We start from the raw sequence: 453,447 nt of genomic DNA, 5'->3' as shown, positions 1-453,447 counted from the left end.
GTACAAAGACTAATGTTGCACACCAGTCGGTAATCTTGCCCGGAGTCGTCCACGCAGGCCCGGCATTCTAACCAGTAATACTCTGGTGCAGTGACGCGGATTGGCAGATTTAAGCGTCAGAAAGTTCAGTTAAGAGCTTCAGAACATTCGTTACCTAAAACCGCAATGACATAACTCAGCCCGTCACAACCCAACAACTGCCATACTCCGCCGCTGGTTGAGCGACCGCGGTACGGGCGCTCAAGCACTCACTCATCTCCAAGGGAAGGCTAGAAGTGACCGAACTAGATATTGGCGAGTTTTTCATTCGTGGCGAGTGCAGAGAAGTCGAAGGCGAATTCCAGGCCGTGATTGCCATGCGCGCCAAACCTCCACTGACTCAGATCACCTTCCACCAGGTGGAACGGGACCGCTGGTTCAAGACCTCGGAAGAAGCCTTGGCCGCTGCCAAGGCCTCGGCCAAGGCCCTCAAGCTGGCCATTGACCAGGGCGCCCTGAACGCCTGATCCCCCCTCTTCGCGCGAACCCACCCGCCGCCCTCGCCGCCCAGGCTCAGGGCGGCGACGGGAGCCCAACGACCCCGCCTCGAACCCCGGCGCCCGGCCAAGCTTCAGGCCGAGTGCCTGAACCCCTGGCGCACCCCCTGGACCGCCGCCAGTTGCGCCTGCCATGCCTGCCGGCACTCCTCGGCCTCGGCCCGACTGGCAAACGCGGTGCCTCGCTGCTCGCCGTTGACCAGCACCACCCAGCACGCCTTGCGCCCCTGGGCCCGCAGCGAAGCGGGAACGCCACTGCCAATCATCACTGCCACATCGACTTTGCTGTGCATGGAGCACCTCGCGGAATTAGTTAGCTCCCTAACGATGTCGAGATACTAATCACTTCCTGGTCTCTGTAACAGCCCCAATCTGCACAGCAGCGTTACCCCACGAGTAACAATCAGCCCCTCAAGGCGTGCGCCGGGGGGTTGTCTGCTCGGGTTTGTAGCCCAGGCGCAGGCCGCCCCAATGCCGCCCCTGAACCATGATCGGCACCGACAGGTCATGCATCAGCTCGCCGGTATCGCGGGTGTAAGTCTGCAGCAACAACGGCTGCTGGTGACTGCCGCAACGGATGCCGGTGCGGTCGGCGAACTTGCGCTTGCTGCGGTTGTGCAGGTTGTCCACCTGGGGATCGCCGGTCAGCGGCTGGGAGAAAATCTTGTTGTGGGTCGGTACGTAGCCTTCCTGGGTGCAGGCGATGGCGAACACCAGGCCGTCGTGGCGCGGCAGCAGGGATTCCTGGATCGGCGGCAGCACCTGGTCGGTGTAGCGGTCGAAGCGGGTCTGGTACTTGGGCGGGTGGGTATTGGCGATCAACTGATAATGGCGGTCGAACAAGTCATCGAGGCTGATGCGGTTCTGCGCCAGGTCGGTCTCGAACTGCTCGGCGATGCGCCGCGCCCCCTCGCGGGCCAGGTCGTAGATACGCTGGTGGTAGTCGTCCAGGCCCACCGCCGCCAGACGCTCGCTGATGGTCTCCGCCTGCCCTTCCATCTGCACCGCGGCCTCGGCCAGGCTACGGGTCTGCTGGTCGCTGATGGCCAGGTCGCTGCGCATCTGCTCCACGGCGTGAAACAGGCTGTCGAGCTGTTCGCGATTGGTTTCGGCGCCCCGGGCGATCTCGCTGACCTGCTCCTCCACTCCCGCCGCCAGCCGCGCGATGTTGTCCAGATGCCGACCGGTGTGTTCCACCTGCTCCACCCCCAGGTTCAGGTCGTCGGACAGCTGGCGGATCTGCTCCACCACATCGCTGGTGCGCTGCTGGATATCGGCCACCATCACCCCGACCTCGTCGGTGGCCGTGGCGGTACGCCCGGCCAGCCCGCGCACCTCGTCGGCGACCACGGCAAAGCCCCGCCCGTGCTCGCCGGCCCGGGCCGCTTCGATGGCCGCGTTGAGGGCCAGCAGATTGGTCTGGCTGGCGATGGACTGGATCACCAGGGTCACCCGCTGGATCTCTTCGCTGCGCTGGCTCAAGGCCTCGATCAGCTCGCGGCTGCCGTTGGCCCGCTGGCTCAGGGAGTGCATGCGGCTGATGGACTCGCCCAGCACCGTGCGCCCTTCGGCACTGCTGGCGTGGGCTTCGCTGGCGGCGCCCAGGGCCTGCTGGCTGAGCTGCGAGGTGACCTGTTCGGTCTTGATCATCACCTCGGCATTGCCAACGATGCGCGCCGCCGCATCGAGCTGGGACTGCAGCCGGTCTGCCAACTGGGTCACCGAATAGGCCACGCCCGCAGCGGACAGCGCGTTGTGGGTGGTGCTGTAGGACAGATCGCGGGTCAGCGCCGACAACTCATTGTCCGTTGCCACCGGCACCTCGGAGGCCTTGCGCGAGCGCAGCCGGGGCATCCAGATCACCAGCACCGCCAGCGGCAGGCACAGGTACAGCGGCCAGTCGCCCAGGGCCTGACCGGCGAACAGGCCCATCAGCGCTGCACTCTGCAACGATGGAAGCCACCAGCGGGCCGCGGTTTCGGGTGTTGCCAGCGACTGCGCGCCCGGCGCCGCTAGAGATCCATCTCTTGACATCTTGATCACCCCACATCGTTCTAATTGTTTGCGGCATTAGACGCCACTATAAGGCCATTAACCATGGTCCCTTAGTAGGAAGAAGAGCAGCAGCAAGCTTGCCGCTTCAAGCCGCAAGCGGCATGTGCGGGGCATTATTCAGAGTCTGCAGAGGCGGATGTTGCAGTAGATCAAGGGAAGTGGAGGCAGGGGCAGTGTGGCGAGGGTCTTGCTCCCGCTCCAGTGCGCAGCGCTGGCAAGGCTACGCACTCGGAGGCAAGGATGCACTTGAAACGCTTGCGGCTTGAAGCGGCAAGCTTGCAGCTGCGTTTAAGCCTGACGCTGATGCTTGTCGATCTGCTCGTGGCGTTCTTGGGCTTCGATGCAGTATTTGGTGGTCGGGCTGATCAGCAGGCGCTTGAGGCCGATGGGCTCGCCGCTGTCGTCGCACCAGCCGAAGGTGTCGTCACTGATCCGGCCCAGGGCCTGCTCCAGTTGCGGCAGCATGCGCTGATCGCGATCAATGGCGTTGACCAGCCAGGTGCGCTCTTCTTCGACGGAAGCGGCGTCGGCCGGGTCAGCCGGGGTGTCCAGGCTTTCAATGGCGATCCGGTTCTGTTCGATGCGCTCGTGGGTTTCCACCTTCATGGCTTGCAACAGGTCGCTGAAAAAAGCGTGCTGCTCGGCATTCATGTAGTCATCCGCCGGCATGGCCAGCAACTTTTCCTTGGTCATTGATTTCTCTATAAAAAATACGTGCATTAAGGCGAATTCAAACTGTTTCCGGTTGACCCGTCAGGTCATCAGAAAGGCGCCATACCTTCCAAGCGCCACCCGGCACTCAATTTACGAGGGGCGGCAGTCTAAGGCCGGTTTGAGGGCGCAGCAACTGAAATGACAGCGAATCTGTCCGACAAAGCGCACAAAGCCCGTAATCACGGGCTTTGCTGGCGCTTATCGGAGTGTGTTTATAACAAAAAATTCCATAAGCACCGCCCTTTTAGAAGACAAACGGCAGTACCGGACGGCGGATTCAAGCTTTTTACCCCTCCTTTCTTCCCCCCGCAGGAGCCGGCTTGCCGGCGAACAGGCCGGCAAGCGTTGCATCGGTGTGTGGGCACCTGCGCTGGCCGGCCAGCGCCGACAACGGGCGCTGGATCAGCGCTTGAGCTTGCGCTTGTTGCGGTACTGGTCGATGACCACCGCCACCACGATGATCAGGCCCTTGATGATGTCCTGGATGTAGGCATCCACGCCGACAAAGGTGAAGCCGCTGGCCATGACCCCGAGGATCAGCGCACCGATCACCGTACCGGTGATGCGCCCCACCCCGCCGGCCAGGCTGGTGCCGCCGATCACCGCCGCGGCGATCGCATCCAGCTCGTAGGACATGCCCATCCCCGCCTGCCCGGTGGCGGCCCGCGCCGAAGCCACCACCCCGGCCAGCCCGGCCAGCAGCCCGGCGATGCTGTAGACGATCACCAGATGCCGCTTGACGTTGATTCCCGAGGTGCGCGCCGCCTGCATGTTGCCGCCGATGGCGTAGGTGTACTTGCCGTACTTGGTGTAGCGCAGGGCGATGTGGAAGATCACCGCCACCACCAGGAAGATGATCACCGGCATGGCCCCGTGACCGATGGCGGTGTAGGAGTCCGAGAGCATGCTCACCGGCTGGCCTTCGGTGTAGTAGCGAGCCAGGCCACGGGCCGACACCATCATGCCCAGGGTGGCGATAAAGGGCGGAATGCCGGTGATGGCGATGATGCTGCCGTTGATCGCCCCCGCCAGCAGGCCCACCCCCAGTCCGGCCACCACCGGTATCCACACCGGCAGGTCGGTCAGGGACGGGAACACCGCCCGGGCAAAGTCCGAGGTCTGCGCCAGGCTGGCGGCGATCATCGCCGACAGCGCCAGCACCGAGCCCGAGGACAGGTCGATACCGGTGGTGATGATCACCTGGGTCACGCCGATGGCCAGCAGGCCGATGATCGACACCTGCAGGATCATCAGCACCAGGCGCTGGGAGTTCAGCAGGAAGCTCTGGTCACGAACGATCCAGCCGAACAGCTCGAACACCAGGCCGATGCCGATCAGCACCAAAAAAATACTCAGTTCGGTGGGAAAGCGCCGGCGCGTTCTGGCGGGCGCCACGGCCGGTTTGTTTTCAGACATCACGTTCATAACCACTCACCTTTGTTATCGCCTGACCGTGGCGCCTCAGCGCGCCGCCGGTTGCCATCGATGGAAGAATCAGTGCACCAGCGACATTCCGGACGCCAGTTGCATCACCCGTTCCTGGGTCGCTTCGCTGCGGTCGAGAATGCCCATCAGCTCACCTTCGTGCATGACCATGACCCGGTCGCTCATGCCCAGGACTTCCGGCAGTTCCGAAGAAATCATGATCACCGCCATGCCCTCGCTGGCGAGGAAGGCGATCAGGCGGTAGATCTCGGCCTTGGCCCCGACGTCGATGCCCCGGGTCGGCTCGTCGAGAATCAGGATCCGCGGATTGGTCATCAGCCAGCGCGCCAGCAGCGCCTTCTGCTGATTGCCCCCGGACAAGGTATCGATGCATTGCTCCAGGGACGGGGTCTTGACCCGCAGCTTCCTGCACATGTCCTCGCACAGGGCGCGCAGGGCCTTCTGCTGGACAAAACCGCCGCCGGCGTAGTGCGGCAGTACCGCCACTTCCATGTTTTCCAGGACCGACAGGCAGGGAAACAGGCCGCTGAGCTTGCGATCCTCGGTGAGCAGGGCAAAGCCCTTCTCGATCGCCCGGTGCGGGTCGCTGATGCGCAGGGGCTGGCCGTCGAGGTGAATCTCGCCGGCGTCACTGGGGGTGATGCCGAACAGGGTTTCGGCGACATTGGTCCGGCCCGAGCCCATCAGCCCGGCGATGCCGAGGATCTCCCCGGCGTGCAGGTCGAAGGACACGCCGTCGAACACCCCATCCAGGCGCAGGTCGCGGACCTTGAGCAGCAGGTCGCCAATGGGTTTCTCGCGTTGGGGAAACAGCTGGCTCAGCTCGCGCCCCACCATCATCGAGATCAGGCTGTCGCCGTCCAGGCTGTCGGCCCGTTGCAGGCCGATGTAGGCGCCATCGCGGAACACCGCCACCTCATCGGCGATGGCGAACACTTCGTTCATCTTGTGGGTGATGTAGATGATGCCCTTACCCTGGGCCTTGAGGTCGGCAATGATCGAGAACAGGTGCGCCACCTCCTTGTCGGTGATGGCCGAGGTCGGCTCATCCATGATCAGCACGTCGGAGTCGTAGGACACCGCCTTGGCGATCTCCACCATCTGCCGCTCGGCGATGCTCAGGTTGCCCACCTGTTCTTCCGGGTCCAGGTCGATGCGCAGGCGCGCCAGCAAGGCGGCGGTGCAGCGGTGCATTTCGCGGTGATCGATCAGGCGCAGGCCATTGAGCTGCTCGCGGCCGATCCAGATGTTCTCGGCGATGCTCATGTGCGGCATCAGGTTGAGTTCCTGGTGGATCATGGCGATGCCCGATTGCAGGGCCTGCAGGGGCGTGTCGAAGACCACCGGCCGGCCCTTGAGGCGTAGTTCACCGGCATCCGGCTGATAGATGCCGGCGATGATCTTCATCAGGGTCGACTTGCCGGCGCCGTTCTCGCCCATCAGCGCCAGCACCGTTCCCGGGCGTACCCGCAGTTGCACATCGGACAGGGCCACCACACCGGGAAAGCCCTTGCTGACGTTGATCACCTCCAGCAGGTAAGGCTCCCGGGGCGCCGGGGTGGCAGGCTGGACGGCGGCCAGCGGGGTGCTTGAGGCAGTCGCGCAAGAGAACATGATCAGCTACTCCATCGGCGCGGCGGCCCGGGGCCGCCCCGCTACTTATTGTTGTGATGCAACAGCCCTTGGCAAAGGCGCGGCGTTACTTGAACTGGTCGACGTTTTGCGGGGTGATCAGGCGATAGGGAATCCACACGGCCGGCTCCACCGGCTCATGCTTGATCATCTTCACCGCGGTATCGATGGAGCCGTCCGCCTGGCCCTTTGCGTCCTGGAACACCGAGATCGCCAGGTCGCCCTTCTTCACCGCACGCAGGCCATCGGGGGTGCCGTCGACCCCGGCGATCAGCACACTGCCCCTCTCGACCCCGGCCTGCTTCAGCGCCATGGCGGCACCAATGGCCATTTCATCGTTGTTGGACACCACCGCATCGAACTTGCGGCCCTGGGTCAGCCAGTCGTTGACCAGGGTCATGCCCTTGTCCCGCAGCCAGACCCCGGTCTGTTCCTGATCGACCTTGATCCCCGGGTAGCGGGTCAGTACCTCCTTGACCCCCTTGGTGCGGTTGGCGGTGGAGTTGTTCGCCAGATCGCCCAGCAGGATCACGATGTCGCCCTTGCCGCCCATTTTTTCGGCCAGGTACTGCATCTGCATCTTGCCGGCCTCCAGGTCGTCGGAGGCCACGGTGACCACGCCCTTGGGCAGGTTCAGGTCATCCGGGCGACGATTGACGTACACCAGGGGGATGCCGGCCTTGACCGCAGCCTCGGTGATTTTGCGGGTGGCCGCGGTGTCCACCGGGTTGACCACGATGGCGTCGACTTTCTGGCTGATGAAGTTCTCGACCTGGCTCAACTGCTTGACCACGTCGCTGCGGGCGTCCTCGAACTGCAGCTTGACCCCGTCGGGCAGGGACTTGGCTTTCTGGTCCATCGACTCGCGCAGGTAGGTCAGCCAGGTGTCATCGAACTGCGACATGCTCACGCCGATCTTGATGTCGGCCAGCGCCGCCCCGCTGGTCAGCAGCAGCGACAGCGCGAGCGAGGCAAAACGGATCTTGGTGTTCATAACAGGTCTTTCTCCACATTCTTGTAGGTTTTATGGATAAAGCGCAGAACGACTCAGAGCGGCAGGCGCACCACCGGCGCGCCGGGAACGCAGCACAGCAGCGCACCGTTGCGCTCTACGCAGAGAAAGCCGAGGCAGGTCAGGACAAGGGCGCAGCGGCGGGCCCGAGGGGTCACAGCGGCGGGCGCAGAGGAGAAGCGGAACGCTGAAGCGACAGCGAGGACAGCGGATTTGAAGGTTTTCATCGACGGTACCTGTTTGTTTTTGTGGGTCGGTGCACACCGCGCTCAAAGCCTGTTCGAGGGGTTTGCAACCTAGCTAGTCGGCAACCTGGAAATGACTTTATTGGAAAATAATTTCTATATCAACTCATTTTAGAATTTTATTCTAAATCGGTTTCCCCCCCGGAAAACCGCTGCTGCACGACGGCTGCAGGCCCAAGACCTGCGCTTGATGCAAGGCCTCCTTGGCCGGCCAGCCGGCCTGCCAGCGAAAGCGCCCTGCAAGGGTTGCTCCGCCGGCAAGGCTGCAGCTCAGGCGTAGAAGCCGGGACGCTCTGGCAGCTCGATCTTGACGATCTGGCCGCTGTTCTGCGCTTCGATACAGGCGTCGGCCGCCACGGCGGCGGCAAAGCCGTCCCAGGCCGAAGGCCCGCCCACCCGACCGCCGCGCACGCCGTCGATAAAGGCCTGCAGCTCGACGTCATAGGCGGCGATAAAACGCTCCTTCCAGTCCATCAGGATGGCGTTGGACAGCTTGGCTTGGCTGCGCAACTGCACCTGGGACGGCTCCGGCAATCTGGCGATGCCGCTCTCCCCCACCACTTCGCACTGGATGTCGTAGCCGTACTGGCAGTTGACGAACACCTCGACGTCGATCCGCGTGCCACGGGCGGTTTCCAGCAGCACGATCTGCGGGTCGCGCAAATGGGCCAGGGCCTTGCTGGTCTTGCGCGGGAACACCACCTGCACCGACACATAGTCGTCGGCCAGCAGCCAGCGCAGCACGTCCAGCTCATGGATCAGGGTGTCAGTGATGGCCATGTCGGTCTTGTAGTTCTCCCCCACCCGCGGGTTGCGGTGGGCGCAGTGCAGCATCAGCGGCTCGCCGATCTGCCCGCTGTCGATCACCGCCTTCAAGGCCTGGTAACCGGCATCGTAGGGGCGCATGAAGCCCACCTGCACCAGGCGCTTGCCGTGGGCGATTTCGGCCTCGACGATGCGCCGGCAACCGGCGGCGGTCACCGCCAGGGGCTTTTCACAGAACACCGGCTTGCCCGCGGCAATCGCCGCCAGCACGAACTCCTCATGGCTCGGCCCCCAGGAGGTCACCAGCACTGCCTCGACGTCCGCCGCCTTGATCAGCGCGTGGCCGTCCGGGTAGACCTCGGCAGTGAGCTTGAGGTCGCTGACCACCTTGGCCGCCGACGCCAGGTTGATGTCGGTGACCGCCACCACCTGGCTGCCCAGCAGGGTCTGGCTGCACCGACGGATGTGATCCTGGCCGATGGCCCCGGTGCCGATAACGCCAAGTTTCAAAGACATGCAGATACTCCTGTTGTTGTTCGTTGCAGAGCGATCAGTACTGCCGGGCCTGGGCCAGGCGTTCATTGAGGGTCTTGGCCGCCGCATCGGTGCGCGCGCTGGTGGACACCTGGGCCACGCCCACCCGCCACCAGGACAGGTAGCCGTGGATCATGGTCTTGGGCAGGACCTTGATGTCGATCAGGGTCGATACCGTCTGGGTCCGGGCATCGGCCAGGGCCGCCAGCAACTGCTCCTCGTTGCTGACCTTGTAGGTCTTGCAGCCGTAGGCCGCGGCGCTCATGGCGAAGTCCACCGGCACAAAGCCGCCGTCGAGCTTGCCGCTCGAAGGGTTGCGGTAGCGGAACTCGGTGCCGAAGCTGTCCATGCCGTGGCCCATCTGCAGGTTGTTGATGCAGCCGAAGGTCATGTTGTCCAGCAGCACCACGTTGATCTTGCGCCGCTCCTGGATCGAGGTGACCAGCTCCGAATGCAGCATCAGGTAGGAACCGTCGCCCACCAGGGCGTACACCTCGCGATCCGGCTCGGCGAGCTTGACCCCCAGCGCCGCGTTGACCTCGTAGCCCATGCACGAATAGCCGTATTCCACGTGGTAGGTATTGACCCCCTTGCTGCGCCAGCTGCGCTGCAGGTCGCCGGGCAGGCTGCCGGCGGCGGCGACGATGATGCCGTCCTCGGGCAAGGCCTGGTTGAGCAGCCCGAGCACCCGGCTCTGGGTCAGGCAGGAGCCGGTCAGTTCGATGAATTCGCGCAGCACCGCCGGGTCCAGGTGGTCGTTGATTTCCGGCACGAAGCCCTGGTCCTGGTATTGCAGCTGGTAGAGCCGGTCGACCTCGGCCTCCAGTTGCGCCCGGGCCTCGCCGATCTGCCCGCCCCAGGCTGCCCGGTAACCGCTGCGGCCCAGGGTTTCGCCCAGGGCCTGCAAACCGGCCTGGGCATCGGCCAGCAGTTGCACGCCCTCCATCTTCAGGCTGTCGCCAGGGCAGACATTGAGGTTGAGAAATTGCACCTCCGGGTGCTGGAACAGCCATTTCGACGAGGTGGTGAAGTCGCTGTAGCGGGTGCCGACGCCAATGATCAGGTCGGCTTCCCGGGCCAGCAGGTTGGCCGCCAGGCAACCGGTTTCGCCGATCCCGCCGACGTTCAGCGGGTGCTCGGAAACCACCGCGCTCTTGCCCGCCTGGGTTTCCGCGAAGGGAATGCCGAAGCGTTCGGCAAAAGCCTGCAAGGCCCGGTTGGCCCCGGAGTACTTGACCCCGCCGCCGCAGATGATCAGCGGCTTGCGCTTGCCCTCGAACAGCGCCAGGGCATCGCCGAGCATGGCCTCGGTGGCCGGGCGGCGGTCGATGCGGTGCACCCGCCGGGCGAGAAAGGCGTCCGGGTAATCGTAGGCTTCGCCCTGCACGTCCTGGGGCAGCGCCAGGGTCACGGCGCCGGTCTGCGCCGGGTCGGTGAGCACGCGCATGGCGTGGAGCGCCGCGCTCATCAGTTGCTCGGGCCGGTTGATCCGGTCCCAGTATTGGCTCACGGCCTTGAAGGCATCGTTGGTGCTGATGCTCAGGTCATGGAACTGCTCGATCTGCTGCAGCACCGGGTCCGGCTGGCGGCTGGCGTAGACGTCCCCCGGCAGCAGCAGCAACGGAATGCGGTTGGCGCTGGCGGTGGCCGCCGCGGTCAGCATGTTGGCCGCGCCGGGGCCCACCGAGGAGGTGCAGGCGTAGATCTTGCGCCGCAGGTGCTGCTTGGCGAAACCGATGGCGGCGTGGGCCATGCCCTGCTCGTTGCGGCCCTGGTGCACCAGCAGCTCGCCACTGTCCTGCTCCAGGGCCTGGCCCAGGCCGAGCACGTTGCCGTGGCCGAAAATGGTGAAGACCCCGGCGATGAACTTGCTCTGGACCCCATCCACCTCGACGTATTGGTTATCGAGGAATTTCACCAGGGCCTGGGCCATGGTCAAGCGTGTCGTACTCATGGTTTGCACCTTATTCATCATGTGAAGCCAACGGCCCTGCCAATACTCCCGTAGGAGCTGGCTTGCCAGCGAAAGCACCTTCGAGACTTGCCCCCCTGTGGGCCCCTTCGCCGGCAAGCCGGCTCCTACATGAGGGCGGCGTCAAGTCAGGGATTGCTGCAGGTGGGCCATGCTCGCCCCAATCGCCTGCTGGATGTCCGCCAGCCCGTGCACGCTCTCGGCAAAGGGCTCGAAGGACAGGTAGCCGCTGTAGCCATTGCTGCGCAAGGTATCGATCTGCGCCGCATTGCCAAGGATGTCCGCCTCGCCCACCAGCACCCGATGGCCGTCGCGAATGCGGTTGAGCGGCGCCTGGCGATCCTCGACCCCGGAGATGTGCACCAGCCCGGTCAGCTCGGGGAAGAACTCATGCTCGCCGGCCAGGTGGTGGTGGAAGGTGTCGTGCACCAGGCGCAACACATCCAGGCCGCCGATGGCGCGGATCGCCTCCACCGCCGTGCGCTTGTGGCGCAGCGCGCATTCCTCAAAACCCAGGGGCTCGATCAACCCCAGCAGGCCGTGCTCCCGCAGGATCGGCGCCAGTTCGCTCAGGGCCGTGCGCAACGCGCTGCTGCGCTGGGCCTCGCCGCGCGGGTCGGCAGGGTCATTGAGCGGGCACAGCACCAGCCCCTCGGCGCCGCAGGCACGGGCATAGGCGGCCAGTTTCAGGGCCTGCCGGCGACGCTCGTCGCTCCACACATCGAAGGGGTACAGGGCGTTGATCGACAACACCTTGAGCCCTTGGGCCGCGCACAACTGGCGGACCCGTTCGGGCGGCGTGCCGTCCTCGATTTCCACGCCCGCAAGGTCATTGCGGATCTCAATGGCATCGACCTTCAGCGTGCGCGCCAGGTCGATGAACTGCGGCAGTGACAAACCCGGTGCAACCATACGATTCAGGGCGAAACGCAGGGGCTGGCTCATTCTTCTTGTTCTCCCAAATCCATCCCGTCGAGGCAGTTACTTGGCGGTCGGCATGCTGAATTCCGGGCCCTTGGCGATGCTGTCGGGCCAGCGCTGCATCACGCTCTTGTAGCGGCTGTAAAAACGCAGGCCTTCCTCGCCGTAGGCATGGTGATCGCCGAACAGCGAACGCTTCCAGCCACCGAAGGAATGCCAGGCCATGGGCACCGGAATTGGCACGTTGATGCCCACCATGCCGACCTTGATGCTGCGGGCAAAGGCCCGGGCCACGCCGCCGTCGCGGGTGAAGCAGGACACGCCGTTGCCGAATTCATGGGCGTTGATCAGCGCCACCGCGCTGGCAAAGTCGGGCACCCGCACAATGCCCAGCACCGGCCCGAAGATTTCCTGCTGGTAGATGCTCATTTCGGGAGTGACCTGGTCGAACAGGGTGGCGCCGACAAAAAAGCCCTGCTCCGCCCCCGGCACCTTGAAGCCGCGTCCGTCCACCAGCAGCTGTGCGCCCTGGGCCACGCCCTGGTCGATGAAACCTTCAACCTTGGCCTTGTGCTCGGCGGTCACCAGCGGCCCCATGTCGCTGTCGCCCTGCAAGCCGTTGCCGACCTTGAGCTGGTCGATGCGCGGCAGCAGCCTGGCGATCAATTCGTCGGCCACCTCGCCCACCGCCACGGCGATGGAGATGGCCATGCAGCGCTCGCCGGCCGAGCCGTAGGCCGCGCCGATCAGTGCATCGGCGGCCTGCTCTAGGTCGGCGTCGGGCATCACGATCATGTGGTTCTTGGCCCCACCCAGGGCCTGCACGCGTTTGCCTCGAGCGCTGGCCTGCTGGTGGATGTACTCGGCAATCGGCGTCGAACCGACAAAGGAAATCGCCTCGATGTCCGGGTGCTGGAGCAAGCCGTCCACCGCGCTCTTGTCGCCCTGGACCACGTTGAACACCCCTTCGGGCAACCCGGCTTCGGTCAACAGGCGCGCCAGCAGCAGGCTGGCGGACGGGTCGCGCTCGGACGGCTTGAGGATGAAGCAGTTACCGGCGATCAGGGCGAGGGGGATCATCCACAGCGGCACCATCACCGGGAAGTTGAACGGCGTGACCCCGGCGCACACACCCAGGGGCTGGCGCAGGTTCCAGTTGTCGATGCCGCCACCGATGTTGTCGCTGAAATCGGTTTTCAGCAGGCTCGGCGCGCCACAGGCGTACTCGACGATCTCGATGCCGCGGGTCACTTCGCCCATGGCGTCGGCCAGCACCTTGCCGTGCTCGCGGGTGATGATCTGCGCCAGTTCCTGGTGGTGCCGGTCCAGCAGTTCCTTGAACTTGAACATCACCCGCGCACGGCGCAGGGAGGACTGTTCGGACCAGGCCGGGAACGCCTGCAGCGCCGACGCCACCGCCGCGTCCACGGTCTGCTGGGCGGCCAGCGCCACGCGGGCCTGGACCGCGCCCGTGGCCGGGTTGAACACCGGGCTGAAACGCTCGCCGGTGGCCTGCACCTGGCCGTCGATGTAATGGCCGATTACCGGGGTGTCGCTCATTGTTCTTGTTCTCCGTGAAGGGTTCGGTCGAGGCTCAAGGTTCGAGCGGCTTACAGATCCAGCAGCCAGCTGTGCTGCGGGTCGTTATGGAACTGCCAGACCCGCTTGGGCCCGGCCATGACGTTCAGGTAATAGGACTCGTAGCCGTAAGGCACGCTGACCGGGTGATAGCCCTTGGGCACCACCACCAGATCGTTGTTTTCCACGGCCATGGCCTGGTCAATGCTGCGGTCGTCGGTGTAGACCCGCTGGAACACGAACCCCTGGGGCGGATGCACCTGGTGGTAATAGGTTTCCTCCAGAAAGCTCTGGTGCGGCAGGTCATCGGTGTCGTGCTTGTGCGGCGGGTAGCTGGAGGAATGCCCGGACGGCGTGCGCACCTCCACCACCAGCAGGGAATGGGCCGGCTCGCTGTCGGGCAGGATGTCGCAGACATAACGAGTATTGGCGCCCTTGCCGCGCACGCTGCGCTTGCACTGCTCCGGGCGGATCAGCCGCGGGCCGGGGCTGCCCTCAAGGGCGCCCGGGGCGGCGCAGACCGCGATCTGCACGTCGCTCAAGGCGCTGACCCGGGCCTGGCTGCCCGGCGGCAGATAGACGGCAAAGGGCGACTTGTCCTCGAACACCGATTGCCGGTCGCCCAGGTTGGACCACTGGAAGGCGCCCTGGGGCGACTCGCCCTGCACGTCGATGCGGCCGCTGAGCAGCACCAGGCACAGCTCCTGGTCTCCGGCCCTGAGCGGCAGGCTGTCCCCCAGGCTCAGGCGGTAGGCACTGAACCCCACGTACGCCAGGGCGCCTTCCGGCAACTGGACCAGGGTCCGGCCCTGGGTCGCGCTTTTAACCAGCAGATTCATTGGCCTGTCCTCGTAGATGGCACTGCGGCGTCCAGCAGCGCCCGCAGGGTGTCATAGCCTTTTTTCGCGTAGACGTAGCTCGGCGCCACGGCCGGGTCCTGCTCGGCTTCCACCACCAGCCAGCCTTGGTAGCCCGCCTGCAGCAGCACGTCGAGCAAGGCGGCGAAGTCGATGTCGCCATCGCCGGGCACGGTGAAGGTGCCGTTGACGATGCAGTCCGGAAAGCTCCACAGGTTGTTGCGCGCCAGTTGCACCACCGGCTTGCGCACGTCCTTGAAATGCACGTGGCAGACCCGGCGCACATGTTTGCGCAGCACCTCCAGGGGCTCGCCGCCGCCCATGTAGCAATGGCCCGAATCGAACAGCAGGCCGACTTCCTCGCCGCTCAGGCGCATCAGCTGGTCGATGTCCGCCGGCGATTCGACATAGGCGCCCATGTGATGGTGATAAGCCAGGCGCACGCCCTGGGACAGGGTGAAACGCGCCAGCGTCGTGAGTTTGTCGGCGTAGTCCTGCCAGGCCTGGGCGCTGTGGAAGCGCGGGCGCTCGACCAGACGCACCGGTGAGCCCTGGATCGAGTCGGCCACTTCGCCGTAGACCAGCACCGAGGCGCCGTTGTGCTTGAGCAGCTCGACGTGGCCGGCGATGGCGTCGATTTCCTCGGCCGCCGAGCGCCGGGCCAGACGCCCGGAATACCAGCCCGACACCAGCGCCAGATCATAGGGGCGCAACACCGCGGCCACGCCCTGGGCGTCCTTGGGGAATTTGCCGTTGAGTTCAAAGCCTTGGTAACCGATGTCGCGGCCTTCGCTGAGGGCGGTGCTCAGGGGCGTTTCACCGCCCAGGGCCGGCAGGTCGTCGTTGCTCCAGGAGATCGGGTTGATGCCAATTCGGATCGCGGGCATGGCTGCACCTTTTGTTGTTGTTCATGAAAGCGTGGAGAACGGCCTCGCACTCGTAGGAGCTGGCTTGCCAGCGAAGGCTCCGGTGAGCCTGGCACCAGGCTCAAGACCCTCTTCGCCGGCAAGCCGGCTGCTAAAGTGAGCGGGCGCTGCGCCAGGCGTTGATCAGTTGTTCGAAGGTGCCCTGCACTTGGTGGATCAGGGTGGCGTCGTCGATCTCCCCCGCCAGCCACGCACGGCTGGGCTCCTGGAAGATCGTGCGGCCCACGGCAAACCCGCGGCAGGTGCGGCTGTCGGCGGCTTGGCGAAAGCCCTCGGCGAGGGCTTCGGCCGAGGCATTCAGGCCCAGCAGCACCACGCCACGGCAATACGGGTCGCGTTCCTGGATCAGCTCGTCGAGCTTTTTCCATTCTTCGGCCGACTGTGCCTCGATCTTCCACCACGCGGGGTAGATACCCAGGTTGTACAGGCGCTTGAGGCTGCGGTAGAGCACCTCGGGATGGGCGCCGGGCAGGTCCTTGGGCGGGATGATTTCCAGCAGCAGTTCATGCCCGCTGACCTGGGACGCCTGGTACAGCCCACGGATCTGCGCTTCCTGCTCCAGGCGCAGCAGGGGTTCGTCGTCCGGGTGGAATTGCACCAGGCACTTGATGATCTGCTCCTGGGGCCAGGCGATCAGGTTGCTGCCCACCGAGCGCCCGTGCTCGAAGGCCAGGGGCCGCGAGCCCTGGACTTCCACCGGCCGTGCCACCCACCAGCCGCGCCCGGTGGCGGCGTTCAGCGCCTCCTGGCCGAAGCGCTGGTCGGCCAGCAGGCCGACATCGGCCTCGATGCCCCGGCGCCGCAGGTCGACTTCGACCCGTTGCACCGCCTCTATGAAGAGCTGCTTGAGCTGAGCGATGGCCTTGAGCTCGCGACCGCTGTGCTGCGCCAGTTCCACCAGTTGTCCACGGTGGTCGAAGGCGAAGACGAACAATTGCTTCCAGGCCTTGCGCCGCACGCTGACCTGATGCAGGCGTTGCAGGACCGAATCCTGGTCGGGACGGGTAATCGGCACCGGGCTGCTGAACAGGTAGTCCAGTTCGGCCCGGGTCGGCATCGCCGGGGCGCAGGCATGGCGCGACACCACCAGGCCGCCGCAGGCGTTGGCCAGCTGGCAGCAGCGCTCATCGCTGGCCTCTTCCAGCCAGCCACTGAGGAAGCCGGACATGAAGGCATCGCCGGCGCCCAGCACGTTGAGCACCTCCACCCGCACACCGGGATAGATCGCCCCGTCCTCCAGGCGCGGCGGAATCGCGCCGTGGATCACCGTGCAGCCTTGCGGGCCGAGCTTGACCACCAGGGTCGCGGCGCTCAGGGAGCGCACGGTGCGCAGGGCCGTCAGCAGGTCGTCGCTGCCACCGGCAATCAGGAACTCCTCCTCGGTGCCGACGATCAGGTCGAAACGCCCCAGGATGCCCTGCACATGCTGGCTGACCTGCTGGTCGGCAACGAACCGGGTCTCGCCGTCGGCCTTGCCCGCCAGGCCCCAGAGCACCGGCCGGTAATCGATGTCCAGGACCCGCCGGACCCCGTGCTTCTCGGCGTAGTCCAGGGCCTGGAGGCTGGCCCGGTAGACGCCGTCGGTGGAGAAATGGGTGCCGGTGATCAGCAGGGCCTTGCTGGAGGCAATGAAGGTTTCGTCGATGTCGGCGGCGCACAGCGCCATGTCCGCGCAGTTCTCGCGGTAGAACACCAGGGGAAAGGTTTCGCGGTCCTTGAGGCCCAGCAGGACCAGGGCGGTGAGGCGCTGCGGATCGACCTTGACCGCGCTGACGTCGCAGCCTTCGCGCGCCAGCGACTCCAGCAGGAAGCGCCCCATGTGATCGTCGCCGACCCGGCTCAGCATCGCCGACTTGAGGCCCAGGCGCGCGGTGCCGAAGGCGATGTTCGCCGACGAGCCGCCCAGGTACTTGGCAAAGCTGCTGACGTCCTCCAGCCGCGCCCCGACCTGCTGCGCATAAAGGTCGACGCCCAGGCGTCCGAGGCAAATCAGATCCAATTGACGCCCACTGGCAAAACGAGTCTGGCCCATGCTGGCTCCTGTTATTTTTATCAGCCTGCGCTCGCCGCCGTGACCGGTCGCCGAGCACTCTTGGTGGATGCAGACTAAAACGTCTCCGGGCCTCAATCAATATTTTTTCTATATATTTTTTACATGGAATATATTTTCCATTAAACTTTTTCAAGCCTGAGCCAGACGCCCTGCATCGTTTCAGCAAAGCCCCGGCCGGCACCGGCCCGAAGATTTTATGGGGCCCTACCCTGTAGACTGCCGGCTGCCCACCTATTGTCAGGGGACGGCTCTCCAGCCTGCCCATCAGTACACGCCAGAAGGATTTTCTATGTCCCGCACCGATCAGCCGGCCCTGGCCGAGAGCACGCCCGAGAGCGACCTCGTCAGCCCCCCGATCAATGCCGAGCGCCTGCTGCAACTGATCACCGAGGAATACGAGAGCCTGCCCCGCCAGCTCAAGCGCATTGCCAGCTACATGAGCCAGCAGAGCGACCGGATCATGGTCGACCGCATCAGCGACATCGCCCGGGAATGCGAGGTCCATCCTTCGGCCATCGTGCGCTTTTCCCAGCGTTTCGGTTTCAGCGGCTTCAGTGAAATGCAGGCGCTGTTTCGCGAGGCCTACACCCACAAGGCCACGCCGGTGCAGAACTACCAGCAGCGCATCCGCAGCATGATCGCCAACAAGTCGCAGAAGGCCAGCGGCGGCGATCTGGCCCGGGAGTGCGTCAACGCCACGCTCTCGGGAATCGAGCGCCTGGGCCTGGAACTGGACGACGCGGCCTTCGAGCAGGCGGTGGAGCTGGTGGTCAATGCCGACAACATCTACGTGGTGGGGGTGCGCCGCTCCTTCGCCGTGGCCGACTACCTGGTGTACAACCTGCAGCACACCAACAAGCGCATCCACCTGGTGTCGGGCCTGGGCGGCAGCTACCGCGAGCAGATGCGCAGCATCCGTCCCAACGACTTGGTGATCGCCATCAGCTTCACCCCCTACGCCAAGGAAACCCAGCACTGCCTGCGCATTGCCCAGCACAACCAGGCCCAGACCCTGATCATCACCGACAGCACCCTGTCACCCCTGGCCAAGCGCGCCAACAGCGTGCTGCTGGTCAACGAAGGCAGCTCCTTCGCCTTCCGCTCGCTGAGCGCCACCCTGTGCCTGTGCCAGGCGCTGTTCATCGCCGTGGCCTATCGCCTGGAACTGAAGATGGACGAGATTCACGAACAAGGCGGCTTCGACGACTAGCCCGAAGCCGGCCCATGGCTATGGGCTTGCAGGGCATCGGGCACGCCCCGGCGTTGCAGGCCGCCCTGCTCGACCCAGCCCAGGGTCTGGCGGTATGCCCGCTGCAGCAGCGCCTCGGTCTGGTTGAAGTCGAACACCGATACCCCCAGCGGGCACAGGGGGTCGACCACATGGATCGCCACCCGCGGCGCATAGAGTTCGATGTCGCGCACCAGCTGGCGCATGCTCAACAGGTTCAAGGTGTGCAGGGCCAGGGCCAGCATCCCCGCCGGCGGCGCCGGGCAGGCGCAACCGAAACCGGTGGGCAGGACAATCACCCGAGTGGCCCCCAGGCCCACCGCGGCGGCAATCGGCGTATTGCTCGCGACCCCGCCATCCACCAGCAGCTTGTCGCCGATGCGCACCCAGGGAAACACCAGGGGAATCGCCGCGCTGGCCAGCAGCGCCTGCTCGGTGTCGCCACTGGAGAGCACTTCCTGGGCCCCCGTCAGCAGGTTGGTGGTGACGATATGCAGCGCCAGCCGGCTGTCTTCGATACGCGCGACCGGCAACGCCCGACGCACCAGCCGAGACAGGGCCGTGGACGGCAGCAGGCAGCCGCGATGGCGTAGCAGGCCCAACAGGCTGTCGAACCAGGAAAACGGAAACACGTCGCCCTTGCGCAAGCCGCGCCAGAAGTCCGCCAGCTCGGCCACGCCCCGGGCATCGGGCCGCGCGGCGAAGTAGGCGCCATTGATGGCGCCCACCGAGGCCCCCACCACCAGATCGAACTCCAGCCCCAGTTCCACCAGGGCTTGCAGCATGCCGACCTGGACCGCCCCGAGGCTGCCGCCCCCGGAAAGCACCAGCGCGGTTCTGTCCTGACCCATGACCGACCTCCCGCGCCGTTGTCGACGCCCTAGAAGCTCAGCATAGTCGCCCGCCAACCACCGGCAGCAACCGCCCCAGCGGCCCTACTCGTAGATCTTGCCGCAGTACAGGAACACCGCGAAACGCCGCCAGGGCGAGGCCTGCGCCAACCCCTGGGTGGCGCCCATGCCGGTGGCTTCGGCCCAGGCCTGGGCGCCATCGAGAAAGTCCTCGATGGAATGATTCTGCCAACTGTCGCGGTGCTGCAGCTGACGGCGGTCGTCAAGCAGCGTCTGGACGAAGTCGAGGAAGCTCTGCTCGTCATTCACCTGCTGCAAGCGTTGTTCAAGGTCCATGGCCTGCTCCGTTGATTCAGGACACCGCCTGCAAAGCCAGGCCCTTGCGCAGCAGCTCCTTGCGCAGGATCGGCCGGGCCAGGCAATGCACGCCGTCCTGGGCGCTGCACTCTAGCAGCCGCTCAAGCTTGCGGGCACTGCCCGGGCTGCCGGTCAGCAGGTAGCTTTTGCCTTCACTGAGGCTGATCAGGTTCAGCAGCCAGTCATCGCCCCACTGCCCCAGCACCTGTTCGATCAGGTGGCGCTGGCGCGCCAACAGGCCCTCACCCTGCCACAGCGTCAGCTGGGCAAAGCGCCGCGGCAGGTTGCTGGACGCTTCGAGCACCTTCAAATCCTTGAGCAGGGCCTGGGGCAACTGCGCTTCGATCTGCTGCTGGCATTGCTGGAAATACGCTTCGGGCCACTGGGGCCCCAGGCCGGCATGGGCGGCCAGGGCGGCATAGGCCTGGCGGTCGGCCGCAGTACAGCTGCCGCCGCTGAAGTTCAGGGTGTTGTCGAGGATGCCCGCCGCCAGCAATTGCGCGCTGTCACGGCTGATCCGCGGCAGCAGGCCGGCGTCGCGCCAGCGCTCATAGACCTGGGTGCAGGCGGCGCCGATCGGGCGGATATCCGCGTATTTGCCCAGGCGCTCGTCCCAGAACGCCTCGAACCCCGGGTGATGGTCGATGACCTCCACCACCCGCGCGAGGTCCACCAGCGGGTCCAGGTGCAGGTGGTTGGAAATGTCCACCAGCACGAACTGGTCGGCGCCCTCGGGGACGTGGCTGTCCAGGCCCTTGAGGCGGTCTCTGAAGCCTTGGGGAATGCTCTCGTTGAGCGGCGCGCTGCTCAGGGCCCGGGCCGGGCGGCCGCTGAGGTTGAGCAATTCGGCGTAGGCGATGCAACCGGCGTAGGCGTCGATATCCAGATAGGCCGCGCCGGCGGTGACAATGATCATGACGTCCGTGTAATCCACAAAGGCCCGAGGCCGGGGCGCCGAGGGTGCCCGAGCTACATGACAGGCAGATGACAGCCCAGGCTCAGCGCGCTTGCACTTGTTCTTGCGCTTGCCGCGCCGCGGCCACCAGCAGCGCCGCCAGCCGCGATCCGCTGAAACGGATCTGCGCCAGGCTCAGGGCCGCGTAGCCGATGATCACCGCCGCCGGCCGGCGCGCCACCTGACAGTGCTCGGCCAGCCCCTGCAGCAGCAGGCCCTGCTCGGCGGCGCGCTGGCGAAAGCGCGTCTCGTCGCTGCCCGGTGGCAGCTCCAGGAGCAGGTGCAGCCCGGCCTGCTGGCCGCTGATGCGGTAGCAGCCCGGCGCCTCCCGAGCGAGGATCGCCAGCAGCAGGTCGCGGCGTTCCTGATAGGCCTGACGCGCCGCCCGCAGGTTACGCAGGAAGGCGCCGCTGGCGATGTAGTCGGCCAGGGCCATCTGCTCGATCACCCCGACCGAGCGCCCGGTGCTCTGCAAGGTCGCCAACAAGCGCGGGCGCAGGTTGTCGGGCAGCAGCATGAAGCCCACCCGCAAGCCGGCGAACAGGGTCTTGTTGAAGCTGCCGCAATAGATCACCCGGTCGTCCCGGTCCAGCGACTTGAGGGCCGCCAGCGGCGCGCTCTGGTAGTTGAACTCGCTGTCGTAGTCATCCTCCACCACCCAGGCCTGGCTGTGCCGCGCCCATTCCAGCAGGGCCAGGCGCCGCGACACCGGCAGGGTCATGCCCAGGGGCGCCTGGTGAGCCGGGGTCACGTAGACCAGGCGTGCATCGCGATGCTCTTGCAGGCGCGCGGTATCGATGCCCTCCTCCTGCAGCGGGATCGGCACCAGGCGCGCCCCGGCCAGGGCGAACAGATCCTTGGCCGAGAGGTAGCCGGGGTCTTCCAGGCACACCTTGTCACCCGGGCGCAGCAGGCTGCGGGCCAGCAGGTCGAGGCCATGGCGGATGCCGGTGGTGATCATCACCTGCCCGGCATGGCAGACGATGCCCCGGTGCTGCCCCAGGTACTCGGCGATCTGCTGGCGCAGCGCCGGCAGCCCGCCGGGGTCGGCGTCGCACAGCGACTGCGCCGAGGCACTGCCCAGGGCCCGGGTCAGGGAGCGGGTCCAGTGCGGCAGGGGAAACAGCGCCGGGTCGGCCAGCCGCGCAACAAAGGGCTGGCCGGCACGCACGCCCAGCGGCGGGTACGGCGGTTCAAGGTCACCGGCGGCGGGCGCGGCAACCGCCGCCGGGGCGCTCAGGTAAAGATCCGGCACCACCGCGCAGACCCGGGTCCCGGAACCGCTGGCGCGGTTCACGTAGCCTTCGCTGCGCAGGCGGTCGAAAACCACTTCCAGGGTGCCCCGGGACAGGCCCCAGCGCTGGGCCAGGGTGCGCGTGGAGGGCAAGCGGCAGCCGGCCGGCAGGCGTTTTTCCAGGATCGCCTGGCGTAACGCGGCGTAGGCGCTGTCCTGCTTGCCCTGAGCGCCCTCCATGGGCAGCGGCAGGTCGAGGGGCACGGGGTGTTTTCCACGGCTCATAGTGGTCCAGTCGAATGGGCTCTAAACGGTGCTCGGCATTAAACCATAAAGACCTTAATTTCAGCGCCGTACCCACTTGCCCCGAGCCCGCCATGCCCCCGCTTGCCGACGCCCCGCCCCGCTCCATTGCTGTTGCACGCCCCCTTGCCCCCTGGCTCTGGACCCTGTTGCTGCTGGTGGTGGTCTGCCTGCCGCGGATCAGCATCGACCTGTACCTGCCGGCGCTGCCGGCCATGGCCGACCAACTGCGGGCCAGCGATGCGCAACTGCAACTGACCCTGAGCCTGTACATGCTCGGCTACGCCCTGTCGATGCTGCTGGGCGGGCCGCTGTGCGACCGTTATGGCCGGCGCCCGGTGCTGCTGGCGGGCACCGCGCTGTTCCTGCTGGCCAGCCTGGCCTGCATGCTCGCCGCCAGCGTCGAGGTGCTGATGGTCGCCCGCCTGCTGCAGGCGTTGGGCGGTTGCTGCGGCACCCTGATCGGCCGGGTCATGGTCCGCGACCGCTGCGCCCCCGAAGAGCAGCCGCGCCTGCTCGGGCTGCTGTCCACGGGCATTGCCCTGTCGCCGATGCTGGCGCCGCCGCTGGGCAGCCTGATCGACCACCTGCTGGGCTGGCGCGGGCTGTTCCTGTGCCTGAGCCTGGTGGCCGCGGCGGCCTGGCTGCTGATGTACAAACGGCTTGCCGAAACCCGCCCGGCGCAGCTCGCCCCGGTGCCTGGCAAACACCTGCCGCGCCTGTACCTGCGCCTGCTGGGCGAGCGCTATTTCATGCGCTATTCCCTGGCCATCGGCTGCCTGTACTGCACCTATTTCCCTTTCATCCTGCAATCGTCGGCACTGTTGCAGCGCCAGCTGGGGCTGTCGCCCACGGCCTACGCCCTGGTATTCGCCGCCACCGTGGCCGGCTACCTGCTGGGTTCGCGGCTGTTCCAGCGCCTGGGCGCGCGCCACGGCGCCGACCGTCTGATAGCCCGGGCCTGCCTGTTGAACCTGGCGGGCGCCGGCCTGTTGCTGTTCGCTCGCAGCCTGTGGCCCGACAGCCTGTGGGCGATCGTCCTGCCGATGCTGCCGCTGATGTTCTCGGTGGGCCTGGCGATACCCGCCTGCCAGCTGGCGATCCTGCAACCCTATGCGGCGGTGGCGGGCACCGCTTCGGGGCTGTTCTTCTTTATCCAGATGGCCCTGACCGCCGGCTGCGGCTTGCTTGCCAGCCTGCTGGCGAACCACCCGGCCGGCTCGCTGCAGGCCCTGACCGGCCTGTCCAGCCTCGCCCTGGGCCTGGTCTGGTGGTGCCTGCGACCACGGCAGCCCTAGCACCTGTGGTAACGCGACGCGCAACCTGCCGGTCGCCGATTACCTGCCTGGCTGTAGCCGCTCTGAGCCCGCGAAGCTGCGCAAAGGTCCGCAGGACCTTGCCTGACGATCTCCAGCCAAACTCGCAGCGGCCTCAAGGGCACCGCGGCCCTTCGTGCCGTTCGCAGCCTGCGGCAGCGGCTACACAACCCCCCGATCGGCATTAGCCTGTAGCCGCTGCTGAGCCCGCGAAGCTGCGCAAAGGTCCGCAGGACCTTGCTTGACGATCTCCAGCCAAACTCGCAGCGGCCTCAAGAGCGCTGCGGCCCTTCGTGCCGTTCGCAGCCTGCGGCAGCGGCTACACTCCCCCCCGATCGGCATTGGCCTGTAGCCGCTGCTGAGCCCGCGAAGCTGCGCAAAGGTCCGCAGGACCTTGCTTGACGATCTCCAGCTAAACTCGCAGCGGCCTCAAGGGCACCGCGGTCCTTCGACGGAGTGCCGCCCAGCCCGTTCGCAGCCTGCGGCAGCGGCTACACCTATCCCCGATCGGCATTGCCCCGTAGCCGCTGCCGAGCCATGGCAAGGAGCTGGGCAAGGCCGATTCAATGCCGCTACATTAGCCGCGCCGTTCCCATCCGTTGTGCCGTTCAAGACAAGGAAATACGCGATGAAACTCATTGGAATGCTCGATTCACCCTATGTACGCCGCGTCGCCATCAGCCTCAAGAGCCTGGGCCTGCCCTTCGAGCACCACTCGATCTCGGTGTTCAGCACCTTCGAGCAGTTCAAGGCCATCAACCCGGTGGTCAAGGCGCCAAGCCTGGTCTGCGACGGGGGTGAAGTGCTGATGGATTCGAGCCTGATCCTCGACTACCTGGAAACCCTGGCCGGCCCGAAACGAAGCCTGATGCCCGCGACCCTGCCGGAGCGTTTGCATGAGTTGCGCCTGATCGGCCTGGCCCTGGCGGCCTGTGAGAAGTCGGTGCAGATCGTCTACGAACGAAAGCTGCGTCCGGCAGAGAAACAGCACGGCCCCTGGCTGGAGCGGATCGGCGGCCAATTGCAGGCCGCCTATGCCGAGTTGGAGCACGAGTTGCAGAAGCAGCCGCTGCCCCGGGATGGAACCCTGAGCCAGGTCGGCATCAGCCTGGCGGTGGCCTGGAGTTTCAGCCAGATGATGGTGGCGGACCAGTTCGGCCCCGAGCAGTTCCCGGCGGTGCGCAGTTTTGCCGAATACGCCGAACAGCTGCCGGTGTTCCTCGACACCCCCGCCACCTGACCCACACAGCGCCATCACCGTAGCCGGCTTGCTGGTGAAGAGCCCCCTGAGCCATGCAGCGCTCCTGGACACGCTTTCGCTGGCAAGCCAGCTCCTACGCAAGTCCAACAGATCCTGCCGACCGTAGGAGCCGGCTTGCCGGCGAAGAGGCCCGCGAGCCGTGCAGCGCTCTTGGAAACGCTTTCGCTGGCAAGCCAGCTCCTACGCAGTCCAACAGATCCTGCCGACCGTAGGAGCCGGCTTGCCGGCGAAGAGGCCCGCGAGCCGTGCAGCGCTCCTGGAAACGCTTTCGCTGGCAAGCCAGCTCCTACGCAAGTCCAACAGATCCTGCCGACCGTAGGAGCCGGCTTGCCGGCGAAGAGGCCCGCGAGCCGTGCAGCGCTCTTGGAAACGCTTTCGCTGGCAAGCCAGCTCCTACGCAAGTCCAACAGATCCCTGCCGACCGTAGGAGCCGGCTTGCCGGCGAAGAGGCCCGCGAGCCGTGCAGCGCTCCTGGAAACGCTTTCGCTGGCAAGCCAGCTCCTACGCAAGTCCAACAGATCCTCGTGGGGATCTGTCAGGCCGGTTCGGGCTGTTTTTTCACCGGGGCGGTGGCGAAACGCCGGGCCAGGAACGGTGTGATGTCCAGCGGCAGGGTTTCGTCGTTCACCAGTTTGTCCAGCAGCACGCCGGTGATCGCCGACGTCAGGATGCCGGTGCGGAAGTGCCCGCAAGCATTGAGGTAACCCTCGACCCCGTCCATCGGCCCAAGAATCGGCAGTTCATCCGGCGAGCCCGGGCGCAGGCCGGCCCAGCAGCGCTTGAGGTTGACCTGGGCCAGCTCGGGAATGCAGCGCACCGCCCCCTGCACCAGACCGTTGATTTCCGGGTAGGTGGTGCTGACGTCGAAGCCCTTGTCCTCGGTGGTGCTGCCAATCAGGATCTCGCCGTTGTCCTTCTGCGCCATGTAGCAGTCGCTGGTGGTCAGGCAGCCATTGAGCAGCTTGGGCATGCGCTCGGTGAGGAGGATCTGGCCCTTCACCGGCTTCACCGGAATCTCCACCCCGGTGGCCTGCAGGCTCAGCTCGGCGGCCCAGGCACCGGCAGCGTTGATCAGGGTCGAGCAATGGAACAGCCCGGCCTCGGCGGTCTGCACCCCGCTGACCCGGTTGCCGTGGTGCAGGACGCCGGTGACGTTGGTGTTGAAGTACACATCCACGCCGTTCTGCCGTGCACCTTCGGTGTAGGCATCGGTCAGGCGGAACGGATTGACCTGGTGATCGCAGAGGAACTCCAGGGCGCCCTGGGCTTCGTGGCTGACATTGGGTTCCGCGGCGCGCAGGGCCGCCTGGTCGAGCCAGCGCACCTGATCGGACAGGTGCGGGATGCAACCGACAATGTGTTCGGCGTACAGCCGGTCTTCATCGTCATAGATGACGAACTTGAGCCCGGTCTGTTCGAACTTGAAGTCCATGCCGTGCAGGCCGATCAGCTCACGGTGCAGGCGCGGGTAGATCTCGTTGGACTGCAGGGCGAAGTCGAAGAACGACTGCGGCAGGATATGCGGGGTGCTGGAATCCACCACCACCGCCGAGCCCTGGGCCTCGCGCTTGCGGTTGGCCGACATCATGCGAAAGAAGATCACCCCGCAGCCCAGGCCCACCGACTCGCCGATGGCCCACAGGCCGCCGGCCGAGGCACGACTGGCGTTGCCCGGACGCTTGGCGTCGATCAGCGCCACCTTGAGGTTCTTGCGCTTGGACAGCTGGTAGGCGCAGGACGCCCCAATCACGCCGCCACCGGCGATCACCACGTCGTAGTACTTACTCATGTTCGGGGACCTCCTGGTCGGGTGCGGCAAAGGCGGAAAACGGAATCGGGTCCAGCGGGAAGCGCGGGCGAATCCAGCCCACGTCCTTGCGTCCGGTGGCCTGGCGCAGGCGGTCGCTGCAGTAGCCGACGCACATCCGCCCCTGGCAGTCGCCCATGCTCACGCGAGTGCGCATTTTCAGGCTGGCCATGTCCTGTACCCCCTGGGCCAGGGCACGCTCGATATCGTTGCGGGTGGTGTGCTCGCAACGGCAGATCACCGTGTCGCCCTTGGGCAGTTCTATCTGCCCGGTGCCACGCGCGGTATAGCGGTCCACCGCACCGCGAAAGCGCAGGATCGAGGCCAGTTTGCGCTCGTAGCCCTGGCGCCGCTGCAGGGCCGCCTCGTTATCCAGGACATTGCGCTGCATGAGGATCGACAGCGCGGCGATGCGACCGCTGAGCATGGCCGCTTCACCGCCGCGGATCCCGCCCATGTCGCCCGCCAGATGAATGTGCGGCTCGCTGCTCTGCTGCCAGGCATTGGCGTGGGCCCGCAGGTAGCCGTCGTCGCTGAAGCCGTGGTCCAGGCCCATCTGCTGGCTCAGCTGGGTGCGTGGGATGAAGCCGTAGCCCACCGCCAGGGTCTGGGCCGCGATGCGCTGGGCCTTGGACAGGTCCGGCTGCCAGTCGGCGGAATAAGGGGCAACCGTGACCACGCTCAGGGCGTCCTGCCCCTGGGCCTCCACCACGCCCCAGCCATAGCGCAGGCTGATGCCGTGGAGCTTGAGGTAGGCCAGCATGCTCAGGCCGTCGAGGAACAGTTGCGGCTTGTTCAGCATGGCCAGGCTCTGCTTGGCGATCTTGCTCAGGGCGCTGGCCTCGTAGACCCCGGCCACCCGCACGCCCGAGGCATGCAGCTGGCAGGCCACCAGTGGCAGCAGCGGCCCGGTGCCGGCGATCACCACCGGCCCCTGCGGCTTGACCACCCCGCTCTTGATCTGCAATTGCAGGCCGCCCAGCAACTTGACCCCCGGCAGGGTCCAGCCGGGAAACGGCACGCTGCGCTCATGGCAACCGGCGGCCAGGAGCAGTTGCGAGTAGTCCACCTGCTGCACCTGCTCTTCGGCGTCCAGCAGCATCAGGCTGTTATGGCCTTCGGCGCCGATCACCCGGCTGTTGAGGCGCACCTCGATCATTTGTTCGTGGTCGGAAAAATCACCGTGCAGCTTGGCCAGCATTTCGCAGTAACGCGGCCCCAGGTAATCCAGTTGCACGCCATCGCGCAGCGGCCCGCGATAGACCACCCCGCCCAGGCGCGAGGCCTCTTCGATCAGGGTGCTGCGCACCCCGTGCTCGGCCAGTTCGATGGCCGCTGCCATGCCCGCCGGCCCGCCGCCGACGATCACCGGGTTCAGGCTCATAGGCTGGGCTCCGTTTCAGTGATGCGGTTGCTCAGGGTCTGCACCTGCATCCCCGGCTTGACCAGGGTCTGGCAGGCGCGGCGCTTGTGGCGGCCGTCGATCTGCACCAGGCAGCAATGGCACACGCCCATGCCGCAGTAGGCACCGACCAACTGCCCGTGATCGTTGCGCGCCACCTGGCGCAGGCCGGTGGCCTGGATCACGCTGAGGACTGTTTCACCCAGGGCGGCAGTGACCGGCTGGCCATTGAGACTGATGGTCATGTCCGCATGCTGCAGCGGCTGAATATCAAAGTTGCGGTCTATCTGACGCATTGCGGTTCATCCGTGAGAAGTGAGTGGAGTTGCCGGCATCCTGCCGCTCAGAGTCCTGGCGCGAGGACGTGGCAACACCGCGGTTCCGATAACGCTGTCAGAACCGAGCGCGGGCCAATCTAGTACTTTTGTCCGACAGGAATATTGATCTGGGCCAAGCAAACTGCCGCAGTGCCCCAACACGTCGCGCCTGCGCTTGCGCGGTGGGGCCCGGGGCACAAAAAAGCCGCTGCCGGTACAAACCGGCAGCGGCGCGTGAACAACGGGTCACCCCGCGTCGCGGGGGGCGCTTAGTGCATGAAGAGGGCGATCAGAATGATCACCGGGATCGGTACACCGAGAAACCACAACAGTAATGAGCGCATGACAAGTCTCCTGGATCAGTGAACGGGGGTGGGAGCCACGGTGCGCGGTTGCACAGGGCTTTCAAGCCAGAGCACCGCATCCCGGCGCCGGCCGCCGAAGGTGGCGGCCAGACTGGCGAAGAACGCCCCACACAGCAGGGCAACGAACATCCACAACGACGACCAGGCGGCTATCCTGGCGGCGCTGTCGGCGGCTTCCCGGGCAGCCTGCTTGGCTTCATGCAGCGCCTGCTGGGTCTTGGCGAACACCTCGTCCACCCGGCGCTCGGCCTCGGCCCGCGTCAGGTTGGTGCGCTGGGCCACCAGTTGCGCCAGGTAGCTGCGGTCGTCGGATGACAACTGGCCATCGTTGCTCAAGGTGCGCACGAAGATCCGCGACACCGTGCCCCGGGCCGCATCCTCAGTGACCGCCACCGGGCGATCGTCACGCAACAGGCTGTCGACGAAATAGCCGTACTCGTCCGGGGAACCCTGGGCAGCGGCATGGCCGGCCACCTGGGTGGCGGCACCAGCGGCCGCGGAAGCAACCTGGGCCCCGGCCTGCACGCCACCGCCAATGACGCTGGTGACCGAGCCCACCACCAGGGTCGCGGTGACCAGGGTCGCCACCGCCCAGGCCAGGAAGCCGTGGGCGGTGTCACGGAAATACACTTCATCGCCATGCAGGTTGGCCCACTTCACCCGCAGGCGCCCGGCGATATAGCCGCCCAACCCGGCGGCGAGAATCTGCGTCAGGGCCAGCCAGACAATGCTGGAAATGCCCAAGCCCTTGGCACTGATGCCGTTGCCGGCCCAGGGCGAAACCGCGGAGAAGCCCAGGCCGAAGCCCAGCAGCAAGAGGATCAGGGACAAGGCCGCGGCCGCCGCCGCGCCGGCGAAGATCGCCGCCCAGGACACGCCCGAGTGATGACTCGAAGCGTCCTCGGTGGCCAGCAGGTGTTCAGAGGGTCTGTTCATTGTTGTTCTGCTCCAGGCAGGAAAGAGGCTGTTGCACGTCACGAAGGGACAGAAAGGACAGGTGCAGTCAGCGTGCCAGCAGCAGGAGTCTTATAAACACATGTATTTCAATGACTTGCGATTAGTCATCGGGCCTGGATCGTGCAATTTGCCGCTCCGGGGGTTTTATGGCGGGCGTTCTGCACGGCGTGCGCCTCAGCCGCGCTTGCTCAGGTAGAGCACCCGGCCGCGGCTGTAGCACCAGTGCACCAGCAGCCCAAGGCCCCATAGCGCCAGCAGCAGGTTGGCCGCCAGGGTCAATTGCGCGATGCCCTGCCCCCACAGGACAAAGAGCGGCAATGCCAGCCAGGCTGAACGGCGAAAACCCAGCAGGCGCATGATGCCCGGCACGATCACCGCCATCAGGGCAATGACCAGCACGTCCAGGCCGCGATACCCCAGCATCCAGCGCGCATAACGGGGATCGGCGGCATAGGCCTCCAGGTAGCCCGGCAGGCGCAACGCCAGGTCCACGGCCAGACTTAACAGCAGGCTAGCCACCAGCAGCCACAGCAGCCCCTTGAAACGTGATGCGTATTTCATTGCACAACACCTTGATACGAAGAAGCTCAATCGGGGCTTCAATGCCGCTTGTAGCTTTTATTGCCACTGGGGGTCAGGCAGTACACCCCGCCCCGCGGGCCAGTGCAGAAACTGCCGCTGCCGCAGGTGCAACCCTGGCTATCACGCAGCAGTGGCTCGGCACGAGGGGTGGAGGAACGCTGGCCGAACATCAGCGCGCAGTTTTTCTTCGAGGCGCTGATGGAGCCGTCGTTGCACAGGAAGAGTTCGCCATCACAACGGGCGATGCCGCCTTTCTTTCCAGAACAGGGCTGATTGGCCGCCTGCGCCACCGCGCTGCACAGCAGCATCAGGCACACCGCGAAAAAGGGCTTCCAGCCGACCCGGGGCAGGGCTCTCATGGTGACGCCTCCTGGCAAAAAGTGGCCGGATAATATCAAGCTTCAGCGCCCCTGACCCGCAGGACACCGACGAGCCCCGCGCCTGGATGAAAGTTTTTTTAGAATCCCGCCAGCGGTTTCTTGGCAAAATGCCCGCCTGTGTCACGAACCGCCAAGCAGGTAACACCTATGACCCGCATTCTGACCATCGAAGACGACGCCGTGACGGCCCGGGAGATCGTCGCCGAACTGAGCAGCCACGGCCTCGACGTGGACTGGGTGGACAATGGCCGCGAAGGCCTGGTACGCGCCGTGAGCGGCGACTACGACCTGATCACCCTGGACCGCATGCTGCCGGAGCTGGACGGCCTGGCCATCGTCACCACCCTGCGCACCATCGGTGTGTCGACGCCGATCCTGATGATCAGCGCCCTCTCCGACGTCGACGAACGGGTGCGCGGCCTGCGGGCCGGCGGCGACGACTACCTGACCAAGCCCTTCGCCTCCGACGAGATGGCGGCCCGGGTCGAGGTGCTGCTGCGGCGCAAGAACACGGTCAAGGATTTCGCCACCAGCCTGCGGGTGGCCGACCTGGAGCTGAACCTGATCAGCCGCGAGGCGACCCGCGCCGACCAGTTGCTGAGCCTGCTGCCCACCGAATACAAGCTGCTGGAATTCCTCATGCGCAACACCGGGCAGATCCTCTCTCGGATGATGATTTTCGAAGAGGTCTGGGGCTATCACTTCGACCCGGGGACCAACCTGATCGACGTGCACATCGGCCGCCTGCGCAAGAAGATCGACCCGCCTGGCATGACTCCGTTGATCCGCACCGTGCGAGGCTCGGGTTATGTCATTGCTGAACCCCTCTAAGGGCTGGCGCTCCTCCAGCAGCCGCCTGCTGGCGCTGTACAGCACGCTGTTCGTGGCCTGGAGCTGCATCCTCATGGGGGTGCTGTACTACGAGGTGTCCACCTACCTGGACAGCCTGGCCAAGCACTCGCTGATGCAGCGCCAGCACCTGTTCGCCCGCTTCGAAGGCGAGCAGCTGGTGGAAGCCCTGGCCACCAGCATGACCTTCGACATGCGCGCCATCGACGCCTATGGCCTGTTCGACGAACAGCGTCGGCCCTTGAGCGGGCCGATCCGGCAGATCCCCGATGACCTGCCCCTGGACGGCCAGATCCACGAGTTGAAGAACTGCATCGACTCCGACGACACGAGCCTGCCCCGGGACAGCTGCGACGCGGTGGCCACCCACACCCGCGACGGCCGCTGGCTGGTGCTGGTGCGCGACAACGGCTCGCTGTTCGCGGTGACCCGGATCATTCTTCACGCGCTGCTGTGGGGCATCTCCCTGACCATCATTCCCGGCGCCGCCGGCTGGCACCTGCTGCGCCGCCGTCCGCTGCGGCGCATCCGCCAGATCCAGGCCAGCGCCGAAGCCATCGTCGCCGGCGACCTGACCCGGCGCCTGCCGCTGTCGGACCGGCGCGACGAACTGGACATGCTGGCGGCCATCGTCAACGCCATGCTCGAACGCATCGAGCGGCTGATGCATGAGGTCAAGGGCGTGTGCGACAACATCGCCCACGACCTGCGCACCCCGCTGACCCGCCTGCGGGCCCAGCTCTATCGTCTGCAGCAACAGGCCGAGGAAGGCTCGCCCCAGGCCCTGCAGATGGACCAGTTGCTGGCCGAGGCCGACACCCTGATGGCGCGCTTTCGCGGGTTGCTGCGCATCTCCGAACTGGAGGACCAGCAACGGCGTTCGGGCTTCCTCGAACTCGATCCGCTGCCGCTGCTTCAGGAGCTGTACGACTTCTACCTGCCCCTGGCCGAGGAAGGCCGCCTGACCCTGCAGCTCGACGTGCCGGCCAGCCTGCCCCGGCTGATCGGCGACCGCGCCCTGCTGTTCGAGGCCCTGGCCAACCTGCTGAGCAACTCGATCAAGTTCACCCCGCCGGGCGGCGAAGTGATACTGCGCGGCCTCGACGACGGCGGCAGCCCGCGCCTGGAAGTGCTGGACTCAGGCCCCGGCATTCCCCCGGCGGAACGGGCGGCGGTGTTCCGGCGCTTCTACCGGGTCGACGAAAGCAACGCCCAGGGCGGCTTTGGCCTGGGCCTGTCGATCGTTGCGGCCATCGTCAGCCTGCACGGCTTCAAGCTCGAAGTGGGCAGCAGCGAACGCGGCGGCGCGCGCCTGAGCCTGGATTGCCGGCCAAGCCTGATCGCCGACCACTGACCCGCCCCATCCCTGTAGCCGCTGCTGAGCCCGCGAAGCTGCGAAAAGGTCCGCAGGACCTTGCCTGGCGATTTCCCGACGAACCTCCAGCGGGCTTCAACTCCCCGCGTCTCCTGAGGCAGAGTGCCGCCCAAAGCGTTCGCAGCCTTCGGCAGCGGCTACAGGTGGCCCAGGGAGTTGCTGTCCAGCTCGTAGAGCAACTCGTCAATGAGCCGCAATACGTCGGCCTCGCTCTGCAGGGACTTGATGCGCAATCCGCTGACCACCAGATCGACCCGGCCGCTGTCGGGCTCGAACACCCGCAGGGTCAGGGTGCCGTCGCCGGCATGGCTGAAACTGCAGGCCAGGGGCGCCAGGCGCTGTTCGATACAGGCGCGCCATTGGGCCTGGGTGAGCACCGCCGGTGCCTGATCGGTCACGGTGCCCTTGTTCTGTTCATCACCCATGCGGGCTGTCCTTGTGCTGTGGTTGTGCTCTGCCACAGCCCCATTGACCGGACCTGTGGCGGCTCCAAGGGTAGAAAACACCCACCACGCAAAGAAGGCGCATTTGCACGGGTTGCCCTGGTGCATATGCACCAGTTCAGCGTCCCCGACTGCCGACCGTGCCGACGAACAGCCCGCGCTCCCGGGCCCAGACGATGGCTTCGCCCCGGCTGTGCACCCCGAGCTTGGAATACAGGGTGGCGACGTGGTTGCGCACGGTGTTGGGCGCCAGCTTCAACTGGGCGGCAATCTCTTTGTCTGCCAATCCCTGATAGATCAACCCCAGCACTTCCCGCTCGCGGGCCGTCAGGTCGGCAGAGGACACCCCAGGCGTGTCCCGGGCCTTGGGGCTTCTCACGTTGGCCAGCTTTTCGATCAGGGTTCGGCTGAACCAGGAGGCGTCGCGCATCACTTCCTCGATGGCGCCCACCAGCTCCAGTTCGGAGCGCTTGCGCTCGGTGATGTCCATCAGCACCAGCAGGTAACAGGGGCTGTCCTGGATGAGCACGGTGTCGGCGTAGGCCACGCAATCGATCAGCCCGGCGTTCTTCTGGCGCACCTTGAGGTCCAGGCCATCGACGTTGCCGGCCTTCTCCAGTTGACTGAACAGCTGGCTGGCCGCCGCGGCTTCGGCGATGAAGCCGATGGCCTCGACCTTCTTGCCCAGCAGTTCCTCGCTGCTGTAGCCGCAGGTGTTGAGAAAGGCCTCGTTGACGTCGACGATCTGCTGCTCGGCGCTGCACACCAGGGTCGGCACCGGGGTCAGGCGAAACGACTTGGCAAAACGCTCCTCGCTCTGGCGCAGGGCAATCTCGATCCTGCGCCGTGGCTCCAGGTCCATGAAGGAAAACAGCATGCAGTCTTCATCGTTGATGTCCAGGGGCTGGCCGGCGACGATCACCAGCTTGCTGCCGCCGTCCGGCAGGCGCAGCTCGGCCTGCATCTGCGGGATGGTCGCGCCCTGGCCCAGGCGCTCGATGGCCAGGTCCTTGTGCTCGGCGTCCTCCAGCACATCAAGCTCGTACACCGAACGGCCGATCACCTGATCCCGGGCATAGCCGGTCATCTCCAAAAAACCCTGGTTGACCTTGATGTAACGCAAGTCACTGAGGCGGCAGATCACCGCTGGCGCCGGGTTGGCATTGAAGGTCTTCTCGAAGCGCTGCTCGGCGCTGGCCCAGTCGGTGGCGTCGCTGAGGATCAGCACCAGGGATTCCGGCGCGCCGCTGCGATCGGTGAGGATCATGCTGCGCACCCGGTGCACCCAGTGCCGGGGTTCGCCGTCGATCTCGGCCTGTACCTCGACCACCACGTCGCTGAAGGTTTCCCCGGCGGCCACCCGATTGATGGGATAGGCCTCCAGGGCCAGGGGGTGATTGTTGCGGTAGCGCAAGGCATAGCGCCGGGCGTACTCGCGGACATTGGCCCCCAGCTCGCCGACCTCGCTCACTCCATGCATGGCCAGCGCCGCCTCATTGGCCCAGAGCAGGCTGCGGGCCTGGTCGGTTTCGATCAGGATCACCCCGTCGGACAGACCGGCGATGATCTGCTGTAACTGGCGGCGATTGGTTTCGGTAGCAAGGACGGCCTGGCTCATGGCATCTCCGGAAAAAGGGCGATGAAGCTACGACCACGCTGGTTCGCCATCGTGCCCCGGGCGCACTGGAGCACCCGAGCACCAGGCGTTAAGCTGCTGCGCCCGGTTCCGCCCATTCATCTGGAGTCAAGCATGATCACCATCCGTGAAGCCGACAGCCGCGATATCCAGGCGCTCAAGGCCATAGGTTGTGCCACCTACCGCGAGCACTTCGCGGCGATCTGGAGCGCTGCCGGCATGCAGCAGTTTCTCGACCAGGACTTCTCCGACGCCCACCTGCAAGCGTCCCTGGCCGCCCGGGACCGGCACCTGTGGCTGCTGGCCCTGGACCCGCAGCAGCAGCCCATGGGCTTTGCCAAGCTCAACTGGGGGCGGCCGGTTCCGGGCAGCGACCGCTGCGGGGCCGAGTTGCAGAAGATCTACCTGCTCAAGTCCCAGGCCGGCCAGGGCCATGGCCGGCGCCTGCTGGAACAGGTGCTGCAACGGGCCAGCGCCGCCGGGGAATCCTGCCTGTGGCTGGACGTGCTCAAGAGCAACAGCGGCGCCCGGCGCTTTTATGAAAGCGCCGGGCTGCGGCAGATCGGTGAAGTGCCCTTCAGCACCGACCTGGAACAGATCGGCATGTGGGTGATGGCCTGCGACCTGCCGCTGCCCCGGCCACCGGCCGAGGCTTGAACCCGGCTGCGGCCGTCCGCCCGGCGGCTACAGGCCCAGGGCCTTGAGGCGCCGGTACAGCGTGCGTTCGCTCAGGCCCAGGGCCTTGGCCAGTTCGCTGCGCGAGCCGTCGAAGACTTCCAGGGCATGGGCCAGTTGCTCCAGGTCCTTGCCGGCCCGGCGCCGGGTCACCGGGACCGGGGCCTGGGGACGGCGCAGTTCCGCCGGCAGGTCCTGCAGGCGGATCACCCCGTCATCGCTGAACAAGCGCGCCCGTTCGAGGATGTTGCGCAGCTCGCGGATATTGCCCGGGTAGGTGTACAGCTGCAGCTGTTCCAGGGCCTGGGGATCGACCCGCGGCACCACCCCGGGATCGAGGCGGCGCAGCAGGCTGTCGATCAGCAGCGGCAGGTCGTCGCTGCGTTCGCGCAGCGCCGGCAGGCGGATCGGGAAGGCGCTGATGCGGTAGTACAGGTCCTGGCGGAAGCTGCCGGCGGCGACCATTTCCTTGAGCGGCTTGTGGGTGGCCGCCACCAGGCGAAAATCCGAGTGCACGGTGCGCAGGCTGCCCACTGGGCGGAAGCTGCCGGACTCGATCAGGCGCAGCAGCTTGACCTGCATGGCCAGGGGCACCTCGCCGATCTCGTCGAGAAACAGGGTGCCGCCGTGGGCCGCTTCCGCCAGGCCGATCTTGCGTTGCAGGGCGCCGGTAAAGGCGCCCTTTTCATAGCCGAACAGTTCGCTTTCCAGCAGGGTTTCGGTGAGCCCGGTGCAGTCCACCACCACCAGCGGCCCGCTGGCCCTGGGGCTGCCGTCGTGCAGGGCGCGGGCGAACAGCTCCTTGCCGGTGCCGGACTCGCCCTGCAACAACACCGGGATCGGCGCCGGAGCCGCCCGCTGCAAGGCGCTCAGGGCTTCATTGAAGGCCGGCGAGCGTCCCACCAGGCCTTTCTGCTGGGGCTGCACCGAAGCCACCGCCACCGAACTCAAGCGCTCGACGTAGGCCACCACGGTGCCGGCCTCGCCGATGATCGGCCGCAGCTCCACGTCCACGTGCTCCGGGCCGCGAGGCGTGTGATGGATGTGCAGCATGCGCTCCGGCACCCGGCTGTCATGGGCCTTGCGCATCGGGCAATGCTCGCCGGCCTGATCGCAGGGCACGGCGAACTGGTGGGAGACGCGGTAGCACTTGGCGCCGACGTGGGGCTTGCCGGCCACGCCGAACTGACGCTGGTAGGCGGTGTTGGCGGCGATGATGTTGTAGTCGGTGTCGAGCACGATGGTCGGTTGCGGATCGTGTTCGAGGTAGGACACCAGGGCAGACATGGACGGCTGGGCAAGGTCGGTGGCGATCAGGGACATGAGCAACTCCGGGGCAGTGGCGGCAGCTTAAAGCACGCCGCGGCTTTCTGCCATTTTCTGCCACAAACTGCCAAACGACTGCCAAATGACGTTGGCAGTCGCGGCGCAAAACGCCTGATGGCAGCCTCTGCGGCCTTCTACTTCAATGAACAGGTGGCCAATCCGGGTGTTTGAGGTTGGCACGTTTATTGACAGTCCAAGGGACGAGCGACAGCGCAGACTGTCCTCACCTTCATTGCCTGGAGTGCCCCATGATCATCAGCGACACGCTGCGTGTAGAAGCCTTTTTCGACAGTCAGACCTGGACCATCAGCTACCTGGTGATGGACCAGGCCAGCCGCCGCTGCGCGCTGATCGACAGCGTGCTGGACTACGACCCGAAATCCGGCCGCACCCGCACCGAGTCCGCCGACCGCCTGATCGCCCGGGTGCGCGAGCTGGACGCCCGGGTCGACTGGATCCTGGAAACCCACGTGCACGCCGACCACCTGTCCGCCGCGGCCTACCTCAAGGACCAGCTGGGGGCCCGGGTGGCCATCGGCAATCAGATCACCCGGGTGCAGAAAGTCTTCGGCGCGCTGTTCAACGAGGCCCCGAGCTTTGCCCGCGACGGCAGCCAGTTCGACGTGCTGCTGGAAGACGGCGCCGAATTCGCCATCGGCGGCCTCGGCGCCCGCGCCCTGCACACCCCGGGGCACACCCCGGCCTGCATGACCTACCTGGTGCAGGTGGGCGATGAGTGCGTGGCCTTTGTCGGCGATACCCTGTTCATGCCCGACTACGGCACCGCCCGCTGCGACTTCCCCGGGGCCGATGCGCGGACCCTGTACCGCTCCATCGGCAAGATCCTCGCCCTGCCCCCACAGACCCGGCTGTTCATGTGCCACGACTACCTGCCCAACGGCCGCGAACTGCAATACATGACCACCGTCGCCGAGCAGCGCGCCAACAACATCCACATCCATCAGGGCATCGACGAAGACAGCTTCGTGAAGATGCGCGAAGCCCGTGACGCGACCCTGGACATGCCGGTGCTGATCCTGCCTTCGGTGCAGGTCAACATGCGCAGCGGGCAGTTTCCCGAGCCCGAAGACAACGGCGTGAGCTACCTGAAAATTCCCCTGAACACCCTATAACGATTAACGACTCCACACGGAGACCTTGCCATGCGTCCCTTCAACCCGGCCCTGCGCCCCGTCGACGGCAGCCACCAGGTGCTGATCGTCGGTGGCGGTGCCGCCGGCATCGCCGTTGCCGCCAGCCTCTTGACCCGCGATCCGCACCTGGACGTGGCCCTTATCGACCCCGCCCAGCACCACTATTACCAACCCGGCTGGACCCTGGTGGGCGCCGGGGTATTCAGCGCCGCGTCCACCGAACGGACCATGGCCGAGCTGATTCCCCTGGGCGTCAAGTGGATCCAGCGCGCGGTCAGCCAGTTCGAACCGCAACACAATGCCCTGGTGCTGGACAACGGCCACGTGCTGGCCTACGACCAGTTGATCGTCTGCCCCGGGCTCAAGCTCGACTGGGCGGCCATCGACGGCCTGCCCCAGGCCCTGGGCAATCACGGCGTGACCTCCAACTACCGCTACGACCTGGCGCCCTACACCTGGCAACAGGTGCAGCAGCTGCAACAGGGCGAGGCGCTGTTCAGCCAGCCGCCGATGCCGATCAAGTGCGCCGGCGCGCCGCAGAAAGCCATGTACCTGTCCTGCGACCACTGGCGGCGCCACGGTCGCCTGGGGGCGATCAAGCCGCGCTTCCTGAATGCCGGCGGCGTGCTGTTCGGCGTGGCCGACTATGTGCCGGCGCTGATGGAATACGTGAAGAAATACGCCATCGAGCTGGATTTCGGCCACAACCTGGTGGCGGTGAACGGCCCGGCGCAGCGCGCGACCTTCGTCCGCACCCTGGCCGACGGCCGCCAGGAAACCCTGGAGCGCGCCTTCGACCTGCTGCACGTGGTGCCGCCGCAATGCGCCCCGGATTTCATCCGCCACAGCCCGCTGGCGGACGCCGCCGGCTGGATCGACGTCGATCCCCACAGCCTGCGCCACAGGCGTTTCGTCAACATCCACGGCCTGGGCGACGCCACCAATACCAGCAACGCCAAGACCGCCGCCGCGGCGCGCAAGCAGGCGCCGGTGGTGGCCAACAACGTGCTGGTGGCCCTCAAGCGCCTGACCCGGCTGGCCGCCTATGACGGCTACGGCTCCTGCCCGCTGACCGTGGAACGGGGCAAGATCGTCCTCGCCGAATTCACCTACGGCGGCAAGCTGGCGCCGAGCTTTCCGCGCTGGCTGCTGGACGGCCGCCAGCCGACCCGCCGCGCCTGGTGGCTGAAGGAACGGATTCTGCCGCCGCTGTACTGGCGCGGCATGCTCAAGGGCCATGAATGGCTGGCGCAACCGACCCAGGCCACGGACACCCCGAAGACATGAATGAACACAGTCTTTTGGGCGCTGGGCTGGGGGCGGTCATTGGCGCGATCCTGGCGCTGACCGGAGCCGGCGGCGGCATCCTCGCGGTGCCATTGCTGGTGTTCGGCCTGGGCTTGAGCATGGTCGAGGCCGCCCCTATCGGCCTGCTGGCGGTGGGTCTGGCCGCCAGCGTCGGCGCGGTGCTGGGCCTGCGCCAGGGCATCGTGCGCTACCGTGCGGCGGGGTTTGTCGCCAGCATCGGCATCCTGATGGCGCCGCTGGGGCTGTGGCTGGCCCACCGCCTGCCCAACCTGCCCCTGGCGCTGCTGTTTTCCCTGGTGCTGCTGTATGCCTGCGGACGTATCCTGCGCAAGGCCAGCCTGGAATTGAAACAGGGCCGGGCGGCGCCGCGTCCGGCGTTCCTGCCCTGCGTGCTCAACCCGGCCCAGGGCCGCCTGCGCTGGACCCTGCCCTGCGCCCGGGCACTGACCTTCACCGGCATGCTCTCGGGGCTGCTGTCGGGGTTGCTCGGCGTGGGCGGCGGCTTCGTGATCATCCCGGCCCTGAGCCGCTACACCAACCTGGACAGCAAGAGTATCGTCGCCACCTCCTTGGCGGTGATTGCCCTGGTGTCCCTGGGCAGCGTGGTGACCGCCAGCCTCAGCGGGGTGATGCACTGGGCGGTGGGCGCACCCTTTGCCCTGGGCGCGGTAGTGGGCCTGGTGCTGGGCCGTCAGGTGGCCAGCCACCTGGCCGGGCCGCGCCTGCAACAACTGTTCGCCATCACCGGCATGCTGGCGGCGCTGCTGCTGGCGGGCGGGGCCCTGGGCTGGCTGTCCCATTGAAGCCCTTGCGCCGGCCAGCCGGCTCCCACAACAACAGTTACACGGCACCTGTCGCCGCTAACTTGCCAGCGAAGGCGTCACCACCGACGCCGCGCTTCCAAGGTGGAACAACAGGGCCATGCAGAGGAAATCCCCATGCTCTTTGATGCCGTACATTTCACCCCGGGCTCGGCCCTGGCCGGAGGCGCGCTGATCGGCCTGGCGGCCGGGCTGTTGATCGTCGCCAACGGGCGCATCGCCGGAATCAGCGGCCTGCTCGGCAGCCTGCTGCAACCGGGCAGCGACGGCTGGAGCGAAAAGGCCCTGTTCATCCTCGGGCTGTTGCTGGCGCCCCTGATCTGGGGCCTGTTTCACGCCCTGCCGGTCGCCGAGTTCCAGGGCGGCCTGCTCGGCCTGATCGGCGCCGGCCTGCTGGTGGGCATCGGCACCCGCTATGGCGCCGGTTGCACCAGCGGCCACGGGGTCTGCGGCATTTCCCGGCTGTCGCCACGCTCGCTCGTCGCCACCCTGTGCTTCATGGGCACCGGCTTCGCCACGGTCTGGGTGTTGCGCCACGGACTGGGGCTGCTGCCATGAGAAAACTCAGCGCATTTTTTGCCGGCCTGCTGTTCGGCATCGGCCTGCTGCTGGCAGGCATGGCCAATCCGGCCAAGGTCCTGGGCTTTCTCGACCTGGCCGGCCGCTGGGATCCGTCCCTGGCGCTGGTGATGCTCGGCGCCATCGCCGTGGCCTGGTGGCCTTTCCATTGGGCCATGGGCCGCTCGCGCTCGCTGCTCGGGGCGCCCATGCAGATCCCCGCCAAGCGCAATGTCGATCGACGCCTGATCGGCGGCAGCCTGCTGTTCGGCATCGGCTGGGGCATCGCCGGGATCTGCCCGGGACCAGCCCTGGTGCTGTTGCCGGGGGGCCACTGGCAAGCCTGGGTGTTCGTCCTGGCCATGCTCCTGGGCATGCTGCTGTTCCAGCGCCTGGAGGCCCGTCGGCAGCCCTGAACAGCACTGCTACGAGGGAAACCACCGGGGAAATATTGGCCTCTGCCGATCCAGCGCTTAGGTGGCGACCATGACCTGGCCCCATGCCCCCACCAGGAGTGCGCCATGTCCACCGCCCAGTCCCTTGAACTCTGTTTCTGGCACAAGATCGGCCGCTACGCCTCGCGCATCGGCCGGGCCCTGATCCAGAAAGCCCTGTGGCTCTACTACGCCGCGCAACGACCGCAAACCCCGATCTGGGCCAAGACCACCATCTACGCCGCCCTGGGTTACTTCGTGCTGCCGCTGGACCTGATCCCCGACCTGATTCCCGGGGCCGGGTACGTGGATGACCTCGGCCTGTTGACCGGCTCGGTGGTGACGGTGGCCGCCCACATCAACGCCGAGGTCCGGGAGCAAGCCAGCGCACGCCTGGCCGACTGGTTCGGCAGTGAGCCGCAATGAACCGGAGGGCGGCGCCTGGGTGCGCACTCGACTCACCAGGGCGCTGCGGCAGCCCGGCCAGAGTCGCCGCCCGGCTCACCGCGCCTGCGTGTCCAGGGCATAGAACTCCTGCAGCTTGGCCTGCAGCAGTTGCTTGTCCGGCAACTGGGTCCGGTACTCGGCGATCAACGCTGGAGACAGCGAACGGTTGAGGGCATATTCCACCACCTCGTCTTCCTTGCTGGCACACAGCAGCACGCCCAGGGCCGGGTTTTCGTGGGGTTTGCGCACCTGGCGATCCAGGGCCTCCAGGTAGAAGTCCAGCTTGCCCAGGTACTCCGGTTCGAAGCGCCCGACCTTGAGTTCAACGGCCACTAGGCAATTCAACCCACGATGGAACAGCAGCAGATCCAGGACGAAATCGCGCCCGCCAACCTGCAAGGGGTAGCCTGAAGCGACAAAGCAGAAGTCGCGCCCCATCTCGATCAGAAAGTCCTTGAGTTGACGCACCAGCCCCTGACGCAGATCGGCCTCGTCATGCCCCGGGGGCAGGTCGAGAAACTCCACCATGTAGGCATCCTTGAAGACCTTCAGGGCCTCGGGACGGGCCTGTTTCAAGGTGGCCGTGGCATTGGCCGGGTGGCTCAGCGTGCGTTCGAACAGCGCGGATTTGATCTGCCGTTCCAACTCGCGGGTCGACCACTGCTCCTGAATGGCCATGCGCAGGTAAAACTCGCGCTCTTGCGCGCATTTAGCTTGCGCAAGAATGATCAGGTTCTGGGTCCAGGGTAATTGTGTCAGCACTGCTGACACTTTCTCCTCCCCTCGATAGACCTCATAGAACTGACGCATGCGGAACAGGTTACGCCGGGTAAACCCCCGCAGCCCCGGCTGCTGCCGCGCCAGGTAATCGGCCAATTGCTGGACCACGCCATCACCCCATTCCGCCGCCTCGATCTTGCGGCTGATATAGGCCCCGACCTGCCAATACAGTTCCACCAATTGGGTATTCACCGCTCGCACCGCCCGCTGGCGCGCGGTGCTGATCATTTGCGCCACTTCGCTGAATGCCACATCGGTGGAGGTGATTGCCGCTTGCGCATCAGGCTTCATAGAGAACGCTCGGTTGGCTGGAGACAGGCCTCTATCATCCCGTGGCTCGCCATGGGCCTGAAGTCAGGCCTGTCTCTTTGTGTTGAGCGAAACGTCCTGATTTGCGCGCGTTAAGCAGCCCCGTCAGCCGGGCATGCAACTGAAGTCGTGGGTGCTGGCCACCTGCTTGCCCTGGGCGTCATACAAGCGCGCCGACACCTCGCTGCCCAGGCTCGACTCCACCAGTTTGTAATGCTCGCCGGCCTTGAAGCCGCTGTAGCTGAGGTGGCCGTTGCAGTCTTGCTGGTTGGAATCACCGACACTCTCTTCAAACAGGGTCACGTCCAGGCGATGAGTGCCGGGCTTGACCTGAAAATAACGCCCGTCGTCGACCTTGTGCCCATCCACCCGTTCGGCCATCAGGTCGTTGGAACCCTCTTCCTGCAAGCCGATCCAGGCCTCGCTGGGGTCGGGCTGGGGCATGGGGCCAGCGCAGGCAGAAAGCAGGCACACCAGGCCCAGGGCAGGAATCAGCAGCAGCGGTTTAAATGTCATGACGCAGTACCTCGACAGTCGAAAAAAGGCGTTTACAGGCAACTGAACGGCTGGCTCCGGGCCACTGGCCGGCCCTGGGCATCCACCAGGGCGACGCTCACGTCCTGGCCCTGGCTCGACTCCAGCAGTTGGTAATGCCCACCCGCCTTGAACCCTGCGTAGTCCAGGCGTCCCAGGCACTCGGGCTGCGCCGAGTTGCCGTTGGCCCCTTGCAACAGGGCCATCTGCAAGCGGTGCTGGCCCGGGCTGACCTGGAAGTAGCGGCCATCATTCAGGCGCTTGCCGTCGACGCTGTCGGCCAGCAAATCGTTGGGCGACTCCGCGGAAAGATCGATCCAGGCCTGCTGCGGATCGGCCTTGGGCACGGGCCCGGCACAGGCCGAGAGCAGGCACGCCAGGCCCAGGCCCGGCAGCAACAGCGGTTTGAGGGACATGAAAAAAACCTCGCAAGTGACAGAAACAGGTGCGACGCCGGCCGGAAAAAATCGGCTGCGTCGATGGTCATCAAGCTTGTCGAGGCCCGGGCGCGAGAACAAATGAATCCACATGAAAGGAAATTCAGGCCTTACCTAAAACTTCCTTCACCTGGCTGAAAGCCGCGTGTTAGGTGGGTCGCTGCAGGCTGCCGAGGTTTGCAACCCCACTCCCTCGGAGGTTTTCGGCATGCTCGGGCTGGTCAAGACCGCACTGCTCAAGCCCTACACGTTCATCGTGCTGGCGATATTCATCTGCATCATCGGGCCCCTGGCGGCCCTGCGTACCCCCACCGACGTGTTTCCCGATATCGGCATCCCGGTGGTGGCGGTGGTCTGGCAGTACAACGGCCTGTCGCCGGACGCCATGGCCGGCCGGGTGATCTACACCTACGAGCGCTCCCTGAGCACCACGGTCAACGACATCGAGCACATCGAATCGCAGTCGCTGCCGGGCATGGGCATCGTCAAGATCTTCTTCCAGCCCGGGGTCGATATCCGCACCGCCAACGCCCAGGTGACCGCGGTGTCACAAACCGTGCTCAAGCAGATGCCGCCGGGCATCACCCCGCCGCTGATCCTCAACTACAGCGCCTCGACGGTGCCGATCCTGCAGTTGGCCTTCTCCAGCCCGACCCTGTCGGAGGCGAAGATCCGCGACCTGGTGCAGAACAACATCCGCCTGCCCCTGAGCTCGCTGCCAGGACTGGCCATGCCCACGCCCATGGGCGGCAAGCAGCGCCAGATCACCCTCGACCTGGACCCGCAAGCCCTGGCCGCCAAGGGCCTGTCGGCCCAGGACGTGGGCAATGCCCTGGCGGCGCAGAACCAGATCATCCCGGTGGGCACCGCCAAGCTCGGCGGCGATGAATACACAGTGCTGCTGAACAACAGCCCGACCGCCATCGACGAGCTCAACGACCTGCCGATCAAGACCGTGGACGGTGCGCTGATCACCATCGGCCAGGTGGCCCACGTGCGCGACGGCTCGCCGCCGCAGACCAATATCGTGCGGGTCGACGGACGCCGCGCGGTGCTAATGCCAGCGCTGAAGAACGGCAACATCTCCACCCTGTCGATCGTCGACGGCATCCGCCAGATGCTGCCGCGGATCAACGAAACCCTGCCGCCGGCCCTGAAGACTTCGCTGCTCGGGGACGCCTCGGTGTTCGTCAAGCAATCGGTGGGCAGCGTGGCCCGGGAAGGCATCATCGCCGCCCTGCTGACCAGCGCGATGATCCTGCTGTTCCTCGGTAGCTGGCGCTCGACATCGATCATCGCCGCCTCGATTCCCCTGGCGGTGCTTTCCGCGATTGCCCTGCTGGCGCTCAGCGGCCAGACCCTCAACGTCATGACCCTGGGCGGCCTGGCCCTGGCGGTGGGGATCCTGGTGGACGACGCCACGGTGACCATCGAAAACATCAACTGGCACCTGGAACAGGGCAAGGCGGTGAAGCAGGCGATCCTCGACGGCGCCAAGCAGATCGTCGGCCCGGCCTTCGTCTCGCTGCTGTGCATCTGCATCGTCTTCGTGCCGATGTTCCTGCTGCAGGGAATCGCCGGTTACCTGTTCCGGCCCATGGCCCTGGCGGTGATCTTCGCCATGGCCAGCTCGTTCATCCTTTCGCGGACCCTGGTGCCCACACTGGCCCTGTACCTGCTCAAGCCCCACGCGCCGGAAGCCGGGCCCGGGCATCACCCGGAAGACGCCTTCATCAACCACCACGAAGGCGAACAGCACGCCAAGCCGCGCAGCGCCCTGGTGCGCGGGCTGCTGGCCTTGCAGCAGGGTTTCGAGGCGCGCTTCTCCAACGTGCGCGACACCTACCACGGCCTGCTGCACCTGGCCCTGGGCCGGCGCAAGACCTTCATCCTCGGCTTCCTGGCCTGCGTGCTGGCCTCCTTCGCCCTGCTGCCGAGCCTGGGCCAGGACTTCTTCCCCGCCACCGACGCCGGGGCCCTGGCCCTGCACGTGCGCCTGCCCCTGGGCACGCGGATCGAGGAAAGCGCGGCGGCCTTCGACCGTATCGAAGCGCGCATCCGCGAGGTGATCCCGGCCGAGCAACTGGACAGCATCATCGACAACATCGGCATCCCCCTGAGCGGCATCGACATGGCCTACAGCAACAGCGGCACCATCGGCCCCCAGGACGGTGATATCCAGGTCACCCTCAAACCCGGCCACGCGCCCAGCGCCGACTACGTGAAACAGCTGCGCGACGCACTGCCGGAAAGCTTCCCCGGCAGCCAGTTCGCCTTCCTGCCAGCGGACATCAGCAGCCAGATCCTCAACTTCGGCGCCCCGGCCCCGCTGGACGTGAAAATCTCCGGGCCCAACGCCGAAGCCAACCGCACCTTCGCCCTGGAACTGCAACGGCGCCTGCAACATGTACCGGGCATCGCCGACCTGCGCATCCAGCAGTCCACCGGCTACCCGTCCTTGCAGGTCAAGGTCGACCGCCTGCGGGCCAACGGCCTGGGCATCACCGAGCGCGACGTGACCAACAGCATGGTGGCCTCGCTCGCCGGCAGCTCCCAGGTGGCGCCAACCTTCTGGCTCAACCCGAAGAACGGCGTGTCCTACTCCATCGTCGCCGCCACCCCGCAGTACCGCCTGGACAGCCTGCCGGCCCTGGAGGCGCTGCCGGTCACCGGCAGCAACGGCCAGTCGCAGATCCTCGGCGGCCTGGCGGACATCTCCCGGGTCGAGAGCCCGGCGGTGGTCAGCCACTACAACATCCAGCCCACCCTGGACCTATACGCCAACGTGCAGGGGCGCGACCTCGGCGCCGTGGCCCACGACATGCAAAAGGTCCTGGACGACGCCGCAGCCCTGCGGCCCAAGGGCGCCACGGTCAGCCTGCACGGGCAGATCGACGCCCTGCACGAAGCCTTCAGCGGCCTGAGCCTGGGCCTGCTGGGGGCGGTGGTGCTGATCTACCTGCTGATCGTGGTCAACTTCCAGTCCTGGGTCGATCCGTTCGTGATCATCACCGCCCTGCCGGCGGCCCTGGCCGGGATCGTCTGGATGCTGTTCCTGAGCGGCACCTCGCTGTCGGTGCCGGCGCTGACCGGGGCCATCCTGTGCATGGGGGTGGCTACCGCCAACTCGATCCTGGTGGTGAGCTTCTGCCGCGAGCGCCTGGCGGCACATGGCGACGCCCTCAAGGCCGCCCTGGAAGCCGGCTACACACGCTTTCGCCCGGTGTGCATGACCGCTCTGGCGATGATCATCGGCATGCTGCCCCTGGCCCTGTCCGAGGAACAGAACGCGCCCCTGGGCCGCGCGGTAATCGGCGGGCTGCTGCTCGCCACCGTCGCCACCCTGATCTTTGTCCCCGTGGTCTTCAGCCTGGTCCACGGCCGTCACCCCCAATCCGCTGTCGTTGGAGAAAACACCCATGTCGCCTGATCACACCCCTTCGCGCAAACGCCTGATGCTCCTGGGCATCGGCGGCCTGAGCCTGGCCGCGCTGCTGGTCGCCAGCGGCCTGGCGGCGCGCACCCGGCATGAACGGGCCGTGGTCGCCTGGACCGAAACCGCCGCCGTGCCGCAGGTGCTGGTGTTCCAGCCGCAGCACAACCTGCTGGGCGACACCCTGCGCCTGCCGGCGCACCTGGAAGCCTGGAGCAAGGCGCCGATCCACGCCCGGGTCAGCGGCTACCTCAAGGACTGGAGCCAGGACATCGGCGCCAAGGTGGCCGCCGGGCAGGTACTGGCCCATATCGACAGCCCCGACCTAGACCAGCAAGTGGCCCAGGCCCGGGCGCGGATGATCCAGCAGCAGGCCAATGCAAGGCTGGCCCAGACCACCGCCGAGCGCTGGCAGCACCTTTTGGCCAGCCACTCGGTGTCGCGCCAGGAGGCCGATGAAAAAAGCTCCAACGCCGCCGCGGCCAAGGCCAATGCCCAGGCAGCCGCCGCCGACTACGCACGGCTCACGGCGCTGGAAGACTACAAGACCATTCGCGCGCCCTTCGCCGGCACCATCACCGCCCGCCACACCGACATCGGCCAGTTGATCAAGGCCGACAACGACAGCGACCCGGAGCTGTTCGACCTGGCGGACACCCACAAGCTGCGGCTCTATGTGCCGATTCCGCAGAACTACGCCAGCGTGATCCGCCCCGGCCTGCAAGCGCAACTGACCGTGCCCGAGCACCCGGGCCAGCACTTCAGCGCGCAACTGGTGGGCGACTCCACCGCCATCGACCCGCGCTCCGGCACCCTGCTGGCGCAGTTCGTCGCCGCCAACCCCGACGGCGCATTGCTGCCCGGCGACTATGCCGAAGCCACCCTGGCGATCCCTGCCGACACCCACGGCGTGAGCATCCCCGCCAGCGCGCTGATCTTCCGTGCCCAGGGCACCCAAGTGGCGGTGATCGACAGTGCCAAGCGCGTGCACCTGCGCAGCATCCATATTGGCCTGGACCTGGGGGAACGGCTGGTGATCGACCAGGGCCTGCAAGCCAGCGATCACGTCATCGACAACCCGCCGGACGCCCTGCGCGAAGGTGACCTGGTGCAACTGGCCGACGCCGGAGGTGAGCATGCGCCCAAGGCTTAAGCCCCTCGCCGCCCTGCTGGTGCTGGCCCTGCACGGCTGCTCCCTGGCGCCCCATTACCAGGTGCCGGCCATCGACCTGCCGGCGCACTACCGCGAACAGAGCAGCGACGGCCCCTGGCACCCGGCCGCTGCGCCCCAGAGCCTCGCCGAGCACTGGTGGCGGCTGTACCAGGACCCGCAGCTGGATGACCTGCAACAACGTCTGCTCCGAGCCAACCCGGATCTGGCGGCGGCCCTGGCCCACTACGACGGCGCCCAGGCCTACGCCAGCCAACTGCATGCCGGGCTGTTCCCGCAGATCAGCGCCAGCGCCCAGCCGTTGCGCCAGCGCCAGTCGGACAGCCGCCCCCTGCGCGGCAGCACGCAACCGTCGATCTACAACAGCAACAGCGCCGGTTTTGCCCTGAGCTTCGACCTCGACCTCTGGGGCCGGATTCGCAGTCAAGCGGCGGCTGGTGATGCCCAGGCCCAGGCCTCCGGCGACGACCTGGCGGCGGCGCGCCTGAGCCTGCAAAAACAGCTGGCGAGCCTGTATGTGCAACTCAACGGCCTGGATGCCCAGAGCCGGATCCTGAGCCGTTCCCTGGAGGATTACGCCCAGGCCCTGCAACTGACCCGCGACCGCTATCAGGGGCAGATCGCCTCGGAACTGGACCTGACCCGGGCCCAGAGCCAACTGGCCAGTGCCGAGGCGGAACTGGACGAAGTGCGCGCCCAGCGCAACCTCACCGAACATGCGATTGGCGAACTGGTGGGCGAACCCGCCAGCCGCTTCAGCCTGCCGCCCTCTTCGCAACTGCTGAGCCTGCCGAGTATTCCCCCGCAACTGCCCAGCACCCTGCTGCAACGCCGACCCGACATTGCCGCCGCCGAACGCCGGGTGTACGCCGCCAATGCCGGCATCGGCATCGCCCGCGCCGCCTGGTACCCGGATTTCAGCCTGACCGGCATGCTCGGCGGGCAGACCCAGGGCGTGGGCAACCTGCTGGCGGCGGGCAATCGCTATTGGGCCTTGGGCCCCCTGATGAACCTGCCGATCTTTGATGGCGGGCGGCTGAGCGCCAATGAGCGTCAGGCCCATGCCGAGTTCGAAGAAGCCGCCGCCCATTACCGTGGGCAAGTGCTGCGAGCGGTTCGGGAGGTGGAGGATAACCTCGGGCAACTGCGGGACTTGCACCAGGAAGCGCTGGACCAGCAGGCAGCGGTGAATGCGGCGCTGCATACCCAGACCTTGGCCATGAACAGCTATCAGGCCGGGGCGGTGAGTTACCTGGATGTGGTGACGGCGCAGACTGCAGCCTTGCAGGCACAACGGGGGTTGCAGGCGCTGCAGACGCGGGAGTTGCAGGCCAGTGTGGGGTTGGTGGTGGCGTTAGGTGGAGGGTGGAACGGTGGGGCTTGAAACCTGAAGCGCAAACCTTGTGGCGAGGGAGCTTGCTCCCGCTCGACTGCGTAGCGGTCGTGAAATCTGTGTTCGCTATTTGTCGGGAGTCCATATCCGTTGCTGCGGTCATGGCCACTTATGGTTTCGCTCTTACAGCGAGTCACTTTGGAAAAGCCGGAATCTCGACCCAGCCCAAAGTCACCAAAGGCTTCTGCCCCTCCACTCGGAGCCTCGCCTAGCGAGGCATGCTCGAGCTCCGGCCATCGTGTCTCAGGGGGCAGGAAGATCAACATCTGACGGCGGCCTACCGGCCGACCTTGTTTCATTTGTCCTTCACAGGGCGATGCTGCTCTTGGGATGGTCGAAGGTCCTGCGGACCTTGTCGCAGCTTCGCAGGCTCAGCAGCGGCTACAGAACGTACATACTCTGTAGCCGCTGCCGCAGGCTGCGAACGGCTCAGCAGGAGACGCTAAACCTGCATCCCCAATGCTCCTGGCATACCGCGCCGCCTGGTTTTGCGAGCGCTAGCGCTCGTTCGCAGCCTTCGGCAGCGGCTACAAGGAACCAGCCTGCGCACCTTGGCTTTGGCTTTGGCTTTTGATCTTCAGGCCCCTTCCCAGCAGGCCGAGCGTAGGCGTTGCGTAGGGGGCAGCTCGGCATGGATGCCGAGCTAGCCGCCACCCGGCCATGGATGGCCGGTTGGCGGCGGGTCCCCGGAGCAATGCCGGAGAGAGGGAACCCCGAGCCCCAGCGAGGGGCCCATGGAGGGGCAAGCGTTTTTTGGTTCCTTTTTTTGGCGTTTGAAAAAAAGGGACTCGCCGTAAGGGCGAAACCCTAAGTGGCCATGACCGCAGCAACGAATATGTACCCCGTCAACCTCGCCACAAAGACAAAACCGCCAGCCGCTACACCCGCAGCAACGGATATGCCCCCCAGCAAAACCAGCCACCAACACCACGAAACAAGCGCTCAAACATCTCCCCAACCACCCTGTTGCAGCGCTATGACGTCGCTCCTATAGTCCCCACTCGCAACCCAATCCGCGAGCGACCTTGGCCGGTCGAATATAGGAACGCATCGACTATCAAACCATCATTGCAGTCGCTTTTTGCGCCAGTGATCGAGGGACATGACGGTGATGCGCGGGACACCTTCTGGTGCACTGCTGTCCTGTCTCCGGCCAGTCTTTCCGCGTACTACCGCCCTACTCCTCCCAATCGGCGAAAAAGGTGACTGCTCTGAAAAAGGAGCCGCAGCTATGACTGACCATCACCTCCCTCGCTTCACCCCCATCGACACCCACGATACCGAACACCCGGTGTTCTACCTCGACACCCAAGCCCCCTTGAGCGACCTGGCCAGCAGCGCCGCCCACCGTTTCACCGTGGTCCGCGACCTGATGGACAGCCTCTCCACCCTGGGGCTGAAAGACATCAGCGATTGCGACCTGACCCGCATCACCCGTGGCGTGCACCTGCTCACCCGAGAAGGCTGCGCGGTGCTGGAAGTGATTCAGTGGCGGGTCGCGTAGCAACCCTATTCGCGGACCTGTGGCGAGGGAGCTTGCTCCCGATTGGGCCTCAACCCCATACATCCTGATGCACCGCGTCATCAGCGTTTGGGGCCGCTGCGCAGCCCAGCGGGAGCAAGCTCCCTCGCCACGAAGAACCGCCAGCAACTGAAGCTTAAGCTCCAAGCTCCAAGCTCCAAGCTCCAAGCTCCAAGCTCCAAGCTTGCGGCTTGCGGCTTGCAGCTTGCAGCTTGCAGCTTCTAGATATGGCAACTGCTCAGGCCATTCTTCTCCAGGTAGCGCTGGTGCGCTTCATCCGCCAGTTCGAAGCGGCCCAGGGGCACGATCACCGTGGCCACGGGTTTGTTGAGACGTCCGGAGTCTTGCAGGGCGGTCTTGGCCGCCCTCGCCTGTTCGGCCTGCACAGCGTTGGTGTGGAAGATCGCCGAGCGATATTTCACCCCGCCATGCTCGCCCTGGCGATCCACCGAAGTGGGATCGTGCAGGCCCCAGAAGTGTTCGATCAGGCTGGTATAGGTCAGCACCTGCGGGTCGAAATCCACCTGCACCACTTCAATTTGCAAGGCTTCATCCGCCGCTTCCACGGCGTAGCCGACGCGGCTGTCCACTACTCCAGGCAGCGCCCGGAACGCGGCTTCCGCGCCCCAGAAGCAGCCGGCGCCGAAGGTCGCCTGTTCGAGGCTGTTCACCGGCGCCCCACTCATTGCGCCACTCCCACTTTTTCGCCGCTGGCGCCCAGCCAGCCATCAACGATCTGCGGGTGCGCGGCGACCCATTCCTTGGCCGCCTGCGCCGCCGGTTGCTGTTCCTTTTCGATCTTGAGGATCAGGTCGTTCAAGGCCTGGGGTTCGATGCTGAAGTTCTCCAGGAACGCGGCGATCCGTGGTGCGCGTTTTTGCAAAGCGCTGGACGCCAGGACATAGACCCGGGCATCCGGGTAGGCGCAGGTGATCTTGCTCTTGCTCAGCCAGTCGGCGTCCACTGTCGGGCTGATGAATTTCCAGCAGCCGTCGGCCTTGTACAGCGGGTCGCCCTTCTTGTTGTCCTGGGCGTAGCCGTCGAACGCCGGTTCATCCAGGCGGCGCAGGTCGAAGGCGGAGAAGATCCAGTCCGGGGTGTAGGCGTAGAACACCACGCCGCGCTGGGCCTTGTAGGCGGCGGCGAGCTTGGCGTAGGTCACCGAGGCTTCGGTGGACACCGATTCGAATTTATCGGCAAAGCCAAAATCCTTGGCCTTGATCTGGCCGATGTAGGTGGACTCCCAGCCCGCCGGGCCCACCAACAGTTGGGCCTTGCCGCCGCCCAGGGGTTCGAAGAGTTTCGCCACTTCGGGCTTTTGCAGGTCGTAGACCGACTTCACGCCGTATTTATCTTGCAGGTAGCCGGGGATGTAGAAGCCTTGCACCCCCAGGTACGGCTGCTTGTTGGGCACCAGGGAGCGGGTGCCGCCGGTGACGTACTTGGCCCAGGCGGCGGACTGGTTGGGCAGCCAGATGTCGGTCAGCACGTCCACCGAGCCGTCGCCCTTGGCGGCAGCAGCAAACAGCACCGGTACGTCACCGGCGAGGTAGGAAACGTCGCCGTCGAGGCGGCTCTTGATCACTTCGCCGAGGATGTTCTGGATGGCGATGGCGCCGGTCCAGTTCTGTTCGCCAATGACGATCTTGTCCTTGGCCAGCACCGGCAGGGACAGACCCAACAACAGCGCAGCGGCGCCAAGGGTACGGGTAAACGACTTGTTCAAGGGACACCTCATGATTGATGCAATGTGCGATCCCGCTGGCGCAGGGTCGCTTGAATGATTCGATCGGGAATCAGCGCGCAGAACACGATCGCGGCGCCGGCCAACATGCCCTCGCCGCCCTTGATGTTGCGCAGCGCGGTCATCACGTCGTAGCCCAGGCCACCGGCGCCGATCAGCGCCGCCACCACCACCATCGACAGGCTCATCACCAGGGTCTGGTTGATCCCCAGCAGCAAGGAGCCCGCAGCCAGGGGCAGCTCGACCTTGGTCAGGATCTGCCACGGCGTGGCGCCGTGGGCCAGGGCGGCTTCGACGGCGGTCTTGGGCACTTCCTGAATCCCCAGGGCGGTAAGGCGGATCATCGGCGCCAGGGCGAAGATCACCGTGGCGATCACCGCCGGGGTCTTGCCCACCGAGAAGAACGCCACCGCCGGGATCAGGTACACGAAAGTCGGCAGGGTCTGCATCACGTCCAGCAAGGGAGTGATCAGGCGCCGGGCCAGGGCGCGCTTGGCCAGGAGGATGCCGGCCGGCACGCCGATCAACAGCGAGATCAGCACCGAGGAACCCACCAGGGCCAGGGTGGCGATGGTCCGTTCCCAGAAGCCGAACAGGCCGATGTAGAGCAAGGCCGCGGCGCTGGTCAGGGCCAGGGCGGCGCCGGCGCTGCGCCAGGCCAGCAGCACCAGGGCCAGGGCCGGCACCGGCCAGGGCAGCCAGCCCAGCAGGTTTTCGATGCTTTCGATCACCGTGCGCACGGCGACTATCACGCCGACAAAGCTGCTTTCAAAGGTGACCTGGGACCAGCCGATCAACTGGTCGATGGCCGCCGCGGTGCCCAGCAGCACTTGGCGGTCGGCGGGAAACTGCAGCCAGGGGCCCGAGGCATCGGCGGCCAGTACCCGCCACAGCACCAGGGCCTGGGACAGCAGCAACACCAGCCACGGCAGGCGCCAGTCGGAGCGGCCCAGGCGGCTGGGACGGCGGGCCAGGGTCACACTCAACAGGCGGCTGGACAGCAAGCCGATGAGCGCCAAGGCGACCCAGGCGAAACCGGCCGTGGCCAGCCCCTGCCCCAAGGCTGCGGCGGCGCCCAGCTCCAGGGCAAAGCCCAGCCAGTACAGGCTACCGCGACCGCTGGCGGCCAGGGCCGCGGGCCCCAGCAGCAAGGCCTGGGCCAGGGACAATCCGGGGCTGACCGGGGCCGGAGCCGGGGTCGTCGCGCGCGGGTGCGGGGCAATCGCCGCCACCGCAGGTGCAGCGCTGCGGGCGCCGTGCTCCTGGAAGAAGTCCGCCACTTCGGCATCCGCCGGCTGCTCCAGCAGTTCGGCGGGGGTGCCCAGTTGAATCAGCTGGCCGTGGCGCAATACGGCAATGCGGTCCGCCAGGCGCAGGGCTTCGGCCGGGTCGTGGGTCACCAGCAAGGTGGTGATGCCGCGCTCGCGTACCACCCGCAGAAAGTGGCTTTGCAGATCCCGGCGAATGGTCGGGTCCAGGGCGCTGAAGGGTTCGTCCATCAGCAGGATGTCCGGCTCGCTGACCAGCGCCCGGGCCAGCCCGACCCGCTGCTGCATGCCGCCGGACAGTTCATGGGGATAGTGCTCGCCCCAGCCGTCAAGGCCCATGGCCTGCAGTTGCACATCCGCTGCGGCGTGACGCAGGGCCTCGGGCTCGCCGCGCAGTTCCAGAGGCAAGGCGACGTTGTCGCGCACGCTGCGATGGGGCAGCAGGCCGAAGTGCTGGAAGACCATGCCGATGCGCCGGGAACGCAGGGTACGTAGCGCCTGGGCCGAGAGTTGGCTGATGGCCGAACCATCGATCAGCACCTCGCCACTGCTGGGCTCGATCAGCCGGTTGATATGCCGCAGCAAGGTGGACTTGCCGCTGCCGGAGGTGCCCATCAGGCACAGCACTTCGCCACGGCGCACCTTGAGGCTGACCTGCTGCACCGCTGGCGGCGCGCTCTGGCCACGGCGACGGGTGTAGTGCTTGGTCAGGTTGCGCAACTCCAGCACCACGTCGGCGGGACTCGGTGGCGTGGCGGCTGAGGCTGAGACGGCGAAAGCCTCTTGGGGGTGAACGGCAGACACGGGAACTCCTGACGCCGGGCGCGGGATGGCCTAACCGGCGGTGAACAAGAAAAAAGGGGGGGGGACCTGTTCGCCGGCAAGCCGGCTCCTACAACGGCATCGCGTGGTGCATGTAGGAGCTGGCTTGCCAGCAAAGGCAATCTAACCAGCGATCACAACTTCTTGGGGCTCCACAACTGCACGGCCCGGGCATCCACCGGCTTGGGCAAGAGCTTTTCCTGGTAGAAGGCATCAGCGATTTTCTGCTGCTCGCCCAAGGCATCGGGCTTGACCGCTTCCACCTGGTAGGTGCGGCGGCTGTTGGCCAGCTCTACCGTCGGCACGTCCAGGTTGCCCCACAACGGGCCCAGCAGTTTGGCCGCCTCGCTCGGGTGCGCCTTGACCCAGGCGCCGGTCTTCTGCAACTCAGCGAACACCTGGTTCAGCACCTCGGGATGGGCCTTGGCGTAGTCATTGGAGGCCAGGTAATAGCGGCGATAACTGGCCAGCCCCTGGCCGTCGTGCAGCACCCGCGCGCCCTGCTGGCGCTGGGCGCTGGCGACGAAGGGTTCCCAAGTGACCCAGGCATCGACCTTGGCGGTTTCCAGGGCCGCGCGGCCATCGGCCGGGGTCAGGTACACCGGCTGGATATCAGCGAAGCTCAAACCCGCTTCGCGCAAGGCGGCGATCAGCAGGTAATGGCTGCCGGCGGCCTTGGTCACGGCAATGCGCTTGCCCTTGAGGTCGGCCAGGGATTTGAGCGGCGAATCCTTGGGGATGACGATGGACTGGGCCGCGGGGGATGGGGTTTCGGTGGCGAAATAGGTCAGCTGGGCCCCGGCGGCCTGGGCGAAGACCGGCACCGTGTCGGCGACATCGGCGCTGATGTCGACATTGCCCACGTTCAGCGACTCCGCCAACGGCAGGCCACTGGTGAACTCGTGCCAGGTGATATTGACGCCCTGCCCCGCCAGTTGTTTTTCCAGGGTGCCCTGGGCCTTGAGCAGCGCCAGCAGGGTCGAGGATTTCTGGTAGCCGATGCGCAGGTCGGTATCGGCCTGGGCATTGAGGGCCATGCCCAGCGCCAGACCGGCCAGGGCGGTAATCGACAAGCTACGACGCAAAGCAAAGGGCAGGCGCATGGGGGCGAACCTTCTCGGAGACAGGACAGTCGCTAAAAGCTAATCGATCTAACAAATCGAAAATAAATACTTTTTAGGAATTAGCTTAGGTTCGTGCGACCGACCACCCCTAACGGTCACAAGGCTTGGAACCGCCGAACTCGGTTTTGCGCAGGCAGAAGAAGCCGTTTTTCTTCAAGGTCAGCGGTGCCACGGCGCAAGGCAGCACGGCCTGATTGACTTCGATCGACACCCGCTCGCCCTGCAACTCGCGCTCGTCCAGCCGCAGCTCGCAACTGCCCGCCTGGTCACCTGCCGCGTAGCCCATATGGCTGATCACCCGGTTGTCCAGTTTGATCACCAGGGGGTTCTGCGCTGCCGAACAGGCCGAGAGGCTGGGGTGGCGGGCGTTGATGCTCAGATGGTTGTCATCGCCGGTGGCCGCCGGGACCAGGGGGATGAACAGCAGCGACATCAGGTGGTGGGACGGCGCGGAGGTCAGCTTCACATACAGCGGCTCGGGGCCGCAGGACAGCTTGAACGAGGTGCCCTGGTCATAGCTTCCCTTGCTGGCGTCCTGCCAACCGCCGAAGCTGTCGGCCTTCCAGTCGTGGCCCCATTTGTAATCGATACAGCCCCCCAGGCTCAGAGCCAGGGCCAGACAAAGCGCCATCCTGTGCATAGTCGACATCCCGTGCGAAAAGTTCGCCAGTGTACGCCAGCCAAGCACCTGACGATGCCCCTTGCCGGCGAAGGCGTCGGCGGCCCACCTCTGGCGGGCCCCTTCGCCGGCAGGCCGACTCCTAAGGTTGGCGCTGGGCGATGGATTGGGAGGCGGCGAGCATGGCCCGCAGCAGCACGGCGCAGCCGGCGGCCAGGTCGTCGGGGTCGGCGTTTTCGATTTCGTTGTGGCTGATGCCGCCTTCGCAGGGCACGAAGATCATTCCCGCCGGGCCCAGCTCGGCGACGAAGATCGCGTCGTGCCCGGCGCCGCTGACGATGTCCATGTGGGACAGACCCAAGCCCTGCGCGGCTCCGCGCACGGCGTCGACACACACCGGGTCGAAGTACAGCGGCGGGAAGTCCGCGGTGGGGGTCAGTTCGAAGCTCAGGCCGTGCTCTTCGCAGGTGTTGTCGATCACCTGGCGCACCTCGGCAATCATCGAATCCAGGCGCTCCGGTTCCAGGTGGCGGAAGTCCAGGGTCATGCGCACCTCCCCCGGAATCACGTTGCGCGAGCCCGGGTAGGCTTGCAGGCAGCCGACGGTGCCGCAGGCGTGGGGCTGGTGCCCCAGGGCGGCACGGTTGACCGCCGCCACCACCGCGGCAGCGCCCACCAGGGCGTCCTTGCGCAGGTGCATGGGGGTCGGGCCGGCGTGGGCTTCGACCCCTCGCAGCTTGAGGTCGAACCACTTCTGGCCGAGGGCGCCCAGCACCACACCGATGGTCTTGCGCTCGTCTTCCAGGATCGGGCCTTGCTCGATGTGCGCCTCGAAATAGGCACCCACCGGGTGCCCGCTGACCGGGCGCGTGCCGGCGTAGCCGATGGCGTTCAGCGCCTCGCCGACGCTGATGCCCTCGGCGTCGGTCTTGGCCAGGGTGTCTTGCAGGGTGAATTTCTCGGCGAACACCCCGGAGCCCATCATGCACGGCGGGAAGCGCGAGCCTTCTTCGTTGGTCCACACCACCACTTCCAGGGGCGCCTCGGTCTCCAGCTTGAGGTCGTTGAGGGTGCGCAGCACTTCCACCCCGGCCAGCACGCCAAAGCAGCCGTCGAACTTGCCGCCGGTGGGCTGGGTGTCGATATGGCTGCCGGTCATCACCGGTGGCAACTGCGGATTGCGCCCGGGGCGGCGGGCGAAGATGTTGCCGATGCCGTCCACCGTGACCGTGCAACCGGCCTCCTCGCACCACTTCACGAACAGGTCGCGGGCCTGGCGATCGAGGTCGGTCAGGGCCAGACGGCAGACCCCGCCCTTGACCGTGGCACCGAGCTGGGCCAGTTGCATGAGCGACTGCCACAGGCGGTCGCGGTTGATGTGCAGGTGACTGGATTGCAGAACCTCGACAGCAGCGTTCATGGTGATCCCCTCAGGCTTTATCTGGTTGTGGTTGACGAGATCGGGCTCGTCTTGAGTCTCGCGGTTTTCGGTGCTCACCTGCAGGAGCGAGCTTGCTCGCGATTAGCCAGCAGACGTTACGCAATCCCCAGAGAGACAGGGTTGTTTGTACGTTCATCGCGAGCAAGCTCGCTCCTACAGGGTCGGGGTCTTGACGGTCGCCACCTGCGGGCTGCGCAGGCTGCACAGGCCGTAGTAGATCAAGCCGCCCAGGGCCGAGCCGGTGAACCAGCCGTAGCTGTAGAACCAGTTGAAGGCGCTGCTGCCCAGGGACATCAGGGTCAGGGCCACCGGCACGCCAAAGGCGATGAAGCCGTGCCAGTTCCACGCCGGGTAGACGTCGTCGCGGTACAGGCCGGCCAGGTCCAGGCGCTGTTTCTTGATGATGAAATAGTCCACCACCATGATCCCGGCAATCGGCCCCAGCAGGCTGGAGTAGCCCAGCAGCCAGTTGGAATACACCGTCTCCAGGCTGACGTCGGAAATCAGCAGGCCGAGTTTTTTCAGCAGTTCGTGGCCCATCAGCGCCAGCCCCACCAGGCCGGTGAGGATCACCGCGGTGGTGCGGCCGATCAGCTTGGGCGCCAGGTTCTGGAAGTCGTTGGTGGGCGAGACGATGTTGGCCGCGGTGTTGGTGGACAAGGTGGCGATGATGATCAGCGCCATGGCCAGGGCCACCCAGCCCGGGCTCTGGATGTGGCCGATCAGGCTCACCGGATCGGAGACGGTTACGCCCACCAGCTTCACCGAGGCGGCGGTCATCACCACCCCCAGGGCGGCGAACAGGAACATGGTCAGTGGCAGGCCGAAGATCTGCCCGAGGATCTGGTCCTTCTGGCTCTTCGCGTAGCGGCTGAAGTCGGGAATGTTCAGCGACAAGGTGGCCCAGAAGCCGACCATCGCCGTGAGCCCGGCCATGAAGTAACCCGTGACGCTGGCGCCCTCGGGACGCTTGGGCGCGATTGCCAGCAACTCAGTCAGCGACACGCTGGGCAAGGCCCACACCAGCAGGCCGATGCCCACTGCCACCAGCAGTGGCGCAGACAATGTTTCCAGCCACTTGATCGACTCGGCGCCGCGCAGCACCACCCACAGGTTGAGGGTCCAGAAGATCATGAAGCCGATCACCTCGCCGGTGCCGCCCAGGGCCTTCCAACCCTCGAAGATCGAGCCCAGGAACAGGTGGATCGCCAACCCGCCGAACATCGTCTGGATGCCGAACCAGCCGCAGGCCACCAGGGCGCGGATCAGGCACGGCACGTTGGAGCCGATGATGCCGAACGACGAGCGCAGCAGCACCGGGAAGGGAATGCCGTACTTGGTGCCGGCAAAGGCGTTGAGGGTCAGGGGAATCAGCACCACGATGTTGGCCAGGAGGATCGCCAGCAGCGCCTCGCCGACGCTGAGGCCGAAGTAGGCGGTGAGCACCCCGCCCAGGGTGTAGGTGGGCACGCAGATCGACATGCCGATCCACAGCGCGGTGATGTGCCATTTGTTCCAGGTGCGCTCCTGGACCTTGGTCGGTGCGATGTCGTGGTTGTAACGGGGGCTGTCGAGTACGTCGCTGCCGGCGTCCAGCTCGTATAAGCCGGCGCGCTCGGTCACCTGGGATCTGATCTGTTGCATGGCCGCTCCACTGTTCTTTTGATTATTTTGCTCATCAGGCCAGCGCACCCAGGAACAGTGCGCCGGACGATGGCCGGAGAACTTACGACTTCCGCCCTCCTGGCCAGCGATCTGCGGCGGCACTCAATAACGATGCCAACTACTGCCGGGTACGCGACTGCACAGTGTGCGGAATCCATGTAAACAACTGATGTGATTCAGTTTTATTCAGTCAACTTTGAAGCCTTCGGTTAGTTGCCGGTTCACTCAGGCCGGGTGTTTGGCAAGTTGTCCGTTCGATCAGGTCCCAAAGCGGTGCACGTTTATTTTCTTAGTTGTCTTCTGCTCTTCGCAGCGCCTCCTCAAACGGCTGATTTGACATAGGAAATCTCGACTATTTTTCGATCCTGTCAAGTGCGTCAAAATGGTGATGGCGCGCACCATTTTGCGGATTTTGATTTTTATTCGTTTATTTTCAATGAGTTATAACGAATATAAGCTTATAAAAAATAATCTTGCTGTTTCTTTGAACTGCGACTAGCTTCTAATCCTGACACCGCTGACAGGATTGTTAAGTTATCAGCGCGTTCAATAAAAAAGTTAGAACCGGCACCAGCCGGTCATGCCTGCGAGGAACTCGGAATGTCTCTGTTGATCCGTGGCGCCACCGTTATTACCCATGATGAAAGTTACAAGGCCGATGTGTTCTGCGCAGACGGCGTGATTCGCGCCATCGGTCAAAATCTGGATATTCCCGCCGGCTGTGAAGTACTCGACGGCAGCGGCCAATACCTGATGCCCGGCGGCATCGACCCCCATACCCACATGCAACTGCCCTTCATGGGCACCGTGGCCAGCGAAGACTTCTTCAGCGGCACCGCGGCGGGTCTTGCAGGCGGCACCACCTCGATCATCGACTTCGTGATTCCCAACCCCCAGCAGTCGCTGCTGGAGGCCTTCCACCAGTGGCGCGGCTGGGCCGAGAAATCCGCCAGCGACTACGGCTTCCACGTGGCCATCACCTGGTGGAGCGAACAGGTGCGCGAGGAAATGGCCGAGCTGGTGCAGCATCACGGCATCAACAGCTTCAAGCACTTCATGGCCTACAAGAACGCCATCATGGCCGCCGACGACACCCTGGTGGCCAGCTTCGAGCGCTGCCTGGAGCTGGGGGCGGTGCCCACGGTACACGCGGAAAACGGCGAGCTGGTGTACCACCTGCAGCGCAAGCTGCTGGCCCAGGGCATCACCGGGCCGGAAGCCCACCCGCTGTCACGGCCCTCGCAGGTGGAAGGTGAAGCCGCCAGCCGGGCGATCCGTATCGCCGAGACCCTGGGCACGCCGCTGTACCTGGTGCACGTCTCGACCAAAGAGGCGCTGGACGAAATCACCTACGCCCGCAGCAAGGGCCAACCGGTCTACGGTGAAGTGCTGGCCGGCCACCTGCTGCTGGACGACAGCGTGTACCGCGACCCGGACTGGCAGACCGCCGCCGGTTACGTGATGAGCCCCCCCTTCCGCCCTCGTGGCCACCAGGAAGCGCTGTGGCACGGCCTGCAGTCGGGCAACCTGCACACAACCGCCACCGACCACTGCTGCTTCTGCGCCGAGCAGAAAGCCGCCGGCCGCGACGACTTCAGCAAGATCCCCAACGGCACCGCCGGCATCGAGGACCGCATGGCCGTGCTCTGGGATGAGGGGGTGAATACCGGGCGCCTGTCGATGCAGGAGTTTGTGGCCCTGACCTCCACCCACACCGCGAAGATCTTCAACCTCTACCCGCGCAAGGGCGCGATCCGCGTCGGTGCCGATGCCGACCTGGTGCTCTGGGACCCCAACGGCAGCCGCACCATCTCCGCCAAGACCCACCACCAGCAGGTGGACTTCAACATCTTTGAAGGCAAGACCGTGCGCGGCGTGCCCAGCCACACCATCAGCCAGGGCAAGCTGGTCTGGGCCGACGGCGACCTGCGAGCCGAACGCGGCGCCGGGCGCTACATCGAACGCCCGGCCTACCCGGCGGTGTTCGACCTGTTGAGCAAACGCGCCGAGCGGCACAAACCGACCGCCGTCAAACGCTGACCCCGGAATGCCCCAATGCAATCCACGCTCTGTGTAGCCGCTGCCGCAGGCTGCGAACGAGCGGCACGCTCGCGGCGTTCTTGAGGCCAATAGAGGGTTGGCGGGAGATCGCCAGGCAAGGCCCTACGGGCCTTTTCGCAGCCTCGCAGGCTCGGCAGCGGCTACAGGGATTGCAGGGATCGGAGGGCTTCGTGTAGCCGCTGCCGCAGGCTGCGAACGAGCGGTACGCTCGCGGCGTTCTTGAGGCCAATAGAGGATTGGCGGGAGATCGCCAGGCAAGGCCCTGCGGGCCTTTTCGCAGCCTCGCAGGCTCGGCAGCGGCTACAAGACAGCAGGACGGCAGGACAGCTAGCAGTTTCGTGAACACCCATGCCCGTCAGAGGCAGATGAAAAACCGTGAGGCCAAAACCGTGATCAAGACCTTGAACCACTTGCCCCACCCGACCCTGGACGGCGCCACCCTCGCCGGTCATTTCAGCGATCTGGCGCCACCGCTCAACGCCCGCCAGGCCCATCTGGAAGCCTCGCGCTGCCTGTATTGCTACGACGCGCCCTGCGTCAACGCCTGCCCCAGCGAGATCGACATTCCTTCGTTCATCCGCAATATCCACACCGACAACGTCCAGGGCGCGGCGCAGAAGATTCTCTCGGCCAATATCCTCGGCGGCAGTTGCGCCCGGGTCTGCCCCACCGAGATCCTCTGCCAGCAGGCCTGCGTGCGCAACAACGCCCAGGAATGCGCGCCGGTGCTGATCGGCCTGCTGCAGCGCTATGCCCTGGACAACGCGCACTTCACCGAGCACCCGTTCCAGCGCGCCGCGCCCACCGGCAAGCGCATCGCCGTGGTCGGCGCCGGCCCGGCGGGCTTGTCCTGCGCCCACCGCTGCGCCCTGCACGGTCATGAGGTGGTGGTGTTCGAAGCCCGGGAAAAAGCCGGTGGCCTCAACGAATACGGGATCGCCAAGTACAAGCTGGTGGATGACTTCGCTCAGCAGGAGCTGGAGTTCCTGCTGGGCATTGGCGGCATCGAGATCCGCCACGGGCACAAACTCGGCGACAACCTGAGCCTGACCCAACTGCATCAGGAGTTCGATGCGGTGTTCCTCGGCCTCGGGCTGGCCGCCAGCAAGCAGCTGGGGCTGGAGCATGAAGACGCCCCCGGGCTGCTGGCCGCCACCGACTACATCCGCGAGCTGCGCCAGGCCGACGACCTCGGCCAACTGCCCCTGGCCGACCGCTGCATCGTCCTCGGCGCCGGCAACACCGCCATCGACATGGCGGTGCAAATGGCCCGCCTCGGCGCCCGGGACGTCAACCTGGTGTACCGCCGGGGCGTCGAGGACATGGGCGCCACCGGGCACGAGCAGGAGATCGCCAAGGCCAATCAGGTGCGCCTGCTGACCTGGGCCGCACCGCAACAGGTGCTGCTGGATGATCAGGGCCGGGTGCGCGGCATGCGCTTCGCTCGCACCCGAATGCTGGAGGGACGTTTGCAGAACACCGGCGAAACCTTCGAGCTGGCAGCCGACGCGATCTTCAAGGCCATCGGCCAGTCGTTCGACGAGGGCGCCCTGGCCGATCCACTGGCGCGGGAACTGCAGCGTTGCGGGGAACGTATCCAGGTGGACGAACAGCTGCGCACCAGCATTCCCGGGGTCTACGCCGGTGGCGATTGCGTCAGCCTCGGCCAGGACCTGACCGTGCAGGCGGTACAACACGGCAAGCTGGCCGCAGAAGCCATGCATGCCCAACTCATGCTCAATGTGGAGGCTGCGTAAATGGCCGATCTATCGATTGTCTTTGCCGGTATCAAGGCGCCCAACCCGTTCTGGCTGGCCTCCGCACCGCCCACCGACAAGGCCTACAACGTGGTCCGTGCCTTCGAGGCCGGCTGGGGCGGTGTGGTCTGGAAAACCCTGGGCGAGGACCCGGCGGCGGTCAACGTATCGTCGCGTTATTCCGCGCATTTCGGACCGAACCGCGAGGTCATGGGCATCAACAACATCGAGCTGATCACCGACCGCTCCCTGGAGATCAACCTCAAGGAAATCACCCAGGTGAAGAAGGACTGGCCGGATCGCGCCTTGATCGTGTCGCTGATGGTGCCCTGCGTCGAGGAATCCTGGAAAGCCATCCTGCCCCTGGTGGAAGCCACCGGCGCCGACGGCATCGAGCTGAACTTCGGCTGCCCCCACGGCATGCCGGAACGCGGCATGGGCGCGGCGGTGGGCCAGGTGCCGGAGTACGTCGAGCAGGTGACCCGCTGGTGCAAGACCTACTGCTCGCTGCCGGTGATCGTCAAGCTGACGCCCAACATCACCGACATCCGCATGGCCGCCCGCGCCGCCCATCGCGGCGGAGCGGATGCGGTGTCGCTGATCAACACCATCAACTCCATCACCAGCGTCGACCTGGAGCGCATGGTGGCCCACCCGATGGTTGGCAGCCAGAGCACCCACGGCGGCTACTGCGGCTCGGCGGTCAAGCCGATTGCCCTGAACATGGTGGCCGAGATTGCCCGTGACCCGCAGACCCGCGGCCTGCCGATCTGCGGCATTGGCGGCATCGGCAGCTGGCGCGATGCGGCGGAGTTCGTGGCCCTGGGCTGCGGCGCGGTGCAGGTGTGTACAGCGGCGATGCTGCATGGCTTTCGCATCGTCGACGAGATGAAGGACGGCCTGTCGCGGTGGATGGACAGCCAGGGCTACCACAGCCTGCAGGACTTCTCCGGGCGCGCGGTGGGCAACACCACCGACTGGAAGTACCTGGACATCAACTATCAGGTGATCGCAAAAATTGACCAGGAAGCATGCATCGGTTGCGGCCGTTGCCATATCGCCTGCGAAGACACCTCACACCAGGCAATTGCCAGCATCCGCCAGGCCGACGGCACCCACACCTATCAAGTGATCGACGACGAATGTGTGGGCTGCAACCTGTGCCAGATCACCTGCCCGGTGCAGGACTGCATCGAAATGGTGCCCCAGGACACCGGCAAACCCTTCCTCGACTGGCAGCACGACCCGCGCAATCCCTATGGAGAAGCAGCTGCAAGCGGCAAGTTTTAAGCCGCAAGTCGCAAGCTTCAAGCTCCTGGCTTGAAGCTTGCCTCTGCTTGCAGCTTGCAGCTGCTTCTATGGTTCGAGGCCAATGCCGCGCAGGATGACGCTGGTGACGGTCTGTACCGCGCGTTCGAATTGCAGGTCCGACAGCGGCTGGTGGTCGTTGAGGATCATCACCTGGTGGTCGAAGTCGGCGTAATGCTGGGTCGAGGCCCAGATCATGTACAGCAGGCTCGACGGTTCCACGGGCATGATTCGTCCAGCCTCGACCCATTGGCGGATCTTGGCTTCCTTCATCTTCGCCCAGTCGTACAGGCTGGCATCCAGCGCCGCGCCCAGGGTCGGCGCGCCATGGATGATTTCGTTGGCCCAGACCTTGGAGCCATAGGGCCGGCTGCGCGAGTGCTGCATCTTGGCGCGGATGTAGCTGCTGAGCACCACCCGCGGGTCGTCGAACATCTCGAAGCACAGGGCGTCCTGTTTCCACACGTCCAGCAGGTCCATGAGCACGGCGCTGTACAGCTCGTTCTTGGTGCTGAAGTAGTAATGCAGGTTGGAACGCGGCAGTTGCACTTCTTCGGCGATGTCGGCCATGGCGGTCCCGGCATAGCCTTTTTCAGCGAAGATTTTCTCGGCCGCCAGGAGTATCTTTTCCACGTTGCTACGACGAATCTCGATCTTGTGATTGCCCATGAGGGCTCCTACGAAAACTGTCTGCGGCAAGACTAGCATTCGCCCGGGTCTTGCGGGGGCTGTCAGGGCCGCGACATTGCGCGCCGCCGATGGGTCTTTCGCCGCCCGGCCGGATTGAGTAGGATCGGCCTCCCGCTCATTTGCAGCAGCCACTGCGGTGCTCCGTCCAGGCGTTAACTCGCGACACGGGCATACAGGTCTCTGCCCGAATGCCGGCCCTGCCCCACCGCCGGCCATCTGTCCTGTTACTGATGGAACACACTCATGACGATTCGCCCTCGCGTCGCTGCGGACGACGCCCTGCTGACCGCGCTCTGGGAGCGTTCGGTACGCGCCACCCATGACTTCATTGCTGAAGACGACATCCAGCGCCTGTACCCGCTGGTACGCGACAGCTACCTGCCGGCCCTTGAGACCTGGGTCTTCGAAAACCCCGACACCAGCCCCGCAGGCTTTATCGCCACCAGCGACAACACCGTACAGATGCTGTTCATCGAACCGGCCCAACGCGGCCAGGGCATCGGTCGAACGCTTCTGGATCACGTTCGCCGTCCCGGCCTCAAGGTCGACGTCAATGAACAGAACCCACCGGCCCACGGTTTCTATCGTCACTACGGCTTCGTCGACTGCGGCCGCTCGGAAACCGATGGCGAAGGCCGGCCTTTTCCGATCATCCATATGCAGCTGCAAGCTCGTTGAGCGGCTGCCCTTTCTTCAAGGTAACCCTGTTATGTCCCTGAAAAACCTGTTCACCACCACCGCCCTGCTCGCCTCCCTGCTGGGCGCCTCCTCAGTATTCGCCCACGCCCATCTGAAAAGCTCGAACCCGGCGGCCGACAGCAGCGTGGTTGCGCCCAACGAACTGCGCCTGGTGTTCACCGAAGGCGTGGAAGCGGCCTTCACTCAAGTGACGATCAGCAAGGACGGTGCCCCCCTCGAAGTGAAAAGCCTGGCCACCGAAGGTGCGGACAAGAAGACCCTGGTGGTCACTCCGGCCGCCACGCCGCTGCGCGCTGGCGAGTACAAGGTGGAGTGGCACGCGGTGTCGGTGGACACCCACAAGAGCGAAGGCAGCTACAGCTTCAAGGTGAGCCCGTAAGCCGTGGCGTCATGGCTGGTGCTGTGCCGCTTCGTGCACTTTGCGGTAGTACTGACCCTGGTGGGGGCCTGGGTGTTTCGCCCGCTGTTGCTGGGCCGTGATTCAGCGCAGAACGGCCATGGCGCCGTGCATCGACAGCTCGATCGGCTCAGCCGCTGGCTGACGCTGATCGGCCTTTGCAGCGGCCTGTGCTGGCTGTTGCTGATCACCGCCAGCATGGCCGGCTCCTGGTCGGCGGCGCTGGACCCGGCGACCGTGCAATTGGTGCTGGGCAAGACCTTCTTCGGTCAGGTCTGGACCTGGCACCTGCTGCTCAATCTGCTGTTGCTGGGGCTGCTACTGACGCCGCTGGGTCGGCGCCTGCCGCTGCAACTGGGGCTCGGTGCCCTGCTCCTGGCCACCCTGGCTCCGGTGGGTCACGGCGCCATGCTCGATGGGCTGCAGGGGCAGATGCTGATCCTCAATCAGATCGTGCATTTAAGCTGTGTCGCCATCTGGTTGGGGGGCTTGCTGGTGTTGTTGCTGGTGTTGCGGCAACCCACGGGGCTGTCTGTCGAGCCCTTGTTGAAGCGCTTCAGCGGCGTGGGTTACGGGTTGGTCAGCGGCTTGCTGATCACCGGCCTGATCAACGTGCGGGTGCTCACCGGACAGTGGTGGCCGACGCCATTGTTCAGCGGCTTTGCCCTGATCCTGCTGATCAAGGTGCTGCTGGTGGCGGGCATGCTCGGGCTGGCGCTGTTCAATCGCCTGCGCATCCGCGGCTGCGACCAGCGCCTGTCGAGCCTGCGCAGCAGCGTGCTGGTGGAGTGGCTGCTGGGTGTGGCGGCGGTGGCCGCCGTTTCGTTACTGGGCACCTTGCCGCCGATGCAGGCGGCATGACCTCCCGCGCACCGCGCCTCTGTAGCCGCTGCCGCAGGCGGCGAAAAGGTCCGCAGGACCTTCAGCGATCTCAAGGCCTCCCCCTCCTGGTCTGGAGCATTGCGGTGGAGCGCCATCCTTGGCGCCTGCTGCGCAGCCGGTCGCAGCCTGCGGCAGCGGCTACAGAGGATCCGCGGCAAGAGGGGTCAAGGCGTGACGGAGGTGTCGATGCTGACCACCACCGATAACCCCGGCCGCAACCGCTCCAACTCCGGCTGATCCGGGTCGACGCTGATGCGCACCGGGACGCGCTGGGCAATCTTGACGAAGTTGCCGGTGGCGTTGTCGGCCTGCAACAAGGCGAATTCGGAACCGGTGGCCGGGGAAATCCGCTGCACCTTGCCGGTGAATCTGCGGTGGTTCAGGGCGTCCACGGTGAAGCTCACCGGCTGCCCGACCCGGACGTTGTCCATCTGGGTTTCCTTCATGTTGGCAATCACCCACAACTGGTTCGGCACCAGGGCCATCAGTTGCGCGCCGGAGTTGACGTAGGCCCCCAGGCGCACGCCGATCTGCCCCAGCTGGCCATCCCGCGGGGCGAGGATGCGGGTGTTGGACAGGTCGATGCGCGCCAGTTCCACCGCGGCCTCGGCGCTGGCCACCGCCGCTTCCAGGGAGCCGCGGTTGACGATCACGCTCTGCAGGTCCTGGCGGGCGATGTCCAGTTGCGCCTGGGCCTGGGCCACGGCGGCCTGGGTCTGGGCATTGGCCGCGCGGGTCACGTCCAGCTCACGCTGGGACACCGAACCGTCGGCAATCAGCGCCTGGTTGCGTTGCAGGTCGGCCGTGCTCTTGCGCGCCTGGGCCTGGCTGTCGACCAGGGCGGCCTGGCGCAGCTTGATCGTGGCTTCGGCGCTGTTGCGTTGCTGCAGGGCGTTGGCCAGGGCGGCCTTCTGCACCGCCAGTTGCGCCAGGGACTGATCCAGGCGCTGGCGGTAGATGCGGTCGTCGAGACGCACCAGCAGGTCGCCGGCCTTGACCTGCTGGAAGTCCTGCACCGGCACTTCGAACACATAACCGCTGAGCTGCGGGCCGATGATGGTCACCTGCCCCCGCACCAGGGCGTTCTCGGTGCTTTCGATGGCGCTGGAGAACGGCGGCAGCTGCCAGGCGTAGAGCATGATCAGCACGCCGACGATGGCAATGGCGGCAAAGCCCAGGGACGAGAGGACGCGCACCGCCAGCGGGCGCGGCTCGGTGGCGGGCATGCTCGGCGGGCCGCCGGACTCCGGAGTCGAGGCGATGGCGTTGGTGGTGGGGTTGACAGTTTCGCTCATGAACTTGGGGCACCACTTTGTTGAACGGGAGCCGTGGGCGCGACCACTCGGGTCGTGCTCATCAGCCACAGGCTGCGGATGAAGATCCAGAGCATGGTCAGCACGGCAATCACCGCGATCAGCATGAATACATCGTTATAGGCCAGCACGTTGGCCTCGCGGGTAGCGGCGCTGGCCAGGCTGCGAATGCCTTGCAGGGTGCGCAGGTCCGGGTCGGCGATGACCTTGCCGTAGGCCACGCCGCCGCTCTGCACCCGGGCCAGGACCTGGGGATCGAGCAGGGTCAACTGCTCGACGATATGGCTGGAATGGTACTTCTCGCGCACGATCTGGAAGGTCCCGAGCAAGGCCGAGCCGATCAGCCCGCCGAGGTTCTGGCAGATGCCGAACAGCACCGAGAAACTCACCAGGTTGCGCGGATTGGTCAGCACGTTGCGGGTGCCCAGGACCATGGTCGGGCCGAGAAAGAAGGTGCCGCCGAAGGCCAGCAGGAACTGGCTCAGGTACATGTTGGCCGGGCGCGTGAGGTTGCTGGAGAAGCTGTCCATCACCGAGCCCACGGCCATCAGCGCCAGGGAAATCACCAGCGGCATCAGCAGGTGCGCCGGGTTGATGGTCAGGGCGCTGGTGGCCAGCCCGGCGACGCTGCCCAGCAGCATCACCCCGTAGAGCAGGCGCATCTGCTCGCTGCTCATGTTCAGCGCCTGGAGAAAACCCACGGCGCCGGTGGACTGCTCGGACAACACCATGCGAATCAGGATCACCGCCAGCCCCAGGCGGATCATCGCCCCGCTGCCCAGCCAGCGGGTCATCAGCATCGGGTTGCTGCGGTTATGTTCGATGCACAGCCCGGCCAGGATCAGCACGATGGAGCCGGCGCTGGCGTAGCCGATCCACGGCGCTTCCAGCCACCAGTCGATGCGCCCCAGCGATAGCACCGCGCACAGCAGGGCAACGCCTGTGGCCAGCAAAGCGAAGGTCAGGAAGTCGAGTTTCTCGAAGGTGCGAAAACGATCCCCCGGCGGCAGCTTGAGCAGGAACACGCAGCCCAGGGAGGTCAGCGCCAGGCCCAGTTCGAACAGGTACAGGCCGCGCCATTCGGCGATCTGCAGCAGGTCCTCGGAAAACAGCCGGGCCAGGGGCAAGGCCAGCTGCGAAGTGCCGAGCCCCAGCACCAGGGCCTTGAGCCGCCATTTCGCCGGAAAGGCCTGGACCATGTAGTACAGGCCCAGGGAACTGAGCGCCGCGCCGACCATGCCGTGGGCCGCGCGCACGGCGATGGCCGAACTCAGGTCGTTGACGAACAGGTGGCCGAAGGTCACCAGGGCGTAGAGCACCAGGAACACTTCGGTGAAGGCACGCAGGCCGAACTGCTGGCGAAACTTCACCAGCAGTAGGTTCATCGACACGTTGGTCATCACGTAGGCGGCCGGCAGCCAGGCCATTTCCGCGGTGGTCGCCCCCAGCGCCCCTTGCAGGTACGGCAGGTTGGCGATCACCAGCGAGTTGCCCAGGCCGCCGGTAATCGCCACCAGCAAACCCACCAGGGCGTAGGCCAGGCGCTTGTGGCGGGGGTGCAGCGGTGTCGAGGGCGAGCCGGGCAGGCTGGGCTTTTCGTGGGGCTGCCAGTTGCGCGGGGCGTAGTGATCCATGCCGTGACCTTGTGCTGTGCCGAGCGCTGTTGCAGCGCCGGACGATGTTCCCGGTGGTCCGGCAGTGTGCCGGAAAATCCCGCGATCCAGGCAGCAGCGCTGCCCGCCGGATGAATTTTATTTTATGGCGCTGGCGCCGGTGGTCTTTTTTCGCAATCCTGCACTCGCCGGCGCCGCTCCAACCTGGCGCCGCCTGCCCTCGCCCACCGGAGCCCGCATGCCGCTGAACCTTCTCAACATGCCGCTGAACTTTCTCAAGATGCACGCCAATGGCGACGACTTCGTGCTGATCGATGCCCGTGGCCGCGACAACCCGATCAGCGCCGAACGGGCCCGGGCCCTGGGGGATCGTCGGCGCGGCATCGGTTTCAATCAATTGGTGGTGCTCGGCGATTGCCAGGAGAGCGCGGCGCAACTGACCTTCTTCAACGCCGATGGTTCCAGCCTGGCTACCTGCGGCAGCGCGACTCGCGGCGCCGCCGACCTGCTGCTGAACGAAAGCGGTGCCACCTCGGTACAGGTGAAAACCGCCCGCGGCCTGCAACACTGCCTGCGCCTTGAGGATCAGTCGGTGTCCGTGGAGATGGGCCTGCCCTCATTCGACTGGCAGGCCATCCCCCTGGCTCGGGAGCTGGACAGCCTGCACCTGCCGCTGCCGGGAACGCCGGCGGCGTGCAGCATGGGCAATCCCCATTGCAGTTTTTTCGTCGAGGATCTGCAACCGCTGGACCTGGCCACGCTGGGTCCAAGGATCGAGAGCGACCCGCTGTTTCCGCACAAGACCAATGTGCACTTCATCCAGGTGATCGACCGCCAGACCATCCGCCTGCGCATCTGGGAGCGCAACGGCGCCATCCCCCTGGGCTCCGGTTCCTGCTCCTGCGCCGCGGCGGTCAATGGCATCCGCCGTGGCTTGCTCGACAGCCCGGTGCGGGTACTGTGCGACGGTGGGCCGGTGACGGTGAGCTGGGACGGCCAGGGCAAGGTGCGCCTGGCCGGCAGTGTGACCCGGGTGTTCAGCGGGTCACTGTGAAGGGCTCTACATCCAGCCCAGCCATTTCCACCAGGTCAGGGCGAACACCAGCATCAGCAGGTAGCCGATCAGCGTCACCAGCAGCCCGACCTTGGCGAACTGCCGGGCATTGAAGGTCTCGGTACCCAGGCAGACCATGTTCTGCGGCGCGTTGATCGGCAGGATGAAGCCGTAGCTGACGACAAAGCCCAGGAGCATGGTCATGCCCAGGCGGCTGAACTCGCCCGGCAGGGTCTGCAGCACGGCGATCAGGATCGGCAGCAGCGCCGAAGTCAGTGCCGTGGCGCTGGCGAACCCCAGGTGAATGAGGATCAGGAACGCCGCGAGAATCGCGAACACCGCCAACGGCCCGACCTGGTCCAGCCCGGTATGGGCCACCACCTGCCCGCCCAGCCATTGCCCGGCCTGAGTGCTGAGCAACGCCGACCCCAGGCTGATGCCGACCCCGAAGACGATCACCGTGCCCCAGGGAATGCGCGACTGCACGTCCTTCCAGGTCATGATGCCGACTCGCGGCAACAGCAGGATCACCAGCCCGGCGTAGGTGGTGGTCGTGGTGTCGAAGGGGTGCAGCTTGCCTTCGGTGGACCAGGCCAAAAGCAGCAGCAGCGACACCGCCAGCAGGCGCTTCTGCGGCCCGGTCATGGGCCCGATGTCCACCAGGGACTGGGCCACCGCTTCCTTGCCGCCGGGGATGCTGTCGGTTTCCGGCGGCAGCAGTTTGAGCACCAGCCACAGCAGCACCAGGGACATGATCAGCGCCCAGGGCGCGCCGGCGATCAGCCAGTCGAGCCAGGCCACGCGCTGGCCGAGCATCTTGTCCATGAAGCCCACGGTCAGCAGGTTCTGCGCCGCGGCGGTCTGGATCCCGACGTTCCAAATGCTGGTGCCCTGGGCCACGACGATCATCAGCCCGGCGGCGATATTGGAGCGCTTGTCGACGCCGAACGCGGCAATCACCCCCATCATGATCGGCACCACGCAGGCACTGCGCGCCGTGGCGCTGGGCACCAGCAGGCTGAGGAGGATGGTCACGGCGATGGCGCCGAGGAGGATGCGTCGGGTGCTGGTGCCGACCCGGGTCAGGGTCACCAGGGCGATGCGCCGGTCGAGGCCGGTGTGGGTCATGGCCGCGGCAATGAACAAGGCGCCGGCCACCAGGGCCAGGGCCGAGTTGGAAAACCCGGTGAGGGCCAGGCTGATGGCCGCCGAGCTGCCATAGAGTTGGGTCGGGTCCTGCAGGGTCGGCGCGGTGCCGATCAGGAAGGCCATCAGCGCGGTGATCATGATGGCGCTGGCCTCGTAGGACACCGCCTCGCTGATCCATACCACCACGGCAAATGCCAGGATCGCCAGCATCCGCTGGCCGGCCACCGGCAGGTCGGCGGGCAACGGCAACAGCAGCACGGCGACCAGCGCCAGTACGCCGATCAACAGCCCGACGGGCAAGCGCGCCCGAGCCTCGGAGGTTTGACTGACAGGGGAGTTCATGTGCGGGGTATTCCTTCTCCGGTTGGGCCTGTGCAGCATGCCGGTTTCTGCGGCAAACGGCCTTGATAGAGGTCAAGTCGGGCGGCCCGCAAGCCCTCTAGACTGCCGCAAAGACGCCTGCACAAGCACCTCGCCCGCACTGATCGAATGCCTGAGAAAGCAAAAAAAAAGAAACACTCTCTTACATTTCTACAGATTTTTCACTTCAATGAGATCAGATTGGCATCAGGGCGACAGGGAGTCGAAGTATCAGTCGTATCACTCCAAAAAAGCAGGTGCCTTATGGTGACAAGAAACATGAAACTGACCTTGCGAGCGCTGCTCAGCTTCGGCTCGATCTGCGTTTTACTGGTAGGCCTGGGAGGGTTGTCCCTGTGGAAGATGGGACAGATCCATGATGCCGCGATCGATCTGCAAACCAACTGGCTGCCCAGCGTGCGACAAGCCACGCTGATCGAATCCAGCACCCTGCGCCTGCGTCTGGAAACGCTGCATTTCATCACCGAGAACAATGGCGAGAAAACCGCTTCGCGGGCACGTCTCGATGCCCTCAAGGACAACCTGAACCAGGCCATCAAGGACTATGCCGTGCTGGTTTCCAGCCCTCAGGAACAAGACATCTACGAGCGCGTGCGCAGTGGCGCCCAAGCCTATCTGGACAAGTTCGCGGTGCTGATGGAGAGCAGCAAGACCAGCTCTTCGGAGGAAGCGGTCAACTATGCCAACCAGGTCACGGTGCCCCTGGCCAACACCCTGCAGACCAGCATCGATGAGCTGATCAAGCTCAACGAACGTGGCGCCGCCCAATCAGGCACCGACGCCGGAGCCCAGTTCAGCACCGGGCTGACCGTGACCAGCGTGATCATCGTCCTGGCCATCGTGCTCACCGCCCTGATCGCCCTGTTCTTCACCCGCAGCATCATCCTGCCGGTGCAGACCCTGCTGGCGACCACGCGGAAAATCGCCGAGGGCGATCTGCGCACCCAGGTGGAAGTCAGCGGCCAGGACGAACTCACCGAGCTGCAGACCGCCACCCGGGCCATGCTCGACAGCCTGAAGTCGACCATCCGCCACATTGCCGATTCCTCCACTCAACTGGCCTCGGCCGCCGAGGAAATGAGCGCCATCACCCGCGAGTCCAACGCTGGTATCCAGCAACAGAGCATGGAGACCGAACAGGCCGCCACCGCAGTCAACGAGATGACCGCCGCCGTCGAGGAAGTGGCGCGCAACGCGGTGTCCGCCTCGCAATCGACCCAGGAATCCGAGCGCTCCGCCGGGCTGGGCAAGGAGCGGGTCGAGCAGACCATCCACTCCATCGAGAAGCTCACCGGCACGGTGGAAAACACCCGAGTGGAAATGGCCGGCCTGGCGCAACAGGCCCAGGACATCACCAAGGTCCTGGACGTGATCCGCGCCATTGCCGAGCAGACCAACCTGCTGGCCCTGAACGCCGCCATCGAGGCCGCCCGGGCCGGCGAGCAAGGCCGCGGCTTTGCCGTGGTGGCCGATGAAGTGCGCGCCCTGGCCCACCGCACCCAGCTTTCGACCCAGGAAATCGAGCAGATGATCCAGGGCATCCAGAGCGGGTCGAACAAAGCCATGCTGTCCATGCAACAGAGCAGCGAGGACGCCAGCCAGACCCTGGCCATCGCCCATGAAGCCGGCTCGGCCATCGGCCACATCACCCAGGCCATCAGCCACATCAACGAACGCAACCTGATGATCGCCACCGCCTCGGAGGAACAGGCCCAGGTGGCGCGCTCGGTGGATCAGAACCTGATGAGCATCCGCGACCTGTCGGTGCAGAGCTCGTCCGCCGCCAGCCAGACCTCCATCGCCAGCAGTGAACTGTCGAACCTGGCGATGGGTCTGAACAAGCTGGTGGCACGCTTCTCCCTGTGAGACGGGCCCAAGCCCGTATAGAAGTCAGGTAGAACAAGCGCTGGCGTGCTTCGCCGCTGATCGGTTCAGCAGGAACCTTTCAGCGGCGACCAGCCGGTGCCCTGAAATGGAGTGCTGGTCATGCTGAAACAAATCTCCATCCACCAGCTGCAAATGGGCATGTACATCCATCAATTCTGTGGTTCCTGGCTGGACCACTCGTTCTGGAAAGCCGGCTTCGTCCTCGACAGCCGTGACGACCTGCAACGCCTGCAACGCTCCAACCTGAGCAGCCTGTGGATCGACACCGCCAAGGGTCGCGACCTGCCCGAAGCCAGTTCGACGCCAGCGCCAGGCGCCCCGCCACTGCCATCGCTACAACCGGCCAGCACGAGCACACCCCGGGTGAGCATGGACGAGGAAGTCCAACGCGCGATCAAGCTCTGCGCCGAATCGCGCAAGGCGGTGATGGCGATGTTCCAGGAAGTGCGCATGGGCCAGGCCCTGGAGATGCAGCAAGCCGAGGAACTGGTGGTGCAGTTGGGCGAGTCGCTGCTGCGCCATCCCGATGCGCTGATCAGCCTGGCGCGCCTGAAGAGCGCCGATGACTACACCTACATGCATTCAGTGGCGGTGTGCGCGCTGATGCTGGCCACCGCCCGCCAGCTGGGCCTGTCGGAGGACTACATCCGCCTGGCGGGGATTGCCGGGCTGCTGCATGACGTGGGCAAGCTGACCATCCCCGACAGCATCCTCAACAAGCCGCAAAAACTCTCGGACAGCGAATTCGAACAGGTCAAGCTGCACCCCGAAGCCGGTGGCGCGATCCTGCGGCAAAGTCCTGACGTGGATGCGCTGGTGCTCGATGTGTGCCTGCATCACCACGAGAAAGCCGACGGCTCCGGCTATCCGCACCGGCTGGCGGGCAACCAGATCAGCCTGTTCGCGCAGATGGGCGCGGTGTGCGATGTGTACGACGCGGTGACCTCCAATCGCCCCTACAACCGAGGCTGGGACCCGGCCGAGGCGATCCAGCGCATGTCCACCTGGAAAGGCCACTTCGACCAGCGGGTGTTCCAGGCCTTCGTCAAGAGCGTGGGCATCTATCCGGTGGGCGCCCTGGTGCGCCTGGAAAGCGGACGCCTGGCGGTGGTGATCGAACAGAACCCCAAGTCGTTGCTCACGCCCAAGGTCCGGGTGTTCTTCTCCACCCGCTCCAACCTGCCCCTGGAGCAAAGCGTGGTCGACCTGGCCAAGGTCCAGGGCCAGGAGCGCATCCTGGCCCGCGAAGCCCCGCAAGACTGGGAGTTCAAGAACCTGGAGCGGCTCTGGAACCCGCTCCCGGCCTGAACCTCAGGTACCCAGGGTCAGGCCGTTGGCCGGCAGCGGCAGCGCGGTCTTGTAGCGCACCTGCTTGAGGGCGAAGCTGGAGCGGATGTTGGCCACCCCGGGCACCTTGGTCAGAAAGTCCATCATGAAGCGTTCCAGGGACTGGATGGTCGGCACCAGCACCCGGATCAGGTAATCCGGGTCGCCGGCCATCAGGTAGCACTCCATGACTTCCGGGCGATCGGCAATGGCCTCTTCGAAGTGCTGCAAGGCCTCCTCCACCTGCTTCTCCAGGCTGACGTGAATGAACACGTTGACGTGCAGCCCCAAGAGGTCGGCATCCAGCAGGGTCACCTGCTCGCGAATCAGTCCCAGCTCCTCCATGGCCTTGACCCGGTTGAAGCACGGCGTGGGCGAAAGATTCACCGAACGGGCCAGGTCGGCGTTGGTGATGCGGGCATTCTCCTGAAGACTGTTGAGAATGCCGATGTCGGTACGGTCCAGTTTACGCATGAGATAAAACAACCTTTTTTTTATGTTTATGCAGATTTTTTATCTGCAAATGATCTCAAGCGCAATGAAACAGAGATAAATATTCTCCTTCGCCCGGCCTATGATGTTTGTAGGACAAGATTTCTTTTACCCAGAGAATGACTGTCAGCTAGCGCGCCCAATTACAAGAAATCCACAAGATCGAGCGTAGAAAGCCATGACCACCGCGTATGAACCGCTACGCCTGCACGTTCCCGAACCCTCGGGCCGTCCCGGCTGCAAGACCGACTTCACCTACCTGCGTCTGAACGATGCCGGCCTGGCCCGCAAACCCCCTATCGATATCGAACCTGCCGAATGCGCCGACCTGGCCCGCGGCCTGATTCGCGTGCTCGACGACCAGGGCAACGCCCTGGGCGACTGGGCCGCGGACATGCCGCTGGAGATCCTGCGCAAGGGCATGCGCGCCATGCTCAAGACGCGGATCTTCGACAACCGCATGGTGGTCGCCCAACGGCAGAAGAAGATGTCCTTCTACATGCAGAGCCTGGGCGAGGAAGCCATTGGCAGCGCCCAGGCCCTGGCCCTGAACATCGACGACATGTGCTTCCCCACCTACCGCCAGCAGAGCATCCTGATGGCCCGGGAAGTGCCGCTGGTGGAAATGATCTGCCAACTGCTGTCCAACGAGCGCGATCCGCTCAAGGGGCGCCAGCTGCCGATCATGTACTCGGTGAAGGAATCCGGCTTTTTCACCATCTCCGGCAACCTGGCGACCCAGTTCGTGCAGGGCGTGGGCTGGGGCATGGCCTCGGCGATCAAGGGCGATACCAAGATCGCCTCGGCCTGGATCGGCGACGGCGCCACCGCCGAGTCGGACTTTCACACCGCCCTGACCTTCGCCCACGTGTACCGCGCGCCGGTGATCCTCAACGTGGTCAACAACCAGTGGGCCATCTCCACCTTCCAGGCGATTGCCGGCGGTGAAGCCACCACCTTCGCCGGACGCGGCGTGGGCTGCGGCATCGCCTCCCTGCGGGTCGACGGCAACGACTTCCTCGCGGTCTACGCCGCCTCGCGCTGGGCTGCCGAACGCGCCCGGCGCAACCTCGGGCCGACCCTGATCGAGTGGGTCACCTACCGCGCCGGCCCGCACTCCACCTCCGACGACCCGTCGAAATACCGTCCGGCCGACGACTGGAGCCACTTCCCCCTGGGCGACCCGATTGCCCGCCTCAAGCAGCACCTGATCAAGATCGGCCAGTGGTCCGAAGAGGAACACGCCGCGGTCAGCGCCGAGCTCGAAGCCCAGGTGATTGCCGCGCAGAAGGAAGCCGAGCAGTACGGCACCCTCGCCGGCGGCCAGATCCCCAGCGCCGCGACCATGTTCGAGGACGTCTACAAGGACATGCCCGAGCACCTGAAACGTCAACGCCAGGAACTGGGGGTCTGACATGAACGATCACAACAACAATATCCAGCTGGAAACCGCCATGACCACCACCACCATGACCATGATCCAGGCCCTGCGCTCGGCCATGGATGTGATGCTCGAGCGTGACGACAACGTGGTGGTGTTCGGCCAGGACGTCGGCTACTTCGGCGGCGTGTTCCGCTGCACCGAGGGCCTGCAGGCCAAGTACGGCACCTCGCGGGTGTTCGACGCACCGATCTCGGAAAGCGGCATCGTCGGCGCGGCCATCGGCATGGGCGCCTACGGCCTGCGTCCGGTGGCGGAAATCCAGTTCGCCGACTACGTCTACCCCGCCTCGGACCAGATCATTTCCGAAGCCGCGCGCCTGCGCTATCGCTCCGCCGGCCAGTTCACCGCACCGATGACCCTGCGCATGCCCTGCGGCGGCGGCATCTATGGCGGCCAGACCCACAGCCAGAGCATCGAGGCGATGTTCACCCAGGTCTGCGGCCTGCGCACCGTGATGCCCTCCAACCCCTACGACGCCAAGGGCCTGCTGATCGCCTCCATCGAAAACGATGACCCGGTGATCTTTCTCGAACCCAAGCGCCTGTACAACGGCCCGTTCGATGGCCACCACGACCGCCCGGTAACGCCGTGGTCGAAACACCCGGCGGCCCAGGTGCCGGACGGCTACTACAAGGTGCCGCTGGATGTGGCGGCCATCGCCCGTCCGGGCAAGGACGTCACCGTCCTCACCTACGGCACCACCGTCTATGTGTCGCAAGTGGCGGCCGAGGAAACCGGCATCGACGCCGAGGTCATCGACCTGCGCAGCCTGTGGCCCCTGGACCTGGACACCATCGTCAAGTCGGTGAAAAAGACCGGCCGTTGCGTGGTGGTGCACGAAGCCACCCGTACCTGCGGCTTCGGCGCCGAGCTGGTGTCGCTGGTGCAGGAACACTGCTTCCACCACCTGGAAGCCCCGATCGAGCGCGTCACCGGTTGGGATACGCCGTATCCCCACGCGCAGGAGTGGGCATATTTCCCAGGGCCGTCCCGAGTGGGCGCGGCGCTGCAACGGGTCATGGAGGTCTGAATGGGCACGCACGTTATCAAGATGCCGGACATCGGCGAAGGCATCGCGGAAGTGGAACTGGCGCAATGGCACGTAAAAGTCGGCGACCAGGTGGTGGAAGATCAGGTCCTGGCGGACGTGATGACCGACAAGGCCATGGTGGACATCCCCTCCCCGGTGCACGGCACGGTCATTTCCCTGGGGGGCGAACCCGGTGAAGTGATGGCGGTGGGCAGCATCCTCATCAGCATCGAAGTCGAAGGCGCGGGCAACCTCAAGGAATCCGCCCAGGCCGCCGCGCCGGTGCAACAAGCGCCGGCCGCTATTAATAAGCCGGCTGCCGCGCCAGTGGCCGAAGCCCCCAAGGCGGAACAAGCCGTCGTCAGCCAAACAGCCGCCTGCCGCCCTGCGCCCCAGGCGCCGGTGGCGCGCCAGGCCGACGAACGCCCCCTGGCCTCGCCCGCGGTGCGCAAGCACGCCCTGGACCTGGGCATCCAGCTGCGCCTGGTGCAAGGCAGCGGCCCGGCCGGGCGCATCCTGCACGAAGACCTGGAGGCCTACCTGGCCCAGGACAGCCAGCCGCTCAAGGGCTATTCGGCCCCGGGCGCCGGCTATGCCGAACGCCACGACGAAGAGCAGATCCAGGTGATCGGCATGCGCCGCAAGATCGCCCAGCGCATGCAGGAATCCAAGCACCGCGCCGCGCACTTCAGCTATGTCGAGGAAGTGGACGTCACCGCCCTGGAAGAACTGCGCATCCACCTCAATGAAAAACACGGCGCCAGCCGCGGCAAGCTGACCCTGCTGCCGTTCCTGGTGCGGGCCATGGTCGTCGCCCTGCGCGACTTCCCGCAGATCAACGCCCGCTACGACGACGAAGCCCAGGTCATCACCCGCCACGGCGCGGTGCATGTCGGGGTCGCCACCCAGAGCGACGTCGGCCTGATGGTGCCGGTGGTACGTCACGCCGAAGCCCGCAGCCTGTGGGGCAACGCCGAGGAAATCTCGCGCCTGGCCAAGGCGGCCCGCAGCGGCAAGGCGGCCCGGGATGAACTGTCCGGCTCCACCATCACTCTCACCAGCCTCGGCGCCCTGGGCGGGATCGTCAGCACCCCGGTGCTGAACCTGCCGGAAGTGGCGATTGTCGGGGTCAACCGCATCGTCGAGCGGCCGATGGTGATCAAGGGCCAGATCGTGATCCGCAAGATGATGAACCTCTCCAGCTCCTTCGATCACCGGGTGGTCGACGGCATGGACGCTGCGCAATTCATCCAGGCCATTCGCGGCCTGCTCGAACAACCCGCCACGCTGTTTGTGGACTGACTTTCAGAGGAGCAGGCATGCAACAAACTCTCAACACCCAACTGCTGATCATCGGCGGCGGGCCTGGCGGTTACGTGGCGGCGATCCGTGCCGGCCAGCTGGGCATTTCCACCATCCTGGTGGAAGGCCAGGCCCTGGGCGGCACCTGCCTGAACATCGGCTGCATCCCGTCCAAGGCGCTGATTCATGTGGCCGAGCAGTTCCACCAGACCCGCCACCACAGCCAGGGCTCGGCCCTGGGCATCGAAGTGGCGGCGCCAACCCTGAACATCGGCAAGAGCGTGGAATGGAAGGACGGCATCGTCGACCGCCTGACCACCGGGGTCGCCGCGCTGCTGAAGAAAAACAAGGTCCAGGTGATTCACGGCTGGGCCAGGGTCATCGACGGCAAGACCGTGGAGATCGAAGGCGCCGAGACTCGCATCCACTGCGAGCACCTGTTGCTGGCCACCGGTTCGAAGAGCGTCAACCTGCCGATGCTGCCCATCGGCGGGCCGATCATCTCCTCCACCGAGGCCCTGGCGCCCAAGACCCTGCCCAAGCGCCTGACCGTGGTCGGCGGCGGCTACATCGGCCTGGAACTGGGCATTGCCTACCGCAAGCTCGGGGTCGAGGTCAGCGTGGTCGAGGCCCAGGAACGCATCCTGCCGGCCTATGACGCCGAACTGACCCAGCCGGTGCTGGAATCGGTGAAGCACTTGGGCATCAAGCTCTACCTCAAGCACAGCGTGCTGGGCTTCGATGCCGCCAGCAGCAGCCTGCAGGTGCGCGAGCCCAACGGCGACACCCTGAACCTGGCCACCGACCAGGTGCTGGTGGCGGTGGGTCGCAAACCCAACACCCAGGGCTGGAACCTGGAAAGCCTGAACCTGGACATGAACGGCGCGGCGATCAAGATCGACCACCGCTGCCAGACCAGCATGCGCAACGTCTGGGCCATCGGTGACCTCAGCGGCGAACCCATGCTCGCGCACCGGGCCATGGCCCAGGGCGAGATGGTCGCCGAGCTGATCGCCGGCAAGCACCGCGAGTTCAACCCGGCGGCGATCCCGGCGGTGTGCTTCACCGACCCGGAACTGGTGGTGGTGGGCAAGACTCCGGACGAGGCCCGCGCTGCCGGGCTGGATTGCATCGTCAGCAGCTTCCCGTTCGCGGCCAATGGCCGGGCCATGACCCTGGAAGCCAAAAGCGGTTTCGTGCGGGTGGTGGCCCGAAGTGACAATCACCTGATTGTCGGCTGGCAGGCGGTGGGGGTCGGGGTGTCCGAATTGTCCACGGCGTTTGGCCAATCCCTGGAAATGGGCGCGCGCCTGGAAGACATCGGCGGCACCATCCACGCCCACCCGACCCTGGGTGAAGCGGTCCAGGAAGCGGCGCTGCGGGCCTTGGGCCACGCCCTGCACCTGTAACCATTCAAGGGGCACACAGGACAGCGCCCAGGTAGGAGCGAGCTTGCTCGCGAAAGAGCTGGCGGGGATAGCCAAGCGTTCGCGCCGGGGCCTTCGCGAGCAAGCTCGCTCCTACAGGGGGGGTTGGGGCTGTTATGGAGGAAGCTTCATGAGCAGGCCAAGTTTTTTGCGCACCCTCCCATCGTCCGGGATGCGGTGCGCCCCCGGAATGCAGTATTGTTGTGCCCATCCAAAAAAACGTCAGAAGCCTTAAGCCGTTCCGGCGGTTGTTAAGTGATAGAGGGTGTCATGGGTAACGAAAGCATCAATTGGGACAAGCTGGGTTTTGACTACATCAAGACAGACAAGCGCTATCTGTCGCACTGGCGTAACGGCGAGTGGGACGCGGGCACCCTGACCGAAGACAACGTGCTGCACATCAGCGAGGGCTCCACCGCCCTGCACTACGGTCAGCAATGCTTCGAAGGCCTCAAGGCCTACCGCTGCAAGGACGGCTCGATCAACCTGTTCCGTCCTGACCAGAACGCCGCGCGCATGCAGCGCAGCTGCGCCCGCCTGCTGATGCCGCAGGTGTCCACCGAACAGTTCATCGAAGCCTGCAAGGCCGTGGTCAAGGCCAACGAGCGCTTCATTCCGCCGTACGGCACCGGCGGCGCGCTGTACCTGCGTCCGTTCGTGATCGGCGTCGGCGACAACATCGGCGTGCGCACCGCGCCGGAGTTCATCTTCTCGATCTTCGCCATCCCGGTCGGCGCCTACTTCAAGGGCGGCCTGACCCCACACAACTTCCTGATCTCCAGCTACGACCGCGCGGCCCCGCAAGGCACCGGCGCGGCCAAGGTCGGTGGCAACTACGCTGCCAGCCTGATGCCCGGCTCCCAGGCCAAGAAAGCCAGCTTCGCCGACTGCATCTACCTCGACCCGCTGACCCACAGCAAGATCGAGGAAGTCGGTTCGGCCAACTTCTTCGGCATCACCCACGATGACAAATTCGTCACCCCCAACTCGCCGTCGGTGCTGCCGGGTATCACCCGCCTGTCGCTGATCGAGCTGGCCAAGACCCGCCTGGGCCTGGAAGTGGTCGAAGGCGACGTGTTCATCGACAAGCTCTCGGACTTCAAGGAAGCCGGCGCCTGCGGCACCGCCGCGGTGATCACGCCGATCGGCGGCATCCAGTACCAGGACAAGCTGCACGTGTTCTACAGCGAAAAAGACGTCGGCCCGATCACCCAGAAGCTCTACAAAGAGCTGACCGGCGTGCAGACCGGCGACGTTGAAGCGCCAGCGGGCTGGATCGTCAAGGTCTGATTCGCCCCCTGCTGCACCCCAGCCCGCCCCTGCTTGCCAGGGGCGGGCTTTTTCATGCCTGGAGCCTGCTGGATGCCTGCCGAAGGCGGGGCTCCCCCCTCAGAGGCTGATACCGAACGACATCAGCACCTGTTGCGTTCCATCCACCACCAGCAGTGCAGCCTGGGACGCCATCAAGGTGTAGAGAAAACTCGTGATCAGCACACAGAGTTCGAACCAGACGAACATCGGCCAGTTGCTGGCTCGCAGCGGTCGGCCCTGCATGAGCCACTCCATTCGATTGCGTGGCAGGTGATAAACAAGTTCGAAAATCTTCAGCTCGCGAAACTGCTTGATCACCGCGTGTATCACCCCCATCGCAGTGACTATCGCGATACACCAGAACACAACGAACTCAACCCCTTTGTTCCCGTACCCGCCAAGACTGACTGTCTGTTGAAAAAAGGCGAGGCCGACCCCCGATACCACAGGCCCAACTACCCAGGCGTAAATCACCAACCCCAGGCTGGCCATGGCCACACCACTGGCAAAGACACTGATGCGAACCACCCAGGCCAGGAACCCTGGGGAAAACTTCGAATAGGCCCTCTGGGTCTCGATCACCAGCAAGGGGATCAGCATGGTCAGCACTCCAACCGCGATGTCCACGACCTTGAACCCGGTCTTGGGCAGCAGCAGCGCCGCCAAGAAGGTCACGCCGCGGCTGCCCACCCGCCACATCATCTTGGCGTCGTCAGTCACTGCCTTCGACCAGAACTCCTCGGTAATGCCCTTGCCGTCATCCACACCGTCATCCATTGACTGCCTGCCTCATTGTTCAAAGCCGCGCATTGTCAGGGGAGGCCCTGGCGTCTGCCCAGCGCTATCACTGCGCACCTGAGCGATCCGCTTGCCTGGCCGCGCTGCCACCTGGCTGGCCTGGCCGTCGCGCTGCTTGCCGTGGCGCGCTTCGCTGATCAGCGCCGGAATCAGCGGCCCCTCCGGCAGGTGCTTCCAGAACCGGGTCGGCAAATGCCCCTGCATGACCCTGGGGTTGAGCCGCGCCGGGTTGAAGATGTGGCTGTAATAGGCCAGCCACAGCTCGCTCCCGGGGTCGTCGCCGGCCTGGGCCAGTTGCTGCCAGCCACGGGGGCACTGGCGCTGGTGGTGCAGTTGCTCGCCGTCGAAATACACCCCGTCCCGGGGCGTGGCAATCATCCAGCGGTGGCGCCCCATGCGTCCGATGAAGTGCCGGCTGGCGTGGGCCAGGATGTCGTGGGCCGGCTCGTGCCAGGCCACGTATTCGGGTTGCTCGGCCAGGCGCGAGCGGCCCTCGGGCAGCCGGACAAATCGCACGAAGGCATGCAGGTGATGGGCCTCGCGGTCGACCTGCTTGATCCGCCGCTGCAACTCGCTGCCCAGTTGATCGCCGCTGAGCATGGCCGTACGGTCGCCATGGCTGACCCGCCACAGCACCTCGTAGAGCAGGCTCCAGCGCTGCTCGCCGCGGTAGCAGGCGGCTCGCTGCAACAGCTCCAGCAGGGCCTGGGGAATGCGCGCGCGAAAGGGCCCCGGCTGTTCGGGGCAGCTCTCGTCGCTGGCGAACAGGTCGGCCTCCCGGGTCCCGGCCCAGCTGACCCGGCTCGGGTCAATGGAGTGGCTGAGCAGCCAGCGTGCCTGCTGGCGCCAGGTGTCGAACAGGTCGTCGCAATCCAGGCTGATCATCCCCAGAGCCCCATCTGCTGCGGTTGCGGCCGGTCCCGCAGTTGCTGATAGAGCAGCGCGCTGCTGGTTTCCGCCTGCTGCGGGTGATAGTCGCTGGTGATGAAGAACGGCTTGGCCTTGCTCAGCACGCAGCGCATGCGCGCCAGGTCATCGAAGCGGATGCGCCGCTCGCGGCGCAGTTCCACCAGGCGCTGGGTGGTGCGCAGGCCGATCCCCGGAATACGCGAGATCAGCGCCGGTTCGGCGCGGTTCAGGTCCAGGGGAAACAGGCTGCGGTTATCCAGGGCCCAGGCCAGCTTGGGGTCGATATCCAGGGCCAGGTGCCCCGGTCCCTTGAAGAGTTCGTTGGCGCTGAAGCCATAGCCGCGCAGCAGGAAGTCGGCCTGGTACAGGCGGTGCTCGCGCATCAGCGGCGGCGCGGCCAGGGGCACGCTTTTCGGGCTGTCGGGAATCGGGCTGAACGCCGAGTAATAGACCCGGCGCAGGCGGAAGTTGCCGTACAGCGACTCGGCGCTGTGGAGGATGGTGCTGTCATCGGTGTCGTCGGCACCGACGATCATCTGGGTGCTCTGCCCGGCGGGGGCGAAACGCGGCGCCCGGGGTTCGTTGAGCACTGTCTGCTCGCCGGTATAGATGGTGCCCATGGCCTGCTTGATCGAACCCAGGTGTTTTTCCGGGGCCAGGGCCTTGAGGCCCTGGTCGGTGGGCAATTCGACATTGACGCTGAGGCGGTCGGCATAGCGCCCGGCTTGCTCGATCAGCAGCGGGTCGGCGTCGGGGATGGTCTTGAGGTGGATATAGCCGCGAAACTCGTGCTCCTCGCGCAGCAGCCGGGCCACCCGCACCAGTTGCTCCATGGTGTAGTCCGCCGAGCGGATGATGCCGGAGCTGAGGAACAGCCCGCTGACGCAATTGCGCCGGTAGAAATCCAGGGTCAGGCGCACCACTTCCTCGGGGCTGAAGCGTGCCCGGGGCACATCGCTGGAGCGGCGGTTGACGCAGTACTGGCAGTCATACAGGCAGAAGTTGGTCAGCAGCACCTTGAGCAGCGAGACGCAACGCCCGTCCGGCGTGTAGCTGTGGCAGATGCCCATGCCATTGCTCGAGCCCAACCCGCTTCGGCCTTCCGAGCTGCGCTTGGGCGCGCCGCTGCTGGCGCAGGACGCGTCGTACTTGGCGGCGTCGGCGAGGATGCTCAGCTTGTCGATCAATTGCATGGCAAGGCCCTGATACTGTTTTTATATACAGTACAGAGTACAACCCCGGGCCCACAAGGGACTTGGCAGGTAGACGTCGAAAAAAATCTCGGCACAGCCCGCCGGCCACCAGCAACCAGGGCAGAAAGCCCCTAAGATACGCCCCCGCTTCCCCCTCCCTTTGGAAAGGACCCCGTCCATGCACCGTTTCTATCGTTTCTGCCTGCTTGGCGCCGTATGGCTGTCGACCTTCGCGGCCAGCGCCGCGCCAGGGGACCCGGCCCTGGTCGAGGGGATTTCCGCCAAGGTCCAGGCCCGGCAAGACTGGCAAGCCCAGGCCAGGCAATGCCCCAGCGACAACATGCCGGCCAGGACCGCGACACGGGCCACGCAGGCCAACCGCTGCGAAACCCCGGAGCAGTTGGGCGCCTGCCTGCAGCGCTGCGAAGCCGGCGACGGCAACGATTGCTACTGGCTGGCCACCACCCTGCAACAGGCCAAAGGCCCCGCCGCAGGCTATGAACCGCTGTACCAGCGCGCCTGCAGCCTGGGGCTGGTTTCCGGGTGTACCAACCGCGCCGCCGGCATGCTCACCGCCGACGCCGACAACCAGGCCACCCGGCACTGTGCGGTGCAGACCTTCAACAAGGCCTGTGAGCTGAATGATCCCTGGGCCTGCACCATGTACGGCTTCCACCTGAGCCGGGGCATTGGCGTAGCGCCCGACGCCGACCTGGCGCTGAAGGTGCTGGATAAATCCTGCAAGTACGGCCCCGCCGACCCGGCCTGCAGCGGCGCTCGCCAGTTGCAGGAAGAAATCCGCGAGGCCATTCGCGCGGCGCGGCCCTGACAGCGTTCGGGGGATGCTTTCGCCGGCCAGCCGGCTGCTGCGCAACGCGTGCCGGCGAACCCTCCCTCAAAAGTACTTCAGCCACCCCAGGTCGCGACGCCGTGCCTTGAGCCGGGCAAAGGCCCGCACCGGCGGGTAGAGCAGCACCGCCAGCAGCGGCGTGATCAGCCACAGCCAGCCCAGCGAGTCGAAGCCGAAGTAGGCCCCCTGATTGCGCCCCAGCAGCGCCACGGCCAGCAGGTAAAGGCCCTTGAGCACATACAGGTGCAGCAGGTAGAAGAACATCGGCGCGCCACCAAACACCCCGAGCACCGCGACCCAGCGGCGTGCCTGGCAGCGCTCCAGGGCGCGCAGCACCAGCAGCCCCACACCCAGGGTCAGGGCGATGAACAGCAGCGACGGTGGGTACTTGGTGATGTTGAAAAAGCTCATCAGCGTTTGCAGGCCGCTGTCGCCACTGACCCAGGGCCGCTCGCCATAACCGTTGAGCAGGCGCAGCAGGACAAACCCCGCCAGCGCCGCCAGCCCGCCCAGCAGCAACCGCCGCTGACGCCGCGCGCTATCGGCCTCGGCGGCAAACCACGGCCCCAGCCCATAGCCCAGGCCAATCACGCCGATCCACGGCAACAGCGGATAGGAGGTGCGCACGCGCAAGGCATCGCCGAACTCGATCCAGCCCCGGTCGTGCAGGATCGCCCAAGGCACGTGCAGCGCCTCGCCCGCGGCGAAATGCACGCCATCGAGCAGGTTGTGCCCGCCGATCAGCAACAGGCTCAGTACCAGCAGCACCGCGCGCGGCAACCACAGCAGCGCCGACAGCGCCAGCATGCTCAGGCCGATGACCCAGATCACCTGCAGGTAGATCACGCTCGGCGGCACCTGCCCGGTCCAGGCGAAGTTCACCAGGGTCAGTTCCAGCAGCACCAGGAACAAGCCGCGCTTGAACAGGAAGGCACTGGCCTCGGCCCGATTGCCGTGCTTGTGGGCGAACAGGCTGGCCGAGAGCCCGGTCAGCAGCACGAAGACCGGCGCACACAGGTGCGCCAGGGTGCGGCTGAAAAACAGCCCGGGCTCGGTGGTGGCCACGTCCATGGGATCGCTGACCTGCCGGTGCAGGAAGAAGGTTTCGCGGACGTGGTCCAGGAGCATGAGCAGCATCACCAGGCCGCGCAGCGCGTCGATGCTCAACAAGCGCGCGCCGAGGCGCACGGGAGGATGGGCTGAAGAAGTCATAGGGAGGGATCGCAGCGTCAGGTTCAGAGAGTGGGCGTCAGCTTGGCTAAGCGGGACAATCGGCCGTTACTTTATAACATCAACGATTGATCCGAAACCTTGTCCGCAACCGCTGCTGCGGGCAAGACGCGCTCAAGACCGCGGGCGAGCCGACGTCAGCCGCGGCCAGTGGGCCTAGCCTCAGGCGCGTGGCCCGCTCCCGGGCAGGCTCGCCGGCGCGGCAGCGACCTGGGTGTTGCGCTTGAGCCGCTGGCGCAGCCACTCGTAGCCGCTGACCGTGACGATGCCCGCCAGCACCAGCAGCGCACCAACGATGAAGTTGGCCTCCAGGGGTTCATGCAGCAGCCAGACGCCGAAGCCGATGCCGAACAGCGGGGTCATGAACGACAGCACCCCGAGCCGCGAGGCCTGGTAGCGACGCAACAGGGTGAACCAGATCAGGAAGCTGGCAAACGACACCACCAGCACCTGGAACCCCAGGCTGGCGATCACCAGCGGGGTGAAACGGATACTGGTCTGGCCGAACAGCAACGCCGCCAGGCCGAGCCAGACAAAGGCCCCCAGCAGCTGATATTGCAGGGTCCGGGTGGTGGGGCTGGAGGCCAGCCGCGAACAGCGCACCACCACCGTGGTGGCGCCCCAGGCAACCCCGCCGAGCACCCCGAGAAAATCCCCCAGCAGCACATTGCTGCCGCCGCCGTGGCCGGCCGGGGATGGTCCGCTGAAGGCCACGACGATGCCGCCAAAGGCCACGCCAATACCCAGCCATTGCGCGGGCTTGAGGCGCTCGGAAGGCATCAGCCAGTGCAGCCCGAGGGCGGCGAAGATCGGCGCGGTGTAGAGGAAGATCGCCATGTGCGAGGCCGTGGTGTGACGCAGGCCCTCGCCCACCAGAAGAAACTCCAGGGCAAACAGCCCGCCCACCAGCAGGCCCGGGCGCCAGTGACCATCGCCCAGCCCCAGGCGTTCGCCGCGCCAGCGCATCAGCAGGCCCACCAGCAACGCGGCGCCGCCGGAGCGCAGGGCGATCTGCAGGATCGGCGCGATGTCCGCGGCGGTGGCCTTGAGCGCCACCTGCTGCAGGCCCCAGATCGCGCACAGGCCGAGCATCAGGCCAGCGGCGGTGGCGTCCAGGGGTTGGCGAGTGGCCATGGCGAATCCTTCATCGAGCAAAAGTGATGAAGGATTGTCCGCCTGACAGTTTTCCTAGATATAGTTCTATTCCGCCAGCTCATAACACTTATCCGCCAACCGGTGCCCGCCGTGAACAAAGCCGCGCAACAACTGCACCTGCCGCCGTTCAGCGAAGCCCTGCCGGCGCCGATCTTCTTTCGTGCGGCCAACCTGCCGGCCCATGCCACCTACCCGCGCCACCGCCACCCCTGGGGCGAGTTCGTCTATGCCTACAGCGGGGTGATGGAAATCGAGCTGGGCGACCACCATTACCTGGCGCCGCCGCAATACGGCATCTGGCTGCCACCGGATGTCGAGCACATGGGCTTCAACCGCCACGAGGCCTGCCACTGCTCGCTGTACCTGGCGCCCGAGCTGTGCACCGCCCTGCCCGCCCGACACTGCGCCCTGAGCCTCAGCCCGCTGGTCCTGGCCTTGCTCGACGACCTGCGCCAGGCGCCGCCGGGGCTGCCCCAGAGCGCCGAACAACAGCGCCTGCTGCAAGTGCTGGTGGACAAGCTGGGGCATGCCTCCTGCGCCGGCAGCTACCTGCCCTCTTCCGACGACCCGTTGCTGGGACCGGTGCTGCGTACCCTCAAGGCCAACCCCGGCGACCCGCGCTCATTGCCGCAACTGGCCCACGCCGCCAACACCAGCGAACGCACGCTGATGCGCCGCAGCCAGCGCGAGCTGGGCATGTCGCTGATCGAGTGGCGCCAGCGGCTCAAGGTGGTGCAGGCCCTGGCCCTGCTGGAACAGGGCCAGACCGTGGAAAGCATCGGCCTGGACCTGGGCTACAGCAGCGCCTCGGCCTTCATCAGCATGTTCCGGCGCATGATGGGCACCACCCCGGACGAATACCGTCGCCAGTGCATGGGCCGCGACTGACCCCGGACAGCCGCCTATTGATGCTGGACCTGCACCATGGAGCTGACCTGCACCTGCGCGTGCATCTGTTCCGCCCCGCCGCCGCGGCGCATGCCGCGCACCGGGCAGGCATCCAGGTAATCCAGGCCCACCGCCAGTTTCAGGTGGCGCTCGGGGCGGGTCAGGCGGTTGGTCACGTCGAAGCTGTACCAGCCGTCGTCGAGCCAGGCTTCGGCCCAGGCATGACTGGCCAGATGGCTGGCGTCCTCGGTGCACAGGTAGCCGGACACATAGCGCGCGGGAATCCCCAGGCTGCGGGCACAGGCCAGGAACGCGTGGGTATGGTCCTGGCAGACCCCGGCGCCGCCGGCAAAGGCCTGGGCGGCGGTACTGCCGACCCCGGTGGCGCCGGGACGGTAAGGCATGTGCTCGGCCAGGGCGTGCATCAGCTCGGTCAGCGCGGCGCGGTCGCGGCCTGCGCCGCAGTGCTGCCGGGCAAAGTCGCAGAGGGCCGCGTCGGCCGCGCTCAAGTGGCTTGTGCGCAGGAACGGCAGCGGCGACTGGCTGTCGCCTTCCACCTCGCGGCTCTCGTCGATCTGCACTTCGCCGAAGGCGGTGAGGATGATCGCGCCGTGGGGCTCGTCGAGGGTCATGACGTGCAGGATGTTGCCATAGGGATCGCGCTGGGCGCGGACCCGGCGTGGCAGTTCCAACTGCCACTGCAGGACCTGCTGGCGCTGGCTGTCCTGGGGCGTCAGGCGCAGGAACTGGATGCTGGTGCAGACTTCGTCGGCGTAGCTGTAGGTCGTGTCGTGGCGAATGGACAGTTTCATACCACCTCCAGATAGGATTCGTGCACGGTCTGCCCCAGGTGACGGATCTGCCCGATGCAATCGGTCAGCCACTGGTGCAGGCCGGAGTCGAGAATCTCGTCGATCCCGGTGTAGCGCAGGCGCGCATTGAGTTCGGCGGCCAGGCGCTGGGCCGGGCGGCCGTTGTCCCCCGGCAAGGTGGCCAGGAGCTGGTCCAGCTCCTCGACACAGGCCAGCAGGGAGCGCGGCACATCGGCGCGCAGCAGCAACATCTCGGACACCTGCTCGGCCCCCGGGGCATTGCGGTAGATCTCGTTGAACGCCTCGAACGACGACAGGGCGCGGAGCAAGGCGCTCCACTGGTAGTAGCCCCGGGCCGAATCGTCGCTGACCTCCTCGGACTCCTCGCCGAACATTTCGTAGCGCGCATCCAGCAGGCGCAGGGTGTTGTCGGCGCGCTCGATGAAGGTCCCAAGGCGAATGAAACGGTAGGCATCGTTGCGCATGATGGTGCCGGCAGTGGCGCCGCGGAACAGGTGCGAACGCTCCTTGACCCAGTCACAGAACTGGCTGATGCCGTAGCGCCCCAGGCCGTTGGCGGCGATGTTGCGCATCTCCAGCCAGGTGGCGTTCATGTTCTCCCACATGTCGGCGGTGATCCGCCCGCGCACCGCGTGAGCATTGCTGCGCGCCGCCCGCAGGCAGCAGTAGATGCTGCCGGGATTGGTTTCGTCGAGGGCAAAGAAGTGCAGCATGCGCTCGCTGTTGAGTTCACCGTAGCGCTGGTTGTAGTCGTCCAGGGTGCCGGCGGCGAGCAGCGACATGGACAGTTCGGCATGGCCGTCGCCGCGCCCGGCCTGGGGCATCAGCGACAGCGAGTAACTGACTTCGAGCATGCGCGCCAGGTTCTCGGCACGCTCCAGGTAGCGGGACATCCAGTACAGGTCCGCAGCGGTTCTTGAGAGCATGGTTCAGTCCTCCACTACCCAGGTGTCTTTGGTGCCGCCGCCCTGGGACGAGTTCACCACCAGCGAGCCCTCGCGCAGGGCGACGCGGGTCAGGCCACCGGGCACCAGGCGGGTTTCCCGGCCGGACAGGACGAACGGCCGCAGGTCGATGTGCCGCGGCGCGATGCCGTTTTCGACGAAGGTCGGACAGGTGGACAGCGACAGGGTCGGCTGGGCGATGTAGGCCTCGGGACGGGCCTTGAGCCGGGTGCGGAATTCCTCGATCTGGGCCGCGGTGGCCGCCGGGCCCACGAGCATGCCGTAGCCGCCGGAACCCTGGGTTTCCTTGACCACCAGATCCGGCAGGTTGGCCAGCACATGGGACAGTTCGGCGGGGTTGCGGCACTGCCAGGTGGGCACGTTCTTGAGGATCGGCTCCTCGCTCAGGTAGAAGCGGATCATCTCGTCCACGTAGGGGTAGATCGACTTGTCGTCGGCGACCCCGGTGCCCACGGCGTTGGCCAGCACCACATTGCCGCAGCGGTAGGCGGCGATCAGCCCGGGCACGCCGAGCATGGAGTCGGGGTTGAACGACAGCGGATCGAGAAAGGCGTCGTCCAGCCGGCGATAGATCACATCCACCGCCTGGGCCCCGGCCGTGGTGCGCATGAACACCCGGTCGTCACGCACGAACAGGTCGGCCCCTTCCACCAGTTCCACGCCCATCTCCCGGGCCAGGAACGCATGTTCGAAATAGGCGCTGTTGAAGCGTCCCGGGGTCAGCACCACCACCGTGGGATTGTCCAGGGGGCTGGCGCTTTTCAGGGTTTCGAGCAGCAGGTTGGGGTAATGGTCGATGGGCGCGATGCGCTGGGCGGCGAACAGCTCGGGAAACAGGCGCATCATCATCTTGCGGTCTTCGAGCATGTAGCTCACGCCGCTGGGGGTGCGCAGGTTGTCTTCCAGCACGTAGTAGCTGCCGTCGCCGTCGCGCACCAGGTCCACCCCGGCGATATGGGCGTAGATGCCGCGGTGCAGGTTCAGGCCCTGCATGGCCACCTGATAGCCCTCGTTGGCCAGCACCTGTTCGGCGGGAATGATGCCCTCCTTGATGATCCGCTGGCCCTGATAGATATCGGCCAGGAACAGGTTCAGCGCCTGGACCCGCTGCACGCAGCCGCGTTCCACGGTGCGCCACTCGCTGGCCTTGATGCTGCGGGGAATGATGTCGAAGGGAATCAGGCGCTCGGTGCCCTGCTCGTCGCCGTACAGGGTGAACGTGATGCCGGCGCGATGGAACAGCAGATCGGCTTCGCGCCGCCGCTGGTCCAGAAGCTCCAGGGGGGTGTCCGCCAGCCAACGGGCGAACGCTGCGTAATGGGGTCGACACGTGCCGCTGGCAGCGTACATTTCATCGAAAAAAGCGCGGGACATAGCCAACTCCTTGCCGTGATGCAAACGGCTTCTTATCTGAACCCTGTGTGTACCTAACCCGGCTTTGCCCTGGCAGGGAGCAGCGCTCCCTGACCGTGAAAACACCTCCTGAGTGCTGTGCGGGGCGGCCCTTGCCGCCCTGGTAAGACAGCGGTAGCAATCGCTATGCCGCAAATGCGCAAACAGCGGGCAAAGCGCCGCCCCAGGCCATAAATGCACTCAATGCGACATTTAATTTCATAAAAGTGACTTGTCCGCCCTGAACAGGCCGGCCTTGAACCTGTTCAAGACCGATCGGGCGGCACCAGGGGTGACGGATGCGGGCAGAATCGGTGCAGAAAGCCCGACAGCGGAATTTTTTGCCCCGTTATCGGGAGTTTTTCACCCAGTGCTGCTCACAGCGGCCAGTAGCGCCCCCTGAGCAATGACTGTAGCTGCACCAATGAGGTTCACAGACAAAAATCGGCACGGCGCAGCCGGGCCTCAGGAGCGCGCCGCCACCTTGGCCAGAATCACCGCCACCGCCTGCTCCGGCGACAGCCGAGAGCTGTCCAGGCGCAGGGGCGGCGAAGCCCAGGCCTGATACTCGTGGCTCTGCACCGACTGCCAGTCGGGCGCTTGCAGGCCCGGCACATCCAGCTGCCGGGTTTCGACCCGCCGGCGATGCTCCAGCGGATCGCTGCAGAACACCTCGATGTCCAGCAGCTCGACGCCCAGCCTGTCCGCCAGCCGACGCCAGGCTTGACGGCTTTCGGCCAGCGGATTGACGCAGTCCGCCAGCACGCGGTTGCCCAGGGCCAGATTGGCCTCGGCCAGTTGCAGGGCGATCTGGTAGCCGCCCTTGCCCACCTCGGGCAGGCCGGCGTCGCGCAGGCCCTGCTCGATGCTGTCGATGCGCAGGTAGGTGGCGCCCAGGTGCGGCACCAGGGTACGGGCGATGGTGGTCTTGCCGGAGCCCGGCAAGCCGCTGAAGACGATAAGCATGCAAGCACCTGCCTGAATCAAGGGACCCACAGCTTCGACACAATGGCCGCCCGCGTCCAGCGCCGTTTCCACAGGCGCCAGCCGGCGGCCTCAGGGCGTCTGTTGCGACACCGACACCGGCGCCCTGCGCGGCCAGGCCAGCAACTGGGCTTGCGCCATCGGCCGGGCATACCAGTAGCCCTGGCCCAGCAGGCAGCCCATTTCCAGCAGCAGGCGCCGTTCGAGCTGGGTTTCCACCCCTTCCACCACCAGGCACATCTCCAGGCTGCTGGCCAACGCCAGGGACGCCCCCACCACCGCGCGGCAGCGCGGCTGACGCACCAGTTCGCGGACGAAATGCGCGTCGAGCTTGATCTGGTTGAACGGCAGCTCGCACAGGCGCTGCAAGGAGGAATAGCCGGCGCCGAAGTCGTCGATGGCCAGGTTGCACTTCATCATGCGCAGACGCACCAGGTTCTCCAGGCTGATGGCCGGAGCCTGCACCAGGCCGACCTCGGTGATTTCAAAACTCAGCAAATGCGGCGGCACCTGATGCCGTTCGATGGCCTGGCGGATATGCCCGACGATGTCGCTGCTGGCCAGTTGCCGGGGCATCAGGTTGAACGCCAGCTCCAGCTCCTCTCCCTGATCCAGCAGCCGGCGCTGCAACGCCATGCTCTGGTCGAGCTGCTGATGAAACACCCGGTCCAGCAGGCCTTCGGCCTCCAGTTCAGCGAGAAACGCCGCCGGCGCCAGCACGCCGCGCTGCGGATGGAGCCAGCGCACCAGCACCTCGGCGCCACTGCAGGTGGCCTGTTGCAGATCGAACTTGGGCTGGTAGTAGGACACGAACTGCCCCTGCTCCACGCCCCGGAGCAGCTCTTCGCGATTCACCGGCTCGAAGTGCCGGGGCGGCGGCGCGGGCAGCGGTGACTGGTGGCGCTGTTGATAGAGTTCGAGCATCGCCTGCAGGGCCGCCAGTTCCGCCGGCTTGCCCACATCCCCCAGCACGATCAGCCCCTGCAGGCTGATCATCTGCAACACCGCGCGCCGCAGGTCGGGTTCGATCAGGCTGTAGAGAATCACCGCCCGCACCAATTGTTCCGCGCTGGCCCGGCGCAGGAATTCCAGGCCGTCCATGCCCGCCATCTGCAGGTCGCAGAGAACGATGTCCGCCGCGCCGCGTGCGCGCAACAGCTCCAGGGCACCGGTTCCGTCGGACGCCGCCAGGGGAGCCACCACCCCCAGGCGCTGCAACTGCTCCAGGACCAGCAACTGCTGCACTGGATGATCTTCCAGAACCAATATCTTCAGGGTATTCAAGCGCGGCTCCAGGCTCAGCGGCGACGACCGGGGGGCTGCCGATGGTGCGGCCGCCGGCACCATTCAGGCCACCCGGCGGCCTGCCCACGGGAAACGTACGGATAGCAACAAGCGTATCGCTAACCGCAAGCCGGTCAAGGCGCCGACCAGACCTTCGGTCCGCCCGTATCAGCGCGCTTGCCCGAGCCTGCGCAACCCGGGAAAATAGCCGCGTTTGCCGCCGTTCCTTGATCTATATTTACGTCCAGCATTGGCGCTCAGCTGTTGTCCGGCTGATGACGCAGCCTGCCGCTTCCCTCTTCGATCCACCCTTGTGCCGTTCCTCGATCAGGAGCCCCGATGCTTCGTTTTATCCTGCCCATGCTGATGGCGCTGACATGCCTGCCGGCCATGAGCGACACCACGCCCCTTTTGCAGTTGCTCAATTATGAATCCCCCCATCACCACCCACTGTCCCTGACCAGCGATGACTGGCAATGGCTGCGCAACAAGCGCGAACTGGTGCTGGGCACCGCGCAGCAAAACCTGCCGCCTTTGGAAATGGTCAACGAAGCCAAGGAGTACGAAGGCGTTACCGCCGACTACATCGGCCTGCTGGCCGACGCTCTGGGGGTGAAGATCAGCATCCGCGCCTATGAAACCCGCGAGCAGGTGTTCAATGCCCTGGCCAGGGGCGAGATCGACTTGATGGGCAGCGTCACCCAGGACGAGGCGCGGCAACGGCAACTGCTGCTCAGCCAGAGCTATCTGGTCAATCGCCCGACCCTGGTCGCCCGCCAAGGCGACTCGCCGTCGCTCAAGGGCGGCTTGCAGGGACGCCGCCTGGCCATCTCCCAGGACACCATCAGCCTGCCCTCGGCCCAGGCGATGTACCCCCAGGCGCGGATCGAAACCTATGGCACTGCGGATGCGGCCATGGCCGCCGTGGCCTTCGGCGATGCCGACGTGCTGCTCAGCGATGCCGTCTCGGCGCAGTTCCTGATCTCGCGCAACTACAGCGACTACCTGCGGATCATCTACAGCGGCCCGGCCAGCATCTCCGGCTTCGCCTTCGCGGTGAACCCGGATAACCGGCAACTGCAGCATTTGCTCGACGCCGCCCTGCGCGCGATCCACAGGGAGCAGGACATCAGCATCCGCAATCGCTGGGGCGACCGCCTGCTGCTGAGCATGGAAAAAACCAGCCTCACCCCCGAGGAACAGCGCTGGATCGAAAAGAACCCGGTGGTGCGCATCGGCATCCACCGCTATCTGCCGCCGATGTCCTACTTCGACGCCGACGGCAATTACCTGGGGATTACCGCCGACCTGCTGGCGATGCTGGAGGCCAAGACCGGGCTGACCTTCGAAATCACCACGCTGCCCAGCTTCAAGGACCTCAACGACGCCGTGCGCGAGGGCCGGGTGCAGATGGTCGCCGATCGGGCCCGCAACCCCGAACGCGAAACCTACCTGCGGTTCTCCCGCCCCTACCTGGTCGGGCCCTACATGCTGATCACCCGCGACGCCGCCGACGCGCCGAAAAGCCTGGAAGACATGGCCGGCAAGACCCTGCTGATCGGCAGCGGTCACGCCCTGGTGGCCCTGCTGCGCCAGCGCTACCCACAGATCCGCATCAAGGAAGTGCAGACCAACTTCGAAGCCCTGTCCCTGCTTCGGGACCACAAGGCCGACGCCGCCGTGCAGGCGGAAATCGCCGTCAGCTTCAACCTGCCGCGAATCAGGGAAGACCAGCTCAAGGTCCGCTCGGCCCTCAACCTGCCCCTGCTCAACGAGTCCCTTGCGGTGCGCCGCGACCAGCCGGAACTGTTCAGCATCATCGACAAGTCCCTGCGCAGCATTTCTCCGGACGCCATCACCGAGCTCAACAATCGCTGGCGCTCCAAGGCGGCCGTCGCGCCCCCTTCCTGGCGCGACTATCGCTCGACTCTCTACCTGGCCGGCGCCGCGTCGATCGTGCTGCTGCTGATTGCCCTGGCCTGGGGCTACGCCATGCGCCGCCAGGTCAGCCAGCGCGAACGGGCCGAGCATGCCCTCAACGACCAGTTGCGCTTCATGGACGCGCTGATCAACGGCACGCCCAACCCGATCTACGTGCGCGACCGCGAGCGGCGCCTGGTGATCTGCAACGACAGCTACCTCAAGACCATGGGCACCGATCGCCAGAGCGTGCTGGGCAGCAACCTCGAACAGCTGGCGGTGCCCGAGGCCGGGCTGTTCGCCACCGACTTCCAGAGCATCCTCGATGGCGGCCCGCCGCTGCTGATCGACCGCACAGTGCACATCCGCGGCCAGCAGATGCAGATCTACCACTGGATGCTGCCCTACCGCGATGCCCAGGGCGAAATCCTCGGCATCATCGGCGGCTGGCTGGACATCAGCGAACGCCAGCAACTGTTGAGTGAACTGACCCAGGCCAAGAACGACGCCGACAAGGCCAACCGGGCCAAGACCACCTTCCTGGCCACCATGAGCCACGAGATCCGCACCCCCATGAGCGCGGTGATCGGCATGCTCGAACTGGCCCTCAAGCGCGCCGACCAGGGGCAGCTCGACCGCCCTTCGATCGAGGTGGCCTACAGTTCGGCCCTGGGCCTGCTGGAACTGATCGGCGACATCCTGGACATCGCCCGGATCGAAAGCGGGCGCCTGAGCCTGAGCCCCGAGCGGGCCAGTCTGCGGGACCTGGTGGAATCGGTGTTCCGGGTCTTCGATGGCCTGGCCCGACAGAAGGGCCTGCGCCTGGAACTGGACCTGGACGGCGGCGCCAGCGGCGACGTGCTGGTCGACCCGCTGCGCTTCAAGCAGATCCTCTCGAACCTGGTGAGCAACGCCATCAAGTTCACCGAGCGCGGCACCGTGCAGATCCGCCTGCAGGCCGAGCGCGACGACCCGCAGACCCTGCCCCTGCTGCTGACGGTCCGGGACACCGGCATCGGCATCGAACCCGAGGACCAGCAACTGCTGTTCCAGCCCTTCAGCCAGGTGCCCGGACAGCATCAGAACGCCCGTTCGGGCACCGGCCTGGGGCTGGTGATCTGCCGCACCCTGTGCGAGATGATGGGCGGCCAGTTGAGCCTGCAAAGCCAGCCTGGGGTCGGCACCCTGGCCCGGGTCCAGCTGCAGTTGAGCCGACTCGAGCCGCTGCCGGATACCCCGCCGCCGCTGACGCCGGACACCCAGCCGCTGGCCGCCAGGGCCGCGCTGCACATCCTGGTGGTGGACGACAGCCAGGCCAACCGCCAACTGCTCTGCGAACAACTGCGCTTTCTCGACTACAGCCTGAGCCAGGCGCAAAACGGCGCCGACGCCTACAAGCTGTGGCTGCGGGAAACCTTCGATGTGGTGATCACCGACTGCAACATGCCGGTGATGAACGGCTACGACCTGACCCGGCAGATTCGCCTTGCCGAGCAGATCCAGGGACGGCCGCCGGTGCAGATCTTCGGATTCACCGCCAATGTCCAACCCGAAGAACAGCAACGCTGCCTGGACGCCGGCATGAACGGCTGCATCTTCAAGCCCATCGCCCTGCCCGAACTGGATCGGCGCCTGCGCCAGTTGCAGGCCCTGCCGCGCACCCAGCTGAAAAGTACCAGCCAGCGTTTCGACATCCAGCAACTGGACCACCTCACCGGCGGCAACCCCGCCTCCATCCAGCGAGTGCTCAAGGGCCTGCAGCAGAGCAACCGGCAGGACCTGAAACAGATCCGCGAACAGCTCGCCGGTTCCGACAGCAAGGGAGTGGCCGATCTGGCCCACCGCATCCATGGCGCGGCGCGGATCATCAAGGCCCAGGCCCTGATCGATGAATGCGAGTACCTGGAAAAGGCCTGCCGCGAAGGCGCCAATGCCGATCAGATCAAGGCGGCCTTGACGCGCTTGGAGCAGGCCATGCTCGGGCTCGACGGCGACCTGGTGGAGGCCCTGGAACCCGATTGAACGGCCCATGCGGCGCCCGGGCGAGCCCCGGCCGCCGCATCCTCATGGGGCTCAGCCCCCCAGTTGCTGCAGCTCCCGGCTGGCCGAGGCCGACAGAGGCCGCGACGGCTGGATCAACGGCATGCCAAAACGCTTGCTGATGTAGCGCCCGCCGGTGCCGGTCAGGGTCAGGGCACGGCTGTCCAGGTCGCGGATCAGCCATTTGCGCTCCAGCAATACCCGCAGCACGGCAGCGCCCAGGGCGCCCCCCAGGTGCGGGCGGCGCATGCTCCAGTCCAGGCACGAGCAGGCAACGCGCCGACGCAGGGCGCGAAGCTCGGCCACCTCGATGCCCAGGCCGCGGAAGAACTCGACGCCGCTGTCGCTGACCTGGTACTCCTCGCCCTCCCCGGCCGCCAGCAACCAGCCGGCTTCGAGCATCCGGTCGTGCAACTGCACCCCCAGGGTGCCCGCCAGGTGGTCGTAGCAGGTGCGGGCGAACTGCAGGCGGTCCGGGGTCCGTGGGGTGAAGGTGCTGCCCTGGCCGATCACCATCAGCGCCTCCAGGGCCTGGGCCACCAGGGGATCGCCGAGGTCGTAGTATCGGTGCCGCCCCTGGACCTGCACCCGCAGCAAACCGGCGTCCTTGAGCTTGGCCAGGTGGGCGCTGGCGGTGGAGGTACTGACCTGGGCGATTGCCGCCAGTTCGGTGCTGGTGCGGGCGTGGCCGTCCATCAGGGCACAGAGCATCCGGGTCCGGGCCGGCTCGGCGATGGCCGCCGCCACGTTGGATAGCCCAAGGTCGTTCTGCACTACATTCATATTTCGCTCCATGACGAATCGTGTCTTCGAAAGGCAGAGGATAGTAGCAACCTGGATATCTGCCCAACAAAGAGAAAAATCATGGACCCGATCAGCGCCGCTACCCATTTCGACCCCTACGACTTTTACTACGCCCGCCTGCGTGCCCGGGGCGGCCTGACCTACGATTCGGCCCTCGGACTGTGGGTGGCCAGCAGTGCCGCGGCGGTCGCCGCGGTGCTCAACCACCCGGCCTGCCGGGTCCGGCCGCTGCAGGAGCCGGTGCCCCGGGCCATCGCCGGACGGCCCGCCGGGCAAGTGTTTGCCCGCCTGATGCGCATGAACGACGGCCCGCGCCACGGCTGTCCGCGACAGGCCATGGCCCCTGGGCTGCAGGCACTGGGCGGGATCGACCTGATGCCCTGGCTGGCCCGATGGCGCCCGGCCCTTCGCGCCCCGCAGTGCGCCGCCGACCTGCAACGCTGGCAGTGGTGCCTGCCGGTGGCCCTGCTGGCAGCCCTGCTGGGGGTGCCCGCCGCGCAATGCGAAGAACTGGCCCGACGCACCGGCGAGTTCGTCGCCTGCTTCTCGCCCCTGAGCACGGAACCACAGTTGCAGGTCGCCGACTCGGCGGCGCAAGCCTTGCTCCGACAGATGCAGGCCGTGCTCGACAACCCGCAATCCGGCCCGCTGCTGAGAACGATCCTTGAGCGCAGCAACGGGCTGGCCCCCGAGGACCTGCAGGCCAACCTGGTGGGCCTGCTGGCGCAAACCCACGACGCCTGCGCCGGGCTGCTCGGCAACAGCCTGCTGGCCTTGCTGGCGGACCCGGCCCTGGCCCGGCGCCTGCAGCACGATCCCCGGCAGTTGCAGGACTGGCTACTGCAACTGCAGCGCCTGGACCCGCCGGTGCAGAACACCCGCCGCTTCGTGGCCGAGCCTTGCACCCTGCTCGGTGTCGACCTGCAAGCCGGGGATAGCGTGCTGGTGCTGCTGGCCGCGGCCAACCACGACCCGGCCCTGTGCGCGATCACCGGCAGCGATCCGGCGCAGCAGGGCTTCAGCTTCGGCGCCGGCGCCCACCGCTGCCCGGGGCGGGACCTGGCCTTGAACATCGTCCACAGCCTGCTGCGCACCCTGCTGCAACCACCGGGCCTGGACGCGCTGGCCCTGCAGTGGCAATACCGGGCCTCGGTCAATGGCCGCCTGCCCCAGTTCAGCGACGCACCGGGCAGCCGGCCAATGGACTGGCAGCCAGCGGACGCTTGAGGTAAAAAGTGCCCCCTCTGCCGACGCCGCTATTGGAAAAAGGAAGGATCATGCTGTTTGTGGTGATGCTCGGGGGCAAGCACCCCAAAGCGACAATCGAAGTCCACGACGTCCAATTCGTGGTCGCCGACCGCCTTGAGTCGGCCTACGCGCAACTGCGCGAGGCCTGGTTCGGCAGCCCGGCGGGCCTGCATATCGATTCGTGGATGCAGGTCGACGGCGTCGAGGAATACAAGGTCGAGTTCAGCCCCCTGGCCCCCGGGCCGGGCGCGCCGCGCCTGTACTTCCTCAACCTGGGCGGCTACGAGGCGGCAACCTTCGGCGAGGCCCACCTCTACCTGCTGGTGGTGGCCAGAGACAAGACCGAAGCCAAGGCCAAGGGCAAGCGGCAGATGCTGGCCCACTGGCACAAATCCCACACCGACGCCCTACTCGACGTCGACGACTGCCTGCCGATCGACCTGCTGCAAGGGCGCTATGTGCACCTGGTGCCAGGACCGCACCAGGGCATCGAACAACGCAACGACTACATCATCCTCAACTGACGTCATGCCGGCCGGTCAGCGCTGCCCGGGGCCCGGTAGTGCACGCCTAGATCGCTGATATCCGTGACCTGGCTCAGCAGGAATGTGCGCAACCGGGCAATGCGCTCCTGGCTCGGGCTGTCGCGCAGCCACACCAGGTAGTAGCCGTCTCCTGACGCCACCGCGCTGGGGAACGGCAGACTGATCCGCCCGCCGCGTATGTCCTGCGCCACCAGGTGCAGGTCACCGATCGACAGACCGTGCCCGGCCATGGCGGCGCTGATCGCCTGGTCCAGGGTGTCGAAGACCGTGCCGCGCTCCAGCCGCAGCGGCTCCAGCAGTGCCCGCTCCTCAAGCGCCTGGGCCTGCAGCCAGCGGCGCCAGTCGCGGCGGTCCGCCGACGGGTGGATCAGCTCCGCGTCCCTGAGCCGCTCAAGAGGCCAGGGCGCGCCGTCCGCAGCCTGCGGCGGGCCGATGGGAATCAGCCACTCATCGAACAGCTTGCAGGCCTCGACCCCGTCGCCGAAGTGGCCGTTGCCCAGCAGAATCGCGCAGTCGTAGGGCTCGGCGTAGAAGTCCACGTGATCGAAATCCATCCACACACTGGCCAGTTGCACCGCCAGCTCCGGCTGCTCGCCCTTGAGCGTCTGCAGAACCCGCAGCAGCCAGCGCATGGTCAGGGTCGAGGGCGCCTTGAGACGCAACTGGCCGCGGCTGGCCCGCAGCGGCAGGCAGGCATCCTCGATGATCCGGAAACCGACCTTGAGCTCCCGCGCCAGGCGCTCCCCGGCCTCGGTGAGCTGCAGCCGCGGGCCGTGGCGCTGGAACAGACGGCAACCGAACTGGCTTTCCAGGGTACGGATATGCCGGCTGATGGCGCTCTGGGTCAGGGACAGCGCCTCGGCGGCACGGGTGAAGGAGCAGGAACGGGCGGCCACTTCAAAGGCACGCAAGGCGTAGAGCGGCGGCAGGGGCTCGACCATCGACAGGCACTCATGATGATAAAAAATCATAGTAGCTCACAGCTTTTTGCGTTTTTCAACGCCGGGCAAAGGCGCCAAGCTGCGCGCTCTCGAATTGAGCAGGAGGCCTGCACCGTGGATCTTAACCTGTCGTTATTGTTGGCCTATGCCCTCAGCGTGCTGATGCTGGTGGCCACCCCGGGACCGGTGGTGGCGCTGATTGTCACCACCAGCCTGCATGCCGGACCGCGACAGGCGCTGCTCACCGCCCTGGGCACCCATGCCGCCTCATTGCTCCTGGCGCTGCTGGCGGTGCTGATGCTGACCACCGGCCTGGCGCTGGATCCGCGCCTGATCAGCGGGTTCAGCCTGCTGGGTTGCGGCTTTATCGGTTGGCTGGCGTTGCAAGGCCTGCGGGAGGCCGCAGGCCCGCAAACCGCAGCGGCCACAACGCCGACCGCCCCGGGCCGGCGCGGCCTGGCCAATGGGTTCCTGCTGGGCATCAGCAACCCCAAGGACATCATTTTCTTTGTCTCGTTCTTCCCCCAGTTCATCCAGGTCAGTCGCTCCTTCGAGCGCAGCGCGCTGCTGCTGACGCTGGTCTGGGTGGTGATCGACTTTGCCGTGCTGGGGGCCTATATCCTGATGGCGCGCCAGGGGTTCTCACTCAAGTACAAGCGCCAGGTGACCGGCCTGTCGAGCCTGATGCTGCTGGCGGTGGCCGTGGTGGGGCTGGTGTATTCGGTGCTGGAACTGTACCGCTGAGGCGCCCGGCCCGCGGCCTCGGAGGCTGCGCAGTTCGAAGGGCAAGTGCGCCAGCCCGGGCACCGCGGCCAGGCGTTCATCACGGGTGTCGAGCAACACCGCCGCGCTGGAGTTGATCAGCGCATGGGACCTGCGGGCAATCAGCAGCGCGCCGATCATTCCCATCAGCGGGTCGAGCCAGACCCAGCCCCGGTAGCGCCCGCCCAGCAGCGCGACAATGGCCAGCACCGAGGTCAGGGCCTCGGCAAAGGCCACCGTGGTGGGCTGCAACAGCCGCACCAGCGACTCGCCAGCAATCCCCAGGGTTGCCCCCCCCCCGGCAGCCGCCGCATGAGCGGACGCCACAGAAAAAACTGCTCTGCAGCCGATAGCGTGGATTAACATAGCCCCGTGCCATCAACCCTCAGGACTCCCCCTTCCATGCTGTCCAGAATCTCATGATTGCTGTCTGGTCCCTGCTGTGCCTGACCCTGTTGCTGGCCCTGCTGACGCTGTGGTTGCTGCGCCGTGAGCGCCGCGCCCAGGCCCAGTTGCGGGCCTATCGCCAACGGGTCGAGGGCCTGCCCGACGATGCCGAGCGCTTCAAGCGCAGCCAGTACTTCGCACGCATCGGCACCTGGGACTGGGAAGTCGACACCCAGCGCCTGTACTGGTCGGAAGCCATCTACGGCATGTTCGGCTTCAAGGTCGGCGAAGTGGTGCCCTCCTACGAACTGTTCTGCTCCTGTGTGCACCCCGAGGACCGGGAACGGGTGCGCGCCGGCGAATTGCGCTGCCTGGAAACCGGCGAGAACCATGACGAGGAATACCGCGTGGTGTGGCCCGACGGCAGCATCCACTGGCTGCGCGAGACCGGCAACGTGGTGAAGAACGTGCACGACACCACCATCAAGATGCTCGGCGTGGTGCGCGACATCACCGATGAAAAGGTTTCCACCCGCCAACTGCAGCAGCTGGCCCACTTCGATCCGCTGACCGGCCTGCCCAATCGCCTGATGCTCGAACAGCGCCTGTCCCGGGCCCTGGAACAGGCGCGGCACAATCAGACCCGGGTGGCCCTGGTGTTCGTCGACCTCAATGGTTTCAAGGCCATCAACGACCAGTACGGCCACGCCGCCGGGGACCGGGTGCTGAGCGCCACGGCCCAGCGCCTGCAAGGCATCCTGCGCAGCAGCGACACCGTGGCGCGGATCGGCGGTGACGAATTCGTGGTGATTCTGGAGGGACTGTCCCCGGGGCTCGACCTGACGGAAGAAGCCCGACGCATCGGCGAAAAGATCTTCAGCCAGCTATCGCCCCCGGTGGAGGTGGACAGCCAGCGCCACAGCATCGGCAGCAGCCTGGGGGTGGCGGTGTTTCCCGACCATGCCGGGCGCATGGACCAGTTGCTGCACATCGCCGACCTGGCGATGTACGAAGCCAAGCGCAGCGGCAACAACCAGTACCGCCTGGGGCAGTGATACCCACACGCCCGGCCTAGGCGTCACCACCCGCGCCGAGCAGGCGCTCGCGCAAAAACACCAGGGCCGCCTGGAACAGCGGGTGCCATTGGGCCGACGGCGGGCTGGCCAGGGGGTGCCAGAAGAATTCGAAGTGATGGCCGCCGTCATCCGCGGTGAAGTGAGTCCAGCTCTCGGGCAGCGGCGCCGGCACCCGGCACTCATGGAAAGCCCACACCTGGCCGGCAAACCCCGAGTGCCAGAGGCCGAGAAAACGGCTTTCCTCGGCCTCGACGCCCGCTTCTTCCGCCAGCTCGCGGACCGCCGCAGCTGCCGTCGACTCTCCCGCCTCCACCGTGCCCTTGACCAGTTGCAGGCCGGCCAGCGGATGGCGAAAGGCCAAGACCTCAAGCTCGGTGGTGTAGCGCAGCAGCACCGGGCAAGCCTTGTTGGCGGGTGTCGAGGCTGCGGCTGAGGTGTGCGCCGGCCCCTCAGTCGTCACGGGTCAGCACTTCGAGCAACTCGATCTCGAAGATCAGGTTCGAGTTGGGCGGGATCGCGCCCATGCTGCGCTCGCCGTACCCCAGGTGCGCCGGCACCAGCAGCTTGCGCTTGCCGCCCACCTGCATGCCCATCAGGCCCTGGTCCCAGCCCTTGATCACCCGCCCGGTGCCGATCACGCACTGGAACGGCTTGCCGCGATCGTAGGAGGAATCGAAGCTGCTGCCGTCCTCCAGAAAGCCCCGGTACTGGGTGGTGATCAAAGCGCCCTTGACCACCGCCTTGCCGTCCCCCAGCTGGATATCGATCACCTGTAATTGGTCACTCATGCTTCACTCCCGTTCAAACATTGCCCCGACACGGGACTGCGGCGCGCTTTTTCGCAGAATTGCCGCGCCTTGGCAATCACTGCGGCGCCCCCGGCCCGGGCTGCAGCTGAATGCGCGTGTCGGTGCCGAGCAGCATTTCGCCGAGCGCCGCCCGGACCTCCTCGACGCTGGCCAGCCCGGCGTCCCAGCTGATGTCCAGGCCGGGCAGGCCCCGGCACCAGTCCAGGGTGCTGGAGAACTGCAGGGTCAAGCGCCCCGGGGCCAATTGCAGCTGCTCGATGCCGCCATAGCCGGCCACGCCCTGCCCGCCCAGCTCGACGTAATAGGTGTCCATGCCCAGTTGCCGATCCTGCTCGTCGAAGCATTCGGCACGCTGCAACAGCAGGTAGTGCTCGGGCTGCTGCCCATCGTCGGCAAAACCCAGGATCTGCACGTCGTCCTCGGTATAGGCACTGTAGGTGTTGGCATGAAATTTCAAGTTCATCGGTCCTTGTTCCCTGGCGCGGTCACTGGCGCAACAGCCCGCTTTCATAATCCAGCCAATCCTGGTCAACGCACGCCTGCAGGTACTCCAGCACGCTGTCCAACGGCACCGAGGCCGGTACGTTGACCGCGAAGAAGGCCTGGCTCATGCCCTCCCAGCGACAACCCAGGGCGTTGATCCGCTCCAGCACCTCCGGGATCCGCACCCGGCCGGCCTTGAAGAACACCACGCGCAGGGTGCTGTTGCCACTGCTGCGCCCCACCTGCCTGAACCATTTCAGGCCATCGGCCTCGACCTGGACGGCCACCTCGTCGTCATAACAGACGTCCTGGGAATAGAAAGGAAGATTGGCGATCCGGTACAGGCCGTCCGGCTGCTGCTCAGCCCAGACTCCTTCGCTGGCAACCGGTGGGTAATCGTCGACCACCGTCAACCTGAGCATGATCTTGTCCATCGCCTGTCCCTGGTTCATCGAATGAAAGGCGCCCCCTCGACCTTGAAGCCGGAGCGCCGCGCGCTTTTTCGCAGAATTGCCGACCCGGGGCAATCCCTGATTGGCTACTTGAGCAAAGCGCTGTCACGGCCCGGGACGTTTCCGTTACCATGGCCGCCCCCACGCCTCACCCCGATAAGGACATCCCATGGCCACCGCCGATATCGTCGCCCTGGTGCTGCTCGCCGTTCTGGCGCTGTACCTGGTCAGTCTCTACAACCGTCTGACGACCCGGCGCAATCGCCTGCGCAATGCCTTCGCCCAGATCGAAGTGCAGCTCAAGCGCCGCTACGACCTGATCCCCAACCTGCTGGAAACCGTCAAGGGCTACCTGCAGCACGAGCGCCAGACCCTGACCGCCCTGGCCGAGGCGCGCAACAGCGCCCGGGACAGCCTGCAAGCGGCCGCCGCGCAACCCGGCGACAGCGCGCGCATCGCCCGCCTGGGCCAGGACCAGGGTGCCCTGGACCAGGTCCTCGACCGCCTGCACCTGAGCCTGGAAGCCTACCCGGAACTCAAGGCCTCGCAGAACATGGCGCAGCTCAGCGAAGAACTGACCAGCACCGAGAACAAGGTCGCCTACGCGCGCCAGGCCTTCAACGACGCCGTGACCGACTACAACCTGTGCAAGCAGCAAGTGCCGGCGCTGTTTTTCGCCGGGCTGTTCGGCCATCGCGCCGATGCCGCGCTGCTGCAATTCGCCGACAGCGCGCAGATCCAGGACGCCAGCAAAGTGTCGTTCCAATAACCCCGCCGCCTGCCCCCGGAAGCTTGCATGAAGTTCTTTCAACACCAGGCCCGTGCCCGGCGCCACACCCTCAAACTGCTGTTGTTGATGACCCTGGCGGTGACCACCCTGGTCAGCCTCAGCAGCCTGGGGCTGGGCCTGTTATGGCGCGAGCTGAGCCAGGAGTACGGCCAGCCCAAGGTGCTGAACTGGGCCGTGGTCGCGGTCATAGCACTGCTTATGCTGCTGGTGGTGGTGCTGGGCAGTTGGTACAAGACCTGGCGCCTGCGGGCCGGCGGCAAGGTGATCGCCGAGCACCTGGGCGGACGCCTGATCAACGACTCGCCGCGGGGCAGCGAAGAACAGCGCCTGCTCAATATCGTCGAGGAAATGGCCCTGGCCTCCGGCGCCACCCTGCCGGCGGTGTATGTACTGCCGGAAGACGCGATCAATGCCTTCGCCGCCGGGCTGACCCCGGAGCAGGCGGTGCTGGGCATCACCCGTGGCGCCCTCGTCCATCTGGACCGCGACGAATTGCAGGGCTTGGTCGCCCATGAGTTCAGCCACATTTACAACGGCGACATGCGCCTCAACACCCGGCTGCTGGCGGTGATCCACGGCCTGCTGGTGTTCAGCCTGGCGGGCATCGCGGTGCTGCGCCAGGCTGAAAAGCAACACCTGGGCAACGACCGCCACCGCTTCTTCTGGCAGATCGTGTTTGCCGTGCTGGGCCTGGCCCTGCTGATTTTCGGCTCCCTGGGCAGCCTGCTGGGCAACCTGATCAAGGCCGCCATCTGCCGTCAGCGCGAGTTTCTCGCCGACGCCTCGGCGGTGCAGTTCACCCGCAACCCCCAGGGCATTGCCGGGGCCCTGAAAAAGATCGGCGGCAGCAGCGCCGGCTCACGCCTGCGAGCCTTCGCCGCCGCCCAGTACAGCCACCTGTATTTCCATCAGGGGGTGAAACTGCGCCTGGAACGCCTGTTCGCCACCCACCCGCCGCTGGCCGCGCGCATCCAGCGCCTGGATCCGCAGTGGGATGGGCGCTTCACGCCGCTGTAGATGCGCTACCAGAGGGCGATGTCGTAAGTGATGTAGAGGCGGTTGCTGTCGCGTCCACGGGAGTAGTCGGAGCGATACACGTAGTTGCGCAGCTTCACCCCCAGCCCCTTGAACGAGCCCTGCTGGAGCACGTAGGCCAGTTCGCTGTCGCGCTCCCACTCATCGACGCGGGTATTGGACTTGCCGTCATTGCCGCTCAGGTAGCGCGAGCTGAAGGTCAGGCCGGGGACACCCAGGCTGGCGAAGTTGTAGCCATAGCCGAGCATCCAGGTCTTCTCGCCCTCCTCGATGAACTTGCCGATGCCGGCGTTACTGAAGGAGTAGACCGTGGCGCCGCTGATATAGGGCAAGCCGGCATCACCACTCAGGCGCTGATAGCCGCCGCCCAGGGAATGCCCGGCAATCGCGTAGGTCAGCTGGCCGCTGAACATGCGGTTGGCGATCTTGCCGTCGAACGCCGCGCCTGAATCGGCGCTGCGGAAGTAGCGCAGATCGCTGGTCAAGGTCCCCTGCCCCAGCGCCAGGTCATGTTGCAGGCCGACAAAATCCTGCCGATAGAAGTTTTCGAGCTCGCCATGGAAATAGCTCAGGCGCAGGGTCTTGCTCCATTTGTATTCGCCCCCGCCGTAGCGGAAGTCCCCGGACTGGCCGCCGCTGTAGCCGTCGGGCACCAGCCCCACGCTGTCGGTGGAATCCCGCAGTTTGAAGCGCTGCAGATAACCGCCGGTCAAGCTCAGGCCGTCGATATCGGTGCTGGTGAGCTGGGTGCCCTGATAGGTCTGCGGCAACAGACGGGCATCGTTGTAGACCAGCACCGGGGTCTTGGGCAGCAAGGTGCCGTACTTGAGGGTGGTCTTGGCCAGCCGCACCTTGGCCGTGGCGCCGGCACTGGCAAATTCGCTCGCGGCGCGACCGTCGTCGTGCACCGGCAGCAGCCCCGTGCCACTGCGGCCCTTGCCGGAATCGAGCCGAACCCCCAGCAGCCCCAGGGCATCGACCCCGAACCCCAGGGTGCCCGGGGTGAATCCGGACTGATAGTCCAGCAGGAAGCCTTGAGCCCACTCGGTGCGCTCGCTCTTGGCCGTGCGCGCGGCCTTGGCGCTGAGGCCGTGTTCGTCGCGGAAGTTCTCGTTGAAATAGACGTTGCGCAGTTGCAGCTTGAGGCTGCTGTCGTCGATGAAGTCAGCGGCCTGGAGCCCGGCCACGGGTGGCAGGCTCAAGCAGGAAAATACCGTTGCGCGAATCAGCAAATGGCTCATGTCGTACTTCTCGTTGTTGTTATTCAAGGCGCAGTTCGCCAAGCGCCCCGCCAGCAGGCGCGCCCGGCTACAAAAGAGGGTTTCGAGGCAATCAGACGAACAGGGTCAGGGCCCCGGTCAGCAAGGCCAGGGCGGTAATGACCAGGGAAGTCAGCACGGCCCACTTCACCGTGGCTTTCTGGAAGTCGCCGATGTCGCGGTCCACCATGCCCACCAGCAGCAAGGTCGAGGCCACCAGCGGGCTCATCAGGTGCACCGGCTGACCGAGGATCGAGGCCCGGGCGATTTCCAGGGGAGAAATGCCATAGGCCGCCGCCGCGTTGGCCAGGATCGGCACCACGCCGAAGTAGTAGGCGTCGTTGGACAGGACGAAGGTCAACGGCATGCTGGTCAGCGCCACCACCAGCGGGAACAGGTGGCCCCAGGACGGCGGGATCCAGTCCACCAGGGTCTGTGCCAGGGCGTCGACCATCTTGGTGCCGGAGAAAATGCCAGCGAAGATCCCCGCGGCGAACACCAGCAGCACCACGGTCATGGCGTTGCCCGAGTGGGCGAGAATGCGCTCTTTCTGAATATCCAGCTGCGGGTAGTTGATCATCAAGGCCAGGACAAAACCGATCAGGAACAGCACCGCCGAGTGCATCAGGCCCAGCACCAGCGCGGTCATCACCGCCATCACCAGCAGCAGGTTGACGTAGGCCAGCTTGGGCCGCTTGTGCGGGGTGTCTTCGAGAATCGCCTTGATGTAGCAGTCGCCACCGCCGCTTTGCAGCTGGGTATTGCCGATGCGCTTGCGTTCGGCCCGGCCCAGCAGGTAGGCGGTGAACACCACCCAGGCGGCGCCACCGATCATGGTCGGCAGCAGCGGCACGAAGTACTCGCCGGCATCCAGGCCCAGGGCGGCGATGGCCCGCGTTGCCGGCCCACCCCAGGGGGTCATGCCGCTCATGATGCTCAAGGACAGCATGGAGATGGTGGCGAGGATCATCGGGTTCATGCCGATGCGCTTGTACAGCGGCAGCATGGCCGCGCAAGTGATCATGTAGGTGGTGGTGCCGTCACCGTCCAAGGCCACCACCAGCGACAGCAGCGCGGTGCCCATGGCGATCTTGGTCGGATCGCCATTGACCCGCTTGAGAATCTTGCGGATCAGCGGGTCGAACAGCCCCGAATCGATCATCAAGCCGAAGAACAGAATGGCGAACAGCAACAGCGCCGCCGACGGCGCGACCATTTTCAGGCCGTCGAGCATCATCTTGCCGGTGGTGCCGGCAAACCCGCCGAGCACCGCGAAGACGATGGGCACCAGCGTCAACGCCACGATGGGCGACAGGCGCTTGGTCATGATCAGGAAGGTGAAGACCACCACCATGGCGAGGCCGAGTAAAGCGAGCATAAGTCGATTCTCTTGTTTTTATGATGAGCGTGGCCGACGCGCGGGCGCACGGCCACCCGAGCACCGGACGCCCCGATCAAGGGCGCCAGGCACAGGTGTTGAGTCGGTACTTGGGGTGAAGCGGTGCGGCCTGGCGGGTCTAGCCGAGCTTGTTCGCCAGCGCGCTCGCCGGGGTGTCGTCGGCAGCGGCCTGGGCCGCAAGGGGCTGGCCATCGAGCGTGCGCAACAGCACCTGGCGGTCGCAGGCCTGCTCCGAAATGGCGATCACCACGGTTGCCACGGCGTTGCTGGCCAGGCTGGTCAGGGCCCGGGCCTCGGACATGAAGCGATCGATGCCGATCAGCAACGCCAGGCCGGCCAGGGGGATGTCATGAATCACCGTCAGGGTCGAGGCCAGGGCCACGAAACCGCTGCCGGTCACTCCGGCGGCGCCCTTGGACGACAGCAGCATGATCGCCAGCATGGTGACCACCTGCCCGGCGCTCAGGTCGATGTTGCACGCCTGGGCAATGAAGATCGCCGCCAGGGACAGGTAGATCGCCGTGCCATCGAGGTTGAACGAATAGCCGGTGGGCAGCACCAGCCCCACCACGCTCTTGCGGCAGCCCAGGGCCTGGAGTTTTTCCAGCATGCGCGGCATCACCGGCTCCGTGGACGAGGTGCCAAGCACCACCAGGAACTCTTCGCGCAGGTAGCGCAGCAGCTTCCACAGGCTGAAGCCGTTGGCCCGGCAAATGCCCCCCAGGACCACGCAGACAAAGAAGCCGCAGGCGACATACAGGGTCATGATCAGTTTGGCCAGGGCGCCCAGGGAGGTGATGCCGTACTGGCCCACGGTAAAGGCCAGGGCCCCGAAGGCGCCGACGGGGGCAAAACGCATCAGGTAGGAAAAAATCTTGAACACCATCTGCGAGGCCGACTCCAGCACCTCCAGCACTGGCTTGCCACGCTCGCCCAGGGACGACAGGGCAAACCCGCACAGCACCGCGATAAACAGCACCGGCAGGACCTCGCCCTTGTTGAAGGCGCCGATGAAGGTCTCGGGGATGATGTGCATGAAGAATTCCACCACCCCCAGCTTGGCCGCCGACTCGGTGTACTGGGACAGGCCCTGGGTGTTCAGCCGGGTGGGGTCGATGTTCATCCCCGCGCCGGGCTGGAACAGGTAGACCGCCGCCAGGCCGATGAACAGGCTGATCAGCGTCAGGCCCAGGAACAGCAGCATGGTCTTGCTCAGCAGCCGCCCCAGGGAACGCTTGTCACTCATGCCGGCGATGCCGGTGACGATGGTGCAGAACACCACGGGAGCGATCATCATTTTGATCAGCTTGATGAAGGCGTCGCCCAGCGGCTTCAAGGCAATGGCTTGCTGGGCCCAGAAGTGCCCCACCAGTACCCCGAGGCACACCGCGCAGAGGATCTGGAAGTAGAGCGATTTAACAACTTTCATGGCATCACCCATTTTTAGAATTGTTCTGATGCAACCAGGATCGACAGCGCGTCGACTAACCGGCTAGACGTTGTGCAGCAGGCGCGTAGACATACCCGGAAAACAACCGGCGAGCGGTGCGGACCACCGAGGCGCGGATGGTCTCGGGGCTGGTTCCGCTGTAGGACAATACGACATCTATCGCCCCGCTGGGGTGTTCGATTCGAACCTGATGCAGACGCGGTTCACTGATCCCCCCGAGCATCTCGGCCACCACGCTGCCGGCGGTGACACAGGCGGTAGCCAGGCCGATGGAGCCGGTGATGGCCAGGGCCCGATGGCAGTTGTGGGGCATGAAATAGCGCACCGCCAGGGTGCCCCCCGCCCGGGCCGGGGACACCAGCACCGGCTTGGGAATCACCTTGTCGCTGACATCCCCCAGGCCCATGGCCAGGCCGGCCTTGAGCCGCAGGCTCTCCAGGCGCTGGAGAAAGTCCGTATCGGCGTCCAGTTCGGCGGGGCTTTCATCGCCGCGCTTGCCCAGGCAGGCCGCCTGCACCAGCACCATGGGCATGGCCATGTCGATGCAGGTCACGGCAATGCCGTCGATCAGGTCCTGAGGCTGGCCGGTGGGGAACAACTGGCCGGTCTTGCTCCCGGCGGCATCGAGAAAGGTCAGGGCCACCGGCGCCGCGCTGCCCGGCACGCCGTCAATGGTGGTGTCGCCTTCGTAGCTGACCTTGCCATCGGGGGTCTGGACCTGGGCATGGACCAGGGTGCCGGTGTTGAGGTTGCGGATCCGCACCTGGGTCTGAGCCCCCGTGGCCTTGACCAGCCCCTGCTCGATCGCGAAAGGCCCGACAGCGCACAGCATGTTGCCGCAGTTGGGCGCGGTATCGACCCGCCGCTGGGACACCATGACCTGGACGAACAGGTAATCGACATCCGCCTCCGGGTGCAGCGACGGACTGACGATCGCCACCTTGCTGGTTTGCGGGCTGCCACCGCCGATGCCGTCGATTTCCAGCTCATGGCCGGAGCCCATCAGGTTGAGCAACAGCTCATCACGCTCGGACACGGCCACCGGCAGATCCCAGGCCAGAAAAAACGGCCCTTTGGAGGTGCCGCCGCGCATCAACACACAAGGAATTCGTTGCATGAACACTGACTCTTGTTGATCAATCGAGGTAATTGATGTTCTGGACACAAGAGTGTCAGGGATTAAAATGTGTTTCCAATGCAAAGATCAGAGAGATTATTGCGTTTGGCGCATGAGTTAAATATCGTGTCCGCCAGCGCCCCACCCGACTCCCGCCTTGAGTAGCCCCCATGGAATATGAGCTCCAGGACATCAGATCTTTCGTGAAAATCGCCGAACTGGGGAGTTTTCACGAAGCAGCCGACGCCTTGCACCTGTCCCAACCGGCCCTGAGCCGGCGCATGAAAAAGCTCGAAGAGGGGCTGGGCACCGCCCTCCTCGATCGCACCACGCGCAAGGTCAGCCTGACCAGTGTCGGCCGCGACTTCCTGCCCAAGGCCCGCCGCCTGCTGGACGACTTCGACGATTCGATCCTCAACATCCGTGAGCTGGCGGAACGGCAGATCGGTCAGGTGACCCTGGCCTGCATCCCCACGGCGGCGTTCTATTTCCTGCCGTCGGTGATCCGCCTGTACAACCAGCGCTACCCGAAAATCCGCATCCGCCTGCTCGACCTCAGCGCCAACGAGGGCCTTGAAGCGGTGCTGCGCGGCGAAGCGGACTTCGGCATCAACATGATGAGCGGCCAGCACCCGGACATCGAGTTCGTGCCACTGGTCAACGAACCCTTTGTCCTGGCCTGCCGGCGCGACCACGAACTGGCCGAGCGCAGCTCGGTGACCTGGTCGGAACTGAGCGACTATCGCTTGATCGGCGTCGGCCGCCTGAGCGGCAACCGCATGCTGCTGGACCACGCCCTGTCCGGCTTGAGCTGGCGGCCCCAATGGTTCTACGAGGTGCAGCACCTGTCCACGTCACTGGGCATGGTGGAAGCCGGGCTCGGGGTGTCGGCCATGCCCAGCCTGGCCATGCCCGCCGCCGATCACCCGACCCTGGTCAGCGTTCCGCTGACCGAGCCGGTGGTCAACCGCACCCTGGGCCTGGTGTACCGCCGCGGCGCATCGCTGTCGCCGGCGGCGGAAAAATTTGTGGCGATCCTATTGGAGCAGTGGCCACATTGACCGGCACGCCCCGGCAACGCCCCCCATACTCCAACGTGCCTTGAAGGGCGCACCGCCAGTCTCAGGACATCCACGCCGTTTTTATCCGGGCGCAGACTGGCGACACCCGTGCGCTCATCGTCACCGGTGAGCCCTTGTCATCACCTGTGCCCCGTTTTCCCTGGAGTCCCCCCGATGCCCCATGAAGGCAACCTGCTACAAGCCGCCGTCGTGTTCCTCTGCGCCGCGGTGCTCATCGTGCCCCTGGCCAAGCGCCTGCAACTGGGGGCCGTGCTCGGCTACCTGCTGGCCGGGGTGCTGATCGGCCCGTCGGTGCTGGGGCTGGTGGGCAACCCGCAAAGCGTCAGTCATATCTCCGAGCTGGGGGTGGTGCTGTTGCTGTTCATCATCGGCCTGGAGCTGTCGCCCAAGCGCCTGTGGGTGATGCGCAAGGCCGTGTTCGGCGTCGGCCTGGCCCAGGTGCTGTTGACCGGCACGGTGATCGGCGTGGTGGCCCTGTTTCTGTTCGGCCAATCGCTGAACAGCGCCATCGTGCTGGGCCTGGGGCTGGCCCTGTCATCCACCGCCCTGGGCCTGCAGAGCCTGGCCGAGCGCAAGGAGCTGAACAGCCCCCACGGGCGCATGGCCTTCGCCATCCTGCTGTTCCAGGACATCGCCGCCATTCCGCTGATCGCCATGGTCCCGGTGCTGGCCGGCAACGATCACCACACCAGCAGCGCCGAGGACCTGCGCCACGGCCTGCAAGTGCTGGGCAGCATCGCCGTGGTGGTGGTGGGCGGACGTTACCTGCTGCGTCCGGTGTTTCGCATCGTGGCGCGCACCCGCTTGCCGGAAGTGTCCACCGCCACCGCCCTGCTGGTGGTGATCGGCACCGCCTGGCTGATGGATCTGGTGGGCGTGTCCATGGCCCTGGGCGCCTTCCTCGCCGGCCTGCTGCTGGCCGACTCCGAGTACCGCCACGAGCTGGAAGCGCAGATCGAACCCTTCAAGGGCCTGCTGCTGGGGCTGTTCTTCATCAGCGTCGGCATGGGCGCCAATATCGGCCTGCTGCTCAGCGCGCCCATCGCGGTGCTGGGCCTGACCCTGCTGTTGATCGGCCTCAAGCTGCCGCTGCTGTACGTGGTCGGGCGGCTGGCCGGCGAGCTCAATCGCGAGAGCGCGCTGCGCCTGGGCGTGGTGCTGGCGGCCGGCGGTGAATTCGCCTTCGTGGTGTTCAAGATCGGCCGCGACCAGGGCCTGTTCGAGGCCCGCCTGCATGACCTGCTGGTGCTCACCATCACCCTGTCCATGGCCCTCACGCCCCTGCTGTTGCTGGCCTGTTCGCGCTGGCTCAAGCCCAAGGCCAAGCCGCTGGAGATGCCCGCCGAATACCGCCAGATCGAAGCGGATAGCCCCCGGGTGGTGATCGCCGGCATGGGCCGCATGGGGCAGATCGTGGCGCGGATCCTGCGGGCACAGAAGATCCCCTTCGTGGCCCTGGACACCTCGGTGGACACCATCGAACTGATCCGCAGTTTTGGCGGCATGCCGGTGTTCTACGGCGACCCCATGCGCCCGGAAATCCTCAGTGCGGCCAAGGTCGGCACAGCGGAGTACTTCGTGATTGCCACCGACGACCCGGAAACCAACATCAAGACCGCCGAGCAGGTGCGCAAGCTCTACCCGCACCTGAAGATCATCGCCCGGGCGCGCAACCGCCAGCACGTGCACCGGCTGGTGGACCTGGAGGCCCAGGCCGTGCGGGAAACCTACTACTCAAGCCTGGAAATGAGCCGTCGCACCCTGGTGGGCCTGGGGCTCAGCCAGGCCCAGGCCGACTCGCGAATCCAGCGTTTCACCCAGCACGACGAACAGCTGCTGGCGGCCCAGCACGCGGTCTACGACGACGCCGCCAAAGTGCTGCAGAGCGCCCAGGAAGCCCGCGCCGAACTGGCCCGGCTGTTCGAGGCCGACGAGCAGGAAGAACAGCTCGAAAGCCCGCTGCCGCCCATGCGCTGACGCAGCGTTCCCTTCGCTGGCAAGCCAGCTCCTACACCTGCGGCACGCACACTCCGTAGGAGCCGGCTTGCCGGCGAAGGCGGCCTCGAGGACGCCGGCAAATGCTCTGAAGGACGCAAGGACACACCATTCCCTCCAGCGACTACCGTCAGGTTCTGTCAGGAGGGGTTGTGTACAGTGAGCGCCGCCTCGCCTTTGAATGGATACGCCCCATGAGCTCCACCCAAGAGAACGCCCCGGCCCTCAAGGAAATCTTCAACCAGCAGCGCCTGGAGCACATCGCCGACGCCATGCACGCGGTGTACCCGGCCTTCGACCGCCAGCGCTTCCTGCAACTGGCCGGCCACAACCTCGCCGAGCTGTCGTTGATGCAGCGCCTGGCCCGGGTCAGCGACAGCCTGCATCAGGTGCTGGACCTGGACTACCCCACCAGCCTGGCATTGCTGCGGGCCCTGGCACCGCGCCTGAACAGCCGCTTCGTGTGCATCTTCCTGCCGCATTACGTGGCCAGCCATGGCCTGCATGACTTCGAGCTGTCGATGGCGGCATTGAAGTACTTCACCGGCTTCGGCTCCTCGGAATTCGCCGTGCGGCATTTCCTGCGCCAGGATTGCACCCGCACCCTGGCCCAGATGCAGGAATGGGCCGGCGACCCGGATGAACACGTGCGCCGCCTGGCCAGCGAGGGCAGTCGCCCGCGGTTGCCCTGGTCGTTTCGCCTGAAACAGCTGCAGGCCGACCCGCAGCTGGCTGCGCCGATTCTCGAACGCCTGAGGAGCGACCCCAGCCTGTACGTGCGCAAGTCGGTGGCCAACCACCTCAACGACATCACCAAGGACCATCCGCAGTGGGTCATGCAGCGCCTGGAAGGCTGGCCCCTGGATAATCCCCACAGCGCCTGGATCGCCCGCCATGCCCTGCGCAGCCTGATCAAGCAGGGCGAGCGCCGGGCCCTGGCGATCATCGGCGCCGGGGCCCGGGCCGAGGTCGACGTCAGGCGCTTTCAGGTCACTCCCGGGCAGCTGCGCCTGGGCGAGCGCCTCAATCTGTCCCTGACCCTGGCTTCCACCAGCCCCCGCGACCAGCGCCTGGTGGTGGATTACGCCATCGACTACGTCAAGGCCTCCGGCGCCACGGCGAGCAAGGTGTTCAAGCTCAAGACCTTCACCCTGCCCGCCCTGGCCCAGGTGGACCTGGGCCGCAGCCAGCCGATCCGTGAGCTGACCACCCGGCGCCATTATCCGGGGCGCCATGGCGTGCAGTTGCTGGTCAACGGCGAACCCGTGGCCAGCGCGCATTTCGAGCTGTCGATCCCCTGAGGGCCCCCGCCGACTAGCGGCCCGGCAGCATGCGCTTGAGGGTGTTGTCGCCCACCCAGTAGTGGTGGAACAGCCCGGCCGCGGCGTGCAGGCCGATCAGCCAATAGCCGGCGTTGCCCAGTTGCTCGTGCCAGTGCTTGAAGAAACGCGCCTGGTCCGGGTCCACGGGCACCGGCGCGGCCGGCAGGAAGAACTCGAAGTAAGGCACCGGCTTACCCGCCGCCGAGAGCATCAGCCAGGCCAGCAGCGGCGTGACGATCATCAGGCCATACAGGATCAGGTGCATCAGGTGCGACAGCCCGGTCTGCCAGGCCGCCGGCGCCGGGGAGATCGCCGGCCGTGGTTGCAGACGCGCCAGCAGGCGAATCCACACCAGGGCAAAGATGCTGATGCCGAACAGGCTGTGCAGTCCGAGAAACAGGCCCCGGGCCGTGCTGCCCCGGGGCATCAGGCCCTTGAGTTCGATACAGGCGTAGACGCCGACGAACAGCGCCAGCATCAGCCAGTGCATCAGGATCGACAGTCGCGCGTAACGCAGCGGTGCGGTTTCAGCAGTCATACACAGTCCTCACGGTGGTTCGGGACGCCCGAGTCGTTCAGGTCGTCGCAGGGCCCGTGCAACGCCTTTGGCTGCCCGGGTGCGCCACCTTGCCGGGCCAGCCTTAAGGCAACCTGAAGAGCGCAGAACTGTCTCTTTGCCATCTTCAGATTGGCTTAAGAAAGCCTGCCGATACTCCTCCCCAACACGCCCCGGGAGGCTCTATATCAATGCCTGGCTTCGACTGGAACATCCATCTGCCGCTGCATTTCGGGCGCGACTGCGCCCCACCCCTGACCCTGGACCGCAGCCTGCCCGGGGACGGGCAGCGAGCACTTTTCGAAACCTACGTCAGCCAGCGCTTTCGCCAGGTTCACGGCGCCGATATCCGTCAATTCATGCCCGAGCTGTTCGGCCTCAGCGATCCCCAGGGCGCGCTGTGCGCCGTGGCCGGGGTGCGCCTGGCCAAGGCTGGCCCGCTGTTTCTGGAACGCTACCTGGACGAGCCCATCGAGGACCTGATCAACCTCGCCGCACAACGCCCGGTGCAAGGCCCGGTGGAACGCCAGGGCGTGGTGGAAGTGGGCAACCTGGCGGCCAGCGACACCGGCAGCGCGCGGCTGTCGATCATCGCCATCACCTGGCTGCTGGCCATGGGTGACCTGGAATGGGTGGCGTTCACCGGCAACGTCGGCCTGGTCAACAGTTTCCATCGCCTGGGCCTGCGCCCCCTGACCCTGTGCGTGGCCGACCCCGAGCGCCTGGGTGAAGACCGTCATCACTGGGGCAGCTATTACCAGAGCCAGCCAGCCGTGCATGTGGGCAGTATCCGGGCGGGGTTCATCCATTTGCGCAACATGGGGATGTTCAACCGCCTGGGCCTGCCGCTGTCGTTCGAGGAGAGCAGTCATGTCGCTTGAAGTGCAGCGTTTCAAGGAAGCGCTTCGCCAACACGCCGAACAAAAGACCGTGCATATCGCGCTGTGGGGCGACCGCCTGCGCCTGGACTACGCCACCCTCTACGCCGAGGTGATCTACCGCCAGCAACGCCTGCGCGATGAACAGGTGCAGGTCGTGGCGCTGGCCCTGGACAACGGCCCGGAACTGCTGCTGTGGGATCTGGCCGCGCTGTTCGAGGGCCTGGCCTGCCTGACCCTGCCACCGTTCTTCACCGACGCCCAGCGCCTGCATTGCCTGGAACACAGCCGCGCCGAACTGCTGGTGGCCGAAGACGGCCAGGACGCAGCGCTGCAAGCCGCCGGCTACCAGCGCCAGGGCGAGTTCTGGCGTCGGCACTTCGACGGGCCGTCGATCATGCCCCCGGGCACCGCGAAACTGACCTTCACCTCCGGCACCACCGGCACCCCCAAGGGCGTATGCCTGGGCGCCGACAGCCTGCTGCGGGTGGCCCGGGAGCTGGAGCAGGCCAGTCATTCCAGCAATCCGCGCCATCACCTGGCGCTGCTGCCGCTGGGGATTCTTCTGGAAAACCTGGGCTGCTACGCCGCGCTCTACGCCGGGGCCACCCTCAGCCTGCCCAGCCAGAAGACCCTGGGCATCCAGGGCGCCAGCGGCGTCGACGCGCCGACCCTGCTCGGCTGCCTGGCCCAGCGCCAGGCCGAGAGCCTGATCCTGGTGCCACAGTTGCTGCTGTTGCTGGTGGCCGCCGCCGAGCAGCGCCAGTTCAACCCCGCCCACCTGCGTTTCGCCGCGGTCGGCGGGGCCAAGGTGTCCCTGGAGCTGCTGCAACGGGCCCAACGCCTGGGCCTGCCGGTCTACGAAGGCTACGGGCTGTCGGAATGCGCCTCGGTGGTGTGCCTCAATCGTCCCGGGGCACATCGTCCGGGCAGCGTCGGCCAGCCCTTGCCCCATGTCCGGGTGCATCTGGCGGCCGATGGCGAGGTACTGATCGAGGGCTCGGTGCTGCTGGGCTACCTGGGGCAGACCGCGACGACCGATGGCTGGTGGCACAGCGGTGATATCGGCGAGTTCGACAGCGACGGCTACCTCTACCTCAAGGGCCGCAAGAAGCATCAGTTCGTCACCAGCTACGGGCGCAACGTCAACCCCGAATGGGTCGAGGCCGAACTGACCCAGCGCAGCCACATTGCCCAGGCCTTCGTCTACGGCGAGGCCCAGCCCCGCAACCACGCCCTGCTCTGGCCCCACCGCGCGGACTGCAGCGACAGCCAGCTGGCCGCCGCCGTGGCCCAGGCCAACGAGGCCTTGCCCGACTACGCCCAGGTCCATCACTGGACCCGCCTGCAACAGCCCTTCACCCCGGCCAACGGCCTGCTGACCGCCAACGGCCGGCCTCGTCGCGAAGCCATCGTCGAACACTATCGCGACCTGCTCTGCCCGACTGTTCACTCCGAGGAATCATCGTCATGAGTTTTTTTGACCAACTGCAAGCGGCCACCGCCCAGGAGCGGGAGCAACTGTTCAACCTGCCGATCATTCGTGAAGCCCTGGCGGGCCAGGTCAGCCTTGAGGGCTACCGGGCCTTCCTGGTCCAGGCCTACTACCACGTGCGCCACACCGTGCCGCTGATGATGGCTTGCGGCGCCCGCCTGCCCGAGCGCCTGGAATGGCTGCGCGGCGCGGTGTGCGAGTACATCGAGGACGAGTACGGCCACGAACAGTGGGTGCTCAACGACATCGTCGCCTGCGGCGGCCAGCGCCTGGCGGTGCGCGACGGTCAGCCCTGCCTGGCCATCGAACTGATGGTGAGCTTTCTCTACGACCTGATCGCCCGCGGCAACCCGGTGGGCCTGTTCGGCATGGTCAACGTGCTGGAAGGCACCAGCATCGCCCTGGCCACCCTGGCCGCCGGCAGCATACGGGAGACGCTGCAACTGCCGCAGAGCGCGTTCAGCTACCTGGCGTCCCACGGCGCCCTGGACATCGAACACATGCAGACCTACCGGCGCCTGATGGATCGTCTCGACGATCCTTCCGACCAGGCCGCGGTGATCCATGCCTCAAAGGTGGTCTACCACCTGTACAGCGAGATGTTCCGTGGTCTGCCACGTGTCGGGGAGAGCGCCCATGCGTCTGCCTGAAACCCGCGCGGTGCTCACCGGCGCCAGTGGCGGCATCGGCCTGGCCATCACCGAGGCCCTGTGCGCCAGTGGTGCCCGGGTGCTGGCCGTGGCCCGGCACAAGGAGCCCCTGGCCCACCTGCTGGCGCGCTACCCCGACCAGCTGTGCTGGGTCTCGGCGGACCTGACCTTCCTCAGCGACCGACGCAAGGTGCTGCTGGCCGCCGAGGCCATCGGCGGGGTCAACCTGTTGATCAACGCCGCCGGAATCAACCACTTCGCCATGCTCGAACAGCTCGACGATGCCGAGATCAACGCCATGCTGGCGGTCAACATCGGCGCGCCGATGTGCCTGACCCGCCTGCTGCTGCCCCTGCTGCAACAGGCTCCCAGCGCCATGGTGGTCAACGTCGGCTCCACCTACGGCTCCATCGGCTACCCCGGCTACGCCGCCTACTGCGCCAGCAAGTTCGCCTTGCGGGGTTTTTCCGAGGCCCTGCGCCGGGAGCTGGCGGACACCCGGGTCAACGTGCTCTATGTGGCGCCGCGCGCCACCCGCACCAGCATGAACAGCCCCGCGGCCCAGGCCTTGAACGATGCCTTGAAAAGCAACGTCGACGATCCGCAGACCGTGGCCAACGCGGTGCTGCACGCCATCGCCGGCGATCACCGCGAGTTGTACCTGGGCTGGCCGGAACGTTTCTTTGTCCGCCTCAACAGCCTGCTGCCGAATCTGGTGGATCGCGGCCTGCGCAAACACCTGCCGCTGATCCGGCGGCTGAGCATCCGTTCCGAACGGGAGCACGAGGAACCATGAAAACCCTGATCAGTGCATTGTTGCTGGGCTGTCTGAGCCTGCCCGCCTGGGCCCTGGATGCCGCCGACCAGCAGCGTCTGAACGGTATCCAGCAAGGCTGGGCGCACATTCAGTACCAACTGCCGGCCGAGCAGCGGGCGGCGGCCTTTGAACAACTGGCCACGCAAACCCGGGCCTTTACCCAGGAGCGTCCCGCGCTGGCGGAGGCCTGGATCTGGTCGGGCATCGTCACCAGCAGTTGGGCCGGCGCCCAGGGCGGACTCGGCGCCCTGAGCAAGGCCAAGGCGGCCAAGGCCGACCTGGAACTGGCCCTGGGCCTGGACCCCAAGGCCCTGCAAGGTTCCGCCTACACCAGCCTCGCCGCGCTGTATGATCGCGTTCCCGGCTGGCCCATCGGTTTCGGCGACGCCGACAAGGCCGAGGAGTTGCTCCGGCAAGCCTTGCAGCAGAACCCCGAGGGCCTGGATAGTCTGTACTTCTGGGGTGACCACCTGTATCGCCAGGGCCGCTACGGCGAAGCCCGGGTCGCCTTGCTCAAGGCCCTGCAGGCGCCGCCGCGCCCCGGTCGGGAAGTGGCCGACCAGGGCCGGCGCGAAGAGATCCGGGCCTTGCTGGCCGAGGTGGGCAAGAAAATCAGATGACCGGAACAGGACAGGAGTCGATGTGCGCTTACTACTGATCGAGGACGACCAGCCCCTGGGCGAAGGTATCCACCAGGCCTTGACCCGCGAAGGCTACACCGTGGACTGGCTCAGGGACGGCAACAGCGCGCTGCATGCGCTGCTCAGCGAAACCTTCGACCTGGCCCTGCTCGATCTGGGCTTGCCGCGCCTGGACGGCCTGCAAGTGCTCAAGCGCCTGCGCGACAGCGGCTCGACCCTGCCGGTGCTGATTCTCACCGCCCGGGATGCCACCGAGGATCGCATCGCCGGCCTCGACGCCGGAGCCGACGACTACCTGATCAAGCCCTTCGACCTGGACGAACTCAAGGCCCGGCTGCGGGCCCTGCTGCGACGCAGCGCCGGCCGCGCCCGGGTGCTGATCGAGCATGCCGGCATCAGCCTCGATCCGGGCACCCAGCAGGTGCATTACCACGGCGAGCCGGTGGCCCTGACGCCCAAGGAATACCAGCTGCTCTACGAACTGCTCTCGCCGCCGGGCCGGGTGATGACCCGCGACCGCCTGCTGCAACTGCTCTACGGCTGGAATGAAGAGGCCGAGAGCAACACCCTGGAAGTGCACATCCACCACTTGCGCAAGAAGTTTTCCGCCGACCTGATCCGCACCATTCGCGGGGTGGGTTACTTGGTAGAGGAGCGTCGATGAATTCGATTCGCCAGCGCACCCTGACCCTGATCATCGGTCTGCTGTTCGCCGGCCTGCTGATTCTGACCAGCTTCAACCTGCACGACAGCAACCATGAGATCGACGAAGTCTACGACGCTCAGCTGGCGCAACATGCCCGGCTGCTTTTGGGCATCATGCGCATGCCCAGCAGCAGCATCGATCAGGCCCAGCTGTATCACGCCTTCAACCTGGCCCTGAGCCAGGCCATGCCCCAGGTCGACGGTCACCCTTACGAAAGCAAGATCGCCTTCCAGGTATGGAACCGCAAAGGCAACCTGCTGGTGCGCACCACCAGCGCCCCGGTCCTGGCGCTACAGCCGCTGGCGCCAGGCTTCGGCAATGAACAGGACGGCAACGACCATCAGTGGCGCACCTTCACCCTGGACGATCCGGATTCGGGCCTGCGGATCTGGGTCGGCGAGCGGGTCGATGTGCGCAGCGACCTGGTCAGCCGCATCATGCGCCACACCCTGTGGCCCAACGTCCTGGGCAGCCTGTTGCTGGCCGTGATCATCTGGCTGGCCATCGGCTGGGGCCTGCGCCCCCTGGCCAATATGGCCGCGACCCTGCGGGCGCGCCCCAGCGGTTCCCTGGAACCCTTGCACCTGGAACCCCTGCCCAGGGAGCTGGAACCCATGCAGGCCGCCCTCAACCGCATGCTGACGCAGATTCAGGAGCTGCTGGGGCGCGAGCGACGCTTCATTGCCGACGCCGCCCATGAGCTGCGCACGCCCCTGGCGGTGTTGCGGGTGCACGCGCAGAACCTGCTCCAAGCCGGCACCGAGCAGGAGCGCCGGGCCTCCCTGGAATCGCTGATCCTCGGCGTCGACCGCGCCGGGCGCCTGGTCAACCAGCTGCTGACCATGGCCCGCCTGGAACCCAAGGCGCAGGTGCCCAGCGAACAGCTCATCGACCTGGCCCACACCGTGCGCGACAGCCTGGTGCAGTTGACGCCATGGTTGCTGAACCAGGGCCTGGAACTGTCGTTCGACGTGGACGAACGCGCCTACCCGATCCGCGCGGAAGCGGCCTCCATCGATATCGCCCTGAACAACCTGATCAGCAACGCGGTGAACTTTTCGCCGGCCAATGGCGTGATCAACGTGCGCCTGGCCGAGGTCGGCGAGCACTTCGAACTCAGCGTCGAGGACCAGGGCCCGGGCATCGACGAAAGCCAGCGCGAGCGCTTGTTCGAGCGTTTCTACAGTCGCGGCAACGTCAACGGCGCCGGCCTTGGGCTGACCATCGTCAGCGTCATCGCCCGCCACCTGGGCGGCCGGATCAGCCTCGACAACCTGCCCCAGGGCGGCCTGCGCGCTACCCTGTCGATTCCCTGCCATCAACCGCTGCGGCTGGGCAGTGCCTGGACGGCGCGCCGCGAGCCATAGCCCATGGGCGGGCGCCAGGACTGAACGCTCAGTCCGGCGTGGCCTTCGCGGACAGCGCGATCAAGTGCTCGCTGCAGCCGAAGCCGCCCACCGCATCGTCGTACCAGGACACTTCCACCACCGCAATGCAGCCGTCATAGGACTGCCCCACCGGCGTGCCGTCGGCCTTGAACACTCGCAGGTAGCCGCCAACGCTGTACCGCGAGCTGTCGCCATCACCGGGCATGGTCATGGTGGGAATCCAGGTGCGCCAGCTGAACAGGCGGTACTTCTGGTAGTAGAAGGCCTGATCGGGACTGTAGTTGCGGCCCTGATACGGCGTGCCGTAGTAGAACCAGCCGTAGGCCTGGTACGCCAGGAACACCGCCAGTGCGGAGCCGAGCATGAGCTTGATCCTGTTCATCGGGGGGCGTTCCTTTTACCCGTAGAGACGTTACGCAACAGGCAGGCCCAGCAGGCGCAGGCAGGCCTGGACAATTGCCTCGGACAGCGCCCGGCCATCTTCTTCACCAGCGGCAATCACGTCGTCGGTGGCGCCGTGCACACCGGCGTAGATCAGCGAGGCAATCACGCCCGGCTGCGCCAGGGACCAGCAGCCGGCGCGCTGGCCGCCGTCGAGGATGCCCAGCAACTGGGTCAGGATCGCGCTCTTTTCCGGGTTGCCGCGGTCATGGTGATGGTGGTTGGGGTAGACGATGTCGTGCAGGCGGTAAGTGTCGAGGTAGGCCTGCACGCTGGTGCCGATCCAGCAGGAAACCTTGGCCACCCAGTCGTCTTCCGGGCAGGCAGCCACGGCCGTCTCCAGGCGCTGCAGGTAGTTCTGGGTATAGCGCTGCCCCAGGGCCACCAGCAGCTCGTTCTTGGATGGAAAGTAGTGGTAGAAGGTGCCCTTGGCCACGTCGGCGCGCTGGACGATCTCGCTGATGGTGGTGGCTTCCACGCCCTGGCTGAGAAACAGGCTCTCGGCGGCGGCCATCAGCTCTTCCAGGCGCACCTCGGCCGGCTTGGTGCGCGGCCGTGGCTGGGCGGCGCCAGGCGGGGAAACCGGGGAGGACTTCACGCTCATTGATGCATCCGGGCTGCTCGACAAAGGTCGACATTCTAGGGCAACGGCGACGGAAAAGAGAGTTGAGAATCGATATCATTTTCCATTGACCGACGGTCAGTCGAAATACTATGCTCGCCGCGAATGCCCATTCCAGCCCCTGCGGGAGACTCTTCATGGACCGCTATCGCCGCCCTGCCCTGGTAGCCGCCGCCTACCTCGGGACCTTCCTCGCGTCCCTTGACATCAGCATCGTCAACGTCGCCCTGCCGACCTTGCAGCACACCCTGGCCACCGGTCTGGGCGGCCTGCAATGGGTGATCAATGCCTACGCCATCTGCCTTTCGGCATGCATGCTGTCGGCCGGGCCGCTGGGCGACCGCTTCGGCCACAAGCGCTGCTGGCTGATCGGCGTGCTGCTGTTCTGCCTCGGCTCGTTGCTCTGTGCCCTGGCCCAGGAACTCGCGCTGCTGCTGGCCGGGCGCGCGGTGCAGGGGCTGGCCGGGGCCCTGCTGATTCCTGGGGCGATGCCGATCCTCAGCCACGCCTTTCCCGAACCACGGCAACGGGCCCACGTGATCGGCGGCTGGTCGGCGTTCAGCGCCCTGGCACTGATCCTCGGCCCGTTGCTGGGTGGCCTGCTGCTGGAACACCTGGGCTGGCAGAGCATTTTCCTGATCAACCTGCCCATCGGCCTGCTGGCCCTGCTGCTCGGCGGCTGGGGCATCAGCGAGCGCAAGCATCCCCAGCACGCTGCGCTCGATCCGCTGGGCCAGGTCCTTAGCATGCTCTGCCTCGGGGCCCTGACCTACGGGCTGATCGTCGCCGGCGAGAGCGGCTTCGCCAGCCGCGCAGCCCTCGCTTCCTGGCTGCTGGCGAGCCTGGCCCTGCTGGGCCTGATCCTGGTGGAGCGTCGAGTGCAGCGGCCGCTGGTGCCGCTCGCGCTGTTGCGCCAGCGGCCCTTCGCGGTGGCCAACCTGGCTTCGTTCATCCTCGGGTTTTCCTGCTACAGCAGCCTGTTCTTCTTCTCGATCTTCCTTCAGCAGATCCAGGGCTGGTCTGCCGCCGACAGCGGCCTGCGCATGCTCCCGCAGTTCGCGGTCACCGGCGTGGTATCGATGCTTTTCGGTCGCCTGCACCGGCGCATCCCCCTGCCCTGGCTGATGATCGGCGGCTATGGCCTGGTGGGCCTGGCCATGAGCGCCATGGCCGGCTTCGACGCTCATACGCCCTATTGGCTGGTGGGTTCGCTGTTCGCGTTGCTGGGGCTGGGCATGGGCCTGGCGGTGCCGGCCACCGGGCTGGTGGTCATGGCCTGCGCACCGGCGGAGCGCGCCGGGATCGCCTCGGCCAGCATGAACGCCCTGCGCCAGACCGGCATGAGCGTCGGCATCGCCCTGCTCGGTAGCCTGATGAGCGCCCGGGCGGTGCAGGTGCTCAGCGAGTCCGGCGCCGCGGCCGGGTTCCACGGCGCCGCCGAACTGGCCCGGCAAGCGGTGACCGAGCACCGCCTGCCGCTGCACGCCCCGCTGTTCGGCGAACTCTATGGCGCCGCCATGACCAGCGGTTTCCGCCTGGCCATGGCCCTGGCCGGCTGCGCCAGCCTGTTGGCCATGGGGCTGTTGCTGCTGACCCGCCAGCACGCGGCCCGCGCCCCGGTCGTCGAAGCCTGCCAGTAGCGCCGGCGGCGGGGCCGCTCGTTGACAAGCGCCGTGGCGCCGCCGACCATCTGCCGCCGCCCGCACCGGCCGGGGTCCCTATCGAGGAGTGACAAGGGTGAACAGGATGAGCGCATGGCTGTTGTCGCTGACCGCTGTCTGCAGCGCGGCCCAGGCCACGAGCGCGGTCGACGCGGCCCGCCAGTCGCTGAAGAACTACGGCCTGGCCCACTGCCTGGCCGAGCGTTTCACCGAGCCCTCGGCCATGCGCCAGGACGTCGGCCACGCGCTCGGCATGTACGGCGTGCTGGGCGCAGGCCGGTACGACGTGCAGCAGAACGAAGACACCCTGGAAATCCTGCACAACCCCTACACCGCCACCACCGACTACGTGGCACAAGCCTATGAGCAGGCCTCGGGGAGCAGCAAATACAGCCGCGACAAGGTGGTGCTGCATGCTTGCCTTGAGGTCTACAACTCCCGGGCCTTCGATGAGTTCATCCAGACCCAGGACCGCTACATCCGGCCTGACGGCTAAGGCAGCGAGCGAGCCTGGTGCATGTCGCAAAGACGTTGTTCGAGGTCGAATCCAGCCTGTCGCCCCGGCGCCAGCTGTCCATACTCAAGGGCCCATTCCCCGGTAATGGAAGACCCCCGTGAACCTGCCATCGGTCCTGTCTGAGAACACCCCGCTCCTGGTCAACCCGCTGCGTCTGGAGCAGGACGACTTGCGGCACTTTCAAGAGCGCGGCTTCATCAAGCTGCGCCAACTGCTGACCCCGACAGCCATCGAGCACCTAAGTGAACTGGTCGACAGCCAACTGCGCCCCTGCCGCACCAGCGCCCCCGCCCATGGCGACGGCTTCAGTCGCCTGACCCACCAGCTGGGGCAGATCGGCATCCTCGAACGCCTCTACCGGCAACCGGCCTTCACCCAGGTGCTGACCCGCCTCACGGGCTGCCGGCTGATCGTCAGCGAGGCCCAGAGCTTCGAGCTGCAGACCGGTCGCTCGGGCTTTGCCTGGCACTACGACTCGCTGAACTTTCGCTACATCCGCCCCCAGGACCCGGCCTTCAGCCTGTGGCTGCCGTTGCAGCCGATCCGCCCCGAGCAGCAGGGTGGCGGCATGGCCTGGGTACCGCTGTCGCGGTGCTCGGCCCAGGCGAACTTCCAGTTCTCGCGCCTGCTGGCCGAAAAGCTGGCCCGGGGCGAGGCGATCGAGGATTTTTCCGCACACCTGCGCCAGACCTACTGCACCCCGGGACTGCTCACCGACAGTTTCGAACAGCAGCGCATCGAAGACAGCTTCGATCCCGGCGACGCCCTGCTGTTCAGCAAATACCTCTGGCACCGCTCCAGCCCCCTGCTGCCCGGCGACCTGCAACGGCGCCAGGCGGTGAGCCTGCGCCTGCTGGACTGGCGCGCGCGCCTCGACCCGCTGCTGCAGGAAGGCGAAACCCGCAGCGCCGGCGGCCTTGGCATGGGTCGTGAAGGCGGTCCGCTGAACCCGGTGTCCTATGGCTCGCGTTTCGTCGATATCCAGCCCGGGGCGCCGATCCGCAGCTCGGCCCATTGCGGGCCGATTCTCTGAGCCAGGCTAGGACTGGGGCCCCAGCAACACCTGCTGTTGGGCCGCGCACAACTCCATCAGGTAGTCCCAGACCACCCGCAGCCGCACCGACTTGTGCAGCTCGCGGCGAGTGCTGATCCAGTAGGCGCGCTGGATGCTCTCGGCCGGCAACAGCGGCACCAGCTGCGGGTCGGCGGCGGCCATGTAGCACGGCAGCACGGCGATCCCCAGGCCGGAACGGGCCGCCTCTTGCTGGGCGATGACGCTGGTGCTGTGGAACACCACTTGCGGGTTGCGGCAAAACTGGTTGAGGAACATCAGCTCCTGGCTGAACAGCAGGTCGTCGACGTAGCCGATCCAGGCGTGGCGCCCCAGGTCTTCGCGGCTGCGCAGCGGCGGCGCGCGGTCCAGGTAGCTCGGGCTGGCGTACAGCGCCAGGCGGTAGTCGGTGAGCTTGCGGGTCACCAGCATGTCGGCGCTGGGGCGTTCCAGGTGAATGCTGATCTCCGCCTCGCGGTTGAGAATGCTGACAAAGCGCGGCACCGCCACCAGTTCCACCTCCAGCCCCGGATAGCGCTCGAACAGCGCGGACATGCGCCCGGCGAGAAACTTCACCCCCAGGCCTTCGGTGACCCCCACGCGGATCTTGCCCAGGGGCGCGCTGGACTGGGTGATTTCTTCCTGCACCAGCAAGGCGACGTTTTCCATGGCCTCGGCGTGCTTGAGCAGCGCCTCGCCGGCCGGGGTCAGTTCATAGCCCTGGGCATGCTGGACGAACAGTGCGGTGCCCAGGGCCTTCTCCACCGCCTCGATATGCCGGGCCACCGTGGCGTGGGTGGTGTTCAGCCGCCGCGCCGCGGTGAGCAGGCGCCCGCTGCGTTGCAGTTCGAGAAAGTAGCGCAGGTCGTTCCAGTCGAACATGGAAAATCCTTATCGATGTCGAGGTTGGCGGCTGTTAGAAAACGCACAGCGGGTGGGCAAAAACTAACATTCTTTTGACGAAAGCTAACAACTAGGATGAGGCAACAAGAATCAGAACAAGAAGAGGTCATGGATGCTTCCCGCCTTTGACGCCTACGACTACATCGTGGTCGGCGCCGGTCCCGCCGGCTGTCTGCTGGCCAATCGCCTGTCGGCCAATCCCCAGCACCGGGTGCTGCTGCTGGAAGCCGGCGGCCGCGACAACTACCCCTGGATCCACATTCCCGTGGGCTACCTGTTCTGCATCGGCAACCCGCGTACCGACTGGTGCTTCAAGACCGAAGCCGAACCGGGCCTGCAGGGCCGCAGCTTGAGCTACCCGCGGGGCAAGGTGCTGGGCGGCTGCTCATCGATCAACGGCATGATCTACATGCGCGGCCAGGCCGCCGACTACGACGGCTGGGCCGCCGCAGGCAACCCGGGCTGGAGCTGGCAGGATGTGCTGCCGCTGTTCAAGAAAAGCGAAAACCACTTTGCCGGGGGCAGCGAGTTGCACGGCGCCGCCGGCGAATGGCGGGTCGAGCGCCAGCGCCTGTCGTGGCCGATCCTCGATGCCTTCCGCACTGCTGCGCAGCAGAGCGGCATCGGCAACATCGACGACTTCAACGGCGGCGACAACGAAGGCTGCGGCTACTTCCAGGTCAACCAGAAGGCCGGGGTGCGCTGGAACGCCGCCAAGGCCTTTCTCAAGCCGATCGCCCAGCGCCCCAACCTGGTGGTGCTGACCGGGGTCGAGGTGCAGCGGCTGATTCTCGAGGACGGCCGCGCCACGGCGGTACACGCCAGCTGCCAGGGGCGCCTGGAGCAGTTCAAGGCGCGCCGCGAGATCATTCTCTGCGCCGGCGCCATCGGCTCGCCAAGCATCCTGCAGCGCTCGGGCATTGGTCCGGCGCCGCTCCTGCAACGCTTGGGGGTAGGCGTCAGCCATGCCCTGCCCGGGGTCGGCGAAAACCTTCAGGACCACCTGCAACTGCGCTTGATCTACCAGCTGGAAAACGCCCGCACCCTGAACCAGATCGCCGGCAGCCTGTGGGGCAAGATGGGCATGGGCCTGCGCTACCTGTATGACCGCAGCGGCCCGCTGTCCATGGCCCCGAGCCAGCTGGGCGCCTTTGCCCGCTCGGGCCCGGAACAGACCCGGGCCAACCTCGAATACCACGTGCAGCCGCTGTCCCTGGAGCGCTTCGGCGAGCCCTTGCACAGCTTCCCGGCCTTTACCGCCTCGGTCTGCGACCTGCGTCCGCAGAGCCGGGGCCGGGTCGAGATCCGCTCGGTGGACGCCGGCGCTGCGCCGTTGATCCAGCCCAACTACCTGAGCCACCCGGAGGACCTGCGGATCGCCGCCGACGCCATCCGCCTGACCCGGCGCATCGTCGGCGCCCCGGCCCTGCAGCCGTTCAAACCCTGCGAATACCTACCGGGGCCGCAACTGCAAACCGAAGAGCAACTGCATGAAGCGGCGGCGCGAATCGGCACCACCATCTTCCACCCGGTGGGCACCTGCCGCATGGGCAGCGACGCCCACGCCGTGGTGGACGCGCAACTGCGGGTGCACGGCATTCCCGGGCTGCGCATTGCCGATGCCTCGATCATGCCGCGCATCACCTCGGGCAATACCTGCTCGCCGACCCTGATGATCGCCGAGAAGGCTGCCGAACTGATCCTCGCCAGCGTCCCCAGGAGTACCGTCCAGCACAAGCAACCCGCCACCCCGGCATGACCGTAGGAACAGATGCACCTGAGTAGGAGCTGGCTTGCCGGCGAAGGCGCCTCCAAGGCCGGCACCTGGTTCAAGGGCCTCTTCGCTGGCAAGCCAGCTCCTACGCAATAGCGGTAACAGTTGCACCCGAGGTAGGGGCCGCTTCGCTGGCAAGCCAGCTCCTACGGTCGGCAGGGAAACGAAGGCTTAACGCGCGCGCGGTAAGCCCGCAACAACGGCGCCGGTCACGGCGTCGGCAGTGGAACAACAACAATAATCACTGTAAGGAAGCCCCCCATGTCAGAACACGTACAGCCCCTGACCCCCACCCTGCAGGACACCACCGCCCAAGGCGGGCAGAAGGTCATCTTCGCCTCGTCCCTCGGCACGGTGTTCGAGTGGTACGACTTCTTTCTCTATGGCGCCCTGGCGGCGGTGATCAGCAAGCAGTTCTTCGCCGGGGTCAATGACACCACGGCGTTCATCTTCGCCTTGATGGCCTTCGCCGCCGGCTTCGTCGTGCGACCGTTCGGTGCCCTGGTGTTCGGGCGCCTGGGGGACATGATCGGGCGCAAGTACACCTTCCTCGCCACCATCGTCCTCATGGGCATGGCGACCTTCGCCGTGGGCCTGCTGCCCAACTACGCCAGCATCGGCATCGCCGCGCCGATCATCCTGGTGGCCCTGCGCATGCTCCAGGGCCTGGCCCTGGGCGGTGAGTACGGCGGCGCCGCGACCTATGTCGCCGAGCACGCGCCCCAGGGCAAGCGCGGCTTGCACACCAGCTGGATCCAGTCCACCGCGACCCTGGGCCTGCTGCTGTCGCTGCTGGTGGTGCTGGCCTGCCGTTACTTCACTGGCGATCAGTTCGAGGTCTGGGGCTGGCGCTTGCCGTTCCTGCTGTCCATCGTCCTGCTGGGCATCTCCACCTGGATCCGCATGAGCCTGCACGAGTCCCCGGCCTTCCTGAAAATGAAGGAGGAAGGCCGCGCCAGCAAGGCACCGATCCGCGAGTCCTTCGGCAAATGGGAGAACCTCAAGGTGGTGCTGATCGCCCTGTTCAGCATCAACGCCGGGCAGGCGGTGACCTTCTATGCCGCGCAGTTCTACGTTTTGTTCTTCCTGACCCAGTTCCTCAAGATGGACCCGGCCCTGGCCAACAGCCTGCTGATCATCAGCGTGGTGATCGGCGCACCAATGTTCATCTTCTTCGGCTGGCTCTCGGACAAGGTCGGCCGCAAGCCGGTGCTGATGCTCGGCCTGTTGCTGGCCACGCTGCTGTACTTCCCGATCTTCAAGGCCTTGGCCCACTACGCCAACCCGGCCATCGACCAGGCCAGCCGCCAGGCGCCGATCAGCGTCAGCGCCGACCCGGCCACCTGCACCTTCCAGTTCGACCCGGTGGGCAAGGCGCGCTTCGACAGCCCCTGCGACAAGGTCAAGACCTTCCTGGTGAAACAGGGCCTGCCCTACAGCAGCGTCGCCGCCCCGGCCGGCAGCCCGGTGCAGGTCAGCGTCGGCGAAGTGAAGATCGACGGCTTCGACGAAGCGGCCCTGCGCGGCGCGGTGACCCTGGCCGGCTATCCGCAGCAGGCCGATACCCAGAACGTCAACAAGCCCATGGTGGTGGTGCTGATCGTGGCGCTGATCCTGATTGCCGCCATGTGCTACGGGCCGCTGGCGGCGCTGATGGTGGAACTGTTTCCGACGCGGATCCGCTACACCTCGATGTCCCTGCCCTACCACATCGGCAACGGCTGGTTCGGTGGTTTCCTGCCGACCGTGTCCTTTGCCCTGGTGGTCTACACCGGCGATATCTTCTATGGCCTGTGGTACCCGGTGCTGATTACCGGGGTCAGCCTGGTGGTGGGGTTGTTGTGCCTGCGGGAAACCCGCGATGTGGACATCAACCATGGCTGATGGCCAAGCCAACTCCGCCGCCGGCCTGGCTTTCGGGCTGATGCTGAGGAACTGATGGTCGGTGCACAGCCAGGCGGCCCGGAACAGCACCCCGGAGCACAGGAATGCGGGCTTCGACGGGCCGCCGCAATCCTGCCGGGTGTCGCTGTCCAGCGGGTTGAGGCGGGCCAGCATGTCGCTGCCCCGGTCGGCCCGCGCCCTGGGCAACAGGCACAGGTGTAGAGCGGCTTGAATAAAGCCCCGGGTTGCGCCACTGTCTCGGCACTTTTTCCGGCGGAGTCCGAACATGCTGTTGATCTTTCCCACGGTGCTGGCCCTGGCCTTGATCCTGATGTTGTGGCGCCGTCAGAACGCCCTCCGGGCCTTGCGCCGGGAAGCCCATATCCGCAATTTCACCCTGCCGCCCAGGCTGTTCGAACCGCTGCGCACCCAGCATCCGCACCTGAGCCTCAAGGACTGCCAACTGGTGGCCCAGGGCTTGCGCCAGTTCTTCCTGGCCTACCTCAAGGGCGGCCAGCACTACGTGTCGATGCCATCCCAGGTGGTGGACGACCTGTGGCACGAGTTCATCCTGCATACCCGGGATTACCAGCAGTTCTGCGACAAGGCCTTCGGCCAGTTCCTCCATCACACGCCCGCCGCAGTGCTCGGCCAGGACGCCGCGCGCAAAAGCGACAACGGCCTGCGTCGGGTCTGGCGTCTGGCCTGCCTGGAAGAAAACATCAACCCTGCCCAGCCCAGCCGCCTGCCGCTGCTGTTCGCCCTGGATGCCAAGCTGAAAATCGCTCGGGGCTTTCACTACGTCGCTGACTGCCAGTCCCTGCGGCGTCTGACGGACAACGCCACCACGGCTGCCGTGGTGCACTGCGGCAGCGAGCTGTACAGCAGTTCCTTCGACAGCGACTCCTCCAGCAGTGGCAGCGACAGTGACGGCTCGCGTTTCGGCGGCGACGGGGACAGTGGCGGCAGCGATGGCGGCGGGGGCGACAGCAGCGGTTGCGGGGGCGGCGGTTGTGGCGGCGGGGGCGGCGACTGATCACCCGTGGGCCAGCGCCACCGACAGCCAGGTGGCCGAGGCAATGTCCTGGCGCTGTGATTTGCCTGGCGCGGGCGCAGACCAGGAGGCTTGCCTGAGCGTTGAGCGAAACCGACACAGGCACACGGGCTGGGCGCGATGCCCAGCACCCACATCAGAGCGCGCGGGCGTGAAAAAAACCGGGCGTTAGAACAAGCGGATCGCCAGTCCGAAAACGCTCGCCCCATACCATGACTTCTTCTTGCGACGGCAACAGCATGGGGCGTAATCGATACCCTTTGAGCAGGGCCTCGACGCCTTGAGCAAAATCATGCCCAACAAAAAGCATTATGGGCGCGACCAATCCGTTCGAGAACAAACGGCCTTGGCTATCCAACCAGAGCTGTGCATGACCATGATGTACATCACCCAGGCAAACAAAGTGGGTGTGCAGCGCTTCTTGCCAGCCATGTACTTGTTCATCGGGGCACGCAGGACACCCAAACTCTATGTCACTAGAGGCACACTCCGCCCCCGCGCCGGTATGCCCTACGGTCAATTCGCCAAATGCTTGCAGGATGCGAAATGCCGGATGTGCGCGGGGTACGTGACTATCAACCACAACGGCCCTGCCAGGGGCCCACCCGGCATCTCTGAAAAACGGCTCTATGTTCGGAGTAAGGAGGTTCATGCGGCGAAGATAATCAAAGTGCAGGAAAACCGCAAAAGCCCTGTATACGGCCCCTGCCGGAAGGCTATCAGCTGCTCTGCGCGTCAAGTCGACATCCACGACTATCGACGGCCAGCCAATGCCTGCCTCGATCAAACCTGCCCAGGACCGGGGAAAACAAGGGGAAGAGTGATGTGGAAGCGGCGCATCGCGCGCCGCTCCACTGTTTCCGATCAATCAGGCGATGATGTCGGTGACAGCCGCCTGGCCCACGGTGCCCACGGCGAAGTCCACCGCGCCATGACCGGTCAGGTCGATCATCAGGCTGGTCTGGTTGGTTTCGACAAAGTAGGTGAGGATCGCATCGCCGGCGTGGCCAGTGAAGCCGCTGACGAAGTTCAGGGTGGCGCCGGTGGAGGCAAACAGGCCGCTGAGGTCGATCTTGTCCTCGCCACTGGCGAAATCCATGATCCAGTCCGGGGCGTCGAAGGTCGAATCCGAGGCCGCGCCGAACACGAAGGTGTCGGCCCCTGCCCCGCCCCACAGCGTATCGCCACCGCCACCGCCGTAGAGGATGTCGTTGCCGGCACCGCCTTCGAGGATGTTCGCCGCAGCGTTGCCGATCAGCAGGTCATTGCCCGAACCGCCGATGGCGTTTTCCACGGTCACGCCGTGGGCGATGGAGACGTTGCCCACCAGGCCGCCAACGTCGGAGAAGCCGCCCTGGTTGAGGTTGATCTTCTGGTTCTGGCTGAAGCCGGAGAAGTCCAGGGTGTCGTTGCCGCCACCGTCCCACACCGCGAACACCAGTTTGTCGGCATTGGAGTCGGCACTGTAGAAATCCCGCCCGGTGTTGGAGTTGAAGCCGTACACCGTGTCGTCGGCGCGGGTTTCAAGGTTGGCGCCATAGAGCTTCTGCACCGCGACGATATCGTCGAGCAACGGTGCCGAAGCATAGGCGCCGCTGCCGTCCTTGCTGAAGTTCTGCCCGGTGTTGCCCTCGCTCCAGTAGCTCATCAGGCTGTAGCCGCGGGTGTCCTGGGCGTAGGTGACATCGTTGTAGGTGGGGTTGCCGTTGCCGGCGTTGTACACACCCGGGTGGGACAGGCCCAGGGTGTGGCCGATCTCGTGGGTCAGGGTCTGACGACCGTAGTTGCCGTTGCCCGGGGTTTCGTTGACCCGATACTGGTCGTTGATCAGGTACCAGGACTGGCCGTCGTAGCTGCCGCCGGACGGCAGGTAGGCGAAGGCTGCGCCGCCGGTGCTGACGTTGTAGTTGCCGAAGGTCATGTGACCATCGCCACCCTTGGCGGCCTCGCTGAAGGTGACGTTGGCCACGTCCGACCAGGACTGCAGGGACAACAGCGCCTGGGCCTTCTGCAAGGCGCTGAACTCGCTGAAGCTGCCCAGGGCCGGGTTGTAGTTGGCCGGCTTTTCAGTGAGGAAACTGTAGGTCAGGTCGATCTTGCCGTCGCCATTCTGGTCGTGCCAGGACAGGCCCTTGCGCAGGATCGAATCCGCCGCCTGGTCGGCGGTGAAGGATGGCTTGCCGTTCACCAGCGCGCTGCCACCGCGGTCATACAGGTGGCTGAAGGTCTGGACCTGCAGGTAGGCACTGCTGGCCGCTGCACCGGGAATGATCGCGTTTTCGTTGATTTGCGAGAGTGTCTTCGACATTGCTACGTCCTTGTTCAAGACAAAAATTTTCCGATAGAACAGCCACGACCCCGCCCGCGAGATCGTCCTATCACTCGCCCGTTGAGGCGCAGAAAAACTGACACAATCGTCAACTTCCAGTCCACGATTTTCTTTGTCTGACAATCGTCCGAAAGCGCTCTGGCCCGGGGTGGATTTTCCACTCGCGCGCCGCTCCGGCAGCGGATAGGCTAAGCAGCGATCGGAGGCAGAAAATGCTCACACCAAGCGCTGCCCCGCCGCTGTTCCATGAGGAGTCCGCTATGCGCAAAATCCTGCTGCTGGGCACTTTGATGATCTTCGCCGGCGCTGCCCACGCCGAAGGCATTCCGCTGTTCAACGTCTCCTGCCCGGGCAATCTGGCGGTCAGCGCCGACCAGGGCGGACCGATTTACATCAACGGCAAGGCGGTCAAGAACAGCGCCGTGGATGACCGGCATTTCCAGGTCAAGACCGCTGAAATCACCCTGGCCATCAGCGTCGAAGACGACGATTCGGTGACCGTGAAGTACACCGACAAGCATGGCGCCAGTGGCCTGTGCGAAGCGGTGGACGATTGAGCCGCCCTTAGTCTTTTCTCCCTCAACCACAAGAGCCGAGCATGCACATCAGCGCACTCCCCTTTGTCACCACCGACTGGTCGACGATCGAACCCACCGAGCATCGCGGCGAAACCGGCAGCGCGTTCTGGCGCACCCGGCAGTTCGGCGCGATCCGCGTGCGCATGGTCGAATACACCCCGGGCTACCTGGCCGACCACTGGTGCTCCAAGGGCCACATCCTGCTGTGCCTGGAAGGCGAACTGCACACCGAACTGGAGGACGGCCGGCGCTTCGTGCTGACCCCGGGCATGAGCTATCAGGTGGCGGACAACGCCGAGCCGCACCGCTCATCTACTGCGCGGGGGGCCAAGTTGTTCGTGGTGGATTGAGGCGCTTCAGAACAGCCCCATCTGGCCACCCACCAGGGTGCTGAAATCGTCCTGGACAAAGGGCAGGATGGCATCTGCCACCGGTTGCAATTGCCGGGTCAGGTAGTGCTCGTAGTCGATGGCGGCGCGGCGGTTTTCCAGGGGCTCGGGGCCGGCCAGGGTGATCACGTACCTGATCCAGCCGCCGTTCTGGTACTGCAACGGCCGGCCCTGCTCGCGGTTGTAGTCATCGGCCAGGCGCGCGGCGCGGACATGGGGCGGCACGTTGCGCTCGTAGTCATCCAGCGGCCGGCGCAGGCGCTTGCGGTAAATCAGCAAATCATCCAGTTGCCCGGCCAGGGTGCGGTGCACGTAGTCGCGCACATAGTCCTGATAGGGCTGGCGGTGGAAGATCCGCCGGTACAGCTCCTGCTGGAATTCCCGGGCCAAGGGCGACCAGTCGGTGCGCACGGTTTCCAGGCCCTTGTAGACCATCTCCTGGCGGCCATCGGCGCGCTGCACCAGCCCGGCGTAACGCTTCTTGCTGCCCTCTTCGGCGCCGCGGATGGTGGGCATCAGAAAGCGCTTGTAGTGGGTTTCGAACTGCAACTCCAGGGCGCTTTCCAGGCCGTACTCTTGCTGCAGGTGCTCGCGCCACCACTGGTTGACGTGGGCCACCAGGGCACGGCCGATCAACGCCGCCTGCTCCTCGTCATGCAGGCTGCCGAGCCAGACGAAAGTCGAGTCGGTATCGCCATAAATCACCTGATGCCCCTGGGCTTCGATCAACTGCCGGGTACGGGCCATGATCTCGTGGCCGCGTAGGGTGATGGAGGACGCCAGGCGCGGGTCGAAGAAGCGACAACCGCTGGAACCCAGCACCCCGTAGAAGGCGTTCATGATGATCTTCAACGCCTGGGACAGCGGCGCATTGTGCTCGCGCTTGGCCACCTCGCGGCCCTCGGCGACCCGGGTCACGATCGAGGGCAGGCAATGCCGGGTGCGGGAAAAACGCGCGCCGCGAAAGCCCGCCACCGAATACTGCTCGTCCGGTTGGCGCAGGCCTTCCACCAGGCCCACCGGGTCGATCAGGAAGCTGCGGATGATCGAGGGGTACAGGCTCTTGTAGTCCAGCACCAGCACCGATTCGTAGAACCCGGGCCGCGAATCCATGACAAAGCCGCCGGGGCTGGCCTGGGGCGGCAGTTCGCCGAGGTTGGGCGCGACGAAGCCCTGGCGATGCATCAGCGGCATGTACAGGTGGGTGAAAGCGGCCACCGAACCGCCACTGCGGTCGGCGGGTAGCCCGGTGACGGTGGCCCGCTCCAGCAGGAAGGTCAGCAACTCGGTCTTGGCGAAGATCCGCGTCACCAGTTCGCAGTCCTTGAGGTTGTAGCGGGCCAGGGCCGGCTTGTCCTCGGCGAACATGCGGTTGATTTCGTCCATGCGCTGGTAGGGGTTGTCGATCGACTTGCCCTCCCCCAGCAGCGTCTGGGCGACGTTTTCCAGGCTGAAGGACGGGAAGCTCCAGGTCGCCGAACGCAACGCTTCGATGCCGTCGATGATCAAGCGGCCGGCGGCCGAGGCGAAATAGTGGGTACGGCTGCCGTGCTCGCGCCACTGCATTTCCTCGCCGCCACGTCCCAGGCGCAGCGGTACCGCCAGGCGCCGGGCATGCTCGTGGAGCACCCGCAGGTCGAACTGCACCAGGTTCCAGCCAATGATCGCGTCCGGGTCGTGCTCGGCCAGCCATTGGTTGAGTTTCTCCAGCAACTGCTCGCGGCTGGCGCAGAACTCCAGGTCGAAATCCACCGCGCTGTCGTCTTCCCGGGCCTTGCCGAGCATGTACACCTGGCGCTGGCCGCAGCCTTCCAGGGCGATGGAATAGAGCTCGCCGCGTTCGCTGGTCTCGATGTCCAGGGACACCAGCTTGAGGGTTGGGCGGTAGTCCGGCGCCGGCTTCATCTGCGCTTCCAGCAACAGGCCGTCGGGCCCTGGCAGGCCGCCGAAAGACACCGGCGCGGTGATGAAACGCTCCATCAGGTAGCGCTCGGGCGGCCGCACATCGGCCTCGAACACCTCGACGCCGGCGCGGCGCAGGGTCTTGTCCAGGCGCATCAGCTGATTGTGTTGCGGGCAGTACAGGCCCAGAACCGGGCGCTGATGGAAGTCCCGCAGTTGCAGGGGGCGCAGTTCGACATCCGGGTCGTCCGCCAGCAAGCGTTCGGCCTGAGGACGCTGCACCGCCGGGATAAAGGCTACGGAAGTCTGCAACGGCAAGCGGAGCCGCCGCGGCCCCTGATCGGTGGCCAGCCAGAATTCGACTTCCGTGCCTGCCGGCGTATCGCGCCAGTGCCGGGTCAGGACGAAGCCTTGTTGTACATCCACCGCTGCAACCTCAGAGCCGTTTCAAGGCGCCGATTCTACCTGTCCCGGGCGGCGATAGGGTGTCTGGATGATGGCTTTGACGCTTTTGTCAGACAATATGTAGTGCTTGAAAATTTTCACTACAAAACCGTTGACGCGAAGATTTCGCCCTTGCATGATGCAGACGTCTCCCCGATCGGGGGACGAGGCAAAGGTGTTATGAGCAAGCTCGTCTGACCGCCGAGCTGTGACCCGGATGTGTACTGCCCACAAGGCAGATTGATGAAACTGACCTGGCATTGATCGTCCAGTACAAGGACCGGAAGCCGGCGAAAACTCTTCAAGATGCTTGTGGCCGATGGTGGGAATGTCGGCAGCTTCATCCAGGTTTACGCTGCTTCTCTTCGTTGTGACGCTATTGCGTAGCAGTTAATCAAGGCAACTACACGCATCAGGCTCTGGGCCTTATCTGTATCCGACAGACACCCTCTGTCGCCCTGTTTCCGGTATCAGGGTTCAACTTACCGACGTAGCAAGATGAATTAGCGAATCAACTTAGATAGATCGATAAATGGTCAAGGGGGCTACAAATGAATCTTAATAATCAACCCACTATTGATGAATTGGCACGCATGTTCGCCGCACAGAAAGACAGCCACGACAGCCACATTCTGTGGATTGCCAAGTCGGGCCAAGTGCACATCGACTGCCTGTCGCCCCATAGCCATGAAGCAGAGTTCGACCAGAACAACCGGGAGCTGGCAGCCCGCCTGAAGATGTACCGCCGCGGCCAGGGCTACGTCGGCAAGAAAGCCGCCGCCGACAAGGACTTCATTGGCCGGGTACTGGAGACCCTGAAAGCCGAATGGCAATCACTGCGGGACAAATCGGAAGTTCGGGTTATTGATCGGTTTTGTTGAGTAGTGCGGTCAATTTGCTGATTAAAAATTCTTGATACAACAATAAAAATGAGGCGCTCTTCAGAGCGCCTCATTTTATTAACTCAAACTATTCGAATCTCTGCCTAGGGGGCTTGCTTGTCGGCAAAGAGAATAACCATCCTGTCAGTTCAACAAGCCCACCACCAACAGGTCGGATTAAAAGACCATCATACACAGCTTCCCGGCTCTCCATGCTCTCCCCTTCACAACAGTACTAATATCTTTTCACATCATCCTTGCATCAAATCCTGAGAAACGCTTCCTCAACCATGCCGCTGAAGACGCATATCTATTCAACTTGATATTCCATGAAAGGTATTAGCCCCAGCTAAAATCAGGTTTTATTACACACTCCACCCCAACAGACTCAAGCCGCCTCTTGACTCTTAAAACTTTAACTGCCGGACCAGAAAACACTAAAGAAGACTCCCGCTGAAGAACCTCTCTTGACATCAAAAAATTACAACCCAGCACTTCTGACACTGCCCTTATATGAGCCAGGTCACTATAGTCCCCGCGACAGAAAACTTTATACTCCTGATCATCCACTTCAATATCTGGAAAACGTGTAGTGACCAACGACCAACCACAACAGGAGCATCTTAATCCTTCGCAACGCCCCTCACTCAATAAAGACAGTTCGCCCCCGCATGAGCCACAGGTTACAAGAGAGGAATCCTTCATCATGACTGTCCTTAATTAAATATTTCAAACCCTCTCCACCTCACAACATCCGACATATTAAAAACCAAAACCTGCAACCATCAATTAACCTTGCGCCTAAAGAAAATAAAATATAGAACCCCACCTACACACTACGAGACCGTTATCACGATAGATGGAAAAGCCTCTACACCCGTGAAACTTACAACACTTTTATCTCAAAAACACCGCCAATGCCTCCTTCGAAGATTCGACAATTCTCATCCACTCCGGTGTTGCCAGATACTCTGCATCTTCCAGTTCTACCCCATGCAAGAGAAACAGTTCGTTAATACTCCTGACAACATCTTCAACCGATTGCGCTTCTGCCTCTCCCAGCAGGACAAGTCCAATCCAGGAGCGGGCATCCGTTGCTAAGCCTGTATCATCGAATAAAAAATGAATGGCATAATCAAGCTCGTCATAAAACGTATCTGAAGCCTCCCTCTGAACCCAGGCTCGATATTGATAGTTAATATCTGAGAGCCCTCGCAAGTAGCCAATCAGTTCGTCCCTCATTGAGGGGAATTTTAACTTTGGAAACACCCACGGCTCCATATCCACTCCCCCATTTTTACCAGCAATGAGCCTGCTAATACCTCAGCTCAGACTCTATGACGCCTTCAGCGACCCGCTTCGAACCTTCAGTCAGATAAAATCCTTGACCCAGTTGCAGCTCCCCATAACTCAAAAACCGATGATAGGTGAGTTCAACCTCGACAGAGAGCAGAGAAGCAAAACTGGCACCTTCTGGAATGCCGATTATCCGCACCGCCAAGCCCTCATCCAGAGTGTCCGTATGAAAGTAAGGTGCGTAGCCATCGCCCTCTGGCATAGTCAAACGCCCACCACTATCTGGGGACAAGAAACTGATACTCGCCCTAAAACCAGCAGTACGCATGTTCAATCTACTCACTCCTGAGCCCCTCCTACTTAGCCAGTAAGCCTCACACAAGCACTCACACCACAACAGCCAGCCTCAGAATACAAAAAAGCCCGGACCTGGTCCGGGCTGAGTTGAATTATTGAAACGGCGTTTAATTCATACAGACACAAGCGTACCAGGCCGCTGCAGATACCTCAGAACGCAAAACACGAACACCCAAACGCCCCCCAGAACCCCTGGAAGTCACTCACCGGCACATTGGACATACGCGCCTTCTGGTGCCCGTGGGCATGCACCGCGCAGGGTCCGCTGCACTGGTGCACCTGGTTCTGCAGCGGTGCGTTGGGCTTCCAATGCCCCGGCACCTTGGCCACCGGCGACCAGTCCGGGGTCACCGGCAGGCTCGGCGGGGCCAGTTTGGCGAAGTCGCCGGCCGCGTGGACCACCTTGCCATCCACCACGGTCAGCAGGGATTCGATCCACTTGATCGCCTCTTCCTCGACGCTGAAGTAGTCCGCCGACAGGGCCACCAGGTCCGCCAGTTGCCCGACCTTGATCTGGCCTTTCTTGCCCTGTTCCGAAGAGAACCAGGCGCTGCCGTGGGTATACAGTTCCAGCGCGGTGTCGCGGCTCAAGCCCTGGGGATACAGCTCCAGGCCACCAACCGTGCGACCGCTGACCATCCAGTACAAGGAGGTCCAGGGGTTGTAGCTGGACACCCGGGTGGCGTCGGTGCCGGCACCCACCGGAATGCCTTCGGCGAGCATGCGCTGGATCGGCGGGGTCATCTCGGCGGCCTTGGCGCCGTAGCGTTCGACGAAGTACTCGCCCTGGAAGGCCATGCGGTCCTGGATCGCGATGCCGCCGCCCAGGGCCCGTACCCGCTCGATGTTTTTCGGGCTGATGGTTTCCGCATGATCGAAGAACCACGGCAAGCCGTTGAAGGGGATGTCGCGGTCGACCTTTTCGAAGACGTCGAGCATCCGCGAGATGGATTCGTCGTAGGTGGCGTGCAGGCGAAACGGCCAGCGCTGCTCCACCAGGTGGCGCACCACCGGTTCCAGCTCCTGCTCCATGGTCTGCGGCAGATCGGGGCGCGGTTCGAGGAAGTCCTCGAAGTCGGCGGCGGAGAACACCAGCATCTCCCCTGCCCCGTTGTGCCGCAGGAAGTCGTCGCCCTGACCGTAGGTGACACTGGACGTCCAGTGCTTGAAGTCGGCCAGTTCTTCCTTGGGCTTCTGGGTGAACAGGTTGTAGGCGATGCGCACGGTCAGTTGCTGCTCAGCCGCCAGCTGGTTGATCACCTGATAGTCGTCCGGGTAGTTCTGGAAGCCGCCGCCGGCATCGATGGCACTGGTGACCCCCAGGCGGTTGAGCTCGCGCATGAACTGGCGGGTCGAGTTGACCTGATATTCCAGGGGCAACTTGGGCCCCTTGGCCAGGGTCGCATACAGAATCATCGCGTTGGGCCGGGCGATCAGCATGCCGGTGGGGTTGCCATTGCCATCGCGGACAATCTCGCCGCCGGGCGGGTTCGGCGTGTTGCGGTCATAGCCCACCACCCGCAGCGCGGCACGGTTGAGCAAGGCGCGGTCATACAGGTGCAGGACGAACACCGGGGTGTCCGGCGCCGCCTGGTTCAGTTCCTCCAGGGTCGGCATGCGCTTCTCGGCGAACTGGAATTCGTTCCAGCCGCCCACCACCCGTACCCACTGCGGCGCCGGGGTGCGCAGGGCCTGTTCCTTGAGCAGGCGCAGGGCATCGGCCAGGGACGGCACGCCCTCCCAGCGCAGTTCCAGGTTGTAGTTGAGTCCGCCGCGGATCAGGTGCAAGTGCGAGTCGTTGAGCCCGGGGATCACCGTGCGCCCCATCAGGTCAATGACCTGGGTGCCGGCACCGCGCAGGGCCATGGCCTGGGCGTCATTGCCCACGGCAATGAAGCGCCCGTCCTTGATCGCCACCGCACTGGCCCGGAGCCGGGCCCGGTCCACGGTGTGCAGGCGGCCGTTGAACAGAATCAGATCCGCAATTGCATCGGGTTTCATGGCATTGCTCCAAACGAAGGTCGGGAAGGAATCAGGCCGCGCTGCGCGGTTGCAGCCAGCGGCGGAACAGGCGCGTGACCCGGGGCATGAAGACGTAGACCACCAGCAGCACGATGCTCAGGGTGATCAGTACCGTGGCCGGCACATAGCCACCAAGCCAGGGCAGCAGGGCAAACACCGGCTTCCACAACTGCGGCACCAGGAAGCTCAGCGGCAGGATCACCAGGAAGGTCACGCAGGCCTGCTTCCAGCGTGGCGGTGGCGTTGGCGCCGCGCTGTCCTGGGGGGTGAACCAGAATTCGCGATCGGCGTTGATTTCGGTCTGGTCGCCATCGGCCAGCAGGTGCTGGGCCTGCTCTACCAGCTCGCGGCGGTCGGCGGAATCCAGCCAGTTCTGCAACTGCTCGGTGCTGGCAAAGCGCAGCACGCTGGTGAACAGCCCGAGACCGCCGCTGTGGCCGCGGACCACGTCGATGCCCAGGTGTCCCGGGTAGCTGCGGGCCTTGGCGATGATCTGCCGCAGCCAGGTTTCATAGGCCTGTTCCTGGCCCTGCTTGATCCGGTGGCGCACCAGCAGGGTCACGACACCATCGGTGAGTTCGATGTTCATCAGAAGGCTCCAGGGTCCGGGAGGAGATGGCATCGGGGGCAGCCCGGCTGCCCCCGCGCTTCACAGTTAAGCTCAAGGTTGCTGGATGAACGTCAGCAAATCGTGGTTGAGACGCTCCTTGTGGGTGTCGGTCAAGCCGTGGGGCGCGCCGGGATAGACCAGCAGTCGGGCGTTGGCGATCAGCTTGGCCGACGCCCGGCCCGCAGCGTCGATGGGTACGATCTGATCATCGTCGCCATGCACCACCAGGGTCGGGATATCGAAGCGCTTCAGGTCTTCGGTGAAGTCGGTTTCGGAGAACGCCTTGATGCAGTCATAGGCATTCTTGTGCCCGGCCTGCATGCCCTGCAGCCAGAAGCTGTCGATCATGCCCTGGGACACCTTGGCCCCCGGACGGTTGAAGCCGAAGAACGGGCCACTGGCAATGTCCTTGTACAGCTGCGAACGGTCGGCCAAGGCGCCGGCGCGGATGCCGTCGAACACCTCCAGCGGCAGGCCCCCGGGGTTGGTTGCGGTCTTGAGCATCAGCGGCGGCACCGCCGAGATCAGCCCGGCCTTGGCCAGGCGCCCGGTGCCATGGCGGCCGATGTAGCGCGCCACTTCGCCACCGCCGGTGGAGAACCCCAGGAGCACCGCATCCTGCAGGTCCAGATGCTCGATCAACTGCGCCAGGTCGTCGGCGTAGGTGTCCATGTCATTGCCGTCCCAGGGCTGGCTGGAACGTCCATGACCGCGCCGGTCGTGGGCGATGACGCGGTAGCCATGCTCGGCCAGGAACAGCATCTGCGACTCCCAGCTGTCGGCGCTCAGGGGCCAGCCGTGGCTGAAGACCACGGGCTGACCGCTGCCCCAGTCCTTGTAATAGAGTTCGGTGCCGTCGCGAGTGATGAAGGTGCTCATGTCAAATGTCCTTATGTTCGAGAGATCAACACCGGACACCGACGGCATCCGGTACATCAGGTCCTGGCCTTTTCTCCGGCAAGCCGGCTCCTACAGCTGACGCTGCGGGGCCTTGTGCACCATGCTGTAGGCGTAGTCCACGCCCATACCGTAGGCGCCGCTGTGCTCCAGCACCAGGCCCATGACCGCGTCGTAGGTGTCCTTGTGCGCCCAGTCGCGCTGGTATTCCAGCAGCACCTGCTGCCAGGTCACCGGCACCGCGCCGGCCTGGATCATCCGCTGCACGGCCATGTCGTGGGCTTCCTGGCTGGTGCCGCCGGAGGCATCGGTGACGATGTACACCTCATAACCTTCGGCCAGGGCTTCCAGGGCCGGGAAGGTCAGGCAGACCTCGGTCCACAGCGCCGCCATCACCAGTTTCTTGCGCCCGGTGGCCTTCACCGCCTCCACCAGCTTGCGGTCTTCCCAGGAGTTCATCGAGGTGCGTTCGATGGGCTGCTGACCGGGGAACACCGCCAGCAGTTCCGGCCAGATATAGCCGCTGAAGCTTTCGGTTTCCACCGAGGTGAGGATGCTCGGCACGTTGAAAATCTTGGCCGCCTTGGCCAGGGCCACGGTGTTGTTCTTCAGGGTCTGGCGATCGATCGATTGCACGCCGAAGGCCATCTGCGGCTGGTGGTCGATGAGGATCAGGGCGGAGTTGGCGGGGTTGAGCAATTCACGAATGGACATGGCGCGTTCCTTTTGCAGTCAGAGAGTGAGGGTCGAACATGACCGGCTGATGGCGCTGCTTGCGCCCCGTTGCGTCCGGCTTGGTGGCTAATTTAGGCCTTGTCCGAAATCGGAACAATTCCCTAAAATCTGGAATCATTGATTCCAAATAAGGGACAATCATGGACCGCATCCAATGCATGCGCGCTTTCGTCGTCACCGTTGATGAGAATGGCTTTGCCGCCGCCGCCCGAGCCATGGACGTGCCCCGCTCCAAGGTCAGCAAACAGATCCAGGCCCTGGAAGAGGCCATTGGCGTGCAACTGCTGCAGCGCACCACCCGCAGCCTGCACCTGACCGAAGCCGGCGCCGAGTACTACGAAAACGCCCGGGAGGTGCTGGCGGCCCTGGACGAGGCCGAACAACGGGCCCGGGACGGCGTCGCCGAACTGCGCGGCGTGTTGCGGGTCAACGCGCCGATGTCCTTCGGCCTGCGCCGGCTCGGGCCGCTGGTGCCGCTGTTCCATGAACAGCACCCGCTGATCGAGTTGCAGCTGGTGCTCAGCGACCAGCAGGTGGATCCGGTGCGCGGCGGTTTCGACGTCACCCTGCGCATCGCCAGCCTGCCGGATTCGTCGATGGTGGCCCGGCAGCTGGCGCCGGCGCCGCGGATCATGGTGGCCGCGCCCAGCTACCTGGCCCGGGCCGGAGTGCCCGGCCATCCCAAGGACCTGAGCAGCCACCAGTGCCTGAACTACGGCTACCTGCAAAGCGGCGTCAGCCTGCAATTGAACAACGGCAGCGACACCCAGCGGGTGCACGTCACCGGGCCGCTGCACGCCAACAACGGCGACCTGCTGGCCCAGGCCGCCGAGGCAGGAATGGGCATCGCCCTGCTGCCGGACTTCATCGTCGAGGATGCCCTGGCGGCCGGACGCCTGGTGCCGGTGCTGTGTGAATGGCAGGCGCCGCCCATCAGCATCAACGTGGTCTACCCCTCGGCGCGGCGGGTGCCGCAGAAGACTCGGGTGTTTATCGATTTTCTGGTGGGGCATCTGACGGAAAAAACCGTGGTCTGAGCCAGCTGACAGACGTGCGCCTTCGCCCGCAAGCGGGCCCCTACACTCAGAGAAGTGTTCCCGGCATAGGCGCAGCTCATCATGAAAATTCCCCCCAGGCTGGCCGTCTCCAGCCTTCTCGGCGCCCTCGCCTACCTGGGCCTGGCGATCTGGGGCATTGGCGGTTTCGCCACCTTCTTCGGCCATCCACAGTTGACCCTGATCACCCTCGCCACCCTGCTGATGGTGGTCGCTTCGCTGTCCAGCGAGGTCAACCTGAGCAGCGGCGTGCGGGAAGATCAGGGCAACCGTTGGGTGCTGCCGGTGTTCGGGGTGATCGGCCTGTTGAGCGGCTTTGTCCCGGCTTACAGCGACCGCATGGATTTCTGCACTTTCGGCGGCGAAGGCCTGCGCTGGCTCGGCGCCTTGCTGTTCATCCTCGGCGGTGTGCTGCGCCTGTGGCCGGTGTTCATCCTCGGCCGGCGCTTCAGCGGCTTGGTGGCGATCCAGCCCGGTCACCAGTTGGTGGTAGACGGCCTCTATCGCCACCTGCGCAACCCCAGTTACCTGGGTTTGCTGGTGAACGCCGTGGGCTGGGCCCTGGCGTTTCGCTCGGGGCTGGGGTTGCTGCTGGCGGCGCTGACCCTGATTCCGCTGATCGCGCGGATTCATGCCGAGGAAGCCCTGTTGCTGGAGCATTTCGGCCAGGCGTATGAAGATTATTGCGCCCGTAGCTGGCGCCTGCTGCCCGGTGTCTACTGAAGCGCTGTAAAAAAAATCAGACACTTCTGCCGACAAGGACGCACCGCTCTAGCACGCGCCTCTGCCCATGGTTGAGAGGCACTCGCCAGGGGCCTTGGGCCCTTTACCCCCCTTACATTGGCTGGCGGATTCTTGCAGTATTGATCCGCCCTGAGCCTGCGGCGCCCTGTATTCGCCCTGCCAGTGCCCGGTTCCTATCAAGAATAATCACCACGAACTCGACAGCGAGATCACCCGGCGATGTGCCCCCTGAGCCCGTATCACGGATTCGACAGATCAGCTCCCGCGCCCCTGCACTGTGGCCGCGGTGGTGATGTCGACGCTCGGCTCTCGCTGCCCCGCTCACGCCCCGTCACGCCTCATGAGGTTCATGAGGACCGCGCCGCCGTTATCGGCTTGTACTTGCTGGACAGGTCCTGCCCATGAAGCTTCTGGTCAACCTGCCCATGGCCCTGTGCCGCTCCCGTCTGCGCCACTCCTCACGTCCTCCGGATCACTCGCCTGCGGCCTGATCGCGCGCCCCTGCGCGTAACGCCCCAGAACTGATTTCTGCCCTTGCAACCGAGCCGTGCGCGGCATCGTTGCAGGACCTGAAAACCTGCGCGCCCCAATGGCGCAAGCGAGAATCCGATGAAATTTGCCGCCCTCGATGAAGCCCGTGACTTCCTGGCCGCCCACCCCGATATCGACATGATCGAGCTGTTCATCCTCGACGCCAACGGCGTGCCCCGAGGCAAACTGCTGCACCGCGAAGAACTGCTGGCGGTGTATGAAAGCGGCCGGCCGCTGCCCAGCACCATCCTCGGTCTGACCCTCAATGGCGACGACGTCGAGAACTCCGGCCTGGTGTGGGACGTCGGCGATATCGACTGCCGCGCCTACCCACTGGCCGGCAGCCTGGTACGCCTGCCCTGGCGGCAGATCCCCACTGCCGCGGTGCAGGTCAGCATGCACCCGCAAGAGGGCATGCCCGCCAGCATCGCCGACCCGCGCCACCTGCTGATCAAGGTCATCGACGGGCTCAAGGCCGAGGGTTACCACCCGGTAATGGCCTGCGAACTGGAGTTCTACCTGCTGGACGCCAAGCGTGACGGCAACGGCCGGCCGCAACCGGCCCTGGACGCCGACGGCGGGCGCCCGCGCAGCACCCAGGTCTATGGCCTGCGCGAGCTGGAGCAGATCGAACCGTTCCTCGCCGACCTCTACGCCGCCTGCAAACTGCAAGGCATACCAGCGCGCACGGCGATCTCCGAATACGCCCCGGGGCAGGTGGAAATCACCCTGGAGCACGGCGATGCCCTGCAGGCCATGGACCAGGCCGTGCGCTACAAGCGCCTGGTCAAGGCCGTGGCCCACAAGCACGGGATGCAGGCCACCTTCATGGCCAAGCCGTTCGATCACCTGGCCGGCACCGGCATGCACATGCACGTGAGCATTGCCGATGCGGCGGGCCGCAACCTGTTCGCCTCCGAGAATCCGGCCGGCACCCCGCTGCTGCGGGAGGCCGTGGGCGGCATGCTCGCGTCCCTGCTCGACTCCCTGCTGCTGTTCTGCCCCAACGCCAACTCCTACCGGCGCTTCCAGGCCAACAGCTACGCGCCCCTGGCCCCCACCTGGGGCGTCGACAACCGCACCGTGAGCCTGCGGGTGCCCGGCGGCCCGGCCAACAGCCGGCACATCGAACACCGCATCTGCGGTGCCGACGCCAACCCCTATCTCGCGGCAGCGGCGATTCTCGCCGGGGTGCATCGCGGCCTGCGGGAACACCTCGATCCGGGCGATCCGGTAGAGGGCAACGGCTATGCCCAGGCCACCGAGTTGCTGCCCACCGACTGGCTGACCTCGCTGACCGCCCTGGAGCAATCGGCCTGGGCCCGAGATGCCCTGGGCAGTGAATTCCTCGGGGTGTACCTGGCGGTCAAGCGCGCCGAATACCGCCAGTTCATGGCCGAAGTCGGCGAACAGGACTGGCGCTGGTACCTGACCCAGGCCTGAGCCCCCAGTGACGATCTGCGCGCCTGGCCAGGCAGGCGGCCTTGCCGAACCTGAGCCAGGCCCGCCAGATCACCGCCCCCTACCCTTCCCGGTCGCCGCCAGGCCACCCGGTTGATTGTCTACGAGGAATTGCCCATGAACGCCGCCTTCGACACGCGGACCCCGGCAGCCGAGCGCTGCCCCAGCTACTACAGCGCCACCCTGAACCAGGAAACCCACTACCCGACCCTGCAAGGCACCCATCAAGCGGATGTGGTGATCATCGGCGGCGGCTTCACCGGCGTCGCCAGCGCGGTGGAACTGGCCGAACGTGGCCTCAAGGTGGCCATCGTCGAAAGCCACAAGATCGGCTGGGGCGCCAGTGGGCGCAACGGCGGACAGGTCACCGGCAGCCTTTCCGGCGACGAGGCCATGCGCAAGCAGATGGGCCGCAGCCTCGGCAAGGAAGTCGACGACTTCATCTGGAACCTGCGCTGGCGCGGGCACCGGATCATCCAGCAGCGGGTGCAAAAGTACGCCATCGCCTGCGACCTCAAGCACGGTCATCTGCACGCCGCCTACAAGCCCAGCCACCTGCAGGGGCTGCGCGCCGACTACGAAGAAGCGCTGCGCCGCGGCATGGGCGACGAAGTCAGCCTGCTGGACCGGGCCCAGGTCCGCGGACTGCTGGAAAGCGACCTCTATCACGGCGCGATCAAGAACACCCGCAACCTGCACCTGCACCCGCTGAACCTGTGCCTCGGCGAAGCCCGGGCTGCCGAAAGCCTGGGAGCGCTGATCTTCGAACACAGCCAGGTGCTGGAAATCGTCCACGGTGAGCGCCCGGCAGTCATCACCGCCCAGGGCCGCATCGACGCCAAGCAGGTGCTGCTGGCCGGCGACGTCTACCACAAGCTGGAGCCGAAAAAACTCAAGGGCAAGATCTTCCCGGCCATGGGCGGCATCGTCACCACCGAGCCGTTGGGCGACCTGGCCAGGCGCCTGAACCCGGAGGATCTGGCGGTCTACGACTGCCGCTTCGTGCTCGACTACTACCGCATGACCGCCGATGGCCGCCTGCTGTTCGGTGGCGGCGCCAACTACAGCGGCAAGGATTCGCGGGACATCGCCGGCGAACTGCGCCCGTGCATCGAGCGCACCTTCCCGGCACTCAAGGGCGTGGGCATCGATTTCCAGTGGAGCTGCGCCATGGGCATCGTGATCAACCGCATCCCCCAGTTGGGCAAGCTTTCGGACAACGTCTGGTACTGCCAGGGCTACTCCGGGCATGGCGTGGCCACCAGCCACATCATGGGCGAGATCATGGCCGAAGCCCTGACCGGCCACCTCGGCCACTACGACACCTTCGCCGCCTGCCAACACATCCGCGTGCCCTTCGGCGACCAGTTGGGCAACCCGATGCTCGCGGCGGGCATGTGGTACTACCAGATGCTGGAGAAACTGCGCTGAGGGTTCGCTCCACCTCCTGTCGCCGCTGACGCAGCCCGGGGACGGCTCGGGCGGCTACCGGTGCAACAAGATGCCAGGCCTGACTGGCCGACTACCCGGACAGTCAGGCCTGCCTGTTGGCGTCGACTGCACCGTCGTGGGCAACCTCCTCCCGCGGCTGCAGACATCCTCACGGAAAGCCAGTCGCTCCTGAGCTTCAAACATTCCTCCAGCATGCTAGATTCGCGCCGACACCCGCACCCACTCAGGGAAAGCACATGAGCGAAACGATCTACCAGGGCGGCTGCCTGTGCGGGCAGATCCGCTTCGAGGCCCACGGACCGGCCGCCAATCCCCACACCTGCTCGTGCCAACTGTGCCAGCGCCACAGCGGTGCCTTGACCCTGGCCTGGGTCGAGTTCCCCCGGGAACGGGTGACCTGGACCGGCCCCGGCGGCGCACCGGCGACCTTCAGGTCGTCGGACTATTCGAGCCGGACCTTTTGCCGGGCATGCGGCAGCACCCTGGGGGCTGTCGATGACGAGCCGACCCTTGCCCTGCTGCTGGGCTGCTTCGACGACAACCGCGACCCGGCCCTGATGCCAACCCAGCATTCGTTCAGCGATCGCTGGCCAGACGGCTGGCAGCCTACGTCGCAACCGCCGCTCAACGCCGGGCTACAACCCGTTGTTCCAGAAGCTGAACAGGCTCGGGATAGCGCTGCGCCAACCCAATACAAAGGCCCACTGCATGAGTGAAACACCCCTGCACCGTGACAGCCCCCTCGCCTCGAATGTCTGGACCTGGTACGGCCAGGACGAGTACCGAAAGATCATCCTGCTGGGAGAGTTGGGCCCGGCCCTGGAGTTCCTGGCCTCGGAGGCCGACCGCCAGCGCACGGAGGTCGGCTGCTGCGCCGAGTGTGGCCTGTGGTCCAACCACCTGGATTATCTCGAGGGCTTCGTGAAGCACTTTCCGGCGTACCTGGCGCCCACTCTGCACCCGCGCCTGCAAGCCCTGTTGAGCGGCTGTGAAGCGCTGTGCCGAGAGGCCTACGGGGTAACGCTGGAGGACAACGGCTTCAAACACCCGCAATGGCTGCCCCTGCGCCAGGAGGCGCGTGAGTTGCTGGGCATGCTGGGTTGGCAGGACGTGCGCGAGCATATGCCCGAGCTGATTGAAGAATGCCGGGCGAGCTTGAGGAAATGGCCGGATTGAAGGGCGGGTGGCCGCGCTTGGCTGGCGCGGTTGTTCGCTGGCAAGCCAGTTCCTACGGCCGGGGGTGATGGAGTAGGAGCCGGCTTGCCGGCGAAGGCGTCGGCTCAGGCGGGACTGCGGGGCAAGGCGCGTTTGTGAGCGGTGCGCCGGTAGGCGCTTTCAATCAGTTGGCGCACGCTATCGGGCACCGGTTGGCCCATCAGGTAGGCATCGATTTCTTCGTAGCTGCAACCGTAAGCCGTTTCGTCCAGCTTGCCCGGGGCCAGTTCCTCCAGGTCCGCGGTGGGCGCCTTGTGCACCAGATGGCCTGGCGCGCCGAGGGCATCGGCCAGCAGCCGCACCTGGGTCTTGGTCAGGCCCGACAACGGGGCCAGGTCGCAGGCGCCGTCGCCGTACTTGGTGAAGAAGCCCATCAGGGCCTCGGCAGCGTGGTCGGTGCCCACCACCAGGCCATTGCTGAAGTTGGCCACGGCGTACTGCGCAATCATCCGCGCCCGGGCCTTGACGTTGCCCTTGGCAAAGTCCGTGAGGGCCGCTGAAGGCTGCAAGCCGTCGATCCGCACCTGGCTCATCAGGCCGTCGACGCTGTCGGCAATGTTGCAGGTACTGACGGCATCGGCACCGATGAAGTCCAGGGACGCCTGGGCATCGCTTTCGTCCGCCTGGTTCTTGTAGGGCAGGCGCATGGCGATGAAGCGGGCCTCATGCCCTGCCCCGCGCAGTTGCTCCACCGCCAGCTGGCACAGGCGGCCGGCGGTCAGGGAGTCCACCCCGCCGCTGATGCCCAGCACCAGGCTGCCGCACCCGGACTCGCGCAGCACCTGCTGGATAAAGTCCACGCGCCGGGCGATCTCGGCGGCCTCGCCACCGCGCACCAGTTGCCGGTCGATGCCCAGTTCCCGGGCGATACGTTCTTGGGTTGGGTTGCTCATGTCAGGCCTCCAGGGGCGAGTGGGCAAGATCGACGTTGAACACCTGGGCCGCGTAGCGCAGGAACGACGGGTCTTCGCAGACATTCTTGATCGGGTCGTCGGAGAACTTCACCACCGGCTCGCCATGCACCCGCACCAGCTTCATCACGATGCTCAGCGGCTCGACGCCTTCGACGTCGCAAGCCAGGCTGGTGCCCATGCCGAAACCGAACCGGGCCTGGCCGCGCACGTGGCGCAGGATCGGCAGGCATTTCTCGAAGTTCAGGCTATCGGAGAACATCAGGTCCTTGGTCCGTGGGTCGATGCCCAGTTCGCGGTAGCGGGCCAGGACCTTGTCGGCCCAGAGCAGCGGGTCGCCGGAATCCTGGCGCAGGCCGTCGTAGAGCTTGGCGAAGTACAGGTCGAAATCCTTGAGGAAAAAGTCGGTGCTGATGCAGTCGGTCAAGGCGATGCCCAGGCGCCCGCGGTACTCGTGCACCCAATTCTCCAGGGCCGCATTCTGGCTCTCCCGCAGCCGTCCCAGTTGCTGGTGCACCATCAGCCACTGGTGGGCCATGGTGCCGATCAGCGGCAGGTCGAACTCATAGGCCAGGTGGGCATTGCTGGTGCCGACGAAGACCCCGGGAAAGTCGCTGCGCATGATCTTCACCACTTCGCGCTGGGCCTTGAACGACAGGCGCCGGCGGGTGGAGAAATCCGAGACGCGGAACTCGGCGAGTTCGTCGCGGCTGGCGTTTTTCTCCAGCCATTCGAACTTCTGGTAGAGCCGGCGGGTGACGTCCTCCAGCTCCACCTCGGGGTATTTATCGCGGTTGCGCAGCTCGCTGACCATGGCCAGTACCGGCTGTTCGAACATGATGCAGTGCAGCATCGGACCACGGACGCGGATGCTCAGCTGGCCATCGACGGCGGCCACGTGGATGTAGCGCAGGTTGAAGCGGAACAGGCCGAGAAACTGTTCGAAATCCGGGGTCAGGTATTCGCGGAAGCGCTTGTTGAACAGAAAGCGCTGTTCGCCTTCGCGCATCTGCAGGCCGGCGAGCTTTTCCAGCTCCTGGCGGATCTCGGGGATCAGGTGCACCAGGGACTCTTTGGAGCGCACGATGAACTGGTATTCCACGTCGACATTGGGGTGCTGGTGCAGCACCGCCTGCATCATGGTGAAGGTGTAGTAGTCGGTGTCCAGCAGGCTCTGAATCACGCCGTTGTTACGGTCGAATGCACTTTCCATGATGACTCCTCAAGCCTTGGCCAGTCTGGCGGTTTCTTCGCGGGTCGCGGCAACCGTGATTCCCGCTTGTTGCATGTCGGCGATGGCGCGGGTGGCGCCCTCGGCGCTGATGGCCCGGCACGCCGGCAGGTGGATGATCACCCTGAAGCCGGCGGCGGCCAGCTGCAGCGCGGTGGTCTTGACGCAGAAATCCAGGGCCAGGCCGCCGACGATGACCTGTTGCACGCCCTGGCTGTTGAGGTACTCGATGACCCCGGTGGACAGCTTGCCGTGCAGGTCGTGGTAGCAGGCACCGTAGGGGTGCAGGTCCGGCTCCACGCCCTTCCACACGAAGTAGTCGTAGTCATAGGGCGTGGGCAATTCATCCAGCAGGGTGAAGCCTGCGGTGCCCGGCACGCAGTGGCTGACCCAGGTCAGGTCGGCATGTTCCAGGCCGGTGGGCTGAAGCATCTGTTGATGCCCGGCCACCACCCAGGGCGCCTGGGGGCTGTGGGCATCCTTGCTGCCAATGCGCAGGCTGGCCAGGGTCGCCATGAAATTCAGTTCGCCACCGATGCGGTCGCCTTCGGCCACGGGCAGCTCGTCCGGGCACAGCGGGGTGAAGCTCTTTTGTGCATCGACATCGAAGGAAGCGGTCTTCATCGTTTGGCTGTTCATGCTGGGTCTCTCCTCTGCATGGAGCACAAAGTACACGTCATGTACTTTCATGACAAGCCCCAACGCATTTTATTTTTATCCCTCTGTTAAAACGCACTGATAAAGCCAGCTTAAAAAGAAGATGTTCCACAGGCAAAAGCAATGCTAAGGTACACGTCATGTACCAAACGAGGAAAAGCAGATGTTTGAACTGGCCCTCTATGGCGGTGCCTTCAACCCGCCCCACGCCGGACACGCCCAGGTGATGCTCGAAGCCGCGCGCCATGCCCGCCGGGTCCTGGTAGTCCCGAGCTTCCGCCACCCGGATGGCAAGCGCATGGCCGATTTCGAGCAACGGGCCAACTGGTTGCAAGCGATCACCACGCACTTGCAGCCCGAGTGCCAGGCCGAGCTGGCGGTCAGCCGCCTGGAGCGGCAGCTGGCCCTGGCCGACCCGGGTCCGGTCTACAGCTTCACCCTGCTGCAACGCCTGGCCGACGACCTGGCCCTGGATGGCAAGCGCATCGCCCTGGTGGTGGGTGAAGACGTGGCGCGGCAGTTGCCCAGGTTCCATCGCGGCGAAGAATTGCTGCAACGCTTTTCCATCCTCTGCATCGAGGAACAGCCCGGAGTGCGCAGCAGCGTGTTGCGCCAGTGCCTGGCCCGGGGCGAAACACCGCCCAAGCAGTGGCTGGCACCGGGCCTGAATCCGCTAAACTACGGCCTCTACGCCGTCCACGGAAGTTGATATGCAAGACCGCCCCCCCCTCCCCAGCGCCTACCTGCACACCATCGACCTGTGCCTGCTGCGCTACAACCGCGAGCGCTGCGAGCTGGAAATTCTCCTTCACCAACGGGACAGCGAGCCATTTGCCGGACACTGGGCGCTGCCGGGCATCGTGGTCAACGGCGATGTCGAGGACCGCAGCCTGAATGACGCCGTGGAACGCCTGCGCCGTTCGAGCAAGGTCGACATGCCCCTGGCCTGGCTGGAACAGGTGGGCACCGTCGGCGACGCCTTCCGCGACCCGCGCTGCTGGTCGTCCTCGACCTTCTACCTGGGGATCGTCAGCGACCCGGTGCAGCCGGGCCCGCAGCAGGGTTTCTTCACCCTCGGCGAGGTGGCCAGCGGCGCCTTCAAACTGCCGTTCGACCACAACAGCCTGGTGGCCCAGACCAGGGAGCGGCTGTTTTCCAAATCCCTGTACAGCAGCCTGCCGCTGATGTTTCTCGGCCAGGAGTTCAGCGCCCCCGAGGCGGTGAGCATCTTCTCCCGGGTGCTGCAACGGCCGGTGCTCAAGACCAGCATCCGCCAGCGCCTGCTGAAGATGAGCGAAGCCGGTTACCTGCAGGAAACCGGGCGCAAGAAAAGCGGCGATGGCGGCCGCCCGCAAGCCACGGTGGAAAGCCTCAAGCCCACCGAGCTGTACCTGTTCGATCGTTGTTTCCTGGAGTAATAACGCCCATGAGTTCCACCCCCGACAACCAATGCCTGCTGCAAACCCCCTACTTCAAGGTGGTCCGCGAAAACGGCTACTTCATCATCAAGGAAGCCCAGGCGGTCAACGGCGTGGTGGCCGTGCCGACCCTGGCCGATGGCCGGCTGATGCTGGTCGAGCTCAAGCGCCGGGCCATTGGCGGCCAGTCCATCGAGTTTCCCCGGGGCGCCATCGATGCCGGGGAAAGCGCCTGTGACGCCGCGGTCCGGGAGCTGCTGGAAGAAACCGGCCGGCAGGCTTCGTCCGTGCGCCAGCTGGGCTTGCTGCACAGCAATACCTCACTGATCGCCAGCGCGGTGGCGGTGTGTCAGGTACAGGTCACCGAGCAGCAGAGCGCCGCCACCGACGGCGAGGTGGACCATGTGCTGTGGGTCAGCCGCCAGGAGCTGCTGGCCATGATCGCCGCCGGCCGGATCACCGACGCTCATACCTTGTCCGCAGCGATGATGCTGCTGGCCGCCGAATCGGCCTGACGCCCCCATTTTTCCAGGGCGAAATCGACGAAGCTGCGCAGCTTGGGCAGGCGGTAGCGGTCCTGGGCATACAGCAGGTGCATGGTCCGAAACGGCAACTGATAGTCCTGCAGCACCGGCACCAGCCGGCCCTGCTGCAGGTCCTCCTCCACCAGCGCGTCGGGCATCATCACCAGCCCCAGGCCGCCCCGGGCCGCGCGGTGCAGGCCGGACGAGGTATTGGTCAGCAACGAGCCGGACACCGGAATCAGCACATCGCCCTCGGGCCCGCGCAAGGGCCAGCGGGTGGCGGTGGAACTCCACTCGTCACCGGCCGGGTAGGCGAACGCCAGGCAGTTGTGATGCTGCAGGTCTTCCGGGACTTGCGGGGTGCCGCAGCGCTCCAGGTACTCCGGCGCGGCGCAGATGGTCAGGGTGTAATCCTGCAGCCGCCGGGCGATCAGCGCCGAGGTGTCCAGGTTGCCCAGGCGCACGGCCACGTCAAAAGCGCCATCACTCAGATCGAAGCGCTGGTTGGCCAGGGTCAGTTCCACCTTGACCTGCGGGCAGCGCTGCTGGAACTCGCTCAAGGCCGGCGCCAGGCGCTCGGTGCCAAAGGTCAGCGGCGCGGTGATGCGCAAGGTCCCGGAAGGCTCGCCCTGGGCCTGCTCCGCCAGGCGCTCGGAGTCCGCCACCAACCCCAGCACCGCCAGACAGCGCTGGTAGTAATCAGTGCCGAACTCGGTCAGGCGCTGGCGTCGCGTGGTGCGGTTGAGCAGGCGCACCCCAAGGCGCTGCTCCAAAGCCCGCAGATGATTGCCGACCATGGTGGTGGACAAACCGCACTCACGGGCCGCAGCGGTCATGTTCCCCGCCTCCACCACCTTGACGTACACCGACATCGCCTGGAACAGATCCATTATCAACCCTGACTTCAAGATGATTAAAGAATTGCCGAGTTTATCCAGCCTGAGTGACTAACGATACTGGCCGCACACCCCAACAAGATGGAGTCGCCCGCCATGACCGCCGCCTGCCTGATGAGCACCTACCAGCCCCTGGCCCTGAGCTTCTGCAAGGGTTTGGGCAGTCGACTTTGGGACCAGGCCGGTCGCGAGTACCTGGACGCCATCGCCGGGGTCGCGGTAACGGCCATCGGCCACGCACACCCCAAACTGGTCAAAGCCATCAGCGAACAGGCCGGCCTGTTGCTGCACAGTTCCAACCTGTACGACATCCACTGGCAGCAACAGCTGGCCACCCGACTGACCGCGCTGGCCGGGATGGACCGGGCCTTTTTCAACAACTCGGGCGCCGAAGCCAACGAAACCGCGCTCAAGCTGGCGCGGCTGCACGGCTGGCACAGGGGCATCGAACAGCCCCTGGTGGTGGTCATGGAGGACGCCTTCCATGGCCGCACCCTGGGTACCCTGGCGGCCAGCGACGGGCCCGCCGTGCGCCTGAACTACGGCCAGTTGCCAGGGGATTTTCTCCGGGTGCCCTTCGCTGACCTCAAGGCGCTGCAGGCCGTCGTTGCCGAGCACGGCCCACGCATCTGCGCAGTGTTGCTGGAGCCGATCCAGGGCGAGAGCGGCATCCGGCTGGCGCCCGCCGGCTACCTCAAGGCCCTGCGCGAGCTGTGCACCCGGCGCAACTGGCTGCTGATGCTGGACGAGATCCAGAGCGGTGTCGGCCGAACCGGACGCTGGTTCGCCTGTCAGCACGAAGGCGTGGTGCCGGATGTGATGACCCTGGCCAAGGGCCTGGGCAACGGCATTCCCATCGGCGCCTGCCTGGCCCGGGGCAAGGCCGCGCAACTCTTCACCCCCGGCAGCCACGGCAGCACCTTTGGCGGCAACCCCCTGGCCTGTCGGGCGGCGTGCACCGTACTGGAGGTCATCGAGGAGCAAAATCTGCTGGCCAATGCCGAGCGCCAGGGTGCGCTGCTGTTGCGGCGCCTGCGGGAGGAGTTGCAGGGCCATGCCCAGGTCCTGGAGATTCGCGGGCAGGGCCTGATGGTTGGCATCGAGTTGCGCAACACGCCGCGGGACCTGGTGCAGATCGCCGCGAGGGATCACGCTTTGCTGATCAATGTCACCCGCGGCAAGACCATTCGCCTGCTGCCGCCGCTGGTGATCGATGAAGCTGAAGTGGAGCAGATCGTTCAGGGCCTGCGGCAGCTCCTCAACGCTGCTTGAACGACACCGGAGCGCGGCCCGGGCCCGCCCCGGTGCCCCGGATCAATCGTCCAGGGCCTTGGGAGCGGCGCCGGGCTTGGCCGCTTTACCGGCTTTGGCGTTGGTCGGCTTGGCTTCGGGCTCGGGAGCCGGGGCCGGTGCAGCGGCCTGTTTCTCCGCAGCGGGCAACTGATCGACGGCCGTGAAGACCTCCTTGAGTTCAATCGCCCCGGAGTGCTCCAGCTTCTTCTCGCCGTCCTTGCCCACCAGGATCACCTTGGTCTGCGCCCCGGCTCCGAGCTTGAGGCTGCGGATCAGGGCCATGGTGGATTGCGGGTCGATGTCCTTGCCATCGCGCTGGCCGATGGTGTTGATCACGGTGTACAGGACCATGTTGCGTTCGTTAAAGGCTTGACGGGTTGCCGGCTCTTCCAGGGACTTTTTCAGGCTGACCAGGGTCGGGTCGACGGTGCTGGGGGCGATCACGATCAATGGCCGTGATTTGCCCAGGTCCTGAGTCAGTGGGCCATCGTTGTCGGCAGCCAGGACAGGGCCGGCGACAGCGAGCAGAGTAGCGAGGGTCAATGACCGAATGAACATGCGTCTCTCCTTATGTTTTCCACGCAGTAATGATTGCGCATTGCGGGAAAAGGTCCAGGCCGGGACTCAAAATCTGACATTTTTCTGCGCCGCGGCCCAGGCGTGCGCCGCCATCGCCGCCAGACGGCGCAGAATCCGGGCTGCGGCGTTTTTGACGTCGAACCGGACGGCCTGGCGCGTAAGGTTTTGTTGCATATACAGGGCCGCGACCGGGCTGCCCGCGCAATGGCGCGGGCAAACGTCGAGCGCCTTGGAGCAAGGCGCGGATCCAGCCCCCTACATGCCCAGCCCCCTATGGCGAGCGCCCAGGCCTGGCTGCCACATGATGCTTGAATCCACCGAACAATGACCTGGAACAAACAACTCAATTAGCCGCCACTTGTTCTGCCGACGCTCGGCGAACTATAGTGCGGCGCCGCACGGACAGCCCTGCGACACACTGGTTAAAGCGACAACTCACCACATTCCCGAACACTATCCCGCCACGGATTTTTTCGAATGAGTGTCCGACCCCGATGATTCCCCTCCTCGTCTGCGATGACTCGAGCATGGCCCGAAACCAGGTGCTGCGGACCCTGCCCAGCGAGTGGCAGGTTTCCGTGACCCAGGCCTGCAACGGTCGCGAGGGCCTGGAGGCGCTGCGCCGGGGCTTGGGCAAGGTGGCACTGCTGGACCTGACCATGCCGGTCATGGACGGTTATCAGGTCCTGAGCGCCGTGCAGGAAGAAGGCATCGACGCGCAGATCATCGTCATCTCCGGCGATGTCCAGGAAGAAGCGGTGCGCCGCACCCGCGAGCTGGGCGCCCTGGCCTTTCTCAAGAAACCCTTCGATCCCCAGCAGTTGCGCGCCCTGCTCAAGCAACTGCAACTGCTGGACAGTCCGCCTCTCAAGCATCCGATAGCACCCTCGCCGGCTCCTGTGGTGACCTTTCGCGACGCCTTCCGGGAAACCGTCAACGTCTCCATGGGCTACGCCGCGGCGCTGATCGCCAAGGTGCTGGATGTGTTCGTGCACCTGCCGATTCCCCACGTCAACGTGCTGGAAGCCGGGGAGCTGCAGATGCTCCTGGCGGACGCCAATCGTGCCCGGCAATTGACCGCCATCTGCCAGGGCTACATCGGCAGCGGCATCGCCGGCGAAGCCTTGCTGATGTTCTACGACTCGGAAGTGGCGGACATCGCCCAGCTGATGGAACAAGGCACCGATCCCTACCAGGAAATGGAAGTGCTGATCGACCTCTCCAGCGTGTTGATCGGCGCGTGCCTGAGCAGCATCGCCGAACAGCTGGACGTGTTCTTTTCCGTGGGCCACCCCCAGGTGCTGGGGGAACACACCACCATCGACGAATTGATCGTGCTCAATCAGCAGCGCTGGAAAAAGACCCAGGCGGTGGAAATCAGCTACAGCCTGGAGGAACAGAACATCCACTTCGACCTGTTGCTGCTGTTCACCGAGGACTCCATGCCCCTGCTGGAACAGAAACTCGCCTACCTGATGAGTTGAGCCATGCCCAAACGAATGGATTTCAGTGAGCTGCACTGGTTGCTGGCGGTGGTCCAGAGCATTGACGTGGGGATCGTGGTGCTCGACCTCCAATGCCAGGTCCAGGTGTGGAACAGCTTTATGGAGAACCGTTCCGGCGTGCCCTCCAAACAGGCCATCGACCAGTCGTTCTTCGCGCTGTTCCCCGAGGTCGAACGGCCCTGGTTCCGCCGCAAGCTGAGTCGCGTGGTGGCCCTGGGCACCCCGGCCTTCACCATCTGGAAACAACGGCCGTACCTGGTGCACTTCAAGAACTACCAACCGATCACCGGCCAGGGTGAGTTCATGTACCAGAACACCACCCTGCTGCCGCTGCGTTCGTCCAACAGCGAGATCCACCACGTCTGCCTGGTGATCTACGACGTCACCGACGTGGCGATCAACAGCCTGGCGCTGCAGCAGGCCAACCGGCAGTTGCAGCACCTGTCGCGCATCGATCACCTGACCCAGCTGTTCAACCGCGGTCACTGGGAACAGCGCCTGGCGTTCGAGTACAGCCGCCACGGCAGCGCCATTGCCCTGCTGATGCTGGACATCGATCACTTCAAGTCGATCAACGATCGCCATGGGCACCAGGCCGGGGACGCGGTGATCCAGCGTGTCTCGCAACTGATCCACGCGCACGTGCGCGACAGCGATGTGGCCGGGCGTTACGGCGGCGAAGAGTTCGCCATCCTCCTGCCCCACACCGACCTGACCGGGGCCCAGACCCTGGCGGAGCGCCTGCGCCAGTCGGTGGAGCAGCAGGAGGTGATCCACAACGGCCAAGCCATCGCCTTCACCATCAGCCTGGGCATCGCCTGCCTCGACCGACCGGCCCGCGATCACCGCTGCCTGATCGAATGGGCAGACCAGGCGCTGTACGCCTCCAAGCACGCCGGGCGCAATCGGGTCAGCACCTACGCACCTTGAACAGCGGCACTCGGGCGCCTTGAACAGGGGCACTCAGGCCCCTTGAAAAAAAACCGCCACCAAGGGATAAACTGCGCGCTTTTCCGGTCAATCCCCCGGTCTGCTACGCCTTTTCCAGCGCCACAAGGAGTCCCGTGCGCATGTCCCAGTCGAATTCGAACCTCTCCCCGCAAGAGCAATGGCAGAAAGCCGTGCTGAGCTATGCCCGCGACATCAACCACTATGTCGAAACCGGCACCCGCGAGGGCTGGAAGGGCTTGAAGGAGCCGAACATGCCCGATACCGAGCACCTGTTGCAGGACTGGCAAGCGGCCCTGGAAGCGAGCAATCAGCGCCCCCATGATGAGGCCGCGCGCCAGGCCTTCCGCCAGGACTGGCCGCCGGCACACTTCCCACTGACGCCGCGCCTGGAAAGCCAGGGGCGGATGATCCCGACCCTGGCCCTGTTGCCGGACGGCAGCCTGCTGGCCCGCATCGGTGCGCCCTACGAGGCCGGCTTTGTGGTGCATATCGACGATGCACGGATCGAGCCCCTGGAGCAGGTGGAATGCTTCGGCATGTGCCCGCAACGGCGTTATTTCGCCTGGGGCCGGGCTGACGGCATCCAGCTCACCGATGGCTGGAATGGCCCGCAGGTGGCGAGCTTCCCCTGGCCCGATCCCCACGCGAACCTGCCTGCGGGCGTGGAGCTTGAAGACACCGGACGCCCCGCTCCCTCCAGCCTGATTCCCTTCCCCGACGGGCGCCGGGTGCTGCTGGTGAGCGCCGACGGTATCTTCGTTCTGGCTGCCGAGGGCGCCACCCGCCTGCTGCGCAGCCTTGAGGATATCCAGCAGGACCTGGCCGAAGGCGTCGCCTCCGAGGACCTGAGCATTGGCCTGTGCATGGAACATGGCGCGGTGTCGCCCGACGGCCAATGGATCGCCGTGGGCGAACAATGCGGCATGCACCTGGTGTTCGATGCCCAGTTGCAACGGGTCGCGCAGATCGGCCCCGCCAGCGAGTACCCGCACTTCGCGCACTTCAACTCACGCGGCGATCGCCTGCTGCTCAACGCCTGCCACTTCTATGGCGGCGCCAGCCTCGGGGTGGCCGTGGCCGACCTGCCGGGGCTGAGCACCGACTTCTACAGCGACGACCCGCGCACCCCAGTGCTGGAGGAAGGCGCCCGGGTATACGCCGCAGCTTCACGGGGCGACGAGTTCATCATCGGCGACGCCTACGGCTACCTGCGGGCTTTCAGTGAAACCGGCGAGCAGCGCTGGCAGCACTACATCGGCTCGACCCTCACCGCCATGGACATCAGCCCCGATGGCAAGACCCTGGTGGCCGCGACCTATGCCGGAATCATCGTCAAGATCGCCCTGGAGGGCGGGCGCCCGGACTGGCAGATCGGCACCGGCGAACACCATGAACTGCGGCGCTGGCTGTTCTGGAAGGACTTCGCCAAGCCCCTGCTGTGGTAAGGCGGCGTTAAACCGGCGGGCGCGAGAAACTCACCTGCATCTGCAGATGATCCGCGTCGTCGATCGCCCGCAGGTACTCCTCCACGCTGACCTCGCCGGCACTGGACCGGGCGCCCGCTGCCGGTACATGGCCGGCCAGCAGCTTGTGCACCACCGCCACTGCCGCGCAGCTGGGGATCTCCGGGCCGTGGTCGTGGGTCGCGGTCAGCTGGGCGTTCATCGTCAGGGGCTGGCCATCCTGCCCCAGGCCATGGACGTCGACATACAGGGCGCTGAGGCCGTCGCCAAAACCTTCGAACCAGGTGCCGCAGCGATGCAGGCGCGCCGCCCAGGGCGCGGGGTCGCGCACCAGCCCGAGCTTCACGGCCTGAGCCAGCAAGGCGTTGGCCAGCCCGGCGATCTTCAGCCCGGCACCGGCCTTGAAGCTCAGGGTGTGGGCGCCGTAACGCTCGGCGAACAGGTCCAGGTCCGGCACATCGACATTGGCCACCAGGCGCCTGCCCAGCCCCGGCAACTTGCGCAGGGTCAGGCCCTGCCAGCCGATCACCGGGTGCGGCCGGCCATCCTTGAGTTGCAGGATCGGCCGACCGGCATAGGCCAGCACGCCCTGGATGGTGGACAGGCCGGGCATTTTCGCCGAGGAGGAAATGCCGTGCTCGATGCGCTCGATGCGGGAAAAATGCCCGCGATGCTCATCGATGATCGCCGCCGACAGGGTCGGCACCGAGCTGCAACCGCTGAGCACCGTCACCCCGGCGGCCCGCGCCTGGGCGTCGAGGGCGCCGATGCCGCGCACGAACTGGCGGCAGTCGGCCAGGTCGCAGTAGTTGACCCCGGCCTCGATGCAGCCCTGGGCCACCGCGTAGGACTGGCCCTGGAACGGCCCTCCGGTGTGGATCACCCAATGCACGTCCAGGGCCTTGAGCGCCGGCGCCCACTGCGGGCCCATGGCATCGCCGCACCAACCTTCACAGGGCTGTCCACCCTCGGCTTGCAGCGCCTGAACCTTGGCCGCGAGCTTGCGTGGGTCGCGCCCGGAAATCAGCAGATGCACCCCGGGCGTACGGATCAGATAGCGGCAGACGATGCTGCCGAAATTGCCATAACCACCGACCACCAACACCCTGAGCGTCATTACCTGCATCCTTGAACCAAGCCATTGCGCAGCTGCCAAGCTGCCATTCGAGGCGCGGCAGCTTGGTTGATTTGCCAGCGCTCGACAAGTACCCGAACAACGCCAATCCGCGCCTGAAGCCCCCTCGGCAGGCATCCGTAATATTCAGTTGGAAAAAAATTGCCAATGCCGGTCCGGCATAATGCTATGCAAATTCCTCATCAACTACGGCCTTGCAGCGTGATAGCCTCGTCCTGCTATGTCGGCCTCGCATAACAAACCTGCCGGTTCGCGCAACCGAGCGGGATAAAGACGCCTTGCTACCCACCTTGTTTCATCTTCATCTGCCCAACTAACGTTTCGCTGCGAGCCGCTCTTTCCCCGGCTCGCCAAGGGAACTGATTGCAAAATTTGACTCGACCTCAAGGTCGATCTCTCGATCCTATCTCGGAGCTGTTATGTCCAGGCTTTCCCATCAAGATTTGCGCCGCGGTTTCCGTGAACTGATCGCCTCCTCGTCCTGCTACCACACCGCTTCCGTGTTTGACCCGATGTCCGCCCGTATCGCCGCCGACCTGGGTTTTGAAGTGGGCATCCTCGGAGGCTCCGTGGCCTCGCTGCAGGTTCTGGCAGCCCCCGACTTCGCCCTGATCACCCTCAGCGAATTCGCCGAGCAGGCCACCCGCATCGGCCGCGTGGCCCAGCTGCCGGTGATCGCCGACGCCGACCACGGCTACGGCAACGCGCTGAACGTGATGCGCACCGTGGTGGAACTGGAACGGGCCGGCATCGCCGCGCTGACCATCGAAGACACCTTGCTGCCGGCGCAGTTCGGGCGCAAATCCACCGACCTGATTTCCGTGGCCGAAGGCGTCGGCAAGATCCGCGCCGCCCTGGAAGCCCGGGTCGACACCGAGCTGGCGATCATCGCCCGGACCAACGCCGGCATCCTCCCGGTGCAGGAAATCATCAGCCGTACCCAGCAGTACCAGCGCGCGGGCGCCGACGCCATCTGCATGGTCGGCATCCGCGATTTCGAGCAACTGGAACAGATCTCCGAGCACCTGAGCGTACCGCTGATGCTGGTGACCTACGGCAACCCGGCACTGCGCGACGATGCACGCCTGGCCGAGCTGGGGGTGAAAATCGCGGTGGACGGCCATGCCGCTTACTTCGCCGCGATCAAGGCCACCTACGACTGCCTGCGCGAGCAGCGGCAGATCTTCACCCAGGCCTCGGACCTGAGTGCCACCGAGCTGGCCCATACCTACACCCAGCCCGAGGACTACATCGTCTGGGCCAAGGAGTTCATGAGCGTCAAGGAGTAACACCGGCGATTGGCCGGGGTGAGGCGAAACGCCTCAACCCTGGGCCGATTTCAACGCGCCTTCCACGCAGTCGAGGATCTGCCCGATGGTCCAGGGCTTGCGGATGAAGGTCACCGGATAGCGCACCCCGGAGCTCTCGGGGGTCTCGAAACCCGACATCACCACGATCGGCAGCGACGGCCAGCGTTCAGCGCACAGGTTGCTCAGGCTGGCGCCATTGAGCGTGCCGGGCATGCTGATATCGGTCAGCAACAGGGTCACGTGCGCGGCATGCGCCTGCAGAAAGTCCCAGGCTCGATCGGCGCTGTCCATGGCCTGGGTGGCAAATCCCTCGTCCTGCAGAATCTCGCACAGGAACTCCAGCACCGTCGGTTCGTCCTCCACCACCAGGATCAAGCGAGAGGTGGCGTCGGGGCTGACGGACGAGGCTGGGCACATGGGGCTGGCACTCCCTGGAAGGTTGAGAATTGCGCGGACAGGACCGCTGACAAGAGTTATGAGCGGCGGTGCGAGGATAAATTCACTCCTGATGCGTGCGCCGTGATTTTTTCGGACAGGTCCGAGCGGGGCCGCGATAATGCAGGCCCGATAACAACGCAACCACAAAGAGCGGTCACCCATGGAGTTCGATCCCCAATACCTGGCCCGGGCCCGGCATCTGGTGGTGTTCACCGGCGCCGGAGTCTCGGCGGAAAGTGGCATCCCGACCTTTCGCGACGCCCTGAGCGGCCTCTGGGAGCAGTTCGACCCGGCACAGCTGGCCACGCCACAGGCCTTCCGTGCCGACCCGGCGCTGGTCTGGGGCTGGTATGAAGGGCGGCGCCTGAAAGTGCTCGAAGCCCAGCCCAACCCGGCGCACCTGGCCATAGCCGAACTGGCGCGACGGGTGCCGCGCCTGACCCTGATCACCCAGAACGTCGACGACCTGCACGAGCGTGCCGGCAGCCCTTCGGTGCTGCACCTGCATGGCAGCCTGCACACGCCGATCTGCTTTGCCTGCCAGCGCCCGTGGCGCGGCGAACCGGCCGCACCGGTGCTCGCGGAACACGGCAGCCGCCTGGAGCCACCGCGCTGCAGCGGCTGCAACGGCAAGATCCGCCCTGGCGTGGTGTGGTTCGGCGAAGCGCTGCCGCCCGCCGTGCTCAAGGCCGCATTCAAGGCCGCCGGGGACTGCGATCTGCTGTTGTCGGTGGGGACCTCGGGGCTGGTGCAGCCGGCGGCGCAGATCCCCCAACTGGCCCTGCAACAGGGGGCCAGGGTGGTGCACATCAATCCCCAGCCCCAGGAGTGCCACGCGCCCCAGGAGTACAGCCTGACGGGCCCGGCCGGCCAGCTTCTGCCGCAACTCGTGCAGCGGGCCTTCACCTGATTCATCGGGCGTGGTCGGGCGGATCGTCATTTTTCCCGCCAAAACGGCCCGGCATGAGGTAGATTCAAGCAGCGACCAACCTCGCAACGACGTTTGCTTTCTTGCCCTGCCGCTGGAAACCAAGCCCCGTACCGGTGGCTCGTTCACTGCCCCGCCGTTTTTTCGCCACTGACCGCACCTGGCGCGGTGGCGCCGATTTCAGGAAATGGATTAATGCCGCAAAGACACGTGATCAATGCTTCGGTAAGCCCGAAAGGCAGCCTGGAGACCCTCTCGCAACGTGAAGTGCAACAACTCAGCGCCGCCGGCTCCGGCAGCATCTACACCCTGTTCCGCCAGTGCGCCCTGGCCATTCTCAATACCGGCGCCCACGTCGACAACGCCAAGACCATCCTCGACGCCTACCACGACTTCGAAGTGCGCATTCACCAGCAGGACCGCGGTGTGCGCCTGGAACTGCTCAATGCTCCGGCCGATGCCTTCGTCGACGGCGAGATGATCGCCAGCACCCGGGAAATGCTCTTCAGCGCCCTGCGCGACATCGTCTACACCGAGAACGAACTGGACAGCCAGCGCATCGACCTGGAGAGCTCCCAGGGCATCACCGACTATGTCTTCCACCTGCTGCGCAACGCCCGCACCCTGCGCCCCGGCGTCGAGCCGAAAATGGTGGTGTGCTGGGGCGGTCACTCGATCAACACCGAGGAATACAAGTACACCAAGAAGGTCGGCCATGAGCTGGGCCTGCGCAAACTGGACATCTGCACCGGCTGCGGCCCGGGCGTGATGAAAGGCCCGATGAAAGGCGCCACCATCGCCCATGCCAAGCAGCGCATGAGCGGCAGCCGCTACCTGGGCCTGACCGAACCGGGGATCATCGCCGCCGAGGCCCCCAACCCGATCGTCAACGAGCTGGTGATTCTGCCGGACATCGAGAAGCGCCTGGAGGCCTTCGTCCGCGTCGGCCACGGCATCATCATCTTCCCGGGGGGTGCCGGCACCGCCGAGGAGTTCCTCTACCTGCTGGGCATCCTGATGCACCCGGACAACCGCGACCTGCCGTTCCCGGTGATCCTCACCGGCCCGCGCAGCGCCGCGCCGTATCTGGAACAGCTCAACGCCTTTGTCCTGGCCACCCTGGGCGAAGCGGCGCAGCAGCACTACCAGATCATCATCGACAACCCGGCGGAGGTCGCCCGGCAGATGACCGAGGGGCTCAAGACCGTCAAGCAGTTCCGCCGCGAACGCAACGACGCCTTCCATTTCAACTGGCTGCTGAAAATCGACGAGGGCTTCCAGCGCCCCTTCGATCCGACCCACGAGAACATGGCCAACCTGCAACTGAACCACGCCCTGCCACCCCACGAACTGGCGGCCAACCTGCGCCGCGCGTTCTCCGGCATCGTCGCCGGCAACGTCAAGGACCAGGGCATCCGCCTGATCGAACAGAAAGGCCCGTACAGCATCCACGGTGACCCGGCGATCATGCAGCCCCTGGACCAACTGCTCAAAGCCTTCGTCGAGCAGCACCGCATGAAGCTGCCCGGCGGCGCCGCCTATGTGCCGTGCTACCGCGTGGTGAGCTGATCCGGCGACGCCTTTGACGGCCCCACGACGCCGCGCTCCTTTCCCGGGAGCGCGGCGTTTTTTTGCCCCGCTGGAGCCCGTGCCCTCAGCCATGGCCGTACCGCGCGGCCTCCCTGCCCGCAACACCGTTGGCCGAAAACAACGCGCCGGTTTGACAGCCTCCCTGGCGCTATGGAATAGTTTTTCAACAAAACGGAACAGCATTCCACTTTTTACAATTTCTGCTAAAAAAGGCCTGTCATCTTGAGTGAAGCCCCTGCTGCCCTCCTTCCACCCCTGGACTGTGACCTGCTGATAATAGGCTCCGGCGCCGCCGGTCTGGCCTGCGCGGTGACCGCCGCCTGGCACGGCCTGCAAGTGATAGTGGTGGAAAAGGATTCCACTTTCGGCGGTGCCAGTGCCTGGTCCGGTGGCTGGATGTGGGTGCCCGGCAACCCCCTGGCCCGCCGCGCCGGCATTGATGAAGACCCGCAGCAACCGCGCACCTACCTCAGGCATGAGCTGGGCGAACGCTATGACGCCGCGCGCATCGATGCCTTGCTGGATAACGGGCCGCAGATGGTGGCCTTCTTCGAGCAGCACACGGCCCTGCAATTCCTCGATGGCAATGGCATCCCCGACATCCACGGCCAGGTGCCCGGCGCCGGGATCGAGGGCCACCAGGTGATTGCCGCGCCCTATGACGCGCGGGCCATCGGCCCCTTGCTGAAACGCCTGCGCAAGACCCTGCGGGAAACCTCGTTCATGGGCATGCCGATCATGGCCGGTGCCGATCTCGGGGCCTTTCTCAGCATGACCCGTTCGTTCAAGTCGCTGCTGCATGTCGCCAAGCGTTTCAGCCGTCACCTGCGGGACCTGGCGCTGCACGGCCGGGCCATGCACCTGGTGAACGGCGTGGCGCTGATCGGCCGGCTGGCCAAGTCCGCCGAGCAATTGGGGGTCACCCTCATAGAATCCGCGCCGGCCCGCTCGCTCCTGCAGGATCGACACGGGGTGCACGGCGCCCTGGTGGACACGCCCCAAGGCCGGCGGGAAATCCGCGCCCGGCGTGGCGTGGTGCTGGCCGCCGGCGGGTTTGCCAATGACCCGGCCCGGCGCCAGGCGCTGTTTCCCCGGGCACCAGGCGCCGATCAGCATCTGGCGCTGCCCCCGTTGAGCTGTTCCGGGGATGGCATCCGCCTCGGTGAAGCCGCCGGCGCGGTGCTGGCCACGGATCTCGCCAGCCCAGTGGCCTGGGCCCCGGTATCGCGGGTGCGCCATGCCGACGGCAGCGTCGGACACTTTCCCCACATCATCGACCGAGCCAAGCCCGGATTGATCGGCGTGCTGGCCAACGGCAAGCGCTTCGTCAACGAGGCCGACGGTTACTACGACTACACCGCCGCCATGGTCGAGAAGGTGCCGGCCGGCGAGGAAGTGGCCTCCTGGCTGATCTGCGACCATCGCTTCCAGCGCCGCTACGGCCTGGGTTATGCCCGCCCCTTCCCGCTCCCCGTTGGCCCACTGGTGCGCAGCGGCTACCTGCGGCGGGCCGACTCCATCGCGGCCCTGGCCGGCCAATGCGGCATCGACCCACAAGCGCTGGAGGCCACGGTGCAGCACTTCAACCAGCACGCCCGCCACGGCCAGGACCCCGAGTTCGGCCGCGGCTCGACGCCCTACAACCGCAAGCAGGGCGACGCCCTGTACCCCGGCCCCAACCCTTGCGTGGCGCCCATCGAACAGGGGCCGTTCTACGCGGTGAAGGTGCTGCCCGGCAGCTTCGGCACCTTTGCCGGGCTCAAGACCAATGCCCAGGCCCAGGTGCTGGATCAGGCCGGCGCGGCGATCCCCGGGCTGTATGCGGCGGGCACCGACATGGCCAGCGTGATGGGCGGGTTCTATCCCTCCGGCGGCATCAACCTGGGCCCGGCCATGACCTTCGGCTACATCGCCGGGCGCCATGCGGCCGGGGTCGATACCTATGAAGCGGCACTGCCTCCGGTCGCCGTGGCCAGTCCGCGCTGAGCCACCACGGCGCGCTCAGGGCAAGCGGCCGCCAGCCGGGTCCTCACTCGCCACGGGGACCTGCAACTGGCTTTCGATCTGCCGGCCGAGGTAATACACGCCAGCCATGACCCCATGCTCGGGGTCATGCAGTTGCCGGGACCAGGCCTGGTCGAAGGCCGCCCCCAGGTCCCGCCGGGTCTGGGCCTGCAAGCCTTCCCGGTCATGGTCCTGGACCAGAGCCCGGACTCCGGCCACCCCCACCGAGATCAACGCACCGGCCACCCGCCCCACCGCCGCCGCCACCGCACCGGCGACCCCGCGGGTGGCGAACTGGGCCTGGAGTTTGTCGCTGGTCACCTGTGCCACCTGGGCCACCCCGGGGGCCGGCGAGTCGCGCTCGACCGCCGCTGCTCCGCGAAGCTGCTGCAACAGCGGTCCGTAGGCGGGCAAGCGGGCGATGGGCTCGACCCGCAGCAGCTGGGTCAAGGAGGCGCGCTGTTCGGCGGCCGGCCCCAGGTCGATGGCCAGGACCTGCCCCAGGTGCTGGTCCAGCTGCGGCGCCGGCAGCTGGTAGCGGTGGCCGATCTGCGCCAGTTGCTGGCGCAGCAACTGCACATAGAACTCCATGGCCTCGCCGGCGATCTCGTCGGCATCGATCTCCAGCGCCACTGGTGCCAGCACCCGCTCCTGGTACTGCTCCTGCAGGTAGGCGGCCAGGCGCCTGGAGGCTTGCCCGGTATCGCCCCGATTGTTCAGTGAATACCAGCCCACCTTCAGCGACAGCCATTCCTGGGTCCAGTACCCGCTGAACCAGGGAATGAACTGTTCGTCGGTCTGCTGGTAGACCCGGGTGCGCCAGTGCTCCATGGAGCCCTGGGCGTAGACTTCGGCCTGGGCGGTGGCGCTACGGGAAGCCTCAAGCAGCTCGCTGTTGACCGAACGCCAAGTGGCCGGGCTGACCGCGGTCGGCACCGCAGGCGCGGGCGGGCGCTGGGCGCAGCCGGCGAGCGCCAGCAACAGCGCCAGCAGCCAGTGGCGCCAGCAGAGCATCGATCGCCGCAAGGCAAGTTCCTCCCGCATTAGCCGCGCCAGCCTCCACAGAGCGCCATGGCGTTCCCGCAGTATAGGTAGCCTCGCGACAGTGGCCGCAAGCCATGCCCCTCACCTCGCACCGGGCTTTTTCCTGCCCTGTGAAGAAACACTGCCAGCCCCCGCTCTCCCCCGGTATATTGCCCCCCGGCGCTCGCGCCACGGACCCGCCCCTCGCCAAGGAACCCTCATGCTCTACCGCATCGCCGCCGACAGCCTGGTGCTGTTTCACCTGTCATTTATCGTCTTCGTACTCCTGGGCGGCCTGCTGGTGCTGCGTTATCCGCGGCTGATGCTGCTGCACCTGCCGGCCGCGGCCTGGGGCGTGGCGGTGGAAGTGCTGCACCTGGAATGCCCGCTGACCCGCTGGGAAAACCTGCTGCGCCATGCCGCCGGCCAGGACGGCTACGGCGCCGGGTTCATCGAGCACTACCTGATACCGCTGATCTACCCCGCCGGCCTGACCCCCGGCATCCAGCTGTGGCTGGGCAGCCTGGTGCTGCTGGTCAACCTTTCGGTCTATGTCTATCTGAGCCGGCGCTGGGCTCGCAGCCGCCACGCCTGAACCGGCGCTGCCGGCCTGCGGCAAGGCGCAAGTGCCGCGGCCCGTTTGCGCCCCTGGGCCGCCCGCGAGCTGATCCGCCCAATGGCGGCGCAGCACCGGCTGCTGTTGTTTGACGCAACGGGCACGGCCCCTGGCGACCTAGCCCGGCTCAAGCTCGGCCAGGCATGCGCAAGCCCGGGTCAGGACCTGCCAGGTGCTGTCGTCGGCGGGGATCAGGTGCTCGATGCGCAATGAAGCCACGGTGATGTCCTGAGGCATGCCGAAGGTGGTGAAGGTGGAGAGAAAACGCAGCTCGCCCTGGGGCCCGCGGACCCGGGTCAGCAGCAACGGCGCGGCCAGTTGCGAAGCGGGGGGCGATGCCCCCGGACACGGCAGACTCGCCAGCAAGGTCGCGAGCCCCGGCTCCCCCGCGGCCTCCCGCGCGGCCCGTTGCCAGGCCACCTGGCGGATCTCCTCGGCGTTGATCAGGCAGTCGCCGAATCCGCCGGGCGCCAACAGGGTCGTCAACAGATTGAAACCCTCCTCGAGCGCCTGCAACGGCAACCCCAACAGCTGAAACAGGGCCGTGGTGGCGTGGTTCGCCGCCCGCACCTGCCAGAGACTGTCGATGACAATGGCCGGCGCCGGGTTGTTGGCCTTGAGCAGGTGCATCAGGGCCATGCGCACCGGTTCCAGCCCTGGATCGTCCAACGCCAGGGCGGCGTAGCGTGGTGCGTAGCCGGCGGCGAGCAACACCCGGTTGCGGGTCTGCAACGGGGTGTCCAGGGTGCTCAGCAGGCTGTGCAGCAGCTGCGCGCTGGGTTGCGCGCGCCCGGTCTCGACGCAGCTCAGGTGGCGCTGCGACATACCGGCCTGCAAGGCCAGCTCCAGCTGGCTCAAGCGCGCCTGCTGACGCAACTGGCGCAACCACTGGCCCACGGACAGCGAGTCGACGGCGGCAGGTGCAAGGGTTTCGAACATGCTTCGGGTCATCCTGTACGGGGCGGTCAGCGCAGCGACTTGAAATAGATCAGCTCGGGATCCCCCGGATCGAGGTTCTCCACCACCCCGCTGGGCTGGAAACCGGCCTTGGCAATCAGTGCCTGAGCCGCGCGGTTGGAGCGGTTGGTGGAGATGAACAGTTTGTCGCTCAGGCAGGCCTGCTGCGCCGCCGCCAGCAACCGCAGGGCCACGCCCTGGCGCTGCTGATCGGCGGCCACCACCACCAGCGAGACGAAACCGTGGTCGAAAAAATCATGGCTCAGCAGCACATAGCCCAGCACCCGGGCGCCCTGCACCTCGACCCAGCACTGGCCCTGCTCGACGGCCCACTGCAGCGCCCGGCCCCGCTCGGGATGGGCACTGGCATAGGTATCGAAGCCGAGCATGGCCGGCACATCCTCGGGCCGGGCCTTGCGGATCATCCGCTGTGCAGTCGGGTCGGGGGGCTGTTCGCTCATCACTGCTCGCTCCTTGAAGGTGATCGTCATACGGGCGCATCTGACAGGATCGGCCGCCCTGCTGTCTATGACCTGTGAGGTCATTGAGTGACGACGGGCCTGCCACTTAGCCTGTTGGCCTGTCGCCGTTCAAGGAGTTTCACCGTGAAAAACACCCTCTGGACGCTCTGTCTGGCCCTGTTCGCCGGGCATGAGCTGGATGCCGTGGCCCAGTCCGAGTGGCGCCTGCTGTATGGCTTGCGCCACCTCGATCCGGCGCTGGGGCAGGCGTTGTTCATCGCCCTGCACGTCCCCCTGGTGGTTGCGCTGATCGGGCTCACCGGGCATTCGCGTCCCGCCGTGCGCCGCAGCAGCCGGCGACTGCTGGCCGGATTCGCCGTGGTCCACGCCGGGCTGCACTTCAACCTGCGCGAGCATCCGCTGTATCGGTTCGACTCGCCGCTGTCCCAGGCGTTGATCTTCGCTTGCGCTGGCGCCGGGCTGCTCTACCTGCTGGTCGACCTGGGCCGGCGCGACCGCCAGGCCGCCCTCCCGCTCACGGACTGATCGAGGACTTCAGCATGCGCCGCCCCTACCCGGCACTCCTGGCCCTGCTGGCCTTCAGCGGCTACACCCTGTTCACCCTGCTCCAGGCCGAGCAGTCGCTGCTGCAGTTCGGTGTGCAACTGCTGTCGCGGCCCGACACCGCGCAAGTGGTGATCGACCTGTACCTGATGGCGCTGCTGGCCTCGGTCTGGATGCTCAACGACGCCCGCCGCCGCGGCCGCTCCGTCCGCTCGGTGCTGCCCTATCTGCTGCTGACCGCCGTGTTCGTTTCCATCGGACCGCTGCTGTACCTCGTGGTCCAGGGTTGGCGTCGCCCTTCAGCGCTGCCGGGCCGGAGACGCTGAAGCCCCGGCCACCCGCGGATCGGTATCCAGGCCGGGTGAGGAATGATCCTGTGGGCCCTCCGAACCGACCCAGCGCCTGGCCCGTGCCGGCGGGATTGGACGGCCCCCCCCATCGGCGGCGCGAGGATGGCCCATGATTCATGGACAGCCCTCGAGAGGACAGCCGCGGCCGCCCCAGGCTCCGATCGCTCCAGCGCGGCCATGCACTGCAAGAGCGGTTGCCGAACCCCGGCACGGCCAGGCCTGAGATCCAGGGCGTTCAGAGCCGTTGCCCTCAGACCAGGAGGCCGTTCGAAGTGTGGCGACTTGCTCGCCAAGCGTCGTCCAGGTCAACCACTCGGTTGACTAAGCATTGATGCAAGTCATGAATCAAGTCCGCTCAAAGATACAGTATCGGGCCCTTTATTTTTTGCACTACTTGAACATCACCCGCACTAAACCCTCAACTAAGCAACATTAAAAATAAATTCAATAGACGGCCTTGCGCCGCCAACTTTCTGTGCTAGAAATATGTGCTTCCTCCAACTAGCGCAACTGAGGAAGGCTTGCCAGTCATTGACAACGAGCGTCTTTCAACGACAGAAGTTCGCTCTCGGCATGCAATTAACGAGTGTTTTCGCTCACCCCGTCATCGTTACGGATGAACATTTCAAACAAGGATGTTGTATGAAAATTGTAGGACTTTCAGGAATTCTTCCTTCGCGAATCGTTACTAACCAGGATGTTCTTGATCTGGTTGAAGAACACTCGAAAAACACCTTTCAGGATGACTTGCCCAAGACCCTGAAGACCATCGGAAAACTGCTCGACAAGAGCGGCATCGAAACCCGGCATTGGTTGGCCGCCGGAGAAAAACCAATGGATCTGATGACCGCAGCCTTTGACTCGGCATTGGCCCAGGCCAATATCAACAAGGCCGACCTGGACTTGTTGATCTATCCCAACGTTACCCGGGGCTTCATCGAGCCGGCCAACAGCACCTTCATGGCCAAGGCCCTGGGCCTGAACTGCAGGAACTTCGACGTGGTCGACGCCTGCAACGGCTGGGTGACCGCCATGGATGTGATCAACAGCAAGATGGAAGCCGGAGAGATACGCTACGCGGCCATTATCAACATGGAATTCGGCATGTCTGACGGCGGGCCGGTGATGCCGAAGAACTTCTCTTTGCAGTCTCCATCGGAACTGGCGTACAAGTTCCCAAGTTTCACCATCGGTGAAGCGGCAACAGTCACCATCCTCAGCAATGAGTCGCCTGGAAACTTCAAGTTCTCTTATATCAACCGCCCCGATCTCAGCGACTTGTCGACCATTTCCCTGCCGGACTGGAAGCTGTTTTGCAATGAAGAAGATACTCCGCGCATTGCACCGACCGGCGGGCAGTATCAGTTCAACTCCTACGCGGCTGCCTTGCATGAAGATGGTCGCAATGAAGCCATAAAAGTGTTCAACATGCATAAGGTCAGCGGCGCGGACATCCATAAAGTGTTCATTCATACCGGCTCGCCAAAAATGTGGGAACACATTGGTGAACTGATCGGCATTGATCACAAGTTGCATCATGTCGGGCATAAAACCGGCAATATCATTACGGCGTCCATTCCCTATGGAATTTACGACGCCATCAGCCGGGGCAACGCTGAAAAAGACCAGTTCTGCATGGGCTGGGCGGGAAGTGGCGGGATGGTCTTTTCTGCCCTTTCGTTCCGGTTGTAAGGCGCCACGGCCAGTCTCTCGATCGGGGGGGACGCGACTGAACCTCGCTGCCCCCCTGATCAGTTCGCCAGATACGCCTCGCGCGACGTGCCGCTGCCCTGCGGCACGTCGCGCATTGCATCCCGCCCGCCGCGCTTGCCTGTCAGATCAGGCGCTGGATCTGCTTGTGGCGCCAGACCAGCTTGAAGTAGCAGACCTGCAGCACCAGCATGCTCAGGTAGGCCACCGGGAAGGCCATCCACACCCCTTGCAGGCCGAAGTGCGCATCCAGCAGATAGGCCGCCGGCACCTGCACCCCGAGGATGCAGAAGATCGAGATCGCCACCGGCATCAGCACCGTGCCGCTGGCACGCATGATGCCGCCCACCACCGCCTGGAAGCCGAACACCAGGATGCTCCAGAGCATGATGTGCAACAGATGCTCGGCCTGTATCAGGGCCGTCGGATCGATGATGAACAACCCCAGCAGCCAGTGGGAAATCAGGTAGCCGAGCAACACCAGGGCGCCGGTCAGGCACAGGTTGATCGCCAGCCCGGTGCGCAGGATCGGACTGATGCGCTCCAGGCGTCCGGCACCGATGGCCTGGGCCCCGAGGATCGACGCGGTGATGGCGATCGACAGCGCCGGAAACTGCACATAGTTGACGATCTGGGTCACCGCGCCATAGGCCGCCGTGGCCTGGGAGCCGTGACGGTTGACCAGGGCCAGGATCACCAGTTCGGACAGCGAGATCACCACCATCTGCACCCCGGTGGGCAGGCCGATGCGCAGCACTTTGCCGAGGATTGCCCGGTCCAGCTTCATCGCCGCGAACAGCGCCCGGTCCGGCGCCAGCGGGTGTGCCCGGCCGCTCAGGCGCCAGACCAGAAAGCCCATGGCCAGGATATTGCCCACCAGCCCGGCGAACGCCGCGCTCTGGATGCCCATCGGTGGCAACCCCAGCCAGCCGCGAATCAGCGCCGGGGTCAGCAGCAGGCCCACCAGGGTCGAGACGATCAGCGCCAGCAATGGCGACAGGGTGTCACTGACACCGCGCAGCAACTGAGTGAAGAGCACGAACACCAGCAGCAACGGCATGATCAGCATCATCACCCGGGCGTAGCCCACCGCATCGTCCAGCACATCCACCGGTGTCCCCAGGCCCTGCAAGGCCGGTCGGGCGAACAGCATGCCCAGCACCGCCCCCAACAGCCCGATCAGCGCGCCGAGCAACAGCGTGCTGCCGGCCACCGCCTTGACCGTGCCCGGCTCCCGGGCGCCCCAGGCCTGGCCGATCAGCACCGAGGCTCCCGCCCCCAGGCCGATCACCAGGGCAATGAAGAAGAACACGATGGGAAACATCCCCGATACCGCGGCCAGCGCCTGGGTCCCCAGCATCTGACCGATGTAGATGCCGTTGAGGGTGCCGGAAAACGACTGCAGGAAGTTCGACAGCACCATGGGCAAGAGGAAGATCAGGTACACCTGCCAGAGCGGGCGCTGAGCGGGAATGGACATGGAACAGGCAACCTCGGATCAAGACGACAAAGGGCCGCGAAGAACCTCCGCAGCGCGGAGCTCGCGTCGGTCATGGACAGTGCTGCGAAGAGGGCCGCGCGGGGTATTCCGGCAGTGCGGCGGCCTGAGGTTTATATCAGCGGTTGACCTCGACTACCACCCGCCCGCGCACCTGGCCCTCAAGCGGCTCGGGGCCGGGCGCTCCCCGGCCTGCACCCGCCCCAGGGTGCAGGCGTGGCAGCCCCTGCCCTGCGGCGTTACCATTGCCCGCCGCTCCCCCTCACCGAATGGATTCCCGACCGTGTCCCACCTCCTGGAAAAAGCTGCCGCACGTGGCGATCTCATTGCACTCAACCGCCTGCTGGACGCTGGCGCGGACCTTGAATGGCAGCACAAGAGCACCGGGCGCACGGCCCTGCTGGCCGCCACTATCGCCGGCCACTCGGCCGCCGTGGCACTGCTGCTGGAGCGCCGCGCGAATGTGCAGCAGCCGTGCAAGGCCCTGGGCTACAGCCCGCTGGCCTGGGCCGCGAGCCAGGGCGACCTGGCCTGTGCCGAGCTGCTGATTGCCCATGGCGCCGCACTCGAACAAGCCTCCCCCGAGCTACGACGCACGGCCCTGATGAACGCCGCCCAGGCCGGCCACGAAGCGATGGTGGCCTTGCTGCTGAACGCTGGCGCCGATCCCCGGCCGCTGGACTTTCAGCAGCGCAACGCCTGGTCCCTGGCCCAAGAAAAGTCCCATGCCCGGATCATGCAACTGCTCGAACAGGCCGGCGCTGGAGCGCCACCGCCCCCCACGCCCGCCCCTCACCTGACCTGGCCGGAGCCGCCGGAGGATGGCGACTGCAGTGTCGACCCGGTCACTCAGGTGCGCGCCTATACCCTGGCCGTGGCCGCCTGGGAACAACGTGGCAATGCCGCGGGCCACGAAGCGCTCGATGCCGGCTTCTGGGCCGAACCGCAACAGCTCATCGAACGCTTCTGCACCCAGCGCCCGCGGGCCTATCCGCGTGCGTCCTACGGTTTTCCCACGACCTATTCGCCCGCCGATGAACTGCTCGGCTGCGAACGGCTCAAGCCCGCCCAGGCTGAAGTGCTGATCCGCGACCCGGCCATTCGGGCGCTGTGCTACGAACACCGTTTCCTGCTCAAGCAGGTCGCCGGGCAATGGCGGATCGACAGCGTCAAACGCCGCCTGGCCGGCACCCAGAAATGGGCAAACGCCCTCCTCTGATGAAAAACTCGGCGACGAGGACTTCAACGACGAAGGCCACCCCTTTGCCCTGGCCTGCTAGCAGGGCCGGGACAACAGCCGCTTTGCCTGCGAGCAGCGTCTACCGGGTGGAAAACAGCTGGCACAACCATGACCGGCCGACCGCGGTGATGGACCGGCGGCTGGCCGCAGTCCATCCACCGCGCACAGCGGGCCAGGCTCGTGGTTGGCGGATATCGCCCCGCCCGTGGTTAAATGCCGCCCCCGAAAAATGACCGGCCCTGCTGATGACACCTCTCGCCCTCGCCACCCTCAACCAGCACTTGCTGACCGCCCTGGCCGCCGCGCCCACCGAGACCCGGCGCCTGTTCCATGGCCGCGGCCGCTGCTGGCCGGGGCTGGAGCAACTGACCGTGGACTGGTTGCAGGGCGTGCTGCTGGTGTCGCTGTTCAAGGAGCCCGAGGCCGGACAACTGGCCGCCTTGCAGCAACTGCTGACCGACCTGGGCTCGACCCCGCAATGGGCCGCCAGCGGCGCCCGCAGCCTGATGCTGCAACACCGCTACCTGCCCGACAGCCGTGGCGAATGGCTGCTGGGCGAGGCGATTGACAGCTGCACCATCACCGAGGAAGGCCTGCGCTACCAGGTGGACCTGGGCAGCAAGCAGAACAACGGACTGTTTCTCGACATGCGCTATGGACGCAACTGGGTGCGGGCCAACGCCCAGGGCAAGAACGTCCTGAACCTGTTTGCCTACACCTGCGGCTTTTCCGTGGCGGCGATTGCCGGTGGTGCCGAGCGAGTGGTGAACCTCGACATGTCCCGGGCGGCCCTGAGCCGTGGTCGCGACAACCATAGGCTCAACGGCCACGACACTGGCCGGGTGAGTTTCCTCGGGCATGACCTGTTCAAGTCCTGGAGCAAGGTCAAGCAAGGGGGGCCCTATGACCTGGTGATCATTGACCCGCCGTCGTTCCAGAAAGGCAGCTTTGTCCTCGGCAAGGACTATGCGCGGGTGCTGCGGCGCTTGCCGGAACTGCTGACGGCCAATGGCTGCGTATTGGCGTGCATGAATGACCCGGCGTTCAGCGTGGACTTTCTTTTGGAAGGGGTGATGCAGGAGGCGCCGGGGTTGCGCTTTGAACAGCGACTGGAGAATCCGCCGGAGTTTCCGGATGCCGATCCGCAGTGCGGGCTCAAGGCGCTGGTGTTTCGTCAGGGGCAATAGGGAGGTATTGGGCGGCAGGGGGTTTTGTCTTGGTGGCTCGGTTGATGGGGTACATATCCGTTGCTGCGGTTACGGCCACTTAGGGTTTCGCTCTTACAGCGAGTCACTTTGGAAAGAGCCCAAAGTAACCAAAGGCTCTTGCCCCTCCACTTGGTGCCTCGCCTAGGCTCGGCATGCCCGAACGAAGGCATTGATCCGTGGGCCGCCGCAATGGGCCATCCATGGCCCAGTGCGGCTAACCCGGCGTCCTGCCGGGTTACCCACGGCTCAATGCCTGCGTTCGGCCATCGTGTTTAAGGGGGCAGGAAGATCAAAATCTGACGGCGGCCTGCCGGCCGGCCTGTTTCATTGCCGTTCGCGTTACATGTAGCCGCTGCCGCAGGCTGCGAACGGCTCCGCAGGAGACGCTAAACCCACCTCCCCGATATTCCTGACCTATCGCGCCGCCTGGTTTTGCGAGCGCTAGCGCTCGTTCGCAGCCTGCGGCAGCGGCTACAGGGAACCAGCCTGCGCACCTGGGTTTTGGCGTTGGCTTTTGATCTTGATCTTGATCTTCCGGCCCCTTCCCAGCAGGCCGAGCGCAGGCGTTGCGTAGGGGGCAGCTCGGCAGGGATGCCGAGCTAGCCGCCGCCCGGCCATGGATGGCCGGTTGGCGGCGGGCCCCCGGAGCAATGCCGGAGCTCGGGCACCCCGAGCCCCAGCGAGGGGCCGTATGGAGGGGCAAGCGTTTTTGCTTACTTTTTTGGCGTTTGAAAAAAGTAAGTCGCCGTAAGGGCGAAACCCTAAGTGGCCGTGACCGCAGCAATGGATATGTACCCGTCCCACTCGCTGCAAGAGCGAAACCGCCAGCCGCCGTTACTGCAGCAACGGATATGCACTCCCCCCTAGCACCACCCACCAGCCCCCCCCGCCTTACAACTCCATCCGATACTCAATAACCCCCGGCTTGTACGCCACCCAGTCATACAACCGCTGCGCCCGCTCGTTGCTTTCCTGGGTATGCCAATACAACCGCCCACACTGCCGTTCCCGGGCCAGCGCCTGCACCCACTCGATCAGCAGTTTCCCCGCCCCGCTGCCGCGAATCGACGGGGCCACGTACAGGTCTTCCAGGTAGCAGAAGTCGCTGACGGCCCAGGTCGAGCGGTGCACCACCAGGTTAACGAAGCCAATCACTTCATCGCCCTGTACCGCCACAGCCGAATACATCGGTTCCTGCGTATCAAGGAAACGCTCGAACGTAGTGCGACTGACCTCTTCGCTCAGCGTCACCTGATAGAAATCCTGATAGGCCAGCCACAGCGGCAGCCATTGCTGGTAATCCCCTGGCTGAATCGCCCGTACCGTCACCGCAGGTTGTTGATCGCTCATTGCGCGCTCCTCTTGATCATCCACACCGGGATCGGCCCCGGTCATTGAAGAGCGCGCAGGTTAATGCCTGAGTGGCGGGTTTTATCAGGCCAATTCACTGACCATTGCCAGACCACTTCATGGACTGCCTCAAACCTCGGGCAGTTGATGGGTCACGCAGTGGATCCCGCCTCCGCCTGCCGCGATGGCGTCGATGTCCAGTGCGATGATCTGTCGCCCGGGGTACAGGCTGGCGAGCAGGCTGTGGGCCTTGGCGTCGGCTGCCCGGTCGCCGAACTGTGGGGCGATCACCGCGCCGTTGATCACGAAGTAGTTGATGTAGCCCGCGGCGAAATCCGGGTTATCGCGGCTGAAGCGGTTCTGTCGCGGGTTCAGTGGTGGCGACAGGGTGTGCACCTGTAGCGCACGGCCGTCGGCGTCGCGGGCGGATCGGAGGATCTCCAGGTGCTTGAGGGTCACCTGGTGGTCGTAGGATTCGCGGTCGTTGTCCAGGTTGGCCACCACCACCCCCGGTTTGACGAAGCGGGCGTAGAAGTCGACGTGGGCGTCGGTGATGTCGTGGCCCTTGATCCCCGGCAGCCAGATGATCTTGCGCAGGCCGAGGCAAGCCTTGAGTTCCTCTTCGACCTCGGCCTTGCTCCAGCCAGGGTTGCGGTTGTCATTGATCCAGCTGCTTTCGGTCATGATCCCGGTGCCGTGCCCGTCCACTTCGATGCCGCCGCCCTCGCCCACCAGTTCGCTGCGCCAGTAGCGGGCACCGGCGGCGTCGGCCATCTGCCGCGCCAGTCGGGCGTCCTTGGCGTGGCGCTGTTTGTTGCCCCAGCCATTGAAGTTGAAATCCACCGCGCCCAATCCGCCTTGGGCATCAACGACGAAGTTGGCGCCGATGTCGCGCATCCAGATGTCGTCCAGCTCGGTGCTGACAAAGGTGATGTTGTGCGAGCCGCAGAGTTGCTCCGCCAGGCCGCGCTCCTGCGCGCGGCAGAACAGGGTCAGCGGTTGATAGGCGGCAATCGCCCGGGCAATGCGCCCCTGGGCTTGCTGCACGTCGCCGGTGAAATCCTCCCAGATGGCGTCCTGGGCGCCGAAGGCCATGAAGGCCCGCTGCTGGGGCTCGCCTTCATCGGGCAGGTAGGCGTTGTCCTGCTCGCGGGCCCGGACACTGCGCGGCCCCAGGCCGAGGGTGGTCATGGCGGCGACACCGGCCAGCAGCGAGGCCTGTTTGATCAGTTGACGTCGGGTGGGCATTGGGCGGTTCTCTTGTCGAAGGTTCTGCATGAAAGGGTTCGGGGGCGACGCGGGCCTTCGCCGACAGAGCGGCTCCTACCAGGCAGTGTAGGAGCCGGCTTGTCGGCGAAGCGCATGGCGCCCGGTCAGTGGCGGGCAGCGGTGGCCGTCTTGAACTGGGTCCAGGTGCGCATGCGCGCCCGCATGTCGGCCTGAGGGATGTCGCGGCCGGGAATCAAGCGTTCGAAGGTGGCGTCATCCGGGTAGATATCCGGGTTGTTGCGCATCTGCGGATCCACCGCCGGCCGCGCCTTGGCATTGGCCGTGGGGTAACCGGTGAAGTTGCTGATGGCCGCCATGTTCTCTGGCCGCGTGACAAAGTTGATGAAGGCATAGGCGTACTCCGGGTGCCGGGCATCCTTGGGGATCGCCAGGGTGTCCATCCACACCGTGGTGCCCTCCCGGGGAATGCGGTACTGGAATTCGACCGGCTTGCCTGCGGCGTCAGCCGTGCGCTGAGCCTGGGTCATGTCGCCGCTGTAGCCCAGGGACAGGCACAGGTTGCCGTTGACCAGGTCGGTCACCGGCTGCGACTGAAACTTGCGGATATACGGTCGCAGCTTGCCCAGCAGTTCGCTGGCTGCCTGCAGATCCTCCGGCCGGGCACTGCGCGGGTCGCGCCCCAGGTAGTTGAGCGCCACCGCCAGCACTTCGTCCGGCGAATCGATCAGCGAGATCCCGCAATCGGCAAAGCGCGCCGCCAGCTCCGGCTTGAACAGCAGGTCCAGGCTGTTGACCGGCGCATCGGGCAGGCGCTGGGCGATCTGCCGGGCGTTGTAGGTCAGGCCGATGGTGCCCCAGGTGTAGGGCACCGTGGCCTGGCTGGCGCGCGGGTACTGGGCCCGCAGGCGCTTGAGGCCGGGCTCGATGTCGTCCTGCCCGGTCAGCTTGCTCGGGTCCAGCTGCTGCAGGCTGCCAGCACGCATCAGGCGCTCGGCCACGGTATCGCCGGGGAAGATCAGGTCGTAGCCGCTGCCGCCGGTCATCAGCTTGGCCTCCAGCACCTCGCTGCCTTCCATCACGTCGTAGATCACCTTGATTCCGGTTTCGGCGGTGAAGCGCGCCAGGGTGTCCGCGGCGAAATAGTCGGCCCAGTTGTACAGGCGCAGGGTCTTGTCCTCGGGGTCGGCCTGGGCCTGGAGCGCGGCCAGGGTCAGGGCCAGCACGATGGCGCAATGGCGTTTGCCGCGCTTGCCTATGGTTCGCATGTCATGCCTCCCGGCCGTTCCAGCGTGAATGAAGGTGTTGCCCGTCAAGACTCAGCAGCGGCCCGTACATCTCGGGCCGGCGGTCGCGGAAGATGCCCCAGGTGCGGCGTTCCTCGGCCATGGCCGCCAGGTCCAGGGGCTGCAACAGGACCCCGCTGCTGTCGCGGTCGGCCTCGGCCAGGAGCCGGCCCTTGTGGTCGCAGATGAACGACGAGCCGTAGAAATCCATGTGCAAGGTCGGGTCGCTGGTTGCCACTTCATGGCCGACGCGGTTGGCCGCCACCACCGGCAGCAGGTTGGCCGCGGCATGCCCGCGCATGGTCATCTGCCAGTGGTCCCGCGAGTCCAGGCCGGCGCTGCCCGGCTCACTGCCGATGGCGGTGGGAAACAGCAACACTTCGGCGCCCTGCAAGGCCAGGCAGCGGGCGGTCTCGGGGAACCACTGGTCCCAGCAGATGCCGATGCCCAGTCGGCCGAAGGCCGTGTCCCAGACCCGGAAACCGCTGTCGCCGGGGCTGAAGTACTCCTTCTCCTGATACCCCACGGCGTTGGGAATATGGGTTTTGCGGTACACCCCCAGCAGGCGGCCGTCGGCATCGGCGACGCTCAGGGAATTGAAATAGGCGGTGCCGGCCCGCTCGAACCAGCTCAGGGGCAACACCACCCCCAGCTCCCCGGCCAGGGCGGCGAAACGCTGGAGCACCTGGCTCTGGGCATATTCCTCGGCCAGCGCCAGGTGGCGGTGCTGCTGCTCGATGCAGAAGTACGGGGTGGCGAACAGCTCTTGCAGGAGGATCACCTGGGCACCGCGGGCCGCCGCCTCGCGCACCAGCTGTTCGGCGCGTTCGAGGTTGCCCGGCAGGTCCCAGGTGCAGGGCATCTGGGTGGTGGCGACGATCAACCGGCTCATGCCTGTACCTCCAGCGGCCACCGCGGCTGCTGCTGGGTGATGCAATGCACGCCACCGCCGCCATGGGCCAGGTGGTTGATCCGCACCGGCACCACTTGCCGCCCGGGGAAGGCCCGGGCCAGCACCTGGGCCGCTTCCTCGTCGGCGGCGATGCCATAGGCCGGCATGATCACCGCGCCATTGGCCAGGTAGAAGTTGGTGTAGGAAGCGCAGAACACCTCGGCCTGGCTGTTGACCGCGGCACTGGCCTCGAACAGCTCGATCAGTTCGAAACGGCGGCCCCGGGCATCCCGGGCCAGCTCCAGCGCGCGGCGGTTCTCGCGCACCACTTCGGCATAGACCGAGCCCTGATCGCGGGTCGCGTCCACCAGCAAGACGCCCGGGCGAGCGAAGGCACAGATCCCGTCGACATGGCCGTCCGTCATGTCGCCGGTGACATGGTCCGGGTCCCCCGGCAGCCAGATGGTCTTCTGCACCCCCAGCAGGCGCTGGAAGATCGCCTCGATCTCGGCCTTGCCCAGGCCCGGGTTGCGATTGCGGTTGAGCAGCACCGATTCGGTGGTGATCAGGGTGCCCTCGCCGTCCACGTGGATGGCCCCGCCTTCATTGGCCAGGGGCGTACCGAAACAGTCCAGCCCCAGATCGTCGAGCAGGCGCCGGGCCAGGCTGCGGTCCAGGTCGTGGGCCGATTTGTCGCCCCAGGCATTGAAGCGCCAGCTGACGCCGGCCAGCCCCTGCTGCGGATGGACGATGAAGGTCGGGCCGGAGTCGCGGCACCAGCTGTCGTTCACCGGTTGCACGACCAGTTGGATATTGCCGGCACACAGCGCCCGGGCGCTGTCCAGGGCGGCCGGGTCCACCACCAGCTTCACCGGTTCGAAGCGCGCAATGGCATTGGCCACCCGGGCGAAATCCGCTTGCACCTCGGCCAGGGTCACGCCCCAGACCGACTCCCACAAACCCTGGTTGTGTGGCCAGACCATCCAGGTCGCGGCGTGGGTAACCCACTCGGCCGGCATCCTCCAGGCGGGGTATTGAGTGTCATTGCTGAGCATGAGCCTTGCACCTCTCAAGTAAGGTTTTGTTATCAATCGAACAACGCTGTCGATCCTTGGTGCCCATGCTATGGCTTTGAAAAAACGGCAACAAACGATAGATTTAGCCCATTTTTGATTAGCAGGACTTATCAATCATGTTGAAACACTGGCCTCCACTGAACGCCCTGCGCGGCTTCGAAGCCGCTGCGCGCCTGGGCAGTTTTCACCAGGCAGCGCAGGAGCTGCACCTCACGCAATCGGCCATCAGCCAACAGATCCGCAGCCTGGAAAGCTATCTCGAACAACCGCTGTTCTACCGCAGCGGGCGCAGCGTCACCCTCACCGACGCCGGGCACGACCTGCGCAGCACCACCCAGTCGCTGCTGCAACAGCTGGCGGTGGGCATCCGCCGCCTGGAGCAGTACCGCAAGCCCAACCAACTGGTGGTCAACACCAGCCCGGCCTTCGCCCGCCACTGGCTGCTGCCGCGCCTGGGGGAATTCCATCGCCTGCACCCGGAAGTCGACCTGTGGCTGTTCACCAGCTTCGAACCGCCGGACATGAGCACCCAGACCATCGACCTGACCCTGCGCGACGACCTGAGCGCCCAGGCCGAATGCAGCTACCTGGAGCTGTACAGCGATCGCCTGTACCCGGCCTGCCACCCCAGCCTGCTGGCACAGCCCGAGGCGCTGCGCACCACCTTGCATGGCGAGCGGGAGATGGACTGGAGCCACTGGCTGGTGGAAGGCGGCGCCGACATTGGCCAGCGCAGCAACGGCCTGAATTTCTCCGACCCGGGCCTGTTGCTGGACGCCGCCTGCGCAGGCCACGGCATTGCCCTGGTCAGCCAGCTGCTGACCCAGCAGGCCCGGGCCCAGGGCTTGCTGGCACCGTTGTGCGAACAGAGCGTACGCGGCCCGACCTGGGCCTGGCTGATTCACCGCGACAGCGAAGGCAGCCCGCTGACCCGCAGCTTCTGCGAGTGGCTGCTGGGCGCCTTGCAAGCCCCGGCCGAGCCATGAGCGGCGGCTGCAAAACCGCTTTGCATTTCTGCCGCTAACCCCACGCGAGGCAGCGCCTTAAGCTGGCGCCGGTGCAATCCGCATCGCCTTCCCGGAGCCGCCCGTGCCCCCGATCCACGACATCAACTGGCCGTTGTGGCTGTCCACCATGCTGCCCATGGCCCTGAGCGCCGGGCCCGGCAACCTGATGGTGGCCAGCTCCGGCGCCCGCAGCGGCGTGCGCCGCTCGCTGCGCTTTATCCTCGGCCTCGACCTGACTTACTGGCTGCTGGCCCTGCTGGTGGGGCTGGGGCTGTATCACAGCCTGGCGGCGCAGCCGCAATGGCTGTGGAGCCTGCGGGTGGCCGGAAGCCTGTACATTTTCTGGCGCGGCCTGCGCCTGTTGCTGCGCTCGCGGGGCTTGTCAGCCGCGTCGGACGCGCCCCTGGGCTTTCGCGATGGCGTGCTGTTGCAACTGGGCAATGTGCAGGGCCTGGTGATGCTGCTGGTGATGTTCTCGACCTTCAGTCCCGGCACCGACGCCGGCAGCGCCGTGGTGCTGGTGCTCAGCGCCGCGCTGATCGCGGTCAACCTGTTCGGCCACCTGCTCTGGGCCAGCCTGGGCTCCAGCCTGCAGGTGCTGCTACGGGACCGACCGAGCTTGCTGGTGGCGCAGAATGCCCTGTTCGGCTTGCTGCTGATGGCGGTGGCCATGTGGATCTTCCTGCGCGGCGCCTAGTGCGCCAGCGGCCCTTCAGCCGGCCTGCAGCCCTTGACGCAGCAGCAGCTCGCAGAGAAACCTCGCCACCTGCTCGACCCGCTCCTGGCCCTGGGTCGCCTGGTTGCGCAACAGCCAGATGTCCGCGCGGTGAACCGGGGTCTGGGGCAGCACCCGACGCAGGCCCAAGGGCTCTGCGATATAGGCCGGCAAGGCGGCAATCCCCAGCCCTGCCTGCACGGCCTTGAGCTGCGCCTCCAGGTTGCCGGTGCGCATCCACAGCGGCTGGCCGCCGCTGAGCTGATCCAGCCAGCGGGCCAGGGACAGGTGTTCCAGGGCCTGGTTCCAGCCGATCAGCGAATGCTGGCCCAGGTCCACCGGCTTCTCGGGGCAGCCATGGACCGAGGCATAACCCGGGGAACAGAACAAGGCCTGGGTCAGCTCGCCGACCCGACGCAGGGTGAAGTTGCCGGCCTCCGGCCGCTGCAGGCGCAGCAGCAGATCGCTGTGGCTCTGGGTGAGCTTGACCGAGCGCGCGGCATTGACGAAGTCGAAGCTGATCTGCGGGTGCTGCACGCGAAACTGCGCCAGCGCGGGAATGATCAGGTGGCTGCCCATCAGCTCCGGGCAGTCGATGCGTACCACCCCCGCCATGCGCGCACCGGGCTGGGACATCTGCCGCGTCATCAGCTGGAAGCGCTCTTCGGCCTCCAGGGCCATGGGCAGCAAGGCCTGGCCGGCCTCGGTGAGGAAATAGCCCTGGGTGGTCTTCATGAACAACAGGGTGTTCAAGGCCTGCTCCAGCACCAGGATCTTGCGTGAAACCGTCGAGGCGGACACCTTCAGCGCCTGCCCGGCGTCGGTGATGTTGTTGGCATTGGCCACAGCGATGAAAAACCGCAGATCGTCCCAGTTCACGTTTACCTGCCCTATCCCTGAAAACCCAGGCCCGGGATCTTATGCGATATCGCCAACGCGGCGGTCAGACTTTTCTCAGGTAAAGTGCCCCAGATCTTTACTGCCCACGGATCGGGAACCTCTCATGCTGGAACTGCACACCCCCCGCCTTCACCTGCGCCCCTTGGCCCCCCATGACTGGGCGTTGTTCCTGAACCTGCACAGCGACCCGGACAACCTGCGCTATGTCTGCGATCCGCTGTCCCGGGCCCAGATCGAGGAGCGCTTCACCTCGCGCCTGCCCCGCTGGGACCTCGACTCGACACACTGGCTGTGCCTGGTGATCCGTGATCGCGAGAGCGGCGAGGAGCTGGGCCTCACCGGCCTGCGCATCAGCGACAGGGACGCCGCCGAAGCCGAGGTCGGCTACCTGCTGGCGCGCCATCACCAAGGCCGGGGCGTGGCCGCAGAGTCGCTGCGCGGGCTGATGGAGTACGCCCGCCAGGGCCTGGGCATCAAGCGCCTGGTGGCCACCGTCACCGACGGCAATGCGGCCTCCTGCCAGGTCCTGGAAAAGTGCGGCTTCGTCTTCCAGCGCCGCGACGAAGGCGCGTTCCGCCAGGGCGGCGAAGACTTCGACGACCTGATATTCAACTGCCCGCTGACAGCCTGAACCCGGATTTGCCAGCGCGGCCCCACCCTCGCAGCGTGGTTTTTTCTTGACAGTGAAAAATCTCAACGGCTATTGTCTGACAACCTGACTGCCACGGTTTTTCCTTCCCATGCTCGAACTCCAGCGACCTGACTCCCTCGTTGTCCGCGTGGTCAATGCGATCCGCAGCGAGATCGACTCCGGCCGCCTGGCGCCCGAATCGCGCCTGCCGACCGAGCAGCAGTTGGCCGAGCAGTTGAACGTCAGCCGTTCGGTGATTCGCGAAGCCATCGCCCAGCTCAAGGCCGACGGCGTGCTGATCGCCCGGCGTGGCCTGGGTTCGTATATTTCCAAGACCCCGGCCGGCACCGTGTTCCGTTTCCCCCAGGGCAACGGGCGCTTGCCGGACCTGGCGCAGATGTTCGAGATGCGCCTGTGGATCGAAACCCAGGCGGCGTCGATCGCCGCCCAGCGCCGGGACGCCGCCGACCTGCAACGGATGCAGCAGGCGCTGCAGGAAATGCACGACAAGCGCAGTGATTTCGAAGCCGCAGGCTTGGCCGACGTGGAGTTCCACCGGGCCATCGCCGAGGCCAGCAAGAACGACTACTTCGTGGCCTTCCATGATTTTCTGCGCAGCCAGCTGACCAGTGCCCGCAAGGCCGCCTGGGAGAACTCGGCGCGGCGCCAGGTCGGCGGTTCCGCCGATGCCACCCAGGAACACCAGGCGCTGTACCAGGCGATTGCCGCCGGTGACCGCCAGGCCGCGGCCGGTTGCGCCGACGCCCACTTGCGCGCCGCGGCCAAGCGCCTCGGCCTGGAGTTGCCCACTACGAATTAAGCACAGCGGCACGCTTGAGGCTTCAAGCGTCGCGCCGCGAGGTTTTGTCGGATTAGTTAGTCTGACAACCTGATAACCAGACCAAAACAGATTAGAGCCAAGGTATCCAAGAACAATGACTTACGACTTTTGCATCATCGGCGGCGGCATCGTCGGCCTGGCCACGGCCATGGAGATCCTCAAGCGCCAGCCCGGCGCTTCGCTGGTGATCCTGGAAAAGGAAAACGTCCTGGCCAAGCACCAGACCGGGCACAACAGCGGGGTGATCCACGCCGGCATCTACTACGCGCCGGGCAGCCTCAAGGCCGACCTGTGCAAGCGCGGGGCCGAGGCCACCAAGCAGTTCTGCCGCGAGCACGGGATCAAGTTCGAGGTCTGCGGCAAGGTGCTGGTGGCGTCCAATGCCCTGGAGATGGAACGCATGGAGGCCCTGTACCAGCGCTCGCAACAGAACGGCCTGAAGGTCGAGCGCCTGGATGCCGAGCAACTGCGCCAGCGCGAACCGAACATCGTCGGCCTCGGCGGGCTGTTCCTCGACGCCACTGGCATCGTCGACTACCGCGAAGTCTGCGAAACCATGGCCCGGGTGATCCGCCGCGAGGGCGGCGAGATCTGCCTCAGCCAGACCGTCACCGCGATCCAGGAAAGCGCCGACAGCGTCACCGTCAGCAGCCACGGCGGCAGCTGGCGGGCGAAGAAGCTGGTGGCCTGCGCCGGCCTGCAATCGGACCGCCTGGCGGTGATGGCCGGGGTGAAGATCGACCACCAGATCATCCCCTTCCGTGGCGAGTACTTCCGCCTGCCGGCGGCGAAGAACAACATCGTCAACCACCTGATCTACCCGATTCCCGACCCGGAGCTGCCGTTCCTCGGCGTGCACCTGACCCGCATGATCGATGGCAGTGTCACCGTCGGCCCCAACGCGGTACTGGGCCTGGGCCGGGAGAACTACCGGAAGTTCTCCATCAACTGGCGCGACGTGGCGCAGTACGCCAGCTTTCCCGGGTTCTGGAAAACCATCTGGCAGAACCTGGGCTCCGGCACCACCGAAATGAAGAACTCGCTGTTCAAGTCCGGTTACCTGGAGCAGTGCCGCAAGTACTGCCCGTCCCTGCAAGTGGAGGACCTGCTGCCCTATGAAGCGGGGATCCGCGCCCAGGCGGTGATGCGTGACGGCAGCCTGGTGCACGACTTCCTGTTCGCCGAAACCCCGCGCATGTTGCACGTGTGCAACGCGCCCTCGCCCGCCGCCACCTCGGCGATTCCCATTGGTTCGATGATTGCCGACCGGATTTTCCAGGCCACCTGAAACACAGCGCGTCACGCCTTTGCGGTGCAGCGCCCAGGCCCTGCCCAGCGCGTCACGTGTCGCCGAAACAGCCCGCGGCCGCCCTTGGGGGCGCGTCGCGCAAGGCTCGCGTCAACTCGACAATAAATACAATGATTCATGAGGAAGTACGGAAATGAGCGCAGTTGAAACCAGCAGTACTGCAGCGGAAACCCCACAACAGACCCAGAAACGCCTGCGCAAGGTCGCGGCGGCCACCATCTTCGGCTCGATGCTGGAGTGGTACGACTTCTACCTCTACGCGACCATGGCGGCCATCGTCTTCTCGAAGATCTTCTTCGATAACAGCAACCCGAAAAGCGCCACGTTGATGGCCTTCTCGACCTTTGCCATCGGCTTCATCGCCCGGCCCTTCGGCGGCATCCTGTTCGGCTACCTGGGGGACAAGTTCGGCCGCAAGCAGGTGCTGGTGCTGACCTTCTGCCTGATGGGCGTGTGCACCGCGCTGATCGGCCTGATTCCCAGCTACGCCTCGATCGGCATCTGGGCGCCGATCCTGCTGGTGGCGATCCGCATCATCCAGGGCCTGGGCGCCGGTGCCGAACTGTCCGGCGCGGCGGTTACCTCCTATGAACACGCCAGCGAAGGCAAGCGCGGCAGCCAGGGCGCCTGGCCGGCACTGGGGCTGAACCTGGGCCTGCTGCTGTCATCGCTGACCATCTACCTGCTGACCATCAACGGCAACGAGTTCCTGCTGGCCGGCGGCTGGCGCATTCCGTTCGTCTGCAGCATCGTCCTGGTGGCGGTGGGCCTGTGGGTGCGCAACAGCATTCCGGAAACCCCGGAGTTCAAGGAACTGAGCAAGGAAAGCCAGAAGGCCAAGCCCTCGCCGCTCAAGGCACTGTTCAAGAACGACCTCAAGGGCCTGGCGGTGGTGTTCTTCGTCGCCATTGGCTACAACGCCCTGAGCTATATCTTCAAGACCTTCTCCCTGGCCTACCTGACCCAGTACAAGAACGTCGATGTGCACGTCACCTCGCTGTCGGTGACGATCGCCAGCCTGATCGCCATCGTCGCCGTGCCGTTCTTCGGCTGGCTGTGCGACAAGTGGAGCAGCAAGGCGGTGCTGATCCTCGGCGGGGTGTTCTCGGTGTTGTTCGCCTACCCGTTCCTGGCCCTGCTCAACACCGGTGAAAGCCTGATGATCTACATCGCCATCGGCGTCGGCACCGGCATCCTGGCGCCGATGATGTTCGCGCCCCAGGGCTCGTTCCTCAGCCGCCAGTTCCCGACCGCCACCCGCTCCTCGGGCTTTGGCACCGGGCGCGAAATCGGCACCGCGATTGCCGGCGGCCTGGCGCCGCTGGGGGCTCTGTCCCTGGTCACCGCCTCGGCCACCCACTCCACCGACGGCGTGGTGATCATCCTCGCGGTTGCCGCCGTGCTGGTGGTGGTGTTTGCCCTGTGCGACCAGGGCCGCAAGCACTCGGCATTCAAGAACTGACGCAGTGTTGAACCTCCACAGCGCCCCTGGCGGCCTGTGGAGACTCTGCTAAGGTGGCCGCTGCATTCGAATCACGGGCCACCCCATGCAATCTTGCAGCGCATTCGGCGTCGATGCCGATGGCTTGATCACCCTCCCTGCCGAACCCCCTCTGCAGCCCGAATACCTCGGTGTGCTCGACGGCCTCTGCGCCAGCTTGCACGCCCCGGCCAGCCCGCCGCTGCACAGCCTCTACCTGTATGGCAGCGTCGCCCGGGGCACAGCCAGGCCCGGGGTCTCCGACCTGGACCTGTGCCTCATCCTGCAACACCCCGCCACCCCGCAGCAGTTGCGCCACCTGGAGCAGCTGCGCCAGGCGCTGCAAGCGCGGCACCCGCGGGTGTCGAAGATCGACTTCGACATCGGCCACCTGGCCCAGGTCCTGGCCGCGGAAAACCTCGACAGCTGGGGCTATTGGCTCAAGCATCATTGCCGCTGCCTGTCCGGCGAGGACCTGCGCCGGCGTTTTGCGCCCTTCAGGCCCAGCCGGGAGATTGCCCTGGCAGTGAACGGCGACTTCCAGAGGGTGCTCGACGACTACGCCGAGCGCATCGAGGGCGAGCGACAGCCCGCGCAAATCCTGCGCCTGCAACGCGAGGCATCCCGCAAACTGATTCGCGCCACCCACCTGTTGCGCGCAGAACAGGAGCCGAGCTGGCCTCACAGCCTGGATGAACATGTGCGGTTGTTCGTGCAGCGTTATCCCGACATGGCCGTGCCCATTGCCGAGTTCCGCCAGACCGCCGAAGCCGGGGCCGCCGCCAGTGCCGGTTTCAGCCGCCGCCTGCGGCAGATGGTGCAGTGGATGGCCGCAGAGCACATCCGGCCGCGAGCCAGGAACTAGCACGGGGACCGACCACGCCCCGCCATTGCTGCATGCCGCGAACAGGCCCGCGCCGCCCTGCCTGCCCTGTTGCCGGCCACCCTGGAACGGGTCAGGCCAGCAGCACCTCGATCCCCAGCTGCCGATAGCCCTGGATATCCGCCTCAGGCACTTCCTGCTCGGTGACCAGCCGCTGCAAGCGCTGGCACGGCACCACCACAAAGGGCTCCATGGCGCCCAGCTTGTCGGCGGTGGTCACGGCGATGACTTCGGCGGCGCTGTCGAACATCGCCTGCTTGATCGGCACTTCATCGAAATGCAGGGAGCTGATGCCGATCTCCGGGTGAATCGCACAGACCCCGGTGAACATCAGGTCGGCCTTGATCCCCTGGATCATCCGCAGTGCTTCATGACCGCTGGCGGACAGGGTGGCCGGGTTGAGCTGGCCGCCCACGAGAATCACCTTGACCCCGGGGTATTCAGCCAGGGCCACGGCAATCATTGGCGAAGCAGTGACCGCGGTCAGGCGGATGTCGGCCGGCAGGGACTGGGCGATGTGCAAGGTGGTGGAACCGGAATCGAACAGCACCGTCTGGCCGTCTTTCACCCATTGCACGGCAAACTGCGCCAAACGCAGTTTCGCCTCGCTGGTTTCGCCGACCCGCGTGAAGTAGTCCTTGCCGCTGTCCTTGGGCCGCGGCAGCGCGCCGCCGTGGACCCGCTGCACCAGGCCGGCCGCATCCAGCTCGGCAAGATCGCGGCGGATGGTGTCTTCGGACACCGCGAAGTGCCGGCTCAGCTCGGCGGCCAGGACCTTGCCGTCGCGCTCCAGGAGCAGGAGGATTTTCTGCCGGCGCACCGAAGGCAGTTCGGCATGATGCTGCTGATCTTGCATGTTATTGCCCGCTTTTGCGTGTTTTTGCGAGATTAGCCAAGCCCTCTGCCAAACACAAGCGGGCGCGATCAGGGAATCAGTTGAGGCGGCCGTGCGTTGTACAGCGCGGCCTCGCCCAAGCGCTCGCGTACCAGCGCCTGGGCTTGCCGGGTCATCTGGTCCAGATGCCGGTCGCGCTTTTTCTCCGCTTCCAGCATGGCCTTGCGCCCGTGCTGGGCCAGCAGGTAGGTGTGGATCTGCCGCACTTCCAGCGATTGGTAGATCGGCGCCACGTCCAGCACCGCCAGCAGGCCGTCGCTGCCATGGTCTTGGGTATTCATCAGCACCTGCGGGCCGCGAGCACTCAGCAGTTGAAAGCCCAGGGCCTCGAAGCACGCCACTTTGGCCACGTGGCAGGCCAGCTCGGCATGGGGGTAACGCGCGCGCATGGCCTCCAGCATCTGCCGGGCAATGCCCTGGCGCCGATGGCTTTGCAGCACCGCCATGTAGGCCACGGCACAGGCCCGGGGGTCGTCCTTGAGCGGCAGGTACAGGGTGAAACCCAGTACCTTTTCAGGGTCCTGAGTGTCGGTGGCCACCACCAGCTCTACCGCGATCCCCCGGGAGCCGTCCATGGCCTGCAGGTACAGGTGCACCTCGTAGCCAACGCCGTACTGGTACAGGTTGTACAGCGGGTTGCTGGGGGCGATGGCCACCGCGCTGATGTCGCTGATGTAGTCCACCACCATCTGCTGGATCTGGCTCTGGATGGCTTCGGGCGGCGGGGCTTGGAACAGGGTGATGCTGGACATCGAGGCGGTGACTCCGAGGATGGGGGCATGCCCGGGCATGGCGGGCGGCGCCATGATAACCCGCTGCGGGCCGCTCAGGCGCACAGCCACGCCGGTGCGGCGGGCACGCGGGGTCGTCGAACAGGCAGGCAATGGATTGAGGACGCTACGGATGCCGGCCGGGCCGGCAGGTTGCGCGCCCCTCTTGGGGGGCGGCGCAACCGGCACAGGAGACGGCGGCACGCTGGCCGCCGCAGTGCCCCGCCCGACGAACGCGGGCGGGGCCGAGGCTTACAGCGCCATATCGGCCGCTGGGTTGCTCTCGGGCTTGGCCATGCTGGCCGGAGCCTGAGGCGCTGCACCTTTCACCGCAGGTGGCGGGGTCAGTTGCAGCACTTCGGCGGTGTAGGCCCACTCTTTGGCCACACGCTCGGGGCTGTCGTTCAGGGCGGTGCCGTAGCTCGGTACGATCTGCTTCAGCTTCTCTTGCCAGGCTGGCGTCGCGACCTGGTCCTTGAAGACTTTCTGCAGCACGCTGAGCATGATCGGCGCGGCGGTCGAGGCACCTGGGGAAGCGCCCAGCAGGCCGGCGATGCTGCCGTCCTGGGAAGCGACGATCTCGGTGCCCAGTTTCAGCACGCCGCCCTTCTCTTCGTCACGCTTGATGATCTGCACGCGCTGACCGGCCTGCCACAGGCGCCAGTCTTCTTTCTTGGCGTTGGGGAAGTATTCCTTCAGGGCGTTGAAGCGGTCGTCATCCGAGAGCATCAGCTGGCCGGCCAGGTATTCCACCAACGGGTACTGTTCGATGCCGACTTTGGTCATCGGCCAGAAGTTGTGGGTGGTGGTGCTGGTCAGCAGGTCGAAGTACGAACCTTCCTTGAGGAACTTGGTGGAGAAGGTGGCGAATGGGCCAAACAGGATCACTCGCTTGCCGTCCAGCACGCGGGTGTCCAGGTGCGGAACCGACATCGGCGGTGCGCCCACCGAAGCCTTGCCGTAGGCCTTGGCCAGATGCTGCTCGGCCACGGTGGCGTTGTCGGTCACCAGGAACGAGCCACCCACCGGGAAGCCGGCGTATTCGTTGGCTTCAGGAATGCCCGACTTCTGCAGCAGGTGCAGGGCACCGCCGCCGGCACCGATGAACACGAACTTGGCGTCGGTCTCGGTTTTCGAACCGTCCTTGAGGTTCTTGTAGGTCACGCGCCACGAGCCGTCTTCATTGCGCTCGATGTCCTGCACTTCGCTGGACAGCTTGAGGGCAAAGTTCGGCTGGGCCTGCAGGTGGGCAACGAACTGGCGAGTGATCTCGCCGAAGTTGACGTCGGTGCCGATCGGGGTCCAGGTCGCAGCGATCTTCTGCGCCGGATCACGACCTTCCATCATCAGTGGCACCCACTTCTTGATCTGCTCGGCGTCTTCGGAGTACTGCATGCCGCTGAACAAGGGGCTGGCCTGCAGGGCCTCGTAGCGAGCCTTGAGGAACTTGATGTTGTCATCGCCCCAGACAAAGCTCATGTGCGGCGTGGAGTTGATGAACGAACGCGGGTTCTTCAGCACGCCGTTCTTGACCTGCCAGGACCAGAACTGCCGGGAAATCTGGAACGCTTCGTTGATCTCGATGGCTTTGGCGATCTCGATCTTGCCGTCCTTGCCTTCCGGGGTGTAGTTCAGCTCGGCCAAAGCGGAGTGACCCGTACCGGCGTTGTTCCAGCCGTTTGAGCTTTCTTCAGCCACGCCATCCAGGCGCTCGACCATCTCCATCGACCAATCCGGCTGCAGCTCATTGAGCCAGACCCCAAGGGTCGAACTCATGATGCCGCCACCGATCAGCAGCACATCCACTTTCTTCGGCTCAGCCGCGTGCGCGGTCGTGAGGCCTATCGACATCGCCAGCCCGATCAGGGCCGTGTTCACTTTCTTCAACATTCTGTAGTACCTACGATAGAACGCCATCCGCCGCCCCATCCTCGATCCTGCGCACTCGGCACCTGGCGAAACAGGCATTTCGCAGGCCCTGGACACACGCATTCATAAAGAACTGGAGGGTGGGCACACAAGGCCGACGAGACTGGCTCGACCTCAGTTTTATATCGCTCCGGCGCTGACTTCTTGTCGTTTTTGGCTTCAGCTACTTGAGTGACACTTGTTTCTCAGGACACATCACGGGACATCGCCTGCCGGCTGCGAAGCCCCACTCCTTTCTCCGGCACCGGCCTCGGCACGACGCACAATGCCGGCGCCCGTCACACGGGGCCAGCAGGAAAAGAAGGGTCGGGTTCAACCAAAGGAGGTAAACGAACACTGCCTGACATTGCATTCGGCAGGTTTGCCCGGACACTCCCACCCGCTTGCAAGGACCCGATCAGGCCACTTGAAGCAAAGCATGGGGGAGGTATTTCCGCACAAACGATGAACCGATTCAGCGCAAGAATATCATTACGGCATCAGCCTGTCTTGGCCGGAGCGGCTGCCCTGGGCCCCGGACAAACCGCGCCCCACTACGACACCCGCCGCAATCAATGCGTCACAACGACGCTGGCCGATCAGCGCGCCACAGCACTGCGCTGCGCCTTGGCGAGCAGCGATGGGGCGGGCATCATGAGCCCCCGCACCACCTGCCAGACCATCGTCAAGGACAAGAAGAACAACCATGCACGAGACATCCCTGCAAGACACCACCGCCCCCGAGGGCGTGTGCTTCGGCTGCGGCAGCCGCAACCACCACGGCCTGCACATCAAGAGCCACTGGCACGCAGACGGCGTGCATGTGATCGCCGAGCACCTACCGCAATCCCAGTACTGCGGCTGGCCGGACCTGGTCTATGGCGGTCTGATCGCCATGCTGGTGGACTGCCATTCCAACTGGACCGCCATGGCCTATCACTACCGCCAAGAGCAGCGTGAACCGGGCAGCCTGCCACGCATCGACTGCGTGACCGGCAACCTGGGCATCAAGTTCATCAAGCCCACGCCCATGGGCGTGCCGCTGACCCTGCGGGCCCGGGTCGACGGCGAGGTGGGCCGCAAGAGCCGGGTGATCTGCGAGGTGTACGCCGACGATGTGCTGACCGCCATCGGCGATTCGATCTTCGTCCGGGTCGATACCTCGCAGCTCGCGGCGGCGGCCCACGGCCGCGACGCCTGAGACCGGGAACCTGAACTACTGGCCGTTGCCCGGGGACAGGTGCCGGTACCCCGCCGCCCGGGCGAAATCCGCCAGATGCCACAAGGTACCGTTGGCGCCCCAGGTGCCATCGGGCACCTCATCCAACAGGATCGAGGTCATCAGCACCCGCCCATCCTCTGCCGACCGGCACGCCGCCAGGGCCTGATGCAAGCCGGCGACATAGGCCTGGCGCCGGGCGCTATCGAGCACGCCGACGGGCACCTTGACCTGAATCAGGCAAGGCAGCGCCTGGGCCCCGAGATCGGCGCCGCCACAACACCAGGTGCCCGCGGCCAGCTCCTCCAGCAAGACCCAGCACAAAGCCCGCTGACGTGGGTCCTCGCCGATCTGCTCGACGTCCAGCGCCACTTGCGTCACCTCATGCAGGATCCGCTCGCGCTGCTGGGCATTGAAGGCGCCCTGGGGAATCTTGATCAGGATGTTGGGCATCGCTATCACCACTCGAAGAAAAATGAGCCGCTATTGAGCCCCCTGCCCGGCTTGGCCAACAGCGACCGATTCGACATCTTTCGTGCATAATCGGCCAATGAACGATTTCACTGTCCTGCTGCTTCCCCGTGCCTTTGCCTCCAGCGTCGCCCTGACCCTGGACATGCTGTCCTGCGCCGCCCTGTTGGCTCCGCGCCTGGGACTGGGCGCGCCGCGCTGGCGGGTCTGTGCTTTGCAGGCAGGCCAGGTGCGCCTGGGGCAAGGCTTGCTGCTGGACGTCGAGGCCCTGGACGCCACGGCCGACGACCGCTCCTGCTGGATTCTGCCGGGGCTGGGCCTCGACACCCCGGAGGCCATCGCCCAGCGCCTGCAGCATGCGGAGGTGGCCCCCGTGCTCCAGGCCCTGCGCCAACACGTGCACAGCGGTGCAGAAGTCGCGGCCTCCTGTTCCGCGGTGTTCCTGCTGCAAGCCGCCGGGCTGTTGCACGGGCGCCGGGTGACCACCTCCTGGTGGCTGGCGCCGCTGCTGCAGGAGTGGGTCGCCGACTGCCGCGTGGACCCGGATCAGATGGTCATCGTCGATCCGCCGCTGACCACCGCCGGTGCAGCCATCGGCCAGTCCGACCTGATGTTGCACTTGTTGCGCAGGCGCTTCTCCCCGGCCCTGGCGGACGCCGTGGGACAGGTGCTGCTGATTGATCGGCGCCAGTTGCAAGCGCCTTGTCCGGTCCCGGCGATGATGGCTCAGGGCAACGCCCTGATCGCTCGTCTCACCGCCCATATCGAATCCTGTCTGCCCAGGCTGCCCAGCGTCGGCGAACTGGCGGCGCAGTTCGGCATGTCCGAACGCACCCTGGGCCGTCAGGTGCGCAAGGCCACCGGCCACAACAGCTTGCGCTTGATCCAGCGCGTGCAATTGAACCGTGCCCGGGCGCTGCTGCAGAACAGCAAGTACTCGGTGGAAAGCGTCGCCGAACAGGTGGGCTATCAGGACGCCACCGCCCTGCGCCGGCTGATGCGCAAGCTGCTCAACGCCACGCCGCGACAACTGCGCTGAACACACCGAGCTACTGCCTCCCCGCAACCTTTGTTACATTGCCCGCCCCCTTCCCCTGACAGGAAATCAGCCCTGACCATGGACATTCAGGAAATCCAGCGCCAGTTGGCCAAGCCGGCACTGCAATTGATCCCCGGCGGCTTTCGCCCGACCCACAGCGACGAGGAAAGCTGGCTGGGCCGGGTCTTTCTGTTTCGCGAGGATGAAGAGCTGCCGCGCAACAGTGCCGGAGAAACCCTGCTGCCGTTCGCCCAGTTCTACCTGCCGGCCCTGCCCTGGCACAGCCCGCTGCTGGACGGAGTGCGGGTGCTCACGGTGTTCGTCGCCAACCCCTTCCCCGAGCCCCTGGAACCCATGGGCGAGCGCTGGCTGATTCGCGAATACCGTGCCGAGGATGTCCTGGTGCGCAAGGAGCTGTCGGCCCCGGGAGCCTTTCTCAAACCCTTCCCGGTCAAGGCCCAGGCCGTGCCCGAGGACTATCCGCTGTGGGACGGCGGTGGCGTGCCGGAAGACCTGGAGCGGGAAATCCTCGAACTGGAGCGTTCCGGGCAGATCGAGTGCTACTACGACCTGGTGAGCCATTGCTACCAGCACAAGCTCGGGGGCTACCCATCGTTCTGCCAGTCGGGGATCGATGCCGGGGACGGTTTCGAGTTCGTGATGCAGATTTCCTCCGACGCCAAGATCAACCTCAACGTGGTGGACAGCGGCAGCCTGATGTTCTGGAAGCACCCCGGCAGCGGCGAATGGGCGCTGTACTACGACTTCCATTGAGGCCCCCCGGCTGACACCGATTTCATCCGCCGGCAGATGAAATGCCCCGGCGCCGGGTGCATCATGGGCGCTGTCCATTTTCCGGGAGACTTGCATGCCCATGCGCTCATTGCTCTTGCCCGCCGCCGTCCTGTCGTTGGGCGTGCTGGCGGCCACTGGCGCCGCCGCCGACGACCAGTCGCAACTGATCGAGTCGATCAACGCCTACCGCAGCCAGCCACAACGCTGCGCCAACCAGGCCTCCTCGGAGCTGCCGCCACTGACCGGCGACCCGCGGTTGATCCTGCCGGTGGAAAATGTCGGCGACCTGCAGCAGGCCCTGGCACGGGCGGCCTACCCCATGGTCAACGTGCAGGCCATCAGCCTCTCCGGACCACGGAACGCCCAGGCGGCGATGCAGGCGGTGCGCGAGAGCTTCTGCCAGGTAGTGCTGGACCCGCAGTTCGTCGACATCGGCGTCAATCGCCAGGCCAACCAGTGGCGCATCGTGCTTGCCCGGCCGCTGCTGTCCGCGCGTCTCGGGGACTGGCAAGCCGAAGGCCAGCAATTGCTGGCCCAGATCAACACGGCCCGCAGCCAGCCGCGGCAATGCGGCGAGCAGCACTTCACCGCCACCGCGCCGCTGGCCTGGAACGCCACCCTGGGCAGCACCGCCGAAGCCCACAGCCGGGCCATGGCCAACCAGAACTACTTCGACCACAAGGACCACGACGGCCGCACCCCGGGCGACCGCGCGGAACTGGCAGGCTATGCCGGCCAGCAGGTGGGCGAGAACATCGCCGCCGGCCAGGACACGGTGCGCAAGGTGCTGGACGGCTGGCTGGCCAGCCCCGGGCATTGCGCCAACCTGATGAACCCGGCCTACCGCGAACTGGGCGCGGCCTACGCGGTGGACCCGAAAAGCGACGCCGGGATCTACTGGACCGCGATGTTCGGCGCGCCCTGAGACCTCGGGCGCGGCGCCCGGCCGGCAGACACTGGCCGTCAACCGCGCTCACACCGGCCCCAAAATGCAAACGCCCCGATCAATCGGGGCGTTTTAGCTGGCGACAAGCACCTGGCTAGCGATTGGTCGCCACCTGGCCGGCTTCACCCTGGGTCACCAGGGCCTTGAGCGATGCATCGAATTGCTTCAGCGCGTCGACCTGCAGTTCGGTCTGCTGATTGATCTGCGCGGCAATCTCCGGCGCCGCCTTGCCGCGAACCCAGACCGACGGCAGCACCTTGGCCTGGATGCCTTCGGCCTGGCCGATGTATTGCAGGTTGGCGTCATAGAACTTGGCGATAAACCGTGCTTCCACCTTGCTGTTGCCCTTGGTCACCAGCTGGTTGTAGGTGTCGAGCATCACCACCGCATCGGGGCGAGCCTGGACCAGCGCATCGAGGCTGTCATACAGCGTCACGCTGGCGAAGTGTTTCTGCAACGACGCCATCAACCAGTTGATCGCCCGTTGCGGATCGGAGCTGTCGACAAAGGCGGCACTGATGCGCGGGTCGAGCCCGGCATTTTTTGCCCCGTTCAGCGCCACCGAGTGGTAGTGCTCCAGGTATTCCAGGGTATTGAGGGTGTTTTCGCTGTACAGCACCCCGACCGACTGGGCGTGCCGCAGATCGGCCCCGCTGTCGGCCATGGGCAGGAAGTGGCAGGAGGCGTCGTCAGCGCCCTGGCTGGCCGCAGAAGCCCCGGTTCCCGCGATCAAAAGCACCACAAGGGTCACTAAAGTCGAGATTCTCATCGGGTATTTCCTTCTGCAGCAAGCACGGTGTAAGCGCTATCTTCCTCCTTTGCCAGAAAAACGGAACCTGCACTTTTTGATGATAACTATCGATTGCAGCAATGATGTAAAACGCCCGGACATTTGGGTTTCCCGAAGTGCCCTACTGCACCCCAAGGACGCCAAAAACAGACGCTGCTTTACCCTTGCTCTGGTTACTGGATAATGGCAACCCGCCATACCCGAGCAGTGCCCCTCACCTAAGAGGTTCACCCGAGCGATGGCCCGACCATCGCCTGCAAGGACGCATGATCCGGCTACGGAACAAGGAGCCAGTACCTTTGATGTCATCTCAAGATTCAATTGCACCCTCGACCCGCACCCAGAAACTCACCTCATTGATTACCCGGGGCATGGCGGGACTTGGGGTCGTCCTCAGCGCCCTATGGGCCCTGATTACCTATGCGGTCCCCGATCCCAGTGTCTTCGGCTTCAGCTTCGTCAGTTGGAAGAACGTCGTACTGCTGGTCAGCACCTTCCTGTTCCTTGGGGCCGTATCCCTGGGCTGGCAGATGCGCAACCTCAACCCTCTGCTTCGCGGCCTGGTGCACTTTGGCCTGGCCTGCGTCCTTTCATTCGGCTTTTTCATCTTCGGCACCGAGTACGCCAAGCCCTCGTTCGAATTTGCCAAGCTGCAGGCCAAGATTGTCGAAAACGAAGGCAACAACCTGCTGGGCCGACGTATTGAAGTGTTGGATAACGTACGTTTTGAACTGGAAGGCTGTGAAAACATCGGCCGCTTGCCGACCTGCTCATTCGAGCTGACCAACCTCAACCTTGATCGCAATTTCAGTTTCGATAACGGCACTCGCCTGTTCGACGAATCGGGCGGACCACTGACCTTCAACTCCATCCGCGTGGGCCAAGTGGAATCCCACTCCTGGCTGGACTTCCAGCTGATTCGCAATGTGCCGACCCGGGTCACCCTGATCTTCCAGCAAAGCAATAACAAAATGAGCAGAACCCCGGCCATCAAGCTGGTATTTCGTGATGGCAACAACGACCCGTTGACCCTCAAGTTCAGCGACGTGGCCATGCAATAAATCACCCTCGACCCACCAGCCGGTGCCTGACCAGTCGATCGATAAGGGCCCCGTCAACGGAGCACCTGATGAATACCTCGCATCTGGACATCCTGCGTCGCACCATCGCTCAATGCCCCATCAGCCGGCCTCCGAAACCCTGGCAGCTAGTCACTGAGCGGGCCGCCGGCAGCCTGCTGGAAGTCGGTTTCGATCGCGAGTCTGAACTGTTGCTGGTGACCTCCAGTGCTGGGCGAAGTGTCATCGACTGCCTGACGGGTGAAAAAGTTGCCCGGGACTATACGGAGAACGTCGAAAGCAACCGTTACCTAGAGGCCCAGGGTATTGGGCCTTTAGCGGGCAAAACCATTGCGATGTCGGGTATCAATGGCGGCAGTCTGCCCCTGGCTAGCAACGACGGGTGGCAGGTCGAGAGCGTCTGCTTGGCCTGGCCCGAACATCACCTGCTGCTGGTGGAGCCCGGATCTTGGCTGTATGGCGCCGAGATCAATCGACCTGCGGTTTTCCACAAACTGGCTATTGAATCCGGATACAGAGCTTTTGGCTTTTCCTACAGCGGCCGTACGCTGATCATTGCGTCGTCCTGCGACCTGGTGGTGTATCACCACAATGCGCTCTAGACGCCAATGACAATTGCCAAGCGAGTACAGCACTGACCGCTCCCAAAGCCGCTACGACTCCGGCTACGAATTTTGGCTTACAGCTCGCCACCACCCCGATAGAATCAAGCCCCCTTTTTCTGCAAGACGAGTCCGTTCCATGGATGCTCACTCGATACTGACCTACACCCTGGTGGCGGCGATCGCCATTGCCAGCCCTGGCCCCGCCACCCTGGTGGCGCTGCACAACAGCGTGGCCTACGGCGCCAAGTCCACCCTCTGGTCATCCCTGGGCAATATCAGCGGGCTGTTCTGCATGTCCGCAGCCGCCATGCTTGGCCTCGGCGCGCTGATCGCCAGTTCCGAGTGGGTCTTCAATGCGGTGAAAATCGTCGGCGCCGGCTATCTGTTCTACCTCGGTGCCAAGCAGCTGTTCAGCAAAAGCCAGCTGCTGAGCGCGAGCAGCGCCGGCGACGGCAAGCTCGCCCCGCCACCCCGCCTCAAGCTGTTCAAGTCGGCCTTCCTGACCGCCGCCACCAACCCCAAGGCGACGATCTTCTTCACCGCGCTGTTCCCGCAGTTCATCGATCAGCACGCCGCGCTGTTGCCGCAGTTCTTCATCCTGACCCTGATCTTCATGGCCCTGTCGCTGATCTCTCTCAGCGTCTACGCCGTGCTCGCGTCTCGAGCCAAGGGCGTGCTGACCCGGCCGGCCCTGTCCAAGTGGGTCAATCGCGTGGTGGGTTCGACCTTCATCTTCTTCGGCACCACCATCCTGGCCATGCGTCGGCAAACGGCTTAGGCAACCAGACGCCATGCACATCGACCTGCTGTATGAGGTGATGCTCGGTCACTGGGAAAGCGCTGTCGGCGTGATGCAATGTGAATTGCAGTTCGGCAGCCGCCTGATCTACGTCCAGCATCCGGGCAACGAGCCGCCCCGGCGTCGGCTCGCGATGGCGCAGCAACAGGTACAGGCCGCCTGGAACGACATCCCCCAGGCCCTGGACTTTGCCGAGCAATGGTGTGAACCGGCCATACGCCAGGTCTGGCAGCTGTATCGGCAAGGCACCCTGGGGTGCCCGCCGCTGGAGGTCTACTCGATTCATTTCGAGCTCGACAGCCCCTGTCCGTCCTACAGCATCTCCCTGAACCCGGATTTCGACTGGGACGCCAGCGTGATGGTGGTCGACGAACTGGGACAGGAGCAGCGGGTGCCTCTGGCCGAATATGAGCCTGAGGCCGAGTTCTGGCTGAGTGTCAGGCGTCTCGGCGCCGGGCACTTCCAGCACCTGGCCTGAGCCCTGCGCCTCAGCCCTTCTTTTTCTGCAAGGCCTTGAGCCGCGCACTGGCCCGCTGCACCGCGGCCATCTTTTCCGGGCGCTTCATGCGCTTCCATTTGCGGATATCGTCCTTGGTCCGCCCGCAACTCAGGCACAGGTCGCCACTGAGCTGGCACAGGGCGATGCAGGGGTTGTCGATTTCCTTGGCCATGGCTCAACCCCGTCCCGGGCGCAGGCGCTTCAGGCGTTGCGCCCAGTCGTCGCCATTGATCCGCCGGCATTGTTCCTCGCTGTCGAAGAACACATGGGCCGCCAACGACTCAAGGTGCACATCGGCCTCGCCCAGGGCGCGGGCTGTCAGTTCGATCATCCGTGAGCCCTGGCCCGCCGCCAGGGCCTGCTCCTTGTGGGCCTGGGTATCGAAGATCCAGGCCACCACCAGGCTCGCCGGAAAGGCGGCGTAATTCACGTCGTGGGTCAACCAGGAAAAACCGACGATCTCTGCCTTGGCGGCCTCGCAGGCTTCGGTCAGGGTGGCGGCCAGCTGGCGTTCCATGGCGGCTTGCCGGCGTTTGTCGAGTGGCATGAAGGACCTTGAGCAAGGGAAAAAAGGCCGCACAAGATACCTCAAACCCGCCATCCGCGGCGGCGCGTCGCACTTGGGCTAGCGCCTACAGAACCTTGCTGCCCAGGGCACTGGACAGCACCTCGTCATGCCCGTAGATGTCCGGCGCATACAGCAACTGCCCATGGCTGTCGGCCTGCACCGTCCAGTAGCTGAGCAGGATCGGCACCGGCTTGGCCAGACGGAACTCATGGGTCAGGCCGGTGGCCAACAGGTCGTTGGTGCGCAGCCGTTCCGCCGGGCTCAGCAGCCAGTCGCGCAGTTGCAGGGCCTGTTCGACCCGCACGCAGCCTGAGCTGAAGGCCCGCGGTCCCTTGCTGAACAGGGCCTGACTCGGGGTGTCATGCAGGTACACCGAGAACGGGTTGGGGAAACGGATGGCGATGCGGCCCAGGGGGTTGCGCGGCCCCGCACCCTGGCGCAGGAGAATATTGCCCGGGCGCTCCCAGTCGATGTCCTCGGCGGCCAGGGGCTGGCCATTGGCGTCCAGCACCTGCAGGTTCTGGCGGTTGAGGAAGCCCTGGTCACGGCGGATTTCCGGCAGCTTGTCTTCCTTGAGGATGGTCGGCGGCACGGTCCAGGTGGGGTTCAGGGTCAGGCGCGTGACCTGGGATTTCAACAGCGGGGTCTGGCGCTCGGCGCGGCCGACCTGGGTGCGGGTCTGCCAGACCACCGCGTCGTCCTTGTAGAAGGTCAACTGCGCCGCGGCGACATTGACCAGCACGATGTTCGGTTCGAAATCCTGGGCCAGCCAGCGCAGGCGTTCAAGGTTGATGCGCAGTTGCTCGCGGCGCTGGGACGGGCTGACGTTGAGCTCCTTGAGGGTGCCCGCGCCGATCACCCCATCGGCCTGCAGCGAGTGACTGAGCTGGAAGTTTTTCACTGCGCTCACCAGCTCACTGCTGTAGGTATTATCCGCACTGACCTGCGGGCTCGGCAGCAGGCCGCCGCGGTACAGGCGCAGGGCCAGGTCGGGGACGCGCTTGTCCTGCATGGCCGGACGCAGCAACGGGCCACCGGCCACCGCCTGCCATTGCGGCAAGGGTTGCTGGCGGCGCTGGGCATAGGCCTGGCGCAGGTTGCGGTACTGCTCAAGTTTGGGCCGCGCCTGTTCAAAGGCCGTGGCCAGATGCTCGACGCCCGGCACGGCCATCGCCAGCAGCGCCGCCTGGCGATCCTCCGGCAGCGGCTGGGCTCGCCACAACGGCTCGAAGCGGGCTTGGGACAGGCGTCCGTAATGCAGGTCCTGCAAGGCTTGCAGGTACTGCTGGCTGATCTCGATGTCGTGACACGGGTCGGCCGCCGGGCTGCTCGACGGAAGGTGGTAACGGCCAGGGTCCAGGCCGTCGTCCACCAGTTGCGCCAGCTGTGCCTGCAGGTCGGACACGCGTCCTTCGACGCTCCACACCGGCTGCTCGCCCTGCTGCTGGTAGAAACCCAGCAACAGCTGTTGCTGGGCCGGATTCACGCGCGTGGCCAGGGCCGGACAAGCCACCGCCAGTTGCGTCAGTGCCAGTTGCATCGGGCTCGCCGGCAGCGGCGCCTGCTCCCCGGCCAGCGCGACCAATGGCGCAGCGAGCAAGCACAGGCTCAAGTAACATGCGTGTTTTTTGAACAACTGCTTTACTCCAATCCGTGGCCGCCAGCTTGACGGCCAATCGTTACGGCAGATGGGGAAGTCAATCAGGCCAGGGCCTTGAATATATAGACCAGCCTGCCGGGGGAACGACAGGACGTCAGGAGCCAAAGTGACCATGGGGATGCACTATACATGTTGACCTTCTTGTGCCGATTCTGCCTGGCGGCCATTGCCCTGGGCGCCATTTGCAGTCCTTCCTTCGCCGCCAACAAACCCCGCCCCGCCGCCAGCCCCGCGCTGTACGCCAGCCTCGCCCACGCCGCACCGGAACTCAATCCCCAGGCCCTGAAAAGTGCCCTCAGCGCCATGCAATGCGCAGTCGCCAGCGGCGCTCGCCAGGCCCGGCACCTGGCGGTGATCGACTACTCGCAACCGTCCACCGCACGACGCCTGTGGATCTTCGACCTGCGCAGCAAGAAACTGGTGCTGCGCGACCTGGTGGCCCACGGGCAGAAGTCCGGGGAAAACTTCGCCACCCAGTTCTCCAACCGCCTGGGCAGCTACCAGTCCAGCCTGGGCCTGTTCCGCACCCAGGAGAGCTACGAAGGCAGCCACGGCTACTCGCTGCGCATGGACGGACTGGAGCCCGGTTTCAACGACCGCGCTCGCGACCGCGACATCGTGATCCATGCCGCCGACTACGTGAACCCCCTGTGGAGCCAGCGCCAGGGCCGCATCGGCCGCAGCCAGGGCTGCCCGGCGGTACGCCCGCAAGTGGCGCGCCAGGTGATAGACAAGCTCAAGGATGGCCAGTTCATGTTCTCCTGGTACCCGGACCAGCGCTGGCTGAAATCCTCGGCCTACCTCAACTGCCAGCCGCGCCAGGTGGCGAGCATCCTCAGTGCCAATGGCGGCTGAACAAAGGCGCTGAGCGCAGCGGCCAGCCCGCTGCCGGGTTGCGCCGAGCGCCGGCGACGAGATACCGTTGCCGACCTGGAACGCCACCTCGCTCGAGCCGGACCTCATGCCTTCAGCGCCCTCCCTGCTTCTCCATCATCCCGGACCACGCCCGGCCTTCTACCGAGTCGCCGAACACCTGTGGGGCGCCGGTTGCAATGTGGACTCCGATGGCGACAGCAGAACCCCCGACGACGAGCAGTGGACCGAGCTGACCCTGATACTGCGCGCCTCCCCCGAGCAACGCCTGGACATCGACCCGCTGTCCCGGGAGCCCCTGGTCTTGCTGATCCGCGCTTCTGCAGCGGACCTGGGCGCCAGGGCCGCGCACTTCATCCAGTCGGTGGCAGGCGGCACCCTCCAGGCACACATCACGGACCGATAAGGACCGGGCCCTGCCCTCTGGCAATGGCCCTCCTTCCCCCACAGGCAGCGCTTTTATGAATCCACCCGAGATCGACTTTTTCCCCGACTTCATCGCCGACCCGCAGCGGTTGTTCAACCACCTCAAGCAGGACGTGCAATGGGACGAGCGCATGCGTGCCCGCAAGACCGCCAGCTTTGGCGCGCCCTATGACTACTCGCAGATCACCTACCCGGCAGTGCCGATGCCCGAGGCCCTGGCACAGCTGTGCGAGCCGATCGAGCAACGACTGGGCTTTCGTCCCAACAATTGCCTGCTCAACTTCTACCCGGACGGGCAGTCCTCCATGGGCTTTCATTCCGACGCCAACGAACAGCTGGTGGAAGGTACCGGGGTGGTGATCGTCTCCCTGGGCCACCCGCGGGCCATGGTGTTCCGACACAAGGAAAGCGCTGCCACCTTCGACTACACACTGGCCAGCGGCTCGCTGCTGCACATGTCCGACGAGTTGCAAAAACACTGGCTGCACGCGATCCCCAAGGCGCCGGGTGCAGGCGAACGCATCAGCCTGTCGTTTCGCCTGCTCAAGGTGCAATAGTGCTGGACGCGGTCAGGATCGACCCTTGACTCGCGCCCGCCCCCATCGACAATGCCCGCCTGTGCCCACCGCTCTCCAAGAGGCCCCATGCAGTTGCTTCCCTGGTCCTATCCGTGCCCCGAAGGCTTCACCCTGCGCGGCTTGCGCTCCGAACCTTCGGGCAAACCCTTGCTGCACTTTCTCCACGGCAACGGCTTCTGCTCCATGGCCTATCGTCCGCTGCTGGCCTTGCTGGCCGAGTCCTTCGACTTGTGGCTCAGCGATGTCCAGGGCCATGGCGACAGTGACCATGGCGGCCCGTTTCGCGGCTGGAACCGCACTGCGCAGCTGGCCGCCGAGGCGTTCGAGGCCGGGCGCGGGGCCTACGCCGACGTGCCGTGCTACGCCGTCGGCCACAGTTTTGGCGGGGTGCTCACCAGCCTGATCCTGGCCGAACGCCCCCAGCTGTTTCGCAAGGCCGTGCTGCTGGATCCGGTGATCTTCAGCCCGTCGATGATCAGTTCCCTGAGGCTGCTGTCGGCCCTGGGCCTCAATCGCCGCCACAGCCTGGCGCGCAAGGCCGCTGCCCGACGCCAGCACTGGCCGGACCGCGCCGCGGCCAGGGCCAGCCTGGCCAACCGGGGAATCTTCAAGGGCTGGAGCGAAGATGCCCTGAACGCCTATGTCGAGCACGCGCTGAAGGACGACGGCCAGGGCGTGGCACTCAAATGCGCTCCCGAGCGCGAGGTGGACATCTTCAGCAGTTTCCCCAGGCACCTGTGGCGCTCCCTGCGCCAGGTGCAGACCCCGAGCCTGGTGATCCACGGTCGCGACAGCTACCCCTACGTGGCCCGTTCGGTGAAGCGCTGGGCAACCCTCAATCGCCACCTGAGCACGCAGGTCATCGAGGGCCAGCACTGCTTCATGCAAGTCGACCCGGCAGCCAGCGCACGAGCCATCCTCGGGTTTGTGCACCACGAAGGCCGCTGAAAACCCCGCCGCAGGCCCCCAGAATAGATGTCACCGTGATATCATTGCCCGGTTTCCCAGACCGGGCCGTGCATCCCGATCACCCCGGAACCCCTGGACAAGGCGCCGCCCAGACGCGCCTGCCACCCCGCCTTGTGTGCAAAAGACCGACGGCGCCATGGAGCCTGCTCCAACGCGCGCCGCATTGATGCAAACCGCGATGCCTGTCGCCGGTTGTACTTTTTGCCGCCACAAGGAACACAGTCATGCTCTTGAGAACGATGAACATTTCCCGCCGTGCAGGGTTCAGCTTCGCCCTGATCGCCCTGCTGGCACTGGGCCTGGGGGGGTTCTCATTGCTGGAAATGCAGCGCATGAACCAGCAATCCCTTGAGGTCGACCAGAACTGGCAGCCATCCATCGTTGCCGCCAACGCCCTGGCCCTGACCAGCACCCAGATCCGCACCATCACCCTGCGCATGCTGGTGGTCCGTGACAACAACGATGTCCAGGCGCTGCTCAAGCGCGTCGGCGAGCTCGACGAGCAGCTCGCCCACCAGCAAGGCGTCTACGAAAAACTGATCACCGAGACCGAGGAGCGCAGCGCCTATGAACGCTTTCTCGGCGCCAAGGCGGCCTACAGCAAGGACCAGCACCGGGTGGTGGAACTGGTGCGCCAGGGGCAGAAGGAAGCCGCCATCGATGTCGTCGACGCCGGCCCGTACCTGGCCAACGCCGACACCATGCTCAAAGAGCTGCTGCAGATCATCGACACCAACACCCGGGGTGGCGTCGCCGCGGCCGAACACACCAGTGAGGTGTTCCATGGCGCCATCGGCATGGTCGCGCTGATCATGCTGGTCGTGGTGACCCTGACCATCGCCCTGGCCCTGCTGCTGACCCGCAGCATCGTGCGGCCCCTGGGCCAGGCCGTGGCCGTGGCGGAAACCATCGCCAACGGCGACCTCGGCCAGAGCATCACGGTCAGTGGCAAGGACGAACCGGCGCGCCTGCTGCAAGCCCTGCAGACCATGCAGGCCAGCCTGCGCGGCACCCTGCAACGCATTGCCGACTCCTCCAACCAGCTGGCGTCGGCCGCTGAAGAACTGCACGCGGTCACCGAGCACTCCAGCCAGACCCTGCACCAGCAGAGCAATGAAGTGGAACAGGCCGCCACCGCCGTCAACGAAATGACCGCGGCGGTGGAAGAAGTGGCGCGCAACGCCGTGAGCACCTCGCAAGCCTCCCAGGAAACCGACCGCACCGCCCACCACGGCCGCGAGCAGGTGCAGCACACCGTGGACTCCATCGGCCAACTGGCGACGGACGTGACCCAGACCTGTGAACAGGTCGAGCACCTGGCGGTGGATGTGCGCAATATCGGTCAGGTCCTGGAAGTGATCCGTTCGATCGCCGAGCAGACCAACCTGCTGGCCCTCAATGCCGCCATCGAAGCCGCCCGGGCCGGGGACGCCGGACGCGGCTTTGCCGTGGTCGCCGACGAAGTGCGGGCCCTGGCCCATCGCACCCAGCAGTCGACCCAGGAAATCGAAAGCATGATCAACACCATCGAGGAAGGCACCGAAGGCGCGGTCAGCGCCATGCGCAACAGCAACGAGCGGGCCCACCTGACCCTGGAGGCGGCCCGCGCCTCGGGGCTGGCCCTGGACCAGATCACCCAGGCCATCACCATGATCAACGAGCGCAATCTGGTGATCGCCAGCGCCAGCGAAGAACAGGCCCAGGTGGCCCGGGAAGTGGATCGCAACCTGATCAATATCCGCGACCTCTCGACCCAGACCTCGGCCGGGGCCAACCAGAGCAACGCCGCCAGCCAGGAGCTGTCGCGCCTGGCAGTGGACCTCAACGCCCTGGTGAATCAGTTCAAGCTCTGAAAAGGCCGCTGCAAGCTTCGAGCGGCAAGCTTCAAGTTCAAAGCTTGCCGCTTCAGAACGCGTAGCGGCCAATCACTTGCCGGACCTTGGCCAGGGCCAGGCCCAGATCGGCCATGTCCACCGAGCCCAACGCCAGGCGAATGGCGTGGGGCACCGGCCCGGCGCCGACGAAGGGCTCGGCGGTGGACACCGAGACGTTCTCCCGCAGCAGTGCCATGACCACCTGATCGGCCCGGACCTCCTCGGGCAACGGCAGCCAGAGGAAGTAGGCGTTCGGATGGCTGACGTAGGCCAGCCCGGTCATGACCTCCCGAGCCAGGGCCTGACGGGCCCTGGCATCCTCGCGTTTTTCCTGCTCCAGCCGCGCCACGGTGCCATCCTCGATCCAGGCGCAGGCCAGGGCAGTCATCACTCCCGGAGTGTTCCAGGTGGTGGCACGGATCGCGCGCTCGATCGGCGGCACCCACTGCAGGGGCGCCACCACGTAACCGACCCGCAGGCCGGTGGCCACGTTCTTCGAAAACCCCGAGACGTACACCGTCAGATCCGGCGCCAGGGCGGCCAGGGGCGGCGGCGGACTGGGCGCCAGAAAGGCGTAGGCGGCGTCTTCGATGATCAGCAGCCCATGGGCCCGGGCAATCGCCACCAGCCGCTGGCGCCAGGCCAGGTCCAGCACCCAGCCCATGGGGTTGTGCAGGGTTGGCATGGCATACACCGCACGCACCCGCCGCCGTCGGCACAGCGCTTGGAGACCGTCGAGGTCCGGGCCCTGGTTGCCTAGGGGAATGGCCACCAGCTCCAGCCCATGGGCCTCGGCCACCACCTTGAACCCGGGGTAGGTCAAGGCATCCACCGCCACCACATCGCCGGGCTTGAGCAGCGCCATCACCGTGGTCGCCAGGCCGTGCTGGGCGCCACTGACCATCAACACCTGCTCGCCCGCAACCGTCAGCCCGCAACCGGCCAGGTAGCGGGCCAGCGTCGCCCGTTCGTGGGCGCGCCCGGCGTGCGGCTGGTAGCGCAGCAAGGCTTCCAGATCGCCAGCCAAGGCCAACTGGCGCAAGGCGTTGCGCAGCAGCTCCGCCTGCCCGGGCAGCGCCGGGTAGTTGAAGTTCAGGTCCAGCGTGCCCGGCGTGGCGACCGGCTGATCCACCCCCTGCCCCGGAGGCAGGGCGGTTTCCCGAACATAGGTGCCGCGTCCGGCTTCGCCGCTGACCAGGCCCATGGCTTCCAGCTCGGCATAGACCCGGGACGCGGTGACCAGCGCCAGCCCCTCCCGCGCCGCCAGTTGGCGATGGGTGGGCAGGCGAGTGCCCGGGGCCAGTACCCCGGCGCGGATGTCGGCGGCAAAGGCATCCACCAGTTGCTTGTAGCGAGCACGGGCCATAGGGCGCTGTATCCATGACAATTTTTTGATTGTGCTGATCTTCGATCCTAGGATGCCTTCGACACAAGCTCCGCCGCCGCGGCCCCTCATCTCATGAGCACTCCCTCAATGGCACGAACATCGAACCTGCAATCACCCGCCCTGCAATCCTCCGCCAGCGGCTGGCTCAACGGCTTTATCGGAGTGCTGATCTTCAGCGGCTCGCTGCCGGCAACCCGGGTCGCGGTGCTGGAGTTCGAGCCGTTGTTCCTCACCGTGGTCCGCGCCAGCCTCGCCGGGGTTCTGGCCCTGTGTCTCCTGCTGCTGTTCAAGGAAAGGCGCCCGAGCCCGGGGCAACTGCTGCCCCTGGGTATCGTCGCCCTGGGGGTGGTCCTGGGCTTTCCGTTGCTGACCGCCCTGGCCCTGCAATACGTGACCTCGGCCCACTCCATCGTGTTTCTTGGCCTGCTGCCTCTGGCCACCGCCGTGTTTGGAGTGTTGCGTGGCGGCGAGCGACCGCGCCCGGTGTTCTGGCTGTTTTCCCTGCTGGGCAGCCTGCTGGTGGTGGGCTACGCCCTGTCCCAGGGCCTCACGGCCTCGCCGCGGGGCGATGCGCTGATGCTCCTGGCAGTGCTGGTCTGCGGCCTGGGCTATGCCGAAGGCGCCAAGCTGTCGCGGACCCTGGGCGGCTGGCAGGTGATCTGCTGGGCCCTGGTGCTGTCGTTGCCGATCATGGCCGCGCTGACCCTGTTCAGCGCCCCGCCCGACTTCGGCGGCATCAGCCTGCCGGCCTGGTTCAGCCTGGGCTACGTCTCGCTGTTCAGCATGCTGATCGGGTTTGTCTTCTGGTACCGCGGCCTGGCTCAAGGCGGGATCGCCGCCGTCGGCCAGCTGCAGTTGCTGCAGCCGTTCTTCGGTCTGGCCCTGGCCGCCGGCCTGCTGCACGAACAGGTCAGCCTGGGCATGCTCGGGGTCACTCTGGCGGTGATCCTCTGCGTGGCCGGGGCAAAGCGTTGGGCCAAGTGACAGAAACGACAGTGGCAGGCTCAAGAGGCCTGCCACTGCTTGCGCCTTACCTGGCGACGGGTGCTGCAAACGGCTTGGGGTCTAGGTCGGAGAGATAGTGGCAAGCGCACCGATTGCGATGGTCAAGGCTAAAAATCCAAACAAGAAAAACGCCATCTTAGTCATCAGGCCTCCTGAACAGTAGGTGTGCGGTGCAGCGGGCCCGGTTTCCAGCCGGGAGGCCGGACGGGCGCGCCATTTTCAAACCTCGGCTGTTCTGATAACAGACGCAGATACGCGAGAAAAATACGGATCAGAAGCATCTGCCGGCTCTCGCTCGCCCATCCCCGAGCGCCTGCGTGACCCTAGCGCCGGGCCAGCTTGTAGCGCACGCAATCCTCGTAGAAGCTTTTGCGCAGGGCCTCGGGCCTGATCCGCGAGGCACTGTCGTAGGTCTGCTCGGTGATCCCCAGGGCCATCATGCGCATCCAGCCCTTGCTGAACTTGTAGGTCTGGATCTTCTGCCGCGCCGCGTACAGCGACACCCCGGACAACTTCAGCTCCTGAGCCCGGGCAGCAGTGCCAGCGCCCCAACTGCAAACATAACGGTCATTGGCCTGCAGCTCTCTGGCCTGGGCCATCCCGGCCCCGCCCAGCAGGGCGCAGGAAGTCAGCGTTATCAACACATGGCGCATTTATCGGTCACCTAACCACCTGAAAATAAAGTGATTTTGCCGATACCTCGGCCAGTGCGGGGCCAGCAGATTGCCTTATCGATCAAGGCAAAGTGCCTGCCACTGCTGGCCAGTCATGCGGTACAGGCGCACCGCTCGTTGATGAAACTCGATCTCGCGGAACGCGCTGAAGCCGGCCTTCTGCGCTACCCGCAGGGAGGCGCCGTGGTCCGGCTCGATGATCACCACGACGGATGCCAAAGGCCACTGGCAAAAGACCCACCGCAGCACGCCCCGGGCCGCCTCCACCGCCAGCCCACGGTTCCAGAAGCGCGTGGCCAGGCGATACCCCAGGTTGAGCTCTTGCACCTCACCCACCTGTTCCGGACTGACGCCGCAGAACCCTACCAACTCGCCACTGGACTTCTCCACCAGGGCCCAGGGGCCCGTGCCCCGTTCGGCATAGCACTCCAGACACCAGTCGATGAACTGGCCGGTGGCCTGCTCGTCGCAGACCCCGCGCAGGGAGTACTGCATCACCAGGGGATCACTGAGAATCGCGGTCAGTGCGGGTAAATCGTCCCGGGTCAGAGGACGCCCGATCAGCCGCGGGGTTTCGAATAAAGGCATCCTGTGCTCCCTGGATTGTGCTTGGCCGGCTCAGTATTCCAGAAGGGAATGCACGGATAAAAATCGCGCATTTTATTTATCGCCCAGGATCTCTTAGCGTGTCCGTTCCCCCATTGGAGATCCCGCCGTGACCGACGCCCGTCCACGCCTGTACGTCGATGCCCAGTTCACCAGCCCCTATGCCCTGTCAGTGTTCGTGGCGTTGCGGGAAAAAGGCATCGACTTCGAACTCATCCCCCTTGACCTCGATGCCGGTGAGAATCGCGCCCCGGACTATGCCCGGCTGTCCCAGACCCAGCGGGTGCCGACCCTGGTGCATGACGGCTTTGCCCTGTCCGAATCCTCGGCCGTCACCGAATACCTGGAGGAGCTGTTCCCCGAAATACCCGTCTACCCCCAAGATCGACAACAGCGAGCCAAGGCCCGCCAGGTCCAGGCCTGGCTGCGTAGCGATTTGCTGCCGATCCGCCAGGAGCGCTCGACCCTGGTGGTGTTCTATGGCTGCAAGGGCGAACCTCTGTCGCCACCCGCCCAAGCGGCGGTGGCCAAGCTGATCGATACGGCGCAAGCGCTGTTGGCGCAGGGTCGTGACTGTCTGTTCGGCCAGTGGTCGATTGCCGATGTCGACCTGGCGCTGATGCTCAACCGGCTGATTCTCAACGGTGACCCGATGCCGGCGCGCCTGGTGGACTATGCCCGCCGCCAATGGCAGCACCCGGCGGTGCAGGAATGGCTGCAACTGCCACGCCCGGCGCTGTAGCCGCCAGCGGCTGAAGGTGTCGGCAACGCGGTAGACGGCAAACACCCTCCCGGCCAGCCGGGAGGGTGCATGGAACGACGGGACAGGCGCCTCAGGAGGCCAGCAACGGCCGCTGGTCATAGTTCTTGGCATAGGCGTTCTCTACGCCGGGAAGAATTTCCACTATCGAGAAGTAGCGATCCCAGAACGGCGTTTCCCGCAGTTCTTCCACCAACAGCTCATAGGCGTGATGGCTGCTGGCCTGCCACCACCAGAGATCGGTGACCCGGGCCGAATAGAACTCGATATCGAAAAAGCGCATGGACACCTCTGCCGAGTGCTTCTGCAGAATCGGCTCCATCTGGGTACGCATCAGATGAAAGCGTTCCTCGACGGAGAATCCCAGCCACTCCGGGGTGGTCTTGACCAGCATGAATACGCTGAGCACGGCGACAGACATAGTGTTGACTCCTGACGAACAAAGGGTTGAGAGATAGGATTTGCCCCAGCAGAATACGAGTCATCACTCACCTTTCAAACTCGCATTGGCGCCATGTCAAAACACCCTGTCGCTCCCCCCTTGAACCCGCGTAAAGCCCCGAGTCAGCGTCGTTCGGCGCACACCGTCGAGGCCATTCTGGAAGCCGCTGCTCGCATTCTGGAAACCCAGGGCCTCACCGCCTGCTCCACCAATGCCGTGGCGCAACGGGCCGGGGTCAGCATCGGCTCGCTGTATCAGTACTTTCCCAATCGTGATGCCCTGACCGTGGCTCTGATCGAGCGCGAGAGCGCGCAACTGCTGCGCGACATCCAGGCGGCCAGCGATCTCAGCGGCGCCCTGGCGCGCATCCGCGCCATGGTCCAGGCCGCGGTGGCCCACCAGTTGCGCCGGCCGGAACTGGCCCGGGTCATCGATTTCGAGGAACGGCGGCTGCCGTTGCAGGAGCGCCATCAGCGAGTGGCCCAGGTCATTCATCAAGCCCTGGTCGAGGCCTTGCAACTGGCCGATGCTCCATGGGTGCTCGATGACGTGACCACGGTGGCCCATGACCTGTTCGCCCTGACCCACGGCATGATTGACGCCGCGGGTGAGCGAGGTGAAACCGATGCCCTGAACCTGGAACACCGGGTCATGCGCGCCATCTGCGGCTACCTGGCGCTGAACGGGGAATGATCCGCCGGTGCGGCGCAGGCCATTTCGGCCGACCTGGACCGACCAACAGATGCCGGGCAAAGCCGGTGCCGGCCAGGGACAGGCATGCCAGGAACGCAGGCAATCCCGGCCGATCGCAGCCTCGCCAGCGGCAACGGACAACGCCAGAAAAGTACCCGTGCGCCGATCCGGCTGGTATGGTGCGCCCCTTGGAAATACACCGCCCGACCCTGAGGAACCTGACCTTGAGCAGTGAAGCAAAAATGACCGGTGACCTGTTCGAAGTCGACAAGCGCCTGGCCCTCAAGCCCATCGTCGACTTCAACAGCTACCTGCGCGCCGCCTTCGCCGACGGCCCCTGCACCTGTGGCCGCTGCGTCGCCAGCCAGGGTGACGAAACCGGCTACGAGCACCCGCACAGCTTCAACTTTGCCGGCAAGGTAGCCAACCGCCGCTTTGCCAACACCGCCGGCAGCGACGTGCTGCTGGCCCTGAAGAAGGCCTGGCTGTCCTTCACCAAGGCCGAACTGCCCAGCAGCGGCAACCTCGACCTGACGACCGTGAAAGAGTTTGTCGAACCCGAGCTGCACAAACGGCTGCTCCCCTTGTTCGTCGCCAGTGGCCTGGTTCAAGACGTGGATGGCCAGTTGCAGATTCAGGCGCAAGTGGCGGCTTGAAGACCAGGGGCACGCCTCTGCCCGGAGCACAGAGGCGTTCGACCTAGAGCCAGCGCCGCACGCGCCGTCGATAGTCGGTAAAGTCCGCACCAAACAATTGCCCGAGCGCCCGTTCTTCGGGAGCGATCTGCAAACGGTTCATGTACAGGACAAAGCCCAGGACGCCCGGCAGCACCAGGGGCGAGGCCAGGTACAGCCCCCAGGCCAGCAACCACAGGGCAAAGCCGACATACATCGGGTTGCGGGTGTAGCGGTAGATGCCCGACGTGACCAACGCTGAGGCCGCTTCGGGTTTCAAGGGGTTGACCGTGGTCCGGGCACGCCGGAACGAGATCCCGCCCGCCAGGACGAACAGCAGCCCCGCCCCGACCACAGGCAGCGCCAACAACAGGCGTGTGCTCCAGGCCAGGTCAAGTCCCGGCAGCCCTAGCGATGCGCCGCCCATCAGCCCGCCGAACGCCAGCGCGACCAGCGGTGGCGGAACCCTGTTTTCCAGTGCCTGCATCATGCTTCTTCCCTCGAAATACTGCGCAATCGCCAAGCGGCGGATCCCTGGCCTCAGGGGTTGTCCATCGCCCGGCACCTCCTACCGTCGCTCAATGATGCAACAGCAAATGCCTTGCAAACCGGCACTGCCCACTTGAGCATCAGCGCGCAGTTGTACATCCTCCGGGCTTCGACTTGATAGCCCGGCGCCAGCTTGAGCCCCCGACCGAACAGGTTGTAGCAGCGCCGGCCCCGACACTCTGGAAACCCTCAGCATGCAAATCCCCCATCAAGGCAGCTGCCTGTGCGGCGCGGTGACTTATCAAGTATCCGGCGCGTTGAAAGCCGTCGCCCACTGCCACTGCCGCAAGTGCCAGAAAGGCCACGGCGCGGCCTTTGCCTCCTACGCCAGCACGCCGCGCGCGAATCTGCACGTCAGCGACTCCGGCGCCGCCCTCAAGGGCTATGAGTCCTCCCCTGGCGTGCTGCGCCAGTTCTGCTGCCACTGTGGCTCATCACTGTTCTGGCAAGACGCCAGGGGCGAATACGCCGAGTGGATTTCAATCGCCATCGCCACCCTGGATACGCCCTTCACAGCGCCCAAGCAGAAGCACCACTGCGTGGCAATGAAGGCCAGCTGGCATGTCATCACCGATCACTACCCGCAACTGCCCTGACCCCGGGCGCAGCCGTGCCCCTGACCTGAAGGATTGCCCAACAGATGAGCCAGCACTGGTGCTACGTATGGCTACTGCCGCTGCTGGAAAGCCCCTATGAGTCGGTAGCGGCCAACCTGCCCGGCGCCCTGGCCGAGCTGGATATCAAGCACCCGCTGCCCCAGGCGGTCGAGCTGCGCCAGTTGCTGCTGACCGCCCTGGAGTCCGACTCGGAATACTGGGCGCAATGTGCCGTGACATGGCTGGAGGCAGGCTTTCCACTGGATCGCGAGCTGTGCGAAACCCTGCTGCATCAGGTTTCTCGAAAACGCTTCAGCCAATCCATCCGGCACCGGCTGACGCCCCTGGGCAAGCGCTGGCTGCGTCAGCACCGTCCGACAAACTGAATACCACCGCGCCCGGCGCCGCTAGCGCGCCGCCAGGTCCTTGGGTTTGTAGAACAGGAAATTGCCGATTTCAGTGGTCTTGATGTAGCTCTTGGCCCACTGCGGTGAAACGCTGCGGTCGTGAAAGTACAGGGCGCCGCCGGTGCGGTCCTTGAGCTGCTGATTCAGCGCCTTGCGCGCAATCTCCTTGGCCAGGCTATAACGCCCCTCCTCTTGCACCTGGTCGGGACGGCCATCGCACCACCAGGAGAACTGGCAGGGACTTTTTTCCGAGCCCTGCTTGACCACTTCGCACAGGGTAGACGGAAAACCTTCATGGCCCAGGCGGTTCAGGACCACATCGGCCACCGCTTCCATATCGGCAGACTCCCCTCCTTTGGCTTCCCAATACAGGGTCCGCGACAGACAGGTGATGGCATCGTCCACCGGTGCCTGTCCGGCGGGATCCACGGCCTGGACTTCCGTCTTGGTGATGGGGGCCGCCTGGGGCTCGGCCTTGGGACTCTCTTTGTCCGCGACCTTCTGCTCCAGGACCTGGGCCTTGTCCTTGGCGACTTCCTGGACCGCAGGTTGCGGCTCGGCGGCCAGGAGCTGGGCGATGTAGAGCATCAAACCGTAGCAGGTAAGCCTTGCAATGAAGTGCATGATCGACTCTTCCAACAAGTCATGGACCCTGGGTCAACGCCAGCCCTGAGCCTTCAAGCGACAGAGCCGCGCACCGAGGCCGGCGCATGGGCACGTCGGCGAAAAGCGACGGGTCATGAGAGGGCCATATCGAGTCGACCATGGCGCCACAAAAACATTCCCTAGAAAAACGCTCACCGGGCCAGGGACGCTGGACCTCGACGCAGCGCCCCGGCTGATCACCTAGAACTTGTAGCCCAACCCCACCATATACACGAACGGGTCGACATCCACGTTGACCTTGGAGCGCACCCCGAGCTGGCTGTTGTTCACATAGGCATCGGTGTTGATGTCGATGTAGCGCATCTGCGCATTGAGCATCAGTCGGTCGCTGAGCATGTAGTCCATGCCCACTTGTGCCGCCCACCCCCAGGAATTGCCGGCGCGGAAGTTGTCGAAACCGGCGGCGGAAGCCCGGCTGCCGACCTTTTCATCGTAGATCCAGGTGTAGTTGAGCCCCGCCCCCACATAGGGCTGGAACGCCGATTTGCTGTGCATCGGGTAGTACAGCAGGCTCAGGGTCGGTGGCAGGTGCTTGAGGGAGCCAAGCTTGCCATCGGCGATACCGCCGGCGGTGCCGCTGAGGCTCACGTTGTGTTCAAAGGGGGTCGCCGCCAGCAGTTCCACCGCCAGATGGTTGGTCAGCATGTAGGCGAAGTTCAGGCCCAATTGGGTATCGCTGCCCAGGCTGGCCTTGCCGCCCAGGCTGGTGCCGGCCAGGGCGCCGCGATCGACCTTGACGCTGGAGCTGCTCTCGCGCGGGTCCACCGTCACCGCGCCGGCACGGACAATAATGTCGCCGGCCTCGAAGGCCTGGGCCGTGGAAACGGCCAGGGTAGACAACAGCAGGCTGGTACTCAGAAGGGTCAATTTACGCATGCATCACTCCACTACTCGAACAACGGCCAACCCGCCAGTCGTGATCACGGCGGGCTGAGCCAGGGAGGCTCGAGTATCGAGAAGCGGGTACGCGCGCACATCTGCCGAATGACATAGGCCGTGGCCGATCAGCCCGGGGATGCATTGCGAGGTGTTTCGTGGTGCCAGGCCAGGAGCAGGCGCCACGGGGCAAGCGAGCCTGTTTTGGCTCAGTCGAGCAACCCGGCGTTCTTCAGCAACTCGCCCAGCCCCTGGGGAACCAGCGGCGAGCCTTCGCTAAAGCTGCGGCTGTCATGCCAGCGGGCAACGAACGGGGCGCCGTCGCTTTCCCGGGCATCGAGATGGGCGCGCTGGTAAACCCTCGGATCGTCGAAGCGGGCGTCGTAGACCTGGACGATTTCATGGCCGGGTTTGCCGGCGAATGTGAACAGGCTTTCCAGGGTGCCGATCAGGCGCAGGTTGTTGATCGACTGTCCCAATTCCTCCTGCACCTCACGGACAATCGCCCGGGCACTGTGCTCACCGAAATCGATACCGCCGCCCAGCGGCCGGAACAGCGTCTGTTGCGTGTCGGCATCAACGAACTGATTGACCAGGATCTTGCCCTGGTGGTGGAAGACACACAGCGCGAGCGCGCGAATACGGGGTTCAGACACGGGATAAAGTCCATTTGCCGGTACGAGGCGCGGCATTAGAACACAGCGCAGCGAGCATCAACCAAGGTAAAAATACTTCACCGCCAACGCCGGCACCTCCTCCATCGCCGACCACAGCTGCTCGTCCAGCTCGCCGCTGATCAACTCATGCTGCTCGTCGCTCAGCAGCTCGGGAAGGTCCCATAACCGCTGCAGTGGCGGGTGATGTTCAAGAGGTCCGAGCAACTGCCGCTGGCGGCTGACCAGCCTGCGGGTGTTGCGCGCACCGATGGCCGCCAGGGTGTCCAGCGCCAGCTCACAGGTCTGCTCGCCCCAATTGCAGAAGAACTGCAGGAAGCCGCCGTTGTAACCGTCCGCCTCCAGGCGCCAGAGCGCGACGATGGCTTGATCGTCCGCCGGCAACCGGTCGAGCTGCCACTCCACGGCCTGCAAGCGCGCCATGGACTCATTGCACAGGTGCTCCCAAATCCAATCGATGGCCTCGACGCTGACACCCGACTCTGCCAACTGCGGCCAGGACACCCGACGCCCTCGGTGCTCAATCAGAAAGTCCACCCGCTGCTCGGGCGTGGCCTCTTGCAGGAATCGGTAGCGACTCAACGGCTGCCGCAGGTGCAGGCCATCGGCCCAGCCGAGGCAGAGCATTTCGGCGTCGAAGCTGACATGGGTAATGGGGCTGAGGTTCATCGAGCAGATCCTTGCATAAAGAGGGTAAATGGCGCTGCGCCGGCGGATTACTCGCCAGCGGCCACGGGGCGCCGCGGGCCTATGCCATTGAGCAGCGAGAACAGCACCCCGGCCAGCAGCCCGAGCAGTAGGAACGGAAAGATCCCCCGGTTGAACAAGGGGACCCAGTAGTCCAGCCCCGAGGCCCCCTTCAGTGATCCGGCGAACAATCCCGGGGCCCCGGACAGCAGCCAGATCAACAGGCCACTGAGCCCGCCACCGATTACATGGCGCCAGCCGGTGGCGAGGAAACGGTCCACCAGCCATAGCATCGGCCAGCTGACCAGCATCGAGAGCCACGCGCCGATCAGCGCCCCGAGCGAGAAAACCGCCAGGCTTTGCTCCCCCTTCGGATAGAGCGTCACCGCCACCCCGCCCAGGGTCAGCGCCCCTGACAGCGGCACGGCCAGAACCCGCCACCCTTGCCACGCCCGCCCATGAAGCGGCACCGACAGTTGCTCGATACCGCGGATCAGCAGGCTGTACAGACCGCCCAGGAGCAACCCGCCGGCCAGCGGCAACAGCAACAACTGCGTCCACGAGGTGCGCACCAGCAAAGTAGCGACCAGACTCAGGATCAGGCCGAGCCACAGGTAGCGCGTCCTGGCTTGCGGCCAGCGCCGGTCCATCCACAGCAACAGGGGAATGCCCAGGACCATGGCAATCACGCTGCCAAACAGAAACCCGGAAAACAGCTGCGTACCATTCCAGCCCTTGATCAGGCCCTTGGTCACGGCATAGACCAGACCGGCGCATGCCGGCAGTGCAAACAATCGGAGTTCGGCATTGGGCCGCATTGGGTTCCACCTGGGTTGGCAGCGGGTGCCGGATTGAATAATGGAGCGTTTCTACACAACTGCGGCGGACTAATCCACTGCTGGAAAAAACCTGCGCCACCTTGAGCGGGGTAATGGCTTCTTACGCACTATCGGGTTATACAACGGGTCGAAAATTCATCCGCCCCCTCAACGTAAAGCCCCCAGCGATGCTTTCAGCCCAACAAGCCTGTGCCCTGGTGCTCGCCATGCATGACGGCATGATCAACGATGGAAAGCCCGAGCGTTTTGTCATTCAGTCCTGCGAGCTCTGCCCCCAGAGGGCTTACTGGGTGATCCGCTGCAACAGCGCGGATTATGTGCAGCACGGCGTGGAGTCGAGTTGCTATATCGGCATAAACGCGCATCTGGTCAACGTGCAGACTGGAGAGGTCGATGCCATCGGTAGTGCCACCCACGTGGATGACTACCTGCAAGACAAGTACGATCAGGGCGCTGCGATGGGCAACTTTTATGTACTGACTCCTGCATTCGATCGCCACGACATAACCGCGATGAGCAATCTGCGACAAAAACTGGCCTGCACCTATCCGCAGGTCATTGCACTGCTGTCAGAACAGAACAAGCCTTGGCTTACAGGCAGCCGCCGAGTCCTGTTGCAGGCTCAACGGCAACTCTGCGACCAAGGCGTGCCCAGCACGATCACCTTGGCGCCTGAAACAGCCGGCGCGGTTCCTCTGGACGAACAGTTCTGCCACGCTGCCACGCTCCTGCTAGCGCTCCGGCGCAGGTTGCAATGACCAGGCGTTGACCGACGCGATCATGTCATCGCGAACGACGCCGATGCTTGAACTGCATTTGAAAGAGTAAACAGGCCCATGAAAATCTACCTCGACGACGAACGCCAGACCCCGCCCGGCTGGATTCGCACCTACTGGCCGGACGAAGTCATCGCGCTGCTCGAAGCCGGCGGCGTCGAACAGATCAGCCTCGACCACGACCTCGGAGATGACGCGCGCGGCACCGGTTACGACGTGATCCTGTGGATCGAAGAGGCGGTGGCGCTGCAGGGGTTCTGTCCGCCGCAGATTCATATCCACTCGGCCAATGCCTCCGCCGTGGAAAAGATGCGCGCGGGGGTGCAAGCGATCAATCGGCTGGCCCGCGACAACGGATGCCGCCAACCCACCGACAACAGAGGCCACTGACCCCATGAGCGGCAACCTGTACGGATACATCCACTGCATTGACCCTTCGCCGGCCGCCGAAGCGCACAATCGCGCGGTCCTGCACAGCCTGCCAGTGACCGGGGCGCAGATCACCAGGGCGCTTTTCAGCCTCCTGCCCCACAGCCGGGGGTATTGCTACTACGGGCATATGCTGCACTTCGCCTGCGCCCCCAAAGGCAGTTATGACTTCGAGGATTCGTGGCTGGCCGAATACGAAGCCCTGCTGGAGCGCTTGTTCTGGGACAGCTCGGAAGTGGTGCATACCTATTGCGGCGAACGTCGGACCTGGGGCTCCAGTAAAACCCAAGGGCTCGCTCCACCAACAGGCTTGCAGATCAGCCAGCGGAAGGTCTTTCCCTCCTACCACCACCTGGAGCCCGTCGAGGACAGCGATGTCGCGACGCCGGGGCACCGCTGAAGGTGCCAGCACCGACTTGATTGTCACGCCACGCAGTTACACAACATGCGCGGCGAGCGGCGCCGGGCTGGACCAATCGGCCCTCAACAAGCCGTACTGCACCAGATCATGATGAGCTCCCAGCCAATACCCCGCCTGGCGGGAAAGCCCTTCGCGGACAAACCCCAGCCGCTCCAGCAACCTGAGGCTCGCCAGGTTCTGCGGGTGCACCTGGGCCTCGATACGGTTCAGCGCCATCTGCTCGAAGCCCCAGCCCACCGCGGCGTGCAACGCCTCGCTCATCAGCCCCTGCCCTTGTGCCGGTTTTGCCAGTTCGAAACCGATGGCGCAGCTGCGCCACTGGCGGTTCCATTTGAACAGGCCACAGGTGCCCAGCAGGCCGGGATCGGACTGGCGCTCGATGCCCCAGCGAACGCCCGGGTTGGGCAAGCTCCGCCAACTGGCGAACAGTGCCAGCAATTGCTCGGCCTGCCGGTCATCCGTGATGGGGTCGGTGCCGAACCACTGCATGGCCTCGGCATCGCTGTGAATCGCGAACAACGCCGGGACATCGGCCGGGCACAGTTCCCTGAGGATCAGGCGTGGGGTACGGATAACCGGAAAGTCGCTCATATCGACACCCGCCCTAGCCTGCCAAGCGCTTGCCCAGGATGAGCGCATACTCGCCCTTGATCGGCTCAAAGCCGTACTTGTGCTCCAGGCGCTTGACGATGAAGTGTCCGCGGGCCATGTCCTGATAGAAGTCGGTGAACAGCGCATTGATGGTGGCGCCGGTAAAGGCGCCGATCACCGGCACCGCCTGGGCCGCGAACTTGCTGGAAATGGTCACGCCGTAACGGCTGGCGACCTTCTCGATCAACAGCGCCAGCCACTTGCCCACCTGCCCCGGAGACAGCCTGCCGGCCGCCCCGGCGCCTTGCCTGGCGGCAATGGCCGCCAGCTCCTTGGACAATTGCTGCATGGCCTGGGTGGTGAAGCTGCGGGTGATGTAATAGCCGGTCTCGGTGGCGTCGTCGGCCTGGCTGTTGCCACCCATGGCGAACACTTCGATGCACGCCTGCTTGGTGGCGAAGTCCTCCAGGTCGAAGCCTTCGCTGCGGGCCACATCGGCCACCGAGCGCATCATGATGGTGGTGGAAATGGGCAGCTCGACGAACAGCGCGGCAAACCCGAAAGCGCCGCCCACCGCGCCGGAAGTGGCGGCATAGACTTTGTGCAAGAGCGTCGATGCCTGTTTTTTCGGGGTGTTCTCCAGGCTCCACAGCGCGGCATCGGCCGAGGTATGCAGCGCAGCCACCACCGCGCCGTTGATCTTTGCGGACACCCAATTGGGCAAGGCCTTGACCGCACTTTCAATCGGCGAGCCGAGCAGGCCGGACAGGCGCGCGGTCAATGAAGGGGATTCCAGCAGGCTGACCGCCCGCTTCAGGTCCTGATAATCCTCGGGACTGTCTTTGATGCTCACCGGCTTCTCCATGGGCTGCGACCTACTGCGCCCGGGAAGCATAAACCGCTTGCCGCTCAGATCACGACAAGATTCATCCTGCCGGGGCGCCCCCACGCAGCTGACGCTTCATGGGGGCGCCGAGGTGGCAGCAGGTCAATCCTGCAACCAGACCCGCACCTGAGGCTGCGCGCCTTCGATGAACACCAGGCTGGCCACCTGCCCCGCCTCGATCAGGTCCTGACGGGCCCATTGCAGGGACTCCAGCAGCGGCGCGTGCTGCACCAGCTCAACGCGCGCCACTGCGGCCTTCATCGACTGCCGGGCATCGGACTTGGCCTTGCGAATGGCCGCCAGCGCGGCACTGACCGCCTCCAGCAACGGCTCGACATAGTCCTCGGCCACCTGCGCCTCGGGCCACGGGGCCCGGTGCACCGAACCCGGCTGCCAGCAACGCCAGACCTCCTCACAGACAAAGGGCAGAAACGGCGCGAACAAGCGTTGCAGGACACTCAAGGCCGCCGCCAGGGCGTTGCGCGCCGAGTGGCCCTCGGGGCGATAGGCGCGGCGTTTGACCAGCTCGACATAGTCATCGCAGAACCACCAGAAGAAGCCCTCGATGCCAATCAGCGCGCTGCTGTAGTCGTAGCCCTCCAGCGCCGCCTCGGCGGCGGCGGTGACCGCTCCCAGGCGTTGCAGCATGGCCTGGTCCAGCCTCTGCTCGACCGGCCCCTGCGGGTCGCCCGGTACGCCGAATACCAGCTTCGACAGGTTGAACAACTTCAGCGCCAGGCGCCGGCCGATCTTCATCTGCTGCTCTTCGAAGGCGGTGTCGCTGCCCGGGCGCCCGAGGGCCGCCCAATAGCGCACGGCATCGCTGCCGTATTGCTCCAGCAAGCCCTGGGGCGTGACCACATTGCCCCGCGACTTGGACATCTTCTTGCGGTCCGGATCGAGGATCCAGCCCGACAGCGCCACATGCTTCCAGGGCACCGCGGCCGCCTCGAAGTGGCTGCGCACCAGGGTCGAGAACAGCCAGGTGCGGATGATGTCGTGGCCCTGGGGGCGCAGGTCCATGGGGTAGACCCGGGCAAACAGGTCGTGGTCCTCCTCCCAGCCGGCGGCGATCTGCGGGGTCAGGGAGCTGGTGGCCCAGGTGTCCATGATGTCCCGCTCGCCGATAAAGCCATGGGGCTGGCCGCGTTGCTCGGGGCGGTAGCCCGCTGGCGTGTCCAGAGTCGGGTCCACCGGCAGCGCGGCTTCGTCTGCCAGGATCGGCCTGTCGTAGTCCGCTTCGCCCTGGGCATCCAGGGGATACCAGAACGGAAGCGGCACGCCGAACACCCGCTGGCGGCTGATCAGCCAGTCGCCATTGAGGCCGCCGACCCAGTGCTCGTAGCGGCTGCGCATGAACGGCGGATGCCACTCCAGGGCCTGGCCGCGACCGAGCAACTGCTGGCGCAGTTCAGCGCTGCGCCCACCGTTGCGCAGGTACCACTGGCGCGTGGCGACGATCTCCAGGGGCTGGTCGCCCTTCTCGAAAAACTTCACCCCGTGACGGATCGGCCGTGGCTCGCCCAGCAAGGCGCCGCATTCGCGCAACAACGCCAGCAACGTCTTGCGCGCCTGGGGCAGGCTGCGCCCGGCCAGCGCTTGATAGGCCTGGCGCGCGGCCGGGGTGGCCAGCCAGTCGGGAACCTGGGCCAGCAGTCGACCATCCGCGCCGATGATCGAGCGGGTCGGCAGTTGCAGTTCGCGCCACCAGAGCACATCGGTCAGGTCGCCAAAGGTACAGACCATCGCCAGCCCGCTGCCCTTCTGCGGGTCGGCCAGGGCGTGGGCCAGCAATGGCACCTCGACCTCGAACAGCGGCGAGCGCAGGTGCTGGCCGAAGCGCCCCTGGTAACGCGGATCGTCCGGATGCGCCACCAGCGCCACACAGGCCGCGAGCAATTCGGGTCGGGTGGTGGCAATGCTCAGGTCCGGTCCCGCGATGCCCTCAAAGCGCAGGTCGTGATAGGCCCCGGCCACCTCCCGCTCCTCCAGCTCGGCCTGGGCCACGGCGGTCTGGAAGGTCAGGTCCCACAGGCAGGGAGCCTGCTGGCTGTAGAGCTCGCCGCGCCGGTAGTTGCGCAGCAAGGCGCGCTGGCTGACCCGTTGCGCACGCTCATCGATGGTGGCGTAGGTCAGGCCCCAGTCCACCGACAGGCCCAGTTGCATGAACAAGCGGCGAAAGGCCTGCTCGTCGACGGCGGTCAACTGGTGGCACAGCTCGACAAAGTTGCGCCGGCTGACCGGCGCATAGTCCGCGCGGCACTCGGCGACCCGGGCCGGTGGCTGCAACTGCGGCTGGTAAGGCGCCAGGGGCTCGCAGCGCACGCCGTAGTAGTTCTCGACCCGGCGTTCGGTGGGCAAGCCGTTGTCGTCCCAGCCCATGGGATAGAACACGGCCTTGCCGCGCATGCGTTGGAAGCGCGCGATGATATCGGTGTGGGTGTAGCTGAACACATGGCCGACGTGCAACGAGCCCGAGGCCGTGGGTGGCGGTGTGTCGATGGAGTAGACCGCGTCCCGGGTGGCACTGCGATCGAAGGCGTAGGTGCCCTCTTCCAGCCAGCGCTGGGACCAGCGTGTTTCGAGGTGTTCAAGCGAGGGTGTGGCGATGGGGCAAAGCGTTGCGGTTACACGTTTAACGGTGACATAGCATCCTCCTGTTATCACCCGGTGGCGCCGCAAAGGTCGGCGCCGAGGGAAAAATTTATAGAGGATTGCGCGGCATTAGTAAATCGCCCGGGCGCGGCTTTTTGCATTGCGCCTCAATCGAACTGCAGTTGCGCAGCCCATGCCGGGTACTGGGTCTGCAGGCGCCGCAGGCATTGTTCCATCAGCCGCGCATCGTCCGGCAAGCGTCGGGAGAGGCTGTGCCAGCCGCTGATGCGCAACTGCAGCGGCATCTCAACCAGTCCGGAAATGGCATCCCAGAAGGCATCCCAGTTGCAGCCATACCACTGGGGCAAGCCCAAGGCATCGCGCAAGGCCAGGTGCAGCTCACGGGCCGTGACCAGGTCGCGTACATCGATTTCCAGCAACTGCGGGCGAGTCATGTTGCGTGCCTCTGCTCAGGTTCATCGGCCGCCAGCATACCCGATGCCGGGGCCCATCCTGGCAGGCGTTGATGCAGCGCAGGCAGCAGCGGCCAATCGCTGGCACACTCCGGGCTTTCGCCGCACAGGAACAACGATCATGGCGATTCCCCAGGACAAGGAACAACTGCTCAAGGCCATCGACAGCCACTTCAATGCCTTGAGCCGGGTGCTGGATCAAGTGCCCCCGGCGCGGGTCGACGAACGCAGCCTGGAAGGCCACGTCAAGGGCACGCAGATCAGCGTCTCCGAGCTGGTGGCCTACCTGCTGGGCTGGAACGAGCGGGTACTGGACTGGCTGGAAAAGGACCTGGCCGGCCTGCCCATGGCCTTTCCGGCTGTCGGCTTCAAGTGGAACCAGCTGGGCCCGCTCGCGCAGAAGTTCTACCGCGACTATGCCACCATGGCCTACCCGCAAAAGCGCCAACGCCTCGACGCGGCCAAGCAACGAATCGTCAGCCTGATCCGGCAGCGTGACAATGCCGCGCTCTATCAATGCCCCTGGTACGCAAAGTGGACCCTGGGCCGGATGATCCAGCTCAACACCGCCGCGCCCTACGCCAACGCCCGCGGACGCTTGCGCCGCTGGCTCAAGCAGCACGGCGCCCCATGACCGCAGCGGCGCCACCGGGCGCGCTGACTGCGCGCGCCCCTGTGCAACACGGGTTCGACCGTCAGCATCGGCGTCTGCCGCCGGTGCCGTCCCCGGCGGAGCAAAGGCCTGGGCACGTCCCGCGCCGAGGCCCGGCGGCTCATGCCGCCGGCGGATTCATGGCTGCCGCGCCGCCAGTTCCTGGCTGGTGTACTGCTGGGTCTTGCTGTCGTAGACGTAGGTCAGGTTATCGGCCGCGGCCAGCGAGCGGATTTTACCCGGGCCCTGGAAGGTGGTGCCGCTGACCTTGACCTGCACCTGCGGCAACGGCCCCTGGCCGGCAACAAAATTCAACTCGCCGTCGCTGCCGATACAGGGCATTACCGCGCCCTCGTCACAAGCGGCGGAGTTGTCCTCGCCGGTGCGCACCTGCCCCAGATAGGACCAGACCCAGCCATCGTCTTCCGGCTTCTTGTTCGGGTTGAACAGCAACATCGTGTAGCCCTTGGTCACCACGCCGTCGTCGAACGTGGCGGTGGGCACTGCCAGCAACAGCCGGCCATCGGCGGTGCGGTGCTGCACGGCTTGGCGCTTGCTGTCCACTTCCTCGGGTTTTTCCCGGCCACCGAAGAAACCGATCTTGCGTTCGATGCTGCGGATGGAATAGGCCGGCGTCTGGCCCGGGTGGGTGAGTTCGAAGGTCGCATCCGCCAGCCGGACCTGGACCTCGGGCGCGGCAAAGTCCTCGCCCTGGCGGGCCGCGCTGTCCCGGGTGTGCCAGACAAAGGTGGCGTAGTAGTGCTTGCCGTCCAAGTCCAGCTCCTGGCCGTACCAGAAGGTCGCGGTGACGCCGTCCTGGAGTTCCACTTCCTCATCCTGGTCGGGCACCTCGACGTTCTGCATCACCGCCAGCACCGCACCGGGGGGAATCGGCGCCGGCCCGGCCTGGGCCAGCAACGGCAACGCAAGGGCCAAGCCGGCCACGCCCCAACCCGCCAACGTCTTGCCCAGGCTATCGCCCAGACCTTTCCCGAATCTGCATTTCATCAATCGCACGTCCCTGTAGAGTCCGAAAATACCGCCGGCCAGACCGGCCGCGGATGGCACAACGTGGCGATCATATAGACCCGGTTTCGCCAGCCACAAGTGTCGACCGCCTGAACGGTCAGCCCCTGATCCCGGCCGCAACCCAACAGCCGTCCCCGCGACGCTTGCACAATACATATGATTTTCCATATATTTGCGCCTCCATATATACGAGCTTCGTTCCATGATCACGCCCCCGGAGGTCTTCAAGAGCCTTGCCGACGAAACCCGCGCCCGCGCCACCCTGCTGATCGCCAACCAGGGTGAGCTGTGTGTCTGCGAGTTGATGTGCGCCCTCGACGACAGCCAGCCAAAGATCAGCCGTCATCTCGCCCAATTGCGCAGCAGCGGCCTGCTGCTCGACCGGCGCCAGGGGCAATGGGTCTATTACCGCCTCAACCCGCAGTTGCCGGCCTGGGTCGGGGAAATCCTGCAAGTGACCTTCCGGGCCAACAGCGACTGGCTGCGCGACAACGCCTTGCGCCTGCAGCACATGGAGGGACGCCCGGTCCGCGCCGCCTGCTGCTGATAGCGCAAACCCGTGAGTCTTGAGCCTTTGACATCCGCCCACAGCGCAAGGAATACCCCATGCGAGTCCTGTTCATGTGCACAGCCAATAGTTGCCGCAGCATCCTCTGCGAAGCCCTGTTCAACCACCTGGCACCCCAGGGTTTCCAGGCCCTGAGTTCCGGCAGTTTTCCCAGGGGGCAGGTGCTGCCCCGCAGCCTGCATGCCCTGGAGCAGGCCGGTATCGCCACCGACGGCCTGTACAGCAAGGGCAACGACGCCTTCGCCGACAACCCGCCCGACATCGTGATCACCGTCTGCGACAAGGCCGCGGGCGAAGCCTGCCCGGTGTTCTTCGGCCCGGCGCTCAAGGCCCACTGGAACCTGGAAGATCCGTCCGCGATCAGCGCCGACGAAGCCACCGTCGAGGCGGCCTTCCGCGCCACCCTGGCGCACATCGAGCGACGCTGCAAAGCCTTCTTCGACCTGCCCCTGAACCGCCTCGGCCGTGAGCAACTGCAGCACGAGCTGGACCGCATCGGCACCCTGTGAGTCGGAGGACACATGTCAGAACAACTGCCCAACCTTGACCTCTCGCTGCTGGATGGCGAACTCGCCAGGCCCGAGCACAAGCCCCGCATCCTGCTGCTGTATGGCTCGACCCGCGCACGCTCGTTCAGTCGCCTGCTGGTCGAAGAAGCCGCGCGCCTGCTGCAGCACCTGGGTGCCGAGACCCGGCTCTTCAATCCATCCGGACTGCCACTGCCCGACGACGCCTCGGTGGAGCACCCCAAGGTCCAGGAACTGCGGGAGTTGGTGCAATGGTCCGAAGGCCAGGTCTGGTGCTCGCCGGAACGCCATGGCGCGATGTCGGCGGTGTTCAAGGCACAGATCGACTGGATCCCCCTGGAACTCGGCGCCGTGCGCCCGACCCAGGGCAAGACCCTGGCGGTGATGCAGGTGTGCGGCGGCTCACAGTCGTTCAACGTGGTCAATCAGTTGCGGGTACTGGGCCGCTGGATGCGCATGTTCACCATCCCCAATCAATCCTCGGTGGCGAAGGCCTACATGGAGTTCGACGAGGACGGCCGGATGAAACCCTCGGCCTACTACGACCGGGTCGTGGACGTGATGGAGGAGCTGGTGAAATTCACTCTCCTGCTACGCAACCAGCAGGCCTTCCTGGTGGATCGCTACTCCGAGCGCAAGGAAAGTGCCGAGCAACTGATGGCCCGGGTCAACCAGCGCTCGCTCTGAGGGCACGGTCCACGCGCCAGCTCGCGTGTCTCGCAAACGTTTCGTCGCGGCATGAAACTTGGCGTACCGGGCCGCCGGCTACTGCACAGTTGTCCGCTGGGGGATGGCGACGATTCGCTCCCTGCAGTGGCAATCAGCAACACCACCCTGGCAGTGAGTTGCATTCGACGTTGACATCCACAGGCTTGGGCCTTGACCTATGCGGCCAGGCCCAGCATGTCGTTGCGGCAGTGGCCCCACCACTTCATCGGCGAAATACCCTGGCCTGATGTTCTAGCGCAGAAACGCGATACAGGGGGTGGGAGTGTTGATAGCCTCCATAACAAGGCCTGAGGATCACGCCATTACGGCTTAATCAAAAGCCCCTGCCCTGTCGGCAGGCTGGCGATTGCAATATCTCTCTTCGCCGCCCAACGATCCATACCGTCCTTTTGCGGCTGGTAGCCATAGTAGGCGTAATCGTCCAGCAAGATAATGGCGCCGGGAACCAAGCGGTCCCACAAAAACTCAATCGCGGCAACTTCTGGATTGGTGCAGTTCATGTCGATATGCAAGTAGGCGATCTGTGTCGAATCAATCTCAGTCAAGGTGTCCGGAATTGAGCCTTGAATGATCTTGACATTCTTCCATTCCGAAAAGTTGGCCCTTACTGCATCGATATTTGACGTATAAGACCCATCATCAATCCACTTCTGGTTTTTATTGACGACATCCCCCGTTTTCTCCTGAGCGGACAAATAGCGCTCATCGATACCCGAGAAGGTGTCCAAAAGATAGAAAGTCTTACCTGTACTGTCCCAGTCCAGATCTTTCATGATCGCGGAACTTAGAAAGCCATAATTGACACCGCACTCGACAAAGTCGCCCGAGTGTTTCGCCGCGCTCCGTGCAGCCCAAAGCCCGATGTGCACTCGCCAATACCATTGATAGTCACTACCACAGGCTTCCATGCCACGGGCATAGGCCTCGACGTAACGCGGATCACTCAGGAAGTCGTGATTGTGCCGGCTCCTCAACCCGTCCGCGTTGAAGTCTCCAGCAACTCTGGGAAGCAGCGGGTCTAGGTTTGGCTTATAAGGACGCCCCTCCCTAAGCCCCCAATTCAGATAGTGAAAAGCCGGATCGATACCTGCAAGTCTCACGTCAGGATGCAGATAAAGGTATTGTTCAGCGGAAAAATCTATCGGCAAACTCATTCCATATCCTTGTCAGCCATTGAACAGCTCCAACTCCCCATGTCGAGTGCACGGAGAACAAACCGCTTCGTACTTTGAACCGGCGCGCCGCGATACTACATTAGTGTCTAATCGCCATCCATACAGATCACTAGCAAGTCTTCGGATGATGACCAGCACTTGCGTCGAGAAGTCTTTGGCCAGTCCCTTAGTCAAGAAAATGCCTGTAAAAAGTGCGCCGTTGGTTGATCCTCGGATAAAAACCGTCAGGCACCCACTGCCCCCAGGCCATCCCGGTTATGCACTCTCCCAGCTCAATTCAAGCCAGCAGTTCGCTGATCCAGCGCACCTGGCGGCCCAGGTCCTGCACCTTCGCATCCGGTAAGGCCTGCGCCCGGGTAAAGCTCTCCAGGGTGCGCTGTTTCAGGCGCAATAGACGCTGCCACTTGGCCAGGAATGCCGGGCTGCGGGTCTGCATCTGCAACGGGCCGAAGTACAGTTCCCGGGCGCTGTACTGCACCGGTGTGGCGCGTTCGGCGACGATGATCTCGTAGTCGAAGCGGTTCTCGCGCAACACTTCTTCGGCCAGGATCCGGTAGCCATGCTCCATCAGCCATTGACGCAGCGGCTGCTCGCCGCCGTTGGGCTGCAGGATCAGGCGCTCCGCGCCGCTCAAGCGCGCCTGGCCGCGATCCAGGATGTCCCGGATGGTTTCGCCGCCCATGCCGCAGAGGCTGATCGCGGTGATCCCGTCCACGGCCTCGATCGCCGCCAGACCATCGGCCAGGCGCACGCTGATCTGCTGTTCCCTGCCACTCTCGAGCACCGCGCGCCGGGCCGAACGGAATGGCGTCAACGCCACCTCGCCGGCCACCGCCGCGACGATGGTGCCGCGGCTGATCAACGCCAATGGCAAGTAACCGTGATCCGAGCCGATGTCGGCCAGCCGCGCCCCGTTCGGCACATGCGCCGCCACACGTGCCAGGCGCATGGACAATGTCTGTTGCTTCAACTGCTGCCCCTTTTCACCACCAAGGTCCGGCACTCGGACCGGATCGGGGGGCGATTCTGGCGGGCAATGCCAGGCATTTCAAATTTATGCGACCAGGGCCGGCGGGCAGGCCCTACTGCGCTTGCGCAAATGGCCCAGAGCTCAATTACTCATCGATGCTTCAGCGATTGCTTTACCCATCATAGTCCTGAGCGACTAGACTTAGCAGGAGCTACAGTCGGTAGCGCAGTTGTGCATACCTGGTGTCCTAGCCAAAGCTCAGTTAGCACAACAGCCGCATAGGGTGTCAAACAGATCAAGGCCACGGCCGTCAACAACAAGCGCACCGCCAAATACTAGTCTGACAAGCATAAACCACGACTGTCGCCAGTCATGCCGATAGTGGGCGACGAAGCCAACATTCAACAACAAACAACACCATGCTACCAACAGTCAGACTGCGCCCTAGATGACCAGTATTAAATACTGGTATCTACACACGAAAAAACAAAGGAGCTGCTGCGCGTTCAAGCTTAGAGCGTTCACGTTAAAGCTCCGCCAACAAAGTTCAGGATAACTGCACTGTAGGCAAACAAAGTTTGGGTGTACAGCTAGCAGTGACTGTACAAAAAACAATTCTACGCAACGAAATTAACAAATCGCTATACGCCAACAGTTCGACGGACTCTAGCGACGAAACCGATGACTACAATTTAATTCGGATTGATAGCAGTTTCGGGCACTCAAAAAGTTCAGCTCCAAATAGCTAGGCTATTTTCAATACGATTTACTAAAGCACCAGATCCATGAGTTAATTTAGGATATATCTAAATAGCTCTTCAAATTTTATGAGATACACCTGAGCGATTAACCTAAGCCATCCATAAACTTTCAGATTTCGAATGCACCAACAATCAGATATAGATGCGCCGCAAACGCATGCTTACCATTATGAATTAGATAGAATTCTGAATAGGCCTTCAGAAAAAATCAATTCATTCTAAATTATGTTGATAGCGACAAAAAATCTAATACTAAAAAGTACGCTGCGCCCCACTCATCTTACAAAATTGGTTCTCCTCAAGAGACCCTAATATTAAAGAAACTCCTCCCCATATTACTCCCACACACCAGTTCAGCGATAGTCGCTAACACGCCATCCTGAATAAAAAAATTATCATACACCTCCCGAATTTTCTGCCAAGATATCAGCCACACCCAGAGAGCACAGCACTTATCAAGAGTCACTTGCAAAAAGAGCTCCAAGCCAACATCCTCGACAACAATATCGCTTATGCACCAAGCTCAACTAACAAAAAGAAGAAAATGCAAACTAGTGCTGGACTCGATCAAAGAACCAAGTATTACCTCGAAATAAAAACCCATAATATAGCGAGCGCCGAACTCGAAATTTTTTCGCACCTATAAAATCGCCATTAATACAACCTAGACCACGCAGACCAAAGAAATCATAAGCACTTGAAAATCACAATATATGTGAACACCACATAAAAAATCATAAAAAGATTAAAATCATGGCGAGTTTCAGCCCCGCTCAGAAAAACTCCACCCCCAACAAATCCCAATAAAGAATGGAGAACCTCAAAACTTTGACACGCGCAAAGCCCAAACAACCTCCTAGGACAGCCATAAATTTTTCTTATATAAAACCACTCTTTCATGAACTAACAAAAAAATACAGACAAGCCAACCAATTCAATCATCCCAATCAAACTTACCCATACCTGAAACACAACTACCAGGTAAGAGCAAGCCACACAACAAACACCAAAACAGACTGAAAATTTTAACTCCCGAGGTCATGGCAGGGCTTCGAAAAAAGAGAAAAACACCTGATACCTCTTGTATTACCGCCGCAGCTCGACAAACAACCGGAGCATCTTTTGCGGTTTTCTTTATTAGCAAATTGCAAAACCCTTAAAACAACTTACACAAACAGCACATTACATACCGAGACATCACCCAAACTAGTACTTTACTCTTCGCTTTACATTACGCCCTGTAAAAATCGGCAGCATTGAAGAAAAAACTTAGCCACCTCTTTGACACCGCCCAATCCTGCGTCAAAATTACAATGCATCAGCTCGCCAACAACCGCATTTCGCTGCATGCCCATAGTCGTAATTCTTGACTTGCGAGCAGTGCCATTCTAAAGATACAATGAAAACTGACTAAACCACCCACCCAATTACTACAGCGCATCGACAGGCATTCGGATCAAGATCATAGCAAATCGCCCAAAAAATTAAGCATGCAAGTCTCAAAACAAAGAAGAGCAACTTAAAGACCTCGAATACCACTATGATAGCTTACGCCAATTTAGCCTATACATAGAAATATAATTTATTTTCTAAAAAACAAACTTTACAATCATTAAAAACACGAGCAAAAACCAAAATGCTAAAAGCCGCAATCATTATCGACGGAGATTCAATAACAAAATGGCAAAAAGACGCTCTAGATGCAGCTAGCGACTTAATTGATGTCCGATTGATTCTTTCCTGCACAAACACCAATATAAAAAGAAAGTACACAAAAAACCTACTTTACTACATCCTTAATTATTTCACACTAAAAAACCACCTAACCAACCGAGTCAAGCTCAGCCATAATGGTATCAAGCATGTTGAATTCAAATCTTCTTACGATGGTAGCTGGCAAAAAATACCAGACTCAATCACCGATGAACTTGCCAACTCACAAGCTGATATAATCATTAAGTTTGGAATGTCACTGCTTCGCATTGAAGGATTTTTGAATAACTACAAAATATTATCATTCCATCATGGCGACCCTTCTCAATATAGAGGCAGACCAGCAGGATTTTATGAGATACTACAAAACAATAGCTCTGTTGGAACCATCGTTCAAGAAATTTCTAACAAGCTAGATGCAGGAAGGATTTGGGCAATATGTCATTCAAAAATTCACCACCATTCATATAAAAACACAGCCATTAACTTTTATACAAACTCCAAGTTTCTCTTGCGAAAAGCACTTATCAACCTATCAAAAAACTCTCCCATCGATATCCTGCCAAATGGAAAAAACTACAAGCTACCAAGCAATTTTTTGGTTGTAAAATTTATCTCTATAATATTTTTTAGAAAGCTAAAGCGTTTTTTTTACGGCGCCTTCTACGAAAAAAAATGGAATATTGCAACCTATGATAAATATAAAATTCTCGACAACTCGTCATTACTTTTAAAAGAGGCTAAGCAAGCTTCCATCATAGCTGGATACAATTTTTACGCTGATCCATTTTTTAGTGCTGACGGCGAAACCATTCGACTTGAAGCACTGAGTTCAAAAAATGGGTTGGGACAAATACTTGAAGTCGACACTGAAACTCTGAGTCAAAAAAACATCTTGTTAAAGGGTCATCATTTCTCCTACCCATTTTCTTTCTCGCTTGGCGACGAAGAATATCTAATGCCAGAAGTCGCCTCTCACTCGGCCCCATACATACTCAAGAAACCATTTAACATAGAAAAAAAAATCAACCTAAGAGGTCTAGAGAGCTACAGAGTCGTAGACGCTACACTTATCAAGCTCAACGATACAATCTACTTATTTTGCGGCATGAATTCCAACGCCGCTAACTGCTTATACTTATTCCACTCAGAGGGAATTGACAAAGACTTTCTTCCACACCCATTAAACCCTGTCATCATTGATCCATCAAGAGCACGAATGGGAGGCAGAATAATTTCTCACAATGGAAGACTCTATAGGTTCGGCCAAAACAACTCTTACGGCTATGGAAATGGGGTTTCCGTTTGTGAAATCACAAAAATCTCTCCTACTGAATATGAAGAAAAACTTTCTAGCTCTTTAAACTTCAAGGATGCAAGCGGCCCACATACCGTAGACATATTTGAAAATAAGTCAGTATTCGACTTCTACGTTGACACGTTTTCACTCTTTGCATGGTACAGACGCGTCATTCCTATAGTTCTTAAACTCCTAAAAAAATAAACCCTTTCCAAATATTTCGCTAGATACATGCCGCGTATTAAAAAATACTCGCAGGACCGCCTCCACATGTATCACACTAAAAATAATTATAAACCATTGAAACAGGAGAGGCCTTCGGCGAGCGTTCATTTGCGTTACGCAACTAGGCATATGAACCTTATCCGATGGCCTCTTGTAGGCTCGAGCAAGCGTTAAAACGTAACAACTGCCGCAACGCATTGGGACGCGCGGAACAAATCGAACCTCTATTCCGATCAAAAAAATTAAATCACGCATTCAGCTAAATCGTGTCGACCGGTAAATAGCCACCGTCCACTCAAGCTGTCCCAGTTACTTTTAAGACGGCCGATAGTCTTGCCAAGGGTATTCTGAAGTGACATCTTTCCAATAAGTTGATTGATGATAAGCATCTACACAATTTCAAGCATCGCGCTGGCGACTTAGTTCCATAGGTGCAGGTCAGTTTATGTCGAGAAATGCATAAATATTTCTATACGAGATAGATCAGTGGGCGGCAGCTTGCACTTACTGCAGCGTTTGAAGGGGCAGCAGTGCATTATCCTCCTGCAGAAGAACAGCGCGGCCTTTGTTGACATCGCTAGCTATAGCTTGAGCCGCTAGGGGAAGCCAAGATCGTCTTAGAGCACTGAAATCATTTTCAAGGTTTTATCTAATCAGGTTACGAATCACACTATCCAACCTCAATGATGGTTCTCACAACAAAGGTTAAAATAGTTAAACATCCCCAAAAACCATCCATGCTAAACTCTAGCAAGTATCGAGTTGCAGGCAATATTCATTACGGACAAGATCGAACAGTGCCCCCTTGGTGGACTTCTGATAGGACGTAGTACCTCGTTAACAGCGACCACCAACTCGTTGATAATAGACTTCCGCCCGTTCGGTATGGGAAAAATGCAGTGTCCAGAATGCGAACAAGGGGTAGTGATCCAGTTTCAAGTGCGGAGACGCTGGATAGACTGCACGTTTACCAAGAGTGCGAAGCACTGTGGTGCACAGCCCGGCTCATGGGCTCCGAGCCGTTCAGCTCTTTGCCTGCCTATTTCCTACCGCTTTGGACCTTGCTGTATGTCCTTGAGTTGGAGAAGATCACCAGCCGTCAGGCTGTGAAGCATCTTCGCTCGGTCGGCTCGATCCAAGTCTATTGAGCTGTCGAGTCTACCTCGGTGTGTCCTCTTTGTCCCTTGCCAATGCCAACCTGGATCAACAAACACATGACCTTCACCGATGAAATGGCCGGCGCCTTTCCCGCCGGCAATCCCTTGCCAGCCCTACTGCGCCAAGCTATTACATGGCTGGAGGAACAGGGCTGCGTGCGGACCCGGCGCGATGGCGGTGACGGTTCCTGGGCCGGGCTGTGGCGCGACGACACTGGCCAGCAACGCATGGTCCACCTGGGCTCGGGCTCCGGGTCGCTGATGCTCTGCGTGCTGACGGACACCCCGCAAGACCTGCTGCGCCTGCTGGCGATCGGTTACAACGAGCTCTGCTGGCCAGAGCAGTTCGAGCGAACGCCGCAAGAGGTACGTGACGATGAATGCACGGATGACGACTACCCGCCTCCCCCCTGCTGTTTCGAGGCTACGTTGAACGGACACTAGGGCTGAGCATTCCGCCACGGACTGCGGCGATCGTTCCGACCACGGTCAGCATGGACGCCGCGCAATCGGACGCCCCCTTCTGGAACTGGCTCAAGCGTGTCAGGGGGAATGATTGACGCGTCTCACTGAGCCCCGCCATTGCCGGGGAGGTTCCTACTCCCCTCTCGAGACTAAACGGAAGACTTGCAACCGCCGCCAACCATGAACTGGCGACTGATAGCCGATCAAGAATCTGCAACAGCCTCTTGCCGATGCGCTAGAGTCAACGCTCAGCCGTGCAACACATATGTTGCGTTCCATGGCTGATTCAGTTGAGCAGTCACTCCAGTGACATCGATACAGGCATGCAATGACTAACCGGGGACTGTCGATACAATCCCCGGATGTGTTGTTTTTGCCTCGCTCGCATTACCCAATAGCCGTTCTATTGCATCTGACCGCTGAGTATCTATATGGCCAGTATCTTCATTGTCCGTGTTCCTGGTTGGCGTACCTTGGTTATCCAAACGCCGGAAAGCTGGCATCTGTTCGACAGTGCCGTGCATTGGTATCGCCGCACAATGCGCTCGCGCCTGTTCCGTGAAATTGAACGGGGCAACGATCAGCAAGCACTGAAGTTCGCCACTCGCAGAAGGCTCGCCTGGTCCCGTGGCGAATGGGGAGAAACGCCTTTGCGCGCTGCCATCAGCCATGGAAGATCTGAACTTGCCTGCGAGTTGATTCGCAGAGGTGGCGTACGACCAAAAGACGGCGCGCTGGCCAGTGCGGCGGCGAGTGGTGACATGAAAATTGTTCAGGCGCTGCTCGCCGCAGGGAAAAACCCCGATGAGCCGTTTCCAGAGAACGAACTCCACGGTATGACGCCGTTGATGTACGCAACCAATCGAGGCCATCTCGAAGTCATGCAGGCTTTACTGGCCGCGGGTGCAAACATCGATGCTGTTGACGATTCTGGTACTAGCGCAGCGATGCATGCGCGCTCGGGAACGCCAGGACACCTTAGGGCGCTTGAAGTCTTGCTGCCCTACAAACCCGACATACATCAGCAGGATGACCGCAAACGGAATCTGATTCGTGAAGCTATCGATCGTTATCGATGCAGCGACAAACCGGCGATGCTCCTGCTGCTTAAAGCTCACTATCCCGAGATAGATTTTGATGCGTACCTCGCCAGCATGATCGCCCATTCAGAGAACAATCAGCGTTAGTACAGCCTTGGCGCCACCGTTCACCAAAGCCACTTGAGTCGTGGCGCCCTCTCTGCGAGTTACTTTCGCGTCAAGTGCAGAAGACCCACGACCGCCAAGCGTCTCAAAACTTCGCCTGCATCCCTACCCGCAGCGTGCGCCCCGGCGCCGGCATGAAGCTCTGCGCCAGCGGGTCCAGGTAGTAGCGGTCGGTGAGGTTTTGCAGCGATACGTTGAGGCTGGCGTGTTCCTGCAGCTTGTAGTTGAGGAACAGATCGACCAGCGCTACTTCGCGGTAGTTCAGCTGCGGCGTGGTGGCGCCGGTCTGCCAGGGCTTGTCGGCGGTGACGGTGGGCCCCGAGGTGTAGGTGATGCGGGTGCCGAGGGTCAGGCTCTGGTCGAAGAAGCGCAGGCCGGTGGTCAGGTTGCCGGCAAAGCGCGGCGGGTTCTGGGTGTTGGTGTAGGACCCCATGAAGCTGCCCGGGGTGCAGTCCGGGGTGTCGGCGGTTTTCTGGTAGGGGTTGCTGGTGGCGCGCAGGGTGGCGGCGAAGGCCGCGTCGCAGGTTTCGGTCTTCAGGTAGTAGGTGGACGACAGGTCGGCAAACACCCGCCCGGCATCGTAGTGGGTCTGCAGTTCCAGGCCGCGGGTGGTGTAGCTGTCGGTGTTGCTGAAGCGCATCAGGCCCCACAGGCCCGGGCTCGGGTCGTAGTAGCGGGTGATGTAGTTTTTGATGCTGTTGTTGAAGTAGGCGAGCTTGATCGCCGCCGAATCGTCATCCACGAACAGCCCCTTGTGCAAGGTGCTGGCGCCGATCTCCCAGTTGCTTGAGCGCTCGGGCTTCAGGCCCTTGCCCGGCGTGGTCTGCTGCACGCCGTAGCCGGTTTCGAACAGCGAAGGCATGCGAAAGCCCTGGGTGTAGGAGGCATAGACAAAGGTGTCTGGCAGCACTTCGAGATTGATGCCGAACGCCGGGGCAAAGGCGCCACCGCTGTTGCTGTCCTTGCCCGAATAGTTGTAGCCGGTGACCACCCGATCCACTTGCGAATCCCCCACCTCGGTATCGGTGGCCCCGTACTGGTTATAGGGCGTGCCCTCGAACGGGTAGTTGGTGTTGTTGAAGACAATGCCATTGTTCAAGCGTGGATCGGTGGCATCGGTGTAGCGCCCGTTCTGGTCCGGGAACCACATCAGGTAGCCATAGTCGCCGGGCCTGGAGACGGTCACGTACCTGTGTTCGCGCTCCTCTCTGCGCGCCGTGGCATTGGCCACATGGTCCTTGCTGCGATAGTGGGTGTAACGACCGCCGCCCCACAGCGTCAGGCGCTCCACCGGCTGGTATTCCAGCTTGCCGTTGAAGCTGAACTCCTGCCGCGAGCCCTCGCGCAAGCTGCGGTTGGCATTGATGTCGTCCTGGGTGGTGACCACGCCTTTCTGCGGACGCAGTTCCTCCAGCTGGAACGAGCCGCCCAGGTCCAGCTTCAAGTCGCCGTAGTCGGTGCTAAAGCGCGAAGTATTGGCCAGACCGCCGCCCGTGCGGCGGTTGGCCTGGCGGGCCCAGGAACGGTCCGTGCGATAGGCCTGGGACGCCGGTGCCGACCAGGCGCTCAGTTGGCTGGTCTGCGCATCGGTCAGCCACAGGTCGGCAGTCAGGTCCAGCAGCGGGTTGTCCGCGGGCAGGTAGTTGTAGCGTGCGGTGTAGGTGTCGATCTGGGTTTGGCCCAGGGGGTACTGGTAGATGCCGCCGGTGCCGAACCGGAAGATGTCCGAGGGCATGATCTCGCCGATGCGCCCGTCATAGCGTCGGTAGCCGAGGTCGAAGCGGTGGCCGTCCGCTGGGCGCAGGGTGGTCTTGAGCAGCCACGATTGGGTCTTCGACGAGGAGTTCAGCACCTCTTCCCCGGCGTTGTAGGTGGTGGCGACACTGGTCTGTTCATCGCCGTAGCGGTCAAAGGTGCGGTAGCGATCCTGGCCCTTCTTGCCGGCGAAATAGTTGCCCTGGTTGCGCTGGGCGTAGGCCGCCACCACATCGAACAAGTCATGGCGGTAGGCAAACGCGGCACTGCCGGACTCCGCGTCCGAGCCGAACAGCCCGCCACGGCTCTGGTGCGGTTCCGTGTACAGGTCCTCGGTCCTGGAATGGGGGTCGCGACGGGCCGGTGCCACGCCGTTGTTCCACAGGTCGCCCTTGAGCCGCAGGCCGACCTGCTGACCGTCCTTGAGGATGTCGTCGACGCCAAGGGTGCGCATCTTGACCGTGCCGCCGATGGCGCTGGAGGTCAGGCTCGGGCCCTTGTCGATGGCGATGTCGCTGATCATGTCCGGGTCGATGTAGCTGCGTTGCTGGGTGCCGGCATAACCGCGATAGACATCCAGGGCCTGTTGCGAGCCGTCCACCGTCACCGCCACCCGGCTCTGGCCCTGGATGCCGCGAATGTTCACATCCAGGCCGCCGCCATTGCGGCTGTCGCCGACCTGCACCCCGGGCTGGCCCTTGAGCACGTCGCCCACCGACACCACGCCAAAGCGCTGCAGGTCGTCGGCGGAGATGTACACCGACGAACGCGGCGCCCGGTACACCTCCTCCTCGTCAGGGTTCTCGCCCTTGATCTTCTGCGTCGGCAGCGACACCGCATCAGAGCGCAGGCGCAAGGCATAGCCGCCGTCGGCCTGGCGCACGTAGCCCAGGCCGGTGCCCGCCAGCAGGCGGTTGAGGCCCGCTTCGGCATTGAAATCACCTTGCAGGCCCTGGCTGGTCTTGCCCGCCGTGAGCAGTGCACTGCCGGCCAGGCTGATCCCCGCCTCGGCGCCAAAACGCGACAGCACCTGGTCCAGGGGACCGGCGCCGATGCTGTAGTGGCGTTCGCCGGACGCCAGCGCCATCTCGCTGTAGAGCGGTTGCAGGCTGAGCAACAGCAGGCCGAAGGTTTGGGTACGCAAGACACGAGCGGGGAAAATCATGCAAGGCTCCTAGGGATCGAAACCCACCGGTGCCGGTGGGCAATACCTGAAGGCCAAGCCAGATCGAAAAAACTATCGCGTCGCTGAAAAAAAATCTTCAGGCCGGCACCACCGTCACCCAATAACGGGTCCTGCGCTCGATGCGCACCGGCAGGGTATTGGCCACCAGGGCCAGGGCGGCATCGGTGTCGTCGAGCTGGAAACTGCCGGTCACGCGCAAGGCCGCCACGGCGTCGCTGCACCGCAAGAAGCCCGGGCGATAGCGCGAAAGCTCTGCCAGCAACTGATCCAGGCGCATGCGCTCGGCGGGCAGGATGCCGCGCATCCAGGCCTGGGCCAGCAACACATCAATGGCACTCGGCCGCCCGACTCCCCGGCCATCGACCCGGGTTTGCCATCCGGCCGGCAAGGCCAGCGGCGTCGGCTGCGGCCGGGCGCTGATCTGCACCAGGCCGCGCAACACCGTCACCTGAGTGCCCTGGCGATCATGGCGCACCAGCAGATGGGCGCCGCGGCTGTACAACACGGCATCCGGCGTTTGCAGTTGCAGCGACGCCGATGCCGGCGGGGTATCCAGGGCCAGCTCGCCCTCGATCAACTGCACGCTGCGCTGTCCTGCACTCAAGTCCAGATTCACCGCACTGGCGGTGTTCAGCCACAGCGAACCGCCGTCCGCCAGGGCCCAACGCCGGCGCTCGCCGATGCCGGTGCGATAACGGGCCAGGGCCGAACGCACCAGGGTGGAATCCGCCCCTTGCCAGGAGAGGCCACCCAGCAGCCCCAGCGCCAACAGGCACTTGAGCACCTGCCGCCGCCGTTGCGGATCGGCACCCGCCGCCTGCAAGGCCCGACGCGCCGTGGCATCGGCCAACAGATCGGCCCCCGGCTGCAACATCAGCGGCAGGCGGCTGACCCGCTGCCAGGCGTGCTCATGCTCGGCACTGGCCTCGCGCCACTGCTGCAAGGCCTGATGGTCCGCGGCGCTCATCAGCCCGGACTGCATCCGCACCAGCCAATCAATGGCGCTGTCCCGCACCCGGGGATCGACCGCGACGCCACTCATTCAAACAGGCTCGCGTAGCAGACGCTGAACGCCTTGCCCATGGCCCGCTGCACCTGGGCCACGGTCAGGCCCAACTGCGCGGCGATCTGCGGATAGGTCAAGCCATCGAGCTGGGACAGAAAGAAGATCTGCCGCACCCGCGACGACAGCCCCACCAGCAGCGAATCCAGCTGCAACAGGGTCTCGATCATCAGATGCCGCTCCTCCGGCGAAGGCTCCTCCCCCACCGGCCGTGCCGCCAGCGCCTCCAGGTAAGCCCGCTCGATGGCCTGACGACGCCAGCGGTTGATCAACAGACCATTGGCGATGGTGGCCAGAAACGCCATGGGCTGGCGCAGCTCACGCACATCTTCCTGGGAGCGCAGCACGCGGATGAAGGTGTCGTGCGCCAAATCCTCGGCATCGGCGCTATGCCCCAGGCGCCGATGCAACCAGCCGCGCAGCCAGCCGTGGTGGTTCGCATACAGCTGGGCGACGGGCGAGGAAAGGCTGTGGTTGGGCATGAGAGATTCGCACTAATGATAATGCTTCTCATTTTATGATCCGCCGACACCCCTTGTACAGCGCGGCAAACTCACAACGGCGGCAACGCCACAGGCTCTGCGCCAGGGTCAAGGCACGCGGAGTCGGGCGCCAGGCCGGCGCTTGAGCGCGTTGGCCAGGTGGCCCGTCAGCTCTTTCGGCTGGGCACGACGAGTCAGGAAGTCTGGCGGTCGATGTCGCGGCGAAGCACCACGGCGGTGGTGATGTCCTCCACCGATTCGTGACTGGCCACGGCATCCCGGACACGGTTCAGATCATCGATGGTGCGTGATTCGATCTCGATCACCAGGTCCAGCTGGCCACTGACCGAAGAAATGCGGCGCACCTGCGAATGCTGGGCCAAAAGGTCGAGCAGGCTGATGGCCGGTGTGCGTTTCAGGCACACCAGGAACATGGCGCGAATCACGTTGGCGTCGATTTCGCCAATGTCCGCCCGGTAGCCTCTGATCACGCCATTGCGTTCAAGGTTGCTGACGCGTTCGCTGGTGGCACTCCTGGACAGCCCGATTCTCGCGGCCAGAGCCTTCAGGGCGATCCGCGCCTCTTTAGAAAGAATGTCGAGTATTTCCCGATCTTTCACGTCCAGGTCGCGCATTGAAACTCCTCACATTGACTGCCGATTTTGTGCCGGTCGATTCCGACAATATGCAGGTCAAAGCCGACCGCATACCTACTGCCCTTGAAGATTTCGCATGCCAAGCTAACTGAAAAAAATAACTTGGAAAACCACTACCATGACTGACCTTTCCCACCCCGCCCCGCAGTTTTCGCCCCGCGATGCCGAACACCTGGCCGAACAGCTTTTCAATGTCAGCGCGAGCGCCTCGCCTCTGGATGGCGAGCGAGACTGCAACTACCGGTTGAAGACCGCCAGCGATGCGGGATGGATCCTGAAGGTCGTCAACGCCAGCGAGCCGCGCATTGAAAGCGAGCTGCAGGCCGCCCTCCTCAGCCACCTGGCCAGCACCTGCCCCGAGCTGGCCGTACCACAGCTGAAAAAGACCCTTGCCGGTGATTGCCTCGCCTCGGCCGTGGCGCCCTGCGGCGCAACCCACGCGGTGCGCCTGGTGAGCTGGTTGCCCGGCACACCGCTGGCCGAAGTTCCGCGCACCTTCGAACTGATGCGCCACCTGGGCCAGTCGTTCGCCGACATGGACCTTGCCCTGCAGGGCTTCATGCATCCCGGCGCGGTGCGCGACCTGGACTGGGACCTGCGGCACGCCGGGCGTTCGCGAGCCCGCCTGCACTTCATCAAGGACCCCGGCAGACGAGGGATTGCGCAGCGCTTCATTGAGACGTTCGAACAACAGGTGGCACCGACGCTGGCGCGGCTGCGCGCCCAGGTCATTCACAACGACGGCAATGACTGGAACATCCTCGTCGACCCACAGAACCACCAGCAGGTCTCGGGCATCATCGATTTTGGCGATGCCGTGCACACGGTGCTGATTGCCGAAGTCGCCATCACCTGCGCCTACGCCATTCTCGACACGCCAGACCCCATCGGCGCGGCGGCCGCCCTCACCGGCGCTTTCCACGAGCGCTACCCGTTGCAGCCGCAAGAGCTGGATGTGCTGTTCAATCTGATCGCCATGCGCCTGGTGATCAGCGTCACCTTATCGGCCTCGCGCCACGAACAGACCCAGGACAACCCCTACCTGGCCATCAGCGAAGCCCCGGCCTGGCGCCTGCTGGAAAAGATGGATCGCATGAACCCGCGCCTGGCCACGGCAATCCTGCGCAAAGCCTGCGGTTATGACGCCATAGAAGGTGCCGGGGCGATTCGCCGCTGGGTGGATGAAAACCGCCAGTCCTTTGCAGAGATCGTGCATCCATCGGCGGCAACCCTGAACAAGGCCATTGTGCCGTTCGCCGACGCTGCCCACGAAATGACCATCGCCTCCGCCGCGCAGCGCCCGGCAGAGGCGACGAAATGGTGGAACGATTTCTCCGCGGAGCATCAAGTGCCGCTGGGCATCGGCCCCTGGGGCGAAGCCAGGACCATCTACACCGACAGCGCCTTTGAATCGCGCTTCATTGAAGGGCAGCGCCGGATCATCCACCTGGGTGTCGACTTGATCATGCCGGCCGGAACGCCGCTGTACACGCCGCTTGCCGGTGTGGTGCAGAGCGTCGAGGTCGAACCTGAACCGCTGGGCTATGGCGGTTTGATCATGCTCAAGCACTCGCCTGAAGGCTGCCCGCCCTTCCTGACCCTGTGGGGGCACATGGCCCACGAAGCGCTGACCCGCCTCAAGCCCGGCGACCACCTGGCCGCTGGCGCGCTGGTGGGCTACATGGGCGCGGACACGGAAAATGGCGGCTGGCTGCCCCATGTGCATTTCCAGATGTCCACCGACACCCAGTTGAAGGCCAGCGAGTTCATCGGCGTCGGTGAGTGCGCCTATCTTGAGGTGTGGGCCGACCTGTTCCCGGATGCTTCGACCCTGGCCGGAATTCCTCCGGAAACCTATAGCCAGGAAGGCAGGAGCAAAGCGCAGATCGTGGCCAAGCGTAAGCAACTGCTGCTGCCCAACTTGTCGATTTCCTACTCGGACCCGATCAAGTTCGTGCGCGGCGATGGGGTCTGGTTGATCGACAACTTCGGCCGGGCCTATCTGGACTGCTTCAACAACGTCTGCCATCTCGGCCACTGCCATCCCGATGTGGTGCAGGCCCTTGCCCGCCAGGCTTCACGCCTGAACACCAACACCCGCTACCTGCACGACAACATCGTCGAGTATGCCGAGCGACTCACGGCGACCCTGCCCAAGGGCCTGGCCGTCGCCTCCTTCGGCTGTTCCGGCAGCGAAGCCAACAGCCTGATGCTGCGCATGGCGCGCAATCACACCGGGCGCAACGACGCCATCGTGCTGGATTGGGCCTACCACGGCACCACCCAGGAGCTGATTGACCTGAGCCCCTACAAGTACAAGCGCAAGGCCGGCAAGGGGCGCGCCGCGCATGTATTCGAGGCGGCCGTGCCGGACGTTTACCGCGCAGCGGATGACTGGCCATTCGAAGAGCTGGGCAAGCGTTTTGCGCAGAGTGTCGCCGAGCAGATCGACAGCATGCGCCAGCAGGGCCGGGCCCCGGCGTTCTTTTTGGCGGAGTCGATTCCCAGTGTCGCCGGGCAGCTGTTTTTCCCGGAAAACTACTTGCAGGAGGTCTATGCCATGGTTCGCGCCGAGGGCGGGCTGTGCCTGGCCGATGAGGTCCAGGTCGGCTTTGGCCGGGTGGGCAGCCACTGGTGGGCCTTTGAAACCCAGGGCGTGGTGCCCGATGCGGTGTCCATGGGCAAGCCCATTGGCAACGGCCACCCGATGTCGGCGGTGGTGACCACCCGCGAGATCGCCGACAGCTTCAACAACGGCATGGAGTACTTCAATACCTTCGCCGGCAGCCCGGTTTCATGTGCCGTGGGGCTCAGCGTTCTCGATGTGATTGAGCGCGACAACCTGAAACTCAACGCACTGACGGTGGGCAACTACCTGCTCGACGGCTTTCGCACACTGCAGCAACGCTACGCGGTCATTGGCGATGTACGCGGGCTGGGGCTGTTCCTCGGGATCGAACTGGTCACCGATCGCCAGAGCAAGGCTCCGGCCACGCAACTGGCGAAAAAGGTTGCCGATGGCGCCCGGGAACGCGGCGTTCTGATCGGCACCGAAGGCCCCCATGACAACGTGTTGAAAATGCGCCCGTCGATGATTTTCAGCCACAAGAACGCCGACTTGCTGCTGGAGGTGCTGGACGACAGCTTCAAGGCAGCCCTGCAGTAGAGTGCCGGGATCGGCGCACGAGTGACAGCCTGCGTGCATGGCCGACATAGTGTCGGCCAACTCCGGCAATGTGTCCGGCTGGCGGACACCTTGCCGGGTGCTTTCCAGAACGGCCTATGCAAAGCTTTTCCCGAGGCCTGGGTGAAGAGCCCAAAAAACAATAATTAATAATTCTTCAAAGGTGCCATCCAATGCTAACCAGAACGCTCAAGTGTCTGTTTGCTGCATCCACCGTCGCGGCCGCGGCGCTCCTGTGCCCTTTAGCCGCTCAGGCTGATGACTTGCAATCGATCCAGGCATCCAAAGAGATTCGCATCGCCATGAGCGGGCAGTACTCGCCCTTCAGCTTTGCCAACGAGCAGAACCAGATCGTCGGCTTCGACGCCTCCATCAGCGAAGCCCTGGCCCAACGGCTCGGGGTGAAAGTCAGCATCGTCACCACGCCCTTCGACGGAATAATCGCCGGGCTCCTGGCAAAAAAATACGACGCCATCATCGCCTCCATGACCATTACCCCGGAGCGCCAGAAGGCCGTGGACTTCGTCGGCCCCTACTACCACGCCGGCCGCACCATCGTGGTGAAAGAGGATTCGCCGATCAACAGCCTGGATGACCTGAAGGATGTGAAGGTCGGCGTCACCCTGGGCGATGCCCACGACAAATGGGCCAGGGCGCGGGGCAACCTGAAGGTGAAAACCTATAAAGGGCTTCCCGAGATGCTGGTCGACCTGGACGCCGGGCGCCTCGATGCGCTGGTGATGGACAGCGTTCCGGTGCTGGTGGCCGTCAAGGAAACCGGGCAGAAAGTGCGCATCATCACCCCACCCCAACAGGATGGCGGCATCGAAGGCATGGGCATTGCGCTGCGCAAGAACAACCCCGAACTCAAGGCCGCGATGCAGCAGGCGCTGAACGACATGCTGGCCGATGGCAGCTACGAAAAGATCTCGATGAAGTGGATTGGCAAGGACATTCGCTGACTCATCTGCAGCCTGGCTCGACCTGGGGTCGGGCCAGTCAATCCGACTTTTCCGAGCCTTCCCATGGATCTGACACTTATACAGCGCACCCTGCCGTTCTTTCTGGAGGCGGCCTGGGTCACGGTGCACGTTTCGCTGCTGGCGCTGCTGCTGGGCTTGCTGGTGGCGGTGGTGCTGGTGGCGGCCCGGCTGTCCGGCTTCTTCATGCTTCGCTGCCTGGCCCGGGTCTACATCAGCGTTTTTCGTGGCACCCCCTGCCTGGTCCAGCTGTTCCTTCTCTACTTTGGCGGCCCGCAGATCGGCCTTGAGCTGGAACCGTTGTCCGCAGGCGTCATCGGCCTGGGCCTGAACATCGCGGCCTACATGGCCGAATCCATTCGTGGCGCAATCAGCAACGTGGACCCCGGCCAGGTCGAGGCGGCGCGTTCAATCGGTTTCGGCAAGGGCCAGACCCTGTGGCTGATCACCCTCCCGCAAACCGCCAAGTTGATGATCAGGCCACTGGGGGTCAATGCGGTGGCGCTGATCAAGGGCTCGGCCCTGGTATCGACCATCTCCGTGGTCGAGCTTTCCTATACCGCGCAGCGTTTCATCAGCTCCACGTACAAGCCATTCGAGATCTTCACGGTGTCGGCCATTTTGTACATCGCCATGGTCTACACGGTCAGGCTGATGGTGGACCTCCTCGATAAACGCTTCGCGGCCAAGTGAGACGCCCCCATGCCAAGCCTCGACCTGAGTATCGTGACACCCTATTCCGAACTGCTGGCCACCGGGCTCTGGTGGACCCTCGTCCTATTCCTCAGCGCCAGTGTGTTGAGCCTGATGGCCGGCATCGCCTTTGCCCTGATCGTGCTCTACACCCCGAAACTGGTCTCCCTGCCCATACGTTTCCTGACCTGGCTACTGATGGGCACGCCCCTGCTGCTGCAGCTGTACGTGATCTACTACGGCCTGGTGCAAGTGGGGATCGATATCCCGGCCCTCGCGGCCGGCATCATCGGCCTGAGCCTGCATTTTGCGGTCTACAACGCCGACGTGATTCGTGCCGGAGTCCTGTCGGTCGACCCCGGGCAGATTGAAGGCGCGCGCTCCATTGGCCTGAGCCGCAGCCAGGCGCAACGCTACGTGGTGGTGCCACAGGCACTGCGCAATACCCTGGCCCCGCTGGGCAACAACCTGATCGTCCTGCTCAAGGACACCTCCCTGGTGTCGATCATCGGCATCGCCGAGCTGGTCTACAGCGCCCAGCGCGCCGTGAGCGAAACCTACAGCCCGTTCGAATTCTATCTGGCCGTCGCGGTGATCTATTACGCGGTCAATCTTGTTCTGGAAGCCGGCCTGCACCTGCTTGAAACCAAGGTAGAGATGTCACGATGACCACAGAAAAGTTCATGGTTGAAGTCAAGGGCGCGCGCAAGGCGTATGGCGCACTTGAAGTGCTCAAAGGCATCGATCTGTCTGTCTCGCGCGGACAGATCATCGCCATCATCGGCCCCAGCGGTTCGGGTAAAAGCACCCTGCTGCGCTCCATCAACCACCTGGAAGTGCTGAACGAGGGGGAGATCTGGCTGGAGGGCGAACACGTCAACCGGCCCTTGAAAGGTCGCGCATTCGAACAGCACATCAACAGCGTGCGCCAGCAGATGGGCATGGTGTTCCAGCACTTCAATCTGTTCCCGCACCTGACCGTGCATGAAAACATCGCCCTCGGGCCGATCAAGCTCAAAGGGCTGAACAAAGCCGCGGCCCGTGAGCTGGCCATGGAGTACTTGTCCAAGGTGGGCCTGGCCAGCAAGTTCGACGAGTACCCTTCCCGCCTCTCGGGCGGACAGAAACAGCGCGTGGCCATTGCCCGGGCCCTGGCGATGCGCCCCAAGGTCATGCTGTTCGATGAAGCCACCTCGGCGCTGGACCCGGAGCTGGTGGAAGAGGTCAACCAGGTCATGAAGCAACTGGCCGCCGAGCACATGACCATGTTGATCGTCACCCACGAAATGCGCTTTGCCGGTGAAGTGGCGGACCGGATTATCTTCATGGACGGCGGCGTGGTGGTCGAGGAAGGCGCGCCACGGGAGATCCTGCAAAACCCGACCCACGAACGCACCCGGTCGTTCCTGAAAAAGCATTTGCACGCCTAGCAAGGCTGCGCTCGCGCGGGCCGCAGGTGCTGTTGCATCACACGCAGCAGCGCTGCCTTGGCAGCCAGGGGGCCCCGCCCCCTACGCGCCATCATTCGTAGCTCAGGGTGAAGGTCAATGAAGCCGCCAACTGCCCCTTGCCGATGCTGCGTTCGCTCAGGGCATCGGGAAGCGCCTTGAGGTAGGCAAGAAAGGTGACCGACTGCTTGCCGTCCTGGCTGACCCGGCCAATGGAATGCGTGCGTCCCAGGGGCAAGGGCTGCGTCGCTGCATCCTCCAGGCCAATCACCAGGCCTTGCGGACTGCCGCTGTCGAGCTCCAGAAAGCCCGGTATCTGCGGACTTTCATGGCCGCTCAAGGTCGCCTTGACCTCGGTCCTGCCGGCGCTGGCATCACAGTCGATCAGGTTCAGGACAATGGCCTTGCTCGCGGTTCTGCCGTCACGATAGAGCTCCTGAAGGCTCACATCCTCGAAGTCCAGCGTCCGGGTTTCCGAGCCAGGCTCCAGGGTACAGGTCTGATCCATCAGCTGGCCGCTGAAAAAGACGTTGTCGGCCGCCACTGCCGGGGCGCTGAAACCATCCGCCAGCCAGGCACAACACAGGCACAGACAGCCGTTGAGCAATTGCTTCATGACTTCACCTAATACAGCTCGACCAGCAACAGTCCGGAAGCATTGAACTCGCTCAACGCAAGCTGCGCTCCCACCTTCTTCACCGGCACCGCCTCGAATGCCGGAGGTTTCTGCAAACTGTCGAGGCTGATCTGCCGAGGTTCGTTGAGGACCAGTTCCCGCTCCCCCAGCAACAGCTTGATGGCCAAGCCATTGACCGAGGTGCGCAGCAACGCCGGGTTGAAATCCGCCACCGAGCCCTTGAAGGTCAGGCGCATCTTCCAGGTCGAGTCTTGCGATACCAGCCCCGGACACTTGATCTGATAGGGAATCGGCTGACGATAGTGCTCGCCATCGATCTTGCGCAGCTGCACGTTGCCGAACGACACCCTGATCGGCGCGTCCTTGTCGCTGACCGTGCATTGAGGAGGCGCGATCAATACCCCGAAGAACGCCATATCCGCCGCCGCCCGGCCCAAACCCGGCAACCCGAGCAGCAAGAGGCCGCAGACCAGAGCCTGGCACCCGCCTTTCCTTCGCCACCAGCGTTCCATGAACACCTCCGCCCCCCTGCCCTTGCCGGCCCCCAGCTGCGCTCCCGTCCCGGGCTGCGCTGCCAACCTTGCGCCCAGCCACCGAGCCAGGGGCACAACGACCCCGAGCGCGCCCGATGGTCTCAAGCCAGCCTCAGCTCGCATCGGCCACCGGCCTGGCCACGCACTGCCCCGCCGTGCAGCGGAATTCCAGTTGCGGCCGACCGCCGAAATCGTTGACATACGTCAGCACTGGCGCGTTGCCCAGGGTCCGGGCGCTGACGCTCAGCGCCTGGCGCCCCCAGGGCGCCAGCATCACCGGCTGGAAGTCTGGAACGGATGCGCCGCCCACGCGGACCTGGGCATCAACCAGGGTCACGTAGTAGGCCGTCGGGTTATGGGCTACGTAGCGCTCCCCTTCGCGGGACAGCGTCAGTTGCTCCTGCCAGGGAAGCTGATTCTGTCCGCTGTCCCTGACGATGGCCTCGGGACGATAGAACAGCTTGATCCGCGTCTGCAGGGCAATCTGCAAGGCGTTGGGCTTGTCGGTGCGCGGCGGGATCTCACGCAAGTTGAAGTAGAACAGCGACTCCCGGTCCTGGGGCAACTGCCCTGCCTGTGCCAGCTTCCGGATCCTCACCTGACTCCGGGATCCGGCTTCGAGCCGTTGCACTGGAGGCAGCACGGCCAAGGGGCCGCTGATCTTCTCCTCCTTGTCGTTTTCGAGCCAGGCCTGGGCCAGGTACGGTAGTTGGGGATTCTGGTTGCTGATGCCCACGCTCACCGATTTCTCACTGCCATTGAAGATGATTCGGGTACGGTCCAGGGCGATGGCAGCGTGTACCGACTCCAGAGCCAACAGGCTCAGGCCGATGACAAGCAGGCTTTTTTTCAGGTCGAACCATGGCATGGAGGCCACTCCTTATAACTTGTTGCTGGGGGATCGGGTTTCGCGGACCGCTACAGGCCCGCAGACAAATTGCACTTGCTGGTCATCCGCGCTGACCTGCTCCGTCAGGATGAAATCGCATTGGGCCTTGCCGTCCCACTGCACCGACATCAGGTCACCGACCTGCATGCCACTGAGGTAAACCAGGCCATCCTCGCCAATGATTCCGGTTTCCTGGCCCCGCGCGTTGTACACGCCGCTGCCAAAGGGCGGCGTGGTCGCGTCGGGCAGGACGATGCGGACCATGCCCTTGCTCCCGGAAACGATGTCGAAACGGCGATAGCCAATCGCCCCCTCGGTCAGCGTGGCCTGGGCCACCGAGCGCCCGGCTTCCACATCGTCAGCCAGTTGATCCAGGTTGATGCTTGCCTGATTGCGGTAGTAGCTGTTCATGTCAGCCACCACCGCCTTGCCGAAGCGATTGGAATAGGTGCTGGCGCCATTGCCCCGCACCGGCACCCCGGCCACGCCATTGGTATCGAGCAGCAGGCGGGTGCCGCCCAGGGTGGTGATCCGGTGCAGCGCCGCCCCTTCGGCGGTCAGGGTCGCCCCGCCCTGCACTGACAGACCGGCGGAACGATAACGTCCGGCCTGATAGCTGGCGCTGGCGGTGACATCGGCCAGGCTGCCCTCGTGGTTCAGGTAGCCGCTGGCCGTGTTGCCCTCGCTGGCGGTGCCGGCGCTGAGCATGTAGCTGTTGCGCTCATCCGGACGGTCGTAATAGCTCAAGTTGTGGCCGCTGCTGCCACGGTTGAGCGTGGCGTTGTAACTGAGAGAGCCGCTGTCGCCCCAGGGAAGGCTCAGGGAGACATAGGCGCCTTCATCGACCGCGCCATGGCTCTGGCTGCGATAGGCGGTCAGCGACAGGCCCAGGTTCTTCAGCCCGCCCAGGTTGAAATAACGAGACAGCGACAGGCTGTAGCGGTCGCTCGGCGCATTGTTCCAGTAGGTCTGGTGGTTGTAGTTGAGGTACAGGCTCAGGTTCTGGTCACGAAAACTCTTGCTCAGTGTCGCGGTGTACATTTCCTTGCTCTGATTGTTCAGCCGACCACGGCGACGGGCCTCGATAAAGTCGTTCATGGTCATGAAGTCTTCCTCGGAGAAGCGATAACCGGCGAACGTCACCTGGCTGTCGTAATCCTCGAAGCGCTTCGAATAGCTGGCGCGATAGGACTTGCCCTGGCGCTGGCCGATTTCAGCCAGGCGGGCATTGGATTGAGTCACGTCAACCGCCAGGGCGCCGAAGGCCATCAGGTCACGACCCACGCCCACGGCCAGCGCGCGATAGTCCCGCGCCCCTAGGCCTCCGCCGTACAGCGACCAGCCATTGCTCACGCCCCAGGAGAATTCGCCGCTGGCGAACTCCGGACCATCGGGCTCGTGCTCCCAGTCCGAAGGCCGCCCGGCGGACACTTTGTAGCGCACCGTGCCGGGGCGGCTGAGGTAGGGAATGCTCGCCGTGTCCAGCTGGAATTCCTGAACGCTGCCGTCCTGCTCCTCAATGCGCACATCCAGCTTGCCGCTCACCGCATCGCTCAGGTCCTGGATGCGAAAGGGCCCCGCTGGCACTTGGGTGTCATACAGAATGCGCCCCTGCTGCGTGACCAGCACCCGCGCATTGGTCCGCGCCACGCCACTGACTTCCGGCGCATAGCCGCGCAGGTTGGGGGGCAGCATGTTGTCGCTGGTGGCCAGACTGGCACCGGTGTAGCGCACGCTGCCGAACAGGTTGGAGTCCAGGTAGTTTTCTCCCAGGCTGAGGTGGGCGCGCAACTCGGGAATCGCCCGTGAGGCGTAGTAGCGGCTCCAGGCGAATTGCCGCTGGCCAGGCTTGCCGGAGGTCTTGTGCATCTGCCCTTGCCAATCGGCCCGCAGGCGCCAGGCGCCGAGGTTGAAACCGGTCGTGCCGTTACCCGTCAACTGCTTGTCGCTGGCCTGAGGCCCGGCGTAATCCGTGGTCTGGGCATTGAGGTTGTAGTCAAATAAAAATCCGCCAATGCCCTCATCCCAGCGCGAAGGCGGGTCCCAGTTGCTTGCGCTGTATTCAAGGGCGTCCTGGGGAATGTTCAGGTACAAGGCAGAGGCGCCCAGGTCGCCACGCACCGTCATGCCGGGAATGCTGCTGATATCCAGACAATTGCCTTGGTGCCACCAGGCAAGTTGCTTGATCCGCTGTTTTTTCAGACCCAACTGCGCCACCAGTTCGGGAGAGATGCAGGCCACACTGCCCTTGGGGTCATCTTCCGGCGCCAAGTAGTTCACGACCGTTTCCGGCAACGAATCGCGATTCACATGAACGACCAGGCTGTATTGCCCCGGCAAAATGAAGTTAGCCTTGGCAAACAAGCCGAGATCGAGATTCTGTTGATCCTTGAGATCAAGCACGTCCGTATTGAACTGAAACTCTTCGGCGGCACTGGCCAAGCTGGCCATGCACCACAATGTAGTGAAGACCCATACCCGGTGTTGAACCACGTGATTAACTTCCCTTACAACGACAACAACTTCTTTCGTCCGCTTCCTCAAGCCAGCAAACAGCATCGGTCGACCACCGTGCCCAACACTGTCACGAACGAAATCTGAGAGGTCTGAAGGCAACATGAGAGTGCTGAGTACGGATTAACAAGCGTCATGTTCGAGCGCCACGGCAGTGCATGGCCTATCACGTCGAAACAATGAAAATCCGAGAGGACTGGCGGCGACCCCATCGAGAGAAGATCGGCAGTGCGCCTGGAATACGCACACTTGCGTATCCAGGCCGCACCTCACGCAACGTTACTGATAAGCCAGGGTAAAGTTGGCGACGGTATCAAAGGTACCGGCTACCACAGTGGCTGGTTTCGGCTCCCCACCCTCGGTTTCAGGGGCCAGCATGTCGCCTTGCAGGTAGGCGGTGAAGTTCAGTGCGCTTTCACCGTCGGACAGGTTCTGCGGATCGGAAGCGGCACCCAGCTTGATCAGCGAGCCGTTGCGATCAGCGATCGCCAGGCTCGCACCCTTCGCAGTGCCACCCTGGAAGCCCAGGAGATCAGGGTTGGCGGCCGAAGGCGCGCCGGTGAAGGTCACGGTGGCACTTTTCAGCGAGCCCAGGTCGCAGCCGTTGAGCTTGATGGAAAACGGCTTCAAAGCGGACTTCCCGCCATTTTTCAGAGCGCTGTTGGAGATGGAGTCGAACTCCACGACTTGCTCCAAAGAACCGCTGGAAATCGAGCATGGAGAGTCATTGATATTGCCCTTGAAGTTGACCTTTCCACCGCCCTGGCCCGCCGCCATGGCCAAAACCGAAGTACCACCGAGTACAACTGCCGCTATAGCTGCCGCCATTTTGCTGAATTTCATTTTAGAATCCCTACTAGTACACATTTGATATATCGGCACTATGCATCACCTGGACAAACTACAAGGTAATATCCATGACATGCCACTTGTCGACCAGACCGCAGCCAACTAGTAAGTGCCGAGAACAAGTATATTTACCAAGCAAAAAAATTAAGATAAGAAAGGTTCGATAAGGGCGTAGGAAAATTCCCAACCAACTTATAGCTTGTCTTAGCACATGTAACGACTGACTCGAAACACACTAAAAGAACACGCGACGTCCTGGCAAACATCAGCCCGAACAGCGTTTGAAAAGTATTGTTTCAAATAGAAATCAATATTCCGTAAGCGTCAGAACGCCAAACCCGGAGTGAAGACCGGTCAACATGGGTTTCGAGGTTTTCTGTACTGTCACCTGGATTTCAATCTGTCCAGCCGTTGCCAGTCCATTCAACGGTGTTTGCTGGAATGGCGTTAGTTCGACATAGCTGCCACTGCCTGTACGCGCAAAGAACACCAGATCGATCCCTGGATTTGATGTAGCCAACGCGTTGCTCTGTGCTCCGGGGCTGCCTATCAGACCAAGAGACAGTTTTGCCGGATCAAGCTGACCGGAGTCACAACGAAGAGTCAACTTTCCACCTGCGTTATAGCCATATGCAAAGTTGTTGACCCCGACATCTTGAACCTTGCTGCTATCAATGGGTTGTTTCAGCTTCAGAGTCCAAAAGTTATTACCATTGTCATTGAGTTCACAGGTAGCGGGAACGGATAGGATGGTCGGTGCTTTCAACGACAGTGTGTATAACGGTTGAGGGCTCCACTGCCCCGGTCGCGAATAGCGAAAGAACGAAAAAAGCTCGCTGGGCGGAAGATACACTGCCCCGCCGAGGGCCTTGCGTCGAAGACGGAAAGTGACTTTGCCCTGGTTGCCGGCGTTTGCCCAGCGCAACGGTGTGACGCCATTACCGGAAGGCCCGGCGGTGGCGCCCGCATTGAATGCGTCCTTGAAGGGGATGAAACTTTCCGGCGCACTATTGCCGGTGACGAATATTTTCATATCGATGTCTTCGGTCAATCTGAAGAACTCATTATCGACCCGGGACAAGGTCTGACTCAGTTCAGCCTTGAAATAGCTGGCGTTCTGCGAGCCGCTTTCCGAATAGCACCAACCGTCGTAGTTGCTGGGAATGGTTTGATAGGTGGTTTCATACAGCGCGCCCTTTTCATTGGACGTGAAAGCGCCGTTCTTTATTTCAATGCTCAGCTGATTATGACCCCAGCAGGCACCGTCCGGCGTTCCAGGGGGAACAGGCTCAGCCCAGGCCTTGAGCGAAAGAAATGTTGCCGCAAAACCCCATCGCAACATCGACGGGCAAAGGCTGATCTTGCTTCTTTTATCCAGAGTGGAAATAGCCACAGGGCGCTTACTCCTGAGTAATAACTAGCACGGCACCGGTAGCAAAGGCGCCTGCTTTCAAAACGCTGCCAGGCTTCGCATCCAGCACAGCCTCCAGCGTCGGAGGAGAGGCGTAGTTCACCGAGAACTCTCTGTTGAGGGGGTGTTGCTTGCCATCTACCAGAAAGCGCACGCCAAGATTGCTGAGATTGGTCCACAACACGTCAGAGCTGAAACCGGAAGTACCGACAAACTTCAACTTGAGTGCGGGTGACTGGGAGGAATTCCTGCAACTGATCCGATAAGGAATTTTTCTCGCCCCCTCACGACCATTGACAGCGTCAGTCTTGACCTCGGCAAAATCTATTCTTGTTTGAAGAATATCGACGCTGCAGTTGGCGGGCTCGAAAACTTCAAAGTGTACAAGTACATACAGCCCACCTGGAGTTGCGGCCTGTACATTCCCCGTCATCGACAGAGCAGACAGACCGATCAGCGCCCCTCCAATCAGACTGACCCGTCTCATGAACGAGTAGCGTTTTTCATGACGGTGCACGAGTCCTCCCGGCAGTCGAAACTGAGTTGCCCACGCCCACCAAAATCATTGATGTAGACCAATGCTGGCTGCTGAATGCCCGGCGCGATCCTGCCTTCAAGGCGATGCGCGCTATAGGGCGGTATTTCCATGGGCTTGAAGTCCGCAACAGGCGATGCCCCGGACACATCATTGAAGGCCTCGATGATGGTCACATGATAGGGAGTGGCATTATTAAGCTGAAAACGCCCGCTCTCTTCCCTGAACAAGGTCAAGGCGGACAGCCAGGGACTGGTGATGCCGACGTTGAGCGGGCGTATTCTTTGCGGCCGATAAATGACTTTTATCCGCCGTTGCAGAGCGATCTGAATGCCTTCTTGGCCTTCACTGCGCGGCGGAACTTCACGCACATTGAGATAAAACAATGTTTCGCGGTCCTGGGGCAGATCGGCCACCCGTGGCAGCACCCGTATGTTCAACTGATTACCCTGCATCGCCTCCAATCGCTGAATTGGCGGCAAGGCAACCAATGGCGAGCGTTCAGGCTTGTGCCCTTGCGCATCCTCGATCCAGGACTGGGCCAGATAAGGGCTATGAGGGGAACGGTTATGCACCATCACCACGGCACGGGTCTGCGGCGCCTGAATGATGACCCGCGAACTGCCGAGCGCCAGTGCTGCGATCGCCTGCGCCTGAAAAAGAGCAAAGAATAACGCAATGAACGTGCGTGGCTTAATCATGATAAAAGTTGCAGTCCAGTTTCTTGATACCGACAAAGTCTATTAAACAGGCAAGGCCTTTATCATTGCGAAATTTCCTACACAACTAAGGAAAGTCTCTGCAACAACTCGGTAACTTGCTTAACAAGATGCACAGCCACCCGGCCGCTCAAACTGAGCGGCCGAGTATCAGCATTGCCGCTTTGCCATCTTTCAGGGAATCAGCCCATGGCGCTTGGCAAACTCCGCCAGGCCGACTTGCGAGCCCAGACCGAGCTTCTGCAACAAACGAGCCTTGTAGGTACTGACGGTCTTGTTGCTGAGAAACAGCTTTTCGCTGATGGCCTTGTTGGAATACCCCTGAGCCAGATACTGCAGCACGATCATTTCCCGATCGGTCAGCGAGCCAATCAGCTCGGTCTCGGACAACTGCTCGGCCGCCGGCCTGGACACATCGGTCACCTGGGAAGGATAAAAGGTGTAGCCGGCCAGCACCGCGTTCAGGGCCACCACCAGATTGCTCAGGTCTTCTTCCTTGTTGACGAAGCCTCGAGCGCCAAGCTGGATGCAGCGTTTGCAAAAGCTCTCGACAGACTGCGATGTCAGCACCAATACCTCGGTGGGCAAATCCAGTGCCTTGATCCGGGACAGCACCTTGAGACCATCGAGTTTGGGAATGCCGATATCCAGAATCACCACATCCGGAACATGCTCACGCACCAGCTCTAGCGCATCCAGTCCGTTATCGGTTTCGCCCACCACCTGCATCTCGTGCTTTTCCAGCAGAACCTTCACCGCCAGTCGAACGACGGGATGATCATCCACTATTAATACGCTGTGCATAAATGTCATTTCACCTTAGAACTTGCCGCCGGGCAGCCATTGCGAGCGGGGCAAATTCCCCGGAATCGACCCGAGTTACAAGTGCTGATTGATGATCATTGAAAAAATCAGATGCTCTGATTTTTCAGTAGGAAATTTCCCACAATCCATGAAGATGCATCTAATAGACCCACCCCAAATGGCTTAAGCAAGATACCCAACGGATAAACGACGCGAGCCAGCAATGCAGTACCTGAACGTTCTAGTTGTGGAAGATGAACCCCTGCAACGCCTGGTCACCCTCACCGCATTAAGGAAAGTGATACCGGGACAGATTCATGAAGCCAGCAGCGGCAGTCAGGCACTGGCGCTGCTGGAAAGTTGTGAAGCCATTGACATTGCCATCTGCGATTTGAAGATGCCCGGCATGGACGGCCTGGCCTTCCTTCGTCTCGCCAGTCACAGCGGCAAACTGCGCTCGGTCATCCTTTGCAGCCAGATTGATCTGGCGCTGCGCAACACCACCGTGGCCATGATCAAGCGCCTGGGCCTGGATTATCTTGGAAGCCTGGGCAAACCCTTCAACCTGGAGCGTCTGACCACGTTGCTGAACCGATACCAGTCCCTACGCCATGATCTGGCCAGCCCGCTCAAGCGCATTGCGCTGCCGAGCCTGAGTGATGTGGTGCGCGGCCTGGACAACGGTGAGTTCGAGCCCTACTACCAACCCAAGGTCACCCTCGATACCGCAATCCTGCAAGGCGCCGAAACCCTGGCGCGCTGGAACCACCCTCAACTGGGCGTGCTGCCGCCGTCACACTTCCTGAACATCATGGAAGAGCACAACCTGCTGGATCGACTGTTCTGGCAATTGTTCGATCAAGGCCTGGCCCTGCGTCGCAAACTGGCGAGAAAGAACCTTGCGCTGAACTTTTCCTTCAACTTGCACCCTTCGCAACTGTCCTCCCCGACGCTGACTGAGTCGGTCACTTCCTTGTTGACGCTCTGCCAGGTGCCTTCAAGTTGCATCACCTTTGAAATCAGCGAAACCTGCGTGATGGAGGCGTCTGCCTACAGCCTGGAAAACCTGGTGCGCCTACGGCTGATGGGCTGCGGTCTGGCCATGGACGACTTCGGCGCCGGCTTCGCTTCCCTGCAGCGTCTCTGCGAACTGCCCGTCAACCAAATCAAGCTGGACGGCAACTTCGTGCGCAAGATGAATCATCACCCGGCAAGCCACGCCATCATCCGCCATACCCTGGCCCTGGGGAGCTCCCTGGGAATGAAAGTGATCATCGAAGGAGTGGAAACCCACGAACAGCAAGAGCAACTGATGAAGTTGGGGGGCTCGCTTGCCCAGGGTTTTCTATTTGCCCGTCCCATGCCGGAAAGCCACTTCATCGCCTATTGCAACAAGCACTCGAATACCCCGCCAACGACTTAAATTGATAGGCCAAAGCAAGCAGTGCCAGCTACTATTTTCACCCTGTGCCTCCAGAGCTTTCGCCTCAACCAAGCCTCCCCCATTGTTTGAAGACACCATGCCCTTACGACTTATATGGCTACTTATCTGCTGGGTGAGCATCGCGCCTCAGACGGCAGCGGCCCAAGCCCCGCTATTGCCCAATACTCTGTACAGCGCGGTGCGTCTCGATCACCGCGAGCTGGTACTTGAACAAGAGGACTGGCACTGGCTGCGTCAAAAGTCGGAGTTGAAAATCGGCGTGGTCGTACAAGAGTCGCCCCCCTTCAATGTCGACTACAACGACAGTCACTACGAAGGCATTACGGCGGACGTCAGTTCATTGATCGGGCAGATGCTCGGAGTCGGCATCGCGGTGGTTCCCTTCGCCACCCGCGAACAGGCCCTACAGGCGCTGCAGGCCTCCTCGATCGACTTGATGGGCAGCTACAACGGCCCCGGGCAATCCAGCGATGCGCTCAGGTTCACCCAACCGTTCGCCGATGGGCGGCTGGCCTTGTTCAAGCGCAACGACGAGTTGCGCCAGTCCCCGGCAAACCTGGCCGGGCTGCGAGTCTCCGTGGTCAAGGAACACAGCGACGAAGCGCAGTCGCGCTTTCCTCGTGCCCACCTGATGATCTATCCCACCCACAACGAAGCCCTGGCCGCTGCTGCATTCGGTCACGCCGACATGTACCTGGACGATGTACTCAGCGCCTACTTCCAGATCAATCGCTCTTACTACGGTTTTCTCAAATTCGAGCGCTTCGTTGACCTGGCGACGGGTGGCTATGGCTATGCGATCAACAAGGACAACGCCCGTCTTCAGCGCATCCTTGACCGCAGCATCGAGGCCATCGGCAAGGAAAAACTGAACAATCTGAGTCAGCGCTGGGTTGGCAGCGGTTTCGTGCCCACCGGCGAAAAGATTGTGCTGACCCCAGAAGAATCACGCTGGATCGAGCGTCACCCGGTGATACGCCTGATCATCAACGATGACCTGGCCCCCGCGGCATTCTTCGACGCCAACGGGGTGTTCTCCGGAGTCGCGGCCGAACTGCTGGAGATCATCTCGCAGCGCACCGGCCTGCATTTCCAGGTGACGGTGCGCAACGGCAGCTATCCGCAACAGATTGAAGCCATGAGCAACGGCGAGGCGGACATGGCCATCATGACGGCCAGCCCGCAACGCGAGGACAAGCTACGTTTCACCCGGCCCTTCTTGACCAGTCCCTTTGTCCTGATCACCCCCAGCGGCATGCAGGACCAGGTGCTGACAGCAGAGGATCTGGCAGGCAAGCGTATTGCCGTGCCATCAGGTCACGTGACCCTGCAACATCTGCGCGACCTCTATCCGCGCACACAACTGATCGAGGCCAGTGCTTCCCTGGATGCCATGAACAAGGTCTATGACGGCAGCGCCGATGCCGCCGTGGTGTCGTTGCCGGCCGCTCGCTACTACATTGTCCGCCTGTTTCACAATCGCCTGAGCATCGCCGACCTGATCCACACCAATCGGGCAACCGCCAGCTTTGCCCTGCGCCGCAGCGACTCGGAGCTGCAGTCCATACTCGACAAGGCCCTGCTCAGTCTTCCGGCGGACGATCTGAACGCCATCGCCAACCACTGGCGCTCACCACCGGGCATGAGTGGCGAAACCTGGCGCGACTATGCGCTGCTGATCGCCGAAATCATCGCCGCCGCGGCACTCCTGCTGGTGCTGACCCTGACCTGGGCCTTCTATCTGCGACGTCGGGTCAAGGCCGAGAAAACCCTGAACGACCAGTTGCGCTTCATCGAGGCCCTGGCCGAAAACATGCCTCCGGTTCTCTACATACGTGACATGGACGGCAACATGCTCTCGTGCAACCGCAGCTACCTGCAGAGTGTCGGCCTGAGCGCCGACCAGGTTCTGCTCAAATCCGTGCAACAGCTGCCCGAGGAGCATTTCTCGGCCCAGTCCGACCTGCATCACAGCTACCTGCAAGCGGTGCGCGACGGCCAGACCATCAGCTCGGTGTACCAGGTCAAGTTGCAGGGCAAGGAGGTCTGGATCGATCACTGGATCCAACCCTTCCAGGACAGCAATGGCGTCACCAAAGGCGTTATCTGCGGCTGGCTGGACATCACCAAGCATCGCCATCTGGTCCAGGAGTTGAAAGAGGCGAAGAACCTGGCCGACCAGGCCAGTCGCACCAAGACCACGTTCCTGGCCACCATGAGTCATGAAATCCGCACCCCCATGAACGCGATCATCGGCATTCTGGAACTGGCGCTCAAACGGGCCGACAGCGACCGGATTGAGCGCTCCAGCATCGAAATTGCCTACAGCTCGGCCAAGAGCCTGCTGGACCTGATCGGCGATATTCTCGACATCGCCCGCATCGAGTCGGGGCGCCTGAGCCTTTCACCCAAACGCGCCAACCTGCGCGAGCTGGTGGAATCAACAGCCCGAGTGTTCGAAGGCCTGGCGCGACAGAAATGCCTGAGCCTGATCCTCGAAATCGACTCCAGCATCAATTGCGATGTGCTGGTAGACGGCATGCGCTTCAAGCAAATTCTTTCCAACCTGTTGAGCAACGCCATCAAGTTCACCGAGGCCGGTTTCATCAAGGTGAGCATCACCGGCGATCTGCTGGAGCAGTCGTTGCTGCAGGTCAAACTGCGGGTCGAAGACTCGGGAATAGGCATCTCTGCGAGCAACCAGCAGCGCCTGTTCCAACCTTTTGCCCAGGTCGAGCGCAATGTGCTCAATACCGAAGGCACCGGCCTGGGGCTGGTGATCTGTCGCTCCCTGTGCGAAATGATGGGCGGCACTGTGACGATGAACAGCACCCTGGGCCAGGGCACCCAGGTGGAAGTGGATCTTCGCCTTCAAGCGCTGGAGCGCCTGGCCGCCGCCGAACCTGTGCCTAACCTTCAGCGACGACAGATGTACCGCCTGCAGATTCTGGTGGTGGACGATCACCCGGTGAACCGTCAGGTCCTGGGACAGCAACTGGCGTTTCTCGGGCACGACGTAATCGAAGCGAAGAATGGACAGGAGGCACTCAAGCTCTGGCGCGAGCACGCCTTTGACCTGATCATCACCGACTGCCACATGCCCGTCATGAACGGTGCCGAACTGGCCCGCTCGATTCGTCAGGATGAACGCGACAGCCACCACGAACCGATCGTGATCATCGGCCTGACCGCCGACGCCCAGCCCGAGGAAGTGGAGCGTTGCATCCAGGCCGGAATGAATGACTGCCTGATCAAGCCCATCAGCCTGGATGAACTGGAATCGCGCCTGTTGGCCCTGGGCCAGGTCGAGGAAGAGGAACGCGCCCCCCTGCCGCCCGAAGAACGCGTCAGCAGCCAATCCCCACAGGTATTCGACCTGGAGTCCCTGCATACCCTGGTGGGCAGCGAGCCGACCATGCTGCAACACATCCTCAGTGAACTGCTCAGCAACAATCGCACCGACCTGCAGACCCTGGAGACACTGCTCCGCGACCAAGCAACAGCGGAGCTGTCCGAGTTGGCGCATCACATCAAGGGGGCTGCGCGAGTCGTCAAGGGCGAGCAACTGGTGGAGAGCTGCCGGCAATTGGAAGATGCCTGTCAGAGCCCCGACCTGAACATGCCCCTGGTGAGCGACTGTGTTGAGCAGGTTAAACAGGCCATCGTGACCCTTGAACAGCAGCTGCTTGAGCAGTACGACAGATCGGCACCACTTGCCGGGTGATATCGAGGAGAACGCACGGACTGCCCCGCTTCAGCGGGGCCAAGGTGATTTTCAAAGGCGCTGAACGGTGCTGACCGCGCCAGTGAGTCGACCGCTGCAATGGCAGCAGGCTCGGCCGGCTTGGTGGCCAGGTTTGACTCATTGATCGCGGATTACAAGATGCCCGGTAGCCCCTCAAGAACATAAGCCGCCCCCACTATTGTCCAACCTGCATTGTGTATTAGTCCGGGGTTGTGTTTTGAGCCTTGCGATTAAAACTTCTTATGAACCGATTGCACTATCTTTGTAGTTCTGGCCTAAGTAATGCTGGAGAGATTCTCTCCAGCCATTATTATCTGAGCCCGACAAAAAAACAGAGAATGGCTTAGCTGCGCCCTCCAAGGAATCGATTAAAACTACTAATAAAATCTTTCCTCAGACCCGGCAATATTTTTTTCAGGATCAAAAAGTAAAGATAGATAGGGGTTGGACAATCGCCCTCCTCTTCCCAAACCTCCTCTGTACCATAGCAATAGAGCACACCTCGGATGAAATTTGCAAAATCTTCATCTTCCTTGCGACTTTGCTGCTCCATTTTCCAGAGATCGACAGTGAGCTTCTTTCGAAGTACCTCATCACTTTCGATACGCTCGCGCAAGATGGCCTCTTTCAAGAACGGCACCAACTTCTCCAACTTGCTGGCAGCAATAGTTTTTAATTCACCTCTTTGGATAAGACCCATTAGATAACTAGCGTACTCACGCGTCATCTCGCCATAAGAAACATTCGCATCAAGCAACTGCCCCTCCAGATCATCAAACTCTTTAACTTCTATACTATCAATCATTGTGTGGCTCCATCTTCCATTTCTAGCCTACTCATAACTTGTTTACATGACTTACAGAATGCTTCAAAACGCCATCATTCCTGTGCGTCGTTGATCTGCCACCTTTAGTTAGAGCCTTCAACTCATCGACTGTCTTAACGTTGTATTTTCTCGTAATATTGCTAAGGGCGATTCAGCCCAGCAGCCGGAAGTGGACAACGACCGGCTGCGACACTGCCGTCTCCACTCTCAACCCACGCCCCCCCAAAAAAATACGCCCAAAGGATGGAGATGAAACTCTGGCCCCTCCATGCAGGCACGCGCCGGCCATGGTACGTAAAGCTGCTCTGGATACCGCTGCTGTTTGGGCTGGTCACGCATTGGGACTTCGCGTTGCCAAGGGTGAATGTTCACTACTCCCAAGCCGGCCGGGATGAGCTCAGGTACATCTGGAATGTCCAGGATCGGATTGATAAAGGAGGAATGCTTCCCGGAGGCGGCGCAACCGATCATGGCGTGCTCTTCCCCGACGACGAGTTCTTCATGGAATTTTCCTGGTGGAGCAAGAACACGGGGCGTAATCACTGCATCAGCATCACCCCGCAATGGCCCCATACCCATATCTACCTGAACGCCGACGGCGACATCGACAGGCGAGAAAAGAGCGGAACCGATGTGCAGCGGTTGGCGGAGTGTCGATGGGATCGGGCCAAACCTTAGGTCTCCACTACGGCCAGAGCCCTGTGGTAACCAGCACGACCTCCGCTTCCGGCTTGAGCACACAGCAAAGGTGCTGGTTCGGCAGGCCTGTTGCTGTCGACCGCGCATGACGCACTGCTGCGGGGCTACGCCGATGGCTGGATGCGGGCCGCTCAGCTGGAAGCGTCGTTCAACCGCTGCAGCGCAAGTTGCTCGGCAGCACTGGCTTCGAGCTTGGCACGCTCTTCGTCCAGATACCGATAGATGCTTTGGAAGTTGGCGATTTTCTGTTTGATTTCGGCCATCTTTTTTTCAATGAGCTTGGCGCCCTCGGCACAGTCGATCAGCTTGTTGCGCTGCGCATCGAGAATCTCGCCTATTTCCCCCAGGGAAAACCCCATGCTTTGCGCGCGCTGGATAAAGTCCAGGTCCTGCAGCGTTTGCGCGGTGTAAACACGATAGTTGTTCGTTCGTCGCTGCGGTGCGATCAGGCCGATTTGCTCGTAGTAACGCAGCGTATGGCGGCTGGCGCCGCTGCGGGCCTCGATTTCACCAATTTTCATGAAAACACCACTTGACCATAGAGTTGGGTCGATAGTTTACGCTTGGTTTCTCACCTTCAACAAGGAACAGGGAAATGAGCGTGGAGTGCTTTGTCACCGGGGGTACCGGCTTCATCGGTCAACATTTGCTGGCACACCTGAGTGCAAAAGGTCACACCGTTCGGGTGTTGATGCGTCGCCCGGAGCGACTCGCGGCACTGCGGGAGCAAGTCGACCATTTGGGCGGCTGCGCCTCCCGGGTATTGGCCGTGGCCGGCGATCTGGAACGGGATCAGCTCGGGCTGAGTCCTGCCGACCGAGAAGCGTTGAGGCACGCCAGAGTCGTCTTCCACCTGGGTGCCCACTTCGCCTGGGGGCTTACCTTGGAACAGTCTCGTGCGGTGAACGTGGAAGGAGCCAAGCGCGTGGCGCTGCTGGCGGCTGAGCAAAACAGCCGGTTGGTGATGATCGGCGGCTACATGCTGCAAAATCATGAACACCTGCGACGCATCGGCATCGATCCTCACCATCCGCAGCGGACCGATTGGCCTGCGCTTTACCGGCATGTCGGTGGTTACGAGGCGAGCAAGCTGGAAGCGCATTTTGTGACCCTGGAGACCATGTCCGCCAAGGGCGGAGAGCTGACCGTTGTCCACCCCGCGACAGTATGTGGCCACAGCCGCACGGGGCATATTCTCGACGGCCAGCCGCTGGTGGCGCTGATACGCAACCTGGTGCAGGGAAAGCTCACGGCCGTGCCCGGTACCGCCAGGCACTGGCTGCCATTGGTCACCGTGGACTACCTGGTGGAGCTGATGACGGCGAGTGCTTTTGATCCAGCCATGGCGGGCCAGGAACTGCTGGCGCTGGATGCGCAAACGCCCAACTTGCGAGAAATGTTGGTGCAGGTGGCACAACCTTTGGGCTTGAAGTCTCCCAAGCATCACGTTTCGCTCCGACTGCTGAAGTGGCTACTGAGCATTCCTCCCGTCGCGCGATTCATGAATACCCAACCCGAAGCCTTGGACTTCATCCAGACCACTCGTTTTGATACCGCGGCCGTCGAGCAATTTGCCAGCAGGCATGGCATAGCCAAACCGGATATACGTCAGTCGTTGCAGCACACTGCAACCTTCGTCAACGCTCATTGCCTCGCCAAGGGCCAGGCCGGCTGACTGTCCCTTCGGGGCGACACCGGCTGGAGGAGCTTTCCTCGGCTCAGTGATGGGGGCTGATCGACTGGCGAGCGCAACCAGGGTGCTTGCATTCGGCTCTTGTCGGGGCGTGTGGATCCCGTAGAGGGAGTACTCAGTGCATAATCGCCTGCGGCGTGGAGAGCTCGTTTGCCGGACAGCCCATTGCCTCGGCCATCCACTTGGGCAGGACTTTACCGCGCTGCCCGGAAGTGAACGTCCACCTGATCCAGCCACGTTCTCCAGCCTTGCTTGCGGGCATTTCAAGAAGCTCGACAACCTCCAGCTGGGGGATCGAGCTTATGCCCCGATCACGGCTGGGATGGCTGGGATTTTCGTCCACTCAAACTGTGCGCCGTCGATGCGGGCGGCATTCTATCGAACAACCATTCAGCGACAGGGATCGTCATCGATGCAATCCACTTTCAGCAAAGGCGTCATGTTTGCACTCTGTGCTGCGGCACTGAACGCAACGATCGGTGTACTCAGCAAAGTCCTCATGAATAATGGTTTCACCGCGAGCAGTGTCGCTGTCATCAAGACCCTACTGGGTTGCGTGCTGCTGTCGATCTTGCTGTTTTTCCTCAAGCGCCCGGCGAAATCGAGCCAATGGGTCCAGGCGGCTATCTGCGCCTTCCTTGGCATCTTTGTGCTGTTCCATTTCGAAACCTCCGCCTATCGACACTACGCGGCGGCAGGTGTGGTGGTGGTTCTGATGGCCAGCGCCTCCATTTCCTCGATCATTCTGGGGCGCATTTTTCTCAGGGATCCCATCACCGCGAATGCCACCGTTGGCGCTGCACTGGCCATCGCCGGGATCTCGGTGATATTCGGCGGCGACCTGCAGCAGGGCTTTACCCTGGAAGGTGCGGCGCTTGCCTCCATGGCCGGCTGCGGCTATGGGGCCTTTTCGGTTGCCATGAAGCGCATGGGGGTGTCGGGAGGACTGCATTTCACCCGCCAATTGTTGTTCTTCGGCGGCCTGTACCTGCTGATGCCGGCGGCGGCCGACGGCTTCACGATGGGCGAACTGTCGCCACTGGCGATCGCCGCCCTGCTGGCGCTGGCCACGCTGCCGACAATCCTGGGCTTCTTCTGCACCACCAAGGCCATCGAGTACCTCAAGCCATCCCAAGTGCAAGCGCTGGAGTTGACCGAGCCACTGTTCGCCGCGCTGCTGGCGTTTGTGGCGCTCAATGAAGTTCCCCGTGAAAGCCTGTATGCGGGCGCGGCACTGATCATCCTCGGCCTGTGCTTCTCCAATGAACTGATTCGCTTGGGCAGCAAAGCCTCGGTGCCTTCTGTCGAATGAGCTATTTGCGGGCCCTGATGGCTTTGGCGGTCGGTGACCTTGAACGGATGGGTCGCGGCTTGCCGGATACCCGGTATTTCCTCGAGAAAATGCACCAGGCCACAACTCTTTCTCCATGGCCGGTACACAGAGAAATCAGCAAGCCACCCAAAGAACACAGCAGCAACGCCTGCTAAACTCCCGTCCCCCAACCCACTTGAAGATGACCAAAGACTCTGGTCGCCGATTGAAAGGACTCTCCCATGAACAAGCTGATCCTTAGCCTTTTTGCCTCAACACTGGCCCTGTCCGTTGACGTTGCCCATGCCGCCTCCGTGGCCGAAGTCTTCACCGGCGAGATGCTGGGCACCAATCAGCGGTACTTTGAATCCGTCGCCGGAATCCCTCGAGAGTCCTTCGGCGATGAGCACAGCTTCAAAGTCCAGGGCTGCAACATCACCGCCACCATAGAAGGCGGCAAAGTCAGCAAACTGCGCATGGAACTGACGCCCAAATGCCAGGCCGACCTGACCCAGTTCGTCGACACCTTCGCCCCTGCTCCCGGCAAGCCGCTCACCGTCGGCGCGTTCACCGAATCGTCCGGTGGTGGCCTGAGCTACAGCGCCAGTTGCCTGAGCATGTGCGGCAACGCCGCCGACCCTTCCGTCTATGCCCACTGGGAAGGCCCCCGTGCCATAGGTTTCAGAGAGGTACTGCTGGAGGTGGTCCTGGCCTCGGATCCCGCGCTCGACGCCGCCAACCAGTGGGAAGCGCAGATGCGCAAAGCTGAGGGCGAAGACTACGTGATGGAGACTCGCTTCAACTGCGACCAGAAATACGACGCCGTCGCGCAGAAGGCCTTTGAGAAGGTGCAGGTCAACGCGGTCACCATCGGCACCGGGCTCAAGGCTTCCGGCTGCTAAGATCGACGATAGAGGCAAAACAGCGGGCACCGCGTTTTTTTGCAAGCACCCCGCTCAAGTAAAAAGGCGACGCAGTGCGTCGCCTTTTTTCGTATCAGCACAACTCAGTCGCGGTGACTCAGGATCAACCTGACGTAGCCAATGAATAGCCCACAATAAATATCGGACAGCTTACAGCCAGGGAAAGCTCAGGATGCGTCATTTGATAATTAACAGCTTGGTTGTTATCTGCTTTGCCATGGTGGGCTCCGGCTGCACAACATATACGTCCACGCCGCCAATCAATGAACACCTCGAACCCAAAACAAAAGAAACCATCTCCCACTTCACTTATGAAACCAACTCTCCATGGAAAAACAGTCGTTTAGGAAAGAGCGCATACGAGGCGACGCGAAAAATCATTCCAAATGCACAAGACAATAGTTCAAAGCTCACACCCTCACTCACCCCTGAATTAGAAATAAAAATCTCAGAGTATTCATTCGGAGGAGCTTGCACACAAGATTACTTAACAGGCTTAAGTCTTGGTCTGATTCCTAGCTGGTGTACCAGACCAGGTATACTCACGCTCGACTTCACACTGAATAACAACCACGGCGTTTGCAGACAGAAAACCTACTCAATAAGTGCAACGTCATTTTCACACCTGACAGCAATTCCATTCGCCCTGCTCAGCACCGAGAATCAACCATTAACTATTTATCAGGCTGCGTTAAAAGATTTCCTTCACGAAGGTCAATGTACAACGCGCTAACGAGTTCTGTTCGATCAGGGACTAAGATTTTCATACCAGCAACCAAAACGCACATCATTACAAGCAGTCCTATCACGCACCACTGCAGTACAGCCAACTTCCTTTTAAGCTGAGCAGGAAATTTCTTTAAATCCTCGACACTAACCCCGCCATGCTTAAGGTATATACCTAGAAAAGTAACAATCCCCGATATACCACCTATAAGTAACAACTTCCCCCAAGGCCCTCCGTACCTGAGAGGGGCACGATTCATAACCGCCTAGCAGTTTTTCAGAAGCTCCAATATCTCATCCGTGCGTGTGTATGCCAGATGAAGGCTCACGCCTATCCAGATAACCATCCCGATCAGGACGATGGCGAAGCCAATAACGAATGTGTAACAGGTCACCTCAATCCAATTCATCTGCTGCTCTCATAAATTACTTCCCCCAGCAATTCTCCCCCCTCCCCGGCAATAATGCCTGCGGTGTAAGAACCGGTACCCACCACTATAAGACCGCAAGCGAAAGTAGCGACCCACCCGCTCCCCCTGCGCCAGCCAAAACCAGATGAAATGCCATCAACCACTCACTTAACCCAGCCCATGTATTGACCGACAGACCACAGCAAAAGAAGCCCCCCCAATAGAACTGCACCTGCTCGGTACCAGACCACCAGCTTCCTTCCAAGGCGTCGTGGAAAGTTATTGATATCTTCGATGCTTGCGCCCCCATCACGTATGTACATCGCAGGCCAGGCAATCACTCCAACAACACTCCCCATTAGAAACAGCCTCCCCGCTGGCCCAGCGCGCTTGAGCGAAGCTCTATTCATGATTGCGGGGCAGTTTTTAAGTCGCTCAAGCATCTCATCCATATCGGTATATGCGATATACAAACCAACTCCGAGCCAGACAATTAGCGCGCCAAACTCCGTCAACCCCAGATAGAGGAATATCGTGCGCAATACCTCATTACTCATCGACTGCTCTCATAAACTATCTCTCCCACACCTTCACCCAACGCGCCCCCCAAGCTACCCGCAACCCAAGACCCGACTCCCACCACGCCAAGCCCGCATATCAAAGTCCCTGTTCCAGCACTTGGTACACCCAATGCCAAGCAAATGGGTCCAGCCACCGGTGTCAATAATGTGCCAGCTGTCGCGCCTCCCAACACCGTCCCAATAAAGCTTCCTCCCTCTGTCAATCTCACCCGTTCACAAACCTCAAGATCGCCAGCCGTACACACCTCCTGAACCTTCATGTATGAAGCACCTCCCCCAAGTCCAATCCCCATCCATCCTCCGTACTTCACGTACTTCGCAGCCCTCGCCACCCCCTGCATGTGGGTCGCATACCCCGGTATCTGCCCCGGCGCACCTGCCAGCTTCCAGTGATGCACCAGGCTGCGACTGGAAATCCCCAGCGCCGTTTTCAACTTGGGATGCTCGGGAAAGCCGATCCCCTTGCGGGTAAAGGCAGTCAGCCGAGTATCCAACTGCGACAGCAACCTTTTGCGTTCGGCAAAAAACTCGGCAGAACGCAAGTGCCCATGCCGCTCAAAGGTACGTTTATGTAGGCTCTCGATATCCCGCAGCGAGGCTTTCACGTCCTCCAGGTTCTTGGCGAAGATCGCGGCGCCGACGCCCAGTGCGGTCGATCCCTGGGAGGCAAAGGACTCCAGCAGATCACGATGGCGCGCCAGGAAACTGGCCTCTTCATCGCTCATCGGTTCCAGTGCCGCGTTGACCTTCTCCGCCGCCTCCATCAGCCAGGCCTCCTCACGGGTGCACTGGACGTTGGCCGGATCACTGAGAACGATCAACTGCCCCGGCTTGGCGTAGTCGCCGAGCTGCGGGTTGAGGCGGCGAAACTTTTCCAGCACCGCGCTATCGGGCGTGGCGAAGAGTATGGACTCCAGTGCCGAGCGGGACATGGGCTGCTCGACGATATGAAACCCCGGCTCGACGCCCTCCTGCAGGGCCGCCGTAGAGGCAGCCAACGGGCTGACCAGCGCATTGGCCGCCTGGGCTTTTTCCGTCAGCGCCGGATCGGCCAGCAGCGTGGCCATGCGCGACTCATCCACCGAGCCATCGGCGCGGATGGCGCCCAACGTGGCGAAGTTGACGATGGCGGCGCCCTCGGCAGGCGCGAAAAGCGAGCCGCCGAAGGTATCGCCAGAGCCGCTGACGATGCTGCCGCCATGGCTGGTGAGGCTGCCCACATGGGCCAAGGGCCGGCCATTGACCAGCACAGACGGAAATCCTGTGGTAATCACCGCGCCGCAGCCACAGACATCACCGACCCGGGCCGCGCCCATGCCGTTGATGGTGACGTTGCTGGAAGCGGTAACGATGGGCGTGGTGCCGTGCCCCGGCAATGGGCAGACATGGCTGTCGCCCAGGCGAGAAGAAGCGATCATTTGGCATCCTGCGCTATGAGTGAAAAAGCCTCCCATCCGGGAGACAGGGGACCGTAGCGCAGGAGTTCGGGCAGGGCCTTAAGGAGATTCTCAAAACGCGGTGAGTGGCGCTGAGGGGCGGCTGAGGCAAGATAACGAATCCAGAGCCGAGCCCTTGAAAGTGTCCCCGCAGACCAAGACGCTTGGGTGGCGTAAGACGCAGAAAGCTTGAAGATTAAAGACCCACGAAACCACATTGACCTTCACGAGAGAAAACAGGCACTACATGGAAGACATCTCCGATTTTACCGAAGCCGAATTCATTTCCTTCGTGAAAAACATACGAACCGTCAACAAGAGCGGGACGGACGATGAGCTAGGCAAGTTGCTTGAAAGGTTCAGCAAGCTCGCCGGCCATCCAGATGGCTACGACCTGATTTTCCACCCTGAGCCCGGCGCGGATAACTCCGCCGAGGGGGTGACCAGAGCCGTGAAGGAATGGCGCAAAGCTCAGGGACTGCCGGGACTCAAGAACGGCTGATTGAATTCACCGCCAGAACCTGTAGCGGCTCAACGAGTATCTTCGCCACATTGAAAAATGACGATTAACTCTTTGAAATTGATAGATAAAATCAATTTTTTTGGGCTCTTGAAGTTTTGCTTCTGGCACATACCTAGGTTCTTGCGCGGTGCCGAATGCGGGCCGCGCCTCAAATCACTTGGAGAAACCTCAGGAGATTTTGCAATGGCTACTACCCTTTCGTTGGCCCCACTTTTCCGCCACTCGGTCGGCTTTGACCGTTTCAACGACCTTTTTGAATCGGCGCTTCGCAGTGAGGCCGGTACTTCCTATCCTCCGCACAACGTCGAAAAGCACGGTGATGACCACTACCGGATCGTGATCGCGGTAGCAGGCCTGGCCGAAGAGGATTTGGACATTCAGGTTGAAAAAGGTGTGTTGACCGTCACCGGTGACAAGCGAGAAAGCGACGGAGCTGTCACTTACCTGCATCAAGGTATCGCACAGCGGGCATTCCGGCTGTCGTTCCGCTTGATGGATCACATCGAGGTGGAGGGTGCGAAGCTCACCAACGGTCTGCTGAGCATTGACCTGCTCAGGGTTGTACCGGAGGAAGCGAAGCCTAAACGCATCATGATCGGGGGAGCTGAGGCTGCTGATTCGAAGCCGGTCAGCGAACAGTAACCGGCATGGGGAGGCGCTCTACGGAGCGCCTCTTTTTTTGTCGAGTACCGAGTCCCATCATTATTGCGAGCGCCCCTTTATGAGGGGGCGAATCACCCCCTGCAAGTCCGCCGATACCCTGATGAATGTCTTCAGCCGAAAGGCCCGTTATAGCCCAGGATCAAGGCTGCGCCTCTTGCGGATTTCCCCGATGTGGCACCTGCATGCAACGGGTACGACGGATATACCCCTACGCCGCGCTACAGAGCCGTTGCTTGCACTTTCGCCTCATCCTCGGCACGAAGCCCCGGCAGCCTCAGCACACCGTGCAGGCCCGCCGCCATGCCGACCAGTTTCCCGTAATCCCTAAGCTGCTGATCGACAGCTTCCAGCAACGCCTTTCGCCGTTGCTCGTTGTCTCGCCGCAGGTGACGGACATGGCGTTCGTAAGCACCACTGTCGATCAACGAAGCGAGTACGCTCTGCTCCCAGCGCAGTGAGTGACGGTCGGTCAGCCGCTTGGCTTCGCGGAACACATGAACCAGCTCTCGCGGGAGCACCAGATAACCCAGGCGCAATTGTGGCGAAAGTGCTTTGGAAAAGGTCCCGACATAGATGACCCGCGCCTGCGTATCCATGGACTGCAGTGCATCGATGAGGCGCTGGCCGTAGCGGAACTCGCCGCCGTAATCGTGTTCAATGATCCAGGCATCATGGCGACTCGCCCATTCCAGCAGCTGCAGGCGGCGCGCGACGGGTAACACCGCGCCCATGGGGTCAACACAATGCCTCACCCGCCATAAAGCTTTATACCTGCAGCACAGACCAACATCCCAACTAATAACCAGATTACACACCACTGTAATACTGCTAGCTTTCTCTTGAGTCGCGCAGGGATTTTGTTCAAATCATCAATGCAAACCGCGCCATGCTTAAGATAGATCTTTGGAAAAGTAACGACCCCTGATATCCGTCCTACTAATAATAGTTTGCCAAAGGGCCCACCATGCATCAGTGGAGCGCGGTTCATAATTGCTGATGAATTCTTCAACAACTCCAACAGTTCATCCATTCGGGTATATGCCAGATGCAGACACACACCGATCCAAACAAACACCCCCAGAACAACCAATCCAGATGCGACACCTAGAACGACTTCAATAGAAGTAATCGAACTCATCTGCTTCCCTTATAAAGTAGCTCACCGGAAAACTCGCCTATAGTTTCACCGACAGCTCCAGCCGCAAAAGAACCACTGCCGACAACTACAAGTCCACATATAAAGGTCGCCATACCTCCTGTGGGCACGCCCAAAGCTACACATATAGTTCCGGCTGCAGCACCGGATAAAAAGGTAGCGGCTGCGGCGCCACCTGCCACGCTTCCGAGAAAGCCTCCACCTTCCGTCAATCTCACCCGCTCACAAGCCTCAACATCGCCAGCCGTACACACCTCCTGAACCTTCATGTATGAAGCACCTCCCCCAAGCCCAATCCCCAACCATCCTCCGTACTTCACGTACTTCGCAGCCCTCGCCACACCCTGCATATTCGTCGCATACCCCGGTATCTGCCCCGGCGCACCTGCCAGCTTCCAGTGATGCACCAGGCTGCGACTGGAAATCCCCAGCGCCGTTTTTAACTTGGGATGCTCGGGAAAGCCGATCCCCTTGCGGGTAAAGGCAGTCAGCCGAGTATCCAACTGCGACAGCAACCTTTTGCGTTCGGCAAAAAACTCGGCAGAACGCAAATGCCCATGCCGCTCAAAGGTACGTTTATGTAGGCTCTCGATATCCCGCAGCGAGGCTTTCACGTCCTCCAGGTTCTTGGCGAAGATCGCGGCGCCGACGCCCAGTGCGGTCGATCCCTGGGAGGCAAAGGACTCCAGCAGATCACGATGGCGCGCCAGGAAACTGGCCTCTTCATCGCTCATGGGCTCCAGTGCCGCGTTGACCTTCTCCGCCGCCTCCATCAGCCACGCCTCCTCACGGGTGCATTGGACGTTGGCCGGATCACTGAGAACGATCAACTGCCCCGGCTTGGCGTAATTGCCAAGCTGCGGATTGAGACGGTGAAACTTCTCCAGCACCGCGCTATCGGGCGTGGCGAAGAGTATGGACTCCAGTGCCGAGCGGGACATGGGCTGCTCGACGATATGAAACCCCGGCTCGACGCCCTCCTGCAGGGCCGCCGTGGAGGCAGCCAACGGGCTGACCAGCGCATTGGCCGCCTGGGCTTTTTCCGTCAGCGCCGGATCGGCCAGCAGCGTGGCCATGCGCGACTCATCCACCGAACCATCGGCGCGGATGGCGCCCAGCGTGGCGAAGTTGACGATGGCGGCGCCCTCGGCAGGCGCGAAAAGCGAGCCGCCGAAGGTATCGCCAGAGCCGCTGACGATGCTGCCGCCATGGCTGGTGAGGCTGCCCACATGAGCCAGGGGCCGGCCATTGACCAGCACAGACGGAAATCCTGTGGTAATCACCGCGCCACAGCCACAGACATCACCGACCCGGGCCGCGCCCATGCCGTTGATGATGACGTTGCTGGAAGCGGCAACGATGGGAGTAGTGCCGTGCCCCGGCAGCGGGCAGACATGGCTGTCGCCCAGGCGAGAAGAAGCGATCATTTGGCATCCTGCGCTATGAGTGAAAAAACCTCCCGTCCGGGAGACAGGGGACGCTAACGCAGGAGTTCGGAGCAGGCCCTAAGGTGATTCTTAAAAGTCAGCGAGCGCAGCCGAGGCCAACGGCAGAGGCTGGACAGCGGGCACAGAGCCGATCGCTGGAACGCGCCCAGTCCAAGCAAAAAGGCGACGCAATGCGTCGCCTTTTTCGTTTCTTCAGCACTCAACCAGGATTACACAGGATCAGCCTGCCCCAAGGCTCTATCACCCAAGGTACACAGCAGATCGAAGCCATCACCGAGCAACAGGCCGATGGCAAAGCGGATCTGTGAGAGGTCCTGCGGACCAGCAGCGCAGTCAAGGATTTCCAGCAGGTTGCGGGCTGCGCCGATGCGTTGTTGAGCGCAGGTATATAGATCGGCCAACGAGGCATTGGCGTCCAGGTAGAGGACGGGATGGTCGGTGTCGTTACGGGTGAGCGGGATGGGGTTGCAGGTATGTGTGCGGGTCATTGGTGAAGCTCCATGAGAGACAAGTCTTAACCGCCGTCAAACAGCCAAATGGAATCGGCTAAGAGACGAGGTTTATGCCCATAGTTTTTTGGCCCGCGATGACCAGTCACTTGATTGCAGTGACGCGTTGAACTGTAGACGCAGTATTCGCTCGATGACCGTTTCTGGGTAACCAATCGTTCGGTTTATCGTTTCAAAAGCATACGGTGATCGGCTTTTTTGAATAGCTGCTTTCGATCCGAACAGTTATTAGACGTGTCTGTAAAAAACAGGTCGACTCAGTTGATAGCCACAAGCCATACGAATAGTCTTCACCGACCACACCACTTGCTCAGAGGATTTGAAATGCACAGCAGCCGCATTGCCTTGGCTCTGATGACCTGTCTCGCAATACCCAGCTTCGCCTCTGCCGCAACTGCAAAAAAGGACGCAACGAAGACGACTGAACTGCCTGATTGTTCCGCCGTAACGTTCGATGGGACCAATCTCACAGAAGAAGAGAACAACTACTTTTTCTCTAATCAGAAGGACATTTCGACAGCAGAGATTCTGCGCTTCGCGCTTGGTAGAGATGCAATTTTGGCCGACTTCTACGCACGTCGGAAAGGCACTGACTTCAATGCTGACGTTCTGGAAATCAAGGGTCTAGCTAAGCAGAAAGGGCTTGCACTGCAGATAACCCATGACCTTACCGTGGCTGAGAATGCCTACATTGAGCAGAACAAGAACCATAGTTGGACCAAAGACACTGCCGATACTCTCTTCTGCCGTATAGACGCCATTGGCGACACTGCGACAAACAGCTACAACATCTATGCCACAAGCTACCTCAAAGGGCTTAAAGCAAAACTAGAAGACATGCATGGTCAAGTAGGCTACTTCGATGTGACGGTCAATGACTGCACCATCAGCAAATCCATCGACACAGGCAACCGCTACTCCGCCGTGAAGCCAGATCCTAATGCGCGATTCCTCACCGTGAACGCGACCTTCAAGAACACTGACAACGAAAGTCGGCTACCACTCGAAGGCAGCTTGTTCATAAGAAAGGATGACAAAGTTTTCAAATTCGATACGACTGAAACCATCATGAGCGATGGCTACGGAATCCGTTTGCGATCGCTGAACCCTCTTATCAAGCTCAATACGAAGATCGTTTACAAGGTGCCTAACGAGTTATCTGGCGAGGTTTATTGGAAGCCTGGTAGGAATGCCGAGGATAAGAAACTCTGGTGTACCTACCTCCCGTCAGCCTAATTCGTGTCATAGCCAACCATCTATTGGTTGCGAAATTATTTTTACAGTTTGGCAAACTGCTACTGAGCGTGAAGTGCTGCTACAGGTCGAAGACAGGCCACTAACTAATGATGACTTCTGGTCGATTGCCGCAAGTTACAAATGACAGTAAACAGTCAAAAGCAACCACCGCCAAACCAATAAAATCAGCCCCTCCTCACCAACAAAAAGCGGCTATCAAAAGCCGCTTCAGATCAGTCCCCCCGCGTCTCCCCACTCAAAAGTTCGCCGGCGTATTCGCACTAATAATCTCCGCCTCATCCTGCCCAATATTCCTAAAGCTATGAGGCAAGGTGGTCGGAAAGTAATACCCATCCCCCGGATTCAACACACTCACCTGCCCATCCACCGTCAACTCCACAGTGCCACGAACAACCAGCCCGCACTCTTCGCCTTCGCTGTGCACGATGGCTTCTTCGCCAGAGCTGGCGCCGGGGGCGTATTGCTCGCGCAGAAAGCGCATCTGCCGGTTGGCCACCGGGGCGCCGATCATCAGCAGGCGCAGGCCGTCGCGACCGAGGTCGGGCTGTTCGTTGGCGCGGAACACGTATTGGTGCTCGCGGGGCGGTTGGTCGAAAGTGAAGAAGTCGGCCAGGGACATGGGGATGCCTTCCAGCAGCTTTTTCAGGGAGCTGACGGAGGGGCTGACGCGGTTCTGTTCGATCAGGGAGATGGTGGCATTGGTGACGCCACTGCGACGTGCCAGCTCGCGCTGGGAGAGTTTGTAGCTTTCGCGAACGAGTTTGAGTCGGGTGCCCGTGTCCATAACAGCCTTATGCGAGAAGTACTTAAGGGTATTTTTGCGGCGGTTGGGTCGCGAATGTCGCGATTTGGCTGCCCTGGAGCCTGAAAAGGCGGCTATTTAAACATGTTTGACAGGCAAGCTGTAAAGACTGGCGATGAGGGGTGCTGCGGGGGAAATGTGGGCGCTGTCGGGGGCGTCGGGAGGTCCTGCGGACCTCGTCGCAGCTTGCGGCAGCGGCTACAGAGTGGGGCTGTAGCCGCTACGTGCATTTAGATGCCGAAGCGGTCGCGCAAGGCGTAGTACGCGGCGCCCATGGCGGTCAGCGGGGCCTGGAAGGTGCGCCCGCCAATCATCGGCATGTGTGGCAGGGAGGCGAAGGCGTTGAAGCGCTCGGCGTCGCCGCGGATCATTTCGGCAATCAGCTTGCCGGCCAGGTGCGAACAGGTGACGCCGTGGCCGCTGTAGCCCTGCATGTAGTAGGCGTTCTTTTCGATTCGGCCGAATTGCGGCATGCGCGACATGGTCAGCAGGAAGTTGCCGGTCCAGCGGTAGTCGATCTTCACGTCCTTGAGCTGGGGGAAGGTCTTGAGGATCTTCGGCCGGATCAACTGGTCGATGTCGTCCGGTTCGCGGGCGCCGTAGACCACGCCACCGCCGTACAGCAGGCGGTTGTCGCCGGTGAGGCGGAAGTAGTCCAAGAGGTAGTTGCAGTCTTCCACGCAGTAGTTGTTGGCGATCAGGCTGCGGGCCAGTTGCTCCGGCAGTGGCTCGGTGACCACGATCTGCGAGCCGCAGGGCATGCTCTTGCGGGTCACTCGTGGATCGAGGTCTTGCTGCAGGTAGGCGTTGCCGGCGATCAGCAGGTACTTGGCGCGCACCACGCCCTTGGCTGTGCGGACCACGTTGGGTTCGCCGTAGGTGATTTCCACCGCCGCCGACTGTTCGAAGATCTTGCCGCCCAGGCCGATGATGGCGCTGGCCTCGCCCAGGGCCAGGTTCAGCGGGTGGATGTGGCCGCCCTGCATGTCCAGCAGGCCGCCGATGTAGTTCCTGGTGCCGACTTCGCGGTCGATCTGCGCCTTGTCGAGCAGCTTCAGGTTGTGGTTGCCCAGGCGTTCCCAGTTGCGTTTCTGTTCCGCCAGGCCCTTGAGCTGCTTGTTGTTCAGGGCGGCGAAGATGCCGCCGGGGCGGTAGTCGCACTGGATGTCGTAATGCTGGATGCGCTGGCGAATGATGTCGGCGCCTTCGAAGATCATGCTGCCGAGCACTTCGGCGCTTTTTTCGCCGTAGCGTTCTTCGATCACGTCCACGTCGCGGCTGTAGGAGTTGACCAGTTGCCCGCCGTTGCGCCCGCTGGCGCCGAAGCCGACCTTGGCCGCTTCGAGCACGGTGACGCTGTAGCCCGCTTCCGCCAGGAACAAGGCCGAGGACAGGCCGGTGTAACCGGCGCCGATCACGCAGACGTCGCACTCCACCAACTCTTCCAGTTGCGGGTAGTCGGTGGTCTGGTTGCGGGTCGCCGCGTAGTAGCTGTTCACGTAGGTTTGCATGAGAAATTCCCCAGCGGGTACGGGCCCAGGCCCGCCGCCGCTGTTGTTATAAGAGTTAGAGCTTGATCCAGGTCGCTTTGAGCTCGGTGTATTTGTCGAAGGCGTGCAACGACTTGTCGCGGCCGTTGCCGGACTGCTTGAAGCCGCCGAACGGCGCGGTCATGTCGCCGCCGTCGTACTGGTTGACCCACACGCTGCCGGCCCGCAGGCCACGGGCGAAGCGGTGGGCGCGGCTGAGGTCGGCGGTCCAGACCCCGGCCGCCAGGCCGAAGATGCTGTCGTTGGCGATCTGCAACGCTTCTTCTTCGGTATCGAAGCTGATCACCGACAGCACCGGGCCGAAGATCTCCTCCCGGGCGATGGTCATGGCGTTGGTCACGCCGTCGAAGATCGTCGGCTCGACATACAGGCCGCCGCTGCTTTCCAGGGCGCGGACGCCGCCGGCCAGCAGTTGCCCGCCCTGCTCCTTGCCGATGTCGATGTAGCGCAGCACGTTGTCCAGCTGGCGCTGGTCCACCACCGCGCCAACCCGGGTTTGCGGGTCGAGGGCATGGCCCGGTTTCCAGCCCTTGAGGGCCTCCACCAGCAGCGGGATGAACTGCTCGCGGATCGAGCGCTGCACCAGCAGGCGCGAGCCGGCGGTGCAGACTTCGCCCTGGTTGAAGGCGATGGCCGCGGCCGCCGCTTCAGCCGCGGCGCGCAAGTCCGGGGCGTCGGCGAACACCACGTTGGGGCTCTTGCCACCGGCCTCCAGCCACACCCGCTTCATGTTGCTTTCGCCGGAATACACCAGCAGTTGCTTGCCCACGGCGGTGGAGCCGGTGAAGGCCAGCACATCCACGTCCATGTGCAGGGCCAGGGCCTTGCCGACGGTATGACCGTAACCCGGCAGGACGTTGAACACCCCCTTGGGGATGCCGGCGTCCAGGGCCAGCTGGGCGATGCGGATCGCGGTCAGCGGCGACTTTTCCGACGGTTTGAGGATGAACGAGTTGCCCATCGCCAGGGCCGGGGCGAACTTCCAGCTGGCCATGATCAGTGGGAAGTTCCACGGCACGATGGCCGCCACCACGCCTGCCGGCTCCCGGGTCACCAGGCCCAGCTGGTCGTGGGGCGTGGCCGCCACTTCGTCGTAGAGCTTGTCGATGGCTTCGGCGTTCCAGCGGATGGCGTTGGCCGTGGCCGGAATGTCGATGGTCATGGAGTCGCCAATCGGCTTGCCCATGTCCAGGGTTTCCAGGAGCGCCAGTTCTTCCTGGTGCGCCAGGATCAGCTCGGCGAAGCGAATCAGGATGCGCTTGCGCTCGGCCGGGGCCTTGCCCGACCAGACGCCACTGTTGAACGCCTGGCGCGCCACCGCCACCGCACGATCGGCATCGGCCTGATCGGTGCTGGCGACGTTGGCCAAGAAGCGCCCGTCCACCGGGCTCAGGCATTCAAAGGTCGCGCCACTGGCGGCGGCGCAGTACTGGCCGTCGATAAAGGCACGACCTTCGAGGCTGAGGGACTGGAAGTGCTGCTCCCAGTCGCTGCGGGATTTAGTCATGGCAAATACTCAAGGCAGGACGTGACACGGCCATCAGACCGTGTGCAGGTACCAGTTGTATTCCAGGTCGGAGATGGAGTTTTCGAACTCCGCCAACTCGCTTTCCTTACAGGCGACAAAGACGTCGATGTACATCGGGTCGATGTACTTGGCCATCACTTCGCTGTCGTCCAGTACGCGCAGGGCGTCCCGCAGGTTGGTCGGCAGGCTCGGCTCGCTCTGTTCGTAGGCGTTGCCTTCCATCGCCGGGCCGGGCTCGATCTTGTTGGTCAGGCCGTGGTGGATGCCCGACAGCACCGAGGCCATCAGCAGGTAGGGGTTGGCGTCGGCACCGGCGACCCGGTGTTCGATGCGCACCGAGTCCGCCGAACCGGTCGGCACGCGCACAGCCACGGTGCGGTTGTCGACGCCCCAGGTCGGCGAGTTGGGCACGTAGAACTGCGCGCCGAAACGCCGGTAGGAGTTGACGTTGGGGCACAGGAAGGCCATCTGCTCGGGCAGGGTTTGCAGCACGCCGCCGATGGCGTGACGCAGGGCTTCGTTGGTTTCCGGGTCTTCGCTGGCGAAGATGTTGTTGCCCTGCTTGTCGAGGATCGAAATGTGCACATGCAGGCCGTTGCCCGCCTGGCCCGGGTAGGGCTTGGCCATGAAGGTGGTGTCCATTTCATGGTCGTAGGCGATGTTCTTCACCAGACGCTTGAGCAGCACCGCGTAGTCGCAGGCTTTGATCGGGTCGCTGACGTGGTGCAGGTTGACCTCGAACTGCGCCGGGGCGCTTTCCTTGACGATGGCGTCGGCCGGGATGCCCTGCTCTTTCGCGCCTTCGAGGATGTCCTGCAGGCAGTCGACGTATTCGTCCAGATCGTCGATCAGGTAGACCTGGGTCGACTGCGGACGCTTGCCGGAAATCGGCGAGCGCGGCGACTGCGGACGGCCGTTCACGTTGTCCTGGTCGATCAGGTAGAACTCCAGCTCGAAGGCGGCGCAGATGGTCAGGCCCAGCGCGTCGAACTTGCTCACCACCTGGCGCAGCACTTCGCGCGGGTCGGCGAAGAATGGCTGGCCCTCGATCTCGTGCATGGTCATCAGCAGTTGCGCGGTGGGGCGCTTCTGCCAGGGTTCGACGCTCAGGGTGCCGGGGATCGGATAGCAGATGCGGTCGGCGTCGCCGATGTCCAGGCCCAGGCCGGTGCTTTCCACCGTGGAGCCGTTGATATCCAGGGCAAACAGCGAGGCTGGCAGGTTGATGCCCTTCTCGTAGACCTTGTGCAGCGCGGTGCGCTCGATGCGCTTGCCGCGCACCACACCGTTCATGTCTGCAATCAGCAGATCGACGTAGAGAACCTCGGGGTGTTTTTTCAGGAAGGCGTTGGCTTCATTGAGCTGAATGGCACGCGGGGGGACCGACATGATGCACCTATTGTGTTAATTATTATGTTCACTGCTGTGACACGCCAGCAGTCAACCCGAAAGAAAAACCGGAGTCAATAGCCAACAGCGGCGGCTTTTCGTCAATTATTTTGCTCCACTGGAGACAAATAACCGGCGCAATCCGCGCCGCCTGCGGGTTTCGGACGAGTAACGTTTAGAATTTTTTACATGGAAGTTGTTAATTAAAATCAACGAGGATAAGCTCTGGAAAAACTCGTTCCAGCGTGAATTTCGAGGTGATAAAAATGGCATTCAAGCCATTGATCGGCGTTACTGCGTGCGTCAAAGAGATCGGCCTGCACCCCTACCACGTCAGCGGCGACAAGTACTTGCGTGCTGTCAGCGTCGCGGCCGAGGGCCTGCCCCTGATCATTCCTTCCCTGGCGGATCTGATCGATATCGACGATCTGCTGCACAACATGGACGGGCTGCTGTTCACCGGCTCGCCGTCCAATGTCGAACCCTTCCATTACCAGGGCACGCCCAGCGAGCCGGGCACCGCCCATGACCCGCAGCGCGATGCCACCACCCTGCCCCTGCTGCGCACGGCGATTGCCGCCGGCGTGCCGGTGCTCGGCATCTGCCGCGGCTTCCAGGAAATGAACGTGGCCTTCGGCGGCAGCCTGCACCAGAAGGTGCATGAACTGCCGGGCTACATGGACCACCGCGAAGCCGACGACCCGCGCATCGAAGTGCAGTACGCCCCGGCGCACCCGGTGGCGATCCAGCCCGGCGGCGTGTTCGAGGCCATGGGCCTGGCCGGCGAGATCCAGGTCAACTCGATCCATAGCCAGGGCGTCGACCGCCTGGCCCCCGGCCTGCGGGTCGAGGCCGTGGCCCCGGATGGCCTGATCGAGGCGCTGTCGGTGGAACACAGCGCAGCCTTTGCCTTCGGCGTGCAGTGGCACCCGGAATGGCAGGTGCTGTCGAACCCGGCCTACCTGCGGATCTTCCAGGCCTTTGGCGACGCCTGCCGGCAACGGGCCGCGCAACGCCGCTAACCGGCAAACCCCGGCCGCTGCGGCGGCCTTCCAGGCATTCAACGAGATTCACCACGCCCTGCCCCACGGCGAGCGCGCCTGTGCGCGCCCGACGTCCGGCGTGAGCAACACACGGCAAGACCACAACAACAAATAGCGTCAGGCCGCCAGGAAGGCAGCGCCGAATCAGCCCGCACCCCTTGCGGGCTGGCAATCAACCTTTAGGCCCGGCCGAATTGGCCAGGCTGCTGACACCTGTTGGGAGTTTCACATGGCAAACGCCTCCAGCACTTACCGCAAGGCCCTCGAAGGCACCCCGAGCCCGCAGAAGGTCCTGGTCAAGATCGACCGCGTGACCAAGAAGTTCGATGAAACCGTGGCCGTGGACGATGTGTCCCTGGAGATCCACCAGGGCGAGATCTTTGCCCTGCTGGGCGGTTCCGGCTCCGGCAAATCCACCCTGCTGCGCATGCTCGCCGGCTTCGAACGCCCCACCGAAGGCCGCATCCTGCTGGATGGCGTGGACATCACCGACATGCCGCCCTATGAGCGGCCGATCAACATGATGTTCCAGTCCTACGCCCTGTTCCCGCACATGACCGTGGCCCAGAACATCGCCTTCGGCCTCAAGCAGGACCGCCTGCCGCCCGCCGAGATCGAGGCCCGGGTCGAGGAAATGCTCAAGCTGGTGCACATGACCCAGTACGCCCGGCGCAAGCCGCACCAGCTGTCCGGTGGCCAGCGCCAGCGCGTGGCCCTGGCCCGCTCCCTGGCCAAGCGCCCCAAGCTGCTCTTGCTGGACGAACCCATGGGCGCCCTGGACAAGAAGCTGCGCTCGCAGATGCAACTGGAACTGGTGGAAATCATCGAACGCGTGGGCGTGACCTGCGTGATGGTGACCCACGACCAGGAAGAGGCCATGACCATGGCCCAGCGCATCGCCATCATGCACCTGGGCTGGATCGCCCAGACCGGCAGCCCGGTGGACATCTACGAGGCGCCGGTCAGCCGCCTGGTGTGCGAGTTCATCGGCAACGTCAACGCCTTTGACGGCACCGTCACCGAAGACCTGGAAGGCTACGCCATCATCGACTGCCCGGACCTTGAGCAGCAGATCTACGTCGGCCACGGGGTCAGTACCTCGGTACAGGACAAGTCGGTGACCTACGCGATTCGCCCGGAAAAGATGCTGGTCACCACCCTCAAGCCCGACGCCCGCTACAACTGGTCCAAAGGCAAGGTGCACGACATCGCCTACCTGGGCGGCCACTCGGTGTTCTACGTCGAGCTGCCCGGCGGCAAGATCGTCCAGTCGTTCATGGCCAACGCCGAGCGCCGTGGCGCGCGGCCGACCTGGGACGACCAGGTCTACGTCTGGTGGGAAGACGACAGCGGCGTGGTGCTGCGGGCATGAGGACTTCGAGCATGAGCACTGTCAATCAGAAACTGTTCCGCATGCTGCCCAGCGGTCGCAAGCTGGTGATCGGCGTTCCTTTCCTCTGGCTGTTCCTGTTCTTCATGCTGCCGTTCTTTTTGGTGATGAAGATCAGCTTCTCGGAAGCGGCCCTGGCGATCCCGCCCTACTCGGAGATCTACAGCTACGCCGAACAGAAATTCCAGCTGCTGCTGAACCTGGGCAACTACGCCATGCTGGCCGGCGACGAGCTGTACTTCTCGGCCTACCTGGGGTCGCTGAAGGTGGCGCTGCTGAGCACCCTGATGTGCCTGGTGGTGGGTTTCCCCATGGCCTACGCCATCTCCAAGGCCAGCAAGGAAGCGCAGAACGTCTTGCTGCTGCTGATCATGATGCCGACCTGGACCGCGATCCTGATCCGCGTCTATGCCTGGATGGGCATCCTCAGCAACAACGGCCTGCTCAACAGCTTCCTGCTGTGGACCGGGCTGATCAGCCAGCCGCTGGAAATCCTCAACACCAACACCGCCGTCTATATCGGCGTGGTCTACGCCTACCTGCCGTTCATGGTGCTGCCGCTGTACGCCAACCTGGTCAAGCATGACCAGAGCCTGCTGGAAGCCGCGTCGGACCTGGGGTCGAGCAACTTCAACAACTTCTGGAAGATCACCGTGCCCCTGGCCAAGAACGGCATCATCGCAGGCTGCATGCTGGTGTTCATTCCCGTGGTCGGCGAGTTCGTGATTCCGGAACTCCTGGGCGGCCCGGAAACCCTGATGATCGGCCGCGTGCTGTGGCAGGAATTCTTCAACAACCGTGACTGGCCGGTGGCCTCCGCCCTGGCGGTGGTGATGCTGGCGATCCTGATTATTCCGATCCTGCTGTTCAACCGCAGCCAGGCCAAAGAGATGGAGGCACGGGCATGAAACGCTTCGAATTTTCCAAACTGATGCTGGTGCTGGGCCTGCTGTTCATCTACCTGCCGATGCTGATCCTGGTGATCTACTCGTTCAACGCCTCCAAGCTGGTGACGGTGTGGGGCGGCTGGTCAATCAAGTGGTACGTCGGCCTGCTGGACAACCAGCAACTGATGGGCTCGGTGGCCCGCTCCCTGGAGATCGCCTGCTACACCGCCGTGGCGGCGGTGGCCCTGGGCACCCTGGCGGCCTTCGTGCTGACCCGGGTCACCCGCTTCAAGGGCCGCACCCTGTTCGGCGGCCTGGTCACCGCACCGCTGGTGATGCCCGAGGTGATCACCGGCCTGTCGCTGTTGCTGCTGTTCGTGGCCATGGCGCAATTGATCGGCTGGCCCATGGAACGCGGCATCGTCACCATCTGGATCGCCCACACCACATTCTGCGCCGCCTACGTGGCCGTGGTAGTCTCCGCGCGCCTGCGGGAGCTGGACCTGTCCATCGAAGAAGCGGCGATGGACCTGGGAGCGCGACCGTTCAAGGTGTTCTTCCTGATCACCATCCCGATGATCGCGCCGTCGCTGGCGGCCGGCGGCATGATGTCCTTTGCCCTGTCCCTGGATGACCTGGTGCTGGCCAGCTTCGTTTCCGGCCCGGGTTCCACCACCTTGCCGATGGAAGTGTTCTCGGCGGTGCGCCTGGGGGTCAAACCCGAGATCAACGCCGTGGCCAGCCTGATCCTGCTGGCGGTGTCCCTGGTGACCTTCCTGGTCTGGTACTTCGGTCGTCGCGCCGAAGCGGCCCGCAAGCGGGCGATCCAGGAAGCCATGGACTTCACCGCCAACGAATCCTGGCAGCCACCGGCGGCGAAAAAACCTGCGGTACCCGCGCCGGCGACGGCCTAGCCATCGTCTCTTCGCCAGCCAGCTGGCTCCTACAGGGTTTGTATGGTCCCTGTAGGAGCGAGCTTGCTCGCGAAAGCCTCCACCCCGATATCCACCTTGCACACGCAGCAATCTGCACAATAAGAAATGGAGTTGTAGTAATGAAAATGCCTGGCAGGACACTGTTCGCCAAAACCCTGCTCTCAGTGTCCTTGATGGGCGCACTGTTGACCGGCGCTCAAGCCAACGACAAAGTGCTGCGCGTCTACAACTGGTCGGACTACATCGCCCCGGACACCCTGAAAAAGTTCGAGGCCGAAACCGGCATCCATGTCACCTACGACGTCTTCGACAGCAACGAAACCCTGGAAGCGCGCCTGCTCACCGGCAAGTCCGGCTACGACATCGTGGTGCCGTCCAACAGCTTCCTGGCCAAGCAGATCAAGGCCGGGGTCTACCAGGAACTGGACAAGTCCAAGCTGCCCAACTGGAAGAACCTCAACCCGGTGCTGCTCAAGAACGCCTCCGCCAGCGACCCGGGCAACGCCCACGCCTTCCCCTACATGTGGGGCTCGATCGGCATCGGCTACAACCCGGACAAGGTCAAGGCGGCCCTGGGCACTGATGCCCCGATCAACTCCTGGGACCTGCTGTTCAAGCCGGAGAACGCCGAGAAGCTCAAGGCCTGCGGCATCAGCTTCCTCGACTCGCCCACCGAAATGCTCCCCGCCGCCCTGCACTACCTGGGCTACCCGGTGACCAGCAAGGACAAGGCGCAGATCCTCGAAGCCCAGGAACTGTTCATGAAGATCCGGCCTTCGGTGACCTACTTCCATTCCTCCAAGTACATCTCGGACCTGGCCAACGGCAACATCTGCGTGGCCGTGGGTTACTCCGGCGACGTGCTGCAAGCCCGTTCCCGCGCCGAAGAAGCCGGCAACAAGGAAAAGGTCGCCTTCAGCATTCCCAAGGAAGGCGCCGGCAGCTTCTACGACATGATGGCCATCCCCAAGGACGCCACCAACGTCGACAACGCCTACCTGTTCATGAACTTCCTGATGCGCGCGGACATCATCGCCGAGGTCACCAACAGCCTCGGCTACAGCAACGCCAACGCGGCGGCCACGCCGCTGGTGGACGAAGCGATCCGCAATGACCCGGCGTCCTACCCGCCACAAGAGGTATTGGCCACCCTGTACGCGGTGCCGGATCAGCCGATTGCCATCCAGCGCGTGATGAACCGCGGCTGGACCAGGATCAAGCTGGGTAAATGATCCAAGGTGCCCGCCGCGGGCGGGCACGGCTGCCCTTTTTCCGTTCATGTCGCGCCTTACCACCGCGACACTCCTGCGAACGGCTTCACCCGGCTCCCTCGGTTGGGGTGAATCCTTGGCGCCTTCGGGCGCCTTTTTTGCGTTCTCTGTAGCCGCTGCCGCAGGCTGCGAACGGCTTGGGCGGCATATCGACGCAGCAACCGCAGTGATCCTGAAGACAGCAGAGGGTCCTGCGGCCCCTGTCGCAGCCTCGCTGACGCTCGACAGCGGCTACACCCTGTAGCCGCTGCCGCAGGCTGCGAACGGCTTGGGCGGCATATCGACGCAGCAGACGCAGCGATCCTGAAAACAGCTGAGGGTCCTGCGGCCCCTGTCGCAGCCTCGCTAACGCTCGACAGCGGCTACACCCTGTAGCCGCTGCCGCAGGCTGCGAACGGCTTGGGCGGCATATCGACGCAGCAAACGCAGCGATCCTAAGACAGCTGAGGAGCCTGCGGCCCTTGTCGCAGCCTCGCTGACGCTCGACAGCGGCTACACCCTGTAGCCGCTGCCGCAGGCTGCGAACGGCTTGGGCGGCATATCGACTCAGCAGACGCAGCGATCCTGAAGACAGCAGAGGGGCTTGCGGCCCCTGTCGCTGCCACAGGCTGTTCCCCGCTCCTGGAAGTGGTATTTTTTGCCGCTTCTGGCGTGGCTGATCGGCATACAGCCCCAGCCGCCAGTTCTACAGGGAGCCGTATCGATGAAAACCGCTGTTCACCCTTGCCCACTGCCCAGTGACTCCAGCATCGCTGCCCTGGCCCCGGGGGCGAGCTTCATCGACTGTCGCCGCACCCTGGCCGAGGACCCCGAGCGCAGCGCCATGCGCCACCTGCTGTGCCTGATGAGCCAGACCCCGGCCTGGATCGACCGCATGATGGGCCTGCGCAACCGCGTGGTGCAGCTGTTCGGTCTCAAGGACCTGGGGCGCCTGACCCGCATCGACCTGGCGCGCCCCGACGAGGATTACCAGCCCGGCGACCGGGTCGGCATCTTCACCCTGATCTCCCAAAGCCCCGACGAAGTGCTGGTGGTGGACCGCGACAAGCACCTGGACGTGCACCTGTCGCTCAACCTCCAGCCCCTGACCGCCGAGGGCCTGCGCCCGGTGGTGCTGAGCACCGTGGTGCATCCGCACAACCGCCTGGGGCGCCTGTACATGCTGCCGGTGGCGCCGTTCCACCGGATCATCGCGCCCATGACCCTGGCCACGATCAACCGTCGCTGAGCCGCCACCCTTCAAGGATCTTGCCGTGCAGACACCCGAATTCGATGTTGTCGTCGTAGGCCTGGGCGCCATGGGCGCCGCCACCCTCTATCAACTGGCCAAGCGCGGGGTCAAGGTGGCGGGCATCGACCGCTTCGCCCCGCCCCATGATCAGGGCTCCAGCCACGGCGACACGCGCATCACCCGCCAGGCGGTGGGCGAAGGCGCGGCCTACGTGCCCCTGGCGATCCGTTCGCAAGAGATCTGGCGCGAACTGGAAGCCGAACTGGACGTGGCGCTGTTCGAGCAGTGCGGGGTGCTGGTGATGACCGCCAGCACCGACCCAAAGCGCCCGGCGCAGGACCGGGACTTCACCGACAACAGCATCGCGCTGGCCCGGCACTACGGCATCGAGCACCAGGTACTCGATGCCGCCGAGATCCGCCGGCGTTTTCCGCAGTTCGCCCCGTTGGCCGACAGCGCCCGGGGCTACTTCGAACCCGGCGGCGGTTTTGTCCGCCCGGAACGCTGCATCGACGCGCAACTGACCCGGGCCCGGCAACTGGGGGCGACCCTGATCACCGGCCAGACCGTGCAGGAGCTCAAGTCCGACGCCGAGGGCGTGGACGTCATCAGCACCGGTTCGCGAATTCGCGCCCGGCAGGTGATCGTCAGCGCCGGCATGTGGTCGGCGCAGCTGCTCGGCGCGCCCTTCGACGCCCTGCTGCAGGTCTGCCGCCAGCAGCTGTACTGGTTCCGCCTCGATGAGCCACAACACTACCCGGCCCGCTCGCCGAGCTTCATCCTCCACAGCGCCGACGACGTCGATACCTGCTATGGCTTCCCGCCGATTCCCGGCGAAGGCAGCGTGAAAATCGCCACCGAGCAATACAGCGTCAGCAGCCAGCCGGACAGCCTCGACCGCCAGCCCAGCCTCGCCGATGCCCAGCGCCTGTTCCGCGAGCTGGTGGCCCCGCATATCGCCGGGCTCGCCCCGGAGCTGGTGAAGGCCAGCGTCTGCGCCTACACCGTGACCCCGGATTCGGGCTTCATCATCGACCGCCACCCGCGCCTGGCCAACGTCACCGTGGTCAGCGCCTGCTCCGGCCATGGCTTCAAGCACTCGGCGGCGATTGGCGAAGCCTTGGCCCAGTTGCAGGTGGACGGCCGCAGCGAAATCGACCTGCAGAGTTTCTCCCTGCAACGCTTCCACTGACGGCCACGGCCCCGTTATCGGGGCCGCGATGAAAAAAATCCCCGGGCTGACGTTTTTCGCCGTTTATCTGCCGTTTTCAGCCTTGCCGGTTGGTCGAGTCTCTACGATTCTTTAGAAACCCCTCAGGGCGGCACATCGCCGCCCCACGTAGAACCCTCGGAGCGCCCCATGAAGAGCGTCGCAGAACTGCTGAAACTCAAGGCCAAGCACAACCAGCAAGTGCACACCATCGCCCCGCACCAGATGGTCCTGGAAGCGCTGATGCTGATGGCCGAAAAAAACGTCGGTGCCCTACCGGTGATGGAGAACGGTGCAGTGGTCGGGGTCATCAGCGAACGAGACTACGCGCGCAAGCTGGTACTGCACGGGCGCTCATCGGTGGGCACCCCGGTCAGCGCCATCATGAGCTCACCGGTGATCACCGTGGACTCGCACCAGAACGTGGAAACCTGCATGAGCATCATGACCGACCACCACCTGCGCCACCTGCCGGTGGTGGAGAACGGCCAGTTGCTGGGGTTGCTGTCGATCGGCGACCTGGTCAAGGAAGCGATTGCCGAACAGGCCGACCTGATCCGCCAGCTGGAGCAATACATTCGCGGCGAGTAAGCCCGCAAACCTTGCACCGCCCCAAACGGCCCCTTCGCTGGCCAGCCAGCTCCTACAGACACCCGCTCAGCGGCAGCACATTACGTAGGAGCCGGCTTGCCGGCGAACAGACCCGCAAGCCTTGCACCGATCCAACCGGCATCTTCGTTGGCCAGCCAGCGCCTATAGACGCCCGCTCAGCGACAACACATTGCGTAGGAGCCGGCTTGCCGGCGAACAGACCCGCAAGCCTTGCACCGATCCAACCGACGCCTTCGCCGGCCAGCCAGCGCCTACAGACACCCGCTCAGCGGCAGCACATTGCGTAGGAGCCGGCTTGCCGGCGAACAGACCCACAAGCCTTGCACCGATCCAACCGGCATCTTCGCTGGCCAGCCAGCGCCTACAGACGCCCGCTCAGCGGCAGCACATTGCGTAGGAGCTGGCTTGCCGGCGAACAGACCCACAAGCCTTGCACCGATCCAACCGACGCCTTCGCCGGCCAGCCAACGCCTACAGACGCCCGCTCAGCGGCAGCGCATTGCGTAGGAGCCGGCTTGCCGGCGAACAGGCCCGCAAGCCTTGCACCGATCCAACCGGCGTCTTCGTTGGCCAGCCAGCGACTACGATTGGCTCGGCCTCTCCAGGGGAAAGTGCACGCGCACTTCGAAGCCGTCGTCGCGGCCGCTGGCCGGTGAGGCCAGGTGCAGCTGGCCGCCGACGCCGTGGACGATGCTCTGGGCAATCGCCAGGCCCAGGCCCGAGCCGCTGGTTTCGCTGTTGCCACGCACAAAGCGCTCGGTCAGGCGCTGCAGTACTTCCGCCGGCACCCGCGGCCCGCCATTGATCACCCGCAAGCAACCGTCGGCGCCGAGGCTGACCTCTACCGGCTGCGCCGGATCGCCGTATTTCAGGGCGTTCTCGATCAGGTTGCGCAGCAGGATGCCAAAGGCGTCCGGATCGATGGCGGTGCACACCCGGGCCGCCTCCGGCAACTGCAGGTTGATCCGCGCCGCCGCGCCGCGATTCCACTCCTCCACGCCATGGGCCAGCAACGGAATCAGGTCCTCGGGGGTTTGCGAGAGCAGCCCGCCGCCTTCGGCCTTGGCCAATTGCATGAGTTTTTCCGAGAGCCTGGCCAGTTCCCGCAGGGCGTTCTCGATCTTCGCCGCCCGTACCTGCAAGGGTCCCTGCGGCGCTTCCTGGCGCAGGCGCTGGATCTGCGCCAGGGTCGCGGCCAGGGGCGTGCGCAGTTCATGGGCGCTGTTGGCGGTGAAGCTGCGTTCCGCTTCCAGGGCTTTGCGCAGGCGCTCCAGCAGATGATTGACCGCTTCGGCCAACGGGTCGATTTCCGCCGGCAGGCGCGCCACCTGGATCGGCGACAGATCGCCCACGCCGCGCGACTCCACCGCGCGCCGGTAAGCCAGCACGCTGCGCAGGCTGATGCGCACGAACAGCCAGGTGCCCAGCAGGCTGATGGGAATCAGCCCGAGCAAGGGCAGCAACAGGGCCAGCAACGCCTCCCGCGAGGCCTCGCGGCGGTGGGCCAGGGGCTCGGCGATTTCGATGACGATCGAGCCGTTCTCGATGCTGGCGCTGTACAGGCGGTATTTGTCCGTGGTGCTGAAGCCGGGGCTCGGGCGGTGGCTGAAGATCTTCAGCTTGGCGTCGTGGGAGCGCATGAGGATTCTCCCCTCGGCGTCGCGTACCAGGTAGGTCAGGTACTCGCTGTCCATCTTCAGGGTCGCCACGTGCCGCGCCCGGCGCGGCCCGCGACGGTTGCCGATCTCCAGCGCGGCCAGGGGCAGGATGCGCTGGGCGGTGGCTTCCAGGGCGCTGTCGAAGGTTTCGTCCAGCTCGTGCTGGACCACCAGCCAGGTGCCGGCGGTGGCCCCGAGCCAGAGCAGGGTCATGCCCAGGGTCAGGCCCAGGCTCAGGCGTTTCTGCAGGCTGACGGGACGCTTCATGCGGGCATCAGCCGGTAGCCCATGCCACGCACGGTTTCAATCAGCTCGCGGCCGAGCTTCTTGCGCAGGCGGCTGACGTAGACCTCGATGGTGTTGCTCTCGATTTCCGCGCCGAAGGCATACAGCCGCTCCTCCAGCTGGGACTTGGAGAGCAAGGCGCTGGGGCGCTGGACAAAGGCCTCGAACACCGCCCATTCGCGGGCGGTGAGGTCGATGATGCTGCCGTCGCGCTGCACGGTACGGGCGTTCAGGTCCACCTGCAGCTCGCCGAGGCGGATCTGCGGGTTGGGGTTGCCGCTGTAGCGCCGGGCCACCGCGGCGACCCGCGCCGACAGCTCGAACAGGTCGAAGGGCTTGACCAGGTAGTCGTCGGCGCCGGCATTGAGCCCGGCGATGCGCTCGGAAATCTGGTCCTGGGCGGTGAGGATGATCACCGGGGTCACGTCGCCGGCGCCGCGACGCTGGCGCAGAAACTCCAGGCCGCGCCCGTCGGGCAGCATCAGGTCCAGCAGGATCAGGTCATAGGGCGTGCTGGCGACACTGGCCCGGGCCTGCTCCAGGCGCTGCACCCAATCCACGGCGTGGCCATCGTCGGCAATCTGCTCGCGCACCGCGTCCCCCAACCCTGCCGCATCCTCGACCAATAACACCCGCATCGACGCTCTCCTGTACCTGTGTGGTGCTGCACCTTAACCGCTGAACCTGACGCGAATCTGAAGACGCCGCCGGCCTGATCAGGGTAGCCAGTGTCGCGCCTGCGGGATGCGAGGCAGATCAGCAAAAGCCCGAGTCGCCGAGAGCATCACGACCTGAAGTTTTTTCCCGGCCTTCAGGTTGCTGTCAGCTAGACGGCCCAGGCTGCGGCCACATTCAGCAAAAAGGACAGCCTCATGAACAAGCTCCTGATCGCCGGGTGCCTCACCGCGGCCCTGGCCCTGCCGACACTGGCCCAGGCCCGTGAAGTGACCCTGACCACCCAGCTCAAGCCCTACAGCGGCAACGGCGCGTACCTGGCGGTCTACCTCACCGACGCCAGCGGCGCCTACCAGAAGACCCTGTGGGTCGCCGGCAAGAAGGCCAAGTACTACAAGCACCTGTCAGGGTGGGCCCGCAGTGGCGGCGCGGCGGCCGGCCAGTACGACGGCGTCACCGGCGCCAGCGTCGGCAGCGGCGAGACCCTGACGGTCAGCGCCGACCTGGCGGACAGCCTGATCGACGCCGGGTATCAGATCCGCATCGACAGCGCCGTGGAAGACCAGCGCGATGTCCGCGCCGACGTGGTCCTGCCCCTGACCCTCAAGGGCAGCGGGCAACCCGCCAGTGGCAGCACCTACGTGCAGTCCCTGCGCTACGACCTGTAGACCCTGCGCCCCGAGGAGGCCCGACCATGTTGCGCTCGTTGCACTCAATCCCCGGACTGCTGGCCGCCCTGCTGGTGATGCTGCTGGCCATCAGCGGCGCGACCCTGGCGCTGAACCCGGCCCTGGAACGCCTGCAGGCGCCACCGGCGGCGGCTGAAGTCAGCGTCGCGCAGCTGGCCGGGCGCGTGGCCGGTCAGCTGCGCGGGATCGAGCAGATCCGCCGCACGCCCTCCGGCACGCTGATCGTCTACCACCGCGAGCATGGCCAGACCCTGGCCAGCCGCGTCGATCCGCGGACCGGCGCGGTACTGGCGCCCTACACACCCTCGGCCTTTGCCCGCTGGGTCAAGGAACTGCACCGTTCGCTGTTGCTCGACACCCCGGGGCATGTGGTGGCGGCCCTGGGCGCCCTGGCGATGCTGTTGCTGGCGGCGTCCGGCGCACTGCTGCTGGCCCGCCGCGCCGGTGGCTGGAGCAAGCTGCTGCGGCCGTTGCGCGGCAGTTTCAGCCAGCGCTGGCACGCCGAGGTGGGACGCCTGACGCTCCTTGGCCTGCTGCTGTCGGCCCTGAGCGGGCTGTACCTGTCGGCCGGCACCTTGGGCCTGATCGCCGACGACACCCAGAACCAGCCCGCCCTGCCGGCCGCGATCAGCGCCGGCCCGGCCTTGCCGGTGGCGAGTCTCTCGGCGTTGCAGGCCGTGGACCTCAAGGATCTGCGCGAGCTGGTCTACCCCGACCCTGACAGCCCTGGGGATCTGTTCAGCCTGCACACCCGCAGCGGCCAAGGTTATGTCGATCCGGCCAGCGGTGCCCTGCTGGCCTTCCAGCCCGAGGGCGCAATGCAGCAGGTTTCCGGGTTCATCTATCAACTGCACACCGGCGAAGGCCTGTGGTGGCTGGGCCTGCTGCTGGGCGTCAGCGCCCTGGGGGTGCCGCTGATGAGCCTCACCGGCCTGTGGCTGTGGTGGCGCCGGCGTCGCGACGCGGTGGCGATCGACGACAGCTGCCCGGCCGACGCCGCCGACTGCGTGATCCTGGTGGGCAGCGAAAGCAACGGCACCTGGGGCTTTGCCCGGACCCTGCAGCAGGCCCTGGTGGCAGCGGGACGCCGGGTCCACAGCGCGCCGATGAACCAGCTGCACAACGACTACCCCAAGGCCCGCCAGTTGCTGATCCTCACCGCCACCCACGGCGACGGCGATGCCCCGGCCTCGGCCCAGGGCTTTCTCGCACGCCTGCAACAGCGGCCGCTGGCGCCCGACCTGGCGTATGCCGTGCTGGGCTTTGGCGACCGGCAGTTCCCGCGTTTCTGCGGCTTTGCCGAACAGGTGCAGAACGCCCTGGACGCCGGCACGGCGCAGTGCCTGCTGCCCCTGGAAACCATCGATCGCCAGTCGCCCCAGGCGTTCCAGCGCTGGGGCCAAGCCCTGGGCCGGGCCTTGGGCCTGCCCCTGGACCTGCAGCATCAGGCCCACGCCCTGCCCTGCCACCAGTGGCAACTGGTGGAGTCGGTGGCCTATGGCGATCAGGTCCGCCGACGCGGATCCTGCGCTTCAAGGCCGCCGACGGCAGCGGACAGCCGTTGCCCGAGTTCCAGGCCGGCGACCTGGTGGGCATCTTGCCCCCCGGCACGGCCCAGCCCCGCTTCTATTCCCTGGCCAGCAGCCGCGCCGACGGGGTGCTGGAGATCTGCGTGCGCAAGCACCCGGGGGGCCTGTGCTCGGGCTTTCTCCATGAGCTGCACGCAGGCGCGCGAATCCAAGGTTTCATCCAGCCCAATCCGCAGTTTCGTCCGCTCAAGGGCGCGCAGCCGGTGATCCTGATCGGGGCCGGCACCGGCATCGGCCCTCTGGCGGGGTTCATCCGCGGCAACCGGGCCCGGCAGCCGATGCACCTGTATTGGGGCGGGCGTCACCCGGCCTCGGATTTTCTCTACGAGCCGGAACTCAAGGGCTATCTGGCCGACCGGCGCCTGACCGCCCTGCGCGCGGCCTTCTCCCAGGTCCAGGAGCGCGGCTACGTGCAGGACCGGCTGCTGGCCGATGCCCTGGCACTGCGCCGGCTGGTGGAAAAAGGCGCCCAGGTGCTGGTCTGCGGCAGCCGGGAGATGGCCAAGGGCGTGATGCAGGCCCTGGACGAAGTGCTGGCCCCGCTCAACCTCAGCGTACTGACCCTCAAGGCCCAAGGACGTTACCGTGAAGATGTCTACTGAAACCGCCGCACTGCAACGCTACAGCCTCAACGGCCCGACCATGGGCAGCCGCTACAGCGCGCTGTTCTACGCCGCCCCGGGCTTCGCCACCCAGGACCTCGGCGAGCGCCTGGCCCAGGCCGTGGCCAGGGTCGAGCAACAGATGTCGGGCTGGAACCCCCAGTCCGATCTCAACCGCCTCAACGCCGCGCCCCGGCACCGCTGGATCAGCGTGCCGCGGGAGCTGATGCAGGTCATCAGCACCGCGCTGCGGGTCAGCGAGCAATCGCGCGGCGCCTTCGAGATTGGCGTGGGGGAGCTGGTGCGGAACTGGGGCTTTGGCCCCGCGCCGCGGACCCTGGAACCTGCGGCCTTGTGTGAACTGGGCCGGCAGCGCCGCCACTGTGCCGGCAGCGCCCTGGTGCTGGAACCCAGGCGCCACCGCCTGCGCAAGCGCGGCCCACTGCGCCTGGACCTCAACGGCATTGCCAAGGGCTTTGGCGTCGACGAACTGGCCCGGGCCCTGGACGCCTCGGGCATCCGCGACTACCTGGTGGGGATCGACGGCGAAATGCGCGCCCGGGGCCGCAAGCCCGGGGGCCAGCCCTGGAGCGTGGCCGTGGAGAAACCCCTGCGCGGGGAACGCCAGGTCATGGGGGTGATGGAGCTGGAAGATGCAGCCATCGCCACCTCCGGCGACTACCGTCAGTGGGTGGACATCGCCGGACAGTCCTACGCTCATACCCTGGACCCTGGCACCGGCGCGCCCCTGCACAACCGCCTGGCCTCGGTCAGCGTGGTGGCCGGCAGTTGCATGCTGGCCGATGCCTGGGCCACCGCGCTGCTGGTGCTGGGCGAAGTCGAAGGGCCACGGCTGGCCCAGGAGCGCGGCATGGATGCCTTGTTTGTGATCCGCGACGCGGGGCAGTTGCGGGAAGTGTCTATTGTGGGTGGGCAGTTGCAGGCCGACATCGAGGCCCGTTGAAGCCCGGGCCCACCCGACAAATTGTTCAGTGCCCTCCACCTGAGTCCATGGCCGATGAAATTCATGCACCGACACCGCGAACTGCACCGTAACGACCGTATTGGCTGGCTGCGCGCCGCCGTCCTGGGGGCCAACGATGGCATTGTCTCCACCGCCAGCCTGCTGATCGGCGTGGCCGCGGCCAGCGCCAGCCACGGCACGCTGCTGGTCACCGGCATGGCCGGGCTGGTGGCGGGGGCCATGTCGATGGCCGCCGGAGAATACGTGTCCGTGCACTCCCAGGCCGATACCGAACAGGCCGACCTGGCCCGGGAACGCGCCGAACTGGCCAGCGATCACCAGGCCGAACTCAACGAACTGGCCCACATCTACCAGAGCCGCGGCGTCAACCCGGAACTGTCCCGTCAGGTGGCGGTGCAACTGATGGCCCACGATGCCCTGGGGGCTCACGCCCGCGACGAACTGGGTATCAGCGAGGCCCTGGCGGCCAAGCCGCTGCAGGCGGCCCTGGCCTCGGCGGCCAGCTTCGTGGTGGGCGCGGCGCTGCCGCTGGCGGTGACCTTCATCGCCCCGACCCACAGCGTGGTGCCGTGGATTGCCGGCATGTCCCTGGTGTTCCTCGGTGGCCTGGGAGCCGTGGCGGCCAACGCCGGCGGCGCCAGGGTGCTGGCGGGGGCCTGGCGCGTGACCCTCTGGGGCGCCCTGGCCATGGGCCTCACCGCCGCCGTGGGCAGCGTGTTCGGCACTGTGGTCTGACCGTGGGCGAACGGGTCCGAACGCCATGCACCGCCCGTGGGGCCGCCTTCGCTGGCAAGCCAGCTCCTACGGTCGCCCTGACACCGCGCGATATTCCCGTAGGAGCCGGCTTGCCGGCGAACAGGCCCGCAAGCCTTGCACCGTCCATGGCAACGCTTTCGCTGGCAAGCCAGCTCCTACGGTCGCCCTGACACCGCGCGATATTCCCGTGGGAGCCGGCTTGCCGGCGAAAGGGCCCGCAAGCCTTGCACCGTCCATGGCAACGCCTTCGCTGGCAAGCCAGCTCCTACGGTCGCCCTGACACCGCGCGATATTCCCGTAGGAGCCGGCTTGCCGGCGAACAGGCCCGCAAACCTTGCATCGCCCATACGGTCACCTGCGCTTCAGAGCTGATCCGTAGACGGCGGCTTTTTAACACCCTGAAATAGTAAATCCCGCCATCATCAGACTCGGCCGCAGCCGCAATAAGACACCTGAATACGGGCCTTCAGCCCGGTCTTGAGCCTATCCAGGCCAATTCTCAGGCCGCCTGGAAATAAATTCCCCCCACTAATAAGAAACGTCTGAGCTGTCGCTCTTGTTACCATTGCGCACATTTGCGTGAAGCTTTGATGACAGGCAGGTTATTTGTGAAGTTGATCCGTCGTTGCCTACAACACCCTCTTGCTCCCCTGTGCACCTTGTTCGGCCTGCTGTTGCTGGTGCCGATGGGCGCGCGCCTGGCCCTGGGCTGGTCCCACCCGCTGGGCTATCTGTCGGACCTGGCCAGCGCCAGCCTGCTGACCCTGCTGCTGTATCGCCGCCGCTGGTGGCTGGCGCTGCCGGTGCTACTGGTCTGGGCACTCCTGACCCTGGTCAGCGCCGAGCTGGTGAGCGCCGTGGGGCGCATGCCCAACCTCGCCGACCTGCATTACCTGGTGGACCCGCAATTTGTCGGCAACTCCACCGGCGGCGGCCTGACCCACCCCGAGCTGGGGCTGACCCTGCTGCTGGGGCTGGTGCTGTGGCTGGTGGTCCAGCGCAGCAGTCGCGGGGTGCGACGCCCGGCCCTGCCACGGGCGCTGTGGGCCCTGCCGCTGGGGTTGCTCCTGGTCCATGGCACCACCCAGTACCTGAAACCCAGCGAAGCCGACCAGTGGCAGCTGTTCAACCTGCCCCACCAGGCCCTGGCCACCGCCACCGGCCAGGCGCAGATGCGCATCGAAGACTGGCTGCAAGGCGATGTCGCCGACGTGCCGCCGGTGATGACCGGCCTGACCCGGCTGGACCTTGAAGGTCAACCCCTGCTACCCAGCGCCGGTCGCGCGCGCAACGTGCTGCTGATCACCCTGGAAGGCATTCCCGGGGCCTATATCCGCACCAACCGCGAGGCCCTGAACAGCCGCTACCAGGAAGACCTGATGCCCAAGCTCAGCGCCTGGGCCGAGCGCGGCATGAACACCCCGGACTACGTGCTGCACAGCCACCAGACCATCCGCGGCCTGTACGCCATGCTTTGCGGCGACTACGACAAGCTCGACAACGGCACCCCCAAGGGCGTCGAGATGCTCACCCAGAGCCAGCGCAACCAGGCCTGCCTGCCGGCGCAGATGCACAAGTTCGGTTTCAACACCCACTACCTGCAGGGCGCCGGCCTGCGCTTCATGGCCAAGGACAAGATCATGCCGCACATCGGCTTTGATTCGACCCATGGCCTGGAGTGGTTCAAGAACGACAACTACCTGGAATTCCCCTGGGGCAAGGACGACAAGGCCTTCTTCGAAGGCGCCCTGAGCTACGTGGATCAGTTGAAGAAGAAAAAACAGCCATGGATGCTCACCCTGCTGACCGTCGGCACCCACCAGCCCTACTCCGCGCCCGAGGACTACCTGGAGCGCTATGACACGCCCAAGCAGGCGGCAGTCGGTTACCTGGACGACGCCATCGACCAGTTCCTCACGGGGCTGGAGCGCAAGGGCGTGCTCAAGGACACCCTGGTGATCATCACCTCCGACGAGTCCCACGGCATCGACGGCGTGCGCCTGGCCTCGTCCTGGGGCTTCAACCTGATGCTGGCCCCGGACCAGGAGCTGCTGCCCCATCTCAAGTCCGGGACCTACGGCCACGTCGACCTCAGCGCCTCGGTACTCGACTACTTCGGCCTGCCGGTGCCTGCCAGCCTCAGCGGTCGCTCGCTGTTCCGCGACTATGCCCAGGGCCGGGAAATCATGTCCTACACCAACGGCAAGCTGCGTTACCACGACGGCCAGGGCACCTTCACCGAGTGCGACTTCCAGCAACGCTGCCGCTACTACTCAAGCACCGGCTTCATCGCCGACAGCGCCAGCCTGCAGGGCCAGTACGGCGGTCAACGGGCGCGGCAGATCAGCGCCCGGGCCACGCACCTGGACCGCAGCCTGCTGCAGTCGCCGCTGAACCAGCACTATCAGTTCGGCAGCCCGGCAATCATCCCGCTCAAGGCGCAGATCAAGGATGACTGGGCCGACAACCTGATCGGCGCCCAGTACCTGGAAATGCCCAAGGGCTCGCAGACCCGGGTGCGCTTCACCGTGCGCTCCGCCGACCCGCAGCAGAACGCCTACATCCTGCTCAAGGGCAAGGAGCTGGAGCAGGATGTGCCCCTGGGCCTGCCGGAAGAAATGCTGGTGACGCCCGACCAGCCACTGCAGATGGACTTCAGCTTCGACAACCCGCAAACCCGCAAGGCCTTCTCCTTCCACCTGCTGGGCTATGGCCTGGGCGCGGTGGAAGTCAGCGATTTCAGCGTGATCACCGAGTTGCCGGGGCAGACCGAGAGCGTCGAGCCCGAGGACGACAGCAACGCCCACTCCAGCTGAGCCCCGCCGAGCATCGAGCGGCGCCCTTTCGGGTGACGCTCGATGCCCCCTTCTACACGCCCCGCAAAAATATTTTCTTGTACATGAAACTTTTTTTGTACAGGAAAAGTCCGACCGTTGATGTCATTTGAACATCATTGAGCTATCACGCTGCCTCGTCGAGACACAGCCCTGTGAAGCATTCAGTCAACGGTTTAGGAGCGGTCCTTCCTATGTTTTCCAATCTGAGCATTTCGCAAAAGCTCTATGCCGGTTTCGGCGTCGTCCTGCTGATCCTCCTGCTGCTGGTGCTGGCGGCCCTGCGCGGCTTCGATCAAGTCAGCAGCAGTGTCAAAAGCAACATCCACAGCTACGAGGTCCTGAGCCAGTCCGACGCCTTGCTGCGCAGCCTGATCAATGTCGAGACCGGCATGCGCGGTTATGCCCTGACCGGCCGCGACAGCTTCCTCGAACCCCTGGAGCAAGGCGAGAAAGCCTTTGCCGAGGACTACGCGCGGATCAAGAACAGCACCGCCGACAATCCCGAGCAGCAGGCGCGCCTGGAGCGACTCAAGGCCCTGCATGATCAATGGCTGCGCGACGACGTCCAGGCCAACCTGGCCCTGCGCCGGGCGATCAACGCCGGCAGCCAGCCGGCCACCGCCATGGCCGAACAGATCAGCGCCGGTCGCGACAAGGCCAAGATGGACGCCATGCGCCAGCTCACCGATGAATTGCGCGACGCGGAAAAAAGCCTGCAGGACGCCCGCAGCCAGGCCATGGATGACGCCAAGGCCTCGGCCCTGGCCATCCTGATCGGCGGCGGCTTGCTGGCGGCGCTGCTGGCGATGCTGGTCGCCTGGTCGCTGTCCAGCACCCTGGTCGGGCGCCTACGCCAGGCGGTGGACGTGGCCAAGGCCATCGCCGCCGGCCGTCTGGACAGCAGCATCAGCGCCAGCGGGCGTGATGAGGTGAGCAACCTGCTGCACGCCTTCGCCGCCATGCAGGAGCGCCTGCGGAGCATGATCAGCCAGATCAAGCAGGGGGCCGACCAGTTGGTCAGCGCCTCCCAGAGCATTTCCAGCGCCTCGTTGCAGCTCTCGGCCTCGGCCCAGGAGCAGTCCCACTCGGCCTCCTCCATGGCGGCCACGGTGGAAGAACTGACCGTGAGCATCAACCACGTGGCGGACAACGCCGGGGATGCCCACGCCCTGTCCAGCGAGTCCGGGCGCCAGTCCGAGGAAGGCGGCAGCGTGATCCAGGACACCCTGGGCAGCATGCGCCTGATCGCCGAGACGGTGCAGGCCTCGGCCTCCCAGATCGGTGAACTGGGCCAGCACGCCGAGCAGATCTCCAGCATCGTCGGGGTGATCAAGGGCATTGCCGAGCAGACCAACCTGCTGGCCCTGAACGCGGCCATCGAAGCCGCCCGGGCCGGGGAACAGGGGCGCGGCTTCGCCGTGGTGGCCGATGAAGTGCGCCTGCTGGCCCAGCGCACCGCCAATTCGACCCAGGAAATCACCGAGATGGTCGGCAAGATCCAGCTGGGCACCCGAGAGGCGGTGAGCAGCATGGACGTGGGGGTCAATCAGGTGAAAAGCGGCGTCGAACTGGCCCAGCAGGCCGGTGAGGCCATCGTCAATATCCGCACCTCGTCCGGCAACGTGGTGCGAGTGGTGGACCAGATTTCCCTGGCCCTGCGGGAGCAGACCGCTGCCAGCCAGGATGTGGCGCGCAATGTCGAGCGCATCGCCCAGATGTCCCAGCAGAACAGCCAGGCGGTGGAGGAAACCAGCGAAACCGCCCGTTCCCTGCAGCAACTGGCGCAGAACCTGGAACAGCAGGTAAGTGTGTTCAGGCTCTAGGACTGGCACTGCCCGACTCAAGCGCTCGGGCACGCACCAGCATCAGACTCAGCCCCGCACCCAGCAGCAGGACCGCGATCAGCATCAGCCAGGCGCTGGCAAAATCCGCCGCGCCCTGCTGCACGGTGCCGAACAGCACCGGCCCCAGGGCGAACCCGGCGAAGAAGCCTGCCGAGAGCAGACCCGAGGCGCAGGCCGGGCTGCCAAAGGCCGGATCGCGCAGCAGCATGCTCATGGCGATGGCGTTGGTGGCCACGGCGCTCAGGCCCATGCCCAGAGCGCCGAACCACAAGGGCCAGTGCGCCTGAGGCGTGGCCTGGGCAGTCACCGCCAGGGCCAGGCTGGCCAGGAGCATCAGCGTCAGCAGCAGCCAGGACTCCTCGGCCATGCGGGCCGCCAATGGCGTCAGCAGGGTTCGGGCCAGGATGCCCATGACCCCGAACCCGGCGACCATGGCCCCGGTCTCGCCGACCGTCACTCCTTGGCGGGCCGCGAATACCCCAAGAAAGGTCACGAAGGACGAAAGCACCAGGCCGACACACAGCTGCACGCTGAGCAGCAGCGTCAGCCGTGAATTGGGCCGGGGAATCGTCAGGCTCACGGCCTTGTCCACGGCGCTGCCCGGCGCCACCCTGGGCCCCCACAGTGCCAGCAGCAATGTCGGCACAAGCAGGCAGGCCAGGGCAGCGCGCCAGCCCAGGGACCCGGCCAGAGGCGGCAGCAACAGGCCGGCGATCAGCGCGGACAACTGCACCCCGGACTGTTTCAGCCCCACCACCGCGGCCTTGCTGCGGGCCTCGACACACTCGGCCACCAGCAGTTGGGTCACCGGGTTGGCCAGGGCCTGGGCCACTCCGCAGATCGCCAGGGCCAGCAGCGCCCCGGCAAAGCCCGGCAAGCTGACCAGCAGGCCATACCCCGCCAGGGTCGCCCAGAACAGCAAGGCCAGGCCCCAGCGGATGCCGAGTCGGCTGGCCAGCGGCCCCGCCCACAGGGACAGCAATGCCGCCAGGCCAAAGGCGCTGGTCAGCAGCCAGCCCAGCCAGTGGGGCGCAATCCCAAGATCGGCGATCAGCAAGGGCCCGAGGGCGCCGATGGCATAGAAGATCAGCATCGGCAGGCCCATGGCACACACCAGCACCGTACGCAGCCAGAGCCCCCGGGGACTGGCGTTTTTCAAGCTCTGAGGGTTCATCCCTTGCTCCGTGGCAGGTGGCGCGCCGCCGGGTGACGACGCTCACCCCTGCTTGGGAAACAGCTTACTTTCTAGCGAGAATGCTTATCATGCGTGTTCATATGGGAAACGGATCCATTCCCATGGCAAACGCAGAACATCCATTGCAGGAGCGCGAACATGGCCGTTGCACCCGGTTCTTCCCAGTCCTATCGCTTGCCGTGCCACGCACCACGCGAGCACCGCCAGGCCCCGGGCGGCGGGTCACGCCAGCAGTTGCCCCAGGCCCTGGGCGATTGCTACAGCGACAGCCTGCCCCTGGCCCAGGACCTGACCCTGGTGCGCTCGCGCTACCACCCCAATCGCCCCTTGATCGAAGAGGCCAGCAGTTGCCACGCCGGCCGTCTACTGGTGATCACCTGCGCCCTGCAAGGCACCTCGGGCTACCTCGACGCCAAGGGTTCGAGCCTGGTGTTTCGCGCCGGGCACACCAGCGTCAGCGCCTTCCAGGCCAGCCGCGGCGAACGCCGTTATGGCGCCAATGAAACGGTGGAGCAACTGCGCCTGCTGGTGGGCGAAACCCTGCTCCAGCAGTACCTGGGCCCCACCCGGGCTCGCCAGTTGCTGGGCCAGGACGCCGTGCAATTGCTGGCCTGCGGGCCCACCTCCCGGGCCAGTGCCGGCCATCTCAGTGCCCTGGCCCAACCCTGGGGCCGGCAGCAGCCAGCGACGCTGGAGTTGCACATTCACGCCCTGAGCCTGCTGTCCCTGCAATTGCAGGCCCTGGCCCCCGCCCCTGTCGCCCCGGGCCGGCGCCTTAAGGCCGCCGATCTTGAACGGCTGCAGCGGGTACGCGACCTGATGTTCGAGCAGATGCACCAGCCCTTGAGCGTGGCCTATCTGTGCGCCGCTGTGGGGCTGAACGAGTTCAAGCTCAAGCAGGGCCTGCGCGAGCACTACCACACCACGCCGCAGCGCATGCTCCTGGAAATCCGCATGGGCCATGCCCACCGCCTGCTGGAAGGCGGCTGCCAGGTGGCCCAGGCGGCCTATCAGGTGGGCTACCGCTTTCCCGGCAACTTCAGCGCGGCCTTTACCCGGTTCTATGGCAAGTCACCCAAGTCGGTGTTCGGCCCCCGGCGCTGAACCACGGGTAAGACACTGGCGCCGCGAAGGCTTTGCGTCTATTTCTGGTAGGCGTCCCTGGTCACTGGAAACGAGTGCAGCCCATGATCGACCGCCCTACTGCCCCACCGCTCGAACAACTCGCCGCCGCCATGCACGGCAAGCCGTTCATGGTCCTTACCGGCGCCGGCATCAGCACCCCGTCGGGCATCCCCGACTACCGCGACAACGACGGCGTGCGCCGCGGCAAGCAGCCGATGATGTACCAGGAGTTCCTCGGCCAGGCCGAAGCCCGGCGCCGCTACTGGGCCCGGGCCATGCTCGGCTGGCCGCGCATCCGCCAGGCCCGGCCGAATGCTGCGCACCAGGCGTTGGCGCAATTGCAGGCGGCAGGAAGCATCGCCGGGGTGATCACCCAGAATGTCGACACCCTGCACGATCAGGCCGGCAGCCTGGACGTCATCGAGCTGCACGGCAGCCTGCACCGGGTGCTGTGCCTGGACTGCGGCCAACGCAGCCAGCGCGATGCCATCCAGCAGCAGTTGCAGGCGCTCAATCCCTACCTGGCCGGGGTCGACGCGGTGCAGGCACCGGATGGCGACACCCTGCTGGACCCAGCCTTCGAGGAACGCTTCCAGGTGCCCCGCTGCCCCTACTGCGACGGTGACCGCTTGAAGCCCGACGTGGTGTTCTTCGGCGAGAACGTGGCCCAGATCACCGCCGCCCGGGCCTTGAATGCGGTGCACGAGGCCGCCGGCCTGCTGGTGGTGGGCTCATCGCTGATGGCCTACTCGGCGTTTCGCCTGTGCCGCGCCGTGGCGGACCAGGGCAAGCCGCTGCTGGCCATCAACTTCGGCAAGACCCGCGCCGACGAGTTGCTGGACCTCAAGTTCGGCGAGCCCTGTGACCAGCTCCTGCCGCTCCTGGCCGAGCGCCTGCTGGGTTGAATCAGGCGGCGCCCAGGCGCTCGCCGAGGTTCTCCTGGCGCAGGATGTCGAACAGCGCCTGGGCCGCGGTGGACAGCTCTTCCCCAGGCTTGGTCAGGATACCGATGGCCCGCTCCACCACCGGGTCGTCCAGGGTCAGGCAGTGTCCGCCCAACTCGCGCATGTGCTGGGCACACAGGGCCGGCACGGCACTGACGCCCAGGCCGCTGGCAACCATGCGCCCTACGGTCGCCAACTGATGGCTTTCGAATTCCACCGGCAACTGCACGCCCCGGGCCCGCAGGTGGTCTTCGAGCATCACCCGCACCGTGGACGGCCGCTGCAGGGTGATAAAGGGCTCCTGCAGCAAGGTCCGCCAGTCGATGCGGCTGCGCTGCGCCAGGGGCGAATCCTGGGGCACCACGGCCACGAAACGGTCGACGTACAGCGGGGTGAACAGCAGGGAGCTGCTGTCCTGAGGCTCGAAGGCCACCCCCAGCTCCACCTCGCGGTCGCGGACCATCTCCAGCACCTGCTCGTTGACCACGTCGTTGACCGTGACGTTGACCTGGGGGTAACGGGCGCGAAAGTGCTTGAGGATCGGCGGCAGCAGGTTGCCGGCAAAGGACGGCATGGCCGCCACCGTGACCCGCCCGCGCTGCAGGGTGAAACGCTGGCGCAGCTCGTCCTCGGCGTTGTCCCAATCGGCGATCAGCCGTCGCGCCAGGGGCAGCAGCGCCTCGCCTTCCGGGGTCAGCGCCACATTGCGCGTATTGCGCGTGAACAGGCGCCCGCCCAGCCCTTCTTCCAGGGCCTTGATGGTCAGGCTCAGGGCCGACTGCGACAAGTGCAGGCGCTCACAGGCCAGGGCAAAACTCAAACTGTGGGCCACCGCCAGAAAGGCCCGTATCTGTTTAACCGTCATCTCTCATCCTCGGGAGGGCAGCGGCAAGCTATAAGCTTCAAGCCGCAAGCTTGTAGCCTGGAGCTTGCAGCTTGCAGCTTGCAGCTTGCAGCTTGCAGCTTGCAGCTTGCAGCTTGCAGCTTGCAGCTGATTATGCTGTTTTTAAAATCAATCAACCTTAAAAATCAACTTAACAAATCAATCCAGCAGCGCAACACTGATCCGCAAACGGCTGGCCAGCCGCCAACGAACAAGAAAGAGGATGGTGCAAATGGCAGGTTTCGATAAGCGTGTGGCGTCCTACGAGGAAGCCCTGGAAGGTCTGCAAGACGGCATGACCGTGATCGCCGGCGGCTTCGGCCTGTGCGGTATCCCCGAGAACCTGATCGCCGAGATCAAGCGCCGCGGCACCCGCGACCTGACGGTGGTGTCGAACAACTGCGGGGTCGACGGTTTCGGCCTGGGGGTGCTGCTGGAAGACCGCCAGATCAGCAAGGTGGTCGCTTCCTATGTGGGTGAAAACGCCCTGTTCGAGAAACAGCTGCTCAGCGGCGAGATCGAAGTGGTGCTGACCCCCCAAGGCACCCTGGCGGAAAAAATGCGCGCTGGCGGCGCCGGCATCCCGGCCTTCTTCACCGCCACCGGCGTCGGCACCCCGGTGGCCGAAGGCAAGGAAACCCGCGAATTCAAGGGCCGCACCTACCTGATGGAAGAGTCCATCACCGGTGACTTCGCCATCGTCAAGGGCTGGAAGGCCGACCATTTCGGCAACGTGATCTATCGCCACACCGCACAGAACTTCAACCCCCTGGCGGCCACCGCCGGCAAGATCACCGTGGTCGAAGTGGAAGAAATCGTCGAGCCGGGCGAGCTGGACCCGACGCAGATCCACACCCCCGGCATCTACGTCGACCGGGTCATCTGCGGCACCTTCGAGAAGCGCATCGAACAGCGCACCGTGCGCAAGTGATCGCCCTTCCCCAGCCCGACTAACAAGGACAACCAACATGGCTCTTACCCGCGAACAAATGGCTCAGCGCGTCGCACGCGAACTGCAGGACGGCTTCTACGTCAACCTCGGCATCGGCATCCCGACCCTGGTGGCCAACTACATCCCCGAAGGCATGGAAGTCATGCTGCAGTCGGAAAACGGCCTGCTCGGCATGGGCGCCTTCCCTACCGAAGACCAGGTCGACGCCGACATGATCAACGCCGGCAAGCAGACGGTCACCGCGCGCATCGGCGCCTCGATCTTCTCCTCCGCCGAATCCTTCGCGATGATCCGCGGCGGGCATATCGACCTCACCGTGCTCGGCGCCTTCGAGGTGGACGTGCAGGGCAACATCGCCTCGTGGATGATCCCCGGCAAGCTGGTCAAGGGCATGGGCGGCGCCATGGACCTGGTGGCCGGTGCCGAGAACATCATCGTGACCATGACCCACGCCTCGAAAGACGGCGAATCCAAGCTGCTGAACCGCTGCAGCCTGCCGCTGACCGGCGCCCAGTGCATCAAGCGCGTGCTCACCGACCTGGCCTACCTGGAGATCGAGAACGGCGCCTTCATCCTCAAGGAGCGCGCCCCCGGGGTCAGCGTCGAGGAAATCGTCAGCAAGACCGCCGGCAAGCTGATCGTGCCGGACCACGTGCCTGAAATGCAGTTCGCCTGAGGAGCCCCAACATGCAAGACGTCGTCATCGTTGCCGCCACCCGTACCGCCGTGGGCAGTTTCCAGGGCTCCCTGGCGGGCATTCCCGCCGTTGACCTGGGCGCCGCGGTGATCCGCCAGCTGCTGGCCCAGACCGGCATCGACCCGGCCCAGGTCGACGAAGTGATCATGGGCCAGGTGCTCACCGCCGGCGCCGGGCAGAACCCCGCGCGCCAGGCCGCGATCAAGGCCGGCCTGCCCCACGCCGTGCCTGCCATGACCCTGAACAAGGTCTGCGGCTCGGGCCTCAAGGCCCTGCACCTGGCCGCCCAGGCCATCCGCTGCGGCGATGCCGAGGTGATGATCGCCGGCGGCCAGGAAAACATGAGCCTGTCCAACTACGTGCTGCCCGGCGCCCGCACCGGCCTGCGCATGGGCCACAGCCCGATGATCGATACCATGATCAGCGACGGCCTGTGGGACGCCTTCAACGACTACCACATGGGCATCACCGCCGAGAACCTGGTGGACAAATACGCCATCAGCCGTGAAGCCCAGGACGCCTTCGCCGCCGCGTCCCAGCAAAAAGCCGTGGCCGCCATCGAGGCCGGGCGTTTTGTCGACGAGATCACCCCGATCCTGATTCCCCAGCGCAAGGGCGAGCCGCTGAGCTTCGCTACCGACGAACAACCGCGCCCCGGCACCACCGCCGAGGCCCTGGCCAAACTCAAGCCGGCGTTCAAGAAAGACGGCACGGTGACCGCCGGCAACGCCTCGTCGCTGAACGATGGCGCCGCCGCGGTCATGCTGATGAGCGCCAGCAAGGCCCGGGCACTGGGCCTGCCGGTACTGGCCCGGATCGCCGCCTACGCCAACGCCGGGGTCGACCCGGCGATCATGGGCATCGGCCCGGTGTCGGCCACCCGCCGCTGCCTGGACAAGGCCGGCTGGCCCCTGGACCAGCTGGACCTGATCGAAGCCAACGAAGCCTTCGCCGCGCAATCGCTGTCGGTAGGCAAGGAGCTGGAATGGGATGCGAGCAAGGTCAACGTCAACGGCGGCGCGATTGCCATCGGCCACCCGATTGGCGCGTCGGGCTGCCGGGTGCTGGTGACCCTGCTGCATGAAATGCTCAAGCGCGATGCCAAGAAAGGCCTGGCGACCCTGTGCATCGGCGGCGGCCAGGGCGTGGCACTGGCCATCGAACGCTAACGCTTCCTCCGTGGCGAGGGAGCTTGCTCCCTCCCACACTAGAGGCGCTGTTGCAGTTACAGCGCTTGCACCAGCCTGCTCAACTGCTCATCCAGACGCCCCGCCTCGCCCCGCAACGACTCGCAGAACCCCTCGACAAAACTCGATGACGGCCGGTAATCCGGGCGGATCAGCATCACCCGGTACGGCACCGAAAACTCCAGCGGCCGGATCGCCAGACCGCGCCCGACCTCCTCCATGGCGCTCAAGGGATTGATGATCGATACCCCGAGTGTCTGCCGCACCATGGCGCACACCGAGGCGGCGTTGGTGGTTTCCACCACCACCCGGCGATCGACCCCGGCCTGGCGAAAGTGCTCGTCCAGGGTCTGCCGGTAGATATCCAGGCCCGAGAGGTTGATGAAGTCCTGGCCGCGAAAGTCTTCCAGCGCCAGCCGTGGCTTGGCCAGCAGCGGATGGTCGTCGGCGAGGATGCAGACCATGTCGGCGCAGAACAGCAACTCGCCCTGGGTGCCCCGGGGCAGGTGCTCGCTTTCGGTCAGGCCCAGGTCATGGCGCTGGGCGCTGAGGGATTCTTCCAGCAGCGGCGACTCCTGGGCGGTGATGCTCAGGCCGATCCCCGGATGCTGTTGCAAAAAGCGCTTGCACACTCGGGGCAGCAGGGTCTGGGAGAACAGCGGCAGGCAGCTCAGGCTCAACTGGCCGTGTTCGAAACGGCGGATCGACTGGGCCACGCTGTTGATCCGCTCCAGCCCCACATAGGCCCGCTCCACTTCTTCCAGCAACAGCAGGGCCTGGGCCGTGGGCAGCAGGCGTCCGCCTTCGCGGTCGAACAGGCGCAGCCCGGAAAGGCTTTCCAGCCGCGCCAGTTCGCGGCTGACCGTGGGTTGCGAGGTAAACAGCAAGCGTGCAGCACCGGTGACGCTGCCGGCCTGCATGATGGCGCGGAAGACTTCGATATGGCGCAGGGAAATGTCCATCAACAGAGGCTCGTTCGATCAACCAGCCCATATCAAATATGAATCGACCAATAAAGAATAGATATTTTATTGAATAGCCAATCATCGGCATGCTGCAACCACTCTCACTGACCACAGATTGCAATCGCCATGGCCATACCCTTCGCCCCCGCTCAACTCGCTGCCGCCGCCCGTCAATATGGCACTCCGCTGTGGTGCTACGACGCCGCCACCATCCAGGCGCGCATCGCCCAATTGCAGGCCTTCGACGTGGTGCGCTACGCCCAGAAGGCCTCGTCCAACCTGCACCTGCTGCGCCTGATCCGCGAAGCCGGGGTGCGGGTCGATGCCGTCTCCCTGGGGGAAATCGAGCGTGCCCTGCTGGCCGGCTTCAGCCCGGTGGAGGCCGGTATCGTCTTCACCTGCGACCTGTTCGACGAAGCCACCCTCAAGCGCGTGGTGGAGCTGCAAGTGGAAGTCAACGCCGGCTCGATCGACATGCTGCGCCAACTCGGGGAGCAGTCCCCGGGGCACCGGGTGTGGCTGCGGATCAACCCGGGCTTCGGCCACGGTCACAGCCGCAAGACCAACACCGGCGGCGAGAACAGCAAGCACGGCATCTGGCACGACCAGGTCGGCGAGGCCCTGGCGGTGATCCGCCAACACGGCCTGCACCTGGTGGGCCTGCACATGCACATCGGCTCCGGGGTCGATTACGACCACCTGGAGCAAGTGGGCGCGGCCATGGTGGCGGCGGTGAAATCCCTGGACCACGACATCGAGGCCTTTTCCATCGGCGGCGGCCTGTCTACCCCCTACCGCGACGGTGACACCCCGGTGGACGTGCAGCGCTACGCCAATGCCTGGAAGGTCGCGCGCCAGGAGATCGAGGCCTACCTGGGCCACGGCGTGCGCATGGAGATCGAACCCGGGCGCTTCCTGGTGGCCGAGGCCGGCTGCCTGGTCAGCGAAGTGCGGGTGGTGAAAACCGCCGGCCAGCATCACTTCGTGCTGGTGGACACCGGTTTCAACGACCTGATGCGCCCGGCCATGTACGGCGCCTACCACGGCATGAGCCTGCTGGACGCCGCCGGCCAGGCGGTGGACCGCCCGCAGCAACTGACCGTGGTCGGCGGTCCGCTGTGCGAGTCCGGCGACATCTTCACCCAGGATGACGAATGCCTGACCCCGCGCCTGCTGCCCCAGGCCCGGGTCGGCGACCTGCTGGTGCTGCACGACACCGGCGCCTACGGCGCCAGCATGTCCTCCAACTACAACAGCCGGCCGCTGCTGCCGGAAGTGCTGTTCAGCAACGGCCAGCCACGGCTGATTCGCCGGCGCCAGCCCCTGGCGGACCTGCTGGCGCTGGAACTGGGGCTGTAACGCCCCGCTACCAGGGCTCCAGCTGCAGCCGTTGCGGCTGGTTGTCCACGCTGTCGTCCTGCTTGCGGGTCACCAGTGGCTCGCCGTCGGCACCGTAGAACTGCACCACCAGTTGAGCGTGATCGGGTTTCACGTCCAGGCGGGCAAAGTTGTCCGCCTGGGTGAAGGCCCAGGTGTGGTAGTCCATGGTCTGCGTACCGTCGAAGAGCGCAAAGCTGTCCGGCGTCTGCGGTGCCGTCGAGTCGTGCACGTACCCGGCCGGATCGCCGTCGGCAAAGGGAAAGGGCCAGTAGAACGCCGACGAGGTGACCGCGAAGCACTTCAACCCCTGCCCCGCGGCGCTGAACTGCAAGCGGGAAATGTTCGAGCAGTGAATGTCCCCGGAAAGGAACACCACGTTCTGCACCTGATGCTCGACCAGGGTTTCCAGTACGGTGCGGCGCGTGGTGGGGAAAGCCGACCAGGAGTCACTGTCGTTCTTGTGGCGCACGGCATCAGAGTCTGTGCCCACGGTATCCACACCGTTGGGCACAAAGACGCTGGAAGTGACCACGAACTTGGGCACGTTGCCCCGATCCTCCTGCATGTGCCGCAACCAGGCACACAGCCGGTCGAGCTGACCCGGTTCGCTGGGGTGCAGCGAGGGGCGGCCCAGCAGGTGGTTGTCGTCCAGGGCGTCCGGCACATCGTCGAGAAAGCGCTGGGTACGGGTGTCGAGGACGAAGAACGGGTAGTCGCCACAGGAGAAGTCGTAGAACAGCTGGTTGGTCTGCAAGTGCTGCAGGTACTTGTCGTCACCGGTCATGGCCCGGCCATGGACATAGCTGTCGGCAAAGCGGGGTCCATGGCTCCACTGGTAGCTCATGTAGGCGCCCATGGCGAGGTTGAACAGCAGGCGCTTGTCACGGTCCTTGCGAATCCGGTCCTGGGTCCAGTTGTCCTCGATCTCGTGGTCGTCGAGGATCATGTAGGTGGGCAGGTGGGCCAGCAATTGGCGGATGTTCGGCGAGCCGAAGGCGCTGTGGTAGCGCTCCTCGAATTCCTCGAACGTATCCGCCAGCCCCACCGGCACCAGGCGGTTGAACAGGTCGGCATAAATCTGGTCACCCACCATCAGCACCAGTTGCGCATCCCCATGGTCGGCCAGCATCGGCCCGAAGATGGTGTCGGAATTCTTGCGTTTCCACAGCAGCCCCGGGTAGCGGCAAGACCCCAGCAGAAAGCTCAGGGGCGCTGGTTTGGCGCCGGCACTGGGGTGGGTTGTGAACTCGGCTTCGACGTACATCTTGTCGGCCCCGGTGCGGTTCAGATCATTGGCCCAGGCGCCAGGCTCGGGCAGACGCTGCACCACCGACTCGCTGGACACATCATCATCGTTGCTGCCCGCGTCATCGACGTTGAGCGAGGCCATGCGCACCCGGTAACGGGTGCCCGGCGTCAGCACAAAGGGCTTGAGCTGCTTGCGCGCGGCCTCGTTGCCCCACAGGCTGGTGTCGACCCCGAGATTGAAGGTGCCGGTGCGGTGGTACTCACGCCGCAAGCGAAAGTAGAAGATGTTGTCCGCCGCGACCCGGCCGTTGCTGCTCACCACGCCAATGACGCCGATGGTGCGGATGTCCTCCGCCACGCCCTTCTCGTCCAGGGCATCGGACGCGGCGATCCATAAACGGCAGGAAGTGTCGGTGGTGTGCCCGACGATCGGGCCTAAGGAAGGAGTGCGAAGGGTGCTCACGATGACCTGCTCCTTGGTGGGGGTGTGCAGGCAAAGCCTAGCTCGGGCGCGACGCCCGACAAGCGTCGTCGAGCCGCCCTGACAGCCGGTCGGAGCAGGCGATGGCCAGGGCCGGCAGGATCAGCAGCGCCGCCACGCCGTAGGTCCAGTGCATGCCGCTGACGACCGCCTCGACGCTGGCCCCAGCAGCGGTTGGCGCTCGCGCCACCCAGGCGAACAACGCCCCCATGGCGGCCACGCCGCTGATCAGCCCGAGATGGCGCGACAGGCTCAGCAAGCCTGCCGTCAATCCCCGCTGCGCAGGCGCTGCATCGAGCATCACCAGGCTGTTGTTGGCCGCCTGGAACAGCGCATAGCCGGCGGTGACCAGGGCGATGGGCAGTAGGTAACCCGCCAGCCCCAGACGACTGGGCAACAGGGCCAGCAGGCTGCAGCCGGCGAACAGTCCCAGCAACCCCAGGCGGCACAGTGGGCGAGCGCCGTAGCGATCCACCAGGCGCCCGGCGGGCACCCCGGCGAGGGCCGCCACCAGCGGTCCCAGGGACAGGCACAGCCCCACCCGGGCGGGGTCCAGACCCAGCCCGCGGGACAGATAGAAAGGCCCGACCACCAGGGTGGTCATGATCACCGTGGACACCAGCAGGCTGCCGATCAGGCCGCTGCGCAAGAGCGGTCGGCGCAGCAGGGCCGGCTGCAACAGCGGCGCAGCGGCCCGGCGCTCGACCCGCATCAGCAGCCCGCCTCCCAGCGCCGCCACCAGCAGCAGCCCCAGGTTCTGCACAGCCCAGGGCCGTTCGCCCAAGGTCAGGGCCAGGGCATAGGCCCCCAGGCTCAGGGCCAGGAGCACAGTGCCGGCCAGGTCGAAGCCGGCGACCGAGGCTGACCGGCGATCCCGCGGCAGACTGCGCCAGGCCAGCCCCAGCGCCAGCAGCCCCAACGGCACATTGACCAGAAACATCCAGCGCCAGCCGCCACCGGCCAGCAACAGACCGCCCAGGGACGGGCCCAGGGTGGTGCCCAGGGCCGACAGGCTGCCCAACAGGCCCATGGCCGCACCGGTGCGCGCCTTGGGCAAGGCATCCCCCACCAGGGCCATGCTCAAGGCCAGCATCAGCGCCGCCCCCAGCCCCTGCAGGGCTCGGCCCGCCAGCAGCCAACCCAGGCCGGGGGCCAGCGCGCAGCCCAGGGAAGCCAGGGTGAACAGGACGATCCCACCCAGCAGCAGGCGCCGTCGCCCCAGCAGGTCGCCCAGGCGCCCGGCGCCGGCAATCAGGCTGGTCATCACCAACAGGTAGGCGAGGACGATCCACTGCACCTGCTGGAAGGAGGCGGCGAACACCTCGGCCAGCGCCGGCAGCGCGGCATTGGCAATGCTGCTGTCCAGCGACGGCATCAGCACCGTCAGCGACAGGCTGGCCAGGGCCAGGCGCGCCCGGGGCTCAAGCGCGGGAAGATTGGATTCGGGACGGGACATTGCACGGACTCCATCAAGGCATTGCCCGGCAGCCTATGCCCCGGCCCGAGCAGGCGGAAGACGCAGCAATTGCACTGAATGAATGCATGCAACGCCATGTCAGCGAGCGCCCTGTGCTAGATTCCGCCCATGTCGACACCCGATCTGAATCTGCTCGTCACCCTGGATGCGCTCCTCAGCGAAGGCAGCGTGGCGCGCGCTGCCCAGCGCCTGCAACTGAGCCCTTCGGCCATGAGCCGGGCCCTGTCGCGCCTGCGCCAGGTCACTGGCGATCCCTTGCTGGTGCGCGCCGGACGCGGGCTGGTGCCCACGCCCCAGGCCCTGGAACTGCGCCAGCAGGTCGGGCCGCTGGTGGAGCAGGCCCTGATGGCGCTGCGCCCGGCCCGGCAGATCGACCTCGGGCAGTTGCAACGCACCTTCACCCTGCGCAGCCGCGACGGCTTCGTCGAGAACTTCGGCCCGGCGCTGATCTGCCGCCTGCAGCAGCAGGCGCCCGGCGTGCGGGTGCATTTCGTGCCCAAGCTCGATCGCGACAGCCAGCCCCTGCGCGAGGCCAGCGTCGATCTGGAAACCGCGGTGATCGCCAGCGACACCAGCCCCGAGTTGCGCACCCGGGCGCTGTTCCGCGATCGCTTTATCGGCGTGGTGCGCAGCGGTCATCCCCTGAGCCGCGGCCCGGTGAGCCTGGACCGCTACCTGGCCGGCCAGCACATCCTGGTGTCCCATCAGGGCCATGACCACGGCCGCCTGGACGAAGCCCTGCAGGCCCTGGGCCGGCAGCGGCAGATCATCACCCTGGTCAGCGGTTTTTCCGCGGCCCTGGCCCTGGCCCGGGGTTCGGACCTGATCGCCATGGTGCCCGAGCACCACACCCGTCATCTGCGAGCCGGCCTGCACAGTTTCAGCCTGCCGGTGGCGCTGCCGGAGATGACGGTGTCCCTGCTCTGGCACCCGCGCATGGAGGCCGACCCGGCCCATCGCTGGCTGCGCCAGTGCGTGCACGAAATCTGCAGCGCTGCCGCGACCACTCTCGGCGACACCCAGTAGAGCTGACCCACCCTGAACTGCGAGCCCCTGCAATGCCTTCCTCCTCACCCGCTGTACCGGCTGCTCCCCTCAAATACCTGCCGGCCATCGCCGCCCTGCTCTGGGGCCTGTCGCTGGCAGCCGGCCGGGCGCTGCCGCAGTGGGACTATTTCCTGGAGAACTTCGCCGCCTACTGGCTGCCTCAAGGGCTGATTCTCGGACTGCTGCTGGCCACCCGCCCTGCCCCGGCGCTGTTCACCGGCGTGGCGCTGGCCCTGGCGGCGCACCTGCAGCTGTTCTGCCTGTGGATCACCTCCCCGATCGACAGCATGGGCTGGCTGTTCTACCTGTTCGATTTTCCGGGTGCGCTGATCGGCGCCGCCATTGCCCGCTTCCTGGCCGCGCACAGGGCCGCGGGCAAACCGCTGGTAAGCGGGCTGCTGGGGTTTGGCGGGGTGGCCTTGGGGCTGTTGCTGAACTTTCAGCTGGTGCTGTTCAGCCAACACTGAATCGGGGCGACGACAGCGCCCCGCAGAGGGAGTTGAAACTCACCCGGACCGCCAGCGGCCCGGGTGAGTGAGTCTTCAGCTGTGGCCCTGGCTCAGGTGCGACAAGCGTCCGGACAGGGCCTGCATGGCCTCGCTGACCTTGTCCAGGGCCTGGGCGTCCCGGGCGTTGTCCTCGCTGATGCCGTGGATGCGCACCGCCAGTTCGTTGATCTCCTGGGTCACATGGCTCTGCTGCTGCGCGGCCACGGCGATCTGCTGCGCGCGCTGGGAAATATCGTCGAAGCTGGTGACCGTGCTCGACAGGGCATCCGAGGCTCCGGACGCCTCGCCCACCGCTTCGCGGGTACGCGATTCACCGGCCTGGATCGCCTGCACCGCCTGGCGTGAGGCCTGCTGCAGGTCGCTGATCATGCCGCTGATCTCGTTGGCCGAGGTCTGGGTCCGACCGGCCAGGGTCCGCACTTCATCCGCCACCACGGCAAAGCCGCGGCCCTGCTCGCCGGCCCGGGCCGCCTCGATGGCGGCGTTGAGGGCCAGCAGGTTGGTCTGCTCGGAGATGGCCTTGATCACGTCCAGCACCGCGCCGACCTGCTGGCTGTCCTGCTCCAGGCGCTGGATCACCGCCGCCGCCTCGGCCATTTCCGTGGACAACTGCTGGATCGACTGACTGTTGGCCGCGACCCGCTGCTGGCCATCCTGCACCACCACCAGGGACTGGCGGGCGGTGTCGGCGCAGTTGTTGGTGTTCTGCGCCACTTCCAGGGCACTGGAGGACATCTGGGTAATGGCCGTGGCCAGCTGGGTGTTTTCCTGGCGCTGCTGCTCGGCGCGCTGGGCCAGGGTGCCGCTCAACTCGCCCAGGCGCCCGGCCTCGTTCTGCAGCTGCCGGGCTTCGCTGGCGATCTTCTGCAGCATCTGCCGCAACTGTCCGGCGTAGCGGTTGACCGCGCCGCGCAAGGCGCCGATCTCATCGGCCCGCGCCACGTGCAGTTCGGCGTTGTCGCTGGCCTGGCCACTGCCCAGGGCATCGATCTGCCGGGTGGTTTCTTCCAGCTGGGCAATCAACCGGTGGCCGCCCAGCCAGGCGAAGAACAACAGCAGGGCCAGCAATGGCAGGAGAAACACCAGGATCTCGGTGGTCATGGCCCGGGCCAGGCCGGTGACCTTCTGCTCCGGGGTCACCAGGCCGATGGTCCAGCCACTGCCGGGCATGCTGAACAGACTGACCCGCGCCGCTTCCTGCAGCCGACCATCCTGCTCAAGGTCCAAGCTGCGCACCTGGCCGGGGTTGCCCGCGGCCCTGCCCAGGGCCTCGGCCACCGGACGGAGCCAGGGCTGCTGTTTGCTCAGGGCCTCGAAGCTGAGCATCTGCCCGTCGGCACCGGCCTGGGCCTCGGGGAAATACAGCACGTTGCCGGCCTGATCCAGGGCGAAGGCATAACCGCCGGTGACCGCGCCCTGCTCCTTGAGGAAACGCGCCAGGTCATCCAGGCGCAGGTCGACGGTGGCAACCCCGGCAAAGCGGCCATCCTGGCGATACGGCACGCTGCAGGTGGTCATCGGCACCCGGGTCACCGGGTCCTGATAGGCCTCGGACCACAGGCAGCGCCCGGGCGCGCTGTTGCGGGCGCCGGTGTACCAGGCTTCATGGTGATAGCCGGCGCTGCCGGCGGCGTTGTAGTCATCGGAGAACGCCAGGGGCCCGGCGTCGCTGCGAGCCCAGAAGAAGCTGCGGCGCTCGACGCCCGCCGCGAAGGCATCGGGCTCCGGCCAGATGCCGCCGCCGGCAATCGCCTTGTCGCCTTCATGGTCGATCACCTTGGGCAAGGTGGCCATGAACAACGCCTGCTCCTTGGGCAGCCCTTCCACCAGGTGGGCCATGCTGGCGGTCACGCCCTCGATCCCCGCCAACTGCAAGGCCAGTTGGCGGACGATGGCGCTGCCGGTCTGTTCGATCAATGCCGAGCTCGCCTCCACCACTCTGGGCTGCCCCCGCAGGGTCATCACGGCAAAAACCGCCAACGCCGTGAACAGCAACAGCAACACACTGCCGAGGGTCAAACGATGAGACAGACGAACCGGTAGCAAGGCCATGACGAACTCCATATCAATAGGCATTCAGAGCTTATCGACCAGGAGCATGGATCACTTGAACAAAGAGTGACGCAGGTCACACAATCCGCCGCTGACTCAGCGACGGCGCTCGACCTTTCAGTCCTGCTTGCCGCTCATGTAGCGCGGGAAGTTCTCGATGTAATCGTTGAGGTTCTCTTCGAGCATCAGGCGGAACTCCTCCAGGAAATAGTCCACTGCCTGCTGCTTGGCCGCTGTCAGTTCCTCGGCATTGCGGCAACCGCAGGCGCTGACCCAGGCACTGAAGCGCGCGTTGGCGTACATCAGCGACGCACTGGCCTTGCCGCGGCTGCTGTCGGCGATGTGGGAGTTGGTCAACTCGATGATGGCGTCGGCGCGGTTGTAGAAATCCTGATCCGGTTCGTTGGCCACGGGGCGTTCCTCTTGCTGGCTAGGGAAAATAAGGCGCCGGAGTATAAGAGTTTTGCGCTCGTATACCGATGACTTTCACTCTCGCCGGCAAGGCCCAAGAGCCCGGCCTCGTCTCCGGGGCGCCTCACCGGACAAGCGCTGCGAAGAACTGCGCCCGGCGCAGCGGCGCGCTACGGCTGCGCCAGGGCCCGCAGGTGTGCGGCCAGCAAGGCTTCGCTGCGCCCCTGGGAGCGCACCACGCAGTTATCCGCCGCCTGCAGCGCTTGCTGCACATAGGCCTCGCCCTGCCGATGATCACCTGCAAGGATGGCCGCCAATGCCTGGCAGCGCGGCCGCAACCAGGGCGTAAACCAGTCGACATCGGCACTCATCGACAGGCCCTTGAGCAGGCCGGCGTCGCGCTGCAGGTAGGCACGGCTGAAACCCAGCTCGCCACGCAACAGCTCGATCAGGCCGCTCATGCCGGTCAACTCCCCGGCCCGGGCGGCAAGCAGCTGGTCCAGCTCCTGCTCCATCTGCAGAACCCCGGACCAATCGCCCTGGTCCTGCCTCGCATTGAGCCGGTAGCCGAAGGCAACCAGGGGGCCGGGCATGGCGCCCTGGGCCAGCAGGTCGAGGTCCCGGGCCGGCAGTTGCGCGCTGGGCACCCCGGCCACGGTCAGGGCCAGCAGGCGCGCCTGGGCCAGCTCCGGACGTTGATCGTCGCGGTGCAGGTACCACCCCAGCGCCAACATGCCGTCGCTGGGCAATACCTGCCAGGCCGGCAGCAGATTACCCACCCCCAGCACCAGATTGATGATGGCAAAGGCCAGAGCCAGGGCCCCGGGCACCCCTTGCCAGTACAGCCCGAGCGCCAGGGCCATGCCCGCCACCAGCAGATTCAGCAGCGGCCCGCCGAGGGCCATCAGCATCCATTGCCGACGCAACGGCCGTTGCAGGTTGCTCGCCGCCATCACATAGCCCCCCAGGCGATTGCGCTTGAGCTGCGGCGACCAGCGCAGGCGCAAGCCGCGGCGCAACACCTGCACCTCCACCGCGGCGATCCGCGCCTGCAACACCGGCATCCCACAGCAGCGGGCTCCCAGGTAGTGCCCGCCTTCATGCACCACCACGCCGATGATCATCAGCAGCGAGGCCAGGAAGACCGCCAGAAAGGGCTGCCACTCGGACTTGATGGTGAACCCCAGTAACAGCGCGGCGAGAAAAAAGCCGCCGAGCACCACCACGTGCTGCACCAGCGTCAGCAGTTTGTTCAAGGCCTTGAGCCAGCTGTTGCGATCCATTGCGTACTTCTCCGAACGTGAAGCCGGGCATTATCCGGCAACGCCGCCCCCCCCGTGGGAGACGGTGTGCCGGCGAAGCAGCCCTTGAGTCCTGCGGCGATGTCAGGACCGCTTCCACGGGCAAGCCGGCTCCTGAGGGATGAGGAGCGCCGGGCAATGCCGGCCCCGATGGCGATCAGGTGGCGGACTCATTGCCGTGGCGGGCCAGACACTCGACCCGCAGCGCCTGCGCATTGCCCGCCTGCGCCTGGATGCGCACCGGCAGGAACGCCTCGATCACGCGGATATTGCTTTCCAGGTGCTCGGTCATGCGCGGCGTGGTGAAACTGCCGCCGCCGGCCAGGGCCATGGGCAGCAACAGTTGATCGGCCAGGTGCTCGGCCACCGCGGCGCCGGAATCCAACCAGTCCCGGGCCTGATCGATGGCAAGGTCAGCGACCTTCTCCGCCCTCAGGCTGTTCTGACCGAAGCCGCAAAACAGCTCGGTCAGGTGTTCAAAGGCGTACTCCAGCAACAGCACATTGCCCGGGCCGTATTGTTCATCCAGCTGCACCGGGGTGAGGTGCTCCCGTGGCAGTTCCAGGCGATTGTGCACCCGACGCAACTCGCGCTCCGCCACATGCTCGGGCAGGCCCGCGCTCAGCGCCCAGGCCCGACTCCCCAGCAGTGCGCCACGCGCCTCCAGGTGCAGGGGCTGCAGCACCGAAGGCTGGACAAAGGCCTCCAGCTCGCCACCGCCGGCCGGGACAAAACCGTGGCGCAGCAGTTGCAGCTCGACCCGCCCGCCCATGCGCCGCAGTAACGGCAGCCAGGCCTGCTGGAGAAAATCCACCGGTGGCGCCAGGGGGTTGTGGGTGCCGCCACTGATGCTCACGCGGCTGGGCTGCGGCGCGTACAACAAGGCCGGCAGCAGGGTCTGCAGCACCAGGGTGCAACTGCCGGCGGTGCCGATGGCGAAGCGGTAGTCGCCGCCACGGATCGGCCCCGGCTCGAAGGTCAGGGCCTGGGAGCCGAGTTCGACCCCCGAGGTCTTGGCGCCGCACACCTGGGTCGCCGCCTGCACCGCCGTCAGGTGCTGACGCAGCAGCCCCGGGCGGCTGCGCCGGGCACGAATATTATGGATACGCAGGGTCTTGCCGCTGAGCATCGACAAGCTCAAGGCGCTGCGCAGTACCTGGCCGCCGCCGATGGCGCCGTCCAGTTCGATGACTTCCTGTTTCATTTCATTCCTCAGGCGTAGTGCCGGACCGTTTCCCGCAGGTAGGCGTCCAGCAACGCATTGTCTTCATGGGTGCGCGCCAGTTTCGGCACCGGGCGTTCCAGCTCGGCGGCGATAAAGGCGTGCAGTGCCGGGCGTCGCGGCCCGTAGGCGGACTCCTCGGCGCTGCGTTTCAAGGCCAGCAGCTCGGCCACTTCATCCAGCAGCAGTGGGTGGTCGACCGTGGTCAGCAGGTCGGCGAAGGTCATCGGCGGTCGGCCGCGGCCTTGATCGATCCAGCGCACCGCGAGCAAGGGCCGCAGTACGTAGAAGTACTTCTTGAAACGCACGCTGTCGCCTTGCAGGTAACCGCGAAAGTTCTTCTTGGCCATCGACAGATAATGATTGCGTGCCGCCGGCGGGCTGTAGAACGCCTCCGCCAGCTCCCGCAGGCGCGCGGTGGCGGCCGCTTCGCTGCGATACACCAGGGGTGAATCCAGCCATTCCAGCAGGGTCGGGTTGGACTTGCGCAACAGCCCGAGGGTCTTGCGCAGTTCCCAGCCGCTGATGTCCAGCTCGTCGTCCAGGGGCCGCTCGATCACATCGCGCCCGGCATCCACCTGGATGAACCATTCGGGCTTTTCCACGTAGACGAAACGCACGTCGTAATCACTGTCGGTGGAGGCAAAACCCCAGGCCCGACTGCCGGATTCGCAGGCGTACAGCACCTGCACATTGCGCTCGCGCTCGATCCGCGCCAGCTCGGCCAATACCCGCTCGCGCATGGCGCTGCTCAGGGGATGACGCTCCAGGTGTTCCATGATCCTTTTTCCTTGTTCAATCGGTGGCGCTGGCAGCCAGCACACTCAGGGTCCGGCGCACGGGGTTCCACACCGTCAGGCACCAGACGCCCCACCACTCCAGGCCTTCGTCGAAATAGTCACTCCAGGGCTGCAGGTGCGGGCCCATGTCCGGCGCCTGACAGTCCAGCTCCAGGTTGCCTACCCAGTTGATCACCTGGGGCTGCTGTTCGGGGTCCAGCCCCAGCAGGTCCAGCCATTGGCCGTACACCTGCCGCGCCTGCTCGGCGCCGCCGGGGAAATGCAGCCCGTATGGCGGCTGGCGAAACGCCCGGTACAAGGCCAGGTCCTGCTGCTCCAGGTTTTCGCAGACCAACTGCCGGACCTGTTCTTGGCTGAGCGCCTCGGGTACCGCCCGCTCCTGCTCCCAGCGCATCGACGTCAGGCCGACGTCGGCGTAGCGCGGATCCTGGCGCAGTTGCTCCCAGCGCTCGCGGCGTTCGGCCATCAAGTGCTGGTAGAGGTGCTGCAAGCCCTGGCGATGCAGGGCTTGATCCACCACCGCCTCGGGCTCGACCGCCAGCAGCACAAAATCGAAGACGCAGTACACCTCCTTCAGTTGCTGGCGTAGCGCGCGGCAGTGTTCATCTTCTATTCGGGTCAACAGTGGCCGCGGCTGCATAAAGGCGCTCTCCATTCTTCAAAGCAGGCGCTGGGCTGTACCTGCGGGCAATTCACCGGCTGCCTCCATGGCCTGCAAGCGCTGCAGCATGGCTTCGCGCAGCGGCTTGGGGGTGACCGGGTCGAACATCCCGTAGCGGCTATCGCACCAGTGCGCCAGGGTCTGGCGCCAATAGGCGGCTTCGCTGCCGCCCTGCCCCAGGCGCCACAGCAGGTACTCCAGCTGGCGCCAGCCCGGCTTGAGGGCCAGCAGGGCCCAGCGCCGCGCCTTCGGCAGGTCGTGCCAGTGCTGGTCCAGACGCTGTTCCAGGGCTTCGTCGAACACCGCCCAGGGTTGCTCGTGCAACAGGCCCAGGGCGCAGTTGAAGACCTTGTCCGAGGCGTCGTCCAGGGCCGCCAGTTGCTCGGCCATGCCACGCTCGCCCAGGGTCTGCAGGGCCTGCAGGCGCACACTCGGCGCCGGCGAGGCCAGGGCCTGGCGCACCATAGCATCGGCCATGGGCTCCTGCAGCTCCTTGACCAGCCCCAACAGCCCCAGCCAAGCGCGCTTGTTCCGTGGTGCCGGCTGTTGCAGCCGTTGCAGCAATACCTCGCGCGGGTCCAGCCCATGACGGGGCGCGGCCCAATGGGCCAGGCAACGCAAGGCCCCCGAAGGGTCCAGCAATGCCTGACTCAGATACTCGCGAGGATCGGCCAGCAACGGCAGCAGCAAGCGCAGCGCCTTGACCCGCACACTGGCACCGCAGCTGTGCATCACCTCTTCCAGCAGGGGCACGGCCTGCCCCGCAGGCAGCTCGGCGCAGGCATCCACGGCCATCTGCCGCACGCTGACTTCGCTGTGGCGCAAAGCCCGGGCCAGCAGCGCTGCCCGATCCTGCGCCCCTTCGAGCAACAGCTCGAAGACAAAGCGCGCGGCCTTGCCCCGGCAATCACCAAAGGCGCCTTCAACTTCTTCGCGTACCTGGGCCAGCTGCAACACCGAACGCGCCCGTTCCAGGGTCGCACCGTGATCGGCGCGCTGTTTGTCGGCCAGGGCCAGCAGCGGCTTCAGGCTCTGCAACAGCAGCTCGGCGCGCTCTGGCGCCAGATACCCCTCGACCGCCGCGGCGGCCTCTTGGCGCACCTGGGGCACCCAATCGTTGAGGCGCTCCAGCAAGGCCGCCAAGGCCTCGGCCGAAGGCAGCGCGGCTAGGTGGCGCACCGCCGCCTGACGCACGAAACCGTTGCCGAAGCGGCTCAGCTCCAGCCAGGCGCTGTGCCGGTCCAATTCGTCCATCACCTCCCGCACGCGGCGGGCTTCGTAGTCGCTCAGCTGGTAATGCCAGCCGGGCGGCGCCGCTATCAAGGCGTCCATGTCGTCCATTGTTCTACCCCTTAACGCACACCACCTGACGCAGGGTGTGCAGCACTTCCACCAGCTCGCGCTGGGCGTGCATCACTTGGTCGATGTCCTTGTAGGCCATCGGGATTTCGTCGATCACCGCTTCGTCCTTACGGCACTCCACATGAGCGGTCGCGCGGATCTGGTCGGCCAGGGTGAAGGTGTTCTTGGCCTTGGTGCGGCTCATGGTACGCCCCGCGCCGTGGCTGCAGGAGCAGAACGCCTCCTCGTTACCCAGCCCGCGAACGATGAAGCTCTTGGCCCCCATCGAACCCGGAATGATCCCCAGCTCGCCCTTTTTCGCCGACACCGCGCCCTTGCGGGTCACCAGCACCTCTTCACCGAAGTGGCGCTCCTTCTGCACGTAGTTGTGGTGGCAGTTGACGGCCTCCAGCGCCACCTCGAAGGGCTTGCTGATCACCTTGCGGGTGGCCTGGATCACCAGTTGCATCATCAGCTCACGGTTCTGCCGGGCGAAATCCTGGGCCCAGGCCACGGCTTCCACGTAATCGTCGAAGTGTTGGCTGCCTTCCTCGAAGTAGGCCAGGTCACGGTCCGGCAGGTTGGCGATATGTTGACGCATATCGGCCTGTGCCAGATGAATGAACAGGTTGCCGATGGCGTTACCTACGCCACGGGAACCGCTGTGCAGCATGAACCAGACCCGGTTGGCTTCATCCAGGCAAACCTCGATGAAGTGGTTACCGCCGCCGAGGGTTCCCAGGTGCTGGCGGTTGTTGCTGTTGGCCAGGGCCGGGTACTTATCGGCGATCGCCTTGAAGCGCGGGTGCAGCGCAGCCCATGCCTGGTCGGTCTGCTGCGGCACATCGCCCCAGGCGCCCTTATCGCGACCGCTACGGGGCGAAGTACGACCGTGAGGCACCGCCGCCTCAATGGCGCTACGCAATCCGGCCAGGTTATCCGGCAGGTCCGAGGCGGTCAGCGAAGTACGGGCGGCGATCATTCCGCAACCGATATCCACCCCGACCGCGGCCGGGATGATCGCGCCTACGGTGGGGATCACGCTACCGATGGTCGACCCCTTACCCAAGTGCACGTCGGGCATCACGGCCAGGTGCTTGAAGATGAACGGCATCTTGGCGGTGTTCATCAATTGCTGGCGGGCTTCGTTTTCCACCGGCACGCCCTGGGTCCACATCTTGATCGGCTTGCCGTTGGCCACTTCCAGCAGTTGGTAGGTTTTGTGTTCCATGTCGTTGACTCTTTTTCCTGTGGCCGCTGATCCGGCCTTGTTCATTAGGGTGTGTAGGAGCCGGGGGCGCAGAAGACGATCTCAAGGGCCTCTTCGCTGGCAAGCCAGCTCCTACGGAATTGCGGTGTTCGGTACAGACGGCGACAAGTGAAGGTGGAACATGCAGCGCGCTCTGCCTCTGAGCTAGCACCTTGCGGTGAACGGGACTCGAACCCGCGACCACGCTGTCCTGTAGTTCCACCGGCATTCGCCGGGTCAATCGGTGCAGGCCGGGCCTGCGGGCAGCGACAAGGGAACAGGCACATTTGCTCTACCGACTGAGCTACAGCCTTGCGGCTGGCGGGGCTCGAACCCGCGACAAAATGTAGTACCCGTGGCATTCGCTGCCATCCCGCCGAGGCGGGAAAAAAGATGCGACGACAAGAGTCGATGGAACAATGCGTTCGTGTTCTGACCATTGAACCACGGCGCCGTTTTCCAGCACCGGCGGGAATCGAACCCGCATCCCGAACCTGGGATGTAGTTCCATCCGCATTCGTCGCAAAAACTGCAAAAAAGGTGGCACGACAAAAGTAGTGACTGATGGCCGGATTCGAACCGGCTTAACCAGGATGTACAGCCACTGGCATTCGTGCCGTCACCGGCCCTGACAAAAGTTGCTGAGACGCCTTTGGATGTAGTCACAGCGGCATTCAGGGCCAATGATCAAAAAATCTGTGGTGTGCGCCGGCTGGCCGGCGCACGGTTTATCTCATGTTCCGGCGATCAGAGCGGCATCGCCTCGATTGCCTTGACCCAGTGCTGCGCACCGTAGTTGCCCGCAGTGAACTGCTCGATCACATCGAATACCGCATCACTGAAGCCGCCGACGTTGAGGATGTCCTCGCGGTCTAGCGCCTGGGTCGTGGCGCCGGGTTGCATGTCGATGCACACCAGCTTCGCCTGCGGGTTGATGGCCCGGATCCGCTCCCACTGGCGCATCGTTTCCGTGGCGCCATGACGCCGCGCATCGATCCACGACTCGTTGTCCGAGACCAGGATCAGGGTGTCCACGCGGCTCTTGGCGTTGGCCAGTTGAGCCAGGGGCGCCGAGCAGTTGGTCCCGCCTCCGCCGATGTTGGCCAGCTTCTGTGCATTGCTCATCACGCTGTCCCGCGGGTTGAGGTGGATGTTCACCACACCCCGCTCGAACGGCATGACCCGCGCCGCCGGCTGCTTGCGCAACACCGCCGCCGCCACCAGTGCCGCCACATCGATGCAACGCACCGCGGTGGTGGCGCCCTGGCGATAGCCGGTGACCGGGCTGTGCATCGAGCCCGAGACATCCGGGCAGACCACCACGTGGCCCGCCAGCGCCGGCACGTTGGCCAGGGACAGCTCCAGGGCATCCTGCAGAGCCTCGCGGACCGCTTGCGGCACGTCCTCGCCGGCCATGCGGTAGGCCGCCAGCAACTGGTACGGGTAGACCCGTGCCTTGGCCACTTCACCGGCATCCGCCAGCCGCGCCGCCAAGTACTCGCTGCAACCCGGCACCTGGAACGCGCCGTGGCGCGCCAGGGTGTTGAGGTTCATGCGCAGCCCCTGCCAGCCCATGTTGCGGGCCTGTGCCGCCCATTGTCCGGCGCTCAGTGTCTCGTTGCCGAGCAGCTGGAACGGCACCTGCGGCACTTCCTGTGTCGCCCCGCTGCGAAACGCCAGCAGGTCCCGGGTCAGCTCAGGCAGCGCCTGGGCATCCACCGGCTTGCCGATCACCCAGGCAAAGAAGGCTTCGCGCCAGGCATCGCTTGGCTTGGGGTGAACCATCTTCAGCACGTCCGCCAGGGAGGGCTTGGTGCCGATCGAAGCCTGCAACAGCTGACGCTCGCTGGCCGTGTTCAACCAGTTCTGCACCAGGCGCTTGGGCTGCGACCCCAGGGATTTGCGCCCGGTCACGCCGCTGCGCAGGATCTGCACGAAGTTGCGCAGCATCTTGCCGTTGTCCACCACCTGGGCGAACAGCTCCGGCACCAGGGCCGAGCGTTGCGCGGTCAGCGCCGCCAGCAGCAGCGCCGGCATGTCCTTCATATGGCCTTGCTGCCGAGCGTAACGGGCGGCCTGGGCGACGAAGCGGCTGTCCAGCTCGCTCACCAGTTGCAGCACCGCGTCCAGCTGGCCTTCAGGCGAGGTGTAGAAGGTCGAGTTCAGGCAACCGGTGACCGCCAGCTGGGCCAGGCGATGCTTGGCGTTGTAGGCATAGGCCGGTGCCTTGGAAGCGTTCAGGGTGGTGCTCGCTGGCGCTTTTGCCTGTTGGGTGTTGAACAGCTGGAAGTTGGCCATCTTGGCGTCTCGCTCTGTTGTCTCGTTCGTTGCCAGATACATTGCAGCCGCTGTGCCAGGTTTTATTTTTCCAGCAAATTATTTTTTAACTTATTGATTTATAAAAGTTTTATTTTTATTCGCTTTTTCACTGGCCATTCGACAAGACAAACGACTCGATATTTTTATATCTTTACCTATCGCTTTTTATCTTCAGGTATAAACATGTCGAGCAAGCCCACGGTCGCCATCGGTTTTATCGGTTCCACCCTCGATCGCGTCGGCAAGGGCGCCAATCGCTGGAGCCATTGGCGGCCCACGGTCGGTCTGTGCCAGCAGCAGGACGTGCTGATCCAGCGCCTGGAACTGATCCACGGCCTGGACGCCCGGGATGTCAGCCTGGCCGAACGGGTGGCCAACGATGTGCGCCAGGTGTCGCCGGAAACCGAAGTGCGCCTGCACCCCATGGGCCTGAACAACCCCTGGGACTTCGAGGAGGTCTACGCCGCCCTGCACGACTTCACCAGCGCCTACCCGTTCGACACCGAGCGCGAGGACTACCTGGTGCACATCACCACTGGCACCCACGTGGCGCAGATCTGCTGGTTCCTGCTGACCGAGGCGCGCTACCTCCCTGCCCGACTGATCCAGACCTCGCCGGCCCGGCGCCGCGACCCCAGCGAACACGCTACCGGCACCCACGCGCTGATCGACCTCGACTTGTCGCGCTACGACCGCATCGCCTCGCGTTTTGCCCACAGGCGCCTGGAAGGCCTGGCCTTCCTCAAGTCCGGGATCGCCACCCGCAACCCGGCGTTCAACCGCTCCATCGAGCAGATCGAGCGGGTCGCGGTGCGCTCCAAGGCGCCGATGCTGCTGATCGGCCCCACCGGTGCCGGCAAGTCGTTCCTGGCCCGGCGCATCTACGAACTCAAGCGTGGGCGGCATCAGGTGCAGGGGCGCTTTGTCGAGGTCAACTGCGCCACCCTGCGCGGCGACGGTGCCATGTCGGCGCTGTTCGGGCATATCAAGGGCGCCTTCACCGGCGCCCAGAACGCCCGGGAGGGCCTGCTGCGGGCGGCCGATGGCGGCATGCTGTTTCTCGACGAGATCGGCGAGCTGGGGCTGGACGAACAGGCCATGCTGCTCAAGGCCATCGAGGAAAAACGCTTCTTTCCCATGGGCGCGGACCAGGAGGTGCAGAGCGACTTCCTGATCATCGCCGGCACCCACCGCGACCTGCGCGACCGGGTGGCCCAGGGCCTGTTCCGCGAAGACCTGTATGCGCGGATCAACCTCTGGACCTTCAACCTGCCGGGGCTGGCCGGGCGCCGCGAAGACATCGAGCCGAACATCGACTTCGAGCTGGAGCGCCACGCCCGGGAGCAAGGGCAACTGGTGCGTTTCAACCTGGAGGCGCGGCGCCGCTACCTGGCCTTCGCCAGCTCCAGCGAAGCGGCGTGGCTGGGCAACTTCCGCGAGCTGTCGGCGTCCATCACCCGCATGGCCACCCTGGCCGACAGCGGGCGCATCGACCAGGCCCAGGTCGAGGAGGAAATCCAGCGCCTGCGCCACGCCTGGGGCCTGGAAAATGCCGAGGATGAACTGCAGCAACTGTTGGGCGCCGAGGTAGAGCTGGACCTGTTCGACCGCCTGCAACTCAAGGCGGTGATTGCCGAATGCCGCCGCGCCGACAGCCTGTCGGACGCCGGGCGTCGGCTGTTCGGCGTATCGCGCCAGGGCAAGGCCAACCCCAACGACGCCGACCGCCTGCGCAAATACCTGGCACGCTTCGGCCTGGACTGGAAGCAGCTGTAGCCGCTGCCGCAGGCTGCGAACGGCCCGCAGGGACGCAGGGTTCTCAAGATCGATAGCGGTTTGGCTGGCGATCGCCAGGCAAGGTCCTGCGGACCTTTGCGCAGCCTCGCTGACGCTCGGCAGCGGCTACAAGGCCCATGCCGATCCAGGATTTGTGTAGCCGCTGCCGCAGGCTGCGAACGGCCCGTAGGGACGAAGGTCTCTCAAGATCGATAGCGGTTTGGCTGGCGATCGCCAGGCAAGGTCCTGCGGACCTTTACGCAGCCTCGCAGGCTCAGCAGCGGCTACAGGGCTGCGGTTGGGACGGCGAAGACGCCGCTGGCCCGGGCCACTTCACGCTCGCCGACTCGCAGCACCACGGTGGCAAAGGCCATCTGCCGGCCGCGTTTGGCATGCTCCAGGCGCACCTCGATCCATTCCCCGACCTGCACCGCCCCCAGGTAGTCGAGGGTCATGCTGGCGGTGATCAGCGGCAACGGCGGCTCGCTGGAGAACGCCATGGCGTAGCCCATGCCGATGTCCGCCAGGGTGGCGATGATGCCGCCATGCACCGTGCCCCGGCCGTTGGCATGGCGGGTGTCGGCGCGCAGGCCGAGGCACAGTTCACGGCCACTGCCACGCCCATAGACCGGGCCGATCAGCTCCAGCAGCGGGCTGCTGCGAGGCCAGGGACTGAAGCCCGGGGGGATGTCCGATTCGCTCATGAGGTTCTCCTTGAACCGCTGGGTAACGAGGGTTGCACAGGGCGACAGGTGTAGCCCTGATTGACCACGGTGCCCATGAGCATCAGCCAGGCAAATGGATGAAAATAACTTGCGCCGCGATCGTGGTGATCCCGGGAACAGCGGTAAGATGCGCGCCTGCGCCCTAGCCGCAGTTTCAAGTACTCAAGGAGCCTCCATGCAACATCAGGACGATCACCCTGCCATCCGCCGCCGACTGGCCTTTGCCTTCTTCGGTGCCCTGGCCCTCAGCGCCTGCTCCCCCAGTGATCACAACAGCTCCGCGGTGGCCCTCGGCGGCGCCCAGGGCAAGGCTGGCGCCCTGCTGGCCTACGAGCACGAACTGACCCTGTCCCTGCCCGCCGAACAGATCGGCCCGCACCTGGAACAAACCCGCGAGTCCTGCGAAAAGGCCCAGTTCGGCGCCTGCAACATCCTGCTTCTGGAGCAGAGCAAGTACCGCGCTCGGGTGGTGTTGCGAATCACCCCGGACGGTGTCGAACCCATCGTCAAGCAGGCGTCCGAAGGGGCCGAACTGGGCGAGCGGGTCACCAGCGCCGAAGACCTGGCCGACGCCGTGGCCGATGTGCAACGCCAGCAACAGCGACTCAAGGCCCAGCAACAGCGCTTGGATGAACTGGCGGCGCGCAAGGACATCACCGTCAGCGACCTGATCGCCCTGAGCAAGGAGCAGGCAGGCATCGAGAATGACCTGCAAGCGCTGGCCCAGACAGCTGCCGGACACCAGCGTCGCCTGGACACCAACCGCCTGACCCTGAACTTCCTGCCCAGTGACGGCGCAGAACGCGGTTCAAGCCTCAAGCGCGCCCTGCGCGACCTGCCGGACAACCTGGCCGAGGGCACTGCCGCAGCCCTGGAGAAAGGCAGCCAGGCCCTGCCCTTCGTGATCCTGGCCTTCCCGCTGGCACTGCTGTGGGTCTGGCTGTGGCGCAAGTTCGTGCGTCGCCGCCCCTGAGTTTTGCGGCCCCCTTGCGGGCGCCTTCGCTGGCAAGCCAGCTCCTACGGTTAGCCCACACACCGCGTAAAGCCCCGTAGGAGCAGGCTCTCCGGCAAAGAGGCCGACGAATCCTACAGCGCTCCCAACGGTGCCTTCGCTGGCCAGCCAGCGCCTACGACTGGGGTTGCAGCGCCAGTTGCAGGCGCTCCAGGCCGATGCCGAATCCGGCACCTTCGCGGTAGGCGCCGGCACCTACCACTTGCTGTTGCGCACCCAACTGCGGGCAACGCACCTCGAAACCTTCGCCATTGAGGTAGTAGGTCAGGCCGCGCTTGACCCCGAGGTTGAGCTCGTACTCCAGGCCCAGGGCATCCAGAAAGCCAACGCACAGTTCCCGCGCGCGCTCCAGCGCCTGCAAGGGTTTGGGCCCCAGTATCTCCAGGCCCAACTGGGTGAATTCTCGATACCGCCCGGCTTGCGGCCGTTCATAGCGATAACAGCGAGCGACGTAGAAAAAGATCGCCTGCTCCCGTCCTGCCAACAGCTCGCGGGCGGTTTCCTGGAACAGTGCAGTGGCTTCCGGAATCAGGCAGCACGGCCGTCCGGCCTTGTCGTTGAAGGCCCACATCTGGCCGATGACTTCACTGCCGCCGGCCTTTTCGATAAAGGTGTCCTGGCCCCACAGCGCCGGGACTATGACTTCTTCAGCACCAGCTTCGATGAAGCCAGCTCCGGAAGCGCTCTTCCAGGGTGCGTAGGGCGGCAGCTTGCGGGCCGGTGATCATTCGAGTGCCACGGAGCATGGTCATGGGTGTTTCCTCTTGGTTTTTGACAGGCAATAAAAAAGGCGCCTTGTCGGGCGCCTTTGGTTTTTTTCATCGTTGGTCAGTGATCGCAGTGTCTGGATGACTGACCGCTCGACGCGCACACGCGACCACGGCCCCGAAGCTGAGGTCGATGGTGATGCAGGCGGGAGTCGAGGCGGAAAAGATTCATGGCGCATCCTGCCACGCGACCCAAGTGCCTGACAAGCCGCCCAATCATCCGGCACTCGCCGACGAAGAGGCCTGTGGGTCCTGCTGCGCTCTCAAGGACGCCTTCGCTGGCAAGCCAGCGCCTACGGCAGGCAGGAACACCTCAGCGCCCAATCGTAGGAGCCGGCTTGCCGGCGAACAGGACCGCAAGCCTTGCATCGCCCTGACGGACGCCTTCGCTGGCAAGCCAGCGCCTACGGCAGGCAGGAACACCTCAGCGCCCAACCGTAGGAGCCGGCTGGCCGGCGAACAGGACCGCAAGCCTTGCATCGCCCTGACGGACGCCTTCGCTGGCAAGCCAGCGCCTACGGCAGGCAGGAACACCTCAGCGCCCAATCGTAGGAGCCGGCTGGCCGGCGAACAGGACCGCAAGCCTTGCATCGCCCTGACGGACGTCTTCGCTGGCAAGCCAGCTCCTACAACGGGCAGGCCCTTGGGGTTACAGCGGCCTTTTCAGGCAGCGCTGGTAGCGTTCATCCACGCGCTTGGCGAACCAGGCGGTGGTCAACTGGCGGGTGATCTTCGGGCTCTTGAGTTCGATGCCCGGCAAGTGCTGGCGTGGCACGGGCCGGCCGGCGGCTCGATCGGCCAGGGCAAACACCTGGCGGTACAGCTCGGTCTGGGCGAAGTCCTGGCGGTCGCCCTGTTCCAACTGCTCACGGATCTGCGGGTTACGCAGCCCCAGTTGCTTGCCCAGGGTGCGCACCGCCAGTTCGGTACTGCCGGGCAGGAGCGAGTCGTAACGGATCAGGTCGCCGTCCAGGGCCAACTTGATCCCGCTGAGGCGGCTGACCGCAGCCTGGAAGGCAGCGTTGCGGCTGGCGTACCAGCCGGCGTTGAAGTCGGCGAAGCGGTACAGCGGTTGCGGGTAGTCCACCGGGTAGCCCAAAAGGTGGGCGATGCCGAAGTACAGGCCGCCACGGCGACTGAAGACTTCCTGGCGAATGGTGCCCTGCACCGGGTAGGGATAGCCCTGGGCATGCTGCTGGGCAAACTCGATGCTGACCTGCATCGGCCCGCCGGTGTGCACCGGGTTGAAACGGCCGAACAGGGTCTGGCCCAGGGGCACCTGGCCGATGAAGTCGTCGAAGATCGCGCTCAGCTCCTTCTCGCTGCGGGCCCGGGCCAGGCGCTGGCTGTAGGACTGGCCGTCCGCGCCGCGCACTTGCAGGGCGGCGCTGACCAGCAACGCCGGCACATGCACCTTGGCCGCGCGGCGGTCGATTTCCTCTCGGGCAATGCGCCCCAGGCCCGGCACCGTCGGGTCGACCTGGAAGGTCGATTCCTGCTCGGTCACCGCCAGCACCGCGCACAGGTTGCTCGGGCTCGGTTCCAACCCCTGGGCGCTGAAGGCCACCTGGATGTCCCGGGCCCAGCCCTGGCGGTCGCCGACCTGGGCCGGCAGCAGGCGCAGGATCCGCGCTTGGGTCTGCTCCGGGGTCAGCGTCGGTGCCTGGGGGCCACGTGGGCTGGCGCAACCGGCCAGCAGCGACAGGCCCAGGCAGCAACTGAGAAGACGAGAGGAAATCATGGGACTCCGCAAGATGGCTGGACGAGGGCCGTGCAAGTAAAGCAGCGGCTGGGGCGTTCGACCAAAGAATGCGAGCGCTGTTCCCGCCACGCCCTGTAGCCGCTGCCGCAGGCTGCGAAAGGCTGCGGACCCTGAGGCCTCTGCGCGATCGACGGGAGATCGCCAGGCAAGGTCCTGCGGACCTTCGCGCAGCTTCGCAGGCTCAGCAGCGGCTACGGCCAATGCCGATCCGGGATTTGTGTCACCGCTGCCGCAGGCTGCGAAAGGCTGCGGACCCTGAGGCCTCTGCGCGATCGACGGGAGTTCGCCAGGCAAGGTCCTGCGGACCTTGGCGCAGCTTCGCAGGCTCAGCAGCGGCTACAGGCTAAAATCCTTCTATTGGCGGTGTGGCTGGGTGTACTTTGATGACCCCGCCCTCAATGGAGTGACACCCGGATGTTGACCCTGGATTTTCTGCTTACCAGCCTGATTGTCGTGCTGATTCCCGGCAGCGGCGTGATCCTGACCATTTCCACCGCCCTGGTGGCCGGCAAGCGCGCCAGCCTGTTCACCGCCATTGGCTGCACCGCCGGGATCGTCCCGCACCTGCTGGCCTCGATCCTCGGCCTGTCGGCGATCCTGCACACCAGCGCCCTGGCCTTCCAGGGCCTGAAGTTCGCCGGGGTCGCCTATCTGCTCTACCTGGCCTACGCCACCTGGCGTGATCGCTCGGCCTTTGCGGTGGACAGCAAGGCGGTGAGCCACGGCGCCGGCGCGCTGATGCTCAAGGCCTGCCTGCTGAACATCCTCAACCCCAAGCTGACCATTTTCTTCCTGGCCTTCCTGCCCCAGTTCATCGCCCATGACGGCAGCGAGCCGATCCCACAGATGCTGCTCCTGAGCGGCGTGTTCATGGCCATGACCTTCTTCGTGTTCGTGCTCTACGGGCTGCTGGCCAATCTGTTCCGTACCGCGGTGATCGAGTCGCCCAAAGTCCAGAACTGGTTGCGCCGCAGCTTTGCCGCAAGCTTCGCGGGGCTGGGCCTGAACCTGGCCTTCGCCCAGCGTTGACCCCGCGGCAGGCGCCGTCCGCAGTCCGATGCATAACGTTGATCTCTTAGCGAGGGCAAACACATGAACTGCAGCGACGTACTGATCATCGGCGCCGGCCCCACCGGCCTGGTGCTGGCGCTCTGGCTGCGCCGGCAGGGGATCAAGGTACGGATCATCGACAAGACCCTCGGCCCGGGCACCACCTCCCGGGCCCTGGCGGTGCAGGCCCGGACCCTGGAGCTGTACCGCCAGCTGGACCTGACCCAGGCCATCGTCGAACGCGGCCACCACGTGCCGGCGGTCAACCTCTGGGTCCGCGGCGAACGGGCCGCGCAACTGCCGTTCAACGCCATCGGCGAAGACCTGACGCCCTACCCCTTCCTGCAGATCTTTCCCCAGGACGAACACGAGCAACTGCTGATCGAGCGCCTGGCGCTGCTGGGTGTGGAGGTTGAACGGGGCACCGAACTGCTGGCCTTCACCGACCACGGCCACCTGATCAACGCTCGCCTGCGCGGCCCCGACGGCCGCGAGGAACACTGCCAGGCCTTCTACCTGGCCGGCTGCGACGGCGCCCGCTCCACGGTGCGCAAGACCCTGGGCAGCGGCTTTCCCGGCGGCACCTACCAGCAGGTGTTCTATGTCGCCGATGTCGAGGCCAGCGGCCCGAGCATCGACGGCCAGTTGCACGTGGACCTGGACGACGCCGACTTTCTCGCGGTGTTTCCCCTGGCCCACAGCGGCCGCGCGCGGCTGATCGGCACGGTGCGCGACGAACGGGCCGAACACCCGGAAAACCTGCGTTTCGAAGACGTCAGCCAGCGCGCCATGCGCCAGCTCAAGGTCGAGGTGAACCAGGTCAACTGGTTCTCCACCTACAAGGTGCATCACCGGGTGGCCGAGCAGTTTCGCTGCGGCCGGGTGTTCCTGCTGGGGGACGCCGCCCATGTGCACAGCCCGGCCGGCGGCCAGGGCATGAACACCGGGATCGGCGACGCCATCAACCTGGCCTGGAAACTGGCGGCGGTGCTCAGCGGCCAGAGTGCCGAAAGCCTGCTGGACAGCTATGAAATCGAACGCATGGAGTTTGCCCGGCGCCTGGTGGCCACCACCGACCGGGTGTTCAGCTTCGCCACCGCCGATGGCCCGGTCGCCTACCTGGTACGCACCCGCCTGGCGCCCCTGCTGCTGCCGAAGATCGCCGCTTTCGACAGTGCCCGGGAATTTCTCTTTCGCACCGTGTCGCAGATCACCCTCAACTACCGGGGCATGCCCCTGAGCGCCGGTGGCGTCGGCCCGGTGCACGGCGGCGACCGCCTGCCCTGGGTCCGCGACGGCGAGCACGACAACTTCGACAGCCTCGATCACCTGGGCTGGCAGGTGCACGTCTACGGCGTCACCAGCAACGCGGTACAGGACTGGTGCGCCGAACACCGGGTGCCGTTGCGCCTCTTCGACTGGCGCCCGGCCCACGCCCACGCGGGGCTGGCGCGCAACGCCCTGTACCTGCTGCGCCCGGACACCTACGTGGCCCTGGCCGAACGTTCGGCCGATCCGCGGGTGCTGGAGCGTTATTTCCGCGAACGCGAGATCTCCCCGCAGAACAGCCCGGCCGCCCTCAAACCGCGCTGATCCGCGCTTGGCGCACTGCGCAGCCGGTGCCGGGCATCGGGTTGCACATGCATGGGCGCCGCCCTCCCCCCTAGCCGCGGTTACGACGTGTCATGACTCCGCTCGACGCCGCACCGCCCAAGGCCTGAAGCGAGCGCGCAGAAAGCCTGCGCGGGCGCCAGGGTCCTTAGAAGTCAGCCTTGACCGACAGGGTGAAGTTGCGCGGATCACCGTAGAAGTTGCCGAAGCCTTCGGTGCCGATGGTGGTGTAGTAGCGCTTGTCCAGCAGGTTGTTGCCGTTGAGCGCCAGGGACCAGGTGTCGTCGATGCGATAGCCGATGCGCCCGTTCCAGATCGCATAGCCGGCCTGGCTGATGTGCTTGCCGCTGGTGGGCGAGACCCGGTAGTTGTCGCTTTGCGCGTTGACCCCAGCCCCCACATTAAAGCGCTCCAGGGCACCGCCCAGCTGGTAATCGCCCCAGACCCGTAGCAGGTGCCGCGGTACGTAGGAATTGAACGACTGGCCGTTCTTGCTGCTGTCGGCATCCTCCAGGGTCTTGGTCTGGGTGTAGGTGTAGCCGGCCAGCAGTTGCAGGCGCTCGATCACCTCACCGCTGACTTCGGCCTCAAAGCCTTGGGCACGGACCTTGCCCGAGTTCAGCGAGCAGGTGCTGTCCGGGCAGGCCGGATCGTCCTGCTGCGCATCCTCCTGAATCGTGCGGAACAGGCTGAAGGCGCTGTTCAGGCGACCGTCAAACCACTCGCCCTTGATCCCCGCTTCGTAGCTCTTGCCCACCAGCGGCTTGAGAGAGGCACCGTCCAGGGTCCGATAGCTGCCCTGGGGGGTGAAGATGCTGGAGTAGCTGGCGTAGGCCGTGAGGTTGTCGTTGAGGTCGTACAGCACCCCGGCGAACGGCGTGACCTCGCCGGTTTCCTTGGAACGGGCGCTGCTGGGGGTGCGGGTGTCGCGCCAGTAGGCCACGGCATCGTTCTGCGACTTGTACCAACTGACCCGGCTGCCCATGACCAGGGTCAGCGGGTCGGCCAGTTTCAGGCGCAGGGTGGAATACAGCCCCTGCTGCTGGATCCGCAGATCAGAGGGGCCGCCCCGGGTGGAGTTGCTTTCGTAGTAGCTGGCATCGGGCTTGGGCAGATGGTGATCGGGGTCCAGCACGTTCTGCCGCTGCGGCAAGCCGGCCACGGCGTAGAAGTCGTCCTTGATCGAGCGGCTGGCGTTGGCACCGACGACCAGTTCGTGCTCCCGGCCAAAGGCCTGGAAGCGGCCGTCGACATAGGCATCGAAGCCGTAGTCCACCTGATCGTAGTCATAGGTGCTGCCCAGCATCAGGGTGCTGGAACGGTTGGCCCCCACCGGCACCGAACCGCTGGGGAAGGCGTACTCGATGTCCTGGGTGTTGCGGCTGTAGACCCCGGCCACCTTCAGCGCCCAGTCATCGTTGAGCTGTTGCTTGAGGTCGGCGAAATAGGTCGCGCGCTTGCTGCGCGAGTTGTTCCAGGCGGTGTTCAGGCAGGTGGAACGGCCGAGCTTGAGGTCGCTGCCGTCGCTGAAGCGCGGCAGGCCGCCCCAGCACGGGCGCGAGTCGACGTCTTCATAGGCCATGCCCAGGCCCAGGGTGGTGTCGTCGCTGAGGTCGAAGTCCAGGGCGCCGTAGTAGACCTGATCCTTGCGCTCGCCCAGGTCGTAGAAATACTGCCGGGTCTGCTGGGTGACCACCGCCCGGCCACGGACGGTGCCGGCGTCGTTCAACGGCCCGCCGGTGTCCACCTGGGCCCGGTAGTTGTCCCAACTGCCAGCGGACATCGTCAGCTCGGTGTGGGGCGTGGCCTGGCCGCGCTTGCGCACGAAGTTCACCGAACCGGCGGTGCCGCCCGCGCCCTTGAGCATGCCGGCGGCGCCGCGCAGAATCTCCACCCGGTCATAGAAGGCCATGTCGCTGCTGAAGCTGTCGGCCTGCACGTAGCTGCTGCCCATGTCCAGGGGCACGCCGTCGTACTGGTACTGGCCGGTCATGCGAAAGCCCCGGGAATAGAAATACTTGCCGCCCATGGGCGAGTCGTAGAGGGTGATGCCCGGGGTCTTCTCCATCACCTGGTCGATGGTGTTGAGGTTCTGGTCATCGAGCATCTTGCGGGTGATCACGGTCACCGACTGCGGGGTGTCCTTCAGCGAGTGCTGGCCCTTGCCGATGGTCACCGCGCCGGTGGTGTAGGAACCGGAGTACTCGGTGGTGGCCCCCAGCTCCTGGCCCTGCACCTGAGTGGTGCCCAGCTCCAGGGTGCCATTGCCCTTGGGCACGGGGCGCAGCACGTAGCTGCCGTTGCTCTGGGGTTCGGCCTGCCAGCCGCTGCCGGCGAGAATCCGCGCAAAGCCTTCCTGCACACCGTAATCCCCCTGGAGCCCCGCCGAACGCTGGCCGGCGGTCTGTCGCGCGTCGAAGGAAATCGCCGCCCCAGCAGCGCTGGCGTAACGGCTCAGCACCTCGGTCAGATCCCCTGGGGCAATGTCGAAGCGGCGCACGGCGCTCTGCTCGCTGGCCGCCAGTGCGGTCAACGGCAACAGCGTCGCCCCGTAAACCGCCAGTGCACCCCAGAGCCCGAGCTTGATTGCCCGGGCTAACGTCGACTTGTGAACATCAGACATGCTTTGCCTTCCCCGCTAACGAAAATGAACCCACTGGGGGATAAGCCGGACCAGGGCTGGCCAACCTGCAAGGATCACGAATTTTTTTTCCGACGCTTCAGCCCAGGTGGCTGTCGGAGACTCGCACCCAGTAACGGGTATAGCGCTTGATCTGCAGCGAGAAACCGCTTTCCAACGCCGCCAGGGCACGGTCGGTGTCGTCGATGGGGAAGGCTCCGGAGATCTTCAGCCCGGCGATCTGCGGATCGCACTGCAGCACCCCGCGCCGGTAGCGCGACAGGTCGGCCAGCAAGTCCCCCAGGGGCCGGTCGATGGCGATGATGCTGCCCTGGCGCCAGGCGCCCACCGAAGCATCGTTGGGCCGCAGCGCGGCAAAACCCCGGCCGCTGAACGCCAGTTGCTGGCCGGCCTCGACCCGACGCGGCGCGCTGCCATCGCCCAGGCTGACCTGCACCGCGTGCTCCAGCACCGCCACCTGCTCCTCGCGCTCGTCGCTGCGCAGCACGAAGCGCGTACCCAGGGCCAGCACCTCGGCGTGTCGGGTCTGTACCCGGAACGGCCGCTGCAACGGGTCGGCACCGGTGCTCACCAGCATCTCGCCCCACAGCAGCTGGACCTTGCGCTGCTGGCCGTCGAAGCGCACGTTGATCGAGGTGTTGGTATTGAGCAGCAGCGAACTGCCATCCGCCAGGCGCACTTGTCGGCGCTCGCCGATCTGCGTCCGGTAGTCCGCCAGCAATTGCTGGGCGCTGTCGCTGCGCCAGCCCAGCCAGCCCAGGGAACCGGCCGAGGCCAGCACCACCAGGTTGCGCATCAGCTCGCGGCGCGAACGCCCGGCCCCGCGCAAGGTCGAGCCGGCCAGGCCGCCGGGCAGCGCCGAGATCTGCTCGCCCAACTGCTGCATGCGCTCCCAGGCCTGGCGGTGCAAGGGGTCGGCGGCCAGCCACTCGCGCCAGGCCGCCTGCTCCTGCTCGGAGGCGCTGCCGGAGCGCAATTGCGCGTACCAGCGCGCCGCGCCGCTGATGGCCTGACGCTCGGCGACGCTCAGTTGCAGGCCGGCAAAGCTCATGACAGCTGCATCCGCATCTGCATCAGGCAGCAGTGCTCCATGGCCTTGGCCATGTAGTTGCTCACACTGCGCACGGAAATCTGCAGGCGCTCGGCGATCTGCTCGTAGGTCAGGCCATCGCACTGGGACAGCAGGAAGGCCTGCTTGACCTTGGGCCCCAGGCCATCCAGCAGACGGTCGATTTCCATCAGCGCCTGGAACAATACGCTCTGCTCCTCCGGCGACGGGTGCTCGCCCTCGGGCACCCGGGCCAGGGCTTCGAGGTAGGCCTGCTCCAGGGAGCGGCGGCGAAACAGATCGATCAGCAGGCCCCGGGCAATGCGCGACAGGTAGGGCCGCGGCTCACGGATGTCCTGTGCGTTGCGGGCCTTGAGCACCCGCACGAAGGTGTCCTGGGCCAGGTCGGCGGCATCGAAGCCATTGCCCAGGCGCTGGCGCAGCCAGCCCTGCAACCAGCCATGGTGATGGGTGTAGAGATCGGTGACGGCGCAGCGCAGGGATAAGTCGTCGGCGGGCATGACAGTAAGGATTCATATTTGATAATGAATCGCATTGTCATGTAGAGGCGGAAGTCTTGGCAATAGCCACGAACGCCGGGCGGCGTTCGTGGAGGGACGGTTTGGCCCGGTGCGGGATCAGATCCCGGCCAGGGCCAGGTCCATGGCGAAGTAGGTGAAGATCAGGTCGGCGCCGGCGCGCTTGATCGAACCCAGGCTTTCACGCACCACCCGCTGCTCGTCGATGGCCCCGGCCTGGGCGCCGAACTTGATCATCGCGTACTCGCCGCTGACCTGGTACGCCGCCACCGGCAGGCGCGAGGCCTCGCGGATGTCGCGGATGATGTCCAGGTAAGCCCCGGCGGGCTTGACCATCAGCGAGTCGGCGCCTTCCTGCTCGTCCAGCAGGGATTCGCGCACCGCTTCGCGGCGGTTCATCGGGTTCATCTGGTAGCTCTTGCGGTCGCCCTTGAGCGCGCTGCCCCCGGCCTCGCGGAACGGGCCGTAGAGCGCCGAAGCGAACTTGGTGGAATAGGCCATGATCGGCGTCTGGGTGAACCCAGCGGCGTCCAGGGCGCGGCGGATGGCCTGGACCTGACCGTCCATGGCCGCCGACGGCGCGATCACGTCGGCGCCGGCACGGGCCGCAGCCACCGCCTGCTTGCCGAGGTTGATCAGGGTCTGGTCGTTGTCCACTTCATGGCCGTGCATCACGCCACAGTGGCCGTGCTCGGTGTATTCGCAGAAGCAGGTGTCGGACATCACGATCATCTCCGGCACCGCGTCCTTGGCGATGCGCGACATGCGCGACACCAGGCCGTTTTCCTTCCAGGTATCGCTGCCGTCGCAGTCCAGATGGTGCGACACACCGAAAGTCATCACCGACTTGATCCCGGCGCGGGCGTAACGCTCGATCTCCCCGGCCAGCTTGGATTCGGGAATGCGCATCACCCCGGGCATGCTCTTGATCGGCACGAAATCGTCGATTTCCTCCTCGACGAAAATCGGCAGTACCAGGTCATTGAGGGTGAATTCGGTTTCCTGGAACAGGCTGCGCAGTTGTTCGGAGCGACGCAGGCGACGGGGACGGGCTTCTGGGAACTGGCTGGACATGATTTTTCCTAAGGCTGAGCGCGGGACAACACGAGCGATGGCGAAAAAAGGCTGAAAGCTTATGCCCAGAGCCGCCGTGGTACAAACCCGCACGGCTCAAGAGAGTCTTGCGAATCTGCTAACAATCAGCGCCAGGCCCGCTATTCATGGGCTTGGCGAGGGCCCGCGCAGGCCGGCCTGCGACCATCTGACGCAAGACAGAGGAGCAGCAACAAGCAACAAGCAACAAGCAACAAGCTTCGAGCGGCAAGCGGCAAGCGGCAAGCGGCAAGCGGTAAGCGGTAAGCGGTAAGCGGTAAGCGGTAAGCGGTAAGCGGTAAGCGGTAAGCGGCAACAGCGTCGGGCTGGGCTTGGAGCTGGAAACTTGCCGCGGCTTCACCCCGCGAGAAACTTGCCTTCAATACAGGTGACGGCAGAGCCGCCGATCCACACCTCATCGCCCACCTGCTCCACATCGATGGACCCAGCGCGGCCCATGCTCAGGCCCTGGCTGACCCGATAGCGCGACGGCGCCTGCCCGGTCCCCAGCAGCCACTGGGCGATCCCGGCATTGAGGCTGCCGGTGGCCGGGTCTTCGGGCATGCCGTCGCCGGCGATAAAGGCCCGCACCTCGAACTGCGCCTCGGTGTCATCGCGCTCGGGGTCACAGGGCGCGATCACCCCTACAGCCAGACCGATCAGTGCCGGGTAGTCCGGTTGCAGATCCAGCACCTGCTGGCGCTCGCCGAGCATCACCGCCAGCCAGCCGGCGCCGTTGTCGACCCACTGCGCCTGGACGATATCCCCGGCTTTCAGGCCCAGGCCACGGCGTACCTGCTCCAGCACCTCGGGCTCCACCGGGCCGGACTTGAGCAGCGGCGGCGCGAGAAAGGCCAACTTTTCGCCCTGACGACGAATGCGCACCAGACCGACTTCACACTCCTGAATGATCTCCTCGCCCCGGGGCACACCGCTGGCTTCGAGCCAGGCGTGGCAACTGCCCAGGGTCGGGTGACCGGCGAAGGGCAGCTCTTGGGTGGTGGTGAAGATCCGCAAGCGATAGTCGGCCCGAGGGTCGCGGGGCTTGAGCAGGAAGGTGGTTTCGCTGAGGTTGGTCCAGGTGGCGAAAGCGGCCATGCGTTCGTCGCTGAGATCGTCGGCGTTGAACACCACGGCCAGGGGGTTGCCCTTGAGGGGGGTGGCGCTGAAGACGTCGATTTGCTTGAAGTTCAGGGCGGGCATTTAGAGTGCCTGTAGAGAGAGCGGTTGGTGATTGTAATGGGTTGGGGGGGGACATATCCGCCAAAAGCGCACGCCCCCCCTAAGTGCTCAAGCCCAAGGCATGGGTGCAAGAGACGGCAGTACATGCGCATGCTTCAACAGCCCGAGTCATCAAGGCAGCTAAAACGAGAAGACCTTGAAAGGGATGACTCTTACAGCGGGATCACCTGCGCTTCTCAAGCGACGTTGACCTCTCTGTCCCATCACTCGCCCTCCTCAGTCAGTTTTGACCCTCCTTAATGTGCAAAAAAACAAAAAATCAGATTTTTTTGCATTTAACAGTGACCAAAGCTCACGAAACAGTCTATCGTGCCTTTCGAATTTGTGAAAAAATCACAAATTATTTATGGCACAAGCCATAGCGTGTAGCCAAGCAATAGGAGGACACAATGCTAGTCCAATTCTCAGTGGAAAATTTCATGTCCTTCCGCGAGGAAGCGGTTTTATCTATGTGGGCGGCAAAAATCCGTTCCAAAAACAAAGAATTAGACGTTAAGTCTACATTCGATACGGATTTTGGAATGAAGCTTTTAAAAACCGCTGTTATATATGGCGCGAACGCCAGCGGCAAAAGCAACATATTCAAAGCTATGCGCTTTATGAAAAACTTAGTAATCAACTCTTCTAAAGAATCTCAGAAAGATGAAGAAATAGACGTTTCCCCATTTCTGCTAAACACTTTATCAGCAACTAAGCCTTCAGCGTTTTCAGTAATATTTATCCACAACTCCAACCTATATGAATACTCTTTTTCGGCATGCAAAACACGCATAGAAACTGAACATCTAAAAATCAGGCACAAAGACGAAAAAAACGAAACAACTCTATTCACCCGGAGTGGCGAAACAATAGAGGTCTCCGAAAACTTTCCTGAGGGAAAAGGCCTTGAAAAGCGCACTCGCGACAATGCTCTTTTCCTATCCGTCTGTGCAAACTTTGACGGAGATATCAGTTCCGAAGTAATAAGCTGGTTCAGAAGAGTCAGAATTGTGAACGGCCTGCAAGACATTGGAGTAATGCCATTCACAAGCAAAAGACTGAAAGACCCTGAAGGTAACAAAAAAATCCTTCAGCTACTCGACGCCTTTGATATCGGCATTACAAATATCAAAGTTAATGATATTCCCGACGAGGCCATACCTCAAGAATTTAAAGCATTCCGCGAAGCTTTTAAAGGCCTGCCTGGAAAGATACAGTTTGGCACGCACGCTGATAGAATATTTGCAGAGCACAAAGTATTCGATGAGGTAGGTGACGCTGTAGGTGTAGTCGATTTTAATATTGAAAAAAACGAATCCGAGGGTACACAAAAACTAATAGCACTGTCCGGCCCTTTAATTGATGCACTTGAAAATTCGCTAATTTTATTCCTAGATGAACTTGATGCAAGACTACATCCTCTTTTATCTTTACAGATACTAAAGCTATTCAACTGCAACCAGAAAAACGCAAATAATGCTCAACTAATAACCGCCACACACAGCACAAACCTACTTGACAAAGATACACTAAGAAGAGACCAGGTTTGGCTGACTTCAAAAAACATCACAGGTGAGTCGAGCCTTACGTCGTTAATAGAGTACAAGGTACGAAACGATGCTTCATACGAAAAAGACTATTTAAGCGGTAAATATGGCGCAATACCATTTATCGGCGAGGTTGGCAGTCTATTTCAATAGGGCGCATAAAAAATGGACTTAAAAAATCGTAAAACCAATACTAAAAACACCAAAAAGAAAATATTGATTGTTTGCGAAGGGGCACGGACCGAGCCTAGTTATTTCAAATCTTTTAGAGTTCATCAGGACTGTGAGATTGTCGGCGCCGGCAGCAATACGGTATCCGTGGTAACGCACGCCATGAAAATGATGAAAAAAGAGAGCTACCGCGAAGTATGGTGCGTATTTGACCGTGATTCTTTCCCAAAAACACGCGTTAAGACTGCCTTGCAGCTAGCCGCACAAAACAATATAAAAATCGCTTTTTCAAATGAGTCATTCGAATTGTGGTATGTCTTGCATTTCCAGTATCTGGACACTCAAATAACGAGAGCAGACTACTGCCAAAAGCTAAATAATTTACTTGGCCAAAAGTACGAAAAAAACGACGTATCAATGTATAAAAAACTTTTAGAAAACCAACGCATAGCCATAGCGAATGCGAAAAAACTAGAGGGTAAAGTCGTCCCCGTCGGCGCCTGCAATGTTGACTCCTACCCGTACACCACCGTTTACAAACTAGTCGAACGCTTAAACAAAATCGCAAGCACCCAATAATTATTAAAATGGTCTGCCTTTGTGGTCAGTTAGCCGCACTGCTCACAAAGGCTCTACCTCTTCATACTTACTCCAAACTACTCAATATCCAGTCGACTCACCTTGGTCCCTCTGATGGACTGAAACTCTTATAAACACACAGGCCTTAAAGCAAGTGCACTGTAGGGTTACATTCATCTTTCCTTGCCACATTCGCACCACTGGTCTTGCTTTTGATCTACTGCCCCCTTCCCAGCAGACTTTGCGTAGGGGACAGCTCGGCAAGCCCCTCCCCCCCTCAAACCACCTTGGGAATCTCCAACCCACGAATCACCGCCGGCCGCGCCACAAACTTGGCCAGCACCCGCTGCACATCGGGGAAACTGTCGATCCCCACCAACCCACCCGCCTCATAAAACCCGATCAAATTGCGAATCCACGGAAAGGTCGCAATATCGGCAATGGTGTAGCGCTCGCCCATGATCCACTCGCGCCCCTTCAGGTGCTTGTCCAACACCCCCAGCAATCGCTTGGCCTCATTCACGTAACGCTCCAGCGGCCGCTTGTCCTCGTAGTCCTTGCCGGCGAATTTGTGGAAGAACCCCACCTGCCCGAACATCGGCCCGATGCCACCCATCTGGAACATCAGCCACTGGATGGTTTCATAACGCGCCGCCGATTCCTGGGCCAGCAGTTGCCCGCTCTTGTCCGCCAGGTAGATCAGGATCGCCCCCGACTCGAACAACGCCAGGGGCCGGTCGCCCGGGCCGTGGGGGTCGAGAATCGCCGGGATCTTGTTGTTCGGGCTGACGCTGAGGAACTCAGGGGTCATCTGGTCCTGGGTCTCGAAGCTGACCCGATGCGCTTCGTACGGCAGGCCGATCTCTTCGAGCATGATCGAGACCTTGACCCCGTTGGGGGTCGGCAACGAGTACAGCTGAATCCACTCGGGGAATTGCGCAGGCCATTTCTGGGTAACGGCAAAGGCGGAAAGATCGCTCATGACAGGCTTCCAGTCTCAATCAAAGGGGGCGACGCCACAGAGGGGCAACGGCGGGAGATTATCCGCCGGGCTTTCTTAAATCGGCAACATGCGGCGCTTAAGCTGCGGGCAATCGAACCAAATGCCGTTCAGGGACTCAGAAACCACGGCCGCGACAGGCCACGTTCGATGACAGGGAACACCGGTTTGTCAGCCGCGCCCCATTGCCCCGAAGAATCGCCACGCCATGAAACTGCTCCGCCGCCTTGCCCGTTCCTTCAAGCACCGCCGCTACCTGCCGCTGCCCGCCCTGTTGCTGGGCAGTGCCCTGTGCCTGTCGCTGGAGTCCAGCGTCAGCCGCGCGCAACCGGTGGACGGCACCCAGACCCTGGTGTTCCTGCGCCATGCGGAAAAGCCCGCCGGCGGCCTCGGCCAGCTCAACTGCCAGGGCCTGAACCGGGCCCTGGACCTGGCCACGTTGCTGCCGGAAAAATTCGGCAAGGCGCAGTACGTGTTCGCCGCCGACCCGACGCGCAATGTCGAGGAAGGCGAGCTGGACAACTCCTACAGCTACATCCGCCCCCTGATGACCATCAGCCCCAGCGCCATCAAGCTCGGCCTGCCGGTGAACATCGATTTTGCCGCCAACGACACCAGCGACCTGGCGGACGAGCTGCTGCACGACCGCTACCACAACTCGATCATCTACACCGCCTGGTCCCACGGTTACCTGCCGGAGCTGATCAACAAGGTCGCCGAAGAGGCCGTGGGCCAGAAGCGCCCGATCACTGAGGACTGGGCCTCCAGCGACTTCGACTCGCTGTACGTGCTGACCCTGACCTGGCGCAACGGCAAGGCCAGCCTGCACAGCCAGAGCTACAAGCAGGGCCTGGACGGCGGCGAGCAGGATTGCCCGAGCTGATCAGCCCAGGGCGTCGAGCAACCGGTACCAGGCAATCCCCGCCCCCAGGTAGAGGCGTTGCAGGCCATGCAGCGGAATCGGCCGCACAGGCGTGAGCGGAAACGGAAAGGCCTGCCCCGCTCCCGTCAGCCGCGCCGCCAGGTGCTTGCCCAGCAGGGTCGACAAGGCAATGCCGCGCCCGTTATAGCCCAGCAGGATCGACAGCCCCGGCGCCGGTTCGTGCAGCTGCGGCAGAAAGCTCGGGGTCAGGGCCACGCGCCCGCTCCAGCGGTACTCGATGGGGGTGCCCGCCAACTGGGGAAACAGGTTCAGCAACGAGCGCTCCAGATGGTTCCAATCGGCATCCCGGCGCGGCTCGGAAAACGGTCCGCGCCCGCCCAGCAGCAGGCGTCCCTGGGCGTCCTGCTTGAAATACAGCAGCAGGCGCCGGGCATCGGAACACACCTCGCCGCCCGGCAGGATGCTCTGGCGCAGCTCGGCGGGCAGTGGCCGGGTGGCGATGATGAAACTGTTGGCGGCGATCACCGTCTGGCGCAGACCCGGCCACAAGCCGTCGGTGTAGCCATTGGTGGCCAGCAGCACCTTCGGGGCGCGCACCCGCGCGCCACAGTCGGTTTCCAGGGTCCAGCGCCCGCCGTCGCGCTGCAGTTGCCGGACCCGGCTCTGGCCGTGAATGCTCACCCCCAGCCCCATCGCCACCCGGGCCAGCCCCCGGGCATAGTTCAGCGGGTGCAGGCTGCCGGCCCGCGGGTCGACCCAGCCGCCCAGGTACTGCGGGCTGCCGATGCGCTGGCTTACCGCCGCCTTGTCCAGCAACTCCACGGCCACGCCGCGCTGGCGCCACTGCTCGGCGCGCTGCTCCAGGGTGCGCATCGCCGCGCCGGAAAACGCCGGCTGAATCCAGCCCTTGCGCGTGGCGTCGCAGCGAATGCGGTGTTCCTTGATCAGCTCGAACACTTCATCGGCCGCCGAGCCCACGGCTTCGATCAGCGCCTCTCCCCGCACCTGGCCGAATTTGGCCAGCAGTTGCTCGGGGTCGAACTTGAGCCCGGGAATCACCTGCCCGCCATTGCGCCCGGAGGCGCCCCAGCCGGGTTCGCCGGCATCCAGCACACAGACACGGGCACCGCTCTGGGCCAGGCGCAGGGCACTCACCAGCCCGGTGTAGCCGGCGCCGACAATCGCCACATCGACCTCCCGGTCCTCGGTCAGCGCCGGGGTGTGCTCGGCCGGCATGGCCGTGGCCGCCCACAGCGAGGGCGGCATGCGCAGAGGCTGGGACGCACTCATGCCTGCACCTCCGCACCCTGGTTGAGCAGGCGCCGCAGGAAGTCCTGGGTGCGCGGGTGGCTCGGGGTGCTGAGCACGGTGCGCGCCGGCCCGGCCTCGACGATGCGCCCGCTGTGAAGGAAGCACACCTGGTCCGCCACGTCCTGGGCAAAGCCCATTTCATGGGTGACCACGATCATGGTCATGCCCTCGTCGGCCAGCTTGCGCATCACCGCCAGCACCTCGCCCACCAGTTCCGGGTCCAGCGCTGAAGTGGGCTCGTCGAAGAGAATCGCCTCCGGGTCCATGGCCAGTGCCCGGGCAATCGCCACCCGTTGCTGCTGTCCGCCGGAGAGCTCGTCCGGGTAGGCGTGCATGCGATGGGCCAGGCCGACCTTTTCCAGCAGGGCCTCGGCCCGCAGGCGTGCTTGCCGAGGGTCCTGCTTCTTGACGTAGATCGGCCCCTCGGTGACGTTCTGCAACGCCGTGCGATGGGGGAACAGGTTGAAGCGCTGGAACACCATGGCCACCCGGGTACGCAGCTCGTGGATGCTCTTGGCCTGCCGCTCGACCCGCGCCCCGCTCACCAGGATGTCGCCCTGCTCGTAGCTTTCCAGGCCGTTGATACAGCGCAGCAGGGTCGACTTGCCGGACCCCGAGGGGCCGATCAGACACACCACCTCGCCGCTGCGCACCTCAAGGTCGATGCCTTCGAGCACCGCCACGTTGCCAAAGCTCTTGTGTACGCCCTTGATCTGGATCATGGCTTTCTCCGGGTGCTGATGCGCGCCTCCAGGCGGCGCAGGGCAAAGGACAGCGGCAGGCTCAGGGCCAGGTAGAGCAAGGCCACCAGGGTGTAGACGGTCATGTTCTCGAAGGTCGAGGACGCAATCAGCTGCCCGGCCCGGGTCATCTCGGCCACGGTGATGGTGGACACCAGGGACGAGTCCTTGAGCATCATCACCAGGGTGTTGCCGTAGGGCGGCAAGGCGATGCGCAGGGCCTGGGGCAGCACCACCCGACGCATGATCATCGGCCCGCGCATACCGATGGATTCGGCGGCCTCGATCTGCCCCTGGTGAATGGCCTGAATGCCGGCGCGGAAGTTTTCCGCCTGGTACGCCGAGTAGGCGATGCCCAGGCCGATCACCCCGGCCTGCATGGCGGTGAGCTGGATGCCGAAATCCGGCAGCACGAAGTAGATGTAAAACAGCTGGACGATGATCGGCAGTCCGCGAATGACGTTGACCACGCCGATGGCGAACAACGCCACCGAGCGCACCTTGGACACCATCATCAAGGCGAAGACCAGGCCGATCAGCGAACTGAGCACGAATGAGCCAACAGTGACCTGCAGGGTGACCACTGCGCCTTTCAATAGAATGGGCAGGAAGTCCAGAGCGTTCTGGAGAAACATGGAGAGACCCGTTTAATCAGCAAGAAAGGGACCCGGGCCAGGTGCCGGGCCGCGACTGGATCAGTTGAGCTTCCAGCGCTCGATGATGCGCTCCAGGGTGCCGTCGGCCTTGATCGCGGCGATCCCGCGATTGACCTCGGCCAGGGTCTGGGCATCGCCCTTGCGCACGATCAGGCACACGTCGCCCATGACCACCGGCTGGTAGCCCTTGACCAGCCGCACCTTGTTCTGGGTGCCCTGGGCCAGTTGGTAGGCGAGGATCGGCCGGTCGGCGAAACCGGCCTTGATCCGCCCCAGGGCCAGGTCGCGCATCAGGTCGGGAATCGAGTCGTAGCCGCGTACTTCCTTGAAGATCCCGCGCTTGTTCAACTCGTCGATAAACACCGTGCCGACCTGGGCGCCGACGGTTTCCCCGGCCAGGTCCTCCATGCGGCGGTAGTCGCCGGTGTCGTCGGCCTTGACGATCAGGCCCTCGCCGTAGCTGAACACCGGGTCGGAGTACTGCACCACTTTCTCGCGCACCGGAGTGCGCAGCATGGCGGCGGAGATGATGTCGATCTTGTTCGAGGTCAGGGACGGGATCAGCGCGGCGAAGGTGGTCTGCTGGATGTCCACGGCGAAACCGCCAGCCTTGCCCACGGCCCGGGCGGCATCGATCATCATGCCCTCGATGCTCTGGCTCTTGACGTCAAGAAAGGTGAAGGGAATGCCGGTGGCGGTGGCCCCGACCTTGTACAGCGGCTCGGCCTGGGCCGACAGCGAGAGGCCCAGGGCACAACAGAGTGCGAATACAGCGGGCGCAAGGACACGAGTGCGGGTATGCATGGCGAATCTCCCATTGGACGGTTTTATTGTTTGAAGTCCGTGATGGATAGCCTCTGGTGTGGAAGGCAGGAGGCATGGACCCGACTATAAACAATTTACAAAAATCGTAAAGAGATTTATAAATATCGAATATCGATATTCAAAACATGAAATAGCCAGACAGGACTGTCATGAGCGATAACAACAATTCCCTATTCAACCAGTCGCTGGAGAAAGGCCTGGCAGTACTGCGGGCCTTCAACGCCGCGCAACGAACCATGAACCTGGCGGAAATCGCCGCGGCCGCCGACATCAACAAGAGCTCGGCGCAGCGCATGATTCACACCCTGGAACAGCTGGGCTACGTGCGTAAGCACCCGCAGACCAAACGCTTCCAGCTGACTCCGCGGGTGATGGAGATCGGCTACAACTACCTGGCTGCCGACACCCTGGTGGACGTGGCCAACCCGTTCCTCGCCGAACTGGCGCAGATCACCGGAGAAACCACCAACCTCACCGAGCCCGATGGCCTGGACATGGTCTATGTGGCACGCTTCGTGGCGCCCAAGTTCATCCCCATCCACATGCCCATCGGCAGCCGCATCCCCATGTACTGCACCGGCTCCGGGCGCGCCTACCTCAGCGCCCTGCCCGCCGCCGAGGCCACACAGATCCTCGAAGCCAGCGAGCGCAAGGCTCATACCCGGCACACCCTGACCGAGCTTGCGGATATCCAGCGCGAGATCGAGCTCACCCAGCGCCGCGGCTACGCCCTGAACCCGGAGGAACTGTTCCTGGGGGACATGAGCATTGCCGCACCGATCCTCGGCAGCCAGGGCCTGCCGGTGGCCGCCGTGCACGTGGTGGTGCCCAGCAGCCGCTGGACCCTGGAAGAAGCCGAACGCAAGCTCGCGCCTTCAGTGATCGAATGCGCCCGGGCCATCCGCACCTCGATTCGCACCCTCTGAAAATCGCTCCCCTGTGGCCGCTGCCGCAGGCTGCGAATGGCCCGCAGGGACGTGGCGCTCTCAAGACCGACAGAGCTCCGACGGGAGATCGCCAAGCAAGGCCCTGCGGGCCTTCGCGCAGCCTCGCTGACGCTCGGCAGCGGCTACAGTCCAATGCCGATCCGAGATGGGTGTAGCCGCTGCCGCAGGCTGCGAACGGCCCGTAGGGCCGCGGCGTTCTCAAAATCGACAGAGCTCCGACGGGAGATCGCCAAGCAAGGCCCTGCGGGCCTTCGCGCAGCCTCGCTGACGCTCGGCAGCGGCTACAGCCCAATGCCGATCCGAGAGTGGTGTAGCCGCTGCCGCAGGCTGCGAACGGCCCGCAGGGCCGCGGCGCTCTCAAAACCGACAGAGCTCCGACACGAGATCGCCAAGCAAGCCCCTGCGGGCCTTCGCGCAGCCTCGCTGACGCTCGGCAGCGGCTACAGTCCAATGCCAGGCGAGATCGGTTCGCGGCGCACCGGTGCCAGCGGCTACAATTCGCGCTTATTGTCTTGTGCGGAATTCCCTTCATGTCCAACCTCGCCTCCACCCAGCCCACCCGCGGCTGGGCGTTCTGGTGCAAACCCCTGCTGTTCCTGCTGGTGGCTGCCATCGGCCTGTACTACGTGAAGTGGTCGCCCTACTACCTCAAGGCCTTTGTCGCCGCCGACAGCCACAGCATCGGCGCGTCGATCCTCAACGATCAGCAAAGCTCGCCCTGGAGCGCCGCCCTGGCCTATTCCCAGGTGTACTTCCTGGCCATCTGGAAGGCTGCGGTGCTGGCGGTGATCTTGGGCTCGCTGCTGCAGGTGCTGATTCCCCGGGACTGGCTGCTGCGCCTGTTCGGCCGCGCCGGCTTCGGCTCGACCCTGCGCGGCGGGCTGTTCGCCTTGCCGGGCATGATGTGTTCCTGCTGCGCCGCCCCGGTAGCCGCTGGCCTGCGGCGGCAGAAGGCTTCGGTGGGCGCGGCCCTGGCGTTCTGGATCGCCAACCCGGTGCTCAACCCGGCGACCCTGGTGTTCATGGGCTTTGTTTTAGGCTGGGGGTTCTCCGCCCTGCGCCTGGTGGCGGGCATCGTCCTGGTGCTGGGCGTGTCGCTGGTGGCGCAGCGGGTCGCCGGCCCCGAGCAACTGCCGGAAGCCGCGGTGGATGCGGTGGTGGAAGCCAGCACGGTGAACGAGCAGCCGTTCCTCAGCCGCTGGGGCAAGACCCTGTGGCAACTGTTCTGGAGCACCATTCCGATCTATGTGCTGGCAGTACTGGTGTTGGGCGCGGCGCGGGTCTGGCTGTTCCCGCACATTGACGGTGCCATGAGCGACAGCCTGTGGTGGCTGGTGCCCCTGGCGATTGCCGGGACCCTGTTCGTGATCCCTACGGCGGCAGAGATTCCCATCGTCCAGACCATGATGACCCTGGGCCTGGGCACCGGGCCGGCGGTGGCGCTGTTAATGACTCTGCCGAGCATCAGCCTGCCGTCGCTGCTGATGCTGCGCAAAGACTTCGATGCCAGGGTGCTGGTGACCGTGGCCGTGCTGACCATGCTGGTGGGGATTGTCTGCGGATTGATTGGTGCGCTGTTGTTGTAGAGCCCTGGTTATCGTCTTGAAACACATTGATCAGGGAATGCCGCTCCCGAAACCAGAGTTTTCGCTTTGTTTTGTAAGGCTTGTCCGAGAGAATCGCCAACGCCTTTGAGCGGCTTGTGCCCTGGGTGTTCGTCAGGCAGTCTCCCCCGGTCGCTGCGCAATCAGCGGCTCGGATGTGGAAGTCCGGAAGGGTCATAGGTACAACGCTTCAACGCGCCTGCCGACGCTTTGCGCCTGCGGATACGTGTTATGGCGGCCATGCGTGGGGCACCTTCGGGTGCGCCGGGTTTTGGGTACCAAAAGACTCCCCGGTCTTCCACACCCACGCACGGCTGCCACCCTCTCGTGTGGAAGCGAGACCGGCGGCTCTACTTAACCTTAGAGTCGTAGGTACCCCAATGAAAAAGCTCGTCCCCGATCCACCCCGCCCCCTGCGCGATCCCGAGCTGGATAGCGCCAACGCCAACCTGCTCGCCGCGCTGAAACCTACCCAGGCACGCCCGTTCGGCCTGCGCGATGCCCAGGGCAATCCCCTGTTCAGCGTGCAAGCCGGGGTCAACGCCGAACAGGCCTTGAGGCACGTCGCCCTGCTGCTCAAGTGCGCCGAGGAGGTGTCCGATGAAATCACCGAGCGCGCCAGCGGCATCGAACGTGGCCTGATCTGGTCCATGGTGCATTCCGTGGAAATGGCCCGGGCCGTGGTCGAGGCCTTGCTCGACCGTCCACGCCCTGCCGGCTGACGCTCGCGCACACCGCGCGCTCAGGTGCTGCGAGCGCGCGGATCATTGAGCGCTAGCGCGAGGGCGACTGGCGCTGGCGCAGGTAATCGAGCACCGCGCCGTGCTCGCCGCTGAACTCGATCCGCGCGCCCTTGCTCTCGCGTTGGTAGGCGTACATCGGATCGTAGTACTCGCCGAGCAGGCCTTCGATCCAGGCCCGGTGCAGCTCCACATCGCCGCTGCGGGCCTGTTCCGCCAGCGCGGCTTCCATCAGCAGGAACAGGCGCTGGTGACGCTCGCCCCCCAGGCGTTTGTGGATCTTGTTCAGGCTCTCCAGCAGGCGTTCGGCAAACAGGGCAAACCCTTCCTCGCCATGCACGGCCACGAACTCGGCGCTGAGGTTGACCACGTAATCGTCAAGGATGCGCTGTACCCGGCTGTCGAGGCGGTCTTCCAGCCAGACCATGGGCAGGCCCTGCATGCTCTTGTACAGCGGCAGCGGCAAGGCGCAGCTGCCGATCATGCGGTTCTCGTCTTCCAGGACAAAGCTCTGCACGCCGCGCTCACGCTTTTTCAGCAGGTCCACCGCCAGGCGGTTTTCGAAGTCGATGTTGCTCGGCTGCCCGGTGGCGCGGCGGCCGAAGCTGGAGCCGCGGTGGTTGGCGTGGCCTTCCAGGTCCAGGGCGTTGTCCAGCTGGCCCAGCACTTCGGTCTTGCCGGTGCCGGTCATGCCCCCCAACAGGACGAAATCACACTGCTGCAGGGCCTGCTCGGTGGTGTCCAGAAGGAAGGTCCGCATGGCCTTGTAGCCGCCGCCGACCCGCGGGTAGTCAATGCCCGCTTCCCTGAGCCACTGCTGGACGATCTGCGAGCGCAGGCCGCCACGGAAGCAGTACAGCAGGCCGTCAGGGTGAGCCCGGGCGAAATCGGCCCAGGCCTGGACGCGCTGTTGCTTGATGTCGCCGGACACCAGCTGATGGCCCAGGACAATCGCCGCCTGCTGGCCCTGCTGCTTGTAGCAGGTGCCGACCCGCTGGCGTTCCTGGTCGGTCATCAGCGGCAGGTTGAGCACCCCGGGAAAGGCGCCCTTGGTGAATTCGATCGGCGCCCGGGTGTCCATCATCGGCCGGTCGTTGAGGAAGATCTCGCGGTAGTCGGTGCAGTCCAGAGGCATCAGAACACCTCGACCGCGTGGCTCTGTCGCTCCACCAGTTCACCGATGGGCGCCAGTTCCAGGCCCAGCTCCGCCGCCAGGGCGAGGAACTCGGCATTGCCTTCAGGCGTCACCGCCACCAGCAGGCCGCCGCTGGTCTGCGGGTCGCAGAGCACGCGCTTGTGCAGCTCCTGGACCCGGCCAATCTTCTCGGCGTAGCTGCTGTAGTTGCGCAAGGTGCCGCCGGGCACGCAGCCCTGGTCCAGGTAGTACTCAACCCCTGGCAGGCGTGGCACGCGGTCGTAGTAAATCTGTGCGGTGAGGCCGCTGCCATCGGCCATTTCCACCAGGTGCCCGAGCAGGCCGAAACCGGTGACGTCGGTCATCGCGGTCACCCCTTCGAGCTTGCCGAAACGGCTGCCGGGCTTGTTCAGGGTGCACATCCAGTCGCGGGCCAGACCGATGTCGGCGTCGCGCAGCTTGCCCTTTTTCTCGGCGGTGGTGAGCACGCCGATCCCCAGGGGCTTGGTCAGGTACAGCAGGCAGCCGGCGGTGGCGGTGTCGTTGCGTTTCATGAAGCGCTTTTCCACCAGCCCGGTCACCGCCAGGCCGAAGATCGGCTCCGGTGCGTCGATGGAATGGCCGCCCGCCAGGGGAATGCCCGCCGCGTCGCACACGGCGCGGCCGCCGCGGATCACTTCCCGGGCGATTTCCGGGGCCAGCACGTTCACCGGCCAGCCAAGAATGGCGATGGCCATCAGCGGGTCGCCGCCCATGGCGTAGATATCGCTGATGGCGTTGGTGGCGGCGATGCGGCCGAAGTCGAAGGGGTCGTCGACGATGGGCATGAAAAAGTCGGTGGTGGAGACCACGCCGCGCTCTTCGTCGATGGCGTAGACCGCCGCGTCATCGCGCGAAGCGTTGCCGACCCACAGCTTGGGGTCGAGGTTCTGCGCCCCGCTGCCGGCCAGGATCACCTCCAGTACCTGGGGGGAAATCTTGCAGCCGCAGCCGGCTCCGTGGCTGTACTGGGTCAGGCGAATCGGCTCGCTCATGGGGCACCTCGTCAAGTTCGGGACGCAGGATTCTAGCAGAGGGGGTCAGGCCCCGGGCCGGGGCGTGCCCTGGTGGAACAGCATCTGCCAGCGCCCTTCGCGGCAGCGCCACAGCGAACTGCGCCAGGCGCTGCCGGCCGCGCGCCCGCCGGCTGCGGCGTTATGGCACAGGTAGGTGACCTGGGCCAGGTCGGCCGCCAGAGGCTGCAACGAGAACTCGCTGATGCTGCGCTCGATGAAGTCCTGCTGGGGCAGGCTTTGCAGCACCTGGGCCTTGTTCCAGCGTCCGCCGCTGGCGCCGAACTCGAGAAAGTCGTCGGCCAGCAAGGCGTCCAGCAACTGGCGATCGGCACGCACTTCGGCTTGTTGCAACTGGCGTTCGAGCATCAACAGGTGGTCGGACAATTCCATGGTCACTCCCGAGGCGGCGGATCAGTGGCGCACTCTAGCATCCGCGCCCAGCCTCTCAAGACCGGACACCTGCGGTAGCGCATGAACCAAGCAAATGGGCCGGGCTTTGGTTAGGCTTGCAGCGCCCTGCCCGGGGCACGCTTGTCCTCACCCCAACAAAAGCGCCACCCCGCCCCTCAGCCGAGGCCCGGGCAAGACGCTGAAGGAGTCCGCCATGAAATTCACCACCCAGTCCATCGCCCGCAAGCTCAAGTTCCACCAGTTGGTGGTGTTCGAGCAGGTGCTGCAAAGCGGCTCGCTGGTGCGCGCCTCCCAGGCGCTGAACCTGACTCAGCCGGCGGTGACCAAGATCATTCACGAGCTGGAGTCCTACTTCGAGGCGCCGTTGCTGGTGCGCAGCAACCGCGGGGTGACCGCCACCGAGCTGGGCCAGGTGGTGGTGCAACGGGCCAAGTCGCTGCTGGCAGAACTGCGCGCCCTGACCGATGAGGTCAACGCCTTCCAGGAAGGCACCTCGGGGCAGGTGGTGGTCGGCACCCTGATCTCGGCCTCGACCTCGCTGCTGCCCCGGGCCATCCAGTTGCTCAAGCAGCGCGCGCCGGGGGTGCTGGTGTCATTGCGGGTCGGGCAGATGGACCAGCTGTTTCCAGCGCTGGCGGTGGGCGATGTGGATCTGGTGGTGGGCCGGGTGCCGGACGACTGGCACCGGCGCAGCGAGTCGCTGGAAGTCGACGTGCTGTATCGCGAGGACCTGAGCATCGTCGCCGGCGTCCATCACCCGCTGCACCAGCAGACGCCGGTCAGCCTGGCACATCTGCACGCCTACCCCTGGGTGCTGCCGACCCGCGACTCGCTGCTGCGGCGCACCGCCGACCGGCTGTTCGCCGACAACGGTCTATCGACGCCGGACAATGTTGCCGAGTCGCTGTCGATCCTCACCAACATCACCCTGATGCAGGATCAGCGCACCGTGGCCCTGATGCCCTACGAGGCCTCGTTGCAGTTCATCCAGGCCGGCATGCTCCAGGCGTTCGATCTGGGGACGCCGCTGCAGTTCGGCGACATCGGTTGCTTCTACGCCGCCCAGCGCCATCTGGGTCCGGCGGCCCGGCTGTTTCGCGAATGCCTGGACCTGGCCCGGGCAGAGACCGCCAACGGGGAAGCGCCGATCCAGGCCTTGTCCTGATATTCCAATTGTTAATAGTTAGCGGCCGATCTTTGATTATTCACTAATACCAGGCCTTCCTACACTCGCCCCGAAACCCATGTTTCGGAGGTTCAAGTGTCCACAGTCCTGCTGCGTCATTTCATCGACGGCGAGTTCGTCGCCAGCCCCGCGACCTTTGCCAATGTCTCCCCCGTCGACGGCCGTGTGCTGAGCCAGGTCTGCGAGGCCGACCGGCCCCTGGTGGACCGCGCCGTGGTGGCGGCCAAGGCGGCGCAGTCCGGCCCCTGGGCCGCTTACAGCGCCAGCCAGCGCGCCGACCTGCTGCTGCGGATTGCCGAAGGTATCGAGGCCCGTTTCGAGGCGTTCGTCGCCGCCGAAGTCACCGACACCGGGCGCCCGGTGCAGCAGGCGCGCACCCTGGACGTGGCCCGCGCGGTGCAGAATTTCCGCACCTTCGCCGAGCTGCTGCGCCAGTCCGGCGGGGAGATCTTCGAGATGCGCGGCGCCGACGGCAATGACGTGTTCAGCTACAGCGTGCGCAAGCCCCACGGCGTGGTGGCAATCATCTCGCCGTGGAACCTGCCATTGCTGCTGCTCACCTGGAAAGTCGCCCCGGCCCTGGCCTGCGGCAACTCAGTGGTGGTCAAGCCCTCCGAGGACACCCCCTCCAGCGCCACCCTGCTGGCCGAAGTGATGCGCGACGCCGGGGTGCCGGCCGGCGTGTTCAATCTGCTGCACGGCTTCGGGCCGAACTCGGCCGGGGAATTCCTCACCGCCCATCGCGAGGTCGACGCCATCACCTTCACCGGCGAATCCCGTACCGGCGCCACCATCATGAAAGCCGCCGCCGAAGGCGTGCGCGAGGTGTCCTTCGAGCTGGGCGGCAAGAACGCCGCGGTGGTGTTCGCCGACTGCGATTTCGACGCCGCGGTGGCCGGGGTGCTGCGCTCCAGCTTCACCAACTCGGGCCAGGTGTGCCTGTGCTCGGAGCGGGTCTACGTCGAACGGCCGATCTACCAGCGCTTCGTCGCCGCCCTCAAGGCCGGCGCCGAACAGTTGAAGATCGGCTACCCCGATGAAGACGGGGTGAACATGGGCTCGCTGATTTCCCACAAGCACCGGGACAAGGTCCTGGGCTACTTCCAACTGGCCCTGGAAGAAGGCGCGACCCTGGTCAGCGGCGGCGGCATTCCGCAGTTCGGCGATGCCCGGGACCAGGGCGCCTACGTCCAGCCGACGATCTGGACCGACCTGCCGGACCACGCCCGCTGCCTGCGCGAAGAGGTGTTCGGCCCGGTCTGCCACATCGCCCCGTTCGACACCGAGGACGAAGTGCTGCGCCGGGTCAACGACAGCGCCTATGGCCTGGCCACGGCCCTGTGGACCCGCGATCTGAAGCGCGCCCATCAGCTGTCGCGGCGCTTCCGTGTGGGCATGGTCTGGGTCAACACCTGGTTCCTGCGCGACCTGCGCACGCCGTTCGGCGGCACAAGGCTTTCGGGCGTGGGGCGCGAAGGCGGCCGCCATTCCCTGGATTTCTACTCCGAGATCACCACCATCTGCGTCAACCCTTGAGGGGCACCCCGACATGCATGCAGACCTGATTGAAGCGGCGCACCAGCTGCGCCAGGCCCAGCTCAACGGCCAGCCCTGCGCCCCGGTGCGCGAGCTGATTGCCCAGGCCCGGGCCGCACAACCCCACAGCTCACTGGCCGACCTGGCCTACCAGGTGCAGCGCTACAACAACCTGGCGGCCATGGATGCCGGACGCCGCCCGGTGGGCCACAAGATCGGCCTGACCTCCCACGCCGTGCAACGGCAGCTGGGGGTGGAGCAGCCGGACTTCGGCCAGCTGTTCGCCGACATGGCCCGCGGCGACGACCAGCCCATCGCCTGGAGCGACACCTGCCAGCCCAAGGTCGAGGCCGAGATCGCCCTGGTGCTGGAACGCGACCTGCCCCACGAGCGGCACACCCTGGCCGACCTGATCCGCGCCACGGCCTTCGCCCTGCCGGCCATCGAGATTGTCGGCAGCCGCATCGCCCAGTGGGACATCCAGCTGAGCGACACCATCGCCGACAACGCCTCCAGCGGGCTGTTCGTGCTCGGCAGCCGGCCGGTGCCATTGCAACAGCTGGACCTGGTGCGCTGCGGCATGAGCCTGACCCGTGGTGGCGAGCCGGTGTCGGTGGGCGCCGGCGCCGCCTGCCTGGGCAACCCGCTGAACGCCGCCCTGTGGCTGGCCGACACCCTGGCCCGCCTGGGCACGCCGCTGCGGGCCGGCGACATCCTCCTCACCGGCGCCCTCGGGCCCATGGTCGCGGTGCAACCGGGAGATCGCTTCAGCGCACACATCCAGGGCCTGGGCAGCGTCAGCGCCAGTTTCGCCAGAACCCAATGAACCGGAGCCACTCATGAACCCAACCCTCAAGGCCGCGATCATCGGCTCGGGCAATATCGGCACCGACCTGATGCTGAAAATCCTCCGCCAGGGGCAGCACCTGAGCCTCAGCGCCATGGTCGGCATCGACCCGGCCTCCGACGGCCTGGAGCGGGCCCGGCGCCTGGGCGTGGCCACCACCCACGAAGGCGTCGAAGGCCTGCTGCGCATGCCCGAGTTCGCCGCCATCGACATCGTTTTCGACGCCACCTCGGCCAGCGCCCACCGGCACCATGAGGCGCTGCTGCGCCAGGCCAAGCCGGGCATCCGCCTGATCGACCTGACCCCGGCGGCCATCGGTCCCTACTGCATTCCGGTGGTCAACCTGGAGCAACACCTGAACAGCCTCAACCTGAACATGGTCACCTGCGGCGGCCAGGCGACCATTCCCATGGTGGCCGCGGTGTCGCGGGTGGCCCAGGTGCACTACGCCGAGATCGTCGCCTCGATTGCCAGCAAGTCCGCCGGCCCCGGCACCCGGGCCAATATCGACGAGTTCACCGAAACCACCCGCCACGCCATCGAAACCCTCGGCGGCGCCACCCGGGGCAAGGCGATCATCGTCATGAACCCGGCCGAACCGCCGCTGATCATGCGCGACACGGTGCTGATGCTGTCGGCCGCCGCCGATCAGCGGGAGGTCGCCGCCTCCATCGGCGAGATGGCCGCGGCAGTGCAGGCCTATGTACCCGGCTACCGGCTCAAGCAGCAGGTGCAGTTCGAGCCGATTCCGGCCTCGGCGCCGCTGCTGATCCCGGGCCTGGGGCGTTTTTGCGGGCTCAAGACCTCGGTGTTCCTGGAGGTCGAAGGCGCCGCCCATTACCTGCCCGCCTACGCCGGCAACCTCGACATCATGACCTGCGCCGCGCTGGCCACCGCCGAGCGCATGGCCCAGTCGCTGCTCAACCGCTGAAGGAGCTTCGCCATGACTTTCAACCCCGGCAACAAGCTCTACATTTCCGACGTGACCCTGCGTGACGGCATGCACGCTATCCGCCACCAGTACAGCCTGGATCAGGTCCAGGCCATCGCCCGGGCCCTGGACGCGGCCCGGGTCGACAGCATTGAAGTGGCCCACGGCGACGGCCTGCAGGGCTCCAGCTTCAACTACGGCTTCGGCGCCCACACCGATCTGGAATGGATCGAAGCCGCGGCCGATGTGCTCGAACACGCGCGCATCGCCACCCTGCTGCTGCCCGGCATCGGCACCGTGCATGACCTCAAGGCCGCCTACCGGGCCGGCGCCCGAGTGGTGCGGGTCGCCACCCATTGCACCGAGGCCGATGTCTCGCGCCAGCACATCGAATGCGCCCGGGAGCTGGGCATGGACACCGTGGGTTTTCTGATGATGAGCCACATGACCAGCCCGGAAAATCTCGCCGCCCAGGCGCAGAAGATGGAAAGCTACGGCGCCACCTGCATCTACGTGGTGGACTCCGGCGGCGCGATGAACATGCAGGACATCCGCCTGCGCTTCAGGGCGCTGAAGGCCGTGCTCAAGCCGGACACCGCCACCGGCATGCACGCCCACCACAACCTCGGCCTGGGGGTGGCCAACTCCCTGGTGGCGGTGGAAGAAGGCTGCCAGCGCATCGACGCCAGCCTCGCCGGCATGGGCGCCGGGGCCGGCAATGCGCCGCTGGAAGTGTTCATCGCCGCCGCCGACAAGCTGGGCTGGAACCACGGCACCGACCTCTATCGCCTGATGGACGCCGCCGACGACCTGGTGCGCCCGCTGCAAGACCGGCCGGTGCGGGTCGACCGCGAAACCCTGGCCCTGGGCTACGCCGGGGTCTACTCCAGCTTCCTGCGCCACGCCGAACTGGCCGCCCACAGGTACGGCCTGAAAACCGTCGACATCCTGGTCGAGCTCGGCCGCCGGCGCATGGTCGGTGGCCAGGAAGACATGATCGTCGACGTCGCCCTCGACCTGCTCGCTGCCCGGGAGTCCCGCCCATGAACCTCGATCTTGCCCCCATTGCCAGCGCCCTGGATCAGGCCGCGCGCAGCGCTCGCGCCCTGCCCCAGTTCAGCCGGCACACGCCCTTCAACCTGGAGCAGGCCTACCAGATCCAGCGTGCTTCCATGGCCCACCGCTACGCCGATGGCGAACGCATGATCGGCCTCAAGCTGGGCTTCACCAGCCGCGCCAAGATGCTGCAGATGGGCGTCGACAGCCTGATCTGGGGCTGGCTCACCGACGCCATGCTGGAAGAGGACGGCGGCCTGCTGAACCTGGATCGCTACATCCACCCCCGGGCCGAACCGGAGCTGTGCTTTCTCACCCGGCGCGCCATTGACCGGCCGCTGACCCAGCTCGAAGCCGTGGACTACCTGGAGGCCGTGGCCCCGGCCATCGAGATCATCGACTCGCGCTACGAGGCGTTCAAATTCAGCCTCGAAGACGTGGTGGCGGATAACTGTTCCTCGGCCGGGCTGGTGGTTGGCCCCTGGTCCCGGGATTTTTCCACCCTGGCCAACGCCGGGGTACAGATGCGCCTGGACGGTGCCCTGGTGGAGGCCGGTTCGACTGCGGCGATCCTCGGCCATCCGCTGCGCAGCCTGGTGCACGCCTCGCAACTGCTGGCCCGGGCCGAGATCAGCCTGCCCGCCGGCAGCCTGATCATGGCCGGCGCCGCCACCGCCGCCGTAGCCCTGACACCCGGCGCGCAGCTGTCGGTGGAGATCAATGGCTACGGCGAATGCGCCTTCACCTGCACCAGCCAGGCACAGGGAGAAGGCTCATGACCGTCAATCGCGCCACCCTGGTGCCGGGCAAGGCCAAGCCCCGGGGCCGCTTCCCCCATATCAAGCGTGCCGGAGACCTGCTGTTCATCTCCGGCACCAGCTCGCGGCGTCCGGACAACAGCTTCGACGGCGTCGAAGTGGACGAGCTGGGCACCACCTGCCTGGACATTCGCGCCCAGACCCGGGCGGTGATCGAGAACATCCGCGATATCCTCGCCAGCGAAAACGCCGGGCTGCAGGACCTGGTGGACATCAGCGCCTTCCTGGTGGATATGAACGATTTCGGCCCCTACAACCAGGTCTACGCCGAGTACTTCGACGAACAGGGGCCGACCCGCACCACCGTGGCCGTGCATCAGTTGCCACACCCGCACCTGCGCATCGAAATCAAGGCGGTGGCCTACGCCCCGCTCAATCGCCGAGAACAATAACAATGGACAAGCACCACTACAGCGCGCCGCTGAACTTCAACCGTTGGCTGGATGAACATGCCCATCTGCTGCAACCGCCGGTGGGCAACCGTCAGGTGTGGCAGGACGCCGACTTCATGGTCACCGTGGTCGGCGGCCCCAACCAGCGCACCGACTTTCACGACGACCCCATGGAAGAGTTCTTCTATCAGTTCAAGGGCAATGCCTACCTGAACATCTGGGACCGCGGCCGCTACGAACGCATCGACCTGCGCGAGGGCGACATCTACCTGATGGCGCCCCACGTCATCCATTCCCCGCAACGCCCAGAGCCCGGCAGCCTGTGCCTGGTGGTGGAGCGCCAGCGGCCCGTGGGCCTGCTGGACGCCCTGCAATGGTCCTGCGCCCGCTGCGGCACGCTGATCCAGCGCTATGAAATGCAGCTGCAGAGCATCGTCAACGACCTGCCGCCGGTCTACGAAGAGTTCTACGCCACCAGCCAGGAGCAGCGGCGTTGCAGCGGCTGCGGCGAAATCCATCCGGGCCGCGACTGGCAGACCTGGCACCACACCCTCAAGGCGGCGACCCCCTTATGAAAATCGACATGCATTCGCACTTCTTCCCCGACATCAGCCAGGCCGAGGCCGCACGCCTGGACCCGGTGCGCGCGCCCTGGCTGCACAAGGACGGCGCCCGGGGCCAGATCATGGTCGGCGACAAAGCCTTTCGTCCGGTGCACGACGTGCTCTGGGACCCGGCGCGACGGGTCGAGCACCTGGACGAGCAAGGCCTGGACCTGCAGATCATGTGCGCCACGCCGGTGATGTTCGCTTACGACGCGCCCATCGAACGGGCCCTGCCCTGGGCCCGGCTGATGAACGACCGGGCCATGGCCATGACCGCCGGCCACGAACGCCGGCTCAAGGTCCTGGCCCAGGTGCCACTGCAGGACCTGGACGCCGCCTGCGCCGAAGCCAGCCGGGCCCAGGCCATCGGCCACGTCGGCGTGCAGATCGGCAACCACGTGGGCAATCACGACCTGGACCACGATCATCTGGTGACCTTTCTCGATCACTGCGCCCGTAACCAGATCCCGGTGCTGGTGCACCCCTGGGACATGATGGGCGGCGAGCGCATGCGCAAATGGATGCTGCCGTGGCTGGTGGCGATGCCGGCGGAAACCCAGTTGGGGATTCTGTCGCTGATCCTCTCCGGGGCGTTCGAGCGGCTGCCCGAATCCCTGCGCATCTGCTTCGCCCACGGCGGTGGCGGCTTCGCCTTTCTCCTGGGCCGGGTGGACAACGCCTGGCGTCACCGCGACATCGTCCGCGAAGACTGCCCGCAGTTGCCGTCCAGCTACGTCAAGCGCTTCTTTGTCGACTCGGCGGTGTTCGACCCCGGCGCCCTGAAACTGCTGGTGGAAGTGATGGGCAGTGAACGGGTGATGCTGGGTTCGGACTCGCCCTTCCCCCTCGGCGAACAGCGTATCGGCAGCGGCATCGTCGACCACCCGACCCTGGCCGAAGCCGACAAGACACGCCTGCTCGGCAGCAACGCCCAGGCCTTTTTCAACCTGTACTGAGTGCCCGCACTCGGCCCCCCATCCCCCTCGCTGCACCCGTCACCGTGGTCATCCGGCGGGCACCCCATGCCCGCCTCGAACAAAACCTATAAGGAGCCACCCATGTACGAGCGAACGCAACACCTGAGCGAGCTCATCGACCGCAGTCCATTGTCACCCCTGCAAATGCGGGTGCTATTGCTGTGCTTCCTGATCGTGCTGCTGGACGGTTTCGACACGGCCGCCATCGGCTACATCGCCCCGGAGCTGATCCAGCACTGGAACATCGAGCGGGCACAACTGGCCCCGGCCTTTGGCGCCGGGTTGTTCGGCATGCTCCTGGGCAGCTTCTGCTTCGGTCCCCTGGCCGATCGCCACGGACGCAAGGCCGTGCTGCTGACCTGCGTGGCGATCTTCGGCCTGGGCACCCTGGCTTCGGCCCTCTCGCCCAACATCGAAGTGCTGAGCCTGCTGCGCTTTGTCACCGGCATCGGCCTGGGCGGCGTGCTGCCCAACTGCATCACCCTCAGCTCGGAATACTCCCCGGCACGGCGGCGCATGCTGCTGGTGACCCTGAGCTATTCCGGCTTCACCCTGGGCCTGGCCCTGGGGGGCGCGGTGGCCGGCGAACTGCTGCCCCGGGTGGGCTGGCAGGGCCTGCTGCTGATCGGCGGCCTGGCGCCACTGCTGCTGTTGCCGGTGCTGTACCTGGCGCTGCCGGAATCGGTGTGCTTCATGGCCAACAGCCCGCGCCACACCGCCACCTTGCGCCGCATCGTTACCCGCATCAGCGGCCAGTCCGACTGGGAACGGGTGCGACTGGTGGGCGATAGCGGCGAGACCGGCGCACGCTCGCCGCTTTCAGCGTTGTTCAGCCCCGGCCAACTGGCCCGCACCCTGCTGCTGTGGCTGACGTTCTTCTGCTGCCTGTTCGTGTTCTACCTGCTGACCAACTGGCTGCCCACGGTGCTGCGGGCCAGCGGCTACGACACCGGCGGCGCGGCACGGATCAGCGCCATGATCCCCTTTGGCGGCGTACTCGGCGGCATCGCCATGGCCCTGCTGATGGACCGCATCGGCGCCCTGCGCATCCTGCCCTGGCTGTGCCTGATCGCCGCCTGCGCCCTGGCCCTCACCGGCAGCCAACTGCACAGCGCCGCCGGCACCCTGGCGATCGTGTTCCTGGCCGGCTTCAGCCTCACCGGCGCCCTGAACAACCTCAGCGTGGTCGCCGCCACCCTCTACCCCACCGCCTCCCGGGCCACCGGCGTGGCCTGGGCCCTGGCGGCCGGCCGCGCCGGCTCCATCGTCGGCTCGCTGCTTGGTGGCTGGCTGTTCAACCACGCTGGCGACCTGCAGCACTTCTTCGCCTGGATCGCGGTGCCGGTGGTGTTGGCGGGGGTGGCGCTGGGTACGATGCAACGTCTGCAGCAAAGGTTGCAGGCAGAACCCGAAGCGGCGCTGTAACCCTACTCCATGGCCGGCTCGGCGAGCCGGCCAGTCTGCGTCTTTCAAGCCGCTCGCAGCGCAGTGCAGTGCAGCGCAGTGCACAGCACCGGCTCTCAGGTGACATTTCTACGCAGGATTAGAGAAATTCCTTATTTAAAAATCGATTGCGCTCAAGGAAAATCGCCCGGCTGTTTCAGGGCGACCTGAACAACGAGGCGCGTCATCGCCGTTGATTTTGCGTCGCGTTGACCTTCCACAACGTCAAAGCACTCGGTGCTTTTCCGTGTTTCAACGGTTTCAAAGACCTGCCGAGGATCATGGCAGCATCGTTCAGTAATGGAGTACGCATGCAGAGCAAGAGGTTTCAGAAGTCCCTCATCGCCTTGATGGTGGGAGCGGTAGGCACACAGGCCGCGGCCGTTGAATTCAATCTGGGGTCGGGGCAGAACAGCTGGACAGGCGGATCATTCAGCGAGTCGGTGACCTTGACCGGACAGGTCACCAAGACAGAGCCCCCCGCACCACAGGTGCCAGGGGGTGTTGCGGGAGCGACGTTCACCAGAACCGATATTCAAGGCTCGCTGATCAACCAGGCGGACATCACTTTCGACGGCGTGACCAACGCTCGTGGCCTTGAGATAGACAGCTTTGTCGCCAATCCCATTGCAACGGGTGGTTCCATCTCAGGAGATGTCAGGCAGGACGGCAAGCTGACCTTTATCAATGCGCACAATGTCAACGGCTTCGAAATCGGCGGCGTGACGATCGGCGCAAGCGTCATAAACTCCGGTTCGATCACGATTACCGCTCAAGACAATCCGGCTTTCACGCCGAATCTCGAAGGCATGTTCGTCAACAGGGCAAGGGTGATGGGCGACATTGCCAATACCGGGACCATTGATGTTTCCGGCGATGACGCCGTTGGGTTGATACTTGATGCCTCAGAAATGCAACCCATATTCATCGGCGGCAAGTTGCTCAACTCCGGCAGCATTCGTGTCAACGGCGCTGAATCCAACGCGATGGATATAGAAACCAAGACCAGCGCCCTGAAGATCGAAAACAGCGGCCTGATGTCAGCCACGGGTAGGGACGCTTCTTCGATTATTTTTTATGACGGCACCGTCGACTACCTGCTCAACACCGGCACGATTGAAGGCAAAGGCACAAACGCAGCAGCCATCGACCTCAGAGGCGCCACCTTTACCCAGACCTCCGCCGCGGGAGCCCGGGGCATCATCAACCGCGGCACAATCCTGGCTGACGGCGTCGCTATTTCCGTGAGCGCAACGGAGCAAACCTCGCCCCTGGAAATCAATCAGCAGGCGGGCGAGATTCGCAGCACCAGCGGTATCGCGATCAATGGCGCCAATGTGGCGCTACTGAACTGGACCGGCGGCCAGATTACCGGCGACCTGCTTGACTTCACGAGCATCAATGTTGCCGGACAGGCAAACTTCAACGGCCAGCGGATTGTCGGGCCGCTGTCGATCAGCTCGGGTTCCTTGAACCTCGCCGCCCAAGGCACCACCCTCACCGGCGATCTGTCGGTCAGCAGCGGCGCCGGTATCGATATGCGCCTGGCTGACAGTGTGCTGCCGGGTACGCCCTATCTGAATGTCAGCGGCACCGCGACCTTCGCCCAAGACTCGAAGCTGACGCTGAGCGCCAACCCCGGCGAATTCCAGGCCACTGCCGCAGGGACCCGGTACACCCTGCTCAAAGCCGGCAGCGTGCAAGACAACGGCCTGAGCGTGGCCAGCCAGTCGGCACTGCTGGACGTACTCAGCTATGCCTCGGATACCCAGACCGTCTCGGCCGTGGTGGGCTTGAAAAGCGACCAACAGATTCAACAGGCCCTGCTCGCCCAAGGTGCAGACCCGACCACGGCGGCGGTGGTGAACACGCTGAAGAACCAGATCCTGGGGCGGCTGAGCGAAAGCGATCCGGTGTTTCAAGCTCTGGCGACCCAGTCCAACGCGGCTGGCCTCGCCGCACAGGGCGAACGGCTGAAACCCGATGTGAATCGCGGTGTGCTGGATACAGCCGTGGAGGCGCAGAATCAGGTCAACAGTGCCATTTTCAACCGCCTGGATCACCAGCGCAGCGACGTGCTCGACAGCGCCCCAAGTCATGATCGCGGCGTCTGGGTACAAGGGCTGAGCAGCGACCTGGAGCAGGATCGCCGCGACCAGCGCAACGGTTACTCCGCCAACAGCAGCGGCGTGGTGGTCGGCGTCGATGGCCGGGTCAGTCCCACCACCACCCTGGGGGTCGCCTACGCCTACCACAATGCCAATATCCATTCGGACCTGAACAACAAGACCAATGCACAGGGCAATGCCCTCACGCTGTATGGCAACTGGGCGCTGCAGAACTGGTTCGTGGACGGCAGCCTGAGCTATGGCCAAAACGAGAACGACAGCAAACGTCATGTCGCCGGCACCACTGCCAAAGGCAGCTATGACAGCAACTTGCTGTCCATGAGCCTGCTCGGTGGCTACACCTTCACACTCAGCGACAACGCGCTGCTGGAACCTCGTGTGGCGGCTCGTTATGCCAACGTACGCATGCAAGGTTTCAAGGAGCATGGCTCCTCTGCCGCTCTTGATAACGACTCCCAACGTTATGAAATCGGCGAACTGGGGGCCGGCCTGCGCCTGGCCGGCAGTTGGCCGTTGGCCCAGGGGCGGCTTGAGCCCGAAGCCAGTCTGATGACCTACCACGACGTGATCGGCGACCGTGTCGCCCAGACTTCCAGCTTCGTGTTGGGAAGCTCATCCTTCACCGTGACCGGAGCCTCGGTGGCTCGTGACCGTTATGAAGCAGCGGTTGGCCTGAACTACGCCGTGTCGTCTCTGGTGATTGGCGCCAGCTACAACTATCAGGCCCGCAGCGGTTTCGACTCGAACGGCATGACCTTGAAGGCCAGCTACGCGTTTTAAACGACAAGCGCCGGGCCACCGTTCAGGTGGCCCGGCGCCCCTGCCCACTCGACGGGCCATGGCCTGGTTTCAGCTTGGCACCCTGCCCGAGCACGCGCACTCCAGACCGCCACCCGCTCAAAAGATATCTATCGGGTAATCGGTAATCAGCCGGAACTCATCGATATTGCCCTCGCCCTGCGCCACATTGGCCCGGTGCCAGGTCTGGCGCAGGCGAAAGCTCAGGTCTTTCAGCGGGCCGTTCTGCACCACATAGCGCGCTTCGAAGTTGATCTCGCGGTGCACGCCATCCCGGCCATACATCCCGGCGTAGGCGCTGCCTGCCGGAGTGTGCGTGCCGTCGATGCCGGAGCCGCGCAGGTAGCGGGTCATCAGGTTCCAGCCGGGCATGCCGTAGCCGGCCAATGACAGGTCGTAGCGCAGTTGCCAGGAGCGTTCGTTGGGGCCATTGAAGTCCGAGTACTGCACCGAGTTGGGCAGGTAGATCGAGGCGCCCTGGTCGCGGCCATTGCGGCCGTTGCGGTCCAGGTCGCCCACCCCCAGGTAGTCGAACGGGGTGTTGCCGTCGACGTTCTGCAGCGCCAGGGTCAGGCGGTGGGCGCCCAGGCCATAGAACACCGAGGCGCCCAGGGTGGTGTTGTCAATGGCGCCGGCTCTGGCCCGGCCGGTGTCGAGGGTGCGGTAGAGGTTCAGGTCGAAACCGGCCTGCCGGCCTTGCCCCAGGTCGGTACGGCCATTGAGGTTGGCGTAGTACTGGTTCCAGATGTCGGCGAAACGCGCCGCATAGAAGCTGGCGCCCAGGTCCGGGGTGAACCGGTACTGGCCGCCCAGGTAGTCCACCGAGGGGGTGATGACGCCGGCATAGAAGGCCCAGAGATCGCCGTTGCTGTTGGTGGTGACGTGGCCGGTGGCCGAGGTGAAATGCCCGGCCTGCAGCGTGAGTTTGTCCAGTTCCTGGCTGTCCAGGGCAAAGCCGGTGGCGGTTTCCGGAATCAGCCGGTTGTGGCCGACGGCGAACACCGGGGTGTCCACCGACTGTTCGCCGAAACGCAGCACGCTGTTGGAAACCTTCAATTTCAGCGCGGCCCCGGCCTTGGAATATTCGTCCGCCGGCTTGCCGTTGTCGTGGATCGGCAGGTTGTAGGTGCCGGTCTTGCCCCCGGAGGCATCCAGCTTGAGCCCGAGGGTGGCGAAGGCATCCACGCCGACGCCGACCGTGCCCTGGGTGAACCCGGATTCGAAGCGGCCGATAAAGCCCTGGGTCCAGTCCTTGCGGTCGGCACGGCCGTCCTGAACGCTGCGGTTGAGGTAGTAGTTGCGGGCTTGGATGCGCAGATGGCTGTCCTCGATGAAACCGGCCGGCTCCTCCTCGGCCCCGTGGACGGTCCAGGGCAGGCAACCCAGCAGCGGCAACAGCAAAAGCGGTGAACGGCACATTACGTCAGACATGGCAAAACCCTTGTGGATTATTGTTTTTGTAGAAGTGGCGACAGGGATCGGCAGGGACCCAAAGGTCCCGTAGGTGCCGGCAAGCCGGCGAAGGCGATCACACGGACCGCTTCGCCGACCAGACGGCTCCCGCGAACGGGGTGGTCCGGGACTCAGGGTTGGATCGGCAGCGGCTTGGGCGCCGCGGCGTCCAGCGGGCGCTTGCCGCGAAAGCGCAGGTAGTAGATGAGCAGGATCAGCGCCAGGAACGGCAGCCCGCAGACCAGGGTCAGGAAGAACTGCTCGGTGAACAGCGTGGTGATCATCACCGCCAGCATCAGCAACAGCCCTCCCAGGCTGGTCCAGGGGTAACCCCAGAGCTTGAACGCCAGGGGTTCGGGGCCCTGTTGCCGGCGAAAGAACAGGTGGGTGAGGAAGATCCCGGCCCAGGTGAACATGGCGCCGAACATGGCGATCGACATCATCAGGGTGAAGGCCTGGTCGGCGTAGGCCAGGTACAGCAAGGTAGCCAGGGCAATCCCCAGGGACGACAGCAGCAGCGCCGCCAGGGGCACGCCGTTGCGGCTCAGGCGCCCGAACAGCGCCGGCGCCTGGCCGGCCCGGGACAGGCTGAACATCAGGCGCGTGGTGATGTACAGCTGGCTGTTCATCGCCGACAGCGCCGCCACCAGGATCACCGCGTTGATCACCCCGCCGGCATAGGGAATGCCGGTGGCGGCCATGACCATGACGAAGGGGCTTTCGCCACCGGTGTTGCGGCTCCAGGGGACGATGGCCAGGACCAGGGCGATGGTCAGCAGGTAGAACACCACCAGGCGCACCACGGTGATACGAAAGGCCCGGGTCACCGCACGTTCCGGGTCCTTGGCCTCGCCCGCGGCCACGGCGATCATCTCGATGCTCAAGTAACTGAAGAAGGCCACGATCACCGCCACCCAGGTGCCCCAGGCGCCATGGGGAAAGAAGCCGCCGTCGTTGCTGTAGTTGGCAAAACCGATGCCCGAGCCGGGCGCCGCGCCGTACACCACCCAGGCCCCGAGCAGGATGAACACCAGGATGGCGCACAGCTTGAGCAGCGAGAACACATACTCGATGCCGCCGAACACCTTGACGCTGAAGGCGTTGGCCAGGATCAGCGCCAGGGAGAAACCCAGCATCCAGTAACCGCCGGGGACGTCCGGGTACCAGTACTTCATGTACATCGCCGCGGCGGTGATTTCCGTGCCCACGGCAAACACGATGGAGGCCCAGTAGGCGTAGCGGATGGCAAAGCCGAACCAGGGCGCCACATAGAATTCGGCGAACGAACCGAACGAGCCGGACGTCGGATGGCGCACGGTCATTTCCGCCAGACAGCCCATCAGCAGCAGCGCGATCACCGCGCCGATGGCGTAGCTCACCAGCACGCTGGGGCCGGCAAAGCCGATGGCGAAACTGCTGCCCAGGAACAGCCCGGTGCCGATCGCCCCGCCGATGGCGATCATCGACAACTGGCCACTGCTCAGGCTTTGCTTGAGTCCTTGTTCACGGTCTGCCACTTGTTTGAAGGTGCGTATTGTTTTTGTCATGACACTCTTGCTCCAAGGCTGGGCACGGGGTTCAGGTCACCGCTTTGCGGGCCAGGAACTGCGGCTGGTTCCACTCCTCGCTGACGAGGATCTCCCGCAGCGCGCCGACGCAGGCCCAGATGTCTTCAAAGCGGTTGTACAGCGGGGCAAAACCGAAACGCAGGAGGTCCGGCGCGCGGAAGTCGCCGACGATGCCCCGGGCGATCAGGGCCTGCATCACCGGGTAGGCCTGGGGGTGGCTCAGCGACACCTGGCTGCCGCGCTGCTCGGCATCGCGCGGGGTCTGCAACTGCACGCCCAACCCGGCCAGTTGCTCGTCACACAGGCGGATGAACAGCTCGGACAAGGCCAGGCTCTTGCTGCGCAAGGCCTGCAGGTCGACGCCGTCGAACACCTCCAGCGCCGCTTCCAGGGCCAGCACACCCAACTGGGGCGCGGTGCCCACCAGCATCCGGTCGAGGCTCGGGTGCGGCTGGTAGTCATGGCTGAAATCGAAGGGCTTGGCGTGCCCGTGCCAACCGGTCAGCGGCTGGCGCACTTGGGCGATGTGACGCTCGGCGACAAACACAAAGGCCGGCGCGCCGGGGCCGCCATTGAGGTACTTGTAGCCGCAGCCCACGGCAAAGTCCGCGCCGGCCGCGTTCAGCTCCACCGGCATGGCACCGGCCGAGTGGCACAGGTCCCAGACCACCAGCACACCCAGCTCATGGGCCCGCGCGGTGATCGCCGCCATGTCGTAGCGGCGGCCGGTCTTGTAGTTGACGTGAGTCAGGGAGAGGATCGCCACCTGGTCGCTGAGGGCGTCGAGGATCTGCTCCGGGTCAACGCACTGCAGCCGGCAGCCGGTCAGCTCCGCGACGCCCTGGGCGATGTACACGTCGGTGGGAAAGTTGCCGTTTTCCGCCAGGATCACCCGGCGCGACGGCTGCATGCGCAGGGCCGCCACCAGCACCTTGAACAGGTTGATCGAGGTGGAATCGGCCACTATCACTTCGTGCCCCTGGGCCCCGATCAGTCCGGCGATGCGCGCCCCGGTGCGCTGCGGCGCGGGGTACCAGTCGGCGTCGTTCCAGGAGTTGATCAGGCCCTGGGCCCACTCCACCTTGAGCACCTGCTCCAGGCGCGCCGGCACGTGGGCCGGCATCGCCCCCAGGGAGTTGCCGTCGAGGTAGACCTTGTGTTGCGGCAAGGTAAAACGCTGGCGACAGAAGGCCAGCGGGTCGGACTGATCCAACAGCTGGATCTGCTCCCGGGTACAGGGCGCAAAATGGTGCATGACGATCCCTCGGTGTCGATGGTTGGGGCGCCGGGGCCGTAGCAAACGGCCGCCAGCGAGTCCGGATCCTAGCCAGGGTCGTCATTACTGGATAATAGAAAATACCGCCCTTTGTATTCCCATAGGTAATAGCCAATCCGATTCGCTCCCCAGGTTCTGACGGGGCTGCGCCCTGCTGTCCTCACCCCGGGGCCGCACTCACCACGCCCCGACTTTCCCGGGCTGTTCGGAACTTTTGCATTCAAGGGTCATTTCAACTTGGTACGCCCTATGCAAACGTTTGCGAGTGGTAATTTTGTGGGTGTTCGCCACTTTCCTCCGCAGAGGGCGAACACCAGGGACTTCACACAACGGGAACAGGGACTTTCATGCAAAACCCTCTGCGACGCCACGCGGCCCGCCGCGCCTTGGCCGTTTCGATATGGCTGGCCAGCGTTACCGGACTACCCAGCGCCTTGGCCCAGCCCCCCGCCGCCCCCATGGACGACTCCGCCCAGGGCGAAAGCCTGAGCGCCGATGTGCAACCGGGCAAAAAAGGCGCCTACCTGTCCGACTGGTACAACCAGGACCTGATGCTGATCGGCAGCAAGGACATCAGCTTCGGCCCGCGTCCGGCGGACGACGTCTACCTGGAATACGAATACTTCGGGCGCAAGGGGCCCTTCGAGCTGTACGGCTACATCGACCTGCCGAAAATCCTCGACATCGGCAACAGCCACGACAAGGGCATCTGGGACCACGGCTCGCCGCTGTTCATGGAGCACGAACCGCGGATCTCCATCGATTACCTGGCCGGCCGCAGCCTGGCCATCGGCCCGTTCAAGGAGTGGTATGTGGCCTTCGACTGGATCTACGACCACGGCAGCCGCACCGCCAACCGCGCCAACACCCTGTACAGCGGCCTGGGCACCGACATCGACACCCATTCCCGGGTCAACCTCTCGGCCAACTTCTACGGCCGCTACCAGTGGGAAAACTACGGCGCCAGCAACGAATATTCCTGGGACGGCTACCGCGCCCAGCTGAAATACATCGTGCCCATCGACACCTTCAGCAACGGCGCCTCGCTGACCTACATCGGCTTCACCAATTTCGATTTCGGCTCCGACCTGCACCAGGACAACCCGGCGCGCACCGCCAATGCCACGGTGGCCACCAACGTGCTGCTCTACTCCTTCACCCACCTGCGCTTCACCCTGGTGGGCCGCTACTTTCACAACGGCGGCAACTGGGAGGACGGCAGCGTGCTGAATTTCGGCGATGGCGAGTTTCGCGCCCGCTCCAACGGCTGGGGCTATTACGCGGGGGTCGGTTATCAGTTCTAGAGGCAGCGGCAAGCTTTGAGCGGCAAGCGGCAAGCGCCGTCTGTTTGTAGCTTGAGGCTTGTAGCTTGAGGCTTGATATTTCTGAAGATGAAGGAGGTTGTATGCGTGGGATTAAAACCGTTTCGTGGGTCTTGGGTTTGAGCGCGCTGATGGTCAGCGGGGCCTGGGCCGGCGAGGCACCAATCAGGCCCAAGGTGGTGCTGATCAGCATGTTCGCGCCGGAAGCGCAGCACTGGATCGAGCGCCTGGAGCTCAAGCGCGAGATCCGCGTGCCGGGGCTGGCGGCGGAGTATCCGGTCATTCGTTGCAACGACCGGGAGGTGTGCCTGTTGACCACCGGCATGGGCCAGACCAATGCCGCGGCCTCGACCCTGGCCCTGGCCCTGTCGCCGAAGTTTGACCTGCGCAAAAGCTATTTCCTGATTGCCGGGATCGCCGGCATCAGCCCGCACCACGGCACCATCGGCACCGCCGCCTGGGCTCATTACCTGGTGGAGTTCGGCACCCAGTGGGAAATCGACTCCCGGGATGCGCCCAAGGACTGGCCCACCGGCTACCTGGGGATCAACACCAAGGGGCCGAACGAAAAACCGCCCCTGGACTACAAGACCGAGGTCTTTGAGCTGAACCCGAAACTGCAAGCCAAGGCCTTCGCCCTGAGCCAGCGGGTGAGCTTGAGCGAAAGCCCGCAATCGGCGGCCTGGCGCCTGAAATACCCCAAGGCCCCGGCCAACCAGCCGCCGGTGGTGACCCGCTGCGACACCCTGGCCGGCAACACCTGGTTTTCCGGCACTCGCCTCAGCGAACGGGCCGAGGTCTGGACCCGCCTGCTGACCGACAACAAAGGCACCTACTGCACCACCCAGCAGGAAGACAACTCCACCTACGAAGCCTTGCTGCGGGCCAGCCGCGAGGGCCTGGTGGACATCCAGCGCCTGGCGGTACTGCGCGCCGGTTCCGATTTCGACCGCCCGGCGCCGGGGGCCAGTGAAGTGGACAACCTGCTCAAGTACGCCGACCAGGGCGGCTTTGTCCCGGCCCTGGAGAACCTCTACCGGGCCGGCAATCCGCTGGTGCAGGACATTCTCGACAACTGGTCGACCTGGGAAAAAGGCGTCCCCGAAGCCTGATCCCATGCCCCATAACCCGTAGGAGCCGGCTTGCCGGCGAAAGCAATCTCAAGCCCCACAACCCGTAGGAGCCGGCTTGCCGGCGAAAGCGATCTCAAGCCCAACAACCCGTAGGAGCCGGCTTGCCGGCGAAGGCGCTCTCAAGCCCCACAACCCGTAGGAGCCGGCTTGCCGGCGAAGGCGCTCTCAAGCCCCACAACCCGTAGGAGCCGGCTTGCCGGCGAAGGCGGTCTCGGGGGCCTCTTCGCTGGCAAGCCAGCTTCTACGGGGCGCAGCTGCAGCGTGGGCGCTCAGGGGATGAGGATGACTTTCTCGCCACGCCCCTGGTTCACTTCGGCGTAGCGCTCCAGCCCTTGCTCCAGGGGCGATTCGACCAAGCCTTCCGGCAGCGGCAGCAGGCCTTCATCGAAGTAGCGGCCGAACTGCTCCAGCATCGCCGCGCACGCCTCTACGCCATACAACAGCGAGTTGATCCCCACCACCGAGCCGCCCTTGCGGTACAGGGCCAGGGCCGGCAGTTGCACATGCCCGTCCACCGGCGCGGCAATGATGGCGATGCGGCCAAAGGCGGCCAGGGCCGGCACTGCCGCCGGCAGCCAGAAGCCGGTGGTGTCGAAGATCACTTCGGCGCCGCCGGGATGCACCGCCTCCACCTGGGCCGCCAGGGTTTCCGGTTGTTGCAGGTGCAGGGTCGGATAGCCCTGGGCCGAAAGCGCCTGGACCTGCTCGGCCCGGCGCGCCGCCGCCAGCACCCGGGCCCCGCGCACCTTGGCCAGGGCCAGGGCCGCCGTGGCCACTGCACCGCCGCCGATCACCAGCAGCCGCGTACCGGCCGTCACGCCGCTGCGCTCCAGGGCATCCCAGGCGGTGGTGTACGGCACCCCGAGGCTCGCGGCCTGGGCAAAGCTCAGGTGCCGTGGCTTGCGGGCCACGCCCTGGGCGGACAGCACCACGTACTGGGCATGGCTGCCGTCGGCGAAAAAACCCAGCTCCTTGCCGGTGCCCCAGACCTCCTGGCCGATCAGCTCGGCCGGCCCCTGCTCCACCACCCCGGCGAAATCCCGCCCGGGAATCCGCGGCAGCGTGGTGTAGGGAAAGCGTCCGAGCACGTTCTTCACGTCGCTGGGGTTGAGGCCAGCGGCCTGGATGCGCACCAGCACCTGGCCGGCGCCCGGCAGCGGCGTGGGAAGGTCCACCACGTGCAGGGCAGCGAGGTCGCCGGTAGCGGAAAATTGCAGTGCTTTCATCATCGGTTCCATGGGTCAGGGGTTAAAAAGCGCGTGTTCAGGACAGCCAACTGCTCAACAACTGGCGCCCCAGCGGCCACAACTGCTCACCGCCGAGCATGCCCAGCAGGCCCACCAGGGCAATCGCCGGCGGCGCCGGGGAACGCACCTGCAAGGCGCCGTAAAGCAGGCCGACCAGCAGACCGGCGGCCAGGGAGATCAGGTAATTCATGTGGCGCTCCAGAAGCCGTGGCGTCCGTGCCAGGGTGATGTGGCGTGTGCGACAAAGTCTAGGTGGCGAGCGCTAGCGGCATCGGCCAAGTGCTTCAGGATTTCGGCCAAGACCGTAACCTGTAGCCGCTGCCGCAGGCTGCGAACGGGCCCGAAGGGCACGCTGGGCAGGCGCCGCTACCCCAGGTTGGCGCTGGCGTACTGGGAAGGCGCGACACCCAGTTCGCGGCGGAACATGTCGCTGAAGCTGCTGGGGGAATAGCCCAGTTCGAGGGCAATGCGGCTCACCGGTACACCCTGGATCAGCTCCGCGGCAGCGGTGGCCAGTTGCACCTGGCGCCGCCATTCGGCAAAGCCCAGGCCCAACTGTTCCTTGAACAGCCGCGCCAGGGTGCGCACGCTGGCCCCTGCCGCGTCGGCGTGCTGTTCAAAGGAAATGGCCAGGGACGGTGCCGCCATCACCGCCTGGCACAGGCTGCTCAGGCGCCGGTCGGAAGCGTCCGGCAGGGCGATCTTCAGCAGCGAGCGGCGGGCCCGTTGCAGCTCCAGCAAAGCCAGCGCGACCAGCGCCTCGTAGTACTCCGGCTGCGGCGGGTCGAGCTCCACCAGGCGCACGATCAGCTCCCGCAGCAGGTTGTCCACCTGCAGCACCTGGACGCTGGGGTCCAGGGTCGCCGCCAGGGACGGACGCAAGTAGATATTGCGCATCTGCAAGTCGCTGACCACGCGAATCCCGTGTCGTACCCCGGGCGGCAGCCACACGGCCCGCTGCGGCGGCACCACCAGGGCCTCGGTGGGCGTCTCGACCCACATCACTCCGCTCATGGCGTACAGCAACTGGCCCCAGGCGTGTTCGTGGGGCTCGATGAACAACCCGCGCGGATAGGTGCGAGCCAGGGGTTGCACGGGGATCGCGGGGTCGCTCAGATCGGGAGGGGTGGCCAGGGCCATGACAAGCTCGCAACGGGTCGGCGGGGGCTCATGGTAACCAGCGTCTGCAGCGCCCGCCAGCCGCCGGAAAGCGCACCGGGAACAGGCAGCTTTCAGGGGCCCGGCGGCATCGCCCCGGCCTTGGGCCGGTCCACGCCCGGGCAACGACCGTTGGCGCCAGAGTCGGACAATCAAAGTGAATTTTTTGGTGCCCGCAGGATCACTCAAGAATCACAGGGAGGAAGAACGGCTCTATGAACAACGCAAAACTTTTCGTCATCGAATACACCCTTCACGGCGCGCCCAAGTCCTTCATCATCCGCCAGGACAAGATGGACAACGCCGAGGCCTGGCACTGGGCCAGTTGCGATGCCGGTGTCGGACGCATCGGCCGCTTCGGCCGGGAACGGGTAAAGAAAACCAGCAAGCCCATGGCCGAGAAGTTCGGCATCGAGAACGTCACCTGGCGCCCTTCGGTCTAGGCGCCACCGATGCGGGTGGGGCCCTGTGGCTCCACCCGCCCTGCCCGCTTCAGCCGTGGGCGCCCTTGGCGCATTTGCAGCCGTCGGTGGAGGCACAAGGTTCACCGTGGGCGTGGTGATCGGCGCACGCCTGACAGCAGTAGTGCTTACCGTGACGGACAATCGGGTGGGCGCCGAGCTTGCAGGTGCAAGCCGGACAGGCACAGGTTTCATTGGACATGGCTGGGTTCCTCTTTCGGATGAGACTCGATCAGCGCAGCACCTGAAACGGCAGCGTTCAGCGCAGGGTTCGAGTACTTGGAAAGGTTAGGTCAATCCGCTGCGCTTACCCGGCCACAAGCGACTAAAGTGGTGCAGCCAGCGCCAGCGCAGACGGACGGACACCAGACCCGCTGATAGCCCTGTCGCGACCTGATAAAAACCACTCAAGGTCCTTCGCCGCCATGACCATGCTCTACGACGAACGCCTCGACGGCGCCCTGCCCGAGGTCGACCGCCAGGCCCTGATCCAGGCCCTGCGCCAACAGCTTCCGGAGCTCGAGCTGCTGGACCAGGAGCAGCAGCTCAAGCCCTACGAGTGCGATGGCCTCAGCGCCTACCGCAGCACGCCGATGCTGGTGGCCCTGCCCCGGCACCTGGACCAGGTGCAGCGCATCCTGCAGATCTGCCATGCGCACCGCGTGCCGGTGGTGGCCCGGGGCGCTGGCACCGGCCTGTCCGGCGGCGCCCTGCCCCTGGAAAACGGCCTGTTGCTGGTGATGGCGCGCTTCAAGGACATCCTGCAGATCGACCCCGCCGCGCGTTGTGCCAGGCTCCAGCCCGGGGTGCGCAACCTGGCCATCTCCCAGGCCGCCGCGCCCTTCGGCCTGTACTACGCCCCCGACCCGTCTTCGCAGATCGCCTGTTCGATTGGCGGCAACGTCGCGGAAAACGCCGGCGGCGTGCACTGCCTGAAATACGGCCTGACCGTGCACAACCTGCTCAAGGTCCAGATGCTCAGCGTCGAGGGCCAGCCCCTGACCCTGGGCAGCGACGCCCTGGATTCGCCGGGCTTCGACCTGCTGGCGCTGTTCACCGGCTCCGAGGGCCTGCTGGGGGTGATCACCGAAGTCACGGTCAAGCTGCTGCCCAAGCCGCAGATCGCCAAGGTGCTGCTGGCGGCCTTCGATTCGGTGGAAGCCGCCGGCCGCGCCGTGGCCGAGATCATTGCCGCGGGGATCATCCCCGGCGGCCTGGAGATGATGGACAACCTGGCGATCCGCGCCGCCGAGGACTTCATCCACGCCGGCTACCCGGTGGACGCCGCGGCCATCCTGCTGTGCGAACTGGACGGCGTGGAAGCCGATGTCCACGACGACTGCGAGCGGGTGCGCCAGGTGCTGGAACGCGCCGGCGCCAGGGAGGTGCGCCTGGCCCGCGACGAAGCCGAGCGCGTGCGCTTCTGGGCCGGGCGCAAGAACGCCTTCCCGGCGGTGGGGCGCCTGGCGCCGGACTACTACTGCATGGACGGCACCATTCCCCGCCGGCAGTTGCCGGGGGTGCTGCGGGGCATCGCCCGCCTGGCCGAGGAGTACCAGCTGCGGGTGGCCAATGTGTTCCATGCCGGCGACGGCAACATGCACCCGCTGATCCTGTTCGACGCCAACCAGCCCGGCGAGCTGCAACGGGCCGAGGCCCTGGGCGGCAAGATCCTCGAACTGTGCGTGGCGGTGGGTGGCAGCATCACCGGCGAACACGGCGTGGGCCGGGAAAAAATCAACCAGATGTGCGCCCAGTTCAACCACCACGAACTGCACCTGTTCCACGCCATCAAGGCGGCCTTCGACCCCGGCGGCCTGCTCAACCCCGGGAAGAACATCCCGACCCTGCAACGCTGCGCGGAATTCGGCGCCATGCACATCCATCACGGGCAACTGCCCTTCCCCGAACTGGAGCGGTTCTGATGAGCACGGACAGCGATTTCGATGCCACCGAGGCGTGGCTGGAACAGGTGCGCGACGCCCTGCAGAGCCGTACGCCGCTGCGCATCCAGGGCTCCAACAGCAAGGCCTTTCTCGGCCGCGAGTGCGCCGGGGAAATCCTCGACACCCGCAGCCATCGCGGCATCGTCAGCTATGACCCCACGGAGCTGGTGATCAGTGCCCGGGCCGGCACCCCGCTCAGTGAATTGCACGCCACCCTGGACGCCGCCGGGCAGATGCTGCCCTGCGAGCCGCCGTCCTTCGGCGCCGGCGCGACCCTGGGCGGCATGCTCGCCAGTGGCCTGTCCGGGCCGCGTCGACCCTGGGCCGGCGCGGTACGGGATTTCGTCCTCGGCACCCGGATCATCAGCGGCGGCGGCCAGCACCTGCGCTTTGGCGGCGAGGTGATGAAGAACGTCGCCGGTTACGACCTGTCGCGGCTGATGGCCGGCAGCTACGGCTGCCTGGGGCTGATCACCGAAGTCTCGTTGAAGGTCCTGCCCAAGCCCCGGCAATGCCTGAGCCTGAGCCTGGAAATGGACCGCCGGCGCGCCCTCGCGCAACTGGCCGAATGGGGCCAGCAGCCCTTGCCGATCAGCGCCGCCTGCCATGACGGCGAGCGCCTGCACCTGCGCCTGGAAGGCGGCGAAGGCTCGGTGGCGGCGGCCCATGAGCGCCTGGGCGGCGAGCCTCTGGATTCGGGCTACTGGAGCCAGCTCAATGAACAGCAGCTGGACTTCTTCAACCCCGGCCTGCCGCTGTGGCGCCTGTCGCTGCCGCACAACACGCCGCTGCTGGCACTGCCCGGCGAACAACTGCTGGACTGGGGCGGCGCCCAGCGCTGGCTGAAGACCGAGGCCACGGCCGCCGAGATCCGCGCCGCCGTCAGCGCCGTCGGCGGCCACGCCAGCTGCTACAGCCACGGCCTGCAAGACAGCCCGTTCCAGCCCCTGGCGCCGACCCTGCTGCACTACCACCAGCGGCTCAAGGCGCAGCTGGACCCGCAAGGGATCTTCAACCCCGGCCGACTCTACGCGGAGCTCTAGACCATGCAGACCACCCTCAGCCCCGAGGCCCGGCAACTGCCCCGGGCCGCCGAAGCCGAGCGCATCCTGCGCAGCTGCGTGCATTGCGGCTTCTGCAACGCCACCTGCCCAACCTACCAGTTGCTGGGCGACGAGCTGGACGGCCCGCGGGGGCGCATCTACCTGATCAAGCAGGTGCTCGAAGGCGCCCCGGCCACCGCCCAGGCCCAGCAGCACCTGGACCGCTGCCTGTCGTGCCGCAACTGCGAGAGCACCTGCCCGTCCGGGGTCGACTACCACAACCTGCTGGACATCGGCCGCGCCGTGGTCGATGCCGCCCTGCCCCGGCCCGTCGGCCAGCAACTGCTGCGCCGCGGGCTGCGAGCCCTTAGCGCCAACCCGCGGCTGTTCAAGGCCCTGATCAACAGCGGCAGCCGCCTGCGCCCGCTGCTGCCCCAGGCGCTGCAGGACAAGCTGCCGCGCCAGCTGCCCACGGCCAAGCCGCGCCCCGCCCCGCGCCATTCGCGGCGCGTGCTGTTGCTCGAAGGCTGCGTGCAGCCGGGGTTGTCGCCCAACACCAATGCCGCGGCGGCGCGAGTCCTGGATCGCCTGGGCATCAGCGTGCAGCCGGTCGCCGAGGCCGGCTGCTGCGGCGCCGTGGACTATCACCTGGACGCCCAGGCAGCCGGCTTGCAGCGTGCCCGACGCAACATCGACGCCTGGTGGCCGCACCTGCAACAGGGCGCCGAGGCGATCATCCAGACCGCCAGCGGCTGTGGCGCCTTCATCAAGGAGTACCAGCAGCTGCTGGCCCACGACCCGGCCTACCGCGACAAGGCCCGGCAGGTCAGCGCCCTGGCCCGGGACCTGGTGGAGGTGCTGCACAACGAACCCGTGGAACAGCTCGGCGCCCACAGCGAACAGCGTCTGGCCTTCCATTGCCCCTGTACCCTGCAGCACGCGCAGAAGCTCGGCGGCGCCGTGGAAAGCCTGCTGCAGCGCCTGGGCTTCAACCTCACCGCGGTGCCCGACAGCCACCTGTGCTGCGGCTCGGCGGGCACCTATTCGCTGACCCAGCCGGCGCTGGCACGGCAACTGCGGGACGACAAGCTGCGGGCCCTGGAAAGCGGCCAGCCGGAGTTGATCGTCACCGCCAACATCGGCTGCCAGACCCACCTCGATGGCGCCGGCCGCACCCCGGTCCGCCACTGGATCGAGGTGCTGGAGGATTCGCTTCGCTCATAAGCTGCCAGCTTCAAGCTTGCGGCTTGCGGCTTGCGGCTTATGGCTTATGGCTTATGGCCGCGCATTGCTGCGGTACATGAACAGCAGCGCCAGGGCCAGGCACAGCATTGCCAGCAGGCGGCTGGAGGACAGCTCGATGGCCGGGTTGCCGAACCAGCCGAAGTTGTCGATCAGCATGCCCATGCCCAACTGCCCGAGAATCACCGCCACCGTGGCCACCGCGGTGCCCACCCGCGGCACCGCGCCGACCATCACCAGCATGTAGACCACGCCGAACAGCGCACCGGTCAGTTGCCATTTCGGCGCCTGAAGCAAGGTCATGGCCTGGGGCGGCTGGAAAAACACGATCAACAGACCGGTGATCAAGGCGCCCACGGCAAAGGTCAGCAGGCTGCTGCGCAACACCCCGACGCTTTCTCCCAGGCGGCCATTGATCGCCGCCTGCACACTGAGCACCGCACCCGCAGCCACCACCAGCACCAACAATAGAATCAGGTTCATATTCAACCTCGGGCGATCAGGATCAGGGCCACGACAATCAGCACCAGGGCCAGCCAGCGTTCGCCATTGACCGGCTTGCGGGCGCTGCCGAACCAGCCGTAATGGTCGATCAGCACGCTCTTGCCCACTTGCCCGGAGAGGATCGCGATCATGGTCATGGCAATGCCGATATGGGGCGTGGCCAGGGTCAGCACCACCACGTAGATCGGCCCCAGCACCCCGCCGAGCAGCTGCCAGCGCGGCAACTGGCTCAGGGCCGGCCCCGGCTGCGGGCCGCTGAACAACAGCAGCAGAAACAGCAGCGCCGCGCCCACGCCGAAGATGCTCAGGGTGGCCCACAGATGCCCGACCTGGGCGCCCAGCGGGCCGAGCAAGCCGGCCTCCACCGACAGGCCCATGCCGGCCAGGATCACCAGCGGCAACAGTATCAGGCGCTGCCAGCCGGCAGCGGGCGCGGCGCCCGCCATCGGCTTCGGCAGCGGTGTATCTAGAGCTTCAGAGGACATGCGACACCTGCTCGACATCAAGGAATGGCCGGCATTATCGATTGCACGAGCTTTGCGATAAATGCCAGCATGCCGACAACTCTTTTGCGCAAAACGCACAGCAGGACGCCCCCATGCAAGGCTTCAACGATCTCGGTTTCAAGGCCCTGCGCCTGTTCATCGCGGTGCTCGACCAGGGCAGTTTCTCGGCCGTGGCACGCCGCGAGGGGCTGGCGCCCTCGTCCATCTCGCGGCAGATCCAGCTGATGGAACAGGCCCTGGGCCAGCAGTTGCTCTATCGCCACACCCGCGCCGTCAGCCCCACCGAGGCCGGGCGCCTGCTGGGCCATCATGCGCGACGGGTGCTGGCGCAGTGGGAAGAAGCCGAACAGGCGCTGCAGGAACAGCAGGACGAACCGGCCGGGCTGGTACGGATCAACGCCCCGGTGGTGTTCGGCCAGCGTCACCTGTCGCCCTGGCTTGGCGAGCTGCTGGGCCGCTACCCCAAGCTGCAACTGGAGATCCAGCAGACCGACAACTACATCGATCCCTTGCAGGACGGCACCGACCTGCTGTTTCGCATCGGCACCCTGGAAGACTCCTCGATGCAGGCCCGCCTGCTGGCCCCGCAGCGCTACCGGGTGGCGGCCAGCCCGGCCTACCTGGCCCGGCATGGCACACCGCACCACCCGCAGCAGTTGCAGCAGCACCAGTGCCTGGCCTACAAGGGCGAAACCGGCCAGCAACGCTGGTTCTTCCGCCAGGGCCGGGGCGACTGGACGCCCTACAGCGTCAAGGGCCCCCTGACCGGCAACCACGCCGACACCCTGACCCAGGCCGCCGAACAGGGCCTGGGGCTGGTGATGTTTCCTTCCTGGCTGATTGGCGAGGCCCTGCACCAGGGCCGTCTGGTGGCGCTGTTCGAAGGCTTCGAAGTGGCCACCAGCCTCGAACCGCAACAGATCGCCGCCCTGTGGCCCGGTAGCCGACGGCTGTCAGTGAAAGTGCGCACCGTGATCGACTTCTTCGTCGAGAAATTCGGCCCGGAGCCCTATTGGGATCGCTAGCGCCACCGCCACCCGCGCACCCGCCCCGTAACCGTAGGAGCTGGCTTGCCAGCGAAAGCGTCGGCAAGACCGGCACCCGACTCAGCGGCCCCTTCGCCGGCAAGCCGGCTCCTACAAGACCATCGCACTCCCCCGTAGGAGCTGACTTGCCAGCGAAAGCGTCGGCAAGACCTGCACAAGACTCAGCGGCCTCTTCGCCGGCAAGCCGGCTCCTACAAAACCATCGCATTCCCCCGTAGGAGCTGGCTTGCCAGCGAAAGCGTCGGCAAGACCGGCACAAGACTCAGCGACCCCTTCGCCGGCAAGCCGGCTCCTACAGGACCATCGCATTCCCACGTAGGAGCTGGCTTGCCAGCGAAAGCGTCGGCAAGACCTGCACAAGACTCAGCGGCCTCTTCGCCGGCAAGCCGGCTCCTACAGGAAGAGTTGGGCAATCAGCCAGGCGTTGGCGGCGCTGATGATGGCGAACAGGCTCCAGGCGAGGATCCGGGTCGGCCAGCGGTTGACGAATTCGCCCATCAGGCGCCGGTCGTTGGTCATGCGAATCAGCGGGTACAGGGCGAACGGCAACTGCAGGCTGAGCACCACCTGGCTCAGCACCAGCAACTGGCCCACGGCGCCGTCGCCCAGCAGCCAGACACCGATGAACGCCGGGATCAGCGCCAGCCCGCGGGTGATCAGGCGCCGTTGCCAGCAGGGAATCCGCAGGTTCAGGTAACCCTCCATGATCACCTGCCCGGCAATGGTTCCGGTGAAGGTCGAGCTCTGCCCCGAGGCCAGCAGCGCCACGCCGAACAGCACGCTGGCCAGGGCTCCGCCCACCAGCGGATCGAGCAGGTGGTAGGCATCCTGGATTTCCACCACGTCGCTGTGGCCGGTGTTGTGGAAGGCCGCGGCGGCGAGGATCAGGATCGCTGCGTTCACCAGCAGCGCCAGGGCCAGGGAGCCGATGGTGTCGATCCGCGCCAGCTTGATGGCGTCGGCGCGGCTGGCCCGGTCCTGGCCGATCAAGCGGGTCTGCACCACCGAGGTGTGCAGGTAGAGGTTGTGGGGCATCACCGTGGCGCCGAGGATGCCAATCGCCAGGTACAGCGGTGCGGCGTCGCTGATGGCCGAGAGCGACGGGGTGAAGCCCCGGGCCACGTCCGGCCAGTAGGGTTTGATCAGCAGCAGTTCAATGAAGAAACACACGCCGATGGTCGCCACCAGCGCCAGCATGATCGCCTCCAGCCGGCGAAAGCCGCGGTTCTGCAAGGCCAGCACCAGCAAGGTGTCGAAGGCGGTGATGACGATCCCGGTGCTCAGCGACACCCCCAGCAACAGGTGGAACGCCAGGGCGCAGCCCAGCACTTCGGCAAGGTCGGTGGCGATGATCGACACCTCGGCCGCCAGCCATTGGGCCCGGGCCGAACGGCGGCTGTAGCGCTCCCGGCACAGCTGCGCCAGATCGCGCCCCGTGGCAATGCCCAGGCGCGAGCACAGGCATTGCACCGCCATGCCGGCCAGGCTCGCCAGCAGCACCACGAACAGCAGGTTGTAGCCATAGCGCGAGCCGGCCTCGATGGCCGTGGCCCAGTTGCCGGGGTCCATGTAGCCGATGGAGATCAGCAGCCCGGGGCCGGCAAAGCGCAGCAGGCGCTTGAACAACGAGGCACGGGGATCGACGGATACGGAACCCGCCACTTCCGGCGGACAAAAGGGCGCTGTGGCGATTTTCGGCAGGCTGAATTTCACGGGGATTTCCACGACGGATTGGAGCAAGGGCCCAGCTTAGAGGTTTCAGCCCGGGCACCCAAGCCTGAATATTGACCTTGAAGGGGCGTATGCTGCTGCCTTTGCAGCGCCTGGCGGCCCCTGCCGCAGGCTTCGATAGCACGCCCAAGGTGGCCCCCGTGAACAGCCCTGCGACCGATCCCCGCCCCGACACCCTGCCCCCCTTCCTGCACCCCGGTGACCGGGTCCTGCTGTTCGACGGGGTGTGCAAGCTGTGCAATGCCTCGGTGCAGTTCGTGATCCGCCACGACCGCCAGCGGCGGATCAAGCTGGCGTCGATGCAATCGCCCCAGGGCCAGGCCTTGCTGAAGTGGTTCGGCCAGCCCACGGATCAGTTCGACACGGTCCTGCTGATCGAAGACCGAGGCCTGTCCCAACGTTCCGAGGCCTTTATCCGCCTGATGGCACAACTGCCCGCGCCCTGGCGCTGGCTGCGCCTGCTGCGCTGGATCCCGCGGCCGCTGCGGGACTGGGCCTACGACCGGATCGCTGGCAATCGCTACCGCTGGTTCGGCCGGAATGAGGTGTGCCTGCTGCCGAGACCCGAGCATCGCGGACGCTTTCTCGACGACCCGTCCTGAGGCACGGGTCGAGCGCCGTCAGTTGGGCTGGCGGCGGAAGAACAGGCTGACCTGCCCCAGCTCGAAGCCGAACTTGGTCATGTAGGAGCGATTGGCCAGGGTGTTTTCGTCCAACAGGTACATCCAGTCGTCGAAGTGCACCTGGTAGGTCTTGCCGTCCACCGGCAGGTTGAGCACGTAGCGCCAGCGCAGGGCATTGCCGGACACCTCGCCCAGGGCCTCGCCGACCACATCGTCGGCGGTGCCGCGCCACAGTCCAGGCCCCGCCGGGACCAGGGTCCAGACCCGGGTCTGGCGGGTGCCGTCGCTGTAGGTGAAGTCCTCGTGCATGATGAATTTCTCGCCCTCGCTGCGGCTGTCGATCTGCACATGGAAGCGTTTGATCACCTCGCCGGAGCGCTTCTGAAACAGGCCCCAGGCCTCGACCCGGCCAGTGAAGAACTGGCGCAGTTCCAGCTCGGGTTTCTGCTCGCGGTACTGCTTGACGTCGGTGTCGCTGCAGGCGACCAGGCCCAGGCACAGCAACAGCAGGTATTTCTTGAACATGGCACATCTCCTGTGCTGCGCCGGCTATTGGCCCAGCAGTTGTGCGCGCAGCTGCGGATTGCGCGTGCGCGGGTCGAGCCAGATGGCGAAGAACGCGCGGGCGAAGGCCTCGTCCTCCACCCTGTACTGCAAGTGCTGGTCGACAAAGAACTCCACCCCGCGTCCCGGCAGAAACACCCCGGTGATGCGCTGGCCCGGTTCGACATCGACGAAGGCACGCTGCATCTGCGCCTGCCAATCCTTGAGTTGCGCCGGGCTGACCGCGCTGCCGGACAAGCGTTGGATCTCGTCGAGGCTGGTCTGCACCAGCTCGTCGCGGCGGATCGTGCGCCGATAGGTCAGCTCCAGGGCGAAGGGGCTGTCGTCCGTCAGCGGCAACGCCCTGCCCCAGAGCCGCGCGTGGTAGACCTTGAAGCCGAACCAGCTGAACTCGCCACTGCCCAGCAGCCGGGCCTCGGGCAGCGACGCCTGCCAGTCGGCGCTGGCCGTGGCGCTGAGCAGCACCAGCAGCCACAACCAGCGCCTCAACGGAACACGTCCGGCGCGGTTCATTCAGGAACGCCTGGGCAGCAATTGGAGAAACTCCTGGCGGGTGCTGCTGCAGTCGCGAAAGGCCCCGAGCATCACCGAGGTGTTCATCATGGAGTTCTGCTTCTCCACCCCGCGCATCATCATGCACATGTGCCGCGCCTGGATGACCACCGCCACCCCGGCGGCCCGGGTCACTTCCTGGATCGCCTCGGCGATCTGCCGGGTGAGGTTCTCCTGGATCTGCAGGCGCCGCGCGTACATGTCGACGATCCGCGCCACCTTGGACAGCCCCAGCACCTTGCCGGTGGGGATGTAAGCCACATGGGCCTGACCGATGAAGGGCAGCAGGTGGTGTTCGCACAGGGAATACAGCTCGATGTCCTGGACAATCACCATCTCGTCGCTGCTGGAGCTGAACAGCGCGCCGTTGACCAACTCGTCAAGGCGGGTGTCGTAACCGTGACACAGATAGCGCAAGGCCTTTGCCGCCCGCTGCGGGGTGTCCCGCAGGCCCTCGCGCGAGGGGTCTTCACCCAAGCCCTGGAGAATGCCGTGAAAGTGCTGAGAAAGAGGATCGTGCATGGCGCATGGGTTCCGAAAAGCTGGCGAGGCGGGCAATTCCTTGCACGTGCCAAGGAAAAAAAAGAGCCCCGAGGTGGCCGACCACACAACTGACCCAGCCCCGGTTCCACCCGGGCCTGACCTCGGAGCCCCAAAAGCGTGAAGAGCGAGCGACTGCCCCTGAAAGGACGGAACAGGCATCGGCACATTTCACCCTTAAAAACCTATACGACAAATTAATTTTTGTACAATTTTTATCGATAAAAAACGCCTTAAACGCCTTAATACTTGTACAAAACCGCATTTAATCGATTCAAAAGCTTTTCGCTGTACAAGAAAAAGCGACGCCGCACTTCACTCCCGACCGCCTCCCTGCCAGCAGATACGCGCCAAATGCCGCGCTGGATGCTAGCGTGGCGCACCGTTCATCCACTGAGTGCACGCATGCTGCTGTTAAAACTGCTGACGGTTCCCGGATTCCTCTGGTTGATCTCTCTGGCGAGCAGGCGCTGGGGACCGAATGTCGCCGGCTGGCTGGCGGGGTTTCCGGTGGTGGTGGGACCGATCCTGCTGTTTCTGGCGCTGGAGCAAGGCACGGCCTTCGCCACCCACGCGGCGGGGGCCGCTCTCTCGGCGTTGCTGGCGATGATCGCCTTCAGCGTCGCCTACACCCATGCCGCACAGCGTCTTTCCTGGCCCGGGGCCCTGGCCGTGGCCACGCTGGTCTGGGCCGTGCTGGCCACAGCCATTACCCAGGTGCCGGCCTCACTGGGCTTGTCCGTGGCCTGCGCCGCCAGCGCCCTGCTCCTGGCGCCGCGCCTGTTTCCCCGGGTGAGCGCTGTGCCCGCCGCCCCCGTGCAGCGCTCCGACAAACTGCCTTACCGGATGCTTGCCGGGGCCTTGCTGACCCTGGCGGTCACCCTGCTGGCCAGCACCGTTGGCGAACGCTGGAGCGGCATGCTCGCGGTGTTTCCGGTGCTCGGCAGCGTGCTGGCGGTGTTCTCCCACCAGAGCCACGGCGTGGCCTTCACCACCGTGCTGTTGCGCTCCTTGACCACCGGCCTGTATTCCTTTGCGGCGTTCTGCCTGGTACTGGCCCTGGCCCTGCCCGCGGTGGGAATGCTCGCCTTTGGATTGGCAGTGGCGGTGTCGATGCTGGTACTGGGTTTGAGCAAGCGCCTGTTGGCGCGAAACACGATCGGTGCCGCCGCTGGGCAACGTCCTTGAACCGTCGATACACGGGCGCAGACGCGCCTGCATGATGGATTTTCAAACGGGTGGAAGAGCGTGATGAGTCGCACAGGCACACTCCAGGTTGCATTGACCCTACGAACCTATTCAGAGCAGGTTGAGCGGCATGACCACGACCATCACCAGATCGTGCTGCCGCAATCAGGCGCCATGGACATAGAGATCGATGGGCGTGGCGGTCGAGTCGACTGGAGCCAGGGCGTGATCATTCCGGCAGGCACCGCGCATGCCTTTTGTGCCAGCTCCACCAACCGCTTCCTGGTGCTGGATCTGCCGCTCGCCTCGGCCGGCACCGACCAGAGCGAAACTGAAAGCATCAAGCGGCTTCAGCAGCCAGGCTTCTTCGCGGTCAGGCCGCCGATTCGCCACCTGCTTGACTACGCCACGCACAGCGAGCCCTTGCTGGTCCGCTCGTCAGAGATGGCGCAGTCCTGGAGCAACTTGCTGATTTCGTCCCTGGTCCAGCCTTATGGCCGTGCACATGACCACGGGTCACTCACCCTGGCCAGGGCCCTGACCCATATCGAAAACAATCTGGACACGCCTCTGACCGCCGCGCAAATAGCCAGGGTTTCAGGCACCAGCGAACGACGCTTGTACACACTGTTCGAGCAGCAGCTGAAAACCACGCCTTTTGCCCATGTCACCCGTCTGCGCCTGGACCTGGCCATGGACCTGTTGCGCGACACTCGACTGTCGATCGCGGACATTGCCCAGCGCGCGGGTTACGCCGACCAGAGCGCCTTGAATCACGCGCTGAAAAAAAACCGCAACCTGACACCGGCAGCGGTCCGAAGGAGCGCCAGCACGTCCTGAAAAGGTGCAGCCTGGAACAGGTATTCGGCAGCCCAAGCCAATACCCGGGCCAGCGCCCTTTTCTATCATCCGCGTTTCGAAATGCGGATCAGGCGGGCCTCATGACACAACCAGCAACCTCGACCCAAACAGCCAGGCCCCACCGGCCTGCCGCCTGGGCAACCGCCATGGGGGTCATTGCGGTTTTTCTGTGGTCCTGCCTGGCCTTGCTCACCACCCTGACGTCAGGCATCCCGCCCTTTGAACTGCTGGCATTGAGCTTTAGCGTGGCATTCCTCGCCAGCCTGCTCATTCTCGGGCTGCGAGGCACCGCCGGATTCCGTGGCTGGCGCCAGCCGTGGAAGGTCTGGGCCACGGGGTTTCTGGGAATCTTTGCCTATCACGCGCTGTACTTCTTTGCCCTCAAGGCCGCGCCCCCGGCCGAGGCCAGCCTGATTGCCTACCTCTGGCCCCTGCTGATGGTCTTGCTGGCCGGTGCCACGGGCGGTCAGCAACTGCGCCCGCGACAACTGCTGGGAGCGCTCCTGGGGCTCGCCGGTACGGCGTTCATCATGCAGCAACGCTCACAGTCCGGCGTGGCCAGCATGCCGATCGCTGGCTATGCGGCCGCCTTGCTCTGTGCCTTGGTCTGGTCGGGTTACTCGGTGATCAATCGACGCTTCAGCAACGTCCCCAGCAGCATCATCGGCGCAATCTGCGGCCTGGTGGCGGTAGCCGGAGCGCTTTGTCACCTGGCGTTCGAAACCATGGTTCAGCCTGACTACGGGCAATGGCTGGCGATCATCGGCCTCGGGCTGGGCCCGGTTGGCCTGGCGTTCTTTGCATGGGATCACGCGACCAAACACGGCAACCTGGCGAGTCTCGGCGCTCTTTCCTATCTCGCCCCGCTGTTTTCCACCCTGTTGCTGATCGTCGCCGGTCAAACCCACGCCAAGCCGATCCTGCTGGTACCGGCGGTCCTCATCATCGCCGGGGCAGTGATTGCCACCTCAAGCCGGCGCACCGGCAGCGCCTGATGCGCGGCATCAGCAACGGCCATCTGAAGAACAACGACTAACGCGCAAAAAACTTGCTGGAGCAGGCCGTGACGACCATGGGATGATGCGCCCCCCCCTGATCCCATGCCCGGAGATTGTGCATGTCATCCTTCGCTAGAAAAGCCCTGGTCCTGGTGTTCGCCGCGGTGGCGGGCTTTGGTGCGCTGAACGCGCTCGCGGCCGGCAAGTCCACGGCCAAGCAGGCGCCCGGGGAAAAGGTCTCGATGCTTGGCGGCAAGCTGGCCTTCACCCTGCCCAAGGGCTTCAGCGCCTCGGCCCTGCCGGCCGGCAGCGAGGCCGATGGCACCGCGGGCGCCAGCGGCACTTTGTATTCCAACGCCACCACCCGCACCGTGGTGATCGCCGCGCAGAACAACATTCCCAATGCGGCCCAGGTCAAGGACAACGACAGCGCCTTTCTCGATGCCGCGGTCAGCAGTTTTCTCTCGCAACAGGCCGCCGCCCTGCCGGACTTCAGCAAGCAGAGTGAAAAGAGCATGACCCTCAAGGGCCTGGGGGTGCGGCAGATCGACAGCACCGCGACCCAGGGCGGCGGCCAGACCCTGAACTCGACCCTGATCGCCGGTTCCGGCTCGCGCATGGCGGTGGTGCAGGTGATTTCCCGGGCCGCCGACAAGGCCGGCCATGCAGCGCTGATGAAGCAGATCCTCGGTCAGTAAAACCCGCTTCGGCTCAGGGGTTGAGCCCCTGCAGCCAAGCCTTGAGGTCTTCGATCTCGGCTTCGCTGATGCTGTGCCCCAATCCCGGGTAGGCATGGAACTGCGGTTGCAGCGAGGCTCCACGGAGCAGGCGATTGGCCTGCTCCCCGTCGCTGTAGGGCAGGCGCCGATCGTCGGTGCCGTGGCCGATGAAGATGCCCAGGCGCTGCAGGTCGGGGCTGTCTTTCACCTGGGCCGCCAGCAGCGGCAGGATCTTCCCGCTCAGGGCGGCAATGCCGCGCACCGACTGCGGATGACGCAGCCCCACTTCATAGGCCATGACCGCGCCCTGGCTGAACCCCACCAGCACCACCTTGTCCGGCTGGGTGTGGTACTTGGCCACCGCGCCGCGGACAAACTGGCCAATCAGCTCGGCGCTGCCGGCCAGCTCCTCGGTCACGCCGTCATAGGCGCCCTGGCCCTTGCGCTGGAACCACTGGTAACTGCCCTGCTCCAGGGTCTGCGGCGCCCTGGCCGAAAGGTAGGTGTAGGTCGTCGGCAGGCGCTCATGCAGGCCGAACAGGTCGGCCTCGTTGCTGCCGTAGCCATGCAGGAAGATCACCAGCGGCTGGTTGCGGGTGTCCGCGGGGGCCTGCTCCAGGTAGCGCAACGGCAGATCGTCGCGCAGCGTCGGTTCGGCGTGGGCCAGGGGCGCGGCCAAGGCGAGCAATAGCGCCAGGTTGCGGATCATGTGCGGCTCCTTGTGCTTGAGGGATGGTCAGAAAATCAGTGCCGGAGCCTAGCATCGCCGGGCCCGCAGGTTCATCTGTCGGACAGCGCCAGCCCCCGCCAGGCCAAAGGCAGCAGCACCAGCACCGCCAGCCCGAACCCCACCTGGGACAGGTAGAAGGTTTCCAGCCACTGGCCGTGGGCCGCCACATAAAAGCTGTTGTGCACGACATCCAGCACGATGATCGCCAGGGTCAGCAGCAACCCCCAGCGCGGGCGCAGCCACAGCAGCAACGCCGCCAGCGGGTCGAAAAAGCTCAGGGAACCCCAGAACGCCCGGCTGGCCAGGGGCGTGTCGACGCCATAGCCATAGTCCCAGAGCAACCCGTGGTCCATTGCGGCGCGCAGGTGATTGAAGGTGGCCGCCAGCAGGCACAGGGTGAACAGCAGGCGGATAGACAGGGACACTCGGGACACGGACACCTCTAGTGCAGGAACCGGCTAGCCGGCGAAGGGCGCGCTGGCGCGTCGAGGACCAACCCACCGCCGCTTTCCCTGGCCAGCCAGTGCCCGCGCCTCGTCGGCCTCGCCCCTGGCGGTTCAGTCGTTGATCAGTTTGCCGGCGCGAATCGCCTCGCGGCCGGCCACCTTGGCCAGCCAGATGCCCGGCTGGGTGTAGCGTCCGCGGTCCAGGGCAAAGAGCACCCCGCTGGTGCCGGCCCGCACGGTGCTGACGGTGTCGTGCAGCGGGTCGACCACTTCGAACAGGGCATCGCCGCGCTCCACCCACTCGCCGGCCTCGCGCAGGAAGCTGACCACGCCATGGTGCGGGGCAAACAGGTACTCGGTGCCTTCGAAGGGCATGCCTTCGCAGCACTGTTGCGGTGCGGCGGGCCAGTCGCCGCTGATCAGGCCCTGTTCGGCGAGAAAGCCGAGGATGGCCTCGGCATTGGCCCGGGCCTGCTCGACCCGGGTGTCGCCCATGCTGCCCAGCTCCAGGGTGGTGGCCAGGTTGGCCGGGGGAATGGCCGCCCGGGGAAAATCCCGAGCCAGGCGCAGCCAGGGCGCGGAACAGGACTCGTCGAAGGAGCTGCCGCCGGAGTCTTCACAGAGCAGCGCCACCCCGGCCTTGAGCCGCGCCGCCAGGGACTGCCACTGCGGCCAGTGCTGGGGCAAGGCGTAGAGGTGGATCGCCGCTTCGAAATCGCAGTGCAGATCCAGGGTGATATCGGCGTCACAGGCATGGCGCAGCAGCAATCGGTGCAAGGCCTCCAGTTGCGAGGCCGGCGGCGGCAGTTCGTCCAGCACCTGGAGCATGGCGCCGCGGATCAAGGCGATATTGGCGCTGGCATCGCTGCCCAGCTGCTTGCCGATCAGGTCGCCCACCGGGCCGCTGAGCTCGACGAAGGCGCGGTTGAAGTTCTTGCCGCTGCCCAGTTCGAAACGCCCCAGGTGGCTGCCCTGCACCTGCTGATCCAGGCCGATGGGGTTGGCCACCGGCACCAGCTCGATCACCCCCTCAAGGCGGCCCTGGCGTTCCAGCTCGGCCAGACGCTGCTTGAGCTCCCAGGCGGTGCGCATGCCCGGCAATTCATCGGCGTGCAGGCTGGCCTGGATGTACACCTTGCGCGTGCCGCTGCCAAAGCGGAACACGCTGAGCTGGCGCTGGGTGCCCAGGTGGCCCCAGGGCAGGGAATGGTCGATGCGTTGCATGCTGGCTCCAGGGTTCAAGAAAAAGCGCGGTGCAGAATAAAACAGTGGCGCAGAAAAAAGGTGGCGACCGAGTTGCGGCCGCCACCTTTTTTTACCTCATGTATCGAGCCGACGGCTTACTCGCCGTAGACGTCGAAATCGAAGTACTTGTCTTGCACTTGCTTGTACTTGCCGTTGGCGCGGATCTCGGTGATGGCGCTGTTGAATTTCTCCGCCAGCTCCTTGTCGCCCTTGCGCACGGCTATGCCGGCACCGCCACCGAAGTACTTCGGATCGTTGTACTCGGGACCGACGAAGGCGAAGCCCTTGCCGGCGTCGGTTTTCAGGAAGCCGTCATTGAGGTTGACCGAGTCGGCCAGCAGCGCGTCGACACGACCGGAAACCATGTCCAGGTTGGCTTCCTGCTGGGAGCCGTAGCGCACCAGGTCGATGCCCGCCGGCACCAGCACTTCGGTGGCGAAGCGGTCGTGGGTACTGGCACGCAGCACGCCGACTTTCTTGCCCTTGAGCTCGGTCAGCGGGTCCTTGATGGCGGTGCCAGCCTTCATCACGAAGCGCGCCGGGGTGTGGTAGTACTTGATGGTGAAATCGACGTTCTTCTTGCGGTCGTCGGTGATGGTCATGGACGACAGGATGGCGTCGATCTTCTTCACCTTCAGCGCCGGGATCAGGCCATCGAACTCCTGCTCGACCCAGGTGCATTTGACTTTCATCTGCTCGCACAGGGCGTCGCCCAGGTCCACGTCGAAACCGGTGAGCTTGCCGTCGGGGGTCTTCATCGAGAACGGCGGGTAGCCGGCTTCGATGCCGATACGGATCGGCTTGGCCTCGTCGGCCGAAGCGGTGAAGGAAAACAGCGACAGTGCCAGGGCACCAAACAGCGCAAACTTGTTCATTTATAACTCCAGGAGACGGAGACTTTTATTGGCTGGTTTCGATTATGGGCAAATCGAAGTGGCCAGCAGTCTAGAGCGGCTCTGAAGCGGCAAATTGTGTTTATGCGACAAATACTTACAAAAACCCTGCGCTTGCGTCCGCGTGCCTCTGCCAGCGCCCCGACACCGTGCATTTTCGTTGAACAACCCGACATTCGCCGCACAACGGTGCATGTTCACCGCCACATCCCGCCGTCGAAGCAGGCGCGATGAGCGCACGCCACGGCCCTTCGCCGGCAACGCTGGGCACCGCTCGCTGTAGCGGTCGGCGGCTTGGCGGCTTGGCGGCTTGGCGGCCCAGGATGCGCTGCCAGGCCAGCGGCTAGGGCTCCGGTTTACGCAGCAGGTAGGTGTCCATGATCCAGCCATGCGTCTCCCGCGCCTGGCGCCGGACCCGCTGGATCTGGTCGGCGACCTCGTCGAGCCGCCCGGAAATGAGGATCTCGTCCGCGGTGCCCAGGTAGGCACCCCAGTAGATGTCCAGATCCTGATTGCGCAGTTGGCAATAGGCATCCTCGGCATCCAGCATCACCACCCGGCTGTCGGCCGTTCCGGCCTGCCCCGCCGCCAGACGGCGGCCGGTGGTGATTTCCAGCGAACAGCCGATGCGGTTGAGCGGCACCTTGTGCTGGGCGGCCAGGGCCTGGACGCTGGTGATGCCGGGGATCACCTGATAGTCGAACTGCGCCGCGCCACTGGCCAGGATCTGCTCCAGGATACGCAAGGTGCTGTCATACAGCCCGGGATCGCCCCAGACCAGGAAGGCCCCGGTCTGCCCCGGTTCCAGTTCCTCGTTGATCAGGCGTTCGAAGATCCGCTGCTTGTCACGGTTCAGCGCCTGCACGCTGGCCGGGTAGTCCACGTCGCCACGCTGACGCTCCGGCGTCTGCGCCTCGACGAAGCGATAAGGGCGCTCGGTGAGGTAGCGTTGGCACAGCTCGCGGCGCAGATCGAGCAGTGAATCCTTGCTCGGGCCCTTGTCCATCAGAAACACCAGGTCGCAGCGGTTCAGCGCCTTGATCGCCTGGATGGTGATGAAATCGGGGTTGCCGGCACCGATGCCGATGACCAGAAGGGTTTTCATGGGGTCGGGTTCTCGCTGTTGAGCCTGGGGACAGTATGGGCGGTGCGGCGCGACCGAGAAATGCGCCGCCGGGCCCGGTGCTCAGTCACGGCCATCCAGGCGCAGGCGCCAGCGCCCGGCGTGGCTCAGGTCGAGGCGGCCCAAAGGCTCGATGTCCAGCAGGTTGAAACTGCTCAGGGGCGCCTGCAGCACCTGGAGCATGGCGGCGCGGATCACCATGGGATGGGTCACTGCCAGCCAGTGCCCGGGTTGCTGGGCCATCTGCTCCAGCCACTGCGCCACGCGCCGGCACAATTGGACCCGCGATTCTCCCCCCGGCGGCGCGCACTGCGGGTCTTCGAGCCAGGCCTGCAAGGCCTGGGGCTCTCGCGCTTGCAATTCGGCAAGGCGCAGCCCCTGCCAGGCGCCGAAACCACAGTCGCGCAAGGCCTCCTGCACCTGCGGCGCGGCGCTGAACAACGCAGCGGTCTGCCGGGTGCGCTGCTCCGGTCCGCAGAGCACCCGCAGCCCGGGCTTGAAGGCTGCCGCCCGACTCAGGGCCTGGGCCTGCCAGTCGATGTCCAGGGCTTCGTCCAGGGGCAGGCGCGCCTGCTTCTGGGCGGCGGTACGGGCATGGCAGATCAGGGTCAGGCGGGTGGCCGGCAATGGGGCGATCTCGACACAGGACAAGCGGGGCTGAAACGGGGTTGTAGCACGATGACCGGGGAAAAAACCAACGGCGAACACTGGAAAGCTCTCATAAAAATCAAGAATAAACTCCCCCCAAAAAAAGAATCAGCTGATAGGCCACCCAGGCACCGCAATCTTATCCTCCAGCCCTCCTCCACGTTTCGATCCAACCAGGCACCTAGACAACCATGCACAGCGGTATCTGGGAGCACCTCTCCCTCGACCTGGCGCTCAACACGTCGCTCCTGCCGATCATCCTCCTGCAATACGTGGCCATGGTAGGGATCTTCAGCACCCTGCTGATGCTGCGCGAGGACGCCCAGCGCCTGATCCAGTCGAAGAAAGTGCTGCTGGGGTCGATCCTCGGTGCCAGCAACGTCGCGTTGATCGCCCTGGCCTCGCAGTTCATGCAAGCCCCGATGAAAGTGTTCCTGAGCAACGACATGCTGTTTCTTGCCGGCTTGCTGGGCGGCTGGTGGGGCGGCCTGACCTGCCTGGCACTGGTGGCGCTGGCGCGCTTCTGGATTGCCGGCGCCGAACTGTTTGCCGAAGCCCTGTTCAGTTTCAGCATGATGACCCTGGGCGGCGTGCTGCTGCATCGCTGGTTCGAGTCGCGCAACCTGCGGTCCCTGCGCCTCAAGGACATGACCCCGGTGGTGCTGATGCGGATCGGCGCGGCCATTGTGCCGATACAGCTGATCGACTGGTTCGGCAGCGTCGATTCCGCCGTCACCGCACAGTTGCTGTCCCTGCGCATCAGTTCGACCCTGCTCTCCCTGCCGCTGATCATCCTGATCCTCGCCATGCTGCGCCGCGAGACCCGCTACCAGCAGGCGCAGCAGCGTCTGCTGCAACAGGCGCTGACCGATTCGACCACGCAACTGCCCAATCGCCGGGCCCTGAGCATCTACCTGGAACGACTGCTGCAGCGCAACGGGCACAGGCTCGGGCAGCACACCCTGCTGGTGATCAAGATCGGCAACCTCAAGGATCTGGTGGCCATCCACGGTCACGACTGGACCGATCAGTTGCTGGTCGGCCTGGCGCAGCAGTTCAGGGACGGAGCGGCCCGGCATGTCCTGCAGGCCGCCACCGAGCCCAGCCCCTTCATGTTTTCCGACCTGAGCCTGGCCCTGGCCCTGCCGGACTGCTCCATCCACCAGGTCGAGGAGTCGGCGCTGCTGGCCACCCTGCAGATGACCCTGCAGGCCAGCCTGCCCGGCGACGGCGGGCTGTCGCCCACACTGCAGTTCTGCGTGATCGATGCCTGCGCCGGCGGCAGCCCCAACATCACCTTGCGCAACATCAGCCTGGCGCTGGAGGACAGCCGCCAGCCGGTGCGCTACCTGCACCAGTCGCTGATCGAACAGGCCCAGAACAACGAACGCATCCGCCAGCAACTGCTGGAATGGGTCCGCTCCAACCACCCGCCTCTGCACTACCAGCCGAAGTTCTGCCTGAGCCGGCGCACGGTGATCGGCGCCGAAGCGCTGCTGCGGGCCCGGGATGAAAAGGGTGAGAGCATTTCCCCGCTGCTGATTCTGGAGGTGATCCGCCATCACGACCTGCTGCATGCCTTCGAATGGGCGACCATCGAAACGGTGATCCGCGATGCCCGGCGCTACATCGACGCCGGCTTGCCGGGGCCCCTGGCGGTGAACGTCTCGGCCTCGACCCTGAGCGATGCCAACTTTGCCGTGCTGCTGATACGGCGCCTCAAGGAGAGCGGCCTGCCCGGCCACCGCCTGGCCCTGGAACTGACCGAAAACACCCTGCTGCAGGACACCCGCCAAGTGGCCCACAACATGCTCCTGCTCAAGGACCACGGCGTGACCCTGTCCCTGGACGACTTTGGCACCGGCTATTCGGCGCTGAGCATTCTGGCCAAATACCCCTTTGCGGAAGTGAAGATCGACCACTCGATGATCTCGCTGCTGCATTACGAACGGATGCGCACCGCGGTCACCATCGCCCAGGAAAGCGCCCGCCTGTACCAGGCGACGCTGACCGCCGAAGGGGTCGAGACCCAGGAGCAGATCGATATTTTGCGGAGCATTGGCATTGGCTGTGCCCAGGGGTATTTCTTCTCGCCGGCGGTGCCTCTGGAGCAATTGATTGAACTGGGGATCGAGTGTGAGCGCGGGCAGGGTGAAAGGTGGGGGCAGTGATGGGGGGGTGCCTTTTGCGCTGGTGGGATCGGGGGGCATATCCGTTGCTGCGGGTGCGGCCACCTGGGGGGCGCTCTTTTAGCTAGTGGGACGGGGTACATATCCGTTGCTGCGGGTGCGGCTACTTAGGGTTTCGCTCTTACAGCGAGTGGGACGGGGTGCATATCCGTTGCTGCGGTTACGGCCGCTTAGGGTTTCGCTCTTACAGCGAGTGGGACGGGGTACATATCCGTTGCTGCGGTCACGGCCGCTTAGGGTTTCGCTCTTACAGCGAGTGGGACGGGGTACATATCCGTTGCTGCGGTCACGGCCGCTTAGGGTTTCGCTCTTACAGCGAGTGGGACGGGGTACATATCCGTTGCTGCGGTCACGGCCGCTTAGGGTTTCGCTCTTACAGCGAGTCACTTTGAAACCCGGAATGCCGGCCAGCCCAAAGTAACCAAAGGCTCCTGCCCCTCCACTCGGTGCCTCGCATAGCGAGGCATGCCCGAACGAAGGCATCGTGTCTAAAGGGGCAGGAAGATCAAAAGCCAGATCAAAAACAAAAACAAAATCTGAATGCGGCCTGCCGGCCAACCTGTTTCATCGCCGTTCGCATTACATGTAGCCGCTGCCGCAGGCTGCGAACGGCTCCGTAGGAGACGCTAAACCTGCATACCCACTGTTCCTGAACCACCGCGCCGCCTGGTTTTGCGAGCGCTAGCGCTCGTTCGCAGCCTGCGGCAGCGGCTACAGGGAACCAGCCTGCGCACCTGGGTTTTGGCGTTGGCCTTTGATCTTGATCTTGATCTTCCGGCCCCTTCCCAGCAGGCCGAGCGTAGGCGTTGCGTAGGGGGCAGCTCGGCATGGATGCCGAGCTAGCCGCCACCCGGCCATGGATGGCCGGTTGGCGGCGGGCCCCCGGAGCAATGCCGGAGCTCGGGCACCCCGAGCCTCAGCGAGGGGCCGTATGGAGGGGCAAGACTTTTTGCTTACTTTTGTGTCGTTTGACAAAAGTGAGTCGCCGTAAGGGCGAAACCCTAAGTGGCCGCACCCGCAGCAACGGATATGTACCCCGTGGCACAGCCCCCAAAAGACGAAACCACCAGCAGCCACACCCTCAGCAACGGATATACCCCCATCCCACCCACTGCAAGAGCGCCCCCTACCCCTACCCCTACCCCTACCCCTACCCCTACCCCTACCCCTGCCCCTGCCCCTGCCCCTGCCCCTGCCCCCCTGCCCCCAAACCCCGCCCCATTTCAGGGCATTTTGCTATCAAGCAACTTTTCACTAGACATGTAGCGTCTATTACATAAATATCAATTTCACCTTTTCATGAAATAAAACCGACATCACGTTCCAAGGCACCCGATGCCCTCTCTCAAAGACCTGATCACCGACTCGGCCCTCGACCTGACGCCCGCGGAGCGCAAGGTGGTGCGTGCACTGCTCGACCACTACCCGCGCAACGGCCTGGGGCCGATGTCGCGCCTGGCGGAACACGCCGGGGTCAGTGACCCGACCATAGTGCGGCTGGTGAAGAAGCTCGGTTTCAGCGGCTACGGCGAGTTCCAGGAAGCCCTGCTCAGTGACATGGACGACCGCCTGCGGTCCCCTAGCACCCTGCTCCGCCCCCGGGCGCAAGTGGCCCAGGGCGACACCTGGGGCCGCTACCTGGCGGACAGCCAGCGCGCCCTGCAGGACACCCAGGCCCTGACCCAGCCCGAAGACGTGCGCGTCCTCGTGGACTGGCTGCAGGACAGCCGCCACGCGGTGTACTGCTTCGGTGGACGCTTCAGCAGCTTCCTCGCCCACTACCTGCTCAACCACCTGCGCCTGATGCGCCCCGGCTGCCTGTTGCTGGAAGACAATGCGCAACTGCCGGACCGTCTGTTCGATATCCAGCGCCAGGACCTGGTGCTGCTGTTCGACTACCGCCGCTATCAGTCCCAGGCCCTGCGGGTGGCCAGCGCGGCCAAGGCGCGCCATGCCCGGGTGGTGCTGTTCACCGACATCTATGCCTCGCCGCTGCGCGAGCTGGCCGACCTGATCATCAGCGCCCCGGTGGAGTCCCTGTCGCCATTCGACACCCTGGTGCCGGCGCTGGCCCAGGTCGAGGCGCTGATCGCCTGCCTGACCCCGCGCAGCGCCCATCTTGATCAACGCCTGGAGGGCATCGATGCCCTGCGGGCGCAATTCGATACCCATGTGCTGGAGGAAAAATAAGGATGTTCAGCCTGCCCCACCGTTCGCCCCGGGACCTGCCCTTCGTTGTCGATCACACCGCCCTGCTGCTGGTGGACATGCAGCGGGCGTGGCTGGAGCCGCAGTTCGACCCGCACTTGCAGGAGCCCGAAGGCCAAGCCTTTTTGCAGCGCGCCCGGCAACAGGTGATTCCCAACCAGCAACGCCTCCTGGCCGCGGTACGCGAAGCGCGGCAGAACGTGCTGCACACCCTTATCGAAAGCCTGACCGCCGACGGCCGTGACCGCTCCCTGGATCACAAGCTGTCGAACATGCACCTGCCCAAGGGCAGCCCCCAGGCGGCAATCATCGACGAGCTGACGCCGGTGGAAAACGAGATTGTCCTGCCCAAGACCTCCTCCGGGGTGTTCAACTCCACCAACATCGACTACGTGCTGCGCAACCTGGAAACCCGCCACCTGATCGTCGCCGGGATCGTCACCGATCAGTGCGTGGACATGGCGGTGCGCGACGCCGCCGACCGCGGCTACCTGGTGACCCTGGTGGAAGACGCCTGCGCCACCTACAGCGACGCCCGGCACCAGGCCTGCCTCAACGCGATCAAGGGCTACTGCTGGATCACCGACACCGACACCGTGCTCGGCCGCCTGCGGGAGATCCGCGGATGAGCCGCGGCCAGGGCATCGAGGCCCTGACGCCCGTGGCCATGACCAGCATCGTCACCACCGACCTGATCGGCGTCACCCGGGGCCGTTCCTTTCCCAGCGACGAGCTGGAGCGCTACCGCCTCGGCGGCTGCGGCTGGGTGCCGGCCAACAGCGCGCTGACGCCCCAGGACCTGATCGCCGAGGACAACCCCTGGGGCGCCTACGGCGACCTGCGGCTGATTCCCGACCTGGACAGCCGGGTCACTGTCGGTGCCGGACCGGATGCCACGGCCGCGCCCCTGGACTTCATTCACGCCGACATCTGCGAGACCGATGGCCGCCCCTGGGCCGCCTGCCCGCGCACCCTGCTGCGCAACGAGGTGGCACGTTACCGTGAACTGGGCATCCAGATCACCGCCGCCTTCGAGCACGAGTTCAACCTCGACAGCGGCATCGCTCAGCGCGAGCACCTGGCCTTCTCCCTGGAGGCCCAGCGCCAGGGCGCGGCCTTCGGTGGCTGGCTGCTGTCGGCATTGCGGGCGGCCGGGGTCGAGCCGGAAATGTTCCTCCCCGAATACGGCAAGCAGCAATACGAGATCACCTGCCGCCCGACCCAGGGCCTGGCCGCCGCCGACCGCGCGGTGAACGTGCGCGAGATCACCCGGGAAATCGCCCGGCAGTTGGGGCAGCGGGTCAGCTTCGCCCCCAAGACCGCCGCCGACGCGGTGTGCAACGGCGTGCACCTGCACCTGAGCCTGCAGGACCTGGACGGCACCCCGCTGCTCTACGATCCCCAGGCGGTCAGCGGCGACGACCTGTCGCGGCTGGGCCAGCACTGGGCCGCCGGGGTGCTCAAGCACCTGCCGGCACTGTGCGCCTTTACCGCGCCGACGCCCCTGTCCTACGAGCGCCTGCAGCCCCATCACTGGAGCGCCTCCTACGCTTGCCTGGGCCTGCGCAACCGCGAAGCCTCACTGCGTATCTGCCCCACCGTGGACATCGGCGGCAAGCCACTGGCGCCGCAGTACAACCTGGAATTCCGTGCCCTGGACGCCACCGCCTCGCCACATCTGGCCATGGCGGTGATCCTGATCGCCGGACGCCTGGGCATTGAACAGAAGCTGGCGCTGAACGCGGTGACCGACAAGGTCCCCGATGAGCTGAGCGCCGAACAGCGCCTGGCCAGCGGCATCGTGCCCCTGCCGGGCAGCCTGCCCCAGGCCCTGAATTACCTGCGCAGCAACACGGAGTTGCTGCAGGCTCTGCCGGAACCGCTGCTGAGCACCTACTTCGCCGTCAAACAAAAGGAAGTGTCCCTGACCGAGCACCTGACCGCTGCCGAACTCTGTGAGCACTATGGACACCTGTACTAAATCCGCCGAGCACGGTTTCTACACCGAGCCGGCCTACCGCCTGCTGCGGGAAGACTCCGAGCATCCGCTGATCCTGGTGTGCGAGCACGCCAGCCACTACATTCCACCGCCCCTGCATGACCTGGGCCTGGACAAGGTGGCGGCCCGCGAGCACATCGCCTGGGACCCGGGCGCCCTGGAACTGGCCCAGAGCCTGTCCCAGGCCCTGGGCGCGACCCTGATCGCGGCCAACTATTCGCGCCTGCTGATCGACCTCAACCGGCCGCGCCACGCCCCCGACAGCATCCCGCTGCAGAGCGAGATCTATCAGGTGCCGGGCAACCAGCACCTGGACGAGGCGACCCGCGAATACCGCCGCCAGCAGCTGTTCACGCCGTTTCACCAGCGTCTGCAGCGCATCATCGACCGGCGCCTGGCCGCCGGCCGCGAAGTACGGGTGGTGGGGATCCACAGCTTCACGCCGATCTACTACAGCCAGCCACGCGCGCTGGAAGTCGGCGTGCTGTATGGCAGTGCCACCGCCTACGCCGCGCGAATACTGGAAGGTTTGTGGACCCTGCCGATAAAGGTGGCGGGCAACCAGCCTTATGAAATCGACCCCTTGAGCGACATGACCGTGCCGGTGCACGGTGATGCCCGGGGCCTGGAATCGGTGCTGATCGAGGTGCGCAACGATCTGCTGCGCAGCCCCGAGGCCGTGCAGTGCTGGAGCGACCGCCTGGCACCGCTGCTGTAACCCGGATAGCAAGAGGATTGAACGCGACCAAGACCGTTTGCCGGACGGCAACGACAACAAGAAAACAAGCTGTGGTGTGTCTTTAACCCTGCCAGGTTCAAACACAGTCCGGCGCACGAGGTGTCCATGACGACCCTCGGCGCCGACTTCGTCCACTTACATTGGCTACAAGGAGAACCGCTTCATGGAGATTGAAGAATTCGGCTACAAACAGGAACTCAAGCGCGGGCTGAGCCTGCGTGACCTGGTGGTCTACGGGATGATTTTCATGATCCCGATCGCCCCGTTCGGGGTCTACGGCTACGTCAACCAGGAAGCCCCGGGCATGGTGCCCCTGGCGTACATCATCGGCATGGTGGCGATGGTCTTCACCGCCCTGAGCTACGGCGCCATGGCCCGCGCCTTTCCCATTGCCGGCTCGGTGTATTCCTACGCCCAGCGTGGCCTCAACCCGCATGTCGGCTTTCTCGCCGGCTGGCTGATGCTGCTGGACTACCTGCTGATCCCGCCGCTGCTCTACGTCTACGCCGCCATGGCGCTCAACCACCTGTACCCGGAAGTGCCCAAGGTCGGCTTCATCCTGGCGTTCCTGGTCAGCGCCACCTTCGTCAACCTGCGGGGCATCACCTTCACCGCGCGGATGAACATCCTGTTCCTGCTGGCGCAGCTGGTGGTCCTGGGGATCTTCCTGTTCTACGCCTGGAACGCCCTGCACGGGGGTGCCGGCAATGGCCAACTGACCCTGGCGCCGCTGTACAGCCCGGACCACTTCCACTTCGGCATGCTGATGCAGGGCGTGTCGATCGCGGTGCTGTCGTTCCTCGGCTTCGACGCCATCTCGACGCTCGCCGAAGAGGTCAAGGGCGATCCCGGCCGCAGCGTCGGTCGCGCCGCGCTGATCACCCTGGTGGTGATGGGCGCGATCTTCGTGGTGCAGACCTGGATCGCCACGGACCTGGCCGCCGGCATGGGCTTCAAGTCCGCCGACACCGCCTTCTACGAGATCGCCGAACTGGCCGCCGGCAGCTGGCTGGCGACCCTCACCGGGGTGGCCACGGCGCTGGCCTGGGGCGTGGCGGTGGCCATCACCTCGCAAGCCGCGGTGTCGCGCCTGCTGTTCGGCATGGCGCGGGACGGCAAGCTGCCCAAGGTGCTGGCCAAGGTGCACCCGAAACACAACACCCCGCACATCAGCATCTACCTGGTGGCGGTGCTGTCGCTGCTGATCTGCTACCTGTTCATCAACTCGGTGGACACCCTGACGTCGCTGGTCAACTTCGGCGCCCTGAGTGGCTTCATGCTGCTGCACATCACGGTGATCAACTTCTACTGGCGCCGGCAGAAGTCCGGCCAGGTGATCCGCCACCTGATCTGCCCGGTGATCGGCTTCGTGATCGTCTGCGCCATCATGTACAACATGGGCGTGGACGCGCAGAAACTCGGCGCCATCTGGATCCTCGCCGGGCTGGTCTACCTGTTCCTTTTGAACAAGCTGGGCAGCGCCGCGGCCCTGCCCGATCCGCTCAAGCCATAAGCCCCCAGCGCGGCGCCGGATGGCGTCGCGCGCCCCCGAGAGCCGCCGTCAAGAGCGGCCCGGGGACCGGCCGCCGGATGCCGCGGCCGTGCAACTGCGTGGTCATCGACAGTGATGTCTGGCCGATGTTCGCCCCGGGCGAACGGCCCTTGATACAGGAGTACACCCATGCTGGCCTTGCGTCCGGTGGCGTTATCCGATCTGCCTCAATTGCTGCGTCTGGCCGGCGCACGCCTGCTGGGCGTGACTTCGCTGGTGGATGACGAAACCTGCCTGCGGGAGAAGATCCTCGACTCCCTGGCGTCCTTCGCCAAGGTCGAGGCCCGCCAGGGTCCGGAAAACTACTTTCTAGTGCTCGAGGACCAGGACAGCGGCCAACTGCACGGCTGCTCGGACATCCTCGCCACCGCCGGCTTTGCCACGCCCTTCTACAGCCTGCGCAACCGCCCCTTCATCAGCAGCTCGCGAGAGCTGAACATCGAACACGCCGTGCCGACCCTGTCGCTGTGCCAGGACCTCAGTGAACAGACCCTGCTGCGCAGCTTCCATGTCGATCCGGCGCTGGCAGGCACGCCCCAGGCGCAACTGACCTCCCGCGCGCGCCTGTTGTTCATCGCCGCGCATCCCTGGCGCTTTGCCGACAGTTGCATCAGCGAGATCGTCGGCTACAGCGACGCCGCCGGCCAATCGCCCTTCTGGGCAGCGGTGGGCCAGCACTTCTTCGACCTGCCCTATGTCGAGGCCGAACGCCTGTGCGCCTTGCAGGGCCGCGGCTTTCTCGCCGAACTCATGCCCCAGTATCCGCTGTACATCCCGATGCTGCCGCAGCCGGCCCAGGACTGCATCGGACGCATTCACCCAGCAGCCCGGGAGGCCTGCGACATCCTCGTCGACGAAGGCTTCGCGCCCACCCAGTACGTCGACCTGTTCGATGCCGGCCCGACCCTGCAGGCCCGCAACAACCAGCTACGTTCGATCATTCAGAGCTGGGTCGCGATCAGTTACCTGAGCCCGCAGAGCGGCCAGGGCCGCTACTGGCTGCTGAGCAACGACCGGCTGCAGGGCTTTCGCGCGATTGTCGTGCCCCTCGACGAAGCCCCGGGCGACGTGGTCGGCCTGGATCACTCGATGTTCCAGGCCCTGCAATTGACACCGGGCGAGCCGGTGCGCGGGGTGGCGTTATGAGCCGGCCCCGGTTTTACCGCTGCCCCCGGCAGCGCCAAGGAGCGGTGCCATGATCGTCCGTCCGGTGCGTGTCAGCGATCTGCAGGCGCTGCTGAAGCTGCTGCAGGGCAGCTGTCGCGAGTTGAACAACCTCTCCACCGATCCCGAGCGCCTGGCTCATCGGCTGCGCTGGGCCCAGCGCACCTTCGCCAACCAGGTGGAACGGGCCGATGCCGACTACCTGTTCGTGCTCGAGGACGACGACCAGCAAGTGATCGGCGTCTGTGCCCTGAGCGGCGCCATCGGCCTGCGCGAGCCCAGCTACAACTACCGGCTGGGCATCACCCGCGGCCGCGCCCCGGAGCTGGGCATCGACAAAGAGATTCCGACCCTGTTCCTGTGCAACGAGATGACCGGGCAATCCCTGCTCTGCTCGCTGTACCTGCGCCACGACCAGCGCCAGGGCTACACCGGGCGCCTGCTGTCCACCGCGCGCCTGCTGTTCGTCGCCGAATACCCGCAGCTGTTCGGCGACAAACTGGTGGCCGAGCTGCGGGGCCAGCTCGACAGCCAGGGCCGTTCGCCGTTCTGGGACAGCCTGGGGCGGCACTTCTTCAAGATGGACTTCCAGCAGGCCAATCGCCTGTCCAGCCAGGGCGGCAAGTCCTTCATCTCCGAACTCATGCCGCGCCAGCCGCTGTACACCTGCCTGCTCAGCCCCGACGCCCAGGCCGCCATCGGCCAGGCCCACCACAGCACCGAACAGGCGGTGAGCATCCTGCGGGACGAAGGCTTCAACCATCAGGGCTGCATCGACATCTTCGACGGCGGGCCGCTGATCGAGGCCGAGGTGACGAAGATCCGCAGCGTGCGTGAAAGCCAGACCCTGCCCCTGCTGGTGGGCACTCCGGACGCGCAGGCGCCGATGTGGCTGATCCACAACCGGCGCCTGGAGAACTGCCGCATCACCGCCGCTCCCGGGCGCCTGGTGTCCGGTTGCCTGCTGGTGGACCGCCTGACCGCCAAGCGCCTGCAATTGCAGCCCGGCGACACCGTCAGGGCGGTGCAAGCTGCAAGCTCCAAGCGGCAAGCTCCAAGCAACAGCTTCTAGATCGCAGCTTTTATCTTGCAGCTTGCCGCTTGGAGCTCGCCGCTTTGCTGCGTAACATGCCGTCCAGTTTCAGGTGCCTCATGCCGCCGTGCATGAGGTGAAACGGGAAACCGGTGCGCCCCTTCAGGGCTAGTCCGGTGCTGCCCCCGCAACGGTAAGCGAGTGCTGCATTCAACACGCCACTGTACCCAAGGTATGGGAAGGCGAATGCCGCCACACTCGTCAGCCCGGAGACCGGCCTGAAACCTGTGTTTGGCAATCCTGCGGTGGGCGGGCATGGGCCGGTAAGGTCGCGTGCCCGTGGCCGATACCTTCTCCTGCGTGCTTCCCGAAGACACTTTCGAGAAGACCAAGAATGACAACACCTGACACCTTCCGCGTGCGCCCCTTGGCCACGCGTCGCCGCACGCCATGCGGCGCCTTGCTCGGCTGCCTGTTCAGCCCCCTGCTGCTGGCGGACGACACGCCGCTGACACTGGAGCCGCAGTCGATTTCTGCCCCTTCGGTGGAGTCCACCGCCGTGGCTGAAATGGCCCGCTATGGCAGCAAGCTGGAGATCATCGATCGCCAGCAGATCGAACGCGCCGGCCCCAGCAGCGACATCACACGGGTCCTGCAGATGTACGTGCCCGGGCTATACGTGGCGCCCAAGAATGGCCCGTTCGACTACGGCACCTATTCCCTGCTGGGGGGGCGCAACGACGACACCCTGATCCTGCTGGACGGCGTGCGCCTGAACAACCGCCTGTACGGCGGCCTGTACCTGGACACCTTGCCGGCCAACGCCATCGAGCGCATCGAGGTGCTCAAGGGCGGCCAGAGCCTGCTGTTCGGCACCCAGGCGGTGTCCGGGGTGATCAACATCGTCACCCGCAGCCCGCAGACCCGCGACGTCTCCGGCGAGGTCAACCTGGGCCTGGACAGCTTCATGGGCAGAAGCGGCGATGCCCGCGCCGAACGCATCGTCAGCAACGGCCTGGGCGACCTGGGCCTCTTGGCCTATGTCAGCCACAACGTCTCCGACGGCTACCAGCCATTTCGCAACAGCGCCTACAGCCCCAGCACCCGGGACAAGAAACGCGGCTATGAACTGACCACCTTCGGCGCCAAGGCGATCCAGGGCTTTGCCGACGACTCGCGGCTGGAGCTGTTCTACCAGTACAGCGACGCCAACCTGGATTTCGCCCGCCCGCTGAACAACAAGAAGACCACCAACGACCGCATCCAGCAGATCGCCACCGCGACCTTCGAGCAGCGCCTGGACCAGCGCTTCAGCTACTTCGTCAAGGGCCATGTCAACGACTGGGACACCCGCTACACCCGCATCAACAGCACCACCAGCGGCGCCACTCAGGTGATCAACCACAACGACTACTGGGGCTTCACCGACTGGGGTCTGCAGGCCGAGGGCAAGGCCGAACTGGACGGCGGCCATGTGCTGGTGTTCGGCAGCGACAACCAGTGGTTCAAGGGCCAGGACGACGTGCTCAAGATCGACGACAACAGCGCCCAGGCCAACGCCCTCTACGCCCAGTTGCGCCCGGTCGTGGCAACCCTGCCCGACTGGCACCCGAGCATCGGCGTGCGGCACGAGAAGATCAGCGGCGGCGAAAGCGCCACGGTGGGCATGCTCACCTCGCTGTATGACCTCTCGCCCCACTGGCAACTGCGCGGCCAGTTCGGCAGTGCCTTCAAGCTGCCCAACGCCGAGCAACTGTTCGCCAATGAGGAGGATGAAAAGGGCAACCGCCAGCTCAAGCCGGAAAAGAGCGTGAATGCCGAGCTGGGCCTGGACTACAAGGGCAGCCTGCTGGCCGCCGACTTCAACGCCAGCGGCACGCTGTTCCAGCGCAAGATCGACGACCTGATCGCCCTCGACGGTATCGACTGGGTCAATGGCGACGGACGGATCAAGGTCCGCGGCATCGAGGTCGATGGGCGCTGGCAGTTCAGCCCGCAATGGACCCTCTCGGCGGACATGACCCGCAACCTGGTGCAGTCGCGCAACGGCGTGACCCTGAGCAACATCCCCGGCTTCTTTGCCCGCTCGCGGCTGGGCTTCGAGTCCCTGGACCGTATGTGGGGCGTGGGCGGGGCAATCCGCTACATCGGCCAGATCGACAGCCCGAAGCAGATCGACTACGGCCACTACTCGGTGGTCGACGCCGATGCCTATCGCTACCTCGACCCGGCCCAGCAGCATCGCCTGAGCCTGCTGGTGGAAAACCTCTTCGACCGCGACTACAGCACCAGCATCGCCAGCAACAACCCGCGGGTGGATAACCTGGGGCGCCCCTTGACCACCGAGCTGCGCTACACCTACCGCTTCTGAGGACGACGACCATGCACAAGGATTATCAACGCGTGCTGTTCGTCGGCCCCGGCCTGAACAGCGGGGCCCTGGGCGAGGCGTTTCGCCGCGAGCTTACGCTGCTGCGGGGCATTGACGCCGGCACCCGGGTGATCGACACCCTGGACGGCTTCGACAGCCTCTGGGCCGCCATCGACGAGCCCTTGCACGAGAACGGCGCGGCGCTGCTGGTGGTGGACCTGGAGCCCAGCTCCGACAGCGCCTACCTGGATTGGCTGCGCGACGAACTGGGGCGCCTGGCCCGCGCCCACCCGCAAGCGCCGCAACTGTGGGTCACCGCCCAGGCCCTGGGCCGCCGCGGCCTGGACGCGGCCCTGGCCTGCGCCAGCATCGACCAGCGCGAGCGCCATCTGCCCTGTGACAAGGTCAACGCGGTGCCCAGCGACCCGGACTGGTCGCGGGTGCCGCCCCATGCCCGCCAGGTATTCCTCTGCACCGGCCCGCGCTGCGTGCGGCGCGGCGCCCTGGCGTTATGGAAAACCCTGCGCCGAGAACTGCTGCGCCTGGAGCACATGGAGACACCCGGTGGCGTGCTGCTGACCCGTACCGCCTGCCAGTTCCCCTGCAACCTGGGGCCAGTGTTGACGGTGCACCCGGATGGCTGCTGGTACCGGGTCGCCGACGACGCCCAGGTGCTGCGCCTGGTGCAGGAACACCTACTGGCAGGGGCGCCGGTGGCGGACCTGCTGATTCCCTCGCCTTACGCAGGCGCGACAGATGCCTAGAACGACCACCATCGCCCCGCTGCTCAGCCTCCTGCTCGGTCTGGCCGGCACGCCAGCCCTGGCGACCCCCTATGAAAACTGCGGCCAGCGCTGGGAGATCGCCGCGCCGCCCCAACGCATCGTCGCCCTCAACCAGCACAGCGCCGACCTGCTGCTGGCCCTGGGCGCCAGGCCGTCGCTGATCGGCGTGGCCTACCTGGACGACGATGCCGGCGCCGACGGGCACTACCACGGCGTACCGGTGATCGCCCGGCAGTACCCGTCGGCGGAGGTGCTCTACAGCCTCAAGCCCGACCTGGTGGTGGGCGGCTTTGCCTCGGCGTTCCCCGAGTCCTTCAGTTCCCGACAGCGCCTGGGTGCTATCGGCGTGGCCAGCTACCTGCTGGAGTCGGCCTGCGCCGAGCACAACGAGGACTACTTCGGGCATATCCGTCACGACCTGCTGACCCTGGGCCGGCTGTTGCGCCAGGACGCCCGGGCCGCGCAACTGATCGCCGAGCAGCAGGCCGACCTCGACGCGGCGGCGGCCCTGTATCAGGGGCGCGACGGGCCTGCGGTGTTCTACCTCGACAGCGAGGTCAACGGCCTGGCCAGCCAGGGGCGGCGCGGTTTTGTCGGGGTATTGCTGCAGGCCGCCGGCGCGCGCAACAGCTTCGCTGCCATCGACCGCCCGCGCCTGACGGTCGACAGCGAAACCCTGCTGAGCAACGACCCGGACGTGCTGCTCCTGGCGGACGCCCTGTGGTCACCGGCCACGCGCAAACGCCAGCTGCTGCAGCGTGACCCGGTGCTGTCGCGGCTGCGGGCGGTGCGCGAGGACCGGCTGATCGACATCCCCTTCAGCCAACTGGTGCCGGGCATCGCCAGCGGCCGCAGCGCCCTGGAGCTGGCCCGGCGCCTGCACCCCGTTCCGTAGGCGCCGACTTGCCGGCGAAGCGAGCACCGCCAACCCCGCGACGCGCCACCCGACGCCTTCGCGGGCAAGCCCGCTCCTACAAGCCGGCTTGCCGGCGAACGGAACAGCGCCAATCACACGGCTTGCCTGCCGACGCTTTCGCCGGCAAGCCCGACAAGAGGCAGGTATTACAGAGGATTCAACACCCTGCGCGATGGCTGTTCCGGCCGATGGCAGTTGACGTTGTTGCGACCGCCGCTCTTGGCCACGTACAAGGCCTGATCGGCATCGTTGAGCCAGTCCATGGCTTCGCCATGCCCGGGACTGAAGGCCGCCAGGCCAATGCTCAGGCTGACCTGCAAGGCCGGGCTCTGTTCATCCCCCAGGCTCGCAAAACGTCCGCGCAAGGCCTCCATCCGTTCGGCGGCCTGCTCCAGGGGCACATCCGGGAGGATCACGCAGAACTCATCGCCGCCATAACGCCCGGCCTGATCGCTGGCCCGCAGGTTCTGCCTGAGGATCTTGCTCAACTGGCGCAGCACCCCATCCCCGGCCACATGGCCGTAGGTGTCGTTGATGGCCTTGAAGTGATCGATGTCGATCAGGGCGATGGCGCCGCCGCGCCCCTGGCGCGTGCAGCGCTGGAACTCGATTTCCAGCTGGTCCTTCCAGGCCCCGTGATTGAGCAGCCCGGTCAGGCTGTCGGTGCGACTCAGGGCCAGCAGCTCGCGCTTGTGCCGCCCCAGGGTAGCCGCCTGGCGGTAGCAGATGTAACCCAGGGTCATGGGGTACAGGGTCAGCATCGGCAGACAGGCGTACAGCTGCAGCGGCGTGGTCTGGGCGACGAAGGACAGGCCGAACAGCCACAGGCCCAGGCCAACGCCCAGGGCCTGGGCCAGGCTGCCGGCGAGAAAGAAGCGCACCCCGCCCAGGGCGATGTTGTTCATCGCCATCATCCCCAGGGTGGTGGCCAGCGGCAGCGGATTGAAGTGCATGGCCGCGACCCAGAACCCGCCGAGCAAGGAGTCCACCAGCAGGTTGCGGTACTCGGCGCGAAACGGCACCCGCGACCAGCGCGCCCACTGATAGGCCAGGTGCGGCCAGACCAAGGCGTTGCACAGCATCAGCCCCCAGACCCAGGGCGCCGGTTGCAGCGGCCACATCCCGGCGGCCACGCACAGCAAGCCCAGGCTCAGGCCCAGAATCCGCGATTTATACAGCCTCCTGGCCAATGACAGTCCCTTTCCTCTGGTGTACTGCGCAGGGGCCAAGTTGCCTCCGTCCAGCGATGGGAAAGATGCGCGAGCGATAGCGGCGGGATCGACCGGTGCAAGTCTAGCCACGCGGTTCCAAAACGCCATCAGTGTACACAGCCTGCCCGCTCCGGTCGGGCCCGCTGAGCGGGAATCTGCCCGCCCGCCCCGACAGGCGCTGCGAGCCAGCGGCCCCATGCATTCGTTTGCAGAATGAAGTTCAGAGGAAACTTCGTTTGTCAGCCCCGGCACCGGCCAGCAGAATCGAGGCCGATCCGTACCTCTCTCGCTTCGATATCCACTGCCACGGGAACCCTGTCCATGAGCAACCAGCGCTTCGTCAGTCCTGACCTGATCCGCCAGGGATTTTCCCGGGCGATGTCGGATATGTACCGCGAGGAGGTGCCGCTCTACGGCGCCCTGATGGCCCTGGTGGCCCAGGTCAATGCCCAGGTCCTGGAGCAGCAACCGGCGCTTGCCCAACACCTGCAGCGCAGCGGCGAACTGCAGCGCCTGGACCTGGAGCGCCACGGCGCGATCCGCGTCGGCACCGCCGCCGAACTGGCGACCCTGGCCCGGCTGTTCGCGGTGATGGGCATGCAGCCGGTGGGCTACTACGACCTGACCCCGGCCGGGGTGCCGGTGCATTCCACGGCCTTTCGCGCGGTGCATGAACAGGCCCTGCAGGTCAGCCCGTTCCGGGTCTTCACCTCGCTGCTGCGCCTGGAACTGATCGACAACCCCGAACTGCGAGGCTTTGCCCAACAGGTGCTGGCCCAGCGCCAGATCTTCACCCCCAAGGTGCTGGAGCTGATTGAACAGGCCCAGGCCGAAGGCGGACTGGATGAAGACGACGCCCAGCGCTTCATCCAGGAAGCCCTGGAAACCTTCCGCTGGCACCACCACGCCACGGTGACCGCCGCCCAGTACGCCAGCCTCAGCGCCCAGCACCGGCTGATCGCCGACGTGGTGGCGTTCAAGGGCCCGCACATCAATCACCTGACCCCACGCACCCTGGACATCGATGAAGTGCAACGGCTGATGCCCGCGCACGGCATCACCCCCAAGGCGGTGATCGAGGGCCCGCCGCGCCGGGACTGCCCGATCCTGCTGCGCCAGACCAGTTTCAAGGCCCTGGAGGAACCCGTGGCCTTCAGCGACCAGGCCGACACCCAGGGCAGCCACAGCGCGCGTTTTGGCGAGATCGAACAGCGCGGCGCGGCGCTGACTCCCAAGGGCCGCGAGCTCTACGACCGCCTGCTGAACGCCGCCCGCGACGCCCTTGGCGACTTCCCCAACGAAGCCAACGCCCAGCGCTACAACCAGCTGATGCAAGAGCACTTCAGGGCGTTTCCCGACAGCCACCCGGCCATGCGCGAACAGGGCCTGGCGTACTTTCGCTACTTCGTCAGCGAAGCCGGGCTCGCGGCCCGCGCCGAGCCCCAGCGCCCCACCACCCTGCCGGCCCTGCTGGCAGCCGGCCACCTGGGCTTCGAGCCCCTGGTCTATGAGGATTTCCTGCCGGTGAGCGCCGCCGGGATCTTCCAGTCCAACCTGGGTGACGACAGCCAGAGCCACTACGCCGAGCACTCCAACCGCCAGGCCTTTGAAAACGCCCTGGGCCGCGCCACCCTCGACGAGCTGCAGCTGTATGCCCAGACCCAGCAGCGCTCCCTGGAGCAGTGCGCCGCCACCCTCGGCCTGCCGACGCTGTAAACCGCGCCCGGCATCGACCCAGGGGCCGATGCCGCCCTCCTCACTGCGCGTTCGCCCATGGTCACGGACCCGCCGCGGCGTTATTCTGCCGCCATTTGCGCCCCTCCGGCGGCGCGCCACCACCAGGGATGGACACGGCGAATGAGATTCGCGATCGGCCTGTTTTTATGCGCGGCACTCTGCAATGCACTCACCACCCACGCCGCAGAAACCGTCAACGACATCACCCAGCTCAACCCCATCGTGGTCGATCAGGTGGTGCGCCCCACCACCCTGAAGCAGATCGTCAAGCAGGTGGCCGAGCACCCCGGGCCCATCGCCATCGGCGGCGGGCGCTACAGCATGGGCGGCCAGACCGCCACCGAGCACGCCCTGCAGATCGACATGCGCGGCTTCAACCAAGTGCTCGACTTCTCCAAAGAGCGCAAGGAAATCACCGTGCAGCCGGGCATCACCTGGCGCGCCGTGCAGGACTACATCGACCCCCACGACCTGTCCGTGAGCATCATGCAGAGCTACGCCAACTTCACCGTCGGCGGCGCCCTGAGCGTCAACGCCCATGGCCGCTACATCGGCTACGGCCCGCTGGTGAGCTCGGTGAAAGCCATCAAGCTGGTGCTGGCCGACGGCCAAGTGGTGGACGCCAGCCCGCAGCACAACAGCGAACTGTTCTACGGCGCCATCGGCGGCTACGGCGGCCTGGGGGTGATCGTCCAAGCCACCCTGCACCTGAGCGACAACGTGCGCCTGCTGCGCAGCGTCGACGAAATGCCCCTCGGCGACTACCGGCGCTACTTCCAGACCCAGATCCACAACAACCCCAAGGTCATCCTGCACAACGCGGTGCTCTACCCCGACCGGTACCAGACCCTGCGCGCGGTGTCCTACAGCCAGACCGAGCTGCCGGTCACGGTCCAGGAGCGCCTCACGCCCCTGGACCAGAACTACTGGAAAGAACAGAAGGCCCTGAAAGTGGTGAGCCAGTGGCCCGGCGGCAAGACCCTGCGCCAGGAAGTGATCGACCCCCTGGTGCTGAAGAAACCGCAAGTGTCCTGGCGCAACCACGAAGCCAGCCTCGACGTGCGCGAACTGGAACCCGAGTCCCGGGCCCAGCGCACCTACGTGCTGCAGGAATACTTCGTGCCCCCAGACCAGTTGGAAAGCTTCATCCAGGAGATGGGCGCGACCCTGCGGGCGCACAAGGTCAACGTGATCAACCTGTCGATCCGCCACGCCAAGGCCGACCCTGGCACCCTGCTGGCCTGGGCCAAGACCGAAGTCTTCGCCCTGGTGCTGTACTACCAGCAGAGCACCGCGCCAGAGGAACGGGAAAAAGTCGGCGAATGGACCCGCGCCCTGGTGGACAGCGCCATCCAGCACGGCGGCAGCTATTACCTGCCGTACCAGATCCACGCCACGGCGCAGCAGTTTCACGCGGCCTATCCACGGGCCGGGGAGTTTCTCGCGTTGAAAGCCCGGGTCGATCCGCAGAACAAGTTCCGCAACAAGTTGTGGGATGCGTATGGGGTGGGGGCGCGGCCTTGAGCGCTTGAGTGCCAGGACAGGGTTCGATGGAAATTGGTTGAAGAGCCAGCACCCGCGTCGGCGGTAAACGCCTGCACACACAAGGCGTCATACAATAGCGCGCCAACGCCGTTGCAGCGGATCACCCTGCCCGCTATCCTTCGCCCGCCGCTGCACAATCAGCGGCCGGGCCTGGAAACCCGCAAGTGCAAAAGGCGCTACAGCAGCGCCCGGACCATCAACTGCAGGCGCTTTTTTTGTGCCTGCGTTCTTGTGTCATGGCGGCTGTACGTGGGAGACCTTCGGGTCTGCCGGGTTCCTTTTGCCTCGGTTTTCCAGCCCGCGTACAGCTGCCACCCTTTCGCCTGGAAACGAAAACGGCAGCGTCTTCTAGCAAAAGGAGCCACGCCATGTACGTATTCCATCGACACCAACCTCAGCACCCGCAGCAAACCGCCGGAGGTGCCCAATGACCTCCTCCGTCAAAACCCTCGGCATTGTCACCTTCGCCCCCTGCGGTGACAAAGACCAAAGCCTGTTCAAGGTCAACCCGGACATTCCCGTGGGCGAAGCCCTGGAACATGCGTCCAACCTGTTCCATTACGCCAAGAAACTCATGCTGGATGCGGCCCTGGAGCCTCAAGGCGAGCGCTACGCCTGGCCGGCCTACTACCTGTGCGAAATGGGCAAGGCGGTGGTGGATGATCTGTCCCAGGCACTGTTGCCCGAGGCCACCGTACAGTTAGAACGAAGCTGACTCAGCTTGCTTGGGGCGGTGTATGGGCCGCCCTTTTTTCGGTGGCGTCTCCCGCTAAATTCGTTCCCTTAACACGTTTGGGGGCTCCTTTCTCCAGCCCTTTCTCTGTCATAAGCACTCTATATTTTTCAGAGCTAGCAGCAACGCTCTTCTTATTCTCCAGCCCCCAACAACTATCAGACAAGTTACTTAGCACAGCCAAACGCACCATCTTTATTACAAGCTACATACGGAGCAACTTCCCTGAGGTTATCTATATAGACTACTTCACAGGGCACTTGGACCAGTTTCGAATCAGTCGCATCAGACACAACAACCCCAGCAGAGGTCTTGACTACGCCCTTTTCCTCGCCATCAAAATGACTATAAACGCCATACTTGTAAGAACCTACAGAAAAGGCCAATTCTCTATAAGAAACCTGATAACGAAAGTAATAATTAAATGTAAACCCTTTAAAACCAAACCCATCCGCTGGAAAAATTATTTCTTTTCGGCTTGCTCGCCCAAATCGATATTGAATCCCCGACAGCACATCATTCGCATACTTAGAACATACCGCAAGATTTTTCCCCTCTCGTACCTCGCATTGAAAAGCCACTTTTTCAGTACCGCACATATCTTCCTTAGAAGCCCCTGCAGAAGTAGCACACAGCATAAACATTACAAAAAAAGCAAATACAGCAGCACGGCTCTCACCGCCCATCCCCCACCCCTCTCAAGCCAATACCACGTATACCTCACCGACCTAATTATATATCTACACACCAAGCCAACCTTGAACCGCACGAGGATCTAATAGATCGTCACAGGCAACATAAAATAGCTGTAGCGCTTATCACCACGCTTCGAAATTCCTTCCCCTTTAAACCCATCACCATAAGCAACCCCCGAAAAACGGCACGAGCTTCTTTCGTTGCACGTGCATATTCCGGCAAACTCATAATCTCTGCTGTTATACAACCTCTAATATTTATCACATCCGAGACCCCCTCAAGCCTATAGCTACCCTGACTCTGACAACCATCTAACGTCAGATCAGTCCTAAACAAAGTAGATGGAGAAATAAGCCCAGAGCAAGACACCCTCTTTTCTAATAACACTGCGCAGTTCGAATAGCATGCCATTCGAAACAGATCTGGCTCGTCACTATCCCCCAAAAAAATAAGACGCTATACCTTCCTGCTTGGATTTTCTATAAACAGTTGCCGTGACAAAAAGACTTCCAGAAATAGAAGGCGGACTAATCACTGTCGCCGAATCCAGCGAGCCTCCCTCTAAATCACCGCATGCACCTTTGATAGCCAACTCACTCAAAGTCAGTCCTACTTGGCGAGTCAAATGCATACACTCTCCTCGGCATTCATAATGCGCGCCATAAAGGTCCAGCTGAAATAGTCATATCTTTTAAAAAAACGTAAACCCTGTCTAGAGCAACCTTTCCACCACGATAATAAAATGATGTGAACTGCTGGGTTTTGGCGGAAGAATAGTTCTTGACCTCCATCACATACATATCATGAAGCTTGTACAAGGAACTGCTATATAACGTACCACTGGCCTCTGACAAATCAAAAACCCTCCGCTGTGCGACAACATCAAAAACATACCCTTCCGAATCGATGACAACATCGCAAACAGTATTATTTTTTTGGCCTTCCACGTACAACACGCGTTCATCCGACAACAAATCAGCAACTACAAGTTTTGAAAAAATCAAGATCACTGCCAAGAATAAAAATTTCATATTTTCACCCTCAACAAAATACTCTCAGACCTTTATCAATGATAACTTTAATGGCATACCAAAATCGAAATAGAACCAACAACACATACCAAAAGAGACTGGTAATTATTTATTTTCATCAGCAGTGTTTTCTCTTACAGACACAGACCATTAAGAGTTACTCGGACGCACCTTCATATCTCTGAGAGTCGCGATTGAAGCTCCACACATAAGACTTAGTCAACGCCTCCCCTCCCTTATATACAACACCTCCATCCTTATCTCTCTGATAGGAGTACACCTCAATATCTTTATATTTATTCTCACCTTCATGGGAGATATCTAAAACTTTAACACCTGCAAAATAGTCCCCACCAACAAATTTCAAATACCCTCGACACTGAATAAAGAAACCATAAACCCTGTCCTTACTTGACCCCTCACTACCAGAAGAAGAAAAAATAAAATCCTTCACCCCATCACCATTAAGATCATCATTATAGATAACCCTACCTTCTTGAACAGAAAACTTCACCCCATCAACTCTTGAAAGAACCTGAACAGGATCACCATCCTCTGACCACTGCGAAATAAAATATTGGGGACCGTCGGCACTACAAAACTTCACTGTTGCAGCGCAAGTAATCGGAGAAAGCAGTAAAAGCGCTAGGAAATATTTCATGCTCACTCATCCAAAACGAAGGTATTACGGTCAGTTCGGACTGCCCCCGTGGTTATCAGGCGTTTTCCCGCACATCCGAGAACTTTTTCGGAAAGTCTTTAGAGCTTATAAAGATCAACTTTCACCCCCCAATCTCATCACCATCGTAACCGCCATGAACATTGCACATATAATCCTCCGCAGCGAAGCTTAACTTTTCACAAGAAGATCGATTGCAAAAACCATGACAATATCACATACAACTTCCCTTTAATCTTACTGACTCAAGAATTTGATCTCCGACCAAGAGCAAGCATTTTACTCATATATTCTTCATACAGAGGGCAAGCCTCTTGCTTCATACCCATATCCCAGCAAGCATCTGCTAGACTGAAAATCGCAACTACTCTTTCTGGGTATTTCTTATGAATAACCCTAAGCAGAAATGCAGATATTACTAAATTTTCGTTCTGATACAATAAATTAGCGCGCCCATTAATCGATTAAATATCACCCCCCAAAAAATCAACGTCACCTCATATAAAAAATCCTTAGAAATACTTATCGACATTTGCTTTCCGTTATCACCCACCATATCAATCAGCGAGTCCTCCCCTCCTATCCGAAAACTCTCAAGCACAAACTGAAAGTCCTTCTTTATTTCACGCACTGCATCATCAGAAGATAACTCCTGCAAATTATGACCACTACCTAAAAACTCCAAAAACAATGCACAGCATTTTATACGTCACACATGAAACTGCTGGGGAAACCTCGCCTCACCTGGAAGTATTTCATTGTCAAGAGAATACCTTTCATCCCTACTGGGCTCCACCCAAGTTGAACTCTGTAAACAACCCAATCTTTAAATCTCGGCTCCCATCTAAAATCATACTTTGTCAGATCAGTATTTCTTGTATAAAAATCTAACAGCAATGAAAAATCACCAGAGATATACCCAGGAAACAGACCGCCATTACCCAGACTAAAAAAGCCCTTTCTCTCCTGCCTTGTACCACCAACCTTAATAGTTATTTCTGAAAGTTCGCTATCAAGCTCCGGACCAATTACAGAATAAGAATCACACACACCATCCCCGTTCAGATCCATATCACAGTCAGAATCTGCGCAAGAAATACTGCTCAACAGCAAGAAAAAACAAAGAACTAATGCATTCTTCACAGCGAACCCTCAAGTGCGAGCAAAAGGGCTGCCCCGGGAGTGCCGCCCCTTCAGGTTATCCATCGCTATACCTGCTTCCCGGACGATTTCAGATTGCCCACCTGATCGGCCAGCAGATCCTGCCAGCCAGCCGGCTGCCCCTGATCGTTGGCGCTCGCCAATAGCCCGGCAAGTCGGGCGTCCTCCTTGTCCTGCGCCGCCTGTGCGGCTTCCAGCGCTTGGTGGGCCACGAGGATTTTCTGCAACTCCGGAGTGGTGGCGGTGCTGGCGTTCAAGGGTGGCGGAGGCGGCATTGCCGCGACCAGGGCCACCACATCCCCCGGGGATTGAGTGAAGGCCCGCAGCCCATCCAGATTGCTCAGCATCGGCAAGGCCAGACCGGTCAGCGGGTCGAAAGCGCTGACTTGCGGCGAACCCGGCCCCCCGACCTTGCCCGCCAGCACCGGCCGCGCCAAAGACGGCAGGAACAGGCCGAGCAACATGCGCGGGTCCTTCTTCTTGATGCTCAAACCGACGCTGGCCAGCGCCAGCCCCACCCCCACCACCCGGCCGGCGGTGGCCAGCAGCGACAGCTCCTTGTTCGACTCGTTGTCAAAATGCACCAGGCGAATGCGGAAGTAATCGGTGAACGGCTCACGCGGGCCCAGCCAGGAGGTGTTCATGAACCAGGCGCGGGAGTCGTGGATCTGCTCGTCGAACAGCGCCACCAGGTCTTCCTTGCCCGATTTGGGCGTGTTGGGTGCACTGAACAACTCCCGGTAAAGCTCGGTGCCTTTATCGTGCAGGTAGGCATACTCCTTGGCTTCGTCTTCCTCGTTGACCAGGAACACCGTACCGCCCAGCAGCAAATCCAGAACGCCGCCGATCTCCATGCTGTCGGGGAGTAGACCCCACTCTTGCTTGTAGTCATGACGAAACTCGTCGGCGGCGCCTTTGAGTTGCCGGTGATCCAGGGGCGGGTCGAAGACCTTTTCCCTGCGCATGCCGTTGGCCTTTTCCTCACCCCCGACGATCTGCACATGGCGCTGGTACTCCTTCTCCTGTGCCTCGGTGTAAGTCGGTACCGGTTTGCCTTTGGCGGCGGCCTTGGTTTCGGCATCATTGCGCGCCTGGATCGCCTCCCAGGCCTCGATCTCGGCCTTGGGCATATCCGGCGGAGCATTCTGATAGAACGGCTGCCTTTCCACCCCTCCGGCATAACGGTCGATGCGCCAACCGGTGATCAGCGCCTGTTGCCACTCGATCATCTCTTCCAGGGTGCCGGTGTGTTGAGCGGCGTCGGCTTGCCAGGCGTTGAAGCGTTGGATGAGTTGGTCGGAGACGTTGAACTCCTCTTCAGTAGCCGGAGCCATTTTCCGCCATTTTTCGTGGAACTCCTCTCTAAAAGCTATTTTGGGAACTTGCAAAGGAGCGCCCGCTTTAAACGCTTCTGCGTAAAGATGCTGCAACGGAATCTGCGATAACAAATGCTCGGTACCGGCAACTGCCTTGCCCTGATCCCCAGGCGCGTAACCACCGCCGACATCCGAGTGCACGCCGGGGTAAAGATATTCGACGGTGCCACTACGGTAACTGGAGGGCTGAGTCGTATCGCGCTGGCCGCTGGCGTTTTTCGGTCGGCGACGGATCGAGTCCAACGGGAAACTGGCGCGCTGCTCATGGGCCGATACCAAGTGCACACAACGCTTGAGAAAGTGGCAGTCCTCAGGAATGGAAGTGTCCATAGAGGTTGCAGACACTTCGTCAGGCAAACGCATGGTGCCATCAGCCCAATCCATATGCCCGGCGGTAAAGGGAAAACTGTCGGCGATACCCACTGCCGCCACTGTGTCGCAGATACCGAGGAACTCAATGGAGATCGGCAGCCCGGCAAAGCGATACTCCACTGCGCCATCACTACCTTTACAACGGGTCAGGGTTTGCAGCCAATTGGCAAAAGTTCGGGCTTGTGCAGCGCCTCTGGAGAAGCCATAGACATATAGGCGCATGGCCAAGATATGGGGTTTTTCCCCGATTTCTCTTCGCTGATCTAATAGCTTTTCCAGGTCATTCATATACGGACGCATGGCGGCTTCACGTTTCTTTTCACCATTTTCCAGTAGACCTAAAGTCGCCACGTTGCCGTACCAACAAGTAGCCATGCTGTCTACCAGAACCTGAGTTGCAGGAAGCAGCAGTGGTGTTGCTGGTGTCAGTACCATTTTGAGCGCATCGATTAATCGAGTGAGGCCCCAGTTGATTCGATTTTCACCACCACTGGCAGCTATCAGCCCCCAATTGTTGGGTACCATTTCCTTAATATCAGGAAACACCGTGCCCACACCCGGACTGTAATAACTGAAGTAGCCATTTTGACGAGCAGTATCGTCCAACCCCAGACTTGCATGATAAAGCCGAGCCATATTGCTACAAGAAGATGGACTCGAAGCACTGTCAGCCTCGTTATTATTATTGGTTCCATCGAACGTCAATGTAATATGCAAAGTCTTACAACAAGGGGTTCCGCTGTATGTATCGCCCCTAGCCTGTACGATTTTACGCTGCAGCTCATCGAATGCGAGTTCATCATTTTTTTGTCTTCGGATATTTTCCGAAAGCAGTTTTGGGGTTGTAGGCAAATACCTATCCAAAGGGAAATTCGGAGCAATTGGTACACCAACTGCACGAGCCTTTATATTTCTTTCTATTATTTCTGACATGTTTTTGGCTCCTCCATATTCATCGGATAGTTGTAGGGATACCCCGGATATCCTGGAGAGGTTCCAGCAGCAGTAACGCGCACCTCATCACAAGGCAAGAAATGAACCTTTAGTACCCCTGGAACATCATATCTCGGAATTTCCACAATCATTTTATGCCTGGAGTAATTGGCGGCATGACGTTTATAGTCCTCAACATCAAGCTGACCATATTTACCCCGTTTAATATACCCGTCTGGATCAGGATCTTTTTCCCACTCAACAATAGCTCTCAATCCTGGCACCCAATGGCGAGGTACAACGCCACAGCAAACTTGGCTACCTCCTCCTTGATGCGGACCTAAGTTCCCTCCACCAGCCCCATTCACCGAAAAGCGATTGATCGCCGCCGAAGTATGGTTATAACCCGTCACCGGTGCCGACAACATCTTCGACTCAGACTGGCAAGCGCTTGCAATCAACAGACCGGCGACCAACAAGCATCCACGAGCAACACTCAAGACACCAAATAGACCGCTCACAAAAAACTTTTCCATAATTAGCCCTAACATACTTCTGGCTCCTCCATTTTCATTGGATAGCTGTAGGGATAACGTGGATCCATTACCTTGATATTGTCTGCGGAAACACGCACCTGATTACACGGCAAAAAATGAACTTTCAATGTTCCAGCCACGGAGTACCAAGGAATTTCCACAATAGCTTTGTGACGTGAATACCGTTGTTTCTCCCTTGCCATTCGCTTATTCCAAGCATCAGAATATGGTCGCTCTGGCCATTTCCCATAAGAATATGGATCGGGATCTTTTTCCCACTCAACAACAGCTCTCAACCCTGGAACCCAATAACGAGGGACAACACCACAACAACTTTGCTTTCCTCCTCCTTGATGCGGCCCCAAGTTTGGCCCGCCCGCCCCATTCACCGAAAACCGATTGATCGCCGCCGAAGTATGGTTGTACCCCGTCACCGGGGCGCTCAGCATCGGGGACTGGCTCCGACAGGCTGTGACCAGCAACACGGCACTCAACCAAACGGCCAATGACACTGCGGTCTTCCAGTTCCGCGTTTTGCACATCCACTTCATGGCATCCCCCTCCCCTACTCATCCACCACAAACGGCGAGTTATCCAACAGCCACTGGCGAATAAACGCCTGTCGTTCTCCGGGTTCCTGCAGGCCTTGCTGGCAGGCCGCCATCTGGCTGTGGAACAGGTGGCGCATCAGGCCTTCCTCGCGGCTCAGGCCGTAGTGCTGCGGGGTGGCGCTGTGCTCGCGGCGGTGCCAGTCGGCGTCGGCCCAGGCCTTCAGGCTGGCGACCTGCGCGGGGTCGAACAGGAAGCCTTCCGCCGTTGGGGCGTCGCTGTGTCGGGAGTAGTGCCCCAGCAGCTGCTGTGCCCGGTGGTCGCGGTCGAGCCAGTGCCAGGCGATCACCGGGCCATGCAGGACGCGGCCCTGGGCCGGGGTCAGGGCTTCGCTCACCGGCAGGAACAGGCGCGGGTCGTAATAGCGCAGCACCCCTTGTTCGCGGCCCTGGTTCCACTGTGCCTGGGTGCAGCGACTGAGATGGGCGGCCAGGGCCTCGAAGGGCCAGGGGCTGAGCAGCGCCAGTACGTGCTGGGTGCAGTCGACGGCGCTAAAAAAGGCCTTCAGCCAGGTTTGATGACGCAGCTTAAGCCGCAGCAGCAATGGCCCGGCATCGGCGATGGCGGCTTCCGGGGTGCTGTCGAACAGCTTGGCCAGTGGCGGGCCGTCGGCCAGGGTCGCCAGTTCTTGCAGCAGCGGGTAGTCGAGGCCGGTGGCGTCGATCAGCAGGTCGAGGTGCTCGTGCTCCAGCCGCTGGACCTGTTGCCACAGCAGCTCGTGCCACAGCGGGTTGCTCGTATACATGGCGGGCTCCTCTAGCGTGCTTCCAGCGCTTGGTTGTTGGCCTTGGCCCGGGCCAGGCACTCCTTGCACACCGGCGGCGGGTTGGGCGCGGCGACCTGGGGCAAGGCTCCCGGTACATCCCGATCCGCCGCCCCCGGCTGCAACGGCGCCTTGATGGCGATCCCGCTGCCACTGCCCGGGGCGCCGCCGGCGTTCTGTTTCACCAGCGGCCCGACGATCGTCACGCCGCCGGGGTCGAGCTTGATAAAGCTGCCGCCGGCCTTGAGGGTCATTTCCAGGGCCGCTTCGATGACGATCTTGTCCCCGGCCTTGAGGTGGATTTCCTGGCCGGCCTGGGTCAGTTGCGCCACGCCGAGCTTGATGTGTTGGGTGTCGGCCACGGTGAGGTGGTCGTCGGCGCGGATTTCGGTCTTGCGCGCGCCGTGGGTGGTGCGGTGTTCCTCGGCCTTGAATTCGCTGTAGGCGTTTTGCTCCACGCTGTCGTGACGTTCGTGGCCGATGCGGATCTTCTGGTCGTGCTGGATGTTCTGGTCCCAGTCGCGCTGGGCGTGGACGAAGATCTGTTCGGCGCCCTTCTTGTCTTCGATGCGCAGTTCGTTGAAACCGCCGCCACTCGGCGAGCTCAGGGTCTTGAAGACGCTGCGGGTCTTGTGCGCTGGCAGCGTGTAGGGCACTTCGTGTTCCTTGTGGTACAGGCAGCCGCTGACCAGGGGTTGGTCGGGGTCGCCTTCGAGAAAGCTCACCAGCACTTCCATGCCGATGCGCGGGATGACCAGGGCGCCGTAGCGGTCGCCGGCCCAGCCGGAGGCCACACGCAGCCAGCAACTGCTCTTGTCGTCGCCCTGGCCCTCGCGGTCCCAATGAAACTGCACCTTGACCCGGCCGTACTGATCGCAGTGGATCTCCTCCCCCGCCGGGCCGGTGACCACCGCGGTCTGGCTGCCCAGCACCTGGGGCTTGGGGTGCTTGAGCGGCGGTCGGTAGAACACGTCCCAGGGGGTGGCCAGAAAGCGGTTGCGGTAGCCCTGCTGGAAGCCGTCCTCGGCCCGGGTATCGCTGGTGATGGACTCTTCCAGCACCTGGGGCTGCTTGCCTTCGTGGGTCACCTGGGTCAGCAGCCAGAGGTCGTTCCATTCCCGGCGCGGGTGCTCGGACAATTGCAGAAAATGCCCGCTGACCAGCCGTGGTTCATCGCCCCAGCCCTCGGCCTGCCGATAGTCGGCGCGGTGGCGTTCCAGGGCGCGCTGGCTGAGCAACTTGCCCCGGGCACGGTCAGTGAAGCGTCCGGGGTAGTCATAGTCCTCCAGGTCCGGTTCCGGGCTTGCGGCCTCGGGCCGGTAGGCGGCCTCCAGTTGCAGGCGCGGTTTCTCGAAGTCGTAATCGCGGCGGCTGGTGCGACTGGTGCGCGACTCCAGACGCACTTCCAAGCCCTTGATCACCGGCTCGTCGGCCACCAGCCCGCTGCCGCGCACATAGGCGGTGGGGCGGCCGAGCTTGGGGAACGCGGTCTGATTGTCGCCAAACACCAGCAGGTGGCCGCCACGACTGTGCTGGAAGTGGTAATGCAGGCCCTCTTCTTCGCACAGGCGCTGGATGAAGTGCAGGTCGCTCTCGTCGTACTGCACGCAGTAGTCGCGTGCCGGACACGGATGCTCGATCTGGAACCGATAGGCATCGGCGAGGATGCCGTGCTCTTCGAGAATCGCGGCGATGATGGTCGGCGCCGATCGTTGCTGGAAGATCCGCTGGTTGGTGCGATGGCGCAGGTAATCCAGGCGCGGCACCAGGGACAGTTGGTAATGGGTCAGGCGCTGGCCGGAATCGCCCTGGGCCACGCGCTGGATCTGGCCATGAATGCCATGGCCCTGGGGGTCGAAGGCGAGAAAGGCCTGTTTGTGCAGCAGCCCTTCCAGGTCCAGGGCCGGGTTGTCGCTGACCAGTTGCAGGTCGAAGCGAAAGGGTTGGCTGATGCCTTCGGAGCCCTTGAATCCCAGCACCTGCAAGTCATTGGCAAAGTCTTCGACGCTCAGGCTGAAGTGGGTTTCACTGGCCGAGTTGAACATGTGCTGCTCCTTGTTCGCTGTTCATGGTTCATGCCGCTGCAACCAGCCGCCCAGCCAGCCGCCCCTGGGGGCAAAGGCATCCCGCAGTTCCTCGACGCCGATGGCCCGCTCCGCGGCATTCAGCGCCAGGGCCGTGCGCAGCGCCGGCCAGCAGTACTCCGGCAGTTGGCGCGGGCGTTGCAGTTGCAGGTCCAGCTGCTGGTCCCGGGCCTGGGTCGAGGGCAGGCGGCGATAAGGGTGCTTGCCGCTGACCAGTTCGTGGATCACGCAGGCCACGGCGAACAGATCCGCCGCTGCCGACAGCGGCGCGCCTTCCAGCAGCTCCGGGGCGGCGTAGCTGGGAGTCCAGGCGGCGAAACGCTGGCGGTTGAGCCCTGGCAGGCCCGGCAACCGACCCTGGGCGGCGCGGCTCAGACCGAAGTCGAACAGGCGCAGGCCGTCATCGCCGAGCATCAGGTTGCCGGGCTTGAGGTCGCCGTGCAGCACCCCGCGGCCATGGCAGTAAGCCAGGGCCTCCAGCAATGCCAGAATCACCTCCCGCGACTGCGCCCAGGGCAACCCCAGGGGCCACTGGCAGAGCAGTTGGTCCAGGGGCATGCCGCGCAGCTGTTCCATGGTGATAAAGGCGCAGGCATGCCCGGTGTCCACGTCGAAGCCGTGCACCCGCACGATGTGCCGATGGTGCAGGCGCCGGGTCAGGGCGAATTCGCCGTAGAGCAAGGCGCTGGCATCCGGCGCATCGGCGAAGGCTTCGCTGAGCAGCTTCACCGCCACATAAGGTTCCGGGTCGCCGAACTGTTCATGCAGCAGGTCCCGGGCGCGGTACACCACGCCCATGCCGCCGGCCCCCAGCAAGCGCTCCAGCCGGTAGCGCCCGGCCAGCACCTGGGGCAGCCCGCCCTGGGGGTCGAGCGCCTTGAGCGGCGGGCCGGTCGGCAAGCGCCGTTTGCCGCCACCCCGGGCCTTGCCGCGCCCCTTGGAGCCTTTGCCGCGCCCCTTGACCGGCCGCGGCTGCGTTGCCGCAGCCGCCACCACCCGGGTCAGTTCGCCCGGCGCCGGCGAGGGTGAATGCGGGTGCAACAGCGGCAGGTTCATTGGCGCACCACCACCGCGGTCAGGTTGTCCCGCGCCGCGCCGTCCAGGGCGTCCTCGAACAAACGCTGCAAGGCCACTTGCGGCGCCGCCAGGCTCAAGGCACGGCACAAGGCGTTGCGAGTCAACTCCTGGTACAGGCCGTCGCTGCACAGCAGGAACACGTCGTCGGGATAGACCTGCAGTTCCAGCACTTCCAGGCTCAGGCGCTCGCTGGCGCCCACCGCCCGGGTCAGGGCGTTGGCCGCCGGGTGCGAGCGGGCCTGTTCGACGCTCATCTGCTGCTCGTCGATGAGTTTCTGCATCAGCGAATGATCCCGCGACAGCTGGTACAGGCGCTGCTCGCGCCACAGGTAGCAGCGGCTGTCACCGGCCCAGACGCAGGCGGCGCGATCGCCCTGCAGCAACAGCGCGACCACGGTGCTGCCCATGATGCTGTCGCGCCGTCCGGCGGTAACCGTCAGTTCCTGGCCCAGGCGCCGGTTGAGCCAGTGCAGGCACTGGCGCACGCCGGCCAGGCGGGCCTCGAAGCTGTCCTCGGTCGGCAGCTCGGCGAGGCTGCTGACGATCAGCCGGCTGGCGATGTCGCCGCCCTGGTGCCCGCCCATGCCGTCGGCCACCACCCACAGGCCGCGCTCCGGGCAGTCGAGAAAGGCATCCTCGTTGCGCCGGCGAACCTTGCCCGGGTCGGTACGGGCCGCGCTGCGCCAGGTCCCGGCAGCGTTCATCAGAGCTGCACCGGCAGGCGGAAGCTGCGCAGCACGCCCATGTCGAAGGGGTTGGGGGTGCGCTGGCTGTGCAGCAGGTAATTGGCCCGCAATCCGCCCAGGTCGGCCTTGATCACCATCACGTCGCGTCCGCTCAGGTATTCGTTCTGCATCAGGTCGAACAGGCGGAACAGCGACCAGGGACCGCTGTTCTTCTCGATACCGATGGGCCGGCCGGCGAGTTTTTCCAGGACCAGGCTGGTGCGGCCGTTTTCCGCATCGGTGGGCCATTTGAAGGCCATGGGCACGATCGGACCATGGCGGTACTCGATCTGCTGGTCGCCGAAGCGGAACTCGGCGCGGCTGACGCTGGGGTCCAGGGTGTAGGGTTCCAGGCGGAACTGCACCTGGGGCTCGGCAGGGTTCTCGGCGAAGAAGCTCTGGCGGATGACCTGGGCCGCGGCCATCTGGTCCAGGTAGACCCGGGACACCGGCAGGCTGTAGCCGTCGATGTTGCGCAGCCGGTAATTGCCCGGATCGCCCACCACGAAGGGCCGCAGGTAGGTGTCGAAGAAGCGCTCGGCCAGGCCCTGGGCCTTGAAGAACTCGCGGAAGTCGCCGATGGCCACCTCGCTGCTGCTGTGGGCATCGAACGGATAGCGCTGCTTGATGGCCTTGCCGTAGAAGCCGTAGAGCTCGCCCTGATAGCGCTGGTTGAGGTACTGGTACGCGTCGTTGAGCACCAGGCGCCAGGTGTCCTCGGCCAGCAGGTTGAACCAGGCGCTGACCGGCCGCGGCAGACGCCCGGAACTGGTGCGCAGGGTGCTCAGGGCATCGCGCTGGCCACTCATGCGGGTCTTGGCCATTTCAAAGGCCGCCTGCTCGGGATTGCCGGAGCGGGCCAGAAACGCCAGTTGCAGCTGCAGTTCGTTGAGCGCCTGCAGGGCCGGGGCCAGGTCCGCGGTGGGGCCGTTGTTGTCGTCGAGCAAACGGTGCAGCGGCTCGAAGCGGCTTTGCAGGGATTTGCGCGCGGTGTCCGGGAGTTTTTTCAGCAACCCGTCCTTGGCCTTGCCCGCGGCCGCCGCCGCGACCTTGCCCAAGGCGCCGCCACCGACCAGCTGGTCGGCGGCCTCGCTCAGCTCTGCGGCGGGCTCGGCCAGCACCGGAAAGCGCGTGTTCTCCCGCACTTCCACCAGCAGTTGCAGGATCGGCGAGTTGGCCGAGGTCAGGCCGGCCACTTGCTCGGCCCCTTCGCTGGCATCGTTGATCGGCTGCAGGGCCACCCGGCCCACCGCCTCGCCCCAGTGGTTGGCGTAGTCGCGAAAGTACAGTTGTTCCAGCTTGACCATCAGTTGGCGCAGGTCCATGCCGCTGATGTCGCTGCCCTCCCCCAGCACCCAGTTGTCCTGGAGGATGTCGCTCACCAGGCTGGCGCCCTGGATCGAGAAATACTGCTGATAGCCCTGCTGGGTGTAGAAGCCCGGGATCACATAATCGGCGCCCAGCAGCAGGTGGCCCTGGGGCCCCAGGTGCTGGCTCAGGCGATAGTCCGGCAGGCTCCGGGCCTGCTCGCGCAGCACCCGGTAGATCACGTCGGCCAGCGACTCGCTGCGCAGCACCTGGCGCGCCTGGGCCACCAGCGGCTCATTGAGCGGGTAGCTGAAGGGTTGCTGCAACAGGCGCTCGAAGTGAAGGTTGAGGCCGTTCTGCACCGCGCTGTTGCCGGGGTAGCGCCGCGACCAGTCGGCCGCCACCCAGTCCCGCAGCCAACTGGGGTCGCGGCGCTCCTTGAGGTTGAGCATCAGGTAGGCGCGCAGGCTGTTGAGCAGGCGCTCGCGGTCCTTGAGGTTGCTGCGGATCTGCCCTTCGAGCATCTGCGCCACCTTCGGCAGCAGCTGCTCTTGCAGCTCGCGCTCATAGGCGGCGCGCAGCAGCGGGTTGCTGGCCTCGCCCTGGTACAGACCGCCGCGCTCATGCAGCGACACCTGGCCCTTGGGCGGGAACACCCGGGTCGCCTGGTCGCTCAGGTCCAGGCTCTTGAGCGCGGCCATGGCGTCGCTCCGGTCACTCAGGGTAGCGCGTTGCTGGGTCCATTCCCGGGCCAGTTCGCGCAGTTGCTCCAGGCGTCCATGGTTGGCGGAAAAGCCACTGGCCCATACCAGCCCGAACAGCCCCAGGGAACCCAGCGCCCCCACATAGAGGGCGCGCTGGCCCCAATCGATGCGCCGGCGCTCGCCCTTCTCCAGGCCCGCCAGTTCGGCTTCGGGGAAGATCACCTGACTGAGCAGGTGATGAATGAATCGCGCCCGCCCGCTGTGCAGGTTCGGCAACAGGCTGCTCGGCAGGCCCAGGTTGGCGCCGATCCCGGCCGTGTCGGGGTCCAGTGACTGGCTCAGGTGCGGCGCGCTGGTGAGGTAGAAACCACGCAACAGGCTGGCGCGCTGGTAGCGGTTGCCAGTGAAGGCCATGTCGACGAACAGGCACAGGCGCTCGCCGATCAGTCCCAGCTGGTGCGGAAAATCCAGTATCCGCCCGCGACGCTGAGTGTCGCGCTCCTGGTGCATGCGCATGATCATCTGGCTGTTGAGGCGCCGCAGCAGGTCTTCGAATTCATCGCGCAGCACCGCCACATCGGTGCCGTCCTGCTCGCGACGGAAGCTGACACCCAGCACCTGTTCGCTCTCTTCACGGCTCAGTTGATCGAAGAACTCGTCGAACCCCAGCAGTTGGTCGGCCTTGCTCAGCACCAGGTACACCGGCACCTCCACATGCAGTTTTTGCCGCACTTCCTGCAGGCGACTGCGCACCTGGCGCGCGAAAAGCTCCAGGGCCTGTTCGTCGCCGCCCTGCAACACGTCCACCGGCAGCGCCAGGAGCACGCCATTGAGCGGCCGATTGCGCCGACGGCTGCGCAGCAGGCCGAGCAAGGTGCTCCAGGCGTGGCTGTCGGCCTCTGGATCGGGCTGGGTCAGGTAACGCCCGGCGGTATCGATCAGCACCCCGTGTTCGGCGAAGTACCAGTCGCAGTGGGCACTGCCCTGGGTGTCGCGGGTCAGCTTGCGGTCGATGCGATTGAGGGGAAATTCCAGCCCGGAAAAATCCAGCAGGCTGGTCTTGCCGGCGCCCTTGGGCCCGAGCAGCAGGTACCAGGGCAGGTCCTGGCGCCAGCGCTCGCTGCGGCCGCGATACAGGCTGGAAGTCTTGAGGGTGCGCAGCGCTTCCTTGAAGCGACTGCGCAGTTCTTTCTCCTCGTCATCCATGCGTTGTTCGCGCTCCAGGCTCTGCCGGCCTTCCTCGCTGTCCTCCAGGGCGGTCTTGCGCACCCCGGCGCGCCAGTTGACGAACACCATGCTCAGGCCCCAGATCAGGCACAAGCCGCTGATGGTCAACAGCCGCGCGGTGGTGCTGGCCCAGAACCGATAGTCATCCACCGCCAGCAAGGGCCCGACGAACCACACCAGCAACGCCATCAACAGCACCAGTACCAGGGTCCAGACCCAGGTCCTGGCGAGGAACAGACCGACTTTCTTCAACAGAGTCTTCATCACAGTTTCCCGTCTTGCGGCGCACTCACGGACGCCGCCGAATCAAGCTGACGATAAGCTTGCAGCACGCTCTCGCGCTGCTGCGCCAGAACCCAGGCAAACCCGGAATACATCACCGCCAGGCTCACCAGGGTGAACAGCGCCACCGTCCACCAGGGCACGATCCGCACCAGGTCCGGGCGCTGATCGCCAAAGCCCTGCCACTGCGGCGACAGCTCCCGGGGCACGTCGCCGCGCAACTGGCGGATCTGCCGATACAGGGCATCGCGGATGCCTTCCAGCTCCAGCATGCCGCGGGGCGCGACCCGGTACTTGCCCTCGAACCCCAGGGACAGGCACAGGTAGATGAGCTCCAGCATCGGCAGGTGGCGCAGCGGATTGCGGGTCAGTTGCTCCAGCAGCTGAAAGACCTTTTCACCGCCGAAGGTCTCGTTGTGAAAGCTGCTCAGCAGGCTCATCTGCGACCATTGGCTTTCATTGCCCCAGGGGGTGCTCACCACCGCCTCGTCCGCCACCGTGCACAGCACATAGCGGGCGCTGCGCACCTGGCCGGCCTCGGCGCCGTCGTGCAGCGCCCGGGCCTCGAACCGCCGGATGGCGGCGCTCAGTTGCTGGTTGAGCGCGCCCAGGTCTTCGCGCACCACGCTGTGCTTGAGCCGCACCACTTCCGAAAGCAGCTCGGACGCCGCGGCCACCAGGGCGTTGAGGCTGACGTTGAAGGCCTGGGCCGGTTGCAGGCGCGCGGCATAGATCATCCGCTGCTCCAGTTGCTCGATACGCGGCGGCGCGACGGAGTCCGTCAGCGGGCCGCTGCCGGCGTGGGGCTCGTGGCGATCGACGAGGACGGTCTTGTCGTCCTGCGGGTATTCACTGTCCTTGGTCATGGCAGTCAGTTCCTGATGGCCCAGAATTTCAGCTCAAGCTCGGAGAACTCCCCGGAAACGTGGAAGGCAAAGCCCCCGGAGCGTTCCAGTTGGGTCAGCTCCTGGGGGCTGAATTCGAGGAGGAAATAGGTCTTGCTGGAGTGGAACGGGATCTGGCGCGGCGCCACCGAGAGCGGTTTGACCTTGATCCCCGGCAGGTGCAGGTTGACCAGCTGGCGGATGTTCTCCACCGGGCCGACCTTGAGGTGCGCCGGCAGGCGATGCCGCAACTCTTCGGCGTCGCAGTTGGCGCTGGCGGCCAGGACGAAGGAGGCCGACTCCAGCAACGAGTGATCGTGCAGGGCCGCCACCAGGATGCCGTACTGGCGCTCCTGCAAGGCCAGCTCCATGGCGTGCTGCTCCAGGACCATGGACAGCACCTGGCGGATGGCGTCCATCAGGCTGCGAAAACTCGCCCCCTGGTCGCTGTGCTGGTAGCGGGTGTCCAGGCGCGGGCGCTTGCTCTCGCTGGAGAAGGTCGACAGGTCGCCCAGCATGCCGAGCAAGGTGCGATACAGCTCCTCCGGGTGCACCTGCTCCAGGTCCAGGTAGTGGCGCAGCACCACTTCGCTGCGGTTGATCAGCTGCAGCATCATGAAATCGCCGACCTCGGCGCCACCGACCTTGCCATTGGAGCGGATGCGCTCGGCGATGGTGTCGCCACGGTGGGCGAGCATGCTGATCACCTCCTTCAGGCACGACAGCAGGTAGGCCGAGGCGTGGGTCTGGATGAAGGTCGGGAAGAACTCCTGATCGAGGTTGATCACCCCTTCGGCGTTGCTGCCCTGCACCTCGCAGACCTTGAGCTTGACGTAGGCCTGGTCGCTTTGCTGCTCCCCCAGCAACAGGCGGAAGTCCGGTCGCCCGCAGCTGATCTGGCTGCTGGAGTCGTCGTCGGCATTGGAGTCGGCGATCTGCGCTTCGTAGGTGATGTAGCGCGCCAGCACATCGGACTGCTCGGCGCGCCGGGCTTCGATGTGGTTGCCGGTGACCAGGGGCAGCGCCAGGTACACCGAGGTCTTGCCGGTGTTGGCCGGCACGTCCAGGGCCAGGGGCTCGCTGCTCTCCCCGAGGGCGAACAGGCTGCCGTCCGGCAGGATCCCCGAGGCCCGGCTGATCACCAGCTTGCCCATGTTCAGGTACTGCAGGTCGATCTCCAGGCCGAGAAAGCCCCAGGTGTAGCTGCCCAGCAGCTGGGTGCGGGTCTTGAGCTGATGGTCGAAATAGCGGTCGTTGTGCTGGAAGTGCTGGGGCCGCAGCAACATGCCTTCCTGCCAGATGACTTTATGTTCGTTCATGGCTGTTCATCCGCCCGGGCCAGAGGTTGCAGACGGTTGCGAATGCCCGCCTGGTCGAGGATCAGCTCACTGCGGGTGACCTCCATCGCGGTGATCGGAATCACATAGCGCCAGCGGGTTTCCGGCAGGTCGCGGTAGGCCGCCAGCACCCCGACATAACGGCTGTCACGCTCGACGCTGAGCTTGAGCTCCAGGCTCTGCCCGGGCCGCAGTTCCAGTTCCTCGCTGGCCACCAGGTCCGGGGCCAGGGACTCCTTGGCCCGCTCGTAGAGGCTGAAGAAATCGGCGTTTTCAAAGGCCACCGGGTGCTTGAGCTCCAGCAGCCGCACCACGATGGGCGACGGCCGGCCGTTGAGGTCGGGGTTCAACTGGTCACTGGCGCTGAGCCTGAGGTCGAGCTTGGTCAGGCTCGAATACGGCGACATCGAGGCGCAGGCGCCGAGCAGCGACAACGCCAGCAGGGTCGCGGCGCGCATCAACAAAACCTTGCAGCGAAGCATGGGGATCATCCTTGGTGAGCGTGGGTGTTGAGGGTGGAAATCAGCCGGTGCTGCTCCTCGTAGGCCTGGGCAAAGTCCCGGGCCAGCAGGCGTTCGCTCCAGTCGTCGTCCAGGCGCAGGTTCTGGTGGTAGCGGGTATAGGCCCGCCAGTGACGCCCGGCGGTGGCCAGCCAGGGGCGCTTGCCGTCGCGCTCGAAACGCAGGGTCAACTGCTGCGGCGAGAAGTGCTCCAGGGTGCTGCGCAGTGCGGCCCGGCTGGCGGCGAGCAAGGCCACCTGATGCGCCTGCAAATCGCCGAAGGCCCGGGCAATGGCCTGGGGCCCGGACAACTGTCCGGGCTTGTCGTCCAGCAGCAGCCGTTCGAGGGCCTCGTTGGCGTCCGGGGCAAAGCGCAGCGGGTTCTTGCCGGCGCTCTGGACCTGGGTCTGCCCCAGGCGCAGTTCGTTCTTCAGTTCGCTACGGGTGCGCAGGCTCTGCTGCAGGCTGGCAACACTCTGCTTGAACAGGCGCGCCGCCTTGAGCGCCAGGGCCTCCCGGGCCGGTGGATCGAGGTCCTTGAGTTCAACGCCCAGGGCCTCGGCAAACTGCTCCCAGAACGACTCCCCAGGGCCCTGGAGCGGCGACACCGGGTTCGCCGGCGGGAGCGGCGTGGGCGCCACCAGCTCGGGCACCAGCAGGTGCTCGGTGTCGATCCGCGCGTAGTCGGCGAAAGGCTCCAGGGCCTGGGGCGGGCTGTCGAGCAGCGCCAAAGGATCGTCCGTCAGCTCGCCCTGCTCCTCCATCGCCAGGGCCTTGAGCGGGTCCGGATCGAGAAAGGCGTCATCGGGAATGATGCTGCCCGCGGCCAGCGGCCGGCCGACGTCCAGCGCCAGGGGCGCGCTCGCCGGCATCAGCCGCGCGCGTATCACGAAGCCCCCCAGCACATAGGTGCTGCCCTGCTCGATGCGCAGCGGCGTGCCCTTGGGCAGGCGCGCGCCGCTGTCCTTGAGGACGATGCCGTTGCTGCTGGTATCGGTGAGGAAGAACGCACCGTCCCGATAGCTGACCTGCGCGTGGTGGTTGGACAGGTGCCGCTGGCGGTCGGGAATCACCCAATGGCAATCGGCGCCGCGGCCGATCCGTCCCCCGCCCTGCCCGAAGGTCTTGCTGACGCTTGCGGCCGGTAGGCGCTGAGGGCTGTCGAGCATTTCAAAAACCAGTTCCATGGTGCTGCTCCTTGCGCTCACTTGCCGCGGTTGACCGTCTGCGGGTCACCTAGCGGGCGGTAGCTGGGGTCATTGAATTTGTAATTGCCGCTGCAAGCACCCAGGTGGCCGAAAACCACCAGCAACAGCAGGACAAAGGGCCAGGGACGAACGGACATCAGCGGTTCTCCGGATCAAGGTAAGGGGCGCGGCGCCCAAGCAATCGGGCGCCGCCGGTCAGCGACAAACACCGCCACAGCGCGCTCATGAGCAGGACGCCTCGGGTTCCAGCGGCTGGATCTGCAAGCGCGCCAGGCGGTAATGCAGGGCACGCCGCGACATGCCCAGCTCGCGGGCGGCGTGGGTACGATTGCCGCCGTGCTTGTGCAGGCATTCCAGCAACAGGCCGCGCTCGATCTGTTCCATGCGCAGCCGCAGGTTCAGGGTCGGCGAGTCGTCCGGCGCCGAGCGTTGCAGCAGCAAGTGCTCGGGCAGCAGCTCGCGGCCTTCGCACAGCAGCACCGCTCGCTCCACCAGGCCCTTGAGCTCGCGCACGTTGCCGGGAAAGGCGTAGCCGCCGAGCAGTTGCAGCGCCGAGTCGGACCACTGCAATGCTTCGCGCTGGAGGAAGGCGCAGGTCTTGTCGCAGAAGTAGCGCGCCAGTTGCGCCACATCTCCCGCGCGCTGGCGCAGGGGCGGCAGTTCGATGGGGAACTGGCCAAGGCGGTAATAGAGGTCCTCGCGAAACTCGCCGCTGCTGACCAGGGTCGGCAAGTCGCGGTGCGTGGCAGCGATGATGCGCACATCGATCTGGCGCGGCTCGTTGCTGCCCAAGGGGCGGATTTCGCTTTCCTGCAACACCCGCAACAACTTGGCCTGCAGCACCAGCGGCATGTCGCCGATTTCATCCAGCAGCAGCGTGCCGCCCTGCGCCGCCTCGAACAGGCCGATGCGATCGCTGTCGGCGCCGGTGAACGCGCCTTTGCGATAGCCGAACAACTCGCTCTCCAGCAAGTGCTCGGGCAAGGCCGCGCAGTTCTGCACGATGAAGGGCTGCAAGCGGCGCGGTCCGTAATCGTGGATGGCCCGCGCCACCACTTCCTTGCCGGTGCCGGTTTCGCCCTGGAGCAGCACCGTGTAGGGACTGTGCAGCACCTTGCTGATCAGCTGGCAGGTCTGGCGCATGGCCAGGCTGCTGCCGATCAGCCCGTAGTCGCCGGCCCGGCGCGGGGCCTCGGGCTCGGTCGGCAGCGTGGTCGCCGCGCGCCGCCAGTGTTGCCGCAGGCTGCGCTGGGCCAGCAGGAAACTCCCCGACAGGCGCAACGAACCGGCAAACCCCTGCAACTGGGCAGGCTCGCGGCTGGCGCACAGCAGCAGCCCTTGCACCGCGCCCTGGGGGTTGGCCAGGGGCACGCACAGCAGCGAGCGCCAGGCACCGCCGGCCTCCGGCAGGAAGTCGGTCTGGTACAGGCCGCAGCCCAGGTCGGCGAGAAACAGCACGCGGTCCTGGCACAGCGAAAACTGCAACAGCTGCTCACCGTTGTAGTCCGCCGGCAGCTCGGCCACCGGCCGCGGCCGCGTGGCGTCGCTCAAACACTCGGCGCAAAGCTCCAGGCGGGTATGGGTGGTGTCCAGCAGGTACAGCTGGGCCAGCTGGCAACCACTGAGCCGGGCGACGGCAGCCACGAAGTCCGCCAGCAGGCTGGCCTCGTCGCAACTCCTGGCCAGGTCGCAGTACATCCCCAGCAGGGATTCGGCGTAGGCCAGTGGTTGGGCAATCTGGGTAAACATCCGGCTGCCCTCACGCAAACTCGCAGACCACGCCGCCGTCTGCATCCACCGTGGCGTACACCTGCGCAAGGGACTCGCCGCTGGCCATGGCCTGCAACAGGCGATCGGCCACCCGGGGCATCAGATGCGCCTCCAGCAGGTGGTCGATCAGCCGCGCACCGCTGTCGCTCTGCCCGCAGCGCCGGGCCAGTTGCGTCACCAGTTCCGGGCAATGACTGAACTGCAGTTGCCGGCGCCCCAGGCGCTGGCCCAGGCGCTGCAGCTTGATCTCGATCAGCTCCCGCAGCACCGCAGCGTCCACCGGGTAGAACGGCACCACCCGCATGCGGGCCAGCAGCGCCGGCTTGAAGTGGGCACTGAGGACCGGGCGGATCGCCTGTTCCAGGTCCTCGGCACTGGGCCGCTGCGGGCCCTGGCACAGGGCGTCGATGCGTTCGCTGGCGAGGTTCGAGGTCATCAGGATCAGGGTGTTGCGAAAGTCGATCGCGCGCCCTTCGCCATCGTTGGCCAGGCCCTTGTCGAAGATCTGGTAGAACAGGTTGAGCACGTCCGGATCGGCCTTCTCCACCTCGTCCAGCAGCACCACCGAATAGGGCTTCTGACGCACCGCTTCGGTGAGCATGCCGCCCTCGCCATAACCGACGTAACCCGGCGGCGAGCCGATCAGCCGCGAGACGCTGTGTTTCTCCTGGAACTCGGACATGTTGATGGTGGTCAGGAAGCGTTCGCCGCCGTACAGCAGGTCCGCCAGGGCCAGGGCGGTTTCGGTCTTGCCGACCCCGCTGGGGCCCACCAGCAGGAACACCCCCACCGGCGCGTCGGGCTTGTTCAGGCCGGCGGCGACGGCGCGCATGGAGCGATCGAGGGCCTGCACCGCTTGTTCCTGGCCGCGGATCCGCGCCCGCAGATCGTCGGCGAAACTGGCCACCCGGGCGTTGTGCTCGCGGGCCAGCTGCTCCAGGGGCACACCGGTCCAGGCGCTGATGACTTCGGCCACCAGCCGTGGACACACTTCAAAGCTGACCAGGCGCTCCGCGGTTTGCGCACTGCTCAACAGGCCATGGACCGCCTCCAGTTCTGCCTGCAGGGCATCGAGGTCCACTGTTGGCGGGGTCTGCGCCGGGTCCTGGGGGCTGGCGCTCGCGGCTGCGCGGGCCTGGGCCAGTTCCTGGCGCAGGACCAGCAAGCGCTCGGCCAGCCGGCGCTGCTCCAGCCAGCGTTGCTCCAAGGCCTGGCGTTCCTGCTCAGCCTCGATCAGGCGCTGTTCCAGCTGGGCCAGGGCCGCCTGGTCGATACTCAGCCCGGCCTCGGCATCGCGCCGCAGGGCCTGGCACTGGCGCCCACCTTCGGCCAGCTCGGCCCGTAGCCGTTCCAGGCTCTGCGGCGCCGCCGCCAGACTGATGCGCACCCGGGCACAGGCGGTGTCCAGCACATCCACCGCCTTGTCCGGCAACTGACGGCCCGCCAGGTAGCGCGCCGACAATTCCGCCGCCGCCACCACCGCGTCGTCGCGCAGGTAAATGCCATGGCTCTTTTCATAGACCGGGGCCAGGCCGCGCAGGATGGTCACCGCCTCGTCGACGCTGGGCTCGTGCAACTGCACCGGCTGGAAACGCCGGGCCAGGGCCGGGTCCTTCTCGAAGTATTTCTTGTACTCGCTCCAGGTGGTGGCGGCGATGGTGCGCAGCTCGCCCCGAGCCAGGGCCGGCTTGAGCAGGTTGGCGGCGTCGCCACCGCCGGCGTTGCCGCCAGCACCGATCAGGGTATGGGCCTCGTCGATGAACATGATGATCGGCCGCGGCGCAGCCTTGACCTCGTCGATCACCCCCTTGAGGCGACGCTCGAATTCGCCCTTGACGCTGGCCCCGGCCTGCAGCAAGCCCATGTCCAGGACCAGCAACTCGACGCCCTGCAGCGCCTGGGGCACTTCACCGGCGGCAATCCGCGACGCCAGCCCCTCTACCACCGCGGTCTTGCCGACCCCGGCTTCGCCGACAATGATCGGGTTGTTCTTGCGCCGTCGGGCGAGGATATCCACCATCTGGCGCAGCGCTTCATCGCGGCACAGCACCGGGTCGAGCCGGCCGTCCCGGGCCTGCTGGGTGAGGTTGTGGGTGAAGCGCTGCAACAGCGATTCGCCAGCGGCCAGGGGCTGGCCCGGGGCCTCGGGATCACCCTGCTGGGCCAGGGCGAAGTCTTTCAGGCGCTGGCTGTTCAAGCGCGCCAGCAACGGCTGGTAGCGGCTGCCGGCGTAGCGCAGCGGGTTGCGCAGCAGGGCCAGGAGCAACGCCGCCTGCTGCACCTGGGTCTGCCCCAGTTCCAGGCTGGCCACCAGCAAGGCGTCTTGCAGCCATTGCACCAGCTCCGGTGCAAACACCGGGTTGCGTGAAGCGCTGTGCTCGGTCCCGGGTTGCAGCACCGCCACCAGCTCAGCGGCCTCGATCCCGGCATCCTGCAGGGCCCGGGCAAGCAGCCCCTGGGGCCGCTCCAGCAGTTCCAGCAGCAAGTCCTCGACCAGGATCTTGCTGCCGCCACGGGCCACGCAACGCTCGGCGCAGCGCTCCAGGTCGCGCCGGGTATCGGCATCCAGTGCCTGGATCAGTTGTTGCAAATCGACGTTGATCATCGGTCTCGTCCTTAATGAGAGAGGCTGCCCAGGGTCACCACGCCATCGGCGCGTTCCCGTCCCAGCCAGCTGGTCCAGCCCAGGCGGCAAGCGTTCTGCTCGCCGATGCACAGTTCACGGATTTCTTCCTGGCGCAGTACCAGGCGGATGTCGTAGTCCAACGGGTCGCGCAAGGTGAAACGCACCAGGGCGCAGAGCGGTTGATAGCCGAAGCCGATCGGCAGGAATTCATGGAAGCGCTGCCAGTCGAGCTCGCGGATGTGGATGCGGAACTTGCCGCTGCGATCACGCACCCGCTCCCCCAGCACCAGGTCCTCGCCGAGCACGCTGTTGCCCAGGCCCAGGCGGTTGCGCTGCTCGGTGAGAATCTGCACCCGGCGCTCGATGCATTGCTCGATCACCAGCTGCGCATGCTTGAAGTAGTAACGCAGCACCGCCTCGATCAGCGCCGCCGAGTGGGCCCGCAGGCTGAGCAGGCCGAGGTAGGGCAACAGGCGTTTCCAGTTCAGCTCCCGGGCCTGGCGGATCTCCTCGCCGCCCAGGCCGATCAGGGCGAACAACTGGCTGGAAAACGGGTCCAGGGCCCCGCTGGAGAAACTCGCGCGATAGCGGTACTTGCGCCAGATCGGCAGCATCAGCCGTTGCAGGCGATGGTGGAACAGATCGAGAAAATGCCGGGTCGGGTTGCCGTCCTCGGTGTCGCCCAGGGCCTGCTCGCCATAGAAGGCCGGCAGCGGCGAGCCGGAGCCGAACAGACCGATCAGGTTCAGCCGCAGGCGCGCATGCAACAGCCCCTGCTCTTCGAAGAACTCCACGCGATCGACGTCGCTGCCGGGAAATCCCAGGCTCGGGTTGGCCTGGAACTCCAGCTGATCGTAGAGCTCGTCGTCGTTCATCTGTGGGTGAGCCTCGCGCAGTCGATCGACCACCAGCATCACCGCCTGGAACAGCGAGTACTCCCGTATGCCTCGGGACAGCTCGCTTAAAGCAGGGGCTGTAGCCCCATGCGTGGCGTCCATTGGTACACCTCTCCTTGTGTACTGTTTACCCGCAGCTCGTGGTACGAATTGAGGCTGGCGTAAAGAGCGAAAAACTCGTTGAGCACGGAAGCGAAGATGAACAGGTCGCCTTCACCGATATAGCCTTGCGGGTCGATGGTCAGCTCGGTGCGCAGGCCCCGCAGCGGCAGGCCGCGGTGCAGGCGATCGACGTGTTCGTGACGGATCGACTTGAGCCCCCCCAGCAAACGTTTGCTGACCCGTTCGGCGTGCTGGTCGTAGTAGCGCGGCAGGTCATAGGTTTCGAGAATCACCTTGAGCGCATCGACGTTGGCCAGGGACAGGTAGTTGAGGGACATGTTGCTGATCAGCTTCCACAGGAAATCGCGATTCAGGGGCGGCGCGTAGCTGGCAGTGGCCGCGGTAATGTTGCGAAAGCGCAGAAAATCCGGGGTGTTCTCGCAGGGCTGGTCGATGTCGCCGAGCTTGAGCTGACGGGGCAGATTCTGGTTGGTGCAGGTCAGCTCGATGGACAGGGTTTCCTGGGCCTCGGTGTGGCGAATGGCGAAGCTCAGGTAGGTGTCCAGGCCATCGTGGAGCAGGGACGAACGCTGGCGGATGCTGTAGTGCGGACGGCTCTGGGGCACGTCGAAGCTGGGGTCGTGCTCGAAGGATTCGAACGGCACATAGGCCTGGTAGCCGACCCCGCCCGGGGCCCAGCCGGTGACTGAATCCACCGAGAACACCCCGCAGTTTTCCAGGTCGTATTCCGCCGGTAGCAGCAGGTACTCGTCCTGCTTGCCGTCGAGGCGGATCGGCAGCGCGTCGTGCTTGAACAGATTGACGATGGGGGTGCAGTACAGCTTGACGTTGTCCAGGGTCGGCCGCAGGCGCTGGATACCGCTCTTGCGGATATCGAAGCGCAGCTCCAGGCCGCGCACCTGCTTGAGGCTGTCCTCCGGCAGCGTCCGCAACACCTCCAGGCCGCCGAGGTCGACAAACAGGAACTTGTCCTGGAAGGAAAAATATTCCTGCAGGTAGCGATAGCCGCGGAAGGTGTTCAGCGGATAGGGAATCAACGCCTCTTCCTCGGCAAAGCCCACCGGCTGCACCTTGTTGCCTGGGATCTGCAACGCCAGCGGATCACCGTTGGCTGCGCGCAACGGCTCGCCACTGGCACGCAGCGGCACCAGCTCGATCCCGGCCAGGTTGCGCAACAGGCTCAGGTAGAGCATCTGGCTGATGTAGCGCTCACCGGCCAGATGCAGGCGCAGGCGCCCCAGCTCCAGCTCGCCCAGATGCCCGTCGCAGGTCATCTCCAGGCGCAAACTGAGCAAGGCCCCATCGCCCTTGACCGAATAGGTCAACCCGCAAAGCGCCAGGGGCAGCACCTCGGTGGGATAGCAGGTGCGGAACCGGCAGTGCACCTCGTTGATCGGCCGGCTTTCCACCGGCGTGT

416 protein-coding genes, 6 pseudogenes and 1 riboswitch (1 of these 423 only partly in view) are annotated in these 453,447 nt (G+C 64.3%); of the genes and pseudogenes, 203 read left to right on the top strand and 219 right to left on the bottom strand.

Going from position 1 to position 453,447, the window contains the following annotated elements:
• Window positions 1-275 precede the first annotated feature (275 nt).
• Window positions 276-506 (top strand): hypothetical protein, encoded by a 231-nt coding sequence (locus PST29_RS13325; protein WP_060838906.1) that lies wholly within the window; start codon window positions 276-278, stop codon window positions 504-506.
• A gap of 104 nt (window positions 507-610) precedes the next feature.
• On the opposite strand, the gene PST29_RS13320 is transcribed toward PST29_RS13325, so the two are convergent.
• From PST29_RS13320 to PST29_RS13260, 14 genes are all read right to left on the bottom strand, one after another.
• Window positions 611-829 (bottom strand): hypothetical protein, encoded by a 219-nt coding sequence (locus tag PST29_RS13320; RefSeq protein ID WP_060843344.1) that lies wholly within the window; start codon window positions 827-829, stop codon window positions 611-613.
• Window positions 830-947: 118 nt separating this feature from the next.
• Window positions 948-2,186, bottom strand: a complete 1,239-nt coding sequence (locus PST29_RS13315; RefSeq protein WP_442966410.1) for a methyl-accepting chemotaxis protein — start codon at window positions 2,184-2,186, stop codon at window positions 948-950.
• Between the two features lie 693 nt (window positions 2,187-2,879).
• Window positions 2,880-3,284 carry a TraR/DksA family transcriptional regulator gene (locus tag PST29_RS13310; RefSeq protein ID WP_016962869.1) on the bottom strand — a complete coding sequence of 135 codons (405 nt, stop codon included), beginning with the start codon at window positions 3,282-3,284 and terminating at the stop codon, window positions 2,880-2,882.
• A gap of 423 nt (window positions 3,285-3,707) precedes the next feature.
• Window positions 3,708-4,730 (bottom strand): ABC transporter permease, encoded by a 1,023-nt coding sequence (locus PST29_RS13305; protein WP_060843343.1) that lies wholly within the window; start codon window positions 4,728-4,730, stop codon window positions 3,708-3,710.
• A 69-nt stretch (window positions 4,731-4,799) separates the two neighbouring features.
• Window positions 4,800-6,365 carry a sugar ABC transporter ATP-binding protein gene (locus tag PST29_RS13300; RefSeq protein WP_060843342.1) on the bottom strand — a complete coding sequence of 522 codons (1,566 nt, stop codon included), beginning with the start codon at window positions 6,363-6,365 and terminating at the stop codon, window positions 4,800-4,802.
• 85 nt (window positions 6,366-6,450) lie between these two features.
• Window positions 6,451-7,377 carry a sugar ABC transporter substrate-binding protein gene (locus tag PST29_RS13295; protein WP_060843341.1) on the bottom strand — a complete coding sequence of 309 codons (927 nt, stop codon included), beginning with the start codon at window positions 7,375-7,377 and terminating at the stop codon, window positions 6,451-6,453.
• Window positions 7,378-7,430: 53 nt separating this feature from the next.
• Window positions 7,431-7,622 carry a hypothetical protein gene (locus tag PST29_RS30990; protein WP_082729235.1) on the bottom strand — a complete coding sequence of 64 codons (192 nt, stop codon included), beginning with the start codon at window positions 7,620-7,622 and terminating at the stop codon, window positions 7,431-7,433.
• Window positions 7,623-7,910: 288 nt separating this feature from the next.
• The gene (locus PST29_RS13290) at window positions 7,911-8,921 is read right to left on the bottom strand and encodes a Gfo/Idh/MocA family protein (protein ID WP_060838901.1); all 1,011 of its coding nucleotides are present in this window, start codon (window positions 8,919-8,921) and stop codon (window positions 7,911-7,913) included.
• A 34-nt stretch (window positions 8,922-8,955) separates the two neighbouring features.
• A complete protein-coding gene (iolD, locus tag PST29_RS13285; RefSeq protein ID WP_060845113.1) occupies window positions 8,956-10,893 on the bottom strand; it encodes a 3D-(3,5/4)-trihydroxycyclohexane-1,2-dione acylhydrolase (decyclizing) in 1,938 nt (645 codons plus the stop codon).
• A gap of 141 nt (window positions 10,894-11,034) precedes the next feature.
• The gene (locus PST29_RS13280) at window positions 11,035-11,856 is read right to left on the bottom strand and encodes a TIM barrel protein (protein ID WP_060843340.1); all 822 of its coding nucleotides are present in this window, start codon (window positions 11,854-11,856) and stop codon (window positions 11,035-11,037) included.
• A gap of 36 nt (window positions 11,857-11,892) precedes the next feature.
• Window positions 11,893-13,392 (bottom strand): CoA-acylating methylmalonate-semialdehyde dehydrogenase, encoded by a 1,500-nt coding sequence (locus PST29_RS13275; RefSeq protein ID WP_060843339.1) that lies wholly within the window; start codon window positions 13,390-13,392, stop codon window positions 11,893-11,895.
• 50 nt (window positions 13,393-13,442) lie between these two features.
• Window positions 13,443-14,249, bottom strand: coding sequence for a 5-deoxy-glucuronate isomerase (gene iolB, locus PST29_RS13270; protein WP_060843338.1), 807 nt, complete (start codon window positions 14,247-14,249; stop codon window positions 13,443-13,445).
• The gene (iolE, locus tag PST29_RS13265; RefSeq protein ID WP_060843337.1) at window positions 14,246-15,154 is read right to left on the bottom strand and encodes a myo-inosose-2 dehydratase; all 909 of its coding nucleotides are present in this window, start codon (window positions 15,152-15,154) and stop codon (window positions 14,246-14,248) included. Before iolE ends, iolB begins: the two co-directional genes overlap by 4 nt.
• 130 nt (window positions 15,155-15,284) lie before the next feature.
• Complete coding sequence (locus PST29_RS13260; RefSeq protein WP_060843336.1) at window positions 15,285-17,225, bottom strand: bifunctional 5-dehydro-2-deoxygluconokinase/5-dehydro-2-deoxyphosphogluconate aldolase; 1,941 nt, start codon at window positions 17,223-17,225, stop codon at window positions 15,285-15,287.
• Window positions 17,226-17,535: 310 nt separating this feature from the next.
• Between PST29_RS13260 and PST29_RS13255 the strand changes: the two genes are divergently transcribed.
• Window positions 17,536-18,456, top strand: coding sequence for a MurR/RpiR family transcriptional regulator (locus PST29_RS13255; RefSeq protein WP_060838894.1), 921 nt, complete (start codon window positions 17,536-17,538; stop codon window positions 18,454-18,456).
• Here PST29_RS13255 and PST29_RS13250 read toward each other — a convergent pair.
• From PST29_RS13250 to pdxR, 4 genes are all read right to left on the bottom strand, one after another.
• Window positions 18,453-19,325: a patatin-like phospholipase family protein gene (locus PST29_RS13250; RefSeq protein WP_060843335.1), complete on the bottom strand. Its 873-nt coding sequence runs from the start codon at window positions 19,323-19,325 to the stop codon at window positions 18,453-18,455. The genes PST29_RS13255 and PST29_RS13250 overlap by 4 nt on opposite strands.
• A gap of 84 nt (window positions 19,326-19,409) precedes the next feature.
• Window positions 19,410-19,661: a DUF7660 family protein gene (locus PST29_RS13245; protein WP_060838892.1), complete on the bottom strand. Its 252-nt coding sequence runs from the start codon at window positions 19,659-19,661 to the stop codon at window positions 19,410-19,412.
• A gap of 16 nt (window positions 19,662-19,677) precedes the next feature.
• Window positions 19,678-20,598, bottom strand: a complete 921-nt coding sequence (locus tag PST29_RS13240) for a DHH family phosphoesterase (RefSeq protein WP_060843334.1) — start codon at window positions 20,596-20,598, stop codon at window positions 19,678-19,680.
• A gap of 82 nt (window positions 20,599-20,680) precedes the next feature.
• Entirely contained in the window at window positions 20,681-22,156 is a 1,476-nt protein-coding gene (pdxR, locus tag PST29_RS13235) for a MocR-like pyridoxine biosynthesis transcription factor PdxR (protein WP_060843333.1), read from the bottom strand.
• Between the two features lie 92 nt (window positions 22,157-22,248).
• On the opposite strand from pdxR, the gene PST29_RS13230 reads away from it, so the two are divergent.
• A complete protein-coding gene (locus PST29_RS13230; RefSeq protein WP_060843332.1) occupies window positions 22,249-23,472 on the top strand; it encodes a multidrug effflux MFS transporter in 1,224 nt (407 codons plus the stop codon).
• A 646-nt stretch (window positions 23,473-24,118) separates the two neighbouring features.
• Window positions 24,119-24,730: a glutathione S-transferase gene (locus PST29_RS13225; protein WP_060843331.1), complete on the top strand. Its 612-nt coding sequence runs from the start codon at window positions 24,119-24,121 to the stop codon at window positions 24,728-24,730.
• Between the two features lie 556 nt (window positions 24,731-25,286).
• Here PST29_RS13225 and hcnC read toward each other — a convergent pair.
• The 6 genes from hcnC to PST29_RS13195 form a co-directional block, all read right to left on the bottom strand.
• Entirely contained in the window at window positions 25,287-26,540 is a 1,254-nt protein-coding gene (gene hcnC / locus PST29_RS13220; RefSeq protein ID WP_060838887.1) for a cyanide-forming glycine dehydrogenase subunit HcnC, read from the bottom strand.
• A complete protein-coding gene (gene hcnB / locus PST29_RS13215; RefSeq protein WP_060838886.1) occupies window positions 26,533-27,942 on the bottom strand; it encodes a cyanide-forming glycine dehydrogenase subunit HcnB in 1,410 nt (469 codons plus the stop codon). The genes hcnC and hcnB overlap by 8 nt, the downstream gene beginning before the upstream one ends.
• Window positions 27,939-28,256: a cyanide-forming glycine dehydrogenase subunit HcnA gene (hcnA, locus tag PST29_RS13210; RefSeq protein ID WP_047303914.1), complete on the bottom strand. Its 318-nt coding sequence runs from the start codon at window positions 28,254-28,256 to the stop codon at window positions 27,939-27,941. Before hcnA ends, hcnB begins: the two co-directional genes overlap by 4 nt.
• Window positions 28,257-28,636: 380 nt before the next feature.
• Entirely contained in the window at window positions 28,637-29,578 is a 942-nt protein-coding gene (locus PST29_RS13205; RefSeq protein ID WP_060838885.1) for a hypothetical protein, read from the bottom strand.
• 195 nt (window positions 29,579-29,773) lie between these two features.
• On the bottom strand, window positions 29,774-30,160 hold the full coding sequence (locus tag PST29_RS13200; RefSeq protein ID WP_060843330.1) for a hypothetical protein: 387 nt from the start codon (window positions 30,158-30,160) through the stop codon (window positions 29,774-29,776).
• Between the two features lie 38 nt (window positions 30,161-30,198).
• On the bottom strand, window positions 30,199-30,540 hold the full coding sequence (locus tag PST29_RS13195) for a hypothetical protein (RefSeq protein ID WP_060843329.1): 342 nt from the start codon (window positions 30,538-30,540) through the stop codon (window positions 30,199-30,201).
• A 168-nt stretch (window positions 30,541-30,708) separates the two neighbouring features.
• Here PST29_RS13195 and PST29_RS13190 point away from each other — a divergent pair, with 168 nt between their 5' ends.
• A complete protein-coding gene (locus PST29_RS13190) occupies window positions 30,709-31,392 on the top strand; it encodes a response regulator transcription factor (RefSeq protein WP_060838882.1) in 684 nt (227 codons plus the stop codon).
• Window positions 31,370-32,764 (top strand): sensor histidine kinase, encoded by a 1,395-nt coding sequence (locus tag PST29_RS13185; protein WP_060838881.1) that lies wholly within the window; start codon window positions 31,370-31,372, stop codon window positions 32,762-32,764. Before PST29_RS13190 ends, PST29_RS13185 begins: the two co-directional genes overlap by 23 nt.
• Before the next feature lie 158 nt (window positions 32,765-32,922).
• Here the strand turns inward: PST29_RS13185 and PST29_RS13180 are convergent, their stop codons facing one another.
• Both PST29_RS13180 and PST29_RS13175 read right to left on the bottom strand, forming a co-directional pair.
• A complete protein-coding gene (locus tag PST29_RS13180; protein WP_060843328.1) occupies window positions 32,923-33,210 on the bottom strand; it encodes a DUF1652 domain-containing protein in 288 nt (95 codons plus the stop codon).
• Window positions 33,211-33,346: 136 nt separating this feature from the next.
• Window positions 33,347-34,846 carry a helix-turn-helix transcriptional regulator gene (locus PST29_RS13175; RefSeq protein ID WP_060843327.1) on the bottom strand — a complete coding sequence of 500 codons (1,500 nt, stop codon included), beginning with the start codon at window positions 34,844-34,846 and terminating at the stop codon, window positions 33,347-33,349.
• A 132-nt stretch (window positions 34,847-34,978) separates the two neighbouring features.
• Here PST29_RS13175 and PST29_RS13170 point away from each other — a divergent pair, with 132 nt between their 5' ends.
• Entirely contained in the window at window positions 34,979-35,521 is a 543-nt protein-coding gene (locus PST29_RS13170; protein WP_060838878.1) for a GNAT family N-acetyltransferase, read from the top strand.
• Window positions 35,522-35,548: 27 nt separating this feature from the next.
• Here PST29_RS13170 and PST29_RS13165 read toward each other — a convergent pair whose 3' ends face one another.
• Window positions 35,549-36,862, bottom strand: coding sequence for a sigma-54 interaction domain-containing protein (locus PST29_RS13165; RefSeq protein ID WP_060838877.1), 1,314 nt, complete (start codon window positions 36,860-36,862; stop codon window positions 35,549-35,551).
• A 251-nt stretch (window positions 36,863-37,113) separates the two neighbouring features.
• On the opposite strand from PST29_RS13165, the gene PST29_RS13160 reads away from it, so the two are divergent.
• From PST29_RS13160 to PST29_RS13135, 6 genes are all read left to right on the top strand, one after another.
• Window positions 37,114-37,998 carry an MBL fold metallo-hydrolase gene (locus PST29_RS13160; RefSeq protein WP_060843326.1) on the top strand — a complete coding sequence of 295 codons (885 nt, stop codon included), beginning with the start codon at window positions 37,114-37,116 and terminating at the stop codon, window positions 37,996-37,998.
• A 30-nt stretch (window positions 37,999-38,028) separates the two neighbouring features.
• Window positions 38,029-39,306 (top strand): NAD(P)/FAD-dependent oxidoreductase, encoded by a 1,278-nt coding sequence (locus PST29_RS13155; RefSeq protein WP_060843325.1) that lies wholly within the window; start codon window positions 38,029-38,031, stop codon window positions 39,304-39,306.
• Window positions 39,303-40,130: a sulfite exporter TauE/SafE family protein gene (locus tag PST29_RS13150; RefSeq protein ID WP_060843324.1), complete on the top strand. Its 828-nt coding sequence runs from the start codon at window positions 39,303-39,305 to the stop codon at window positions 40,128-40,130. The genes PST29_RS13155 and PST29_RS13150 overlap by 4 nt, the downstream gene beginning before the upstream one ends.
• A 102-nt stretch (window positions 40,131-40,232) precedes the next feature.
• Window positions 40,233-40,706: a YeeE/YedE family protein gene (locus PST29_RS13145; RefSeq protein ID WP_332455321.1), complete on the top strand. Its 474-nt coding sequence runs from the start codon at window positions 40,233-40,235 to the stop codon at window positions 40,704-40,706.
• A complete protein-coding gene (locus PST29_RS13140) occupies window positions 40,703-41,122 on the top strand; it encodes a DUF6691 family protein (protein WP_060838872.1) in 420 nt (139 codons plus the stop codon). Before PST29_RS13145 ends, PST29_RS13140 begins: the two co-directional genes overlap by 4 nt.
• A gap of 105 nt (window positions 41,123-41,227) precedes the next feature.
• Window positions 41,228-41,566 (top strand): YkvA family protein, encoded by a 339-nt coding sequence (locus tag PST29_RS13135; protein ID WP_060838871.1) that lies wholly within the window; start codon window positions 41,228-41,230, stop codon window positions 41,564-41,566.
• 75 nt (window positions 41,567-41,641) lie between these two features.
• On the opposite strand, the gene PST29_RS13130 is transcribed toward PST29_RS13135, so the two are convergent.
• The 3 genes from PST29_RS13130 to PST29_RS13120 form a co-directional block, all read right to left on the bottom strand.
• On the bottom strand, window positions 41,642-42,658 hold the full coding sequence (locus PST29_RS13130; RefSeq protein ID WP_060843322.1) for a PDDEXK nuclease domain-containing protein: 1,017 nt from the start codon (window positions 42,656-42,658) through the stop codon (window positions 41,642-41,644).
• Window positions 42,659-42,781: 123 nt separating this feature from the next.
• The gene (locus PST29_RS13125) at window positions 42,782-43,192 is read right to left on the bottom strand and encodes a PA0061/PA0062 family lipoprotein (RefSeq protein WP_060838869.1); all 411 of its coding nucleotides are present in this window, start codon (window positions 43,190-43,192) and stop codon (window positions 42,782-42,784) included.
• Window positions 43,193-43,224: 32 nt separating this feature from the next.
• Entirely contained in the window at window positions 43,225-43,626 is a 402-nt protein-coding gene (locus PST29_RS13120; RefSeq protein WP_060843321.1) for a PA0061/PA0062 family lipoprotein, read from the bottom strand.
• A 229-nt stretch (window positions 43,627-43,855) separates the two neighbouring features.
• Between PST29_RS13120 and PST29_RS13115 the strand changes: the two genes are divergently transcribed.
• The 4 genes from PST29_RS13115 (at window position 43,856) to PST29_RS13100 (ending at window position 51,148) form a co-directional block, all read left to right on the top strand.
• Complete coding sequence (locus PST29_RS13115) at window positions 43,856-47,077, top strand: efflux RND transporter permease subunit (protein WP_060843320.1); 3,222 nt, start codon at window positions 43,856-43,858, stop codon at window positions 47,075-47,077.
• On the top strand, window positions 47,067-48,233 hold the full coding sequence (locus PST29_RS13110; RefSeq protein ID WP_060838866.1) for an efflux RND transporter periplasmic adaptor subunit: 1,167 nt from the start codon (window positions 47,067-47,069) through the stop codon (window positions 48,231-48,233). The genes PST29_RS13115 and PST29_RS13110 overlap by 11 nt, the downstream gene beginning before the upstream one ends.
• Window positions 48,217-49,635 carry an efflux transporter outer membrane subunit gene (locus PST29_RS13105; RefSeq protein WP_060843319.1) on the top strand — a complete coding sequence of 473 codons (1,419 nt, stop codon included), beginning with the start codon at window positions 48,217-48,219 and terminating at the stop codon, window positions 49,633-49,635. Before PST29_RS13110 ends, PST29_RS13105 begins: the two co-directional genes overlap by 17 nt.
• A gap of 1,240 nt (window positions 49,636-50,875) precedes the next feature.
• A complete protein-coding gene (locus PST29_RS13100) occupies window positions 50,876-51,148 on the top strand; it encodes a hypothetical protein (protein WP_060843318.1) in 273 nt (90 codons plus the stop codon).
• A gap of 239 nt (window positions 51,149-51,387) precedes the next feature.
• On the opposite strand, the gene msrA is transcribed toward PST29_RS13100, so the two are convergent.
• The 7 genes from msrA to PST29_RS13065 all read right to left on the bottom strand — a co-directional run bounded on the left by msrA (window position 51,388) and on the right by PST29_RS13065 (window position 59,828).
• The gene (gene msrA, locus PST29_RS13095) at window positions 51,388-51,852 is read right to left on the bottom strand and encodes a peptide-methionine (S)-S-oxide reductase MsrA (RefSeq protein ID WP_442966403.1); all 465 of its coding nucleotides are present in this window, start codon (window positions 51,850-51,852) and stop codon (window positions 51,388-51,390) included.
• Entirely contained in the window at window positions 51,849-52,904 is a 1,056-nt protein-coding gene (locus PST29_RS13090; RefSeq protein WP_041117702.1) for an ABC transporter substrate-binding protein, read from the bottom strand. The genes msrA and PST29_RS13090 overlap by 4 nt, the downstream gene beginning before the upstream one ends.
• Entirely contained in the window at window positions 52,901-54,982 is a 2,082-nt protein-coding gene (locus PST29_RS13085; RefSeq protein WP_060838863.1) for an ATP-binding cassette domain-containing protein, read from the bottom strand. The genes PST29_RS13090 and PST29_RS13085 overlap by 4 nt, the downstream gene beginning before the upstream one ends.
• 152 nt (window positions 54,983-55,134) lie before the next feature.
• Window positions 55,135-56,103 (bottom strand): aliphatic sulfonate ABC transporter substrate-binding protein, encoded by a 969-nt coding sequence (locus tag PST29_RS13080; RefSeq protein WP_060838862.1) that lies wholly within the window; start codon window positions 56,101-56,103, stop codon window positions 55,135-55,137.
• Between the two features lie 109 nt (window positions 56,104-56,212).
• Window positions 56,213-56,764, bottom strand: coding sequence for a hypothetical protein (locus tag PST29_RS13075; RefSeq protein ID WP_232513238.1), 552 nt, complete (start codon window positions 56,762-56,764; stop codon window positions 56,213-56,215).
• A 121-nt stretch (window positions 56,765-56,885) separates the two neighbouring features.
• Complete coding sequence (locus PST29_RS13070) at window positions 56,886-58,163, bottom strand: Zn-dependent hydrolase (RefSeq protein ID WP_060838861.1); 1,278 nt, start codon at window positions 58,161-58,163, stop codon at window positions 56,886-56,888.
• A 174-nt stretch (window positions 58,164-58,337) separates the two neighbouring features.
• A complete protein-coding gene (locus PST29_RS13065; RefSeq protein WP_060838860.1) occupies window positions 58,338-59,828 on the bottom strand; it encodes an NCS1 family nucleobase:cation symporter-1 in 1,491 nt (496 codons plus the stop codon).
• Between the two features lie 621 nt (window positions 59,829-60,449).
• Between PST29_RS13065 and hydA the strand changes: the two genes are divergently transcribed.
• The 3 genes from hydA (at window position 60,450) to preA (ending at window position 64,957) form a co-directional block, all read left to right on the top strand.
• On the top strand, window positions 60,450-61,889 hold the full coding sequence (gene hydA / locus PST29_RS13060) for a dihydropyrimidinase (protein WP_060843317.1): 1,440 nt from the start codon (window positions 60,450-60,452) through the stop codon (window positions 61,887-61,889).
• Between the two features lie 410 nt (window positions 61,890-62,299).
• The gene (locus PST29_RS13055; protein WP_060845110.1) at window positions 62,300-63,667 is read left to right on the top strand and encodes an NAD(P)-dependent oxidoreductase; all 1,368 of its coding nucleotides are present in this window, start codon (window positions 62,300-62,302) and stop codon (window positions 63,665-63,667) included.
• The gene (preA, locus tag PST29_RS13050; protein ID WP_060838858.1) at window positions 63,668-64,957 is read left to right on the top strand and encodes an NAD-dependent dihydropyrimidine dehydrogenase subunit PreA; all 1,290 of its coding nucleotides are present in this window, start codon (window positions 63,668-63,670) and stop codon (window positions 64,955-64,957) included.
• 66 nt (window positions 64,958-65,023) lie between these two features.
• Here preA and PST29_RS13045 read toward each other — a convergent pair whose 3' ends face one another.
• On the bottom strand, window positions 65,024-65,644 hold the full coding sequence (locus PST29_RS13045) for a TetR/AcrR family transcriptional regulator (RefSeq protein ID WP_060843316.1): 621 nt from the start codon (window positions 65,642-65,644) through the stop codon (window positions 65,024-65,026).
• 264 nt (window positions 65,645-65,908) lie between these two features.
• Between PST29_RS13045 and PST29_RS13040 the strand changes: the two genes are divergently transcribed.
• The 3 genes from PST29_RS13040 to copD are packed head-to-tail and all read left to right on the top strand — an operon-like array spanning window position 65,909 to window position 67,622.
• Window positions 65,909-66,343 carry a GNAT family N-acetyltransferase gene (locus tag PST29_RS13040; protein WP_060843315.1) on the top strand — a complete coding sequence of 145 codons (435 nt, stop codon included), beginning with the start codon at window positions 65,909-65,911 and terminating at the stop codon, window positions 66,341-66,343.
• A 31-nt stretch (window positions 66,344-66,374) separates the two neighbouring features.
• On the top strand, window positions 66,375-66,743 hold the full coding sequence (copC, locus tag PST29_RS13035) for a copper homeostasis periplasmic binding protein CopC (RefSeq protein WP_060843314.1): 369 nt from the start codon (window positions 66,375-66,377) through the stop codon (window positions 66,741-66,743).
• 3 nt (window positions 66,744-66,746) lie between these two features.
• Complete coding sequence (gene copD, locus PST29_RS13030; protein WP_060843313.1) at window positions 66,747-67,622, top strand: copper homeostasis membrane protein CopD; 876 nt, start codon at window positions 66,747-66,749, stop codon at window positions 67,620-67,622.
• A gap of 185 nt (window positions 67,623-67,807) precedes the next feature.
• On the opposite strand, the gene PST29_RS13025 is transcribed toward copD, so the two are convergent.
• Window positions 67,808-68,938: an HlyD family secretion protein gene (locus PST29_RS13025; protein WP_060843312.1), complete on the bottom strand. Its 1,131-nt coding sequence runs from the start codon at window positions 68,936-68,938 to the stop codon at window positions 67,808-67,810.
• Window positions 68,935-70,590, bottom strand: coding sequence for an MFS transporter (locus PST29_RS13020; RefSeq protein WP_060843311.1), 1,656 nt, complete (start codon window positions 70,588-70,590; stop codon window positions 68,935-68,937). The genes PST29_RS13025 and PST29_RS13020 overlap by 4 nt, the downstream gene beginning before the upstream one ends.
• 238 nt (window positions 70,591-70,828) lie before the next feature.
• Here PST29_RS13020 and dapF point away from each other — a divergent pair, with 238 nt between their 5' ends.
• On the top strand, window positions 70,829-71,623 hold the full coding sequence (gene dapF / locus PST29_RS13015; protein WP_060845109.1) for a diaminopimelate epimerase: 795 nt from the start codon (window positions 70,829-70,831) through the stop codon (window positions 71,621-71,623).
• Window positions 71,624-71,629: 6 nt separating this feature from the next.
• On the opposite strand, the gene PST29_RS13010 is transcribed toward dapF, so the two are convergent.
• Window positions 71,630-73,114, bottom strand: a complete 1,485-nt coding sequence (locus PST29_RS13010; protein WP_060843310.1) for a DASS family sodium-coupled anion symporter — start codon at window positions 73,112-73,114, stop codon at window positions 71,630-71,632.
• Window positions 73,115-73,261: 147 nt separating this feature from the next.
• Between PST29_RS13010 and PST29_RS13005 the strand changes: the two genes are divergently transcribed.
• Window positions 73,262-75,019 carry a methyl-accepting chemotaxis protein gene (locus tag PST29_RS13005; RefSeq protein WP_442966402.1) on the top strand — a complete coding sequence of 586 codons (1,758 nt, stop codon included), beginning with the start codon at window positions 73,262-73,264 and terminating at the stop codon, window positions 75,017-75,019.
• Window positions 75,020-75,139: 120 nt separating this feature from the next.
• Window positions 75,140-76,348 carry an HD-GYP domain-containing protein gene (locus tag PST29_RS13000; protein ID WP_060843308.1) on the top strand — a complete coding sequence of 403 codons (1,209 nt, stop codon included), beginning with the start codon at window positions 75,140-75,142 and terminating at the stop codon, window positions 76,346-76,348.
• A gap of 3 nt (window positions 76,349-76,351) precedes the next feature.
• Here PST29_RS13000 and bkdR read toward each other — a convergent pair whose 3' ends face one another.
• On the bottom strand, window positions 76,352-76,840 hold the full coding sequence (gene bkdR / locus PST29_RS12995) for a Bkd operon transcriptional regulator BkdR (RefSeq protein WP_060838848.1): 489 nt from the start codon (window positions 76,838-76,840) through the stop codon (window positions 76,352-76,354).
• Window positions 76,841-77,036: 196 nt separating this feature from the next.
• Between bkdR and PST29_RS12990 the strand changes: the two genes are divergently transcribed.
• From PST29_RS12990 to PST29_RS12970, 5 genes are all read left to right on the top strand, one after another.
• The gene (locus PST29_RS12990) at window positions 77,037-78,272 is read left to right on the top strand and encodes a 3-methyl-2-oxobutanoate dehydrogenase (2-methylpropanoyl-transferring) subunit alpha (RefSeq protein WP_060838847.1); all 1,236 of its coding nucleotides are present in this window, start codon (window positions 77,037-77,039) and stop codon (window positions 78,270-78,272) included.
• A 1-nt stretch (window position 78,273) separates the two neighbouring features.
• Window positions 78,274-79,332, top strand: coding sequence for an alpha-ketoacid dehydrogenase subunit beta (locus PST29_RS12985; RefSeq protein ID WP_047303847.1), 1,059 nt, complete (start codon window positions 78,274-78,276; stop codon window positions 79,330-79,332).
• Window positions 79,333-80,634, top strand: a complete 1,302-nt coding sequence (locus tag PST29_RS12980) for a dihydrolipoamide acetyltransferase family protein (protein WP_060843307.1) — start codon at window positions 79,333-79,335, stop codon at window positions 80,632-80,634.
• A 17-nt stretch (window positions 80,635-80,651) separates the two neighbouring features.
• Window positions 80,652-82,043: a dihydrolipoyl dehydrogenase gene (gene lpdA / locus PST29_RS12975; protein ID WP_060838845.1), complete on the top strand. Its 1,392-nt coding sequence runs from the start codon at window positions 80,652-80,654 to the stop codon at window positions 82,041-82,043.
• 288 nt (window positions 82,044-82,331) lie between these two features.
• Window positions 82,332-83,351, top strand: a complete 1,020-nt coding sequence (locus tag PST29_RS12970; protein WP_015635266.1) for a branched-chain amino acid aminotransferase — start codon at window positions 82,332-82,334, stop codon at window positions 83,349-83,351.
• Between the two features lie 99 nt (window positions 83,352-83,450).
• On the opposite strand, the gene PST29_RS12965 is transcribed toward PST29_RS12970, so the two are convergent.
• From PST29_RS12965 to PST29_RS12955, 3 genes are read right to left on the bottom strand one after another with little or no spacing between them, the layout of a single operon-like run.
• On the bottom strand, window positions 83,451-84,149 hold the full coding sequence (locus PST29_RS12965) for a hypothetical protein (RefSeq protein ID WP_060843306.1): 699 nt from the start codon (window positions 84,147-84,149) through the stop codon (window positions 83,451-83,453).
• A gap of 12 nt (window positions 84,150-84,161) precedes the next feature.
• Window positions 84,162-85,055 (bottom strand): TIGR03915 family putative DNA repair protein, encoded by an 894-nt coding sequence (locus PST29_RS12960; RefSeq protein ID WP_060843305.1) that lies wholly within the window; start codon window positions 85,053-85,055, stop codon window positions 84,162-84,164.
• Complete coding sequence (locus PST29_RS12955) at window positions 85,052-86,272, bottom strand: putative DNA modification/repair radical SAM protein (protein ID WP_060843304.1); 1,221 nt, start codon at window positions 86,270-86,272, stop codon at window positions 85,052-85,054. Before PST29_RS12955 ends, PST29_RS12960 begins: the two co-directional genes overlap by 4 nt.
• 178 nt (window positions 86,273-86,450) lie before the next feature.
• On the opposite strand from PST29_RS12955, the gene PST29_RS12950 reads away from it, so the two are divergent.
• Window positions 86,451-87,101 (top strand): sel1 repeat family protein, encoded by a 651-nt coding sequence (locus PST29_RS12950; protein ID WP_060843303.1) that lies wholly within the window; start codon window positions 86,451-86,453, stop codon window positions 87,099-87,101.
• Between the two features lie 66 nt (window positions 87,102-87,167).
• Here the strand turns inward: PST29_RS12950 and PST29_RS12945 are convergent, their stop codons facing one another.
• Together PST29_RS12945 and PST29_RS12940 are read right to left on the bottom strand one after the other, a co-directional pair.
• Complete coding sequence (locus tag PST29_RS12945; RefSeq protein WP_060843302.1) at window positions 87,168-88,334, bottom strand: DUF1624 domain-containing protein; 1,167 nt, start codon at window positions 88,332-88,334, stop codon at window positions 87,168-87,170.
• Between the two features lie 180 nt (window positions 88,335-88,514).
• On the bottom strand, window positions 88,515-89,486 hold the full coding sequence (locus tag PST29_RS12940; RefSeq protein ID WP_060838839.1) for a DMT family transporter: 972 nt from the start codon (window positions 89,484-89,486) through the stop codon (window positions 88,515-88,517).
• 111 nt (window positions 89,487-89,597) lie between these two features.
• Here PST29_RS12940 and PST29_RS12935 point away from each other — a divergent pair, with 111 nt between their 5' ends.
• Window positions 89,598-90,395, top strand: coding sequence for an AraC family transcriptional regulator (locus tag PST29_RS12935; protein ID WP_060838838.1), 798 nt, complete (start codon window positions 89,598-89,600; stop codon window positions 90,393-90,395).
• A 14-nt stretch (window positions 90,396-90,409) separates the two neighbouring features.
• Here PST29_RS12935 and PST29_RS12930 read toward each other — a convergent pair whose 3' ends face one another.
• The 5 genes from PST29_RS12930 to PST29_RS12910 all read right to left on the bottom strand — a co-directional run bounded on the left by PST29_RS12930 (window position 90,410) and on the right by PST29_RS12910 (window position 95,853).
• Window positions 90,410-91,207: a transglutaminase family protein gene (locus PST29_RS12930; RefSeq protein WP_060838837.1), complete on the bottom strand. Its 798-nt coding sequence runs from the start codon at window positions 91,205-91,207 to the stop codon at window positions 90,410-90,412.
• Entirely contained in the window at window positions 91,204-92,154 is a 951-nt protein-coding gene (locus tag PST29_RS12925; protein ID WP_060838836.1) for an alpha-E domain-containing protein, read from the bottom strand. The genes PST29_RS12930 and PST29_RS12925 overlap by 4 nt, the downstream gene beginning before the upstream one ends.
• 3 nt (window positions 92,155-92,157) lie before the next feature.
• The gene (locus PST29_RS12920; RefSeq protein ID WP_060843301.1) at window positions 92,158-93,567 is read right to left on the bottom strand and encodes a circularly permuted type 2 ATP-grasp protein; all 1,410 of its coding nucleotides are present in this window, start codon (window positions 93,565-93,567) and stop codon (window positions 92,158-92,160) included.
• Window positions 93,568-94,050: 483 nt separating this feature from the next.
• Window positions 94,051-94,551 (bottom strand): AAA family ATPase, encoded by a 501-nt coding sequence (locus PST29_RS12915; protein WP_060838834.1) that lies wholly within the window; start codon window positions 94,549-94,551, stop codon window positions 94,051-94,053.
• Between the two features lie 90 nt (window positions 94,552-94,641).
• On the bottom strand, window positions 94,642-95,853 hold the full coding sequence (locus PST29_RS12910) for an EAL domain-containing response regulator (RefSeq protein ID WP_060843300.1): 1,212 nt from the start codon (window positions 95,851-95,853) through the stop codon (window positions 94,642-94,644).
• A 339-nt stretch (window positions 95,854-96,192) separates the two neighbouring features.
• Here PST29_RS12910 and PST29_RS12905 point away from each other — a divergent pair, with 339 nt between their 5' ends.
• A complete protein-coding gene (locus PST29_RS12905) occupies window positions 96,193-99,795 on the top strand; it encodes a transporter substrate-binding domain-containing protein (protein WP_060843299.1) in 3,603 nt (1,200 codons plus the stop codon).
• A 51-nt stretch (window positions 99,796-99,846) separates the two neighbouring features.
• On the opposite strand, the gene PST29_RS12900 is transcribed toward PST29_RS12905, so the two are convergent.
• Complete coding sequence (locus tag PST29_RS12900; protein ID WP_060838831.1) at window positions 99,847-100,596, bottom strand: ArsR/SmtB family transcription factor; 750 nt, start codon at window positions 100,594-100,596, stop codon at window positions 99,847-99,849.
• Window positions 100,597-100,677: 81 nt separating this feature from the next.
• Here PST29_RS12900 and PST29_RS12895 point away from each other — a divergent pair, with 81 nt between their 5' ends.
• Both PST29_RS12895 and PST29_RS12890 read left to right on the top strand, forming a co-directional pair.
• Window positions 100,678-101,844, top strand: a complete 1,167-nt coding sequence (locus PST29_RS12895) for an oxidoreductase (RefSeq protein WP_060843298.1) — start codon at window positions 100,678-100,680, stop codon at window positions 101,842-101,844.
• 50 nt (window positions 101,845-101,894) lie between these two features.
• Window positions 101,895-102,389, top strand: coding sequence for a DUF1543 domain-containing protein (locus PST29_RS12890; protein ID WP_060843297.1), 495 nt, complete (start codon window positions 101,895-101,897; stop codon window positions 102,387-102,389).
• A gap of 2 nt (window positions 102,390-102,391) precedes the next feature.
• Here PST29_RS12890 and PST29_RS12885 read toward each other — a convergent pair whose 3' ends face one another.
• Window positions 102,392-103,351 (bottom strand): LysR substrate-binding domain-containing protein, encoded by a 960-nt coding sequence (locus PST29_RS12885; RefSeq protein WP_148655002.1) that lies wholly within the window; start codon window positions 103,349-103,351, stop codon window positions 102,392-102,394.
• Between the two features lie 162 nt (window positions 103,352-103,513).
• On the opposite strand from PST29_RS12885, the gene PST29_RS12880 reads away from it, so the two are divergent.
• On the top strand, window positions 103,514-104,095 hold the full coding sequence (locus PST29_RS12880; protein ID WP_060845108.1) for a LysE family translocator: 582 nt from the start codon (window positions 103,514-103,516) through the stop codon (window positions 104,093-104,095).
• Here PST29_RS12880 and PST29_RS32405 read toward each other — a convergent pair.
• Window positions 103,994-104,440: a hypothetical protein gene (locus tag PST29_RS32405; RefSeq protein ID WP_442966401.1), complete on the bottom strand. Its 447-nt coding sequence runs from the start codon at window positions 104,438-104,440 to the stop codon at window positions 103,994-103,996. The genes PST29_RS12880 and PST29_RS32405 overlap by 102 nt on opposite strands.
• A 92-nt stretch (window positions 104,441-104,532) precedes the next feature.
• Here PST29_RS32405 and PST29_RS12870 point away from each other — a divergent pair, with 92 nt between their 5' ends.
• A complete protein-coding gene (locus PST29_RS12870) occupies window positions 104,533-105,555 on the top strand; it encodes a sensor domain-containing diguanylate cyclase (RefSeq protein ID WP_060843295.1) in 1,023 nt (340 codons plus the stop codon).
• Between the two features lie 16 nt (window positions 105,556-105,571).
• On the opposite strand, the gene PST29_RS12865 is transcribed toward PST29_RS12870, so the two are convergent.
• From PST29_RS12865 to PST29_RS12850, 4 genes are all read right to left on the bottom strand, one after another.
• Window positions 105,572-106,036 carry an NUDIX hydrolase gene (locus tag PST29_RS12865; protein ID WP_060843294.1) on the bottom strand — a complete coding sequence of 155 codons (465 nt, stop codon included), beginning with the start codon at window positions 106,034-106,036 and terminating at the stop codon, window positions 105,572-105,574.
• Window positions 106,026-106,364 carry an FKBP-type peptidyl-prolyl cis-trans isomerase gene (locus PST29_RS12860; RefSeq protein WP_060843293.1) on the bottom strand — a complete coding sequence of 113 codons (339 nt, stop codon included), beginning with the start codon at window positions 106,362-106,364 and terminating at the stop codon, window positions 106,026-106,028. The genes PST29_RS12865 and PST29_RS12860 overlap by 11 nt, the downstream gene beginning before the upstream one ends.
• Before the next feature lie 76 nt (window positions 106,365-106,440).
• Window positions 106,441-106,848, bottom strand: a complete 408-nt coding sequence (locus PST29_RS12855) for an Imm10 family immunity protein (protein WP_060838823.1) — start codon at window positions 106,846-106,848, stop codon at window positions 106,441-106,443.
• 22 nt (window positions 106,849-106,870) lie between these two features.
• Window positions 106,871-107,290 carry a DUF4265 domain-containing protein gene (locus PST29_RS12850; RefSeq protein WP_232513237.1) on the bottom strand — a complete coding sequence of 140 codons (420 nt, stop codon included), beginning with the start codon at window positions 107,288-107,290 and terminating at the stop codon, window positions 106,871-106,873.
• A 199-nt stretch (window positions 107,291-107,489) separates the two neighbouring features.
• Between PST29_RS12850 and PST29_RS12845 the strand changes: the two genes are divergently transcribed.
• Both PST29_RS12845 and PST29_RS12840 read left to right on the top strand, forming a co-directional pair.
• Entirely contained in the window at window positions 107,490-108,089 is a 600-nt protein-coding gene (locus PST29_RS12845; RefSeq protein ID WP_060838821.1) for a LemA family protein, read from the top strand.
• A 27-nt stretch (window positions 108,090-108,116) separates the two neighbouring features.
• Window positions 108,117-109,127, top strand: coding sequence for a M48 family metallopeptidase (locus PST29_RS12840; RefSeq protein WP_060843291.1), 1,011 nt, complete (start codon window positions 108,117-108,119; stop codon window positions 109,125-109,127).
• 5 nt (window positions 109,128-109,132) lie between these two features.
• Here PST29_RS12840 and PST29_RS12835 read toward each other — a convergent pair whose 3' ends face one another.
• The 4 genes from PST29_RS12835 to PST29_RS12820 all read right to left on the bottom strand — a co-directional run bounded on the left by PST29_RS12835 (window position 109,133) and on the right by PST29_RS12820 (window position 114,370).
• Window positions 109,133-110,386 carry an OprD family porin gene (locus PST29_RS12835; RefSeq protein WP_060845107.1) on the bottom strand — a complete coding sequence of 418 codons (1,254 nt, stop codon included), beginning with the start codon at window positions 110,384-110,386 and terminating at the stop codon, window positions 109,133-109,135.
• A 91-nt stretch (window positions 110,387-110,477) separates the two neighbouring features.
• Window positions 110,478-111,782, bottom strand: a complete 1,305-nt coding sequence (locus tag PST29_RS12830; RefSeq protein ID WP_041117598.1) for a CitMHS family transporter — start codon at window positions 111,780-111,782, stop codon at window positions 110,478-110,480.
• A gap of 139 nt (window positions 111,783-111,921) precedes the next feature.
• A complete protein-coding gene (gene dctA / locus PST29_RS12825) occupies window positions 111,922-113,244 on the bottom strand; it encodes a C4-dicarboxylate transporter DctA (protein ID WP_060843290.1) in 1,323 nt (440 codons plus the stop codon).
• A 43-nt stretch (window positions 113,245-113,287) separates the two neighbouring features.
• Window positions 113,288-114,370 (bottom strand): 4-oxalomesaconate tautomerase, encoded by a 1,083-nt coding sequence (locus PST29_RS12820; RefSeq protein WP_060838817.1) that lies wholly within the window; start codon window positions 114,368-114,370, stop codon window positions 113,288-113,290.
• A 170-nt stretch (window positions 114,371-114,540) separates the two neighbouring features.
• On the opposite strand from PST29_RS12820, the gene PST29_RS12815 reads away from it, so the two are divergent.
• The 3 genes from PST29_RS12815 (at window position 114,541) to PST29_RS12805 (ending at window position 118,748) form a co-directional block, all read left to right on the top strand.
• On the top strand, window positions 114,541-115,431 hold the full coding sequence (locus PST29_RS12815) for a LysR family transcriptional regulator (RefSeq protein ID WP_016966118.1): 891 nt from the start codon (window positions 114,541-114,543) through the stop codon (window positions 115,429-115,431).
• A 174-nt stretch (window positions 115,432-115,605) separates the two neighbouring features.
• Window positions 115,606-117,429, top strand: coding sequence for a monovalent cation:proton antiporter-2 (CPA2) family protein (locus PST29_RS12810; RefSeq protein ID WP_060843289.1), 1,824 nt, complete (start codon window positions 115,606-115,608; stop codon window positions 117,427-117,429).
• 212 nt (window positions 117,430-117,641) lie between these two features.
• A complete protein-coding gene (locus tag PST29_RS12805; RefSeq protein ID WP_060843288.1) occupies window positions 117,642-118,748 on the top strand; it encodes a DNA alkylation repair protein in 1,107 nt (368 codons plus the stop codon).
• A gap of 13 nt (window positions 118,749-118,761) precedes the next feature.
• Here the strand turns inward: PST29_RS12805 and PST29_RS12800 are convergent, their stop codons facing one another.
• Window positions 118,762-119,307 carry a cytochrome b gene (locus PST29_RS12800; RefSeq protein WP_060843287.1) on the bottom strand — a complete coding sequence of 182 codons (546 nt, stop codon included), beginning with the start codon at window positions 119,305-119,307 and terminating at the stop codon, window positions 118,762-118,764.
• Between the two features lie 209 nt (window positions 119,308-119,516).
• Between PST29_RS12800 and PST29_RS12795 the strand changes: the two genes are divergently transcribed.
• From PST29_RS12795 to PST29_RS12765, 7 genes are read left to right on the top strand one after another with little or no spacing between them, the layout of a single operon-like run.
• Window positions 119,517-120,206 (top strand): thermostable hemolysin, encoded by a 690-nt coding sequence (locus PST29_RS12795; protein ID WP_060843286.1) that lies wholly within the window; start codon window positions 119,517-119,519, stop codon window positions 120,204-120,206.
• A complete protein-coding gene (locus PST29_RS12790) occupies window positions 120,196-121,677 on the top strand; it encodes an AMP-binding protein (protein ID WP_060843285.1) in 1,482 nt (493 codons plus the stop codon). Before PST29_RS12795 ends, PST29_RS12790 begins: the two co-directional genes overlap by 11 nt.
• Window positions 121,674-122,348, top strand: coding sequence for a TenA family transcriptional regulator (locus PST29_RS12785; protein WP_060843284.1), 675 nt, complete (start codon window positions 121,674-121,676; stop codon window positions 122,346-122,348). The genes PST29_RS12790 and PST29_RS12785 overlap by 4 nt, the downstream gene beginning before the upstream one ends.
• A complete protein-coding gene (locus PST29_RS12780) occupies window positions 122,335-123,144 on the top strand; it encodes an SDR family oxidoreductase (protein ID WP_060843283.1) in 810 nt (269 codons plus the stop codon). Before PST29_RS12785 ends, PST29_RS12780 begins: the two co-directional genes overlap by 14 nt.
• Window positions 123,141-123,785 carry a tetratricopeptide repeat protein gene (locus tag PST29_RS12775; protein WP_060838809.1) on the top strand — a complete coding sequence of 215 codons (645 nt, stop codon included), beginning with the start codon at window positions 123,141-123,143 and terminating at the stop codon, window positions 123,783-123,785. The genes PST29_RS12780 and PST29_RS12775 overlap by 4 nt, the downstream gene beginning before the upstream one ends.
• 22 nt (window positions 123,786-123,807) lie before the next feature.
• Window positions 123,808-124,470, top strand: coding sequence for a response regulator (locus PST29_RS12770; protein ID WP_060838808.1), 663 nt, complete (start codon window positions 123,808-123,810; stop codon window positions 124,468-124,470).
• A complete protein-coding gene (locus PST29_RS12765; protein WP_060843282.1) occupies window positions 124,467-125,879 on the top strand; it encodes an ATP-binding protein in 1,413 nt (470 codons plus the stop codon). Before PST29_RS12770 ends, PST29_RS12765 begins: the two co-directional genes overlap by 4 nt.
• A 28-nt stretch (window positions 125,880-125,907) precedes the next feature.
• Here the strand turns inward: PST29_RS12765 and PST29_RS12760 are convergent, their stop codons facing one another.
• On the bottom strand, window positions 125,908-126,282 hold the full coding sequence (locus PST29_RS12760; protein ID WP_060843281.1) for a hypothetical protein: 375 nt from the start codon (window positions 126,280-126,282) through the stop codon (window positions 125,908-125,910).
• A gap of 30 nt (window positions 126,283-126,312) precedes the next feature.
• A complete protein-coding gene (locus tag PST29_RS12755; protein WP_060843280.1) occupies window positions 126,313-126,945 on the bottom strand; it encodes a TetR/AcrR family transcriptional regulator in 633 nt (210 codons plus the stop codon).
• A 155-nt stretch (window positions 126,946-127,100) separates the two neighbouring features.
• Between PST29_RS12755 and PST29_RS12750 the strand changes: the two genes are divergently transcribed.
• The 3 genes from PST29_RS12750 (at window position 127,101) to PST29_RS12740 (ending at window position 130,174) form a co-directional block, all read left to right on the top strand.
• Window positions 127,101-128,603, top strand: a complete 1,503-nt coding sequence (locus PST29_RS12750; protein ID WP_232513236.1) for an MFS transporter — start codon at window positions 127,101-127,103, stop codon at window positions 128,601-128,603.
• 106 nt (window positions 128,604-128,709) lie between these two features.
• Complete coding sequence (locus PST29_RS12745) at window positions 128,710-129,120, top strand: hypothetical protein (RefSeq protein ID WP_232513234.1); 411 nt, start codon at window positions 128,710-128,712, stop codon at window positions 129,118-129,120.
• 118 nt (window positions 129,121-129,238) lie between these two features.
• A complete protein-coding gene (locus PST29_RS12740) occupies window positions 129,239-130,174 on the top strand; it encodes a phytanoyl-CoA dioxygenase family protein (protein WP_060843277.1) in 936 nt (311 codons plus the stop codon).
• A gap of 6 nt (window positions 130,175-130,180) precedes the next feature.
• Here the strand turns inward: PST29_RS12740 and PST29_RS12735 are convergent, their stop codons facing one another.
• Entirely contained in the window at window positions 130,181-131,074 is an 894-nt protein-coding gene (locus PST29_RS12735) for a LysR family transcriptional regulator (RefSeq protein ID WP_060838803.1), read from the bottom strand.
• Window positions 131,075-131,207: 133 nt separating this feature from the next.
• On the opposite strand from PST29_RS12735, the gene PST29_RS12730 reads away from it, so the two are divergent.
• Complete coding sequence (locus PST29_RS12730; protein WP_060843276.1) at window positions 131,208-132,854, top strand: GMC family oxidoreductase; 1,647 nt, start codon at window positions 131,208-131,210, stop codon at window positions 132,852-132,854.
• Window positions 132,855-133,130: 276 nt separating this feature from the next.
• Window positions 133,131-134,753: an MFS transporter gene (locus tag PST29_RS12725; RefSeq protein ID WP_060843275.1), complete on the top strand. Its 1,623-nt coding sequence runs from the start codon at window positions 133,131-133,133 to the stop codon at window positions 134,751-134,753.
• A gap of 24 nt (window positions 134,754-134,777) precedes the next feature.
• Here PST29_RS12725 and PST29_RS32760 read toward each other — a convergent pair.
• Window positions 134,778-134,927 (bottom strand): annotated as a pseudogene (locus PST29_RS32760) (DUF2599 domain-containing protein); the annotation flags it as partial.
• Window positions 134,928-135,039: 112 nt separating this feature from the next.
• On the opposite strand from PST29_RS32760, the gene PST29_RS12720 reads away from it, so the two are divergent.
• Complete coding sequence (locus PST29_RS12720; protein ID WP_060843274.1) at window positions 135,040-135,789, top strand: glycine-rich domain-containing protein; 750 nt, start codon at window positions 135,040-135,042, stop codon at window positions 135,787-135,789.
• Window positions 135,790-135,943: 154 nt separating this feature from the next.
• Here PST29_RS12720 and PST29_RS30985 read toward each other — a convergent pair whose 3' ends face one another.
• Together PST29_RS30985 and PST29_RS12715 are read right to left on the bottom strand one after the other, a co-directional pair.
• Window positions 135,944-136,546, bottom strand: a complete 603-nt coding sequence (locus PST29_RS30985; protein WP_129405577.1) for an SUKH-3 domain-containing protein — start codon at window positions 136,544-136,546, stop codon at window positions 135,944-135,946.
• Between the two features lie 129 nt (window positions 136,547-136,675).
• Entirely contained in the window at window positions 136,676-138,115 is a 1,440-nt protein-coding gene (locus tag PST29_RS12715; RefSeq protein ID WP_060843273.1) for a serralysin family metalloprotease, read from the bottom strand.
• Window positions 138,116-138,396: 281 nt separating this feature from the next.
• Between PST29_RS12715 and PST29_RS12710 the strand changes: the two genes are divergently transcribed.
• Window positions 138,397-138,693 carry a hypothetical protein gene (locus PST29_RS12710; protein ID WP_016968706.1) on the top strand — a complete coding sequence of 99 codons (297 nt, stop codon included), beginning with the start codon at window positions 138,397-138,399 and terminating at the stop codon, window positions 138,691-138,693.
• Window positions 138,694-138,734: 41 nt separating this feature from the next.
• Window positions 138,735-139,064, top strand: a complete 330-nt coding sequence (locus PST29_RS12705) for a DHCW motif cupin fold protein (protein ID WP_060843272.1) — start codon at window positions 138,735-138,737, stop codon at window positions 139,062-139,064.
• 6 nt (window positions 139,065-139,070) lie between these two features.
• Here PST29_RS12705 and PST29_RS12700 read toward each other — a convergent pair whose 3' ends face one another.
• Window positions 139,071-141,431 (bottom strand): DNA polymerase II, encoded by a 2,361-nt coding sequence (locus PST29_RS12700; protein ID WP_060843271.1) that lies wholly within the window; start codon window positions 141,429-141,431, stop codon window positions 139,071-139,073.
• 569 nt (window positions 141,432-142,000) lie between these two features.
• Here PST29_RS12700 and PST29_RS12695 point away from each other — a divergent pair.
• The gene (locus PST29_RS12695; RefSeq protein ID WP_041117563.1) at window positions 142,001-142,330 is read left to right on the top strand and encodes a hypothetical protein; all 330 of its coding nucleotides are present in this window, start codon (window positions 142,001-142,003) and stop codon (window positions 142,328-142,330) included.
• 897 nt (window positions 142,331-143,227) lie between these two features.
• On the opposite strand, the gene PST29_RS12690 is transcribed toward PST29_RS12695, so the two are convergent.
• The 6 genes from PST29_RS12690 to PST29_RS12665 all read right to left on the bottom strand — a co-directional run bounded on the left by PST29_RS12690 (window position 143,228) and on the right by PST29_RS12665 (window position 148,226).
• Window positions 143,228-143,599, bottom strand: coding sequence for an SCO4402 family protein (locus PST29_RS12690; protein ID WP_232513233.1), 372 nt, complete (start codon window positions 143,597-143,599; stop codon window positions 143,228-143,230).
• A gap of 46 nt (window positions 143,600-143,645) precedes the next feature.
• Window positions 143,646-143,960 carry a hypothetical protein gene (locus PST29_RS12685; RefSeq protein ID WP_060843269.1) on the bottom strand — a complete coding sequence of 105 codons (315 nt, stop codon included), beginning with the start codon at window positions 143,958-143,960 and terminating at the stop codon, window positions 143,646-143,648.
• Between the two features lie 173 nt (window positions 143,961-144,133).
• The gene (locus tag PST29_RS12680) at window positions 144,134-145,984 is read right to left on the bottom strand and encodes an amidohydrolase (protein ID WP_060843268.1); all 1,851 of its coding nucleotides are present in this window, start codon (window positions 145,982-145,984) and stop codon (window positions 144,134-144,136) included.
• Window positions 145,985-146,015: 31 nt separating this feature from the next.
• Entirely contained in the window at window positions 146,016-146,594 is a 579-nt protein-coding gene (locus PST29_RS12675) for an antibiotic biosynthesis monooxygenase (RefSeq protein WP_060838795.1), read from the bottom strand.
• Window positions 146,595-146,666: 72 nt separating this feature from the next.
• Window positions 146,667-147,494 carry an alpha/beta fold hydrolase gene (locus PST29_RS12670; protein WP_060843267.1) on the bottom strand — a complete coding sequence of 276 codons (828 nt, stop codon included), beginning with the start codon at window positions 147,492-147,494 and terminating at the stop codon, window positions 146,667-146,669.
• 90 nt (window positions 147,495-147,584) lie between these two features.
• The gene (locus PST29_RS12665) at window positions 147,585-148,226 is read right to left on the bottom strand and encodes a hydrolase (RefSeq protein ID WP_060838793.1); all 642 of its coding nucleotides are present in this window, start codon (window positions 148,224-148,226) and stop codon (window positions 147,585-147,587) included.
• A gap of 161 nt (window positions 148,227-148,387) precedes the next feature.
• Here PST29_RS12665 and PST29_RS12660 point away from each other — a divergent pair, with 161 nt between their 5' ends.
• The 6 genes and pseudogenes from PST29_RS12660 to PST29_RS12635 all read left to right on the top strand — a co-directional run bounded on the left by PST29_RS12660 (window position 148,388) and on the right by PST29_RS12635 (window position 154,666).
• The gene (locus tag PST29_RS12660; RefSeq protein WP_060843266.1) at window positions 148,388-149,284 is read left to right on the top strand and encodes a LysR family transcriptional regulator; all 897 of its coding nucleotides are present in this window, start codon (window positions 148,388-148,390) and stop codon (window positions 149,282-149,284) included.
• 81 nt (window positions 149,285-149,365) lie between these two features.
• The gene (locus PST29_RS12655; RefSeq protein WP_060838791.1) at window positions 149,366-150,025 is read left to right on the top strand and encodes a methyltransferase family protein; all 660 of its coding nucleotides are present in this window, start codon (window positions 149,366-149,368) and stop codon (window positions 150,023-150,025) included.
• A 630-nt stretch (window positions 150,026-150,655) separates the two neighbouring features.
• Window positions 150,656-152,020 carry a glutamine synthetase family protein gene (locus PST29_RS12650; RefSeq protein WP_060838790.1) on the top strand — a complete coding sequence of 455 codons (1,365 nt, stop codon included), beginning with the start codon at window positions 150,656-150,658 and terminating at the stop codon, window positions 152,018-152,020.
• Window positions 152,021-152,155: 135 nt separating this feature from the next.
• The gene (locus tag PST29_RS12645) at window positions 152,156-153,469 is read left to right on the top strand and encodes an NAD(P)/FAD-dependent oxidoreductase (RefSeq protein WP_060843265.1); all 1,314 of its coding nucleotides are present in this window, start codon (window positions 152,156-152,158) and stop codon (window positions 153,467-153,469) included.
• Between the two features lie 257 nt (window positions 153,470-153,726).
• Window positions 153,727-154,098 (top strand): annotated as a pseudogene (locus PST29_RS12640) (GFA family protein); the annotation flags it as partial.
• A 100-nt stretch (window positions 154,099-154,198) separates the two neighbouring features.
• Window positions 154,199-154,666: a hypothetical protein gene (locus tag PST29_RS12635; protein WP_060838786.1), complete on the top strand. Its 468-nt coding sequence runs from the start codon at window positions 154,199-154,201 to the stop codon at window positions 154,664-154,666.
• 104 nt (window positions 154,667-154,770) lie between these two features.
• Here PST29_RS12635 and nadE read toward each other — a convergent pair whose 3' ends face one another.
• The 3 genes from nadE to PST29_RS12620 are packed head-to-tail and all read right to left on the bottom strand — an operon-like array spanning window position 154,771 to window position 157,486.
• A complete protein-coding gene (gene nadE, locus PST29_RS12630; protein WP_060843264.1) occupies window positions 154,771-155,598 on the bottom strand; it encodes an ammonia-dependent NAD(+) synthetase in 828 nt (275 codons plus the stop codon).
• A gap of 1 nt (window position 155,599) precedes the next feature.
• Window positions 155,600-156,829: a nicotinate phosphoribosyltransferase gene (gene pncB / locus PST29_RS12625; RefSeq protein WP_060843263.1), complete on the bottom strand. Its 1,230-nt coding sequence runs from the start codon at window positions 156,827-156,829 to the stop codon at window positions 155,600-155,602.
• Window positions 156,830-156,838: 9 nt separating this feature from the next.
• Window positions 156,839-157,486 (bottom strand): nicotinamidase, encoded by a 648-nt coding sequence (locus PST29_RS12620; RefSeq protein ID WP_060838783.1) that lies wholly within the window; start codon window positions 157,484-157,486, stop codon window positions 156,839-156,841.
• A 181-nt stretch (window positions 157,487-157,667) separates the two neighbouring features.
• Between PST29_RS12620 and PST29_RS12615 the strand changes: the two genes are divergently transcribed.
• The 3 genes from PST29_RS12615 to PST29_RS12605 are packed head-to-tail and all read left to right on the top strand — an operon-like array spanning window position 157,668 to window position 159,437.
• Complete coding sequence (locus PST29_RS12615; protein ID WP_060843262.1) at window positions 157,668-158,213, top strand: adenylyltransferase/cytidyltransferase family protein; 546 nt, start codon at window positions 157,668-157,670, stop codon at window positions 158,211-158,213.
• 1 nt (window position 158,214) lies between these two features.
• Window positions 158,215-158,922, top strand: coding sequence for an NUDIX hydrolase (locus PST29_RS12610; protein ID WP_060843261.1), 708 nt, complete (start codon window positions 158,215-158,217; stop codon window positions 158,920-158,922).
• A gap of 8 nt (window positions 158,923-158,930) precedes the next feature.
• Window positions 158,931-159,437 (top strand): NUDIX hydrolase, encoded by a 507-nt coding sequence (locus tag PST29_RS12605; protein WP_060843260.1) that lies wholly within the window; start codon window positions 158,931-158,933, stop codon window positions 159,435-159,437.
• Here PST29_RS12605 and PST29_RS12600 read toward each other — a convergent pair.
• Window positions 159,389-160,336: a LysR family transcriptional regulator gene (locus tag PST29_RS12600; RefSeq protein WP_060838779.1), complete on the bottom strand. Its 948-nt coding sequence runs from the start codon at window positions 160,334-160,336 to the stop codon at window positions 159,389-159,391. The two genes, PST29_RS12605 and PST29_RS12600, sit on opposite strands and share 49 nt — an antisense overlap.
• 102 nt (window positions 160,337-160,438) lie before the next feature.
• On the opposite strand from PST29_RS12600, the gene PST29_RS12595 reads away from it, so the two are divergent.
• On the top strand, window positions 160,439-161,614 hold the full coding sequence (locus tag PST29_RS12595; RefSeq protein WP_060843259.1) for an aspartate aminotransferase family protein: 1,176 nt from the start codon (window positions 160,439-160,441) through the stop codon (window positions 161,612-161,614).
• Window positions 161,615-161,656: 42 nt separating this feature from the next.
• On the opposite strand, the gene PST29_RS12590 is transcribed toward PST29_RS12595, so the two are convergent.
• Window positions 161,657-162,193 (bottom strand): DUF4174 domain-containing protein, encoded by a 537-nt coding sequence (locus PST29_RS12590; protein WP_060843258.1) that lies wholly within the window; start codon window positions 162,191-162,193, stop codon window positions 161,657-161,659.
• 515 nt (window positions 162,194-162,708) lie between these two features.
• Between PST29_RS12590 and PST29_RS12585 the strand changes: the two genes are divergently transcribed.
• The 3 genes from PST29_RS12585 to PST29_RS12575 all read left to right on the top strand — a co-directional run bounded on the left by PST29_RS12585 (window position 162,709) and on the right by PST29_RS12575 (window position 166,115).
• A complete protein-coding gene (locus PST29_RS12585) occupies window positions 162,709-163,698 on the top strand; it encodes a response regulator (RefSeq protein WP_060838775.1) in 990 nt (329 codons plus the stop codon).
• A gap of 3 nt (window positions 163,699-163,701) precedes the next feature.
• Entirely contained in the window at window positions 163,702-164,649 is a 948-nt protein-coding gene (locus PST29_RS12580) for a sensor domain-containing diguanylate cyclase (RefSeq protein ID WP_060838774.1), read from the top strand.
• Window positions 164,650-164,789: 140 nt separating this feature from the next.
• Window positions 164,790-166,115 carry a hypothetical protein gene (locus PST29_RS12575; protein WP_060843257.1) on the top strand — a complete coding sequence of 442 codons (1,326 nt, stop codon included), beginning with the start codon at window positions 164,790-164,792 and terminating at the stop codon, window positions 166,113-166,115.
• A gap of 7 nt (window positions 166,116-166,122) precedes the next feature.
• On the opposite strand, the gene PST29_RS12570 is transcribed toward PST29_RS12575, so the two are convergent.
• Window positions 166,123-167,250: a saccharopine dehydrogenase family protein gene (locus tag PST29_RS12570; RefSeq protein WP_060843256.1), complete on the bottom strand. Its 1,128-nt coding sequence runs from the start codon at window positions 167,248-167,250 to the stop codon at window positions 166,123-166,125.
• A 437-nt stretch (window positions 167,251-167,687) separates the two neighbouring features.
• Here PST29_RS12570 and PST29_RS12565 point away from each other — a divergent pair, with 437 nt between their 5' ends.
• The gene (locus PST29_RS12565) at window positions 167,688-168,557 is read left to right on the top strand and encodes an isocitrate lyase/PEP mutase family protein (RefSeq protein ID WP_060838771.1); all 870 of its coding nucleotides are present in this window, start codon (window positions 167,688-167,690) and stop codon (window positions 168,555-168,557) included.
• Between the two features lie 33 nt (window positions 168,558-168,590).
• On the opposite strand, the gene PST29_RS12560 is transcribed toward PST29_RS12565, so the two are convergent.
• Complete coding sequence (locus PST29_RS12560; protein WP_060843255.1) at window positions 168,591-168,995, bottom strand: response regulator; 405 nt, start codon at window positions 168,993-168,995, stop codon at window positions 168,591-168,593.
• A 181-nt stretch (window positions 168,996-169,176) separates the two neighbouring features.
• On the opposite strand from PST29_RS12560, the gene PST29_RS12555 reads away from it, so the two are divergent.
• The 3 genes from PST29_RS12555 (at window position 169,177) to PST29_RS12545 (ending at window position 173,520) form a co-directional block, all read left to right on the top strand.
• Complete coding sequence (locus PST29_RS12555; protein ID WP_060843254.1) at window positions 169,177-169,926, top strand: SIR2 family NAD-dependent protein deacylase; 750 nt, start codon at window positions 169,177-169,179, stop codon at window positions 169,924-169,926.
• Window positions 169,927-170,139: 213 nt separating this feature from the next.
• Window positions 170,140-171,513 (top strand): nucleotide 5'-monophosphate nucleosidase PpnN, encoded by a 1,374-nt coding sequence (ppnN, locus tag PST29_RS12550; RefSeq protein ID WP_060838768.1) that lies wholly within the window; start codon window positions 170,140-170,142, stop codon window positions 171,511-171,513.
• A gap of 243 nt (window positions 171,514-171,756) precedes the next feature.
• Window positions 171,757-173,520, top strand: coding sequence for an FAD-dependent oxidoreductase (locus PST29_RS12545; RefSeq protein WP_060843253.1), 1,764 nt, complete (start codon window positions 171,757-171,759; stop codon window positions 173,518-173,520).
• Between the two features lie 15 nt (window positions 173,521-173,535).
• On the opposite strand, the gene PST29_RS12540 is transcribed toward PST29_RS12545, so the two are convergent.
• The gene (locus tag PST29_RS12540; protein WP_232513231.1) at window positions 173,536-174,564 is read right to left on the bottom strand and encodes a hypothetical protein; all 1,029 of its coding nucleotides are present in this window, start codon (window positions 174,562-174,564) and stop codon (window positions 173,536-173,538) included.
• Between the two features lie 217 nt (window positions 174,565-174,781).
• Here PST29_RS12540 and PST29_RS12535 point away from each other — a divergent pair, with 217 nt between their 5' ends.
• Entirely contained in the window at window positions 174,782-175,156 is a 375-nt protein-coding gene (locus tag PST29_RS12535) for a DUF2784 domain-containing protein (RefSeq protein ID WP_060838765.1), read from the top strand.
• Between the two features lie 138 nt (window positions 175,157-175,294).
• Here PST29_RS12535 and PST29_RS12530 read toward each other — a convergent pair whose 3' ends face one another.
• Together PST29_RS12530 and PST29_RS12525 are read right to left on the bottom strand one after the other, a co-directional pair.
• Window positions 175,295-176,116 carry a helix-turn-helix domain-containing protein gene (locus PST29_RS12530; RefSeq protein WP_060843251.1) on the bottom strand — a complete coding sequence of 274 codons (822 nt, stop codon included), beginning with the start codon at window positions 176,114-176,116 and terminating at the stop codon, window positions 175,295-175,297.
• Window positions 176,117-176,142: 26 nt separating this feature from the next.
• Window positions 176,143-176,595: a GNAT family N-acetyltransferase gene (locus PST29_RS12525; protein ID WP_060843250.1), complete on the bottom strand. Its 453-nt coding sequence runs from the start codon at window positions 176,593-176,595 to the stop codon at window positions 176,143-176,145.
• Window positions 176,596-176,739: 144 nt separating this feature from the next.
• Between PST29_RS12525 and PST29_RS12520 the strand changes: the two genes are divergently transcribed.
• The 3 genes from PST29_RS12520 (at window position 176,740) to PST29_RS12510 (ending at window position 179,201) form a co-directional block, all read left to right on the top strand.
• The gene (locus PST29_RS12520) at window positions 176,740-177,141 is read left to right on the top strand and encodes a DUF6713 family protein (RefSeq protein ID WP_060843249.1); all 402 of its coding nucleotides are present in this window, start codon (window positions 176,740-176,742) and stop codon (window positions 177,139-177,141) included.
• 14 nt (window positions 177,142-177,155) lie between these two features.
• Complete coding sequence (locus PST29_RS12515; RefSeq protein ID WP_060843248.1) at window positions 177,156-177,485, top strand: DUF2834 domain-containing protein; 330 nt, start codon at window positions 177,156-177,158, stop codon at window positions 177,483-177,485.
• Between the two features lie 666 nt (window positions 177,486-178,151).
• Window positions 178,152-179,201 (top strand): 3-oxoacyl-[acyl-carrier-protein] synthase III C-terminal domain-containing protein, encoded by a 1,050-nt coding sequence (locus PST29_RS12510; RefSeq protein WP_060843247.1) that lies wholly within the window; start codon window positions 178,152-178,154, stop codon window positions 179,199-179,201.
• A gap of 142 nt (window positions 179,202-179,343) precedes the next feature.
• Here PST29_RS12510 and PST29_RS12505 read toward each other — a convergent pair whose 3' ends face one another.
• Window positions 179,344-180,699 (bottom strand): MATE family efflux transporter, encoded by a 1,356-nt coding sequence (locus PST29_RS12505; RefSeq protein WP_060843246.1) that lies wholly within the window; start codon window positions 180,697-180,699, stop codon window positions 179,344-179,346.
• A gap of 301 nt (window positions 180,700-181,000) precedes the next feature.
• Between PST29_RS12505 and PST29_RS12500 the strand changes: the two genes are divergently transcribed.
• Both PST29_RS12500 and PST29_RS12495 read left to right on the top strand, forming a co-directional pair.
• Window positions 181,001-181,936, top strand: a complete 936-nt coding sequence (locus PST29_RS12500) for an ankyrin repeat domain-containing protein (RefSeq protein ID WP_060843245.1) — start codon at window positions 181,001-181,003, stop codon at window positions 181,934-181,936.
• A gap of 266 nt (window positions 181,937-182,202) precedes the next feature.
• A complete protein-coding gene (locus PST29_RS12495) occupies window positions 182,203-183,144 on the top strand; it encodes a class I SAM-dependent methyltransferase (protein WP_060843244.1) in 942 nt (313 codons plus the stop codon).
• Between the two features lie 912 nt (window positions 183,145-184,056).
• Here the strand turns inward: PST29_RS12495 and PST29_RS12490 are convergent.
• The 5 genes from PST29_RS12490 to PST29_RS12470 form a co-directional block, all read right to left on the bottom strand.
• Window positions 184,057-184,515: a GNAT family N-acetyltransferase gene (locus PST29_RS12490; RefSeq protein ID WP_060838756.1), complete on the bottom strand. Its 459-nt coding sequence runs from the start codon at window positions 184,513-184,515 to the stop codon at window positions 184,057-184,059.
• Between the two features lie 129 nt (window positions 184,516-184,644).
• On the bottom strand, window positions 184,645-185,763 hold the full coding sequence (locus PST29_RS12485; protein WP_060838755.1) for an agmatine deiminase family protein: 1,119 nt from the start codon (window positions 185,761-185,763) through the stop codon (window positions 184,645-184,647).
• 125 nt (window positions 185,764-185,888) lie between these two features.
• Window positions 185,889-187,010, bottom strand: coding sequence for an extracellular solute-binding protein (locus PST29_RS12480; RefSeq protein WP_082729230.1), 1,122 nt, complete (start codon window positions 187,008-187,010; stop codon window positions 185,889-185,891).
• 1 nt (window position 187,011) lies between these two features.
• Window positions 187,012-187,920 (bottom strand): N-carbamoylputrescine amidase, encoded by a 909-nt coding sequence (gene aguB, locus PST29_RS12475; protein ID WP_060843243.1) that lies wholly within the window; start codon window positions 187,918-187,920, stop codon window positions 187,012-187,014.
• On the bottom strand, window positions 187,917-188,975 hold the full coding sequence (locus PST29_RS12470) for an agmatine deiminase family protein (protein WP_060843242.1): 1,059 nt from the start codon (window positions 188,973-188,975) through the stop codon (window positions 187,917-187,919). The genes aguB and PST29_RS12470 overlap by 4 nt, the downstream gene beginning before the upstream one ends.
• Window positions 188,976-189,112: 137 nt before the next feature.
• Between PST29_RS12470 and PST29_RS12465 the strand changes: the two genes are divergently transcribed.
• Both PST29_RS12465 and PST29_RS12460 read left to right on the top strand, forming a co-directional pair.
• On the top strand, window positions 189,113-189,982 hold the full coding sequence (locus PST29_RS12465; protein ID WP_060838752.1) for a LysR family transcriptional regulator: 870 nt from the start codon (window positions 189,113-189,115) through the stop codon (window positions 189,980-189,982).
• A 103-nt stretch (window positions 189,983-190,085) separates the two neighbouring features.
• Window positions 190,086-190,700 (top strand): LysE family translocator, encoded by a 615-nt coding sequence (locus PST29_RS12460; RefSeq protein WP_060838751.1) that lies wholly within the window; start codon window positions 190,086-190,088, stop codon window positions 190,698-190,700.
• Window positions 190,701-190,715: 15 nt separating this feature from the next.
• Here the strand turns inward: PST29_RS12460 and PST29_RS12455 are convergent, their stop codons facing one another.
• Entirely contained in the window at window positions 190,716-191,597 is an 882-nt protein-coding gene (locus tag PST29_RS12455; protein ID WP_060843241.1) for a LysR family transcriptional regulator, read from the bottom strand.
• A 124-nt stretch (window positions 191,598-191,721) separates the two neighbouring features.
• Between PST29_RS12455 and PST29_RS12450 the strand changes: the two genes are divergently transcribed.
• The 5 genes from PST29_RS12450 to PST29_RS12430 all read left to right on the top strand — a co-directional run bounded on the left by PST29_RS12450 (window position 191,722) and on the right by PST29_RS12430 (window position 196,744).
• A complete protein-coding gene (locus PST29_RS12450; protein ID WP_060843240.1) occupies window positions 191,722-192,249 on the top strand; it encodes a GNAT family N-acetyltransferase in 528 nt (175 codons plus the stop codon).
• A gap of 109 nt (window positions 192,250-192,358) precedes the next feature.
• A complete protein-coding gene (locus PST29_RS12445; RefSeq protein ID WP_060843239.1) occupies window positions 192,359-193,069 on the top strand; it encodes a FadR/GntR family transcriptional regulator in 711 nt (236 codons plus the stop codon).
• Window positions 193,070-193,184: 115 nt separating this feature from the next.
• Window positions 193,185-194,378, top strand: a complete 1,194-nt coding sequence (gene lhgO / locus PST29_RS12440) for an L-2-hydroxyglutarate oxidase (RefSeq protein WP_060838747.1) — start codon at window positions 193,185-193,187, stop codon at window positions 194,376-194,378.
• Between the two features lie 154 nt (window positions 194,379-194,532).
• Window positions 194,533-195,861: an MFS transporter gene (locus tag PST29_RS12435; protein ID WP_060838746.1), complete on the top strand. Its 1,329-nt coding sequence runs from the start codon at window positions 194,533-194,535 to the stop codon at window positions 195,859-195,861.
• 85 nt (window positions 195,862-195,946) lie between these two features.
• Complete coding sequence (locus PST29_RS12430; RefSeq protein ID WP_060843238.1) at window positions 195,947-196,744, top strand: nucleotidyltransferase domain-containing protein; 798 nt, start codon at window positions 195,947-195,949, stop codon at window positions 196,742-196,744.
• Window positions 196,745-196,835: 91 nt separating this feature from the next.
• Here PST29_RS12430 and PST29_RS12425 read toward each other — a convergent pair whose 3' ends face one another.
• From PST29_RS12425 to mqo, 3 genes are all read right to left on the bottom strand, one after another.
• The gene (locus PST29_RS12425; RefSeq protein ID WP_060843237.1) at window positions 196,836-197,618 is read right to left on the bottom strand and encodes a DeoR/GlpR family DNA-binding transcription regulator; all 783 of its coding nucleotides are present in this window, start codon (window positions 197,616-197,618) and stop codon (window positions 196,836-196,838) included.
• 68 nt (window positions 197,619-197,686) lie between these two features.
• Window positions 197,687-198,409: a GNAT family N-acetyltransferase gene (locus PST29_RS12420; RefSeq protein ID WP_060841921.1), complete on the bottom strand. Its 723-nt coding sequence runs from the start codon at window positions 198,407-198,409 to the stop codon at window positions 197,687-197,689.
• A 270-nt stretch (window positions 198,410-198,679) separates the two neighbouring features.
• Window positions 198,680-200,317, bottom strand: a complete 1,638-nt coding sequence (gene mqo, locus PST29_RS12415) for a malate dehydrogenase (quinone) (RefSeq protein WP_060838743.1) — start codon at window positions 200,315-200,317, stop codon at window positions 198,680-198,682.
• 724 nt (window positions 200,318-201,041) lie between these two features.
• On the opposite strand from mqo, the gene PST29_RS12410 reads away from it, so the two are divergent.
• A complete protein-coding gene (locus tag PST29_RS12410; protein ID WP_060843236.1) occupies window positions 201,042-201,536 on the top strand; it encodes a PaaI family thioesterase in 495 nt (164 codons plus the stop codon).
• 15 nt (window positions 201,537-201,551) lie between these two features.
• Here the strand turns inward: PST29_RS12410 and PST29_RS12405 are convergent, their stop codons facing one another.
• A complete protein-coding gene (locus PST29_RS12405) occupies window positions 201,552-202,007 on the bottom strand; it encodes a tautomerase family protein (protein ID WP_060843235.1) in 456 nt (151 codons plus the stop codon).
• A gap of 97 nt (window positions 202,008-202,104) precedes the next feature.
• On the opposite strand from PST29_RS12405, the gene PST29_RS12400 reads away from it, so the two are divergent.
• From PST29_RS12400 to PST29_RS12390, 3 genes are all read left to right on the top strand, one after another.
• Window positions 202,105-203,064, top strand: a complete 960-nt coding sequence (locus PST29_RS12400) for a GlxA family transcriptional regulator (RefSeq protein ID WP_060843234.1) — start codon at window positions 202,105-202,107, stop codon at window positions 203,062-203,064.
• Window positions 203,065-203,142: 78 nt separating this feature from the next.
• A complete protein-coding gene (locus PST29_RS12395; protein WP_060838739.1) occupies window positions 203,143-203,838 on the top strand; it encodes a DUF1963 domain-containing protein in 696 nt (231 codons plus the stop codon).
• 100 nt (window positions 203,839-203,938) lie between these two features.
• Entirely contained in the window at window positions 203,939-204,784 is an 846-nt protein-coding gene (locus PST29_RS12390; RefSeq protein ID WP_375136242.1) for a CAP domain-containing protein, read from the top strand.
• Between the two features lie 115 nt (window positions 204,785-204,899).
• Here the strand turns inward: PST29_RS12390 and PST29_RS12385 are convergent, their stop codons facing one another.
• Entirely contained in the window at window positions 204,900-205,574 is a 675-nt protein-coding gene (locus PST29_RS12385) for a hypothetical protein (protein ID WP_060843233.1), read from the bottom strand.
• 323 nt (window positions 205,575-205,897) lie between these two features.
• On the opposite strand from PST29_RS12385, the gene PST29_RS12380 reads away from it, so the two are divergent.
• The 4 genes from PST29_RS12380 to PST29_RS12365 all read left to right on the top strand — a co-directional run bounded on the left by PST29_RS12380 (window position 205,898) and on the right by PST29_RS12365 (window position 208,556).
• Window positions 205,898-206,656, top strand: a complete 759-nt coding sequence (locus tag PST29_RS12380; protein WP_232513230.1) for a hypothetical protein — start codon at window positions 205,898-205,900, stop codon at window positions 206,654-206,656.
• A 68-nt stretch (window positions 206,657-206,724) separates the two neighbouring features.
• On the top strand, window positions 206,725-207,276 hold the full coding sequence (locus PST29_RS12375) for a hypothetical protein (RefSeq protein WP_060843231.1): 552 nt from the start codon (window positions 206,725-206,727) through the stop codon (window positions 207,274-207,276).
• Window positions 207,277-207,415: 139 nt separating this feature from the next.
• Window positions 207,416-208,057 (top strand): LysE family translocator, encoded by a 642-nt coding sequence (locus tag PST29_RS12370; RefSeq protein WP_060838736.1) that lies wholly within the window; start codon window positions 207,416-207,418, stop codon window positions 208,055-208,057.
• Window positions 208,058-208,070: 13 nt separating this feature from the next.
• Window positions 208,071-208,556: a hypothetical protein gene (locus PST29_RS12365; protein WP_060843230.1), complete on the top strand. Its 486-nt coding sequence runs from the start codon at window positions 208,071-208,073 to the stop codon at window positions 208,554-208,556.
• Between the two features lie 10 nt (window positions 208,557-208,566).
• Here PST29_RS12365 and PST29_RS12360 read toward each other — a convergent pair whose 3' ends face one another.
• The 3 genes from PST29_RS12360 to PST29_RS12350 form a co-directional block, all read right to left on the bottom strand.
• Window positions 208,567-208,749 carry a DUF1289 domain-containing protein gene (locus PST29_RS12360; protein WP_060838734.1) on the bottom strand — a complete coding sequence of 61 codons (183 nt, stop codon included), beginning with the start codon at window positions 208,747-208,749 and terminating at the stop codon, window positions 208,567-208,569.
• A 3-nt stretch (window positions 208,750-208,752) separates the two neighbouring features.
• Complete coding sequence (locus PST29_RS12355) at window positions 208,753-209,124, bottom strand: hypothetical protein (protein ID WP_060843229.1); 372 nt, start codon at window positions 209,122-209,124, stop codon at window positions 208,753-208,755.
• Window positions 209,125-209,209: 85 nt separating this feature from the next.
• A complete protein-coding gene (locus PST29_RS12350) occupies window positions 209,210-210,781 on the bottom strand; it encodes a L,D-transpeptidase family protein (RefSeq protein ID WP_060843228.1) in 1,572 nt (523 codons plus the stop codon).
• A gap of 153 nt (window positions 210,782-210,934) precedes the next feature.
• On the opposite strand from PST29_RS12350, the gene PST29_RS12345 reads away from it, so the two are divergent.
• The 6 genes and pseudogenes from PST29_RS12345 to PST29_RS32750 all read left to right on the top strand — a co-directional run bounded on the left by PST29_RS12345 (window position 210,935) and on the right by PST29_RS32750 (window position 215,504).
• A complete protein-coding gene (locus tag PST29_RS12345) occupies window positions 210,935-211,660 on the top strand; it encodes a murein L,D-transpeptidase catalytic domain family protein (RefSeq protein ID WP_016965372.1) in 726 nt (241 codons plus the stop codon).
• Between the two features lie 106 nt (window positions 211,661-211,766).
• Window positions 211,767-212,084 carry a hypothetical protein gene (locus tag PST29_RS12340; RefSeq protein ID WP_060845105.1) on the top strand — a complete coding sequence of 106 codons (318 nt, stop codon included), beginning with the start codon at window positions 211,767-211,769 and terminating at the stop codon, window positions 212,082-212,084.
• A 55-nt stretch (window positions 212,085-212,139) separates the two neighbouring features.
• The gene (locus tag PST29_RS12335) at window positions 212,140-212,661 is read left to right on the top strand and encodes an alpha-ketoglutarate-dependent dioxygenase AlkB family protein (RefSeq protein ID WP_060838730.1); all 522 of its coding nucleotides are present in this window, start codon (window positions 212,140-212,142) and stop codon (window positions 212,659-212,661) included.
• Window positions 212,662-212,748: 87 nt separating this feature from the next.
• Window positions 212,749-213,630 (top strand): alpha/beta fold hydrolase, encoded by an 882-nt coding sequence (locus PST29_RS12330; protein ID WP_060838729.1) that lies wholly within the window; start codon window positions 212,749-212,751, stop codon window positions 213,628-213,630.
• 245 nt (window positions 213,631-213,875) lie between these two features.
• A pseudogene (locus PST29_RS32755) lies at window positions 213,876-214,646 on the top strand (MCP four helix bundle domain-containing protein); the annotation flags it as partial.
• Window positions 214,641-215,504, top strand: coding sequence for a methyl-accepting chemotaxis protein (locus tag PST29_RS32750; protein WP_414159969.1), 864 nt, complete (start codon window positions 214,641-214,643; stop codon window positions 215,502-215,504). The pseudogene PST29_RS32755 and the gene PST29_RS32750, both read left to right, overlap by 6 nt.
• A 52-nt stretch (window positions 215,505-215,556) precedes the next feature.
• Here the strand turns inward: PST29_RS32750 and PST29_RS12320 are convergent, their stop codons facing one another.
• Window positions 215,557-216,891, bottom strand: coding sequence for an aminotransferase-like domain-containing protein (locus PST29_RS12320; RefSeq protein WP_060843226.1), 1,335 nt, complete (start codon window positions 216,889-216,891; stop codon window positions 215,557-215,559).
• 108 nt (window positions 216,892-216,999) lie between these two features.
• Between PST29_RS12320 and PST29_RS12315 the strand changes: the two genes are divergently transcribed.
• The gene (locus PST29_RS12315) at window positions 217,000-217,896 is read left to right on the top strand and encodes a DMT family transporter (protein ID WP_060843225.1); all 897 of its coding nucleotides are present in this window, start codon (window positions 217,000-217,002) and stop codon (window positions 217,894-217,896) included.
• A 344-nt stretch (window positions 217,897-218,240) separates the two neighbouring features.
• On the opposite strand, the gene PST29_RS12310 is transcribed toward PST29_RS12315, so the two are convergent.
• Both PST29_RS12310 and PST29_RS12305 read right to left on the bottom strand, forming a co-directional pair.
• On the bottom strand, window positions 218,241-218,570 hold the full coding sequence (locus PST29_RS12310) for a hypothetical protein (RefSeq protein ID WP_060838725.1): 330 nt from the start codon (window positions 218,568-218,570) through the stop codon (window positions 218,241-218,243).
• Between the two features lie 75 nt (window positions 218,571-218,645).
• Window positions 218,646-219,179 (bottom strand): GNAT family N-acetyltransferase, encoded by a 534-nt coding sequence (locus PST29_RS12305; protein WP_060843224.1) that lies wholly within the window; start codon window positions 219,177-219,179, stop codon window positions 218,646-218,648.
• 127 nt (window positions 219,180-219,306) lie between these two features.
• Between PST29_RS12305 and yfcF the strand changes: the two genes are divergently transcribed.
• Window positions 219,307-219,939 carry a glutathione transferase gene (yfcF, locus tag PST29_RS12300; protein WP_060843223.1) on the top strand — a complete coding sequence of 211 codons (633 nt, stop codon included), beginning with the start codon at window positions 219,307-219,309 and terminating at the stop codon, window positions 219,937-219,939.
• A 91-nt stretch (window positions 219,940-220,030) separates the two neighbouring features.
• On the opposite strand, the gene PST29_RS12295 is transcribed toward yfcF, so the two are convergent.
• A complete protein-coding gene (locus tag PST29_RS12295) occupies window positions 220,031-220,378 on the bottom strand; it encodes a darcynin family protein (protein WP_060838722.1) in 348 nt (115 codons plus the stop codon).
• A 93-nt stretch (window positions 220,379-220,471) separates the two neighbouring features.
• Here PST29_RS12295 and PST29_RS12290 point away from each other — a divergent pair, with 93 nt between their 5' ends.
• A complete protein-coding gene (locus PST29_RS12290) occupies window positions 220,472-221,092 on the top strand; it encodes a TetR/AcrR family transcriptional regulator (RefSeq protein ID WP_060843222.1) in 621 nt (206 codons plus the stop codon).
• Window positions 221,093-221,334: 242 nt separating this feature from the next.
• On the top strand, window positions 221,335-221,748 hold the full coding sequence (locus tag PST29_RS12285) for a hypothetical protein (protein WP_442966409.1): 414 nt from the start codon (window positions 221,335-221,337) through the stop codon (window positions 221,746-221,748).
• Window positions 221,749-221,791: 43 nt separating this feature from the next.
• Here the strand turns inward: PST29_RS12285 and PST29_RS12280 are convergent, their stop codons facing one another.
• Window positions 221,792-222,253 (bottom strand): methyltransferase family protein, encoded by a 462-nt coding sequence (locus PST29_RS12280; protein ID WP_060845103.1) that lies wholly within the window; start codon window positions 222,251-222,253, stop codon window positions 221,792-221,794.
• A 256-nt stretch (window positions 222,254-222,509) separates the two neighbouring features.
• Between PST29_RS12280 and PST29_RS12275 the strand changes: the two genes are divergently transcribed.
• Window positions 222,510-222,911 carry a GFA family protein gene (locus PST29_RS12275; RefSeq protein ID WP_060843221.1) on the top strand — a complete coding sequence of 134 codons (402 nt, stop codon included), beginning with the start codon at window positions 222,510-222,512 and terminating at the stop codon, window positions 222,909-222,911.
• Between the two features lie 44 nt (window positions 222,912-222,955).
• Entirely contained in the window at window positions 222,956-223,297 is a 342-nt protein-coding gene (locus tag PST29_RS12270) for a hypothetical protein (protein WP_060843220.1), read from the top strand.
• Between the two features lie 21 nt (window positions 223,298-223,318).
• Here PST29_RS12270 and PST29_RS12265 read toward each other — a convergent pair whose 3' ends face one another.
• The 5 genes from PST29_RS12265 to PST29_RS12245 form a co-directional block, all read right to left on the bottom strand.
• The gene (locus tag PST29_RS12265) at window positions 223,319-223,942 is read right to left on the bottom strand and encodes a cell wall hydrolase (protein ID WP_060845102.1); all 624 of its coding nucleotides are present in this window, start codon (window positions 223,940-223,942) and stop codon (window positions 223,319-223,321) included.
• A gap of 222 nt (window positions 223,943-224,164) precedes the next feature.
• The gene (locus PST29_RS12260; RefSeq protein ID WP_060843219.1) at window positions 224,165-224,860 is read right to left on the bottom strand and encodes an OmpW/AlkL family protein; all 696 of its coding nucleotides are present in this window, start codon (window positions 224,858-224,860) and stop codon (window positions 224,165-224,167) included.
• Window positions 224,861-225,069: 209 nt separating this feature from the next.
• On the bottom strand, window positions 225,070-225,516 hold the full coding sequence (locus tag PST29_RS12255) for an NUDIX hydrolase (RefSeq protein ID WP_173664407.1): 447 nt from the start codon (window positions 225,514-225,516) through the stop codon (window positions 225,070-225,072).
• A 57-nt stretch (window positions 225,517-225,573) separates the two neighbouring features.
• Window positions 225,574-226,203: a DMP19 family protein gene (locus PST29_RS12250; protein ID WP_060843217.1), complete on the bottom strand. Its 630-nt coding sequence runs from the start codon at window positions 226,201-226,203 to the stop codon at window positions 225,574-225,576.
• A gap of 47 nt (window positions 226,204-226,250) precedes the next feature.
• Window positions 226,251-227,039, bottom strand: coding sequence for a hypothetical protein (locus PST29_RS12245; protein WP_060843216.1), 789 nt, complete (start codon window positions 227,037-227,039; stop codon window positions 226,251-226,253).
• 113 nt (window positions 227,040-227,152) lie between these two features.
• Here PST29_RS12245 and PST29_RS12240 point away from each other — a divergent pair, with 113 nt between their 5' ends.
• The 3 genes from PST29_RS12240 to PST29_RS12230 all read left to right on the top strand — a co-directional run bounded on the left by PST29_RS12240 (window position 227,153) and on the right by PST29_RS12230 (window position 228,665).
• Window positions 227,153-227,818 carry a hypothetical protein gene (locus PST29_RS12240; protein ID WP_232513229.1) on the top strand — a complete coding sequence of 222 codons (666 nt, stop codon included), beginning with the start codon at window positions 227,153-227,155 and terminating at the stop codon, window positions 227,816-227,818.
• A 78-nt stretch (window positions 227,819-227,896) separates the two neighbouring features.
• The gene (locus PST29_RS12235; RefSeq protein ID WP_060843215.1) at window positions 227,897-228,226 is read left to right on the top strand and encodes a cyclic-phosphate processing receiver domain-containing protein; all 330 of its coding nucleotides are present in this window, start codon (window positions 227,897-227,899) and stop codon (window positions 228,224-228,226) included.
• 4 nt (window positions 228,227-228,230) lie between these two features.
• The gene (locus PST29_RS12230) at window positions 228,231-228,665 is read left to right on the top strand and encodes a hypothetical protein (RefSeq protein ID WP_060843214.1); all 435 of its coding nucleotides are present in this window, start codon (window positions 228,231-228,233) and stop codon (window positions 228,663-228,665) included.
• A gap of 36 nt (window positions 228,666-228,701) precedes the next feature.
• Here PST29_RS12230 and PST29_RS12225 read toward each other — a convergent pair whose 3' ends face one another.
• The 4 genes from PST29_RS12225 to PST29_RS12210 form a co-directional block, all read right to left on the bottom strand.
• Window positions 228,702-229,277 (bottom strand): GNAT family N-acetyltransferase, encoded by a 576-nt coding sequence (locus tag PST29_RS12225; RefSeq protein WP_060843213.1) that lies wholly within the window; start codon window positions 229,275-229,277, stop codon window positions 228,702-228,704.
• A 13-nt stretch (window positions 229,278-229,290) separates the two neighbouring features.
• Window positions 229,291-230,142, bottom strand: coding sequence for an EcsC family protein (locus PST29_RS12220; protein WP_060843212.1), 852 nt, complete (start codon window positions 230,140-230,142; stop codon window positions 229,291-229,293).
• Between the two features lie 123 nt (window positions 230,143-230,265).
• Window positions 230,266-232,830, bottom strand: coding sequence for a valine--tRNA ligase (gene valS, locus PST29_RS12215; RefSeq protein WP_173664406.1), 2,565 nt, complete (start codon window positions 232,828-232,830; stop codon window positions 230,266-230,268).
• A gap of 95 nt (window positions 232,831-232,925) precedes the next feature.
• A complete protein-coding gene (locus PST29_RS12210) occupies window positions 232,926-233,213 on the bottom strand; it encodes a barstar family protein (protein ID WP_060838708.1) in 288 nt (95 codons plus the stop codon).
• Window positions 233,214-233,352: 139 nt separating this feature from the next.
• On the opposite strand from PST29_RS12210, the gene PST29_RS12205 reads away from it, so the two are divergent.
• A complete protein-coding gene (locus PST29_RS12205; protein WP_060843211.1) occupies window positions 233,353-233,865 on the top strand; it encodes a ClbS/DfsB family four-helix bundle protein in 513 nt (170 codons plus the stop codon).
• A gap of 156 nt (window positions 233,866-234,021) precedes the next feature.
• Here the strand turns inward: PST29_RS12205 and PST29_RS12200 are convergent, their stop codons facing one another.
• Window positions 234,022-234,891, bottom strand: coding sequence for a hypothetical protein (locus tag PST29_RS12200; RefSeq protein ID WP_060838706.1), 870 nt, complete (start codon window positions 234,889-234,891; stop codon window positions 234,022-234,024).
• A gap of 223 nt (window positions 234,892-235,114) precedes the next feature.
• Here PST29_RS12200 and PST29_RS12195 point away from each other — a divergent pair, with 223 nt between their 5' ends.
• The 3 genes from PST29_RS12195 to arsH are packed head-to-tail and all read left to right on the top strand — an operon-like array spanning window position 235,115 to window position 236,694.
• Window positions 235,115-235,459: a metalloregulator ArsR/SmtB family transcription factor gene (locus PST29_RS12195; RefSeq protein WP_060838705.1), complete on the top strand. Its 345-nt coding sequence runs from the start codon at window positions 235,115-235,117 to the stop codon at window positions 235,457-235,459.
• 59 nt (window positions 235,460-235,518) lie between these two features.
• The gene (locus tag PST29_RS12190; RefSeq protein WP_060843210.1) at window positions 235,519-235,989 is read left to right on the top strand and encodes an arsenate reductase ArsC; all 471 of its coding nucleotides are present in this window, start codon (window positions 235,519-235,521) and stop codon (window positions 235,987-235,989) included.
• A gap of 12 nt (window positions 235,990-236,001) precedes the next feature.
• Window positions 236,002-236,694: an arsenical resistance protein ArsH gene (arsH, locus tag PST29_RS12185; RefSeq protein ID WP_060838703.1), complete on the top strand. Its 693-nt coding sequence runs from the start codon at window positions 236,002-236,004 to the stop codon at window positions 236,692-236,694.
• A gap of 344 nt (window positions 236,695-237,038) precedes the next feature.
• On the opposite strand, the gene PST29_RS12180 is transcribed toward arsH, so the two are convergent.
• Both PST29_RS12180 and PST29_RS12175 read right to left on the bottom strand, forming a co-directional pair.
• Entirely contained in the window at window positions 237,039-237,890 is an 852-nt protein-coding gene (locus PST29_RS12180; RefSeq protein WP_082729227.1) for a class I SAM-dependent methyltransferase, read from the bottom strand.
• Between the two features lie 298 nt (window positions 237,891-238,188).
• Entirely contained in the window at window positions 238,189-238,881 is a 693-nt protein-coding gene (locus tag PST29_RS12175; RefSeq protein WP_060843209.1) for a tRNA (adenine(22)-N(1))-methyltransferase, read from the bottom strand.
• A 2,397-nt stretch (window positions 238,882-241,278) separates the two neighbouring features.
• Here PST29_RS12175 and PST29_RS31765 point away from each other — a divergent pair.
• The 3 genes from PST29_RS31765 to PST29_RS12165 all read left to right on the top strand — a co-directional run bounded on the left by PST29_RS31765 (window position 241,279) and on the right by PST29_RS12165 (window position 245,689).
• Window positions 241,279-242,859 carry a glucosamine inositolphosphorylceramide transferase family protein gene (locus PST29_RS31765; RefSeq protein ID WP_148659629.1) on the top strand — a complete coding sequence of 527 codons (1,581 nt, stop codon included), beginning with the start codon at window positions 241,279-241,281 and terminating at the stop codon, window positions 242,857-242,859.
• Between the two features lie 1,235 nt (window positions 242,860-244,094).
• Window positions 244,095-244,481 (top strand): hypothetical protein, encoded by a 387-nt coding sequence (locus PST29_RS12170; protein ID WP_060843208.1) that lies wholly within the window; start codon window positions 244,095-244,097, stop codon window positions 244,479-244,481.
• Between the two features lie 452 nt (window positions 244,482-244,933).
• On the top strand, window positions 244,934-245,689 hold the full coding sequence (locus tag PST29_RS12165; protein ID WP_060843207.1) for an ankyrin repeat domain-containing protein: 756 nt from the start codon (window positions 244,934-244,936) through the stop codon (window positions 245,687-245,689).
• 103 nt (window positions 245,690-245,792) lie between these two features.
• Here PST29_RS12165 and PST29_RS12160 read toward each other — a convergent pair whose 3' ends face one another.
• The 4 genes from PST29_RS12160 to PST29_RS12145 all read right to left on the bottom strand — a co-directional run bounded on the left by PST29_RS12160 (window position 245,793) and on the right by PST29_RS12145 (window position 250,828).
• Window positions 245,793-248,627 (bottom strand): TonB-dependent receptor, encoded by a 2,835-nt coding sequence (locus tag PST29_RS12160; protein ID WP_060843206.1) that lies wholly within the window; start codon window positions 248,625-248,627, stop codon window positions 245,793-245,795.
• 97 nt (window positions 248,628-248,724) lie between these two features.
• Complete coding sequence (locus PST29_RS12155; protein ID WP_060843205.1) at window positions 248,725-249,690, bottom strand: FecR domain-containing protein; 966 nt, start codon at window positions 249,688-249,690, stop codon at window positions 248,725-248,727.
• Entirely contained in the window at window positions 249,687-250,193 is a 507-nt protein-coding gene (locus PST29_RS12150; protein ID WP_060843204.1) for a sigma-70 family RNA polymerase sigma factor, read from the bottom strand. Before PST29_RS12150 ends, PST29_RS12155 begins: the two co-directional genes overlap by 4 nt.
• A gap of 194 nt (window positions 250,194-250,387) precedes the next feature.
• Window positions 250,388-250,828, bottom strand: coding sequence for an Lrp/AsnC family transcriptional regulator (locus PST29_RS12145; RefSeq protein WP_060838694.1), 441 nt, complete (start codon window positions 250,826-250,828; stop codon window positions 250,388-250,390).
• 139 nt (window positions 250,829-250,967) lie between these two features.
• Between PST29_RS12145 and PST29_RS12140 the strand changes: the two genes are divergently transcribed.
• From PST29_RS12140 to PST29_RS12120, 5 genes are all read left to right on the top strand, one after another.
• Entirely contained in the window at window positions 250,968-254,015 is a 3,048-nt protein-coding gene (locus PST29_RS12140) for an aminotransferase class III-fold pyridoxal phosphate-dependent enzyme (protein ID WP_060843203.1), read from the top strand.
• 191 nt (window positions 254,016-254,206) lie between these two features.
• A complete protein-coding gene (locus PST29_RS12135; protein ID WP_060843202.1) occupies window positions 254,207-254,995 on the top strand; it encodes an ABC transporter substrate-binding protein in 789 nt (262 codons plus the stop codon).
• A 63-nt stretch (window positions 254,996-255,058) separates the two neighbouring features.
• Window positions 255,059-255,706 (top strand): amino acid ABC transporter permease, encoded by a 648-nt coding sequence (locus tag PST29_RS12130; RefSeq protein WP_060838691.1) that lies wholly within the window; start codon window positions 255,059-255,061, stop codon window positions 255,704-255,706.
• Between the two features lie 9 nt (window positions 255,707-255,715).
• Window positions 255,716-256,375: an amino acid ABC transporter permease gene (locus PST29_RS12125; protein WP_060843201.1), complete on the top strand. Its 660-nt coding sequence runs from the start codon at window positions 255,716-255,718 to the stop codon at window positions 256,373-256,375.
• Window positions 256,372-257,136, top strand: coding sequence for an amino acid ABC transporter ATP-binding protein (locus PST29_RS12120; RefSeq protein WP_060843200.1), 765 nt, complete (start codon window positions 256,372-256,374; stop codon window positions 257,134-257,136). Before PST29_RS12125 ends, PST29_RS12120 begins: the two co-directional genes overlap by 4 nt.
• 91 nt (window positions 257,137-257,227) lie before the next feature.
• Here PST29_RS12120 and PST29_RS12115 read toward each other — a convergent pair whose 3' ends face one another.
• The 9 genes from PST29_RS12115 to PST29_RS12075 all read right to left on the bottom strand — a co-directional run bounded on the left by PST29_RS12115 (window position 257,228) and on the right by PST29_RS12075 (window position 266,045).
• Complete coding sequence (locus tag PST29_RS12115) at window positions 257,228-257,770, bottom strand: fimbrial protein (protein WP_060843199.1); 543 nt, start codon at window positions 257,768-257,770, stop codon at window positions 257,228-257,230.
• Between the two features lie 8 nt (window positions 257,771-257,778).
• Window positions 257,779-258,303 (bottom strand): fimbrial protein, encoded by a 525-nt coding sequence (locus PST29_RS30975; RefSeq protein WP_159426280.1) that lies wholly within the window; start codon window positions 258,301-258,303, stop codon window positions 257,779-257,781.
• A 133-nt stretch (window positions 258,304-258,436) separates the two neighbouring features.
• Complete coding sequence (locus tag PST29_RS12105) at window positions 258,437-259,192, bottom strand: fimbria/pilus periplasmic chaperone (protein ID WP_060843198.1); 756 nt, start codon at window positions 259,190-259,192, stop codon at window positions 258,437-258,439.
• A 12-nt stretch (window positions 259,193-259,204) separates the two neighbouring features.
• A complete protein-coding gene (locus PST29_RS12100; RefSeq protein ID WP_442966400.1) occupies window positions 259,205-261,706 on the bottom strand; it encodes an outer membrane usher protein in 2,502 nt (833 codons plus the stop codon).
• A gap of 300 nt (window positions 261,707-262,006) precedes the next feature.
• Window positions 262,007-262,570: a fimbrial protein gene (locus PST29_RS12095; RefSeq protein WP_060843196.1), complete on the bottom strand. Its 564-nt coding sequence runs from the start codon at window positions 262,568-262,570 to the stop codon at window positions 262,007-262,009.
• Between the two features lie 313 nt (window positions 262,571-262,883).
• Entirely contained in the window at window positions 262,884-263,969 is a 1,086-nt protein-coding gene (locus PST29_RS12090; RefSeq protein ID WP_060843195.1) for a hypothetical protein, read from the bottom strand.
• Between the two features lie 7 nt (window positions 263,970-263,976).
• Window positions 263,977-264,504: a fimbrial protein gene (locus tag PST29_RS12085; RefSeq protein WP_148659628.1), complete on the bottom strand. Its 528-nt coding sequence runs from the start codon at window positions 264,502-264,504 to the stop codon at window positions 263,977-263,979.
• On the bottom strand, window positions 264,471-265,223 hold the full coding sequence (locus PST29_RS12080; protein ID WP_060843193.1) for a fimbria/pilus periplasmic chaperone: 753 nt from the start codon (window positions 265,221-265,223) through the stop codon (window positions 264,471-264,473). The genes PST29_RS12085 and PST29_RS12080 overlap by 34 nt, the downstream gene beginning before the upstream one ends.
• Before the next feature lie 192 nt (window positions 265,224-265,415).
• On the bottom strand, window positions 265,416-266,045 hold the full coding sequence (locus PST29_RS12075) for a response regulator transcription factor (protein WP_060843192.1): 630 nt from the start codon (window positions 266,043-266,045) through the stop codon (window positions 265,416-265,418).
• A 223-nt stretch (window positions 266,046-266,268) separates the two neighbouring features.
• On the opposite strand from PST29_RS12075, the gene PST29_RS12070 reads away from it, so the two are divergent.
• Both PST29_RS12070 and PST29_RS12065 read left to right on the top strand, forming a co-directional pair.
• Complete coding sequence (locus tag PST29_RS12070; protein WP_060843191.1) at window positions 266,269-267,468, top strand: EAL domain-containing response regulator; 1,200 nt, start codon at window positions 266,269-266,271, stop codon at window positions 267,466-267,468.
• Window positions 267,469-267,565: 97 nt separating this feature from the next.
• Window positions 267,566-271,213 carry a transporter substrate-binding domain-containing protein gene (locus PST29_RS12065; RefSeq protein ID WP_060843190.1) on the top strand — a complete coding sequence of 1,216 codons (3,648 nt, stop codon included), beginning with the start codon at window positions 267,566-267,568 and terminating at the stop codon, window positions 271,211-271,213.
• A gap of 364 nt (window positions 271,214-271,577) precedes the next feature.
• Here the strand turns inward: PST29_RS12065 and PST29_RS12060 are convergent, their stop codons facing one another.
• Window positions 271,578-272,039: a hypothetical protein gene (locus PST29_RS12060; RefSeq protein WP_060843189.1), complete on the bottom strand. Its 462-nt coding sequence runs from the start codon at window positions 272,037-272,039 to the stop codon at window positions 271,578-271,580.
• A gap of 270 nt (window positions 272,040-272,309) precedes the next feature.
• On the opposite strand from PST29_RS12060, the gene PST29_RS12055 reads away from it, so the two are divergent.
• Window positions 272,310-272,738, top strand: coding sequence for a hypothetical protein (locus PST29_RS12055; RefSeq protein WP_082729224.1), 429 nt, complete (start codon window positions 272,310-272,312; stop codon window positions 272,736-272,738).
• 152 nt (window positions 272,739-272,890) lie between these two features.
• On the opposite strand, the gene PST29_RS12050 is transcribed toward PST29_RS12055, so the two are convergent.
• A complete protein-coding gene (locus tag PST29_RS12050; protein ID WP_060838676.1) occupies window positions 272,891-273,280 on the bottom strand; it encodes a MerR family transcriptional regulator in 390 nt (129 codons plus the stop codon).
• Between the two features lie 74 nt (window positions 273,281-273,354).
• Here PST29_RS12050 and PST29_RS12045 point away from each other — a divergent pair, with 74 nt between their 5' ends.
• The 4 genes from PST29_RS12045 (at window position 273,355) to PST29_RS30970 (ending at window position 277,420) form a co-directional block, all read left to right on the top strand.
• Entirely contained in the window at window positions 273,355-274,434 is a 1,080-nt protein-coding gene (locus tag PST29_RS12045) for an SDR family oxidoreductase (protein WP_060843188.1), read from the top strand.
• Window positions 274,435-274,864: 430 nt separating this feature from the next.
• Window positions 274,865-275,764: a DMT family transporter gene (locus tag PST29_RS12040; protein WP_060843187.1), complete on the top strand. Its 900-nt coding sequence runs from the start codon at window positions 274,865-274,867 to the stop codon at window positions 275,762-275,764.
• A gap of 242 nt (window positions 275,765-276,006) precedes the next feature.
• Window positions 276,007-276,666 carry a hypothetical protein gene (locus PST29_RS12035; protein ID WP_060838673.1) on the top strand — a complete coding sequence of 220 codons (660 nt, stop codon included), beginning with the start codon at window positions 276,007-276,009 and terminating at the stop codon, window positions 276,664-276,666.
• Between the two features lie 193 nt (window positions 276,667-276,859).
• Complete coding sequence (locus PST29_RS30970; RefSeq protein WP_082729223.1) at window positions 276,860-277,420, top strand: hypothetical protein; 561 nt, start codon at window positions 276,860-276,862, stop codon at window positions 277,418-277,420.
• Window positions 277,421-277,987: 567 nt separating this feature from the next.
• On the opposite strand, the gene PST29_RS12025 is transcribed toward PST29_RS30970, so the two are convergent.
• Together PST29_RS12025 and PST29_RS12020 are read right to left on the bottom strand one after the other, a co-directional pair.
• Complete coding sequence (locus PST29_RS12025) at window positions 277,988-278,380, bottom strand: hypothetical protein (RefSeq protein ID WP_060843186.1); 393 nt, start codon at window positions 278,378-278,380, stop codon at window positions 277,988-277,990.
• Window positions 278,377-279,822 carry a PAAR domain-containing protein gene (locus PST29_RS12020; protein WP_060843185.1) on the bottom strand — a complete coding sequence of 482 codons (1,446 nt, stop codon included), beginning with the start codon at window positions 279,820-279,822 and terminating at the stop codon, window positions 278,377-278,379. Before PST29_RS12020 ends, PST29_RS12025 begins: the two co-directional genes overlap by 4 nt.
• A gap of 265 nt (window positions 279,823-280,087) precedes the next feature.
• On the opposite strand from PST29_RS12020, the gene PST29_RS12015 reads away from it, so the two are divergent.
• Window positions 280,088-280,342 carry a bacteriocin immunity protein gene (locus PST29_RS12015; RefSeq protein WP_060845097.1) on the top strand — a complete coding sequence of 85 codons (255 nt, stop codon included), beginning with the start codon at window positions 280,088-280,090 and terminating at the stop codon, window positions 280,340-280,342.
• A gap of 204 nt (window positions 280,343-280,546) precedes the next feature.
• Window positions 280,547-281,005, top strand: a complete 459-nt coding sequence (locus PST29_RS12010; RefSeq protein WP_016968718.1) for an Hsp20 family protein — start codon at window positions 280,547-280,549, stop codon at window positions 281,003-281,005.
• A gap of 239 nt (window positions 281,006-281,244) precedes the next feature.
• Here PST29_RS12010 and PST29_RS12005 read toward each other — a convergent pair whose 3' ends face one another.
• The 4 genes from PST29_RS12005 to PST29_RS11995 form a co-directional block, all read right to left on the bottom strand.
• The gene (locus tag PST29_RS12005) at window positions 281,245-281,757 is read right to left on the bottom strand and encodes an aminotransferase class I/II-fold pyridoxal phosphate-dependent enzyme (RefSeq protein WP_232513226.1); all 513 of its coding nucleotides are present in this window, start codon (window positions 281,755-281,757) and stop codon (window positions 281,245-281,247) included.
• Between the two features lie 17 nt (window positions 281,758-281,774).
• Window positions 281,775-282,164, bottom strand: coding sequence for a hypothetical protein (locus PST29_RS30965; RefSeq protein WP_082729222.1), 390 nt, complete (start codon window positions 282,162-282,164; stop codon window positions 281,775-281,777).
• Window positions 282,161-283,609 carry a PAAR domain-containing protein gene (locus PST29_RS12000; protein WP_060843184.1) on the bottom strand — a complete coding sequence of 483 codons (1,449 nt, stop codon included), beginning with the start codon at window positions 283,607-283,609 and terminating at the stop codon, window positions 282,161-282,163. Before PST29_RS12000 ends, PST29_RS30965 begins: the two co-directional genes overlap by 4 nt.
• A gap of 230 nt (window positions 283,610-283,839) precedes the next feature.
• A complete protein-coding gene (locus tag PST29_RS11995) occupies window positions 283,840-284,118 on the bottom strand; it encodes a hypothetical protein (protein ID WP_060843183.1) in 279 nt (92 codons plus the stop codon).
• A 345-nt stretch (window positions 284,119-284,463) separates the two neighbouring features.
• Between PST29_RS11995 and PST29_RS11990 the strand changes: the two genes are divergently transcribed.
• Entirely contained in the window at window positions 284,464-285,375 is a 912-nt protein-coding gene (locus tag PST29_RS11990) for a DUF4352 domain-containing protein (protein WP_060843182.1), read from the top strand.
• A 256-nt stretch (window positions 285,376-285,631) separates the two neighbouring features.
• Here PST29_RS11990 and PST29_RS11985 read toward each other — a convergent pair whose 3' ends face one another.
• From PST29_RS11985 to PST29_RS11970, 4 genes are all read right to left on the bottom strand, one after another.
• Complete coding sequence (locus PST29_RS11985) at window positions 285,632-286,180, bottom strand: cupin domain-containing protein (RefSeq protein WP_060838667.1); 549 nt, start codon at window positions 286,178-286,180, stop codon at window positions 285,632-285,634.
• Window positions 286,181-286,428: 248 nt separating this feature from the next.
• Window positions 286,429-287,709: an NAD(P)/FAD-dependent oxidoreductase gene (locus PST29_RS11980; protein ID WP_060843181.1), complete on the bottom strand. Its 1,281-nt coding sequence runs from the start codon at window positions 287,707-287,709 to the stop codon at window positions 286,429-286,431.
• Between the two features lie 55 nt (window positions 287,710-287,764).
• Window positions 287,765-289,255, bottom strand: coding sequence for an aldehyde dehydrogenase (locus PST29_RS11975; protein WP_060843180.1), 1,491 nt, complete (start codon window positions 289,253-289,255; stop codon window positions 287,765-287,767).
• A gap of 33 nt (window positions 289,256-289,288) precedes the next feature.
• Window positions 289,289-290,665: a glutamine synthetase family protein gene (locus PST29_RS11970; RefSeq protein ID WP_060838664.1), complete on the bottom strand. Its 1,377-nt coding sequence runs from the start codon at window positions 290,663-290,665 to the stop codon at window positions 289,289-289,291.
• A gap of 266 nt (window positions 290,666-290,931) precedes the next feature.
• On the opposite strand from PST29_RS11970, the gene PST29_RS11965 reads away from it, so the two are divergent.
• The 8 genes from PST29_RS11965 to PST29_RS11930 all read left to right on the top strand — a co-directional run bounded on the left by PST29_RS11965 (window position 290,932) and on the right by PST29_RS11930 (window position 299,223).
• Window positions 290,932-291,687 carry a gamma-glutamyl-gamma-aminobutyrate hydrolase family protein gene (locus PST29_RS11965; RefSeq protein WP_060843179.1) on the top strand — a complete coding sequence of 252 codons (756 nt, stop codon included), beginning with the start codon at window positions 290,932-290,934 and terminating at the stop codon, window positions 291,685-291,687.
• 250 nt (window positions 291,688-291,937) lie between these two features.
• On the top strand, window positions 291,938-293,080 hold the full coding sequence (potA, locus tag PST29_RS11960) for a polyamine ABC transporter ATP-binding protein (protein ID WP_060838662.1): 1,143 nt from the start codon (window positions 291,938-291,940) through the stop codon (window positions 293,078-293,080).
• A gap of 44 nt (window positions 293,081-293,124) precedes the next feature.
• Window positions 293,125-294,006: an ABC transporter permease subunit gene (locus PST29_RS11955; RefSeq protein WP_164990763.1), complete on the top strand. Its 882-nt coding sequence runs from the start codon at window positions 293,125-293,127 to the stop codon at window positions 294,004-294,006.
• Window positions 294,003-294,899: an ABC transporter permease subunit gene (locus PST29_RS11950; protein WP_060838660.1), complete on the top strand. Its 897-nt coding sequence runs from the start codon at window positions 294,003-294,005 to the stop codon at window positions 294,897-294,899. The genes PST29_RS11955 and PST29_RS11950 overlap by 4 nt, the downstream gene beginning before the upstream one ends.
• A 146-nt stretch (window positions 294,900-295,045) precedes the next feature.
• Window positions 295,046-296,152, top strand: a complete 1,107-nt coding sequence (locus PST29_RS11945) for a polyamine ABC transporter substrate-binding protein (RefSeq protein ID WP_308811068.1) — start codon at window positions 295,046-295,048, stop codon at window positions 296,150-296,152.
• Window positions 296,153-296,894: 742 nt separating this feature from the next.
• Complete coding sequence (locus tag PST29_RS11940) at window positions 296,895-297,419, top strand: DUF2867 domain-containing protein (RefSeq protein WP_060838658.1); 525 nt, start codon at window positions 296,895-296,897, stop codon at window positions 297,417-297,419.
• 25 nt (window positions 297,420-297,444) lie between these two features.
• Window positions 297,445-298,614, top strand: coding sequence for an N-methyl-L-tryptophan oxidase (solA, locus tag PST29_RS11935; RefSeq protein WP_060843178.1), 1,170 nt, complete (start codon window positions 297,445-297,447; stop codon window positions 298,612-298,614).
• 168 nt (window positions 298,615-298,782) lie between these two features.
• Window positions 298,783-299,223: a CBS domain-containing protein gene (locus tag PST29_RS11930; protein ID WP_060838656.1), complete on the top strand. Its 441-nt coding sequence runs from the start codon at window positions 298,783-298,785 to the stop codon at window positions 299,221-299,223.
• Between the two features lie 602 nt (window positions 299,224-299,825).
• Here the strand turns inward: PST29_RS11930 and PST29_RS11925 are convergent.
• Window positions 299,826-301,169, bottom strand: a complete 1,344-nt coding sequence (locus PST29_RS11925; protein WP_060843177.1) for a sensor histidine kinase — start codon at window positions 301,167-301,169, stop codon at window positions 299,826-299,828.
• Complete coding sequence (locus PST29_RS11920) at window positions 301,166-301,825, bottom strand: response regulator transcription factor (protein WP_060838654.1); 660 nt, start codon at window positions 301,823-301,825, stop codon at window positions 301,166-301,168. Before PST29_RS11920 ends, PST29_RS11925 begins: the two co-directional genes overlap by 4 nt.
• A gap of 234 nt (window positions 301,826-302,059) precedes the next feature.
• Here PST29_RS11920 and PST29_RS11915 point away from each other — a divergent pair, with 234 nt between their 5' ends.
• The 6 genes and pseudogenes from PST29_RS11915 to PST29_RS11890 all read left to right on the top strand — a co-directional run bounded on the left by PST29_RS11915 (window position 302,060) and on the right by PST29_RS11890 (window position 311,143).
• Window positions 302,060-302,530: a DUF2271 domain-containing protein gene (locus PST29_RS11915; RefSeq protein ID WP_060843176.1), complete on the top strand. Its 471-nt coding sequence runs from the start codon at window positions 302,060-302,062 to the stop codon at window positions 302,528-302,530.
• Between the two features lie 26 nt (window positions 302,531-302,556).
• Window positions 302,557-304,742: pseudogene (locus PST29_RS11910) on the top strand (PepSY domain-containing protein).
• Window positions 304,732-305,706, top strand: a complete 975-nt coding sequence (locus PST29_RS11905) for an FAD:protein FMN transferase (RefSeq protein WP_060843175.1) — start codon at window positions 304,732-304,734, stop codon at window positions 305,704-305,706. The pseudogene PST29_RS11910 and the gene PST29_RS11905 overlap by 11 nt, the downstream one beginning before the upstream one ends.
• Window positions 305,707-305,760: 54 nt before the next feature.
• The gene (locus PST29_RS11900; RefSeq protein WP_060838650.1) at window positions 305,761-306,462 is read left to right on the top strand and encodes a VIT1/CCC1 transporter family protein; all 702 of its coding nucleotides are present in this window, start codon (window positions 305,761-305,763) and stop codon (window positions 306,460-306,462) included.
• Window positions 306,463-307,073: 611 nt separating this feature from the next.
• On the top strand, window positions 307,074-309,299 hold the full coding sequence (locus tag PST29_RS11895; RefSeq protein WP_060843174.1) for an LTA synthase family protein: 2,226 nt from the start codon (window positions 307,074-307,076) through the stop codon (window positions 309,297-309,299).
• A 212-nt stretch (window positions 309,300-309,511) separates the two neighbouring features.
• Window positions 309,512-311,143, top strand: coding sequence for a methyl-accepting chemotaxis protein (locus tag PST29_RS11890; RefSeq protein ID WP_060843173.1), 1,632 nt, complete (start codon window positions 309,512-309,514; stop codon window positions 311,141-311,143).
• Here the strand turns inward: PST29_RS11890 and PST29_RS11885 are convergent.
• Window positions 311,133-312,338: an MFS transporter gene (locus tag PST29_RS11885; protein ID WP_060843172.1), complete on the bottom strand. Its 1,206-nt coding sequence runs from the start codon at window positions 312,336-312,338 to the stop codon at window positions 311,133-311,135. The two genes, PST29_RS11890 and PST29_RS11885, sit on opposite strands and share 11 nt — an antisense overlap.
• A gap of 159 nt (window positions 312,339-312,497) precedes the next feature.
• On the opposite strand from PST29_RS11885, the gene PST29_RS11880 reads away from it, so the two are divergent.
• Both PST29_RS11880 and PST29_RS11875 read left to right on the top strand, forming a co-directional pair.
• Entirely contained in the window at window positions 312,498-313,463 is a 966-nt protein-coding gene (locus PST29_RS11880; RefSeq protein WP_060843171.1) for a helix-turn-helix transcriptional regulator, read from the top strand.
• 83 nt (window positions 313,464-313,546) lie between these two features.
• A complete protein-coding gene (locus PST29_RS11875; protein ID WP_060838645.1) occupies window positions 313,547-314,389 on the top strand; it encodes an NAD-dependent protein deacetylase in 843 nt (280 codons plus the stop codon).
• A gap of 1 nt (window position 314,390) precedes the next feature.
• Here PST29_RS11875 and PST29_RS11870 read toward each other — a convergent pair whose 3' ends face one another.
• Window positions 314,391-315,293: a LysR family transcriptional regulator gene (locus tag PST29_RS11870; protein ID WP_060838644.1), complete on the bottom strand. Its 903-nt coding sequence runs from the start codon at window positions 315,291-315,293 to the stop codon at window positions 314,391-314,393.
• Window positions 315,294-315,543: 250 nt separating this feature from the next.
• Between PST29_RS11870 and PST29_RS11865 the strand changes: the two genes are divergently transcribed.
• The 3 genes from PST29_RS11865 to PST29_RS11855 are packed head-to-tail and all read left to right on the top strand — an operon-like array spanning window position 315,544 to window position 318,129.
• Window positions 315,544-316,242 carry a CoA transferase subunit A gene (locus PST29_RS11865; protein WP_060841913.1) on the top strand — a complete coding sequence of 233 codons (699 nt, stop codon included), beginning with the start codon at window positions 315,544-315,546 and terminating at the stop codon, window positions 316,240-316,242.
• A 37-nt stretch (window positions 316,243-316,279) separates the two neighbouring features.
• Complete coding sequence (locus PST29_RS11860) at window positions 316,280-316,939, top strand: CoA transferase subunit B (protein ID WP_060838643.1); 660 nt, start codon at window positions 316,280-316,282, stop codon at window positions 316,937-316,939.
• An 11-nt stretch (window positions 316,940-316,950) separates the two neighbouring features.
• On the top strand, window positions 316,951-318,129 hold the full coding sequence (locus PST29_RS11855) for an acetyl-CoA C-acetyltransferase (protein ID WP_060843170.1): 1,179 nt from the start codon (window positions 316,951-316,953) through the stop codon (window positions 318,127-318,129).
• A 56-nt stretch (window positions 318,130-318,185) separates the two neighbouring features.
• Here the strand turns inward: PST29_RS11855 and PST29_RS11850 are convergent, their stop codons facing one another.
• The gene (locus PST29_RS11850) at window positions 318,186-319,109 is read right to left on the bottom strand and encodes a LysR family transcriptional regulator (protein WP_060843169.1); all 924 of its coding nucleotides are present in this window, start codon (window positions 319,107-319,109) and stop codon (window positions 318,186-318,188) included.
• A 129-nt stretch (window positions 319,110-319,238) separates the two neighbouring features.
• Between PST29_RS11850 and lysA the strand changes: the two genes are divergently transcribed.
• Window positions 319,239-320,471 carry a diaminopimelate decarboxylase gene (gene lysA / locus PST29_RS11845; RefSeq protein ID WP_060843168.1) on the top strand — a complete coding sequence of 411 codons (1,233 nt, stop codon included), beginning with the start codon at window positions 319,239-319,241 and terminating at the stop codon, window positions 320,469-320,471.
• A 7-nt stretch (window positions 320,472-320,478) separates the two neighbouring features.
• Here the strand turns inward: lysA and PST29_RS11840 are convergent, their stop codons facing one another.
• A complete protein-coding gene (locus PST29_RS11840) occupies window positions 320,479-322,203 on the bottom strand; it encodes an alkaline phosphatase D family protein (RefSeq protein WP_060843167.1) in 1,725 nt (574 codons plus the stop codon).
• A 37-nt stretch (window positions 322,204-322,240) separates the two neighbouring features.
• Window positions 322,241-323,677 carry an MFS transporter gene (locus tag PST29_RS11835; protein ID WP_060843166.1) on the bottom strand — a complete coding sequence of 479 codons (1,437 nt, stop codon included), beginning with the start codon at window positions 323,675-323,677 and terminating at the stop codon, window positions 322,241-322,243.
• A 129-nt stretch (window positions 323,678-323,806) separates the two neighbouring features.
• Between PST29_RS11835 and PST29_RS11830 the strand changes: the two genes are divergently transcribed.
• Together PST29_RS11830 and PST29_RS11825 are read left to right on the top strand one after the other, a co-directional pair.
• Window positions 323,807-324,724, top strand: coding sequence for a LysR family transcriptional regulator (locus tag PST29_RS11830; protein WP_060843165.1), 918 nt, complete (start codon window positions 323,807-323,809; stop codon window positions 324,722-324,724).
• A gap of 32 nt (window positions 324,725-324,756) precedes the next feature.
• The gene (locus PST29_RS11825; protein WP_060843164.1) at window positions 324,757-325,212 is read left to right on the top strand and encodes a hypothetical protein; all 456 of its coding nucleotides are present in this window, start codon (window positions 324,757-324,759) and stop codon (window positions 325,210-325,212) included.
• A gap of 75 nt (window positions 325,213-325,287) precedes the next feature.
• On the opposite strand, the pseudogene PST29_RS32745 reads toward PST29_RS11825, so the two are convergent.
• The 10 genes and pseudogenes from PST29_RS32745 to PST29_RS11780 form a co-directional block, all read right to left on the bottom strand.
• Window positions 325,288-325,821: pseudogene (locus PST29_RS32745) on the bottom strand (methyl-accepting chemotaxis protein); the annotation flags it as partial.
• 588 nt (window positions 325,822-326,409) lie between these two features.
• Window positions 326,410-327,048, bottom strand: a pseudogene (locus tag PST29_RS32740) (cache domain-containing protein); the annotation flags it as partial.
• Window positions 327,049-327,423: 375 nt separating this feature from the next.
• Window positions 327,424-327,717 (bottom strand): DUF3144 domain-containing protein, encoded by a 294-nt coding sequence (locus tag PST29_RS11815; RefSeq protein WP_060838634.1) that lies wholly within the window; start codon window positions 327,715-327,717, stop codon window positions 327,424-327,426.
• 170 nt (window positions 327,718-327,887) lie between these two features.
• Window positions 327,888-329,000: a M50 family metallopeptidase gene (locus PST29_RS11810; protein ID WP_060843162.1), complete on the bottom strand. Its 1,113-nt coding sequence runs from the start codon at window positions 328,998-329,000 to the stop codon at window positions 327,888-327,890.
• Between the two features lie 175 nt (window positions 329,001-329,175).
• On the bottom strand, window positions 329,176-330,222 hold the full coding sequence (rtcA, locus tag PST29_RS11805) for an RNA 3'-terminal phosphate cyclase (protein WP_060843161.1): 1,047 nt from the start codon (window positions 330,220-330,222) through the stop codon (window positions 329,176-329,178).
• Window positions 330,223-330,230: 8 nt separating this feature from the next.
• Window positions 330,231-331,019, bottom strand: a complete 789-nt coding sequence (locus PST29_RS11800) for a nucleotidyltransferase domain-containing protein (protein WP_060843160.1) — start codon at window positions 331,017-331,019, stop codon at window positions 330,231-330,233.
• Between the two features lie 16 nt (window positions 331,020-331,035).
• Window positions 331,036-331,680, bottom strand: a complete 645-nt coding sequence (locus PST29_RS11795) for a hypothetical protein (RefSeq protein WP_232513223.1) — start codon at window positions 331,678-331,680, stop codon at window positions 331,036-331,038.
• Window positions 331,681-331,698: 18 nt separating this feature from the next.
• Window positions 331,699-333,042 carry a HEAT repeat domain-containing protein gene (locus tag PST29_RS11790; protein ID WP_060843159.1) on the bottom strand — a complete coding sequence of 448 codons (1,344 nt, stop codon included), beginning with the start codon at window positions 333,040-333,042 and terminating at the stop codon, window positions 331,699-331,701.
• Between the two features lie 4 nt (window positions 333,043-333,046).
• A complete protein-coding gene (locus PST29_RS11785; RefSeq protein WP_060843158.1) occupies window positions 333,047-334,273 on the bottom strand; it encodes an RtcB family protein in 1,227 nt (408 codons plus the stop codon).
• A 765-nt stretch (window positions 334,274-335,038) separates the two neighbouring features.
• Window positions 335,039-336,589 (bottom strand): RNA-binding protein, encoded by a 1,551-nt coding sequence (locus PST29_RS11780; protein WP_060843157.1) that lies wholly within the window; start codon window positions 336,587-336,589, stop codon window positions 335,039-335,041.
• A gap of 204 nt (window positions 336,590-336,793) precedes the next feature.
• On the opposite strand from PST29_RS11780, the gene rtcR reads away from it, so the two are divergent.
• Window positions 336,794-338,386 carry an RNA repair transcriptional activator RtcR gene (rtcR, locus tag PST29_RS11775; protein WP_060843156.1) on the top strand — a complete coding sequence of 531 codons (1,593 nt, stop codon included), beginning with the start codon at window positions 336,794-336,796 and terminating at the stop codon, window positions 338,384-338,386.
• Window positions 338,387-338,670: 284 nt separating this feature from the next.
• Here rtcR and PST29_RS11770 read toward each other — a convergent pair whose 3' ends face one another.
• Window positions 338,671-339,090 carry a PaaI family thioesterase gene (locus tag PST29_RS11770; RefSeq protein ID WP_060843155.1) on the bottom strand — a complete coding sequence of 140 codons (420 nt, stop codon included), beginning with the start codon at window positions 339,088-339,090 and terminating at the stop codon, window positions 338,671-338,673.
• Between the two features lie 196 nt (window positions 339,091-339,286).
• Between PST29_RS11770 and PST29_RS11765 the strand changes: the two genes are divergently transcribed.
• Window positions 339,287-340,084: a DUF4349 domain-containing protein gene (locus PST29_RS11765; protein WP_060843154.1), complete on the top strand. Its 798-nt coding sequence runs from the start codon at window positions 339,287-339,289 to the stop codon at window positions 340,082-340,084.
• A gap of 154 nt (window positions 340,085-340,238) precedes the next feature.
• Here PST29_RS11765 and PST29_RS11760 read toward each other — a convergent pair whose 3' ends face one another.
• Both PST29_RS11760 and PST29_RS11755 read right to left on the bottom strand, forming a co-directional pair.
• Window positions 340,239-340,832, bottom strand: coding sequence for an ATP phosphoribosyltransferase regulatory subunit (locus PST29_RS11760; RefSeq protein ID WP_060838624.1), 594 nt, complete (start codon window positions 340,830-340,832; stop codon window positions 340,239-340,241).
• A gap of 707 nt (window positions 340,833-341,539) precedes the next feature.
• Window positions 341,540-342,631 carry a DUF1615 domain-containing protein gene (locus PST29_RS11755; RefSeq protein WP_060843153.1) on the bottom strand — a complete coding sequence of 364 codons (1,092 nt, stop codon included), beginning with the start codon at window positions 342,629-342,631 and terminating at the stop codon, window positions 341,540-341,542.
• Window positions 342,632-343,066: 435 nt separating this feature from the next.
• Here PST29_RS11755 and PST29_RS11750 point away from each other — a divergent pair, with 435 nt between their 5' ends.
• Window positions 343,067-343,681, top strand: coding sequence for a LysE family translocator (locus PST29_RS11750; protein ID WP_060843152.1), 615 nt, complete (start codon window positions 343,067-343,069; stop codon window positions 343,679-343,681).
• A gap of 63 nt (window positions 343,682-343,744) precedes the next feature.
• Complete coding sequence (locus tag PST29_RS11745) at window positions 343,745-345,295, top strand: FAD-dependent oxidoreductase (RefSeq protein ID WP_060838621.1); 1,551 nt, start codon at window positions 343,745-343,747, stop codon at window positions 345,293-345,295.
• A gap of 166 nt (window positions 345,296-345,461) precedes the next feature.
• Here PST29_RS11745 and PST29_RS11740 read toward each other — a convergent pair whose 3' ends face one another.
• From PST29_RS11740 to PST29_RS11720, 5 genes are all read right to left on the bottom strand, one after another.
• Window positions 345,462-347,936, bottom strand: coding sequence for a TonB-dependent siderophore receptor (locus PST29_RS11740; protein ID WP_060843151.1), 2,475 nt, complete (start codon window positions 347,934-347,936; stop codon window positions 345,462-345,464).
• A gap of 97 nt (window positions 347,937-348,033) precedes the next feature.
• The gene (locus PST29_RS11735) at window positions 348,034-349,005 is read right to left on the bottom strand and encodes a FecR family protein (protein ID WP_060843150.1); all 972 of its coding nucleotides are present in this window, start codon (window positions 349,003-349,005) and stop codon (window positions 348,034-348,036) included.
• A complete protein-coding gene (locus tag PST29_RS11730) occupies window positions 349,002-349,523 on the bottom strand; it encodes a sigma-70 family RNA polymerase sigma factor (protein ID WP_060838618.1) in 522 nt (173 codons plus the stop codon). The genes PST29_RS11735 and PST29_RS11730 overlap by 4 nt, the downstream gene beginning before the upstream one ends.
• A 117-nt stretch (window positions 349,524-349,640) precedes the next feature.
• A complete protein-coding gene (gene hemB, locus PST29_RS11725; protein ID WP_016962997.1) occupies window positions 349,641-350,615 on the bottom strand; it encodes a porphobilinogen synthase in 975 nt (324 codons plus the stop codon).
• A gap of 375 nt (window positions 350,616-350,990) precedes the next feature.
• Complete coding sequence (locus PST29_RS11720; RefSeq protein WP_060843149.1) at window positions 350,991-351,836, bottom strand: PhzF family phenazine biosynthesis protein; 846 nt, start codon at window positions 351,834-351,836, stop codon at window positions 350,991-350,993.
• A gap of 458 nt (window positions 351,837-352,294) precedes the next feature.
• On the opposite strand from PST29_RS11720, the gene PST29_RS30955 reads away from it, so the two are divergent.
• Window positions 352,295-353,554, top strand: a complete 1,260-nt coding sequence (locus tag PST29_RS30955) for an AAA family ATPase (protein WP_159426279.1) — start codon at window positions 352,295-352,297, stop codon at window positions 353,552-353,554.
• 12 nt (window positions 353,555-353,566) lie between these two features.
• On the top strand, window positions 353,567-354,151 hold the full coding sequence (locus tag PST29_RS11710; protein WP_082729218.1) for an RloB family protein: 585 nt from the start codon (window positions 353,567-353,569) through the stop codon (window positions 354,149-354,151).
• 277 nt (window positions 354,152-354,428) lie between these two features.
• Here PST29_RS11710 and PST29_RS11705 read toward each other — a convergent pair whose 3' ends face one another.
• Window positions 354,429-355,133 (bottom strand): glutathione binding-like protein, encoded by a 705-nt coding sequence (locus PST29_RS11705; RefSeq protein ID WP_060843146.1) that lies wholly within the window; start codon window positions 355,131-355,133, stop codon window positions 354,429-354,431.
• 226 nt (window positions 355,134-355,359) lie between these two features.
• On the opposite strand from PST29_RS11705, the gene PST29_RS11700 reads away from it, so the two are divergent.
• Window positions 355,360-356,034, top strand: coding sequence for a hypothetical protein (locus tag PST29_RS11700; RefSeq protein ID WP_060843145.1), 675 nt, complete (start codon window positions 355,360-355,362; stop codon window positions 356,032-356,034).
• Here the strand turns inward: PST29_RS11700 and PST29_RS11695 are convergent, their stop codons facing one another.
• Genes PST29_RS11695 through PST29_RS11680 form a run of 4 tightly spaced genes read right to left on the bottom strand, consistent with a single transcriptional unit; the run spans window position 356,035 to window position 359,545 of the window.
• Window positions 356,035-357,324 carry an NAD(P)/FAD-dependent oxidoreductase gene (locus tag PST29_RS11695; protein ID WP_060843144.1) on the bottom strand — a complete coding sequence of 430 codons (1,290 nt, stop codon included), beginning with the start codon at window positions 357,322-357,324 and terminating at the stop codon, window positions 356,035-356,037.
• Window positions 357,321-358,067 carry an amino acid ABC transporter ATP-binding protein gene (locus tag PST29_RS11690; RefSeq protein WP_060838613.1) on the bottom strand — a complete coding sequence of 249 codons (747 nt, stop codon included), beginning with the start codon at window positions 358,065-358,067 and terminating at the stop codon, window positions 357,321-357,323. The genes PST29_RS11695 and PST29_RS11690 overlap by 4 nt, the downstream gene beginning before the upstream one ends.
• A complete protein-coding gene (locus PST29_RS11685; RefSeq protein WP_011060581.1) occupies window positions 358,064-358,720 on the bottom strand; it encodes an amino acid ABC transporter permease in 657 nt (218 codons plus the stop codon). Before PST29_RS11685 ends, PST29_RS11690 begins: the two co-directional genes overlap by 4 nt.
• Before the next feature lie 60 nt (window positions 358,721-358,780).
• Window positions 358,781-359,545 (bottom strand): ABC transporter substrate-binding protein, encoded by a 765-nt coding sequence (locus PST29_RS11680; RefSeq protein WP_060843143.1) that lies wholly within the window; start codon window positions 359,543-359,545, stop codon window positions 358,781-358,783.
• A 170-nt stretch (window positions 359,546-359,715) separates the two neighbouring features.
• Here PST29_RS11680 and PST29_RS11675 point away from each other — a divergent pair, with 170 nt between their 5' ends.
• The 3 genes from PST29_RS11675 (at window position 359,716) to PST29_RS11665 (ending at window position 362,839) form a co-directional block, all read left to right on the top strand.
• Window positions 359,716-360,492 (top strand): IclR family transcriptional regulator, encoded by a 777-nt coding sequence (locus tag PST29_RS11675; RefSeq protein WP_060838611.1) that lies wholly within the window; start codon window positions 359,716-359,718, stop codon window positions 360,490-360,492.
• 551 nt (window positions 360,493-361,043) lie between these two features.
• A complete protein-coding gene (locus PST29_RS11670; RefSeq protein WP_060843142.1) occupies window positions 361,044-362,099 on the top strand; it encodes a permease in 1,056 nt (351 codons plus the stop codon).
• A gap of 398 nt (window positions 362,100-362,497) precedes the next feature.
• Window positions 362,498-362,839, top strand: a complete 342-nt coding sequence (locus tag PST29_RS11665; protein ID WP_060843141.1) for a DUF3077 domain-containing protein — start codon at window positions 362,498-362,500, stop codon at window positions 362,837-362,839.
• A gap of 52 nt (window positions 362,840-362,891) precedes the next feature.
• Here PST29_RS11665 and mnmH read toward each other — a convergent pair whose 3' ends face one another.
• From mnmH to PST29_RS11650, 3 genes are read right to left on the bottom strand one after another with little or no spacing between them, the layout of a single operon-like run.
• Entirely contained in the window at window positions 362,892-363,992 is a 1,101-nt protein-coding gene (mnmH, locus tag PST29_RS11660) for a tRNA 2-selenouridine(34) synthase MnmH (protein ID WP_060843140.1), read from the bottom strand.
• Window positions 363,992-365,026 (bottom strand): selenide, water dikinase SelD, encoded by a 1,035-nt coding sequence (gene selD, locus PST29_RS11655; protein WP_060843139.1) that lies wholly within the window; start codon window positions 365,024-365,026, stop codon window positions 363,992-363,994. The genes mnmH and selD overlap by 1 nt, the downstream gene beginning before the upstream one ends.
• Before the next feature lie 45 nt (window positions 365,027-365,071).
• A complete protein-coding gene (locus tag PST29_RS11650) occupies window positions 365,072-365,437 on the bottom strand; it encodes a nuclear transport factor 2 family protein (protein ID WP_060838606.1) in 366 nt (121 codons plus the stop codon).
• 214 nt (window positions 365,438-365,651) lie between these two features.
• On the opposite strand from PST29_RS11650, the gene PST29_RS11645 reads away from it, so the two are divergent.
• From PST29_RS11645 to PST29_RS11595, 11 genes are all read left to right on the top strand, one after another.
• Window positions 365,652-366,623 carry a LysR substrate-binding domain-containing protein gene (locus PST29_RS11645; RefSeq protein WP_060838605.1) on the top strand — a complete coding sequence of 324 codons (972 nt, stop codon included), beginning with the start codon at window positions 365,652-365,654 and terminating at the stop codon, window positions 366,621-366,623.
• A gap of 96 nt (window positions 366,624-366,719) precedes the next feature.
• On the top strand, window positions 366,720-368,180 hold the full coding sequence (locus PST29_RS11640) for a 2-hydroxymuconic semialdehyde dehydrogenase (RefSeq protein WP_060843138.1): 1,461 nt from the start codon (window positions 366,720-366,722) through the stop codon (window positions 368,178-368,180).
• Between the two features lie 13 nt (window positions 368,181-368,193).
• Window positions 368,194-369,006: a 2-keto-4-pentenoate hydratase gene (locus PST29_RS11635; RefSeq protein WP_060838603.1), complete on the top strand. Its 813-nt coding sequence runs from the start codon at window positions 368,194-368,196 to the stop codon at window positions 369,004-369,006.
• A gap of 13 nt (window positions 369,007-369,019) precedes the next feature.
• A complete protein-coding gene (locus PST29_RS11630; RefSeq protein WP_060843137.1) occupies window positions 369,020-369,958 on the top strand; it encodes an acetaldehyde dehydrogenase (acetylating) in 939 nt (312 codons plus the stop codon).
• A gap of 12 nt (window positions 369,959-369,970) precedes the next feature.
• Entirely contained in the window at window positions 369,971-371,005 is a 1,035-nt protein-coding gene (gene dmpG / locus PST29_RS11625) for a 4-hydroxy-2-oxovalerate aldolase (protein ID WP_060843136.1), read from the top strand.
• Window positions 371,002-371,793: a 2-keto-4-pentenoate hydratase gene (locus PST29_RS11620; RefSeq protein WP_060843135.1), complete on the top strand. Its 792-nt coding sequence runs from the start codon at window positions 371,002-371,004 to the stop codon at window positions 371,791-371,793. Before dmpG ends, PST29_RS11620 begins: the two co-directional genes overlap by 4 nt.
• A complete protein-coding gene (locus tag PST29_RS11615; RefSeq protein WP_060838599.1) occupies window positions 371,790-372,224 on the top strand; it encodes a RidA family protein in 435 nt (144 codons plus the stop codon). Before PST29_RS11620 ends, PST29_RS11615 begins: the two co-directional genes overlap by 4 nt.
• A 2-nt stretch (window positions 372,225-372,226) precedes the next feature.
• Window positions 372,227-372,799: a 3-hydroxyanthranilate 3,4-dioxygenase gene (locus tag PST29_RS11610; RefSeq protein ID WP_060838598.1), complete on the top strand. Its 573-nt coding sequence runs from the start codon at window positions 372,227-372,229 to the stop codon at window positions 372,797-372,799.
• Entirely contained in the window at window positions 372,796-373,785 is a 990-nt protein-coding gene (locus PST29_RS11605; RefSeq protein ID WP_060843134.1) for an amidohydrolase family protein, read from the top strand. The genes PST29_RS11610 and PST29_RS11605 overlap by 4 nt, the downstream gene beginning before the upstream one ends.
• 102 nt (window positions 373,786-373,887) lie before the next feature.
• On the top strand, window positions 373,888-375,231 hold the full coding sequence (locus PST29_RS11600; RefSeq protein ID WP_060843133.1) for an MFS transporter: 1,344 nt from the start codon (window positions 373,888-373,890) through the stop codon (window positions 375,229-375,231).
• 329 nt (window positions 375,232-375,560) lie between these two features.
• Window positions 375,561-378,158, top strand: a complete 2,598-nt coding sequence (locus PST29_RS11595) for an autotransporter family protein (protein ID WP_060843132.1) — start codon at window positions 375,561-375,563, stop codon at window positions 378,156-378,158.
• Between the two features lie 117 nt (window positions 378,159-378,275).
• Here PST29_RS11595 and PST29_RS11590 read toward each other — a convergent pair whose 3' ends face one another.
• The 3 genes from PST29_RS11590 to kynU form a co-directional block, all read right to left on the bottom strand.
• Entirely contained in the window at window positions 378,276-379,607 is a 1,332-nt protein-coding gene (locus tag PST29_RS11590; protein WP_082729217.1) for an OprD family porin, read from the bottom strand.
• 152 nt (window positions 379,608-379,759) lie between these two features.
• Entirely contained in the window at window positions 379,760-381,175 is a 1,416-nt protein-coding gene (locus tag PST29_RS11585; RefSeq protein WP_060843131.1) for an amino acid permease, read from the bottom strand.
• A 31-nt stretch (window positions 381,176-381,206) separates the two neighbouring features.
• Window positions 381,207-382,451, bottom strand: a complete 1,245-nt coding sequence (gene kynU, locus PST29_RS11580) for a kynureninase (RefSeq protein ID WP_060843130.1) — start codon at window positions 382,449-382,451, stop codon at window positions 381,207-381,209.
• 368 nt (window positions 382,452-382,819) lie between these two features.
• Here kynU and PST29_RS11575 point away from each other — a divergent pair, with 368 nt between their 5' ends.
• The gene (locus tag PST29_RS11575; RefSeq protein WP_060843129.1) at window positions 382,820-383,776 is read left to right on the top strand and encodes a nucleoside-specific channel-forming protein Tsx; all 957 of its coding nucleotides are present in this window, start codon (window positions 382,820-382,822) and stop codon (window positions 383,774-383,776) included.
• A 101-nt stretch (window positions 383,777-383,877) separates the two neighbouring features.
• Window positions 383,878-384,906 (top strand): purine-nucleoside phosphorylase, encoded by a 1,029-nt coding sequence (locus tag PST29_RS11570; protein ID WP_060843128.1) that lies wholly within the window; start codon window positions 383,878-383,880, stop codon window positions 384,904-384,906.
• Window positions 384,907-385,196: 290 nt separating this feature from the next.
• Here the strand turns inward: PST29_RS11570 and PST29_RS11565 are convergent, their stop codons facing one another.
• From PST29_RS11565 to PST29_RS11560, 3 genes are all read right to left on the bottom strand, one after another.
• A complete protein-coding gene (locus PST29_RS11565) occupies window positions 385,197-386,153 on the bottom strand; it encodes a quinone oxidoreductase family protein (RefSeq protein ID WP_060843127.1) in 957 nt (318 codons plus the stop codon).
• Between the two features lie 37 nt (window positions 386,154-386,190).
• Window positions 386,191-386,364, bottom strand: a complete 174-nt coding sequence (locus tag PST29_RS30945) for a DUF1427 family protein (RefSeq protein ID WP_016965498.1) — start codon at window positions 386,362-386,364, stop codon at window positions 386,191-386,193.
• Window positions 386,365-386,540: 176 nt separating this feature from the next.
• Window positions 386,541-387,314, bottom strand: a complete 774-nt coding sequence (locus PST29_RS11560) for an AraC family transcriptional regulator (RefSeq protein ID WP_060838589.1) — start codon at window positions 387,312-387,314, stop codon at window positions 386,541-386,543.
• 233 nt (window positions 387,315-387,547) lie between these two features.
• Here PST29_RS11560 and PST29_RS11555 point away from each other — a divergent pair, with 233 nt between their 5' ends.
• Window positions 387,548-387,775 carry a DUF6555 family protein gene (locus PST29_RS11555; protein ID WP_060838588.1) on the top strand — a complete coding sequence of 76 codons (228 nt, stop codon included), beginning with the start codon at window positions 387,548-387,550 and terminating at the stop codon, window positions 387,773-387,775.
• Window positions 387,776-387,824: 49 nt separating this feature from the next.
• Here the strand turns inward: PST29_RS11555 and PST29_RS30940 are convergent, their stop codons facing one another.
• Complete coding sequence (locus PST29_RS30940) at window positions 387,825-387,995, bottom strand: metallothionein (RefSeq protein ID WP_082729216.1); 171 nt, start codon at window positions 387,993-387,995, stop codon at window positions 387,825-387,827.
• 223 nt (window positions 387,996-388,218) lie between these two features.
• On the opposite strand from PST29_RS30940, the gene glcD reads away from it, so the two are divergent.
• The 3 genes from glcD to glcF are packed head-to-tail and all read left to right on the top strand — an operon-like array spanning window position 388,219 to window position 392,006.
• A complete protein-coding gene (gene glcD / locus PST29_RS11550; protein WP_060843126.1) occupies window positions 388,219-389,718 on the top strand; it encodes a glycolate oxidase subunit GlcD in 1,500 nt (499 codons plus the stop codon).
• Window positions 389,718-390,782 (top strand): glycolate oxidase subunit GlcE, encoded by a 1,065-nt coding sequence (glcE, locus tag PST29_RS11545; RefSeq protein ID WP_060843125.1) that lies wholly within the window; start codon window positions 389,718-389,720, stop codon window positions 390,780-390,782. Before glcD ends, glcE begins: the two co-directional genes overlap by 1 nt.
• A gap of 3 nt (window positions 390,783-390,785) precedes the next feature.
• Window positions 390,786-392,006, top strand: coding sequence for a glycolate oxidase subunit GlcF (glcF, locus tag PST29_RS11540; RefSeq protein WP_060843124.1), 1,221 nt, complete (start codon window positions 390,786-390,788; stop codon window positions 392,004-392,006).
• Between the two features lie 51 nt (window positions 392,007-392,057).
• Here the strand turns inward: glcF and PST29_RS11535 are convergent, their stop codons facing one another.
• Together PST29_RS11535 and PST29_RS11530 are read right to left on the bottom strand one after the other, a co-directional pair.
• Complete coding sequence (locus tag PST29_RS11535) at window positions 392,058-392,507, bottom strand: DMT family transporter (RefSeq protein ID WP_060838584.1); 450 nt, start codon at window positions 392,505-392,507, stop codon at window positions 392,058-392,060.
• A gap of 2 nt (window positions 392,508-392,509) precedes the next feature.
• Window positions 392,510-392,974 carry a DMT family transporter gene (locus PST29_RS11530; protein WP_060843123.1) on the bottom strand — a complete coding sequence of 155 codons (465 nt, stop codon included), beginning with the start codon at window positions 392,972-392,974 and terminating at the stop codon, window positions 392,510-392,512.
• A gap of 152 nt (window positions 392,975-393,126) precedes the next feature.
• On the opposite strand from PST29_RS11530, the gene PST29_RS11525 reads away from it, so the two are divergent.
• Entirely contained in the window at window positions 393,127-394,059 is a 933-nt protein-coding gene (locus PST29_RS11525) for a LysR family transcriptional regulator (protein WP_060843122.1), read from the top strand.
• A 414-nt stretch (window positions 394,060-394,473) separates the two neighbouring features.
• On the opposite strand, the gene PST29_RS11520 is transcribed toward PST29_RS11525, so the two are convergent.
• Window positions 394,474-395,793, bottom strand: a complete 1,320-nt coding sequence (locus PST29_RS11520; RefSeq protein ID WP_060838581.1) for an Nramp family divalent metal transporter — start codon at window positions 395,791-395,793, stop codon at window positions 394,474-394,476.
• Window positions 395,794-395,951: 158 nt separating this feature from the next.
• Here PST29_RS11520 and PST29_RS11515 point away from each other — a divergent pair, with 158 nt between their 5' ends.
• Entirely contained in the window at window positions 395,952-396,413 is a 462-nt protein-coding gene (locus PST29_RS11515; RefSeq protein WP_060845094.1) for a thiol-disulfide oxidoreductase DCC family protein, read from the top strand.
• Window positions 396,414-396,431: 18 nt separating this feature from the next.
• Here PST29_RS11515 and PST29_RS11510 read toward each other — a convergent pair whose 3' ends face one another.
• From PST29_RS11510 to folE, 3 genes are read right to left on the bottom strand one after another with little or no spacing between them, the layout of a single operon-like run.
• The gene (locus tag PST29_RS11510) at window positions 396,432-396,959 is read right to left on the bottom strand and encodes a DUF3833 domain-containing protein (protein ID WP_060838580.1); all 528 of its coding nucleotides are present in this window, start codon (window positions 396,957-396,959) and stop codon (window positions 396,432-396,434) included.
• Window positions 396,960-396,983: 24 nt separating this feature from the next.
• Window positions 396,984-397,511 (bottom strand): chalcone isomerase family protein, encoded by a 528-nt coding sequence (locus tag PST29_RS11505; protein WP_060838579.1) that lies wholly within the window; start codon window positions 397,509-397,511, stop codon window positions 396,984-396,986.
• Complete coding sequence (gene folE / locus PST29_RS11500) at window positions 397,512-398,072, bottom strand: GTP cyclohydrolase I FolE (protein ID WP_060838578.1); 561 nt, start codon at window positions 398,070-398,072, stop codon at window positions 397,512-397,514.
• Window positions 398,073-398,495: 423 nt separating this feature from the next.
• Between folE and PST29_RS11495 the strand changes: the two genes are divergently transcribed.
• The 4 genes from PST29_RS11495 (at window position 398,496) to PST29_RS11480 (ending at window position 401,835) form a co-directional block, all read left to right on the top strand.
• On the top strand, window positions 398,496-399,278 hold the full coding sequence (locus PST29_RS11495; RefSeq protein ID WP_060843121.1) for a hypothetical protein: 783 nt from the start codon (window positions 398,496-398,498) through the stop codon (window positions 399,276-399,278).
• Between the two features lie 63 nt (window positions 399,279-399,341).
• A complete protein-coding gene (locus PST29_RS11490) occupies window positions 399,342-400,118 on the top strand; it encodes a helix-turn-helix domain-containing protein (RefSeq protein ID WP_060843120.1) in 777 nt (258 codons plus the stop codon).
• Window positions 400,119-400,219: 101 nt separating this feature from the next.
• Window positions 400,220-401,134, top strand: a complete 915-nt coding sequence (yddG, locus tag PST29_RS11485) for an aromatic amino acid exporter YddG (protein ID WP_060843119.1) — start codon at window positions 400,220-400,222, stop codon at window positions 401,132-401,134.
• A 122-nt stretch (window positions 401,135-401,256) separates the two neighbouring features.
• A complete protein-coding gene (locus PST29_RS11480; RefSeq protein ID WP_060838573.1) occupies window positions 401,257-401,835 on the top strand; it encodes a hypothetical protein in 579 nt (192 codons plus the stop codon).
• A 13-nt stretch (window positions 401,836-401,848) separates the two neighbouring features.
• On the opposite strand, the gene PST29_RS11475 is transcribed toward PST29_RS11480, so the two are convergent.
• The 6 genes from PST29_RS11475 to PST29_RS11450 form a co-directional block, all read right to left on the bottom strand.
• Window positions 401,849-402,565 (bottom strand): alpha/beta hydrolase, encoded by a 717-nt coding sequence (locus PST29_RS11475; protein ID WP_060843118.1) that lies wholly within the window; start codon window positions 402,563-402,565, stop codon window positions 401,849-401,851.
• Window positions 402,566-402,636: 71 nt separating this feature from the next.
• Entirely contained in the window at window positions 402,637-403,026 is a 390-nt protein-coding gene (locus tag PST29_RS11470; RefSeq protein ID WP_060843117.1) for a hypothetical protein, read from the bottom strand.
• Between the two features lie 117 nt (window positions 403,027-403,143).
• Entirely contained in the window at window positions 403,144-404,256 is a 1,113-nt protein-coding gene (locus PST29_RS11465) for a succinylglutamate desuccinylase/aspartoacylase family protein (RefSeq protein ID WP_060843116.1), read from the bottom strand.
• Window positions 404,257-404,372: 116 nt separating this feature from the next.
• The gene (locus PST29_RS11460) at window positions 404,373-405,152 is read right to left on the bottom strand and encodes an ABC transporter substrate-binding protein (RefSeq protein ID WP_060838569.1); all 780 of its coding nucleotides are present in this window, start codon (window positions 405,150-405,152) and stop codon (window positions 404,373-404,375) included.
• 361 nt (window positions 405,153-405,513) lie between these two features.
• Complete coding sequence (cobF, locus tag PST29_RS11455; RefSeq protein WP_060843115.1) at window positions 405,514-406,275, bottom strand: precorrin-6A synthase (deacetylating); 762 nt, start codon at window positions 406,273-406,275, stop codon at window positions 405,514-405,516.
• Between the two features lie 81 nt (window positions 406,276-406,356).
• Window positions 406,357-406,920 (bottom strand): histidine phosphatase family protein, encoded by a 564-nt coding sequence (locus tag PST29_RS11450; protein ID WP_060838567.1) that lies wholly within the window; start codon window positions 406,918-406,920, stop codon window positions 406,357-406,359.
• 212 nt (window positions 406,921-407,132) lie between these two features.
• Between PST29_RS11450 and PST29_RS11445 the strand changes: the two genes are divergently transcribed.
• The 11 genes from PST29_RS11445 (at window position 407,133) to PST29_RS11395 (ending at window position 421,876) form a co-directional block, all read left to right on the top strand.
• Window positions 407,133-409,112 carry a GGDEF domain-containing phosphodiesterase gene (locus PST29_RS11445; RefSeq protein ID WP_060843114.1) on the top strand — a complete coding sequence of 660 codons (1,980 nt, stop codon included), beginning with the start codon at window positions 407,133-407,135 and terminating at the stop codon, window positions 409,110-409,112.
• A gap of 1,353 nt (window positions 409,113-410,465) precedes the next feature.
• On the top strand, window positions 410,466-411,320 hold the full coding sequence (locus tag PST29_RS11440; protein WP_060838565.1) for a MurR/RpiR family transcriptional regulator: 855 nt from the start codon (window positions 410,466-410,468) through the stop codon (window positions 411,318-411,320).
• Between the two features lie 2 nt (window positions 411,321-411,322).
• The gene (locus PST29_RS11435; protein ID WP_060838564.1) at window positions 411,323-411,967 is read left to right on the top strand and encodes an isochorismatase family cysteine hydrolase; all 645 of its coding nucleotides are present in this window, start codon (window positions 411,323-411,325) and stop codon (window positions 411,965-411,967) included.
• Window positions 411,964-413,319 carry a glutamine synthetase family protein gene (locus PST29_RS11430; RefSeq protein ID WP_060843113.1) on the top strand — a complete coding sequence of 452 codons (1,356 nt, stop codon included), beginning with the start codon at window positions 411,964-411,966 and terminating at the stop codon, window positions 413,317-413,319. Before PST29_RS11435 ends, PST29_RS11430 begins: the two co-directional genes overlap by 4 nt.
• Window positions 413,303-414,055, top strand: a complete 753-nt coding sequence (locus PST29_RS11425) for an N-formylglutamate amidohydrolase (RefSeq protein ID WP_060843112.1) — start codon at window positions 413,303-413,305, stop codon at window positions 414,053-414,055. Before PST29_RS11430 ends, PST29_RS11425 begins: the two co-directional genes overlap by 17 nt.
• Before the next feature lie 184 nt (window positions 414,056-414,239).
• Window positions 414,240-415,589 (top strand): APC family permease, encoded by a 1,350-nt coding sequence (locus tag PST29_RS11420; protein ID WP_060838561.1) that lies wholly within the window; start codon window positions 414,240-414,242, stop codon window positions 415,587-415,589.
• A 168-nt stretch (window positions 415,590-415,757) separates the two neighbouring features.
• A complete protein-coding gene (locus tag PST29_RS11415; protein WP_060843111.1) occupies window positions 415,758-416,774 on the top strand; it encodes an arginine N-succinyltransferase in 1,017 nt (338 codons plus the stop codon).
• Window positions 416,775-416,823: 49 nt separating this feature from the next.
• Entirely contained in the window at window positions 416,824-417,864 is a 1,041-nt protein-coding gene (locus tag PST29_RS11410; protein WP_060838559.1) for an arginine N-succinyltransferase, read from the top strand.
• 54 nt (window positions 417,865-417,918) lie between these two features.
• A riboswitch (cobalamin riboswitch) is annotated at window positions 417,919-418,121 on the top strand.
• Between the two features lie 98 nt (window positions 418,122-418,219).
• Window positions 418,220-420,196, top strand: coding sequence for a TonB-dependent receptor plug domain-containing protein (locus tag PST29_RS11405; RefSeq protein ID WP_082729213.1), 1,977 nt, complete (start codon window positions 418,220-418,222; stop codon window positions 420,194-420,196).
• An 11-nt stretch (window positions 420,197-420,207) separates the two neighbouring features.
• Window positions 420,208-420,960, top strand: a complete 753-nt coding sequence (locus PST29_RS11400) for a (2Fe-2S) ferredoxin domain-containing protein (RefSeq protein WP_060843109.1) — start codon at window positions 420,208-420,210, stop codon at window positions 420,958-420,960.
• Window positions 420,953-421,876, top strand: a complete 924-nt coding sequence (locus tag PST29_RS11395) for an ABC transporter substrate-binding protein (protein WP_060843108.1) — start codon at window positions 420,953-420,955, stop codon at window positions 421,874-421,876. The genes PST29_RS11400 and PST29_RS11395 overlap by 8 nt, the downstream gene beginning before the upstream one ends.
• Before the next feature lie 167 nt (window positions 421,877-422,043).
• Here the strand turns inward: PST29_RS11395 and PST29_RS11390 are convergent, their stop codons facing one another.
• Window positions 422,044-423,126, bottom strand: coding sequence for a diguanylate cyclase (locus tag PST29_RS11390; RefSeq protein WP_060838555.1), 1,083 nt, complete (start codon window positions 423,124-423,126; stop codon window positions 422,044-422,046).
• A 303-nt stretch (window positions 423,127-423,429) separates the two neighbouring features.
• Here PST29_RS11390 and hglS point away from each other — a divergent pair, with 303 nt between their 5' ends.
• The 3 genes from hglS (at window position 423,430) to PST29_RS11375 (ending at window position 427,105) form a co-directional block, all read left to right on the top strand.
• On the top strand, window positions 423,430-424,824 hold the full coding sequence (gene hglS, locus PST29_RS11385) for a 2-oxoadipate dioxygenase/decarboxylase HglS (RefSeq protein WP_173664405.1): 1,395 nt from the start codon (window positions 423,430-423,432) through the stop codon (window positions 424,822-424,824).
• Window positions 424,825-424,965: 141 nt separating this feature from the next.
• Window positions 424,966-426,369 (top strand): FAD-binding oxidoreductase, encoded by a 1,404-nt coding sequence (locus PST29_RS11380; protein ID WP_060843106.1) that lies wholly within the window; start codon window positions 424,966-424,968, stop codon window positions 426,367-426,369.
• 448 nt (window positions 426,370-426,817) lie between these two features.
• Entirely contained in the window at window positions 426,818-427,105 is a 288-nt protein-coding gene (locus PST29_RS11375; protein WP_060843105.1) for a DUF3077 domain-containing protein, read from the top strand.
• A gap of 185 nt (window positions 427,106-427,290) precedes the next feature.
• Here the strand turns inward: PST29_RS11375 and PST29_RS31730 are convergent, their stop codons facing one another.
• The 22 genes from PST29_RS31730 to tssF form a co-directional block, all read right to left on the bottom strand.
• Window positions 427,291-427,809, bottom strand: a complete 519-nt coding sequence (locus PST29_RS31730; protein ID WP_148659624.1) for a hypothetical protein — start codon at window positions 427,807-427,809, stop codon at window positions 427,291-427,293.
• Window positions 427,810-428,252: 443 nt separating this feature from the next.
• On the bottom strand, window positions 428,253-428,450 hold the full coding sequence (locus PST29_RS31725) for a hypothetical protein (protein WP_148659623.1): 198 nt from the start codon (window positions 428,448-428,450) through the stop codon (window positions 428,253-428,255).
• A gap of 16 nt (window positions 428,451-428,466) precedes the next feature.
• Window positions 428,467-428,850, bottom strand: a complete 384-nt coding sequence (locus tag PST29_RS31720) for a hypothetical protein (protein WP_148659622.1) — start codon at window positions 428,848-428,850, stop codon at window positions 428,467-428,469.
• Window positions 428,851-429,007: 157 nt separating this feature from the next.
• Window positions 429,008-429,511, bottom strand: a complete 504-nt coding sequence (locus PST29_RS30930; protein WP_082729211.1) for a hypothetical protein — start codon at window positions 429,509-429,511, stop codon at window positions 429,008-429,010.
• 720 nt (window positions 429,512-430,231) lie between these two features.
• A complete protein-coding gene (locus tag PST29_RS31715) occupies window positions 430,232-430,672 on the bottom strand; it encodes a hypothetical protein (RefSeq protein ID WP_148659621.1) in 441 nt (146 codons plus the stop codon).
• A 65-nt stretch (window positions 430,673-430,737) separates the two neighbouring features.
• Window positions 430,738-433,371 carry a T6SS phospholipase effector Tle1-like catalytic domain-containing protein gene (locus PST29_RS11365; protein ID WP_060843103.1) on the bottom strand — a complete coding sequence of 878 codons (2,634 nt, stop codon included), beginning with the start codon at window positions 433,369-433,371 and terminating at the stop codon, window positions 430,738-430,740.
• Window positions 433,359-433,907 carry a DUF3304 domain-containing protein gene (locus PST29_RS30925; protein WP_082729326.1) on the bottom strand — a complete coding sequence of 183 codons (549 nt, stop codon included), beginning with the start codon at window positions 433,905-433,907 and terminating at the stop codon, window positions 433,359-433,361. The genes PST29_RS11365 and PST29_RS30925 overlap by 13 nt, the downstream gene beginning before the upstream one ends.
• Window positions 433,908-433,915: 8 nt before the next feature.
• Complete coding sequence (locus tag PST29_RS30920) at window positions 433,916-434,449, bottom strand: DUF3304 domain-containing protein (protein WP_082729327.1); 534 nt, start codon at window positions 434,447-434,449, stop codon at window positions 433,916-433,918.
• A 23-nt stretch (window positions 434,450-434,472) separates the two neighbouring features.
• Window positions 434,473-435,261, bottom strand: a complete 789-nt coding sequence (locus tag PST29_RS11360; RefSeq protein WP_060843102.1) for a DUF4123 domain-containing protein — start codon at window positions 435,259-435,261, stop codon at window positions 434,473-434,475.
• Between the two features lie 11 nt (window positions 435,262-435,272).
• The gene (gene tssI / locus PST29_RS11355; protein WP_060843101.1) at window positions 435,273-437,324 is read right to left on the bottom strand and encodes a type VI secretion system Vgr family protein; all 2,052 of its coding nucleotides are present in this window, start codon (window positions 437,322-437,324) and stop codon (window positions 435,273-435,275) included.
• A gap of 21 nt (window positions 437,325-437,345) precedes the next feature.
• Entirely contained in the window at window positions 437,346-438,419 is a 1,074-nt protein-coding gene (locus PST29_RS11350; protein WP_082729210.1) for a serine/threonine-protein kinase, read from the bottom strand.
• On the bottom strand, window positions 438,416-439,144 hold the full coding sequence (locus PST29_RS11345; RefSeq protein ID WP_060838547.1) for a PP2C family protein-serine/threonine phosphatase: 729 nt from the start codon (window positions 439,142-439,144) through the stop codon (window positions 438,416-438,418). Before PST29_RS11345 ends, PST29_RS11350 begins: the two co-directional genes overlap by 4 nt.
• Entirely contained in the window at window positions 439,144-442,668 is a 3,525-nt protein-coding gene (tssM, locus tag PST29_RS11340; protein WP_060843100.1) for a type VI secretion system membrane subunit TssM, read from the bottom strand. Before tssM ends, PST29_RS11345 begins: the two co-directional genes overlap by 1 nt.
• A complete protein-coding gene (gene icmH / locus PST29_RS11335; protein ID WP_060843099.1) occupies window positions 442,668-443,552 on the bottom strand; it encodes a type IVB secretion system protein IcmH/DotU in 885 nt (294 codons plus the stop codon). Before icmH ends, tssM begins: the two co-directional genes overlap by 1 nt.
• Window positions 443,553-443,557: 5 nt before the next feature.
• Window positions 443,558-444,889, bottom strand: coding sequence for a type VI secretion system baseplate subunit TssK (gene tssK, locus PST29_RS11330; RefSeq protein WP_060843098.1), 1,332 nt, complete (start codon window positions 444,887-444,889; stop codon window positions 443,558-443,560).
• Entirely contained in the window at window positions 444,886-445,389 is a 504-nt protein-coding gene (gene tssJ, locus PST29_RS11325; RefSeq protein ID WP_060843097.1) for a type VI secretion system lipoprotein TssJ, read from the bottom strand. Before tssJ ends, tssK begins: the two co-directional genes overlap by 4 nt.
• A 5-nt stretch (window positions 445,390-445,394) precedes the next feature.
• A complete protein-coding gene (gene tagH / locus PST29_RS11320) occupies window positions 445,395-446,594 on the bottom strand; it encodes a type VI secretion system-associated FHA domain protein TagH (RefSeq protein ID WP_060843096.1) in 1,200 nt (399 codons plus the stop codon).
• 17 nt (window positions 446,595-446,611) lie between these two features.
• Window positions 446,612-446,752, bottom strand: coding sequence for a hypothetical protein (locus tag PST29_RS11315; protein WP_060843095.1), 141 nt, complete (start codon window positions 446,750-446,752; stop codon window positions 446,612-446,614).
• Between the two features lie 85 nt (window positions 446,753-446,837).
• On the bottom strand, window positions 446,838-448,364 hold the full coding sequence (locus PST29_RS11310; protein WP_060843094.1) for a sigma-54 interaction domain-containing protein: 1,527 nt from the start codon (window positions 448,362-448,364) through the stop codon (window positions 446,838-446,840).
• 10 nt (window positions 448,365-448,374) lie between these two features.
• Window positions 448,375-450,990 (bottom strand): type VI secretion system ATPase TssH, encoded by a 2,616-nt coding sequence (gene tssH / locus PST29_RS11305; RefSeq protein WP_060843093.1) that lies wholly within the window; start codon window positions 450,988-450,990, stop codon window positions 448,375-448,377.
• 11 nt (window positions 450,991-451,001) lie between these two features.
• Entirely contained in the window at window positions 451,002-452,009 is a 1,008-nt protein-coding gene (gene tssG / locus PST29_RS11300; protein ID WP_060843092.1) for a type VI secretion system baseplate subunit TssG, read from the bottom strand.
• Window positions 451,973-453,447 carry the 3' portion of a type VI secretion system baseplate subunit TssF gene (tssF, locus tag PST29_RS11295; RefSeq protein ID WP_060843091.1) on the bottom strand. 313 nt of this gene lie beyond the right edge of the window, so the window shows 1,475 of its 1,788 coding nt (coding positions 314-1,788); its start codon lies beyond the right edge, outside the window — the gene reads right to left on this strand; the stop codon is at window positions 451,973-451,975. Before tssF ends, tssG begins: the two co-directional genes overlap by 37 nt.

This window comes from Pseudomonas sp. St29, from assembly GCF_001547915.1.
Taxonomy (GTDB): domain Bacteria; phylum Pseudomonadota; class Gammaproteobacteria; order Pseudomonadales; family Pseudomonadaceae; genus Aquipseudomonas.
The sequence above is the reverse complement of the archived record's forward strand: the minus strand, read 5'-3'. Positions and strand labels throughout refer to the sequence as shown.

Excerpts from the sequence above, each read along its gene's own strand:
- PST29_RS12230 (WP_060843214.1), top strand. The coding sequence starts at position 228,231 with ATGAGCGGCAACCTGTACGGATACATCCACTGCATTGACCCTTCGCCG.
- PST29_RS30930 (WP_082729211.1), bottom strand. The coding sequence starts at position 429,511 with ATGAAATATTTCCTAGCGCTTTTACTGCTTTCTCCGATTACTTGCGCT.
- PST29_RS11410 (WP_060838559.1), top strand. The coding sequence starts at position 416,824 with ATGATCGTCCGTCCGGTGCGTGTCAGCGATCTGCAGGCGCTGCTGAAG.
- PST29_RS30990 (WP_082729235.1), bottom strand. The coding sequence starts at position 7,622 with ATGAAAACCTTCAAATCCGCTGTCCTCGCTGTCGCTTCAGCGTTCCGC.
- PST29_RS12045 (WP_060843188.1), top strand. The coding sequence starts at position 273,355 with ATGAGCGTGGAGTGCTTTGTCACCGGGGGTACCGGCTTCATCGGTCAA.
- PST29_RS11890 (WP_060843173.1), top strand. The coding sequence starts at position 309,512 with ATGTTTTCCAATCTGAGCATTTCGCAAAAGCTCTATGCCGGTTTCGGC.
- copC (WP_060843314.1), top strand. The coding sequence starts at position 66,375 with ATGTCCCTGAAAAACCTGTTCACCACCACCGCCCTGCTCGCCTCCCTG.
- PST29_RS11745 (WP_060838621.1), top strand. The coding sequence starts at position 343,745 with ATGAACTGCAGCGACGTACTGATCATCGGCGCCGGCCCCACCGGCCTG.
- PST29_RS13185 (WP_060838881.1), top strand. The coding sequence starts at position 31,370 with ATGTCATTGCTGAACCCCTCTAAGGGCTGGCGCTCCTCCAGCAGCCGC.
- PST29_RS11985 (WP_060838667.1), bottom strand. The coding sequence starts at position 286,180 with ATGGACACGGGCACCCGACTCAAACTCGTTCGCGAAAGCTACAAACTC.
- PST29_RS12680 (WP_060843268.1), bottom strand. The coding sequence starts at position 145,984 with ATGAAACCCGATGCAATTGCGGATCTGATTCTGTTCAACGGCCGCCTG.
- folE (WP_060838578.1), bottom strand. The coding sequence starts at position 398,072 with ATGCACGATCCTCTTTCTCAGCACTTTCACGGCATTCTCCAGGGCTTG.
- PST29_RS12490 (WP_060838756.1), bottom strand. The coding sequence starts at position 184,515 with ATGAGCGATCAACAACCTGCGGTGACGGTACGGGCGATTCAGCCAGGG.
- PST29_RS11440 (WP_060838565.1), top strand. The coding sequence starts at position 410,466 with ATGCCCTCTCTCAAAGACCTGATCACCGACTCGGCCCTCGACCTGACG.
- PST29_RS12560 (WP_060843255.1), bottom strand. The coding sequence starts at position 168,995 with ATGTGCCCAGCCTCGTCCGTCAGCCCCGACGCCACCTCTCGCTTGATC.
- PST29_RS12510 (WP_060843247.1), top strand. The coding sequence starts at position 178,152 with ATGAAAATTGTAGGACTTTCAGGAATTCTTCCTTCGCGAATCGTTACT.
- PST29_RS12850 (WP_232513237.1), bottom strand. The coding sequence starts at position 107,290 with ATGCTCAGGTTGACGGTGGTCGACGATTACCCACCGGTTGCCAGCGAA.
- PST29_RS12635 (WP_060838786.1), top strand. The coding sequence starts at position 154,199 with ATGAGTGAAACACCCCTGCACCGTGACAGCCCCCTCGCCTCGAATGTC.
- PST29_RS11870 (WP_060838644.1), bottom strand. The coding sequence starts at position 315,293 with ATGACGGTTAAACAGATACGGGCCTTTCTGGCGGTGGCCCACAGTTTG.
- PST29_RS12080 (WP_060843193.1), bottom strand. The coding sequence starts at position 265,223 with ATGATTAAGCCACGCACGTTCATTGCGTTATTCTTTGCTCTTTTTCAG.
- PST29_RS12235 (WP_060843215.1), top strand. The coding sequence starts at position 227,897 with ATGAAAATCTACCTCGACGACGAACGCCAGACCCCGCCCGGCTGGATT.
- PST29_RS11695 (WP_060843144.1), bottom strand. The coding sequence starts at position 357,324 with ATGAGTGCGTCCCAGCCTCTGCGCATGCCGCCCTCGCTGTGGGCGGCC.
- PST29_RS12445 (WP_060843239.1), top strand. The coding sequence starts at position 192,359 with ATGCTCGAACTCCAGCGACCTGACTCCCTCGTTGTCCGCGTGGTCAAT.
- PST29_RS13160 (WP_060843326.1), top strand. The coding sequence starts at position 37,114 with ATGATCATCAGCGACACGCTGCGTGTAGAAGCCTTTTTCGACAGTCAG.
- dctA (WP_060843290.1), bottom strand. The coding sequence starts at position 113,244 with ATGGGTGATGCCATGAAAGTTGTTAAATCGCTCTACTTCCAGATCCTC.
- PST29_RS31765 (WP_148659629.1), top strand. The coding sequence starts at position 241,279 with ATGCTAAAAGCCGCAATCATTATCGACGGAGATTCAATAACAAAATGG.
- PST29_RS13120 (WP_060843321.1), bottom strand. The coding sequence starts at position 43,626 with ATGTCCCTCAAACCGCTGTTGCTGCCGGGCCTGGGCCTGGCGTGCCTG.
- PST29_RS12120 (WP_060843200.1), top strand. The coding sequence starts at position 256,372 with ATGACCACAGAAAAGTTCATGGTTGAAGTCAAGGGCGCGCGCAAGGCG.
- PST29_RS13260 (WP_060843336.1), bottom strand. The coding sequence starts at position 17,225 with ATGGGCCAGACTCGTTTTGCCAGTGGGCGTCAATTGGATCTGATTTGC.
- PST29_RS30970 (WP_082729223.1), top strand. The coding sequence starts at position 276,860 with ATGCGTCATTTGATAATTAACAGCTTGGTTGTTATCTGCTTTGCCATG.
- PST29_RS12775 (WP_060838809.1), top strand. The coding sequence starts at position 123,141 with ATGAAAACCCTGATCAGTGCATTGTTGCTGGGCTGTCTGAGCCTGCCC.
- PST29_RS12345 (WP_016965372.1), top strand. The coding sequence starts at position 210,935 with ATGTTGACCTTCTTGTGCCGATTCTGCCTGGCGGCCATTGCCCTGGGC.
- PST29_RS13310 (WP_016962869.1), bottom strand. The coding sequence starts at position 3,284 with ATGACCAAGGAAAAGTTGCTGGCCATGCCGGCGGATGACTACATGAAT.
- nadE (WP_060843264.1), bottom strand. The coding sequence starts at position 155,598 with ATGAGCAACCCAACCCAAGAACGTATCGCCCGGGAACTGGGCATCGAC.
- PST29_RS12790 (WP_060843285.1), top strand. The coding sequence starts at position 120,196 with ATGTCGCTTGAAGTGCAGCGTTTCAAGGAAGCGCTTCGCCAACACGCC.
- PST29_RS13040 (WP_060843315.1), top strand. The coding sequence starts at position 65,909 with ATGACGATTCGCCCTCGCGTCGCTGCGGACGACGCCCTGCTGACCGCG.
- PST29_RS12160 (WP_060843206.1), bottom strand. The coding sequence starts at position 248,627 with ATGATTTTCCCCGCTCGTGTCTTGCGTACCCAAACCTTCGGCCTGCTG.
- PST29_RS11630 (WP_060843137.1), top strand. The coding sequence starts at position 369,020 with ATGAACCCAACCCTCAAGGCCGCGATCATCGGCTCGGGCAATATCGGC.
- PST29_RS13305 (WP_060843343.1), bottom strand. The coding sequence starts at position 4,730 with ATGAACGTGATGTCTGAAAACAAACCGGCCGTGGCGCCCGCCAGAACG.
- PST29_RS11865 (WP_060841913.1), top strand. The coding sequence starts at position 315,544 with ATGGCAGGTTTCGATAAGCGTGTGGCGTCCTACGAGGAAGCCCTGGAA.
- PST29_RS12320 (WP_060843226.1), bottom strand. The coding sequence starts at position 216,891 with ATGGCCCGTGCTCGCTACAAGCAACTGGTGGATGCCTTTGCCGCCGAC.
- PST29_RS11885 (WP_060843172.1), bottom strand. The coding sequence starts at position 312,338 with ATGAACCCTCAGAGCTTGAAAAACGCCAGTCCCCGGGGGCTCTGGCTG.
- PST29_RS11915 (WP_060843176.1), top strand. The coding sequence starts at position 302,060 with ATGAACAAGCTCCTGATCGCCGGGTGCCTCACCGCGGCCCTGGCCCTG.
- PST29_RS11420 (WP_060838561.1), top strand. The coding sequence starts at position 414,240 with ATGGAGATTGAAGAATTCGGCTACAAACAGGAACTCAAGCGCGGGCTG.
- PST29_RS12260 (WP_060843219.1), bottom strand. The coding sequence starts at position 224,860 with ATGCGTAAATTGACCCTTCTGAGTACCAGCCTGCTGTTGTCTACCCTG.
- selD (WP_060843139.1), bottom strand. The coding sequence starts at position 365,026 with ATGAGCGAGCCGATTCGCCTGACCCAGTACAGCCACGGAGCCGGCTGC.
- pncB (WP_060843263.1), bottom strand. The coding sequence starts at position 156,829 with ATGGAAAGTGCATTCGACCGTAACAACGGCGTGATTCAGAGCCTGCTG.
- PST29_RS11445 (WP_060843114.1), top strand. The coding sequence starts at position 407,133 with ATGCACAGCGGTATCTGGGAGCACCTCTCCCTCGACCTGGCGCTCAAC.
- PST29_RS12385 (WP_060843233.1), bottom strand. The coding sequence starts at position 205,574 with ATGAGAATCTCGACTTTAGTGACCCTTGTGGTGCTTTTGATCGCGGGA.
- PST29_RS11535 (WP_060838584.1), bottom strand. The coding sequence starts at position 392,507 with ATGAACCTGATTCTATTGTTGGTGCTGGTGGTGGCTGCGGGTGCGGTG.
- PST29_RS13280 (WP_060843340.1), bottom strand. The coding sequence starts at position 11,856 with ATGAGCCAGCCCCTGCGTTTCGCCCTGAATCGTATGGTTGCACCGGGT.
- PST29_RS11830 (WP_060843165.1), top strand. The coding sequence starts at position 323,807 with ATGTCGACACCCGATCTGAATCTGCTCGTCACCCTGGATGCGCTCCTC.
- PST29_RS13245 (WP_060838892.1), bottom strand. The coding sequence starts at position 19,661 with ATGGACCTTGAACAACGCTTGCAGCAGGTGAATGACGAGCAGAGCTTC.
- glcF (WP_060843124.1), top strand. The coding sequence starts at position 390,786 with ATGCAGACCACCCTCAGCCCCGAGGCCCGGCAACTGCCCCGGGCCGCC.
- PST29_RS11560 (WP_060838589.1), bottom strand. The coding sequence starts at position 387,314 with ATGGCCCTGGCCACCCCTCCCGATCTGAGCGACCCCGCGATCCCCGTG.
- PST29_RS11965 (WP_060843179.1), top strand. The coding sequence starts at position 290,932 with ATGGCATTCAAGCCATTGATCGGCGTTACTGCGTGCGTCAAAGAGATC.
- PST29_RS11825 (WP_060843164.1), top strand. The coding sequence starts at position 324,757 with ATGCCTTCCTCCTCACCCGCTGTACCGGCTGCTCCCCTCAAATACCTG.
- PST29_RS11680 (WP_060843143.1), bottom strand. The coding sequence starts at position 359,545 with ATGCATACCCGCACTCGTGTCCTTGCGCCCGCTGTATTCGCACTCTGT.
- PST29_RS11310 (WP_060843094.1), bottom strand. The coding sequence starts at position 448,364 with ATGTTTACCCAGATTGCCCAACCACTGGCCTACGCCGAATCCCTGCTG.
- PST29_RS11995 (WP_060843183.1), bottom strand. The coding sequence starts at position 284,118 with ATGACCCGCACACATACCTGCAACCCCATCCCGCTCACCCGTAACGAC.
- PST29_RS11850 (WP_060843169.1), bottom strand. The coding sequence starts at position 319,109 with ATGGACATTTCCCTGCGCCATATCGAAGTCTTCCGCGCCATCATGCAG.
- PST29_RS12410 (WP_060843236.1), top strand. The coding sequence starts at position 201,042 with ATGCACGAGACATCCCTGCAAGACACCACCGCCCCCGAGGGCGTGTGC.
- PST29_RS13100 (WP_060843318.1), top strand. The coding sequence starts at position 50,876 with ATGACTGACCATCACCTCCCTCGCTTCACCCCCATCGACACCCACGAT.
- PST29_RS11795 (WP_232513223.1), bottom strand. The coding sequence starts at position 331,680 with ATGCAGCCGCGGCCACTGTTGACCCGAATAGAAGATGAACACTGCCGC.
- PST29_RS13135 (WP_060838871.1), top strand. The coding sequence starts at position 41,228 with ATGTCCACCGCCCAGTCCCTTGAACTCTGTTTCTGGCACAAGATCGGC.
- PST29_RS12355 (WP_060843229.1), bottom strand. The coding sequence starts at position 209,124 with ATGCCACTCGACAAACGCCGGCAAGCCGCCATGGAACGCCAGCTGGCC.
- PST29_RS12105 (WP_060843198.1), bottom strand. The coding sequence starts at position 259,192 with ATGCCATGGTTCGACCTGAAAAAAAGCCTGCTTGTCATCGGCCTGAGC.
- lpdA (WP_060838845.1), top strand. The coding sequence starts at position 80,652 with ATGCAACAAACTCTCAACACCCAACTGCTGATCATCGGCGGCGGGCCT.
- PST29_RS12665 (WP_060838793.1), bottom strand. The coding sequence starts at position 148,226 with ATGTCCATTCGTGAATTGCTCAACCCCGCCAACTCCGCCCTGATCCTC.
- PST29_RS12135 (WP_060843202.1), top strand. The coding sequence starts at position 254,207 with ATGCTAACCAGAACGCTCAAGTGTCTGTTTGCTGCATCCACCGTCGCG.
- PST29_RS13190 (WP_060838882.1), top strand. The coding sequence starts at position 30,709 with ATGACCCGCATTCTGACCATCGAAGACGACGCCGTGACGGCCCGGGAG.
- kynU (WP_060843130.1), bottom strand. The coding sequence starts at position 382,451 with ATGCACCATTTTGCGCCCTGTACCCGGGAGCAGATCCAGCTGTTGGAT.
- cobF (WP_060843115.1), bottom strand. The coding sequence starts at position 406,275 with ATGAAAACCCTTCTGGTCATCGGCATCGGTGCCGGCAACCCCGATTTC.
- PST29_RS11705 (WP_060843146.1), bottom strand. The coding sequence starts at position 355,133 with ATGAGCGATCTTTCCGCCTTTGCCGTTACCCAGAAATGGCCTGCGCAA.
- PST29_RS12820 (WP_060838817.1), bottom strand. The coding sequence starts at position 114,370 with ATGCAACGAATTCCTTGTGTGTTGATGCGCGGCGGCACCTCCAAAGGG.
- PST29_RS11395 (WP_060843108.1), top strand. The coding sequence starts at position 420,953 with ATGCCTAGAACGACCACCATCGCCCCGCTGCTCAGCCTCCTGCTCGGT.
- PST29_RS12745 (WP_232513234.1), top strand. The coding sequence starts at position 128,710 with ATGAGCGCATGGCTGTTGTCGCTGACCGCTGTCTGCAGCGCGGCCCAG.
- rtcA (WP_060843161.1), bottom strand. The coding sequence starts at position 330,222 with ATGAAACAGGAAGTCATCGAACTGGACGGCGCCATCGGCGGCGGCCAG.
- PST29_RS11435 (WP_060838564.1), top strand. The coding sequence starts at position 411,323 with ATGTTCAGCCTGCCCCACCGTTCGCCCCGGGACCTGCCCTTCGTTGTC.
- PST29_RS12430 (WP_060843238.1), top strand. The coding sequence starts at position 195,947 with ATGCAATCTTGCAGCGCATTCGGCGTCGATGCCGATGGCTTGATCACC.
- PST29_RS11350 (WP_082729210.1), bottom strand. The coding sequence starts at position 438,419 with ATGAACCTGCCGCTGTTGCACCCGCATTCACCCTCGCCGGCGCCGGGC.
- PST29_RS12915 (WP_060838834.1), bottom strand. The coding sequence starts at position 94,551 with ATGCTTATCGTCTTCAGCGGCTTGCCGGGCTCCGGCAAGACCACCATC.
- PST29_RS12205 (WP_060843211.1), top strand. The coding sequence starts at position 233,353 with ATGGCGATTCCCCAGGACAAGGAACAACTGCTCAAGGCCATCGACAGC.
- PST29_RS11800 (WP_060843160.1), bottom strand. The coding sequence starts at position 331,019 with ATGGAACACCTGGAGCGTCATCCCCTGAGCAGCGCCATGCGCGAGCGG.
- PST29_RS13315 (WP_442966410.1), bottom strand. The coding sequence starts at position 2,186 with ATGATCAAGACCGAACAGGTCACCTCGCAGCTCAGCCAGCAGGCCCTG.
- PST29_RS13075 (WP_232513238.1), bottom strand. The coding sequence starts at position 56,764 with ATGCACAGGATGGCGCTTTGTCTGGCCCTGGCTCTGAGCCTGGGGGGC.
- PST29_RS13115 (WP_060843320.1), top strand. The coding sequence starts at position 43,856 with ATGCTCGGGCTGGTCAAGACCGCACTGCTCAAGCCCTACACGTTCATC.
- PST29_RS11375 (WP_060843105.1), top strand. The coding sequence starts at position 426,818 with ATGACCTCCTCCGTCAAAACCCTCGGCATTGTCACCTTCGCCCCCTGC.
- PST29_RS11900 (WP_060838650.1), top strand. The coding sequence starts at position 305,761 with ATGAAATTCATGCACCGACACCGCGAACTGCACCGTAACGACCGTATT.
- PST29_RS12210 (WP_060838708.1), bottom strand. The coding sequence starts at position 233,213 with ATGACTCGCCCGCAGTTGCTGGAAATCGATGTACGCGACCTGGTCACG.
- PST29_RS12950 (WP_060843303.1), top strand. The coding sequence starts at position 86,451 with ATGCACCGTTTCTATCGTTTCTGCCTGCTTGGCGCCGTATGGCTGTCG.
- PST29_RS12265 (WP_060845102.1), bottom strand. The coding sequence starts at position 223,942 with ATGCACTTCATTGCAAGGCTTACCTGCTACGGTTTGATGCTCTACATC.
- PST29_RS12245 (WP_060843216.1), bottom strand. The coding sequence starts at position 227,039 with ATGCGGCCCAATGCCGAACTCCGATTGTTTGCACTGCCGGCATGCGCC.
- PST29_RS12815 (WP_016966118.1), top strand. The coding sequence starts at position 114,541 with ATGGAATATGAGCTCCAGGACATCAGATCTTTCGTGAAAATCGCCGAA.
- PST29_RS13290 (WP_060838901.1), bottom strand. The coding sequence starts at position 8,921 with ATGTCTTTGAAACTTGGCGTTATCGGCACCGGGGCCATCGGCCAGGAT.
- PST29_RS12730 (WP_060843276.1), top strand. The coding sequence starts at position 131,208 with ATGCTTCCCGCCTTTGACGCCTACGACTACATCGTGGTCGGCGCCGGT.
- tssG (WP_060843092.1), bottom strand. The coding sequence starts at position 452,009 with ATGGACGCCACGCATGGGGCTACAGCCCCTGCTTTAAGCGAGCTGTCC.
- yddG (WP_060843119.1), top strand. The coding sequence starts at position 400,220 with ATGACACAACCAGCAACCTCGACCCAAACAGCCAGGCCCCACCGGCCT.
- PST29_RS13205 (WP_060838885.1), bottom strand. The coding sequence starts at position 29,578 with ATGAACAGACCCTCTGAACACCTGCTGGCCACCGAGGACGCTTCGAGT.
- PST29_RS12880 (WP_060845108.1), top strand. The coding sequence starts at position 103,514 with ATGCTGGTGGCCACCCCGGGACCGGTGGTGGCGCTGATTGTCACCACC.
- PST29_RS11930 (WP_060838656.1), top strand. The coding sequence starts at position 298,783 with ATGAAGAGCGTCGCAGAACTGCTGAAACTCAAGGCCAAGCACAACCAG.
- PST29_RS11365 (WP_060843103.1), bottom strand. The coding sequence starts at position 433,371 with ATGTCAGAAATAATAGAAAGAAATATAAAGGCTCGTGCAGTTGGTGTA.
- PST29_RS12145 (WP_060838694.1), bottom strand. The coding sequence starts at position 250,828 with ATGCGCGACCTGGACGTGAAAGATCGGGAAATACTCGACATTCTTTCT.
- PST29_RS30955 (WP_159426279.1), top strand. The coding sequence starts at position 352,295 with ATGTCCTTCCGCGAGGAAGCGGTTTTATCTATGTGGGCGGCAAAAATC.
- PST29_RS12940 (WP_060838839.1), bottom strand. The coding sequence starts at position 89,486 with ATGGCCACTCGCCAACCCCTGGACGCCACCGCCGCTGGCCTGATGCTC.
- PST29_RS11650 (WP_060838606.1), bottom strand. The coding sequence starts at position 365,437 with ATGGAATTGTCCGACCACCTGTTGATGCTCGAACGCCAGTTGCAACAA.
- iolB (WP_060843338.1), bottom strand. The coding sequence starts at position 14,249 with ATGAATCTGCTGGTTAAAAGCGCGACCCAGGGCCGGACCCTGGTCCAG.
- PST29_RS12435 (WP_060838746.1), top strand. The coding sequence starts at position 194,533 with ATGAGCGCAGTTGAAACCAGCAGTACTGCAGCGGAAACCCCACAACAG.
- PST29_RS12655 (WP_060838791.1), top strand. The coding sequence starts at position 149,366 with ATGAAAATTCCCCCCAGGCTGGCCGTCTCCAGCCTTCTCGGCGCCCTC.
- PST29_RS12765 (WP_060843282.1), top strand. The coding sequence starts at position 124,467 with ATGAATTCGATTCGCCAGCGCACCCTGACCCTGATCATCGGTCTGCTG.
- mnmH (WP_060843140.1), bottom strand. The coding sequence starts at position 363,992 with ATGCCTCTGGACTGCACCGACTACCGCGAGATCTTCCTCAACGACCGG.
- PST29_RS13110 (WP_060838866.1), top strand. The coding sequence starts at position 47,067 with ATGTCGCCTGATCACACCCCTTCGCGCAAACGCCTGATGCTCCTGGGC.
- PST29_RS11605 (WP_060843134.1), top strand. The coding sequence starts at position 372,796 with ATGAAAATCGACATGCATTCGCACTTCTTCCCCGACATCAGCCAGGCC.
- PST29_RS13300 (WP_060843342.1), bottom strand. The coding sequence starts at position 6,365 with ATGTTCTCTTGCGCGACTGCCTCAAGCACCCCGCTGGCCGCCGTCCAG.
- lhgO (WP_060838747.1), top strand. The coding sequence starts at position 193,185 with ATGACTTACGACTTTTGCATCATCGGCGGCGGCATCGTCGGCCTGGCC.
- PST29_RS12340 (WP_060845105.1), top strand. The coding sequence starts at position 211,767 with ATGCCTTCAGCGCCCTCCCTGCTTCTCCATCATCCCGGACCACGCCCG.
- PST29_RS12965 (WP_060843306.1), bottom strand. The coding sequence starts at position 84,149 with ATGGATGACGGTGTGGATGACGGCAAGGGCATTACCGAGGAGTTCTGG.
- PST29_RS12035 (WP_060838673.1), top strand. The coding sequence starts at position 276,007 with ATGAACAAGCTGATCCTTAGCCTTTTTGCCTCAACACTGGCCCTGTCC.
- PST29_RS13005 (WP_442966402.1), top strand. The coding sequence starts at position 73,262 with ATGCCTGAGAAAGCAAAAAAAAAGAAACACTCTCTTACATTTCTACAG.
- PST29_RS12810 (WP_060843289.1), top strand. The coding sequence starts at position 115,606 with ATGCCCCATGAAGGCAACCTGCTACAAGCCGCCGTCGTGTTCCTCTGC.
- PST29_RS13125 (WP_060838869.1), bottom strand. The coding sequence starts at position 43,192 with ATGACATTTAAACCGCTGCTGCTGATTCCTGCCCTGGGCCTGGTGTGC.
- icmH (WP_060843099.1), bottom strand. The coding sequence starts at position 443,552 with ATGACCAAGGACAGTGAATACCCGCAGGACGACAAGACCGTCCTCGTC.
- PST29_RS12870 (WP_060843295.1), top strand. The coding sequence starts at position 104,533 with ATGATTGCTGTCTGGTCCCTGCTGTGCCTGACCCTGTTGCTGGCCCTG.
- PST29_RS12170 (WP_060843208.1), top strand. The coding sequence starts at position 244,095 with ATGACCTTCACCGATGAAATGGCCGGCGCCTTTCCCGCCGGCAATCCC.
- PST29_RS12785 (WP_060843284.1), top strand. The coding sequence starts at position 121,674 with ATGAGTTTTTTTGACCAACTGCAAGCGGCCACCGCCCAGGAGCGGGAG.
- PST29_RS11925 (WP_060843177.1), bottom strand. The coding sequence starts at position 301,169 with ATGAAGCGTCCCGTCAGCCTGCAGAAACGCCTGAGCCTGGGCCTGACC.
- PST29_RS12720 (WP_060843274.1), top strand. The coding sequence starts at position 135,040 with ATGCTGTTGATCTTTCCCACGGTGCTGGCCCTGGCCTTGATCCTGATG.
- PST29_RS12295 (WP_060838722.1), bottom strand. The coding sequence starts at position 220,378 with ATGTCTGTCGCCGTGCTCAGCGTATTCATGCTGGTCAAGACCACCCCG.
- PST29_RS12670 (WP_060843267.1), bottom strand. The coding sequence starts at position 147,494 with ATGAGCACCTTCATCACTCGCGACGGCACCGAACTCTATTACAAGGAC.
- PST29_RS13295 (WP_060843341.1), bottom strand. The coding sequence starts at position 7,377 with ATGAACACCAAGATCCGTTTTGCCTCGCTCGCGCTGTCGCTGCTGCTG.
- PST29_RS12585 (WP_060838775.1), top strand. The coding sequence starts at position 162,709 with ATGATTCCCCTCCTCGTCTGCGATGACTCGAGCATGGCCCGAAACCAG.
- PST29_RS30965 (WP_082729222.1), bottom strand. The coding sequence starts at position 282,164 with ATGAGTTCGATTACTTCTATTGAAGTCGTTCTAGGTGTCGCATCTGGA.
- PST29_RS12885 (WP_148655002.1), bottom strand. The coding sequence starts at position 103,351 with ATGGTCGAGCCCCTGCCGCCGCTCTACGCCTTGCGTGCCTTTGAAGTG.
- PST29_RS12735 (WP_060838803.1), bottom strand. The coding sequence starts at position 131,074 with ATGTTCGACTGGAACGACCTGCGCTACTTTCTCGAACTGCAACGCAGC.
- hglS (WP_173664405.1), top strand. The coding sequence starts at position 423,430 with ATGAGCAACCAGCGCTTCGTCAGTCCTGACCTGATCCGCCAGGGATTT.
- lysA (WP_060843168.1), top strand. The coding sequence starts at position 319,239 with ATGGCCATACCCTTCGCCCCCGCTCAACTCGCTGCCGCCGCCCGTCAA.
- PST29_RS12125 (WP_060843201.1), top strand. The coding sequence starts at position 255,716 with ATGCCAAGCCTCGACCTGAGTATCGTGACACCCTATTCCGAACTGCTG.
- PST29_RS12200 (WP_060838706.1), bottom strand. The coding sequence starts at position 234,891 with ATGAAATGCAGATTCGGGAAAGGTCTGGGCGATAGCCTGGGCAAGACG.
- PST29_RS12370 (WP_060838736.1), top strand. The coding sequence starts at position 207,416 with ATGGATGCTCACTCGATACTGACCTACACCCTGGTGGCGGCGATCGCC.
- PST29_RS12365 (WP_060843230.1), top strand. The coding sequence starts at position 208,071 with ATGCACATCGACCTGCTGTATGAGGTGATGCTCGGTCACTGGGAAAGC.
- aguB (WP_060843243.1), bottom strand. The coding sequence starts at position 187,920 with ATGAGCCGGTTGATCGTCGCCACCACCCAGATGCCCTGCACCTGGGAC.
- PST29_RS30920 (WP_082729327.1), bottom strand. The coding sequence starts at position 434,449 with ATGTGCAAAACGCGGAACTGGAAGACCGCAGTGTCATTGGCCGTTTGG.
- PST29_RS13020 (WP_060843311.1), bottom strand. The coding sequence starts at position 70,590 with ATGGATCACTACGCCCCGCGCAACTGGCAGCCCCACGAAAAGCCCAGC.
- PST29_RS12600 (WP_060838779.1), bottom strand. The coding sequence starts at position 160,336 with ATGGATCTGTTCCAGGCGATGTCGGTGTACGTCAAGGTGGTGGAGGCG.
- PST29_RS13130 (WP_060843322.1), bottom strand. The coding sequence starts at position 42,658 with ATGAAGCCTGATGCGCAAGCGGCAATCACCTCCACCGATGTGGCATTC.
- PST29_RS12605 (WP_060843260.1), top strand. The coding sequence starts at position 158,931 with ATGAGTTCCACCCCCGACAACCAATGCCTGCTGCAAACCCCCTACTTC.
- PST29_RS13045 (WP_060843316.1), bottom strand. The coding sequence starts at position 65,644 with ATGGGCAATCACAAGATCGAGATTCGTCGTAGCAACGTGGAAAAGATA.
- PST29_RS12290 (WP_060843222.1), top strand. The coding sequence starts at position 220,472 with ATGTCAAAACACCCTGTCGCTCCCCCCTTGAACCCGCGTAAAGCCCCG.
- iolD (WP_060845113.1), bottom strand. The coding sequence starts at position 10,893 with ATGAGTACGACACGCTTGACCATGGCCCAGGCCCTGGTGAAATTCCTC.
- PST29_RS11570 (WP_060843128.1), top strand. The coding sequence starts at position 383,878 with ATGCGTGGGATTAAAACCGTTTCGTGGGTCTTGGGTTTGAGCGCGCTG.
- PST29_RS11405 (WP_082729213.1), top strand. The coding sequence starts at position 418,220 with ATGACAACACCTGACACCTTCCGCGTGCGCCCCTTGGCCACGCGTCGC.
- PST29_RS12400 (WP_060843234.1), top strand. The coding sequence starts at position 202,105 with ATGAACGATTTCACTGTCCTGCTGCTTCCCCGTGCCTTTGCCTCCAGC.
- PST29_RS12050 (WP_060838676.1), bottom strand. The coding sequence starts at position 273,280 with ATGAAAATTGGTGAAATCGAGGCCCGCAGCGGCGCCAGCCGCCATACG.
- dapF (WP_060845109.1), top strand. The coding sequence starts at position 70,829 with ATGCCGCTGAACTTTCTCAAGATGCACGCCAATGGCGACGACTTCGTG.
- PST29_RS12505 (WP_060843246.1), bottom strand. The coding sequence starts at position 180,699 with ATGTCCATTCCCGCTCAGCGCCCGCTCTGGCAGGTGTACCTGATCTTC.
- PST29_RS11920 (WP_060838654.1), bottom strand. The coding sequence starts at position 301,825 with ATGCGGGTGTTATTGGTCGAGGATGCGGCAGGGTTGGGGGACGCGGTG.
- tssK (WP_060843098.1), bottom strand. The coding sequence starts at position 444,889 with ATGAACGAACATAAAGTCATCTGGCAGGAAGGCATGTTGCTGCGGCCC.
- hemB (WP_016962997.1), bottom strand. The coding sequence starts at position 350,615 with ATGTCCAGCCAGTTCCCAGAAGCCCGTCCCCGTCGCCTGCGTCGCTCC.
- PST29_RS11990 (WP_060843182.1), top strand. The coding sequence starts at position 284,464 with ATGCACAGCAGCCGCATTGCCTTGGCTCTGATGACCTGTCTCGCAATA.
- tssJ (WP_060843097.1), bottom strand. The coding sequence starts at position 445,389 with ATGCTTCGCTGCAAGGTTTTGTTGATGCGCGCCGCGACCCTGCTGGCG.
- PST29_RS12420 (WP_060841921.1), bottom strand. The coding sequence starts at position 198,409 with ATGTCCAGCATCACCCTGTTCCAAGCCCCGCCGCCCGAAGCCATCCAG.
- PST29_RS13165 (WP_060838877.1), bottom strand. The coding sequence starts at position 36,862 with ATGTCCCTGATCGCCACCGACCTTGCCCAGCCGTCCATGTCTGCCCTG.
- hydA (WP_060843317.1), top strand. The coding sequence starts at position 60,450 with ATGTCTCTGTTGATCCGTGGCGCCACCGTTATTACCCATGATGAAAGT.
- PST29_RS12800 (WP_060843287.1), bottom strand. The coding sequence starts at position 119,307 with ATGACTGCTGAAACCGCACCGCTGCGTTACGCGCGACTGTCGATCCTG.
- PST29_RS12190 (WP_060843210.1), top strand. The coding sequence starts at position 235,519 with ATGCGAGTCCTGTTCATGTGCACAGCCAATAGTTGCCGCAGCATCCTC.
- PST29_RS11740 (WP_060843151.1), bottom strand. The coding sequence starts at position 347,936 with ATGTCTGATGTTCACAAGTCGACGTTAGCCCGGGCAATCAAGCTCGGG.
- PST29_RS13105 (WP_060843319.1), top strand. The coding sequence starts at position 48,217 with ATGCGCCCAAGGCTTAAGCCCCTCGCCGCCCTGCTGGTGCTGGCCCTG.
- glcE (WP_060843125.1), top strand. The coding sequence starts at position 389,718 with ATGAGCACGGACAGCGATTTCGATGCCACCGAGGCGTGGCTGGAACAG.
- PST29_RS11505 (WP_060838579.1), bottom strand. The coding sequence starts at position 397,511 with ATGAACCGCGCCGGACGTGTTCCGTTGAGGCGCTGGTTGTGGCTGCTG.
- PST29_RS12970 (WP_015635266.1), top strand. The coding sequence starts at position 82,332 with ATGGGTAACGAAAGCATCAATTGGGACAAGCTGGGTTTTGACTACATC.
- PST29_RS13155 (WP_060843325.1), top strand. The coding sequence starts at position 38,029 with ATGCGTCCCTTCAACCCGGCCCTGCGCCCCGTCGACGGCAGCCACCAG.
- PST29_RS12330 (WP_060838729.1), top strand. The coding sequence starts at position 212,749 with ATGCAGTTGCTTCCCTGGTCCTATCCGTGCCCCGAAGGCTTCACCCTG.
- PST29_RS11595 (WP_060843132.1), top strand. The coding sequence starts at position 375,561 with ATGCAGAGCAAGAGGTTTCAGAAGTCCCTCATCGCCTTGATGGTGGGA.
- PST29_RS12990 (WP_060838847.1), top strand. The coding sequence starts at position 77,037 with ATGACCACCGCGTATGAACCGCTACGCCTGCACGTTCCCGAACCCTCG.
- PST29_RS12705 (WP_060843272.1), top strand. The coding sequence starts at position 138,735 with ATGCACATCAGCGCACTCCCCTTTGTCACCACCGACTGGTCGACGATC.
- PST29_RS13170 (WP_060838878.1), top strand. The coding sequence starts at position 34,979 with ATGATCACCATCCGTGAAGCCGACAGCCGCGATATCCAGGCGCTCAAG.
- PST29_RS12660 (WP_060843266.1), top strand. The coding sequence starts at position 148,388 with ATGGACCGCATCCAATGCATGCGCGCTTTCGTCGTCACCGTTGATGAG.
- PST29_RS12675 (WP_060838795.1), bottom strand. The coding sequence starts at position 146,594 with ATGAACATCGAACTCACCGATGGTGTCGTGACCCTGCTGGTGCGCCAC.
- tssH (WP_060843093.1), bottom strand. The coding sequence starts at position 450,990 with ATGATCAACGTCGATTTGCAACAACTGATCCAGGCACTGGATGCCGAT.
- PST29_RS11835 (WP_060843166.1), bottom strand. The coding sequence starts at position 323,677 with ATGTCCCGTCCCGAATCCAATCTTCCCGCGCTTGAGCCCCGGGCGCGC.
- PST29_RS11720 (WP_060843149.1), bottom strand. The coding sequence starts at position 351,836 with ATGCCCGCCCTGAACTTCAAGCAAATCGACGTCTTCAGCGCCACCCCC.
- PST29_RS11585 (WP_060843131.1), bottom strand. The coding sequence starts at position 381,175 with ATGACAAAAACAATACGCACCTTCAAACAAGTGGCAGACCGTGAACAA.
- PST29_RS11770 (WP_060843155.1), bottom strand. The coding sequence starts at position 339,090 with ATGAGCGAATCGGACATCCCCCCGGGCTTCAGTCCCTGGCCTCGCAGC.
- PST29_RS13250 (WP_060843335.1), bottom strand. The coding sequence starts at position 19,325 with ATGGGTCAGGACAGAACCGCGCTGGTGCTTTCCGGGGGCGGCAGCCTC.
- hcnA (WP_047303914.1), bottom strand. The coding sequence starts at position 28,256 with ATGCGTCAGATAGACCGCAACTTTGATATTCAGCCGCTGCAGCATGCG.
- PST29_RS13200 (WP_060843330.1), bottom strand. The coding sequence starts at position 30,160 with ATGAAATACGCATCACGTTTCAAGGGGCTGCTGTGGCTGCTGGTGGCT.
- PST29_RS12315 (WP_060843225.1), top strand. The coding sequence starts at position 217,000 with ATGGCACGAACATCGAACCTGCAATCACCCGCCCTGCAATCCTCCGCC.
- PST29_RS12065 (WP_060843190.1), top strand. The coding sequence starts at position 267,566 with ATGCCCTTACGACTTATATGGCTACTTATCTGCTGGGTGAGCATCGCG.
- PST29_RS13140 (WP_060838872.1), top strand. The coding sequence starts at position 40,703 with ATGAGAAAACTCAGCGCATTTTTTGCCGGCCTGCTGTTCGGCATCGGC.
- PST29_RS12580 (WP_060838774.1), top strand. The coding sequence starts at position 163,702 with ATGCCCAAACGAATGGATTTCAGTGAGCTGCACTGGTTGCTGGCGGTG.
- PST29_RS11980 (WP_060843181.1), bottom strand. The coding sequence starts at position 287,709 with ATGCAAACCTACGTGAACAGCTACTACGCGGCGACCCGCAACCAGACC.
- PST29_RS11345 (WP_060838547.1), bottom strand. The coding sequence starts at position 439,144 with ATGAACGCTGCCGGGACCTGGCGCAGCGCGGCCCGTACCGACCCGGGC.
- PST29_RS12805 (WP_060843288.1), top strand. The coding sequence starts at position 117,642 with ATGAGCTCCACCCAAGAGAACGCCCCGGCCCTCAAGGAAATCTTCAAC.
- PST29_RS11495 (WP_060843121.1), top strand. The coding sequence starts at position 398,496 with ATGCTGCTGTTAAAACTGCTGACGGTTCCCGGATTCCTCTGGTTGATC.
- PST29_RS12005 (WP_232513226.1), bottom strand. The coding sequence starts at position 281,757 with ATGGGCGCGGTGTTACCCGTCGCGCGCCGCCTGCAGCTGCTGGAATGG.
- PST29_RS12750 (WP_232513236.1), top strand. The coding sequence starts at position 127,101 with ATGGACCGCTATCGCCGCCCTGCCCTGGTAGCCGCCGCCTACCTCGGG.
- PST29_RS11785 (WP_060843158.1), bottom strand. The coding sequence starts at position 334,273 with ATGGAACACAAAACCTACCAACTGCTGGAAGTGGCCAACGGCAAGCCG.
- PST29_RS12860 (WP_060843293.1), bottom strand. The coding sequence starts at position 106,364 with ATGAGTGACCAATTACAGGTGATCGATATCCAGCTGGGGGACGGCAAG.
- PST29_RS12195 (WP_060838705.1), top strand. The coding sequence starts at position 235,115 with ATGATCACGCCCCCGGAGGTCTTCAAGAGCCTTGCCGACGAAACCCGC.
- PST29_RS11905 (WP_060843175.1), top strand. The coding sequence starts at position 304,732 with ATGTCTACTGAAACCGCCGCACTGCAACGCTACAGCCTCAACGGCCCG.
- PST29_RS12020 (WP_060843185.1), bottom strand. The coding sequence starts at position 279,822 with ATGATCGCTTCTTCTCGCCTGGGCGACAGCCATGTCTGCCCATTGCCG.
- PST29_RS11415 (WP_060843111.1), top strand. The coding sequence starts at position 415,758 with ATGCTGGCCTTGCGTCCGGTGGCGTTATCCGATCTGCCTCAATTGCTG.
- iolE (WP_060843337.1), bottom strand. The coding sequence starts at position 15,154 with ATGCCCGCGATCCGAATTGGCATCAACCCGATCTCCTGGAGCAACGAC.
- PST29_RS12590 (WP_060843258.1), bottom strand. The coding sequence starts at position 162,193 with ATGTTCATTCGGTCATTGACCCTCGCTACTCTGCTCGCTGTCGCCGGC.
- PST29_RS11620 (WP_060843135.1), top strand. The coding sequence starts at position 371,002 with ATGAACCTCGATCTTGCCCCCATTGCCAGCGCCCTGGATCAGGCCGCG.
- PST29_RS12465 (WP_060838752.1), top strand. The coding sequence starts at position 189,113 with ATGTTGAAACACTGGCCTCCACTGAACGCCCTGCGCGGCTTCGAAGCC.
- PST29_RS12380 (WP_232513230.1), top strand. The coding sequence starts at position 205,898 with ATGTCATCTCAAGATTCAATTGCACCCTCGACCCGCACCCAGAAACTC.
- pdxR (WP_060843333.1), bottom strand. The coding sequence starts at position 22,156 with ATGAGCCGTGGAAAACACCCCGTGCCCCTCGACCTGCCGCTGCCCATG.
- PST29_RS11860 (WP_060838643.1), top strand. The coding sequence starts at position 316,280 with ATGGCTCTTACCCGCGAACAAATGGCTCAGCGCGTCGCACGCGAACTG.
- PST29_RS12535 (WP_060838765.1), top strand. The coding sequence starts at position 174,782 with ATGCTCTACCGCATCGCCGCCGACAGCCTGGTGCTGTTTCACCTGTCA.
- PST29_RS12075 (WP_060843192.1), bottom strand. The coding sequence starts at position 266,045 with ATGCACAGCGTATTAATAGTGGATGATCATCCCGTCGTTCGACTGGCG.
- PST29_RS12285 (WP_442966409.1), top strand. The coding sequence starts at position 221,335 with ATGACCGGTGACCTGTTCGAAGTCGACAAGCGCCTGGCCCTCAAGCCC.
- PST29_RS11635 (WP_060838603.1), top strand. The coding sequence starts at position 368,194 with ATGCATGCAGACCTGATTGAAGCGGCGCACCAGCTGCGCCAGGCCCAG.
- PST29_RS12140 (WP_060843203.1), top strand. The coding sequence starts at position 250,968 with ATGACTGACCTTTCCCACCCCGCCCCGCAGTTTTCGCCCCGCGATGCC.
- PST29_RS12450 (WP_060843240.1), top strand. The coding sequence starts at position 191,722 with ATGCTGGAACTGCACACCCCCCGCCTTCACCTGCGCCCCTTGGCCCCC.
- PST29_RS30940 (WP_082729216.1), bottom strand. The coding sequence starts at position 387,995 with ATGTCCAATGAAACCTGTGCCTGTCCGGCTTGCACCTGCAAGCTCGGC.
- PST29_RS11810 (WP_060843162.1), bottom strand. The coding sequence starts at position 329,000 with ATGGATCGCAACAGCTGGCTCAAGGCCTTGAACAAACTGCTGACGCTG.
- PST29_RS12025 (WP_060843186.1), bottom strand. The coding sequence starts at position 278,380 with ATGAGTAATGAGGTATTGCGCACGATATTCCTCTATCTGGGGTTGACG.
- PST29_RS11730 (WP_060838618.1), bottom strand. The coding sequence starts at position 349,523 with ATGCCCGCCGACGACTTATCCCTGCGCTGCGCCGTCACCGATCTCTAC.
- PST29_RS12695 (WP_041117563.1), top strand. The coding sequence starts at position 142,001 with ATGAATCTTAATAATCAACCCACTATTGATGAATTGGCACGCATGTTC.
- PST29_RS31725 (WP_148659623.1), bottom strand. The coding sequence starts at position 428,450 with ATGCATTTGACTCGCCAAGTAGGACTGACTTTGAGTGAGTTGGCTATC.
- PST29_RS12375 (WP_060843231.1), top strand. The coding sequence starts at position 206,725 with ATGAATACCTCGCATCTGGACATCCTGCGTCGCACCATCGCTCAATGC.
- PST29_RS11780 (WP_060843157.1), bottom strand. The coding sequence starts at position 336,589 with ATGGCCAACTTCCAGCTGTTCAACACCCAACAGGCAAAAGCGCCAGCG.
- PST29_RS11665 (WP_060843141.1), top strand. The coding sequence starts at position 362,498 with ATGAAAAAGCTCGTCCCCGATCCACCCCGCCCCCTGCGCGATCCCGAG.
- PST29_RS13255 (WP_060838894.1), top strand. The coding sequence starts at position 17,536 with ATGTCCCGCACCGATCAGCCGGCCCTGGCCGAGAGCACGCCCGAGAGC.
- PST29_RS12000 (WP_060843184.1), bottom strand. The coding sequence starts at position 283,609 with ATGATCGCTTCTTCTCGCCTGGGCGACAGCCATGTCTGCCCGCTGCCG.
- PST29_RS12650 (WP_060838790.1), top strand. The coding sequence starts at position 150,656 with ATGAAATTTGCCGCCCTCGATGAAGCCCGTGACTTCCTGGCCGCCCAC.
- PST29_RS13080 (WP_060838862.1), bottom strand. The coding sequence starts at position 56,103 with ATGCGCCTGCCCTTTGCTTTGCGTCGTAGCTTGTCGATTACCGCCCTG.
- PST29_RS13090 (WP_041117702.1), bottom strand. The coding sequence starts at position 52,904 with ATGAGGTGTCCCTTGAACAAGTCGTTTACCCGTACCCTTGGCGCCGCT.
- PST29_RS12795 (WP_060843286.1), top strand. The coding sequence starts at position 119,517 with ATGCCTGGCTTCGACTGGAACATCCATCTGCCGCTGCATTTCGGGCGC.
- glcD (WP_060843126.1), top strand. The coding sequence starts at position 388,219 with ATGACCATGCTCTACGACGAACGCCTCGACGGCGCCCTGCCCGAGGTC.
- PST29_RS13230 (WP_060843332.1), top strand. The coding sequence starts at position 22,249 with ATGCCCCCGCTTGCCGACGCCCCGCCCCGCTCCATTGCTGTTGCACGC.
- PST29_RS11755 (WP_060843153.1), bottom strand. The coding sequence starts at position 342,631 with ATGATTTCCTCTCGTCTTCTCAGTTGCTGCCTGGGCCTGTCGCTGCTG.
- PST29_RS13175 (WP_060843327.1), bottom strand. The coding sequence starts at position 34,846 with ATGAGCCAGGCCGTCCTTGCTACCGAAACCAATCGCCGCCAGTTACAG.
- PST29_RS12165 (WP_060843207.1), top strand. The coding sequence starts at position 244,934 with ATGGCCAGTATCTTCATTGTCCGTGTTCCTGGTTGGCGTACCTTGGTT.
- PST29_RS12060 (WP_060843189.1), bottom strand. The coding sequence starts at position 272,039 with ATGATTGATAGTATAGAAGTTAAAGAGTTTGATGATCTGGAGGGGCAG.
- hcnB (WP_060838886.1), bottom strand. The coding sequence starts at position 27,942 with ATGAGCCTGAACCCGGTGATCGTCGGCGGCGGGCCGGCGGGCATGGCA.
- PST29_RS12925 (WP_060838836.1), bottom strand. The coding sequence starts at position 92,154 with ATGCTCTCAAGAACCGCTGCGGACCTGTACTGGATGTCCCGCTACCTG.
- PST29_RS11400 (WP_060843109.1), top strand. The coding sequence starts at position 420,208 with ATGCACAAGGATTATCAACGCGTGCTGTTCGTCGGCCCCGGCCTGAAC.
- PST29_RS12565 (WP_060838771.1), top strand. The coding sequence starts at position 167,688 with ATGTCCAGGCTTTCCCATCAAGATTTGCGCCGCGGTTTCCGTGAACTG.
- PST29_RS11525 (WP_060843122.1), top strand. The coding sequence starts at position 393,127 with ATGCAAGGCTTCAACGATCTCGGTTTCAAGGCCCTGCGCCTGTTCATC.
- PST29_RS11575 (WP_060843129.1), top strand. The coding sequence starts at position 382,820 with ATGCAAAACCCTCTGCGACGCCACGCGGCCCGCCGCGCCTTGGCCGTT.
- PST29_RS12615 (WP_060843262.1), top strand. The coding sequence starts at position 157,668 with ATGTTTGAACTGGCCCTCTATGGCGGTGCCTTCAACCCGCCCCACGCC.
- PST29_RS12985 (WP_047303847.1), top strand. The coding sequence starts at position 78,274 with ATGAACGATCACAACAACAATATCCAGCTGGAAACCGCCATGACCACC.
- PST29_RS11940 (WP_060838658.1), top strand. The coding sequence starts at position 296,895 with ATGAAAACCGCTGTTCACCCTTGCCCACTGCCCAGTGACTCCAGCATC.
- PST29_RS11970 (WP_060838664.1), bottom strand. The coding sequence starts at position 290,665 with ATGTCGGTCCCCCCGCGTGCCATTCAGCTCAATGAAGCCAACGCCTTC.
- PST29_RS11670 (WP_060843142.1), top strand. The coding sequence starts at position 361,044 with ATGTCCAACCTCGCCTCCACCCAGCCCACCCGCGGCTGGGCGTTCTGG.
- PST29_RS12480 (WP_082729230.1), bottom strand. The coding sequence starts at position 187,010 with ATGCGAACCATAGGCAAGCGCGGCAAACGCCATTGCGCCATCGTGCTG.
- PST29_RS11950 (WP_060838660.1), top strand. The coding sequence starts at position 294,003 with ATGAAACGCTTCGAATTTTCCAAACTGATGCTGGTGCTGGGCCTGCTG.
- PST29_RS12515 (WP_060843248.1), top strand. The coding sequence starts at position 177,156 with ATGCGCCGCCCCTACCCGGCACTCCTGGCCCTGCTGGCCTTCAGCGGC.
- PST29_RS12945 (WP_060843302.1), bottom strand. The coding sequence starts at position 88,334 with ATGACTTCTTCAGCCCATCCTCCCGTGCGCCTCGGCGCGCGCTTGTTG.
- PST29_RS12225 (WP_060843213.1), bottom strand. The coding sequence starts at position 229,277 with ATGAGCGACTTTCCGGTTATCCGTACCCCACGCCTGATCCTCAGGGAA.
- PST29_RS12250 (WP_060843217.1), bottom strand. The coding sequence starts at position 226,203 with ATGAACCTCAGCCCCATTACCCATGTCAGCTTCGACGCCGAAATGCTC.
- PST29_RS11555 (WP_060838588.1), top strand. The coding sequence starts at position 387,548 with ATGAACAACGCAAAACTTTTCGTCATCGAATACACCCTTCACGGCGCG.
- PST29_RS12895 (WP_060843298.1), top strand. The coding sequence starts at position 100,678 with ATGGACCCGATCAGCGCCGCTACCCATTTCGACCCCTACGACTTTTAC.
- PST29_RS12710 (WP_016968706.1), top strand. The coding sequence starts at position 138,397 with ATGCGCAAAATCCTGCTGCTGGGCACTTTGATGATCTTCGCCGGCGCT.
- PST29_RS12890 (WP_060843297.1), top strand. The coding sequence starts at position 101,895 with ATGCTGTTTGTGGTGATGCTCGGGGGCAAGCACCCCAAAGCGACAATC.
- PST29_RS11490 (WP_060843120.1), top strand. The coding sequence starts at position 399,342 with ATGAGTCGCACAGGCACACTCCAGGTTGCATTGACCCTACGAACCTAT.
- PST29_RS12595 (WP_060843259.1), top strand. The coding sequence starts at position 160,439 with ATGACCGCCGCCTGCCTGATGAGCACCTACCAGCCCCTGGCCCTGAGC.
- PST29_RS30925 (WP_082729326.1), bottom strand. The coding sequence starts at position 433,907 with ATGGAAAAGTTTTTTGTGAGCGGTCTATTTGGTGTCTTGAGTGTTGCT.
- preA (WP_060838858.1), top strand. The coding sequence starts at position 63,668 with ATGGCCGATCTATCGATTGTCTTTGCCGGTATCAAGGCGCCCAACCCG.
- PST29_RS12305 (WP_060843224.1), bottom strand. The coding sequence starts at position 219,179 with ATGCCTTTATTCGAAACCCCGCGGCTGATCGGGCGTCCTCTGACCCGG.
- potA (WP_060838662.1), top strand. The coding sequence starts at position 291,938 with ATGGCAAACGCCTCCAGCACTTACCGCAAGGCCCTCGAAGGCACCCCG.
- PST29_RS11750 (WP_060843152.1), top strand. The coding sequence starts at position 343,067 with ATGTTGACCCTGGATTTTCTGCTTACCAGCCTGATTGTCGTGCTGATT.
- PST29_RS13240 (WP_060843334.1), bottom strand. The coding sequence starts at position 20,598 with ATGATCATTGTCACCGCCGGCGCGGCCTATCTGGATATCGACGCCTAC.
- arsH (WP_060838703.1), top strand. The coding sequence starts at position 236,002 with ATGTCAGAACAACTGCCCAACCTTGACCTCTCGCTGCTGGATGGCGAA.
- PST29_RS11510 (WP_060838580.1), bottom strand. The coding sequence starts at position 396,959 with ATGTTCAAGAAATACCTGCTGTTGCTGTGCCTGGGCCTGGTCGCCTGC.
- PST29_RS12055 (WP_082729224.1), top strand. The coding sequence starts at position 272,310 with ATGAAACTCTGGCCCCTCCATGCAGGCACGCGCCGGCCATGGTACGTA.
- PST29_RS12040 (WP_060843187.1), top strand. The coding sequence starts at position 274,865 with ATGCAATCCACTTTCAGCAAAGGCGTCATGTTTGCACTCTGTGCTGCG.
- PST29_RS12840 (WP_060843291.1), top strand. The coding sequence starts at position 108,117 with ATGAAGTTCTTTCAACACCAGGCCCGTGCCCGGCGCCACACCCTCAAA.
- PST29_RS11615 (WP_060838599.1), top strand. The coding sequence starts at position 371,790 with ATGACCGTCAATCGCGCCACCCTGGTGCCGGGCAAGGCCAAGCCCCGG.
- PST29_RS12960 (WP_060843305.1), bottom strand. The coding sequence starts at position 85,055 with ATGATCAGCCTGGATTGCGACGACCTGTTCGACACCTGGCGCCAGCAG.
- PST29_RS12900 (WP_060838831.1), bottom strand. The coding sequence starts at position 100,596 with ATGAATGTAGTGCAGAACGACCTTGGGCTATCCAACGTGGCGGCGGCC.
- PST29_RS11465 (WP_060843116.1), bottom strand. The coding sequence starts at position 404,256 with ATGCAACGCATCGACCATTCCCTGCCCTGGGGCCACCTGGGCACCCAG.
- PST29_RS13195 (WP_060843329.1), bottom strand. The coding sequence starts at position 30,540 with ATGAGAGCCCTGCCCCGGGTCGGCTGGAAGCCCTTTTTCGCGGTGTGC.
- PST29_RS12335 (WP_060838730.1), top strand. The coding sequence starts at position 212,140 with ATGAATCCACCCGAGATCGACTTTTTCCCCGACTTCATCGCCGACCCG.
- PST29_RS12015 (WP_060845097.1), top strand. The coding sequence starts at position 280,088 with ATGGAAGACATCTCCGATTTTACCGAAGCCGAATTCATTTCCTTCGTG.
- PST29_RS12980 (WP_060843307.1), top strand. The coding sequence starts at position 79,333 with ATGGGCACGCACGTTATCAAGATGCCGGACATCGGCGAAGGCATCGCG.
- ppnN (WP_060838768.1), top strand. The coding sequence starts at position 170,140 with ATGCCGCAAAGACACGTGATCAATGCTTCGGTAAGCCCGAAAGGCAGC.
- PST29_RS12310 (WP_060838725.1), bottom strand. The coding sequence starts at position 218,570 with ATGCGCCATGTGTTGATAACGCTGACTTCCTGCGCCCTGCTGGGCGGG.
- PST29_RS13180 (WP_060843328.1), bottom strand. The coding sequence starts at position 33,210 with ATGGGTGATGAACAGAACAAGGGCACCGTGACCGATCAGGCACCGGCG.
- PST29_RS12955 (WP_060843304.1), bottom strand. The coding sequence starts at position 86,272 with ATGCAATTGATCGACAAGCTGAGCATCCTCGCCGACGCCGCCAAGTAC.
- PST29_RS11675 (WP_060838611.1), top strand. The coding sequence starts at position 359,716 with ATGAGCGATAACAACAATTCCCTATTCAACCAGTCGCTGGAGAAAGGC.
- PST29_RS11765 (WP_060843154.1), top strand. The coding sequence starts at position 339,287 with ATGCAACATCAGGACGATCACCCTGCCATCCGCCGCCGACTGGCCTTT.
- PST29_RS11530 (WP_060843123.1), bottom strand. The coding sequence starts at position 392,974 with ATGGCGGGCGCCGCGCCCGCTGCCGGCTGGCAGCGCCTGATACTGTTG.
- PST29_RS11380 (WP_060843106.1), top strand. The coding sequence starts at position 424,966 with ATGAGATTCGCGATCGGCCTGTTTTTATGCGCGGCACTCTGCAATGCA.
- PST29_RS12830 (WP_041117598.1), bottom strand. The coding sequence starts at position 111,782 with ATGCTCGCTTTACTCGGCCTCGCCATGGTGGTGGTCTTCACCTTCCTG.
- PST29_RS31730 (WP_148659624.1), bottom strand. The coding sequence starts at position 427,809 with ATGGGCGGTGAGAGCCGTGCTGCTGTATTTGCTTTTTTTGTAATGTTT.
- PST29_RS13070 (WP_060838861.1), bottom strand. The coding sequence starts at position 58,163 with ATGAACGCTGCTGTCGAGGTTCTGCAATCCAGTCACCTGCACATCAAC.
- PST29_RS11975 (WP_060843180.1), bottom strand. The coding sequence starts at position 289,255 with ATGACTAAATCCCGCAGCGACTGGGAGCAGCACTTCCAGTCCCTCAGC.
- PST29_RS11690 (WP_060838613.1), bottom strand. The coding sequence starts at position 358,067 with ATGATCCAGATCAAGGGCGTACACAAGAGCTTTGGCAACGTGGCGGTG.
- PST29_RS12115 (WP_060843199.1), bottom strand. The coding sequence starts at position 257,770 with ATGAAGCAATTGCTCAACGGCTGTCTGTGCCTGTGTTGTGCCTGGCTG.
- PST29_RS12855 (WP_060838823.1), bottom strand. The coding sequence starts at position 106,848 with ATGAACTTGAAATTTCATGCCAACACCTACAGTGCCTATACCGAGGAC.
- PST29_RS30975 (WP_159426280.1), bottom strand. The coding sequence starts at position 258,303 with ATGGAACGCTGGTGGCGAAGGAAAGGCGGGTGCCAGGCTCTGGTCTGC.
- PST29_RS11600 (WP_060843133.1), top strand. The coding sequence starts at position 373,888 with ATGTACGAGCGAACGCAACACCTGAGCGAGCTCATCGACCGCAGTCCA.
- PST29_RS12180 (WP_082729227.1), bottom strand. The coding sequence starts at position 237,890 with ATGAGTTTGCCGATAGATTTTTCCGCTGAACAATACCTTTATCTGCAT.
- PST29_RS12155 (WP_060843205.1), bottom strand. The coding sequence starts at position 249,690 with ATGAGTGGCGTCGCGGTCGATCCCCGGGTGCGGGACAGCGCCATTGAT.
- PST29_RS13150 (WP_060843324.1), top strand. The coding sequence starts at position 39,303 with ATGAATGAACACAGTCTTTTGGGCGCTGGGCTGGGGGCGGTCATTGGC.
- PST29_RS12570 (WP_060843256.1), bottom strand. The coding sequence starts at position 167,250 with ATGACGCTCAGGGTGTTGGTGGTCGGTGGTTATGGCAATTTCGGCAGC.
- PST29_RS11480 (WP_060838573.1), top strand. The coding sequence starts at position 401,257 with ATGTCATCCTTCGCTAGAAAAGCCCTGGTCCTGGTGTTCGCCGCGGTG.
- PST29_RS12405 (WP_060843235.1), bottom strand. The coding sequence starts at position 202,007 with ATGCCCAACATCCTGATCAAGATTCCCCAGGGCGCCTTCAATGCCCAG.
- PST29_RS32750 (WP_414159969.1), top strand. The coding sequence starts at position 214,641 with ATGCAGGCCAGCCTGCGCGGCACCCTGCAACGCATTGCCGACTCCTCC.
- PST29_RS12835 (WP_060845107.1), bottom strand. The coding sequence starts at position 110,386 with ATGAGCCATTTGCTGATTCGCGCAACGGTATTTTCCTGCTTGAGCCTG.
- mqo (WP_060838743.1), bottom strand. The coding sequence starts at position 200,317 with ATGTTGAAGAAAGTGAACACGGCCCTGATCGGGCTGGCGATGTCGATA.
- PST29_RS12150 (WP_060843204.1), bottom strand. The coding sequence starts at position 250,193 with ATGCCCAACCACAGCCTTTCCTCGCCCGTCGCCCAGCTGTATGCGAAC.
- PST29_RS11855 (WP_060843170.1), top strand. The coding sequence starts at position 316,951 with ATGCAAGACGTCGTCATCGTTGCCGCCACCCGTACCGCCGTGGGCAGT.
- PST29_RS12470 (WP_060843242.1), bottom strand. The coding sequence starts at position 188,975 with ATGCTCAGCAATGACACTCAATACCCCGCCTGGAGGATGCCGGCCGAG.
- PST29_RS12905 (WP_060843299.1), top strand. The coding sequence starts at position 96,193 with ATGCTTCGTTTTATCCTGCCCATGCTGATGGCGCTGACATGCCTGCCG.
- PST29_RS12360 (WP_060838734.1), bottom strand. The coding sequence starts at position 208,749 with ATGGCCAAGGAAATCGACAACCCCTGCATCGCCCTGTGCCAGCTCAGT.
- PST29_RS30945 (WP_016965498.1), bottom strand. The coding sequence starts at position 386,364 with ATGAATTACCTGATCTCCCTGGCCGCCGGTCTGCTGGTCGGCCTGCTT.
- hcnC (WP_060838887.1), bottom strand. The coding sequence starts at position 26,540 with ATGAGTAAGTACTACGACGTGGTGATCGCCGGTGGCGGCGTGATTGGG.
- PST29_RS11790 (WP_060843159.1), bottom strand. The coding sequence starts at position 333,042 with ATGGACGACATGGACGCCTTGATAGCGGCGCCGCCCGGCTGGCATTAC.
- PST29_RS12390 (WP_375136242.1), top strand. The coding sequence starts at position 203,939 with ATGCGCTCATTGCTCTTGCCCGCCGCCGTCCTGTCGTTGGGCGTGCTG.
- PST29_RS11425 (WP_060843112.1), top strand. The coding sequence starts at position 413,303 with ATGGACACCTGTACTAAATCCGCCGAGCACGGTTTCTACACCGAGCCG.
- PST29_RS12395 (WP_060838739.1), top strand. The coding sequence starts at position 203,143 with ATGGACATTCAGGAAATCCAGCGCCAGTTGGCCAAGCCGGCACTGCAA.
- rtcR (WP_060843156.1), top strand. The coding sequence starts at position 336,794 with ATGTCGAGCAAGCCCACGGTCGCCATCGGTTTTATCGGTTCCACCCTC.
- bkdR (WP_060838848.1), bottom strand. The coding sequence starts at position 76,840 with ATGCGTAAACTGGACCGTACCGACATCGGCATTCTCAACAGTCTTCAG.
- PST29_RS12575 (WP_060843257.1), top strand. The coding sequence starts at position 164,790 with ATGTCCCAGTCGAATTCGAACCTCTCCCCGCAAGAGCAATGGCAGAAA.
- PST29_RS12780 (WP_060843283.1), top strand. The coding sequence starts at position 122,335 with ATGCGTCTGCCTGAAACCCGCGCGGTGCTCACCGGCGCCAGTGGCGGC.
- PST29_RS12555 (WP_060843254.1), top strand. The coding sequence starts at position 169,177 with ATGGAGTTCGATCCCCAATACCTGGCCCGGGCCCGGCATCTGGTGGTG.
- PST29_RS12425 (WP_060843237.1), bottom strand. The coding sequence starts at position 197,618 with ATGCAAGATCAGCAGCATCATGCCGAACTGCCTTCGGTGCGCCGGCAG.
- PST29_RS11645 (WP_060838605.1), top strand. The coding sequence starts at position 365,652 with ATGAAATTCACCACCCAGTCCATCGCCCGCAAGCTCAAGTTCCACCAG.
- dmpG (WP_060843136.1), top strand. The coding sequence starts at position 369,971 with ATGACTTTCAACCCCGGCAACAAGCTCTACATTTCCGACGTGACCCTG.
- PST29_RS12220 (WP_060843212.1), bottom strand. The coding sequence starts at position 230,142 with ATGGAGAAGCCGGTGAGCATCAAAGACAGTCCCGAGGATTATCAGGAC.
- PST29_RS12485 (WP_060838755.1), bottom strand. The coding sequence starts at position 185,763 with ATGCCCACCCGACGTCAACTGATCAAACAGGCCTCGCTGCTGGCCGGT.
- PST29_RS11315 (WP_060843095.1), bottom strand. The coding sequence starts at position 446,752 with ATGTCCGTTCGTCCCTGGCCCTTTGTCCTGCTGTTGCTGGTGGTTTTC.
- PST29_RS12645 (WP_060843265.1), top strand. The coding sequence starts at position 152,156 with ATGAACGCCGCCTTCGACACGCGGACCCCGGCAGCCGAGCGCTGCCCC.
- PST29_RS11685 (WP_011060581.1), bottom strand. The coding sequence starts at position 358,720 with ATGTTTCTCCAGAACGCTCTGGACTTCCTGCCCATTCTATTGAAAGGC.
- PST29_RS11880 (WP_060843171.1), top strand. The coding sequence starts at position 312,498 with ATGGCCGTTGCACCCGGTTCTTCCCAGTCCTATCGCTTGCCGTGCCAC.
- PST29_RS11875 (WP_060838645.1), top strand. The coding sequence starts at position 313,547 with ATGATCGACCGCCCTACTGCCCCACCGCTCGAACAACTCGCCGCCGCC.
- PST29_RS13025 (WP_060843312.1), bottom strand. The coding sequence starts at position 68,938 with ATGAGCGAAACTGTCAACCCCACCACCAACGCCATCGCCTCGACTCCG.
- PST29_RS12070 (WP_060843191.1), top strand. The coding sequence starts at position 266,269 with ATGCAGTACCTGAACGTTCTAGTTGTGGAAGATGAACCCCTGCAACGC.
- PST29_RS12130 (WP_060838691.1), top strand. The coding sequence starts at position 255,059 with ATGGATCTGACACTTATACAGCGCACCCTGCCGTTCTTTCTGGAGGCG.
- PST29_RS13225 (WP_060843331.1), top strand. The coding sequence starts at position 24,119 with ATGAAACTCATTGGAATGCTCGATTCACCCTATGTACGCCGCGTCGCC.
- PST29_RS13010 (WP_060843310.1), bottom strand. The coding sequence starts at position 73,114 with ATGAACTCCCCTGTCAGTCAAACCTCCGAGGCTCGGGCGCGCTTGCCC.
- PST29_RS12530 (WP_060843251.1), bottom strand. The coding sequence starts at position 176,116 with ATGTTCGAAACCCTTGCACCTGCCGCCGTCGACTCGCTGTCCGTGGGC.
- PST29_RS11735 (WP_060843150.1), bottom strand. The coding sequence starts at position 349,005 with ATGAGCTTTGCCGGCCTGCAACTGAGCGTCGCCGAGCGTCAGGCCATC.
- PST29_RS12610 (WP_060843261.1), top strand. The coding sequence starts at position 158,215 with ATGCAAGACCGCCCCCCCCTCCCCAGCGCCTACCTGCACACCATCGAC.
- PST29_RS12755 (WP_060843280.1), bottom strand. The coding sequence starts at position 126,945 with ATGAGCGTGAAGTCCTCCCCGGTTTCCCCGCCTGGCGCCGCCCAGCCA.
- PST29_RS12620 (WP_060838783.1), bottom strand. The coding sequence starts at position 157,486 with ATGAACAGCCAAACGATGAAGACCGCTTCCTTCGATGTCGATGCACAA.
- PST29_RS11565 (WP_060843127.1), bottom strand. The coding sequence starts at position 386,153 with ATGAAAGCACTGCAATTTTCCGCTACCGGCGACCTCGCTGCCCTGCAC.
- PST29_RS12725 (WP_060843275.1), top strand. The coding sequence starts at position 133,131 with ATGTCAGAACACGTACAGCCCCTGACCCCCACCCTGCAGGACACCACC.
- PST29_RS12525 (WP_060843250.1), bottom strand. The coding sequence starts at position 176,595 with ATGAGCGAACAGCCCCCCGACCCGACTGCACAGCGGATGATCCGCAAG.
- PST29_RS11360 (WP_060843102.1), bottom strand. The coding sequence starts at position 435,261 with ATGTATACGAGCAACCCGCTGTGGCACGAGCTGCTGTGGCAACAGGTC.
- PST29_RS13275 (WP_060843339.1), bottom strand. The coding sequence starts at position 13,392 with ATGAGCGACACCCCGGTAATCGGCCATTACATCGACGGCCAGGTGCAG.
- PST29_RS11610 (WP_060838598.1), top strand. The coding sequence starts at position 372,227 with ATGGACAAGCACCACTACAGCGCGCCGCTGAACTTCAACCGTTGGCTG.
- tssI (WP_060843101.1), bottom strand. The coding sequence starts at position 437,324 with ATGTTCAACTCGGCCAGTGAAACCCACTTCAGCCTGAGCGTCGAAGAC.
- PST29_RS12715 (WP_060843273.1), bottom strand. The coding sequence starts at position 138,115 with ATGTCGAAGACACTCTCGCAAATCAACGAAAACGCGATCATTCCCGGT.
- PST29_RS13000 (WP_060843308.1), top strand. The coding sequence starts at position 75,140 with ATGCTGAAACAAATCTCCATCCACCAGCTGCAAATGGGCATGTACATC.
- tssM (WP_060843100.1), bottom strand. The coding sequence starts at position 442,668 with ATGAAGACTCTGTTGAAGAAAGTCGGTCTGTTCCTCGCCAGGACCTGG.
- PST29_RS12760 (WP_060843281.1), bottom strand. The coding sequence starts at position 126,282 with ATGAACAGGATCAAGCTCATGCTCGGCTCCGCACTGGCGGTGTTCCTG.
- PST29_RS12495 (WP_060843244.1), top strand. The coding sequence starts at position 182,203 with ATGACACCTCTCGCCCTCGCCACCCTCAACCAGCACTTGCTGACCGCC.
- PST29_RS12095 (WP_060843196.1), bottom strand. The coding sequence starts at position 262,570 with ATGAAATTCAGCAAAATGGCGGCAGCTATAGCGGCAGTTGTACTCGGT.
- PST29_RS12240 (WP_232513229.1), top strand. The coding sequence starts at position 227,153 with ATGGCTTCTTACGCACTATCGGGTTATACAACGGGTCGAAAATTCATC.
- PST29_RS11700 (WP_060843145.1), top strand. The coding sequence starts at position 355,360 with ATGAAACTGCTCCGCCGCCTTGCCCGTTCCTTCAAGCACCGCCGCTAC.
- PST29_RS11460 (WP_060838569.1), bottom strand. The coding sequence starts at position 405,152 with ATGAACAAGTTTGCGCTGTTTGGTGCCCTGGCACTGTCGCTGTTTTCC.
- PST29_RS11945 (WP_308811068.1), top strand. The coding sequence starts at position 295,046 with ATGCCTGGCAGGACACTGTTCGCCAAAACCCTGCTCTCAGTGTCCTTG.
- PST29_RS12270 (WP_060843220.1), top strand. The coding sequence starts at position 222,956 with ATGAGCCAGCACTGGTGCTACGTATGGCTACTGCCGCTGCTGGAAAGC.
- PST29_RS11895 (WP_060843174.1), top strand. The coding sequence starts at position 307,074 with ATGACAGGCAGGTTATTTGTGAAGTTGATCCGTCGTTGCCTACAACAC.
- PST29_RS12920 (WP_060843301.1), bottom strand. The coding sequence starts at position 93,567 with ATGTCCCGCGCTTTTTTCGATGAAATGTACGCTGCCAGCGGCACGTGT.
- PST29_RS12930 (WP_060838837.1), bottom strand. The coding sequence starts at position 91,207 with ATGAAACTGTCCATTCGCCACGACACGACCTACAGCTACGCCGACGAA.
- PST29_RS12010 (WP_016968718.1), top strand. The coding sequence starts at position 280,547 with ATGGCTACTACCCTTTCGTTGGCCCCACTTTTCCGCCACTCGGTCGGC.
- PST29_RS12275 (WP_060843221.1), top strand. The coding sequence starts at position 222,510 with ATGCAAATCCCCCATCAAGGCAGCTGCCTGTGCGGCGCGGTGACTTAT.
- PST29_RS12845 (WP_060838821.1), top strand. The coding sequence starts at position 107,490 with ATGGCCACCGCCGATATCGTCGCCCTGGTGCTGCTCGCCGTTCTGGCG.
- PST29_RS11590 (WP_082729217.1), bottom strand. The coding sequence starts at position 379,607 with ATGTCTGACGTAATGTGCCGTTCACCGCTTTTGCTGTTGCCGCTGCTG.
- PST29_RS11430 (WP_060843113.1), top strand. The coding sequence starts at position 411,964 with ATGAGCCGCGGCCAGGGCATCGAGGCCCTGACGCCCGTGGCCATGACC.
- PST29_RS11710 (WP_082729218.1), top strand. The coding sequence starts at position 353,567 with ATGGACTTAAAAAATCGTAAAACCAATACTAAAAACACCAAAAAGAAA.
- msrA (WP_442966403.1), bottom strand. The coding sequence starts at position 51,852 with ATGAGTGGGGCGCCGGTGAACAGCCTCGAACAGGCGACCTTCGGCGCC.
- PST29_RS13065 (WP_060838860.1), bottom strand. The coding sequence starts at position 59,828 with ATGCAACAGATCAGATCCCAGGTGACCGAGCGCGCCGGCTTATACGAG.
- PST29_RS12280 (WP_060845103.1), bottom strand. The coding sequence starts at position 222,253 with ATGCAGGCACTGGAAAACAGGGTTCCGCCACCGCTGGTCGCGCTGGCG.
- PST29_RS31720 (WP_148659622.1), bottom strand. The coding sequence starts at position 428,850 with ATGAAATTTTTATTCTTGGCAGTGATCTTGATTTTTTCAAAACTTGTA.
- PST29_RS11475 (WP_060843118.1), bottom strand. The coding sequence starts at position 402,565 with ATGATCCGCAACCTGGCGCTATTGCTCGCCTTGGCCGCGCCCCTGGCC.
- PST29_RS13320 (WP_060843344.1), bottom strand. The coding sequence starts at position 829 with ATGCACAGCAAAGTCGATGTGGCAGTGATGATTGGCAGTGGCGTTCCC.
- tagH (WP_060843096.1), bottom strand. The coding sequence starts at position 446,594 with ATGGAACTGGTTTTTGAAATGCTCGACAGCCCTCAGCGCCTACCGGCC.